393 protein-coding genes and 4 tRNA genes (2 of these 397 running past the window's edge) are annotated in these 461,373 nt (G+C 64.5%); 175 read left to right on the top strand and 222 right to left on the bottom strand.

Going from position 1 to position 461,373, the window contains the following annotated elements; genetic code table 11:
* On the bottom strand, nucleotides 1-911 hold the 5' portion of the coding sequence (gene ffh / locus HY57_RS09255; RefSeq protein WP_019463588.1) for a signal recognition particle protein. The gene continues 472 nt to the left of window position 1, outside the view; 911 of the gene's 1,383 nt are visible here — the first part of the coding sequence; it begins with the start codon at nucleotides 909-911; its stop codon lies beyond the left edge, outside the window.
* Nucleotides 912-1,083: 172 nt separating this feature from the next.
* Here ffh and HY57_RS09250 point away from each other — a divergent pair, with 172 nt between their 5' ends.
* From HY57_RS09250 to HY57_RS09240, 3 genes are read left to right on the top strand one after another with little or no spacing between them, the layout of a single operon-like run.
* Entirely contained in the window at nucleotides 1,084-1,884 is an 801-nt protein-coding gene (locus HY57_RS09250; RefSeq protein ID WP_019463587.1) for a cytochrome C assembly family protein, read from the top strand.
* Complete coding sequence (gene purU / locus HY57_RS09245) at nucleotides 1,881-2,741, top strand: formyltetrahydrofolate deformylase (RefSeq protein WP_019463586.1); 861 nt, start codon at nucleotides 1,881-1,883, stop codon at nucleotides 2,739-2,741. The genes HY57_RS09250 and purU overlap by 4 nt, the downstream gene beginning before the upstream one ends.
* A gap of 11 nt (nucleotides 2,742-2,752) precedes the next feature.
* The gene (locus HY57_RS09240) at nucleotides 2,753-3,361 is read left to right on the top strand and encodes a glutathione S-transferase family protein (RefSeq protein ID WP_019463585.1); all 609 of its coding nucleotides are present in this window, start codon (nucleotides 2,753-2,755) and stop codon (nucleotides 3,359-3,361) included.
* Between the two features lie 556 nt (nucleotides 3,362-3,917).
* Here the strand turns inward: HY57_RS09240 and radA are convergent.
* Nucleotides 3,918-5,300 (bottom strand): DNA repair protein RadA, encoded by a 1,383-nt coding sequence (radA, locus tag HY57_RS09235; RefSeq protein WP_019464272.1) that lies wholly within the window; start codon nucleotides 5,298-5,300, stop codon nucleotides 3,918-3,920.
* 162 nt (nucleotides 5,301-5,462) lie between these two features.
* Between radA and HY57_RS09230 the strand changes: the two genes are divergently transcribed.
* Nucleotides 5,463-5,684, top strand: a complete 222-nt coding sequence (locus tag HY57_RS09230) for a DUF3079 domain-containing protein (protein WP_038580804.1) — start codon at nucleotides 5,463-5,465, stop codon at nucleotides 5,682-5,684.
* A gap of 15 nt (nucleotides 5,685-5,699) precedes the next feature.
* Here HY57_RS09230 and alr read toward each other — a convergent pair whose 3' ends face one another.
* The 7 genes from alr to HY57_RS09195 form a co-directional block, all read right to left on the bottom strand.
* A complete protein-coding gene (alr, locus tag HY57_RS09225) occupies nucleotides 5,700-6,788 on the bottom strand; it encodes an alanine racemase (RefSeq protein WP_019464270.1) in 1,089 nt (362 codons plus the stop codon).
* A 198-nt stretch (nucleotides 6,789-6,986) separates the two neighbouring features.
* Nucleotides 6,987-7,193, bottom strand: coding sequence for a hypothetical protein (locus HY57_RS09220; RefSeq protein WP_158407925.1), 207 nt, complete (start codon nucleotides 7,191-7,193; stop codon nucleotides 6,987-6,989).
* A gap of 221 nt (nucleotides 7,194-7,414) precedes the next feature.
* Nucleotides 7,415-8,851: a replicative DNA helicase gene (locus tag HY57_RS09215; RefSeq protein WP_019464268.1), complete on the bottom strand. Its 1,437-nt coding sequence runs from the start codon at nucleotides 8,849-8,851 to the stop codon at nucleotides 7,415-7,417.
* A gap of 209 nt (nucleotides 8,852-9,060) precedes the next feature.
* Nucleotides 9,061-9,510 (bottom strand): 50S ribosomal protein L9, encoded by a 450-nt coding sequence (rplI, locus tag HY57_RS09210; RefSeq protein ID WP_019464267.1) that lies wholly within the window; start codon nucleotides 9,508-9,510, stop codon nucleotides 9,061-9,063.
* A gap of 104 nt (nucleotides 9,511-9,614) precedes the next feature.
* A complete protein-coding gene (gene rpsR, locus HY57_RS09205) occupies nucleotides 9,615-9,845 on the bottom strand; it encodes a 30S ribosomal protein S18 (protein WP_017462785.1) in 231 nt (76 codons plus the stop codon).
* 14 nt (nucleotides 9,846-9,859) lie between these two features.
* Nucleotides 9,860-10,261, bottom strand: a complete 402-nt coding sequence (gene rpsF / locus HY57_RS09200) for a 30S ribosomal protein S6 (RefSeq protein WP_019464266.1) — start codon at nucleotides 10,259-10,261, stop codon at nucleotides 9,860-9,862.
* Nucleotides 10,262-10,432: 171 nt separating this feature from the next.
* Nucleotides 10,433-10,759 carry a HesB/IscA family protein gene (locus HY57_RS09195; RefSeq protein WP_019464265.1) on the bottom strand — a complete coding sequence of 109 codons (327 nt, stop codon included), beginning with the start codon at nucleotides 10,757-10,759 and terminating at the stop codon, nucleotides 10,433-10,435.
* A gap of 151 nt (nucleotides 10,760-10,910) precedes the next feature.
* Here HY57_RS09195 and asnS point away from each other — a divergent pair, with 151 nt between their 5' ends.
* The 7 genes from asnS to HY57_RS09160 all read left to right on the top strand — a co-directional run bounded on the left by asnS (nucleotide 10,911) and on the right by HY57_RS09160 (nucleotide 17,113).
* The gene (gene asnS / locus HY57_RS09190; protein WP_019464264.1) at nucleotides 10,911-12,311 is read left to right on the top strand and encodes an asparagine--tRNA ligase; all 1,401 of its coding nucleotides are present in this window, start codon (nucleotides 10,911-10,913) and stop codon (nucleotides 12,309-12,311) included.
* Between the two features lie 10 nt (nucleotides 12,312-12,321).
* On the top strand, nucleotides 12,322-13,194 hold the full coding sequence (locus tag HY57_RS09185) for a MalM family protein (protein WP_019464263.1): 873 nt from the start codon (nucleotides 12,322-12,324) through the stop codon (nucleotides 13,192-13,194).
* Between the two features lie 35 nt (nucleotides 13,195-13,229).
* A complete protein-coding gene (locus HY57_RS09180) occupies nucleotides 13,230-13,544 on the top strand; it encodes a hypothetical protein (protein ID WP_019464262.1) in 315 nt (104 codons plus the stop codon).
* A gap of 26 nt (nucleotides 13,545-13,570) precedes the next feature.
* Nucleotides 13,571-14,359: an SDR family oxidoreductase gene (locus HY57_RS09175; RefSeq protein ID WP_019464261.1), complete on the top strand. Its 789-nt coding sequence runs from the start codon at nucleotides 13,571-13,573 to the stop codon at nucleotides 14,357-14,359.
* 206 nt (nucleotides 14,360-14,565) lie between these two features.
* Nucleotides 14,566-16,017, top strand: coding sequence for an aldehyde dehydrogenase (locus HY57_RS09170; RefSeq protein WP_019464260.1), 1,452 nt, complete (start codon nucleotides 14,566-14,568; stop codon nucleotides 16,015-16,017).
* An 11-nt stretch (nucleotides 16,018-16,028) separates the two neighbouring features.
* Complete coding sequence (gene can / locus HY57_RS09165; protein ID WP_019464259.1) at nucleotides 16,029-16,697, top strand: carbonate dehydratase; 669 nt, start codon at nucleotides 16,029-16,031, stop codon at nucleotides 16,695-16,697.
* Nucleotides 16,694-17,113 (top strand): RidA family protein, encoded by a 420-nt coding sequence (locus HY57_RS09160; protein WP_019464258.1) that lies wholly within the window; start codon nucleotides 16,694-16,696, stop codon nucleotides 17,111-17,113. Before can ends, HY57_RS09160 begins: the two co-directional genes overlap by 4 nt.
* A gap of 270 nt (nucleotides 17,114-17,383) precedes the next feature.
* Here HY57_RS09160 and HY57_RS09155 read toward each other — a convergent pair whose 3' ends face one another.
* From HY57_RS09155 to HY57_RS09140, 4 genes are all read right to left on the bottom strand, one after another.
* Nucleotides 17,384-17,641 carry a hypothetical protein gene (locus HY57_RS09155; RefSeq protein ID WP_019464257.1) on the bottom strand — a complete coding sequence of 86 codons (258 nt, stop codon included), beginning with the start codon at nucleotides 17,639-17,641 and terminating at the stop codon, nucleotides 17,384-17,386.
* A 195-nt stretch (nucleotides 17,642-17,836) separates the two neighbouring features.
* Nucleotides 17,837-18,619 (bottom strand): N-formylglutamate deformylase, encoded by a 783-nt coding sequence (gene hutG, locus HY57_RS09150; RefSeq protein WP_019464256.1) that lies wholly within the window; start codon nucleotides 18,617-18,619, stop codon nucleotides 17,837-17,839.
* A 40-nt stretch (nucleotides 18,620-18,659) separates the two neighbouring features.
* Nucleotides 18,660-20,006, bottom strand: a complete 1,347-nt coding sequence (gorA, locus tag HY57_RS09145; protein WP_019464255.1) for a glutathione-disulfide reductase — start codon at nucleotides 20,004-20,006, stop codon at nucleotides 18,660-18,662.
* A gap of 24 nt (nucleotides 20,007-20,030) precedes the next feature.
* Nucleotides 20,031-21,290, bottom strand: coding sequence for an NAD(P)/FAD-dependent oxidoreductase (locus HY57_RS09140; protein ID WP_019464254.1), 1,260 nt, complete (start codon nucleotides 21,288-21,290; stop codon nucleotides 20,031-20,033).
* A 53-nt stretch (nucleotides 21,291-21,343) separates the two neighbouring features.
* On the opposite strand from HY57_RS09140, the gene HY57_RS09135 reads away from it, so the two are divergent.
* From HY57_RS09135 to HY57_RS09120, 4 genes are all read left to right on the top strand, one after another.
* Nucleotides 21,344-22,696, top strand: coding sequence for a hypothetical protein (locus tag HY57_RS09135; RefSeq protein ID WP_144240801.1), 1,353 nt, complete (start codon nucleotides 21,344-21,346; stop codon nucleotides 22,694-22,696).
* 95 nt (nucleotides 22,697-22,791) lie between these two features.
* Nucleotides 22,792-23,361 carry a C40 family peptidase gene (locus tag HY57_RS09130; RefSeq protein ID WP_019464252.1) on the top strand — a complete coding sequence of 190 codons (570 nt, stop codon included), beginning with the start codon at nucleotides 22,792-22,794 and terminating at the stop codon, nucleotides 23,359-23,361.
* 280 nt (nucleotides 23,362-23,641) lie between these two features.
* Entirely contained in the window at nucleotides 23,642-24,100 is a 459-nt protein-coding gene (locus HY57_RS09125) for a MarR family winged helix-turn-helix transcriptional regulator (protein WP_019464251.1), read from the top strand.
* Nucleotides 24,101-24,103: 3 nt separating this feature from the next.
* Nucleotides 24,104-24,532, top strand: coding sequence for an organic hydroperoxide resistance protein (locus HY57_RS09120; RefSeq protein ID WP_019464250.1), 429 nt, complete (start codon nucleotides 24,104-24,106; stop codon nucleotides 24,530-24,532).
* A 1,256-nt stretch (nucleotides 24,533-25,788) separates the two neighbouring features.
* Here the strand turns inward: HY57_RS09120 and HY57_RS09115 are convergent.
* Together HY57_RS09115 and HY57_RS09110 are read right to left on the bottom strand one after the other, a co-directional pair.
* Nucleotides 25,789-26,274: an FKBP-type peptidyl-prolyl cis-trans isomerase gene (locus HY57_RS09115; protein WP_019463695.1), complete on the bottom strand. Its 486-nt coding sequence runs from the start codon at nucleotides 26,272-26,274 to the stop codon at nucleotides 25,789-25,791.
* A gap of 48 nt (nucleotides 26,275-26,322) precedes the next feature.
* On the bottom strand, nucleotides 26,323-27,567 hold the full coding sequence (locus HY57_RS09110; protein WP_019463694.1) for an MFS transporter: 1,245 nt from the start codon (nucleotides 27,565-27,567) through the stop codon (nucleotides 26,323-26,325).
* 164 nt (nucleotides 27,568-27,731) lie between these two features.
* Between HY57_RS09110 and HY57_RS09105 the strand changes: the two genes are divergently transcribed.
* From HY57_RS09105 to HY57_RS09095, 3 genes are all read left to right on the top strand, one after another.
* The gene (locus HY57_RS09105) at nucleotides 27,732-28,388 is read left to right on the top strand and encodes a class I SAM-dependent methyltransferase (RefSeq protein ID WP_019463693.1); all 657 of its coding nucleotides are present in this window, start codon (nucleotides 27,732-27,734) and stop codon (nucleotides 28,386-28,388) included.
* Between the two features lie 131 nt (nucleotides 28,389-28,519).
* Complete coding sequence (locus tag HY57_RS09100) at nucleotides 28,520-29,851, top strand: DEAD/DEAH box helicase (protein ID WP_019463692.1); 1,332 nt, start codon at nucleotides 28,520-28,522, stop codon at nucleotides 29,849-29,851.
* A gap of 179 nt (nucleotides 29,852-30,030) precedes the next feature.
* A complete protein-coding gene (locus HY57_RS09095; RefSeq protein WP_019463691.1) occupies nucleotides 30,031-30,540 on the top strand; it encodes a hypothetical protein in 510 nt (169 codons plus the stop codon).
* 61 nt (nucleotides 30,541-30,601) lie between these two features.
* Here HY57_RS09095 and rimJ read toward each other — a convergent pair whose 3' ends face one another.
* Genes rimJ through HY57_RS09080 form a run of 3 tightly spaced genes read right to left on the bottom strand, consistent with a single transcriptional unit; the run spans nucleotide 30,602 to nucleotide 32,796 of the window.
* The gene (gene rimJ, locus HY57_RS09090; protein WP_019463690.1) at nucleotides 30,602-31,153 is read right to left on the bottom strand and encodes a ribosomal protein S5-alanine N-acetyltransferase; all 552 of its coding nucleotides are present in this window, start codon (nucleotides 31,151-31,153) and stop codon (nucleotides 30,602-30,604) included.
* On the bottom strand, nucleotides 31,150-31,998 hold the full coding sequence (gene fghA, locus HY57_RS09085) for an S-formylglutathione hydrolase (protein ID WP_272942654.1): 849 nt from the start codon (nucleotides 31,996-31,998) through the stop codon (nucleotides 31,150-31,152). The genes rimJ and fghA overlap by 4 nt, the downstream gene beginning before the upstream one ends.
* 48 nt (nucleotides 31,999-32,046) lie before the next feature.
* Nucleotides 32,047-32,796, bottom strand: a complete 750-nt coding sequence (locus HY57_RS09080; RefSeq protein ID WP_019463688.1) for an SDR family NAD(P)-dependent oxidoreductase — start codon at nucleotides 32,794-32,796, stop codon at nucleotides 32,047-32,049.
* 110 nt (nucleotides 32,797-32,906) lie between these two features.
* On the opposite strand from HY57_RS09080, the gene HY57_RS09075 reads away from it, so the two are divergent.
* Entirely contained in the window at nucleotides 32,907-34,784 is a 1,878-nt protein-coding gene (locus HY57_RS09075; RefSeq protein ID WP_019463687.1) for a DEAD/DEAH box helicase, read from the top strand.
* 1,297 nt (nucleotides 34,785-36,081) lie between these two features.
* Complete coding sequence (locus HY57_RS09070) at nucleotides 36,082-36,882, top strand: dioxygenase family protein (protein WP_019465298.1); 801 nt, start codon at nucleotides 36,082-36,084, stop codon at nucleotides 36,880-36,882.
* On the opposite strand, the gene HY57_RS09065 is transcribed toward HY57_RS09070, so the two are convergent.
* Both HY57_RS09065 and HY57_RS09060 read right to left on the bottom strand, forming a co-directional pair.
* Complete coding sequence (locus tag HY57_RS09065) at nucleotides 36,869-37,222, bottom strand: cupredoxin domain-containing protein (protein ID WP_019465299.1); 354 nt, start codon at nucleotides 37,220-37,222, stop codon at nucleotides 36,869-36,871. The genes HY57_RS09070 and HY57_RS09065 overlap by 14 nt on opposite strands.
* Nucleotides 37,219-38,160: a metallophosphoesterase family protein gene (locus tag HY57_RS09060; protein ID WP_019465300.1), complete on the bottom strand. Its 942-nt coding sequence runs from the start codon at nucleotides 38,158-38,160 to the stop codon at nucleotides 37,219-37,221. The genes HY57_RS09065 and HY57_RS09060 overlap by 4 nt, the downstream gene beginning before the upstream one ends.
* 141 nt (nucleotides 38,161-38,301) lie before the next feature.
* Here HY57_RS09060 and HY57_RS09055 point away from each other — a divergent pair, with 141 nt between their 5' ends.
* Nucleotides 38,302-38,874 carry a sigma-70 family RNA polymerase sigma factor gene (locus HY57_RS09055; protein WP_019465301.1) on the top strand — a complete coding sequence of 191 codons (573 nt, stop codon included), beginning with the start codon at nucleotides 38,302-38,304 and terminating at the stop codon, nucleotides 38,872-38,874.
* Complete coding sequence (locus HY57_RS09050) at nucleotides 38,861-39,637, top strand: anti-sigma factor family protein (RefSeq protein ID WP_019465302.1); 777 nt, start codon at nucleotides 38,861-38,863, stop codon at nucleotides 39,635-39,637. Before HY57_RS09055 ends, HY57_RS09050 begins: the two co-directional genes overlap by 14 nt.
* On the opposite strand, the gene HY57_RS09045 is transcribed toward HY57_RS09050, so the two are convergent.
* Entirely contained in the window at nucleotides 39,638-40,000 is a 363-nt protein-coding gene (locus HY57_RS09045; protein ID WP_019465303.1) for a YkgJ family cysteine cluster protein, read from the bottom strand.
* Nucleotides 40,001-40,114: 114 nt separating this feature from the next.
* Nucleotides 40,115-40,984 carry a KPN_02809 family neutral zinc metallopeptidase gene (gene ypfJ, locus HY57_RS09040; RefSeq protein ID WP_019465304.1) on the bottom strand — a complete coding sequence of 290 codons (870 nt, stop codon included), beginning with the start codon at nucleotides 40,982-40,984 and terminating at the stop codon, nucleotides 40,115-40,117.
* 112 nt (nucleotides 40,985-41,096) lie between these two features.
* Here ypfJ and HY57_RS09035 point away from each other — a divergent pair, with 112 nt between their 5' ends.
* Nucleotides 41,097-41,492, top strand: a complete 396-nt coding sequence (locus HY57_RS09035) for an MAPEG family protein (RefSeq protein ID WP_019465305.1) — start codon at nucleotides 41,097-41,099, stop codon at nucleotides 41,490-41,492.
* 83 nt (nucleotides 41,493-41,575) lie between these two features.
* On the opposite strand, the gene HY57_RS09030 is transcribed toward HY57_RS09035, so the two are convergent.
* The gene (locus HY57_RS09030; RefSeq protein ID WP_019465306.1) at nucleotides 41,576-43,132 is read right to left on the bottom strand and encodes a TerC family protein; all 1,557 of its coding nucleotides are present in this window, start codon (nucleotides 43,130-43,132) and stop codon (nucleotides 41,576-41,578) included.
* A 137-nt stretch (nucleotides 43,133-43,269) separates the two neighbouring features.
* Here HY57_RS09030 and HY57_RS20830 point away from each other — a divergent pair, with 137 nt between their 5' ends.
* Nucleotides 43,270-44,151 carry a CPBP family intramembrane glutamic endopeptidase gene (locus tag HY57_RS20830; protein ID WP_144240800.1) on the top strand — a complete coding sequence of 294 codons (882 nt, stop codon included), beginning with the start codon at nucleotides 43,270-43,272 and terminating at the stop codon, nucleotides 44,149-44,151.
* A gap of 154 nt (nucleotides 44,152-44,305) precedes the next feature.
* Here HY57_RS20830 and HY57_RS09020 read toward each other — a convergent pair whose 3' ends face one another.
* The 8 genes from HY57_RS09020 to HY57_RS08985 form a co-directional block, all read right to left on the bottom strand.
* Nucleotides 44,306-44,875 carry a Maf family protein gene (locus HY57_RS09020; protein WP_019465308.1) on the bottom strand — a complete coding sequence of 190 codons (570 nt, stop codon included), beginning with the start codon at nucleotides 44,873-44,875 and terminating at the stop codon, nucleotides 44,306-44,308.
* An 81-nt stretch (nucleotides 44,876-44,956) separates the two neighbouring features.
* On the bottom strand, nucleotides 44,957-46,474 hold the full coding sequence (locus HY57_RS09015) for an acetyl-CoA hydrolase/transferase family protein (protein WP_026033934.1): 1,518 nt from the start codon (nucleotides 46,472-46,474) through the stop codon (nucleotides 44,957-44,959).
* Nucleotides 46,475-46,551: 77 nt separating this feature from the next.
* Nucleotides 46,552-47,160, bottom strand: coding sequence for a GNAT family N-acetyltransferase (locus HY57_RS09010; protein WP_318024220.1), 609 nt, complete (start codon nucleotides 47,158-47,160; stop codon nucleotides 46,552-46,554).
* A gap of 69 nt (nucleotides 47,161-47,229) precedes the next feature.
* Complete coding sequence (gene rlmH, locus HY57_RS09005; protein ID WP_019465311.1) at nucleotides 47,230-47,700, bottom strand: 23S rRNA (pseudouridine(1915)-N(3))-methyltransferase RlmH; 471 nt, start codon at nucleotides 47,698-47,700, stop codon at nucleotides 47,230-47,232.
* Nucleotides 47,701-47,786: 86 nt separating this feature from the next.
* Nucleotides 47,787-48,179 (bottom strand): ribosome silencing factor, encoded by a 393-nt coding sequence (rsfS, locus tag HY57_RS09000; RefSeq protein ID WP_019465312.1) that lies wholly within the window; start codon nucleotides 48,177-48,179, stop codon nucleotides 47,787-47,789.
* Between the two features lie 235 nt (nucleotides 48,180-48,414).
* Entirely contained in the window at nucleotides 48,415-48,720 is a 306-nt protein-coding gene (locus HY57_RS08995; RefSeq protein ID WP_019465313.1) for a hypothetical protein, read from the bottom strand.
* Nucleotides 48,721-49,259: 539 nt separating this feature from the next.
* Complete coding sequence (locus HY57_RS08990) at nucleotides 49,260-49,919, bottom strand: NrsF family protein (RefSeq protein ID WP_019465314.1); 660 nt, start codon at nucleotides 49,917-49,919, stop codon at nucleotides 49,260-49,262.
* Between the two features lie 5 nt (nucleotides 49,920-49,924).
* A complete protein-coding gene (locus HY57_RS08985; protein ID WP_038580787.1) occupies nucleotides 49,925-50,449 on the bottom strand; it encodes an RNA polymerase sigma factor in 525 nt (174 codons plus the stop codon).
* A gap of 362 nt (nucleotides 50,450-50,811) precedes the next feature.
* On the opposite strand from HY57_RS08985, the gene HY57_RS20825 reads away from it, so the two are divergent.
* The 3 genes from HY57_RS20825 (at nucleotide 50,812) to msrB (ending at nucleotide 54,217) form a co-directional block, all read left to right on the top strand.
* Nucleotides 50,812-51,459: a hypothetical protein gene (locus HY57_RS20825; protein ID WP_019465316.1), complete on the top strand. Its 648-nt coding sequence runs from the start codon at nucleotides 50,812-50,814 to the stop codon at nucleotides 51,457-51,459.
* Between the two features lie 392 nt (nucleotides 51,460-51,851).
* Complete coding sequence (locus HY57_RS08975; protein WP_019465317.1) at nucleotides 51,852-53,570, top strand: cytochrome c biogenesis protein DipZ; 1,719 nt, start codon at nucleotides 51,852-51,854, stop codon at nucleotides 53,568-53,570.
* A 29-nt stretch (nucleotides 53,571-53,599) separates the two neighbouring features.
* Nucleotides 53,600-54,217 carry a peptide-methionine (R)-S-oxide reductase MsrB gene (msrB, locus tag HY57_RS08970; protein ID WP_019465318.1) on the top strand — a complete coding sequence of 206 codons (618 nt, stop codon included), beginning with the start codon at nucleotides 53,600-53,602 and terminating at the stop codon, nucleotides 54,215-54,217.
* Between the two features lie 214 nt (nucleotides 54,218-54,431).
* On the opposite strand, the gene nadD is transcribed toward msrB, so the two are convergent.
* The 8 genes from nadD to HY57_RS08930 form a co-directional block, all read right to left on the bottom strand.
* Complete coding sequence (gene nadD / locus HY57_RS08965) at nucleotides 54,432-55,076, bottom strand: nicotinate-nucleotide adenylyltransferase (protein ID WP_019465319.1); 645 nt, start codon at nucleotides 55,074-55,076, stop codon at nucleotides 54,432-54,434.
* Nucleotides 55,073-56,083 (bottom strand): DNA polymerase III subunit delta, encoded by a 1,011-nt coding sequence (gene holA / locus HY57_RS08960; RefSeq protein WP_019465320.1) that lies wholly within the window; start codon nucleotides 56,081-56,083, stop codon nucleotides 55,073-55,075. Before holA ends, nadD begins: the two co-directional genes overlap by 4 nt.
* Before the next feature lie 15 nt (nucleotides 56,084-56,098).
* Entirely contained in the window at nucleotides 56,099-56,659 is a 561-nt protein-coding gene (gene lptE, locus HY57_RS08955; protein WP_019465321.1) for an LPS assembly lipoprotein LptE, read from the bottom strand.
* Between the two features lie 5 nt (nucleotides 56,660-56,664).
* Complete coding sequence (gene leuS, locus HY57_RS08950) at nucleotides 56,665-59,424, bottom strand: leucine--tRNA ligase (protein WP_019465322.1); 2,760 nt, start codon at nucleotides 59,422-59,424, stop codon at nucleotides 56,665-56,667.
* Nucleotides 59,425-59,648: 224 nt separating this feature from the next.
* Nucleotides 59,649-60,263: a PqiC family protein gene (locus HY57_RS08945; protein ID WP_019465323.1), complete on the bottom strand. Its 615-nt coding sequence runs from the start codon at nucleotides 60,261-60,263 to the stop codon at nucleotides 59,649-59,651.
* Nucleotides 60,260-61,939 (bottom strand): intermembrane transport protein PqiB, encoded by a 1,680-nt coding sequence (locus HY57_RS08940; protein ID WP_019465324.1) that lies wholly within the window; start codon nucleotides 61,937-61,939, stop codon nucleotides 60,260-60,262. Before HY57_RS08940 ends, HY57_RS08945 begins: the two co-directional genes overlap by 4 nt.
* The gene (locus tag HY57_RS08935; RefSeq protein ID WP_019465325.1) at nucleotides 61,932-62,564 is read right to left on the bottom strand and encodes a paraquat-inducible protein A; all 633 of its coding nucleotides are present in this window, start codon (nucleotides 62,562-62,564) and stop codon (nucleotides 61,932-61,934) included. Before HY57_RS08935 ends, HY57_RS08940 begins: the two co-directional genes overlap by 8 nt.
* Nucleotides 62,561-63,202, bottom strand: a complete 642-nt coding sequence (locus HY57_RS08930) for a paraquat-inducible protein A (RefSeq protein WP_019465326.1) — start codon at nucleotides 63,200-63,202, stop codon at nucleotides 62,561-62,563. Before HY57_RS08930 ends, HY57_RS08935 begins: the two co-directional genes overlap by 4 nt.
* A gap of 141 nt (nucleotides 63,203-63,343) precedes the next feature.
* Between HY57_RS08930 and trxA the strand changes: the two genes are divergently transcribed.
* Nucleotides 63,344-64,204, top strand: coding sequence for a thioredoxin (gene trxA / locus HY57_RS08925; RefSeq protein WP_019465327.1), 861 nt, complete (start codon nucleotides 63,344-63,346; stop codon nucleotides 64,202-64,204).
* Nucleotides 64,205-64,296: 92 nt separating this feature from the next.
* Here trxA and HY57_RS08920 read toward each other — a convergent pair whose 3' ends face one another.
* Both HY57_RS08920 and HY57_RS08915 read right to left on the bottom strand, forming a co-directional pair.
* A complete protein-coding gene (locus tag HY57_RS08920) occupies nucleotides 64,297-66,273 on the bottom strand; it encodes an alpha/beta hydrolase family protein (RefSeq protein WP_026033941.1) in 1,977 nt (658 codons plus the stop codon).
* Between the two features lie 212 nt (nucleotides 66,274-66,485).
* Nucleotides 66,486-68,438 carry a S9 family peptidase gene (locus tag HY57_RS08915; RefSeq protein WP_038579558.1) on the bottom strand — a complete coding sequence of 651 codons (1,953 nt, stop codon included), beginning with the start codon at nucleotides 68,436-68,438 and terminating at the stop codon, nucleotides 66,486-66,488.
* A gap of 193 nt (nucleotides 68,439-68,631) precedes the next feature.
* Here HY57_RS08915 and HY57_RS08910 point away from each other — a divergent pair, with 193 nt between their 5' ends.
* Nucleotides 68,632-69,120 (top strand): DUF4442 domain-containing protein, encoded by a 489-nt coding sequence (locus HY57_RS08910; protein WP_019465330.1) that lies wholly within the window; start codon nucleotides 68,632-68,634, stop codon nucleotides 69,118-69,120.
* Nucleotides 69,121-69,238: 118 nt separating this feature from the next.
* Nucleotides 69,239-69,913: a DUF502 domain-containing protein gene (locus tag HY57_RS08905; RefSeq protein ID WP_019465331.1), complete on the top strand. Its 675-nt coding sequence runs from the start codon at nucleotides 69,239-69,241 to the stop codon at nucleotides 69,911-69,913.
* Between the two features lie 65 nt (nucleotides 69,914-69,978).
* Here HY57_RS08905 and HY57_RS08900 read toward each other — a convergent pair whose 3' ends face one another.
* The 3 genes from HY57_RS08900 to HY57_RS08890 form a co-directional block, all read right to left on the bottom strand.
* Complete coding sequence (locus HY57_RS08900) at nucleotides 69,979-71,619, bottom strand: phospholipase C (protein ID WP_026033942.1); 1,641 nt, start codon at nucleotides 71,617-71,619, stop codon at nucleotides 69,979-69,981.
* A gap of 415 nt (nucleotides 71,620-72,034) precedes the next feature.
* On the bottom strand, nucleotides 72,035-73,651 hold the full coding sequence (locus HY57_RS08895; protein WP_235186637.1) for a multicopper oxidase family protein: 1,617 nt from the start codon (nucleotides 73,649-73,651) through the stop codon (nucleotides 72,035-72,037).
* A gap of 69 nt (nucleotides 73,652-73,720) precedes the next feature.
* On the bottom strand, nucleotides 73,721-75,382 hold the full coding sequence (locus HY57_RS08890) for a phospholipase C (RefSeq protein WP_081500652.1): 1,662 nt from the start codon (nucleotides 75,380-75,382) through the stop codon (nucleotides 73,721-73,723).
* Nucleotides 75,383-76,113: 731 nt separating this feature from the next.
* Between HY57_RS08890 and HY57_RS08885 the strand changes: the two genes are divergently transcribed.
* On the top strand, nucleotides 76,114-78,240 hold the full coding sequence (locus tag HY57_RS08885) for a M13 family metallopeptidase (RefSeq protein WP_019465335.1): 2,127 nt from the start codon (nucleotides 76,114-76,116) through the stop codon (nucleotides 78,238-78,240).
* Between the two features lie 643 nt (nucleotides 78,241-78,883).
* Here HY57_RS08885 and panE read toward each other — a convergent pair.
* Complete coding sequence (gene panE, locus HY57_RS08880; protein ID WP_019465336.1) at nucleotides 78,884-79,813, bottom strand: 2-dehydropantoate 2-reductase; 930 nt, start codon at nucleotides 79,811-79,813, stop codon at nucleotides 78,884-78,886.
* Between the two features lie 291 nt (nucleotides 79,814-80,104).
* Here panE and HY57_RS08875 point away from each other — a divergent pair, with 291 nt between their 5' ends.
* The 10 genes from HY57_RS08875 to HY57_RS08830 all read left to right on the top strand — a co-directional run bounded on the left by HY57_RS08875 (nucleotide 80,105) and on the right by HY57_RS08830 (nucleotide 94,891).
* Nucleotides 80,105-82,411 (top strand): catecholate siderophore receptor Fiu, encoded by a 2,307-nt coding sequence (locus HY57_RS08875; protein WP_019465337.1) that lies wholly within the window; start codon nucleotides 80,105-80,107, stop codon nucleotides 82,409-82,411.
* A gap of 492 nt (nucleotides 82,412-82,903) precedes the next feature.
* The gene (locus tag HY57_RS08870) at nucleotides 82,904-83,581 is read left to right on the top strand and encodes a Fe2+-dependent dioxygenase (RefSeq protein WP_019465800.1); all 678 of its coding nucleotides are present in this window, start codon (nucleotides 82,904-82,906) and stop codon (nucleotides 83,579-83,581) included.
* 355 nt (nucleotides 83,582-83,936) lie between these two features.
* A complete protein-coding gene (locus HY57_RS22110; RefSeq protein WP_019465799.1) occupies nucleotides 83,937-84,386 on the top strand; it encodes a type IV pilin protein in 450 nt (149 codons plus the stop codon).
* Nucleotides 84,386-84,970 carry a pilus assembly FimT family protein gene (locus tag HY57_RS20820; RefSeq protein ID WP_081500669.1) on the top strand — a complete coding sequence of 195 codons (585 nt, stop codon included), beginning with the start codon at nucleotides 84,386-84,388 and terminating at the stop codon, nucleotides 84,968-84,970. Before HY57_RS22110 ends, HY57_RS20820 begins: the two co-directional genes overlap by 1 nt.
* The gene (locus HY57_RS20815; protein ID WP_050997930.1) at nucleotides 84,967-85,407 is read left to right on the top strand and encodes a type IV pilus modification PilV family protein; all 441 of its coding nucleotides are present in this window, start codon (nucleotides 84,967-84,969) and stop codon (nucleotides 85,405-85,407) included. The genes HY57_RS20820 and HY57_RS20815 overlap by 4 nt, the downstream gene beginning before the upstream one ends.
* 28 nt (nucleotides 85,408-85,435) lie before the next feature.
* Nucleotides 85,436-86,623 (top strand): PilW family protein, encoded by a 1,188-nt coding sequence (locus HY57_RS08850; RefSeq protein ID WP_019465796.1) that lies wholly within the window; start codon nucleotides 85,436-85,438, stop codon nucleotides 86,621-86,623.
* A 10-nt stretch (nucleotides 86,624-86,633) separates the two neighbouring features.
* A complete protein-coding gene (locus tag HY57_RS08845) occupies nucleotides 86,634-87,227 on the top strand; it encodes a hypothetical protein (protein ID WP_158407924.1) in 594 nt (197 codons plus the stop codon).
* 109 nt (nucleotides 87,228-87,336) lie between these two features.
* Nucleotides 87,337-91,449 carry a pilus assembly protein gene (locus tag HY57_RS08840; RefSeq protein ID WP_019465794.1) on the top strand — a complete coding sequence of 1,371 codons (4,113 nt, stop codon included), beginning with the start codon at nucleotides 87,337-87,339 and terminating at the stop codon, nucleotides 91,447-91,449.
* A gap of 123 nt (nucleotides 91,450-91,572) precedes the next feature.
* A complete protein-coding gene (gene rapA / locus HY57_RS08835; protein WP_019465793.1) occupies nucleotides 91,573-94,413 on the top strand; it encodes an RNA polymerase-associated protein RapA in 2,841 nt (946 codons plus the stop codon).
* Nucleotides 94,414-94,435: 22 nt separating this feature from the next.
* Nucleotides 94,436-94,891 carry a GFA family protein gene (locus HY57_RS08830; RefSeq protein WP_019465792.1) on the top strand — a complete coding sequence of 152 codons (456 nt, stop codon included), beginning with the start codon at nucleotides 94,436-94,438 and terminating at the stop codon, nucleotides 94,889-94,891.
* Nucleotides 94,892-94,917: 26 nt separating this feature from the next.
* Here the strand turns inward: HY57_RS08830 and HY57_RS08825 are convergent, their stop codons facing one another.
* From HY57_RS08825 to HY57_RS08815, 3 genes are all read right to left on the bottom strand, one after another.
* A complete protein-coding gene (locus HY57_RS08825) occupies nucleotides 94,918-95,619 on the bottom strand; it encodes an aspartate/glutamate racemase family protein (RefSeq protein WP_019465791.1) in 702 nt (233 codons plus the stop codon).
* 92 nt (nucleotides 95,620-95,711) lie between these two features.
* Entirely contained in the window at nucleotides 95,712-97,097 is a 1,386-nt protein-coding gene (locus HY57_RS08820; RefSeq protein ID WP_019465790.1) for an amino acid permease, read from the bottom strand.
* A gap of 31 nt (nucleotides 97,098-97,128) precedes the next feature.
* Complete coding sequence (locus HY57_RS08815) at nucleotides 97,129-97,779, bottom strand: rhomboid family intramembrane serine protease (protein ID WP_019465789.1); 651 nt, start codon at nucleotides 97,777-97,779, stop codon at nucleotides 97,129-97,131.
* 690 nt (nucleotides 97,780-98,469) lie between these two features.
* On the opposite strand from HY57_RS08815, the gene HY57_RS08810 reads away from it, so the two are divergent.
* The gene (locus tag HY57_RS08810) at nucleotides 98,470-101,061 is read left to right on the top strand and encodes a TonB-dependent receptor plug domain-containing protein (RefSeq protein ID WP_019465788.1); all 2,592 of its coding nucleotides are present in this window, start codon (nucleotides 98,470-98,472) and stop codon (nucleotides 101,059-101,061) included.
* Nucleotides 101,062-101,188: 127 nt separating this feature from the next.
* Entirely contained in the window at nucleotides 101,189-102,832 is a 1,644-nt protein-coding gene (locus HY57_RS08805) for a M28 family peptidase (RefSeq protein WP_019465787.1), read from the top strand.
* A gap of 10 nt (nucleotides 102,833-102,842) precedes the next feature.
* Here the strand turns inward: HY57_RS08805 and gloA are convergent, their stop codons facing one another.
* Nucleotides 102,843-103,370, bottom strand: coding sequence for a lactoylglutathione lyase (gene gloA / locus HY57_RS08800; protein WP_019465786.1), 528 nt, complete (start codon nucleotides 103,368-103,370; stop codon nucleotides 102,843-102,845).
* Nucleotides 103,371-103,467: 97 nt separating this feature from the next.
* Between gloA and HY57_RS08795 the strand changes: the two genes are divergently transcribed.
* A complete protein-coding gene (locus HY57_RS08795; protein WP_019465785.1) occupies nucleotides 103,468-104,109 on the top strand; it encodes a hypothetical protein in 642 nt (213 codons plus the stop codon).
* Nucleotides 104,110-104,181: 72 nt separating this feature from the next.
* Here the strand turns inward: HY57_RS08795 and HY57_RS08790 are convergent, their stop codons facing one another.
* The 3 genes from HY57_RS08790 to HY57_RS08780 form a co-directional block, all read right to left on the bottom strand.
* Nucleotides 104,182-104,883, bottom strand: coding sequence for a C40 family peptidase (locus tag HY57_RS08790; protein WP_019465784.1), 702 nt, complete (start codon nucleotides 104,881-104,883; stop codon nucleotides 104,182-104,184).
* A 224-nt stretch (nucleotides 104,884-105,107) separates the two neighbouring features.
* Nucleotides 105,108-105,839: a YggS family pyridoxal phosphate-dependent enzyme gene (locus HY57_RS08785; RefSeq protein ID WP_019465783.1), complete on the bottom strand. Its 732-nt coding sequence runs from the start codon at nucleotides 105,837-105,839 to the stop codon at nucleotides 105,108-105,110.
* A gap of 110 nt (nucleotides 105,840-105,949) precedes the next feature.
* Complete coding sequence (locus tag HY57_RS08780; RefSeq protein ID WP_019465782.1) at nucleotides 105,950-107,374, bottom strand: M20 family metallopeptidase; 1,425 nt, start codon at nucleotides 107,372-107,374, stop codon at nucleotides 105,950-105,952.
* Between the two features lie 193 nt (nucleotides 107,375-107,567).
* Between HY57_RS08780 and HY57_RS08775 the strand changes: the two genes are divergently transcribed.
* The 4 genes from HY57_RS08775 to HY57_RS08760 all read left to right on the top strand — a co-directional run bounded on the left by HY57_RS08775 (nucleotide 107,568) and on the right by HY57_RS08760 (nucleotide 109,608).
* Nucleotides 107,568-107,912: a ComEA family DNA-binding protein gene (locus HY57_RS08775; RefSeq protein WP_019465781.1), complete on the top strand. Its 345-nt coding sequence runs from the start codon at nucleotides 107,568-107,570 to the stop codon at nucleotides 107,910-107,912.
* A 105-nt stretch (nucleotides 107,913-108,017) separates the two neighbouring features.
* Nucleotides 108,018-108,497, top strand: a complete 480-nt coding sequence (locus HY57_RS08770) for an SET domain-containing protein (RefSeq protein WP_019465780.1) — start codon at nucleotides 108,018-108,020, stop codon at nucleotides 108,495-108,497.
* Between the two features lie 5 nt (nucleotides 108,498-108,502).
* Nucleotides 108,503-109,042 carry a GNAT family N-acetyltransferase gene (locus tag HY57_RS08765; protein WP_019465779.1) on the top strand — a complete coding sequence of 180 codons (540 nt, stop codon included), beginning with the start codon at nucleotides 108,503-108,505 and terminating at the stop codon, nucleotides 109,040-109,042.
* Entirely contained in the window at nucleotides 109,039-109,608 is a 570-nt protein-coding gene (locus HY57_RS08760; protein ID WP_019465778.1) for a HutD family protein, read from the top strand. Before HY57_RS08765 ends, HY57_RS08760 begins: the two co-directional genes overlap by 4 nt.
* 9 nt (nucleotides 109,609-109,617) lie before the next feature.
* Here HY57_RS08760 and HY57_RS08755 read toward each other — a convergent pair whose 3' ends face one another.
* The 5 genes from HY57_RS08755 to HY57_RS08735 all read right to left on the bottom strand — a co-directional run bounded on the left by HY57_RS08755 (nucleotide 109,618) and on the right by HY57_RS08735 (nucleotide 114,344).
* Entirely contained in the window at nucleotides 109,618-111,258 is a 1,641-nt protein-coding gene (locus tag HY57_RS08755; RefSeq protein ID WP_019465777.1) for a sulfite reductase subunit alpha, read from the bottom strand.
* Complete coding sequence (locus tag HY57_RS08750; RefSeq protein ID WP_019465776.1) at nucleotides 111,255-112,226, bottom strand: FAD:protein FMN transferase; 972 nt, start codon at nucleotides 112,224-112,226, stop codon at nucleotides 111,255-111,257. The genes HY57_RS08755 and HY57_RS08750 overlap by 4 nt, the downstream gene beginning before the upstream one ends.
* 27 nt (nucleotides 112,227-112,253) lie before the next feature.
* Nucleotides 112,254-113,066 (bottom strand): DUF4198 domain-containing protein, encoded by an 813-nt coding sequence (locus tag HY57_RS08745; protein ID WP_019465775.1) that lies wholly within the window; start codon nucleotides 113,064-113,066, stop codon nucleotides 112,254-112,256.
* An 18-nt stretch (nucleotides 113,067-113,084) separates the two neighbouring features.
* Nucleotides 113,085-113,600 carry a DUF2271 domain-containing protein gene (locus tag HY57_RS08740; protein ID WP_019465774.1) on the bottom strand — a complete coding sequence of 172 codons (516 nt, stop codon included), beginning with the start codon at nucleotides 113,598-113,600 and terminating at the stop codon, nucleotides 113,085-113,087.
* Nucleotides 113,601-113,699: 99 nt separating this feature from the next.
* Nucleotides 113,700-114,344 carry a PepSY-associated TM helix domain-containing protein gene (locus tag HY57_RS08735; protein ID WP_019465773.1) on the bottom strand — a complete coding sequence of 215 codons (645 nt, stop codon included), beginning with the start codon at nucleotides 114,342-114,344 and terminating at the stop codon, nucleotides 113,700-113,702.
* A gap of 240 nt (nucleotides 114,345-114,584) precedes the next feature.
* Between HY57_RS08735 and HY57_RS08730 the strand changes: the two genes are divergently transcribed.
* Nucleotides 114,585-115,274, top strand: a complete 690-nt coding sequence (locus HY57_RS08730) for a response regulator (RefSeq protein WP_019465772.1) — start codon at nucleotides 114,585-114,587, stop codon at nucleotides 115,272-115,274.
* A gap of 41 nt (nucleotides 115,275-115,315) precedes the next feature.
* Entirely contained in the window at nucleotides 115,316-116,737 is a 1,422-nt protein-coding gene (locus HY57_RS08725) for a sensor histidine kinase (protein WP_026034014.1), read from the top strand.
* 236 nt (nucleotides 116,738-116,973) lie between these two features.
* Here the strand turns inward: HY57_RS08725 and HY57_RS08720 are convergent, their stop codons facing one another.
* Both HY57_RS08720 and HY57_RS08715 read right to left on the bottom strand, forming a co-directional pair.
* Nucleotides 116,974-118,383, bottom strand: coding sequence for an aspartate aminotransferase family protein (locus tag HY57_RS08720; RefSeq protein ID WP_019465770.1), 1,410 nt, complete (start codon nucleotides 118,381-118,383; stop codon nucleotides 116,974-116,976).
* Between the two features lie 52 nt (nucleotides 118,384-118,435).
* Complete coding sequence (locus HY57_RS08715; protein WP_038580771.1) at nucleotides 118,436-119,137, bottom strand: MtnX-like HAD-IB family phosphatase; 702 nt, start codon at nucleotides 119,135-119,137, stop codon at nucleotides 118,436-118,438.
* A 198-nt stretch (nucleotides 119,138-119,335) separates the two neighbouring features.
* On the opposite strand from HY57_RS08715, the gene HY57_RS08710 reads away from it, so the two are divergent.
* Genes HY57_RS08710 through HY57_RS08690 form a run of 5 tightly spaced genes read left to right on the top strand, consistent with a single transcriptional unit; the run spans nucleotide 119,336 to nucleotide 124,459 of the window.
* The gene (locus HY57_RS08710) at nucleotides 119,336-120,808 is read left to right on the top strand and encodes a TolC family protein (RefSeq protein WP_019465768.1); all 1,473 of its coding nucleotides are present in this window, start codon (nucleotides 119,336-119,338) and stop codon (nucleotides 120,806-120,808) included.
* Nucleotides 120,808-121,941, top strand: coding sequence for an ABC transporter permease (locus HY57_RS08705; RefSeq protein WP_019465767.1), 1,134 nt, complete (start codon nucleotides 120,808-120,810; stop codon nucleotides 121,939-121,941). Before HY57_RS08710 ends, HY57_RS08705 begins: the two co-directional genes overlap by 1 nt.
* 3 nt (nucleotides 121,942-121,944) lie before the next feature.
* Nucleotides 121,945-122,709, top strand: coding sequence for an ABC transporter ATP-binding protein (locus tag HY57_RS08700; RefSeq protein ID WP_038579547.1), 765 nt, complete (start codon nucleotides 121,945-121,947; stop codon nucleotides 122,707-122,709).
* Nucleotides 122,706-123,650: an efflux RND transporter periplasmic adaptor subunit gene (locus HY57_RS08695; RefSeq protein ID WP_019465765.1), complete on the top strand. Its 945-nt coding sequence runs from the start codon at nucleotides 122,706-122,708 to the stop codon at nucleotides 123,648-123,650. Before HY57_RS08700 ends, HY57_RS08695 begins: the two co-directional genes overlap by 4 nt.
* 11 nt (nucleotides 123,651-123,661) lie before the next feature.
* Entirely contained in the window at nucleotides 123,662-124,459 is a 798-nt protein-coding gene (locus tag HY57_RS08690; RefSeq protein ID WP_235186636.1) for a MipA/OmpV family protein, read from the top strand.
* A gap of 290 nt (nucleotides 124,460-124,749) precedes the next feature.
* Here the strand turns inward: HY57_RS08690 and HY57_RS08685 are convergent, their stop codons facing one another.
* The 4 genes from HY57_RS08685 to HY57_RS08670 form a co-directional block, all read right to left on the bottom strand.
* Nucleotides 124,750-125,070, bottom strand: a complete 321-nt coding sequence (locus HY57_RS08685; protein ID WP_019465763.1) for a Rieske 2Fe-2S domain-containing protein — start codon at nucleotides 125,068-125,070, stop codon at nucleotides 124,750-124,752.
* Nucleotides 125,067-125,615: a GNAT family N-acetyltransferase gene (locus HY57_RS08680; protein ID WP_026034012.1), complete on the bottom strand. Its 549-nt coding sequence runs from the start codon at nucleotides 125,613-125,615 to the stop codon at nucleotides 125,067-125,069. The genes HY57_RS08685 and HY57_RS08680 overlap by 4 nt, the downstream gene beginning before the upstream one ends.
* A 283-nt stretch (nucleotides 125,616-125,898) precedes the next feature.
* Nucleotides 125,899-126,909, bottom strand: coding sequence for a YncE family protein (locus tag HY57_RS08675; RefSeq protein ID WP_019465761.1), 1,011 nt, complete (start codon nucleotides 126,907-126,909; stop codon nucleotides 125,899-125,901).
* 27 nt (nucleotides 126,910-126,936) lie between these two features.
* Complete coding sequence (locus HY57_RS08670; protein ID WP_157786191.1) at nucleotides 126,937-129,765, bottom strand: TonB-dependent receptor; 2,829 nt, start codon at nucleotides 129,763-129,765, stop codon at nucleotides 126,937-126,939.
* 205 nt (nucleotides 129,766-129,970) lie between these two features.
* Between HY57_RS08670 and HY57_RS08665 the strand changes: the two genes are divergently transcribed.
* The 4 genes from HY57_RS08665 (at nucleotide 129,971) to HY57_RS08650 (ending at nucleotide 134,647) form a co-directional block, all read left to right on the top strand.
* A complete protein-coding gene (locus tag HY57_RS08665; RefSeq protein ID WP_019465759.1) occupies nucleotides 129,971-130,648 on the top strand; it encodes a response regulator transcription factor in 678 nt (225 codons plus the stop codon).
* Nucleotides 130,649-130,653: 5 nt separating this feature from the next.
* Nucleotides 130,654-132,012: a sensor histidine kinase gene (locus HY57_RS08660; protein ID WP_026034011.1), complete on the top strand. Its 1,359-nt coding sequence runs from the start codon at nucleotides 130,654-130,656 to the stop codon at nucleotides 132,010-132,012.
* Nucleotides 132,013-132,173: 161 nt separating this feature from the next.
* Nucleotides 132,174-134,213 (top strand): M13 family metallopeptidase, encoded by a 2,040-nt coding sequence (locus HY57_RS08655; protein WP_019465757.1) that lies wholly within the window; start codon nucleotides 132,174-132,176, stop codon nucleotides 134,211-134,213.
* 161 nt (nucleotides 134,214-134,374) lie between these two features.
* Nucleotides 134,375-134,647 (top strand): putative hemolysin, encoded by a 273-nt coding sequence (locus tag HY57_RS08650; RefSeq protein ID WP_019465756.1) that lies wholly within the window; start codon nucleotides 134,375-134,377, stop codon nucleotides 134,645-134,647.
* Nucleotides 134,648-134,824: 177 nt separating this feature from the next.
* On the opposite strand, the gene HY57_RS08645 is transcribed toward HY57_RS08650, so the two are convergent.
* The 5 genes from HY57_RS08645 to HY57_RS08625 all read right to left on the bottom strand — a co-directional run bounded on the left by HY57_RS08645 (nucleotide 134,825) and on the right by HY57_RS08625 (nucleotide 140,395).
* Nucleotides 134,825-136,072, bottom strand: a complete 1,248-nt coding sequence (locus tag HY57_RS08645) for an aminotransferase class V-fold PLP-dependent enzyme (RefSeq protein ID WP_019465755.1) — start codon at nucleotides 136,070-136,072, stop codon at nucleotides 134,825-134,827.
* A 35-nt stretch (nucleotides 136,073-136,107) separates the two neighbouring features.
* Nucleotides 136,108-137,427 (bottom strand): Fe-S cluster assembly protein SufD, encoded by a 1,320-nt coding sequence (sufD, locus tag HY57_RS08640; protein ID WP_019465754.1) that lies wholly within the window; start codon nucleotides 137,425-137,427, stop codon nucleotides 136,108-136,110.
* The gene (sufC, locus tag HY57_RS08635; protein ID WP_019465753.1) at nucleotides 137,424-138,194 is read right to left on the bottom strand and encodes a Fe-S cluster assembly ATPase SufC; all 771 of its coding nucleotides are present in this window, start codon (nucleotides 138,192-138,194) and stop codon (nucleotides 137,424-137,426) included. Before sufC ends, sufD begins: the two co-directional genes overlap by 4 nt.
* A gap of 240 nt (nucleotides 138,195-138,434) precedes the next feature.
* On the bottom strand, nucleotides 138,435-139,916 hold the full coding sequence (gene sufB, locus HY57_RS08630; protein WP_026034010.1) for a Fe-S cluster assembly protein SufB: 1,482 nt from the start codon (nucleotides 139,914-139,916) through the stop codon (nucleotides 138,435-138,437).
* Nucleotides 139,917-139,960: 44 nt separating this feature from the next.
* Nucleotides 139,961-140,395: an SUF system Fe-S cluster assembly regulator gene (locus tag HY57_RS08625; RefSeq protein ID WP_019465751.1), complete on the bottom strand. Its 435-nt coding sequence runs from the start codon at nucleotides 140,393-140,395 to the stop codon at nucleotides 139,961-139,963.
* Between the two features lie 334 nt (nucleotides 140,396-140,729).
* Here HY57_RS08625 and HY57_RS08620 point away from each other — a divergent pair, with 334 nt between their 5' ends.
* From HY57_RS08620 to HY57_RS08600, 5 genes are all read left to right on the top strand, one after another.
* A complete protein-coding gene (locus HY57_RS08620; RefSeq protein WP_019465750.1) occupies nucleotides 140,730-141,068 on the top strand; it encodes a P-II family nitrogen regulator in 339 nt (112 codons plus the stop codon).
* Nucleotides 141,058-142,428, top strand: a complete 1,371-nt coding sequence (locus tag HY57_RS08615) for an ammonium transporter (RefSeq protein WP_019465749.1) — start codon at nucleotides 141,058-141,060, stop codon at nucleotides 142,426-142,428. Before HY57_RS08620 ends, HY57_RS08615 begins: the two co-directional genes overlap by 11 nt.
* 565 nt (nucleotides 142,429-142,993) lie before the next feature.
* On the top strand, nucleotides 142,994-144,007 hold the full coding sequence (locus tag HY57_RS08610; RefSeq protein ID WP_019467433.1) for an aminoglycoside phosphotransferase family protein: 1,014 nt from the start codon (nucleotides 142,994-142,996) through the stop codon (nucleotides 144,005-144,007).
* 142 nt (nucleotides 144,008-144,149) lie between these two features.
* Nucleotides 144,150-144,851, top strand: coding sequence for an N-acetylmuramate alpha-1-phosphate uridylyltransferase MurU (gene murU / locus HY57_RS08605; protein WP_019467432.1), 702 nt, complete (start codon nucleotides 144,150-144,152; stop codon nucleotides 144,849-144,851).
* 362 nt (nucleotides 144,852-145,213) lie between these two features.
* Entirely contained in the window at nucleotides 145,214-146,326 is a 1,113-nt protein-coding gene (locus HY57_RS08600) for a sterol desaturase family protein (RefSeq protein ID WP_019467431.1), read from the top strand.
* A gap of 174 nt (nucleotides 146,327-146,500) precedes the next feature.
* On the opposite strand, the gene HY57_RS08595 is transcribed toward HY57_RS08600, so the two are convergent.
* Nucleotides 146,501-147,433 carry a LysR family transcriptional regulator gene (locus tag HY57_RS08595; protein ID WP_019467430.1) on the bottom strand — a complete coding sequence of 311 codons (933 nt, stop codon included), beginning with the start codon at nucleotides 147,431-147,433 and terminating at the stop codon, nucleotides 146,501-146,503.
* 20 nt (nucleotides 147,434-147,453) lie between these two features.
* Between HY57_RS08595 and HY57_RS08590 the strand changes: the two genes are divergently transcribed.
* Complete coding sequence (locus HY57_RS08590; protein ID WP_235186635.1) at nucleotides 147,454-149,136, top strand: MFS transporter; 1,683 nt, start codon at nucleotides 147,454-147,456, stop codon at nucleotides 149,134-149,136.
* A gap of 104 nt (nucleotides 149,137-149,240) precedes the next feature.
* Here the strand turns inward: HY57_RS08590 and secF are convergent, their stop codons facing one another.
* From secF to HY57_RS08530, 12 genes are all read right to left on the bottom strand, one after another.
* A complete protein-coding gene (secF, locus tag HY57_RS08585) occupies nucleotides 149,241-150,206 on the bottom strand; it encodes a protein translocase subunit SecF (protein WP_019467428.1) in 966 nt (321 codons plus the stop codon).
* A 13-nt stretch (nucleotides 150,207-150,219) separates the two neighbouring features.
* Complete coding sequence (gene secD, locus HY57_RS08580; protein ID WP_019467427.1) at nucleotides 150,220-152,091, bottom strand: protein translocase subunit SecD; 1,872 nt, start codon at nucleotides 152,089-152,091, stop codon at nucleotides 150,220-150,222.
* A gap of 89 nt (nucleotides 152,092-152,180) precedes the next feature.
* Nucleotides 152,181-152,516, bottom strand: a complete 336-nt coding sequence (yajC, locus tag HY57_RS08575; RefSeq protein WP_026034306.1) for a preprotein translocase subunit YajC — start codon at nucleotides 152,514-152,516, stop codon at nucleotides 152,181-152,183.
* A gap of 331 nt (nucleotides 152,517-152,847) precedes the next feature.
* Nucleotides 152,848-153,975: a tRNA guanosine(34) transglycosylase Tgt gene (tgt, locus tag HY57_RS08570; protein ID WP_019467425.1), complete on the bottom strand. Its 1,128-nt coding sequence runs from the start codon at nucleotides 153,973-153,975 to the stop codon at nucleotides 152,848-152,850.
* 160 nt (nucleotides 153,976-154,135) lie between these two features.
* Nucleotides 154,136-155,164: a tRNA preQ1(34) S-adenosylmethionine ribosyltransferase-isomerase QueA gene (gene queA / locus HY57_RS08565; protein ID WP_026034305.1), complete on the bottom strand. Its 1,029-nt coding sequence runs from the start codon at nucleotides 155,162-155,164 to the stop codon at nucleotides 154,136-154,138.
* Nucleotides 155,165-155,316: 152 nt separating this feature from the next.
* Complete coding sequence (locus HY57_RS08560; RefSeq protein WP_019467423.1) at nucleotides 155,317-157,770, bottom strand: hypothetical protein; 2,454 nt, start codon at nucleotides 157,768-157,770, stop codon at nucleotides 155,317-155,319.
* Nucleotides 157,771-157,842: 72 nt separating this feature from the next.
* Nucleotides 157,843-159,048: a DUF3142 domain-containing protein gene (locus tag HY57_RS08555; protein WP_200873911.1), complete on the bottom strand. Its 1,206-nt coding sequence runs from the start codon at nucleotides 159,046-159,048 to the stop codon at nucleotides 157,843-157,845.
* A 59-nt stretch (nucleotides 159,049-159,107) separates the two neighbouring features.
* Nucleotides 159,108-159,710, bottom strand: coding sequence for a response regulator transcription factor (locus HY57_RS08550; RefSeq protein WP_019467421.1), 603 nt, complete (start codon nucleotides 159,708-159,710; stop codon nucleotides 159,108-159,110).
* A complete protein-coding gene (locus tag HY57_RS08545) occupies nucleotides 159,707-160,888 on the bottom strand; it encodes a sensor histidine kinase (RefSeq protein WP_019467420.1) in 1,182 nt (393 codons plus the stop codon). The genes HY57_RS08550 and HY57_RS08545 overlap by 4 nt, the downstream gene beginning before the upstream one ends.
* On the bottom strand, nucleotides 160,885-162,135 hold the full coding sequence (locus HY57_RS08540; protein ID WP_081500762.1) for a sensor histidine kinase: 1,251 nt from the start codon (nucleotides 162,133-162,135) through the stop codon (nucleotides 160,885-160,887). The genes HY57_RS08545 and HY57_RS08540 overlap by 4 nt, the downstream gene beginning before the upstream one ends.
* Nucleotides 162,136-162,141: 6 nt before the next feature.
* A complete protein-coding gene (locus HY57_RS08535) occupies nucleotides 162,142-162,927 on the bottom strand; it encodes an ABC transporter permease (RefSeq protein WP_019467418.1) in 786 nt (261 codons plus the stop codon).
* Nucleotides 162,927-163,841: an ABC transporter ATP-binding protein gene (locus tag HY57_RS08530; RefSeq protein WP_019467417.1), complete on the bottom strand. Its 915-nt coding sequence runs from the start codon at nucleotides 163,839-163,841 to the stop codon at nucleotides 162,927-162,929. The genes HY57_RS08535 and HY57_RS08530 overlap by 1 nt, the downstream gene beginning before the upstream one ends.
* 287 nt (nucleotides 163,842-164,128) lie before the next feature.
* On the opposite strand from HY57_RS08530, the gene HY57_RS08525 reads away from it, so the two are divergent.
* The 7 genes from HY57_RS08525 (at nucleotide 164,129) to HY57_RS08495 (ending at nucleotide 175,951) form a co-directional block, all read left to right on the top strand.
* On the top strand, nucleotides 164,129-165,625 hold the full coding sequence (locus HY57_RS08525; RefSeq protein ID WP_019467416.1) for an aminotransferase class III-fold pyridoxal phosphate-dependent enzyme: 1,497 nt from the start codon (nucleotides 164,129-164,131) through the stop codon (nucleotides 165,623-165,625).
* Nucleotides 165,626-166,052: 427 nt separating this feature from the next.
* Entirely contained in the window at nucleotides 166,053-168,866 is a 2,814-nt protein-coding gene (locus HY57_RS08520) for a lamin tail domain-containing protein (RefSeq protein ID WP_019467415.1), read from the top strand.
* Nucleotides 168,867-169,310: 444 nt separating this feature from the next.
* A complete protein-coding gene (locus tag HY57_RS08515; protein WP_019467414.1) occupies nucleotides 169,311-169,664 on the top strand; it encodes a PsiF family protein in 354 nt (117 codons plus the stop codon).
* Between the two features lie 324 nt (nucleotides 169,665-169,988).
* Entirely contained in the window at nucleotides 169,989-171,587 is a 1,599-nt protein-coding gene (locus HY57_RS08510; protein WP_019467413.1) for an ATP-binding cassette domain-containing protein, read from the top strand.
* Nucleotides 171,588-171,619: 32 nt separating this feature from the next.
* Nucleotides 171,620-172,261 (top strand): uracil phosphoribosyltransferase, encoded by a 642-nt coding sequence (gene upp / locus HY57_RS08505; RefSeq protein ID WP_019467412.1) that lies wholly within the window; start codon nucleotides 171,620-171,622, stop codon nucleotides 172,259-172,261.
* A 245-nt stretch (nucleotides 172,262-172,506) separates the two neighbouring features.
* Nucleotides 172,507-174,147: a methyl-accepting chemotaxis protein gene (locus tag HY57_RS08500; protein ID WP_019467411.1), complete on the top strand. Its 1,641-nt coding sequence runs from the start codon at nucleotides 172,507-172,509 to the stop codon at nucleotides 174,145-174,147.
* A gap of 13 nt (nucleotides 174,148-174,160) precedes the next feature.
* Nucleotides 174,161-175,951, top strand: a complete 1,791-nt coding sequence (locus HY57_RS08495) for an EAL domain-containing protein (protein WP_019467410.1) — start codon at nucleotides 174,161-174,163, stop codon at nucleotides 175,949-175,951.
* Nucleotides 175,952-175,999: 48 nt separating this feature from the next.
* Here the strand turns inward: HY57_RS08495 and pip are convergent, their stop codons facing one another.
* The 3 genes from pip to HY57_RS08480 form a co-directional block, all read right to left on the bottom strand.
* A complete protein-coding gene (gene pip, locus HY57_RS08490) occupies nucleotides 176,000-176,956 on the bottom strand; it encodes a prolyl aminopeptidase (protein WP_019467409.1) in 957 nt (318 codons plus the stop codon).
* A gap of 122 nt (nucleotides 176,957-177,078) precedes the next feature.
* Nucleotides 177,079-178,107: a YncE family protein gene (locus HY57_RS08485; protein ID WP_019467408.1), complete on the bottom strand. Its 1,029-nt coding sequence runs from the start codon at nucleotides 178,105-178,107 to the stop codon at nucleotides 177,079-177,081.
* 369 nt (nucleotides 178,108-178,476) lie between these two features.
* Entirely contained in the window at nucleotides 178,477-179,859 is a 1,383-nt protein-coding gene (locus HY57_RS08480) for an FAD-binding oxidoreductase (RefSeq protein WP_019467407.1), read from the bottom strand.
* Nucleotides 179,860-179,982: 123 nt separating this feature from the next.
* On the opposite strand from HY57_RS08480, the gene serA reads away from it, so the two are divergent.
* Nucleotides 179,983-181,215, top strand: coding sequence for a phosphoglycerate dehydrogenase (gene serA / locus HY57_RS08475; protein ID WP_019467406.1), 1,233 nt, complete (start codon nucleotides 179,983-179,985; stop codon nucleotides 181,213-181,215).
* Between the two features lie 122 nt (nucleotides 181,216-181,337).
* Here the strand turns inward: serA and HY57_RS08470 are convergent, their stop codons facing one another.
* From HY57_RS08470 to lhpH, 5 genes are all read right to left on the bottom strand, one after another.
* Entirely contained in the window at nucleotides 181,338-184,151 is a 2,814-nt protein-coding gene (locus tag HY57_RS08470) for a TonB-dependent receptor domain-containing protein (protein ID WP_019467405.1), read from the bottom strand.
* Between the two features lie 786 nt (nucleotides 184,152-184,937).
* A complete protein-coding gene (locus HY57_RS08465) occupies nucleotides 184,938-186,008 on the bottom strand; it encodes a glycoside hydrolase family 27 protein (RefSeq protein WP_019467404.1) in 1,071 nt (356 codons plus the stop codon).
* Nucleotides 186,009-186,193: 185 nt separating this feature from the next.
* A complete protein-coding gene (locus HY57_RS08460; protein ID WP_019467403.1) occupies nucleotides 186,194-187,396 on the bottom strand; it encodes a glycoside hydrolase family 27 protein in 1,203 nt (400 codons plus the stop codon).
* Between the two features lie 314 nt (nucleotides 187,397-187,710).
* Entirely contained in the window at nucleotides 187,711-189,474 is a 1,764-nt protein-coding gene (locus tag HY57_RS08455; RefSeq protein ID WP_157786212.1) for a S53 family peptidase, read from the bottom strand.
* A gap of 201 nt (nucleotides 189,475-189,675) precedes the next feature.
* On the bottom strand, nucleotides 189,676-190,683 hold the full coding sequence (lhpH, locus tag HY57_RS08450) for a trans-3-hydroxy-L-proline dehydratase (RefSeq protein WP_019467401.1): 1,008 nt from the start codon (nucleotides 190,681-190,683) through the stop codon (nucleotides 189,676-189,678).
* A gap of 114 nt (nucleotides 190,684-190,797) precedes the next feature.
* Here lhpH and HY57_RS08445 point away from each other — a divergent pair, with 114 nt between their 5' ends.
* Nucleotides 190,798-191,535: a FadR/GntR family transcriptional regulator gene (locus tag HY57_RS08445; protein ID WP_026034301.1), complete on the top strand. Its 738-nt coding sequence runs from the start codon at nucleotides 190,798-190,800 to the stop codon at nucleotides 191,533-191,535.
* A 399-nt stretch (nucleotides 191,536-191,934) separates the two neighbouring features.
* On the opposite strand, the gene HY57_RS08440 is transcribed toward HY57_RS08445, so the two are convergent.
* From HY57_RS08440 to HY57_RS08410, 6 genes are all read right to left on the bottom strand, one after another.
* Nucleotides 191,935-192,300, bottom strand: a complete 366-nt coding sequence (locus HY57_RS08440; RefSeq protein ID WP_019467399.1) for a hypothetical protein — start codon at nucleotides 192,298-192,300, stop codon at nucleotides 191,935-191,937.
* 249 nt (nucleotides 192,301-192,549) lie between these two features.
* Nucleotides 192,550-192,900: a hypothetical protein gene (locus tag HY57_RS08435; RefSeq protein ID WP_019467398.1), complete on the bottom strand. Its 351-nt coding sequence runs from the start codon at nucleotides 192,898-192,900 to the stop codon at nucleotides 192,550-192,552.
* Between the two features lie 397 nt (nucleotides 192,901-193,297).
* Nucleotides 193,298-195,346, bottom strand: a complete 2,049-nt coding sequence (locus tag HY57_RS08425) for an AIPR family protein (RefSeq protein ID WP_019467396.1) — start codon at nucleotides 195,344-195,346, stop codon at nucleotides 193,298-193,300.
* Nucleotides 195,347-195,356: 10 nt separating this feature from the next.
* Nucleotides 195,357-196,328 (bottom strand): PD-(D/E)XK motif protein, encoded by a 972-nt coding sequence (locus tag HY57_RS21165; protein ID WP_157786211.1) that lies wholly within the window; start codon nucleotides 196,326-196,328, stop codon nucleotides 195,357-195,359.
* Complete coding sequence (locus HY57_RS08415) at nucleotides 196,318-199,029, bottom strand: Z1 domain-containing protein (protein WP_026034300.1); 2,712 nt, start codon at nucleotides 199,027-199,029, stop codon at nucleotides 196,318-196,320. Before HY57_RS08415 ends, HY57_RS21165 begins: the two co-directional genes overlap by 11 nt.
* Before the next feature lie 26 nt (nucleotides 199,030-199,055).
* A complete protein-coding gene (locus tag HY57_RS08410) occupies nucleotides 199,056-200,558 on the bottom strand; it encodes an ATP-binding protein (protein ID WP_019467393.1) in 1,503 nt (500 codons plus the stop codon).
* 322 nt (nucleotides 200,559-200,880) lie between these two features.
* On the opposite strand from HY57_RS08410, the gene HY57_RS21160 reads away from it, so the two are divergent.
* Nucleotides 200,881-202,284 carry a DNA cytosine methyltransferase gene (locus HY57_RS21160; RefSeq protein WP_081500759.1) on the top strand — a complete coding sequence of 468 codons (1,404 nt, stop codon included), beginning with the start codon at nucleotides 200,881-200,883 and terminating at the stop codon, nucleotides 202,282-202,284.
* On the opposite strand, the gene HY57_RS21155 is transcribed toward HY57_RS21160, so the two are convergent.
* The 3 genes from HY57_RS21155 to HY57_RS08395 all read right to left on the bottom strand — a co-directional run bounded on the left by HY57_RS21155 (nucleotide 202,277) and on the right by HY57_RS08395 (nucleotide 207,829).
* Nucleotides 202,277-202,732 (bottom strand): very short patch repair endonuclease, encoded by a 456-nt coding sequence (locus HY57_RS21155; RefSeq protein ID WP_019467390.1) that lies wholly within the window; start codon nucleotides 202,730-202,732, stop codon nucleotides 202,277-202,279. The two genes, HY57_RS21160 and HY57_RS21155, sit on opposite strands and share 8 nt — an antisense overlap.
* 924 nt (nucleotides 202,733-203,656) lie before the next feature.
* Entirely contained in the window at nucleotides 203,657-205,867 is a 2,211-nt protein-coding gene (locus HY57_RS08400) for an AAA family ATPase (protein ID WP_019467389.1), read from the bottom strand.
* A 60-nt stretch (nucleotides 205,868-205,927) separates the two neighbouring features.
* Entirely contained in the window at nucleotides 205,928-207,829 is a 1,902-nt protein-coding gene (locus HY57_RS08395; RefSeq protein ID WP_019467388.1) for a DUF262 domain-containing protein, read from the bottom strand.
* A gap of 582 nt (nucleotides 207,830-208,411) precedes the next feature.
* On the opposite strand from HY57_RS08395, the gene HY57_RS08390 reads away from it, so the two are divergent.
* A complete protein-coding gene (locus tag HY57_RS08390) occupies nucleotides 208,412-208,651 on the top strand; it encodes a hypothetical protein (protein WP_019467387.1) in 240 nt (79 codons plus the stop codon).
* A gap of 855 nt (nucleotides 208,652-209,506) precedes the next feature.
* Here HY57_RS08390 and HY57_RS08385 read toward each other — a convergent pair.
* The 12 genes from HY57_RS08385 to thrS form a co-directional block, all read right to left on the bottom strand.
* Complete coding sequence (locus tag HY57_RS08385; protein WP_144240796.1) at nucleotides 209,507-210,442, bottom strand: hypothetical protein; 936 nt, start codon at nucleotides 210,440-210,442, stop codon at nucleotides 209,507-209,509.
* A gap of 260 nt (nucleotides 210,443-210,702) precedes the next feature.
* Nucleotides 210,703-211,176 carry a hypothetical protein gene (locus HY57_RS08380; protein ID WP_019467385.1) on the bottom strand — a complete coding sequence of 158 codons (474 nt, stop codon included), beginning with the start codon at nucleotides 211,174-211,176 and terminating at the stop codon, nucleotides 210,703-210,705.
* Nucleotides 211,177-211,428: 252 nt separating this feature from the next.
* Nucleotides 211,429-212,880 (bottom strand): site-specific integrase, encoded by a 1,452-nt coding sequence (locus tag HY57_RS08375; protein WP_019467384.1) that lies wholly within the window; start codon nucleotides 212,878-212,880, stop codon nucleotides 211,429-211,431.
* Nucleotides 212,881-213,013: 133 nt separating this feature from the next.
* Nucleotides 213,014-213,090, bottom strand: a tRNA-Pro gene (locus HY57_RS08370).
* A 64-nt stretch (nucleotides 213,091-213,154) separates the two neighbouring features.
* On the bottom strand, nucleotides 213,155-213,511 hold the full coding sequence (locus HY57_RS08365; protein WP_019467383.1) for a MerR family transcriptional regulator: 357 nt from the start codon (nucleotides 213,509-213,511) through the stop codon (nucleotides 213,155-213,157).
* Nucleotides 213,492-213,791 (bottom strand): integration host factor subunit alpha, encoded by a 300-nt coding sequence (gene ihfA / locus HY57_RS08360; RefSeq protein ID WP_019467382.1) that lies wholly within the window; start codon nucleotides 213,789-213,791, stop codon nucleotides 213,492-213,494. The genes HY57_RS08365 and ihfA overlap by 20 nt, the downstream gene beginning before the upstream one ends.
* Nucleotide 213,792: 1 nt before the next feature.
* Nucleotides 213,793-216,192 (bottom strand): phenylalanine--tRNA ligase subunit beta, encoded by a 2,400-nt coding sequence (gene pheT, locus HY57_RS08355; RefSeq protein ID WP_019467381.1) that lies wholly within the window; start codon nucleotides 216,190-216,192, stop codon nucleotides 213,793-213,795.
* A 22-nt stretch (nucleotides 216,193-216,214) separates the two neighbouring features.
* Nucleotides 216,215-217,210: a phenylalanine--tRNA ligase subunit alpha gene (gene pheS, locus HY57_RS08350; RefSeq protein ID WP_019467380.1), complete on the bottom strand. Its 996-nt coding sequence runs from the start codon at nucleotides 217,208-217,210 to the stop codon at nucleotides 216,215-216,217.
* 145 nt (nucleotides 217,211-217,355) lie between these two features.
* A complete protein-coding gene (rplT, locus tag HY57_RS08345) occupies nucleotides 217,356-217,715 on the bottom strand; it encodes a 50S ribosomal protein L20 (RefSeq protein WP_017463630.1) in 360 nt (119 codons plus the stop codon).
* A gap of 16 nt (nucleotides 217,716-217,731) precedes the next feature.
* Nucleotides 217,732-217,929 (bottom strand): 50S ribosomal protein L35, encoded by a 198-nt coding sequence (gene rpmI / locus HY57_RS08340; RefSeq protein WP_019467379.1) that lies wholly within the window; start codon nucleotides 217,927-217,929, stop codon nucleotides 217,732-217,734.
* Between the two features lie 566 nt (nucleotides 217,930-218,495).
* The gene (gene infC, locus HY57_RS08335; RefSeq protein ID WP_304529332.1) at nucleotides 218,496-219,020 is read right to left on the bottom strand and encodes a translation initiation factor IF-3; all 525 of its coding nucleotides are present in this window, start codon (nucleotides 219,018-219,020) and stop codon (nucleotides 218,496-218,498) included.
* Nucleotides 219,021-219,064: 44 nt separating this feature from the next.
* Complete coding sequence (gene thrS / locus HY57_RS08330; protein ID WP_019467377.1) at nucleotides 219,065-220,966, bottom strand: threonine--tRNA ligase; 1,902 nt, start codon at nucleotides 220,964-220,966, stop codon at nucleotides 219,065-219,067.
* A 447-nt stretch (nucleotides 220,967-221,413) separates the two neighbouring features.
* On the opposite strand from thrS, the gene HY57_RS08325 reads away from it, so the two are divergent.
* Nucleotides 221,414-222,427, top strand: a complete 1,014-nt coding sequence (locus HY57_RS08325; RefSeq protein WP_019467376.1) for an NAD-dependent epimerase — start codon at nucleotides 221,414-221,416, stop codon at nucleotides 222,425-222,427.
* A gap of 261 nt (nucleotides 222,428-222,688) precedes the next feature.
* On the opposite strand, the gene HY57_RS08320 is transcribed toward HY57_RS08325, so the two are convergent.
* Nucleotides 222,689-223,141, bottom strand: a complete 453-nt coding sequence (locus tag HY57_RS08320) for a CopD family protein (protein ID WP_026034299.1) — start codon at nucleotides 223,139-223,141, stop codon at nucleotides 222,689-222,691.
* A 342-nt stretch (nucleotides 223,142-223,483) separates the two neighbouring features.
* Nucleotides 223,484-223,711 (bottom strand): OmpA family protein, encoded by a 228-nt coding sequence (locus HY57_RS22285; RefSeq protein ID WP_081500757.1) that lies wholly within the window; start codon nucleotides 223,709-223,711, stop codon nucleotides 223,484-223,486.
* Between the two features lie 612 nt (nucleotides 223,712-224,323).
* Between HY57_RS22285 and HY57_RS08315 the strand changes: the two genes are divergently transcribed.
* Together HY57_RS08315 and HY57_RS08310 are read left to right on the top strand one after the other, a co-directional pair.
* A complete protein-coding gene (locus tag HY57_RS08315; RefSeq protein WP_144240795.1) occupies nucleotides 224,324-227,095 on the top strand; it encodes a hypothetical protein in 2,772 nt (923 codons plus the stop codon).
* Between the two features lie 34 nt (nucleotides 227,096-227,129).
* Entirely contained in the window at nucleotides 227,130-227,873 is a 744-nt protein-coding gene (locus HY57_RS08310) for an FkbM family methyltransferase (protein WP_019467372.1), read from the top strand.
* 184 nt (nucleotides 227,874-228,057) lie between these two features.
* Here the strand turns inward: HY57_RS08310 and HY57_RS08305 are convergent, their stop codons facing one another.
* The 7 genes from HY57_RS08305 to uvrB form a co-directional block, all read right to left on the bottom strand.
* Nucleotides 228,058-228,243: a hypothetical protein gene (locus HY57_RS08305; protein ID WP_200873910.1), complete on the bottom strand. Its 186-nt coding sequence runs from the start codon at nucleotides 228,241-228,243 to the stop codon at nucleotides 228,058-228,060.
* A gap of 420 nt (nucleotides 228,244-228,663) precedes the next feature.
* Nucleotides 228,664-229,797, bottom strand: coding sequence for a fimbrial protein (locus HY57_RS22105; RefSeq protein ID WP_235186634.1), 1,134 nt, complete (start codon nucleotides 229,795-229,797; stop codon nucleotides 228,664-228,666).
* Between the two features lie 54 nt (nucleotides 229,798-229,851).
* Entirely contained in the window at nucleotides 229,852-232,695 is a 2,844-nt protein-coding gene (locus HY57_RS08295; RefSeq protein ID WP_019467369.1) for a fimbria/pilus outer membrane usher protein, read from the bottom strand.
* Between the two features lie 299 nt (nucleotides 232,696-232,994).
* The gene (locus HY57_RS08285; protein ID WP_019467368.1) at nucleotides 232,995-233,699 is read right to left on the bottom strand and encodes a fimbrial biogenesis chaperone; all 705 of its coding nucleotides are present in this window, start codon (nucleotides 233,697-233,699) and stop codon (nucleotides 232,995-232,997) included.
* 127 nt (nucleotides 233,700-233,826) lie between these two features.
* Nucleotides 233,827-234,420, bottom strand: a complete 594-nt coding sequence (locus HY57_RS08280) for a fimbrial protein (protein ID WP_019467367.1) — start codon at nucleotides 234,418-234,420, stop codon at nucleotides 233,827-233,829.
* 1,293 nt (nucleotides 234,421-235,713) lie between these two features.
* Nucleotides 235,714-235,788: transfer RNA gene (locus HY57_RS08275), tRNA-Val, on the bottom strand.
* 81 nt (nucleotides 235,789-235,869) lie between these two features.
* Complete coding sequence (gene uvrB / locus HY57_RS08270) at nucleotides 235,870-237,891, bottom strand: excinuclease ABC subunit UvrB (RefSeq protein WP_019467366.1); 2,022 nt, start codon at nucleotides 237,889-237,891, stop codon at nucleotides 235,870-235,872.
* Between the two features lie 153 nt (nucleotides 237,892-238,044).
* On the opposite strand from uvrB, the gene HY57_RS08265 reads away from it, so the two are divergent.
* Nucleotides 238,045-238,605: a GspH/FimT family pseudopilin gene (locus HY57_RS08265; protein ID WP_019467365.1), complete on the top strand. Its 561-nt coding sequence runs from the start codon at nucleotides 238,045-238,047 to the stop codon at nucleotides 238,603-238,605.
* A 228-nt stretch (nucleotides 238,606-238,833) separates the two neighbouring features.
* Here HY57_RS08265 and HY57_RS20805 read toward each other — a convergent pair whose 3' ends face one another.
* From HY57_RS20805 to grxD, 9 genes are all read right to left on the bottom strand, one after another.
* Nucleotides 238,834-239,175 carry a hypothetical protein gene (locus HY57_RS20805; RefSeq protein ID WP_144240794.1) on the bottom strand — a complete coding sequence of 114 codons (342 nt, stop codon included), beginning with the start codon at nucleotides 239,173-239,175 and terminating at the stop codon, nucleotides 238,834-238,836.
* Nucleotides 239,176-239,362: 187 nt separating this feature from the next.
* A tRNA-Asn gene (locus HY57_RS08255) sits at nucleotides 239,363-239,439 on the bottom strand.
* Nucleotides 239,440-239,508: 69 nt separating this feature from the next.
* Nucleotides 239,509-240,918: a nucleotide 5'-monophosphate nucleosidase PpnN gene (gene ppnN / locus HY57_RS08250; RefSeq protein ID WP_019467363.1), complete on the bottom strand. Its 1,410-nt coding sequence runs from the start codon at nucleotides 240,916-240,918 to the stop codon at nucleotides 239,509-239,511.
* A gap of 329 nt (nucleotides 240,919-241,247) precedes the next feature.
* Nucleotides 241,248-244,526 (bottom strand): TonB-dependent receptor, encoded by a 3,279-nt coding sequence (locus HY57_RS08245; RefSeq protein ID WP_019467362.1) that lies wholly within the window; start codon nucleotides 244,524-244,526, stop codon nucleotides 241,248-241,250.
* A 335-nt stretch (nucleotides 244,527-244,861) separates the two neighbouring features.
* Nucleotides 244,862-247,318: a TonB-dependent receptor gene (locus HY57_RS08240; RefSeq protein WP_019467361.1), complete on the bottom strand. Its 2,457-nt coding sequence runs from the start codon at nucleotides 247,316-247,318 to the stop codon at nucleotides 244,862-244,864.
* A 430-nt stretch (nucleotides 247,319-247,748) separates the two neighbouring features.
* Complete coding sequence (locus HY57_RS08235; protein ID WP_019467360.1) at nucleotides 247,749-249,458, bottom strand: GNAT family N-acyltransferase; 1,710 nt, start codon at nucleotides 249,456-249,458, stop codon at nucleotides 247,749-247,751.
* 99 nt (nucleotides 249,459-249,557) lie between these two features.
* Nucleotides 249,558-250,157 (bottom strand): YhgN family NAAT transporter, encoded by a 600-nt coding sequence (locus HY57_RS08230; RefSeq protein ID WP_026034296.1) that lies wholly within the window; start codon nucleotides 250,155-250,157, stop codon nucleotides 249,558-249,560.
* A 36-nt stretch (nucleotides 250,158-250,193) separates the two neighbouring features.
* On the bottom strand, nucleotides 250,194-250,964 hold the full coding sequence (locus HY57_RS08225; RefSeq protein ID WP_019467358.1) for an SDR family NAD(P)-dependent oxidoreductase: 771 nt from the start codon (nucleotides 250,962-250,964) through the stop codon (nucleotides 250,194-250,196).
* Nucleotides 250,964-251,287: a Grx4 family monothiol glutaredoxin gene (grxD, locus tag HY57_RS08220; protein ID WP_019467357.1), complete on the bottom strand. Its 324-nt coding sequence runs from the start codon at nucleotides 251,285-251,287 to the stop codon at nucleotides 250,964-250,966. Before grxD ends, HY57_RS08225 begins: the two co-directional genes overlap by 1 nt.
* Nucleotides 251,288-251,410: 123 nt before the next feature.
* On the opposite strand from grxD, the gene sodB reads away from it, so the two are divergent.
* Complete coding sequence (gene sodB / locus HY57_RS08215; protein ID WP_019467356.1) at nucleotides 251,411-251,989, top strand: superoxide dismutase [Fe]; 579 nt, start codon at nucleotides 251,411-251,413, stop codon at nucleotides 251,987-251,989.
* Between the two features lie 188 nt (nucleotides 251,990-252,177).
* On the opposite strand, the gene HY57_RS08210 is transcribed toward sodB, so the two are convergent.
* Entirely contained in the window at nucleotides 252,178-253,350 is a 1,173-nt protein-coding gene (locus tag HY57_RS08210) for a 5-(carboxyamino)imidazole ribonucleotide synthase (RefSeq protein ID WP_019467355.1), read from the bottom strand.
* Complete coding sequence (purE, locus tag HY57_RS08205; RefSeq protein WP_026034294.1) at nucleotides 253,347-253,850, bottom strand: 5-(carboxyamino)imidazole ribonucleotide mutase; 504 nt, start codon at nucleotides 253,848-253,850, stop codon at nucleotides 253,347-253,349. The genes HY57_RS08210 and purE overlap by 4 nt, the downstream gene beginning before the upstream one ends.
* Nucleotides 253,851-253,914: 64 nt before the next feature.
* Here purE and HY57_RS08200 point away from each other — a divergent pair, with 64 nt between their 5' ends.
* The 4 genes from HY57_RS08200 to HY57_RS08185 all read left to right on the top strand — a co-directional run bounded on the left by HY57_RS08200 (nucleotide 253,915) and on the right by HY57_RS08185 (nucleotide 257,986).
* Nucleotides 253,915-254,187, top strand: a complete 273-nt coding sequence (locus tag HY57_RS08200; protein WP_026034293.1) for a Trm112 family protein — start codon at nucleotides 253,915-253,917, stop codon at nucleotides 254,185-254,187.
* A 163-nt stretch (nucleotides 254,188-254,350) separates the two neighbouring features.
* Entirely contained in the window at nucleotides 254,351-256,627 is a 2,277-nt protein-coding gene (locus HY57_RS08195) for a DUF1631 domain-containing protein (protein ID WP_019467352.1), read from the top strand.
* Nucleotides 256,624-257,478 (top strand): carboxylating nicotinate-nucleotide diphosphorylase, encoded by an 855-nt coding sequence (gene nadC, locus HY57_RS08190; RefSeq protein WP_019467351.1) that lies wholly within the window; start codon nucleotides 256,624-256,626, stop codon nucleotides 257,476-257,478. The genes HY57_RS08195 and nadC overlap by 4 nt, the downstream gene beginning before the upstream one ends.
* Before the next feature lie 97 nt (nucleotides 257,479-257,575).
* Nucleotides 257,576-257,986 (top strand): DUF3301 domain-containing protein, encoded by a 411-nt coding sequence (locus HY57_RS08185; protein WP_019467350.1) that lies wholly within the window; start codon nucleotides 257,576-257,578, stop codon nucleotides 257,984-257,986.
* A 54-nt stretch (nucleotides 257,987-258,040) separates the two neighbouring features.
* On the opposite strand, the gene HY57_RS08180 is transcribed toward HY57_RS08185, so the two are convergent.
* The 5 genes from HY57_RS08180 to petA form a co-directional block, all read right to left on the bottom strand.
* Nucleotides 258,041-258,493 carry a ClpXP protease specificity-enhancing factor gene (locus tag HY57_RS08180; RefSeq protein WP_019467349.1) on the bottom strand — a complete coding sequence of 151 codons (453 nt, stop codon included), beginning with the start codon at nucleotides 258,491-258,493 and terminating at the stop codon, nucleotides 258,041-258,043.
* A gap of 149 nt (nucleotides 258,494-258,642) precedes the next feature.
* Nucleotides 258,643-259,266: a glutathione S-transferase N-terminal domain-containing protein gene (locus tag HY57_RS08175; protein ID WP_019467348.1), complete on the bottom strand. Its 624-nt coding sequence runs from the start codon at nucleotides 259,264-259,266 to the stop codon at nucleotides 258,643-258,645.
* A gap of 87 nt (nucleotides 259,267-259,353) precedes the next feature.
* Nucleotides 259,354-260,109 (bottom strand): cytochrome c1, encoded by a 756-nt coding sequence (locus tag HY57_RS08170; RefSeq protein WP_100218292.1) that lies wholly within the window; start codon nucleotides 260,107-260,109, stop codon nucleotides 259,354-259,356.
* Complete coding sequence (locus HY57_RS08165) at nucleotides 260,102-261,403, bottom strand: cytochrome b (RefSeq protein ID WP_019467346.1); 1,302 nt, start codon at nucleotides 261,401-261,403, stop codon at nucleotides 260,102-260,104. The genes HY57_RS08170 and HY57_RS08165 overlap by 8 nt, the downstream gene beginning before the upstream one ends.
* Nucleotides 261,403-262,008 (bottom strand): ubiquinol-cytochrome c reductase iron-sulfur subunit, encoded by a 606-nt coding sequence (gene petA, locus HY57_RS08160; RefSeq protein ID WP_019467345.1) that lies wholly within the window; start codon nucleotides 262,006-262,008, stop codon nucleotides 261,403-261,405. Before petA ends, HY57_RS08165 begins: the two co-directional genes overlap by 1 nt.
* A 380-nt stretch (nucleotides 262,009-262,388) precedes the next feature.
* Here petA and HY57_RS08155 point away from each other — a divergent pair, with 380 nt between their 5' ends.
* Nucleotides 262,389-263,570 carry a S1C family serine protease gene (locus HY57_RS08155; protein WP_019467344.1) on the top strand — a complete coding sequence of 394 codons (1,182 nt, stop codon included), beginning with the start codon at nucleotides 262,389-262,391 and terminating at the stop codon, nucleotides 263,568-263,570.
* Here the strand turns inward: HY57_RS08155 and HY57_RS08150 are convergent.
* Complete coding sequence (locus HY57_RS08150; RefSeq protein WP_235186633.1) at nucleotides 263,556-264,671, bottom strand: lytic transglycosylase domain-containing protein; 1,116 nt, start codon at nucleotides 264,669-264,671, stop codon at nucleotides 263,556-263,558. The two genes, HY57_RS08155 and HY57_RS08150, sit on opposite strands and share 15 nt — an antisense overlap.
* Nucleotides 264,672-264,989: 318 nt before the next feature.
* Here HY57_RS08150 and miaB point away from each other — a divergent pair, with 318 nt between their 5' ends.
* From miaB to HY57_RS08100, 11 genes are all read left to right on the top strand, one after another.
* Complete coding sequence (gene miaB, locus HY57_RS08145; RefSeq protein ID WP_019467342.1) at nucleotides 264,990-266,342, top strand: tRNA (N6-isopentenyl adenosine(37)-C2)-methylthiotransferase MiaB; 1,353 nt, start codon at nucleotides 264,990-264,992, stop codon at nucleotides 266,340-266,342.
* Complete coding sequence (locus tag HY57_RS08140; RefSeq protein WP_019467341.1) at nucleotides 266,339-266,833, top strand: GNAT family N-acetyltransferase; 495 nt, start codon at nucleotides 266,339-266,341, stop codon at nucleotides 266,831-266,833. Before miaB ends, HY57_RS08140 begins: the two co-directional genes overlap by 4 nt.
* Nucleotides 266,834-266,841: 8 nt before the next feature.
* Nucleotides 266,842-267,828: a PhoH family protein gene (locus HY57_RS08135; RefSeq protein ID WP_019467340.1), complete on the top strand. Its 987-nt coding sequence runs from the start codon at nucleotides 266,842-266,844 to the stop codon at nucleotides 267,826-267,828.
* Nucleotides 267,825-268,301: an rRNA maturation RNase YbeY gene (gene ybeY / locus HY57_RS08130; protein ID WP_019467339.1), complete on the top strand. Its 477-nt coding sequence runs from the start codon at nucleotides 267,825-267,827 to the stop codon at nucleotides 268,299-268,301. Before HY57_RS08135 ends, ybeY begins: the two co-directional genes overlap by 4 nt.
* 33 nt (nucleotides 268,302-268,334) lie before the next feature.
* The gene (locus tag HY57_RS21825; RefSeq protein WP_157786209.1) at nucleotides 268,335-268,505 is read left to right on the top strand and encodes a hypothetical protein; all 171 of its coding nucleotides are present in this window, start codon (nucleotides 268,335-268,337) and stop codon (nucleotides 268,503-268,505) included.
* Between the two features lie 222 nt (nucleotides 268,506-268,727).
* Nucleotides 268,728-270,002 carry an HlyD family efflux transporter periplasmic adaptor subunit gene (locus tag HY57_RS08125; RefSeq protein ID WP_019467338.1) on the top strand — a complete coding sequence of 425 codons (1,275 nt, stop codon included), beginning with the start codon at nucleotides 268,728-268,730 and terminating at the stop codon, nucleotides 270,000-270,002.
* Between the two features lie 19 nt (nucleotides 270,003-270,021).
* Entirely contained in the window at nucleotides 270,022-271,275 is a 1,254-nt protein-coding gene (locus HY57_RS08120) for a hypothetical protein (protein WP_200873909.1), read from the top strand.
* A gap of 5 nt (nucleotides 271,276-271,280) precedes the next feature.
* A complete protein-coding gene (locus tag HY57_RS08115) occupies nucleotides 271,281-273,251 on the top strand; it encodes a glycosyltransferase family 2 protein (protein WP_019467336.1) in 1,971 nt (656 codons plus the stop codon).
* 14 nt (nucleotides 273,252-273,265) lie between these two features.
* Complete coding sequence (locus HY57_RS08110) at nucleotides 273,266-274,786, top strand: efflux transporter outer membrane subunit (RefSeq protein WP_019467335.1); 1,521 nt, start codon at nucleotides 273,266-273,268, stop codon at nucleotides 274,784-274,786.
* Between the two features lie 120 nt (nucleotides 274,787-274,906).
* A complete protein-coding gene (locus HY57_RS08105; RefSeq protein ID WP_019467334.1) occupies nucleotides 274,907-275,755 on the top strand; it encodes an HlyC/CorC family transporter in 849 nt (282 codons plus the stop codon).
* A gap of 50 nt (nucleotides 275,756-275,805) precedes the next feature.
* The gene (locus HY57_RS08100) at nucleotides 275,806-277,008 is read left to right on the top strand and encodes a DUF4105 domain-containing protein (protein WP_038580689.1); all 1,203 of its coding nucleotides are present in this window, start codon (nucleotides 275,806-275,808) and stop codon (nucleotides 277,006-277,008) included.
* Nucleotides 277,009-277,034: 26 nt separating this feature from the next.
* Here the strand turns inward: HY57_RS08100 and HY57_RS08095 are convergent, their stop codons facing one another.
* Nucleotides 277,035-279,038, bottom strand: coding sequence for an acyltransferase family protein (locus HY57_RS08095; RefSeq protein ID WP_019467332.1), 2,004 nt, complete (start codon nucleotides 279,036-279,038; stop codon nucleotides 277,035-277,037).
* Nucleotides 279,039-279,149: 111 nt separating this feature from the next.
* Between HY57_RS08095 and corA the strand changes: the two genes are divergently transcribed.
* From corA to HY57_RS08080, 3 genes are all read left to right on the top strand, one after another.
* Nucleotides 279,150-280,175 (top strand): magnesium/cobalt transporter CorA, encoded by a 1,026-nt coding sequence (gene corA, locus HY57_RS08090; RefSeq protein WP_019467331.1) that lies wholly within the window; start codon nucleotides 279,150-279,152, stop codon nucleotides 280,173-280,175.
* Nucleotides 280,176-280,387: 212 nt separating this feature from the next.
* Nucleotides 280,388-282,064, top strand: a complete 1,677-nt coding sequence (locus tag HY57_RS08085) for a tetratricopeptide repeat protein (protein WP_144240792.1) — start codon at nucleotides 280,388-280,390, stop codon at nucleotides 282,062-282,064.
* 241 nt (nucleotides 282,065-282,305) lie between these two features.
* Nucleotides 282,306-283,991 (top strand): tetratricopeptide repeat protein, encoded by a 1,686-nt coding sequence (locus tag HY57_RS08080; RefSeq protein WP_026034291.1) that lies wholly within the window; start codon nucleotides 282,306-282,308, stop codon nucleotides 283,989-283,991.
* Nucleotides 283,992-284,060: 69 nt separating this feature from the next.
* On the opposite strand, the gene HY57_RS08075 is transcribed toward HY57_RS08080, so the two are convergent.
* Nucleotides 284,061-286,133 (bottom strand): alpha/beta hydrolase family protein, encoded by a 2,073-nt coding sequence (locus tag HY57_RS08075; protein ID WP_019467328.1) that lies wholly within the window; start codon nucleotides 286,131-286,133, stop codon nucleotides 284,061-284,063.
* Between the two features lie 291 nt (nucleotides 286,134-286,424).
* Here HY57_RS08075 and HY57_RS08070 point away from each other — a divergent pair, with 291 nt between their 5' ends.
* The 10 genes from HY57_RS08070 (at nucleotide 286,425) to HY57_RS08025 (ending at nucleotide 300,268) form a co-directional block, all read left to right on the top strand.
* Entirely contained in the window at nucleotides 286,425-286,856 is a 432-nt protein-coding gene (locus HY57_RS08070; protein ID WP_019467327.1) for a pilin, read from the top strand.
* A gap of 344 nt (nucleotides 286,857-287,200) precedes the next feature.
* Complete coding sequence (locus tag HY57_RS22095; protein WP_019467326.1) at nucleotides 287,201-287,617, top strand: pilin; 417 nt, start codon at nucleotides 287,201-287,203, stop codon at nucleotides 287,615-287,617.
* 65 nt (nucleotides 287,618-287,682) lie between these two features.
* Nucleotides 287,683-289,638, top strand: coding sequence for a hypothetical protein (locus HY57_RS08060; RefSeq protein ID WP_019467325.1), 1,956 nt, complete (start codon nucleotides 287,683-287,685; stop codon nucleotides 289,636-289,638).
* Nucleotides 289,639-289,910: 272 nt separating this feature from the next.
* Nucleotides 289,911-291,950 (top strand): hypothetical protein, encoded by a 2,040-nt coding sequence (locus HY57_RS08055; RefSeq protein ID WP_019467324.1) that lies wholly within the window; start codon nucleotides 289,911-289,913, stop codon nucleotides 291,948-291,950.
* Between the two features lie 89 nt (nucleotides 291,951-292,039).
* The gene (locus tag HY57_RS08050; RefSeq protein WP_100218298.1) at nucleotides 292,040-293,707 is read left to right on the top strand and encodes an ABC transporter ATP-binding protein; all 1,668 of its coding nucleotides are present in this window, start codon (nucleotides 292,040-292,042) and stop codon (nucleotides 293,705-293,707) included.
* Between the two features lie 61 nt (nucleotides 293,708-293,768).
* Nucleotides 293,769-294,743: a glycosyltransferase gene (locus HY57_RS20800; protein ID WP_081500756.1), complete on the top strand. Its 975-nt coding sequence runs from the start codon at nucleotides 293,769-293,771 to the stop codon at nucleotides 294,741-294,743.
* Between the two features lie 241 nt (nucleotides 294,744-294,984).
* A complete protein-coding gene (locus HY57_RS08040; RefSeq protein ID WP_019467321.1) occupies nucleotides 294,985-295,962 on the top strand; it encodes a glycosyltransferase family 4 protein in 978 nt (325 codons plus the stop codon).
* Nucleotides 295,963-295,971: 9 nt separating this feature from the next.
* On the top strand, nucleotides 295,972-298,038 hold the full coding sequence (locus HY57_RS08035; protein ID WP_019467320.1) for an HAD family hydrolase: 2,067 nt from the start codon (nucleotides 295,972-295,974) through the stop codon (nucleotides 298,036-298,038).
* A 10-nt stretch (nucleotides 298,039-298,048) separates the two neighbouring features.
* Entirely contained in the window at nucleotides 298,049-299,155 is a 1,107-nt protein-coding gene (glf, locus tag HY57_RS08030) for a UDP-galactopyranose mutase (protein WP_019467319.1), read from the top strand.
* Between the two features lie 3 nt (nucleotides 299,156-299,158).
* Entirely contained in the window at nucleotides 299,159-300,268 is a 1,110-nt protein-coding gene (locus tag HY57_RS08025) for a glycosyltransferase family 4 protein (protein ID WP_019467318.1), read from the top strand.
* On the opposite strand, the gene HY57_RS08020 is transcribed toward HY57_RS08025, so the two are convergent.
* The 4 genes from HY57_RS08020 to HY57_RS08005 all read right to left on the bottom strand — a co-directional run bounded on the left by HY57_RS08020 (nucleotide 300,265) and on the right by HY57_RS08005 (nucleotide 304,440).
* Complete coding sequence (locus tag HY57_RS08020) at nucleotides 300,265-301,002, bottom strand: class I SAM-dependent methyltransferase (RefSeq protein WP_019467317.1); 738 nt, start codon at nucleotides 301,000-301,002, stop codon at nucleotides 300,265-300,267. The genes HY57_RS08025 and HY57_RS08020 overlap by 4 nt on opposite strands.
* A complete protein-coding gene (locus HY57_RS08015; protein ID WP_081500754.1) occupies nucleotides 300,999-302,246 on the bottom strand; it encodes a glycosyltransferase in 1,248 nt (415 codons plus the stop codon). Before HY57_RS08015 ends, HY57_RS08020 begins: the two co-directional genes overlap by 4 nt.
* Before the next feature lie 70 nt (nucleotides 302,247-302,316).
* Nucleotides 302,317-303,171 carry a glycosyltransferase family 2 protein gene (locus tag HY57_RS08010; protein ID WP_019467315.1) on the bottom strand — a complete coding sequence of 285 codons (855 nt, stop codon included), beginning with the start codon at nucleotides 303,169-303,171 and terminating at the stop codon, nucleotides 302,317-302,319.
* Nucleotides 303,172-303,291: 120 nt separating this feature from the next.
* Nucleotides 303,292-304,440: a DegT/DnrJ/EryC1/StrS family aminotransferase gene (locus HY57_RS08005; RefSeq protein WP_019467314.1), complete on the bottom strand. Its 1,149-nt coding sequence runs from the start codon at nucleotides 304,438-304,440 to the stop codon at nucleotides 303,292-303,294.
* Nucleotides 304,441-304,691: 251 nt separating this feature from the next.
* Here HY57_RS08005 and pilB point away from each other — a divergent pair, with 251 nt between their 5' ends.
* The 4 genes from pilB to coaE all read left to right on the top strand — a co-directional run bounded on the left by pilB (nucleotide 304,692) and on the right by coaE (nucleotide 309,381).
* Nucleotides 304,692-306,413 (top strand): type IV-A pilus assembly ATPase PilB, encoded by a 1,722-nt coding sequence (pilB, locus tag HY57_RS08000; RefSeq protein WP_026034290.1) that lies wholly within the window; start codon nucleotides 304,692-304,694, stop codon nucleotides 306,411-306,413.
* A 160-nt stretch (nucleotides 306,414-306,573) separates the two neighbouring features.
* Nucleotides 306,574-307,836 (top strand): type II secretion system F family protein, encoded by a 1,263-nt coding sequence (locus HY57_RS07995; RefSeq protein ID WP_019467312.1) that lies wholly within the window; start codon nucleotides 306,574-306,576, stop codon nucleotides 307,834-307,836.
* Nucleotides 307,837-307,903: 67 nt separating this feature from the next.
* On the top strand, nucleotides 307,904-308,761 hold the full coding sequence (locus HY57_RS07990; RefSeq protein ID WP_019467311.1) for a prepilin peptidase: 858 nt from the start codon (nucleotides 307,904-307,906) through the stop codon (nucleotides 308,759-308,761).
* A complete protein-coding gene (gene coaE / locus HY57_RS07985; protein ID WP_019467310.1) occupies nucleotides 308,758-309,381 on the top strand; it encodes a dephospho-CoA kinase in 624 nt (207 codons plus the stop codon). The genes HY57_RS07990 and coaE overlap by 4 nt, the downstream gene beginning before the upstream one ends.
* Before the next feature lies 1 nt (nucleotide 309,382).
* Here coaE and HY57_RS07980 read toward each other — a convergent pair whose 3' ends face one another.
* The 4 genes from HY57_RS07980 to lgt all read right to left on the bottom strand — a co-directional run bounded on the left by HY57_RS07980 (nucleotide 309,383) and on the right by lgt (nucleotide 312,678).
* A complete protein-coding gene (locus tag HY57_RS07980) occupies nucleotides 309,383-310,336 on the bottom strand; it encodes a Nudix family hydrolase (protein WP_019467309.1) in 954 nt (317 codons plus the stop codon).
* Nucleotides 310,337-310,348: 12 nt separating this feature from the next.
* The gene (locus tag HY57_RS07975; protein WP_019467308.1) at nucleotides 310,349-310,837 is read right to left on the bottom strand and encodes a dihydrofolate reductase; all 489 of its coding nucleotides are present in this window, start codon (nucleotides 310,835-310,837) and stop codon (nucleotides 310,349-310,351) included.
* A gap of 152 nt (nucleotides 310,838-310,989) precedes the next feature.
* Entirely contained in the window at nucleotides 310,990-311,784 is a 795-nt protein-coding gene (locus HY57_RS07970; RefSeq protein WP_019467307.1) for a thymidylate synthase, read from the bottom strand.
* Nucleotides 311,785-311,787: 3 nt separating this feature from the next.
* Nucleotides 311,788-312,678, bottom strand: coding sequence for a prolipoprotein diacylglyceryl transferase (gene lgt, locus HY57_RS07965; protein WP_019467306.1), 891 nt, complete (start codon nucleotides 312,676-312,678; stop codon nucleotides 311,788-311,790).
* 353 nt (nucleotides 312,679-313,031) lie between these two features.
* On the opposite strand from lgt, the gene HY57_RS07960 reads away from it, so the two are divergent.
* Nucleotides 313,032-315,938 carry a TonB-dependent receptor plug domain-containing protein gene (locus HY57_RS07960; protein WP_019467305.1) on the top strand — a complete coding sequence of 969 codons (2,907 nt, stop codon included), beginning with the start codon at nucleotides 313,032-313,034 and terminating at the stop codon, nucleotides 315,936-315,938.
* Between the two features lie 102 nt (nucleotides 315,939-316,040).
* Here the strand turns inward: HY57_RS07960 and HY57_RS07955 are convergent, their stop codons facing one another.
* From HY57_RS07955 to HY57_RS07945, 3 genes are all read right to left on the bottom strand, one after another.
* A complete protein-coding gene (locus HY57_RS07955; protein WP_019467304.1) occupies nucleotides 316,041-316,907 on the bottom strand; it encodes a hypothetical protein in 867 nt (288 codons plus the stop codon).
* 118 nt (nucleotides 316,908-317,025) lie between these two features.
* A complete protein-coding gene (locus HY57_RS07950; protein ID WP_019467303.1) occupies nucleotides 317,026-319,389 on the bottom strand; it encodes a peptidase domain-containing ABC transporter in 2,364 nt (787 codons plus the stop codon).
* A gap of 3 nt (nucleotides 319,390-319,392) precedes the next feature.
* Nucleotides 319,393-320,154 (bottom strand): DUF2118 domain-containing protein, encoded by a 762-nt coding sequence (locus HY57_RS07945; protein ID WP_019467302.1) that lies wholly within the window; start codon nucleotides 320,152-320,154, stop codon nucleotides 319,393-319,395.
* A gap of 118 nt (nucleotides 320,155-320,272) precedes the next feature.
* Between HY57_RS07945 and HY57_RS21530 the strand changes: the two genes are divergently transcribed.
* Entirely contained in the window at nucleotides 320,273-320,491 is a 219-nt protein-coding gene (locus HY57_RS21530; RefSeq protein WP_144240790.1) for a hypothetical protein, read from the top strand.
* Between the two features lie 490 nt (nucleotides 320,492-320,981).
* Here the strand turns inward: HY57_RS21530 and HY57_RS20795 are convergent, their stop codons facing one another.
* The gene (locus tag HY57_RS20795; RefSeq protein ID WP_157786207.1) at nucleotides 320,982-322,067 is read right to left on the bottom strand and encodes a fimbrial protein; all 1,086 of its coding nucleotides are present in this window, start codon (nucleotides 322,065-322,067) and stop codon (nucleotides 320,982-320,984) included.
* Nucleotides 322,068-322,324: 257 nt separating this feature from the next.
* On the opposite strand from HY57_RS20795, the gene HY57_RS07935 reads away from it, so the two are divergent.
* Complete coding sequence (locus tag HY57_RS07935) at nucleotides 322,325-323,011, top strand: helix-turn-helix domain-containing protein (protein ID WP_019467299.1); 687 nt, start codon at nucleotides 322,325-322,327, stop codon at nucleotides 323,009-323,011.
* A gap of 158 nt (nucleotides 323,012-323,169) precedes the next feature.
* Here HY57_RS07935 and HY57_RS07930 read toward each other — a convergent pair whose 3' ends face one another.
* The 4 genes from HY57_RS07930 to HY57_RS07915 form a co-directional block, all read right to left on the bottom strand.
* Nucleotides 323,170-323,673 carry a TPM domain-containing protein gene (locus HY57_RS07930; RefSeq protein WP_019467298.1) on the bottom strand — a complete coding sequence of 168 codons (504 nt, stop codon included), beginning with the start codon at nucleotides 323,671-323,673 and terminating at the stop codon, nucleotides 323,170-323,172.
* A 1-nt stretch (nucleotide 323,674) separates the two neighbouring features.
* Complete coding sequence (locus HY57_RS07925; RefSeq protein WP_144240864.1) at nucleotides 323,675-324,568, bottom strand: TPM domain-containing protein; 894 nt, start codon at nucleotides 324,566-324,568, stop codon at nucleotides 323,675-323,677.
* A gap of 4 nt (nucleotides 324,569-324,572) precedes the next feature.
* Nucleotides 324,573-325,187, bottom strand: coding sequence for a LemA family protein (locus tag HY57_RS07920; RefSeq protein ID WP_026033830.1), 615 nt, complete (start codon nucleotides 325,185-325,187; stop codon nucleotides 324,573-324,575).
* 168 nt (nucleotides 325,188-325,355) lie between these two features.
* Nucleotides 325,356-325,727, bottom strand: coding sequence for a diacylglycerol kinase (locus tag HY57_RS07915; RefSeq protein WP_019464733.1), 372 nt, complete (start codon nucleotides 325,725-325,727; stop codon nucleotides 325,356-325,358).
* Nucleotides 325,728-325,965: 238 nt separating this feature from the next.
* Here HY57_RS07915 and HY57_RS07910 point away from each other — a divergent pair, with 238 nt between their 5' ends.
* From HY57_RS07910 to HY57_RS07900, 3 genes are all read left to right on the top strand, one after another.
* Nucleotides 325,966-327,498, top strand: coding sequence for a peptide MFS transporter (locus tag HY57_RS07910; RefSeq protein ID WP_019464734.1), 1,533 nt, complete (start codon nucleotides 325,966-325,968; stop codon nucleotides 327,496-327,498).
* 233 nt (nucleotides 327,499-327,731) lie between these two features.
* Nucleotides 327,732-329,006, top strand: coding sequence for an ATP-binding protein (locus HY57_RS07905; RefSeq protein WP_019464735.1), 1,275 nt, complete (start codon nucleotides 327,732-327,734; stop codon nucleotides 329,004-329,006).
* A 98-nt stretch (nucleotides 329,007-329,104) separates the two neighbouring features.
* On the top strand, nucleotides 329,105-329,668 hold the full coding sequence (locus HY57_RS07900) for a response regulator transcription factor (RefSeq protein WP_019464736.1): 564 nt from the start codon (nucleotides 329,105-329,107) through the stop codon (nucleotides 329,666-329,668).
* 127 nt (nucleotides 329,669-329,795) lie between these two features.
* Here HY57_RS07900 and HY57_RS07895 read toward each other — a convergent pair whose 3' ends face one another.
* From HY57_RS07895 to HY57_RS07855, 9 genes are all read right to left on the bottom strand, one after another.
* Entirely contained in the window at nucleotides 329,796-333,179 is a 3,384-nt protein-coding gene (locus HY57_RS07895; protein ID WP_019464737.1) for a pilus assembly protein, read from the bottom strand.
* A gap of 29 nt (nucleotides 333,180-333,208) precedes the next feature.
* On the bottom strand, nucleotides 333,209-333,763 hold the full coding sequence (locus HY57_RS07890; protein ID WP_081500611.1) for a pilus assembly PilX N-terminal domain-containing protein: 555 nt from the start codon (nucleotides 333,761-333,763) through the stop codon (nucleotides 333,209-333,211).
* A complete protein-coding gene (locus tag HY57_RS07885; protein ID WP_019464739.1) occupies nucleotides 333,760-334,809 on the bottom strand; it encodes a PilW family protein in 1,050 nt (349 codons plus the stop codon). The genes HY57_RS07890 and HY57_RS07885 overlap by 4 nt, the downstream gene beginning before the upstream one ends.
* 44 nt (nucleotides 334,810-334,853) lie before the next feature.
* The gene (gene pilV / locus HY57_RS07880) at nucleotides 334,854-335,417 is read right to left on the bottom strand and encodes a type IV pilus modification protein PilV (RefSeq protein ID WP_019464740.1); all 564 of its coding nucleotides are present in this window, start codon (nucleotides 335,415-335,417) and stop codon (nucleotides 334,854-334,856) included.
* Nucleotides 335,414-335,887 carry a GspH/FimT family pseudopilin gene (locus HY57_RS07875; protein WP_026033832.1) on the bottom strand — a complete coding sequence of 158 codons (474 nt, stop codon included), beginning with the start codon at nucleotides 335,885-335,887 and terminating at the stop codon, nucleotides 335,414-335,416. Before HY57_RS07875 ends, pilV begins: the two co-directional genes overlap by 4 nt.
* Nucleotides 335,888-335,895: 8 nt before the next feature.
* The gene (locus HY57_RS07870; protein ID WP_081500612.1) at nucleotides 335,896-336,372 is read right to left on the bottom strand and encodes a type IV pilin protein; all 477 of its coding nucleotides are present in this window, start codon (nucleotides 336,370-336,372) and stop codon (nucleotides 335,896-335,898) included.
* A 366-nt stretch (nucleotides 336,373-336,738) separates the two neighbouring features.
* Complete coding sequence (locus HY57_RS07865; RefSeq protein ID WP_019464743.1) at nucleotides 336,739-337,731, bottom strand: isoaspartyl peptidase/L-asparaginase family protein; 993 nt, start codon at nucleotides 337,729-337,731, stop codon at nucleotides 336,739-336,741.
* 130 nt (nucleotides 337,732-337,861) lie between these two features.
* Nucleotides 337,862-339,517 (bottom strand): M56 family metallopeptidase, encoded by a 1,656-nt coding sequence (locus HY57_RS20790; protein ID WP_019464745.1) that lies wholly within the window; start codon nucleotides 339,515-339,517, stop codon nucleotides 337,862-337,864.
* Nucleotides 339,504-339,875 carry a BlaI/MecI/CopY family transcriptional regulator gene (locus HY57_RS07855; protein ID WP_019464746.1) on the bottom strand — a complete coding sequence of 124 codons (372 nt, stop codon included), beginning with the start codon at nucleotides 339,873-339,875 and terminating at the stop codon, nucleotides 339,504-339,506. Before HY57_RS07855 ends, HY57_RS20790 begins: the two co-directional genes overlap by 14 nt.
* 221 nt (nucleotides 339,876-340,096) lie before the next feature.
* On the opposite strand from HY57_RS07855, the gene HY57_RS22280 reads away from it, so the two are divergent.
* On the top strand, nucleotides 340,097-341,455 hold the full coding sequence (locus HY57_RS22280; RefSeq protein WP_019464747.1) for a 3-oxoacid CoA-transferase: 1,359 nt from the start codon (nucleotides 340,097-340,099) through the stop codon (nucleotides 341,453-341,455).
* Nucleotides 341,456-341,694: 239 nt separating this feature from the next.
* On the opposite strand, the gene HY57_RS07845 is transcribed toward HY57_RS22280, so the two are convergent.
* From HY57_RS07845 to HY57_RS07835, 3 genes are all read right to left on the bottom strand, one after another.
* On the bottom strand, nucleotides 341,695-342,675 hold the full coding sequence (locus tag HY57_RS07845; protein ID WP_019464748.1) for a sensor histidine kinase: 981 nt from the start codon (nucleotides 342,673-342,675) through the stop codon (nucleotides 341,695-341,697).
* A 21-nt stretch (nucleotides 342,676-342,696) separates the two neighbouring features.
* The gene (locus tag HY57_RS07840) at nucleotides 342,697-343,428 is read right to left on the bottom strand and encodes a response regulator transcription factor (protein WP_019464749.1); all 732 of its coding nucleotides are present in this window, start codon (nucleotides 343,426-343,428) and stop codon (nucleotides 342,697-342,699) included.
* Nucleotides 343,429-343,540: 112 nt separating this feature from the next.
* Nucleotides 343,541-344,158: an arylesterase gene (locus HY57_RS07835; RefSeq protein WP_019464750.1), complete on the bottom strand. Its 618-nt coding sequence runs from the start codon at nucleotides 344,156-344,158 to the stop codon at nucleotides 343,541-343,543.
* Here HY57_RS07835 and HY57_RS07830 point away from each other — a divergent pair.
* The 3 genes from HY57_RS07830 (at nucleotide 344,157) to HY57_RS07820 (ending at nucleotide 348,923) form a co-directional block, all read left to right on the top strand.
* Nucleotides 344,157-344,903 (top strand): ABC transporter ATP-binding protein, encoded by a 747-nt coding sequence (locus HY57_RS07830; RefSeq protein ID WP_081500614.1) that lies wholly within the window; start codon nucleotides 344,157-344,159, stop codon nucleotides 344,901-344,903. The two genes, HY57_RS07835 and HY57_RS07830, sit on opposite strands and share 2 nt — an antisense overlap.
* A gap of 28 nt (nucleotides 344,904-344,931) precedes the next feature.
* Nucleotides 344,932-347,415, top strand: a complete 2,484-nt coding sequence (locus HY57_RS07825) for an ABC transporter permease (RefSeq protein WP_026033835.1) — start codon at nucleotides 344,932-344,934, stop codon at nucleotides 347,413-347,415.
* Nucleotides 347,416-347,810: 395 nt separating this feature from the next.
* Nucleotides 347,811-348,923, top strand: coding sequence for an SLC13 family permease (locus tag HY57_RS07820; RefSeq protein WP_019464753.1), 1,113 nt, complete (start codon nucleotides 347,811-347,813; stop codon nucleotides 348,921-348,923).
* A gap of 91 nt (nucleotides 348,924-349,014) precedes the next feature.
* Here the strand turns inward: HY57_RS07820 and HY57_RS07815 are convergent, their stop codons facing one another.
* Nucleotides 349,015-349,788 (bottom strand): DUF4097 family beta strand repeat-containing protein, encoded by a 774-nt coding sequence (locus tag HY57_RS07815; RefSeq protein ID WP_019464754.1) that lies wholly within the window; start codon nucleotides 349,786-349,788, stop codon nucleotides 349,015-349,017.
* A gap of 131 nt (nucleotides 349,789-349,919) precedes the next feature.
* Here HY57_RS07815 and HY57_RS07810 point away from each other — a divergent pair, with 131 nt between their 5' ends.
* Nucleotides 349,920-350,468, top strand: a complete 549-nt coding sequence (locus tag HY57_RS07810; protein WP_019464755.1) for a hypothetical protein — start codon at nucleotides 349,920-349,922, stop codon at nucleotides 350,466-350,468.
* Between the two features lie 296 nt (nucleotides 350,469-350,764).
* Here HY57_RS07810 and mazG read toward each other — a convergent pair whose 3' ends face one another.
* Genes mazG through gspN form a run of 6 tightly spaced genes read right to left on the bottom strand, consistent with a single transcriptional unit; the run spans nucleotide 350,765 to nucleotide 354,898 of the window.
* Entirely contained in the window at nucleotides 350,765-351,580 is an 816-nt protein-coding gene (gene mazG, locus HY57_RS07805) for a nucleoside triphosphate pyrophosphohydrolase (protein WP_019464756.1), read from the bottom strand.
* Entirely contained in the window at nucleotides 351,577-352,404 is an 828-nt protein-coding gene (cysQ, locus tag HY57_RS07800) for a 3'(2'),5'-bisphosphate nucleotidase CysQ (protein ID WP_019464757.1), read from the bottom strand. The genes mazG and cysQ overlap by 4 nt, the downstream gene beginning before the upstream one ends.
* On the bottom strand, nucleotides 352,401-352,958 hold the full coding sequence (nudE, locus tag HY57_RS07795; RefSeq protein WP_019464758.1) for an ADP compounds hydrolase NudE: 558 nt from the start codon (nucleotides 352,956-352,958) through the stop codon (nucleotides 352,401-352,403). Before nudE ends, cysQ begins: the two co-directional genes overlap by 4 nt.
* A gap of 21 nt (nucleotides 352,959-352,979) precedes the next feature.
* The gene (locus tag HY57_RS07790; RefSeq protein WP_019464759.1) at nucleotides 352,980-353,324 is read right to left on the bottom strand and encodes a hypothetical protein; all 345 of its coding nucleotides are present in this window, start codon (nucleotides 353,322-353,324) and stop codon (nucleotides 352,980-352,982) included.
* A 9-nt stretch (nucleotides 353,325-353,333) separates the two neighbouring features.
* A complete protein-coding gene (locus tag HY57_RS07785) occupies nucleotides 353,334-354,116 on the bottom strand; it encodes an inositol monophosphatase family protein (RefSeq protein WP_019464760.1) in 783 nt (260 codons plus the stop codon).
* Nucleotides 354,113-354,898 (bottom strand): type II secretion system protein N, encoded by a 786-nt coding sequence (gene gspN / locus HY57_RS07780; RefSeq protein ID WP_019464761.1) that lies wholly within the window; start codon nucleotides 354,896-354,898, stop codon nucleotides 354,113-354,115. The genes HY57_RS07785 and gspN overlap by 4 nt, the downstream gene beginning before the upstream one ends.
* Nucleotides 354,899-354,960: 62 nt before the next feature.
* Between gspN and HY57_RS07775 the strand changes: the two genes are divergently transcribed.
* Nucleotides 354,961-356,319 (top strand): adenosylmethionine--8-amino-7-oxononanoate transaminase, encoded by a 1,359-nt coding sequence (locus tag HY57_RS07775; protein ID WP_019464762.1) that lies wholly within the window; start codon nucleotides 354,961-354,963, stop codon nucleotides 356,317-356,319.
* Here HY57_RS07775 and HY57_RS07770 read toward each other — a convergent pair.
* Entirely contained in the window at nucleotides 356,316-356,642 is a 327-nt protein-coding gene (locus HY57_RS07770) for a hypothetical protein (RefSeq protein ID WP_019464763.1), read from the bottom strand. The genes HY57_RS07775 and HY57_RS07770 overlap by 4 nt on opposite strands.
* Nucleotides 356,643-356,816: 174 nt before the next feature.
* Between HY57_RS07770 and HY57_RS07765 the strand changes: the two genes are divergently transcribed.
* Nucleotides 356,817-357,551 (top strand): 16S rRNA (uracil(1498)-N(3))-methyltransferase, encoded by a 735-nt coding sequence (locus tag HY57_RS07765; RefSeq protein WP_019464764.1) that lies wholly within the window; start codon nucleotides 356,817-356,819, stop codon nucleotides 357,549-357,551.
* 568 nt (nucleotides 357,552-358,119) lie between these two features.
* Here the strand turns inward: HY57_RS07765 and HY57_RS07760 are convergent.
* From HY57_RS07760 to HY57_RS07730, 7 genes are all read right to left on the bottom strand, one after another.
* Nucleotides 358,120-358,596, bottom strand: coding sequence for a chemotaxis protein CheW (locus HY57_RS07760; protein WP_019464678.1), 477 nt, complete (start codon nucleotides 358,594-358,596; stop codon nucleotides 358,120-358,122).
* On the bottom strand, nucleotides 358,593-360,494 hold the full coding sequence (locus HY57_RS07755; RefSeq protein WP_026033825.1) for a chemotaxis protein CheB: 1,902 nt from the start codon (nucleotides 360,492-360,494) through the stop codon (nucleotides 358,593-358,595). Before HY57_RS07755 ends, HY57_RS07760 begins: the two co-directional genes overlap by 4 nt.
* A complete protein-coding gene (locus HY57_RS07750) occupies nucleotides 360,487-366,726 on the bottom strand; it encodes an Hpt domain-containing protein (protein WP_019464680.1) in 6,240 nt (2,079 codons plus the stop codon). The genes HY57_RS07755 and HY57_RS07750 overlap by 8 nt, the downstream gene beginning before the upstream one ends.
* An 86-nt stretch (nucleotides 366,727-366,812) precedes the next feature.
* A complete protein-coding gene (locus tag HY57_RS07745) occupies nucleotides 366,813-368,843 on the bottom strand; it encodes a methyl-accepting chemotaxis protein (RefSeq protein WP_026033826.1) in 2,031 nt (676 codons plus the stop codon).
* A gap of 116 nt (nucleotides 368,844-368,959) precedes the next feature.
* A complete protein-coding gene (locus tag HY57_RS07740) occupies nucleotides 368,960-369,499 on the bottom strand; it encodes a chemotaxis protein CheW (protein WP_019464682.1) in 540 nt (179 codons plus the stop codon).
* Nucleotides 369,500-369,506: 7 nt separating this feature from the next.
* Nucleotides 369,507-369,878 (bottom strand): response regulator, encoded by a 372-nt coding sequence (locus HY57_RS07735; protein WP_019464683.1) that lies wholly within the window; start codon nucleotides 369,876-369,878, stop codon nucleotides 369,507-369,509.
* 31 nt (nucleotides 369,879-369,909) lie between these two features.
* Nucleotides 369,910-370,266, bottom strand: coding sequence for a response regulator (locus HY57_RS07730; RefSeq protein ID WP_019464684.1), 357 nt, complete (start codon nucleotides 370,264-370,266; stop codon nucleotides 369,910-369,912).
* A gap of 468 nt (nucleotides 370,267-370,734) precedes the next feature.
* On the opposite strand from HY57_RS07730, the gene gshB reads away from it, so the two are divergent.
* From gshB to HY57_RS07700, 6 genes are all read left to right on the top strand, one after another.
* Nucleotides 370,735-371,712, top strand: coding sequence for a glutathione synthase (gshB, locus tag HY57_RS07725; protein WP_019464685.1), 978 nt, complete (start codon nucleotides 370,735-370,737; stop codon nucleotides 371,710-371,712).
* Nucleotides 371,709-372,575: an energy transducer TonB gene (locus tag HY57_RS07720; RefSeq protein WP_019464686.1), complete on the top strand. Its 867-nt coding sequence runs from the start codon at nucleotides 371,709-371,711 to the stop codon at nucleotides 372,573-372,575. Before gshB ends, HY57_RS07720 begins: the two co-directional genes overlap by 4 nt.
* A gap of 115 nt (nucleotides 372,576-372,690) precedes the next feature.
* On the top strand, nucleotides 372,691-373,266 hold the full coding sequence (locus HY57_RS07715) for a YqgE/AlgH family protein (RefSeq protein ID WP_019464687.1): 576 nt from the start codon (nucleotides 372,691-372,693) through the stop codon (nucleotides 373,264-373,266).
* Nucleotides 373,263-373,694: a Holliday junction resolvase RuvX gene (gene ruvX / locus HY57_RS07710; RefSeq protein WP_019464688.1), complete on the top strand. Its 432-nt coding sequence runs from the start codon at nucleotides 373,263-373,265 to the stop codon at nucleotides 373,692-373,694. Before HY57_RS07715 ends, ruvX begins: the two co-directional genes overlap by 4 nt.
* Nucleotides 373,695-373,719: 25 nt before the next feature.
* A complete protein-coding gene (locus tag HY57_RS07705) occupies nucleotides 373,720-374,646 on the top strand; it encodes an aspartate carbamoyltransferase catalytic subunit (RefSeq protein ID WP_019464689.1) in 927 nt (308 codons plus the stop codon).
* A 120-nt stretch (nucleotides 374,647-374,766) separates the two neighbouring features.
* Nucleotides 374,767-376,530 (top strand): hypothetical protein, encoded by a 1,764-nt coding sequence (locus tag HY57_RS07700; RefSeq protein ID WP_019464690.1) that lies wholly within the window; start codon nucleotides 374,767-374,769, stop codon nucleotides 376,528-376,530.
* Nucleotides 376,531-376,605: 75 nt separating this feature from the next.
* On the opposite strand, the gene HY57_RS07695 is transcribed toward HY57_RS07700, so the two are convergent.
* Together HY57_RS07695 and HY57_RS07690 are read right to left on the bottom strand one after the other, a co-directional pair.
* The gene (locus HY57_RS07695; RefSeq protein WP_019464691.1) at nucleotides 376,606-377,349 is read right to left on the bottom strand and encodes an MHYT domain-containing protein; all 744 of its coding nucleotides are present in this window, start codon (nucleotides 377,347-377,349) and stop codon (nucleotides 376,606-376,608) included.
* 64 nt (nucleotides 377,350-377,413) lie between these two features.
* Nucleotides 377,414-378,154, bottom strand: a complete 741-nt coding sequence (locus tag HY57_RS07690) for a hypothetical protein (protein ID WP_039732306.1) — start codon at nucleotides 378,152-378,154, stop codon at nucleotides 377,414-377,416.
* Nucleotides 378,155-378,535: 381 nt separating this feature from the next.
* Here HY57_RS07690 and HY57_RS07685 point away from each other — a divergent pair, with 381 nt between their 5' ends.
* Nucleotides 378,536-379,033 carry a BON domain-containing protein gene (locus tag HY57_RS07685; RefSeq protein WP_235186631.1) on the top strand — a complete coding sequence of 166 codons (498 nt, stop codon included), beginning with the start codon at nucleotides 378,536-378,538 and terminating at the stop codon, nucleotides 379,031-379,033.
* Between the two features lie 77 nt (nucleotides 379,034-379,110).
* Here HY57_RS07685 and HY57_RS07680 read toward each other — a convergent pair whose 3' ends face one another.
* Both HY57_RS07680 and HY57_RS07675 read right to left on the bottom strand, forming a co-directional pair.
* Entirely contained in the window at nucleotides 379,111-380,277 is a 1,167-nt protein-coding gene (locus HY57_RS07680; RefSeq protein ID WP_019464694.1) for a PilT/PilU family type 4a pilus ATPase, read from the bottom strand.
* A 119-nt stretch (nucleotides 380,278-380,396) separates the two neighbouring features.
* A complete protein-coding gene (locus tag HY57_RS07675; RefSeq protein WP_019464695.1) occupies nucleotides 380,397-381,437 on the bottom strand; it encodes a type IV pilus twitching motility protein PilT in 1,041 nt (346 codons plus the stop codon).
* Between the two features lie 324 nt (nucleotides 381,438-381,761).
* Here HY57_RS07675 and proC point away from each other — a divergent pair, with 324 nt between their 5' ends.
* The 3 genes from proC to HY57_RS07660 all read left to right on the top strand — a co-directional run bounded on the left by proC (nucleotide 381,762) and on the right by HY57_RS07660 (nucleotide 385,331).
* Entirely contained in the window at nucleotides 381,762-382,586 is an 825-nt protein-coding gene (gene proC / locus HY57_RS07670) for a pyrroline-5-carboxylate reductase (protein WP_019464696.1), read from the top strand.
* Nucleotides 382,583-383,158, top strand: a complete 576-nt coding sequence (locus HY57_RS07665) for a YggT family protein (protein ID WP_019464697.1) — start codon at nucleotides 382,583-382,585, stop codon at nucleotides 383,156-383,158. The genes proC and HY57_RS07665 overlap by 4 nt, the downstream gene beginning before the upstream one ends.
* Before the next feature lie 103 nt (nucleotides 383,159-383,261).
* Nucleotides 383,262-385,331, top strand: coding sequence for a M13 family metallopeptidase (locus HY57_RS07660; protein WP_019464698.1), 2,070 nt, complete (start codon nucleotides 383,262-383,264; stop codon nucleotides 385,329-385,331).
* Nucleotides 385,332-385,388: 57 nt separating this feature from the next.
* On the opposite strand, the gene HY57_RS07655 is transcribed toward HY57_RS07660, so the two are convergent.
* The 7 genes from HY57_RS07655 to rsmD form a co-directional block, all read right to left on the bottom strand.
* Nucleotides 385,389-386,405 (bottom strand): TMEM43 family protein, encoded by a 1,017-nt coding sequence (locus HY57_RS07655; RefSeq protein ID WP_019464699.1) that lies wholly within the window; start codon nucleotides 386,403-386,405, stop codon nucleotides 385,389-385,391.
* Nucleotides 386,406-386,432: 27 nt separating this feature from the next.
* Nucleotides 386,433-387,284, bottom strand: coding sequence for an MBL fold metallo-hydrolase (locus HY57_RS07650; RefSeq protein ID WP_026033828.1), 852 nt, complete (start codon nucleotides 387,282-387,284; stop codon nucleotides 386,433-386,435).
* Between the two features lie 160 nt (nucleotides 387,285-387,444).
* The gene (gene ggt / locus HY57_RS07645; protein WP_019464701.1) at nucleotides 387,445-389,172 is read right to left on the bottom strand and encodes a gamma-glutamyltransferase; all 1,728 of its coding nucleotides are present in this window, start codon (nucleotides 389,170-389,172) and stop codon (nucleotides 387,445-387,447) included.
* Nucleotides 389,169-389,468 carry a YfhL family 4Fe-4S dicluster ferredoxin gene (locus tag HY57_RS07640; protein WP_019464702.1) on the bottom strand — a complete coding sequence of 100 codons (300 nt, stop codon included), beginning with the start codon at nucleotides 389,466-389,468 and terminating at the stop codon, nucleotides 389,169-389,171. Before HY57_RS07640 ends, ggt begins: the two co-directional genes overlap by 4 nt.
* Before the next feature lie 239 nt (nucleotides 389,469-389,707).
* Nucleotides 389,708-390,202 (bottom strand): hypothetical protein, encoded by a 495-nt coding sequence (locus HY57_RS07635; protein ID WP_026033693.1) that lies wholly within the window; start codon nucleotides 390,200-390,202, stop codon nucleotides 389,708-389,710.
* Nucleotides 390,203-390,476: 274 nt separating this feature from the next.
* Nucleotides 390,477-390,998: a pantetheine-phosphate adenylyltransferase gene (gene coaD, locus HY57_RS07630; RefSeq protein ID WP_050997860.1), complete on the bottom strand. Its 522-nt coding sequence runs from the start codon at nucleotides 390,996-390,998 to the stop codon at nucleotides 390,477-390,479.
* Between the two features lie 77 nt (nucleotides 390,999-391,075).
* Entirely contained in the window at nucleotides 391,076-391,636 is a 561-nt protein-coding gene (rsmD, locus tag HY57_RS07625; protein ID WP_019463897.1) for a 16S rRNA (guanine(966)-N(2))-methyltransferase RsmD, read from the bottom strand.
* Between the two features lie 74 nt (nucleotides 391,637-391,710).
* Between rsmD and ftsY the strand changes: the two genes are divergently transcribed.
* The 6 genes from ftsY to HY57_RS07595 all read left to right on the top strand — a co-directional run bounded on the left by ftsY (nucleotide 391,711) and on the right by HY57_RS07595 (nucleotide 396,610).
* Nucleotides 391,711-392,859 (top strand): signal recognition particle-docking protein FtsY, encoded by a 1,149-nt coding sequence (gene ftsY / locus HY57_RS07620; protein ID WP_019463896.1) that lies wholly within the window; start codon nucleotides 391,711-391,713, stop codon nucleotides 392,857-392,859.
* Nucleotides 392,860-392,871: 12 nt separating this feature from the next.
* A complete protein-coding gene (locus tag HY57_RS07615) occupies nucleotides 392,872-393,972 on the top strand; it encodes an AsmA family protein (RefSeq protein WP_019463895.1) in 1,101 nt (366 codons plus the stop codon).
* Nucleotides 393,969-395,000 carry an A/G-specific adenine glycosylase gene (mutY, locus tag HY57_RS07610; protein WP_019463894.1) on the top strand — a complete coding sequence of 344 codons (1,032 nt, stop codon included), beginning with the start codon at nucleotides 393,969-393,971 and terminating at the stop codon, nucleotides 394,998-395,000. The genes HY57_RS07615 and mutY overlap by 4 nt, the downstream gene beginning before the upstream one ends.
* Nucleotides 395,001-395,024: 24 nt before the next feature.
* Nucleotides 395,025-395,303, top strand: a complete 279-nt coding sequence (locus HY57_RS07605; RefSeq protein WP_019463893.1) for an oxidative damage protection protein — start codon at nucleotides 395,025-395,027, stop codon at nucleotides 395,301-395,303.
* A 66-nt stretch (nucleotides 395,304-395,369) separates the two neighbouring features.
* Nucleotides 395,370-395,445: transfer RNA gene (locus HY57_RS07600), tRNA-Phe, on the top strand.
* A gap of 700 nt (nucleotides 395,446-396,145) precedes the next feature.
* Entirely contained in the window at nucleotides 396,146-396,610 is a 465-nt protein-coding gene (locus HY57_RS07595; RefSeq protein ID WP_192813434.1) for a hypothetical protein, read from the top strand.
* Between the two features lie 22 nt (nucleotides 396,611-396,632).
* On the opposite strand, the gene HY57_RS07590 is transcribed toward HY57_RS07595, so the two are convergent.
* The 4 genes from HY57_RS07590 to HY57_RS07575 form a co-directional block, all read right to left on the bottom strand.
* Nucleotides 396,633-398,195, bottom strand: a complete 1,563-nt coding sequence (locus tag HY57_RS07590; protein WP_235186630.1) for an MASE1 domain-containing protein — start codon at nucleotides 398,193-398,195, stop codon at nucleotides 396,633-396,635.
* Nucleotides 398,196-398,502: 307 nt separating this feature from the next.
* Nucleotides 398,503-399,102, bottom strand: coding sequence for a host attachment protein (locus HY57_RS07585; protein WP_019463890.1), 600 nt, complete (start codon nucleotides 399,100-399,102; stop codon nucleotides 398,503-398,505).
* A gap of 59 nt (nucleotides 399,103-399,161) precedes the next feature.
* Nucleotides 399,162-399,866: a DUF1045 domain-containing protein gene (locus tag HY57_RS07580; RefSeq protein ID WP_144240789.1), complete on the bottom strand. Its 705-nt coding sequence runs from the start codon at nucleotides 399,864-399,866 to the stop codon at nucleotides 399,162-399,164.
* A gap of 480 nt (nucleotides 399,867-400,346) precedes the next feature.
* The gene (locus HY57_RS07575) at nucleotides 400,347-400,775 is read right to left on the bottom strand and encodes a phasin family protein (protein ID WP_019463888.1); all 429 of its coding nucleotides are present in this window, start codon (nucleotides 400,773-400,775) and stop codon (nucleotides 400,347-400,349) included.
* Nucleotides 400,776-401,042: 267 nt separating this feature from the next.
* On the opposite strand from HY57_RS07575, the gene HY57_RS22080 reads away from it, so the two are divergent.
* Together HY57_RS22080 and HY57_RS22075 are read left to right on the top strand one after the other, a co-directional pair.
* Complete coding sequence (locus HY57_RS22080; protein ID WP_019463887.1) at nucleotides 401,043-401,198, top strand: hypothetical protein; 156 nt, start codon at nucleotides 401,043-401,045, stop codon at nucleotides 401,196-401,198.
* Between the two features lie 66 nt (nucleotides 401,199-401,264).
* Nucleotides 401,265-401,465 carry a PepSY domain-containing protein gene (locus tag HY57_RS22075; protein ID WP_019463886.1) on the top strand — a complete coding sequence of 67 codons (201 nt, stop codon included), beginning with the start codon at nucleotides 401,265-401,267 and terminating at the stop codon, nucleotides 401,463-401,465.
* Nucleotides 401,466-401,585: 120 nt separating this feature from the next.
* Here HY57_RS22075 and HY57_RS07565 read toward each other — a convergent pair whose 3' ends face one another.
* Nucleotides 401,586-401,981: an HU family DNA-binding protein gene (locus HY57_RS07565; protein ID WP_019463885.1), complete on the bottom strand. Its 396-nt coding sequence runs from the start codon at nucleotides 401,979-401,981 to the stop codon at nucleotides 401,586-401,588.
* Nucleotides 401,982-402,274: 293 nt separating this feature from the next.
* On the opposite strand from HY57_RS07565, the gene HY57_RS07560 reads away from it, so the two are divergent.
* Nucleotides 402,275-403,936 carry a M28 family metallopeptidase gene (locus HY57_RS07560; protein WP_038579499.1) on the top strand — a complete coding sequence of 554 codons (1,662 nt, stop codon included), beginning with the start codon at nucleotides 402,275-402,277 and terminating at the stop codon, nucleotides 403,934-403,936.
* A 9-nt stretch (nucleotides 403,937-403,945) separates the two neighbouring features.
* Nucleotides 403,946-404,419 (top strand): hypothetical protein, encoded by a 474-nt coding sequence (locus HY57_RS22070; protein ID WP_235186629.1) that lies wholly within the window; start codon nucleotides 403,946-403,948, stop codon nucleotides 404,417-404,419.
* Between the two features lie 30 nt (nucleotides 404,420-404,449).
* On the opposite strand, the gene recQ is transcribed toward HY57_RS22070, so the two are convergent.
* A complete protein-coding gene (recQ, locus tag HY57_RS07545; protein ID WP_019466428.1) occupies nucleotides 404,450-406,264 on the bottom strand; it encodes a DNA helicase RecQ in 1,815 nt (604 codons plus the stop codon).
* Between the two features lie 321 nt (nucleotides 406,265-406,585).
* Here recQ and HY57_RS07540 point away from each other — a divergent pair, with 321 nt between their 5' ends.
* A complete protein-coding gene (locus HY57_RS07540; protein WP_019466427.1) occupies nucleotides 406,586-409,462 on the top strand; it encodes a TonB-dependent receptor plug domain-containing protein in 2,877 nt (958 codons plus the stop codon).
* Between the two features lie 52 nt (nucleotides 409,463-409,514).
* Here HY57_RS07540 and HY57_RS07535 read toward each other — a convergent pair whose 3' ends face one another.
* Nucleotides 409,515-409,853 carry an MGMT family protein gene (locus HY57_RS07535; RefSeq protein ID WP_019466426.1) on the bottom strand — a complete coding sequence of 113 codons (339 nt, stop codon included), beginning with the start codon at nucleotides 409,851-409,853 and terminating at the stop codon, nucleotides 409,515-409,517.
* An 87-nt stretch (nucleotides 409,854-409,940) separates the two neighbouring features.
* On the opposite strand from HY57_RS07535, the gene HY57_RS07530 reads away from it, so the two are divergent.
* Entirely contained in the window at nucleotides 409,941-410,345 is a 405-nt protein-coding gene (locus tag HY57_RS07530) for a hypothetical protein (RefSeq protein ID WP_019466425.1), read from the top strand.
* A gap of 76 nt (nucleotides 410,346-410,421) precedes the next feature.
* Here HY57_RS07530 and HY57_RS07525 read toward each other — a convergent pair whose 3' ends face one another.
* On the bottom strand, nucleotides 410,422-411,543 hold the full coding sequence (locus HY57_RS07525; protein WP_019466424.1) for an inorganic phosphate transporter: 1,122 nt from the start codon (nucleotides 411,541-411,543) through the stop codon (nucleotides 410,422-410,424).
* Between the two features lie 69 nt (nucleotides 411,544-411,612).
* Nucleotides 411,613-412,242, bottom strand: a complete 630-nt coding sequence (locus tag HY57_RS07520) for a DUF47 domain-containing protein (RefSeq protein ID WP_019466423.1) — start codon at nucleotides 412,240-412,242, stop codon at nucleotides 411,613-411,615.
* 197 nt (nucleotides 412,243-412,439) lie between these two features.
* Here HY57_RS07520 and HY57_RS07515 point away from each other — a divergent pair, with 197 nt between their 5' ends.
* Nucleotides 412,440-413,762 carry a hemolysin family protein gene (locus tag HY57_RS07515; protein ID WP_019466422.1) on the top strand — a complete coding sequence of 441 codons (1,323 nt, stop codon included), beginning with the start codon at nucleotides 412,440-412,442 and terminating at the stop codon, nucleotides 413,760-413,762.
* A 95-nt stretch (nucleotides 413,763-413,857) separates the two neighbouring features.
* Here HY57_RS07515 and HY57_RS07510 read toward each other — a convergent pair whose 3' ends face one another.
* The gene (locus HY57_RS07510) at nucleotides 413,858-414,634 is read right to left on the bottom strand and encodes an RNA methyltransferase (protein ID WP_019466421.1); all 777 of its coding nucleotides are present in this window, start codon (nucleotides 414,632-414,634) and stop codon (nucleotides 413,858-413,860) included.
* A gap of 159 nt (nucleotides 414,635-414,793) precedes the next feature.
* Between HY57_RS07510 and HY57_RS07505 the strand changes: the two genes are divergently transcribed.
* A complete protein-coding gene (locus tag HY57_RS07505) occupies nucleotides 414,794-415,597 on the top strand; it encodes an inositol monophosphatase family protein (RefSeq protein ID WP_019466420.1) in 804 nt (267 codons plus the stop codon).
* Nucleotides 415,598-415,652: 55 nt separating this feature from the next.
* Here HY57_RS07505 and HY57_RS07500 read toward each other — a convergent pair whose 3' ends face one another.
* The 4 genes from HY57_RS07500 to HY57_RS07485 form a co-directional block, all read right to left on the bottom strand.
* Complete coding sequence (locus tag HY57_RS07500; RefSeq protein ID WP_019466419.1) at nucleotides 415,653-416,159, bottom strand: hypothetical protein; 507 nt, start codon at nucleotides 416,157-416,159, stop codon at nucleotides 415,653-415,655.
* A gap of 79 nt (nucleotides 416,160-416,238) precedes the next feature.
* Nucleotides 416,239-416,931 (bottom strand): DnaA regulatory inactivator Hda, encoded by a 693-nt coding sequence (gene hda, locus HY57_RS07495; protein WP_019466418.1) that lies wholly within the window; start codon nucleotides 416,929-416,931, stop codon nucleotides 416,239-416,241.
* Nucleotides 416,928-418,115, bottom strand: coding sequence for an AI-2E family transporter (locus tag HY57_RS07490; RefSeq protein WP_026034126.1), 1,188 nt, complete (start codon nucleotides 418,113-418,115; stop codon nucleotides 416,928-416,930). Before HY57_RS07490 ends, hda begins: the two co-directional genes overlap by 4 nt.
* Before the next feature lie 83 nt (nucleotides 418,116-418,198).
* Nucleotides 418,199-419,179 carry a DUF2066 domain-containing protein gene (locus HY57_RS07485; protein WP_019466416.1) on the bottom strand — a complete coding sequence of 327 codons (981 nt, stop codon included), beginning with the start codon at nucleotides 419,177-419,179 and terminating at the stop codon, nucleotides 418,199-418,201.
* Nucleotides 419,180-419,328: 149 nt separating this feature from the next.
* On the opposite strand from HY57_RS07485, the gene purM reads away from it, so the two are divergent.
* Genes purM through HY57_RS07470 form a run of 3 tightly spaced genes read left to right on the top strand, consistent with a single transcriptional unit; the run spans nucleotide 419,329 to nucleotide 421,802 of the window.
* A complete protein-coding gene (gene purM / locus HY57_RS07480; RefSeq protein WP_019466415.1) occupies nucleotides 419,329-420,357 on the top strand; it encodes a phosphoribosylformylglycinamidine cyclo-ligase in 1,029 nt (342 codons plus the stop codon).
* A 4-nt stretch (nucleotides 420,358-420,361) separates the two neighbouring features.
* The gene (gene purN, locus HY57_RS07475) at nucleotides 420,362-421,030 is read left to right on the top strand and encodes a phosphoribosylglycinamide formyltransferase (RefSeq protein ID WP_019466414.1); all 669 of its coding nucleotides are present in this window, start codon (nucleotides 420,362-420,364) and stop codon (nucleotides 421,028-421,030) included.
* A 55-nt stretch (nucleotides 421,031-421,085) separates the two neighbouring features.
* Entirely contained in the window at nucleotides 421,086-421,802 is a 717-nt protein-coding gene (locus HY57_RS07470; RefSeq protein ID WP_019466413.1) for a DUF3108 domain-containing protein, read from the top strand.
* Nucleotides 421,803-422,308: 506 nt separating this feature from the next.
* On the opposite strand, the gene murA is transcribed toward HY57_RS07470, so the two are convergent.
* Together murA and HY57_RS07460 are read right to left on the bottom strand one after the other, a co-directional pair.
* Entirely contained in the window at nucleotides 422,309-423,568 is a 1,260-nt protein-coding gene (gene murA / locus HY57_RS07465) for a UDP-N-acetylglucosamine 1-carboxyvinyltransferase (protein WP_019466412.1), read from the bottom strand.
* A 41-nt stretch (nucleotides 423,569-423,609) separates the two neighbouring features.
* Nucleotides 423,610-423,849, bottom strand: a complete 240-nt coding sequence (locus tag HY57_RS07460) for a BolA family protein (RefSeq protein WP_019466411.1) — start codon at nucleotides 423,847-423,849, stop codon at nucleotides 423,610-423,612.
* A 255-nt stretch (nucleotides 423,850-424,104) separates the two neighbouring features.
* On the opposite strand from HY57_RS07460, the gene HY57_RS07455 reads away from it, so the two are divergent.
* From HY57_RS07455 to ptsP, 12 genes are all read left to right on the top strand, one after another.
* Complete coding sequence (locus HY57_RS07455; RefSeq protein ID WP_019466410.1) at nucleotides 424,105-425,115, top strand: KpsF/GutQ family sugar-phosphate isomerase; 1,011 nt, start codon at nucleotides 424,105-424,107, stop codon at nucleotides 425,113-425,115.
* Between the two features lie 104 nt (nucleotides 425,116-425,219).
* Entirely contained in the window at nucleotides 425,220-425,759 is a 540-nt protein-coding gene (locus HY57_RS07450) for a KdsC family phosphatase (RefSeq protein ID WP_019466409.1), read from the top strand.
* A 35-nt stretch (nucleotides 425,760-425,794) separates the two neighbouring features.
* Nucleotides 425,795-426,358: an LPS export ABC transporter periplasmic protein LptC gene (gene lptC, locus HY57_RS07445; RefSeq protein ID WP_019466408.1), complete on the top strand. Its 564-nt coding sequence runs from the start codon at nucleotides 425,795-425,797 to the stop codon at nucleotides 426,356-426,358.
* A complete protein-coding gene (gene lptA / locus HY57_RS07440) occupies nucleotides 426,315-426,917 on the top strand; it encodes a lipopolysaccharide transport periplasmic protein LptA (protein WP_019466407.1) in 603 nt (200 codons plus the stop codon). The genes lptC and lptA overlap by 44 nt, the downstream gene beginning before the upstream one ends.
* Nucleotides 426,918-426,920: 3 nt before the next feature.
* Complete coding sequence (gene lptB, locus HY57_RS07435; protein WP_019466406.1) at nucleotides 426,921-427,640, top strand: LPS export ABC transporter ATP-binding protein; 720 nt, start codon at nucleotides 426,921-426,923, stop codon at nucleotides 427,638-427,640.
* Nucleotides 427,641-427,765: 125 nt separating this feature from the next.
* Nucleotides 427,766-429,247 carry an RNA polymerase factor sigma-54 gene (locus tag HY57_RS07430; protein WP_019466405.1) on the top strand — a complete coding sequence of 494 codons (1,482 nt, stop codon included), beginning with the start codon at nucleotides 427,766-427,768 and terminating at the stop codon, nucleotides 429,245-429,247.
* A 288-nt stretch (nucleotides 429,248-429,535) separates the two neighbouring features.
* Nucleotides 429,536-429,859, top strand: coding sequence for a ribosome hibernation-promoting factor, HPF/YfiA family (gene hpf, locus HY57_RS07425; RefSeq protein WP_019466404.1), 324 nt, complete (start codon nucleotides 429,536-429,538; stop codon nucleotides 429,857-429,859).
* Between the two features lie 130 nt (nucleotides 429,860-429,989).
* Nucleotides 429,990-430,940 carry an HPr(Ser) kinase/phosphatase gene (gene hprK, locus HY57_RS07420; protein ID WP_026034123.1) on the top strand — a complete coding sequence of 317 codons (951 nt, stop codon included), beginning with the start codon at nucleotides 429,990-429,992 and terminating at the stop codon, nucleotides 430,938-430,940.
* 3 nt (nucleotides 430,941-430,943) lie between these two features.
* Nucleotides 430,944-431,840: an RNase adapter RapZ gene (gene rapZ, locus HY57_RS07415; protein WP_019466402.1), complete on the top strand. Its 897-nt coding sequence runs from the start codon at nucleotides 430,944-430,946 to the stop codon at nucleotides 431,838-431,840.
* Between the two features lie 43 nt (nucleotides 431,841-431,883).
* Entirely contained in the window at nucleotides 431,884-432,276 is a 393-nt protein-coding gene (locus tag HY57_RS07410) for a PTS sugar transporter subunit IIA (RefSeq protein WP_019466401.1), read from the top strand.
* Nucleotides 432,269-432,538: an HPr family phosphocarrier protein gene (locus HY57_RS07405; protein WP_019466400.1), complete on the top strand. Its 270-nt coding sequence runs from the start codon at nucleotides 432,269-432,271 to the stop codon at nucleotides 432,536-432,538. Before HY57_RS07410 ends, HY57_RS07405 begins: the two co-directional genes overlap by 8 nt.
* Nucleotides 432,539-432,693: 155 nt before the next feature.
* Nucleotides 432,694-434,424, top strand: coding sequence for a phosphoenolpyruvate--protein phosphotransferase (gene ptsP / locus HY57_RS07400; protein WP_026034122.1), 1,731 nt, complete (start codon nucleotides 432,694-432,696; stop codon nucleotides 434,422-434,424).
* Nucleotides 434,425-434,536: 112 nt separating this feature from the next.
* On the opposite strand, the gene HY57_RS07395 is transcribed toward ptsP, so the two are convergent.
* Nucleotides 434,537-435,415, bottom strand: coding sequence for a LysR family transcriptional regulator (locus tag HY57_RS07395; RefSeq protein WP_019466398.1), 879 nt, complete (start codon nucleotides 435,413-435,415; stop codon nucleotides 434,537-434,539).
* 87 nt (nucleotides 435,416-435,502) lie between these two features.
* Between HY57_RS07395 and HY57_RS07390 the strand changes: the two genes are divergently transcribed.
* Nucleotides 435,503-436,528 (top strand): YeiH family protein, encoded by a 1,026-nt coding sequence (locus HY57_RS07390; RefSeq protein ID WP_019466397.1) that lies wholly within the window; start codon nucleotides 435,503-435,505, stop codon nucleotides 436,526-436,528.
* Nucleotides 436,529-436,593: 65 nt separating this feature from the next.
* Here the strand turns inward: HY57_RS07390 and HY57_RS07385 are convergent, their stop codons facing one another.
* Nucleotides 436,594-438,195: a tetratricopeptide repeat protein gene (locus tag HY57_RS07385; RefSeq protein WP_081500701.1), complete on the bottom strand. Its 1,602-nt coding sequence runs from the start codon at nucleotides 438,193-438,195 to the stop codon at nucleotides 436,594-436,596.
* A 185-nt stretch (nucleotides 438,196-438,380) separates the two neighbouring features.
* Here HY57_RS07385 and HY57_RS07380 point away from each other — a divergent pair, with 185 nt between their 5' ends.
* Nucleotides 438,381-438,812 (top strand): GFA family protein, encoded by a 432-nt coding sequence (locus HY57_RS07380; RefSeq protein ID WP_026034121.1) that lies wholly within the window; start codon nucleotides 438,381-438,383, stop codon nucleotides 438,810-438,812.
* A 9-nt stretch (nucleotides 438,813-438,821) separates the two neighbouring features.
* Here HY57_RS07380 and HY57_RS07375 read toward each other — a convergent pair whose 3' ends face one another.
* Nucleotides 438,822-439,322, bottom strand: coding sequence for a DUF302 domain-containing protein (locus HY57_RS07375; RefSeq protein WP_200873908.1), 501 nt, complete (start codon nucleotides 439,320-439,322; stop codon nucleotides 438,822-438,824).
* Between the two features lie 134 nt (nucleotides 439,323-439,456).
* Nucleotides 439,457-440,203: a glucose 1-dehydrogenase gene (locus HY57_RS07370; protein WP_019466393.1), complete on the bottom strand. Its 747-nt coding sequence runs from the start codon at nucleotides 440,201-440,203 to the stop codon at nucleotides 439,457-439,459.
* Nucleotides 440,204-440,313: 110 nt separating this feature from the next.
* Here HY57_RS07370 and HY57_RS07365 point away from each other — a divergent pair, with 110 nt between their 5' ends.
* On the top strand, nucleotides 440,314-440,700 hold the full coding sequence (locus HY57_RS07365) for an ArsR/SmtB family transcription factor (protein WP_019466392.1): 387 nt from the start codon (nucleotides 440,314-440,316) through the stop codon (nucleotides 440,698-440,700).
* 47 nt (nucleotides 440,701-440,747) lie between these two features.
* Here HY57_RS07365 and tsaB read toward each other — a convergent pair whose 3' ends face one another.
* Together tsaB and creD are read right to left on the bottom strand one after the other, a co-directional pair.
* Complete coding sequence (gene tsaB / locus HY57_RS07360; protein WP_019466391.1) at nucleotides 440,748-441,437, bottom strand: tRNA (adenosine(37)-N6)-threonylcarbamoyltransferase complex dimerization subunit type 1 TsaB; 690 nt, start codon at nucleotides 441,435-441,437, stop codon at nucleotides 440,748-440,750.
* Complete coding sequence (gene creD, locus HY57_RS07355; RefSeq protein ID WP_019466390.1) at nucleotides 441,434-442,777, bottom strand: cell envelope integrity protein CreD; 1,344 nt, start codon at nucleotides 442,775-442,777, stop codon at nucleotides 441,434-441,436. The genes tsaB and creD overlap by 4 nt, the downstream gene beginning before the upstream one ends.
* A 184-nt stretch (nucleotides 442,778-442,961) precedes the next feature.
* Here creD and HY57_RS07350 point away from each other — a divergent pair, with 184 nt between their 5' ends.
* The 3 genes from HY57_RS07350 (at nucleotide 442,962) to HY57_RS07340 (ending at nucleotide 445,107) form a co-directional block, all read left to right on the top strand.
* Nucleotides 442,962-443,333: a nuclear transport factor 2 family protein gene (locus tag HY57_RS07350; protein ID WP_019466389.1), complete on the top strand. Its 372-nt coding sequence runs from the start codon at nucleotides 442,962-442,964 to the stop codon at nucleotides 443,331-443,333.
* Nucleotides 443,334-443,383: 50 nt separating this feature from the next.
* A complete protein-coding gene (locus HY57_RS07345) occupies nucleotides 443,384-444,202 on the top strand; it encodes an alpha/beta fold hydrolase (protein WP_019466388.1) in 819 nt (272 codons plus the stop codon).
* Nucleotides 444,203-444,291: 89 nt separating this feature from the next.
* Entirely contained in the window at nucleotides 444,292-445,107 is an 816-nt protein-coding gene (locus HY57_RS07340; protein ID WP_019466387.1) for a helix-turn-helix domain-containing protein, read from the top strand.
* Nucleotides 445,108-445,110: 3 nt separating this feature from the next.
* On the opposite strand, the gene HY57_RS07335 is transcribed toward HY57_RS07340, so the two are convergent.
* The gene (locus HY57_RS07335) at nucleotides 445,111-445,479 is read right to left on the bottom strand and encodes a VOC family protein (RefSeq protein ID WP_026034120.1); all 369 of its coding nucleotides are present in this window, start codon (nucleotides 445,477-445,479) and stop codon (nucleotides 445,111-445,113) included.
* Nucleotides 445,480-445,641: 162 nt separating this feature from the next.
* Nucleotides 445,642-447,576 (bottom strand): ATP-dependent DNA helicase, encoded by a 1,935-nt coding sequence (locus HY57_RS07330; RefSeq protein ID WP_019466385.1) that lies wholly within the window; start codon nucleotides 447,574-447,576, stop codon nucleotides 445,642-445,644.
* A 190-nt stretch (nucleotides 447,577-447,766) separates the two neighbouring features.
* Between HY57_RS07330 and HY57_RS07325 the strand changes: the two genes are divergently transcribed.
* Nucleotides 447,767-448,144 (top strand): VOC family protein, encoded by a 378-nt coding sequence (locus HY57_RS07325; protein ID WP_019466384.1) that lies wholly within the window; start codon nucleotides 447,767-447,769, stop codon nucleotides 448,142-448,144.
* A gap of 118 nt (nucleotides 448,145-448,262) precedes the next feature.
* Here HY57_RS07325 and HY57_RS07320 read toward each other — a convergent pair whose 3' ends face one another.
* The 5 genes from HY57_RS07320 to HY57_RS07300 all read right to left on the bottom strand — a co-directional run bounded on the left by HY57_RS07320 (nucleotide 448,263) and on the right by HY57_RS07300 (nucleotide 456,139).
* Nucleotides 448,263-448,799, bottom strand: a complete 537-nt coding sequence (locus tag HY57_RS07320) for a tetratricopeptide repeat protein (protein WP_019466383.1) — start codon at nucleotides 448,797-448,799, stop codon at nucleotides 448,263-448,265.
* Nucleotides 448,799-451,111 (bottom strand): penicillin-binding protein 1B, encoded by a 2,313-nt coding sequence (gene mrcB, locus HY57_RS07315; protein WP_430536850.1) that lies wholly within the window; start codon nucleotides 451,109-451,111, stop codon nucleotides 448,799-448,801. The genes HY57_RS07320 and mrcB overlap by 1 nt, the downstream gene beginning before the upstream one ends.
* Before the next feature lie 219 nt (nucleotides 451,112-451,330).
* Nucleotides 451,331-452,176, bottom strand: a complete 846-nt coding sequence (locus tag HY57_RS07310) for an SDR family oxidoreductase (RefSeq protein ID WP_019466380.1) — start codon at nucleotides 452,174-452,176, stop codon at nucleotides 451,331-451,333.
* 10 nt (nucleotides 452,177-452,186) lie between these two features.
* Entirely contained in the window at nucleotides 452,187-453,926 is a 1,740-nt protein-coding gene (locus tag HY57_RS07305; RefSeq protein WP_019466379.1) for a hypothetical protein, read from the bottom strand.
* 77 nt (nucleotides 453,927-454,003) lie between these two features.
* Entirely contained in the window at nucleotides 454,004-456,139 is a 2,136-nt protein-coding gene (locus tag HY57_RS07300; protein ID WP_019466378.1) for a RelA/SpoT family protein, read from the bottom strand.
* A 143-nt stretch (nucleotides 456,140-456,282) separates the two neighbouring features.
* Here HY57_RS07300 and HY57_RS07295 point away from each other — a divergent pair, with 143 nt between their 5' ends.
* Nucleotides 456,283-456,759: a hypothetical protein gene (locus tag HY57_RS07295; protein WP_019466377.1), complete on the top strand. Its 477-nt coding sequence runs from the start codon at nucleotides 456,283-456,285 to the stop codon at nucleotides 456,757-456,759.
* A gap of 117 nt (nucleotides 456,760-456,876) precedes the next feature.
* Here HY57_RS07295 and hrpA read toward each other — a convergent pair whose 3' ends face one another.
* Nucleotides 456,877-460,914, bottom strand: coding sequence for an ATP-dependent RNA helicase HrpA (hrpA, locus tag HY57_RS07290; RefSeq protein WP_019466376.1), 4,038 nt, complete (start codon nucleotides 460,912-460,914; stop codon nucleotides 456,877-456,879).
* Nucleotides 460,915-461,153: 239 nt separating this feature from the next.
* Between hrpA and HY57_RS07285 the strand changes: the two genes are divergently transcribed.
* Nucleotides 461,154-461,373 carry the start of a Dps family protein gene (locus tag HY57_RS07285; protein WP_019466375.1) on the top strand. Its footprint extends 248 nt past the window's final position, so 220 of the gene's 468 nt are visible here — the first part of the coding sequence; it begins with the start codon at nucleotides 461,154-461,156; its stop codon lies off the right edge, out of view.

The following is a 461,373-nucleotide window of genomic DNA, read 5'->3' as shown; positions in this document are numbered from 1 at the left end:
ACCAGCGACAGCACGTCGCCCATGCCGAGGATGCGCTGCGCGACGCGATCCGGGTGGAACGGCTCGAGCGCGTCGGTCTTCTCGCCCGCGCCGAGGAACTTGATCGGACGGCCGGTGACATAGCGCACCGAGAGCGCGGCACCGCCACGCGCATCACCGTCGGTCTTGGTCAGCACGACGCCGGTGAGCGGCAGCGCTTCGGCGAAGGCCTTGGCGGTGTTGGCCGCGTCCTGGCCGGTCATGGAGTCGACCACGAAAAGCGTTTCGACCGGCGTGATCGCGGCGTGCAGCGCCTTGATCTCCGCCATCATCGCCTCGTCCACGTGCAGGCGGCCGGCGGTGTCGACCAACAGCACGTCGACCACTTCGCGGCGCGCGGCGGCGATGGCGTTCTTGGCGATATCGACCGGGTTCTGCCCCGCTTCGGACGGGAAAAACTTCACGCCTACCTGCTCGGCCAGCGTGCGCAGCTGTTCGATGGCGGCCGGACGATAGACGTCGCAGCTCACCACCATCACCTTTTTCTTCTTGCGCTCCGTGAGGAAGCGCGCCAGCTTGGCAACGGTAGTGGTCTTGCCGGCACCCTGCAGGCCCGCCATCAGCACGACGGCCGGCGGCTGCTGGGCAAGGTTGAGCTCGCTGTTGGCGGTGCCCATGACGGCCGTCAGCTCGTCGCTGACCACCTTCACCAGAGCCTGGCCCGGCGAGAGGCTCTTGAGCACCTCCTGGCCGACCGCGCGCACTTTCACCCGCTCGATGAGCGCCTGCACCACCGGCAGGGCCACGTCGGCCTCCAGCAGGGCGATGCGCACTTCACGCAGCGATTCGCGAATGTTTTCCTCGGTCAGGCGACCACGGCCGCGCAGGCGGTTGACGGTGGCGGAGAGGCGTTGGCTGAGGGACTCGAACATGGACCGGGCCGATGGGCGGAAAAGGGCTGATTATAACCGGGGAATGGGGCCGGGTCGTGAGGCCCTCAACATCCAGGGCGCGCCAGGGCCACCCAACCCTGCTGTGACGGCGCCGACAGCGCGTCGCTTCACCCCTCCCGCCGGTTCGGGGGCTATGCCACACTCGCCCGCTATGGCCGCCCTCGTCTTCTTCGCCCTGCTCGCCATCGTGCTCTACCTCACCGCAGCGACGGCCCTGGCCCGGCCGCTGTTGAGCGGCGGGCAGCCGTTGAACCGCTCGGCCCTGCTGCTGGCGGGCACGGCCGTGGCGATCCACGCGGGTACGCTGCTGAGCGTGCATCGCGGCTCGCTGGACCTGCACTTCTTTTCCGCGCTATCGCTGGTGGCCTGCGTGGTGTCCGCGCTGACGTTGGTGGTGAACATCTGGCGCCCGGTGGCGGCGCTAGGCGTCATCGTCTTCCCGCTCACCGCGCTGCTGCTCGCGCTGGATACGTTCGCGGCACCGGTCACCACGCCCCTGGCGCTGGAATGGCAGATCAAGCTGCACGTCACGGTGGCGTTGTTCGCCTTCAGCGTGCTGTCCATTGCGGCTGCGCTGGCCATCCTGCTCGCCGTGCAGGAACGCGCCCTGCGCCATCGCCAGTTCGGGCCATGGCTGCGCGCGCTGCCGCCGCTGACGTTGACGGAGACACTGTTGTTCCGGCTCATCGGCGCGGGTTTCCTGCTGCTCACGCTCACGCTGCTCACCGGCGTGCTCTTCGTGGACAACCTGTTCGGCCAGCATCTGATGCACAAGACCGTGCTGTCGATCATCGCGTGGGTGGTATTCGGCACTCTGCTTTACGGCCGCTGGCGGCATGGCTGGCGCGGACGCAGCGCCGTGAACCTTACGCTGGTGGGCATGGGCGTGTTGCTGCTCGCCTTCTTCGGCACCAAGGCCGTGCTGGAACTGATACTCCACCGCACGCCATGACCGCGACCGGCCAGTTCGTTCTGACACTCTCCTGTCCCGACCGTGCCGGCATCGTGGCGGCGGTGTCCAACCACCTGGCGGGACAAGGCGGCAACATTCTCGAGGCCCAGCAGTTCGGCGACGCGGAAACCGGTCGGTTCTTCATGCGCCTGGTGTTCGAGGACACCGAGCGTGACCTCGCCGCGCTAGAGGCAGGTTTCGACGCGTTTGCCAAACAGTTCGCCATGCAGTGGACGCTGCGCGATCGCGGGCAGCGCCGTCGCGTGATGCTGCTGGTGTCGAAGTTCGATCATTGCCTGGCGGACATCCTCTATCGCTGGCGCATCGGCGAGCTGCCGATGGACATTGCCGGCGTGGTGGCCAACCATCCGCGCGAGACCTATCGCCACCTCGACCTGGACGGCATTCCCTTCCACCACCTGCCGGTGGACCACCGCAGCCGCACCGACCAGGAAGCGGCACTTACGCGGCTGATCGACGAATCCGGCACGGACCTCGTCGTGCTCGCGCGCTACATGCAGATCCTGTCCAACGAGCTGGCGCGAAAGCTGGCCGGGCGCTGCATCAACATCCACCATTCCTTCCTGCCCGGCTTCAAGGGTGCGCGGCCGTATCATCAGGCGCACCGCCGTGGTGTGAAGCTGATCGGTGCAACGGCGCACTTCGTCACCGCCGAACTGGACGAAGGCCCGATCATCGAGCAGGACATCGAACGCGTGACCCATGCCGATACGCCGGAAGACCTGATCCGTATCGGCCGCGACATCGAACGGCGCGTACTGGCCCGCACACTGCGCCTGTATCTCGACGACCGCGTGCTGCTCAACGGCGCAAAGACGGTGGTCTTCCATTCCTGACGGAGGTTCTCGTGGAACTGATCGGCATGCTCGACTCGCCCTATGTGCGCCGCGCGGCAATTTCGCTGCGGTTGCTGGGCATCCCCTTCAAGCACCGCTCGATCTCGGTGTTTCGCAACTTCGACGAATTCCAGCGCATCAATCCGCTCGTCAAGGCTCCCACGCTGGTACTGGATGACGGCAGCCTGCTCACCGAGTCGGGCCTGATCATCGACTGGGCGCAGACCAACAGCAGCCGCCGTGCGCTGATGCCCACGGATCGCGCGGACTACACCCGTGCCCTGCGCCTGGTCGGCATCGCGCTGGCCGCCAGCGAAAAGAGCGTGCAGATCGTCTATGAGCACAAGCGTGATCCCGACAAGCGCGATGAAGGATGGATGGCGCGCGTGAAGGGGCAGCTGCGCGCGGCCTACGAAAAACTGGAACGTGAACTTGCCGGAGTCGACGGCTGGCTGTTCGGCAACACGCCAGGACAGGCTGATATCTCCATCGCCGTGGCGTGGGGGTTCTCGCAGCTCGTGGTGGCGGATGTGGTGGATGCGGCGGCTTATCCGACCGTGCAGGCGTTTGCGGAGCGTGCCGAGAAGCATCCGGATTTTGCGGCGTTGCCGGCGACGTAAAGCAATGCGAGTCGGCTAGTTCTCCGTGGCACGAGTGACGCATTGAGCCCTCTTGGCCACGGCGCGTTGCGGTGTAGCCGCTGTGTGTAGGCGAGACGCCTGTCGCTATCCGGGCTCCGGAACCTTCAGGGCATGTGTTCCACGCTATGCAGAGCGCCTCACCACAACAGCATTGCGGTGTAGCCGTGCCGCTCAATAAGGAGATCGCGCTGTGCCGAATACCAAGGCCTTCAAGGCTTGTATTCCACACGACACTACCGGAGCTCTTAAGGCCATTTTCTTTGGGTTACTTTTCTTTTGGGCCAGCAAAAGAAAAGTGACTCGGCCTTCGGCAGAAGGTCGAAACGCCCGCTGCGTAAGCGGCCCGATCGCGGAAGCGTACGAGGCGAAGACCAAACGCAAAGTCACTGGATCCCGGCCTGCGCCGGGATGACGACTAAAGAATGAAACGGTGAGGCCAGTTTGCACCTCGGCTCAACCCTCTCTTCGCCCCTCAAAGCCGCAGCCATCCATGGCTGCCCCCCCCACATATCCCGAAGGGAAGAGGTAGCAAGGCTCAGCGACAAGCATCAATCGCCTGCGACAGGCGCTCCACCGCGACAATCTCCATCTCCCCCACCTTCGCCTTCTTCGGCGCATTCGCCTTGGGCACGATGGCCTTCTGGAACCCATGATGCGCCGCTTCTTTCAGGCGCTCCTCGCCATTGGGCACCGGCCGGATTTCTCCGGACAACCCGACCTCGCCGAAGGCGATGGTCTTTTCTGGCAAGGGCCGGTCGCGCAGCGATGAAAGCACGGACAGCAGCACCGGAAGGTCCGCCGCGGTTTCCTGCACGCGGATGCCGCCCACCACGTTGACGAACACGTCCTGATCATAGGCCGCCACGCCGCCGTGCCGATGCAGCACGGCCAGCAGCATGGCGAGGCGGTTCTGCTCCAGGCCCAGCGCGACACGACGCGGATTGCCCAGCGACGACTGGTCCACCAGCGCCTGTACCTCCACCAGCAGGGGGCGCGTGCCTTCGCGCGTCACCATCACGGCACTGCCGGAGGTCGGCCCGCTGTGCGCCGACAGGAAGATTGCCGACGGATTGGGCACTTCACGCAGCCCCTTTTCGGACATGGCGAACACGCCCAGTTCATTCACCGCGCCAAAACGGTTCTTGAAGGCGCGCAACACGCGGAAGCGGCTGCCCGACTCACCCTCGAAGTACAGCACCGCGTCCACCATGTGCTCCAGCACACGTGGGCCGGCAATGCCGCCCTCTTTCGTGACATGCCCCACCAGGAACACCGACGTACCGGTTTCCTTGGCGAAGCGCGTGAGCTTGGCGGCGGATTCGCGCACCTGGCTGACCGAACCCGGCGCCGCGGTGAGCAGCTCCGTCCAGATGGTCTGGATGGAGTCGATCACCAGCACCCGCGGACGGCTGCTGAGCGCCTGCTCGATGATGCGTTCGATGCAGGTCTCGGCCAGCGCATGCAGTGGCGCCAGCGGCAGATCCAGGCGCTGCGCGCGCGAGGCCACCTGCGCCAGCGATTCTTCGCCGGTGACATAGACGCTGGGCAGCTGTGCACCCAGTGTGCCGAGCATCTGCAGCAACAGCGTCGATTTACCAATGCCGGGGTCGCCGCCGATCAGTACCACCGAACCATCCACCAGGCCGCCGCCCAGCACACGATCCAGCTCGCCGATGCCTGTGAGCGTGCGCGTTTCCGCGTTGAGCGCCACGGCCGTCAGCGGCGTCACCTTCGGCGAGCCGGCGGCTGCGCCGGCGTAACCGGTGGTGCTGCGTGCCGCGCCCGCCGACTTCACCGCGGGCTGCACCACGATTTCACTGAGGGTGTTCCATGCGCCGCAGTCCACGCATTGGCCCTGCCACTTGGAGTGCTCCGCCCCGCAGTCGGTGCATACATAGGCGGTTTTGGCTTTGGCCATGCGTCGTTTTCCTGGAAGCCGCGCGAAGAGCACCAAGCTTAGCGGGGCGCCATCGCAATCGGCGAGACACCGGCGCGGCCAGGTCGGGCTGACCTGGATCACTCGCGAATCATGCAGGCCTTGCTAGCGTTGCCGCTCGGCGCATTCCCGGTGGCTTCGAACATGGCCAAGAAAATCGCTCTGTTCCCCAGGCACCCCGAACGCATCTGCTGGGGCTGCGACAAGTACTGTGCCGCCGATGCCCTGAGCTGCGGCAATGGGTCGGGCCGCACGCCACACCCCATCGAGGTGCTTGGCGACGACTGGCTTGACCAGGGCGACTGGGGCTTCGATCCGGAGGAAGTGGCGAGGGCCAGGGCGCGCGCCGGCAAGCCATCACCCTGAGCGACGCCAGGCCGTTCAGTCCTCGTCCTCGACGAACAACACGCGCCGGGTCATGCCGCAGGTCAGGTCGTAGGAGATCGTACCCGCCCGCTCCGCAATGATTTCAACGGGCAGCTCCGGCCCCCACAGGGTCACCGGGTCGCCCACCTTTGCCTCGGGCGCGCCACGCAGGTCCAGCGTGATCAGATCCATCGACACGCGGCCGATCAATGGCACCTGGCGATCGCCCACGAGCACCGGCGTACCGGCCACCGCGCTGCGCGGATAGCCATCGCCGTAACCGACGGCGGCGACGCCCACCGACATGTCTTCGGGGCACGTCCACGTGCCGTTGTAACCGATACGTTCGCCCTCGCCGATGCGATTGACGGCGATCAGCCGCGTACCGAGGGTCATCGCGGGACGGAAGCCAAAGTCGGCGCCCGTCTTGCCATCGACCACCGAAAGGCCGTACAGCAGGCCGCCCGTGCGCACCCAGTCACCGCGCGCCTCTGCCCAGCCGAGCACTGCCGCGGAGTTGGACAGCGAACGCGGACCGCGCAGTCCACGCGTTGCCTCGGTAAAACGGCCGATCTGCGCCAGCGTCTCCGCTCCGCCGAACACTTCGGATTCGGCGAAATGCGTCAACAGGCCAATCTCCGGATCAATGCCCGGCATGGCCGCCAGCTGCGCATGTACGAAAGCCACGGCTTCCGGCGCAAAACCCAGGCGATGCATGCCGCTATCGACCTTGAGCCACACGCGCAACTGCCCGCGTGACGGCGAAGCGTCTTTAAGCCAGTGCAATTGCTCTTCGTGATGGATGGCAGCGTCGAGGTTCAGGCGCTGCATTTCAGCGATATCGCTGGCGCGATCCGGGCCTGACAGCACGACGATGCGCTGGCGATGCCCCGCGGCGCGCAGGCGCAACCCATCGCCCAAGGCCGCCACCGCGAACGCGTCCGCATCACCATCCAGGGCACGCGCCACGCGCTCCAGGCCATGTCCATAAGCGTCTGCCTTGACCACGGCCATCACTTTCGCCGGTGCCGCCAGCTGCTTGATACGGGCAAGGTTATGGCGCAACGCGCCCAGATGGATGGTGGCGACGGTTGTACGGCTCATGCGTGCCTGGCGCCCGTGGGGCGCAGTGGGAAGGGCGGAAAAGATGGCCGGCTGGCCCCGGACGATGCTGGAAGCTTACCAGCCTTGTCCGCAGCCATCCGGCCTGACGCGCCCAACCTAACCTGACGGTCCGACGCTCCCGGGGCGCCCCCGTGGCGTTTCCCGGGCAAGGCCACCCTCACCAGTGGCCAACCCCACTTAGCGATTGTCGCGGGACTCGCAACGTTCAACGGCGACGCGACGCGCCTTGTTGTATTCGTGCTGGCTCATCGCGCCGGAAGCGAGCGCGTCCTGAAGGTCGGTCATCTGCTTGCCGCAGGTGTCGCTGTTCTGCACCACGCGCGTCGTGTGACCGCAGCCGGCCAAGGCCAGGCTGAGGCCGAACATGGCAGAGGCAATCATCATGGCTTGGGTCATCGCGGCACCTCGCTGGGTCAGATGACGCCTGCACGGGTGACACGACCAGGAGGCCGAAGGCTGGTGCGCCCCGTGCGGGAAACCGCTTACGAGAGTGCGCCAACTCAGGTGAACTCCCGCCCGCGATTTACGCGTGGATCACGCATGGATCGCATGCCATACAGGCGCCGTTCCTGTAACGGAATGGCGCCTGTATGCCGGGATGCTGCTTATTCGAATGCGCCGACGAAGGAGTCGGGCGCGTAGTTCTCGAACTTGGTGTAGTGGCCGAGGAAGGTCAGCTTCACCGTGTCGGTCGGGCCGTTACGCTGCTTGCCGATGATGATCTCGGCCAGGCCTTTGTCCGGCGATTCCTTGTTGTAGTACTCGTCGCGGTAGATGAACATGATCACGTCCGCGTCCTGCTCGATAGCGCCCGATTCGCGCAGGTCGGACATCATGGGACGCTTGTCGGCGCGCTGTTCCAGCGAGCGGTTCAACTGCGACAGTGCAATCACCGGACAGTTGAGTTCCTTCGCGAGCCCCTTCAGCGAGCGGGAGATCTCGGAAATTTCAGTCGCACGGTTTTCCTTCATGCCCGGCACCTGCATCAGCTGCAGGTAGTCGATGACGATGAGCCCGAGGCCGCCGTGCTCGCGATGCAGGCGACGCGAGCGCGAACGCATTTCCACCGGCGAAAGGCCGGGCGTATCGTCGATGAAGATCTTGGCTTCGGACAGCAACGCGATGGCATTGGTCACGCGCGGCCAATCCTCTTCGGCCAGGTCGCCATTGCGCAGATGCTGCGCATGGATGCGGCCCACTGAGGAAATCATACGGAAGGCCAGCTGCGAGGCCGACATTTCCATCGAGAAGATCGCGACCGCCTTCTTGCCGCGCATCGCCACCGCTTCGGCCATGTTCACCGAGAACGCGGTCTTGCCCATCGAGGGGCGCGCCGCAACGATGATCAGGTCGGAGGGCTGCAGGCCCGAGGTGAGTTCGTCCAGGTCGGAAAACCCGGTGGAAACGCCGGTGAGCTGGCCCTTGTTCTCGAAGCGCTCGGAGAGAATGCGGAACGCATCCTTCACCGCTTCGCGCATGGACACCGTGTCTTTCTTGCCGCGCGCACCCGACTCGGCGATCTTGAACACGGCCTGCTCGGCGCGTTCCAGCACTTCCTGTACGCCCATGCCGTCGGGCTGGTAGCCGTCCTCGGTAATGCCCACGCCGGCATCGATGAGCTGGCGCAGCACCGACTTCTCACGCACGATTTCCGCGTAGGCGGCAATGTTCGCCGCGCTGGGCGTGGTGTTGGCCAGTTCGATCAGGTAGGCAGCGCCGCCGACCATCTCGGCCAGGCCATTGGCCTCGAACCAGTCACCCAGGGTCACGGCATCGCAGGGCATGCCCTTGCCGGCCAGCTCGGTGATGGCGCGCCAGATCAGGCGATGGTCCTTGCGATAGAAGTCCTGCTCGCTGAGGCGGTCGGCCACCTTGTCCAGCGAGTCCGGGGAAAGCATGAGGCCACCCAGCACGGCCTGCTCCGCGTCGATCGAGTGCGGCGGTACGCGCAATGCGTCGATGCTGGGAGACGGCTTGCGCTCGCGCTCGGAGCGGCGGCGGCGGCCACCGGGTTCGTCGGAGCGGTCGGAAACGAAGGACATCACGGTTCCTCGGAGCGAACCGGCGGTGAGACGCCGGTGGCATGGCAGTGAGCACAGAGCATACGCGGCGCCATCTCAGGCTTCGAGACAATAACTCTGTGGAAAAGCTGTGCTTATCTGTGGATAAGGCGGTGGACAACGCCACGCCCGGCCAAAAACAAACGGGCGCCCGGAGGCGCCCGTCTGGGTATGGCTGGCGATGGGGCGACTTACTTCTCGCCGACCACGATCACCTTGATCTGGGTCTGCACGTCGGCGTGCAGCGCGACCACGGCGTCGAACTCGCCGGTGTGGCGAATCGGACCTTCGCCCTGGATCACTTCGTTCTTGTGCACGTCGAAACCGGCGGCCTGCAGGGCCTCGGCGATTTCGCGCGGACCGACCGAGCCGTACAGCTTGCCTTCCGGGCTGGCGTTCACGGTGATGGTCACCGAAGCGCCTTCCAGCTTGGCCTTGCGGCCTTCAGCACCGGACAGCTGCGCAGCAGCCTTGGCTTCGTACTCAGCGCGGCGCTTCTCGAAGGCTTCGAGGTTGGCGGCGTTGACCGGCACGGCCTTGCCCTGCGGCAGCAGGTAGTTACGGCCGTAACCGGGCTTGACGTTGACCTTGTCGCCAAGGTTGCCGAGGTTGCGGACTTTTTCGAGAAGAATCAGTTGCATGATGGTTCCTTTTCGTTAGCACCGGATGGGCCCGGCGCAGCCGTGGACGGTTGTCCGAAGAGTTAGACGGCGCGCCAGGTGTTGCCACCCGGCGCGCGCCACGATCAAACGTCGTGGTTGTCGGTGTACGGCAGCAGAGCCAGGAAGCGAGCGCGCTTGATAGCGGTCGCCAGCTGACGCTGGTAGCGAGCCTTGGTGCCGGTGATGCGCGACGGAACGATCTTGCCGTTCTCGGTCACGTACTGGCGCAGGGTGTTGAGATCCTTGTAGTCGATCTCTTTGACCTTTTCGGCCGTGAAGCGGCAGAACTTGCGGCGGCGGAAGAACTTGGACATGGGTGTGCTCCTGATCAGTCGTCGCTGTCGCGATCGTTGTCGTCACGCGCTTCGTCGTCGCGGCGGCGCGAGGACTTGGCGTCATCCTTTTCCTTGGACTTCAGGATGAAGGACTGCTCGGTGTCAGCCTCGTCACGCTTGATGACCAGGTGGCGCAGCACGGCGTCGTTGAAACGGAAGCCCGACTCCAGCTCGTTCAGCGCGTTCTGGCTGACTTCGATGTTGAGCATGACGTAGTGAGCCTTGGCCAGGTTCACGATGGGATACGCCAGCTGACGGCGGCCCCAGTCTTCCAGGCGGTGGATCTTGCCACCGTCGGTTTCGATCAGCGCCTTGTAGCGCTCGATCATGGCCGGGACCTGCTCGCTCTGGTCAGGGTGGACCAGGAACACAACTTCGTAATGTCGCAGGGACATTGTGTGGTAACTCCTTGTGGATGCGGCCGTTTCCGGCCTGGCAGCCTCCCGCACTATGCGGTGAGGCAAGGTTCCATCCGCGCCTTTGGGGCGTGGACAGAAGCGGAAGTGTAAAGGAATTCAGCGGTTTGGGGCAAGCGGATGACAACCCGCCCCGACAAGCGGGCAGTCTCAGCCGACGGTGAAACTCTCGCCGCAACCGCACTCGCCGGTGGCGTTGGGGTTGTGGAACACGAAGGCGGCATTGAGGCCCTGGCGCTGGAAGTCGATCACCGTGCCGTCGATCAGGGGCAGGCTCTTGCCGTCGACGATCAGCGGCACGCCGTCCACCGTCATCAGCTCATCGCCCTCCCCCAGCGACTGGGCCAGGTCCACCACGTAACCGAACCCGGAACAGCCGGTTTTCTTCACGCCAAAGCGCACGCCGGCGGCACCGGGCGTACCGGCAAGGAAGGAGCGCATGCGTTCGCTGGCAGCGGGGGTGATGGTGATGGTCATGGGGCGATGCAACTACTTGGGATCTCGATGGTCCGAAATCGGACGTGGAGGGTCGAACCTGAACGACGCGTACATTATCATGCTTGGTTCGGCATCATGCCCAGTTCGACTTACGCGTCCGATATGCGGCGCCCAGCAGGAGTTTCAATCCATGGCGGTGGTAAGCGTCAAGCAGGCTCTCTCCGGCAGCATCGAAGCCGGTAGCGTCGTCACGGTGCGCGGTTGGGTGCGCACGATCCGTGAATCGAAGGGCGGCCTGTCCTTCGTGAATGTGACCGATGGCTCCTGCTTCGACCCCATCCAGGCGGTCGTCACTGACAAGGTGACCAATGACGAGAACGAGGTGAAGCACCTGACCACCGGTGCCGGCCTGATCGTGACGGGCACGCTGGTGCCCTCGCAGGGCAAGGGCCAGCGCTTCGAGATCCAGGCCGATACGGTCGAGGTCACCGGCTTCGTGGAAGACCCGCTGACCTATCCGATCCAGCCCAAGCCGCACACCATGGAGTTCCTGCGCGAAGTGGCGCACCTGCGTCCGCGCACCAACCTGTTCGGCGCGGTGACCCGCGTGCGCCACACCATGATGACGGCAATCCACCGCTGGCTCACCGAGCAGGGCTTCTTCTGGATCAACACACCGATCATCACCACGTCCGACGCCGAAGGCGCGGGCGACATGTTCCGCCTGTCCACGCTGGACCTGGCCAACCTGCCGCGCACGCCGGACGGCAAGATCGATTTCCGCAAGGATTTCTTCGGCCGCGAAGCGTTCCTCACCGTGTCCGGCCAGCTCAACGTCGAGGCGTACTGCCTGGCGATGAGCAAGGTGTACACCTTCGGCCCGACCTTCCGCGCCGAGAACTCCAACACGGCGCGCCACCTGGCCGAGTTCTGGATGGTGGAGCCGGAAATCGCCTTCGCCGACCTCAACGACAACGCCGACTGCGCCGAAGGTTTCCTCAAGGCCATCTTCAAGGCCGTGCTGGAAGAGCGCGCGGACGACATGGCGTTCTTCGCCGAGCGCGTGGCGCCCGATGCAATCACGCGCCTGGAGAACTTCATCGCCCAGCCGTTCGAACGCATCGATTACACCGACGCCATCGAGATCCTCAAGAACTGCGGTCAGAAGTTCGAATTCCCGGTGGCCTGGGGCATCGACCTGCAGACCGAGCACGAGCGCTACCTCGCCGAGAAACACGTCGGCCGTCCGGTGGTGGTGATGAACTACCCCGAGCAGATCAAGGCCTTCTACATGCGCCTGAACGACGACGGCAAGACCGTTGCCGCGATGGACGTGCTGGCCCCGGGCATCGGCGAGATCATCGGTGGCGCGCAGCGCGAAGAACGCCTGGACTACCTCGACCGCCGCATGGTTCAGTTTGGCCTCGATCCTGCCACTTATGGCTGGTACCGTGACCTGCGCCGTTACGGCACCGTGCCGCACGCGGGCTTCGGCCTGGGCTTCGAGCGTCTGCTGGTGTACGTGTGCGGCCTTTCCAACATCCGTGATGCCATCCCCTTTCCGCGTGCGGCGGGGACGGCTGAATTCTGATAACCGAGCCATGCGCCATCGACTGATCGTCGCCACTGCCCTACTCGCATCCGCCACGCTGGCGGGCGGCTGCAGCGTGAAATCGCTGGTGCCGCCCAACCTGCGTCCGCCGGAGAACAGCAACACCAGCCTCGATCAGGCGCGAAAGGCATTGCAGCAGGCCACGCCCTGCTGCAGCACCTTCGCGGATTTCTCCTTCCAGGACTCCCTGCCCTGGAAGCCGAAGAAATTCGAACTCGGCCCGGGCAGCATGGTGGCCAACCTCAATGGCGACCGCAGCTACTTCCTCAGCTTCGCCCTGCCGCGCGAGTCGCAGGTGCCCTACCGCATCGCACTGAAGTCCGAATTGAATGGCCGCTGGCTGCGTGCCAGTTACCTGTTCGCGCCCACCGTGGTCGTGCTGGACGACGCTTTCCAGCCCATCGCGAGCAAGGACCTGAGCCTGTGCGAACACATGGGCTGGACGGATGAAACCACGGGTGCGTTCGGCAGCGTGGACATCACCGACGAGCGCGCGCGCTACCTGGTGCTGTACAGCTCGGCCAAGCAGCAGTCCGGCAACACCTACTGGGAGCAGACGCCCGCCGCGTTCTCGGCCGAGGCCCCGGTAAAGATGGCCGCCACCGGCACGTTCAAGGTGCCGCACGGGCCGGACGGTACGGTGTGGGTCGGCATGATGGACAAGACCTACCAGGACGCCGTGAACAACGCGATCTGCGCCAAGCCCGAACAAGGCAACGGCGTACTGAGCACGTTGCGCGATGCCATCCCCCTGCCCGGCATGAGCACGGACAAACCCGCTACGACCAAGCCGGCGACACCGCCGGCTGGCACCAACAACACCGATTCCACGCAAGCAACGGGTGGCTCGGCCAAGGGCTGAGCACGCCCCGGCGAGCCATCAACGACAGGCACGGCATGATCCTGCTTTATCTCTCGCTTCTCCTGGCCGGCGTCGCCTGTTTCCTGCTGCACTTCGGCGCGCAGTACCGCATTGCATCGCTGCTGCGCAGCCGCCATCCGCGCGAGTGGCAGATCATCGCCGAAAGCGATGGCCAGCCCACCAACGCCGTGCGCACCTGGATGCGCCTGCAGCTGGCCTTGCGCTCGCCCGTGCTGCCCGCGCTGGAAGACGCTAGCCTCACGCGCTGGCGCTCGGTCTGGCGCTATAGCCTGTGGGCCGCCTGGCTGTGCTGGTTCGCGGCACTTGCCGTGCAGTACACCGGGCGTTGATTACCGCTTTCCGACGGGAGCCAACCATGCAACTGGATCTGAGCGGACGTCATGCACTGGTTTGCGGTGCATCCCAGGGCATCGGGCGCGCCAGCGCCATCGAGCTTGCCGAACTCGGCGCCAGTGTCACCCTGCTCTCGCGCTCCGCCGATGCCCTGAAGACCGTGGCGGAGGCACTTCCCCGCAGGCACGGCCAGCAGCATCGCTGGTTCGCCGTGGACATGGCCCAGACCGACAGCCTGCGCGATGCGCTGGCCGACATCGTGGCCGATCATCCGGTCGAGATCCTGATCAACAACACCGGCGGCCCGCCGGGTGGCCCGGCCCACACGGCGACCGCCGATGCCTTCGAGGCGGCGTTCCGCCAGCACCTGCTGGCCGGCCAGACGCTGGTGCAGGCCTTGCTGCCCGGCATGCGCGCCAGCGGCTACGGCCGCATCGTCAACATCATCTCCACCTCGGTGAAGGAACCGATCGCCGGCCTCGGCGTGTCCAACACCGTGCGCGCCGCCGTGGCGAGCTGGGCCAAGACACTGTCCGGCGAACTGGCCGCCGACGGCATCACGGTCAACAACGTGCTGCCCGGCTACACCCGCACCGCACGCCTGGATGGACTGCTCGCCGCGCAGGCGCACAACAGTGGCCGCAGCGAAGAAGATATCGCCCAGGGCATGCTCGCCACCGTGCCGGCCCGCCGCTTTGGCGAAGCGGCCGAGGTGGCCGCCGTGGTGGCCTTCCTGTGCACACCGGCCGCCGCTTACGTCAATGGCGTGAGCATTGCGGTGGATGGCGGGCGGACGCGTTCGCTGAGCTGAGCACCTGAAGCACGTGGTGGGAGCGCACCCTGTGCGCGACTGCACGGGCGCGACACCGCCGATGCAGGCGACAGTCCCCCACGCTCTTTGCCCCGCCACCGTCGCGCACAGGGTGCGCTCCCACAGCGACAGGCGCGAGTCTCATCACGCGACGCATACGCCCGCGTCCGGTGCAATTGGGGCCCCCAGGCCTTAAGCTTGCGCAGATGCCTACCCTGCGCCTCGCCAACCTGATCGACGGTCGCCTACAGGCGCCGCGCCATGATCGCTGGCTGGACGTGTTCGAACCGGCGACCGGCCAGGTTTTCGCGCACTGTCCCGACTCCACCTCCGATGACGTCGCCGATGCCGTGGCTGCCGCACGAGGTGCCGCGCCGGCATGGGCCGCCACGCCCGCCGAGCAGCGTGCCAACCTGCTGCATCGGCTGGCCAGCCTCGTCGAATCACGCATGGACGAGTTCGTGGCGCTGGAATCGCGCGACAGCGGCAAACCATTGGCCCAGGCTCGCAACCTCGACATTCCCCGCGCGATTTCCAACCTGCGTTTCTTCGCCTCCGCCATCATGGGCTGGAGCAGCGAATCGCATGCCATGGAAACCGGCGCGATCAACTACACGCTGCGCCAGCCACTCGGCGTCGTGGGCTGCATCAGCCCGTGGAACCTGCCGCTCTACCTGTTCACCTGGAAAATCGCGCCAGCACTGGCTGCCGGCAATACGGTGGTGGCCAAGCCTTCGGAAATCACGCCATGCACGGCGGCCCTGCTGGGCGAGTTGAGCATCGAAGCCGGTTTTCCGGCCGGCGTGTTCAACATCGTGCAGGGCCGTGGCCCCACCGTGGGCCAGGCCATCGTCGAACACACGGCGGTCAAGGCGGTGTCCTTCACCGGTAGCACGCGCACCGGCGCGCAGATCGCCGCGGTTGCCGCGCCGCAGTTCAAGAAAGTGTCGCTGGAACTGGGCGGCAAGAATCCGGCCGTGGTATTCGATGACGCGGATCTCAGCGACGCCAACCTCGACACCATCGTGCGCTCGGGCTTCGCCAACCAGGGCGAGATCTGCCTGTGTGGTTCGCGCCTGCTGGTGCAGCGCCCGATCTACGAAGCGTTCCGCGAGCGCTATCTGGCGCGTGTGCAAGCCTTGCGCGTCGGCGATCCGAATGAGGCCGGCAGCGACCTGGGGGCACTCGTCTCGCGCGAGCACTTCGACAAGGTGATGGGCTGCATTGCCACGGCACGCGAGGAAGGCGGCCGCGTCCTGTGCGGCGGCGAGCCCGTCACGGTGGATGGGCGCTGCGGCGACGGCTGGTTCATCGCGCCGACCGTCATCGAAGGGCTCGGCGCCGATGCCGCCACCAACCAGCACGAGATCTTCGGACCGGTGGTCACGCTGATTCCGTTCGATGACGAAGCCGAGGCGTTGGCCATCGCCAATGGCACCGGCTACGGCCTCGCCGCCTCGGTGTGGACACGCGACCTGTCGCGTGCCCACCGCTTTGGCGCCCAACTGGATTTTGGCATCGTGTGGACCAATTGCTGGCTGCTGCGCGACCTGCGCACGCCCTTTGGCGGCACGAAGCAATCCGGCCTCGGTCGCGAAGGCGGCGTGGAAGCGCTGCGCTTCTTCACCGAGCCCAAGAACATCTGCATTCGCTATTGAGGACGCCCGCCGTGAAAAGCCCGCTCCAGAACCTGCTCGACAGCAACCTCCAGTGGTCCGCCGCCGTACGCGAACAGGACCCCCGGTTCTTCGAACGCCTTGCGCAGCAGCAGGCGCCCAAGTACCTGTGGATCGGCTGCTCCGACTCCCGTGTGCCCGCCACGCAGATCGTCGACCTGCCGCCAGGTGACATCTTCGTGCAGCGCAACGTCGCGAACGTGGTATCGCACACCGACCTCAACTGCCTGAGCACCATCCAGTTCGCGGTCGACATACTCAAGGTCGAACACATCATCGTGGTGGGTCACTACGGGTGCGGCGGCGTGCAGGCCGTGCTCGATGATCGCCGGCTCGGCCTGGTCGACAACTGGCTTCGCCATGTGGCCGACGTTGCACAGAAGCACAGGACGCTGCTCTCCTCCATTGACCTGATGAACCTGCGCAACGCACGCCTGTGCGAGCTCAATGCGATGGAACAGGTGGTCAACGTGTGCCATACCACCATGGTGATGGACGCCTGGGAACGCGGCCAGAAACTTTCCGTGCACGCGTGGTGCTACAGCCTGTTCGACGGCCATGTGAACGACCTGGGCATGCACGTCAGTTCGCGCGCCGAGCTCCAGCCTGCCTACGAGCACGCGCTCCAGCGCCTGGGCACCATTCCCGAGTTCAACCGATGAGCGACGTCGTGCGCACGGAGCAGGCCCCTGCGCCGGTAGGCGCCTATCCGCACGCGCGGCGCGTGGGCGGCCTGCTGTTCCTCTCCGGCGTGGGTCCGCGCACGCCAGGCAGCAATGTCATTCCCGGCAACGTCTACGACGGTGACGGCAAGCTCGTCGGCTATGACATCGAGGCGCAATGCAGGCAGGTGTTTGCCAACGTGCGCGCCGTGCTCGAAGCCAGCGGCACACGCTGGGAAGACCTGGTCGACGTCACTGTCTTCCTCACCGACATGGCGCGCGATTTCCCGGCCTATAACAAGCTTTATGCCGAGCATTTCGCAGGCGTCGACGCCTGTCGCACGACGCTGGGGATCACCGCCCTGCCCACGCCCATCGCCATCGAGCTGAAGTGCATCGCGACGATCAAGGCGTGAGTGGAGAGAAGTGAGAGCTTGTTTATGATCCATGCGCGTGTTCAAGGTCCTGCCTTGGCACCGCACCACTTACCGTCATTCCCGCGAACCCCGAAAAGGGGGCAAGAGCGAGAATGACGGTGAGGAAACCCGGGACTTGAAGGAGCTCATAAACAGGCTCTGAGAAACTTGAGAAAGCCTTCCCCTCTCAGTTCTCACTCCTCCGCGCCCGTTTCTCCACAAAAAAAGCCCCAGCGCTCGCACGCCGGGGCTCTTTTTGTGGATCAGACCTTAGTGACTGGCTTCAGTCTGCGGCAGCGTGGACTTGGCCGTGCGCTTGGCGGACTTGCTGCCCTTCTGCTTGGGCTGACCGTTGTTCTTGTTGCTCTTGTTCTTCTTGTGATGGTGCGACGAGCTGGCAGGCGCGGGGGCGGCCGAAGCTGCCGACGGGGTCGCGGGCGCAGGCTGCGGGGCTGCCGCCTGGGCCAGCAGGGAACCGGAAAGAGCCATACCCGCAACGAGCAGGGAAGCGATCGCGAACTTGCGCATAGGAAGAGCCTCGACGTGTGTATCTGTTGATGGCCGCGAACCCGGCCGGAACCCGGCAACGCGAGTGGCGCGGCGGCTGAAACATGGCACGTTTTCATGCCTACCGGAACTGCTCTTTTCCTCGGCAGGCGTCAGATTTCCGCGCCATGCGTCTTGACATTGCAAGACCCTAACGGCGGTCGAATTTACTTGCGATCAGGCCACGCACAAGGCCAGCAGACGCGCGATCGTTTCCTGCACCTGCGCGGCACGATCCCCGGCATACGCGAAGCTTTCTTCATCCATGTAGTTGAGCTGCGCGAGCTCCAGTTGCACCGCCTGCACGCCCTTTTCCGGCTGCCCGTAATGACGCGTGATGTAGCCGCCCTTGAAGCGTCCATTGACCACGAAGCTATTGTGCGACTGGGCTTCCAGTACGTCCTTGAGCTGCTGCTGCAGCAGCGGCGAACAACTCGTGCCGTCGGCGGTGCCCAGGTTGAAGTCCGGCAGTTGCCCTTCGAACAGCATGGGCACGCGACTGCGGATGGAGTGCCCATCCCACAGCACGACGCGGCCATGCTCGGCACGCAGCCTCTCAAGTTCTTGCGACAGGGCATCGTGGTACGGACGCCAGTACGCGTTTACCCGTTGTTGCATTTCTTCCGCGCCCGGCTCGGCGCCGTCGAGGTACAACGGCTCGCCATCGAAACCGATGGTGGAAACCAGACCGGTCTCGCGCTTGCCCGGGTAAAGCGCATGCCCGTCGGCGGGACGGTTGAGGTCGACCACGTAACGCGATGCCACCGGGCGGATCACACTGGCCCCCAGCGCCCTGGCGAGCGGCTCATACAGGCGCCCCACGTGCCAGTCGGTATCCACCGAGCGTTGCGCGTTCGGTCGCATGCGCGCGGCGATGTCGTCGGGAATGTGGCTGCCGTCATGCGGCAGGCTGATGAGCAGCGGCGCGGTGCCGCGATGAAGCGTGTAGGCGTGGGTCATCGACTGAGTTTAGCGCGGGCGGCACCAGGCCGCCTGCGCGTCAGCTCATCAGCACCAGCTCCTCGGCCGAACTGGGATGGATGGCCACGGTAGCGTCGAGATCGCGCTTGCGCAGGCCCATTTTTATCGCCACGGCGAAGCCCTGCAGCATTTCGTCCGCGCCACTGCCGAGCACATGAATGCCAACGACGCGCTCGTCTTCGCCCGCGCAGACGATCTTCATCAGGCTGGGGTGCCGCCGTCCCCCCACCGCCCACTGCAACGGCGTGAAGCCGGCGCGGTACACGCGCACTCCGTCCCCATGCAACTGACGAGCCTGCGTTTCGGTGAGCCCGACCATGGCGAGCGGAGGTTCGGCAAAGACGACACTGGGAATATGGCCGTAGTCGAGACGGCTCTCTGGCTGGCCGCCGAAGAGCCTGTCGGCAAGGCGCCGGCCCGCCGCCACGGCCACCGGCGTCAGTTCGGGGCGCTCCGTGACATCACCCACTGCGCAGATGCCCTCGACACTGGTGTTCTGCCATGCGTCGGTGACGATATGGCCACCGTCGTCCACACGCACACCCGCCGCATCAAGATCCAGGCGATCACTGTTGGGCACGCGGCCGATGGCCCACAGCACCGCGTCGTACGGGCCACCAGGTCCATGCACGGCATCGTCGATCACCACGCCGCCGCCCTCGCGGCGCAGGCCCGTCACCTCGACCTGGCGCGCAAACCGGATGCCGGCCTCGCCCATGCCGCGCTCCAGCGCATCCACCAGCTCCTCGTCGAAATCGGTCAGCATGCGATGGCGCACGTGCAGCGTGACCTCGCTGCCCAGTGCGTTGAACAGGCCGGCGAATTCAACGGCGATATAACCGCCGCCAATCACCGCGATGCGCCGGGGCAGCGAACGCATGGCGAAGATATCGTCCGACACCAGTCCAAGCTCGAAACCGGGCAGCTCGACCCGGTGCGGGCGCCCACCCGTCGCAATCACGATCTGGGTGGCGCGCAGCTCTTCGCCGCAGGACGTGGCGACAGTATCGGCGGAGACGAAGCGGCCCGTCTCGGCGTACACCTGGATGCCAGCTTCCGCCAGGCGCGCGGCATAACGTTCGCGGATGCCGTCGATGTAGCGCTGGCGCAGCTGGCGGAAATGCTCCCAGTCCAGTGGCCCGGGCGTCGAGGCGAAACCGTAATCCAGCGCCAGCTTCTGCTCCTGCGCGAGCTGGCCCGCGTACCACAGTGCCTTCTTCGGCACGCAACCGACATTGACGCAGGTACCCCCCAGCGCGCCCGGTTCGAGCAAGGCGACGCGCGCACCATGACGTGCGGCGCGCAACGCCGTGGCCAAGCCGCCCGAGCCACCGCCGAGCACGATCAGATCAAAGGTTTCCGCCATGCCGCTCTCCTGGTGGGTCAAACATCACACGCCGAAACGCGATGGCGCATAAGGCGTGGGATCGAGCGATGGCGCACCACCGCGCATCATCGACGCGACCAGCTCGCCGGTCGCCGCGGACATGCTGACGCCAAGCATGCCGTGCGCTGTCGCCAGCATCAGGTTGGTCCAGCGCGAGCTTGGCCCGATGATGGGCACTTCGTCCACGCTCATCGGGCGCCAGCCCCACCACTCTTCTTTCAGCTCGGGGCCCTCGGGGACGTGCAACCCCTGCGCCGCGCCGCGACGCAAGGCCTCGAGGCGGGTGCGATTGAGGCCTTCGGCATAACCGGAAAACTCCATGGTGCTGCCCAGGCGGAACCCGCTCTCCCACGTGGTCACGCACACGGCAGGCTCGCGCAGCACCAGCGAGTGGCGCGGAGCCAGCGCGGGACGCGAATAGGTGATCGAATAACCCTTGCCCGGCTGCATCGGCAACCGTAGGCCCAGTGGCTTCGCCAGCAACGGTGACCATGCACCCAGCGCCATCACGACGTGGTCGCCACGGAATACACCGCGTTCGGTGCGGACGTGGTCGATGCGGTCGCCCTGCGTGCCGATCTGCTCGATGCGCGCGCCTGATTCGATCACGCCGCCCATCGCCACGACGCGACGCGCGAGCTCGTCGGCATAGCGATCCGGGCGCAGGCGTGCATCACCGGGATGGAACAGGCCGCCGACCACGCCGGGCTTCAACGCGGGCTCGCGCGATTCCACCTCGTCGCCGCGCAGGCGCTCCACCACGACTCCGAGGCGATCGAGCACCTTGGCATGGTGTTGCTCATCCGCCTGGAATGCCTTGGCGGTGCGGTGGACATACAGCTCGCCTTCCTCCGCGAATTCACAGTCGAACCGTTCGTCCCGCACCAGCGCCGCCAGCAGTTGGCGCGACCGCTGCAGGATGGCCGAACGCGCATGGGCGGCGTGTTCGAAATCGCGCCAGTTGCAGTGGCGGGCGAAGCCGAGCATCCAGCGCAGCCGGGGGCCATCGAAGCGCGGGTTGAGGTAGAGCGGCGCGTCCGCCCTGAGCATCGAGCGCATGGCCACGCCCAGCACGCCCGGCATGGCCAGGGGTGGCGCATGGCTGGGGGTGATCGTTCCACAATTGCCGTGCGAACTGCCGCAACCCGGGGTACCCTGCTCCACAATCCGCACGGTAGCTCCGGACTTCAGCAGGTAGTAAGCACAGGCCAGGCCGATAACGCCGCCGCCAAGAATCAACACATCGCTGCGTGAAGCATCCATCCGGCTATTGTAAGCATTGCCGCGGTTACTCCTAACCCCAAGGATTCGGTGCGATGGGAACGTCAGTGGTGAAGTCCGGCAGAAGGATGATCGACCGGCATTGCGCGCTGGTCATGGCGTCGGTAGCGATGACCTGGATACCCGTCGCATGGGCGCAGCAGGCCCCGCCGCCGGCACACACCGCGGCACCACCCGAGGAGCCGGCAACGGCCTCGTCCGCCACGGCGGTGAAGCGTGACCTGTTCACCGAAACGGCGCACCTGAAGAACGACCTGATGCGCTACATGTATCTGCGCGAGGTCATGCCACAGCTCACCCGCGACGACCGGCTGATCGACCAGCAACTGCTCGCCACGGTGGAGGACGAGCTGGGCCTGTACGACGAGGCCATGAACGATTTCCCCTTCGACAATCGCGTGCAGACACCGGTGCCGCTGCCCGCCGCCACGGATTGGGTTCCCGCCGATGCGGCGACGGAAATCGCCAAGCTCGCCACCGATCGCCACATCGTGATGATCAACGAAGCGCACCACGACGCGCACACCCGCGAGCTTACGCTGGCCTTGCTGCCGAAGCTGCGCGCCGAGGGCTTCACGTACTTTGCGGCTGAGGCGCTGGTCAACAGCGACACCGACCTGATGAAGCGCGGCTACCCCATCGCCAGCAGCGGCAGCGAATACCTGCACGAACCGATCTACGGCCAGATCATCCGCGAGGCGATCCGCCTGGGCTTCAAGGTGGTGGCTTATGAATCGGATGCGGACGTACTGGCCGACCGCGAGGCGGGCCAGGCGCAGTTGATCTATCGCCAGGTCTTCAAGAACGACCCCAAGGCGAAGTTGTTCGTGCACGCCGGCTATGCGCACATCGACAAGGCCATCGGCAACCTCGGCAAGACCATCAAGCCGATGGCGATGCAGCTCAAGCAACTGAGCGGATTCGATCCGTTGTCCATCGACCAGACGCGCTGGCGCGACATCGGCCCCATGCCGAAGAAAGACTTGTACAACCAGTTGATCGCCGCCTTCCCGGTCGAGCGGCCGTCGGTGTTGCTCAGCCGGCAGAACGGCAGCGTGTGGGCGTCCGATCCGGATCGCCACGACGTCGATGTGATCCTTCCGCCCTCCGGCCACCAACGCCGCCCGCACTGGCTCGGCCTGGACGACACCCGGCAGACCCGCGTCATCTCCAGCGAGATATGCCAGCGGCAACTTCCCTGTGTAGTCGAGGCGCGCTACGCCAACGAGAGCGACGACGCCATCCCGGCAGACCGGTACGTCTTCCTCACCGACAACAGCATGAATTCGCTCTACCTGTGGCCCGGGGAGTACAAGATCACCGCCCACGACCGCGACGACCGCAAAGTGAGTGAACGCCACATCACCGTGAACAAACCCGGCTCATGACGGTCGGAGATCGCTCTTACAGCGATCACTCACGACTTTCTTCCAACTTATTGATTTGATAACCTCGGGCTCGTCTCAAGCACAGGGGATACGAGATGCGCCCGCAGTTTGCCGCTCTTGCCGATCGTCGGTCGGCATCCTGGCGCACGGCCCGCTATGCGCTGCTCGTTTCCGCCGCGCTGCTGGCGGCCTGCTCCAGCGGCAACCGCCGCCCCGAGCCCACCTACAAGGATTCGCGCTCGTCGCTGTCCAACCTGCCCGCCCGCGCGCCGGACGGCGCCACCGGCACGGCCAATGACGTGCTGTTCCGCGCCATCGCGCTTGTGGGCACGCCATACCGCTGGGGTGGCAACACACCGGACGGTGGCTTCGATTGCAGCGGCCTGGTCGACTACATCTACCGCAATGCCGCCGGCCTGAACCTGCCCCACAGCTCCCGCGAAATGTCCCAGCTGAACGGCCAGAGGGTGCGGCAGATGACCGACTTGGTCAGCGGTGACCTGGTCTTCTTCGGCGGCTCCAGCGGGATCAGCCATGTCGGCGTCTACGTCGGCAAGGGCCGCTTCGTTCACGCACCGAACAGCGGCGGCACCGTGCGGCTGGACGATATCGACGGCCCGTACTGGCGCGATCATTTCGCCTTCGGCAAGCGCCTTCTGGATTGATAGGCCGGGCATGACCTTCGCGACACCGGGTGTTGCCCCCTTGTAGGAGCGCACTTGCGCGCGACCGTAGCGATGAAGCTCATCGCGCCGTGAAAGGCAGCGTTCGCGCACCAGTGCGCTCCTACAAATAAACCGCTCGCCCCTAGACCGGCCATTCACCCGCCCCGGCGCAGCCTGCAGCCTTTTCCTGGCGACGAACGCCCCCTTTTAGGCCCGGCCTATCGAGCCGATTGAAAAATTGAATTGTACACAATTTAATTTTGCGCTTAGGATTCAACCCATGAACCGGACGCCCTCTCCCAACCATCTCCTGCTCGACCAGCAACTGTGCTTCGCGCTGTATGCCGCCTCCCGCTCGGTGACGGGCCTGTACCGGCCGCTGCTGGAACCGCTGGGGCTGACCTACCCGCAGTACCTAGTGATGCTGGTGCTGTGGGAGCAGGACGGGCTGACGGTGCGGGAGCTTGGCCAACGCCTGCAGCTCGACTCCGGCACGCTCACTCCCCTGCTCAAGCGCCTGCAGGCGGCGGAACTGGTCACCCGGCAACGCCGCGCGGAAGACGAGCGCGAAGTGGATATCCGTCTTACCGAGGCCGGTTTCGCACTGCGCGAAAAGGCCAGCCGCATCCCCGAATGTCTCGCCCAGTGCATGCAGCTGCCGCTCGACCAGGTGCAAAGCCTGCGCGATGAACTGAAACGACTCACCCGACAGATCCAACTCTCCCAACGCGAGGACTGAACCATGAACATCAGCAAGATTCTCTACACCGCCACCGCCACCGTGCACGGCGGCCGCGAAGGTCACGCCAAGAGCGACGACGGCGTGCTCGACCTGCAGTTGGTGGTTCCCAAGGGCCTGGGTGGCCCGGGCGGCCAAGGCAGCAACCCGGAGCAGCTTTTCGCCGCCGGTTATGCAGCCTGTTTCGAAGGCGCGGTTCGTTTCGTGGCTCGGCAGAAGGGCGTGACGCTGAAGGATGCCTCGGTGACGGCGCATGTGGGCATCGGCCCGCGTGAGCCGACGGGCTTCGGCATCGCCGTGAAGCTGGAAGTGAGCCTGCCGGGCGTGGATCGCGCGGTGGCGCAGGAACTGGTCGACACGGCCCATCGCGACATCTGCCCGTATTCGCATGCGACGCGCGGCAATGTGGATGTGGACATCACGCTGGTGTGAGCGGGTTTCCCGTCTCAGGCATGACAACGGCGCCGATGAGGGCGCCGTTGTTGTTTTGGACGGATGTCTGCGTTTGCTTCGGTTGGTTGTCGCGAGGCGCGGCGAATGCCTTGGCGTTGCTGGCTCCTTTGCAGGGAGCAACTTGGCCTTTTGGCTTCAGGCAGCTTGTTATTTTGGCTTGGTTCGAAAAGGGGGCGTGGCGAATAAATGCGAAGCGCGACATTTGCAACCCAGCCTCAGCGCTGCACAGGTGCCGTCATCCCGGCGCAGGCCGGAGGCGCTTTTCAACAGCCGCATGGCTGGTCATCCAGTGACTTTGCTTTGGGTCTTCGCCTCAGGCTTTCCCGCGATCTGGCCGCTTACGCAGCGGGCGTTTCGACCTTCTGCCGAAGGCCGAGTCACTTTTCTTTTGCTGGCCCAAAAGAAAAGTAACCCAAAGAAAATGGCCTCAAGAGCTGGCAGCTTTCTGTTGGGATAAGCCTGAACGCTCAAGGCATTTTGTTGTTTGGCTACCTTCGCCTCTACACCGCGGGTACTTCCAAGCGCTTCGCAACGCGCCATGGCGATGAGGACTTAAAGCGGCGCCTCGCTTCGCTTCGGCCCTGATGGGCGCACGATCGCCCGCTTTTCTGTGGGAGCGCACCCTGTGCGCGACATGTCTACGGAGCGGTAATCACGAGACGCCGCTATCGCGCACAGGGTGCGCTCCCACAGAAAAGCCGGAACGACTGAGTTCTATCGCGACATTCGACGCAATGTGCAGCGAAGCAGCACGAGCTGTCCGCTTTGGCTTTGGCTTTTGATCTTCCGGGCCCCGTATGAGGCGGCGGGCGGGTGGAGATCAGGCCCCGTAGGGGTGCCAGGGATGGATCCCTGGCACTTTTCGTCGGGGCAGGAGCCCCGTCGAAAAGCCCGGAACCCGCCTGCGAACCTTCCGGGCCATAGGCCCGGAAGGCGCCTCATCCGGGGGGCCCTTTCTTTGGGTTACTTTCGACGCGAAGCTAGTCCCCGTGGGATCTTTGGGCAAGCAAAGAAAAGTGACCCGGCCTCCGGCAGGAGGGCGGAACGCCCGCCGCGTAGGCGGCCAGATCGCGGTCACGTCCGAGGCGACAACCGACCACTACCGCTACTGGATCCCGGCCCTTGCCCCCTTTTCGGGGTGCGCCGGGATGACGACTAAAGAACGAAGCGGTGGGGCTAGGCAGCCCCCTCACCCCACCCTCTCCCTAGCAGGAAGAGAGACAAACGGCGCGCTATCAGTGCGCCTCAGCACCCGGCGGATGCGCATGACCATGCGCAATCTCTTCCTCGGTACCGTCACGCACTTCATTGACGGTCACGTCGAAATTCAGCGTCTTGCCAGCCATCGGGTGGTTCAGGTCCACGTCCACCGTGCTCATGCCCACCTTCTGCACCACCACCACACGGTGGCCGCCTTCCTTCAACGCCAGCACCGTGGTCATGCCCGGCTTGAGCTTGGCCGCCTGCTGGAAGTACTTCTTCGGCACGCGCTGGGTCATGCCTTCCTGACGCTCGCCGTAGCCTTCGGCAGCCGTCACTTCGACCTGCAGGTTCTCGCCCGCTTCGCGGCCTTCCAGCGCCTTTTCCAGACCAGGGATCAGCTGGCCGTGGCCCAGCAGAATCCACAGCGGCTCGTTGCGATCGAGCGAACTCTCGACCTTTTCACCGTCCACCGTCAGCGTGTAGTGGAGCGAGATGACCTTGTCCTTGCCAGCCTTCATGGGATGTCTCGTGATGGATCAAACCGGCGATTCTAGCAGCCTGCCCCGCTACTCGCCCGTGCCGGCGCCGGACTGGCCGAAGCGCACGCCCCGGGCCTCGGGCCCCATCCAGGCGAGGAAGGCCAGCAGCAAGGCCACCACGGCGATCCACGCCGACATGGCAAACGCGAGGTCGCCGCCCCGCCAGTCGGCGATCCAGTGCTGTGCGTTGGCCGTCACTGCCGCCAGCAGGTTGCCGGTCTGGTAGGCAAAGCCCGGGAGCGTGCCGCGCATGCCCTCGGGCGACAATTCGTTGAGGTGGGTGGGCACCACGCCCCATGCACCCTGCACCATCACCTGGACCAGGAAGGCGCCCAGCGCCAGCGCCGCCAGTGAGCTGCCGTACATCCACAACGGGATGACGGGAATCGCCAGCAAGGCCGCAAGGATGATGGCCCGCCGGCGGCCGATGCGCTCGGACAGGGCGCCGAAGAACAGCCCGCCCACCAGCGCACCCAGGTTGAGCATGGCGACCAGCATGAAGGCCGTCCCGGACCCGGTCGGCAGGTGCAGGCTTTCCTCTTCGAACGTGTGGTACAGGTCCTGCGAGCCGTGGCTGAACATGTTGAACGCCATCATCAGCACCATCAGGTAGATGGCGAGCTTCCAGTGGCCACGCATGGATTCCAGCAGGCCTTTCTTCTGCTGCGAGGCCCGCTCCCGCTGCCACACCTCCGACTCCGGCACGGTGCGACGGATGTAGAGCACCAGCAGCGCCGGGGCCGCGCCCACCACGAACAGGCCACGCCAGCCGATGTGATCCACCAGTAGCCAGTTCACCAGCGCGCCCAGGAAGAAGCCCACCGGATAGCCGCTCTGCAACAGCCCCGAGACCATGCCGCGCGACCGGGCCGGAATGGATTCCATGGCGAGCGAGGCGCCGATGCCCCACTCGCCGCCCATGGCGATGCCGAACAGGAACCTCAGCACCAGCAGCATGGTGAGCGACGTCGAAAAGGCCGTGGCCAGCTCGAACGCCGAAAACAGGATCACGTCGAGCATCAGGATGGGGCGACGCCCGAAACGGTCGGCCAGCCGTCCAAACAGCAAGGCGCCGAGCGGGCGCGCCGCCAGCGTGAGGAACAGCCCGGTGATGACATGCCCCGTATCGGAGTGGAACTCCTTGGCCACGCCCACGATCACGAAGGTCAGCAGGAAGTAGTCGAAGGCATCCAGCGTCCAGCCCAGGAAACTGGCCAAGACGGTATGGCGCTGGGTCGTGGTGAGCTCCCGGAAGGGCGCGAACGGCGACATGGTGGCTCCATCGTGAAGGTCGCGACCGCGCGGGCGGCGCACAGGGCGCCAAGCGAACCATCATGGCCGCCGCGGCGCAAGACCAACCAAGGAAGGGGTTGGAAACCCCTGGCGACGGGCTTGTCTTCACATCATGCAGCCATGAAGTGGGCTGACATGCGGGCATGGATGCCGCCCTCTATCGCATCGCCAACTCCTACGATCACTGGCTCCAGCGCCGCTACGTCAAGGGCAAGCTGGCGGCCGACCCCGCCTATGCGGCCACCGCAGCGCTGGTGATGAACAAGCCCATGCCGCTGCTCGACATCGGCTGCGGCATCGGCCTGCTTGGGCAGTACCTGTACGCACGCGGCGCGGTCACGGGCTATCTGGGCGTGGACAACGACATGCGCAAGATCGAAGCGGGCAACCGCGCGCTGCGCCTGTCCGGCCTCGACGGCGTCCTGCAGTTGCGCCACAGCGACGGCATGGAACGACAGTCCATTCGCGGACACGTCGCCCTGCTCGACGTGCTGCACTACTTGCCGGGCGACGGCCAGCGCGCGCTGCTGGCCAATGCGGTGGCACATCTTGCGCCCGGTGGCCGCCTGGTGATCCGCACGGTCCTGCGTGAGCGCAGCTGGCGCTATGCCTTCACGCGCCTCTCCGAGTTCTTCCTCAGTGCGAGCGGCTGGATGCGGACGGGCGCCCAGCATTACCCCAGCATCGGGGAGCTGCGTGCCCCACTGGAAGCCTCTGGACTGTCCGTGAGCGTGCGCTCGCTGCACGGAAAAACCCCATTCGATTGCTATCTGGTCGTGGCGGAGCGGGAGCCACGCTGAACCGCCGGCAAGCGAACCAAGCAGGCCATCGCGGTTTCCGCTATACTTGGCGGTCACGACCTTGCGTCGTCCCTCCCCCTTGAATACTGCAACACGGTTCTTGAACGCTCCGGGTTGCTCTGGAGCTTCCCATGTCGTTCGAATCGCTGGGCCTCGGGCCTGCGTTGTTGCGTGCGCTCGCCGAACAGGGCTACGCCGAACCCACCCCCATCCAGGCCGCCGCCATTCCGGTGGTGATGGAAGGCGTCGACCTGCTCGCCGCCGCCCAGACCGGCACCGGCAAGACGGCCGCCTTCTCGCTGCCGCTGCTGCATCGCCTGTCGCAACTGCCGCCCGCGGGCACGCGCCGTCCGCGCGCCCTCGTGCTGACCCCAACGCGCGAGCTGGCCGCCCAGGTGCATGACAACCTGCGCGACTACGGCAAGCATCTTCGCATCAGCGCCACCACCATCTTCGGTGGCGTCGGCATGGGTCCGCAGATGCAGGCACTGCGTCGCGGCGTGGACATCGTCATCGCCACGCCGGGCCGCCTGATCGACCACATGCAGCAGCGCTCCATCGATCTTTCCGGCATCGACGTGCTGGTGCTGGACGAAGCCGACCGCATGCTCGACATGGGCTTCCTGCCAGCGCTCAAGCGCATCCTGGCCGCGCTGCCGAAGCGCCGCCAGACGCTGCTGTTCTCCGCCACGTTCGCGCCGCCGATCAAGGCGCTGGCCCTGCAGTTCATGCATGAGCCGCGCGAAGTGTCGGTGACGCCGCCCAACACCGTGGCCAACACCGTGACGCACCACGTGCACCCGGTGGACGCGGCAAAGAAGCGCGACCTGCTGCTACACGTGCTTTCGCAGGACAGCCGCCGCCAGACGCTGGTGTTCAGCCGCACCAAGCACGGCGCCGACAAGCTGGTGCGCTTCCTGGAAGCCGCCGGCATGCGCGCCGCCGCCATCCACGGCAACAAAAGCCAGAACGCGCGCACGCGTGCGCTGGGCGATTTCAAGAGCGGCCGCATCACCGTGCTCGTCGCCACCGATATCGCCGCGCGCGGCATCGACATCGACCAACTGCCCATCGTCATCAACTTCGACCTGCCGATGGTCGCGGAAGACTACGTGCACCGCATCGGCCGCACGGGCCGCGCCGGTGCCGACGGCATGGCCGTGTCGCTGGTGAGCCATGATGAATCGGGCCTGCTGCGCGACATCCGCAAGCTGCTCAAGCAGGACATCGCGATCAGCGACGTGCCGGGTTTCGAACCCTCGCACCCGCTGCGCACCGACGCCGCCGCGCCGCGCCCCGTGCAGGGCCAGCGCCAGCCGCGCCCGGCGCGTCCCCAGGGTTCACGCCCGCAGGGTTCGCATCGTCCGCACGGCCACGCCAACGGCCATGGCCACGGCGGTGAGCGCCCCGCCGAGGGCAACCGCAAGCGCCAGCGCCGCCGCCGTCCCGCCGCCAAGGCCTGATGGCATGGGCGCCCCGGCGCCTCGCTCCGCATGAGGCCCTGTGTTAATCCTGGGTCCATGCAACTGTGCGAATGTGTACCGTGCGTTGATGCCGGCAAGCCGGCCACGTTTCGCTTGGACAAGCCCTCTCCGGCAGGGAGAGGCTGGTCCTGGCATCGTCGTCACCATGGAGCATCGAGATGCGCAGCGAAAAGTCCGTCCCCCTCATGATCAGCCTGGCACTGCTGGCCGTGGCCGCGGTGCTGGCCACGCTCGCGATTCCCGCTTGGCGTAACCACCGGGTATCCGAGCACCTGGACGAGGCACTTCGCGCAGGCGAGGCCGCCAAACTGGTCGTCATGGAAGCCGCCACCGTGCGCGGCGGCCTGAACCGGCTCCAGTCCGGCGACCTCAACTTCAATGCCGCCTCGTCGCTCAATGCCTACACCGCCAAGATCGACATCTCCGAAAGCGGCCGCATCACCATTGCCACCAAGGACACCGGCGCAACGCCCGACCCGGTCTTCCTGCTGACCCCGATCGACAGCTCCGCCAGCAGTGGCGGGGCCGCGTTGAGCTGGAGCTGCGACATCATCGCCGGCAACAGCCAGTGGATGCCGCCGCGCTGCACGCGCCCTGCCGCTCCGGCGCCATCGGTCTCGGTCTCTCCCGTCGCGGCGCCGGCACCTGCCTCGACGACGGGCCGCTGAACCCGGCTTTTCGATCGCAACGATAGACACCTGCGCCCCGACATCAAGGGGCGCTGCCTTGCTACGGCTCGCGGACGCGCGAGGTGAGTATGTGGTCTTCCCACACGCCGGCGATCTGCAGGTAGCGCTTGGCATACCCCTCGCGCTCGAAACCCAGGCGCTCCAGCAACCGCCCGCTACGCTCGTTGCGCGGCATGTAGTTGGCCATCACACGATGCATGTCCAGCTCGCGGAAAGCCCAGGGCAACGTCGCCTCCAGCACCTCCTGCATCAGCCCCTGCCCTTGCCGGCGCGATGCGATGCTGTAGCCGAGGTGACAGGCCTGGAAGGCACCGCGCACCACGTTTGAGAAGGTGAAGCAGGCAAGGATCTCCTGCCCGGAAAGATCGAGCGCGTAGAACGGATAGGCGCGATCGAGCCGAACCGCCTCGCGCGATTCGGTCAGCGTCTGCACGCAGTGGTCCAGGGTGTAATACGCCTCGTTCCGCAGCGGTTCCCACGGCGCCAGGTGCTCGCGGTTCTGCTCGCGATACCGCAACAGCCGCGATGCGTCGCCCACCTCCACCAGGCGGAGCACCGCGCGACGCGTGGTGATGGGATGCAGCACGCTCACCGGCAGCCCAAGGCCTCGGCGTGATGGCGCAGGTGGTCTTCGATGAAGGTGGTGATGAAGTAGTAGCTGTGGTCGTAACCGGCATGTCGGCGCAGCAACAGCGATTGCCCACCTTCCGCGCAGGCCTGGTCGAACAGCTCGGGCTTCAGCTGGGTCACGAGGAAGCCGTCCGCTTCGCCCTGGTCGATCAGGATGGTGCCGTCGAAGCGGTGCTTGCGCACGAGCTCGCAGGCGTCGTACTCGGCCCATGCCGTCGTGTCGTCACCCAGATAACGCGGAAACGCCTTCTGACCCCAGGGCACCTGCGTCGGTGCGACGATGGGCGCAAACGCCGACACCGAGCGGTACTTGTCCTTGTGGCGCAGCGCGATGGTCAGCGCGCCATGCCCGCCCATGGAGTGCCCGGTGATGCCACTGCGGCTGATGTCAGCGGGAAAATGCTGCGCAACGAGCGCCGGCAGTTCGTCCGCCACGTAACTGTGCATGCGGAAGCGCGACGACCACGGCGACTGCGTGGCGTCGAGATAGAACCCCGCGCCCTCGCCGAATTCCCAATCGCCCGTCGCACCGTCAAAACCGGTCTGGCGCGGACTGGTGTCCGGCATCACCAGGATCAGGCCCAGCGCCGCGGCGAGTCGCTGCGCGCCGGCCTTGATGGTCGCCGTCTCCTCCGTGCAGGTGAGGCCCGCCAGGAAATACAGCACCGGGCAGGCTTCATGCGCGGCCTGGGGCGGCTGGAACAGCGCAAAACGCATCGCCCCCCCGCACTGCTCCGAGTGATGCCGGTAAAACCCCTGCACACCGCCGTGGCAGCGCTGCTCGGAGATGGTTTCAATCCCTGTCATGCCCATTCCCTCTGAAATACCGGAGCCGCCCATGATACTGCGCGCCACTCAGCGCTCCTGGTCAGTGGGACGCATCAGCAATTCGTTGATGTTGACGTGCGCCGGACGCGACACGCAGAACACGATGGCGTCGGCGACGTCCACCGATTGCAGCTGGCGCATGCTGTCAGCCCAGGCGTTGAGGTTGTCCTTGGTCGTGGCGTGCCCGATGTGATCGCGCAGTTCCGTTTCGACCACACCCGGCTCGATCACCGTGACGCGGATGTTGTGCTGGTAGACCTCGCGCCGCAGGGCCTCGGAGAAGGCCACCACGCCGAACTTGGTGGCCGAATAAGCGGCAGCATTGGGGTTGGCGACACGGCCGGCCGTGGACGAAATGTTCACGATGTGGCCATCGCGACGCACACGCATGCCGGGCAAGGCAGCCTGCGTGGAGGCGATGAGGCTGAGCACGTTGAGCTCCAGCATGTGGCGCCAGCGGCCGAGGTCGGCCTCTTCCACCGGCTCCAGGTACATCACGCCGGCGTTGTTCACCAGGATATCCAGCCGGCCATAGCGCGCCTCGGTCTCCGTCACGATGCGCTTGGCCTCGTCTTCGGAGGCCAGATCGGCCACCAGCACCGTCGGCTCGGCCCCAAGCACCTCCAGTTTCGCGGCCAGCGCTTCGAGCCTGTCGCGGCGGCGGGCGGCGATGGCAACCTTCGCCCCCTCCTGCGCCAAGGCCAGCGCCGTGGCCTCGCCAATACCCGACGACGCGCCGGTGACCAGCGCGACACGACCATCAAGACGTCCAGACATGAATATTCCTCGGCGATTGGCCTGAAAAAAAACCCGGTGGGGGCGGGTCGGCCTGTTACAATAGCGTCATTCTCCCGCATGCCGCCGTGCATGCCATGTCGAGGTTCCCCATGTCCTCCCCGTCTTCCGATTCCCAGCCGGCAGCCGTCGGCTTTGCTGCGCTTGGCCTCCATCCGGAGCTGCTGCGCGCACTCACCGACGTCGGCTATGAATCGCCTTCGCCCATCCAGGCCGCCACCATTCCGCCGCTGCTGGAAGGTCGCGACGTGCTCGGCCAGGCGCAGACCGGCACCGGCAAGACCGCCGCGTTCGCGCTGCCGATCCTCTCGCGCATCGACCTGAAGCCCGGCAAGCCGCAGGCGCTGGTGCTGGCGCCCACGCGCGAACTGGCCATCCAGGTGGCCGAAGCGTTCCAGCGTTATGCCACCCACATGCCAGGGTTGCAGGTGCTGCCGATCTACGGCGGCCAGAGCTATGGCCCGCAGCTGCACTCGCTCAAGCGCGGTGTGCAGATCGTGGTCGGCACGCCCGGCCGCGTGATCGACCATCTGGAGCGCGGCACGCTGGACCTCTCCGAGCTGAAGTTCCTGGTGCTCGACGAAGCCGACGAAATGCTGCGCATGGGCTTCATCGATGACGTGGAGAAGGTGCTGCAGGCCACGCCGCCCAGCCGCCAGGTGGCGCTGTTCTCGGCCACCATGCCGCCGCCGATCCGCAAGATCGCCCAGCATCACCTGAAGGATCCGGTGGAAGTCACCATCAAGGCGGCCACCACCACCAACACCAACATCCGCCAGCGCTACTGGTTCGTCAGCGGCCTGCACAAGCTGGATGCGATGACGCGCATCCTGGAAGCCGAGCCGTTCGACGCGATGATCATTTTCGCGCGCACCAAGCAGGCCACCGAAGAACTGGCCGAGAAGCTGCAGGCGCGCGGCCTTGCCGCCGCCGCCATCAACGGCGACATCGCCCAGCCGCAACGCGAGCGCGTGATCCAGCAGCTCAAGGACGGCAAGCTCGACATCCTCGTGGCAACCGACGTTGCCGCGCGCGGTCTCGACGTGGAGCGCATCAGCCACGTCATGAACTACGACATCCCGTACGACACGGAAAGCTACGTGCACCGCATCGGCCGCACCGGCCGTGCGGGCCGCAGCGGCGATGCCATTCTGTTCGTTACGCCGCGCGAAAAGGGCATGTTGCGCGCCATCGAGCGTGCCACGCGCCAGCCCATCGAAGAGATGAAGCTGCCGACGGTGGAAGCGGTCAACGACCAGCGCATCGCCAAGTTCAAGCAGCGCATCAGCGACACGCTGTCCGTCGGCGAACTGGACCTGTTCCAGCAGCTGATCGAGCAGTACGAGCAGGAACACAACATCCCGGCCATCGAGATTGCCGCCGCCCTCGCACGCATCGCGCAGGGTGACCAGCCGCTGCTGCTGACGCCGCCGCCCAAGCGCGAGTTCACGCCGCGCGAGCACAGTGACCACCGTGGTGATCGCGGCGACCGCGCTGATCGTGGCGAACGCGAGCATCGTTCGCGCGATCGCGATGGTGGCCAGCGCGATTTCACGCCGCGTCCGGTGCGCGCGCACCACACGGAAGAAGGCAAGCGCACCTATCGCATCGAGGTGGGTCACGAGCATGGCGTGAAGCCGGGCAACATCATCGGTGCCATTGCCAACGAAGCCGGCCTGGAAAGCCAGTACATCGGCCGCCTGAGCATCCGCGGCGAATACAGCCTGATCGACCTGCCCGATGGCATGCCGGCGGAAGTGTTCCAGCACCTGCAGAAGGTGTGGGTGAGCCAGCAGCAGTTGCGCATCCGCGAGTGGGATGGCGATGACAGTGGCGCTGGCGAGGCACCGCCGCGTCGGCCGGGTGGCGGGTATCGGCCGGGTGGCTTCAAGAAGCATGGCGGTGGTGGCGGCAAGCCGCGTCCGCATGGGCAAGGTGGTGGGCACAAGGGGCCGCGGCGCGGGAAGTAAGCGCGGCGGCGCTTGTGTGGGTCGCACCTATTTAGGGTTGCGGCCCGGGCGTTGATCGATGGCGGAGGGGCTTGATGCCATCCGCGGATTGTTTCCCTCTCCCCGAAGGGGAGAGGGTTGGAGTGTTGCCACCTTTAAGGTGTGAGAGGTGGGGGCTCACCTCATCACTTCACTCTTTAGCCGTCATCCCGGCGCAGGCCGGAGGCGCTTCACAACAGCCAAAGGCTGGTCATCCAGTAGCGGTAGTGGTCGGTCGTCGCCTCAGGCGTTACCGCGATCTGGCCGCCTACGCAGCGGGCGTTTCGACCTTCTGCCGAAGGCCGAGTCACTTTTCTTTTGCTGGCCCAAAAGAAAAGTAACCCAAAGAAAATGGCCTTTAGAGCCAGAGCTGGCAGCATTCTGTGGGGATAAGCCTGAGCGCGTGAAGCACGTCGTTGCTTGGCAACCTTCGCCTCTACACAGCGGGTAGTTCCAAGCGCTTCGCAACGCACCGGAGCGATGAGGACTTAAAGCAGCCCCTCGCTTCGCTTTGGCGTGGTCGGGACCCGCACGGTCGCCCGCTTTTCTCTTTTCTGTGGGAGCGCACCCTGTGCGCGACAACCCAACGGAGCGGTGCCTACGAGACGCCGCTGTCGCGCACAGGGTGCGCTCCCACAAGGGACTCGCCTCTTTGGAAGCTTCGCCAACGGCTCGGCTTTTTGCTTCGGCTTTTAGCTTTCAGCTTTTAGCTTTGGCTTTTGGCTTTGGCTTTTGACTTTGGCTTTTGGCTTTTGATCTCCCAGGTCCCCGTATGACGCGGCGGGCGGGTGGAGATCAGGCCCCGCAGGGGTGCCAGGGAGGGATCCCTGGCACTTTTCGACGGGGCAGGATGCCCCGCCGAAAAGCCCGGAACCCGCCCGCGTACCTTCCGGGCTAAGCCCGGAAGGCGCGTCATCCGGGGGGCCCTTTCTTTTGGTTACTTTCGACGCGAAGCTAGTCCCCGTGGGATCTTTGGGCAAGCAAAGAAAAGTGACCCGCCCTCCGGCAGGAGGGCGGAAGCCCGCGGCAGGCGAGCCAGGTCGCCTTATCGCGACAACCAAACACAGAGGCTCTGGATCCCGGCCTGTGCCGGGATGACGGCTAAAGACCGAAGCAGTGAGGCTAGATCGCCCCTTCACCCCCAACCCTCTCCCCGAGGGAAGCGCAAGCACCCCGCCCCATCGTCATCGTTCCACTCCAGTGACGCATCGTTCACCCCACGACCGCTGCAATTTCCCGCCACATCCCTAATCTATGGTGGTCCCCCGAGGTACCCACCATGACCACCCTCCCCAGCCTCTACATCTCCCACGGTTCGCCGATGACCGCGATCCAGCCGCATCGCGTGGGCGAGCGGCTGGCCGAGCTTGCTCGTGATTTGCCGCGTCCCAACGCCATCGTGATCGCCACCGCGCACTGGCTGGCGCGCCAGCCGCATGTAGGCGGGGCAGCGCGCCCGGAAACCATCCATGACTTCTACGGTTTCCCGCAGGCGCTGTTCGATATCCAGTATCCGGCCAAGGGCGATCCTGCCCTCGCCGCACGTGTCACCGAGCTGCTCGACAAAGCGGGGCTACCTACCACGCTCGACCCTACGCAGGGCCTGGATCACGGCGCCTGGGTGCCGCTGCGCCTGCTTTATCCGAAGGCCGACATCCCGGTGGTTCCCATCTCGATCCAGCCGCAACTGGGCCCGGCCCATCAGTACGCCGTGGGCCGCGCGCTCGCGCCGCTGCGCGATGAAGGCGTGCTGGTGATCGGCTCGGGCAGCATCACGCACAACCTGCACGATTTCCGCGCGGGCTATAGCGAAGAACGCGAGGCGCCTTATGTGCGCCCGTTCATCGAATGGATCGAGCGCAAGGCCGCCGAGGGCGACGTGCCCGCCCTGCTCGACTACCGTCGCCAGGCGCCGTTTGCCGAGCGCGCTCACCCCACCGACGAGCATCTGCTGCCGTTGTACGTGGCGCTGGGCGCGGCGGGTGAGCATGCGCACGCCCAGCGCATCGACGCAGGCATCGAGCATGGCCTGTTCGCGATGGACATCTATCGCTTCGACGGCACCGTCACTGAACGATGACGGTGCCCACCATCATCGGATGGATGCCGCAGTAGTAGGTGTACGTGCCCGCGTGATCGAACGTCACCGCGTAGCTGTCGCTCGTATCCAGCGCGCGTGACGAGGCGAACTGATGGCCGGCGCTGACCACCAGATGCGGCTCGTCGTCACGATTGGTCCAAACCACGCGCGTACCCGCAGGTATCGTCAGCGTCTTGGGCGCAAAGGCAAAGTTGCGGATATCCACGGTCACCGGCTTGGCTGACGCCGTCGCCGTGGCGTTGGCCGCCATGGTTGCGGCAGGCGCGGCGGCGAATGTCAGTGCAACGACGACGGTGAATGTCCGTGCGAGCACGTTCACGACATCACCTCCTCGGTCACGGCCAGCGCATGACTGCCCTGCACGTGGCGCACATCGCGGATGCCGAGATAGCGATGCAGATCGCCCGGCGCGATGTCCTTCATCGGTCCCGGGGCCGGCGCCGTGCCTGGTGCGGGTTGCGGATAGGCGGTGGAGCGTGCGGTGTAGAACGTGATGCTGCCCTCCACCTTCTGCTGGATCTGGTGAATATGGCCGTTGAGGACGCTCACCGAACCGAACCGCCGCAGGTAACTCACCGCCTCATTGCTGTCATCCGTGCCCCAGCCCCAGTCGGGATACAGCGGCCATAACGGCATGTGCGCGAATACCACCAGCGGCGTGTCGGGCGACAGCGCGGCCAGGTCTTTCTTCAGCCACGCGAGTTGATCCGCCCCCAGCGAACCCAGCCCGCCAGCCTTGAGGTTGAGCACGTTGATCAGGCCGACGAAGTGCACGCCACGATGGTCGAAGCTGTACCAGCCGCCGGTCTGCTGGCGTTCGCCGAAGCGACGAAAGAACTCGGCGCCGTTGTCGCCAATCACGTCATGCTCGCCCGGCACGTAGAACACTTTGCCCAGATGTGCGTCCTGCATGACGCCTGCCAGGGTGTCGAATTCTTCGGGCCGTGAGAGATGGGTGAGATCGCCCGTGTGCAGCACGAAATCCGGATGCGCCTTCTGCGCATGGATCATCGCCAGCGATTCGCGCAACGTGCCCACGACGTCCATGTTCGGCGCCTTGTGAAAGCCGATATGCGAGTCGCTGATCTGCACAAAGCCGAAGCTGGCGTCGGCGGCCGAAGCAGCGCCCTGGCTGCTCAAGGGCTGCGCCCTGAGCACCCCGCCATGCATCATCCACAACGTGCCGGCACCTGCCCACGCCATGCATTTGAGGAACTGGCGACGGCTGTCTGTCCCGCGGTCTTCGATGTCGTTCATGGTCGGATCTCCCGTGCCGGCGGCAGGCACCTCGCCCGCTGCCCATACCTCTGATACCGGCCGGCGCGAGGAACTATTCCCCGGCACACGCGCAAGACGATCCATTGGAATAAAGTGGCTCGAAGCGAGGTATACCCTCTCATGCCGACCGAGCCGAACGCCCGTCCAGAAGGTGCCGATGCCGCACGAAGCGCACGCTTCGAGGCGCAGGTGGTGCCGTATCTCGACGCGGCCTACAACCTGGCGTACTGGCTCGCGCACAACCCGGCCGACGCACAGGACGTGGTGCAGGAAGCCATGCTTCGCGCCCTGCGCTACTTCGACAGTTTCCATGGCGGCGATGTGCGCGTGTGGCTGCTGGCCATCGTGCGAAACACGTTCTACACCTTGCGCAGCCGGCACCCGCAGGATGCCCTGCATGACGAACTGGACGACGACGCGCACCCCTTGGTCGACGATGGGCCATCACCGGAGACGCTGACCTTGCTCGCCGTGGATGTCGGCGCGTTGCAGGCAGCACTGGAACGGTTGCCGGCGCCGCTGCGCGAGATTCTCGTGCTGCGCGAGCTGGAGGAGTGCTCGTACAAGGAAATCGCCGGCATCACCGGACAGAAGATCGGTACGGTGATGTCCCGCCTGGCCCGTGCGCGCGAACGCCTGCGGACCGAACTCACCTGCCGGCCCAAGGAGGTACGTCGCCATGATGTGCGATGACGCCGGGCTGCTCATGCATGCCTATCTCGACGACGAACTGGATGCCGCCGGCAGCGCTGCCATGGCTCGCCATCTTGGCGAGTGCGCGGCGTGCAAGGCGCGCTACGAGACTTACGTGATCATGCAGAAAGCCCTGTCGGAACCCTCGCTCTATCGCCGCGCCCCCGATGCACTGCGGGCGCGCTGGACCGCGCCACCGGCCCGCACCACGGCCACGCCGTTGCCGGTACGCCGCCGCGGCCCGATGGTCTTTGCCGCGGCCGCCGGCTTCGCCGCGGCCATGCTGCTTTCGATGCCGGCGTGGCTGCACTGGCTGCCCTCGCGTGGCGCGGGCGACGAGGTCGTCGCCGAGGCGATCTCCAGCCACGTGCGTTCGCTGCAGGGCACACACCTGATGGACGTGGTGTCCACCGACCAGCACACGGTGAAGCCCTGGTTTGAAGGCAAGCTCGATTTTTCACCCCGCGTGAAGGATCTTGCCGGTGAAGGTTTCCCGCTGGTCGGCGGTCGCCTGGATGCACTGGAAGGCCATAGCGTGGCGGCGCTGGTCTACAAGCGCCGCCTGCACGTGATCAACCTGTTCCAATGGCCGTCCGAAGGCGGCACGGCGGCCCAGGCGACCGCGCGGGAACACGGCTATACGGTGATCCGCTGGAGCGGCGATGGCATGCGCTACGTGGCCATCTCGGACGTCAACGAGGGTGATCTCAGGCAATTCGTGCTGGCCTTCCAGAACGAGGCCAACCCGGTCATGGCGCGCTGATCAGGCGGCCGTGGCGGCCACCACCCAGTCGTCCGGCGTCAGTACCGCCAAGCCATGCCCCAGCCGCGCCTTGTCGCATTGCGCGCTGGGACGGCCGAACTCCCATGATGGCTCGACCTCGCGGCACACCGACGGGCGACGCTCGTAGATGCCGCAGTGCGCGGCTTCACCCACCACGCCCTGCAAGGCGGTGCAGCGCGGGCGGGAGGCCTGCGTTCCCCGCATGACCAGGCGATGCGGGTCGAGTGTTTCGGTAAGTTCCGGCGGAACGACGCCACCCAGCGACGCATCCGCCTCCGACCAGTGGAAGGCCACGCGGAAATAGGCGCAACAGGCACCGCAGCTCAGACAGGGATGCAACATGCAGAACGATCGGAAAGCGCACCCCCTGGCGCGCAGCGTGGGCATTCTAAAACGCCGAAGGCCCGCATGCGCGGGCCTTCGCTGACGGTACCGGCCACCGCCTGTCGTGCGTTCTTACGGCTGGCCTGCGAACGTGTTGCAGCTCGACATCTCACCGCTTTCGAAACCGGCCTTGAACCACTTCACCCGCTGCGCCGACGTGCCGTGGGTGAACGAGTCTGGCACCACCCGACCCTGCGCCTGCTGCTGGAGCGCGTCGTCGCCGATCTTGCTGGCGGCATTGAGTGCCGATTCGATATCGCCCGGTTGCAGCCAGTGCAGGCGCTGCTGGCTGTGGTTGGCCCAGACGCCGGCGAAACAGTCCGCCTGCAATTCCTGGCGCACGGACAGGCCATCGGCGCCCTCCATCGGCGCACCGCGCCGCCGTGCCTGTTCCACCTGGTCGAAGATGCCCAGCAGGTTCTGCACGTGGTGGCCGACCTCGTGGGCGATCACATAGGCACGGGCGAAGTCGCCGGCGGCATGGAAGCGGTTTTCCAGTTCCTGGAAGAACGCCACGTCCAGGTACACCTTCTGGTCGCCAGGACAGTAGAACGGCCCCACGGCCGTCGAAGCGGCTCCGCAGGCAGTGTTCACGCCACCACTGAACAGGTCCAGCCTGGGATCCACGTACTGCCGGCCGTGGGCCGCGAAAATGTCGCCCCAGGTCTTCTCGGTGGAGCCGAGGATCGCACTGACGAAGTCCTTGGTTTGCGGGTCAACCTGTGCCGGTTGGCCACGCGGCGCCGACACTTGCTGGCCGCCGGTATTCCCCTGGTTCAACAGCGCGGTGGGGTCCTTGAAGAACACCAGGCCCAGAATGGCGAGGATGACAATGCCGCCCAGCCCCAGGCCCCGCCCGCCACCGAAACGGGGGCCGCCACCATCGCCATCGCCACTGTCGACTTCGACGTTCTCGCTGCGCTCGCCCTTCTGCCAATCCATATGACGACCCTCGCCTGCCCCACGGTCGCAAAACGATAACCCCTCCCGCCCCCCTCCCGCCATGGGCGCGCGCTCACTACAGTGGGCGATCTTTCAGCCACGGAAACCTCTCATGCTCCAGCACCTGCCCGCCGTCGTTGTCGTGCTTACCGTCCTGTTGCAGTTCGGCACCATGTGGGCCGTCGGCCATGCCCGTGGCAAGTACGGCATCAAGGCGCCCGCGATCAGCGGCCACCCCGATTTCGAGCGTGCCTGGCGCGTGCAGATGAACACCCTGGAATCGACGGTGCTGTTCCTGCCGTCGCTCTGGCTGGCCGTGCAGTACGGCCAGTCGCTGTGGGGTGGCGTGGCGGGCCTGGTGTGGGTGGCCGGCCGCGTGTGGTACGCGGTGAGCTATCTGGGGGATGCCGCCAAGCGTGGCCCCGGTTACATGGTGTCCATGGCCGGTTGGGCGGCGACGTTGCTGCTGGGCGTGGTGGGGCTGGTGCGGGTGATCCTGGCCGCCTGAGGCGGGCTGAGTCGCGCACAGGGTGCGCTCCCACAAGGGTGAGGGTGAATGTGGGGGCGCACCCTGTGCGCGACTCCTACCCCTCATTCCACCGGGTTCACCTTCAATCGCTCGATACGCGCGCCATCCATCGCCACCACCTCGAAGCGCAGGCCTTCGCTGACGAAGGTGTCGCCCACGCCGGGCAGGCGACCCAGCTTCTCCAGCACGTAACCGGCCAGCGTGGAGAAGCTGTCGTCGCCGGTCAGCTTGTAACCAAGCAGGTGTTCCACACGGCGCAGGTCCAGGCTTGCGTCGATCTGCCAGCTGCCATCCGTTTCCTGCACGGCGGACGGATCACCGCTGTCCTCGTCGGGAAATTCGCCCGCAATCACTTCGAGCACGTCGGTTGGCGTGACCAGGCCGAGCACGCTGCCGTACTCGTCCACCACCAGCGCCACCTGCAGCGGCTGGCGACGGAATTCCTCGATCAGGCGCAGCACGCTCAACGACTCCAGCACCGTGAGCGGCTTGCGCACCACCTGTTCGACATCGACCTTGCCATGCTCCAGCAAGCTGGCCAGCAGGTCGCGCGACGACGCCACGCCCACCAGCTGGTCAAGGTCATCGCCTGCCACCGGCAGCCACGCATGACTGGACGCGGTCACTTCGGCGCGGAGCTGCTCGGCGCTTTCGCGCGGATCGATCCAGTTGATCTCAGGACGCGGCGTCATGATGGAACGCACCGGACGGTGCGCCAGGTCCAGCACGCCCTGCACCATCGCCAGTTCGTCCTTGCCGAACACGGCGACATTGCCTTCGGCCTTCGCGGCCGTGGCCTTCGGCGTGGCGTCTTCGTCATCACCACCGGCGCCACCGAGCAAACTCAACACTGCCAGTGCGGTGCGGTCACGCAGCGTGCGCGCACTGCCCAGCAGGCTGCGCTGGCGATTGCGGCGCATGGTCTGGTTGAACGCCTCGATCAGGATGGAGAACCCGATCGCCGCGTACAGATAGCCCTTCGGAATATGGAAACCGAAACCTTCGGCGACCAGGCTGAAGCCGATCATCAACAGGAACGACAGGCACAGGATCACCACTGTCGGCCGCGCGTTGACGAAGCTGGTCAGCGGCTTGCTGGCGCTGATCATCAGGATCATCGCCACCACCACCGCGATCATCATCACCGAGAGGTGATCGACCATGCCTACCGCGGTGATGACCGAATCGAGCGAGAACACCGCGTCCAGCGCCACGATCTGCGCCACCACCAGCCAGAAGCGTGCCGGCGCGCGCTTGGCGGTTTCGTCGTGGTCGCTCGCCTCCAGCCGCTCGTGCAGCTCGACCGTGGCCTTGAACAGCAGGAACGCACCGCCAAGCAGCAGGATGATGTCGCGCCACGAGAAGGAAACCGCACCCAGCGTGACGATGGGCGTGGTGAGCTTGACCAGCCACGACATCGCGCCCAGCAGCGCCAGACGCATGACCAGGGCCAGCGAGAGCCCGAGCACGCGGGCTCGGTCGCGTTCCTTCACCTGCAGCTTGTCGGCGAGGATGGCGATGAAAACAAGATTGTCGATGCCGAGCACGATCTCCAGCACCACGAGGGTGAGGAGACCCGCCCATGCGGTCGGGTCGGACAGCCAGTCGAATGCAAACATGGGCTGGCGCCTGAGCGCCGGATTCCTCCTTGGAACGAAAGGACACTATACAGGCCGCCATCGTGAACGCGTTGACAGCCCTGTCCCCCGGCCTGTGCCAAAGGACAGGATTGGCACGCCCGCCCGCAAGGACTAGCGTGAACGCGTCGGCCGGTGCGCGCGCAACCCGCCGGTGGACCCAACCCGCACGCAAGCGCCCTGGATTGTTTTCGATGGATGCGAACCGCCTGACCGACCTGACCGTTTCGCCGCCAGAACAGACATCGCGTGCACCGACGCCCTGGCAGGCGGTCGCGCTGATCACGCTGTATTTCGTACTGCAACTTGCCATCGGCAGCCTGGTCACCCTGGTGGCGGGCGTCGTGGCCACCCTTCATGACGGCGGCGGACTCGGCGCGGTCGTTCCGCTGGGACGACGCTGGCTCGGCCAATCGGATGCAACGGCGGTCGCGGTGATGATCACGCTGCTGATGTCAGCAGCGGCGATCACCTACCTGAGTCGTCACTGGTGGCCACAGCGATGGTCGGAAGGCGCCCCGCCCGGCCTGGGCTTCACCTCTTCTCCACACCCCGTTTTCTACCTCGCCGCCCTTGCCGCCGGCCTGGCGATGCCTTTCGTCGGCGGCGTGCTCACGCAATGGCTCGCGCAAGGGCACGAGGTCAGCCAGGACATCAAGCAACTGGGCGCGAACACGTCACTGGCCCTGCGCCTGCCGCTCGCGGTGCTGGTAATCAGCATCGGGCCGATGGTGGAAGAACTGCTGTTCCGTGGCGTGCTGCTGTCCGCCATCGCACGCTACACCAGCAACGGCGTGGCGATCGTGCTATCTGCCCTGCTCTTTGCCTGCGTGCATCTGCCGGACCTGTCCTTCCTCTGGTATGCACTGCCCAACCTGGCCCTGCTCGGGATGATCCTCGGCTGGCTGCGCGTGCAGTCGGGATCGATCTGGCCGGCTGTCGTGGCCCATGGCATGAACAACCTGCTGGCTGTGGTGTCGTGGTTCATGCTGAGTCGATGAGCCCCACCGCACTGTAGGAGCGCACTCGTGCGCGACCGCAGCCGATGGGTCACCGGAACGGCTCGAGATTTCGCCGTACCACCACGCACAGATGCCTTCCCCCCCGCGTCACCGGTCGCGCACGAGTGCGCTCCTACAAGGGGGAAACAATGGATCAGGCGCGAATCAGCGAATGCGCGCGCAGCAGCCGCGCCGTCTCGAACACCGGCAGGCCCATCACGCCCGAGTGGCTGCCATCCAGATGTTCGATCAGCTTGGCACCGTGCCCCTGGATGGCATACGCGCCGGCCTTGCCGAAGGGCTCGCCGGTGGCGATATAGGCCGCGATGGTGGCGTTGTCCAACATCGGCATGGTGACGCGGGAGCGGCTGGTGTCGGACCACTCTCCCGAGCGAGTGACCAGCCACACGGTGGAAATCACTTCGTGCACGCGCCCGGACAGGCGGCGCAACATGCCTGCGGCATCTTCCGCGTCGTCCGGCTTGCCGAAGACTTCGTCGTCGAGCACGACTTCGGTATCGGCACCCAGCACCGCCACGCCAGCCTCTTCCAGGATCGACAACCCGGCGCGCGCCTTGTCGCGGGCGACGCGACTGACATAGTCGCGCGGCGATTCACCGAGATGGCGCTGCTCAGGCACCTCGACATCGACGATGCGAAAGTCCACGCCGATCTGCTCGAGCAACTGACTGCGACGCGGTGACTGGGAAGCAAGATAGAGCATGTCAGCAATCCATGCGGCGGTACGAGTGCCTGAAAGGCTGTTCCGATCCCCATGTAGCCTCGCGGGGATCGTGGTCAGACTCTAGGGTCTCATATCACCGGTGTCCAGGAAACGCTGGTGCCACGACAACGCCTCCTGCAACAGGTGCGGTGTGTGCTTGCCACGGCTGTGGTGCAGGGCGCGATCGAAATAATCCTGCAACATGGGCCGGTAGCTCGGGTGCGCGCAACGCTCGATCACCACCTTGGCGCGCTGTCGCGGCGACAGGCCACGCAGGTCGGCCAAGCCCTGCTCGGTGACGATCACCGACACATCGTGCTCGGTGTGGTCCACGTGACTGACCATCGGCACGATGCACGACACCGCACCGTTCTTGGCGGTACTCGGCGTGAGGAAGCACGACAGGAAGCCATTGCGCGCGAAATCGCCCGAACCACCGATGCCGTTGATGATGCTGGTGCCGGCCACGTGCGTGGAGTTGATATTGCCGTACAGGTCCGCCTCCACCATGCCGTTCATCGCGATGCAGCCAAGGCGGCGCACCAGCTCGGGGTGGTTAGAGATCTCCTGCGTGCGAAGAATGATGCGCTTGCGGAAGAAATCGATCTTCGCCAGAAAACGCTCGATGCCGGCCGGGCTCAGCGAGAACGACGTGGCCGACGCCACCGACAGCACGTCGTGCTCCAGCAGGTCGAGCATGCCGTCCTGGATCACCTCAGTGAAGGCACTCAGGCCGCTGAAGCCCCCTTCGCGCAATCCCGCGAGCACCGCGTTGGCGATATTGCCCACGCCCGACTGTAGTGGCAGCAGCTGCGGCCCCAGGCGTCCCTTGGCAATCTCATGCCGGAAGAACTCGATCAGGTTGCCGGCGATCTGGCGCGAGCTGTCGTCCACCGGCGCGAAGGCGCTGTTGCGGTCTGGTGCGTTGGTTTCCACCACCGCGATGACCTTGTCCGGATCGAGGCGCAGATACGGCTCGCCGATGCGGTCCGATGGATTGAGCAAGGGAATCGGCTTGCGATGCGGCGGCAAGGCGGTGCCGTAGTAGATGTCGTGCATGCCGTCCATTTCGATCGGCTGCCAGTGATTCACCTCGACGATCACCTTGTCGGCAAGATCCAGCCACGTCTTGTTGTTGCCGACCGACGACGACGCCATCAGGCTGCCATCGGGCATGATCGCCGTCGCCTCGATCACGGCAAGGTCGATCTTGCCAAAGAAGCCGAACCACGCGTACTGCGCGACGTGGCTCAGGTGGATGTCCAGGTAATCCATCTCGCCGCGATTGATGCGCGCGCGAAGCTCCGGATCGGATTGATAGGGCAGGCGCAGATCGATGCCATCCGCCCGCGCCAGCGCGCCGTCCAGTTCCGGCGCGGTGGATGCGCCGGTCAACACGCGGACGCGGAACGGTTCGCCGCGCTCATGCGTGGCGACCATGCGCGCGGCAAGCGCCTGCGGCACGGCCTTCGGGTAGCCCGCACCGGTGAAACCACTCATGCCGATCGTCATGCCGTGATCGATCAGTTCCGCCGCGTTTGCGGCTGTCATGACCTTGGCGGCCAGCCCCGCATGACGGATGCGCTTGTCCACGTGGATGTCTCCTGCACTGCAATCGGCGAATGGTAGCGCGGGAGAACGTCAAACGACTGACAAGGTAGACGATGGTCGAGTGCTCAGAACCGGATGGCGTACTCGCGGAATTCCTCGTCGCGCTTCCACCCCAACGACTCGTAAAGCCGCTGCGCAGTGAGATTCGTATGCGCGGTGGCGAGCGTCATGCCGACGGCGCCGACCGCCCGCGCGAATGCCGTGGCCTCGTGCATCAACGCCGCCCCCACCCCGCCTCGACGCGCATGGGGTGCGACAAAAAGATCGTTGAGCAAATAAAGCCGCGCCATGCGGACCGAGCTGAAAAACGGGTACAACTGGACAAAGCCCGCGCCCGCCCCTTCTTCGTCGATCGCCACCATCACCACCGCGTCATGATGCTGGAAGCGCTCGCGCAGGAAGCGCGTCGCCGCGGCGAGATCCGACGCCTGGCCGTAGAAAACCCGGTAGGCATCGAACAGGGGCGCCACGAGATCGAGCTCATGGATAGTGGCCTGGCGTACCGTAATCGACATGCGCGTCCTCGCGTCGGTGATGTTGCGGCGAGTATGCGTGCGCGCCAGCAACGCGCCTATGACCACTTTCCGCAGAAAAAGCGCCACGCTGGCACGTGCGCTGCGGTCGTTTTTGTGATCGGGCGCCATGTGCGGCCGACGCCCGCTGCCGAAACGCATCAGGGAAGGTCTGAAGAAACAGCTTTTTGCTCGTCATTCCGGCGAAGGCCGGGATGACGAGCCAAACAACTATGCGCGGTGATAGGGATGCCCGGAAAGCAGCGTGGTGGCGCGATAAAGCTGTTCGGCCAGTACCAGCCGCACCAGCATGTGCGGCAAGGTCAGCGGCCCGAGCGACCATGACTGATCCGCCCGCGCCAGCACCTCGGGCGCGTGCCCATCGGGGCCGCCGATGAGGAAAGCGATATCGCGTCCGGACATGCGCCACTTGGCCAGCTGCGCGGCAAGCTCCTCGCTGGACCAGGTCTTGCCGCGACCGTCGAGCGCCACCACGTGGATGTCACGCGGCAGGGCCGCGAGGATCGCCGCCCCCTCGTCCTGGATCGCGCGCGCATCGTCGCGTCCCTTGCCACGGATGCCGGGCTTGAGCTCGATCAGTTCCAGCGGGAGTTCGTGCGAAAGCCGCTTGCGGTACTCGGCAAAACCTTCCGCCACCCAGGCGGGCATGCGTTCACCGACGGCGATCAGACGGGCACGCACAGGTCACCACACAAAATCCGGGGAAATAGCGGAGATGTCGCGCGCGTGGACACAGCGCGCGGCATGTACCGCCAGCATGCGGGCCATCAGCCCGCGCTGGCGATTTCGGCGTCGACTTCGCGGTCGCCCACGGTCCACAGCCTTTCCAGGCCGTAGAACTCGCGGATGCGCGGAAGCATGACGTGGACGATCACGTCACCCAGGTCCACCAGCACCCATTCGGCTTCCTGCTCGCCCTCCACGCCGAGCGGCATCACGCCCGCCTGTTTGGCGAACTTGACGACTTCGTCGGCGATGGATTTCACGTGGCGCGCGGAGGTGCCGGAAGCGATGACCAGCAGATCGGCGATGGAGGTTTTGCCGCGGACGTCGATTTCGCGAATGTCCTTGGCCTTCAGTTCGTCCAGCGCGTTGAGAACTTGCTGACGAACCACCGCCGTGGTGGCGGATTTGGTGCTGCGCTTGGCGGTCTGACTCAAGTGCGTTTGCCTCGATGCGGGATCGATGCGCGGGATGGCGCGGGCACAGTATAACGGACCGTTCTCAAGCCCATGTCAAACGGTGCCGGGGCGGCCCCCGGGGCGGCCGGAGCCCCCAGCCCCCTCCCCGGGACGGCCCTGGGCGGGCATCGCGCCCGGCCGGGGCACGCCGGGCCGGACAAAGCAAAAGGCCCTCCCCTTGAGGGGAGGGCCTTTGGGTACCTGCTTCAGCGCATCAATGACTGGCGCTGGACGAGGAGGCCGGCGCGGTGCTCTTCTTGTTGTGCTTCTTGTTGTGATGCGTGCTCGTGCTGTTGGTGTGCTCGGTGGCGTCGCTCTTCATCGAGTCACTGCTCTTCATCGCGTCACTCTTCATCGAATCGCTGGAAGACTTCATGGCATCCGAGCTGGACTTCATCGCGTCCTTGCTGGTGTCCTGGGTCGACTGCGGCGTGGTGCTCTGAGCCATGACCGGCGACATGGCAAGACCGAACACGACGGCGGTCGCGAAGGCGAGTACGGCGTAACGGGAAACTTTCATGGTCAGGTGTCTCCAGAAGCGGTGAGGTAACGTGCGGCATCGCCGCACTTCCATGGAACAACCGCCATCGTCCGTCCTGGACGACTACGGCAATCCGGTGTCGAGCGCATCGGCACCGGCCACGCCGCATCAGCACTCCTGCGCGATGCGAACGGTCCGTCCCTGGTCCGCGAATCCACTTCGCCGGTCCTTCCACACAACCGGCGCCCCTTCCAGGGCAAAGCCTATACCCTTGCACCCGAAACGAAAGCGACGACGTCACACCTCCATTCAGTTGCAATACGGACACCGCAGCGGCAATAAATTGCGATTGCTGCACTGCGCACAGCTACCTTCCGCCATGCATCCTGCAGCGATGTGACGGCACGGTCTCAGTAGTGGCAAGACCTCCGGGGACGGGCACCCCCTGGCGGCCGGTCACGGCTCATCACGGCAGGCTGTTGCGACGCAGCACTTCATCGCCAGGCCATCCGGTCGCAGGATGTTCCAGCACGCTTCGCTTCACTGTCACGACAACGATGGCTGCGGCAAGCGCAGCGTCACTTCAGCGCGGGTCGCAGAAGGCGTCCGCCCATCAGCGCGTTCGCCAGCACCACGATAGCCACCGCGAGCGCGTGGGTAAGCAGGTCCGTGGCGGCCACGGCGAACGCATGGAAGATCTCGAGCAGCGCCGCCGACGCCGCCGCCGACGCCAGCCCCACCATGATCGCCGCCAGCACGGGACGCAGCGGGTAAGCGCGTCGCAGCAGCAGGATCAGCAAGATAGACAGCGGTACCGAGAAACTGACGATGAAGATCAGGCAGTCGCTCGCCTCGTTGAAATGCGCAATGTGCGCGGAAGGGCCCAGCCAGTCATGCAGGCAACCCAGGCCGCTCGCTCCCACCCAGAGCAGCAGCCACGGCAACGGCAGCAGCGCCCAGCGCCACGAGCGCCCGGGCACGCCCAGCGAAAAGGCCGCCCAGGCTGCGCACACGGCCGTCATCACCGCGCCGAAGCCCGCCACGGCGATATCCGGCTCGGCGGTCCAGCGCCTGATCATCGGGCCGGCACCATGGTGCACCAGCAGAAGGGTCGCGATGACCGCCACCACCAACAGCCAGCCGAGCGCGCGCCGCCACGGGGGCGGCAGGCGCCGCACCGGTGTGAGCTGATCGCCCAGCGACTGGATCAGTGACTCGGGGAGTCGCGGTTCGGCCATGATGCTCAGGGTTCTCCGTGGAAACGTGCGCGCAACGCTTTCATCGCGCGATGCAGGTTGACTTTCAGTGCCCCCGTCTGGCGTCCGGTGTGCGCCGCGGCCTCCGCCAGCGACTGTTCCTTGAGTCCCAGCTGCTCCACCGCCTCGCGCTGCCCCGGCGGCAGCGAAGCAATGGCGTCGCGCAACCGGCGCGCCTCCTGCTCCCGTTCCGTCGCCGCCGTGGCGTCATCGGCATCCGGGTGCAGCTCGTAGGCAAGCTCGTCGTGTACCTCGCGGTGACCACGACGCCCCACGCTGCGCAAGGTGTCGATGGCGCGACGCCCCGCCAATGCCGCCAACCAGGCGTCATAGGAACGCGAGGGATCGTAGGTGTGGCGCACCCGGTGTACGGTCAACAGAGTTTCCTGCACCACGTCATCAAGCAGGTCCACCGCCACGCCCTGGCGGCGCGCCACGGTGCGGATCAACGGCACCGACGACGCCAGCACCCGCTCGTATGCGCGCCGGTCACCCCCTTGCGCCGCGGCCATCCAGGCCGCGCGCTGACGCTCCTGCAGGTCGCCGGTGGAGGCAGAGGCGTCGCTCACGGTGAAATCGGTCCTGACCCGGCGGGAAAGGACACTATCTAGACCCATCGTGCAGGGCGCGGTCAAGGTAGCGGTCATCTTGGGGCCTCACGGGTCCTCTCCGGCTATTCGTCGTACGGCTGCCGGGGGTTACGTCGATCCGACGCCATCCTTCGCAAGGGGGCCGGCAAAGGTTTCGCACCTGCCGATATATCCCGCTTTTTCAGAGGCTTCCCGATAGCCCGCCTTCGTTTGCGGCTGGCCTAATCCGTCACCGGCCCGCCTTTCGCGGCCTGGCTCCCGTTTCCCATCGCAAGGAAAGCTTTATGAAGAAGAATCTGATCGCGCTGGCGCTTGCCGCCATCGTGGCGCCCATGGCTGCCCAGGCCACGCAATCGAACGGCATTGGCTACACCTACCTGCAGCTGGACTACGTCAACATCACCCAGGCAGGCAACGCCGGCGTCGCGCAGGGCGGCATGCTCAGCGGCTCCTATGGTTTTCACGACAACTTTCAGGTGTTCGGCAGCTACAGCGCGCTGAACTTCAACAAGGTGTCCGCCTATGACCCGGTGTTCGGCCACTTCTACTGGGATCCCAAGGTGAAGCCGTGGACCCTCGGTTTCGGCTACGCCTTCAGCATTGGCAGCCGCGCCGACTGGGTCAGCCAGGTCGCCTACCAGCACGACAAGAACAGCAACCACATGTGCCTGGATGACTACTGCATCCGTTACAACGCCAGCAACAATTTCTGGACGGTCAACACCGGCGTGATGGGCCGCATCACCGACAAGCTCACGGGCAATGCCTATATCGGCTACGACCACGCCTCTACCAGCGGCGGCAGCGGCAACCTCTTCGGCCAGTTCGGCCTGGTCTATAGCTTCAACCCGATGTGGGCGGTCGAAGGTGGCGTGCGTGTCAGCAACGACACCAACGACATCGTCAACCTCGGTGTGCGCGCCAGCTTCTGACAGGCAGGCGCCTGAGTGAACAAAAAGCCCGGCTGACGCCGGGCTTTTTGCTGGAACACATGCCTGAAACGGAAAATGGCGGGATGGGGCGGTCACTGGCCGGGGGCCCGTGATCCACCCAACCCCGTCATCGCCCAACCTTGGACGCCGACTCTCTCGCCGTCGCGCCATGAATACCTGCCCCACTCCATTGGGCCCGCAAGAAGGGCGCAGCCGCTATCGGAATGAACGGAAATTCGAGCTGAGGTCTTGCCTGTCAGTCCCGGCGCTCGATCTCCCGCTGGCGCGCTCCGGCACCGCCTCGGCGGCGTTTCCATCCAGTGTGCGGCGACGGGTAACCTAGGCAGGGTCTGCAGCGAATCAACCGGTGACATTCCCACGGACCCGGCCCCATGCTCGTGCTGATCCTTGCCTACCTCGGCGGCGTACTGACCATCCTCAGCCCGTGCATCCTGCCCGTGCTGCCATTCGTGTTCGCCCGGGCGGACCGGCCCTTCGCCCGCAACGGCCTGCCCATGCTGGTGGGCATGGCGCTGACCTTCGCGCTGGTCGCCACGCTGGCGGCCATTGGCGGTGGTTGGGCGATCCGCGCCAACCAATACGGCCGCATCGTGGCCATGGTGGTGCTGGCGGTCCTGGGGCTCACCCTGCTGTCGACGCGCCTGGCCGAGTGGATCAGCCGGCCGTTCGTGGCACTGGGCAACCGCCTTTCCCAGCGTCCGGGCGATGACGATTCGATCTGGTCCGCAGCCGGCCTGGGCGTCGCCACCGGCCTGCTGTGGGCCCCCTGTGCCGGCCCGATCCTCGGCCTGCTGCTGACCGGCGCGGCGCTCAACGGAGCCAGCGTGCAGACGTCGCTGCTGCTGCTTACCTACGCGCTGGGCGCGGCCACTTCACTGGCGCTGGCGCTGGTGATCGGCGGCAAGGTCTTTGCCGTGATGAAGCGCTCGCTGGGCGCGGGCGAATGGGTCCGGCGCGCCCTGGGGGTGCTGGTACTCATCGGCGTGGCGGCGATCGCACTGGGGCTGGATACCGGCGTGCTGACGCGCGTGTCGCTGGCCAGCACGGGCGGCCTCGAGCAGAAGCTGATCGATGCCGCTCGCCCTGCCCCGGCGCCGCAGCCCGTCGTGAAACAAGGCGAGCCCCTGCCCGTGGAAGGCGAGCTGCCTTCGCTGGAAGGCGCCACGCAGTGGTTCAACACGCCGCCGCTGTCGGCGCAGTCGCTACGCGGCAAGGTGGTGCTGGTCGATTTCTGGACCTACTCCTGCATCAACTGCATCCGCTCGCTGCCCTACGTGCGCGGCTGGGCCGACAAGTACAAGGATCACGGCCTTGTGGTGATCGGCGTGCATGCGCCGGAGTTCGCGTTCGAAAAAGACCCGCACAACGTCGGCAAGGCCATCAAGGATCTGGGCGTCGACTATCCGGTCGCACTCGACAACGACTACGCGATCTGGAAGGGCTTCAACAACGAGTACTGGCCCGCGCACTACTTCATCGACACGCAGGGCCACATCCGTCACCACCACTTTGGCGAAGGCGAATACGAGCAGAGCGAGGACGTGATCCGCCAGCTGCTCACCGAAGCCGGGCAGAAGGATCTTCCGGGCGGTTACGTGCAACCCGGCGCGCAGGGCGCGGAAGCCGCGGGCTCTGGCGACGCGACGCGCTCGCCGGAGACCTACGTGGGCTATGCACGATCGGAAAACTTCGCTGGCGGCAAGGTTGCCCATGACGATACCTGGACCTATCACGCCCCGGACACGCTGATGGTCAACCAGTGGGCACTGGACGGCCGCTGGACAGTGCGCGACGAGAATGCCCGGCTGGACAACGCGAATGGGCGCATCGTCTACCGCTTCCGCGGGCGCGACCTGCACCTGGTGCTGGGCCCTGGCCACGACGGCAAGCCGGTGCGTTTTCGCGTCACCATCGACGGCAAGACGCCCGGTGCCGATCACGGCATGGACATTGATGCCGACGGCAACGGCACGGTGACATCGCAACGCCTCTATCAGCTGGTTCGGCAGGCCAACGGCACGGGCGAGCGCACCTTCGAAATCACCTTCCTCGACCCTGGCGTGCAGGCCTACGCCTTCACCTTCGGCTGATTCGCGTCACTGACCTCATGGAGGTTGCCATGTCCCGCACCCAGGACATCGTGAAGCTGGAGCGCCGCCGTTTTCTGCGTGCGGCGCTGACAGGAGGAGCGGTTGCCGCCATCGGAGGCCTAGCACTACCCACCGTGCTGAGGCACGGTGCTCTGAGCGGCGAGGCCATGGCGGCCACACCGGCGGCCACCGGCGCGGATGTGCTGCTCGTCTGCTTCGCCGACGACGGCCACAAGCTGGGCCCATGCCACGTGCGCAAGCTGGTGCTGAATGATGCGCAATGGCACGAACGGCTCAGCGACGATGCCTACGACGTGATGCGTCGGGCCGGCACCGAGCGGGCTTTCAGCGGCCCCCACGAGAAAACCGGATCCGGCCTGTACCGATGCCAGGCCTGCGATACCGCACTGTTCGACGCCGCGACCCAATTCGATTCCGGTACGGGCTGGCCCAGCTTCTGGCAGCCCATCGCCAGGCAGAACGTGATCGAAACACGCGACCGCACCTTCGGCATGGAGCGCATCGCGGTGAGCTGCGCCGGTTGCGACAGCCACCTGGGTCATGTGTTCGATGACGGCCCGGCGCCGACGGGGTTGCGCTATTGCATGAATTCGGTGGCGTTGCGGTTTGTGCCCCGGGCGTCGTAGGGGCACGGGCTTTTCTGTGGGAGCGCACCCTATGCGCGACAAGCCTATGAAACGGGTACTCCGTGGCGCCGCCGTCACCCACAGGGTGGGCTCCCACAAGAACGCGGCCATGACTTCAGGAACGCATGGTCTGGCGTAGGAGCGCACTTGTGCGCGACCGCGACGATAAGGTTTGCCGCGATCTGCATGGCCGCGGTCGCGCACAAGTGCGCTCTTACCGCTTGTCTTTTGCCCGGTAGGGAGCGAGGACGGACGGGTCGTCAAACAGTCCGCACGGCAGCAGATAACGCGGATCACGCCCCTCCGCCAACAGCTCGCGAATACGCGTGGCGGAAATCTCCAGCGGCGTCACCGCCAGCTCGATCATCTTGCCCGCTGGCAGCTCGTGCAGGAGCCTCGGGTCGGTTACGCGGCGCGGCAGAATTTCCAGCGCAAGGTCCACCGACCACGCCGCGTCGATGCCCGGACGGCTGAGCACGCCGATGTGGGCGTACTCGAACAGCTCGCGCCAGCTCTGCCAGCTCGGCAAACCGGCAAACGCATCCGCGCCCAGCAACAGGATCAGCGGCCGGTCGCCCAACTCGCCACGCAGTTCGCGCAAGGTGTCGATGGTGTAGGACGGCCCTTCCCTGCGCAGCTCGCGTGTGTCCAGGGTGAGGCGACCCTGTCCCTGCAATGCCGCGTTCAACATGGCCACGCGCTGCGCAGGCGTGGCGGTGGGCGCGTTGCGGTGGGGCGGCACGTTGGCCGGCATCAAGCGTACTTCGGCGTCGAGCAGTTCGGAGGCCTCCCAGGCGACGCTGAGATGTCCCAGGTGCACCGGATCGAAGGTGCCACCGAAGAGTGCCAGCGGCTTCATGCCAGCGCGCCGGCCGCCCGTGGTTCGGCAATGGCGGCGATCAGGCGCTCTGCCTCCAGCCATGCATCGCCCTGCTCGCGGCCTTTCGCCATGCGATCGATGCGCGCCGCACGCGCCAGGCATTGCAGCCAGTGTTCGCGCGGTGCGCGCCGCAGCGCCTTGCGGAACAGCTGCTCGCGCGCGGGCCACAGGCGTTCCGCCCGGGCCTGTGCGGCGAAGTCGCGCGCATTGGCCAGGCGCAGCGCAAGCTGCAGCTGGTTCACCAGCCAGCCCATCAACCCGATCAGTTCCTCGCCCTCCGCATGCAGGCCGGCGAGGATGCGCAGCGCGCGTCCGCCCTCACCTGCGAAAGCCGCATCGGTGAGCTTGAAAGCGTCGTAGCGCGCGCTGTCGGCGACGAGGTTTTCCATCTCCTGCGCGTCGATCTTGCCCTGGCCATGCAGCACGACCAGCTTGTCGATCTCCTGCGCGGCAGCCAGCAGGTTGCCCTCGACACGTTCGGCCAGCAGGGCCGCCGCATCGGGCGTGGCCGACAGGCCACGCGACGTCAGCCGCGCGCCGATCCACGACGCCCATTCGTTCGGACGCGGCGCATTGAATACCACCAGCGCGCCGGCGGCATCGAGGTTCTTGGTCCAGGCGCCTTCGTGCTTGCTGCTCCACTCGGTCGCAGTGATCAGCAAGGTCACGTCCGGCGGCGGGTTGGCGCAGAACTCGTTGATGGCCTTGGCGCCTTCAGTACCGGGGCGGCCCGTCGGCAGGCGCAGGTCCAGCAGACGGCGCGTGGCGAACAGCGACATGCCCGCGGCGGAGCGCGCAAGGTCGTCCCAGTCGAAATGGTTGCCGACGTCCAGCACCTCGCGCTCGGCATAACCCAGCTTGCGCGCCTGGGCGCGCAAGGCGTCGGCCGCCTCCAGCACCAGCAGCTCTTCACCCGCCAGCAGGTACACCGGCAGCAGGCGATCGGCCGTCAGTGATTTTTGCCATTGCGCGGCGTTGAGCGGCATGGGCGGATGAAAGACTCAGTGCGTGCTGCTGGACGAGGCCGGCTGCACGTCCTGCGCAGCCGCGGCGGCAGCCGTCTGCCCCGGATGCCGGCCAGCGGCCTGCAGTCGGAACAGGATGGCCTGCACCATGTCGTCGTTGAGCGCGGACTGGATGGCATCCACCTGTGCCTGCGTACCAATGGTATTGGTCGCGTCGTAGCTGAAGTTGCGCTGCATGTCGATGCGCTGGTGCGGCACCAGCGGCTGGCCGGTGCCATCGTGCGCGTCGAATTCCACGTGGTAACGCACGGTGTATTCGGTGACTCGCGCGGCGCCGCTCACCGACAGGGTTTCCGTGGTGAATGCCGCCACTGGCACATTGAATTCGGCGATATCGGCGCCGCCGTGATCTTCCACCGTGACACCCGAGGCAGCCAGGGCGCGTTCCAGCCCGCGCTGCATGTTGAGGTTGCCGCTCACCACGTGCACACGCTGCATGGCCGGCGGCAAGGCGACGTTCTGGCGCAGATGGAACCCGCACGCTGCCAGTGAAAGGAGGGACATCAACAGCAGCGAAGCTTTGACCACACGGCTCATGGATTTCATCCTGCGACGATGTTGACGATCTTGCCCGGCACCACGATCACCTTGCGCACGGTTTGCCCTTCCAGGAAGGCCGCGACGTTCGGCTGCGCCAGCGCCAGCGCCTCGGCCTCTTCCTTCGACGCGTTGGCGGCGACCTCGATGGTACCGCGCAACTTGCCGTTGACCTGAACCGCGAGCGTCAGCGAGTCGCGCACCAGCGCGGCGCTGTCCACCTGCGGCCACGGCTGGTCTTCCAGTACCGATTCGGGGTGGCCCAGCACCTGCCACAACGCGTGGCTGACATGCGGCACCACCGGGTTGAGCAGCAGCACCATCGCCTCCAGCGCCTCGTGGCGCACGGCGCGGCCCTGCTCGCTCATGTCGTTGAACTTGTTCAGTGCGTTGAGCAGTTCCATCAGCGCGGCGATGGCCGTGTTGAAGGAGTGACGGCGACCCAGGTCATCGCTGACCTTCTGGATGGTCTCGTGCACCTGGCGGCGCAGCGTCTTCTGGCCAGCGTCCAGCGTGGACGGATCGACCACCGGGTGATCCGGCTGCGACGCGTGCGTGGTCACCTCGCGCCAGAAGCGGCGCAGGAAGCGGGCCATGCCTTCCACGCCAGCCTCGCTCCATTCCAGCGACTGCTCCGGCGGCGCGGCGAACATGGAGAACAGGCGCACCGTGTCGGCGCCGTACTTGTCCACCATGGCTTGGGGATCGATGCCGTTGTTCTTGGACTTGGACATCTTCTCGGTGCCGCCGATCTTCACCGGCTGGCCGTCCGACTTCGAACGCGCACCGATCACGCGCGCCTTGTCGTCGCGCTCGATCTCCACGTCGGCCGGGTTGATCCAGTCCTTCGAGCCGTCGGCGTTGTCGCGGTAGAACGTCTCGGCGATCACCATGCCCTGGCACAGCAGGTTGGTGGCCGGCTCATCGGCCTTTACCAGCCCCGCGTCGCGCATCAGCTTGTGATAGAAGCGGAAGTAAAGCAGATGCAGGATGGCGTGCTCGATGCCACCGATGTACTGATCCACCGGCAGCCAGTAATTGGCGCGGCCATCGACCTGATCGTTGGCACCCGGACTGGTGTAGCGCGCGTAGTACCAGCTCGACTCCATGAAGGTATCGAAGGTGTCGGTTTCGCGCTCGGCCGGGCCACCGCACTGCGGGCAGGTGGTCCTGCGCCACTCCGGGTCGGCCTTGATCGGCGACTGCACGCCGGAGAAGGCGACATCTTCAGGCAGTACCACCGGCAGCTGGTCTTCCGGCACCGGCACCGCGTCGCAGGTCGGGCAGTAGATGACCGGGATCGGGCAACCCCAGTAGCGCTGGCGGCTCACGCCCCAGTCGCGCAGGCGCCAGTTCACGCGGCGCACGCCAGTGCCCTCGCGCTCGAAGCGCGCGGCCATGGCTTCGAAGACCTGGCTGTAATCCATGCCGTCGAATTCGCCCGAGTTCACCAGGTAGCCGCGCTCGGTGAAAGCGCTGTCCTCCTGGATGCTGCGTTCGAAGGCCTCGATCATTTCGACGGCGGACGATGCCTCGTAAACATCGACACTGCCGCCACCCAGCGCGGCGCGAATGGGATCGGCACCGACGCCCTTGGACAGGTCGTGGTTGATCTCGGCCACCGCGTCGAGCACGGCGCGATCCACCACCACCATCTTGATCGGCAGGCTGTATTTCTTGGCGAACTCCCAGTCGCGCTGGTCGTGGCCGGGCACGGCCATCACCGCGCCGGTGCCATAGCCCCACAGCACGAAATTGGCGACGAACACCGGGATCTTCTCGCCGGTCAGCGGATGGACGGCTTCGATGCCGGTATCCATGCCGCGCTTCTCCTGCGTCTCCAGCTCGGCTTCGGACACGCCGCCGTGCTTGAGCTCTTCCAGGAAGGCAGCCAGCTTCGGGTTGTTCTGCGCAGCCTTGATGGCCAGCGGATGCTCACCCGCGATGGATACGAAAGTGGCGCCCATCAGCGTATCGGGGCGCGTGGTGAAGACGGTGAGCGGCTCGCTCTCGCCTTCCACCGCGAAGTGGATCTCCAGGCCCTCGGAGCGGCCGATCCAGTTGCGCTGCATGGTCTTCACCGCGTCCGGCCAGCCGGGCAGCGTGTCCAGGCCGTCGAGCAGTTCCTGCGCGTAGTCGGTGATCTTGAGGAACCACTGCGGAATCTCGCGCTTTTCAACGAGTGCGCCGGAGCGCCAGCCGCGGCCGTCGACCACCTGCTCGTTGGCGAGCACGGTCTGGTCCACCGGATCCCAGTTCACCACCGCGTTCTTGCGGTAGGCCATGCCCTTCTTCATCAACCGCGTGAACATCAACTGTTCCCAGCGGTAGTAGTCCGGGCGGCAAGTCGCGAATTCGCGGGTCCAGTCGTACGCAAAACCCATGCGCTGCAGCTGCCCGCGCATGTGCTCGATGTTCTGGTAGGTCCACTTGGCCGGCGCGGTCTTGTTCTTGATCGCGGCGTTTTCGGCAGGCAGGCCGAACGCGTCCCAGCCCATCGGCTGCAGCACGTTCTTGCCCTGCATGCGCTGGTAGCGGCTGATCACGTCGCCGATGGTGTAGTTGCGCACGTGGCCCATGTGCAGGGCGCCCGAGGGATACGGGAGCATGGAAAGGCAGTAGAACTTGGGCCGCGAGGCGTCTTCCTTCACCTCGTAGGCGCGCTGGTCGCGCCAGTAAGTCTGAGCGGCGGTTTCCACCGCCTGCGGCTGGTAGCCGTGCTCGTTGGCCTGGTCCTGGTTGCCTTGTTCCTGAATGTCCTGCATGAGTGTCCGGCGCCGTAAGTTTTGCGGGCTGCCACCGGCCTTTCCGGTGGACAGCTGGGAACGCGGCAGACTAGCAGAATTGGGGTCCGTTCAGCGCCAAACGGACGCAAAACGGCGTCGAACAAGGTTTTTTTGTGGGAGCGCACCCTGTGCGCGACAAGCCGACGGAGCGGAGGCCCCGCCGTCGCGCACAGGGTGCGCTCCCACCAAGGGCGTGGAGAATCTCAACCCTCCGGGCAGCGGGCGGCCTGCCCGGCGGCGACCGTGCCGGCCACGGCGCCAATCTGCCCGGCCAGCCGCTTGATCGCCTGCTGGTGACCCTGCACAAGGGCGTCATACCCCTCGCCCACCGTTTCGCTGATGCGGCTGGTGCAAGCCAGCGGCTCGCCGCCCTTCAGCGGGCGCACGCTCCAGGCGGCGTCGATATAGGCATAGCTGCCGGGCACCGAGTCGAAGCGGCGCAGGTCGAGCTTGATGCGCACGGTGGACTGGCCCCCTGTAGGCAGCCCGGTGACGTCCTGCGCGCGGAAATCCCGGGTCAGGTCGGCGGACAGCGCGCCGCGCACCTCGTCACCCAACGGGGCAATCCAGCGTTGGCCCTGCAGCATGGCCACACCCTGCCCGCCCTCGCGCACCACCATCTGCGGCTGGTCGACCTGGGCCGGCACGGTCACCGGCAGCAGTTCGAACTGGAACGACCGGGCGCCAGGCGCCCCCGCCGCGTCTCCGCCAGCCGGCGGCACCAGGGTGTAGTAGCGCACGGGCGGCACGGAACCGCAGGCGCCCAATACCAGTGCCAGCGTGGCGATGGCCAGGTTCAGCGTTCCCCAGCGGTTCATGGCTTGCTCCCTTGTGACGGTGCATCCTGCGGCGGAGGCGGCGGCGGTGCCTGCAACGGCTTGTCGTCGGCGCGACGGCCGCGCAGCAGCGCGTCCGGGTGATCGCCCAGGTAATCGGTAAGCACGCGCAGCGAACGCGCGGCGCGTTGCAGCTCCTGCAGGCTACCGCCCAGGTTCTGCTGCAGCGGCGAATCCGGCGCGAAGGCGTTGTTGGCGTTGCCCAGCGTCTTCTGCGCGCCCTGCAGGGTGGTCTTTACCTCGGGCAGCACGCTGCCGTTGACCTGCTGCAGCGTCTTGTGCAGCTCGGCCAGCGTATCGTTGAGGTTGTTGCCGATACTGTCGAACGGCACCTTCTGCAGCTTGCCGACGATATCGGCGATCTGCTGCTGGATCTTGTCGAAATCACCCGGTGCCGTCGGGATTTCCAGCGGCTTGGAGCGGCCGTCGAACTCGACCTTCGGGGCCTTGGGCAGGAAATCCATGGCGATATAGAGCTGGCCCGTCAGCAGGTTGCCGCTGCGTGCCTGTGCACGCAGGCCACGCTCCACCAGGCGGCCCATCATCTGCGACATCTGCTCGTCGTCGCCGCGCGCCTTGGCCAGCGCCACCAGCTTGTCATGCGCCTTGCCGAGGCGGTCCGGATACACCACCGCGCCGACAATGGTCGGGAAAGTCTGCGTCTTCTCGTCGAAATCGAGGTTGATGGAGACCACGCGGCCGAACGGCACGCCCAGGAACTCCACCGGCGCATCCACCGCCAGCCCGCGCAGCGACTGGTTGAAGCGCATGCGGATATAGCGCGGCTCGCCATCCGGCGGGGCCATGGCGGTGCCCTTGTCGTTGAACAGGGTGAAGGCGTCGTTTTCCTGCGCCTGCGTGGCGTCGTGCGGACCCGGCGGATCCTGGAAGGCCACGCCGCCGGCAAGCACCGTGGCAAGCGACTGCGTGTTCACCTTCAGGCCGTCCGCACCGATGGACACATCCACGCCACTGGCGTTCCAGAAGCGCGACGAAGTGGTGACGTACTTGTCGTTCGGCGCGTCGATGAAGATCTGCAGCGTGACGCCCTTGCCGTCCTCGTTGAGATGGTAGGAGGACACCCGGCCCACCTGGATGCGGCGGAAATAAATGGGCGAGCCGATATCGAGCGAGCCGAGGTCGTCGGCATGCAGGTCAAAGGTCTTGCCCGGCGCGCCGTGGGTCACCGTGGGCGGCGTTTCCAGGCCAACGAAGTCGTCCTTGGGCTCCTGCGACTGGCCCACGTCGGCGCCGATGAACGCGCCGGACAGCAGCGTATCGATGCCCGACACACCGCCCAGGCCGATGCGCGGACGCACCACCCAGAAACGCGAGTCGGCCGTGGCGAAGCTCCTGGCGCTCTTTTCCAGGGCCACCTTGGCCACCACGTGCGAGCGGTCCTCGCTCAGGCGCACGGTGCTCACCTTGCCGATCACCACGTTCTTGTACTTCACCACCGTCTTGCCCGGGTCCAGGCCCTCGGCGCTCTGAAAGCTGATGCTGATGGTGGGGCCGGCCGCGGACCAGGCGTGGATCACCAGCGACAGGCCCACCAGGGCCGCGATCACGGGCACCAGCCACACCAGCGAAGCGTTGATGCGGGGCTTTCGCACCACGGGCTCGGGCAGATCTCCGGTGATTTTCTTGTCGTCAGTCATCGAAGTCCCTGCCATCCCAGATCAGTCGCGGATCGAACGTCATCGAAGCGATCATGGTAATCACCACGGTGAGGCCGAAGAACACTACACCAGGCAGGGGCTCCACCTGGCTGAAGAAACCAAACTGCACCAGCGCCGTGAGCAGCGCCACCACGAACACGTCCAGCATCGACCAGTAGCCGATGAATTCCACCAGCCGGTAGAGCTTGGACCGCTGCCGCAATGCCCAGCGGCTGCCCTGCTGCGAACTGACCAGCAGCAGGCCCAGGGCCACGAACTTCAGCATGGGCACGATGATGCTTGCGGTGAAGACGATCACGGCCAGGTCGGGCGAGCCCTTGACCCACAGCTCGATGATGCCGCTCATGATGGTGTTGTCGTCCACGTCGCCCAGGCTCACCGTGCGCATGATCGGCAGCACGTTCGCGGGCACGTAGAAGATGAACGCCGCGATCAGCAACGCCCAGGTCCGCATGTAACTGTTCGACTTGCGCTTGTGCAACGGCGAACCGCAGCGGGGACAGGCGGCATCTTCCGCCTCCACGTCGCGGCACACCAGCCGGCACACGTGGCAGCCGATCAGGCCCAGGTCGCCGGCGCGCGGCAGGTTGCCTGCATCGCTCATGCCGGTGCCTCCTCGGTGAGGTCCCACAGGCGGCGCACATCGATGCTGGAGAACGCGGTGATGATCAGCATCAGCACGCCGTACGCGAAGATGCCCGGGTTGGGCAGCACGTCGAAATACATGTGCGCCTTGACCACGGCCACCAGCGAGCCGAGCACGAACACCTCACTCATGGTCCACGGACCGATCCGGTACAGCAGCACCATCACCTGGCGGAATCCGGGCGCCCGGCGTCCGCGCCGGGCATACAGCAGCACCCAGAACAGCAGCGCCATCTTGATGATCGGAAAGAAGAACAGCGTCAGCGAGGCAATCACCGAAACCACCTGCGCGTTGTCACGCCACATCATCACGATGCAGCCCCACAGCGTGGTGCTGATCAGCTGACCGTTGAGCCCCAGCGTCACGATGGGCCAGACGTTGGCCTGCACGAAGGCGATCATCGCCGTGATCACCAGCGCCAGCATGCCGCTCACGCTCAGGCTGTGGTGACGCGCAAGAATGGCATCGCAGCGCACGCAGCGCGCCACTTCGCCACGGGCCAGCGTGCGACGCCGGTAGACAGTGTCACAGTCCTCGCAGATCCACAGCGTGGGTGGAGCGATGGCGGGTTTGATGCCTTGCGATGGCATGGTCATGTGATGATTTTCGCAAATATCGGGGCCGGCGCCGATAGGGCATCGGTCAGGCGCCGTCCAGCAAACCGGCCCCGGGCCATGCAACCTTGATATGCTGGCTGACGCCCTGATGTGAAGGGCATTCGTCAACGGGAGTTCCCAGTGAGTGCCACGACCGCCGATACGCATGTTTTCGACGTGCGCGAGGACAATTTCGAAGCCGAGGTGCTGCAGGCCTCGCTGACCACCCCCATCCTGGTGGATTTCTGGGCGACCTGGTGCGGTCCGTGCAAAACCCTGGGCCCCATGCTGGAAAAGCTCGCCGGCGAGTTCAACGGTGCCTTCCGGCTGGCCAAGGTGGACGTGGACAAGTCCCAGCAACTGGCGGCCATGTTCGGCATCCGCAGCGTCCCCACGGTGATGCTGGTGAAGGATGGACAGATCGTCGATGGCTTCGCGGGCGCCCTGCCCGAGGGCCAGCTGCGTGAGTTCCTGCAGCGCCACGTGCAGCCGGCGGACGGCGCCGCCAACGACGCCGACGCCGTGCCGGAATCGCCCGAAGAAGCCATCAACCGCCTGCAGCAGGCCATTGCCGCCGAGCCCGACCAGCCGGAGCTGAAGCTGGACCTTGCGCTGGCACTGATGCGCGCCGGCCACGCCGAAGCGGCCGAAGCCGAACTGACCACGCTGCCTGCCAACCTCGCCACCGATGCGCGCGCCGTGCGCCTGCGCAGCCAGCTCGACCTGGCCCGCGCGCTGGCGGGCGCCCCCTCGCTGCCGGAACTGCAGCAGCGCGTGCAGGCCGACGCCGGCGACTGGGCCGCCCGTGACCTGCTTGGCGTGCGCCTGTTGCTGGAAGGCGACGCCGCCGGTGGCCTGGATCAGTTCCTCGCCATCCTGGAAAAAGCGCGTGAATGGAATGACGGCCAGGCCAGGAAGCGCCTGCTGGCCGCCTTTACCACGCTGGACGATGCCGAACTGGTGGGCCGCTACCGTCGGCGCATGGCCTCGCTGGTGTTCTGACGCTTCTCCGCCGGGAGCAACCCTTGCTCCCGGCGACCACGCTTGGTGTCGCGTCATTCCGGCATCCGCCGGAATCACATCCCTCAGCAGACTCAGGGTGCCGCGGCACCTTGCAGGCTGCGATCAAGGAATTGCGTCACCTGCTCGAACAGCTCGGTGATGTTCTCTTCGACGTAGAAGCCGTGCGCCTCCCCTGACTTGTACAGCCATTCGTGCGCAACGCCGCGCTTCTGCAGCGCGGCGTGCAGGTTTTGCCCCTGTACCGGTGGCACGCGCTCGTCTTCGCCACCCACGATCAGCATCACGCGGGCCTTGAGCCTGTCCAGCTGATTGAGCGGAGAGCGCCCGGCCAACTCGGCCTGGTCGGTGCCCAGCGTCGTGCGCAGATAACTCATGCCGGCGCGACGGTCGGAAATATCACCGTCAGTGAACATCATCGGCAGGTCGTAAACGCCCACGTAGCCGATGGCGCAGCGATACAGATCCGGTTCCTTGATCGCACCTTCCAGCGCGGCATACCCGCCATAACTGCCGCCAAAGATGCAGATGCGGTCGGGTGCGGCGATGCCCTGCTGGATGGCCCAATGGGTCGCATCCGTCACATCGTCCTGCATCTTGCCACCCCACTCGCGGTATCCGGCCTCCTCGAAGGCACGCCCATAGCCGCCCGAGCCGCGGTAGTTCACCTGCAACACGGCATAGCCGCGCGTCGCAAGCATCTGCACGTAGGGGTCGAACTCCCAGTCGTCGCGAACACCGAACGGCCCGCCGTGGACATAGATCACCGTCGGCAGGTGCTTCGATTCCTCCGCCCCTGGCGGCATGCTGAGGTAGCCGTGCAGGGACATGCCATCGCGGGCCTTGAACGCCACCGGCCGCTTGGACGCCATCTGTTCGGGCTTGACCCAGGGCGCACGCTGCAGCAGTTGCGACGCCTTGCCTGTCGCGGCATCCCACAGATAGAACGTGCCCGGGTCCAGGTCCGACGATGCGAGCGCCACGACTTTGCTGCCGTCGTCCGTGCTCGACACGATCTCCACGCTGCGGCCGGGAAGCGCCTGGGACAAGCTGCTGATCACCTTCATCGCGTCCGAGCCGGCCACGATACCCTCGGTGGTGGGCGTGCCCGGCATGGACTGCACGCCCTCGATGTCCTGGCGATCCAGGCTGCGTACCAGGCCGCTTATATCGGCGGTCGCGTTGGTCCACACCGGCGGCTGCATGAGCTGGGTGGCGACGTCCCAGGGGCATAGCGCACCGGCCTTGCCGGGGACATCGCAGGCCATGTAGACACGGCTGTCGTCGCGGTTGAACGCCAGCGGGACGGGCACGTTGTTCTCAGCCGAGCCCTGGAACAGCAGGCGCCAGGATTTACCCTCGCCCTCCCGGTAATAGACCTGCCCATGGGCTTGGCTGTCGACGCCGGCCGCGAACCGCACGACGCCATGATGGTCCGTGATGAACCTGGCGCTGCGCAGCGGCGCCGTGGCGACCTTGCGCTTGCCGCCATCGCGCACGTCCAGGGCAAAGATCTCGTTGAAGGCGCCATCCGCCCCGCTGTCCCACGGCACCACACTGATCAGCACGTGGTTCTCATCGTCACGCAGGGTGTCGATGACCATGGCGCTGGCGCGCTCCGGTTCGCGCTTCTTCAGGTGAGTGCTTCGCGCCGTGTCGCCCGCGCGATAGCCGAACAACAATTCCGAGCCGGTGCCATCGCCATTCACCGCGAAGATTTCGCCCGTAGGTACAGGGCGGTCGAAACCCGAGACCTTGGTGCCCTCGGTGTAAAGCACGCGATGGCCATTGGCCCAGTACAGGTCGATGACCTGGTTGCCTTCGCGCGGCTTCATCATCACGCCCGTCCCCTTGGTCAGGTCGACCAGGGCGAGCATCGGCTTGCCTTTGACCACCGCGGTGGCGGCGAGATAGCGGCCGTCGCTGGAAATTTTCACGTTGTCGTACTGCACGTGACGGGCCAGATCGGCCAGTGGCACGGCAGCGGCGCAGACGGCACCCGACAAGACATAAAGCGCGCAGCCCACGGCGCGCCCAAGCAGTTTCCTCATAAGCCCCCCCCCTGTTGGCGGTGCCCTGTGCATCGCCACCGGAGCGGAGTATGACGCAAGATCTTGCGATCATGAAGAAGGGAGCCATCGCCGTCGCTTTCCCGCGTCATGACACCCAGCGGGCAGCACGCTAACGGCACCGCATCCCATCGCCGCCATGCGGAATCCTGCCTCGGGCATCACCCCATGGGTGATGCCCGAGGCGCCTTGCTTTAGGGGGAGCCCGCCGCCACCGAACCGCCGGTACCGATATGGCGATCAAGGAACTGCGTGACGCGCTGGAACAACTCGGCGTTGTTCTTCTCGTCGTAGAAGCCGTGTCCTTCATCGGGTTTGTAGAGCCACTCGTAGGCCACGCCGCGCTTGTCGAGCGCGGCGCGCATGTGATCGGCGTGCACCGGCGGCACCCGTTCGTCCTTGCCACCGGCGATGAGCATGACGGAGGCCTTCAGACGCTCCGTCTGGTTCACGGGTGACCGGGCAGCCAGGTCCTGCGCGTCGTTGCCCAGTCTTGAGCGCCAGAAGTTCCTGGCCACGGTGCTCTCCGAACCATCACCCCGCGAGAGCATCAGGGGCAGGTCGTACACGCCGACGTAGCCAATCGCGCAACGGTAAAGATCAGGCTCCTTCATCACGCCTTCGAGCGCCGCGTAACCGCCATAGCTGCCGCCAAAGATGCAGACGTGCCCTGGCGAGGTAATGCCCTGCTCGATCGCCCACTGCGTGGCATCGGTGACGTCATCCTGCATCTTTCCGCCCCATTCGTTGTAGCCGGCGTGCATGAACCTGTCTCCGTAGCCACCCGAGCCGCGATAGTTCACCTGCAGCACGGCATAGCCGTGCGTGGCCAGGGCCTGCACGGTGGGGTCGTACTCCCAGTAGTCGCGAATGCCGAAGGGGCCACCATGGATAAACATCACCAGAGGCAGATGCTTGGCCTCTTCCTTCCCCGGCGGCATGCTGAGGTAGCCGTGGATGGTGAGTCCGTCGCGCGCCTTGAATTCAATCGGCTGCATGGCGGCCATCTGGCTGGGCTTGATCCAGCTTGCGCGCTGCAATAGCGCGGTCGCCTTGCCTGTGGTGTTGTCCCACAGATAGAACGTGCCCGGGTCCATGGACGAGAAAGCCAGCACGATGGCCTTGCTGCCATCACGCGAGCTCGACACGATGCGGATGCTTTCGCCAGGCATCGAGCGCGACAACAAGCCGATCACCTTCATGGCATCCGAGCCGGCAACGAATGCTTCGGCGGTCGGTGCCCCCGGATCGGAGTAGACGCCCACCGCGTCCATGCCATCGAGGGAATAGATGAGCCGCCTCATCTCGACGGTGGCGCTGCTCCATACCGGCTCCCCCATCGTCTGGGTGGCCACGTCCCATAGGCACAACGCTTCGACTTTGCCTGCCGCCTGGCACGACATGTACACCTTGCTGTCGTCGCGATTGAAATCCATGGCCCACGGCACGGACCGTTCGGTCGTTCCCTGGAACAGCAAGGTCCACGGCTTGCCCTCGCCCTCGCGGTAATACACCACCGGATAGGCATGGCTGTCATAGCCTTCCGCGAAGCGCGCCACTCCATGGTTGTCCGCGGCGAAAATGGCGCTACGGAGCGGCGCCTTGCCCACGGGGCGCATGGACCCATCATTGACGTCGAGCAGGTTGAGGTCGCTGAAGGCGCCTTCGGCACCGGTATCCCACGGCGATACGGAAATGAGGATATGCCTGGGATCGTTGCGCAGCGTGCTGACAACCTCCCCATGGGCACGTGTCCCTGCGTGATAACCGAACAGAAGCTTGGGATTGGTGCCGTCGGCATTGGTGGCGAAAATCTCGCCGGTGCTGAAGGGACGATCCCAGCCGGATACTTTCGTCCCCTCGGTATAGATCACTCGATTATCGCCAGCCCACCAGAAGTGGATGATCTGATTGCCCTCGCGCGGCGTGACCATGGCACCCTTCTTGGTGTCCAGATCGAGCAGCGCAAGCAAGGGCTTGTCCTTGACCACCGTGGTGGCGGCGATATGGCGACCGTCGGGCGATAGCTTCACCTCGCTGAACTCAAGGTGCCGCGCAAGATCCTCGAACGTCACGCCTGACGCAAACAACGGGTACGACAATACGCTGAGCACGCAGAAGGCTGCGCACCGAATGCTCTGTCTCATGGTTTCCCCTGTGCCGCGGCGCCCCTCGCGCCGTCGTCGGCAGGGAGTATAGGCACGGAATCCTGCGGCCGTGCAGGGTGGTATCTGGCTGCGGGGTGTTTTCCTGCGACGCCACCAGCGCACGGGCAACCGCACCATACGTGAGCGTATGTTTTAGGTATAGTGGGCCTCCCGCCCCCAACCCGCCCTGCCCATGCGCGCCTCCACCTTCCGCCGCCTGATGAACCTGTGGCCGCCGTTCCTGTTCAACAGCATCCACGTCCAGTACGTGTCCGACGACTGGTCGGAGCTGCGCGTGGCGTTGCGCCTGCGCCCCTGGAACCGCAACTACGTGCGCACGCAATTTGGCGGCAACCTGTTCGCGATGACCGATCCGTTCTGGATGCTGCTGGCCATGCACCAGCTGGGCAATGACTACTTCGTGTGGGACAAGGCCGGCGCCATCGACTTCGTCGCACCGGGCCGCGAAGACGTCTACGCCCACTTCAAGCTGGCGCCCTCGGTGGTCGATGAGCTGCGCGCCGCCGCTGCCGATGGCGAAAAAGTGCTGCGCTGGTTCGACGTGGATGTGGTGACGCGCAGCGGTGACGTCGTCGCTCGTGTGCGCAAGCAGTTGTATGTGCGACTGAAGCCCAAGGCACGCGTGGAACCCGTGCGCCAGGAAGAAGCGCAAACCGCCTGAGCGCTGCCATCACCCAAGGCTTGGACAGCCCGCCAGGGGACGACGCAGACGACATGTCGCCTACGAAGAACGCGAGTCCCGTGGGACAATGCCGTGTCCCCTCCTCCGGCTCCCTGCCATGAAGCGTCTGCGCATCAAGCGTTACCTGTTCACCGGCCTGCTCACGTTCATTCCGCTATGGGTGACATGGGTGGTGTTCAAGTTCGTGCTCAGCATGCTCGCTGGCATCGGCACGCCGCTGGCCTCTGCGCTGCTCACCACGCTGTCTTCGGCCACGCCCTGGGCCGGCATGGTGCTCAACAACGCGTGGATCACCTTTGTGGTGGCGCTGCTGCTCACGCTGGGCGTGCTGTACGTGCTGGGCTGGCTGGCCAACCGCGTGATCGGCCAGCGGCTGATTGATGGTTTCGACGCCCTGCTCGCACGCATTCCGCTGGTGCAGACGATTTACGGCGGCACCAAGAAACTGATGGCCGTGCTGCAGCAGAAGCCCTCCGGCGTGCAGCGCGTGGTGCTGATCGACTTCCCGCGCCGTGGCATGAAGGTCGTTGGCTTTGTCACGCGGGTGATGACCGAAGAAGGCACCGGCCGCGAGATGGCGGCCGTCTATATTCCCACCACGCCCAACCCCACGGGCGGCTACCTCGAGGTGGTGCCGGTGGACGAGCTGACGCCCACCGACTGGACCATGGACCAGGCCATGGCCTTCATCATTTCCGGCGGCGCAGTCGCGCCCGATACCTTGCCCGCACCGCCCGCCGCTCTGCGCGCCGCCCCTCAGGACGCCGAATAAAGCCTTGCAGCCTCCTGCTTCCGGCCCCAGAGACAACAACGGCGCGACGCCAGCAGTTAGCGCCGTTATTTCACCGGCTCGCCGGTCTGTTCGTCCAGGATCAGCGTGCCGGTGTTGGGAACCGGCAGCAAGAAATCGAACAGATGGTTCAGCGAACCCGCCACGGCGTCGAACGAACCACCGCCCAGGCGTTCGCCGTTCAACCAGTTGTCTTCGACGAAGCGGATGATCGACGTCTGGTCGGTCACGGTGTGGTCCACGCTGTTGCTTAGCACCCACGGCGAGATCACCAGCAGCGGCAGGCGCGGGCCGTAACCGCAACGTCCCTGCACCGGCTTGCCGTTGCTGTGCACGCCCGGCAACGGGCTGCCGCTGCCGCACACATCCGCGCCATTCAGCGCATCGTCCGGCGAGGTCGATGCATTGACGCGCGGGGAATACTGATGGTCGTACCAGCCGTCGGAGTCGTCATAGGCGATCACCACGGCGGTGCTGCTCCACTCCGGCCGCTGCTGCAGGAAGTTCATCACGTGCACGATGAACTGCTGCTCGTCCAGCGGATCGGAGTACCCGGCGTGGCCGTCCTGGTAGCCCGGCGCCTTGAGAAAGCTCACGGACGGAAAATTGCCGGCCTGGACGGCGGCGTAGAAATCGTTGAGGTCGTACTGGTGGTTCGCCGCATCGCCCTGGTGCCCGATCATCGCCACCGAGGTCGGGCGCAGATGCGTCGGGTTGGCGGTGGACGCGTAGTACTGGAACGGTTCGTGGTGCGGAATGTAGTCGGCCTTCCTCACCTTGGTCACGGGGGATGTCGTGGTGCGCGCGCAGCCGGTGGTGCCGTTGGCGTTGACCAGGCTCAGGTCGAAGCCGCCCGCGAAGAAGCCCCAAGTGATGTTTGCGCCATTAAGCAGGTCGCCGATGTTCTTGCCGCCGAGCCTGGCCTGGTTGCCGGTGGGCGCGGAACACACGTCGCCGATCGGGTCGGCATCGGCGATCAGGGTAAGGCCGCCCTCACCGTCGGCGATTTCGTCGGCCGTACCATTGAGCGTCTGCGTGACGCCATTGGTCTGGCCCGACGCGAGGTTGATCGCGCCCACGGTGGACGGGCCGAAGGTGGAGCCGTAGCTGTTGTCGCTCATCGCGAACAACTGCGCGTAGTTCCATAGCGCGGTGACGGTGTTGCCATCGAAGTAACCCATCACCTGTCCCTTGCCATCCTCACTGGCGGGCGCGCCAGGCAAGGTTTCGCCGATGCCGGTGTAGCGGGGGAACAGGTCCATGGCGCCATTATCGAACGCGTGCTGCTCCGGGCCGTAGGCATGATCCTGGTCGGCCGTGGCCGCCTGCGCGCGCGACAGCCGGAACGGGTTGATCGCAGCCGTGCCGTTGCCCGTATTGTTCTTGTTCGGATTATTGGTGAGCAAAGCCGTGGTCAGGCCGTTGATCTTGGGCGTGAACGGGCGCGCGTAAAAGGTCGGCTCGCCAGGCCCATTCACGGCCGACGGATAAGTACCGAAGTAATGATCGAAGGAGACGTTCTCCTGGAAGATCACCACCAGATGCTTGATCGGCGTGGACGTATAGACGGCTTGGCTAGTCCATCCGTAGCTGCTGGCTTCCGCGGCATGCACCGGAAGCCGAGCCAGGGAAACCGCGAAAGCGCTGACTGCGCATGCGGCGAAGCAAATGGCCAGTTCTCTTCGCATGGGAAGCTCCTACGGTCGCGGTGACGCGCCTCTCCTCGAGCGAGAAAGGCCCGGACAATAGTCATGCAACATGACGAACGAACAACATCATCAATGCTACGCCGCTCTCCGATGTCCGCATGAGAACCTCATCGCAGAAACGCAGCCCATGCGGATGATAAAAGCGCATCGATAAATCCAGCGAACACCATAGCGACATTCGACATGCGCTCCTTCGCATCGTGAGGGGCTGCTTGTGTTCGCGATGACCGCATCATGCGTGCCCGTGCAGGAATGGGCGCTACGGTTGAGTGCGGATTGCCGTGAAGCATGGCTCGCCCGTGGACCGAGGCTAGGCTTGTCGCGCACAGGGTGCGCTCCCACAGCGCATCGGTACTTCGGTGGGAGCGCACCCTGTGCGCGACTGGCTCTTGCCTCAGGCCACCACTTCGAACGGCCGCATCATCTCGTTCGATGCGTGCTCCAGCAGGTGGCAATGCCATACATAGCGCCCGGTGTAACCCTCGAAGGTGATGATGTAGCGCGTCACCATGCCGGGATACACCTGCGCGGTGTCTTTCCAGCCCGCTTCATGCGGGGCTGGCGGCTGCGCCGGCCCGGTGTAGCGGATCGTCTTCGATGCCAGGTATTGGTCCGTGTCGAACGGGCGTCGATCAAGAATCTGGAAGCGCACCAGGTGCAGGTGGATCGGGTGCGTGTCGCTGGTGAGGTTGAGGAAGCTCCAGATCTCAGTGCTGCCGAGCCTGGGCTTCTCGCTCACCGGGTCATGCCAGTGCTTGCCGTCCAGCAGCATCAGCATGGGTTCCGCAACGCAATCGGCGTATTCGTCAATAGTGAGCACGCGCGTGTGGGTCGCGCTTGTTTCCGCCACGCGCGGCACATCGCGCAGCACGGCTGGCACGCGACTGGTGTCATCCACCTGCCCCGCTGCCACCTTGAACTGCATCAGCGGCAACGCATCGCTCATCAACTCGATGGCGGTGCCACCCATGTCTGCGAAGTCGATGACCAGATCCGCCCGCTCGCCCGGCGCAAGGAACAGGTTGACCTGCCGCACCGGCGCAGCGAGCAGGCCCTGGTCGCTGCCGATCTGCATGAAGGGCTTCTGTCCATGCAGGCTCAGCCGGAAGAACCGGCCGTTGGCGGCGTTCAACACACGGAAACGATAGCGGCGTGGCTGCACGTCGAGCCGCGGCATCAGTGTGCCATTGACCAGCATGACATTGCCGAACACCTCGGGCACCCACGGCGAGTCGCTCACACCGGAAACGGGGTAATAGAGCTGGCCGTCTTCGGTGAGCAGGCGATCGGTAAGCACCAGTGGCAGTTCGTGGTCGCCATGCGGCAGGCCAAGCGACAGCTCGTGCTCGTCACGCAGCAGATACATGCCAAATAGCCCGGCGTACAGATTCAGCCGCTCGATGCCCATGGTGTGGTCGTGGTACCACAGCGTCGCGGCGTCTTGCCGGTTGGGATAGGTCTGTCGGCGTGCCTGCCCCGGAACGAGCCAATCCATGGGATAGCCATCATCCGCCGCCGGCACGCGCGCGCCGTGCACATGCACCACGCCACGCACCTCGGGCTTGTCCGCTTCGGCGCCGCAGACATGGTGGTCGATTGGCAGGAAGTGGCGTGACGGCAGGCTGTTAGCCCATTCCACCTGCACGGCCTCGCCGCTACGTGCCTCGATGGTCGGGCCGGGCATGGTGTTGCCGTAGGTCCATAGCCGCGTCGGCGGCAGATCGCGATGCAGGCGCTGCGTGCTCTCGCGCATGGCGATACGCAAGGCGACTCCCGCCTTGGGTCGCAGCACGTCCGGCACCGGCAGGGGGTCGACGAACGGGGTGAGGCGCGACGGGTCGAGCAACCGGGGCACCTCGGACTGATCGGCCACGGCGTGCTTGCACAGGCTGTCGCCTTTGCGGGCCGGCATAGGCATGGGCATGTGCATGGGCGTGCCCAGCGCACGCAGGGCACCGGCGCCCGCCACGAGCCCCATGCCCTGGAGAAAACGTCGACGCGGGGGATGCACGGTTCACCACCTCCGTAAAAAAGGAAACGCCCCGGACGCATGTCCGGGGCGTCAGAGCATGCGCTCAGATCAGCCGCGCGGCGAGTGGACGTGCTTCACCGGCTGGCCGGTCTGCTCGTCCAGGATCAGCTTGCGATGCTGCGGGAACGGCTGAAAGAAGTCGAACAGGTGATCCAGCGAACCGGCCATGGCGTCGAACGAACCGCCGCCGATACGCTCACCGTGCAGCCAGTTGTCTTCAATGAAGCGCGTGATGGACGACTGGTCGGTCAGCGTGTGATCCACATGGTTGCTGCGGGCCCACGGCGAGATCACCAGCAGCGGCAGGCGCGGACCGTAACCGCAGCGCCCCTGCACCGGCTGGCCGTTGCTGTTCACGCCCGGCAGCGTGCCGCGTGCGTTGCACACGCCCGTGCCGTCCAGCGCGTCTTCGGTGGTGGCCGATGCGTTCACGCGCGGCGCGGCCTGGTGGTCATACCAGCCGTCGGAGTCGTCATACGCGATCACCACGGCCGTGTCGCGCCAATCCGGCTGCTGCTGCAGGAAGTTGATCACGTGCACAATGAACTGCTGTTCGTCCAGCGGATCGGAATAGCCGGCGTGGCCGTCCTGGTAGCCCGAGGCCTTCAGGAAGCTCACGGCCGGGAAGTTGCCCGCTTCCACGGCGGCGTAGAAATCATTGAGGTCGTACTGGTGGTTCGCCGCGTCACCCTGGTGGCCGATCAAGGCCGTCGACGTCGGGCGCACATGCGTCGGGTTGGCGGTGGACACGTAGTACTGGAACGGCTGGTGATGCGGAATGTAGTCAGCTTTCTTCACCTGCGTCACGGCGGATGTCGTGCTGCGCTTGCAGCCGGTGGTGCCGTTGGCATTCACCTGGGTCAGGTCGAAGCCGCCCTCGAAGAAACCCCACGTGATGTTCGCCTGGTTCAGCAAGTCGCCCACGTTCTTGCCGCCCAGCTGCACCTGGTTGCCGGTGGGCGACGAGCACACGTCGCCGATCGGGTCGGCATCGCTGACCAGGGTGAGGCCGCCCTGGCCGTCGGCGATTTCGTTCGCCGTGCCGTTGAGGGTCTGCGTGACGCCGTTGGTCTGGCCGGAGATGAGGTTGATCGCGCCCGGCGTGGACGGGCCAAACGTGGTGTTGTAGCTGTTGTCGCTCATGGCGAACCGCTGTGCGTAGTTCCACAGCGCGGTGACGGTGTTGCCGTCGTAGTAGCCCATCACCTGGCCGTTGCCGTTTTCATCGGCGGGAGCGCCCGGCAGGGTTTCGCCCGAACCGGTGAAGGCGGGGAACAGATCCATCGCGCCGCCGTCGAACGCCTGCTGTTCCGGACCGTAGTCGTGATCCTGGTCGGCCGTGGCGGACTGCGCGCGCGACAGGCGGAACGGATTGATCGCACCCGTGCCGTTGGCGCTGTTGTTCTTGTTCGGGTTGTTGGCCAGCAGGGCCGTGGTGAGACCATTGACCTTGGGGGTGAACGGACGCGCGTAGAACGCCGGCTCGCCCGGCGCATTGGCGGCGTTCGGGTAGGTGCCGAAGTAGTGATCGAAGGAGACGTTCTCCTGGAAGATCACCACCAGATGCTTGATCGGCGTGGACGTATGGACGTCCCCATGGCGCCAGCCGTAGCCTTGGGCTTCTTCAGCGTGAACAGGAATCTGGGCGAGGGAAATGGCGGAAGCACTCAGAACACACGCGGCAAGACAAGCTGCGAGTTTGTTTCGCATGGATGATCCCCTACGGTCGCGGTGATGCGCTTCCCCTCAAGCGCGGAGGCCGCAAACGATAGGCAGGCAAGGTGACAGGTGAATAACAACCACCACCGTATTTTCCTGCGATTCGCGATACGCGACGGTCATCGCAAGATGACGATCAACGCCGATGCCAGAAGCCCATCGAACAGACCCGCGAGCATCATCGAAACGACAGGCGATGCTGCCTTCCTTTCTTGATGCACCCGCGCCTGAGCGCGAAGTGATGTTGGCCGCCGGGGATGCATGGCCCGCTATAGATGGTTCAAGGAAGACTTGGTGCCGTGCCGACCGATCCATGAGGCTTGCGCCCGGCGTGGCGTCGTCCCGCGGGAAACGGTGGGCTGCACGCGCGATGAGCTGCATCCCTGCCGTTATCGTCACCGCCGGCGGCGGCCCGCCACCCCGACGGACAGCCAACGGACGCCCTCTGCCCTCCCAGGCTCCCCTGCCACTTTCCGGCAACCATCCACACCAGAGAATGGCGCCAGCCTGGCGCGGCGGCGACACCCTGGCCCCGCCCCGTCTTCCGCGCCCGGCTACCCTGGTTGCGGGCCGGCCCCCTGACCTTTGACACTGTCTTGACCGTGACTTGCGGCCTAGCCTGAAAAGTCATCCATGCGATGCCGGGTAGCGCCAGGGACCCTAAGCGATCGCTACCACCCTTGGCCGCCCCGCGCGGCCAACGAATCCACAGAGGGAATTCCATGACCAAACCGTATATGAAGCCCATTGCGCTCGCCGTGAGCCTTGCCCTGTCGCTCAGCGCCTGCGGCAAGCACGAGGAGGCCGAGAAGGCCCCGGCCGCCAGCAGCACCGCACCGGCCGCCGCCAGCACCGCCGCCACCGCAGCCGCCGCGCCCAAGAGCGTGTTCGACATCAGCGAACTGGACAGCAACATCCAGGCGTGCCAGGACTTCAACGGTTTCGTCAACAGCAAGTGGGTCGCCGCCAACCCGATCCCGAACGACCGCACCCGCTGGGGCGCCTTTGACAAGCTGGCCGAGAACAGCCTGAACACCCAGCACGACATCGTCGATGCCGCCGCCAAGGGCGCCGCCAGCGCGCAGGCGGGTTCCATCGAGCAGAAGATCGGCTACCTGTACGCCTCGGGCATGGACGAGGCCGCCATCGAGAAGGCGGGCTTCGACCCGATCAAGCCCAAGCTCGACGCCATCGCCGCGCTGAAGTCCGGCAAGGACGTCGCCGGCTACCTGACCCAGAATTTCACCACGGGTGACATGCAGGTGTTCCAGTTCGGCTCCGGCGCCGACTTCAAGGACGCCAAGATGCAGATCGGCTTCACCCAGCAGGCCGGCCTGGGCCTGCCGACCAAGGACTACTACTCCGACGCGAAGTACAAGGACATTCGCGACGCCTACGTGGCCCACATCGCCAAGACGCTCGAGCTGACCGGCGTGTCCGAGGCTGATGCGAAGAAGCAGGCCGATCAGGTGCTGGCGTTCGAAACCGAGCTGGCCAAGGCCTCGCTGGCGCCGGTGGAACTGCGCGCGCCGGAGAACCAGTACCACTTCGTCACCCTCAAGGAAGCCGACAAGATCACCCCGCACTTCAGCTGGGAAGACTTCTTCAAGGCTCAGGGCGTGACCGTCGACAAGGGCTTCTCGCTGTCGCAGCCGAAGTTCTTCGCCGAGTTCGACAAGCTGCTCGCCAGCGCGCCGGTGGACCAGTGGCAGGCCTACCTGCGCTTCCACACCATCGACGACGCCTCGCCGCTGCTCAGCAAGGCCTTCCAGGACAACCGCTTCGACTTCTACGGCAAGACCCTGTCCGGCCAGCCGGAACAGAAGCCGCGCTGGAAGCGCGTGCTCGGCGGCGTGAACGAGTCGATGGGCGAGGCACTGGGCCAGCTGTACGTGGCCAAGGTGTTCACGCCGGAAGCCAAGGAGCGTGCGCAGGTGCTGGTGGACAACGTGCGCAACGCGCTGAAGGTGCGCATCCAGAACCTCGACTGGATGAGCGACGCCACCAAGGAAAAGGCCATCGCCAAGTGGAACACCTTCCTGCCCAAGATCGGCTATCCGGACAAGTGGCGTAGCTGGGATGGCCTGGACATCAAGCAGGGCGACTACTACGGCGACGTGATGGCTGCCGCCAAGTTCAACTACCAGTACGACCTGAACAAGATCGGCAAGCCGACCGACCGCAAGGAATGGGGCATGACCCCGCAGACGGTCAACGCGTACTACAACCCGACCGACAACACGATCAACTTCCCGGCCGCGATACTGCAGCCGCCGTTCTTCTACGCCAACGGCGACGACGCCATCAACTACGGCGGCATCGGCGCCGTGATCGGCCACGAAGCCAGCCACGGCTTCGACGACGAAGGCAGCCAGTTCGACGGCGAAGGCAACAACGCCAACTGGTGGACGAAGGAAGATCGCGAGAAGTTCGACCAGCGTACCGACCGCCTGGTGGCTCAGTTCAACGACTACGCCCCGATCAAGGACAAGCCGGATGCACACGTCAACGGCAAGCTGACCCTGGGCGAGAACATCGCCGACCTGGGCGGCCTGAACGTGGCGTACGACGCCCTGCAGGAAGCGCTGAAGAAGAACCCGCAGGAAGCCGGCGAGAAGATCGACGGTTACACCGAAGACCAGCGTTTCTTCATGAACTGGGCCCGCGTGTGGCGCGGCAGCGTGCGTGAGAAGCAGGCGCTGCTGTCGCTCAACACCGACCCGCATGCACCGGCTTCGCTGCGCGCCGTCGGCGCCCCGTCGAACATGGAGTCCTTCGCCACCGCGTTCCAGTGCAAGCCGGGCGACACCATGGTGCGTTCGGGCGACAAGCAGGTGAAGATCTGGTAATGCTTCGCTGACGTTTGGACGTCTGCAAGGACAAAGGGCGCTGCATCGGCAGCGCCCTTTTTCTTTGGTACCCGCCCTGCCCTGCCTATTTTGTGGGAGCGCACCTTGTGCGCGACAGACGCACGGAGCTGGATCGGCGGGGCGTTGCGGTCGCGCACAAGTGCGCTCCTACAACGAACAACCATACGCTGCCTATATCCCTTGTAGGAGCGCACTGGTGCGCGACCGCAGAACCACGGCGATACCGCAACGTGCGACTGTCGCGCACAGGGTGCGCTCCCACAGACGAGCACCCCGCGCGCTGCCCTTGTCCCTTGTAGGAGCGCACTTGTGCGCGACCGCAGAGCTAAGGCGATACCACAACGTGCGGCTGTCGCGCACAGGGTGCGCTCCCACAGACGAGTACCCCGCGCGCTGCCTATACCCCTGGTAGGAGCGCACTGGTGCGCGACCGCAGAGCCACGGCGATACCGCAGCGTGCGGCTGTCGCGCACAGGGTGCGCTCCCACAAACGAGCTCCCCGCGCGCGCTGCCTATACCCCTTGTAGGAGCGCACTGGTGCGCGACCGCAGAGCTACGGCGATACCGCAGCGTGCGGCTGTCGCGCACAGGGGACGCTCCCACAGGCTAGGCAGGCTCCGGCTTACTTGCCGCGCGAGCAACGTGCCTCATACGCCTTCAGGTGCGCATAAGCCGTGCGCAGCATCCGCAAAGCATCCTCCGCCGCGCCCGATCGCGCCAACAGGTCGCCCACCACGTGATCCGCCTCGATAAGGCCGCCCTGCTCCAGGTCACGCATCATCGAGGCGCTCAGCGCCGAGCCCTTCTCAGTCAACACCCCGCGCGCACGCGCGATCACCGCATCGCTTGGTTCGTGGCCGTTGTGTCGGGCTACGCGGCGGCAATCCTCCAGCAGCTGCAGCGTCGCCTGCTCACCGCCTGGCGCGACCATGATGTCGCCCACCGGCGCACGCATCAGGCAAGTGATGCCGGCCAACGAGGCGAGGAACACCCACTTGTCCCACATGTCCTGCAGGATGGTGGTGCTCAGGCGCGGCTCGAACTTCGCTTTCGACATCGACGCGAGAATGCGTTCGACACGTTCCGAACGCGAGCCGTCCCGCTCGCCGAAAGTGACGCTGTGCGACTGGTTGAGATGGCGCACGGTGCCCAGCGCGTCCAGCGTGGCGGCAATCACGCACTGGCCACCCAGTACGCGCGCCGCGCCGAAGCGCGCATCCAGTAGATCCAGATGCCGCATGCCGTTGAGTACGGGCAGGATGACGGTGTCCGGCCCCACCGCTGGCGCCATGTCCTCGATGACCTGCGGCAGGTGGTACGCCTTGCAGCTCAGCAGGATGAGGTCGTGGGGCTCGCGCAGTTCGCTCGCCAGCATGGTGGCGGGATTTGGCAAGGTGGCGTCGCCGAGGCTGCTGCGGATCACCAGCCCATGTTCGGCCAGTTGCGCCGCGCGCTTCTCGCGCACCAGGAAGGTCACGTCTTCCCCGCTCTCCAGCAGGCGCCCACCGAAATAGCCACCGATGGCCCCCGCTCCTATCACCAACGTCCGCATCGTTCGTCCTCCAAGCACTCAGACCACAGAGGCTACCCCAGACACGTGTGTCCGCTCTTCCCTACTCGGGGCGATGCAAGTCTTACACAATCAATTGCAACTCATTCTCATTACCAATAACATTTAGTGAATGCAGGCCGGCGGGTTGTTTCAGGTGATGGATCACCGGTCAGGCAAAGGCATTTCAATTCAATTAGTTAGATCCACGCAGCGATCGACGCCCGCCGCCGCCACTCGTCGACTCACCGGCCCCGCCTGGGCCGACTGCCCCACTTTCACGACGAGCACCCCATGGCCCACATCACGAGCCGCAAGCACCCTGTCAGCCGCAACACCCTGGGCATCGCCACCGCGACCCTCATGACCGGGTTGGCCATGACGCAGCCCGCGCTGGCCGCCGATCCAGCAGCCGACGCCACCACGACCAAGAACCTGGCCGGCGTGCAGGTGCAAGCCTCCACCACGAGCGACTACAAGGTCGACAACCTCTCCTCGCCCAAGGTCACGCAGCCCATCCTCGATACCACGCAGACCATCAGCGTGATCAGCAAGGACCTGTTCCTGCAGCAAGGCGCCACCACGTTGACCGAGGCCCTGCGCAACAGCCCAGGCGTGGGTACGTTCTATGTCGGCGAGAACGGCACCACCTCGACGGGCGACGCGATCTACATGCGCGGCTTCGACACCTCCGGCAGCATCTTCGTCGACGGCGTGCGCGACCTCGGCACCATTTCGCGCGACGTGTTCAACACCGAGTCGGTGGAAGTGGTCAAGGGGCCGGCCAGCACCGACAACGGCCGCACCGCCCCCACCGGCGCGATCAACATGGTCAGCAAGCAACCGGAACTGGGCAACGCGGTCAGCGCATCGCTCTCCTACGGCAGCGCCGACCAGCGCCGCGCCACGGCGGACTGGAATCAGGGTATCTCCGATACCTCGGCCGTCCGCCTCAACGTGATGGGCCAGGACAGCGGCGTACCCGGGCGCGACAAGGTGCAGAACAACCGCTGGGCCGTCGCGCCGAGCTTCGCCTTCGGTATCGGCACGGCCACGCGCGTGTACCTCGACTACATGCACGTGAAGCAGGACAACGTGCCCGACGGTGGCGTGCCGACCATCGGCCTGCCCGGCTACAGCAGCCCCGACCCGAAGCGGCCGGTCCTGACCAACGCGCTGGAAGTGGATTCATCCAACTTCTACGGCACCACGGCGGACCACGACCACGTCACCGCCGACATGTTCACGGCGCGCATCGAGCACGACTTCAACGACCGGCTCGCGTTCCACAACACGTTTCGCTGGGGCCGCACCACCGAAGACTATCTGCTGACCTCCTTCATGGGTACGGCGGCAAACCTGCTCACGCCGAACCCGAATGATCCGTCGACCTGGACCATCGCCCGCAGCAATCCGACGTTCAAGCACCAGGACAACCGCATCATCACCGACCAGGCCAACCTCACGGCGAGCTTCGAGACGGGTGCGATCACGCACAACCTGAGCACCGGCATCGAGCTCACGCAGGAAAAGGCCAACGCCACCGGTTACGGCGCACTCAACGGCACCACGTGGCCGGCAGCCAACCTGTATGACCCGAACTGGAATGTGAGCGGACTCATCGTCGGCCAGAACGGCGCCTACAGCCATGGCAAGACCAACACCGCCTCGGGCTATGTGTTCGACACGCTGAAGTTCGCCGAGCACTGGCAGGTGAATGCCGGCGTGCGCCTGGACCACTACAACACCGACTACGCCAGCATGGTGCAGTGTGGTGCGAAGGGCGCGCCGACATGCGGCAGCCTGCCTACCGGCAGCGCCGTGCCGGGCCTGGATACGAAGACGGGCGACAACCTGTGGAACTGGAAGCTCGGCGTGCTCTACAAGCCGGCACCCAACGGCTCGTTCTACGTCAATTACGCCGTGTCAGCCGAACCACCCGGGGGCAACACGCTGACGTTGTCGAGCGCCGCCAACAGCGCCGACAACCCGAACCTACAGCCGCAGCGCGCCCGCACCTATGAAGTCGGCACGAAATGGGAATTGCTGGACGAGAAGATCCTGCTCACCGGCGCGCTGTACCAGACCACGGTAAGCAACGACCTCGTGCAGGATCCGGTCACCCTGCTCTACTACCAGATCGGCAAGAAGCGCGTGCAGGGCGTGGAGTTGAGTGCCGTCGGCAAGCTCACTGAGCACTGGGCAGTAAGCGCCGGCTTCACCACCATGAATGCCAGCGTGCTTTCCGGCACCTCCGTGGCGCAGGACGGTTCATCGGACCTCGCCTATACGCCGAAGAAGGCGTTCACCAGTTGGACCAGCTATTTGTTGCCGTTCGGCCTGACCATCGGTGGCGGTGCACGCTACAACGGCGACATGCAGCGCGGCGTCGACGGCGCCATCGGCACGCCCGCGTACACGAAGGCGTACTGGGTGGTCGACGCGATGGCCTCGTATCCGATCAACAAGCATGTCGACCTGCGCCTCAACCTGTACAACCTACTTGACAAGGACTATGTCGCGGCGATCAACAAGAGCGGTTACCGTTACACGCCGGGCACGCCACGTTCGGCGATGATTACGGCGAACGTCCGCTTCTGATGGGGGCGGCCCTGCTGTCGCCCGTCGCCGCTGCTCTTGCCCGTCGCTCCTGTTCTTGCCCGTCATCCCTGCGAAAGCAGGGATCCAGTGCCTTTGGATGTGCGTACAAGAACGAAAGACGCTGGATCCCTGCTTTCGCAGGGATGACGGTGAGGGTTAGGGATGACGGTGAGGGCTAGGGATGACGGTGAGGGCTGAGGATGACGGTGAGGGCTGGGGATGACGGTGAGGGCTGGGGATGACGGTGAGGGCTGGGGATGACGGTGAGGGCTAGGGATGACGGTGAGGGCTGAGGATGACGGTGAGGGCTGGGGATGACGGTGAGGGCTGGGGATGACGGTGAGGGCTGGGGATGGCGGTGAGGGCTGGGGATGGCGGTAAGAAATAAAGAACGGGTAACGGTGAGGCATGATGCAAAGGGCACAGGAGCAAGCCCATGAGCAAACCTTCCCGCGGACCACTGCACTAACGCAACCAGCACCGGACCCCATCATGCTGCTGCACATTCCGGACATCCTCGACAAGGCACAGGTTCGCGCCATGCGCGATTCGCTCGACCAGGGCGCATGGACCGACGGGCGCGAGACCGTGGGCCACCAGGGCGCCAAGGTCAAGCGCAACCTGCAGCTGCCTGACGCATCACCCCTGCGCGCGGAACTGGGCCGTATCGTGCTCGACGCACTGGCGCGCAACCCGACCTATCACGCTGCCACCCTGCCGCTGCGCACGCTCACGCCACGCTTCAACCGCTATGAAGGCGGCGGCCAGTATGGCTTCCATATCGACGGCGCCGTGATGTCCCTGCCCGGCGGCGAACAGCTGCGCAGCGATGTCTCCTGCACACTGTTCCTTGCCGAGCCGGAGGAGTACGACGGCGGCGAGTTGATCATCAGCGACACCTACGGCGAACACGAGGTGAAGCTGCCCGCCGGCGACATCATCGTCTACCCCTCCAGCAGCCTGCATCGCGTGGCCCCGGTGACACGCGGCGCGCGTGTCGCGGCATTCTTCTGGGTGCAAAGCCTGATCCGCGACGATGGCAAGCGGCGCCTGCTGTTCGACCTTGACGCCTCCATCCAGGCCCTTGCCCAGGGCAACGCCGATGCGCAGGCGCTGCTGCAACTCACGGGCGTGTATCACAACCTGCTCAGGCAATGGGCTGAGACCTGAGGCTCGACAGATCCAGTGGCCAACCTGCTGGATGAGTCATCGCAAAACCTTGCGACGGAGTTCTTTGAACTCAATCACTTATCCATGACGGAAGGCAGTATTTTTCCGACAAGCGGCAGTCGAACTCCCTCGCCCGCCATAAGACAATTCTCCTATCGCTCCTTCCGATGGATCGGGCGCGTGTTGGCGTAACGACAGGTCATTGCGACCACGCCGACGAAGCATCAAAGGAACAGGGGAAACCGCTATGTCTATTTTGCCGTCCCGCTCTGCGGGGGCTCGGTGCCGTGGATCGCGCGCGCTCAACGCCGCGCCTGGCCCGACCGTCACGTCCGCTTCCAAGCCAGGGGTTTCCGTGTCCTGCATCTCCCGCCGGCAGGCAGGCTTCACCCTGCTCGAGATCATGATCGTCGTCATGATCATCGGCATTCTCTCGGCGATCGCCTATCCGCAGTACGCCCAGTACGTCACGCGCAGCAAACTGGTCGACGGCATGAATGGCCTGTCCGCGTATCGCGTGAGCATGGAGCAGTACTACCAGGACAATCGCGTGTACGCCTGCCCGACGACAGGTCCCGCGTATCCCACCTCGCAGTACTTCACCTTCTCCTGCACGGTCGCAGCCGATGCCAGTAATACCGCTGCCCAGACCTTCGTCGCCAAGGCCACGGCCAACGCCAACACGCCGATGAACGGCCTGGTCTATTCGATCGACAACACCAATACCCGCCAGACGGTGAGCGTCCCCAGCGGCTGGACCTCGGCGACAAGCGGGTGCTGGTCCACGAGCAAGGGTGGCTGCTGATGGCTAAGCGCGAACAGAGGGGCATGAGCCTGATCGAGTTGCTGGTCGCGCTGGCCGTTCTCGCGATCCTGGGCTCGCTGGGTGTCCCCAGCTACCAGCGGTGGGTGCGCGATACGCGCATCCGCAACGCGACGGAATCCGTCCAGAACGCGTTGCGCTACGCGCGCACCCAGGCGGCGCAGCTGGGTACCAACGTACGCTTCGAATTCACCAACACGACGGATGCGAGCTGGACGGTCTGTGTGCTCAACGGCGCCACTGGCTGCACCGGCACGGGAGCCACCACGCTGCAGTCGTTCAACGCCGCGGGCGGCGCCAGCAACGTCAAGGTCAACGTCGGAACCTCGATCGGTACGCTGACCACGCAGCTTACTTCCGGCATCACCACCGATATCGGCATCACATTCACCTCACTGGGGCGCCCACTCAGCTACAGCGGCACCACCGACCTCAAGCGCATCGACACATCCGCCCAGGCGGGCGATCGCTGGCTCGTCACCACCGTCGCCGCAGGCGGCATGGTGCACGTCTGCGATCCGCAGCTGAGCCTTGCCACCAGTCCGCAAGGGTGCGCCACCCTATGAACAGGCGCCCCCGTTCCTGCCGGAAGAATCGCGGCATCGTGATGATGGACGCGCTGGTCGCCATCGTGATCTTTTCGATCGGCATCCTTGGCCTGATGCACCTGCTGTCGGCAGCCGTGGGGCTGACGGGCGCCGCGAAGTACCGTACCGACGCCGCGATGCTGGCCGATCAGGTGATCGCGCAGATGTGGACGTACAGCAACGCGCCCAGCGGCACGATCGCGACGAATTTCAACAGCCCTGACGGCGCGGCCTACAAGACATGGGCTGCCAACGTCACCACGCTCACCGCCAACAGCGGCCTGCCGGGGGCAAAGGGCAATGTGCCCACCATCGTGGTCGACGGCAACAACAACGTCACCGTGACCATCAAGTGGCAGTCGCCCGACGACAACATTCTTCACACCTATGTCGCCTCCACCCAGATTCAGCCCTGAGCGCACGATGGCACGACTGGACACCCCGATGACGTACCCCCTTGCGTGTAGCGAGCGCCAGTGCGCGCGCGGCTTCACACTGGTCGAATTGCTGGTCGGCGTCGTGGTGAGCATCATCTGCGTGCTCGCCATGATGGCGGCGTTTGCCGCCTTCGAAGGTCCCAAGCGCACCGCCACCAGCGGCGGCGATGCGCAGCAGAACGGCAGCTACTCGCTGTTCGAGATGGAGCGCCAGATTCGCACGGCAGGTTCGGGGTTTACCCAGGGCTATGCCTACGGCCTGTGGGGCTGCACCATCGCGGCTTATGCTGGCGGCAACGAGGTCATACCTGCCGCCAGGGCGCTCCCCGCCCCTTTTAACGGCTGGCCGCAAAGCTCGCCGGCCACACCGGTCAACCTCATCGTGATGCCTGTGTTGATCTCGGCGGGTGGTACGGATGCGAATGGCAATGCCGCTTCCGACACGCTGGCCGTGGTGTCCGGCAATCCGGCCGGCACGGTGTTCAAGGGCGCCGTCCAGGCAACGTCGACCAGTTCGACGCTGGTGCTGGACAACGCGCTCGGCATTGCCAGCGGCGACTATCTCATCGGTGCCACGACAGGTGGCAACTGCATCATGGGCAAAGCCAGTACCGTGACGCTGTCGACCAACCAGATGAGCCTGTCGGCCAACGACGGCCCGTCCACCGGTATGACCGCTGCGACTTACGTGTTCGACATCGGCCAGCAACCGGTCTTCAGCCTGTATGGCGTCGACACGACGACCAGCTCGCTGGTCACCTACGACATGCTGCGCGGTGATGGCCTGACAACGCAGCCCATCAATGAAGGCATCGTGGCGATCAAGGCGCTCTATGGCGTCGACGACGGGACGACCACGGCCAGCATTCCCGGCAGTGGCGTGGCCGGCGACGGCATCATCGACGAATGGGTGAAGCCATCGGGCACGACGTGGTCTATCAGCGCCATCATGGCCAGCCAGACGGTAGCCGCGCAGGCGTACAAGCAGATCAAGGCGATCCGCCTGGTGGTGGTCTCGCGCAGCCAGTTGCCGGAGCACAGTACCGACTACACCGGTGGGTCGACCACGCTGACCTTGTTCAAGGACCTGCCTGCCGCTGACCAGTACACGATCAGCACGCAGACGCAGTACCGCTACAAGATCTACGACACCACCATTCCCATCCGCAACTCGCTGATCACGCGGTTGTTCTGAGCCGGCTGCCATGCGTACTCACTCCAAGAACCCTCAAGCAGGCCATCGGCAGCGCGGCGTCGTGTCCACGCTGATCGCCGTCGTCGTGCTGCTGGTGACGCTGCTGGCAGCGGTCGCACTGCTGCGCTCTGTCGACACCAGCAACACGCTTGCCGGCAGCATCGCGTTCAAGCAGGCCGCGACGCAGGAAGCCGAGCTTGCCTACAAGGACATGCTGAGCAACCAGTCCTCGTTTAGCGGGTCGACCGGGATCGGCGAAGCCAACCTGGGCACTCCTACCTGGTACTTCGCCTCTCTGCAGACCGTGGACAGCCGCGGTGTACCGACAGCGCTGGCCAATGGCACGGCAGGCAAGTCCGTCACCATGCCGAGCGGGACTACCGACAAAGTCAGCTATGTCGTGGAGCGCCTGTGTCCACAGGCGGGCCCGCCGCTCACTGTGGCGCCGAACCAATGCCTGGTGCCCGGTGCAACCGTGACGGGCGGTTCGACCACCGGGAACCAGGGCGGTTTCACCGCAGGCGCGCTGGCCGGCTATCGCTTGACCATTCGCATCGTGGGACCCAAGGGCGCCACGACGTTCGTGCAGACGATGTTGCATTGAGTGTGAAGCATCCTTTCCCGGCACCGGGTGAAGGATCAAACGCGTTTTCCATCCAGGCTGCTGCGCGGCTCTTGCCGCGCGGCCCCCTACCAGCAATCCGGGATCGCTTATGCGTATCTTTCATCGCCATCGTTTCAACCGCCGCCGCCACAGCTTCCTGGCCACGTGCGCGCTCACCCTGGTATCGGGTGCGAGCGCTGCCACCACGCTGTCGGACATTCCGGTGGGCACGGCGTCCAGCGTGCCGGCCAACCTGATCATGACGCTGTCGGTGGAATACCCCACCGGCACCGTGGCGGCCTACAAGGGCACCACGGACTTCAGCACCAGCCTCACCTACCTTGGCTATTTCGACAACACGAAATGCTACGACTACAAGACGGATACAACCAACAACAACGCCCAGTACTTCGTGCCGGTCGGCAATATCAGCAGCGGCAGCTGCGTGGATTCCAGCAACGTGGCCCATTGGAGCGGCGCCATGCTCAACTGGGCCACGATGACGGCACTGGATGAATTCCGCCAGGCGTTGACGGGCGGCAACCGGGCACTGCCATCACCCGGCACCGCGACGAACGGCGATACCACGTCATTGACCGTGCTGCTGCGCTCCAAGCTCAACAGCCAGAGCAGTTCCGGCAACTTCCCGGACAAGCAGATCGGTAGCGTACCCAATGTGGCGGTGACCACGGTCATCGGCGATACAACGTTTTCCAATACGTCACTGGTCTATATCCGCAACTACAAGCAGAACTCGCAGTTCGAGATCTCGGACAACAGCGGGTTCCAGACGCAGTGGACGGATTCCAGCGGCCAAAGCCATACCGGCCTCGTGGTGACCTACAACGCTGCCGTGCAGGTCTGCAAGGCGAACATGCTGGAAAGCAACTGCAACGCCAACCCCAAGAACACGTACCCCAATTCCGGCAAGTACAACAAACCGGAAGGCCTGATCCAGCAGAACTACCAACGCATTCGCGTGGGCGCTGCGGCCTATCTCTACCAGAAAGGCAATACGGCTCCCGGCAATGGCGTCATACGCGCATTGGCCCGAGACAACGGCCCCGATACCTACAATGGCACCGGCGCCCGCGGCTACGCCCCCTGTTCCGCCACCAATCAGAACCCCAACAGCGAATGGGACTGCATGACGGGCGTATTCAGCACCAACCCGTATCCTGATTCCGCCGGCAATCTCGCTCCTGGCGGTGGCGCGGCCACGACATCCGGCGCCATCAACTATCTGAACAAGTTCGGCTACAACAACGGTTACGAGCAGTACGACAACATTGGCGACCTCTACTGGGCCGCGCTGGCCTATCTGATGCACGTGCCGCTGGACACGGGCTATACCTCCGCGGCGACCGCCAGCAACACCATGGACGTCAACTTTCCGATGTACACAGGGACGTCGCTCAACGACCCGGTCAAGTACTCGTGCCAGGCCAATGCCATCGTCACCATCGGCGACTCGCACACATGGTGGGACACCTATGTGCCGAGCACCGGTTCGCCGCCGGCCGCCTCCTCGCCCAACCAGTCACCGCTCACCCCGGTGAATGGTGCAGACGCCGGGCTCTATGCGACGAAGCTCGGCAACCTGCCATTGGTTGAATCGACCCCAGCGACCACCATGGCATCGGTCTACACGGCGGCCGCCAAGTTGAGCACGGCAGTATCGCTTGGCAACGTGAGCGAGCCCAATGGCACGACGGATGCGACCTACAACATGGCGGGCCTCGCGTATTTCGCGCATACGCAGGATATTCGCCCCGCCCCCACGGCTGCCGGCACCACCGACCCGCTGCCCGGCAAACAGACCGTGGACACCTATACGGTCGACGTGCTCGAGCCAGGTGGTTATGACGGCAACAGCAACGGTTCGGCGATTTACAACCCCGGCGCGTTCAAGACCACCAGCGGCGGCCCCGGCCCGAACGTTTACTGGCTCGCGGCCAAGTACGGCGGCTTCAACGACATCAATGGTGACGGCAAGCCCGCCAATTTCCTGACCTGGCATACCAACAACAGTACGGCGGCCAACTACAACCTGCGCCCGGACAACTACTTCCCAGGTAACCAGCCCGACCTGCTTCAGAATGGCCTGAAACAGATCTTCAACAAGGTCTCGACGACACCGCAGAGCGCGGCCGGCCCGGGCATCAACGTCAGCCGTATCCTGACCAATGTCGTGGCCGACAGTACGCAGCCACCCTATTACTCCCCGGTCGCCGGCTTCCCGATCTACACGGTGAGCTACACGCCCTCGGCCTGGGTCGGCGATGTCCAGGGCTATGTAGCCACGGCCACCGTGCCCGGCTCGGTGACGCCGGTCAGCGGCAGCCAGACCTGGAGCGCCCAGGGCAAGCTCGATGCCTTGGCCCAAGCCACCGGCACCACCGGCAACCTGGGTTGGAACACCGGCCGCCGCATCATTTCGTACAGCGGAACCGGCCCCATTCCGTTCCGCTGGAGCAATCTCTCCTCCGCCGAACAGACGGCACTGGGTAGCAACGGCAGCACCCTGCTGAACTATCTGCGTGGCGACCAGAGCAAGGAAAGCTCCACCTATCGAGCACGCCTGCATATCCTGGGTGACATCGTGCATTCCGAACCGGTGCTGGTGCAGAACGCGCTGTCGCCGAAGTACAGCGACAGCTTCAACCCCGGCTACTCGGCGTTCTCCACCACCGTGGCCAGCCGCGCTCCCGTGGTCTACGCGGGCGCGAACGACGGCATGCTGCATGCCTTCGAGGGTGACTTCTCCGTGCCCAGTGCGACCGCCACCAACCAGGTGACCGGTGGCGGCAGCGAGCTGTTCGCCTATGTCCCCAGCTTCGTCTACAACGGGCCGACCAGCACACCGCAGACGAACGGACTGCAGGCGCTTTCCATCCTCAATGGCGTCACCCAGGACAGCAGCAGCAACTACCTCAGCTACGCCCACCACTTCTACGTGGACGCGACGCCGACCGTTGCTGACGTCGATTTCAACTACACGTACTCCGGTGGAACACCCTACACCAGCGCGCCCGCCAAGAGCACGGCGACGACGGCGAGCTGGAAGACGATCCTGGTTGGCGGCCTTGGTAAGGGCGGCAAGGGCTATTACGCGCTCAACATCACCACCGTGCCGTCGGCCATCGACGCGAAGAGCAGCACCGCGGCGACGGAACAGACGCTGGCGACGAGCACGGTGCTGTGGGAATTCACCGCTACGGACATGGGCTACAGCTACGGCCCGCCGCTGGTCGTCAAGACGCGCAAGTACGGCTGGGTGGTACTGTTCACCTCGGGCTACGACAACCCCAGCGGCAACGGTCACCTCTATATTGTCAACCCGACCAACGGCACGCTGCTGGAGACCCTCAGCACCACCGTGGGCACGGCCAGCTCACCCAGCGGCCTCACCTATGCCACGGGCTTTACCAAGGACATCACCGACAACACGGTGGAGCAGGTCTATGCCGGCGACCTGCTGGGCAATGTGTGGCGCTTCGATCTTTCGGGCACGGGCACCTACCCGGCGCCGACGCTCCTCGCGACGCTCACCGCTCCCGACGGATCCGTGCAGCCGGTGACCACGGCACCCCGCATCGAGCTCGACCTGAACTCCAACCAGCTCGACACGCGTCGCTGGGTGTTCGTAGGCACAGGCCAGGCGCTCGATACCACCGACCTGAACAGCACGCAGGTGGAAACCATGTACGCGCTCCGCGATGGCGACAGCGCCACGCCCTCCACCACCGGCCTGCCCATCAAGCGCCAGACCACAACGCTGCACCAGGTGACCGACCTCAAGCAGGGCGTCACCATGCAGGACACGGACGCGGGCTGGTTTTACGACCTCACCGGGTCGGCCGGCACCAACGGCGGCACGGAACGCATCGTGATCGATCCCGATGCAGCCGCCGGTGTCTACACGCTGACCTGGGCGACCATGACCCCCACCACCGACCCCTGCACCCTGGCTGGCAACATCTATGCCGTCAGCTACGGCAGCGGCGCCTCGGTGCTGGTGGACAGCAGCGGCAACCAGATGGCATATCAGACAGTGGCATCCGCGCCCACCAAGATCGAGCAGGTGCAACTCCCCGGCACGACGACACTGGCACTGCTGTACGGCCAGGCCACCGGCGCACCGCAGATGGCGAACATGCGCGGCGGTAGCAACAACCAGTACCTGCAACGCGTCAACTGGCGGGAAGTCCTTTCCAACTGACGCAGCAAGAAACCCGGCCCCGGCCGGGTTTCCTGTTTCTGGGGACGGGGAACCCAGCTTTCTCTAGGCATCCACAACCACTGAGCGGATAATTGGCGGTCCTTGCAACTTGCGGTACCGCTGATGTTCGTTCCCGGTCAACGTTGGATCTCCACCGCCGAGCCTGAGCTTGGCCTTGGCACCGTGCTGCGCGTCGAGGGACGCGGTGTGCAGGTGCTGTTCGCCAAGGCGGGCGTGCTGCGCCCCTACGCGATCGACTCGGCGCCGCTGGTGCGCGCGGAGTTCCGCCCCGGCCAGCGCGTGGCGGGCAAGGGCATCGCCTTCCTGGTCGAGCGGGTGGAAGTGCGCGAGGACCTGCTCGTCTATCGCGGTGAGGGCCGCGAGCTCGAGGAAGGCCAGCTCGACGACGAGCAGAGCGTGAGCCAGGCCGACGACCGCCTGATCGGTGGCCGCACCGACCCCGTCTCCCACTTCGAACTGCGCCTGGAAGGCCTCAAGCGCCGCGCCGACGCGCGCCGGTCGCCGGCCTGGGGCCTGGGTGCCTCGCGCATCGGCCTGGTGCCGCACCAGCTGCGCGTAGCCGGCATCGCCGCGTCGCGCCGCCCTCCCCGCGTGCTGCTGGCCGACGAAGTGGGCCTGGGCAAGACCATCGAAGCGGGCATGATCATTGCCCGCCAGCTCGCCACCGGCCGCGCCGGCCGCGTGCTGTTGCTGCTGCCCGACACGCTGGTCTACCAATGGTTCGTGGAGCTGCTGCGCCGCTTCAACCTCAGCTTCGCCATCTACGACGAAGAACGCTGCGAGGCGCTGGAACAGGCTGGCGACGGCGCGAACCCCTTCGAGGATGAACAGCTCGTCATCGCCGACTTCACCTTTCTGGAGCAGTCGCCCAAGCGCGCGCAGCAGTTGCTCGACGCCCACTGGGACCTGCTGGTGGTGGACGAAGCCCATCACCTGGCCTGGACGCCGGAGGCGGCCAGCCCGCGCTACACCCTGGTGGACCAGCTCGCCGCCGCCACGCCGGGCGTGATCTTGCTCACCGCCACGCCGGAACAGCTGGGCCGCAGCGGCCATTTCGCGCGCCTTCGCCTGCTTGATCCACAGCGTTATCACGATCTGGACGTCTATCTGTCCGAGTCCGACCGGTTCCACAACCTGTCGAAGGTCGCGGACCGCCTGCTGGAAAACCAGGCGCTCGACGATGCCCAGCTCGCCACGCTGCGCGATGCCTTCGCCGGCGACGACGCCCTGCTCGGCCGCCTGACCGACACGGCCAAGGCAGAGAACGCGCGCGAGATCCTGGCCGCGCTGATCGACCGCCACGGCACCGGCCGCGCCATGTTCCGCAACCGGCGCGCCAGCATCGGTGGCTTCCCGAAGCGCGTCCCCGAGTGGCACCTGATCGACAAGGACGCTTTGAGCGAGGATGGCCGCCAGGCCTTGCTTGCCGAGTTCCATGCCGACATCCAGCAGCCGCCGCCGGCCATCGAGGTGGATTACACCAGCGATCCGCGCATCGACACGCTGGTCGCCCTGCTCGAGGCGCATCCGCAGGACAAGTTCCTGCTGATCTGCCGCAGCCAGGCCAAGGTGCTCGCGCTGGAAGAAGCCCTGCGTACCCGCAGCGGCGTGGGCGTCGCCCGGTTCCACGAGGGTCTGGGCATCGTGCAGCGCGACCGCAACGCGGCGTATTTCGCGCAGCCCGATGGCGCGCGCCTGCTGCTGTGCTCGGAGATCGGCTCGGAAGGTCGCAACTTCCAGTTCGCCCATCGCCTGGTGCTGTGGGATCTGCCGCTGGACCCGGACCTGCTGGAGCAGCGCATCGGTCGCCTCGACCGCATTGGCCAGAAGCACGACATCAGCATCCACATCCTCGCCGTCGCCGACAGCGCGCAGCATGTGCTGGCTCGCTGGTACGACGAAGGCATCGATGCGTTCCGCATCAGCCCGGCCGACGGCCGCGAACTGCTGCGCCGCTTCGGCGACGCGTTGGCACGCCTCGCCGACGAACATGCGCGCGGCGACGACAACCGCGACCAGGAGCTGGATGTGCTGCTCGCCGAAACGCGCGGCGCCCACGAGGAAATGGCCGCACTGATCCGCGACGGCCGCGACCACCTGCTCGAACTCGCCGCCAGCCGCGACCTGCATGCCGACGAGCTGCAGCAGGCCTTCACCCGCGAGGACCACGACCCGAGCCGCGACGCTTTTATCCAGGGCCTGCTCGAGCGCTTCGGCATCCATGCCGAGGAACTGGGCGGCAAGGTGCTGCTGCTCGATCCGCAGTACCTCTCTACCGATGCGCTGCCCGGTTTCGCCGAAGGCCCGCAGGCCGTCACCTTTGCTCGCGAGGTCGCACTGGCTCGCGAAGAGCTGCCGCTGCTGCGGCTGGATCACCCGATGGTGATGGGCGCGCTGGACCTTACGCTGTCCAACGAACAGGGCAACGCCGCCTTCCTCGTGGACGACGCCCTGCCCCCGCGCAGCGCGCTGCTGCAATCGGTGTTCCTGGTCGAATGCGTGGCCGACCGCAAGCTGGACGCCGAGCGCTTCCTGCCGCCGCAGCCCATCGTGGTCACCATCGACACCCGCCTCGCCGAACGCGCGGACTTCCGTCCCAGCGACATCGCCTTGCGCAAGGCCGCCGACCGCACCATCGAGGTGGCGCGCTACCGCAAGTTCCTCGGCAAGCTGGTGCCGCCCATGCTGGAGAAGGCGGAAGCCATCGCCAGCGAGCGCGCCAAGGTGAACATCGACGACGCCGTCGCCCAGGCCACCGAGGTGCTCGACGCGGAGCTGTCCCGCCTGCTCGCCCTGCGCGCGGTGAACCCGGCGATCAGCGAGGCGGAAATCGCCGCCGTGGCAGACGAACGCACCGCGATGCTGAAGGCCCTGCCGGAAGCGCGCCTGCGCCTGGATGCCGTACGCTTCGTGGTGAGCCCGGACTTCCTGGCGCTTCGTTAAGCGCGCCCGGATACGACGATCCATGGAACGGACGCCCGAGATGCCGGAAATCACTAAAGAGACGTTGCGCTGCGATTGCGGCGCCATCGTCATGAAGGTATCCGGTGAACCGGTGGCTCGCGCCGTTTGCCATTGCAACGCCTGCCGTGATCTTTACGGTTCGAGCCTGCTGATGGCCACGGCGTGGATGCCCGAACAGGTCGAACACCACGGCGACAGCGCGGCGTTGCTCGACTATGCGCACCCGGTGCGCGACATGCACCGCTATAGCTGCCGCCGTTGCGGCGAGCTGGTCCATGGCCGGAACCGGCTGGGCATGATCGTGATTCCGAATGCCCGGTTCGCGCGACACCATGACGGCTGGCTGCCCGAGCGCCTCATGCCGACCATGCACCTGTTCTACGCATCGCGCGTCTTCGACGTCGTCGACGACCTTCCCAAGTACCTGGAAGGCTGGGACGGCCCGCTTTACACGTAAGCGTCGACTCGCGACATGCCCATAGGCTATGCCGCATCACCCAAAGCGAAATCCACCGCGGCCGCCGCGTGCAATGCCGCTGTATCGAACAAGAGCACGGGGCTGTCCTCCTGTCGCAACAGCAACCCGATTTCCGTGCAGCCGAGGATGACACCCTGCGCCCCATCCGCATGCGCCTTCGCCACGATGCCTCGATAGATCACCTGTGACGCATCGCTGATCACACCCGTACAGAGCTCGTCGTAGATGATGCGATGCACCTCTGCTCGATCCTGCTCGCTGGGTAGCAAGCAGTGCACGCCATATTTGGCAAGCAAACGCGATCGGTAGAAGCCTTCATTCATGGTGAACGCCGTACCCAGCAGGAGCACGTTGTTCATGTCTCGACGCCGAATGGCTTCACCGGTCGGATCAGCGATATGAATGAACGGCAGGCGGGTAGCGTGCATCACCGCATCGGCTACTTTATGCATGGTGTTCGTCGCCAGAACGATGCACTCGGCGCCGCCTGCTTCCAGCCTTCGGGCGGACGCGGCAAGCGCCTGGGCAGCAGTATCCCAGTCACCGTCGCGCTGCCACTGGGCTACCTGGCTGAAATCCAGGTTATCGAGCAACAGCCGTGCGGAATGCAACGGACCACGGCGGTCCCTGACTGCACGGTTGATCCATTGGTAGTAAAGCGCGCTGGATTCCCAGCTCATGCCGCCAATGATGCCAATGGTGCGCATGGAAAACTCCGGTATGCCACAGACTCAACAGCTCTACCGGAGTCTAACGGCTTCGCGGCCAACCATTGTCTTTCATTTCTGTAGGGCCAACATTACGCGGCTTCGGCAGCCACCGACTCGCGTTGCACCATGCGACCGCGCACGCCGCACAACTTGTACGCGACGCTAAGCAGCGCAATCCACGCCACGCCCACGTAAAGCGCTACGCGCGTTTCCGGGTTCACACCCAGCATCACCACCACGAAGGCGAAGAAGGCCAGGCAGAGGATGCCGGTGAACGGCCACCAACGCAGGCGGAATCCGCTGGGGGATTCGCCCTGCGCACGCAGGTGGCGGCGGAAGCTGTAGTGCGCGAGCAGCACCATCGTCCACGTCCAGACAGTGTTGAACGAGAGGATGGACATCATCATGCCGAACACCTTGGCCGGCAGCAGGTAGTTCAGCAGCACGGCCAGCAACAGCACCGCCAGGGTCGACAGGATGGCGCGCACCGGCACGCCCTGTCCGTTCACCCTGCCCAGCGCTGCCGGCGCCTGCCCCTTGCAGGCCAGGCTGTAGAGCATGCGGCTGCCGCTGAAGGTGGTGCTGTTGAAACCCGACAACGCCGCCGTGATCACCACGAAGTTGATCAGGCCCGCCGCCTGCGGAATGCCCAGCTTGGCGAAGGTGGTGACGAACGGGCTGCCGTGCTCGCCCAGACCCGTCCACGGGTAGATCGCCATGATCACGAACAGCGCACCCACGTAGAAGATCAGGATGCGCCACAGCACCGAGTTCACCGCGCGCGGAATGGTGCGCTCCGGCTGGGCCGCCTCGCCTGCCGCGATACCTACGGTTTCCACGCCACCGAAGGAGAACACCACCACCGGCAAGGCCATGACCATGCCGAGCAGGCCATGCGGGAACCAACCGCCGTGCGACCACAGGTTCGACAGCCCCGTCGGCTGGCCGCCGTTGCCCCAGCCCAGGAAGATGATGGCCAGGCCGCCGGCGATCATCGCCAGCACCGTGACCACCTTGATCAGGGTGAACCAGAATTCCATCTCGCCGTAGATCTTCACGGTGAGCAGGTTCAGCCCACCGATCATCACCACGCTGGCCAGCACCCAGATCCAGCGCGGCCAGTCGGGAAACCACGCCTGCATGTAGGCACCCACGGCGGTGGCTTCGGCCATGCCCACGCCCACCATCAGCAGCCAGTAGTTCCAGCCGGTGGCGTAACCCGCGAACGAGCCGAGATAGCGCTGCGCGTAGACGGCAAAGGAACCGGGCACCGGGTCGCGCACGGTCATCTCGCCCAATGCACGCATGATGATGAAGATCATCACGCCGCCGACCATGTAGGCGAACAGCACGGACGGACCGGCCAGCTTGATCGCATCGGCCGAGCCCAGGAACAGGCCCGCGCCGATGGCCATGCCAAGCGCCATGAAGGTGATATGGCGCGGCGTGAGGCGGCGCTGGAGATGCTGGGTCATCGGAACTGCCGGAAAACGTGGAATGGGACGATCAGCGCCACAGGCGGCGCTGCGGCTTGATGGGCAGCTTGCCCCGCCAGTACTGGATCAGGACGAAACCGCCGAGCATGCCGCCCAGGTGCGCGAAGTGGGCGATGCCCGCCTGCGTGCCCGTCACGCCCATGTAGAGCTCGGCCAGCGCGTACAGCGTGACGAACAACCAGGCCGAGATGGGAATGGGCAGGAAGATCAGCATCATCTTCTCGTGCGGGAACAACATGCCGAAGGCCAGCAGGATGCCGAAAATGGCGCCGGAGGCACCCAGCGTCGGGTAGAACCCGCCGGTGAACCAGTTCACCACCACCAGTTGGGCCAGCGCGGCGACGAGCAGGCACACGAAGTAATAGATGACGAAGTTGCGCGTACCGAACACGCGCTCGATCTGCCCGCCGAACATGAACAGCGCCAGCATGTTGGAGAACAGGTGCAGGACGCTGCCGTGCATGAAGGCATAAGTCACCAGCTGCCACGGGCGGAAGCCCACCGACACCAGGCCGTGGGCGCCCTGCGCCACCTGGTCCGGCCCCCAGGGCCACAGCGCGAAATAGGTCAGCAGGGTTTCGCCCATGATCTGCTGCAGCAGGAACACCGCCACATTGGCGATCAACAGGTTGCGCGTGATGGGCGGAAGATCGAACGGCATGTCGGAAGGCATTCCTCAAGGCGAATCCCGCCAAGCGTAACCGTACCGGCCCGGCGCCGCCACGCCCGCCCAGGCGGCCTGTCCAGCCTCCCTGGCACAGGGTGCGACAATTCGCCACACCCACCCCTGCCTGTCAGCTCAGACCTACAGCCGCAAGGGATTTCGTCCCAGGCCGCAAGGTTTACGCGACAGAAAACCCCGGCTGCCGGCGGGCGTATGTTGACACCGTGAAAACTTGATGCGCAAATAGACGTCCATACCGCCATTTAGTTCATCGCGGTTTCTCCTCCAAGGATACGTTGCATCGTGAACACCCGGCGTTTCTGCATGGCCATCGACACCGCACACCGCCTCGCGGCGATGTGTTGCGGCTGTTGATCGCAACTCCCGCAGATACCCCGCGCGGCCACTCGCCGCTTCCGCAAGACCTTCGTCTTCCCGGTGATTCACATGCTTCACGCCAACTTCCCTGCCTCGACCACGATTCGCGCCGCATCGCACGGCGCCGCGTGCTGTTGTCGCCGTCGAATGTGTCGCATCGGCTGATCTACCAGCTCTGAGCGTCCCCACGCTCGCCCTTTGGCCGTCCCCACGGCAATTCCCCTGACAGCTCCCCCGCTGTTTACACCCACATGCCCTTACCCTGGCCGAGAGCCGGGACGGGCGTGCGCATAAGGACTACGTACTGCCATGTTCAAGCCAGGTTTGCTCCCCCTTGCCATTGCCGCGGCACTGGCGATTCCCACCCTGCACGCCGAAGACGCCACGGACGGCAACAAGCCGACCCAGCTCGAAGCGGTAACGGTGACCGGCTCCAACATCAAGACCACCGACATCGAAGGCCCGAGCCCGGTGCAGGTGATTACGGCGGACCAGATCAAGGTCAGCGGCAAGACCACGCTGCCTGATTTCCTCCGCGCCATCTCGGCCAATACCGGTAACAGCGTCAACGAACAGCTCACTGGCAGCTTCTCGGCGGGCACCGCCGGCATGTCGCTGCGCGGACTCGGCCAGAAGAACACGTTGATCCTGGTCGACGGCAAGCGCGTGGCGAACTACGCCACGGCGTATGAACTGCAGGACACCTTCGTCGACCTCAACTCGCTGCCGCTTGCCGCGGTGGAACGCATCGAAGTGCTCAAGGACGGTGCCTCGGCGGTGTATGGCTCCGATGCCATCGCCGGCGTGGTCAACATCATCCTGAAGCAGAACTACCAGGGCGCCGAAGCGGGCGCGAGCTTTGGCGGCAGCACCGAAGGCACCGGGCAGACGCAGAACGACTTCCACTTGCTGCTCGGCAAGGGTGACGTGAAGAAGGACGGCTACAACGTGTTCTTCGCGCTCGATGGCACGCGTAGCAATCAGCTCAACGCGAGCGACGTCAGCTGGCTGCGCAACGAGGATTTCCGCAACAAGCCCGGCGGCCAACTCAACTGGGTGCCCACCAACTACTACAACAACGACCCCACGCAGGGCTTCGCCAATGCCGTCGGGCCGGTGCAGAAGGTGCCCTATGGTGCCATCACGCCAGGCAAGACCGGCGAAGTGTGGGCCTACAACCCGGCGCAGTACGATTCGGTGATACCGGGCGTCGAGCGTTACCACGCGGTGTTGCGCGCCACGGTGAAACTCACCGACAACATCGAAGGCTATGGCGAGGCGATCTACAGCCGCAGCCATGCGTCCTTCATCTTCGGTCCGCCACTGGCCATCGGTAGCGGTTTGCGCGCGTGGGACAACACCGATCAGCGACTGGTGAACATCAACACCACGCTGCCGGTGGGCAACCCCGCCAATCCATATGACGTGCCGACACCGGTGAACACCAACCTGTGGGATGTCGGCCAACGCAACAAGCGTGACCGCACGATCTTCACGCGCTTCCTGCTGGGCGTGAAAGGCCACACCGGCGCCTGGGACTGGGATGCCTCCGCACAGCATTCGGAGAGCAGCCTGAAGGAATACGTGACAGACTTCGGCAACCGCTACGCGTTCCAGTCGCTGCTGGCCAGTGGCGGCTATAACTTCGCCAGCAACGACAACCCAGCGTCCGCCGTGGATGCGCTGCGCCTGTCCACCATCCGGCCGGCGGTGTCGCGGCTCACCACGATCGACGCCACGGCGAGCACGCAGTTGTTCGACCTGCCGGCCGGTGCCGTGGGTTTCGCGACGGGTTACCAGTTCCGCCACGAGGCCATGAACTCACGCACATCGCAGGCGGTGCTGTCGGGCTCGGAGCTGCGCCCCGCGATCGACATCATCCAGGGCTCGCGTGACGTCAACGCCGCCTACGCGGAATTCAACATCCCGGTGCTCAGCACGCTGGAAGCCAACGTCGCGGGACGGCTGGACCACTACAGCGACTTCGGCAATGCCTTCGCGCCCAAGTTCAGTCTGCGCTACCAGCCGCTGGACTGGCTGCTGCTGCGCGGCTCGTACTCACGCGGTTTCCGCGCACCGTCCCTGCCCGAGATCACCAACAGCACGGCGGTGAGTTACAGCACGGTGGTCGATCCGTACGATCCCGTCACCCCCGGCCAGCGCCGTGGCTATACGGACGTCTTTACGGCGAACCCGCACCTTCGCCCCGAGCGCTCCACCAACTACAACGCGGGCTTCGTCGTGTCGCCCACCAGCAGCACGAGCTTTGGCCTGGACTACTACCACATCGTGCAGAACGGCATCATCGGCCCCGACAACGACGCCGCGCTGGTGCAGCGCAAGGATCCCCGCGTGCAGCGCGATGCGCAGGGCCGCATCATCACCATCTACAACCAGTACCAGAACCAGCAGAGCCTGACGACGGACGGCGTGGACATCGATTTCCACCAGGCGTTGCACACGCAGGGCTGGGGCGATTTCTCGCTCGACAGTTCCATCACGCGGCTGCTCAAGTTCAGTCAGCCGCTGGTGGCGGGCGACGCTCCGGTGAATGGCGCAGGCACGAACATCTTCGGTTCGCTGCCGAAGTGGCGCGGCACGACGGGACTCACCTGGGGCATCGGCGATGTATCCAGCACGCTGACCTGGTACTACGTGGGCGGCTACAAGCAGAACCCGGAGAACCTGCTGACGCCCGCGTATCCCACCTGGGTGAAGAACTGGAGTACGTTCGACCTGTCCGTGGCTTACACGGGGTTTGCGAAGACGACGATTACGCTGGCGGTGCAGAACCTGCAGAACAAGCGTCCGCCGTGGGATCCGTCGACGCCCTACTTCGACATCACGCAGGCGGATCCGCGAGGACGTTTCGTCACGCTGGGCTTCAACTACAAGTTCTGACCCCCCGCGCCCTTCATCCATCCGTATTTTTTTGCGACCAAGGGGTGCCGGAAGACATGTCTTCCGGCACCCATCACTGGCGTCGTGGACGCGCTAGAGTGGGCTACCGTGTTGCCCGTCTCTTTCTATGCGTCACCTGTGGTCCCTTATCGTGCTGAGCCTCGCGCTATGCGCCTGCCAGCATCATCAGACGAACAACGGCAACGATGGCGATGCGAGTGCGGCCTTGCCGTCGTACGACAGCTTCTCGCCCGGCATCGTGGTGGACGACGTCGCGCAACACGTGAAGGTGCTTTCCTCCGACGCACTGCTTGGCCGCACTGTCGGTGGCGCGCCGGAACAACGCACCGTCGACTACATCATCCAGCAGTACAAGCGGATCGGCCTTGAACCCGGCAACAACGGCCGTTGGCTCCAGGCCGTGCCATACGTGGCCGCAACACTGCAGCACGCGGACACGACAACGCTCGATGTCCACGGCAGGAACGGCGCGACCACGCTCGCGTTCGGGCAGGACATGGTGGTCGGCACGCTGGGCGAGCAGACCCATAGCGTGCTGGAAGCATCACCGCTGGTCTTCGTCGGCTATGGCATCCACGCCCCCGGCGAGCACTGGAACGATTACGCCGGCGCCAGCCTCAAGGGCAAGACGGTCATCATCCTGGTGAACGATCCGGGCTGGGCCAGCCAGGACCCGGCGCTGTTCCATGGCCGCGAATACACCTACTTTGGCCGCTGGAACTACAAGTTCGAGGAAGCCGCCCGCGAAGGTGCCACCGCCGCCTTCATCGTGCATGACACCGACGCCGCCGGTTACCCGTGGGATTCGGTGCGCCAGAGCTGGAGCATCGCGCGATTCGATCTGCCTGCGGACGTAGGCGCCACGCCACGATTGCCCGTGGCCGGATGGCTGACCACCGACGCTGCCCGCCGGCTCTTCGCGCAGGCCGGCGCCGACTTCGACGCACTCAAACGGCAGGCCGGCCAGCGCGGCTTCACCGCCGTGCCGCTGGAGGCGTCGCTGGACACACACTTCGACAGCAGCATTGCGCATGGCGAGTCGAACAACGTCGTCGGAAAGGTGACCGGAAGCCGTCGCCCCGACGAAACCATCGTGTACTCCGCGCACTGGGACCACGTTGCGGCCGCGGGCGAACCGCCGCATGGCACGGTCGACAACGCAACCGGCGTGGCCGGCCTGCTGGAAATCGCCGAGGCATTCGCGCACCGCGCGCCCAAGCCGCATCGCTCGGTCCTCTTCATCGCCACCACCCTGGACGAAAGCGGACTGATCGGCTCGCGCTACTACGTGCAGCACCCGCTGGTGCCACTGGCCCATACCGTCGCCGACATTAATCTGGACATGCTGCCGGTGGACGGCCCCGCCAGTGCACTGGCGGTCATCGGTTTCGGCCAGTCGCAGCTGGACGACTACCTGGTGGACGCCGCCCATGCGCAACGCCGGCGCGTCACTCCCGACCTGGCCCCGGAGAAGGGCTTCTTCTTCCGCTCCGACCAGCTGAGCTTCGCCCGTGCCGGCGTGCCGGTGCTCTATGCGCGCTCGGCGGCAACCCTGCCCGACGCGGCGCCCAGTGCCGGTGACACGGTGGGCTCACACGACGCCTTTGATCCGCACTGGAATCTCAGCGGTACCGTGGAAGACGTCCGCGCGCTGTTCATGGTCGGCAGCCGGCTGTCGATGGAAGACACCTTCCCGCAATGGAAGCCGGGCAGCGATTACCGCCGCCCGGAAAGCATGCAGGGATTGTGATGGCCGCGCCTCAGGCGATGATCGAAGCGGGCTGCAGGATCTCGATCCAGTAATCGTCCGGATCGCGAATAAAGGCGATGTGCTTCATCCTTCCATCGGTCAGGCGCTTCTGGAACGTCACGCCCATCGCCTCGAAACGGGCGCAGGCTTCTTCCACGTCGGGCACGGACACGCACAGATGGCCGAACCCACGCGGCTCGGCATTGCCGTGGTGATAACGGAATGACTCGTCATGCTCGGTGCCGTGGTTGTGCGTCAGCTCCAGCACGCCCGGCTGGCCGAGCACCCACTGCAGGCGGGCGGCATCATCCTCCGGAATGATCGCGCGATCGGCCACCAGCACCAGGTACACGATGGTGAAGGCAGCGTCCGGGAAGTCCTGGCGATGCACCGGCGTGAAGCCCAGCATGCGGGTATAGAAATCCAGCGAACGAGCCAGGTCCTTCACGCGGATCATGGTGTGGTTGAAGACATAACCACGGGTGGCGGCTTCGGGCGTGTTGACGCCCGGCATGTCCAGAAGATGGGAAAGCGACATCAAGACAGCTCCATGAAAACGATTTCTCAACATGGGGTTCCTGGCCAGCCAGGCAAGCCTTCCATTGGAATAACGAATCCGGCCCTAGAATGTCGCCATGAACGCTGCGCCACGCCACGTCCTGCTTGCCGGTGCCACCGGGCTGACCGGGCAGAAGCTGCTCGGGCTACTGCTCGCGGACGATGGCGTCGCGCATGTGCTTGCCCCTACACGCCGCCCGCTGCCGGCGCACCCCAAGCTTGAAAATCCGGTGGGCATGGTCAGCCACCTGGTCGCGCAGTTGCACGGGCGGGTCGACACCGTGTTCTGCTGCCTTGGCACCACCATCCGGCAGGCCGGCTCGCGCGAAGCCTTCCGCATGGTGGACTACGACCTGCCGGTGTCGCTGGGCCGGCATGCCCGCGCCCTGGGCGCCACCCACTACCTGGTGATCAGTGCGCTCGGCGCCGATCCCTCCTCGCGCCTGTTCTACAACCGCACCAAGGGCGAGCTGGAACTGGCACTGCAGAAGCAGGACTGGCCGCGGCTCTCCATCGTGCGGCCCTCACTGCTGCTGGGCGCCCGCCACAAGCCACGCATGGGCGAGGTGCTGGCGGCACCGTTCTCGCGCATCCTGCCGGGCCGCTGGCGCGGCATCGAGGCCGGCACCGTGGCGCGGGCCATGTGGCGGCTGGCCGAGGCACCCGGGAGCGGCCTGCGCATCGTGGAGTCGGACGAGCTCCAGCAGCTGGGCGACTGAGCAACGCACTCACGCAAGGCATAAAAAAAGGCCGCCCCAGGGGCGGCCTTTGACTGACGGTAACGTTCCAAATCAGCTGCGCGCGAGCGCGCCCGGGCGCTTGGCGCCGGCAAAACGCTGGGCCCAGTAGGACTCGTCCAGGCTGTCCACGCGCACGGTCTTGCCGTGCGAGGGCGAATGAATGAACTGGCCGTTGGCGATATAGATGCCCACGTGCGAAATACGGCCCTGGCCGCGCTTGCCTGCGGTGCGGAAGAACACCAGGTCGCCCGGCTTCATGTCGCCGCGGTTGACCTTCAGGCCCGCCAGGAACTGCGAGGCGGAGTTGGTCGGCAGCTCGAGGCCGACGGCATGGGCGAACACGTAGCGAACGAAGCCGCTGCAATCGAAACCGGTGGAAGGATCGCGCCCGCCGCGCACGTAACGGATGTCACGCAGCTGCATGGCCAGGCCGATCAGGGTCTTGCGAAGGTCGGAGGTGTCGTTGGCAAGCGACGCGACCGCGCCCTTGTCGACGCCGGCGTCCGGCATGCCGCTGTCCATGTCGTCGTCATCGCTCCAGCCGGCGGACTTGCTGGCGGGAGTCTTGGCGGCGGGGGCGGCGGACTGGGCGAGCATCGCTGCCGGCGAGAACACGGCCAGCTGGCCCATGAGGTTCGGTGCGGCAGCGGAGGATGACGGCGACGTGGCGGCCAGCGGTTCAGCGAAGAGCGGAAGGGACGTGAGCAGTGCACCAGCAAGCGCAGCAGCGGCGAAAATTCGCTTCGTTGGCATGTGGGACAAATCCCTTTGCAGTTCGTTAGTTACACCGCCGCTACGCGGACGGACCGTGATGGAGCCGTGAACTTAGCAAAGGGATATAGATCGTTTGTTCGGATGGGGTTAACTGAACTCCGTCGTTTCGAAACTTGGCACAGCCTATGCATTAGGCCTAAGTGACTGATTTACCGCCGAAACATGTGTCAAATTGGTTACATATTGATCAATTAGTGAACTAATTATTCAATTCGGTGTCGTATGTTTGAGACGTGTCTCACACCAAAAATCGCCGTTCCGACCCGGATTTCGGTCGCCCCTTCGGCGATGGCCAGGGGGAAATCGCCGCTCATGCCCATGGAAAGCCGCGGCAGGTCGTGGCCCCTCGCCTGCTCCGCATCGCGCAACTGGCGCAACTGACGGAAGCAGGCGCGCACCGCCGCCGGATCGTCCGACTGCACGGCCAGGGTCATGAGCCCCCGCACCCGCAGGCGGTTATACCCACGCAGGGTGTCCAGCAAGGCAGGCAACTGTCCGGGGGCCAGGCCATGCTTACTCTCTTCCGGCGAGGTCTTTACCTCGATCAGCACGTCGATGGCGCGGTCCTCGATCTCCAGCCGCCGCTGCAGGACCTCGGCCAGCTCCAGCCGGTCGAGCGACTGCACCTCGCTGACCAGCCGCGCGACGTCCTTGGCCTTGTTGGTCTGCAGGTGGCCGATGACCACCCACTCGAGGGGCTCGCCCGCCAGGGCCTCGGCCTTGCTGCGCACCTCCTGCACCTTGTTCTCGCCGAAGCGATGCAGGCCAAGCGCCATGGCGGCGCGCACCGCCTCGGGCCCGAAGGTCTTGCTGACAGGCAGGATGGATACCTCGGCCGGATCGCGACCGGCGTCGCGGCACGCGGCATCCACGCGGCCGCGCACGGCCGCCCAGTTCTCGGCGAGATAGGAAAACTCGTTGGAAGAATCGGTCATCACTGGCTACCCCTGCCATGCCGCGCACAGGCATCAGGCCAGTCGATACCGGCGCCCGGCGCGGGCGGAAAACGCATCGCCCCGGCGCTGGGCCGGGGCGACGATCACGATCAGGCCTTGGCGCCCTGTTCGAAGTGGCGAGCCACCACGTCGGCCACCACCATCGACACCTTCTTGCCGGTGGGGATGTGCAGGAACTCATTGGGGCCATGCGCGTTGGAGTGCGGACCCAGCACGCCGGTGATCAGGAACTGGGCCTTGGGGAATTTCTCGCCCAGCATGCCCATGAACGGAATGCTGCCGCCCTCGCCCATGTAGGCCGCCGGCGCGCCGAAGTAGGTTTCCGAAGCCTTGGCCACGGCCTCTTCCAGCCACGGCGACAGCTGCGGCGCGTTCCAGCCGCTGCCGTCCTTCTCCAGCTTGAAGGTGACCTTGGCGCCGTACGGCGGATCCTTTTCCAGCAGTTGCTTGAGGAACTGGCCGGCCTTGGCGCCGTTGAGCGTCGGCGGCACGCGCAGGCTCAGCTTCACCGAGGTCTTGGGGCGCAGCACGTTGCCGGCGCTTTCCAGCGGCGGCATGCCGTCCACGCCGGTCACGGCCAGCTGTGGACGCCAGGTGCGGTTGAGCACCAGCTCGGTCAGGTCTTCGGTGACCGGGTGCATGCCTTCCACGAACGGGAACTTGTCGTACACCGCCGTGCCCAGCACCTGCGCGGACTTCTTCGCCTGCTCGATGCGCTGCGGCGGAATGTCGACGTAGAGCTCCTTCGGCTTGATCGTGCCGGTTTCCTGGTCCTCCAGGCGGCTCAGCAGGTCACGCAGGATGCGGAAGCTGGATGGCACCACGCCCGAGGCGTCGCCCGAGTGCACGCCTTCTTCCAGCACCTGCACGGTGAGTTCGCCACCGGTCATGCCACGCAGCGACGTGGTGAGCCACAGCTGGTCGTAGTTGCCGCAACCGGAGTCCAGGCACACCACCAGCGAGGGATTGCCGATGCGGTCGGCGAGATGGTCGACGTAGTACGGCAGGTCATAGCTGCCGGATTCTTCGCAGGCTTCGATCAGCACCACGCAACGCGCATGCGGCACGCCCTGCTCGTGCAGCGCCAGCAGCGCGGCCAGTGAACCGAAGATGGCGTAACCGTCATCCGCGCCACCGCGGCCATAGAGCTTGTCGCCCTTGATCACCGGGGTCCACGGGCCCAGGCCCTCGGCCCAGCCCGTCATTTCCGGCTGCTTGTCCAGATGCCCGTAAAGCACCACGGTGTCGTCGCCCGTGCCGGGCACTTCGATATAGATGAGCGGCGTGCGGCCTTCCAGGCGCACCACTTCGAGCCTGGAACCCGGCAGCGAGGACAGCTTGCTGCGCGCCCAGGTCTCCATCAGCTTGACGGCGGCATCCATGTAGCCGTGCTCCACCCACTTGGGATCGAACATCGGCGACTTGTTCGGGATACGGATGTACTCGACCAGCTGCGGCACGATCTCGTCATCCCACAGTCCGCTGATGAAACGGTTGAGGCGAGCGGTATCCATGGGCGACTCCTGCAGCGTGGGGAAAGACGACCATTGTATCAGCCCCTGCGAGAGCTCCCGGCCGCCAGCCCACGCACAGACGCGCACAAATCCTCCCTGTGGTTTCCCTCTTGCCGACAGTCAAGTCGTGGTGGGCGCGGCACAGTCGCCTGGCGGCCGAGAGGAGGCCGCGTCTAACCGAGGGAGGTTCACCATGATCAAGCAGATCGCAGCCGCGCTGCTGGCATTCGCCCTGGCCTTGCCGGCTTTTGCCGCCACGCCCGTCAACGTCAACAAGGCCGATGCCGCCACGTTGGCCAGTTCACTGGATGGCATCGGCCCGAGCAAGGCCGCCGCCATCGTCGCGTACCGCGATGAGCACGGCCCGTTCAAGAGCGCCGACGACCTGACGCACGTCAAGGGCATTGGCCCGGCCACGCTCGAGCGCAACCGCAGCGCCATCCTGCTGGGCGACGCCGACGCCCCGGCCAAACCGGCCGCCAGCGCGCCCGCACCCGCCAAGCCGGCACCCAAGGCAGCCAAGCCCGCCGAGCAATAACCAAACCCATCAACCACTTGCGTTCAAGAATCAGAGCCGGCGAGGTATGGAATCCCTCGCCGGATGCGCCTACACTCGGCCGCCTTGCCATCGGTTAGGGCTGCCATGATTGTTCCGCGTTATCGCATTGCCGCGTCGAACATTGCTGGTGCGGGTCAGGGGTTGTTCTTACTTGAAGACGTCGCCGCCGGGCAGATCGTGACGGCGCCGGACGCCATTGACCGCACGTATCGCTACGACGAGCTGACCGGCTCGCCGGAGCTTTCGGCCCAGCTTTACGCGAGCGCCCGCTGGTTCGAGGACCGTTACACCGTGTCCCCGGACTGGCCGGACGAGTGCTACATCAACCACAGCTTCGAACCCACGGGGCTGTGGCATCTGGGTTTCGTGTTTGCCGCGCGCGATTTGCCGGCCGGCACGGAAATGACGGTGGATTACCGCCACTTGTTGCCTCCGGGCGAGGAAGAAGCCTTCGTCGACGCTGCCAGCGGGCAGCGCATCGTGGGCCTGCCATGGATCGAAAGCCTTCGGACGAGCACTCACGCTTTGGCGGTCCTGCTCGATGGCACCCGACTTGCTAGCTGAAGATCATGATCGACGTACCTGTCATTGAAACGGCGCGACTGCGCCTTACCGCTCTCGCCGAGCGCCACTTCGACGATTACGCCGCGATGCTGGCCGACCCGGCGAGCACCCGCTGGATCGGCGACGGCCAGCCGCTGGACCGTACCAACGCGTGGCGCTCGCTGGCCATGCTGATCGGCCACTGGCAATTGCGCGGCTACGGCATGTGGGCGCTGGAGCTGAAGGACACCGGCGAATTCATCGGACGCGCCGGCCTCATGTGTCCCGAAGGCTGGCCCGACCTGGAGCTCGGCTGGATGCTCAAGCCCGATTTCCGCCACCACGGCTACGCCACCGAAGCCGGCGGCGCCATCCTGGATTTCGTGTGGCACTCCATGACCGCGCCCCGCGTCATCAGCCTGGTGAAGATCGGCAACGAAGCATCCGACCGCGTCGCCGAACGGCTGGGCGGAGAACACATCGAAGACATGGATTTCTTCGGTGCGCACAACCACGTCTTCGCGTACTACCGCCCCTGCCTCGAAAAGCGCCGCGCCTCGGCATGAGCCAGCTCAGCCGCCTGCCTGCCGAAAGCCTTCTGGGCGCGCACTGCGCCAAGGGCACGGCATTCATCACGACGATCGCCTGCGGGCCGACGGACGATGACTGGCAGTGGCAGATGACGATGATCGGCATGGAGCAGGAGGTCGATTTTCCAGCACACACTGACCTGCGGCGGCAGTTCGTGCCGCTGGACGCCCCGGTGGACATCGCCTTCCCCGACGGTCGTGTGCAACACCTCACCCGCTTCCAGATGACCGAGTTCGACGCAGGCAACCAACCGCGCGCCTGCCTGCCGACCGCACCCACGCGCACCTTCAACCTCAAGCTGCGCGGCGATGCCCAGGGCGAACTCATTGCCCGCCCGCTGAACGGCGCCATGGTGCTGCTCGCGCCCACCGGATGGCGCTGGTTTCTGCTGTTGCTTTCCGGGCGAGCGAAGGTGATCGCCGATCACCGTTCGCAGCAGCTGGAAGCGAACGACATGCTGTGGATCGACCCGATCCCCGGCCACCCCATACGCATCGAGGGCGGCGGCGAGATCGTGCTGGCCCGCCTTCCGGCGGCCTGAGCCGCCGGGTCAGTAGACGTCCCGCCGGTAGCGCCCCTGCTCGCGCAGGCGCTCGACCGCATCGTCGCCCAGTGCTTCGCGCATCACTGCATCAACGCCGGGCGCCATGCCGGCCAGGCTGCCGCACACGTAGATCGCCGCACCCTGGCCCACCCATTGACGCAACACATCGCGGCGCGCGCGCAATCGATCCTGCACGTAGTCGCGCGTGTCGCCCTCACGCGACCAGGCCAGGTCGATCCGTTCGATCCAGCCCTGCTGGTGCCAGTTCATGATCTCGTCGCGATGATAGAAGTCGCGCGTGGATTCACGCTCGCCGAACAGCAGCCAGTGACGCGACCTGCCCGCCTCGATGCGCGCCTTCAGCAAGGCGCGCAAACCAGCCAGTCCGGTACCGTTGCCTATCAGCACCAGCGGCCGCTCATCGGCGGGCATGTGGAACCCGGGGTTCGCGCGGATGCGCAAGGCGATGTCGCCCCCCACTCCGGCGTGTTGCGTGAGCCATCCGGAACCGATGCCCAGCGAACCGTCCGCGCGCTGCATGCGGCGAACGAGCAGGTGCAAGGCCCCATCGGACGGCACCGAGGCAATCGAGTATTCGCGATGCGGTAGCGCCTGCAGTGCGGCGACGATCTGTTGCGGCGTGTCGCCGTGCGCATGCCCGGCCTCTGGCAAATGGCTAGCGGCCAGCCAATCTCCCAACGGTGCACGGCGTCCCCGGTGTTCGACGTTTGCCGTGCCATCGAGCCCTCGCGCGGCCAGCCATGCGTCGATCACGGACGAGGCGTGTCTGGGCCCGATTTCCACCAGATCGCCTGCCTGCCATGTCGACTCGCCGTCGAGCGGGCGCAGCGCAAGATGAAAACAAGGCCCGCCGCTACTGCCGTGGTTGAGCAGCGTGCGTTCCGTCAACTGCCAGCGCTGGTAGTCAGGCGCCTGCCAGTCTGGCCATTCGGCCTCCCCGGAAAGCAACGCCAGGTGATGTTGCCAATGGCGCAACGCAGCGGGGTCGCCATTGTCCACTTCCACGGCATCGAACAACGGCGTCGCGCCACTCTGCTGCAACCATTGCTGCAGGGCGCGGCCGAATCCGCAGAAGTTGTCGTAATCGCTGTCACCCAGGGCGAGCAGGCCATAGTGCAAGGCCGCCAGTGCTTGTGGTGCGCGCATGCATCGGGTGACAAAGCCTGCCGCGCTGTCCGGCGCGTCGCCTTCGCCCGTGGTGCTGACCACGAACAGCACGCGGCGGGCACGGGCGAGTGTGGCCGCATCGATCTGTCCAAGCTCAACCAGCTGCACCGCCACATGAGCCTGCAGGCTCTGCGCGGTTTGCCGCGCCCATTGCCCGGCGGTGCCGGTCTGCGTGGCGAAAACGATCCACACGGGATCCGTCTCCGGCGCATGCGTCGATGACGCCAGCGCGTTTCGCCTGCTCGGCCGTTCCCGGCGATGCCAGCCCATCCAACCCGTGAAACCAACCCATGCCAGCAACACGGCGGATGCCCACCACCAGCGCGACGCGCCCGGCGAGTGCCATTCCCCTTCGCGCGCATGCCATGCCATCAGCCCCAGCACCAGCGCGCCAAGCAAGGAGCACAGCACGACATTGCCCCAGGCAGGACGCGGCGACGCGACAGGCGTGACGTTCATGACGCCAACGCGGCCTCGAACGCAGGTGACAGGCGTTCTTCCAGGCCCTGTGCGCCATGCAGGATGAACATCACGGCCAGCCCCCGCTTACGGGCGCACGCCATGCCCTGCTCGGGACCGAGCACGGTCATCAGCGTTCCCAACGGATCGGCCTGCATCGCCTCGCTGGCCAGCACGCTGACCGAGGCGACAGCGTGCGGCACCGGCCAGCCGGTGCGCGGATCAATGTGATGCGAATAGGTGACGCCCTGGGCGTCAAAACGGCGGCGATAGTCACCGGAGGTGGCAATCGCACGGCCAGACAGGCAAACCACCTGACTCAGCTGATCGATGCGTTGCACCGCACCCGTCGCCGCACCAGGGCGCTCGATGCCGATACGCCAGGGCGATCCATCGGGCTTCCTGCCTTTGCCCTTCAGTTCACCGCCGACTTCCACCAGCCATGATGCGATGCCTGTGTTGTCGAGGTACTGCCCTACCTGATCCACGGCGTAGCCCTTGGCCACCGACGACAGGTCAAGATAAATACCACCGGGCTGGAACAGGCTGTGCGTCGCGGCATCCAGCTTGATGCGCCACCAGCCGATGCGTTCGCGCGCCGCCTCGATCGAATCGCGCGCAGGCGGCTCGCGTCGCGCGGCATCCGGCCCAAACCCCCACAGGTTGACCAGCGGGCCAACCGTGGGGTCGTAGGCGCCATCGCTTTCGCGCGCCACCTGCAACGCATGCCTTGCCACCTCGAAGCACTCGGCAGGAAGCACATGCCAGGTGCCGCCGGGCGCCGCGTTGAAACGCGACAGCGCGGAAGCAGGCTTGTAGGTGCTCATCTGCCCGTCGACCAGATCGAGCACCGCCTGCAAATCGTTCACACGCGACGCCAGCGACAGCGCCGCCGGCACCACCGCACGCACCGACCAGAAGGTGCCCATGGTTTCGCCCTGCACGGACTGCACGACGGGATCACTCATCGACACCACTCCACGCCATCCACCGCATTACTGCGGCAACACTTCCAACGTGGCGGCGTACGAAAGGCGACGCAGCTTGGCCGGCTTGATGCTGGACTTGTCGTCCTGCGTGCTCGCACTCACCCAGTACATGCCGGCGTGCGGCCAGGTGAAGCTGAACTTGCCGTCCTTGTCGGTGGTGGCGTCGATCTCTTCCTGCGCATTGCGATAGCGCGTCTCGCCGGCGATGGCCATGACCTTGAGGCCTGGCGCCGGTTTACCGTCCCGCAGCAACTGGAAGGTGGCGGCCTCGCCCGCAGCAAGGTCGGTGACGCGCGTCACCGGCACCAGCTCCAGGCCCTTGCCGCCGGGCTTGAGCGCGCCATCACTGGGCTTGCCGTTGGTCACGAAGGTTTCCACGCGGTTGATCGACTCGGAAACCTCGACGTTCTTCGCGTGGGCGGGGATCGCCTTGGCAAGCTCGGCCGCGTCGCCGCGCCAGCGCTTCTTCTGGCCATCCGCTTCGTAGCTGGCGAACAGGCCGCCGTTCACCGCGGCGATCTTGTACGTGCCCGGCTGGGTGAGATGCACGTCGAACACGCTGCGGTACTGGCCGGTCACTGCATTCTCGGCTTTGGCCGTCTGGCCATCCGGCGCGGTGATGGCCACGCGGTCCAGCGCCACCGGCATGTGGTCGGGATAAAACAGGTCGTTGGACACGGCCGCATCCACCGTCACCCACGGATCCGCGCCGGACACATTGGTGGCCGAGGGCACCAGCCACATCTTGTGGGCCTGCGCGCCCATCGGCAGCGCCAACGCCAGGGCCAGCACGCCCCACTTCCACGAGTGCTTCATCATGATGTCGTTCTCCTTCGGTTACGGGGCGAGGTCGAGCTTGACGGCGCCCAGCTCGCTGCTGCCCTGCGCGGTGACTTGCTGCGGTGCGTTCGCCGGCCAGGTGAACGGCACGCGCACCACTTCGCGCCCACCGACTTCGCGTGCGGCCTCCACCACCAATTCGTACTTGCCCGGCGCGAGTTGTCCCAACGGCGCCTTGCCTTCGTGGAAGCTCAGCTTCTGGTCGCCGGCCGGACGCGTTGCGCCGGATACGCCATCCACCGGCAGCTCCAGCTCGCGGCCACCGCGACGCCACCACTGGCGCAACTCGGGCAGCCACTTGGTGCCGGCGCCCTCCTTCGATTCTTTCTGCGCATACCAGACGGCCAGTTGCGTCGCGACGGAATGATCCTCGCGCTCCACCCACACCGCCGCATAGGGGCGGTGATATTCCGCCACGTTGAGCTGGGGAATCTGCACGGTGACGTTGAGGTCAGCCGCGACGGCCGGTGCCGTCAGCAGGATCGCGGGAAGAGTCAGGGAGAGACGACGCATGGTTATTCCTTGGCAAGGGCAAGAAGTGAGTAAGGAGAAGTGGGAAAACAGAGAAAAGCACGACTCATACTTCTCACTCTTCTTCACTCATTTCCCGCTTCAATGGATAAAGATCAACGCGAGCACGAGCGGCAGCACCAGCCCGAACACCACCAGCGGCCAGGTCGCGCCGCGCTGCGCGGCGTGCATCTTCAGCAGCAGCAGGCCGGTGACCGAGAAGATCACACAGGCCAAGGCGAAGACATCAATGAACCAGCCCCACGCAGGTCCGGCATGGCGCCCCTTGTGCAGGTCGTTGAGATAGGCGATGACGCCGCGCGAGCTGCGCTCGGCTTCCACCTTGCCCGTCTCGCGATCGATGCTTACCCACGCATCGCCGCCGGGGCGCGGCATGGCGATGTAGATTTCGTCGGATGACCAGTCGCCAGCGCGCCCCGCGACGTCCACGTCGAGTGCGCCCGCGATCCAGTCCGCCACCGCGGCAGGCAGCGCCACGCCCTTGCGTTCGACGTCACCTGCGACGGCCTTGAGCAGCGGCGCTGGCAACTGGGCGCTGCGATGCACGGTGGTCGTTTGCGCCTCGATCTGCCCGGCGTGGTTGAGCGTGAAGCCCGTGATGGCAAACAACAGCATGCCGACCAGGCACAGCGCGGAGCTGATCCAGTGCCATTGATGGAGCTGCTTGAGCCAGAACGCGCGGCCCGATCCCATCTTGCCGTTGTGCGACCGTGCCGCCGATTCCATGCCTGCCTTTCAGACCCCGTTGATGGTCTAGCGCATCAACGCCATATCACGGGCAAGCCATGCAACCGACACGCCCGCCCGCTGTCTCAACCTCCACCAGAGCGCTAAGCTGCCCGCTTGGGCGGCCTGTTCCTGGCACCGACGCGGGATCTTGCCACAAATGAGAATCACTCGCAATTCAATCACCATGGATGACGCGCTTCCCCAAGCGCCGATTTACCGCCCCTTCTGGAAACCGATATGCGCATCCTGATTGCCGAGGACGACCCCTCTATTGCCGCCGGTGTGAGCGCCTCGCTGCGCCAGGGCGGCCATGCGGTGGACGCCGTCACCGACGGCGCCAAGGCCGACGCGGCACTCCGTGACACGCCGTACGACCTGCTTATCCTTGACCTGGGCCTGCCCAACCTCGACGGCGCCGATGTACTGCAGCGTCTGCGCAAGCGCGGCACCGGCCTGCCCGTGCTGGTGATTACCGCGCGCGAAGGCCTGCGCGAGCGCGTACGCGTGCTCGACCTCGGCGCCGACGACTACCTGGTGAAGCCCTTCGCGCTGGCCGAGTTCGAGGCGCGCGTGCGTGCCCTGCTGCGCCGTTACACCTCACAGGGCGCACCGGAACTCACCATCGGCCGGCTTCGCCTGGATCTGCCCGGCCACCGCGCATGGATCGACGACAAGCCGCTCGAACTCACCGCCCGCGAGTTCGGCTTGCTTGAAGCGTTGGCCGCGCGCCCCGACCGCGTGACCAGCCGCGCGCAACTGGTCGAGGCCCTGTGCAGCTGGGACGAGGAACTCACCGACAACGGCCTGGATATCGCCATCTACCGCCTGCGCCGCAAGCTCGCTGACTCAGGCACGCAGGTGCGCACCATCCGCGGCCTTGGCTACCTGCTGGAAGAAGTGAAGGAAGGCAAGGAATCCGAAGCATGAGCAACGCGATGCCGAAGCGGGACGATCCATGGCTCTACCGCATGCTTGAGCCCGATGGCCGTCCCAGCCTGCGGCGTCGCCTGCTCTCCTCGCTGCTGGTTCCGCTGATGCTGTTGCTGGTGGTGGAAAGCCTCATCACCTACGGCGGCGCGCTGATCTATTCCAATCACGTGCACGACCGCGACCTGGGCGACGACGCCATGACGCTCGCCCAGATGCTCAGCCAGGAAGACCTGGGCGGGCAGATCTCGCCGCAGGCTCGCTTCCTGCTCGAATACGCGCCGGAAGGGCACAACTACTTCAACGTCAGCAGCCAGAAGCATGGTCTGCTGGCCGGCTCGGCCGAGCTGCAGCCGGCACCGCTGAGCGCCGCGAATTCCGACGGCGAGCCCACGCTCTACAGCACCTCGCTTTACACCCCCAAGCAAAAACGTCGTGAGCTGCGCGCCGCCACGGTACGCATTCCCAACCTGCAGGATCCGAGCGACCAGCTCACGGTCACCATGGCCGAGACCTTGCACGACCGTCACCAGCGTGCACGCGAGATCCTGCTGCTGAGCATCCCGGCGCAAGCCATGCTGATCGCCAGTGTGTTTTTGCTGGTGTTCTACGGGGTACGCGTGGGCCTGCGCCAGCTAGACCCGCTCACCGCGCGCCTGGGCGCACGCGAACACGACCTTGCACCGATCGGCGATGCCGACGTGCCGGTGGAAATCCTGCCGCTCACCCGCACCATCGACGGCCTGTTCGCGCGCCAGCGCGGCATGCTGGCCCTGCAGGATCGCTTCATCGCCGATGCGGCGCACCAGCTGAAGACGCCGCTGGCAGGCCTGCGCGTCCACGTGGAGCGCGCGCAGATCGATCCCAGCAAGGAAACCGTGGCCGACGCCCTGCAACACATCCTGCGGCTCACCCAACGCGCCAGCCGCACGTCCAGCCAGCTGCTCGCGCTGACCCGCGCGCAGTCGCCGGAACTCAGTGAAACCGCGCCGCTGTGCCTGCTCGACCTGGCCCAGCTGATTCCCGAACTGCTGAGCGTGCGCGTGCATGACGCCATCGCGGCGGGCGTGGATCTTGGGTATGAAGGGCCAGCGGGTCCGCTATGGATCGACGGCGACCGCATCTCCCTGCAGGAGATGCTGGACAACCTGATCGACAACAGCATGCGCTACGCCGGCCGCAAGAGCATCGTCACCGTGGGCGTCTCGGTGCAAAGCGAAGGCCCTTGCATCAGCGTGGAAGACAATGGCCCGGGCGTGCCCCCGGCCTTCCTGGAACGCCTTGGCGAACGCTTTTTCCGCGTGCCCGGCATCACCGAGGAAGGCACGGGACTGGGCCTTGCCATCGTGCAGCGCATCGCCGAACGCCACCGCGCCACGGTGCGCTTCCTCAATGGCAGCACCGGCGGCCTGCGCGTGGAAGTGGTGTTTCCGCCGGCGCGTACGTCCAAGACACTGGGCTGATTCCCGCCCCCTTGTGGGAGCGCACCCTGTGCGCGACTGAGCTTCCCAGGTGCGAGGCATCGACGCGGCGCCGCAGTCGCGCACAGGGTGCGCTCCCACAAACATGCCTGTGCCTTTGCACAAAAAAATACGGCGACGCATGAGCGTCGCCGTTGTCACACTTCCCCTGCATGGGAACAACTTGAGACAAACCTTCATCAGACGCCGCGGGTGTGACCCCGCGGCGCTGCATGGACTTACATTTCCTTCTTGGCCTTGGTCAGCAGCTGGTCGAGCAGCGCGATGGCCAGGTCGATCTCTTCGTGCGTGATGTCGAGCGACGGCGCGAAGGTGATCACGTTCTTGTACCAGCCACCCACGTCGAGCACGAGGCCGATCTTCTTGCCGTTGTGCTCCAGGTCGCCGGCCAGGCCGATGTCCACCATCTTGTCGAGCAGCGCCTTGTTCGGCGTGAAGCCGTCCTCGGTGCAGATCTCGGCGCGCAGCGCGAGGCCCAGGCCGTCGACGTCGCCGATTTCCTTGTGACGCTTCTGCAGGTCGCGCAGGCCTTCGAGGAAGTGCGCGCCCTTCTTCGGCACGCTGGTCTCGTAGTCCAGCTCGTAACCCATCTTGATCACTTCCAGGCCCAGGGCGGTGCCCAGCGGGTTGGAGTTGAAGGTGGAGTGGGTGGAGCCCGGCGGGAAGATGGTCGGGTTGATCATCTCTTCGCGCGCCCACAGGCCGGACAGCGGGTTCAGGCCGTTGGTCAGCGCCTTGCCGAAGACGATGATGTCCGGCGTCACACCGAAGTGCTCGATCGACCACAGCTTGCCGGTACGCCAGAAGCCCATCTGGATTTCGTCGACGACCATCAGGATGCCGTACTGGTCCAGCACCTTCTTCAGGTCCTTGAAGAAGTTCATCGGCGGCAGGACGTAACCACCCGTGCCCTGGATCGGCTCGACGTAGAAGGCGGCGTATTCAGCCTGGTTGACCTTGGGATCCCACACGCCGTTGTATTCGGTTTCGAACAGGCGGGCGAACTGGCGCACGCAGGCGTCCGAGTACTCTTCCGGCGTCATGCCCTTCGGGCGGCGGAACGGGTACGGGAACGGCACGAACATGGCGCGCTCGCCGAAGTGGCCGAAGCGACGACGGTAGCGGTAGCTGGAGGTGATGGACGAAGCGCCCAGCGTACGGCCGTGGTAGCCGCCCTCGAAGGCGAACATCAGGCTCTTGCCGCCGGTGTAGTTGCGCACCAGCTTCAGCGAGTCTTCCACCGCCTGCGCGCCGCCGACGTTGAAGTGCACGCGGCCCTTCAGGCCAAACTTCTGCTGGGCGTCGACCGCAATGGTCTTGGCCAGCTCGATGCGGGTCTGGTGCAGGTACTGCGATGCAACCTGCGGCAGCACGTCGATCTGGTTCTTGAGCGTGTCGTTGAGGCGCTTGTTGCCGTAACCGAAGTTGACGGCCGAGTACCACATCTGCAGGTCGAGGAAGCGCGTGCCGGCCGTATCGATCATCCAGCTGCCTTCGCCGTGGCGGAAGATCTTCGGCGGGTCGACGTAGTGCACGGTGTCGCCGAACGAGCTCCACTCGGCCTCATCGGCCAGCAGCTGGGCGTCAGGAATCACGACGCCAGCGGCGTTCTTGTCGTAAGCGTTCATTGGGGAAATCCGAAAACGTTTGAAAGAAGTCGATCAGGAGGGGGACCTGATCTCAGGAGGCAATGGCAAGCGCGGGGGCGGCCGGCGCATGCTCGGCAAGCAGGCTGCCATCGAGCAGGCGCGGCAGCAGTTCCAGCGCATCCTCGAAGCCGGTGATCGGCACGTAAGGGATGCCCGCGGCGCGGCAATGTTCGATCAGGCGGTGCTTGGCGAAAACGAAGTCGACGCGGTCGGCGGCGCAGAAGTCGGAGGCGCCATCGCCGATCAGCAGGGTCTTGGTGCCGCCCTTGCTGGCCTGGGCGGCCACGGCGCACTTGCAGGTGCCGCTGCGGCAGCCATCGGCCTGGAACGGCGAGGTGAGCTGCCACTTCTGCGGCGGCGTGGCCGGGGCCAGGTGGTTGGCCGCCAGCGGCAGGTCATCCAGGCCGTAGCGGCCCAGGATCTTGCGAATGGCGTAGTCCAGGCCGTCGCTGACGATGTGCATCGGCGTGCCGGTGGCGCGGGCCATCTTCACGAAATCCGGGAAGTGGTGATCGATCCACAGCGAGGACAGGTGCTTGTCCAGTTCTTCCTGGGTCATGTCCAGCAGGCCGACCTGGCCGGTCATGCACTCACGCGAGCCGATGCGGCCGGCGCGCCAGTCCTGCTCCAGCGTTTCCCAGCCGGGGCGGCCGAAACGGTCGAGCAGGGAGTCGATCACGTCCTCGACAGAGATGGTGCCGTCGAAGTCGCAGAGGATGGTCCAACCAGTCACGAGGTGCAGCTCCACTCTTGCAGGATGGTGACACGATAGGTTCCACCCCCTTTCGGCCTCCTTTCCTTATCCGAAAGAAGCTGCGCGAATAAGGTTATTCTTAAAGCAGTCGGTTCAATATAAATAAGACATCGGCGGGGTACCTTCCGGTATCCTTGCCTGCTCCCTGACGCTACGTTGGTCAACCCCAGGAATTTCGTGCTTCAGCGTCGAAACAACCCGGATCTGCCGAACATGGAAGCTGCGCCTCGCCGGGATCGCCATCCACTCGCCAGCGGCCTGTTGGCGCTGGGACTCGTGGTGCTGGCCGGCTGCTCGGTCGCCCCGCTGCCCGAGCTCAAGCCCCCTGTGCCCGATGCCTGGCGCAACGCGCCGGCGGGCGTGGCCCCGCCCTCCGCTGACCTGCATGGCTGGTGGCAGGCGCTGGGTGACCCTGAGCTGGACGGCCTGATCGACCGGGCCCTGCAGAACAATCTGGACGTGGCCCAGGCCGCCGAACGCCTGCGCGCCGCCCGCGTGCTGAACCGCAACGCCCATGACCCCTACCTGCCGTCCCTGCACGGCCGTACCAATGATGTGATCGATCCGGACACGACGGCGTCGTATTTCGTGGTCGGTTTCGATGCGCTGTGGGAGCTGCCGTTGTTCGGCGCCTGGCAGAGCAGCAAGCGCCTGGCGCAGGGACAGGAAAACGGTGCGAGCGCCGCCCTGCGTGGCGCCCAGGTGTCGATGGTGGCCGAGGTCACCCGACGCTGGGTCGAGTTGCGCTCGGCCCAGGAGCAGGCACGCCTGCTCACCGGCATCCGCGATGCGCAACAGGAAAAACTCCGCCTAGTGCAGGTACGCGAGCAATTGAAGCTGGCGCCGCCGGTCGAGGTTGCCAAGACCCAGGCCGAACTGGCGCGCACGGAGGCCGCCCTGGCCGAGCCGCAGCAGGCGATCAACGCCAGCGCGCAGCAGCTGGCCGTGCTGCTTGGCCAGCCCGAACCCGACCCCGCCTGGCTCACGCCCGGCCCACAGCCGCGTCTGGGCCAGTGGCAGCTGACCACGGCTCCCGCCGACATGCTGCGGGCCCGGCCGGAAATCGCCAGCGCCGAAGCCGAAGTGCTGCGCGCCGCCGGCGAACTGGGCATGAGCCGCGCGGACATCTGGCCGCACATCGGCCTTGGCGCATCGCTGCAGTGGTCGGCGAACATCCTCTCGAACTATCGCGCGCATACGGGCGAAGCCATCTCTTCGGTCGGCCCCGTCATCGACGTGCCGCTGTTCGACTGGGGCCAGCGCATCTCTGCCGCGCATGCCAAGGACCACGAACTCAAGGCCGCCGTGTACGGGTATCGGCAGGCCGTGCTGCAAGGCGTCGCCGAGGCGGAAACGGCCATGGGCGACCTGGAGCAGCTGCGCATGCGCGAGGAAGCCACGCAGCGTGCCAGCGAGGCGCTGGACGGCAGCATGGCCGCGCTGCGCAAGCGCGCTGAACTCAGCCTGGGCAGCAACCTCGACGTGCAGGACGGCCTGATCGAGAACCAGCGCGCCCAGCTTGAACTGGTCAGCGCCATCGCCGCGCGCGACCTGGCCTACGTCTCGCTCTATAAAGCCCTGGGCGGCGCGCCCATGCCCAACCCACCGTCGCCGGCTACCGCGCCGACGGCGCAGGGGAGCACGGACTGATGGTCGCGCTGGCACGCAAGACCCTCATCTACGAATGGCGCCGCTTCCTGCCTGCCGTGGTGGCGGTGGGTTTCGCCGGCCTGCTGCAGTTGCTGCAGGTCGCGCTGGTGCTCGGCATCTTCGGCAGCGCCGCGGTGTATATCACCGGCTCCTCGGGCGACCTGTGGGCCGGCTACCCCGGCACGCAGAGCGTCAACCTGGGCCGCTCCATCGATGCCGGCGTGGAAATGCGGCTGCGCATGGACCCGGCGGTGAGCGCGGTCGAACCCTTTCACTGGGTCGATGCCGACTGGCGCGGGCCCAACGATACCGGCGGCGTGTCGGTGTTCGTCTCCGGCATTAACGCCCGACCGGACGGCATGCTGTTCGCGCATGCGCTGCTGCCTGCCTTGCGGGCGCGCCTGAACGAGCCGGATGCGGTCATTGTGGACAAGGCCGACCTGGAAAGCCTGGGCGTCGGTGTCGGCGACAGCGCGGTGATCAATGGCCACCGCGTGCGCGTGGTGGGTGTCAGCAGCGGCCTGCGCGCCCTGGGTGGCGTCAACGTGGTGGCATCGCTGGCTACCGCGGCATCGCTGGATACCGATCCGTCCAACGCCAGCCGCATGACCTATTTCGTGGCCAAACTGCGCAACCCGGCCGATGCCGAGGAAGTGGCGGCGCGCCTGCGCGGCAACAGCGCCTTCGGCAGTTACGACGTGTGGACCGCCAAGGACTTCGCCCGCCGCTCACAGCTGTACTGGATCTTCGATACCGGCGCCGGCGCCGGTGTGCTGTTCCTGGCCGGCATCGTGTTCCTGGTGGGCGTGGTGATCACCAGCCAGACCCTGGTCGCCGCCGTGATCGGCTCGATCCGCGAGTACGCCACGCTCAACGCCCTGGGCGTGGGCGTGGGCGCGCTGCGCAAGGTGGTGATGGAACAGGCGTTCTGGGTGGGTGCACTGGGGCTGCTGGGCAGCGCCCTGCTGGGCGCCCTCGCCCTGGCCCTCGCACGCAGCCGCAGCGTGCCGGTGGCACTGGGGCCGTGGGCCACCGTAACGTGCCTGTCGCTGTGCATGGGCCTGGCCATCGTGTCGGGACTGGCGGCGATGCGCAGCCTGCGCCGCGCCGATCCGGCCACCTTGCTGAGGTAAGCCATGAGTCACGCATTCCCGGCCCCTCAGGCCAAACCCGCGGTGTCGCTGCAGGCGCGCAACGTCAGCAAGTCGTTCACCTCCGGCGACATCCGCAGCACGGTGCTGCACGACCTCACGCTGGACGTGCGCGCGGGCGAACTCACGCTCATCTCCGGCCCTTCCGGCTGCGGCAAGAGCACGCTGCTGGCGATCCTCAGTGGCCTGCAGCGCCCGGATGGCGGCCAGGTCATCGCGCTCGAGCAGGATCTCAACCACCTCAACACCCGTGCGCTGGAACGTTTCCGCCTGCTGCACACCGGCTTCGTCTTCCAGGGCTTCAACCTGTTCCCGGCGCTCAACGCGCTGGAACAGGTGGAGCTGCCGCTCAGCTACCTGGGCCTCTCGCCTGTCGAAGCCCGCCGCCGCGCGATGGCGTCCCTGGAGGAAGTGGGCCTGGGGCCGCGCATGGGCCTGCGGCCGTCCGAGCTCTCCGGCGGCGAGAAGCAGCGCGTCGCCATCGCCCGCGCGCTGGCCAAGGAACCGGACCTGCTGTTCGCCGACGAGCCTACTAGTGCGCTCGACGCCGCCAACGGCCAGATCATCATCGACATTCTCCATCGCATCGCCCGCACGCACGGCACCACGGTGCTGTGCGTCAGCCATGACCCACGCCTGGTCGGGCACGCCGACCGCGTGCTGGCCATGGAGGATGGCCGTATCCTTAGTGACCGTGTGCCATCCCCGACATCGACGCCCACGTCAGGCCTCGAGGAACCTTCTGCATGACCCTGCGTCCCGCCCATTCCCTGCTCGCCCTGGCACTTGCCGCGTCGCTGCTGGCTGCCTGCTCGCACAACGAGGCGGACAAGAACGCCACGTCGACGGCGGCACCGGCACCGGCCTATGCCGCAGTGGCACGCGGGCGCGTCGACATCGAGGGCGGCCTGCTCAAGCTGGGCATGCCGCGCGAAGGCGTGGTGGCCGAGATCAAGGTGCGCGAGGGCGACCATGTGCACAAGGGCCAGGTGTTGGCGGTGCTCGACACCCGCCCTGCCCAGCTCGCCGTGAACGCGGCGGAAGCCGAGCTCAAGCAGGCACAGGCGCTGGGCCGCTCGCTGGACGCCCGGTTGAAGGCATCGCAGCAACGCGCCACCCGCCTGGCGACCGCGGCCGCCGCTGGCGCCGGTGACGGCCAGAGTGCGGACGACGCGAAGGATGCCGCGCAGCAACTCCAGGGCGAACTCGACAATGCCCACGCGGCAGAAGCGCTGGCCACCCAGAAGCTCGACGCCGCCCGCTACGAGCTGTCGCAGCGCACCCTGGCGGCCCCGTTCGACGGGCAGATCGTGGAACGCGACATCCAGCCCGGCGCGACGGTGTCGCCGCAAGGCGGCCCGGTGTTCGTGATGCTGCCGGAACAGCCACGCATCGTGCGCGCCGAACTCAACGAATCGTTCGTCGGTGTCGTGCATGAAGGCATGCCGGCCCAGGTGGTGGACGACAGCGGCAGCGGCGCGCCCACGCTGAGCGCCCACGTGCAGCGCATCGGCACCGTGTTCGGCCCCAGCGCGCTGGAAGAGGATCCGCTCATCCGCGCCAACACCCGTACCGTGACCTGCGTGCTGGTGTTCGACCAGCCGCCGCCGGCCTCGCTGCGCATCGGCCAGCGCGTCATCGTCCAGTTCAACGCCAACAACACTGCCCAGCCCGCCAAGCCCGGCAACTGAGTCGTACCCGTATGAGTCGTCGTCGTTCCCTGCCCGCATCCCTGATGCGCGTCACTGCCCTGACGCTGGCAGTGACGGCGTCGGCGGCGGTCATGGCGGACAACCCGACTGACGGCCCCAATGACATGTTCGGCGTGGGCATGCAGCGCATGCCGGCCTGGCTGGGATCGAAAGACCATCGCAACCAGGCCATCCCCTATATCCAGGCCGAACTGCCCTGGCACATCACCTTGTCCACGCTCGACGGCCTGACCGTCGACCTGATTCACGGCGACCAGTGGCGCGGCGGGCTGTACGGCAATTACATGTGGGGTCGCGACAGCGAGGAGCTGGGCCCGAAACTCCGCGGCGTGGTCGATTCGCTGGGCCCCCGCATCAATGGCGGCGGCTATCTCGAATACCAGGCCACGGCCCAGCTCAATCTGGGCACCGAACTCAGCCACGACACGCAGGGCGCAGGCGCCTACCTCAACCTGTACGCCGACTACGATCTGCCCGCCATCGGCTATCTCAACCACAACCTGCAGGTGCAGTGGCAGGCGATGAATGGCCCCGCCATGCGGCGCTTCTTCGGCGTGTCGCCGGACCAGGCCGCGAAACTCAACATCACGCCATGGTCGCCCGGCCAGGGCAGCCAGCAGATCGCCTTCGAATACGACGCTTACATGCCCACCAGCCTGCACACGGGGTTTGCGTTCGCGATCAACTACACGCGCCTGCTCGGCCAGGCGGCCGAGAGTCCATTGGTGCGCGTGTATGGCTCGCGCAACCAGGTGACGACGACACTGGCGTTCGTCTATCGGCTGTGAGCTGCCTGGGGTAGATGAAGAGGCGTGAGAGGTAAGAGCCTGCTCACGATCTTTGAGTCTGTTCGAAATCTTGCCATGGCACCCCGCTCCCCCTCACCGTCATTCCCGCGGAAGCGGGAGGCGTCCTTCAACAGCCGAAGGGCTGGTCATCCAGTGCCTTTAAGCTTTGAGCACCAAGGGAAAAGACACCGGATTCCCGCTTTCGCGGGAATGACGGTGAGGAAGCTTGAGACTTGAAGAAGATAGTGAACAGGCTCTTACTTCTCACGCCTCTTCACGCACCCGTCGCTTCACCTATCGTCCCGCGTCCAGATCTGCCCATCCACTTCGTGCACGGGAAAGCTGGCGATCGGCTCATACGCCGGCGGACAAGTGACCGCGCCCGTGCGCACATCGAAGCGCGCGCCGTGGCGCGGGCATTCCACTTCAAAACCATGCACCTCGCCGCCGGCGAGATCGCCGCCGTCATGGCTGCATACGTCTTCGATGGCGTAGAGGTCGCCGTCGATGTTGTAGACCGCGATGGCGGTGTCGCCGTCCCACACGACCTTGAACTCGCCGGGCAGCAATTCGCTGCGCGTGCCCACGAAGATCCACTCGGACAGGTTCATGCCGTCACCTCCGCCAGCGGCTTGCTCAGCCAGACGAAACGCAGGTCGTCACGACGCGGGATGCCGAAACGGGGCTGGCCATAAGGGAAGGGCCGCGTTTCGCCAGTGAGCCGGTACCCGCGGCGCTCGTACCAGGCGATCAATTCACCGCGTTGTTCGATCACCGACATGCGCATCGCACTGGCCTGCCACGTCGACTTCGCGATGCGCTCGGCTTCCGCCAGCACGGCGCGACCGAGGCCCGCACGCTGCAACAGCGGATTGACGGCGAACATGCCGAAGTAGCCCGAGGCATCCTGCCGCTCGATATGGCAGCAGGCCACCAGTTCGCCGCCCTGCTCCGCCAGCAGCACGATGCTGCCTCCGCTGCCGATCAACCCGGCAACACTGTCGGCATCAGTACGCTGGCCGTCCAGCAGATGGGATTCGGTGGTCCAGCCGCGCTGGCCGGATTCGCCGCGATAGGCGGATTCGACCAGGGCGACGATGGCGGGGACGTCATGGCTGTTCGCCATGCGGAAGGTGAGCTGGGTGGGGTTGTGCATCCGTTGATCATAACGGCTGTGGGAATCGCAGGCAGCATCGAAGCCACCCGCCACGACCGCCCCGTCCTTTCCTACCCGTCATTCCGGCGCAGGCCGGAATCCAGTAGCAGTAATGCTGGGTTGTCGCGACCATCTGTATTGACGATGGGCACCGCGACAACCGCGCCATGACGCTACTGGATTCCGGCCCTCGCCCCCTTTTGCGGGGTGCGCCGGAATGACGAGCATGAGCGGCCGGCACCTTCGTGGCGGCAGGCGTTGCACCTGCCGCCGTGGGGACAACTCAGCGCGGACTCACCACCAGCACGCCAAAACCTTCCACCGGCTTGCCCTTGGCGGCTGCCTTGGCAGCAGCGAGGTAAACGGCATGCGTCTGCGGATCGAGCGCCAGCGTGCGCGCGCTCGGCTGCGTCGGCAGGTTGCCCACCAGGTGGTAGTGGTCCGCATCGTCCTGTGCGACGACGCTGAGCTGGCCTTCTTCACCCGGGCTCAGCACCACTTTGCGCTGCGCGTCGAACACCACCGCGTCCGGATCCTTGCTGATCGCCACCTTGGCGACCTGATGGCCGTCGCCAGCATCCGTGACGATCAGCCAGCCGTTGGCGCACACCGAGAACAGGCGATGGTTCGCCTTGTCCAGCGCCAGGCCAGTCGGGCCGTCGCACGGCGCCAGCGACCACACGTTCAGCACCTTCTTGTTGGCCAGGTCCACCCGCACGAGCTGGCTCTTGTCTTCCAGGTTGAGGAACAACTGGCCCGTGCCATCGCTCACTGCGAATTCCGGACGGCCCGGCACGGCGATGGTCGCCAGCTCCTTGCCGGCCTTCGGATCGATCACGCTGATGTTGCTGCTGTGGCCGTTCATGGTCAGCAGGTGGCCCGAGGCATCGTCGAACACGATGGCGTCAGGATCCTTGCCGCTGATGGCAATGTGGCCGGTGACCTTGAGCGCATCGGTATCCACCACGGTGACGTTGTCGCCATGGCCGTTGCTCACGAACGCCTGATGCGCCGCAGGCAGCAGGGCCACGCCGTGCGCGTGCTGCATGCCGGCGATTTCGCCCTGCAGCTTGCCCGAGCTGGCATCGACCACCATCACGCGGTCGTCGCGCGCAATGAACAGGCGATGCGCCGCGGCATCGAGACTGAGGTAGTCCCAGCCGCCCGGGCCGCCCAGCGCGTAGTGCTGGGTCACGGCATAAGGCATGTCGGGCGCGGCGGCCATGGAGGGTGCGGCCAGGGCAAGGGCCAGCCACAGCGCGCGCGGCATCCAGCGATGAGTCGTGTTGTTCATGCGGTTTTCCTGGGTGGTCAAAAGAGATCAGAGCTTGAAGCGGACGCCAGCCATATAGGTCTGGCCGTAGAACTCGCGCTGGATCGGGCGATCGGCAGCCGGGCCTTCGGTGAACTTCAGGCGCGTATTGGTGAGGTTCTTGGCGTTGAAGAACACCGACCACTGGTCGTCGAAGGCGTAAGTCGCACCCAGATCCAGCGAGAAGCGCGGCTGCGACCACACATCGGTGGCCGACGAACTGCCGACGCCGAAGATGTCCTTGCTCACGTAGTACGCGCCGAGGTTGGCGCTGAAGCCGCCCAGGTCGTAGAACATCATGAAGTTGCCGGTGTTGCGCGAGGTCGACGGCAGCTGCGAATGGTCGCCCGGGCGGATCTCGCCACTGGAATCCACGTAGGTGTAGTTGGCACCCACGCCGAAACCGGCCAGCCAGCCCGGCAGCGTGCTGAACTTCTGCTGGTAGTTCAGCTCGATCCCGCGTGCGTGCGCATCGTTGATGTTGGCGAAGGTATAGACCTTGGCCGCCCCGGTGAAGCCGGCGAACAACCCGTTGTTCGGGAACGTCACGCCGGTCTCTTCTTTGTTGATGATGTAGTTGCTCAACTCCTTGTCGAACACGCCCACCGATGCAATGCCACCGTTGTCCAGGTAGTACTCCAGCGACAAGTCGAAGTTGTCGCTGGTGGTGGGCTTGAGGTTGGGGTTGCCCTGCGTGACGGCGTCCGACGAGGGATCGATCAGCGTCGAGGTGGTGACCTGGTTGAAGCCCGGGCGGGCAATCGTCTTGGAGTAGACGGCACGGCCAATCAGGGACTCCGCGAACTCGTAGCGGAGCTGCACGGTCGGGAAGAAGTTGTTGTAGCTGTGGCCCGTCGAAATCGGCGTCGCGCCGGCGAAGGCGCCCGTGTTCGGATCAAGCAGCACCTGATTGCCGCCATAGGTCGCCACGGTGCGCTCCCAGCGCACGCCCGCCAGGATGTCCAGCTTCTCAACCGGCTTGAACTGGTACTGCCCGTATACCGCGTAGACGCCCTCCTTGCCGTTGGACGCGCCCTGCGCCGCGGCCTGCTGGTCCGCCAGCGGATCGGCCTCGGGGAACAAGCCCTGGTTGTTCACGTAGAGGTCGCGCAAGCCCTGCGCATACAGGTTGTAGCCGTTCTGATAGTGCCCGTCGTAGAACGTCACCGGCTTACTGCCGGTGAACTGCGTTATCGGCAGCGCCGGCGGCACGCCGTCGAAACGCGTGATGTCGACGTGGCGATCCTTCTTGCGCGCGCTTACGCCGAACTTGATGTTCTCGTCGCTGCCCTCGAACCAGCTGGTGGGGATGGTGACGTTGAACGCGCCGGTGTATTCCTGGGTGTGGTCGTGCTCGGTGCTGTTCTGGAAATCGGAGAACGTATAGGCCGACGGATCCAGCGGATTGCCATTCAGCGGGTTGAAGCGCGGGTAGCGCGGGTCGCTGATGTTGTCGTAGGCCACCGTGTAGGTGTTCGGGTTGGCAAACGTGCTGTTGTAATCGTGCGGCTTGTCGTACGTGCCGTAGGTCGCGGCCAGCAGGTAGTCGATCTTGAAGCTCTTGAAATTATTCTCGCCACCGATGGAGGCCACGCGCGTGGCGATGGTTTCCCTCTCGTCGCGCAGCGTCTTGTCGTAGGTGACGCTGGGATCGATAAATCCCTTCGGGTTGGACGGATCGACCGTCACCGAACCGGTGCCGCCACCGAACAGGTTGTAGGTCAGGCGCTGGCGGTTCACCGATTCGGTATAGCCGGCCTTGAAGTAGCGCACGTACCAGCGGTTGTCGTCGTCGGGCTGGTAGTTGAGCTCGCCGCCATAACCGATGCGACGACGGTGGTACTGGTAATAGCGCTGCTCGAAGTCGTTCATGACCTTGTCGGGCGTACCGTTGGCCTGGTCGTCCGCGTACGAACCCTCGATGTCGTCCACGCCGCGCTTGTCTTCGTAGTAGGCCATGGTGCCGATGAAGCTGAAGGCATTGCCGGGTCCAAAGCGGCTGCCGCCGCTCACCTGGTAATCCTTGATGGGCGTATCGCGCAGGTTCTCGAAACCGGTGCCCAGCTCCACCTCAAGGAACTGGTCCTTGCCCGGCGGCACCTGCTTGGGCGTGATCTCGATAGCGCCGCCCAGCGCCTCGGCATCCTGGTCGGGCGTATTGGTCTTGGTGACGGTGATGGCGCCGATCAGACCCGTGGGAATCGAATCGAATGCCACCGCACGGCCACCGCCCATCGGCGATGCGGGATTGGTGGGCGGCAGGCGCACGCCGTCGAAAGTGGCGCCATTGAGGTCGGCATCCAGGCCGCGGATATTGATGAATCGACCTTCGCCGGTATCGCTTTCCAGCGAAATGCCGGGAACGCGGCGCACGGCCTCGGCGGCGTTCACGTCGGGCAGCTTGCGGATCTCGGTGGCCGGCTGCACGTTCACCAGGTTGGGCGAGTCCTGCTGGATGCTGCGCGCGAGGTCCAACGGCGTGGTCTGCGCCGTCACCTTCAGTGCCTGCAGCGTCTTCGCCGCGCCGCCAAGCTCCACGTCCTGCTCGATGGTCTGGCCGGCGCGCAGCATCACCTGCCGCTGCACCGGCGCCTCCCCTTCGGCGCTCACCACCAGGTTGTAGTCGCCGGGATCGACGCCGTCCAGCGTGTACGTGCCGTTCTGGTCGGTCACCACGCTGCGGTTGAGTTCGCTCAGCGCCACCTGCGCGCCAGCCACCGGGTGATGGTCGTTTTCGACGACGCCCTTGAGCGAAGCGGTGCCGCCCGCATGGGCCAGACCCGCGCCTGCCAACGCAGCGACGCCCACGAGAATGCTGCCTGCACGTTTTGCTGCCATGGATGAACCCTTCGATGAATGAATGCAAAGACGGCCTTGCATCACGCTGTCGAGCGGCGCCCGACATGCATGTGCTGTCATCCAACCGACACTAAGGAACTGCTATGACTAGCAGGATGCAGCGGCCTTACCTATCGGTAAGGAAGCGCGTGACCTGCGTCGCATTCGCGGCCGCATGCACAGGCAAGCCATTGGAATGACGCCCATGAAAATCCTCATCGTGGAGGACGATCGCGACACCGCCGCGCACATCGCTGCCGGCCTGAACGCGAGCGCCACGCATATCGACAGCGCGCATGACGGCTATGTGGGCCTCACCATGGCCGCGCGGGAGCGCTATGACGTGATCATCGTCGACCGCATGCTGCCCCGGCTGGATGGCGTCTCCATGGTCCGCGAGTTGCGCAATGCGGGGCGCGAAACGCCAGTGCTGATGGTTTCCGCGCTGGGCGAAGTGAACGATCGCGTCGAAGGCCTCAACGCCGGCGCCGACGATTACCTGACCAAGCCCTTCGCCATGATCGAGCTGCGCGCCCGCTTTGCCGCGCTGTCGCGCCGCCCGCACATGGCCGAGCACGCCACGGTCCTGCGCGTGGCCGACCTGGAGCTGGACCGCATCTCACGCGAAGTGCGCCGCGCCGGCCAGTCGGTGGATCTACAGCCGCGGGAATTCCGCCTGCTGGAATACCTGATGGCGCACCAGGGCCGCGTGGTAACCCGCAGCATGCTGCTGGAGCATGTGTGGGAATTTCATTTCGATCCGCAGACCAGCGTGATCGAGACGCACATCAGCCGCCTGCGCAACAAGATCGATCGCGGTTTTGAACGGGAACTGCTGCACACCGTGCGCGGTGCGGGGTACTGCCTGCGTGGCGAGGATTAACCTGCGTGGCGAGAATTAATCCGCTACGCACCGCTGCATTCCGCATGACGCTGATCCAGGCGTCGCTGTTCGCGGTATTGGTCGCCGTGCTGCTGGGCATCGCCTGGTGGAGCGTCAGCGAATACGCCGAAGCCCAGCTGCGCGCCAACGTGAAAACCGACATGGCCAGCCTGCTCCAGGCCGCCGCGGACGGCACGCTGGACCGGCAGATCCAGCAGCGCGTCGCGGTGATGCCGCTCGGGCCGGACTATTACCTGCTGGCCGACGCCCAGGGGCGGCGCATCGCCGGCAATCTGCGTTATCGCCCCACGGCCACGGGCTGGCGGACCGTCCCCCTGCAGGGTGCGCTGGGCGAAGACAACACCGATGCCGACGAGGTGCACCTGTACGCAACACGCCTGCCCGACGGCCGCTGGCTGATCGCCGGCAGCGATAACCGCAGCGTGGTGGAACTGAGCGAACTGCTGAGCCGCCGCTTCCTGGAGATCGGCGTATCCGCCCTGCTGCTCGTACTGCTGACCGGTGGCATCGGCGGCTGGCTGTACATGCGCCGCATCGATGCGCTGGGCGAGCTTGCCGAGCGTGCGCTGGAAGGCGAGGCCGATTTCATCATCGCCCGCTCCGGCAAAGACGACGAATTCGACCGGCTGGCCGACCGCCTCCACCGCATGCTTACCCGCATGCACGTGCTGATGGACGGCATGCGCCAGGTGTCCAGCGACATCGCGCACGACCTGCGCACGCCGCTGATGCGGATGCGCCAACGCCTTGAGGCCGGCAGCGATCCCCACACCGACGAAGCCCGATTGCGCGACAGCGTGCAACGCGCGCTCGCGGAGGTGGACGACCTGCTCGCCACGTTCCGCGCGCTGCTGCGCATCGCCAGCGTGGAATCCCGCCAGCGCCGTTCGGGGTTCGAGAAGCTGAACCTGTCGGCGCTGTTCGACGCGCTGGCGGAAACCTACCGCCCGGTGGCCGAAGACCTCGGCCAGCACCTGTCGGCGGATATCGACGCGAACCAGCATCTGCGTGGCGACCAGGCACTGCTGGCCCAGATGCTGGCCAACCTGATCGAAAACGCCCTGCACCACACCCCGGCGGGTTCCCGCATCCACCTGGATCTGCAAGGCCGCGCCGGGCGCCTGGTCGGCCGCGTCACCGATTCCGGCCCCGGCATACCCGCCGGCGATCGCGAACGCGTGCTGCGCCGCTTTGTGCGCCTGGACAGCAGCCGCAGCACGCCTGGCAGCGGCCTGGGCCTGGCCCTGGTCAGCGCCGTCGCGGATCTCCACGGGATACAGCTCTCGCTGCGCGACGCACAGCCGGGCCTGGTGGTGGAGCTGAGCTTCCCCCTCGCCGCCTGAGCGGCCCCCCCCCCGGCACAGCGCGAAGCTTGCGCGAACATGACCTTCGACACTGTGCCGCCTGCTCCAGCGATGACTAGCCTCCGGGATCGATTCATTACGGCCCGCGCACCGGATCACCCGGCCGCCGCGCGTCGATTTCAGAGGGAGCACCGATCCGCATGAAGAACCGCTTTGTGAAACCGCTCGCGCTGGCCGTGGGCATGGCCCTGTGCACCGGCGCGCTGGCCGCCCCTACCGGCTCCTTCGACATCAAGGAACTGGACACTGGCAAGAACGTCTGCAATGACTTCAACGGCTTCGTCAATGCGAAATGGCTCGCCGCCAACCCGATTCCGGCCGATCGCACGCGCTGGGGTTCGTTCGACGCACTGCGCGAGGACAGCCTGAATGTGCAGCACGCCATCGTGGACAAGGCGGCCAAGGACGCTAGCAGCGCCACGCCCGGCTCCATCGAGCAGAAGATCGGCTACTTCTACGCCTCGGGCATGGACGAAGCGGCCATCGAGAAGGCCGGCTTCGATCCGATCAAGCCGGAGCTGGCGCGTATCGACAGCCTGAAGAACAGCAAGGACGTCGTCGCCTACATCAGCGACAGCTACGCCAAGGGTCATCCGGTGACGTTCCGCTTCTTCGGCAACGCGGATTTCAAGGATTCCAGCCGACAGATCGCCTACGTGAACCAGGGTGGCCTGGGCCTGCCGACCGCCGACTATTACAGCAAGCCGGATTTCGAAAAGATCCGCACCGAATACGTGGCGCACATCGCCCGCGCGCTGCAGCTGGTGGGTGTGAGCGAAGCGGACGCGCAGAAGCAGGCCAAGGCAGTGATGGCCTTCGAAACGCGCCTCGCGGCCGCCTCGCTCGTTCCCACCGAGCTGCGCCAGCCGGAAAACCGCTACCACTACGTGAGCATCGCCGACGCCGACAAGGTGACCCCGCACTTCGACTGGGCCGCGTTCTTCAAGGCACAGGGCGCCGAGGTGAAGGACGGCTTCTCGCTGTCGCAGCCGAAATACTTCGCCGAGTTCGACAAGATGCTCGCCGACGTGCCGGTGGGCGACTGGCAGGCCTACCTGCGCTTCCACGCCATCGACGCCGCATCGCCCTACCTGTCCACGCCGTTCCAGAAGGAAGACTTTGCCTTCAACGCGCAGACGCTCAACGGCCAGAAGGAAATGAAGTCGCGCTGGAAGCGCACGCTGGACAGCGTGGAGGGCGGCATGGGCATGGCGCTGGGCCAGCTCTACGTGGCGCAGACGTTCTCGCCGGAGTCGAAGGCCCGTGCAGAGCAGTTGGTGGCCGACCTGCGCGCCGCCTACAAGCACCGCATCGAGAACCTGCCGTGGATGAGCGAAGCCACCAAGAAGAAGGCGCTGGAAAAGTGGGCCACGTTCACCCCGAAGATCGGCTACCCCGACAAGTGGCGTGACTGGACAGGCCTGACCATCCAGCCCACCGGCAGCTACTTCGACAACGTGCAGGCCGCCGACCAGTTCAACTACAACTACATGGTCGGCAAGATCGGCAAGCCGGTGGACCGCACCGAATGGGGCATGACGCCGCAGACGGTGAACGCGTACTACAACTCGCTGAAGAACGAGATCGTGTTCCCGGCCGCCATCCTGCAGCCGCCATTCTTCGATGCCAAGGTGGATGACGCGCTCAACTACGGTGGCATCGGGGCCGTGATCGGCCATGAAATGGGCCACGGCTACGACGACCAGGGCAGCAAGTTCGACGCGCAGGGCAACAACGTCAACTGGTGGACCGACGAAGACCGCAAGGCCTTCGACGCGCGCACCGACCTGCTGGCCGACCAGTTCAACCACTACGAGGCGCTGCCGGGCAAGTTCGTCAACGGCAAGCTCACCATGGGCGAGAACATCGGCGACCTCGGCGGCCTCAACGCCGCCTACGACGCACTGCAGATGGCGCTGGCCCGCAACCCCGCCGAGGCGAAGAAGAAGATCGACGGTTACACGCAGGACCAGCGCTTCTTCCTCAACTGGGCGCGCGTGTGGCGTGGCAGCATCCGTCCGGAAGCCCAGCTCACCCTGCTCAACACCGATCCGCATGCACCGGCGCAGTTCCGCGCCATCGGCGCACCGTCGAACATGCCGGCGTTCGCGCAGGCGTTCCAGTGCAAGGCGGGCGATGCCATGGTGCGTCCGGCGGACAAGCAGGTGAAGATCTGGTAATTGCCGTCACCACGGCTTTGGGATGAAAAGGGAACCCGCGGGCCTGATGCCCGCGGGTTTTCTTTTCTGCAGTCACCCGGGCGACGGCCCCAGAACCGTCTAGATGTTGCCGTCACGGCGCGGCGCTATAGTCCCGCCAACGCACTCGCGCCGGATGCCCCATGAAAACCCTCTTCGCCACCTTGCTCGCCATGACCCTTTGCGCGTGTGCGACGACCACGCCCGCGCCAGACCATGCCGACGCCGGCCCTGCCGTCGGCATGGCCAATCCCGCGTCCGTCGCTTGCATCAACCAGGGCGGCAAGCTGGACCTGAGAAAGGATGCGGCAGGCAATGCCATGGGTATCTGCGTCTTTGCCGATGGCAGGCAATGCGAAGAATGGGCGCTGTTCCGCGATCACCAATGCGTGATGCCCAAGGACATGAAACCCTGAGGGCCTGTCACGATTTCCCTCAAGTCTCAAGTTTCCTCACGTCATTCCCGCGAACGCGGGGATGACGGCGAGGGGAAGCAAGGTGCTATAGCGAGATTTTGAACAGGCTCTGCCAGCCGCTCCCCCTGGCATTCACCACGGGGAGTCCAAGCCGGTATCGCGGGCTCTCGCCCGACATCACATCAACAGCTTGCGCACCTTCAGCAAGGCCGTGATGAAGGCGTCGACCTCTTCGCGCGTGTTGTAGAACGCGAGCGAGGCGCGCAGCGTGGCCGGCACTTTGTAGAACTGCATCAGCGGATGCGCGCAGTGATGGCCGGAACGCACGGCCACGCCCTGCAGATCCAGCAGCGTGGCCAGGTCGGTGGCCTGCGCGCCTTCGATCAGGAAGGAGACGACCGGCTCCTTCTCCTTCGCCTCACCGAACAGGCGCAGGCCGGGGATGTCGCGCAGGCGCTCGGTCAAATAGGCCAGCAACTGCTGTTCCCACGCATGGATGGCGTCGAAGCCGAGCGAATCGTAGTAGTCGACTGCCGCGCCCACGCCGGCGAAACCGGCGATGTTCGGCGTGCCCGCCTCGAACTTGTGTGGCGGAGCGGCGAAGGTGGTACCGGAGAAACTCACCTCGCGGATCATCTCGCCGCCACCGAAGAACGGCGGCATCTCCTCCAGCAGCTCCTTGCGCGCCCACAGCCCGCCCGTGCCCGTGGGCGAGAGCATCTTGTGGCCGGTGAAGGCATAGAAATCGCAGCCCAGCGCCTGCACGTCCACCGGGCGATGCGGCACGGCCTGCGAGCCGTCCACCACCAGCGGAATACCGCGCCTGCGGCACTCGCGGGCGATCTCGCGCACCGGGTTGACCGTACCCAGCACATTGGACACATGCGTGACGCAGGCGAGCTTCACATCCGGCGTGAGCATCTCGAAGTACTTCTCGAGGATCAGCTCACCGCGCTCATCGATCGGCGCGGCCTTCACCGTCGCACCGGTGCGGCCGGCCACCAGCTGCCACGGCACGATGTTGGCGTGATGCTCCATCACCGTGGTGAGGATGCTGTCGCCTTCCTTCAGCCGCGGCAACGCGTAGCTGTAGGCGATCATGTTCATCGCCTGCGTGGTGCCCGAGTTCAGGATCACCTCGTTGCGCGAGGTGGCGTTGATGAAGCGCGCCAGCTTGTCGCGCGCGCCTTCGTAGGCCGCCGTGGCTTCCTCGCCGACCAGATGCACGGAGCGCGACACGTTGGCGTTGCGCAGGCGGTAATGCTGATCCACCGCCTCGATCACGCTCAAGGGTTTCTGGCTGGTGTTGGCGTTGTCGAAATAGATCAGCGGCTTGTCGTGCACGGTGCGCGACAGCAGAGGGAAATCGGCGCGGACGCGCTGCACATCGAAGACGGTGGGGCTCGGGCGGGTCTGTGCGTTCATCGTGTTCGTTTCACCGGTTGCTGTCGGGCCGCCCATCAGGCGGAGGGCAGTTGTGCCATCAGTCGCTGGTTGATGCGTTCGCGCAGCCCTTCGTCGGGCAGCGATTCGAACACCGCGCGACAGAACGCCGTGGTGAGCATGGCGCGCGCTTCCGCCAGCGGAATGCCGCGCGAGCGCAGGTAGAACAGCGAGCGCTCGTCGAGCTGCCCCACGGTGGCGCCGTGCGCCGCCTTCACTTCGTCGGCGTAGATTTCCAGCTCCGGCTTGGTGTCGATCTCGGCCTGTCCGGAAAGCAGCAGGTTTTTGCTGGAGAGGCTGGCATCGCTGCCGTCAGCACCCTGGGCCACCACGATGGCACCGCGGAACACGCCGCGCGAACGCTCGTCCGCCACACCGCGCCACACCGACTCCGAGGCCGTGTTGAGCGCCTGGTGGCGAATGGCCATCTGCGTATCGATATGCTGGCGACCACGCAGGGCGAACACGCCGCGCGTATCGAGCCGCGATCGGTCGCCCGCGAGCACCGCATGCAGGTCGTGGCGCACCAGCGAACCGCCAAGCTCCAGGACGTAGAGCGCCGCATGGGCATCCTCATCCAGCTGGACGTTGTCGTGACGCACCAGCGTGCTGCCTTCGGCGGCCTCCTGCAGGGTCACATGGCGCAGCCTGGCGCCACGACGCAGCACGATGTCGGTGACCTGCGTGCCAAGGTTCTGGTGAGTATCGATGGCGGCATGCTGCTCAACCAGCGACAGCTCCGCGCCTTCGCCCAGCTCGACCACGTGGCGGACATGCCAGGCAACCTGTTCTTCCGCGGGAGCACCGACAAACAGCAGGCGCACGGGCTGCTCCACCTTGGCGCCGGCTGCCACGCGCAACACCACGCCGTCGCCGGCAAGCGCCGCATTGAGGCGCGCGAACACGTCGCCACGCTCGCGATAGTGGCGCGACAGCGCGAAGCGCAGCGGTTCGGCATCGCCCTGCAGCGCCTGCGTCAGCGGCTGCAGGCTCAGGCCGGAGGGCAGCTGATCGATGCGCGACAGTTCCCGGCGAAACACGCCGTTGACGAACACCAGCGTCGGGCCTTCCATGCCCGGCAAGGCGAAGCCATCGACGTCCACCGCAAGCGTGGCGGCCTGGGCATCGACGGAGGCGAAACGGCGCTGGCCAAGCGCACGAAGCGCGGTGTACTTCCACGCCTCCATGCGGGTGTCGGGCAGGCCGCCTTCGGCGAATGCTTCGAGGTTCTCGCGACGCGCGGCATCCAGCCAGCCGATGCCGCTGCCCGGCAAGCGCGCCTGCGCGGCGGCTTCTAGCAGCGAGTCGACGAAGGGGGTGCGCTGCGGCTCGCTCATGCCGAGGCTCCGGTCAGCGCGGGATCCTTGTCGTTCACCCATGCGTAGCCCTGCTCTTCCAGCTTCAGCGCCAGCGTCTTGTCGCCGCTCTGTACGATGCGGCCATCCGCCAGCACGTGCACGAAATCCGGCTCGATGTAGTCGAGCAGACGCTGGTAGTGCGTGATGACCAGGAAGCCACGCTCGGCCGTACGCAGCGCGTTCACGCCCTGCGCGACCTGCTTGAGCGCGTCGATGTCCAGGCCGGAGTCGGTTTCGTCGAGGATGGCGAGCTTGGGCTCGAGCACGGCCATCTGGAAGATCTCGTTGCGCTTCTTCTCACCACCCGAGAAACCTTCGTTCACCGCACGATGCAGCAGCTCGTCGGAGATCTTCATGATCTTGAGCTTCTCGCGCACCAGCTTGAGGAACTGCATGGAATCGAGTTCCTTCTCGCCACGCTGCTTGCGCTGCGCGTTGAGCGCGGCGCGCAGGAAGTAGGTGTTGTTCACGCCGGGGATTTCCACCGGGTACTGGAAAGCCAGGAACACGCCGGCAGCCGCGCGCTCTTCCGGTTCCAGCGCCAGCAGGTCGACACCGTTGAAGGTCACTGTGCCTTCGGTGACCTCGTAACCGTCGCGGCCGGAGAGCACGTTGCCCAGCGTGGACTTGCCAGCACCGTTGGGGCCCATGATCGCGTGCACTTCGCCGGGGTTCACGGTGAGCGTGAGTCCCTTGAGGATGTCCTTGCCCTCGACGCGGGCGTGCAGGTTTTCGATCTTTAGCATGGCGGGATACGGTATCGATAGAGAGAAAGTGGGGCTGCGCGATGAAGCGGGAATGCTCTAGTTACGCAGCGAAAAAGTACGACCTGTGCTCTGCATCAACCTTCAAGGTCCGTCATTCCCGCGAAAGCGGGAATCCAGTGCCTTTCGGCCGGTAAAGCAGAGGCGCTGGACCCCCGCTTTCGCGGGGATGACGAACAAGGGTGAGGTTAAGCGAAATGCATTGGCACCCATTGTTCATACTCAGCCGACCGCGCCTTCCAGCGACACCTCCAGCAGCTTCTTGGCTTCCACCGCAAATTCCATCGGCAGTTCACGGAATACCTGCTTGCAGAAGCCGTCGACGATCATCGACACGGCGTCTTCCTCGCCGATGCCGCGGCTGCGGCAGTAGAACAGCTGGTCGTCGGAAATCTTCGAGGTGGTGGCCTCGTGCTCGACGATGGCGGTGGGGTTCTTCACTTCCATGTAGGGGAAGGTGTGCGCACCGCACTTCTTGCCGATCAGCAGGCTGTCGCACTGGGTGTAGTTGCGCGCGCCCTCGGCGCCCTTCTCCACCTTCACCAGGCCGCGGTAGCTGTTGGAGCTGCGGCCGGCACTGATGCCCTTGGAGACAATCTTGGACTTGGTGCCCTTGCCGATGTGGATCATCTTGGTGCCGGTGTCGGCCTGCTGGCGATGGTGCGTGAGCGCCACCGAGTAGAACTCGCCCACCGAGCGGTCGCCGCGCAGCACGCAGCTGGGGTACTTCCAGGTGATGGCCGAACCGGTTTCCACCTGGGTCCAGGAGATCTTCGAATCGTCGCCACGGCAGTCGCCGCGCTTGGTCACGAAGTTGTAGATGCCGCCGACGCCGTTCTCGTCGCCCGGATACCAGTTCTGCACCGTCGAGTACTTGATCTGCGCCTTTTCCAGCGCGACCAGTTCAACGACGGCAGCGTGCAGCTGGTTCTCGTCGCGCATGGGCGCGGTGCAGCCTTCGAGGTAGGACACGTAGGCGCCTTCCTCGCACACGATCAGCGTGCGCTCGAACTGCCCGGTGTTGATCGCATTGATGCGGAAGTAAGTGGACAGCTCCATCGGGCAACGCACGCCCTTGGGAATGAACACGAACGAGCCGTCGGAGAACACCGCCGAATTGAGTGCGGCGAAGAAGTTGTCGCCCGTCGGTACCACGCTGCCCAGGTACTGCTGCACCAGTTCGGGATGCTCGCGGATCGCTTCGCTCATGGAGCAGAAGATCACGCCGGCTTCGGCCAGTTCCTTGCGGAAGGTGGTGCCCACCGACACCGAGTCGAACACGGCATCCACCGCCACGCCCGCGAGCTTGGCGCGCTCATGCAACGGCACGCCGAGCTTGTCGTAGGTTTCCAGCAGCTTGGGATCCACCTCGTCCAGCGATTTCGGCGCGGCCTTCGGCGCGGCGTAGTAGCTGATGGACTGGTAGTCGATCGGCGACAGGTTGAGCTTGGCCCAATCGGGCGTGGGCATGGTGAGCCAATGGCGATAGGCCTTCAGGCGCCACTCGGTCATCCACTCCGGCTCTTTCTTGAGTGCCGAAAGCTGGCGCACGATGTCTTCGGACAGGCCGACCGGCAAATATTCCGTCTCGATGTCCGTGGTGAAACCGGCTTCGTAGCGACGACCCAGCGCTTCGGCCACTTCGGCGTTGTCGCGAAGTGTCGTGGCGGAAAGATCACTGCGTTCGGTGGTTTCGGTAGTCATGGCGGTCTTCGTGTCGTCGTGTGCGTTCGAGGGATGCGTCGTGTTCATCCGATCGGATGGATATCGATGCGACGACTGGGTGGTTTGAGCATGTCGGACAGGCTGACGGCGCGCAGGGCGCTGTCCACGACGCTGTTGACGTGTTGCCAGTTGGCGCGCACGCCGCATTGCGACTCGCGCTCGCACTGGCCTTCGGCGAGGCTGCATTCGGTCATGCCGATGGGGCCCTCCAGCGCTTCGACGATCTGCGCCAGGGTGATCTCCCCGGCCGGGCGCGCCAGGCGGTAGCCGCCGTTGACGCCGCGGAACGACTCCACCAGCCCGGCATGGCCCAGCGACTTCAGGAGCTTGCTCACAGTGGGCAGCTCCAGGCGCGCCTCGTCGGCGATCTGCGCCGTGCTGAGCACGTCGTCGGGGTGGGCGGCGATGCAGGTCATCACCACCGTGGCGTAGTCGGTGAGTCGGCTGACGCGGAGCATGGGGTATCGGCCAAGGGACTGCGGGAATCGGTACCAAAATGGTACTGATTAATGCCCTGAGGGTCAAACCGCGGCGGCGCACCAAAGGTGGGAATCCGCAGCACGAGGACGCCCCGTTTGGGGGCAATGCTGCTAGCCCAGTCCCACCTCGATACCCCTGCCCCTCACCGTCATCCCTGCGGAAGCAGGGATCCAGCGCCTTTCGCAACCCCTTGAAGTCACTGGATTCCCGCTTTCGCGGGAATGACGGCGAGAGACATCGGGCGGTGTCGCAGATCCGCTGGCACGCATCCTGCTGCACCGCGACATATCGACCGCACGGGGAGCGCTGGGGATGAAGTGGATTACGGCCATCATCAAACCATTCACGCTGGACGACGTTCGCCAGGCGCTGACGGAGGTGGGTGTGACGGGCATGACCGTCACCGAGGTGAAGGGCTTTGGCCGCCAGCATGGGCACACCGAGCTTTATCGCGGCGCGGAGTACGTGGTGGATTTCCTGCCCAAGCTGAAGCTTGAAGTGGCGGTGGCCGACGCGCAGTTGGACCAGGCGGTGGAAGCCATCATCGGCGCCGCCCGCACCGGCAAGATCGGTGACGGCAAGGTGTTCGTGAGCGAGCTGGAGCAGGCTATCCGCATCCGCACGCAGGAGGTCGATGCCGATGCGCTTTGACTTTGAGGGAATCAGGAACCGGGAATCGAGCATCGGTGGCAAGCTTGGCCGCATCCTGCTGTCCATCGCCGGGCTAACCCTTGTTGGACCCGCGCTGGCGCAGACCGCCGCCCCCACGCATATCGACAGCGGTGATACCGCGTGGATGCTCACCGCCACCGCCTTCGTGCTGCTGATGACCATTCCGGGCCTCGCGCTGTTCTACGGCGGCATGGTGCGCGCGAAAAACCTGCTGTCGGTACTGATGCAGTGCTTCGCCATCACCGCGCTGGTGTCCGTGCTGTGGATGCTCTATGGCTATTCGCTCGCTTTCAGCACCGAGGGCATGCAGGCGGGCGTCACCAACCTGCATTCGTTCATCGGCGGACTCGACCGTGTTTTCCTTGCTGGCCTGAAGCCCGATTCGCGCTACCAGACGGTGCCCGAAAGCGTGTTCGTGATGTTCCAGCTCACCTTCGCCATCATCACGCCGGCGTTGATCATCGGCGCGTTCGCCGAGCGCATGAAGTTCAGCGCACTGCTGTGGTTCAGCGGCCTGTGGCTGAGCATCGTCTACCTGCCTGTCGCGCACATGGTGTGGAGCGGCCCGGGCTCCTTCCTTGGCGACCTGGGCGTGCTCGACTTCGCGGGCGGCACTGTGGTGCACATCAACGCCGGTATCGCGGGTCTGGTGGCGTGCCTGGTGATCGGCAAGCGCCGGGGATATCCGAACGTGCCGATGCCGCCGCACAACCTGGGCTATACGGTGATGGGCGCCAGTCTCTTGTGGCTGGGCTGGTTCGGCTTCAACGCCGGATCTGCGGTGGCCGCCAATGGCAGCGCAGGCATGGCGATGCTGGCCACGCAGGTGGCTACGGCCGGTGCCGCATTGGGCTGGCTCTTTGTCGAATGGATCGTGCATGGGCGACCCAGCGTGCTGGGCATCGTGTCGGGCGCGGTCGCGGGCCTCGTGGCGGTGACGCCGGCTGCTGGCACCGCCGGGCCCGGTGGTGCGCTGGTGCTCGGCCTTATCGCTGGCGTGATCTGCTTTTTCAGTGCCACGCGACTCAAGCACAAGCTGGGTTATGACGACTCGCTGGACGTGTTCGGCGTGCACGCCGTGGCGGGCATCGTGGGTGCGCTGCTGACGGGCCCGCTTGCCTCGCCGAAACTGGGCGGGTTCGGCACGGTGGAATCGCTGTGGGGCCAACTGTGGATTCAGGCCAAGGGCGTAGGGTTCACCGTGATCTGGAGCGCGGTGCTCAGCCTGGTGATCCTCAAGCTGATCGACTGGACGCTGGGGCTGCGGGTGGATGATGAGCAGGAGCAGATGGGGTTGGATATCTCGCTGCACGAAGAGAAGGCTTACAACCTTTCGTGACGACGCACTTCTCCCTCTCCCCTCCGGGGAGAGGGCTTGGATGCGGGGTGGGTGCTCGCCGCACCGTTCCTATCCGTCATTCCCGCGAAGGCGGGAATCTAGTGACTTTTGCTCTTGGCCTTTGGAGCTGGCCTTCCCGCGATCGGGCCACTTACGCAGCGGGCGTTTCGATCGTCTGCCGACGCTCGAGTCACTTTTCTTTTGCTGGCCCAAAAGAAAAGTAACCCAAAGAAAATGGCCTAGAGAGCCAGAGCTGGCAGCATTCCGTGGGGATAAGCCCGAACGCGTGAGGCAGGTCGTTGCTTGGCGACCTTTGCCTCTACACAGCGGGCAGCTCCAAGCGCTTCGCAACGCGCCGGAGCCATGAAGACTTAAAGCGGCGCCTCGCTGCGCTTTGGCACTGATGGACCCACACGCTCGCCCGCTTTTCTGTGGGAGCGCACCCTGTGCGCGACAACCTAACGGAGCGGTGACTACGAAACGCCGCTGTCGCGCACAGGGTGCGCTCCTACAGTTCCGGCCAGCCACCCGCTAAGCTGCATGGCATCGCCACTCCCAGCACGCCATGACTACGCCTACCGACCGCGCCGCCGCCCGCCTGGCCTGGACCCGCTCCGTTCTCGGCGACGCCGCGCTTGAGCTCTCCTCCGCCTCGTCCGACGCCAGCTTCCGCAGCTATTGGCGCACCACGCACGGCGGGAAGAGCTGGGTGGTGATGGATTCGCCGGTGGCGCAGGAAGATCCTCGCCCCTGGCTGGCGATCGGTGAGCGGCTCGCCGCCACGGGCGTGCATGTTCCCGCGGTCTACGCGAAGGATCTCGACCAAGGCTTCCTGCTGATCGAGGATCTCGGCACACGGCTCTATCTCCCTGCACTGAACGAGGACACGGCCGATCGTCTCTACAGCGACGCCATGGATGCACTGCTGCTGATGCAGACGCGCATGGAACACACGGATCTTCCGCTGTTCGACCGCGAACGACTGGTGAGCGGGCTGGAGGTGATGCCGGAATGGTTTCTGCAGCGCCACCTCGGTTACACGCCGACCTGCGGCGAATGGGATGTGCTGGAAGCGGCCTTCAACGTGATCATCCACGCCGCGCTGGAGCAACCGCGCCGCTTCGTGCATCGCGACTATCACAGCCGCAACCTGCTCGTCGTGGATGAGAACAACCCCGGCGTGATTGATTTCCAGGGTGCGCTGTCCGGCCCCATCACCTATGACCTCGCCTCGCTGCTGCGCGATGCCTATGTCGTGTGGCCGCGCGAGCGCGTGGAAGGCTGGGTGGAGTCGTATCGCCAGCGCCTGCTCAAGGCTGGCGTGATCGAGGAAACGATCGACCGCGAACGCTTCCTGCGCTGGTTCGACCTCACCGGCCTGCATCGCCATGTGCGCGTGCTCGGCCAGTTTTACCGCTTGTGGTATCGCGACGGGAAACCCGGTTATCTCGCCGACGTGCCGCGCGTTTATCACTACGTGGTGTCCGTGGCGGAGCGTTACGCGGAGCTGGCCGATTTCGTCGCGCTGCTAAGGCAACACGCGGAGGGGCGCGATCTGACAAAGGTGGCGGCACAGTGATCAATGCCCGCCACTTCCTATCCTTCAACGTCATTCCCGCGAAGGCGGGAATCCGATGCCTTTGGGTTGCGAAAAAACCAAGTCGCTGGATTCCCGCCTTCGCGGGAATGACGAGTCAGGGAACCCACGCACCGGAAACACCATGCGCCACGCACTGATCTTCGCGGCGGGCCTTGGCGAGCGCATGCGCCCGCTGACCAACCACACGCCCAAGCCCCTGCTGACGGTGGGCGGCAAGCCATTGATCGAATGGCACCTGGAAAAGCTTGCCGCCATCGACGTGCGCTACGTGGTGATCAACACCTCGCACTTGGCCGACCAGTTTCCCGAGGTGCTCGGGGATGGTTCGCGCTGGGGGCTGCGCATCCGCTATGCGTACGAAGGCCCTACCCCGCTGGAAACCGGCGGCGGCATGCTCAACGCGCTGGGCCTGCTCGGCCCGGAGCCCTTCATCGTGATCAGCGGCGACGTGTGGACCGATGCCGATGTCGCCACCCTGCCCGCCGAACCGCGCGGTACCGGGCACCTGCTGCTGGTGGACAACCCGCCGCATCACCCGGATGGCGACTTCAGCCTTGATGCACAGGGGCTGGTTCACGACGGGGGCACTCCGCGCCTCACGTACAGCGGCATCGGCGTGTTTCGACGCGAGATGCTCGATGCCTGGCAGGAGGTCGTGCACGACGCCGGTGCGCAACAAAGACCGCCACGCTTCAAGCTGCGGCCGCTGCTTGAGCGGGCCATCGCCCGTCAGGAACTCAGCGGCAGCCATTACCAGGGCGCATGGACCGACGTCGGCACGCCGGAGCGCCTGCGCGAGCTCGACGAGCGCCTGGGCCGCTGAGAGCCTGTTCAAAATCTTGCTTCAACGCCTTGCAAGCCCTCACCGTCATTCCCGCGAACCCCACAAAAGGGGGCAAGAGCGGGAATCCAGCGTCTTTGCTCGTGGCACCAAGAGCTAAAGGCACTGGATTCCCGCTCTTGCCCCCTTTTGTGGGGTTCGCGGGAATGACGGTGAGGAAATCCTGGGCTTGAAGGAGACCGTAAACAGACTCCAAGGCAGCGGCCTGAAAGGTAGCCAGCGCAAAATCCTGCCGGATTGGATGCCGCCGGACGCCGGGGGTATCCTAAACCGCCCGGTTCTGTAGAGCGCCCCCGCGCTTCCCTCCACCCGCAGAACCGCGCACGTTTCCCTGCAAGGTGTCGATGATGTCTGAACTGTGGTCCCATCTGGTCAGCTGGTTCGCCAGCCATGGCGTGCTGCCGGTATTGCAGTTCCTGCATCTGGAAGGCCTGGCAGGCAACCCGAACGACATCGCCGCCTCGCTGCTCATCGCCGCGTTCCAGCTGTGCGTGATCGGCCTGGTCTTCCGCCCGCTGGAAAGCATCGTGCCGGCGGAAAAATGGCAAGACCGCAAGCTCACCAAGGTCGATTTCCAGTACACGGTGATGATGCTCGTCGGCATTTTCCCGATCTTCAGCTACCTCATCCTCACGCCCATCGCCAATTACTTCGGTGGACCGGACACCGGCCCCAGTGATGCCAGCGTGTCGCCACTCGCCATCACGCACTGGGTGCCGTGGCTGAAGCAGCATCCGTGGCTGCTGTTTGGCTGCTACTACCTGGTTTACGACCTTGTTTACTACTGGATGCACCGCCTGCAGCACGCGCTGCCGTGGTGGTGGGCGCTGCACAGCATGCACCACAGCACGCGCCAGATGAGCTGCTGGACCAACGACCGCGGCAGCCTGATCGACGGCTTCATCCAGTCCATGATCCTGGCCTGCGTGGGCATCGTGATGGGCGTGGAGCCAGAACAGTTCGCCTGGCTGGTGTTGATGGGCGAGCTGGTGCAGAACTTCTCCCACGCCAACGTGCGCATCGCCTTCGGCCCGGTGTTCAACCGCGTGTTCGTGTCGCCCAAGTTCCACCGCCTGCACCACATGCTGGTCGACCCGACCCGCCCCAAACTGCACAACTGCAACTTCGGCCAGGTGTTCTCCCTCTGGGACGTGATCTTCGGCACCGCGCTCTACAACGAGCCGCCGCGCCCCACCGGCGTGGGCGACCCGATGGTGGACGACGACAACAACCACGGCCTCGTCGGCCTGCACTGGAATGCCGCCAAGCGTTTCTGGGGTGCGGTGCGCCGCCCTGAAGGGTGGAAGTTCGGCGAAGTGGCGTTCGGCCCGGATTACCGGCCGATTCCCGTGGATCAACTGGATCTGCATGGGTTGGCGCATCATGTGCTGCAACCGGCGCATGCGCCCGACGCAGCACCCTCTGCAGACAACGCAGCGGTTGCCGAGACAGCCTGAACGCTCTCAAAAGAGCTGCCCTGGGAACAAGGCGGCCTCGTGAAGAACAACCAACGCCTGATGCGTCCTTCCCGTGGAGCCGCGGTGTTCTTGTGCATTGCCATACGGCGTGCCGATCAGCGACTCGTCCTCGTAAACGAAATCGCTGTTGATCGACGGCCCACTGAGGCGTGCTCAGCGCCGCTTTCGTCCCGAAGATTTCCTGGTCGCCGTCGACGAGCCGCCGTCAACGGGAAAGAGGCGTGTTGCGATGTAATCGACAAACACCCTCACCCTGGGCAACAACGTGCGTCCGGAAGACCAGACCGCCCAGAATTGCCCATGATCGGTAACGCACTCATCCAGCACCGACTGCAGACGACCATCGCGCATGGCCTCGCGGATCAGGAAATCAGGCATGTAGGCCAGCCCATGCCCGTCGAGCACCGCCGCCAGCACGGCCTCCATGTTGTTGCAGACGAGCCCGTCGCGTAGGCGCAATGGCGCGCCAGAAGCGATGCCCCACGCCATCAGCTTGCCGGTGGTGACAAAGCGATAGCGGATGCATTCATGCCGCTGGAGATCCTCGGCGGCTTGCGGCACGCCGTGGGCCTGCAGGTAGGCGGTGGAGGCGCACAGCACAAAGCGAAACGGACCCAGCCGGCGCGCCATCAGCCGCGAATCCGGCAGCGTGCCGCTGCGAATCGCCACGTCGACGCCTTCTTCGATCAGGTCGACCAATTGATCGTTGAAGTCGAGATCCAGCGAGATCTCCGGATGCAGGCGACGGAACTCCTTCAGGTGTGGCAGCAGGAAGCGATAACCGATGGCGGGCAGGCTGACGCGCAGGCGCCCGCGCGGCGCTTGTGTGGCATGCGCCATCTCGGCCTCGGCGTCCTGCAGATCGTCGAGGATGCGCCGGCAGCGCTCGAAGAACAGCAGGCCTTCCGGTGTCAGTCGCACCTTGCGCGTGCTTCTCTGGAACAGCCGCACGCCCATCGCCGATTCCAGCCGCGCGATGCTCTTTCCGACGGCCGAGGACGACACACCCAGCGTCCGGGCGGCGCCCGCGAAGCTCAACGACTCTGCACTGCGCACGAAGGCGACGATGCCGGTAAGGCTGTCCATGCGATGACCTTATTGGATACATGAAGTCCGTTATCAACGGACACGGAGGCCAATTATCAAAGGATTGGAGAGTTCATAGCATGTTCCGACGTGTCGGCCAACGGGCTGGCATCGCGCCCTCCTCCTGCCACAACGCCTGGATATCCATGAACTCCACCTCCCCCACGCAGCGCCCGGGCGGGCGAAGCGAGCGCCTCGTGCTGGCCTCGATCTGCCTTGCGGCCATCGTGCTGCCGCTGAGCTTCTCCGGCGGCGCCATCGCCACGCCTGACATCGCACGAACCTTAGGCGGCTCACCCACCGCGCTCACCTGGATCACCAACGCTTTCATGTTGAGCTTCGGCAGCTTGCTAATGGCCGCCGGTGCACTGGCCGATCAGTACGGCCGCAAGCGCGTCTTTGCCGGTGGCATGTCGCTCTTCGTCGTGAGCACCATCCTGTTGGCGCTCGCTCCCAGCGTGCTGTGGCTGGACGTCCTCCGGGCTCTGCAAGGCGTCGCGGCCGCGGCATCGCTCGCCAGCGGTTCCGCCGCGCTCGCGCAGGAGTTCGAAGGCCACGCACGAATGCGCGCCTTCGGCCTGCTGGGAACGAGTTTCGGGCTTGGCCTGGCCTTTGGCCCGGTGATCGCCGGCATGCTGATCGCGTGGTTGGGGTGGCGCGCCATTTTCGTCTTCATTGCTGGCGTCGCATGTCTGGCGATGATCTTCGGCCTGCCCCGCATGCGTGAAACGCGCGACCCGGGAGCCTCCGGTCTGGATTGGCCGGGAACCCTGTGCTTCACCGCCATGCTGGTGTTGCTGACGTTCGGCATCATCCAGGCACCGGCGAGTGGCCGGGATAGCCCGCTGATCATCGCGCTACTCGGCGGGGCCGGCGTGTTGCTCGTCGTGTTCGTCATCATCGAGGCGCGTGTCGCTCGGCCCATGCTGGATCTTTCGTTGTTCCGCTATCCGCGTTTCATCGGCGTGCAGATGCTGCCGGTCGGCACCTGCTACTGCTATATCGTGCTGGTCGTGCTGCTTCCTCTGCGCCTGATTGGCATCGAGGGCTGGGGAGAAATGCGCGCGGGTCTTTTCATGCTCGCCCTGTCCGCGCCCATGCTGTTCATGCCATTGGTAGCGTCACGGCTTGCTCACCGTGTGTCGCCAGGTGCGCTCTCTGCGTTGGGGTTCCTCGCAGCGGCAGCGGGATTGTGCTGGCTGGCGCGGATCTCGTTCGAGGGAGCCGCTTTCTCAGCCCTGCTGCCACTCTTCCTGATCGGAATGGGCGCAGGCTTGCCCTGGGGACTCATGGATGGCCTCGCGGTCAGCGTGGTTCCCAAGGAACGTGCAGGTATGGCCACCGGCATCTTCAGCACTACGCGCGTGGCGGGCGAAGGCATCGCATTAGCCAGCGTCAGCGCCACGCTGGCGTGGATCATCCAGTCGGGCCTGACGCGGATGGCAATGGCATCACCGCATGTCGTCGCGACAGCATCGCAGCAGCTCGCGACAGGAGAACTTCATCGGGCATCCACCTTGCTGACGCAGCTTCCCGCAGCGGACATCCGGTGGATCTATGCCCAGGCATTCACGCATTTGCTCCTTGGATTGGCAGCGATCACGGTCATATGCGCGACCGTGGTGTTCAGCGTGATCGGCGGTTCCGAGGAGCGTGCGTCGATGAAGGTGGCCGGTGGCGAGGCAGCGGATCCATCGCCCTGACAGGCGACGCACGATCCCGCACGACCGATACAGGCACGCCACCGTGCAAACAAAAAAGCCCGGGATTCCCGGGCCTTTTCTGTTACTCGCAAAGTAGCGACCGCTTACGGACGGCGTGCCAGCTCCGGGTTTTCCTTGGTCTTGGGCATCAGGTCCTGCTTGGAGACGCCCAGCCACAGCAGGATCGGGCTCGCCACGAAGATCGAGGAGAGCGTACCCACCAGGATGCCGATCAGCATGGTGATCGCGAAGCCGTGCACCGCCGGGCCGCCGAAGAAGTACAGCGCGGCCATGGTGATGCCGGTGAACAGCGCGGTAATGATGGTTCGCGACAGCGTGTTGTTGATCGAGCGGTTGAGGATCTCTTCCGGCTCGGCCTTGCGGGCCAGGCGGAACAGTTCACGCACGCGATCGAACACCACCACCTTGTCGTTGATGGAGTAACCGATCACCGCCAGCACGGAAGCCAGCACCGTCAGGTCGAACTCGCGCTGGGTCAACGCGAAGATACCCACGGTGACCAGCGCGTCGTGGGCCTCGGTGGCAATGGCTGCCACGGCGAAGCGCCACTCGAAGCGGATGCCCAGGTACAGGCCGATGCCCAGCATCACCACGATAGCGGCCACGATGCCGTCGCTGCGCAGCTCCTCGCCCACGGCGGAACCCACGTAGTCGCGGCTCTTGAGCTTGGCATCGGGGCGCGCCGCCTGCAGCGTCTTGGTGACGTCGTCGGCGATCTTGTCCAGGTTCACCTTGCCGCCGTTGGCCACTCCCGACTGCGGGTCGTCCTTCGGCTGCAGGCGGATGGACACTTCCTTGGTGCCGCCCATGCTCTGCACGACGGCGTGCTCCATGCCGCCCTTCTCGAGGGCATCGCGCACGTCGCCGACCTGCACCGGCTGGTCGTAGTCCATCACCAGCGACACGCCGCCGGTGAAGTCCAGGCCGTAGTTGAGGCTTTTCACCGCGATCAGCGCGATGGAGGCGACCATCAGCAGGATGGCGATGCCGACACTGAACTTCCTCATGCCGAGGAAGTTCACGTTTGCGTTGTGGTTGAAGATTTCCATCTTTGTCTATTCCTCAGACCGACAGCGTCTTGAGCTTGCGATGACCATGGATCAACGCGGTGATCGCGTGCGTCACGGTGACCGAGGTGAACATCGAGGTCAGGATACCGATCAGCAGCGTCACGCCGAAGCCCTTGATCGGGCCCGAGCCCATCGTGGTCAGCGCCAGCGCGGCGATCAGGTGAGTGACGTTGGCGTCGAGAATGGTGGCCCACGCCTTGTCGTAACCGGCGCGGATCGCGGCGTGCGGCGAGGAGCCGTTGCGCAACTCTTCGCGTATGCGTTCGCAGATCAGCACGTTCGCGTCGATCGCCATACCCAGCGTCAGCACGATACCGGCGATGCCCGGCATGGTCAGTGTCACACCGACGGCCGACATCACGGCGATCAGGATCACCAGGTTGAAGAACAGCGCCACGTCGGCCACCAGGCCGAAGAGCTTGTAGTAAAAGGCAGCAGCAAGCAGCACCAGGGCAAGGCCCAGGGTCACGGCGCGCAGGCCCTTGGCGATGTTGTCCTGGCCCAGACTGGGGCCGATCACGCGCTCTTCCACGATATCGACCGGCGCGGCGAGCGAACCACCCTTGAGCAGCAGCGCCAGCTCGGAAGCTTCCTTCGGACTACGCAGGCCGGTGGTCTGGAAGTTCTTGCCGAACACGCCATTGATGGTGGCGTAGTTGATCACTTCCTCGGTGATCTTCGGCGTGCGCACTTCCTTGCCGTCGACGACCTTGGTGTCGACCACGCGCTCCACATACACCACGCCCATCGGCTTGCCGACGTTGCCGGTGGTGAAGTCCAGCATCTTCTTGGCACCGGCGGTGTTCAGCGTGACCGACACGGCGGGGCTGCCGCTCTGCTGGTCGAAGCTGGACGAGGCGTCCACGAGCTGGTCACCGGTGACGATGATGTTCTTGCTCAGCAGGTACGGACGGCCGTCGCGATCCTTGTAGAGGCGCGCGTCGGGCGGAACGATGCCGCTGCGCGCAGCGTCAATGGCCTGCTGCGGCGTGCCATAGCCCGAACGGTATTCCAGCGTGGCGGTGGCACCGATGATCTTCTTGGCCTCGGCGGTGTCCTGCACGCCGGCCAGCTCGACCACGATGCGGCTCTCACCCTGCTGCTGGATGATCGGCTCGGACACGCCCAGCGCGTTGATACGGTTGCGCAGCGTGCCCAGGTTCTGGCGAATGGTATTGACCGACAGCTCGCGCAGCTTGTCCGGGCGCACCACGGCATTGATCGGGAAGCGGTCGCCGGTGGCGGGGCCGTCCGTCAGGGTGAGGTCCGGATAGTCGGCGGCGATGACGTTGGCGGCGGCCGTGCGGTCCTCGGCGGACTTCAGCACCACCGACACACCCTGCCCGCGCTGCGCGTTGCGCACCACCGAGTCGTAGCGGATGTTCTTTTCGCGCAGCAGGCTGCGGATGTCGTCCGCATAGCGCGTTTCCTGCTTGTCGATCACGTCATCCTGATCGACCTGCATGAGGAAGTGCACGCCGCCCTGCAGGTCCAGGCCCAGCGGCATCGACTTCGCACCGATGGTGGTCAGCCAGTGCGGCACTGTGGACTTGAGGTTGAACGCCACCGTGTAGTCGTCGCCCAGCGCGGCCTTGATCGCGTCGGAGGCGCTCTTCTGCACGTCGGGGTTGGCGAAGCTGGCGAGCAGATGGTCGCCATTGAGCTCGATGCCGGTGCTGGCGACGCTCGCCTTCTTCAGCGCATCGGACACCTTCTGCTCAAGTGCCTGGTCGACCGTGCCGTTGCGGTTGGCCGTGATCTGCACGGCAGGCACCGGCAGGAACACGTTGGGCAACGCGTAGACAATGCCGAGCACCAATACGATGGCGACCAGCGCATATTTCCAGCGTGGAAAATCACTCATGCCTTGAATCCGTCAAAAGCCGCGGCATGAGGCGGGCCGCGGCGAGCAATGCATCGTGTGGACCGGGGCCCCTCCACCCCGGCAAGTCGTCAGGACGACTTCAGCGTGCCCTTGGGCAGGACCTGCTGCACCGCGCCCTTCTGCAGCTTGATCTTCACGTTCGGCGCAATTTCGACCGTGATGAAGCTCTCACCGATCTCTTCCACGCGGCCGGCGATGCCACCGTTGGTGACCACTTCGTCGCCCTTGGCCAGCGCGGAGACCATCGCGCGATGCTCCTTCTGGCGCTTCATCTGCGGGCGGATCATGACGAAGAACATGACCACCAGCAGCAGGATCGGCAGGGCCAGGCCAAACAGCGGATTGCCCTGCGGGCCGGCTGCAGGAGCGGCCTGGGCCACCACGAACGACATCGGAAGATTCATCAGCTTGTCTCGCAAGTAGCGGTATTGACAGAGTTTTCTGACAACACCTGATAAAAGATCGTGGATTATGCCACGCGCCCCCGGGCCCTGCATGCGTCGCAAGGCCCACCCGGCAAAGGTTCTGGCGTCGGGGTGGGCGGTTTCCAAGGGGCTGGACCGGTATGGAACACCGAAGGTTCCCTCACACCCCCTGACCGTCATTCCTGCGAAAGCAGGAATCCAGTGCCTTTGGGGCGCACCGGCAGGGTCACGTGCCTGAAAGTCGCTGGATTCCTGCTTTCGCAGGAATGACGGTGCTTATGAAACGCATCATGACCCGGGGGTGGCCGCCTCAGGCCGCCACGCCCCCAGCCCTACGCGCATAGAACTCCGCCACAAAGTCATCCAGCTGCCCCGCGGCAATCGCCCCGCGCAGCCCAGCCATCAGCCGCTGGTAGTGACGCAGGTTGTGCATGGTGGCGAGCTGGCTGCCCAGGATCTCGTTGCAGCGGTCCAGATGACGCAGGTAGGCGCGGCTGAAGCCGTTGCTGCAGGCATAGCAATCGCAGCCTTCCTCGATGACGCGGGTGTCCAGCGCGTATTTGGCGTTGCGGATGCGCAGGGTGCCCTGGTCGGTGAACAGGAAGCCGTTGCGCGCGTTGCGCGTGGGCATCACGCAATCGAACATGTCGATGCCGCGACGCACGGCTTCCACGATGTCCTCGGGGCGGCCCACGCCCATCAGGTAGCGCGGCTTGTCGGCCGGCAGCAGGGGCACGGTGAAATCCAGCGTGTGGTTGCGCTCCGCCTCGGGCTCGCCCACGGCAAGGCCACCCACGGCATAGCCGTCAAAGCCGATGTTCACCAGGCCCTCGGCGGAACGGCGGCGCAGGTTCTCGTACACGCTGCCCTGCACGATGCCGAACAAGGCATTGGGATTCTTCAGGTCATCGAAGGCGCGGCGCGAACGTTCGGCCCAGCGAAGGCTGAGCTCCATCGAGGTGGAGGCCACCTTCTCCGTCGCCGGATACGGCGTGCACTCGTCGAAGATCATGGCGATGTCGGAATCGAGCACCTTTTGGATGCGCATCGATTCTTCCGGCGACAGGAACACCTTCGAGCCATCCACCGGCGAGGCGAAGGCCACGCCCTCCTCGGTGATCTTGCGCTTGTGCGCCAGCGAGAAGACCTGGAAGCCGCCCGAATCCGTGAGGATAGGCTTGTCCCAGCCGATGAACTTGTGCAGGCCGCCGAACTGCTCGACCACTTCGAGGCCGGGGCGCAGGAACAGGTGGAAGGTGTTGCCCAGGATGATCTCGGCGCCGATGTCGCGGACATCCCGCGGCGTCATCGCCTTCACCGAGCCATAGGTGCCGACCGGCATGAAGGCCGGCGTTTCCACCGTACCGCGGTCAAATGTGAGACGGCCTCGGCGGGCCGCGCCGTCGGTGGCCTGGAGTTCGAAAGTCAGGGAAGTCATGGGGCAATTATCGCCTGTCCGGCGATTTCGTGCTTTGCCGGCCCCGAATTGTCGCTTTTGGGTGGGAGCGCACCCTGTGCGCGACAAGCCAGCGAAGCGATGCGCCCGAGAGGCCCGTGTCGCGCACAGGGTGCGCTCCCACAGGTGCATGCGATGCCGATCAGCCCTTCGGCAAAATCAACATCGAATCCCCATACGAGAAGAACCGGTACTTCTGCTCTACCGCATGCCGGTACGAGGCCAGCATGAAATCACGCCCCGCCAGCGCGGACACCAGCATCAGCAGGGTCGATTGCGGCAGGTGGAAGTTGGTCAGCAGGCCGTCGATGCTGGAGAACCGGTAGCCGGGGAAGATGAAGATCTGCGTCTCGCCCGCGAAAGGCTGCACTTCCCCATCGCGCACGGCGCTTTCCAGGGCGCGCACCACGGTGGTGCCCACCGCGATGACGCGGCCACCCGCGGCGCGCGTGCGGCGGATCTGTTCCACCAGGCTCGCCCCCACGTTGAGCCATTCGCGGTGCATCTGGTGATCCTTGAGGTCATCCGCGCGCACCGGCTGGAAGGTGCCCGCGCCCACGTGCAGGGTCACGTAGCCAAATTGGATGCCGCGCCCGCGCAAGTTCGCCAGCGTGGCCTCGTCGAAATGCAGGCCGGCCGTGGGCGCGGCAACGGCGCCCGGCTCGCGCGCGAACACGGTCTGGTAGCGCTCCATGTCGCTGTCGTCCGCATGGCGCTCGATATACGGCGGCAACGGCATTTCGCCCAATCGCAGCAGCAGTCGCTCCAGCGGGTCGGGCGACTCGAAGCGCAGGCGGAAGAACGAGCCGTCGCGCCCCAGCACCACGGCATGGCTGCCGTCGGCCAGCTCGATACGCCCGCCTTCCTTCGGCTTCTTGCTCACGCCCAGCTGCACGGTGGCTTCGTGCGCGCCGGTGACGCGCTCGATCAGGATCTCCACCTGCCCGCCCGTGTCCTTGCGGCCGTACAGTCTCGCCGGCAACACGCGGGTGTCGTTGAACACCAGCAGGTCACCCTCGCGCAGGAACTCCGGCAGGTCGCGGAACATGCGGTCCTGGCGCGCCTGCGCCTCCACGTCCAGCACCAGCATGCGGCTGGCCGAACGCTCGGCCAACGGCGCCTGGGCAATCAGCTCGGGCGGCAGGTCAAAATCGAAATCGGTCTTCTTCACGGGCGGGGCATTGGCGACGAATGCGCCATTATCGCGCAAAACCCCACCCTGCCCTGCCCTGCCCTGCGGAGCCTGTTCTCGAGCTCCCTCTGCTCCCAAGTTACCTCACCGTCATTCCCGCGAAAGCGGGAATGACGGTGAGGGAGAGGCGCTCAACGCACCGCTTTTCGCTTCCTGCGGCGCACCAGCCAGGCCGCGAAACCCGCCACGACCACCACGAAAGCACCCAGCTCGAACGGGAAGTAGTGGCGCACCGCGTGCTTCACCGCCCTCACCTGCTGGGAGCGCTTGAGCGCGCGGGCGCTGTCGAAATCAGGCTCCTCGCAGTCGCGGCCGAAGTCGGCCGCCCAATCCACGTACGGCCCCTGCTTCACGTAGCGCTGGTAAAGCGCGGTGGCGCGGCGCACCCGTTCGGACGGCTGGCTGGGGGCGGGATCGCCGTAGTACTGGTAGTGGTCTTCGTAGTCCGGCGGCCCATCCAGCATCCAGCCGGTGGCTTGGCACAGCACCGCGGCAAAGGCCTGCGAGCGCGGCGGCAGCAGGTCCGCTGCCTGCGATGCCTCGTCCGCGGCAATGTAGCGGTAGTGGAAGCGGTAGTCGGGCTTGGCCACGCTCTCGGCATAGCGTTGACGCTCGCCATCGGTCACATAGGCCTGCTTCAGCGAGTCGGGCGCCTGTCCACTGCCGCCCTGGAACGAGCCGCCATTGTCGTGAAAGTCAGGGCTCTGCTCGTAGCCGAGGATTTCCATGCCGTCCTCGCGCGCGATCACAGCCGCCGCGTACAGCCCCTGGGCCTTGCCGATATCCGTCCACGCATGCTTGCTGTTGCCCAGGGCCTGCGCATAGGCGCGTGCCTTGCTGCGCAACCCGGCAGGCTTCAACGTGTGGTTCTCGTCATACGAACCGATGCGGATATCGTCGTCTGCGGGGAGATACGACAGTGCCTCGTCATAACGGCCCGCGCGCATCAGGCGGCGACCGAGTACATATCGCAGATTGTCCGCCAGTGGAAACGGCGCTGAAAGCTCGTAGCCGTGCTCGTCCTTCTTTCTTTCGGGCACCGGGGAAGCAGGCGCGCGTGCGTCCACGAAGGCCTTCAGCTCATCGGTCGTAAGCACGCGCTCAGCCACGTACATGGCGTCATTACCGTATCCCGTGCCGGCCGTGTCGCCGTACTCGTCGTACTGGTTGCCATCTCCACCGACAGCCAACCCAGCGTCGTACAGGTGGCCCATCGCCACGACGTACTCGCCGCGCGCCAGCGCCAGCACGCCGTGTTCGCCGGAGATCAGCTGGGCGTTGGCAGGCTCGATGGCGGCCTGCGGATCATCCGCCTTGGGGAAGGCCTTTGCCGCTGCGGCATACGCCGCGTTCGCGGCAGCCATGTCGCCCTTCTGCAGCGCGAGCTTCGCGCGCACCCACTCAGCCAATGGGCCGGAGGACTTGTCGACCAGTCGGGTCGCCAGGTCGTAGTTGCCCACCTGGTAGGCCAGCGAGGCGAGCCGGTCGGCACCGGCAACATGGTCCAGCCCACGCTTTTCGATGGCCTGCACCAACGCGGTCAGGCGGGGATCGATCTTCGGCTTGGTGGCGTTCGCTGCGGTATCGTCCGATTCGCCGCCCATGCGCGCCAGCACATAAGCGACCAACAGGCGCTGCGGTACCGGACTATCGATCAGCTGATCGGCCAGATGCGGCTGACGCATGCTGAAGTCGGCTACGGCCGCCAACGAGTTCACTGCACTGTCGGACTGGTGCCCCGCCTGCGCCGCATAGAGCGTGATGGCGCGCTTGAGATCGTCCGCCGTCAGGCCATTGCCGCAGCCGGCGTCTTTGGTCGGGGCATGACGGTCTGCTTCGTTGTCGCTGGCACTGTCTGCACCGTCGACGGCATCCGCCGGCGTGCCATAGAGATCGCCCCAGCTGCACTGCGCGCCATGGTCATAGAGATAGAGCCGCGCTTCTTCACCGAAGCTGGACACGGCTAGGCCCTGCGTATCGGATGCGCCATCGACCGCGCGCGTGCGTGCCAGCTCGAAGGCCTTGGCGGCGGCCGCGCGCTCGCGCTGGAACACGGCGGCGTTGGATGCTGCGTCGTGGGCTTTTTCTGCATGGATGCGGCCCAGCATGTAGGCGGCCCAGACCGAGCGCAGCTTCGCCTGATCCGGCGGCAAGGCCAATACCTGCTCGAAGCGGGCAGCGGCTTCGTCCTGTTGGTCCCGGGTGAAATCGAGCGCACCCGCCACGTAGGCGCGCAGGTCGGCAGGCAGATCCTTGCCCTGCTCGAATGCCTCGTCGCCGGTGTGAAGATCGCGCAGCGTCTTGATCCGGGCCAGTTGCGCCACGGACACGCCCAGCGATGTGGCTTCGGCGTCATCGCCCTTCTTGTCGTCGCCGCCATACGGAGGGGGCTCGCTGCCGACCAGCTTGTCAGTCGCCGGCAGCAAATGCTGCGCCTCGAACGCGAAGCTGTTCTGCGGCACAAACTTGAGCGTCGCCTCGCGCTGATCCAGCAGCTGGTTAGGGAACATGGGGCCACAGGCCCAGGCAACGGCACCGGCGAGGCCGGCCACCACCGCAGCGACGATCCATTGGCGCTTCAACATGGTTTCACCTGATCAAAGGGCGTTCCGGGCCCAGTTCCCGCGATTATGGCGGAAAGCCCGCGCGTGCAGCGGTCAGGACTCGATGTGCAGCGCCGGGGCGGCTTCGCAGCGCAGCCATCCAGCCGCTTGCTGGCGCCCCGCGCGCAGCACACCCACCCGCACGCGCTGCAGATAGAGACCGGACGCACCACGCTGCAAGGCATAGCCGTTGATGCCATCGGCGGCCATGCACGCGCCGTCGATGCGGATCAGTGAGGGCAACGGCAGGTCGGCATCGCCATCGTTCACCAGCCGCACGTCGTAACGCTGCGGATCGTCCGTGCCACTGGCCACGGCCGTCAGCGATGCCAGCAAAGGCTGACGGCCGAGTACCGCCCGCCAGCTCGCCCCGCTCCACGCCCGCGCGTCGTCGCCGGTTGGCAGACGGAACCACACGATGCCCGTCAGGCCGCGCGGCGCATCCTTTTCCAAAGCCGCCACGAAACGCTGCATGGTCCGTGGCTCGGCAAAGAGCTCACGGGAATCCTCCGCCCCCATGAGCGTGGGCCGCTCGCTCTCAATGGAGGCCACCCGTCCCTGTTCGTCCCAGCTCACCCGCGTGCCATACGCAGGCAAGGCCACGCGCCACGGCTTGTGCGTGTGCCGTGCGTAAGCGGCCGACCAGGTGCGCGCGGTATCAGGATTGAACAGACCGGCGCGCGGCGACTGCACGGCATGCACCTGCAGGACACTTTCATCGGCCTGCGCGATCAGCTTGTCCAGGTCCGCGCTGTCCAGCCACGTCGGCAAGGCCGTGATCGAAAGCCGTTCGCGCGACGCCAGCGACGGGCGCAACGCTTGCAGAAAATGTGCGTAAGCCGGCAGTCGCGAGGTCGCGCAGTCGTGGTCGATCTCCACACCGGCAAACGCAAACGGCTGTTGTCGCCACACGGTGAGCACGGCCTGCACGTTCGCCAGCAAGGCCGCTTCATCCCATTGCTGCAACTGCCCTTCGATGCGCACCACGGCAACCACCGGTTTGCCGCTGGCCGCCAGCACCTTCCCGTCCGGCGTGAAAGTTCGCCACTGGCCTCGCGCATCCATCTCGGCGGCCAGTACGCGCCACGCACGCACGGAGCCACCGTCGTCCGCCACTGCACGCGCGAGCGATGGCGTCCACTGGCGTTGCCACACATAGGCATCGTTGGCCAGCGGCGTTGGCTTGCCGGCGCAGGCCGCCACCGCGGCGGCGAGGCAGAGCCACGCCCATCGGGCCATCCATCGAAACAACGTGGGCATCAAGGGCGCACTCGCGGAAACGTTCCGGTGGCCATTGCACCCGAACGGGCGCGCGCTGGCTACAACCAGCCTTTCTGGCGCGCGAGCCGATAGGCCTCGATGCGATTGGCGGCGCCTAGCTTGCCGATGGCCTCGGACAGGTAATTGCGCACCGTGCCATGTGACAGGTTGAGCTGGGTGGCGATGTCGTTGGCCGATTGCCCCTCGCCCGCCAGTCGCAGCACCTGGCGCTCGCGGTCGTTGAGCGGATCGGCCTCCGACCAGGCTTCCAGTGCCAGCTGCGGATCGATGGCGCGCCCGCCCCGATGCACCATGCGCAAGGCCTCAGCGAGGTTCTCGGCCGGCGCATCCTTCAGCAGATAGCCGGACACGCCGGCATCCAGCGCGCGGCGCAGGAAGCCCGGCCGCGCGAACGTGGTGACGATGATCACCTTCATCGGCAGCTCATGGCGCTGGATGCGCTGGGCCAGTTCCAGCCCGGTGAGCCCCGGCATTTCGATGTCGGTGACCAGCACGTCCGGCTTCAGCCGCTGCAGCTCGCGCCAGGCCGCTTCGCCATCGGCCGCGGAACCCAGCACCTCGATGTCGCTTTCAAGGTTGAGCAGCGCGGACAGCGCACCGCGCACCATCGCCTGGTCTTCGGCCAGCAATACACGAATCATGCAGCACTCCTGTTGTTCAACTCCACGGACGGCGCATCCGCTGCGACGCCGGCAACCCTGTCCTGCTTCAGGGGAACGCGTACCGTCAGCACGGTGCCGCGGCGCGGCGGCGAATCGATCTGCAGGTTGCCGCCCAGCGCGCGGATGCGTTCGCGCATACCGCTCACGCCATTGCCATGCGCACTCAGGCCGCCGCAGCCGTCGTCGCTGACCTGCATCTGAAAGTGTTCCTTGTCGACGATGAAGTCGACCTTGGCCGACTGCGCCTTCGCATGGCGATGGATATTGGTGGCCGCTTCGCGCAACACCAGCGCCAGCGGGGCCTCGACTTGCGTGGGCAGGCACACGCCCTCCGGCAGGGTGCCGCTGAAACCGACGCCCGATGCCTCGAGCATGAGGCGCGCGGACACCAGCTCCGCCGCGAGGTCGCCGCGCCGCATGCCGGTGACCGCCGTGCGCACCTCTGCCAGGGCATGACGCGCGACACGCTCCACTTCCTCCATTTCCCGCTGGGCGCGCTCGGGATCGATGAGCGCCAGCCTGCGCGCCAGCTCCGATTTGATGGTCACCAACGACAAGGTATGCCCCAGCAAGTCGTGCAGGTCGCGCCCGATGCGCTCGCGCTCGGCCAAGGTCGCCAGGCGGCGCACTTCTTCCTGCGAGAGACGCAGCGCGGCGTCCCGGCGGTAGTTGTTCATGCGCAGGAAATGCCCGAAGCCGGACAGCACCGCGACAAAACCCACCAGCAGCATGATCCAGGGCGAGACATGCCGCTGCTGGGCCACGATGGCGGTCGGCACCGCCAGGATCAGCAGCGCCGTCAACCACCGGCGCAACGACGGCAGGTAGGCCAGGCACATCGCCGCCGACATCGCATAACCCAGGGCCACGCCATTGAACGGCCACACGATGAGCCCGGTGATGGCCATGGCGGCCGCGTACCAGGGCAGTTGGCGATACGGCCCGGTGTACACCTTGAAATGGAAGTACAGGTAGAGCGGCGCCGAGATGAGGGTGGGCGGCAACCAGCGCGTCCAGTCGGATTTGGCATCGACGACGGGCCCGATGAACAGCGCGGCCATCCAGACCAGGTTGGCCATCGCCTCCCAGCGCAGGTAGCTCGGCGAACCCAGTTTTCCCAGTAGGGAATCGGGATGGGGCTTGAGCCAGGCCATCATGTCGCGTGCCGCTCCTGCGGCGTCCAGTCCGTTGCGTTGCCCGTTGGCGCTTCGCCTTCCGGTGTGCGCTCGCGCAGCAGCGGCCGTGGACGCAACGGCACGGTGATGTCCAGGCGCGTACCGTGCCCCGGTGGCGAGATGACGTCGAGCGTGCCGCCAAGTGCGCACACGCGTTCGCGCATGCCCTTGAGGCCATTGCCATGCGCCTCGACGCCACCCCGGCCGTTGTCTTCGATGCACAGGCGCAGGCTCTGGTTTGCCACGCTGGTGCTCACCTGCGCACGGTTGGCCCGCGCATGCCGCGCAATGTTCGTCACGGCCTCGCGCAACACCAGCGCCAGGCCACGCTCCACCTCGACCGGCAACGAAGGCGGCAGCTCGCCGCATTCGAACGACACGGCCGAGGACTCCAGCATCAGGCGCGCGGCGGCAAGCTCCGCGGCCAGATCGGTGGCGCGGATGTTGGACACGGCGGAACGCACTTCCGACAGTGCGTGGCGAGCCACGCGCTCCGCTTCGGTCAGCTCGCGCTTCGCCGCTTCGCTGTCGCGGTCGAACAACTTGCGTGACAGCTCCAGTTTCAGCGTGATCAGCGACAAGGTGTGACCGAGCAGGTCGTGCAGGTCGCGCCCGATGCGTTCGCGTTCGGCCAGTGCCGCAAGGCGGCGCACCTCGTCATGCGAAAGGCGGAGCTCGGCCTCCTTCTCGTCACTCTGGCGCTCGGCATGCACGACCAGGCCGATGATGATGGACGTCACCGGTATCCAGATCACCGCCTGCCACGCGTAATGCAGCAACGTCACTTCCGTGAGGAGCAGGATGTTCAGCACCACCAGCAAAGCCATGTAGCGGCTCAGCTCCATCCGGCAGCTGCGCAGCATGATGGTGCCGTAGACGAAATAGGTCAGCGCACTGGGGTAGAACGGCAGCAGCACCATCGACATGACCACCAGGCCGAAGGCGTAGTAGTGCGAACGATGGCGCGAGCTGAGGCAGCACTTCGCATACAGCAGCAGGAACACCGGGTAGGTGGCCAGCGTGAACAGCGCCCAATGCCAGGTGTACTTGTCGAACGCCGGAATGACGAACACCCACACCGACCACAACAGGTGGACGGCATCCACCCAGGGCGACTTGCCCTTCTGGATGCTGATGGCCACCAGCGAATCCGGCGCCGGGGTGAACCAAGCTCGTAGCCACTGACGCAACGCGCGCCCCTCCCAGTGATCCGGCTGTCCACCGTGCATGCTACTTCAACCCAGGCGTCGCAGGCGGCGTGCCGCCAGCAGGAAGAACACCGTCGTATAGGCCAGCAGCACCGCAACATGTGGCCATGGACTGGTGTGCCCGAGACCCACCGCGCCGAGGGCCAACTGTTGCAGGTGCGCGCTGGGCCACACGGGCGCTATCCGCTGCAGCGCCAATGGCAGCAGGTGCAGCGGAATCCACAGGCCCGACAGGAAGGACATGGGCAGGTAGATGATGTTGATCACCCCCGGCGCGCCCTGCCCCTTCACCAGGGTGCCCACCAGCATCCCCATGGCGCAGAACGGCAAGACGCCCAGCATGCCGGTGACCAGCAGCGACAAAGCCTGCGCTAGCCCGAGCGGCACGTGACCGAGACCCACGGCCAGTGCCAGCAGCAAAAGGACGACAACGCCCGCCGCGAACATGGCCATCACCATCTTGCCGAGCAGGTAGGCACCGGGCGGCATCGGCAATGCGCGCTTGAGCGTGAGCAGGCCATTGTCCCGCTCCATCGCCAGCGATACGCCGAAACCGAACAAACCCGGGCTCATCACGCCGAACACGCCATAGCTGGCGAGCAGGTAGCGCGCGGTGTCCGCATCGGCGTTGTGGTTCATCACGATGCCGAACAGCAGATAGAACATGGTGGCGAACAAGGTCACCGGCAACAGGAAGCTCGGCGCGCGGAAGTAGCGCAGGCATTCCGTACGTGCCTCGGTCAGATAGGCGCCAAGCAGGCGACGCGGCGACATGCCGGACGACGACAGCGGCTCGATCATGGCGACGGACATCACGCCGCCTCCTTTTCCGCTTCGTTGTCACGGGTCAGTTCGGTGAACGCCTCGGCCAGGCCGGCGCGACGAACCTCCAGCTCCGACAGCGCGGGATCCGCGTCGAGCATGCGGCGCAGCACCTTCTCCGGTGCATCGGTGTGCACGTGCAGGTGCGCGCCATCGTGTTCCGCATAGGCCACGTGCTGCCATTGCGACAAGGCCGCGGCGTCCAGATCGCTGATGCAGCGGATGCGCGTCATGGCTACGCGCGAACGCAGCGCATCGACGCTGCCTTCGCTCAACACACGTCCCTTGGCGAGCACCACCACGCGCTGTGCGAGTGCCTCGGCCTCTTCCAGGTAATGGGTGGTGAGCACCACGGCGCAGCCTTCGGCAACCAGGCGGCGAATCGCTACCCACAGTTTCTGCCGCGCATCGATATCCATGCCGACGGTGGGCTCGTCGAGGAACAACAGCTCCGGCCGACCGCACAACGCCAGCGCGAACTGCACCCGGCGCTGCTGGCCGCCCGACAGCGCGGCATAACGGCGCGAAAGCAGGTCGGTGATGCCGGCGAGCTGCGCGGTTTCCTCAAGGGCACGTGGCGCCGGGTAGTAGCTCATGGTCAGCCGCAACAATTCAGACACGCGCAAGGTTGGCGGCAACGACGCCGATTGCAGCATCACGCCGATGCGGCGACGCGCATCGATCTCCTGCGGGTTGCGGCCGAACAGCTCCACCCGTCCCGCGTCGGCTCGCACCAATCCCAGCAGCAGGCTGATCGCGGTGCTCTTGCCGGCACCGTTCGGGCCCAGCAAGGCGAGCAGTTCGCCGCGGTGCAACATGAGATCAAGACCATCCAGCGCCGTTAAAGCGCCGTAATGTTTGACGGCGGCAGACAGGCTGGCAACGACGGCTGCATGTTTTTCCATGGCTCCTCCTCCCTGCCTGCCATGCTAGGCGGCGCAAGGGTTTGCCAGCAGTTGCCCGCGTCAGGCAGCGCAGGTGACAAGCGTCACCCGGGGTTACGGCGGCGACAACGCCGAGTTATGCTCAGACGGACGTTGCGTTGCCACATCCGTGAGGATCGCAGTGCGACATGGCCACAGAGCCAAGGGAGACGCAGAAAGGCTTCGCGTTTCCACACCATGACAATCGTAGACGTGTCGATGCGCCTGCCTTCGGGACGGCAGGCAAGTCGACCTTGAAGGAGGAACCCATGGGCGTGATTGATCAGCTGCGCGAACTGCGCGAATTCGGCGGCGCACCGCTGACCACCGGCCTCGACGACGCCACCATCGAGCGTTTCGCGGCCAGCCATCCTGAGCTGGCGCAGGCCATCGGCGACGCGGTGGCGCGTCACCGCGAACTGCGCAACGAACTGGGCGACTTCCTCAAGCTCGACGAAGCCGAGCAGCTGGCGCAGGCGCAGACGGAGTTCGTCAACTTCTATCCGGACGACGCCATCAACCCGTACCTGCCGGCGGCAGCGCGCGGTCCGTGGGTGGTCAGCCTCAAGGGTGCGGTGATCCACGACAACGGTGGCTACGGCATGCTGGGCTTCGGCCACAACCATGCAGCCATCGATGCCGCGCTGGCGCGTCCGCAGGTGATGGCCAACGTGATGACGCCGAGCGTCTCGCAGATGCGCTTCACCAAGGCGATGGACCGCGAGCTTGGCCGCAACCGTGGCAGCAACCCGTACACGCGTTATCTCGCGCTCAATTCCGGTTCCGAATCGGTGGGCCTTGCCTGTCGCATCGCTGACGTCAATGCCAAGCTGCTGACCGATGCCGGTGCGCGTTACGCGGGCCGCACCATCAAGCGCGTCGCGGTGAAGGGCGCCTTCCATGGCCGCACCGACAAGCCGGCGCTGTATTCCGATTCCACGCGCAAGACCTATCTGCAGCACCTGGCCAGCTATCGCCATGAAGACACGCTGCTCACCGTGCAGCCGTACGACATCGCGCAGCTGGAAGCCGTGTTCGCCGAGGCCGACAAGAACGGCTGGTTCATCGAGGCGATGTTCCTGGAGCCGGTGATGGGCGAAGGCGACCCGGGCCGCGCGGTCACGCCGGAGTTCTACCAGAAGGCGCGCGCGCTCACCGAGGCACACGGTTCGCTGCTGCTGGTCGATTCCATCCAGGCGGGCCTGCGCGCGCACGGCGTGCTGTCGATCACCGACTACCCGGGCTTCGAGAAGCTCGCGCCGCCGGATTTCGAAACCTTCTCCAAGGCGCTCAACGCCGGCCAGTACCCGCTGTCCGTGCTCGCCGTGACCGAGCGCACCGCCGACCTGTACCGCAAGGGCATCTACGGCAACACCATGACCGCCAACCCGCGCGCGCTGGACGTGGCGCTCGCCACGCTCAACGAGCTCACCGACGAGGTGCGCAACAACATCCGTGAGCGCGGCAAGGAATTCGTCGACAAGCTCAACGCGCTGAAGAACGAACTGGGCGGCCTGATCACCAAGGTGCAGGGCACCGGCCTGCTGTTCTCGTGCGAGCTGGCGCCGGAGTTCAAGTGCTACGGCGCCCACTCCACCGAGGAGTTCATGCGCCTGCGCGGCGTGGGCGTGATCCACGGCGGCACCAACTCGCTGCGCTTCACCCCGCACTTCCTGGTGAGCAGCGACGAAGTCGATCTGGTGGTGTCGCATGTTCGCCAGGCCCTGCTGCACGGGCCGCGCAAGCTCAAGGCCGAGGCGGCCTGATAAGACCGCCACGATTTTCGTACAGCTCATTTCCCTCACCGTCATTCCGGCGCAGGCCGGAATCCAGTAGCCACCACATCCGGTTTTCGCGAGGCAATGGCTGGGTTGGTGACGACTATCGCGACCCTTCAAGGTGGTCGCCACTGGATTCCGGCCTGCGCCGGAATGACGGTGAGGGGATAGCAACGCCCCAGCGAGACCGTGAGCAGGCCCTGAGGAACGGCATTGCCGAACGACGGCGATGCGGGCTATTCGCCCACGGCCCTGGCCGGCGCCACGCCCCCGCCAGAGCACGGCAGAACTGAAAATCGCCACATGCCTCGCAGTATCGCGAGATATTGCCGATTCCATTCGCGAAACTGTCGTAAAAACTTACTAGCCTCCTCCCCGATGGGGTCCACCCCGGACCCGGGAAAGGGAGTGGTCAATGAAACCAACGCATGTACGGCGCGCCCTTTGGGCCGCGCTGCTGGCCCTGCTGTCGGCAACGTCCGCGCAGGCAGCCGACCTGAGCATCAGCCAGTTCCGGGTCCGTGGCCCGGCTGGCGGCAACGACGAGTTCGTCGAGCTGTTCAACAGCGGCACCAAGGCGTTGGACCTGTCCGGCTACAAGCTCAACGCCTCCAACGCCACGGGCACCGCCGGCACCCGTCTTACCCTGCCCGGCGGCACGTCGATCGCCTCGGGCTGCTATCTGTTGCTGGCCAATGGAGCCAGCGGCGGCTATTCCGGCAGCGTCCCCGGTGACATCAAATACAGCACCGGCGTGACCGATGACGGCGGCCTGGCCATCCTCGATGCGTCCGGCCAAGTGCTCGACCAGGTGGGCCTCTCCGCCGGGTCCGCGTACAAGGCCGGCAATCCGCTGACGTCGCTGGGCACCACCAACGCGGACAAGGGCTACGCCCGCAAGGCCGATGCCGCCGGCCTGCCGCTGAACACCGGCGACAACCAGGCGGACTTCGTGGTCGCCTCGCCCACCACGCCGCATAACAGCACCAGCACGTGCGCGGTCCTGGGCCAGGCGTTCTCCATCGCCGATGCCAGCGTCAAGGTACGCAGCGCCGCTGACGTCACCATGCCGTTCACCGTCACCCTGACCCAGCCGGCGCCCGCGGGCGGCGTCTCCGTACACGTGACGACGATCGATGGCAGCGCCACCGTGGCCGATCACGATTACGACGCGCTCGACACCACGCTGACCATCGCGGAAGGCCAGACCCAGACCGGCTTCAACGTCGTCGTGCACGGCCGCTCCACGCCGAGCGACGACAAGGCCTTCGAGGTCAAGCTGAGCCAGCCGGGCGGCAACATCCCGTTGGCGCGCGACACCGCGATGGGCGCGATCCTGTACGACATCCCGGTCGCCGCCGAAATCTGGCAGATCCAGGGCCGCGGGCAGATCTCGCCGCTGGTCGGCAAGTCGGTGATCACCCGGGGCAACATTGTCACGGCGGTGGGCCCCGCCGGTTTCACCATGCAGACGCCGGACGCGCGCGCCGATGCCGATCCGCTCACCTCCAACGGCATCTATGTATTCACCGCCAGCAAGCCCACGGTCGCCATGGGCGATGTCGTGGACGTGGATGCCACGGTGGACAACTACTACAACCTGCCCGAGCTGAAGAACGCCGTGGTCTCGGTGACGGCGCATGGCAGCCGCCTACCGGCACCGGTCGTATTCGGTGACAACGTCCCCTCTTCCGATCCCGACAAGCTGTCGTGCGGCGTCACCAACTTCCAGTGCTTCGTGGGCATGCGCGTGGTGATCGAGAACGGCATGATCAACATGGGCAACAAACGTTTCAGCACAGCGCCCTATGCCGAGGTCAGCATCACGGCGAACGGCAAACGCTCGCTGCGCCAGCCGGGTGTGCGCTACGGCGTGCAGGTGCCCGATGGCGTGACACTGCCCAACTGGGGCGGCAACCCCGAGGTGTTCAAGATGAACACCGCCGACTTCGGCGCCGTACCACTCAACACGCCGCTCGTCGCCGGCACCACGTTCCGCGCCGAAGGCATCATCTCGTACGACTTCGGCGCGTACACCTTCATCCCCACCAAGATCACGCTCAAGCATGTGGCGGAGATGCCGCGCGCGGTGTCGCCCACGGCGCCGTACGCGCTGCGCATCGGCGCGCTCAACACCGAGCGCTTCTGCGACAGCGAGTTCAACACCGTCTTCACCTGCAGCGGCAACAGCAAGGAGCCGACGTCCACCGACGTGGCGCTGAAGACACAGCGTCTGTCTGCCTACATCGGCAGCGTGCTGCAGCTGCCCGACGTGCTGTCGGTCGAGGAAGTGAAGAGCCTGCCGCTGCTGCAGGGCCTGGCCACCCAGCTGGGCGACGACTACCGCGCCAAGTACGAGGCCTATCTGCTGCCCGGACATGATCCCAGCGGCATCAACGTCGGCTTCCTGGTGCGCAGCGATCGCGTTCACGTAGTGTCGGTGCAGCAGCTGGCTGCCGACGAGAACTGGAACGACAACGGCCAGACCGCCTTCGTGCACGACCACCCGCCGCTGCTGCTCACGGCGGAAGCGCGCGGCGTGCGCTTCCAGGTGATTTCGGTGCACACCAAGGCGCGCACCAATGTCGACAAGGACGGTGCCTCGGCTGTGCGCGACCGCCAGAAGCGCTTCCTGCAGGCCTCATCGCTGGCTCGCCAGGTGCAGACCCTGCAGACCGCCAACCCGTGGCAGCCACTGCTGGTGGTGGGCGACTTCAACGCCTACCAGTTCAGCGACGGCTGGGTGGACATGGTTGGCCTGATCGCCGGCAAGTACAAGGACAGCGAAAACCAGCTGAAGCTGGGCAAGAACATCGTGTCCCCGGCGCTGTGGAACGCGGTGGAGTCGGTACCGAAGAACGACCGCTACTCGTTCCTGTTCACCGAGAAGTTCGGCCCCATCCAGGGCTACACCCAGGCTGGCGCGGGCAACTCGGGGCGCGAAGTGCCGACCGTGCAGGTGCTCGACCACGCCTTGCTGAACCAGTCCGCCCGGGAACGCTTCCTGAAGATGCAGTACGGCCGCGCGGACCTGGACGCACCGGTGCAGATGGCGGCCGATGCCGCTGCCGCCACCGACGCGCGCAAGGCGATCGGCGTGTCCGATCACGACGGCTTCGTGGTCGACCTGTTCGTGCCGGGCAAGCTCGGCGAGCAGAAGCCCCGCGGCAACGACGACCGACAGGGTGATGACGACGACCAGGGCGAAGGACGCGGTCGCGGGCACTAAGCCCTGGCCTTGTCGACGGAGAGCCACGCCCGGCAACGGGCGTGGTTTTTTTGTGCCGATGGCGTTGGCCTTGCATTTCTCCGCACATCAGCCGCGTAGCGTCTGCCCACAACCTCGCGTGAGCCCCCCCACTCCCCCTCACCGTCATTCCGGCGCAGGCCGGAGGTGCTTTTCAACAGCCCAATGGCTGGTCATCCAGTGGCCCCAGGATTCGGTTTTCGCGGAAGAGCCCTGCGCTTTGACTTCACACAACAACCGACCGTTGTCGCCACTGGATTCCGGCCTACGCCGGAATGACGAGCGGAGGGAGTGAAGCCATTCGCCAGCCCCCCCCAAAGCTGCGACATGGCTGAATGACCTGCAGCCTTGCCCCTCCCCTACCACCTCCCCGCAGGCATAGACTTGCGCCACCGGCACTCGCCGGTCATCCAGGAGGGTACCCGCATGTCTTCGCGTTTGAGCCTGATGGTTGCCAGCGTCGCGCTGGCCTTTGCCGCTTCCACCGCTTTTGCCGCGCCGCAGGCCGCGAGCACCAGCGCACCCGCCAAGAACGCGCAGCAGCAGCGCATGACCGACTGCAACAAGCAGGCGACGGGCAAGAGCGGTGACGAGCGCAAGGCCTTCATGAGCAGCTGCCTCAAGGGCGAAAGCCCGGCCGCCGCGCCGGCCAAGCAGACGCAGCAGGAAAAGATGAAAGCCTGTAACGCCGATCCGCAGGCCAAGGCGCTCAAGGGTGATGCCCGCAAGACGTTCATGAGCACCTGCCTCAAGGGCGATGCCGCCCCGGCCGCGCACTGATCGCGTGTCAGCGACAAGGGCGCCGGTGATCGCCGGCGCCCTTTTTTTATGGGCGCTCAGAGTCGCTAACCAAACGTAGCGAGCGCCCGCGTGACGACCACGCAGTAGTTTTGATAGTGACGCTTAAGCCAGCCCTGCTATCCTCCGCCCTCACCTTCTCCCAGGGATTCACCGCCGACATGCGCCTCTGAGCCACTCGACTGCCGACTGACCGCCGCCTGCCAGGGCGCGTCATGCACGGTCACGAGTGACAGGGCGGTCGACATCCCCGGCGCGTATCGCGCCAGACCCCCTGTCGTATGCCACTCCCCTTCCGGAGGGTTTATGACAGTCCCAGCCATCATCGCGCGACAACTCGGCTATGCGCCGGCCGGTCGCGATCCTGTCTTCAGCGATCTCGACGCTTCTTTTGCCATTGCCCGGCACGCCCTGGTCGGGCGCAACGGCAGCGGCAAATCGCTGCTGGCCCGCGTGCTCGCCGGCCAGCTCGAGCCCACCCACGGCAGCGTGAGCCGTCATGTGGATATCGCCTACCTGCCGCAACGATGGTCATCCTTCGGTGGTTCCATCGCGGCAGCGCTCGGCATCGATCGCAAGCTGGGTGCCTTGCGGCGCATCGAGGCCGGCAGCGTGGATCCTGCGGATTTCCACATGCTCGCCGATGACTGGAACGTGCAGGAGCGGGCCCGTCGCTGGCTCGACGACGCCGGGTTACCCCATGACCTTGAACGCACGTGGGAGAGCCTCAGTGGCGGCGAACGCGTGCGCCTGCGATTGCTGCCGATGTTCGCGCAAGCGCATCACTTCCTGATCCTGGATGAGCCCGGCAATCCTCTCGACCGCCACGGCCGGCAATGGCTGCGCGCGCGCCTCGCCGCGCACCCGGGCGGCTACCTGCTGGTCAGCCACGATCGCCAGCTGCTCGCCGACGTCGAAAGCATCGACGAGTTGTCGCCCCTCGGCCTGCGCCGCCATGGCGGCAACTATGCAAGCTACGCCATACATCGCGATGCCGAAAAGCAAGCGGCGGAGCGCCAGCTGGATCAGGCGCGCCGCGAACAGAAGGCACTGGACCGGCGACAGCAGGAAGACCGGCAACGTCTCGCGCAGCGTCAGCAGAAGGCCCAACGCGAGCGTGCGCATGCCAATCTGCCCACCATCCTGCTGGATCGCCAGAAGCAGCGCTCGGAAGACACCGGGGCGCGTCTGCTCACCGCGCAGCGGGCGCAACAGGCACGGCAACGCGTGCAGCTCCAGCGGGCGCGCGAACGCGCTGACCTGCACCGCGCGCAACGCTTCGACCTCGGCCATCAGCCGGCGACCCACGCCGCGTTGCGGCTCGATGGCGCGATACCGCCGCATGGACACGACCAACCGATCGACCTTCATCTTGCTCCCGGCGAACGGCTTTACCTGGGCGGCGACAACGGCAGCGGCAAATCAAGCCTGCTCGCTGCCATCATCGGCGACCTGCCGTTGCGCGCGGGGTACATCCGATGCGGCGAACGGCGATTGATGATCGACCAGCACTATCGCCTGTTGCGCGACAGCCACAGCGCACTGGAAAACCTGCGCCTGCTTTCACCCGGGCACACGCCCACCCGCTATCGCGAATACCTCGCCGGCATCGGCCTGCGCGGCGAACGCGCCGACCTTCCCGCGGGCCTGCTGAGCGGCGGCGAACGCGTGAAGCTGGCCCTGCTCGCGCTGGACAGCGCTATCGAACCCTATGATCTGCTGCTGCTCGATGAGCCCGACAGCCATCTCGACCTCGACAGCCGCCAGTTGCTGGAGCAGGCGCTTGCCACTTACCGCGGCACGCTGGTGCTGGTCAGCCATGATCCGGACCTTGTCGCGCAGGCCCGCATCGACAAGGAGCTTCACCTGCACAAACCACTCGCCCCGGTCACGCGGGGTGGGTGACAATCGCGCGACCCAGCAGACAGGTTCTCCCCATGAAGATCGTCGAGGTCCGCCACCCCCTGATCCAGCACAAGCTCGGCCTGATGCGCCGCGCTGGCATCAGCACCAAGGAGTTCCGTGAACTCGCTTCCGAAGTCGCCTCGCTGCTCACCTACGAGGCCACCAAGGATCTGCAAACCGTCGAGCAGTGCATCGAAGGCTGGGCCGGGCCGCTGACCGTGCACCAGATCAAGGGCAAGAAGGTCACCATCGTGCCGGTCCTGCGCGCAGGGCTCGGCATGTTGCCGGGCGTGCTCGACATGATCCCCGCGGCCAAGGTGAGCGTGGTCGGCCTGCAGCGTGACGAGGAAACGCTCAAGCCCATCGCCTACTACGAGAAGCTCACCGGCCGCATGGACGAGCGCATCGCGATCATCGTCGATCCCATGCTCGCCACCGCTGGCACGCTGGTCGCCACCGTGGACATGCTCAAGGCCGCCGGCTGCAAGCGCATCAAGGGCCTGTTCCTGGTCGCTGCGCCGGAGGGTCTCCAGCGCATCGAAGCGGCGCATCCGGACGTGGAAATCTACACCGCGTCCATCGACGAGCGCCTCAACGAGCACGGTTACATCCTGCCTGGCCTCGGCGATGCCGGCGACAAGATCTTCGGCACCAAGCAACTGCCGGCCAGCTGAGCGCCGCCCCGATCAGCGAAAAGCCCCGCCGTCACCGGCGGGGCTTTTTTGTTCCCCGAAGGAATGAGAAGTGCAGCACAAAAGTCACGGAGACGACATCTTCCCGTGCGATCTTTTCTGCATTGCCTCGCCCTCACGATGCATATGTAACAATTTGAATTAAAACTGTTTTTATTGATTTTCCGGCTAAAGTTCCCGTGCGGTGGGCCGACAGCTCTTGCAGTACCCTCACCCCGGATTCCCCCATGTTCAAGCTCTCCAAGCGGATCACCGGACTGACGCTGCGTCAGCGCCTGCTGCTGCGCCTGCTGGCCATCCTCGCGCTGCTGGCCATCACCTGCGTGGCCGGCGTGGTGCAGTTGCGCCGCGCGGACACGCGCATCCAGGGACTGGTCGAAGGCTCGCTCAGCCCGGTGGCGGATCTTGGCCGCGTGCAGAACGACTACAACAGCACCCTGCAGGTGCTGGTGCACGCGGTGATGTCCCAGCTGCCCTCGGCCGTGGAGGACGCACACACGCGCATCCATGCCGACCGCGTCGACGCCGAACGCCACTGGAAAGCCCTGCTGGGCAGCGACCTCGCCAGCGAACAGGCGCAGACGCTGAAGCTCACCACCACGCACCGCGCGGACGCCGACCGCATCATCGACGAGACGCTGACCCTGCTCGATGCGGGCCAGTTCGACATCGCCGGCCTCAAGCTCACCACCGAAGTGCAGCCCGCGTACGAGCCGCTGCAGAGCGACTTCGCCAACCTGTTCCAGGCGGCGCTGGCCAAGGGCAACCAGCAGGTGCAGAGTCAGCATGCGGCGGACCGCGACGGCATGATCCTGCTGCTCGTCCTGCTGAGCGTGGCGTTGATCGTCACTATCGTGATGGATGGCGCGCTGATGCGCTCGCTGATGCAGCGCCTGGCCCGTGCCACGCAGGTGGCCGAACGCATCGCCGCCGGCACCCTGGGCGAAGCCGTGGAAACCGGCGCGAACGACGAACTGGGCAAGCTGTTGCGTGCCCTGGCCTCGATGGATGAGCAGCTCACCCGGGTGCTCACCCAAGTCCGTGCGGGCGCCGCGTCGGTGGGCGATCGCGCCCGCCGCCTCGCGCAGGACAACGATGCGCTCAGCGAGCGCACGCAGGCGCAGGCCGCCAGCCTGGAAGAAACCGCCGCCTCGATGGCACAGATGGCCGACACCGCCACGCAAGGCGCCAGCCACGCCGACGGCGCGGCCACGGCGGCACGCGATGCGCTGTCGCATGCCGAACACGGGCGCCACGTCGCCAGCGAAGCCATCGACGCCATGCTCGCCATCGAAAAGGCCAGCCGCGATATCTCGGAGATCGTCGACCTGGTCGACAGCATCGCCTTCCAGACCAACCTGCTCTCGCTCAACGCGGCCATCGAAGCCGCCCAGGCCGGCGAGCGCGGCCGCGGCTTCGCCGTGGTGGCAACCGAAGTACGCCAGCTCGCGCGTCGCTGCGTCGATGCGGGCAAGGACATCCGCCGCCTGGTGGAACGCAGTGGCGAAGCGGTCGACGCCGCGCGCGAACGCGTGGCCCGCTCCGGCGACGCACTGGATGGCATCGTGCTCGGCATGGGCAGCGTGTCCGAGCGCGTCACGCAGATTTCCCGCGCCAGCCAGTCCCAGGTCAGCGGCATCACCCAGATCAACCGCGCCGTGATGGAGATGGACGGCATCACCCAGGCGAACGCCGACCTGGTGGAAGACATCAACCATACTGGCCGCGCCCTTGCCGCCGATGCCGATACGCTGATGCGGCAAGTCGCCTTCTTCCGCCTTCCCGAAAAGGAAGGCCGCCATGGGTCGCCGCAGGATGCGCGTCCCCCATCCGCAGTGACGCCTCCTGTTCGGGCCGTAGCGGCCTGACATCGACCCGGGCATGCCAGCCAGCCTCGCCTTCCACTACACGCCGCACGCCATGCTCGAGCGCGCCTTGATCGCAGGAAGCCTTCGACCGGTCTTCCAGCCAGTGGTGCGCGTCGACACGCTCGACGTCGTGGCGCACGAAGGCCTCAGTCGTTGCGCCTTCATGCCTGGGAATATTTCCATCCTGGATCTGCTGGACATGGCCCGGATGGAAGGACGGCTGGCCGAGCTGGAACTGCATGCCGCACGCACGCTCAGCGCCGCGTTCGAAACACAGGCCGCGCCCGGGCGACTGCTGGTGAACCTTAGCGCGCAAGCGATCCTGCACGACTCGCTACGCCCTGACGACGTTCTCGCGGCGCTATCCAATTCCGGGCTCGATCCCGCGCGCGTCACCATCGAGGTCACCGAGCGTGACGTGGTGGAGAGCCCTTCCCGTCTCGCCCACGCGCTGGGCTACCTGCGCGCGCACGGCATGCGCATCGCGCTAGACGATTTCGGCAACGGCCACTCCAACTTCGAAATGTGGAACGAGATCCACCCCGACGTGGTGAAGATCGACCGTTACCTCATCAACGGCCTGTCGCGCAGTGCGGGGCGGCTGGCCATCGTGCGCTCGCTCTGCCAGGTGGCGGAATCGCTGGGCACCGACCTGGTCGGCGAAGGCGTGGAAGATCCAGCCGACCTGCGCGTGCTGCGCGACCTGGGCATTCCCTACGCGCAGGGTTTCCTGCTCGGCCGCCCGGCCGAATGCGCCGTGCGCGAAGTCAGCACCGAGGTCAGGCAGGTGTTGCGCACGGCCGCGGTGCCGGTTTTGCCGCGGCCGCGCGGTCCCGTCACGCAGCGTCCGACCCAGGTCAGCCATCTGCTGATGGAGGCGCCTTCCGTGCAGCCTCGCCAGACCAATGACGAAGTCATGGCGCTGTTCATGGAGCATCCGGAACTGCACGCGGTGGCCGTGGTGAAGGATGGTCATCCCATCGGGCTGATCAACCGCCGCCTGGTCAACGAACGCATGGCGCAACCTTTTGCGCGCGAGCTGCTCGCGCGCAAGTCGTGTACCGCCCTGATGAACAGCGCGCCGCTGGTCTGCGATGAAAACCGCAGCCTGGAGAGCCTGGCCGACGTGCTGCGCGGCGAGGACCAGCGCTACCTGGCCGACGGCTTCATCGTCACCCGCCAAGGCCACTACCTGGGCCTGGGCACCGGCGAAGCACTGGTGCGCCGCGTGAGCGAGTTGCGCATCGAGGCCGCACGGCACGCCAACCCGCTGACCTTCCTGCCCGGCAACATCCCCACCACCGAGCACCTGGAACGCTTGATCGACGGCGGCGAGTGCTTCACCGTCGTGCATGTGGACCTTACCGACTTCAAGCCGTTCAACGATCACTATGGCTATTCGCGCGGCGACGAGATGATTCGCCTGCTGTCCGGCCTGCTGAGCGAACACGTCGACCCGTCGCTGGATTTCGTGGGCCACATTGGCGGCGACGATTTCGTGGTGCTGTTTCAGAGCGACGACTGGGAGGCGCGCTGCCAGTGTGTGATCGACGCCTTCAACTCGCGCTCGCCGCAATTGTTCGACGCGGCCGACCTGGTCAACGGCGGACTGCGCGGCAAAGATCGCCGGGGCGATCCGCAGTTCTTTCCCTGCACCACGGTGGTGATGGGTGCGGTCGAACTGCAGCCGCCGCTGCCGCAGCGCGCGCAGTCCATCGCCATGCTCGCCGCACGCGCCAAGCGCCATGCCAAGCGCGTGCACGTGGGTCTGCACGTGTTCCCGAAGCTCGCCACCGCGACATGAAAAACCCCGGCCGTCGCCGGCCAGGGTTTTCAGGCAAAGCGGGATGGATCAGCCGCGGAAGCGGTCCGTCGCCTTGACCAGCTCGGAAATGTTGCCCGGCTCGAACGCCGAGTGGCCTGCGTCCTGCACGATGCGCAGGTCCGCTTCCGGCCAGGCGCGGTGCAAGTCCCACGCGCTGCGCATCGGGCACACCACGTCGTAGCGGCCCTGCACGATCACGGTGGGGATATGGCGGATGCGACCCACGTTGCGCAGCAGCTGGTCGTCATGCTCGAAGAAGCCGCCGTGAACGAAGTAGTGGCATTCGATGCGGGCGAAGGCCAGCGCGAATTCGTCCTCGCCGCTGGACTGGATATGCGCCTCGTCCTGGTACAGGTAGCTGGTGGCGCCTTCCCACACCGACCACGCACGGGCCGCTTCCACGCGCACCACCGGATCCGTGCTGGTGAGGCGACGGTAGTAGGCGCTCATCAGGTCGCCGCGCTCGGCTTCCGGAATGGCGTGCAGGTAGGTTTCCCACGCATCCGGGTACAGCGCGTCGCAACCCTTCTGGTAGAACCATTCCAGCTCCCAGCGGCGCAGCATGAAGATGCCGCGCAGCACCAGTTCGGTCACCTGCTCTGGATGCGTTTCCGCATAGGCCAGCGCCAGGGTGGAGCCCCACGAGCCGCCGAAGACCTGCCAGCGGTCGATGCCCAGGTGCTTGCGGATACGCTCGATGTCGTTGACCAGATGCCACGTGGTGTTGTCATGCAACTCCGCGTGCGGGGTGGACTTGCCGCAACCGCGCTGGTCGAACAACACGATGCGGTAGACCGCCGGGTCGAAGAAGCGACGGCATTTCGGGTTGGTGCCGCCGCCGGGGCCGCCGTGCAGGAACACCACCGGCTTGCCGTTCGGGTTGCCGCTCTGCTCGTAGTACAGCGTGTGCAGGTCCGACACCTTGAGCATGCCGGTATCGTACGGCTCGATCTCGGGGTACAGGGTGCGATGTTCCTGCGACATGCTGGGGCTCCTGAAGCGAATGGGGACGGCTGATTAGGCTAACACGCCATCCCCCTATGCCCGAGCCATCCGGCGGCGGATGGGGACGCGCCCCACCCCGCCGCCGGAGCACCGCTGGCGCCTTACGGCGCGCCCACCGTCAGCACGGTAAAGCTGTCCGGCTTGATGGCCGGATGGTGGCCTTCCTGTGCAGGCCCCGCCAGCGTGGCGGCCGACAGGTACAGGCGGTGCAGCTTGGGATCGAGCGCCAGCGTGCGGGCACTCGGCTGGGTGGTGATGGTGGCGGTCACGCTGTAGTGGTCCGCGTCGTCCTGATGCACGGCGGTGATGTTGCCGCTCTCGCCGTTGGAGCTGTACGCCATGCCCGTGGCCTCGTCGAACGCCACCGCATCCGGGCCTTCGCCGATGGCGACGCTGGCGACCACCTTGCCGGCCTCCGCGTCGCTCACCACCATCTGCTTGTTGTCGCAGACCGAGAAGAGCCGGTGATGCTTGCGATCGATAGCCAGGCCGGACGGCGACTCGCAGGTGCCAAGCTTCCAGGTGCCGGCCACCTTGTTCGTCGCGGTGTCGATCTTCATCAGTTCGGCGGTGTCTTCGTTGTTCACGAAGATATGGCCCGCGTCGTCCGTCACGGCGAATTCCGGCTTGCCCGACAGCGGCACCGTCGTGATCACGTTGTTGTTCGCCGGATCGATCACGCTGAAGGACTTGCCCTTGCCGTTGAAGGTGAAGACATGCTTCGACGCGGGGTCGTAGGCGATCGCATCGGGCTTGTCGCCCGTGCCCTTGATGGTGGTGACCACGGCGAGCGTGTTGAGGTCGAACACCGTCACGGAGGCCGACTGGCCGTTGCTGGTGTAGCCGCGATGCGAAGCCGGATCCAGTGCCACGCCATGCACGCCTTGCGTACCCGGGATGGTGCCGATGCGCTTGTTCTGGTCCACGTCCACCACTTCCACGCGGTCGCCGCGCGTCACGAACAGGTGGCGGTGCTGCTCGTCAAAACTGAGGTAGTCCCAGCCGCCCGTTCCGCCCAGCGGCAGGCGCGAAATCACCTGGAGCGGGGCTGCCTGCGGGGCGGCCAAGGCATGCGAAGAGCAGGCGGCGAACAGCGCAAGAGCAAGGATATTGCGAATGGGTCGTTGCATGAGGGGTGACCTTTGGGTGGCTCGGTCCCCAGAGCATGCGCTGGATGACTTAGGCCTTGCTTAGGTTGGTTCAGACCCATTTGCTTTCATCGCCTCCGCCCCTCATCGCCCCTCCCCCCCCAAGGCCCTTCACCATCTGTTCCCCCTCACAGCCCACTCGCCCTCACCGTCCACTCCCCCCTCACCGTCCACTCTCCCTCACCGTCATTCCCGCGAAAGCGGGAATCCAGCGACTTTTCGCTCTTTTGATTAAAAGGCACTGGATGACCAGCCCTTCGGCTGTTGAAGGACGCCTCCCGCTTTCGCGGGAATGACGGTGAGGAAGCGACTGACTTTCGTCGAGGTCTTGAGCCACCGGGTGCTATCCAATCAAACGAACAACTTCCCCGGGTTCAGCAAACCCTTCGGGTCGAAGGCCTGCTTCACCCCGCGCATCAGGGCAATCTCCGCCTCACTGCGCGTACTGCCCAGGTAGGCACGCTTCACCAACCCGATGCCATGCTCGGCGGAAATGCTTCCCCCGTGGCGTTGCAACGTATCGGCAAGCAACTTCGTCACCTGCTCGCATTGCTTGATGAAGTCCCCCTCGGAGAGGTTCTCCGGCCGCAATACGTTGATATGCAGGTTGCCGTCGCCGATATGTCCAAACCACACCACGTCGAAGTGTGGATACTCGCGGCCAAGCAGCGCCTGGATCTCCTGCAGGAACAACGGCAGCGCACTGATGCGCAGCGAGATATCGTTCTTGTACGGTTTATGCGGCGCCAGGCTTTCGGTAATGCCCTCGCGCAGACGCCACAGCGCCGCCGCCTGCGCTTCGCTCTGCGCGATCACGCCATCGTTGATCCAGCCGCGCTCCACGCCCTGTTCAAAAGCCGCCAGCACGGCGTCCTGCGATGCCTCGTCGGCATCGAACTCAGTCACCACGTAGTACGGATGCTCGCCATCGATGGCTCGCTGCGCGCCGTGCGCCAGTACATGACGCAGGGCCGCATCGGTAAAGAATTCGAAGGCCTGCAGGGTGAGCCGCGAACGGAACAGCGCAAATACCTCCATCAGCGCGTCCATGCCCGGCAACGCCAGCAGCATCACCTGCGACGGCGGCGGCGGGTCGGTAAGGCGCAACGTAGCTTCCACCACGACACCGAGCGTGCCTTCCGAACCGATCATCAACTGGCGCAGGTCATAGCCGCTGGAGTTCTTGATCAGTCCACGATTGAGCCGCAGCAGTTCGCCATTGCCGGCGACGACGGTGAGGCCGGCAATCCACTCACGCGTGTTGCCATAGCGGATCACACGAATGCCACCTGCATTGGTGGCGATGTTGCCGCCAATCGAGCAGGAACCGCGTGCGGCGAAATCCACCGGATAGATCAGCGCGTGCTCTTTCGCTGCCTCATGCACGGCATGCAGTGTCATGCCTGCCTGCACGGTAAGCGTGCGATCCACGGCATCGAAGCCGAGCACGCGGTTCATGCGCTCCAGGCTCAGCACCAGTTCGCCGGTGGCCGCCACCGCGCCACCGGAAAGGCCGGTACGGCCGCCCGACGGAACCAGGGCCACGCCGTGCTCATTGGCCCACCGCACGATGCCCTGCACCTCGGCAAGTTCGCCAGGCAAGGCGATGGCGAGCGGCGCGGGTGTCCATCGCCGCGTCCAGTCGCGACCGTAGTGTTCCAGGTCGGCCGGGTCGGTCAGCAGCCGGAGATTGGGCAGGCGGGCGGCGAGCCCGGCCAGTCGAGCGTCAGTCATGAGGCATTCCCATAGGCGTCCGCCAAGCCTGCCAGCGCCGCCTTGCATCGTCCAGTGTTGCGATGCCGCAAAAGCGCTTCAAGGTCTGGCATAGTGAGGGGGTCATCCACCGCGCCATGGCCCATGAAGACCTCGTTCCCGAAACAAGACATCAAGGTGCTCCTGCTGGAAGGCGTCAGCCGCAGTGCCGTCGAAAGCTTCCACCGCGCTGGCTACAGCCAGATCGAATACCACGAAAAAGCCTTGCCGGAAGCGGATTTGAAGGCCCGCATCGCCGAGGCGCACATCGTCGGCATCCGCTCCCGCACCCACCTGACGGACGAGGTGCTTCAGCAGGCTAAACGTCTGATTGCCGTGGGCTGCTTCTGCATCGGCACCAACCAGGTGGACCTGGCCAGCGCCCAGCGGCTCGGCATTCCGGTCTTCAACGCCCCCTACTCCAATACGCGCAGCGTGGCGGAATTGGTTATCGCTGAAACTATTATGTTGCTCCGCGGCATTCCCCAGAAGAACGCGCTGTGTCATCGCGGCGGCTGGACCAAGTCGGCGGCAGGCAGCTTCGAGGTCCGCGACAAGGTGCTCGGCATCGTCGGCTATGGCCACATCGGCACCCAGGTCGGCGTACTGGCCGAGAGCCTGGGCATGCGCGTGATCTTCTATGACATCGAGTCCAAGCTGTCGCTGGGCAACGCCCGTGCGGCGGACAGCCTGGAGGACCTGCTGGAACGCGCCGACGTGGTGACCCTGCATGTCCCCGAGACGCCGTCGACCCGGCTGATGATCGGCACGCGCGAGCTGTCGCACATGCGCAAGGGCTCGGTGCTGATCAATGCTTCGCGCGGCACGGTGGTGGATATCGACGCGCTGGCCGCGGCGCTGCGCTCGGAGCACCTGGCCGGCGCGGCCGTGGATGTATTCCCGGCGGAGCCGAAGGGCAACGACGATCCCTTCGTATCGCCGCTGGTGGGCATGGACAACGTCATCCTCACCCCGCACATCGGTGGCAGCACGCTGGAGGCGCAGGACAACATCGGCATCGAAGTGGCGGCCAAGCTGGTTCGCTACAGCGACAATGGCTCTACCCTCTCGGCGGTGAATTTCCCCGAGGTTTCGCTGCCGGAGCACCCCCGCAGCCGCCGCCTGCTGCACATCCACCGCAACGTGCCGGGCGTGCTCTCGCGCATCAACGAGCTGTTCTCCGCCGGTAACATCAACATTGACGCCCAGTTTCTGCAGACCGACAGCGAGGTGGGTTACGTGGTGATCGACGTGGCTGCCGACGAGAAACAATCCGCCGCACTCAAGGACCAGCTCGCCGCCATTCCGGGAACGCTGCGCAGCCGCGTGCTGTACTGAGAGGCCAGGTCCGCCGGGGTGTCCCGGCGTTCCATGGCACCGAATCGAAAAAGGCCAGCACGTCACGTGCTGGCCTTTTTCATGCCCTCCGCAAAAGTGACGCGGAGGAAATACCGAGAGCGTCAGTGACTGCCGCCGAAGCGATAGGTGGCCTGCAACATGATCTGGCGCCCGTAGATGTTGTAGTTGTAGTTGTTGAAGTAAGGAAAGGTGCGGCTCTTGCGGTAGCCGGGATCCTGCGGTGGCAAGGTGTTGAACAGGTTGTTCACCATCACAGAGAAGTCCAGGTCCTTGGTCGGCGAGTAACCCACGCTCAGGTTGTAGATGAACCATGGCGGCAAGGTGCCCGCACCCGGGTAGTCCGGTCCGTAGGTGAATGCGTAGTAATTTGGCGTCGGACTGTAGCGATGCATGTACAGCGTGCTGCGCCATGTGTCGTGCCACGACCAGCTCAGCGACGCCGTCGTGATGTCCTTGAACTCCGTGCTCCACAGGGGGTTGGTGAGCTGGTTGATCGGCGTCGTACCCGGATACTCCTGGTAGGAATGCTTAAGCATATCGTTGTAGTCAACCTGCACCGCAAACGTGCCGATGCGCGAAGGGTTGAACACATACTTCGCCTGCGCCGTCACCGAGTCGGTGACCTCATTGGCGATGTTGATGTAGTACAGGTCCAGATTCGTGACCTGGCCGGTGTACGGACTGCGGGTAATCTGCGCATAGGCGTTCTGGCAGATGGCCGAATCAGACGGCAGCTGGCCCAGCCGGCACTGCGACTCCTGCCGCATCAGCATGTCCGCGCTTTGCAGCTGGATCTCGTTGTTGATCGAGATGTGTAGGTAGTCCGCGCTCAGGCTCAGGTTGTTGATGGGCGACCACACCGTGCCGAAGCTGAAACTGGACGAATTGGTGGGCTGCAGCTTCTTGTTCGGCAGCACGTTGATCTTCACGCCCTCGGTGTAGCCGGCGGAACAGTCCTGCCCGCCACCCTGCGTCGCGCAAAGATAGTAGTCCGTCACGCTGTTGTACTGGCCCGAGGGGCCAAGGAAGATCGACGACATATCCGGCGCGATGAAACCGGTGGCGTAGTTGCCACGCACCAGCAGCGTGCTGAAGGGACGATATTCCAGGCCCACCTTGTAGGTGAACTTGTTGTTGGGCGACCCGTCCGAGATGGTGTAGCGATCGTAGCGGCCCGACAGGTCGACAGTGAGCTGCGACAGCACCGGCATGTTCAATTCGAACGCCGATGCGTAGTGATCGCGCTGACCGCCACCGGACACGCCGGTATTACCCCAGATCAACCCGTCGGCCACCATCTGGTTCACCGGGGCATACCAGGCCTGGTTGCCGCCTTCGGCCGTCCACGCGAACCCGGCGTCGCCACCCGGCAGGTGGAACAGGCTGTCGTTGCTGATGGTGCCGCGGAAGTTGTTGATCCAGGTGTTGTACAGCGCGTTGATGTTGGTGGTGAAGCTGTTGTACTGCGCGGTGGAAATCGGCTTGTAGAACGCCGCGTAATTGGGGTGGTACATGTTGTAGCCGGTGTTGGGATCCACCCCGACGACCGGTCCCAGCATGGACTCGAAGAAGCTGTCCACGGCTGCGGCCGGATGCAACGGACTGACATCGGTCGTACGCTCGCCGGAGCGCAGGTAGTACACATCCCAGTTCCAGTCCGATTCGCCGAACTTGCCGTTGGCGCCGATATCACCCTGGTACATCAGGTCGTTCTGGCGCACCAGGCCGTTGTAGTTGCTGTTGCCCACTTCTTCGGGCGCAAAGAAGCGCTCGGGAAAGAGCACATGCTGCGTCGTGGCATCCTCGATCACGCCACCTGGGAGATCGTTCGGCCCCCACCAGTTGTAGGCGATGCCCGCGGTGAACTTCTGCTGCTGCCAGCTCGTCAGTAAGTCCGCGTAGAGGCGCACGTTGTCATTTAGCTTGTAGCGCAGCTTGAGCGTGCCGCTATAGCTGCGATCCTGGTTGATGAACGTGCCGTAGCTGAAGGTTTTCGGCGAGCCGCAGAAGGACCCATTGGTGCGGCTCACCAGCGCCGTTGTGCCACCGAACAGGTTGCTGATGGCGCCGCAACCATTGGGCGGCGCCTGGAACGTCGTCGGCCCGGCGTAGCCGACACCATAGTCCCACATGGCCGCCACGATGATGGGACGCGGCGCCGCCGATGTCAGGTCGCGCTGGTAATACCACGCGGGCGACTGGTTGAAGAACTCCAGCGTGCCAAGCACGTCGAGATCGCCGAACTTGTGCCCGAACGCCAGGGACATGCGCTGGTTCGCGCCGCCGCCAAGGCTGTAGTTGCCGGTGCGCACGCTGACTTCGGCACCATCCATATGCTCCTTGGTGATGATGTTCACCACCCCCGAAATCGCCTGCGAGCCATAGATCGACGAACCGCCACCGGGGAGGATGTCGATGTGGTCGATGATGCTCAGGGGAATATTGCCGATATTGGTGAAGTCACTCACGCCACCGTAGAGCTGTCCGAACTGCGTGATCGGTTTGCCGTCGAGCAGCGTCAACGTGTACTCCGGATTCAACCCGTAGAAGCTGAAGGTCTGCGAACCCTGGTTGAAGCCGGGCGTTTGCGAGCCCGGCACGGTGCCCGTGGCGAACACGGAGTTCTGGAGTACTTCGGCGACGCTGTTGAAGCCACGCGCCTCGATGTCCTTCGCCGTGATGGTGAAGGTCGGCGTGGCCGTCTGGATCTGTGCGTTGTTGATCAACGATCCGCTGACGATCACCGTATCGAGTCGCTCGGCCTTCTTCTTGGCGTCGGCCTTCGGCGCGTCACTGGACGAATCAGTGTTTGTATCCTGCGGCGACGGCCCCGATACGGCATCCGTGGCATGAATTTGCGCACAGCCGAGCGCCATGGCCGCCACGATGGCGGCCGTGAGTTTCGAATACTTCATTTTTCTCCCCAATATCCCGTGGTGGACACGTTGTTTCTGTCAAAGACATCTGTCAGAGAAGACCGCAGGCCTCATCCCCATGGGCCATGCTTCGCTTTGCCAACTGCAAGCCATGGCCGGTTCGCCACGGCGCCTGAGACATCGCAGACAGGTAGCTGCCTGATGAAAGCGGCATAAGCGCGGCGCGGCGAAGTACCGGTCGAGCGCACAGCTCTTCAGGAGCGAAGCAACAGGCTGTGGAGCGGAAACATCCGCTCTATCCCCGCGAACTCGTCACGATTCACCGATGCACGCCGAAAGCCGCGACGTGTGCGTGGCTAATGCTGTCTACTCGGCGTGATGGACGTCTAGACAGCCTTTTATTTTGAGCATGCGGATTACTGCATAATTTTTTTTGAACCAACGAAGCGCAAGGCCAGGATCCGCCAGCAAACCTGCACGACGTCATTCCGGCGCAGGCCGGAATCCAGTAGACGGATTGCCTGGTGGTCGCGATAGCGTCAGGTGTGCGGCCTTGCTGCGAAAGCCGTGTACTGCGGCTACTGGATTCCGGCCTGCGCCGGAATGACGAGGGTGAGGATCTTCGGGGGTTGCCAGCCGCCCGGAATCCGATGAGCGCGTTGCCCATGCGCGTGATCGTCGCCCGCTCCATGTGCCTTCCCACCTGCACGCAAAAAAAGGCGGGGCGTTATCACTAACGCCCCGCCCTCGTCTGCACGTTTCATTCTTGTGCCACGTTGCGAAACCGCCCATGGCAAGCATGCATTGCCATGCAAGCCTGGCAACTCATTCCATCCGAAGCATCACCACGCCATGCGACGGAACATCCGCTGAGAACCGGCCGCTAGCTTCCGGAAGATCCCTGTGCGCCCACAGGTCACGCACTTTCAGGCGCAAGTTGGCAGGCAGGTGCAGGTCATCCCACGTCACGGTCACCGCATGGGTGGATGCGCTGCGGTTGAGCAATACGACCGCGCGACCACCACCCTTGAGAGGGCGGGCCCACACCTCGTAGTCGCCATGCTTGGCAACGCGGCTGGCCTGGATGCCAAGGGGATCCTGGTCGACCGCGATGACCTCGCCGTTGGTGAGGATGGTCTTGATATCCGCACTCATGTTGGCGAGGTCGTTGCCTGCCATCAAGGGCGCAGCCAGCACGGCCCACAGGCTGAAGTGGGATTTGTATTCCTCCAGCGTCATCTTGCCGTTGCCCACCTCCAGCATGTCCGGGTCGTTCCAGTGCCCAGGGCCGGCATAGGTTTCCAGGCCGACCTGGAGGTCGAGGATGTCCATCACGCTGTGTTCGAACCCATGCCGACCTTCCCAGTGGTCGTAGATATCGTCGGTGGTGCGCCAGAGGTTGCCGATGGTCTCTCCCCACAACCAGGGCTTGTTGAGGCCCCACTCGCAGATGCTGAATACGATGGGGCGCCCTGTGGCCCGCAACGCGTCGCTCATGGTCTCGTAGGTTGAGCGCGCATCCTGCGTATAGGTGGAGCACCAGTCGTACTTGAGGTAATCGACACCCCATGAGGCATAGGTGAGTGCATCCTGATACTCGTGCCCCAGGCTGCCGGGGCGCTTGCCGCAGGTGAGCTTGCCGGCGTCGGAATAGATGCCGAACTTGAGCCCTTGCGCGTGAATGTAATCACCCAGCGCCTTCATGCCCGAGGGAAAGCGCTGGGCATCAGGCTGGATATTTCCCTTCGCATCGCGCTCGCCCTGCCAGCAATCGTCGATGACGATGTACACATAGCCGGCATCGCGCATGCCCGAGCTGACCATGGCGTCGGCCGCCTGGCGGATCAGCGTTTCATTGATCGTGCAACCAAACCGGTTCCACGTGTTCCAGCCCATGGGCGGCGTCAACGCCAGTCCGTTGGCGGTCCGTGGTGGTCGCGGCGGAGAAGAATCCGCGTGAAGCACCCCCACAACCGTGATCCAGGCCAACCATATGGCCACCAGCACACGCAATCGATTCACCCGTCATTCCTCATGCAGAAATCCATCAAGCCCGTTTGTGAGGCGCGGCAGGTTGCGCATCAGCGACTGATGCGAACCATCACGACACCGTGCGAAGGAACTTCCGTCGCGAAGCGCTCGCTCGTGCCCGGCAGGTTCTTGTGTTGCCAGAGATCGCGCACCTGCATCGAGGTCTCGCGCGGATAACCGAGCATGTCCCAATCCACGGCGATCTGACTGGCCTTCGCACCACGGTTGAACAACACCACCGCACGCCCACCGCCCTTGAGCGGCTTGACCCAGACCTCCCGGTCACCGTCCTTGAACACACGACGCCCCTGTACGCCGAGTTCGTCCTGGTCAACTGCGATGACCTCGCGATTGGTGAGGATCGATCGGGTCGGCCCGCTCATGTTCGCCAGGTCGTTGCCTGCGATGAGAGGCGCGGCCAGCACGGACCACAGGCTGAACTGCGCCGTGTATTCGTCCTGGGTCATGCCACCGTTGCCTACCTCGAGCATGTCCGGGTCATTCCAGTGGCCGGGGCCCGCATAGCTTTCCAGCCCGGCTTGCCGGTCCAGGATATTGGTCATGCCGTTGTAGTGGCCTTCGCGACTTTCCCAACCGTCGTAGATGTCGCCCGAGGTGCGCCAGAGGTTGCCGATGTTCTGTCCCCACAACCAGGGTTTGTTGGTGCCCCAGTCGCACAGGCTGAACACGATGGGACGCCCCGAGGCACGCAGCGCATCGCTCATCACCTGGTAAGAGGATTTGCCGTCCTGCGTGTACGTGGAGCACCAGTCGTACTTGAGGTAATCCACTCCCCACGCCGCATATTGCCGTGCATCCTGATACTCATGACCCCGGCTGCCGGAACGGCCTGCACAGGTCTTCGACCCCGCATCGGAATAGATGCCGAACTTCAGGCCGCGCGCGTGGACGTAATCGGCCAGCGCCTTGATACCGGAAGGAAAGCGCGCAGGATCGGCCGTGATGTTGCCCTCGCCGTCGCGCTCACCCTGCCAGCAATCGTCAATCACCACGTATGCATAACCGGCCTGTTTCATGCCCGTACGCACCATGGCGTCCGCGGCCGCGCGAATGGTCTTTTCGCTGATGTCGCAACCGAAGTGATTCCACGAGTTCCAGCCCATGGGAGGTACAAGGGCCAGCCCATTGGGCTGCCGGGGCGGCTCCGGCGGCGCGGCCTCGGCACGTATCGGCGATATGCCAGCCGCCAGCCACGACAACAACAAGAAACCTGACAAGACGAACCAACGCATCCACTTCTCCCCAAAAAGCCTACCGGCTTGCCCAAGCATCGGGCGGACTGGTGTGGCCAGCCCGCCGCCATTAACCCGCTGATTGCGCCAGACGGCAACCATCCAGCCATCTGGACGTCTTTCCAGCACCCTCCCGATGGCAAAAAAACACGTCATCCCCGCGAATCCCCGTGAGGGATCGAGAGCGGGAGGAACTCTCGGGGGATGACGAGCGAACACACGAACTTCGTGGTCCCCTGAAGGCGACACCGGCTGATCACGCCGGTGCCACGATTGCTTGCGGCCCCGCCTGAAAGAAGAAGGCCGGTTCCGGATCACCGCTGGTACTGCATGCCCGTGGCAAGCGCACCGGCGTTCCAGGAACCCCAGCCAGACGCCTGGTTGTACTTGCCAGGCACCACCGAGTACGCGCCGTTGGAGCCGCCGGTCAGTAGGTGGTAGCAGGTGAGGCAGTCGCCGTGAGTGGCATTCACCTGCCCCACGCCAATGTCGTAGAAGGTCTGCTGCCAGAAGTACGGCTGGATGCCGCTCTGCAACAGACGCGCATAGGTTCCCGCCAGCAGCGGAGCCGCGAGGCTGGTGCCGCCGTAGACGGCCCACTGCGTCTGATAGGTGCCAGTGCTGTCGTAGCCGCCGATGATGATCCACAACCCCGTGTTCGGATCACCGTCCATGACGAAATCCGGCGTGCCGCGCCGGGCACCGACCACGGACGCCACGCCATCCTGATAGTAGGGACGCGGTTCGGTCGCGGCCGGCCCACTCTCGCTGCCCTGCCACAGGGTCTCGTGGTCATAGGCCGCATAGGAGTTTGCCGAGTTGTAGACCGTGGATGCCCCAACCGACACTACGTAGGGCGAACTGCCGGGAAAGCCCGTCGAGCTTTCACCGCCCGCGCAACCCGGGTGGCCGCCGTCATCCTGGGTGATGGCGAATACCGTGATGCCCTTGGCCACCGCCGCGGTCAGTTCCTGATCCCAGCTGCCGCGAAGATCCTGCCCGATGTCCGCGTCGCAGGTAGCGGCGAACGAGAGGGAGATGGTCGACCGGTTGTCGTTGATGGCCGCTGTCACCGCCGCCAGCTCGTCATCCAGATTCGTTGACGGCGCGGAGTAGAAGTCGATTTCCTGGAGGCCGCCGGACATGGTGGCCACGGCGTCGACGTCGAGCACGGCTTCTGTCTGCGCCTCGTAGTCCCCGGGGGTGTAACCGGTCGGGTAGGTCACGTTGAGCGGAATGTTGCTGAAACCATAGGCGCTGGCCCAGGTCTGGTAGAGGTACGTGGTGTTGCCCTGGTCGCCCACGCCGATCACCGCCACTTTTTGTCCGCTGGCGGGTGCGAGATTGCTGGCGCCATACAGCGACGGAAGATCCATCGGTGCGTGCACGCACTCCTGGCAGGCCACGGTGCCGGCGGTCGACTGCGTCCCGGGCACGCCCCTGTCCTTCCCGTACGAGTGGCCCTTGATCATCGTGGCCACCTTGGCGCCGGATACGCCGCGCTCCTGGAACGAGCGCAGGCCGTGCACGGCGCTCACCACGTCGCTCAGCGACGAAGGAATCTGAACGGCATCGACGTTGGCCACCCCTGCCTTGTCGCCCCGCTGCACGCTGTAAAGACGTGTCTGGAACGCCGATTGCACGTTCGCCTCCGTGCCCGACGCCGAGACGATCATGTTGTCCTTCGACACGTAGACCTGACTGAAGCCGTTCGCACGCAGGAAGCCGGCGACGCGCATGGCATCGCCGTGAGCCGGCAGGTAACGGGAAGCCAGCTCGCTGTCCGTCAGCGGCTGCCTCACATGCGCGCGCACCAGGCCGGCCACCTGCTCCAGCTCGGCCGTCTGGCGCATCTTCAGCACAACGTTGACGCGAATCGGCGCATTCGCGCCCAACACGGTCGCCTGTTCGCCCGCTCGTAGCGCCACGCCTTTGGCAAGCACGCGATTCGCCGGTGCCACCGCCGCATCACCGGCAGCCGTGCCCCCGGCGGCCATCGCGCCGGCCGCCGTGCCGGCGCAAGCCAGCCCCAGACACGCCAACACCACTCCCCTCGACAGCATTGCTGGTCGCAACATGTCCACGCTCCCCATTCGAGATGAGATAAGCCATCGGTCGATGGCTCGTTCGTCGTGCAACGCAACCGCCACGCGGCTCCCCTGCGCGCTGACCTCATCCAGTATTGGCGTTGTCGTGCATCGCGTCTTGAGCGAAATTTCGATGGAGAGATGACGAAATCGGCACAAATGCCGGGCAAGCCCTTCCCGCTGCGGGTGCCGTCAGCGCACCAGGAACCCGTGCGCCAGCGGGTCGCGTTCGTCGATCAGCCAGTGGCACAAGCCGCAGACGTAGGCATCGCCTTCAATCTCCGGAATCACGGCATCGAAGTGGTCCACGCGCGTCTCCTCCAGCACACGCCCGTGAAAGATCGTGCCGATGATGGATTCATTGACCAGCGTTTCGTGCCGCTGCAGCGCACCCCGCAGGAACAGCTGCGCCACGCGCCCCGCCGTGCCGGAGCCGGTGGGTGACCGATCCACCTCTCGATCGGCGAACACGCAGCAATTGGCCTGCGTGGAGCCCGCATGGCGAGGCTCGTTGTCAATGATGGTGCCGTAGATATGGTTGATGTCGGGAACATGCGGATGCACGACCTTGTACGCGGCATTGGCGGCACGCTTCACCTCGTCGCCAAACTGGGTCAGTCGCTCCACCTCGGCCTCGCGGATCGTCAGGCCGAAGGGCTTTCCCGCCACATAGAAATAGAACGCGCCGCCGAAGGCGATATCGCCATGCACGTCGCCAAAGGTCGGCGTCTGGACCACGGCATCGCGCAGCCAGATGAACGACGGCACGTTGACGAAACGCACCCGGCCGGCGTGTTCGCCATCCCATGCCACGAAGGCCTCGATGAATCCGCAAGGCGCATCAATGCCCACACGCGTTTCCGGCGACGTCCGCTCTATCCAGCCGAGTTCAACGGCCGCCGTAGCCAGCGCGATCACACCGTGGCCACAGTGATCGCTATAGCCCTCGTTGTGCATGAAGATGATGCCGAAATCGGCATGTTCGCTCACCGGATCGGTGAGGTAGCCCCCGTACATCTGCGCATGACCGCGCGGCTCGAGCATCAGCGCCCGGCGCAGGTGATCAGTGTGCGCCAGCAACCATGCGCGCCGCTCCATGATGGTGCGCCCCTGCGGCCTGGGCCAGCCGCCTGTCACGATCCGGAACGGCTCCCCGGCCGCGTGCACTTCCACGGTACTGATGAACTGACCCGGCTTCATCCCCTCTCCCCGGTGGATCACATGGAGGCCAAAGTGGCTATTCATCCTACCAATTTTTGGTCATATTGTCGGACATAACGACGGGGTATCGCCAAAGGGACCACGGGGATCGATATGACCAAGGCAAGAGTCATGGCGGGCGACACCTTTCGCCCCAAGCAGATCTACGAACAGGTGGCCGAGCGCATCCGCACCGGCATCCGCAACGGCCAGTTCGGCGCGGAAGATCGCCTGCCATCGGAACGTGAACTCTCCACCCGCTTCCGGGTTGGACGTCCAGCCGTCCGTGAAGCCATCGGTGCGCTGCAGAACCAGGGCCTGGTGATCACGCGCCGGAATGCCGGTACCTATGTGAGTACCGACGCCATGGAGTTGCTGGTGGCAGCCACGGCCAACCATGCCGCCGATACGGATCCCGATTTCAGCCCGGCATCCACGCTGGATCTTCGCCGCATCCTTGAACCCGCCATCGCCCGGCGCGCAGCGCAACGGGCACAGCCCGATGCGTTGGCCGAGCATTATCTGGCGCAGATGGATTCCATCACGGATATCGCCGATCCCGGGCAGTGCGCGCTATGGAATGAAAGCGACCGCCTGTTCCATCACCGCCTTGCCGCCATGACTGGCGATCCGCTGCTGGAAAAAGTCGCCGATGTCGTCGCCCACAGCATGGACCAGCCGCTGTGGAAGCGCCTGAAGGACGAGGGCATTTACGAGGCCAGGCGGGTACAACTCTACGCGTCCGAACATCGCCTGATCTACGAGGCCATCATCTGTGGCGACGCAGATGCAGCCGCCATGTACGTGGATCAGCACCTCAAGCGGGTGGGCCGGGATATGGTGCCGCGCTGAGGATGGCTGGATGCCGGATCGACCGGGATATGGCGTGTACCCGCGTCGCGAGCTGTTCCCGAACGACAAACCGTCGCGTGTTTTATTGAGATCCCGGCGGCGTTCGCAGGAAGGGCGCGCAGAGAGCCGCGGCAAGCACGCGCTCCGTACCGGTAAAAAAACGGCGCCCAAGGGCGCCGTTTTCCTGTCTTGTTGCCGAATTGGTCGGGACGGCGGGATTCGAACCCACGACCGACGCCCACAGGATCAAGCGCTTAGGGGTGCTTGCGCGTTGCCCGATTTCTCAAAGACTCATACCCTTAGCAATCAATGGGTTAGAAATCGTGAAAGCTCGGTAGTGCAGCACCCCGGTGTCGCTGATCAAAGTAGCAGATTCCCTCTCGAAAGTCGGCTGGGCGGTCAAGGATGATCCGCAGCCTCATTACCGGCACCGGCCCTACTCCGCCGAACAGCCTCCACGAGCTTACCCAGCGTCTCAAGCTCCTCGTCCGCGAGGCCAGCCACGCATACCGAATCGCCAGCAGCCCATGCCCAGACGGCGAAGTTGCCACCCTCATGCTGGTCGATATGACTGACACTGATTGACGCCCCGTCGCCCTCGCCCGTCGAATCCAAGGTGGCGTCACGAATGATCACGCTCTGCGACGTGGGATCCAAGCAAGCCAGCACGACCGCTGACCCTACGTTGCGGAGAAGCTCATCATGATCACCGCGCCAGTCCCGGAGCTGGTCCTCGTTGATTGAAATCAAGTGATATACAGCCATGCGTACCTCGTAGTAGCGAGTAGAAGATCACTCGATACTAGAGCGGGTGCGCGAAGTTGTCGGGCTGGAATTTCAGGAACGGTCGGGACCAACCCGTCTCGAACCGATGCACTCTGTTCTAAAGAATCCCGCTCAGCCATACACACAAGGCAAACTGCCTGTTTGCGTCACGACCACGTCAGACGAGAGAGCACCTGACCGGAGTTGATCTCGGCGCCGATCGCACTAGATTACGTGTGACTCCGAGTCTCAGCGGTTTTCGATCTCAATGTAAAGATCGTAGGGGCCCGGAAGGTCGTCATGGTCAAACCAGTGACCTTCCAGAACAAGTAGCTTGCCAACGAGCTTCAGCTCCGCCTTGACAGAGCTGTTGTAGAAATCACCTAAATTTTCATCCCGCCAGCGGCCTATGCCTTCGTACTTCCACTTTCCGACCCTTTCCAACTGGCAGGATCCGCTGAACATTCCCTCTTCGCCAGCACCGCTGAAATAGATCTCATAGAACGCCCCACCATCGGGATTGTCCCAGGTATCTATTTGAGCTTCGTAGCGTTCGGGCTCGCCGCCGTCACGTCGAAGTCGCAAAATTCCTTGGCTCATGCACGGATCATCTCAGGATGACGGATGCTTACGGGAACGCGCAATGAAGCTCGTCCCGGCCGGCTTTCACGCCAGGGGGCGTCGACGCGTGCCTCGCCCAAGATCGGGCGAGGCTGCGCTTGGGCGAATCTCAGTAGACGCGTGTCCGGGTGGTGCTGCCGGAACGGGTGGTCACCGTTGTGCGCGTCTTACCCTTGGAGTTCGTCGTACGAGTAATGCTGCCGTTGGAGGTCTTGGTTCGAGTGGAGATACTCGTCTTACCGTTCTTGCCAGTTCGGATCGTGGTACGCGTTGCCATAATCGTCCCCTGTCGGATGACCGGTATGGTCGAGGTTATCGTAAGGCAGCGTGCAGCTGCCGCCAAGCAGCCACTCTGTTTGAACCGCCCTCGCCCTCTCTAGACAAATCCCTGTTTGACGGCCCTCTGCCAAGCCTCTTTTAACTTATCGAGCCGGAACCCCCTAGGCTTAAACTCAGATGCGATCGCTGCCCACTCAACTACCTCGACTTCGCCAGGGGTTAGCACATTGAGGGGCTTGTTCCAGTCACAAAGGCGCTTCCAGCCGCCGTCCGACCAAATGGAATACGCATTCGACCGCCAGTCTGACGAACATTTAGCTGCCCGGACTTCGGGGACCAAGGTGGAGAGAAACGCATCGCTCAGGTGTATGTCACTTCCTTCAACTCTTGCCCAGCAAGCTTCCCTCTTCACCCACTCGGTGATCAATCGATTTCGGACCAGATGCTCAGGGATCTCCTGAAGCAAGGGAAGCACTTGTTCCGCAATCTTCATCGCCTCATCGATGAACGTCGCTGGCTCTTTCTGTGCCCGCCAAATCGACTGATAGTCGGGCTGAAGGGCGGCAGCCCGCATTCGCGAGCTCATAAGGGCAAGGGTGTAACTGGAAAGAGGCCGAACTATTGAGCCCGGATACCACTTCTGCGCCGGAATCAGCACATCGACTGCGCGGGTGATGATTGTCCGCCCAATCAGTCGCTGAAAATAGCCGTCGTCAAATTGTGTGGGATCTGACTCCCAAACTTGACTGATGATTTTTCCGAACGCCGCGATATTTTTTTGCGCACCCGAACTCACTGAATGGGGCAGGCAGCCAAAGGTTACTTCATAGCGAGCAATATCCGTCTTGGTGAGAACCTGCTTCTTTGGATTGAGCAGCTGCCACGTCTTGGCCGCCAGCCCGCTAAGTCTCCTCACCTCGACTTTGTAGCTACCAGTCGTGCGCTCAAAATACCAATAGCTGTTGATCTCCCCAGCTTTCGCGGGCGGCGCGAGTGTCTTGCGTGACAGTGTTTCGAGACGCTTGAAATAGGGGTGGCCAGCGAACAGATCCGACGCTGACACGGCATTTTGCGCATTTGCGAACCGCGCGATGCTATGAACCGCATCCTCAAAGCCCTCTTCCGGCAAGCGGGAGAGCTTCATCTGGACAGATGCTTTCGAAACGTCGATCCCAGCCTTCCGGGCCCAATAGAGGGAAGCGCTGGTCTGCCCACCATTCACTATCTGCAGGCCTCTCGCAGTAGTTATCTCGGTTTGCCCGTCGGAGTTTCGGTCCAGCTCCAAGTCCGACACTGTAACCGTGAGGCCATTGTTGAAGGCGAAGAACATGCCTGGATCATTACGCAGTGTTTCACGAATGCCCTTGTTCACCTTGCGGCTATCCCCAAGGAAGGCACGAACGTTTTGCTCGAGAATGCGTCCGCCGAAACGGTCATACAGACCAGCCAGCACGCTGCCTGGCATAACGCACATGAAAGAGTCATAGCGACTCTCAGTTCCTAGGCCTACGGGCAACGCAGGAATACCCCTTCCATATTCCTTGACAAAATCGATCTCAATCTCCTCACGCCCTTTTGCTGATGCTTCCATCCGTGAAAGACGCGAAATATCCCAAAAGTGGATATCAACTTCCTTGGCACCAAGCGACAGCTCCGGCATCTTGCCTATGGCTGTGCCGAGAGGTCGATCAGAAATTACATAGATGGATGCCTTGGACATCTCATCTGAAGTTGCAAACGAGAAGATCTCCCTTGCGAGCGCATGTGCAGGGTGACTTTCATCCCATAGGTCAGACAAAGACTCGTAAACACTTCCCTCAAGGAACCGAAATCCTGACTGCACCAATTTGCGCACCTCTTCCGTTAGCAATGGCTCCGGCTCAGTTGCACCAGAAAATGCGCACAGAATGAGGTTAAGGACCCCGTCGCTTTGGGAAAAGCTATAGGCGTCGACCTGGACGGCGGCACCACGCTTGGTGACCCCGTGAGCTCTGCAAATGTGATACTCAACAAACTCCTCACCGCTTTCGAGTACCTGGCAGGTTCGATCGATGAAGCGAGTGCTCACATAATCGCCGCCTGCAGAAGCATCGGCATGGATCTCACTCAACAGCGCCTCCCGGTAGCGCTGAACCTCCTCGTCCATAACCTTCCCCTTAGTTTTTCGTGCCTTCAGGAATCACTTCGATCAACAGCCGCTCAAAGGACGCAAGCGCCGTGAGATCGAGCGCATAGCTGGCTTCACAAACAGCGTGATTAATGGTGGAGCGAATCAGTCGAGGAAACTCCTCTCCGACAGCAAATGCACGTATACCGGCCACCGTATAGTGTTCCACGCTGTAAGCGTCGAGCCTCAGGTAGCCTCGAGCGGCAAGTGCCGCCTCGGTAGCTTCCCGAGCTTCCGCACCAATCTCATCAAAGCGTGACAAGACGCGGTCAACAATATCGTTCAGAGAGAACGATGAAGACCCCGAACTCGGCACCAACTCCACGACAACCAAGTTGATCGGAAGATGAGCGGACTCCAGCTGTTCTAGAGAAGATATCTGCACTCGAGGCCGAGCACCGGAAACCCTCGTCTTTACCTCGATGATCGACGTATTTAGTGCAAAATCCTGTGGGTGATCATCTGGCGCGACCCAAGCATGGAGCGCAGCAATTGCCCCCACTGAATCAACCAGGCGCTCCAGGACAATTAGCTCACCGATAAGGCCACGAATCTCCGGAGGTCCCATCTCGAGCGAACGTGCTCGACTAAGAAGTAAGTGCCAACGTGAAAGCCGGAGAAACACACTTGAAGTGGCCTGCGATATGGATTGCTCACCGGCGGACGATTCGATGACATCTCGACACAGGGCAAGAAATACACTGCGCCCATCTGAATTCTGAAGTATGAGCCTAGCGAATGGCTGCGGTGCATCTGGAGCGCTAAGCTGTATCGAGATTCCGCGCAACTTTGGAAAAGCTCGAGGAACAGACGTCATGTCGATCCCACGAATCAATAGTCCGGGTGCGCGGTCGTCGCTGCATACCCAGTAAATTGCTAACGGATGAGCCCCCTCAACTCGCCGCCCCAAAAGCTCGTTCGAACTGGCCGCAATCCCTGACCAAGGGTCATCAGTCCTCATTGAGCTCGTCATCCTCATCCCCTTCCGCATCAAGATCTCCGTAGATCTGCCTGAACTCTACGAGATTGACAATGTAGGTCACGCGAGACTCAGACTCCCCTTGGCGCAAACCAGGAAAACTGATGCCATACGCCGCGTGGACATTTCCATGCGTCTCATTCCCCTTGTCCCCAGATTCATTCTTGGCTGCCAAGAAATGCAGCATCAGCAAGGGACGATTGCGCTGAGCACGGTAGTAGTGATCCGCAATTGTTCTCCCTGCATTTCCCTCTGCCAAATCCTCTTGGTGCTTTCTTTCGGCCGCCTCAACTTCATCGCCCGTAAGCCCAAGTCGCTCAACGCCCCTCGAAGCAACACGCCTGTTTCTCCCGGAAACTTCCAGAACGTTTTTGCGGATAGTCATCCGCCTACGCTGAAGCCCTACGTCCATCCCGTCAATCGACAGTATTTCGTCCCGTTCCGGCGAAGTATTGGACACGACGACGACATCCCACTCCTGAAACGCACGCTTGCGGATGTATTCGGACAAAGGTGCTGCTTGCAATTCAATGTTTGCAGCCGGGGTCGCGAATCCGGAGATAAAGTTCAATACGTGCTCAACGGGCACCTCCTCAAATAGAAGGCTGGATAGCCGACTTTTTGATGAAACGCGGCCCATTCTCTTTGCACTCTTATGGACCGCGTCTACAAACGACCTCGCACGCTTGACGTTAAAGTCCCGTGGCACGCTATCTGCGTGGATCAGGGTCGTTTCCACCAACTGTTCGGCGAGACCCACTTGCCTGACGATCTCCTTGGCAGATTTCATCTTGTTGCGAGCAGTGACAAGCAGACCACCCGGGTGAGCACGCACAGCTAGGCCAAAAGCCTCTGGCGTCAATCCGGCCGCCTCCATTCTCCCGATCTCATCGCGCAGCTCTTCAGTTGCCGAGGCTATGAAGGAATACCAGTCATGGGCCTCCGGCCTGATATAGAGACGGCATAGCGATTTGAACCCATCCCTGTAACCAAACCAGCGCCCCATCTGAAGCAGCGTGTCATACATCTGCGTATTGCGAAGGAAGTAGCTAATGGTCAACCCTTCCAGCGTGAATCCTCGGGAAAGCGAATTTCCTCCGACCGCGATTACATTAAGCCCTGCATCTTTGTGAGCTCGGTAGTCGAGCTTTCCCGCGCTCCTTCCCGAGTTGATCTCGACCACGGACATCCCTGCCGCTGCTTGGTGAAGAGACCTCTGAATGTCATCCCATGACTCCGGCTCCTGCCGATACTGACTCTCCCAAGATTCATGCAGTGACCGCATGAAGGGATCTCGGAGGGCTGACTCTTTCGGCAAAGCATGCCGGTTCTCAATCGCATCCTTCATCAGCTGCAGCCGGGTCGCTATCAGGACTGCGATTTGCGCTTGAACGCGCGTGAAGCGCGACACATTTACCAACATCGAATGATGGCGATTTGCCTGACCCCGAAGGATCCGGATCGCTTTAGAAAGAACGAAACAATCGACGGCCTGAACCAAGGAAGGGTGAAGCTCGTCAATTTCCGTATCGATGGGATGCGTCGTCGGGAGCCACTCCTCCGTCCCCTGGGGGTCCACCGTCAACTGCTGGCCTTCATCTTCAAGGAAAAATTCCCGAGCACCCACGTAGTTGCTCGGCGCGTCAAGGCCCACAATAAAGTCACGTGGGAACAGGTCGTTTCCTAGGACTTCGTTCGTCGTATCCGGATTAATGAAAATATTGGCAAACGGCGTCGCGGTGTAGCCGATGTAGGCATTCCGCGTCGACATGCTCAGAAGCTCTCGGATCAGGCGATTGATCGTGTTCGGCTTGTTTACGTCGGCCGAGATGTTGACTGACGCATTATCTGCCTCGTCATCGATCACTATCATGGGCAAATCGAGACGACCGCCAGCAGCGGTCGTGCCCTGTAGCCACTCAATTAAATTACCCAGAATGGAGGGGTTCTTCTTGATGACGAAAATGGCTGGCTGAGCGAGATTGTGAATTGAGATACCAAGCCCGTCCGCCCTGTTCCTGGAGAAATCCAATCCACGGCTCGTATATGCCGCCGCAGTAAACGATGAGTTGATCTGTCCAACTCCAAGTGCGGTGGCATTGGCCTGCCGGCTTAAAACTTGGTCGCTGTCACGGCCAACAAATCCTTGGTCGACTCGCTCCTGCGTCTGTGACCGAAGGTTACTGTGAATACCTGCGATCAAAACGATCAGCTTGTAGCCGGCATCCGCCGCCTTGTTGATTACCCCTAGATAGTTGGCTGTTTTCCCGCTCTGAACGTGCCCAACCACAAGACCGCGTCGGGACCAGTGTCCTTCCCGCAGTGGATCGCCCGCAAGATCCAGGATTTCATCGGTGATGTCGTTCAGGCGATTGACGACGTTTCCGCCAAAGCCCTGCTGCATCATTAATTCGCGGTATCGCCGCCAATAACGAAAATCAATCTCATGAGCTTTGGCGCGTAACCATGGCCGGTGTCCTGAAGACAGCGTGTGCGAAGGCCCGAGGCGCACCGAGAACTCGCGCTCCAGCTGCTCCGAGATCTCTCGAATTGTCGCGTCATCGACGGGCTCAAGCAGAGCCGCCGACATTCGGCGCACTAAGGCCTCAACCTCATCTGGTGAGGAAGGCGCTCGAACAGACATTCCGGTTCGTGCGAGGGCAAGAAGTTCAGCGTTGCTCATTGATCGATTCCATTGACCATGTCAAATCAGGGCGACTCGATGCGCCGGAGGCGTTGCAAAATCTGTCGGGCCTCCGGTCTTCCAGCAAAGACTTGGGTTTGCAGCATTGACTCGGCGACAGCGGCCGGAATCGAGTCAGAATTGGGGACAACCGCTTCAACGAAGGCTGCTACAAGCTGCTCCAGACTGGATTTTTCCATGTCTGCCTGAGCCATTGCATGCGGATCGGATCCGATGTCCGAGAACAGGCTGTCCAGCGGAAGGGATGCCTCTATTGCAAGCAGGAGCGGCTCCATGTCGACCGGACCGCCTTTCTTTTCCAGATCCAGGATAAGCGGGTGAGATCGGTTGATCTCATATCTCACCTTTCCCCGGAGCGCATTTCTGTTCCATAACGACATGCCTGCACCAGCTGCCTGCTGGGTTCCCCTATAGGTGTATGGCCGCCGCGCGCTTTCAGTCATCCGGGCCACCAAGGGGCGGAGCTTGGCCCTCACCGAGGCTGGCGGGTGAACCCTGGATTTGCGCACGTCCACGCTCCAATGGGTGTCGAGCGACGTGGGCACATCTACCCGAACACGCAGTAGCTTTGTGAGCTCAGCTCGTCGTGCCAGCCCTAGCCATGTCCCACCAGTAATGAGGCGCTTAGCTCGGTAGACATAAAGACCTTGGGTTTCGACCAAACTGGATCCAAGCTCCAACGCCTTAAGTTGCTCGTTCGTAAGCCTCTGATGGTGTGGAAGCGTGAAGGCCTGCACCACAATCTTTCCCTTCTCCAAATGAAGAGTCTCGACTGAGTGGGAGTCAGATCGAGGGCTAGACAATCTGGCAAAAGGGTCCAGCGCCTCGATCTCTGCTCCATTGATCTTCAGCGTTACCCGGCGAGTGTCTTCCCCTGGCTCTGGCGCGATGAACCGATGGAATGTCAGGGCCAAATGCGGTCGAGCCACTCCGAACATCGTATTGAGTGCGGTATAGATTTGGTCTGGCTGATCACCTAATGCATCGAGACGATCAAGTTTCTGCCACAGGACCAAGGTCCCACATGGACCAATTCGATCCACCAAAGGCAGCTCCGCTATGGCTTGGTCATCCAATAGCTTGAGGACCCACTCGTCCCTGTCGACCACTAGATCCAAGTCCCAGCAACGGCCAGCCAGTTGCTCTCCGTTGCGCGAAACCACTGTCAGCCGTCGGCACTGTGAAAAAGAGGCCGTCTTGAGTCCAAGGCCGAACCGCCCCAAGTCGCCAGGATCGCGCTGTTCGCGCGGGCTCCGACTGCCATGCTGCATGGCCCGCGTGAGTTCGTCCGGGGACATACCGCGGCCATCATCCAGGATTGCCAAGAACGGCCCTAAGCCCTCATCAACATCGTTGATCAAGTCAATAGTCGACGCTTCTGCGGAAATGCTGTTGTCCACGATATCGGCCAGCGCACTCTCGAACGAGTAGCCGATATCCCGCATGGACTCCAAAAGCCGAGCCGCGCTCGGCCTGAGCGTCAGTTCGCCCTTCCCTTGTTCCTTCATGCCCGACTCAACGCCCCTCTTCGTTTTCGTCCTCGGCAACCGACGGCCTAGCGCCAATCGGGCTCCCTGTATTGAATATCACCAAACCACGCGGCGGATCCTGGTATTGGCGGGTCTCAAGGCCTGAGACCTTTGACAAGCAGGCTAATCGCCTGCGATCCTGGCACACCTTTCCTTGAACCGTCATCAGTCCGTGAAATCCAGAAATTCGATCCCCGTCGTAGACATTTTTGCTGGCGCGGGGGGGCTGGGAGACGGCATCGAGGCCTACGGGCGCGAACATGGTGGTCCAGGCCCGTTTCACGTCTCACTATCGGCTGAGATGGATGGGCACGCGGTCAGGACTTTGCGCACGCGAGCCTTCTACCGGAGCTTCGCGCCCTCGGACGTCCCGCGAAGCTATTACGACTACGCTGCCGGTCGCCGGGCCGAACCTTGGACAGATGAAACAGAACACGTGTGGCGCCAAGCCTCCGACCGAGCTTGCCAACTAAAGCTCGGCGAGAGCGCAGACGACCGAATTTTGGATGAGCGCATTTCCCTCATCGCCAAATCTGCAGCGCAGCGTGGCCTACCGTGGGTTTTGGTGGGAGGCCCACCTTGCCAAGCGTTTTCCTTGGTGGGGCGCGCCCGAAACGCTGGAATGAAACATTACGTGGCGAAAGAGGATCATCGTCACTACCTCTACCAGCACTACCTCAAAATCCTTTCCCGCCACAGGCCTGCAGCGTTTGTCCTTGAAAACGTCAAAGGCATGCTGTCCTCGCACGTTGACGGGCAGAATATGTTCGAAGAGATCTTCGAGAGCCTGCATCGCCCAAGTGGCCGTAGTGGACCTCGCTATCGAATCGTCCCGCTGGTGCAACAATCGCGACGTGACGACAATTGGGGACCAAAGGATTTCATCATCCGCTCTGAGCGATTGGGTCTGCCCCAAACGCGGCACCGTGTCATCTTGCTTGGAATCAATGAAGAGATCGACGTTCCAATCCAACCGTTGCTGGAGCTTGGCGCTGCCCCGACGGTAGGCGACATGATCTCTGACTTGCCCGAAATCCGAAGTAGTGCGACGGACGCAGACACGTCTTCGTGGAAGGCTTTCGCGCCGAAGTTACTCGCGGAGTGCGCAAGGATAGCTAAGAAGATTGACACCGATACAGCAAGGCTTCTTGGCGTGATGTCCGCAGCAACCCGCCTTGGCAAGGAACTAGACACGGGAGCGGCGTGGATACCCGGAAAGGTAGCGGGCAGGCTGCCGTCACACTTGAGCGCGTTTCTTCGTGACCATCGAGTGCATGGTGTGATCCAACACCAATCTCGTCCTCATATGACGAGCGACCTTATGCGCTATGCGTACGCGGCCGCATTCGCCCACGTGCATGGGCGATCTCCGCGCGGAGCCGCAGAATTTCCTCTGGAACTACATCCAGATCACAAGAATTGGGGACGACCAGATCGCTTTGTGGATCGCTTCAAGGTCCAGCGCGCGAACTCCCCCTCGTCCACTATCACTAGCCATCTGGCCAAGGATGGTCATTACTTTATTCATTTTGATCCGAGCCAAGTGCGCAGTCTGTCGGTTCGCGAAGCTGCCCGCCTCCAGACATTTCCAGACAACTACATCTTCGAAGGACCACTAGGCGCTCAGAGAAAGCAAGTTGGCAATGCAGTGCCGCCGTGGCTGGGATACCAGATTGCGGGCGTCCTGCATCGCGTTCTCAAGTAGAGGTTAGCGGGGAGGCCAGTTCAATCAGGCCATCCTCTGAGCGGACGAACTCGCTAAGTTGGTCCAACGTATGAAGCTGATTATCTCGAAGCGCACACTCCCAAACGACGGCCACTCGCCACCCTAGTTCCAGAAGGCTAGCCAGAGAAACAGCGTCCCTTTGTGCATTTTTAGAGATCTTCTCCGCCCAGAACGCCGCTCTGGTTTTTGGAAGACGGAAATATCTGCATCCAACATGCCCGTGCCAAAAGCACCCGTGGACCAAGACAACCACTCGCCACTTGGCAAGTACGATATCCGGCTTTCCAGGTAAATCTCGAACGCAAAGCCTGAAACGCAGCCCCTTAGCATGCAGATGGGACCGTATCAGCTTCTCTGGTTTTGTGTCACGGGCGCGGATGCCAGACATCATGCGTGACCGCGTCTCATGGCTAATTTTCTCGCCCACTCGAGCCCTCAACCAAGCATGTTTACCATCGACTGATTCACGGTCATTGTTTTCCGCCAGTCAAGCGGACTTCACAGATGACACCCACACAAATCGTGTGTTGACCATTCCGGGCCACATAGCGATTTTATATTGACGACGGTCAATCGAATGTTGCCTGAAACCAAGATCTCCGGTGCGCTAGCACGGGATCACGAAGTATGGAGTTACATCGATATGACCTCGACTTTTGCTCGACCCATACCGCTGGCATGGGATTGCCCTAGGACTTCCTATGGATGGTGCTAGGAAGCGACTGAAATTGGCTGACTAACCACCCCGGACGCTGGGTGATGCTTGAAGCCAGCCTGGTCGCGCGCTGGCTTCGGCGCAGTCCATCAGGGACTCTTTACGCCACAGCGTTGGCACCGCCTAACTCGAACGGGCTTCGAGAGCTTCGAGCTTCTAGGTGTTGACGGCACCCCGCCACCCACCGCATGATCTCACGCGTCGAGAACAGCCGACCTACGAGACTGCACCGAGATCCTCCGGGATGGCAGATGCAGCCGGCCGGAAGAGCGATGACAAGCTCTCCGTAACCGCGTCAGCCCCAGGCTCACACCTGGGGCTTTGTCTTTCTGACTCAGGTCGCCGCCGCCTTCGGTTGCCCTTCTTACTTGAACAGCAACAACAGCGATTGCACCACCATGTTGGCCGTCCCATGGCCAACGTCTGCCCATAGGCCACCCCATACGCCAGCTTGTTGCGTAGTTTGACCTAGGCTGCTGTCGAGCGAGGTGCGACGGCGGCATCCAACCTCACTGGCTCTGAATCGGAAGCGGCGCGGACCTGAACTGCCCGCACAGATGTTCCGCCGATGACTTCACGTAGCACCCTTGCCGACCTGTTTCGGTCGTACTTCCGATAGACCACGTGGGCGGCTTCTTACGGCGCCCTCGACATCATCCTGTCGTAGTGCCGTTCGTATCCGGTATCAGCAAACACCTGCTGGAAATGGGACAAACAAGCTGCCGCGTCGAAGTCCGCAAAGTCTGAAAGGTTGGTCCGGTCTGCATGAGAACCTCGGTCCAAGTAACGCGCGAAAGGCCGAAAGCCAGGGTGAGCCTGAGCAAGTGCAGCAACGGCCGTGTCGTATTTTTCGCTCTCCGACACGAAATAGAAGAAGCGCTCCAACACACAACGCATTGCGTTGGCCAAAGTGGCAGGTCTAACAACAGACACCTGGGCATCTTTGATCACCTGCCAAAAAGCCTCGTAGTCATTCCCTAGATCATTCTCATTCAAGTCAACAACGTTGGTCTCGATCTGCTTCACCACTCGCTTGAAGAGCATTTGTCTACGCAACTGATGCGAGCCGTGCAAGAGCTCATGGAAGAAGAAGAGGCTGTGCGTCAGAACAATCAGCTGGCGCACTCCGCTGGGATTCTGATCTGAAAAAGGTGCCAATTCTCTGGCGATCAGAGTTGCGATGTCGTAAACGTGGTTATGCGAGAGACTCGAAATGGGATCATCCACCACCACAATCGTCCGATTGGATGGGAGAGCGGCAGCGGGCTCCGCGGAGCCTTTGACCAACTCGATGAAGTAAAGAAACGTGATGAGGGTTTTTTCTCCCTCACTCAGTGAGATGAACTCACCGCGCTCCTGTCCTGGCCTAGCCAGCTGATATAGATCATCGCGATGCCTGTCCCTCTGGATGGAAAAGCTGTCGATTCCAAGGAAGGTGAGCTGCTGGTTGATGGCGGCCACAGCCTCTTCAATGCTGGCGGTGCCCGTATGAAGGGCTGCCAATTCAACTTGGAGTGCACTTCGTTGTTCGATCAGGCCTCGTCGCCTCACATCGATCTCTAACCTGCGATCGCGGCGAGGAATTTCCGCCTCGTTAAACAGAACGACCGCTGGAGCTGCGTCATGCGCGAGCCGCTGCCAAAGCCCCTCCTCAATGCGTCCGATTTCTTCTTGCCGCCGCTCAATCCGGCTGTTGAAAGTGCCAATGCGCTCGTTCAACCCCTCTAACGCTGTGGCTAAGGCATGGCAAAGTGCGGTCGTCGGTTGCAGGTGCGCCAATGTGCTTGGTGCGTCTACTTTTGCTTTGGCGATGGCCACGTTCCGATCCAGGGCCGCGCGTAGTTCACGAACACCTCCCTGAAAGGCACCATCTTCCGCCGCGAACTGCTCATTCCCAAAGATTTGGTCAACCGCATTTCCGTATCGCTTGACGGCAGCTTCGTAGTCCAATGCTACCGACTGCAGGTGGGCCAACTTCCGCTGGTAGGTCACGTCAAACAGGGCATGAAGCTCGTCTTCGAAACCTTCGGGAAGATCTTGCTGACAGAAGGGACAATGGCCGTCTGCTGTGTCGAGATAACCTTCGCCATGCCTCACCCAATCCTGGTTTTTCAGTCGCTCTATTAGCGATGACAGGCGACTATTGGCTGACCCTTCAATGGGGTCTGCCCAAATCAAATCGGACTCCGCGCGGCTGAATTCCGTTAGGTCAAGCCGGATAGCGCTCTTGCGTTGGGTCTGGCCGTTACCCAGTTCCTCCCGACCGCGGGTGAGTTCATCGATTGACGGTGGCTCACTCCCCGAAATCTGGACGGACCGCACCCTGCCAACGAAACCGGATCGGTCATTGCCATACCGGAGAAACTCACGCAGCGGGCTGTTTTTCAGCGATTGAAACGATTTCCAGATTTCCCGTACCAGCGTCTCTTCTGCGTGCGTACTTTGGTCACGAAGAGCCCCAGTCTCCATGTTTAGTCGTTCGAGTTCGGACTCAATCGGTGGAAGCTCAATCTCGATCGCTTCACGGCGCCGGAGCGCGTCAGCCTGTGGCTCACCAATGGTAAAAATACCGGGGAAGCCGTCAGCCGCCTGAAACGCTCGCTCAACAAAGGCATGGTTGTAAACAAGATAACGGTAGCTCAGGCCACCGCTGGTCACAATTTCGCAGTCAGGAAGAATATCCCGCCCATTGCCATTGCGGTCCACCATCTGGGCGATCGCGGATTTTCCCGCGCCGTTGAGTCCATAAAAAAGTGCGATCTTCTTGTTGCCCGCAGACAGATCAATTTCGACCTGACGGTCTTTCGGAAAACTTTTGAAGTTGCGGATTTTCAGCGTCTTGATCACAGCCCCCCCTCTCCCACCAAGCTCGTCCCAACCGGCCAAGCCGCGTCCGTTGCTTGCTGATTAAACCTGTTCGGCTTCCACTTCGGTCGCGCGCGCCACGTCCGGCCAGACTTTCTTCATCGCATCGAGCAGGAAGTGTCCGCGCTTGATGATGGCGTGCTCGTCCCAAGTCTTGGCCACGGCGTCGTCGTGGAAGTAGCGATTGAGGTTAAGCTTCGAGTATTTCTGGAGCTCCGGCCGTTTTTCGACCCATGGACCGTTGCTCAGCGATGGGTTGAGGGAACCTGTGATCAACGTAAGGTTGCCCAAGCTGTGGAGCAGACACCAACGTTCCGAGCGCGCCGCCGGCACCTTGCCAGGATCGATGGCCACATCGTCCGGTAATGGCCAGTGCTTCTCCCAGAGCTGGGGCAACACATGCTCGATCGTCAGTCCCGGAGGTAATGGCAGCGCCTCTGACTTCGAGTGCTCCAACTGCATATCCAAGGCTTCGAGCACCGCCTTGACCTTGTATTGTGCCAGGTCGTTATACAGTGGCCTGGTGATAACGACCTTGGCCAACTCTTCGTCGCCGGGGAAGCGTTGGCTGTCTGCGTTACTTCGGGCCAGCCACACCGAGACGGTCTTGGCGGTGATGACGCCGGACTTGGCCACGTACTTAATCAGGTCAATGAAGAGACGGTTATAGTTCTTCGTGGTCATTTTGCAGACCATGCGGCGAATCAGGAACGATTCGATGATCACGAGGATCTTGTCGAACTCGTCTTGCTTGGTCGGCATTAGCGCATCGTAAGCCAACAACAGGAATGGATAGACCGTCGTGGTGTCCACCGCTTCCAGGCGGTCCAGAAACGTGATCAGACGTGGGTGGCTGGTGGGCTGATAGAAGGTCCGGAAGATCTTTCCATACCGCGCCAACGTGGCCATGTGCTCGGCCGCCGTCTTGGGGTTGTCGATCAGCGAATAGGACCGGCGTTGATCGTCCTTGGCGAAGGCCTTGAAGGCTGAGAACAAGTGAGTGCTTTTCACATCGTCCTGGGTCATCAGGGCGAGGTAATAGTTCAAGAAGACGTCGATGAGAGGGCGCGTAATGCGACCCTGCTTGACCTCTTCGCGCCAATCTTTGGCATCAAATGCGGCCCAATATTGGGGATAGAGCTTGTCTACATCGGCCTTCTCGGCCATGGCCAGACGGAACAAGTAGTTCTTGATCAGGTCGCCCGGCAGCAAGGGCTCACCCAGGGCATTCATGGTTTCGAAGATGACCTGAGCTTCATCACCGCGGTTCAGGTCAATCACAACCAACTGCAGGCTGCTCCGCAGGACGTGCCACAGGCCCTCCATGCGATCGGTGGTGTCGGGCTGCCGGTGAAGCGGGTGTCCATCGTCATCGAGAAACTCGCTGTTGATCCACTCCGAGAGCTGCTGGCTGAAATAGCGATAGGCGCCCACGATGTTTGACCCCGCCAGGATCGGGTCATGCGCCACGCGCTTGTCCAGCTCGGCTATGGACCCGCACCCGTGCACCGCGCTGTATGCGGGGCGGTCGGCATTGGTGGGCCAGAGCTTGTAGAGCTGTTCTTCCTTGTCGATGCGGTTGGGCCGGTTGCTAACCAAGTCGCCGAAGCTGTCCCGATAGCGATCGCTGCCAAGGTGGGTGGCCAAGTCGCGAGCCGCAATCATGACGACTTGCAAAGTGGTGAAGCGCTGTTGGCCGTCGATCACTTGACGCGTTTCGATCGTGCCGGTGGAGGTGCTGAGCTGTTCGAGCACCGCGGCACCCATGAAGTGGGGGTGGACCGATCCGCGGGTGAGCTGCTTGTAGAGGAGGTCTTCAATGTCCTCCCAGAGCTCCTGCCAGCCCTTCTCTTCCGTCCAAACGTATGGCCGCTGGAAAAGCGGGCATTGATATTGGACGGCGCTCTCGAAGATCTTCTCGAGGTTGCGTGCATTCGCTTCCATGTGTCGGCCCCCTGAGCCAGTTCGCAGGAGATCAAGCATACGCCCAGAGACAGGTTCTCAGAACTGCGACGGCCGGAGCTCATACCGCAGCGCACAATGCCGAGACTCTCGCTAGGACATGTCCGCCGCGATCGCCTCCCGAGCCTGCGCGCGCCAGTTCAAGTGATCAACGCGAATGGAAGGGCATGCCGCCGCTTGTGGCGCTCGGGTAGCAAGAGCGAGGGGTGAGGGGCGGCGACCGACCGAAGTATGGAGATTGCCTGGCCGCCTGTGGACTTCGGCACAACCCATAAGGCGGACCGGGGGCCTACCTAGGGCTTCGCACTTGCCCCACGGGAAATTCCTGCGCGACATCTAATCTGGCTGAGCAGCACGCGCCGACTATGGCCCCAGTCTTATACGTAGCACGCAAGCCCTGCCCTTAAGCGGTGTGTCATGCATGCATCGTTCCGGACCATAGATAGAATCGAGTTTCTGTATTGCGTTCTGTATGCGTTCTCTGTGAGGTTTTCGCCTTCAAACCCATGGTGCACCTACGTTCCGGTGTTATCGTCACGAACGTCAACGCGCAGGAGGTGCCCGATGACCAAGGAATACAAAAAAGTCACAGAGCACGGCTCGGATAACTCCACCATGTCCACCACCAGTCGGCCCGAGCCCACCATCCCTGACTGCCCTATCTGCCGCGAATTCGGTGATCGCGAGCCCAACGCGAAGACGCTTGCTGCCATTCGCGAACTGGAGGATGGCGGCGAGAACGTCATTACCGGGACCATCGCAGAGCTGATGGCGGAGCTCAACGAGGACTGCCTGGACGAATGATATTTGAGGTGTGTGTGAGCCAGACTTGCCCCGGAATTGACACTGTTGAGTAACCCACTGGGACGCTTTCTGGGCCGCTCCGCACTCTCTCGAATACACCCCTAGCACTCATCACCCCCGAGCCAGCCACGGGCTCACTGGGCCAGCGAGGGACGCGTCCGGACTGTGCAACGAGTATGTGATCGAGACCCGCGGGCTTGGGTAAGGGACACAGGCTTTTCTCCCATTGTGTGCCCTGATAGCCTATGCAGGCCGATTGAGTTCGGCTTCCGAGACTGCAACGAGGTCCGAATGGACGTTAGCTGCAGCAAGGCCCGCTCTTTCTCCGGAGCGGCGCCTTCCTTCGTCGATTAGGTTCGACTTCGGAGACTGTCGCTAGCTCTTGATGAGATAGCAACAGCGAGCCCCGCTTCGGCGGGGCTCTTTTGTTTTGGGGTGTTGCTGAGAGCGCGTTAATCGACACCTGCGCGGGTCCGGTGATCAGCGAATACCCTCGCCGCACCCGATGCCCCGGGGTCGACCAGAACCGCATCGAGCCAGCCAGGGACGCGCGACTCAACCAAAGTCGACGCTGATGGAGAGACTCGCCGGCAGCGATTAGATTCCGGCGTCGGCAAACAACATCGTCATTCCGGAGATGGCTTTCAAAAAGGTCACTGGTTGGTTGTGGTTGGTCACCGCCTATCTCGTTCCGGATGTCACGCTCCCTTCTTCTTTCTTTTATTACTTATTTCTTAGATAAAGTATTAATACTGCTCTTAAGGGGCGCGTGACCTGCAAACGTGACTGCTCACCGTAAATCCATCCGAGACCAGGCACCTGTGCAAGGCGGATACAGGAACCCGGGACTCGAGTTCACCCTGCCGCTGAAGACGGGGGGACGTCGAGCACAGCACGCTGCTTGGCACGCTGCCTTCGCTTCCGCTCTGCATTCCCTTGCCGCGTCCTGACAAGTTGAGGATCAACGTTTCCCACGCGCTCGAAAAAAGTCCGATCAATGCGCGCATGAAGCACTTCGCAGGCGTCCCTCACGGAACAGACAGTGCATGCAGGCACTTCTGGTCGAAACCCAAAGCACGCAGGACGGTGAGGCAAGCCGACCTCCCGGGGCAGCTCAATGGTCGGCGCAGCACGGGCACTCATAGCTTCGTCCACCAATTCGTCGCCAAAACGATCCCTTGCCTCCGCCTCCGTCAGGGCAAGTCGCCGATGAATGTAGTTCGCTAGTGCCCCGGCTCGATTGCCCGGCGGACGAGCATTGATCCTGGCAACCAGGAGCTCGATCGCCGCTTGGCGTGCAGGATCCTTCCGACCTTGGGGCGCAAAAAACCGCGGGTCCCAATCGTCGGCAAAGATTGAAATGATCAACTGCTCATCGGACCAGACTTTCTCGGCTGCTTCGACCTGCCATGAAGTGCACAGCTGATTGGGGCGCGGCACCCGGTTATATGCACGTTGATCGACGGCCGCCTTCATGGACGCGCGAATGAACATGGAATACGGCATACCAAGCAGATCAGCGGCCTGCCTAGCCTTCCACAGCGACGTCATTTCGTCCCGCGCATTCCTGACGAGATCCTCACTGACCGGCTTAATCCTTTGTGCTTGCGCGAAATCTTTATACTGGCCGTGCACCGACACATAAATGGCGGCATAGTCGGACGTAAACTGCTGGGTACGCTCGAAGGCGTTCTTGTAGCGATACGCAATCCAGGCGGTGCTGTCGAGCTCCGGTTCGTCCTGAATCAGCTCATGAGGGATGTACTCGCGACAAAACTCCAGCTCCGCCAACAAAATGGCTGCTTCGCTTCCACTATTACGTGCCAACCGCTGCCGCTTCGCCCGCTCCCGTGCAGACTCAACGTGACTCGAATGCCACTTTCGCTTCCTCGCCATATAGTTCCTTTTCCTTTCAGAATTTGATTTGCCTGCTGCATGGACGCTGCCCCGACTCGACGCACGCGAGTGGATCAACGCCCTCTTGATCGCAAGCCATTTCCATAGCGGTATCTTCGCGATACCGACACCGCACCCATTTATCTGGTGGCGTGTTAGCGGAGCTTGGCCGCAGCTGACCGCAAACTTGTGGCCAACGCTAGCGCGCGCTCCCGCGGGATCGTGACTCGGGGAGCATGTTCGTAGAGCGCGATGCAAATGGCACCCCGATACCTCGATTTCACCGACAGGGCCTCTTTCGGAAGGCCGTAATCAAGCGAACCTTCAGATACTGCACTAGCCGCTACAAGTTCAATGAGGCTGGCCAACATGCGCGCTTCATCACCGTCCAAGTTAGCATTCGATGGATGCACTCCCGTCTGGTGTACCCAAAGCTGCAGCTCGCTGGCCTGTTCAGGCACCGGCTCAATGTAAAAGCCGTCCAAGAGAAGCTTTTCCGGCATCGGTATCGAACGATCGGCATCGCTGCCAAGAACATCGTCCAGCCACTTATTAAAGTCTGCGACCTCATCCGCTACCGAGTATTCGCTCGGCTGATTCAGCTCGACCAGATCTTCCTTCTTACCCATGCGCGTCTCCTCTTAGTGAAAGAAGACAGTGATGGTATGCATGAGTGGCGAACGCTCAAGCAATATTTTTAGGAGATTATTTTTTAGAAATTTCCTAAAAATTTCCTAGGATTTTTTTTGCAAATTTCTCGGAAGTTTCGCCGGGCATCAATCCAACGTGATCAGCAACTTGGTTCACCCGATTGCTCCAAGTCGACATTCAAAACAGTCGAAGGATGGCGATTTTTAGCGCTGAATAGGAGATAAATGCCGCTATTCCAAGCCGAACTCGATATGTGCAACCATCGCCGCTCGACGCGACAACGACACACTCTGGCCAGCGCCGTAGCCTGCCGTCATGCGCGCCATGTCCAGCCCGTGACCGACCAGCGGCGCGATCTCGTGATCCGGATATCCTGCCGCCCGCAATTTGGTCACCACGGTATGGCGGAATCGGTGCATAGCGCCTCGGACGTCCTGGGAGATCCCTCTGCGAGCCAGAAACTTCCGGAACCACTTGCCGACCTGAGTCGCACGACGACCATCGGTGTCGGGCTCTACAGACTGAAATAGCCACTCATGCCCCAGAGCGCGTGCTTGATCGGCATAAGCAAGCAACCCCAATGCCTGCAATTTGGCATGCAACGGGACAATCCGGCGCGATGTATGCGTCTTCAATGACTGCCCCTCCCCTTCGTCAGTGATGTCGAAGATCCAGTGACCGTCGACCTGACGGATGTCGGCACAACGCAGCTGAGCCACTTCCCCCAACCGCGCCCCGGAATAGGCACAGATCAGTGGGATCCAATAGCGCCAGTCCCGGATGACGTAGGAGCCTAGTTTGGTCTGGTTCCTTTCGGACTCGCAGCCAGTGAATGACGGTGCCTGCAAGATCGCTTTCACCTCCGCATCGGAGAACGGCGGCATGCGTTGGTCGGAGCGATGATCCTTCACCGGAGTCGTCCGGAAGCTCTCCGCCCTCACCCCGGCGGTATTGAGCTCCAGCCACGCACCGAACGCGGACAGGGTCGAGAGCTTGTTGTTGATCGTCTTGGGGGAGATGAGCTCGGCCTGATCGACCTTCGCCTGACCGATGACCTTGGCGAATTTCATACCGGGATAGACGTGCTCGGCGTTCTTGGGGTAGCCCCGTAAGGCCCGCTTGAACGTAGCGACGTGCTCCGCGGTGTAAGCGTGGACGGAGAGGTCACCAGCGGATTCGACAAAGCGTCGGATCGTGGCCCGCTTGTCCGAACAGCTACGCAGTGCGGCAGCCCCGTGCTGCTCTTCCAGGTAGCGATCAAAATGGTCGATCAGTCGCTGCCCGCGAGCAGGACGCGATGATGCAACTGCCCCACCGCCAGCCGGCACCAGAGCGTCACCACGCGGCTCCAACGACACTGCGGTAGGCCTCGCGCCCTGCAACGCTGGAGCCGCCAGAACGCTCGGCAAGTGCGACCTATGCAATACGCGCCCCCGCCGAACCAAGGCCTCCCCGCCCACCCGGAGCGACTGCCACTCGGCTTCAATATCTGCCAGCCACTGCCCTTTGGTCTCGCTGGCACGCCTGCGCGCTTCCCAGGGATCGCTGGTCGCGAGCGAGAGCCACGAGGTGCGCTTGAGGGGCAGCCCGCGCTCACGACGCAGTCGCAGAAGCTCAGCCGGACACGTCAGCCGCAGGTAGAAGATGCGACCGCGCAGAAAGAGATGGGTTTCAGTAGGCACAGATGGATCTCCTGGGTGGAGATCCTGTGGGCGTCGATCGGGTGGTGTAACACCGTGACGCAGCAGTTCGGTGTAGCACTTCGAAGAAGTGCGGGGTTAGTGATTCCTAACCCCTTGAACTTTGTTGCCGAATTGGTCGGGACGGCGGGATTCGAACCCACGACCCTCTGCCCCCCAGGCAGATGCGCTACCAGGCTGCGCTACGCCCCGACGATACGGCAAGACGATAAGTCTACCAGCTTGGCTGGCAGTACCGGAAGCCTTGAGCTGAAACTCAGCGGCGCAGCAGCGCCAGCACTTCTTCCAGCTCCATGCGCACCTGGCGCACGATCTGGTGGGAAATGCTCGACTCCATGCGTGCCTGCGGGCCTTCCAGACGGGCACGGGCGCCCGTAATGGTGAAGCCTTCGTCGTACAGCAGGCCACGGATCTGACGGATCATCAGCACGTCGTGGCGCTGGTAGTAGCGACGGTTGCCGCGACGCTTGACGGGGTTGAGCGCGGGAAATTCCTGTTCCCAGTACCGCAGCACGTGCGGCTTGACGCCACACAGTTCGCTCACTTCACCGATCGTGAAGTAGCGCTTCGCCGGAATGGCGGGTAGCTCGGTGTTATTCCCTTGGTCCAGCATAGCCCTCGACTCGCACCTTGAGTTTCTGACCCGGTCGGAACGTCACCACACGGCGGGCGGAAATGGGAATCTCCTCGCCCGTCTTGGGATTGCGTCCCGGCCGCTGGTTCTTCTGACGCAGATCGAAGTTGCCGAAACCCGACAGCTTCACCTGCTCGCCCTTTTCCAACGCTTCGCGAACCACCTCGAAATAGGCGTCTACGAATTCTTTCGCCTCACGCTTGTTGAGGCCCACCTCGAGAAAGAGGCGCTCGGCCATCTCTGCTTTGGTCAGCGCCATCTTATCCTCGCAACTTCGCCTTGCATGCCATCTCCAACGCAGCGACTGCTTCACGTATGTTACGGTCGGCGTCGTCGTCGGTAAGGGTGCGTGAAGCGTCCTGTAAAATCAAGCCCATAGCGAGACTCTTTCGGCCAGGTTCGACCCCCTTCCCGCTATAACGATCGAACAGGCGCAGCTCCTTGAGCTGGCCGCCCAGGGTGCTGCGGACCGTCTGCTCAATCTGTGACCAGCTCACCTCTTCCGGCACGTCCACGGCGATGTCGCGACGGACGGACGGGAAGCGCGGCACGGCATGGGCCTTGGGCAAGCGGCGGGCCAGAACCGGTTCCAGCTCCAGTTCGAGCACATGGACATCGGCGCCCAGGTCCAGGGCTTTAGCCAGCTGCGGATGCAGCGCACCGAGGTAACCCACGGTCACGCCGTCGCGGGTGACGCGGGCGCCACGGCCCGGGTGCAGCCAGCCCGGCAGGCCATCGGCATGGACCGCCCAGCGATCCGGCTCGCCACCCCAGGCGATCAGGGCGTCGAGGTCGCCCTTGAGGTCATGGAAGTCCAGCGTGCGCGAAGCCTCGCCCCACTGCTCGGCATGTGCCGTGCCACTGGCCACGATGGACAGCGTCGGCGTTTCGGTCGGTGCGTCCTTGCGGGCAACCGCTTCCGCAGCGATACGGAAGGTGCGACCCAGCTCGAACAGGCGCACGCGCTCCTGCTGACGGGCACGGTTGTACGACAACGCCACGATCAGGCCCGGCAACAACGAAGGGCGCATCACGGCCAGGTCGGCCGACAGCGGGTTCGCCAAAGGCACCAGCTGTTCGGTCATGCCCCAGCGCTGCAGCACGTCGTTGCCGATGAAGGCCAGGTTCACCGCCTCGTAGTAGCCACGCGCAGCAAGCTGCTCGCGCACGGCCAGCTCGTTGAGGCGGGCTTCCGGCTCCACCGCCAGCGTCAGCGCGCCGGCCGGGGTGCTGGTGGGGATGTTGTCATAGCCATGGATGCGGGCGACCTCTTCAATCAGGTCCTCCTCGCGCTCGATGTCGAAGCGGCTGCTGGGCGCGGTGATCTGCCAGCCGTCTGCCTGTGCCTCGACCTTCATGCCCAGCGCAGTGAAGATGCGCGCCACTTCGGCGTCGGCCACCTCGATACCCAGCACGCGCTTCAGACGTGCGCGGCGCAGCACCACCGTCGCCGGTTTCGGCAGATCGGCAAGGTTCTCGGCGACGAGCACCGGGCCCGCCTTGCCGCCGGCCATAGCCAGCAGCAGCTCGGTCGCACGCTCCAGCGCACGCTGCGGCAGTGCCGGATCGACGCCGCGCTCGAAGCGATGCGACGCATCGGTATGCATCCCCAGCTTGCGCGCACGCCCCATGATGGCCGCGGGCGCGAAGTGCGCGGATTCCAGGAACACGTTGCGCGTGTCATCGGTGACGCGCGAATCAAAGCCGCCCATCACGCCGGCCACGGCAAGGCCTGCCTTGTCGTCGGCGATCAACAGGAAGCCCGGGTCAACCTTCGCTTCGGAGCCATCGAGCAGCTTGAGCGTCTCGCCATTGCGCCCATGGCGCACGACGATGTCGCCATGGAGCTTGTCGTTGTCGAACGCGTGCAGCGGCTGGCCAAGTTCCAGCATCACGTAGTTGGTCACGTCGACCACGGCGCTGATCGGGCGCAGGCCCGAACGACGAAGGCGCTCGGCCAGCCACAGCGGCGTGCGCGCCTTGGCGTCGATGCCCTCGATGATGCGGCCGAGGTAGCGCGGTGCGTCGGCGCCGGCTTCGAGGCGGATGCCGCGACGCGCGTCGCCGGTCACCGGCGCAGCGGCCTGCTCGCCGGTCTTCACATGGCTGCCGAACAGCGCGGCCACGTCGTGCGCAAGACCGTACAGGCCCAGGCAGTCCGGGCGGTTCGGGGTGAGCTTCAGCTCGAAGCTCGCATCCGGCAGGCCCAGGTAGGCCGCCAGCGGCTGGCCCACCGGGGCATCGGCCGGCAGTTCCAGCAGGCCGGATGCGTCGGCGTCGATGCCCAGCTCCTTGGCCGAGCACAGCATGCCGAAGGATTCCACGCCACGCAGCTTGGCCGCCTTGATGTTGATGCCGCCCGGCAGGCTCGCACCCACGGTGGCCAGCGGCACCTTGATGCCCACGCGCGCATTCGGCGCGCCGCAGACGATCTGCAGCGGCTCGCCCCGCCCCGCGTCCACCTTGCACACCTGCAGGCGGTCGGCTTCGGGATGCTTTTCGGCGCCGATGATTTCGGCCACCACCACGCCGTCCAGGCCTTCGCCCAGCGGGGTGAGTTCTTCCACTTCCAGGCCCGCCATGGTCAGCGCATGGGCCAACGCCGCGCGGTCAGCCTGAATCTCGACCAGTTCGCGCAGCCAGTTCTCGGAGAATTTCATGCGTATCGGTTCCTGCTGCGATTTAGGCGAACTGCTTGAGGAAGCGCAGGTCGTTCTCGAAGAACGCGCGCAGGTCGGACACGCCATAGCGAAGCATCGCAAAGCGCTCCACGCCCAAGCCGAACGCAAAGCCGGTATAGCGCTCCGGATCGATACCGCAGTTCTTCAGGACGTTCGGATGCACCATGCCGCAGCCCAGCACTTCGAGCCAGCGCGTGCTGCCGTCTTCCGCGTCCCAGCGGATGTCCACCTCGGCCGAGGGCTCGGTGAAGGGGAAGTAGCTCGGACGGAAACGCATTTCGAAATCGCGCTCGAAGAACGCGCGGATGAATTCGGCCAGCGTGCCCTTGAGGTCAGCGAAGCTGGAGGTTTCATCCACCAGCAGGCCTTCGATCTGGTGGAACATCGGCGAATGCGTCTGGTCCGAATCGCTGCGGTACACCTTGCCCGGCGCAATGATGCGAATGGGCGGCTGGCGACCCTGCATGGAGCGCACCTGCACCGGCGAGGTATGCGTGCGCAGCAGGCGGCCGTCGCCGAAGTAGAAGGTGTCGTGCATGGCGCGCGCCGGATGGTGCGGCGGGAAGTTCAGCGCCTCGAAGTTGTGCCAGTCGTCCTCGATCTCCGGACCGTCCGCGCGCTGGTAACCCAGGCGCGAGAAGATCGCGGTGATGCGCTCCAGCGCACGGGTGATCGGGTGGATACCACCGCGTTCGCCGTTGCGGCCAGGCAGCGTGATGTCGATGGTTTCGGAAGCGAGGCGATGGTTGAGTTCCGCCTGCTCCAGCACCTGCTTGCGGGCAGCCAGTGCGTCGGCGAGACGATCCTTGACGCGGTTGACCTCGGCGCCACGCGCCTTGCGCTCATCGGGCGACAACGCGCCGAGCGCTTTCAGCGCCGCGGTGACGATGCCGCTCTTGCCCAGCAGGCTGACGCGCAGCGCGTCGAGCGCTTCCAGCGACTCGGCCTTCTCGATATCGGCCAGCGCCTGCGAGGCGCGGCTGTCCAGATCGTCCATCGATGCGATTCCGGTGTGAAAGTCAGAAACAAAAACGGGGAGGAGGCTTTCGGCCTCCTCCCCGCGAGCGTTACGCCCATCCTTTGAAGAGCGCGGCCATGAATGGCCGCTTCTTGATCTTCGCGATCAAGGATGAGCGCACAAATTACGCTGCCAGACTGGCCTTCGCCTTCTCTGCGATCGCGCCAAACGCCTTGATGTCGTGCACGGCGATGTCAGCCAGCACCTTGCGGTCGACGGTGATGCCGGCCTTGGCGAGACCGTTGATCAGACGGCTGTACGACAGGCCGAACTGGCGAGCCGCAGCGTTGATACGGACGATCCACAGGGCGCGGAACTGACGCTTGCGCTGCTTGCGGCCGATGTAGGCGTACTGACCGGCCTTGATGACAGCCTGGTTAGCAACGCGGAAAACCTTGCGACGGGCATTGTAGTAACCCTTCGCGCGGCCGATGATCTTCTTGTGACGACGACGGGCGGTAACGCCACGCTTAACACGAGCCATGGTTTAGTCCTCCGCCTTAGAGATACGGCAACATGCGTGCCACACCCTTGGTGTCGCAAGCTTTGACGTGGTTGGTAGCGCGCAGGTTGCGCTTACGCTTGGTCGACTTCTTGGTCAGGATGTGCGACTTGAAGGCGTGACCGGCCTTGAACTTACCCGACGCGGTTTTGCGAAAACGCTTCGCAGCCGCCCGGTTGGTCTTGATCTTGGGCATGGGAATGCTCCTTGATGGGGCCCGCCCTTTTTAAGAGCTGCCCCGGTTTCTGACTGATCTGGCGGCGCCTGGGGCGCTCTTTCCGTCCTGCCAGCATCGGTTCACGACCCGTCCTGGTGGGTCGAACCGGCGATTATAGGGAGGTCCGGAGGGATTTGCCAGCCTTTGCCCCGCCTTTTCGCACCGGCCGGGTGAGCCTTTGGCTCCCGCTCCGCTTTTCGCTCTATCCCCCTCCGGCTCCTTCTCCCCTTTGGGGAAAGGGTTGGGGTGAGGGGCCAACCTGGCCTCAGTGATCCGGCCACCCTCACCGTCATTCCGGCGCAGGCCGGAATCCAGAGGCGTATGGGTGGGTCGTGCCGCGACAACCGGTTGCCCCGTCACTGGATTCCGGCCTGCGCCGGAATGACGGGTAGGAGGGGTTAGGGCGAGCACCCATGCCTTACCGTCCTGGCCCCTAAAGCGGGGGCAGGGAAAGCATCGCTTCACCCAAGGAGGGCGCGCGTCCCTAAAAAAAACCAAAAGAAAAAGCGACCCCAAAGGCCGCTTTTTCCTTAACTTCCAAAAGCTTACTTCTTCTTCGGCCCGATCATCATGACCATCTGGCGGCCTTCCAGGCGGGGGAAGGACTCCACCACGCCGTTCTCGCCCACATCTTCCTGGATCTTCTTGGCCAGGTTCTGGCCCAGGTCCTGATGGGACATTTCACGGCCGCGGAAGCGGATGGTGACCTTGACCTTGTCGCCTTCTTCGAGGAAGCGAAGCATGTTGCGCAGCTTGATCTGGTAGTCGCCCACGTCCGTGACCGGACGGAACTTCACTTCCTTGATCTCGACCTGCTTCTGCTTCTTCTTGGCCGCCTGGGCCTTCTTCTGGGCTTCGAACTTGAACTTGCCGTAATCCATGATGCGGCAGACCGGCGGATCGCCGTTCGGCTGAATCTCGACCAGGTCCATGCCCGCTTCCTGTGCCAAGGCCAACGCCTCGTCACGGGTCAGGATGCCCAGCTGTTCCGAATCGGCGCCGATCACGCGAACGCGCGGCACGCGGATTTCGAGGTTACGGCGATTGCCCTTAGTGTCGGTGGTAGCGATACCACTATCCTCCAGAAGTGTTCTTGTTTATGCCGGCCCGCCGCTTAGCGACGGGTCTCGGCTTCCAGGCGTTCGACGAACGCGGCCAGCGGCATGCTGCCCAGGTCTTCGCCGGAACGTGTACGCACAGAAACGGCCCCGGATTCCTTCTCGCGATCTCCGACCACCAGCAGGTAAGGGACTTTCTGCAACGTATGTTCGCGGATTTTATAGCCGACCTTCTCATTGCGCAAATCGGCGTGCACCCGGAAACCTTTATCGACAAGGGTTTGCGCCACTTCGCGGACATAGTCGGCCTGGGCGTCCGTAATGCTGAACACGGCGGCCTGCATCGGCGCCAGCCAGGTCGGCAGCAGACCGGCATGGTGCTCGATCAGGATGCCGATGAAGCGCTCCATCGACCCCACGATGGCACGATGCAGCATCACCGGGTGACGCCGTTGTGAATTCTCGTCCACGTACTCGGCACCCAGGCGCTCGGGCATCATGAAATCCACCTGCATCGTGCCGACCTGCCAGGCGCGGCCAATGGAGTCCTTCATGTGGTACTCGATCTTGGGACCGTAGAAGGCGCCCTCGCCCGGCAGCTCCTCCCACTGCACACCGGCGGCACCCAGCGCAGCGCGCAGGGCGTTCTCGGCGCGATCCCACACCTCGTCGCTGCCGATGCGCTTGTCCGGGCGCAGGGCAATCTTCAGCGCGATGTCTTCGAAGCCAAAGTCACCGTAGACCTTCATGGCCTGCTGGTGGAACGCCGTCACCTCGGACTCGATCTGCTCTTCCGTACAGAAGATATGGCCATCGTCCTGCGTGAAAGCGCGTACGCGCATGATGCCGTGCAGCGCGCCGGAGGGCTCGTTGCGGTGACAGGCGCCGAATTCGCCGTAGCGCACCGGCAGGTCGCGGTAGCTGTGCAGGCTGGTGTTGAAGATCTGCACGTGGCCCGGGCAGTTCATCGGCTTCAGGGCATAGGTGTGCTTCTCCGACTCGGTGAAGAACATGTTCTCCTGGTAGTTGTCCCAATGGCCGGATTTCTTCCACAGCGACACGTCCAGCACCTGCGGGCAACGCACTTCCTGATAGCCGCTCTGACGGTACACGCGGCGCATGTACTGCTCCACCTGCTGCCAGATGGCCCAGCCCTTGGGGTGCCAGAACACCATGCCGGGGCCTTCTTCCTGCTGGTGGAACAGATCCAGCGCCTTGCCGATCTTGCGATGGTCGCGCTTTTCGGCCTCTTCCAACTGGTGCAGGTAGGCCTTCAGATCCTTGTCGTTGAGCCAGGCTGTGCCGTAGATGCGCGTGAGCATCGCGTTGTTGGAGTCGCCACGCCAATAGGCGCCGGCCACCTTCATCAACTTGAACGCGCGCAGCTTGCCCGTGTTGGGCACGTGCGGGCCACGGCAAAGGTCAGTGAACTCACCCTGCGAGTACAGCGAGAGATCCTCGTTCGCCGGAATGCTTTCGATGATCTCGGCCTTGTACTCCTCGCCCAGACCACGGAAGAACGACACCGCGTCGTCGCGCGACTTCACGCTGCGCGTCACCGGCAGGCCTTCCTTCACGATCTTTTCCATCTCCGCCTCGATCTTCACCAGATCGTCAGGCGTGAACGGGCGCTCGTAGGCGAAGTCGTAATAGAAGCCGTTGTCGATCACCGGGCCGATGGTGACCTGCGCGCCCGGATACAAGCGCTGCACGGCCTGCGCCAGCAGGTGCGCCGTGGAGTGGCGCAGGATATCCAGCGCCTCGGGGCTCTTGTCGGTGACGATTTCGAGGCTGGCGTTGTTCTCGATGGGGAAGCTGGCATCCACCAGCTTGCCGTCCACCTTGCCCGCCAGGGTGGCCTTGGCCAGACCGGCGCCAATGGAGGCAGCCACATCCTGCACCGTCACGGGATGGTCAAACGGGCGCTTGCTGCCGTCGGGTAGCGTGATTTCAATCATGTTTGCACCTGAATCGAGACGCTCAACGGAGCGTGCTCATTTGTTCTTGGGAAGCGTCGAAGAACCTCGGTCTTCCTACCCGTCATTCCCGCGAAAGCGGGAATCCAGCGCCTCTGCTTCTAAAGCTCAAAGTCACTGGATTCCCGCTTTCGCGGGAATGACGGTGGGCCGAAAACCGTAGTTCCCCGGCACTCCGAAAAAAAACCCATAAAAAAAGAGCGCCACGCGCCCTTCCTGACATACAAGGCGTGGCTCAGATCAGCGTTGGAAGTGGGTAGTCGCCATGTCACACACTCGACCGACGCAGGACGCGCGGGCCACCTTGTCTCCAGGGTTAGTACGGCAAGAACGCTAGTTTAGCGCACCCTGCCCTGTCAATTCAGTAGATTTGCCCAGTCTCAGAAGAGCTGACGATAGAATGCGCGCCCCATTCCCGGAGGTTCTGCGATGCGCATTCTCGTCACCGGCACGGCCGGCTTCATCGGCTCCGCCCTGGCCCAGCGCCTGCTGGCGCGCGGCGACGAGGTCTATGGCATCGACAACCACAACGACTACTACGACCCGTCGTTGAAGGAAGCCCGCCTGGCGCGCTTCGCCGATCACCCCCACTACACCCACCTGCGTGCCGACCTGGCCGACGCCGAGGCCGTGAACCGGGCCTTCGCCGCGTTCCAGCCGCAGCGGGTGGTCAACCTGGCGGCACAGGCGGGCGTGCGTTATTCGCTGAAGAACCCGCAGGCCTACGTGCAGAGCAACCTGGTGGGCTTCGTGAACATCCTGGAAGCCTGCCGCCACGGGAAGATCGAGCACCTGGTCTACGCCTCCTCCAGCTCGGTCTATGGTGCGAACCGCAAGATGCCCTTCGCCATCGAAGACGCCGTCGACCACCCCGTGAGCCTGTACGCGGCCAGCAAGAAGGCCAACGAGCTGATGGCCCACACCTACAGCCACCTGTATGACCTGCCCACCACCGGCCTGCGCTTCTTCACCGTCTACGGCCCCTGGGGGCGCCCGGACATGTCGCCCATGTTGTTCGCCGACCGCATCAGCCGTGGCGAGGCCATCGATGTCTTCAACTACGGTAACCACAGCCGTGACTTCACCTATATCGACGACATCGTCGAGGGCGTGATCCGCACCCTCGATCACGTAGCCAAGCCGGATGAAGGCTACGACGCGCTGCACCCCAACCCGGGCACGTCGAGCGCGCCCTATCGGGTCTACAACATCGGCAACGACCAGCCGGTGCAGCTGCTTCGCTTCATCGAACTGATGGAGCAAAACCTTGGCCGCACCGTGGACAAACGCCTGCTGCCCATGCAGCCGGGCGACGTGCCAGATACCTGGGCTGATGTATCCGCGCTGCGCCGCGATGTGGGCTACGCGCCGAACACGACCATTGAAGAAGGCGTGGCACGCTTCGTGGCCTGGTACAAGGAATATGTCCAGCGCGGCGAGTAGCCGCCTTCGTCGCGTCATGTAGGAGCGCACTTGTGCACGACAAAGCGCCTGACTAAAACCGATCGTTCCCGCGCCCCCCGTCGCGCACAAGTGCGCTCCTACAAAAAGGCCGGCGAAGGCCGGCGAACGCCCGGTCCATCGCCCCTGTGGGAGCGCACCCTGTGCGCGACAAGCGCCTAGCGAAACCCAAACCTTTCCGCGTCACCGGTCGCGCACAGGGTGCGCTCCCACAGAAAACAGAAACAGGCCTGCCGCGAACGATCAGAACGGCTTGGCAATCACCAGGAACACAATGCCAAGCAACCCCAGCACGGGCAGCTCGTTCATGATGCGCAGCGTCTTTGTCGATGGCAGCGCCCCGCCCTTCTCCGCACGCTTGAGCAGTCGGCCAGTCCAGCTGAAATAGACCAGCATCAGGACAACCAGCGTGAGCTTGGCGTCAATCCAGTGGAGCGATGCAACAACGTTCGGCAAGGTCTGCGGAAAAACGCGCCAACCCTCCCATAGCGTCAAACCGAACAGGGCGGCTATGCCAAACATGTTGTGCCCGAAGCGATACAGGCGGCGCCCCATCAGCAACAGCCGCGCCCTGACCGCAGGCTCCTCACCGGCCTCGGCGACATTGACCAGGATGCGCGGCAGATAGAAAACCGTGGCCATCCAAGCGATGACGAACACCACGTGAAAGCTCTTAATCCAGAGATACGTCATCATGGTTTCCTTGGGGACAGGGTCGGCACCTTGGCCCGGCCAGACGGGCCACGACAAGTGCTGAAAGTCGCCCAAGCATCGAACCGGTTCGCGGATCGCGTCAAGAAATCAGGCCCACACGCGACAAAGTGTCCTGATCCCCCGGTGAGAAAACGAAATCGCTCGCGCCAAAGCACTCTCATGATCGCAAGCATGTTCCAAAGTGGGCCTGCGTCACGCTCTTACACAAGCCCGCCTGGGCAGGCCGGATGACGCGGCAGCGACCTGCCAGCATCGCCCATAAAAAACCCGCCATGCAGCGCATGGCGGGTCGGTAAACCAACCGTCGATCAGGTCAACGATGGCTTACTGGGCGGCAGCCTCCGCGTAGATCAGCAGCTCCACACGCCGGTTCGGTGCGAGGCAAGCGATAACCGCCTGACGATCCCGCAGATCGCACTGCACCACCGGCTGCGTCGCCCCCTCGCCGCGATGGGTCATCGGTACACGTGCCGCCCCATGAACGGCCAGGTATTTCTGCACCGTAGCCGCACGGCGCTCGGACAGTGTCTTGTTGTACGCGGCACTGCCCAGGCGATCGGTCCTCCACCGTCTTCACACCCGGGCTCCGAGCCACTCGGTAGTTTCGTTAGCGACTCTTAGCAAGGCGCTAGCTTGGTGGCGTTCGTGTTGACAAGAGGCGTGTGCGGCGACGCCCTGCGGCGATGGAAGTAGGCGGCTTGTCACACTGGGCACTCGCCCGAAAGCGTGCAGAGGCGACCATGTGAAAGCCGCCCGGCTCGCATAGCAACGTTTTCTTTCAGCGCATGAAAAGGTCGTGCCATGCGCGGGGCGCCTGACCATCGCTTGGTTGCGTCACCATCGCACCATGGCGATATGGGTCAGGCAGTTATGACGCGGCGGGGTTAAGCCATACGCTGATGATCGTCGCAGGGCAAAGGTCACGCGGTGCTTTTCGGATTCATCCCGTTACTGGCCCGCTGGGCAACTTCTAGTCTTCCTGTCCTGCTTTCCATCTCCCCCGGAGCGACGAGGATGACCACGCCACACAACCCGCACGCGGTACAGGAAAAGAGTGCCGGTTGGCCCTGGCATGTCTTTTCACCTGGCCGCGACCACCCTGCAGGCGAGAGGTCACCGGCAGGCTTGCCGGCGGCTCCGTGGTTGAGGGTGGATTCGAAGCGCGTGAACGCGCTGGGCATGAAAATAACGCCGACCGGCGTGGCGGGGCTGCTGTTGGCGTGCGCGTCTGTAGCGGCTTGCCAGCACGCGACGGGCCAGCCGCTCAACAAGAAGGCGCACAGTAGCCAGCACGCCGATGCGCCGCCCGTGTCCCCTGTCGATGCCGGCTCGTCTGCGTCGGCATGGATCGCCGCGCCGAACGACGGAGCGCTGCGCCCGGCTGCGTCCGCGCCTATGAAAAACATGCGCGCGGGCGGTCTGGTTGACATAACTACGGCGCGAAGCGCCTCGCCGGATCCCGCCGACACGATGGGCTTACCTATCGCTGCCGGAGCAATGAGCGACGAATCGGAGTTCGGGCTATTGATAGACGACACGGCTGCGTCGACACGTTATGTCGACACGCCTGCCGGTGCATCGGCGCCCACGGCGGTGAGCCCCCTGCCTACCCAGAAACCTGACGTGCCGCGGGCGCCCTCCATGACGCCTGCCCCGGCGCAAGAGGGGATGCCCTGGCGTTCGTGGGAAACACTTGGCCCAGCGGCGCTGGTGGTGATGGTGGCGGGCCTGCTGACCTTTGCCGGATACCGTCGCGCTCAAAGGGACAAAGCCAAACCCACGCAAGGCCGTGTTGCGCGGATTGGGTGGGACGGATGGCAGTACGCCTCGCCCTCGCCCAACGCTTCGCCATTCTTCGGCGTAGACCCGCCAGAACTTTCTCGCGGATGGCCGATTGGCAACGTACAGGTGGAGAGCTGGACCGAGGCCGGCCATGGCTCGCTTTTGATGAAGCCGACCACGGATAGCCGCTATGGGCTGACCAAACCCCTTCGCCCGGCGAAGGTCGATTTATCCATGGACGATGACACCTTTCTCCATTGGGTGTCCGGAACGCAAACCGCGCCGCCAGCCCAGCCGGCGCATGAAGCGCGCGAAGCGAACGAACCGCCGCAGGCATGGGCAACGCTGTTGCTAGCGCAAGCGCAGGCGCATGAGCAAGCGCTGCGTGCGGAGGCGATGCGACGCGAGACGATGGAACGTGAGCATCAGCAGCGCGAGGCGCAGCGCATTGAGGCCTTGCAGCGCGAAGCGATGGAACGGGAGGCGGCGCAGCGCGAGCTGGCGCGTCAGGAAGCCGAGCGCCTGGAGATTGAGCGTCGAAAGGCGCGGGAACGTGAAGCGCTGGAGCGCGAAGCCTTGCGCATGGAGGCGCAACGGCGAGACTCCATGGCAGCGGAGGTGCTACAGCGCGATGCCATAAGCGAGGCCAAGAAGCAGCTGACCCTGGGCTACCCGTGGAAGGCACTGGACGCGCTGGCGCCCGCACTGGATGCCTCGCTCGCATCGGGCGAGGCATGGACCGTGGCGGGCTGGTGCTGGTGGCGCGTGGCACGCGACAACGGCCCGAATGCCGAGGATGCCGTGACACGCGCCATCCAGGCGTTTCACCGTGCGATGGTGGCCGACCCGGACGCCGAGCCGATGCTGGGTGGCGCCCTGGTTCGCTGCCATCTGTTTATGGCGGACCGGCGGCAGGGAGAGGCGCGCGCCGAAAGCCTGGATGCGGCGCTGCGCCTGATGGGCAGCTCGAACTCGGCGCGCCAAGGCGATGCGCGATCTGCGCTGGAGCACGCCCGCACGCTATACGAACGCGCCATGCTGGCCGCGACCGACGAGCAGGCGTCGCTGCTTGAGCGGGCGCAACAGCGGCTGGCTGGCCTGCCCATGGCGAATATGGACGCCGACGCGCGCTGGCTGATGATGACGATATGGCAAGCCCAGGCCCGTAGCCTGCAGGGCCGGGCGGCGGATGCGCTGCTCACCCGCGCCGTGGAGGTGCTGAATCAGGTGCCGGAGCATGCGCCGCAGGATATGCGCGACCAATGGCTCGCCCGTCAGATCGACATTGAGCTGTCGCGACTGCAGCACCTGAAAGGCGCCGCGTGTGTGATGCGCCTGCGCCAGTTGCGCGACATGTATGCGCCGAAGCTGGCAGAAGCGCGATCCATCCTGCCGCTGCTATCGTGGATCCAGATACTGCGCGAGTGGTCGGGCATGCTGAGCGACCGCCCCGCCCGCGAAAAGCTGGCGGAGGCCGAACCGCTATTCGAGCGCATGGCGTCGCTTTCCCCCGATGACATTGGTTCTGTGCAATTTGCGCGGGCGTATTACCTGCGTCTGCGCTCCAGCCACGAAATGATCGGCGAGGCACTGGAAACGCTGGGCCAGGCGGACGCTTTGTTGGTGGGCGCGCAATCCCCCGTGCTTTTCGCCGAAACCGTGGCGCTAGAGCGAGCCGAGATCGCCCTGGCGCGTGCTCCACTGCTGGACCCACGTGAACGCAAGACGGCGCTGGAGCAGGCCATTCGCTTCTCCGACGGGTCGGCATCGATGGACGACGGCAACCTGGCCCGCGCCCTGACCTGCGGCATCAACGCACGTCTGGCGCTGCTGGAAACCGCCACGCCATCGGCCGGTGAGTTGCAGTCGCTGGTTGCCCTGGCACGGCGGTTGCTCAAGGCAATGCCGTACGACGCCCAGGCCCTGCGCCTGTCGGCCCGCTGCGAGTTTGTTGCGGGCAACGTGGCCGTTGCAAGCCAGCTTTGCGAAGCAGCGTGGGACGCGGGCTGCCACGACGCGGACCTTTTGCGGCTATGGCACGCGTCGCTCGCCAACCAGCCGACGGTGATGACCACGGCGGCCCATGAACCCCAGTGGAAACGCCTGAACCAGTGCATGCGTCTGTCGCAGAGCACCGGCCACACCGCCCGATAGATCCCCCTCTACCCCTTTACAGGAGACAACCCCAATGAACGCTGCCGAAGTGTCACACCGCATGTGGAACACGCGTTATGGCGTGATGAATGCCGTTACCGCCGATAACCTTGCCGTACGCTCGCTCAACCTGCTGGGCGAATGGATGGAGCAGGAACTGGACCTGCTCAGCACCTTCGTCGAGGAAGGCCAGACCGTGGTGGAGTTTGGTGCGGATTACGGCGCCCATACACTCTGGCTTTCACGCGCCGTTGGCGTGCAGGGTGAAGTGCATACCGCCGAGCCCCGCCGGCTGGACTTCCAGCAGCTGTGCGCCAACCTGGCCATCAACGGCCTGACCAACGTGCACACCTTGCCGGTGTGGCTGGGTCGTCACGCCAGCGTGACGCAGCTGTCGGACCTGTTGCCGAGCATGGGCAGCGCCGCCAACGAACGCGTGCGCGTGACCAACATCGACAGCCTGGGCCTGGAGGCGCTGCACCTGTTGAAGGTGAACCAGCCGGGCACGCTGGAAAGCGTACTTGGCGGTGCCGAGGAAACCGTGCGCAAGCATCGCCCGGTGATCTACCTGCGCCTGGGCACGGCCGAGCAGTCCATTGCCGAGGTGAAAGCCATCAAGGAACTCGGCTACCGCTGCTGGTCCCACCTGCCCTACCTGTTCAACAAGGACAACTACGCCGACCAGAGCGACAATTTCTTCCCGGGTCGCGTATCGCAGAACGTCATTGCGGCGCCGATCGAAGGACGGTTGTCGTTCGACCATCTGCACGAAATCTGATCTGAAAAAGGCCCCCGACAGGGGGCTTTTTTCAGGCCAAAAGGGATGGTCAGGCCAAAAGCAAACGAAAAGCAAACGACGCAAAGGGACGAGGGTAATTAAGTCCGCCACCCAGTCGCCTGAATCCCAGGACGCTCAATGTCCATGCATCCGACGTCGGCGCGCGCTTTGGCAGCACCGTCGCTCAGCCGATCTCCTGGGCAAGTCCGATGAGCAGCCCTTCTGGCCCTCGGATGTAACAGAGCAGATACGCGTTTTTGTAACGCACTACTTCGCCTACGAGCTGCGCGCCGCACTTACGGAGCTTCTCGAGCGTCTCGGTCATGTCGTCCACGGTAAACATGGCACGCAGATAGCCCAAGGCATTCACCGGGGCGCTCCGGTGATCCGCGACCGTGGGCGATGCCTTTCTTGCCATAGCCATGAGCCGGCACAGCGGAGTGCTGCTTATCGCGCATGGCTGCGCGCAGGCATCAACGACGACGTGCTGCTTCCCATTCGTGAGCACCTTCGCCGAGAGCGCGCACTCGGCAGCCCCAGGTTCATTGCCATGACCGAGAATGCGCTGGGCCGCCCAGCAACCCTGCGCCGAACGGGACGTCCAGGCAGCACTTAGGCCGGCGACGCTACGTCACGACTCAATCAATCTCTGAAAAAACACGAGCCGCGTGGACGGCTCCTATCAAGACTCTTTAGGAACGGACTTAACTACCTCCGTCCCCGGTTTCCTTAAAAAAAAGCAACGCACCATGCGGGGCGTTGCTCACGTTGCAGCATCAGTGTTGGAGGACTACTGATAGAGCATGGTGAAGGTCATCGAGGTGTTGGCTGATCCCGGAGTAATATTGCCCGTCCGGTAATAGCGCGCCTTGAACGGAATGATGTAACTGCCGCCGTTAGTCGTGTCATAGCCACTGAATGTCTTATACGTAGCGAGCGGCATGACGGCGCCATTGCCATCCAGCAACTGCACGCCCACTCCGGTCGCGCTGGATGAGCTATCCAGGGTCACCACCGATTGTGCGCTGTTAGCCACAGTCGTCGCCGCGTCGATACGGTACTGAATGGCGGGCAGGACCGTAGTGATGCCACCGATCCCTGTTCCAAGGCCTGCCGGGCAGTTGTTCATACTAATATGGAAGTTGACTGCCACCGTGGTGGATCCCATCGAACCCATTTCAGTTGCAGCATGGCTACCCAAGGGCACAATCACATCGGGCGTGGTGCATGCCAGGGTGGTGATTGCGGTGGACGTCACAGAAACCGACATCATGGGGTTGCCGCTATTGATGACGCCGTTGTAATAGCTCGCTCCACGCACTATTTCCCCAGCCGTTGTCACTCCAGGAGATACAGGGCCGGTAGTCACAAGCTTGACCTGGACGTTACCTCCCAGATTGTTATTTGAACTGCTGTTAAAAGCTGCGCAACCCTCTCCTGTCCATCCTGCAGGAGGAGGGGTACGTCCAGCGTCCATGGCGCCTCCCGTAGGGCTCAAATTGCCCGGTCCGTACCAGCCCCCGCCTCCCGCAGTGCAGGCTGCGGTGTTCATGGTAAATAGCCCCACCGCCATGCCCACACCAGGCACGCCGGTGTCGTAAAGCGTATAGGTCCTACCTGCTTCGGCATATGTCTTTCCGCTATTGGTCAAGCCTACGCCTTGGTATGCATTGCCTGAGGCGCCTGATGAGGAACCACAGCCAAAATACAAGGTCGTTTTGCCGAAGTCATACCATTGGGTAAGCGGCGTACCCGCGGGTGTATCACGTGGCACAGCAATCGTAGCCGGCAGCGTCAACGTATAGGCCTGGCCGCCACCACTGGAGCACCACGCTGCCCATGAGCCTTGTGAGAAAAACATGAGCAGCAGTGCCGCAAGGATAAAACGTGTCAAGCGTGATGACTTTGAGTTGAATAACTTCATATCAGTACTCTCGTTGCGCTCTTTGGCTGAAGCGCCTGAGTTCAAATTCAGTAATTAACGACACACCGCATCGGCGGACTGGAGGCTCGACGCCTGCCCCTTCGCACGTGCCGGCAATTGGTATTGGACCTTGCACTGTTCGTGGACGCTGTCGCCCCAGCGCACCAGCAAGGTGCCGCCATCTTCCGCGCCGCGCACAAACATCTGCCCACCCTGGCCCACGGTGCCTACACTGTTGCCGCTGGCATCGAGCACTTCCGCACCAAACGGCAGCGCATCACCATTTGGTTGCTTGGCGCGGATCAGGGCAGCGCGGCCACTGACGGTGTTGAACTTCAACGGCACCACGGCACCGGCGCGCGGCGCGGTCTGCACACGCGTGGTTTGCAGCTCCACGTCCATCGACGTGCTGGTGGGATCCAGCGTCACGTCGTTCATGCGATACGGCATGAGGCTGGTAGCCACCGCATAGCCACGGCTGTCGATCTTGGTCTGGCCACTGCTGGAGACGCGCGCACCCTTGGCATCCGGTGCCTCGATGATGGCGATGGGGCTGGTGAGGTCGATCTGCGGGGCCAGCGTGACGCCACCGCCATGCACGACCAGGCCACCCGACGCACCCACCGAGCCCTGCTGGTAGTGGTTGGAGTAGGAGTAGCCACCGTTGAGGTTGCCGTAGGCCGCCTGCCAACCCATGTTGCCGCTGGCCGTGGTGGAGCTGTTGCCCTGGCCGGTGTAGTTGACGTTGCCGTTGTAGGTGTACTGGCTGCGATCGCCGAAGGTGCCGTTGATGCCGACGCGATCGTTGTTGCCCATGGTGTCGTCGTGCTGCAACGAGGTCGACAACATGGGCGCATGCTTGCTGGACGGACCACCCAGCGGGATGGAGACGTTCAGGCCGAATTGGTTGTCGTAGCGACTGCCGTTGAACATCGGGCTGGACGAGTACGTGCGACTGGCGGTAATGCCGAAGTTCACCCTGCGGTAGGTGTTGGTGTAGCCGAGCTGATAGGTGGTGGCATCGGGCATCCCATTCCAGTAGGTGTTGCGGGCACCGTTGAAGTAGAGCTGCCCGCCCCGGCCACCAAAGTCCTGGTTGAGGGTAACCTGCAGGCGCTGCTTGGAGCGCAGCACAGGGGGTACGGCCCAGTTGCTGGTGTCGCGCAGGCTGATAAGTTGATCCTGCGTCTGCACGGCGTCCGTCAGTGACAGGAAGTTGCCGTTGGAGTAGCGGTAAGAGGCCACCGCCAGGGTGGTACCCGATGTCGGGATTGCCTTGGAGTATGACAGGCGGGTGCTGTAGCCGGAAAGCGAGCTGTCCGCTCCCTTCAAGGTAGTGTGCGAATTGGTGACATCCAGCGCGAACGCGCCGACAGGCGTGTTGATGGCGGCACCACCCAGGTACGAGTGGTACAGGTTACGGTAGGTGGACTGCACGCCCGCGTACAGCGTCAACCAGTTGTTGATGCCGCGCTGGTAGGTACCCTCCACGAAGTAGGGCATGCCATTTTGCAGCGAGGTGTCGCGCACCTGGCCGTCGGTGATAGCCCAACGACTAACACCGGGACGCAACAGCATGGGCACGGCGGAGTACGGCACCGTGAAGGTGTGCGTGGTGCCATCGGCTTCGAACACGGTGACCTTGAGGTCGCCGCCGTAACCGGTGGAATACAGATCACTGATGGTGAACGGGCCCGGTGCCACGGTGGTTTCGTAAAGCAGGTTACCGTTCTGGCGAACCTCCACACGCGCCTGCGTATTGGCCACGCCACGCACCACTGGCGCGAAGCCCTGCTCCGAATCGGGCAGCATGCGGTCATCGCTGTAGATGGTAAGACCGCGGAAGGGAGTCGTGTCGAACACGATGCCCTGGGTGTAGCTGTCACCGATGGTGAGCTGTGCCTTCCACGGGGTAATGTCGTGAGTGGCCGTGGTATTGAAGTTATGCCAGGTGGTGCGACCGGTGTTTTGGTCCCACTGCGCGGTTTCCACGCTACGGACTCGCCAGCCGGCAACGTTCAGACCCAGGTTGAGGCCCAGGTAAGCGTTGATGTCGTTGTACTTGTAGCCCCCGTTATTGGAGGGGGTGTAGCTGCCGATCTGTACCGGCACGTAGGTGCCGTTGTTGGCCAGCATGTAGTTACCGTTGGCGCTGGGCGTGAAGCCGCCATTACCTGTCGGCACGTAGTACGCGTTGTTCTGCACTTGCGTCAGACTGCCGTCGGTACCGACAGCCGTACCGCCGCTGTTACGCGGGCCGCTGTAGCTCTGGTTGATGGAGTATGCGTTGAAGTTGTAGCCCAGCAAGAAGGCGGTTTCGCCCTGCTCCCACAGTTCGGGGCTAACGTAGCCGCGCGCGCGCTTGAGCAGCGATTCCTGAGGGATGGAGACATCCAAACGCAGCTCACCCATGTCCATCTTGGCGGTAGCCGCGGGGCTCACGTCACTGATGGCGATGCAGACGTTCTGTGCATTGACCGTGCTGGGGTCAAGCTTGCTGACATCCACGCCCATCTGCGCCATTTCGGCGTAGGTGAAGCAGGGCTGTGCGTTCTTCATGCCGTCGACGGCACGAAACGTCATGTTCTGGCGTGCAATACGGCCTTCGTTGACGAAGATGTCAACGTTGTAATTGCCCGGCAGCACGGTGACGCCTTGCTCGAAGCGGGACACGTCCACTGACGACTGACCGGTGCCGGTAAAGGCATTGCTGAATTCCACCGCGCCAGGATCCGCCGCCGGCTCCGGCGCAGCGGCGGCCGGTGCCGGTGCCGCCGGCACCGCCCACGCTGACGTCGAACCAAGCGCCGTCATGATGAACAAGGGGAGACAACGGTTGCGCAGGGCGTGGTTCGTCCTGTTGCCGTATTCGCTCGAACTGTAGCGTTGCGTGAACATGTGAATTTCCGTTCGTCTGTCGAGGACTCTGATCACGTCCGAGTGCCTAGAGCCAAATCCGGGCATAGCCCTCCCCAGCGCGCCGCCGAATTGGCGTCATCGAAACGTGAACCTGGGGACCCTTATGAAGTCCGGACGAGTGTTCCTAGCCGGTATGCGGATGATCCGGCGACGCCTTACCGCACGACATAAGACGCATCTGAAACGCCGGAGGTGTTCTCTCAGAGAGCTCTCGACCATTGGCGGCGAATGGCGAGAGCGACTAGAGCACCCTCGCCTGTCGAACCGCCTCGCCGATATCAACGGCTATAGCTGACCTCGTGCTCGTTAAAGCCACCGAAGTCGTTGATGACCGTAACGATCATCTTGTTGCTTGCATCAGCACTGCCGGTGACCGGTGCCGTGATTTTGCCCTTGGCCGGACACATGCCGCCCTTGCTGACCGACTGTTCCGGCTTGGAACCCTTGAAGATGATGTCGCTGAAGGAAACGTTGTACGGCGTGTTGTTGGTGCATTCCGCCGAGTAGCCCTTGCCTTCCTGCACGATGCGCCAGCTGAGCTGATCAATGGCGCCATCGGCCGTGCCCTGCAAGTCCTTGGGACGGTAGAACAGCTTCATGCGGGAGCGCACAGCGAGCTGCATGTAGTTGTCCGCCTGATCGGTGCCGGCTTTCGGCTTGGGCGGAATTTCGAGAATGTTGAGCCAGAAAACCGTTTCACGGTCCTGCGGTAGGTCTGCGCCGGTGTACATGATGCGCAGGGTCTGGCCCTTGCCTGGATCGACACGCGCCATGGGCGGCGTAATCATGAAAGGGGCCTTGCTGGATTCCGGGCGCTCACTGGCGTTGCCGTCGTCCACCCATGCCTGGATGAGGCGTGTTTCCTTACCGTCATTGACCATGCTCAAAGAGACTTCGCGCTGATCGGCGGGATACACCACGCGCGTGCCGTTGATGGTGATGCCGGCATACGCGGAGCCAAGGCCCGCCAGGGCCAGGGACATTGCAAAGATTGCGCGGCTGACGACTTTCATGGGATTACTCTCTGATTCTGGAGTAGTTCAGTACTTACTTTCTTAGGTTGACAAGGCCGGTTTCCCGGCCTTGTCGCTGACTGCCCAGCGAGAGCGATCAGTTGTACTGCATGGAGTAGGTCAGATACGTGGTGACCGCACCGGCCGTTGCTGCGCCGCCCTTGGCCAGGTACTGGCCAACGTAGTTCAGGGTGGCGGTGTTGCCGGCGATGGTCGCAGCCGGCTGGTTGCTGGCGGCGATCACGGTGGCGCCGTTGGTGACAGCGGCGTTGATGCCCAGGTTGATCGGCTGGTTGTTGGCCGGGTTGACCATGCGGACCTGCACGTTGGTCGCGCCGCCGGAAGCCTGGTTCTTCAGGGCGCCCGTGGAGGAGTCCAGAGCCGGCGTGGCGGTGGTTTCGATCCACAGAGCGGCCGTCTTGCCGTTGGTGCAGTTGGTGCCACCGCCAAGGATCAGCGAGAAGGCGGTGTCGCCCGCGGTCTTGCCATCAGCAGCCAGCGCCGAGGTGCTGACGGTCGGCAGGGTCACGGTGATGTTGCCGGTGCCAGTGGCCGCGCCGCCGCCGGTGATGGTGCAGGTGGTGTCGGTGATCTGGCCGTTGAAGGTGATGGTGCCGTCAGCAGCAGAAGCCTGCATGGCAACGAGGCCAAACGCAGCAGCCAGAGCGGCAGAGAAGAGAGTCTTCTTCATGAGTGTATCCTTGGGTTTAAAAAAGTCTTCTTTCCAGGGATCGGCTGGAACGTTGGGTAGGGTTAGCCTCACGATCCTGATGACCCAAGCAAAGACATGCATGGGGTAAGGCCTACTCGCCGGCGGGAGCAAGCTCCCTTGCCAGCGTGCATATGTTCCAGATCACCTCACACGAAGAACATCGGAGGCCTCTCAAAAGAAGACCTGCCCTTTTTTGAACAGCCAGATGCGCCACGCCATTTCCTTCACCGGGCAGCGAGAACGCTCTGAAACTGAAAAAACGTCTTGAAACCGTGGATTTTCTGACGAACAAGCATGCGGTCGCTGAGGCACCAGACTTAAGATCGAGTGGACGCCTTATCGCCGCACGGACGCGAAAGCGGTGCCGCCAATGTCGTTCACTAATGGCGGCATCTGGCAAACACCTACGTGCGACTCAGCCAGCGTAAGGTCACCCATGGCTCGGCGACGTTTGCATAGCGAAATTCCAACCATTTGGATGGCTAGTCTGCCCTGCTGCCCATGCTTCTTTTTCGACATGGCGTATCGAGCAGGCGTTCGACATCAACCACTAATGCGCACAACGACGGCGCAGGCGGATGCATCATGTGCGGAAGGTATTGGCGTCGGTTTCGTTGAAGATCGTCCACGTGAACTGGCGCTTCGGAACGCATGGCGGGCTGGGCGCTCTTTCATCGTGTTGTGCGGGTTAGAAAGCTGCGAGCCCGCCGTGCTTGCGCAGAGTCAGTCAACGTGGTGACCTGGCAAGCGCCGCGTGTCCGCGCTTGTGTCGGCACGAATGCACCACCTATCGGAATCCGGGTTACGGCGCGGATACTCGCGAGGCGCGTCGCCCGGCCAAAGCCATCGACCAAATCCGGACGACACCGTGTACTACAAGCGCCTGTCGCTTGGCCTGCATGCACCGACAACCCATGCATCCGATCAAGGATGGGATAGGGAGCACCCGCTCTACTGGGCAGATGTAGCTCTTGAGGTTCTGAAGGATGCTTTACACAGCCTGTGCAACGGGTAGCTCAGCGGTGGATGCCGAGGCGTAGCTGAGAGGCACATGACACATGTGCTCCTACCATCACCGGGTAAGGCCAACTCTAAATGTTGACGCCCACTTGGGCCGGCTTGTGTGCACTCAAACCCGCGAATTCCCCATCTCATGCACGTTGCGTGCAGTGAACCAGGGGCTTATTTCATGCACGTTCCCGGAGGCAAAAACAAAAAGGGAGACCCTCTCGGATCTCCCTTTCTATCCCGCTCGATCAACGGGTTACGAATTGGTGGGCGGTACAAGGATCGAACTTGTGACCCCTACCATGTCAAGGTAGTGCTCTACCGCTGAGCTAACCGCCCGGTTCTCGCAGGCATGCCGTGCGAGCCGCGCAGTATACGTGCTCCGGCGGCCGGGGACAACTACCCCGGCCCGGGCCCTGCTCAGCTGGCCTGTTCGCGCAGTTTATGGATCTGGTCGCGCAGGCGGGCCGCCTCCTCGAATTCCAGGTTTTCGGCGTGTTTGTACATCTGCGCCTCGAGCTTCTTGATCATGGCGGAGGCCTGGTCGGCGCTCAGGGCGGCGTAGTCGGCACCCTTCTCCGCCACGGCGCTGGCCTGGCGCTCGCCACGGCGACCGCGGCCACGGCCCGGGGTTTCGCTGCGTGCGCCCTCCATGATGTCGGCGATGCGTCGCACGACCGATTGAGGCGTGATGCCGTGCGCCTCGTTGTACGCCTGCTGCTTCTCGCGGCGGCGGGCGGTCTCGTCCATCGCCGCCTGCATGGAACGGGTGATGTTGTCGGCGTACAGGATGGCTTTGCCGCGCACGTTGCGCGCGGCGCGGCCAATGGTCTGAATCAGCGAGCCGGTGGAACGCAGGAAGCCTTCCTTGTCGGCATCCAGGATGGCCACCAGCGAGACCTCAGGCATGTCCAGGCCCTCACGCAGCAGGTTGATGCCCACCAGCACGTCGAACTCGCCCAGGCGCAGGTCGCGGATGATTTCCACGCGCTCCACGGTCTCGATGTCGGAGTGCAGGTAGCGCACCTTGATGCCGTGCTCGCCGAGGTATTCGGTGAGGTTCTCGGCCATGCGCTTGGTGAGCGTGGTGACGAGCACGCGGTCGCCCATGGCGACGCGCTTGTGCACTTCGCCCAGCAGGTCGTCCACCTGCGTGCGCACCGGGCGCACTTCCACTTCCGGATCGATCAGGCCGGTGGGACGCACCACCAGCTCGACGATCTGGTCGCCGGATTTCTGCAATTCGTAATCACGCGGCGTGGCGGAAACGTAGATGGAACGCGGCGCGCGCGCCTCCCACTCCTCGAAGCGCAGCGGACGGTTGTCCATGGCCGAGGGCAGGCGGAAGCCGAATTCCACCAGCGTTTCCTTGCGCGAGCGGTCGCCCTTGTACATGGCGCCGAGCTGCGGAATGGTGACGTGCGATTCGTCGATGACCAGCAGCGCGTCCGCCGGCAGGTAATCGAACAGCGTCGGCGGCGGCTCACCCGCGCCGCGCCGCGTGAGGTGGCGCGAGTAGTTCTCGATGCCCTGGCAGTAACCGACCTCGGCCATCATTTCCAGGTCGAAGCGCGTGCGCTGGTCGAGGCGCTGCGCTTCCACCAGCTTGTTGTCCTTGTAGAGCTGCTCCAGGCGTTCCTTCAGCTCGACCTTGATGGTTTCGATGGCGTTGAGCACGCTCTCACGCGTACTGGCGTAGTGCGTGCGCGGATAGATGGTGTAGCGCGGCACCTTGCGGATGGTTTCGCCGGTGAGCGGGTCGAATAGCGCCATGCTTTCGATGTCGCCATCGAACAGTTCGATGCGCAGCGCTTCGCTTTCCGATTCCGCCGGAAACACGTCGATGATCTCGCCGCGCACGCGGTAGGTACCGCGACGCAATTCCATTTCATTGCGCGTGTACTGCAGCTCGGTCAGCTGACGGATCAGCTGGCGCTGGTCGATGTGCTCGCCCTTGGCGAGGATCAGACGAAGCGACAGGTAATCTTCGGGATCGCCCAGGCCGTAGATGGCCGACACGGTGGCAACGATCAACGAGTCCTTACGCGACAGCAGCGCCTTGGTGGCCGCCAGTCGCATCTGCTCGATGTGATCGTTGATGGAGGCGTCTTTCTCGATATAGGTATCGGACGCCGCCACGTAGGCTTCGGGCTGGTAGTAGTCGTAGTAGCTGACGAAGTACTCCACCGCGTTGTGCGGGAAGAACTCCTTGAACTCGCCGTACAGCTGCGCCGCCAGCGTCTTGTTGGGCGCCAGCACGATGGTCGGGCGCTGCACCTTCTCGATCACGTTGGCGATGGTGAAGGTCTTGCCCGAGCCGGTGACGCCCAGCAGCGTCTGCGCGGCCAGGCCGGACTGGAAGCCCTCGCTGAGCACGCGGATGGCCTCGGGCTGGTCGCCGGAGGGTTTGTAGGGGGAAACGAGTTCGAAGCGGTCGGTCATGGCGTTCTACATGCGGTCGCGTGCCGGCATTTTAAATCGCCCTGCTGACAGGGCCTGTCAGCAGGTTACGACATATCCCCCGGGCCCGGGCCGACTGAAGGGTGGCGTCGCCATCACTAGGCTGAATAGCCCCAGCAACGCAGGAGCCCGTGGATGGAAGCCATCCGGAATCCGCACCTGAGTCAAAGCCAGGCGGGATTTACCCTGGTCGAGAGCGTCATGGCGCTGGTCATCGTCGCCGTGCTCCTTTGCACCGCCATCCCGGCCATGGGCGGCATGCTGGCCCGCCACCGGCTTGTCACCGCCCAGATCGAGCTGGTCGCCGCGCTTCAGCACGCACGCGGCGCGGCGATCATCGGCCGCCGCCGCATGCTGTTCTGCCCATCGGCGAACGGCGCGCAATGCACCGATGACACGCATTGGGAGAACGGATGGGCGATTGGACGCTATCGCAGCACCAACGCGGATCAGCTCGAAGGGGCGCCATCGCAGGTCCATGGCGGTTATCGCCAGCTGATCATCACCAGCACGGCGGGGCGCAAACGCATCCGTTTCCAGCCTGATGGCACCACCGGCGGCAGCAACGTCACCTTCGTCCTGTGCCGGCCTGAACATGCAGAAGGCGCCTTGGCGGTCACGGTGTCCAACATGGGGCGCGTCGCCGGCAAGGTGCCAGGTGACGATGAGGCCAGTCGATGCGCGGCGGGGGGTTAGAGCGGCTTTTGTTTTCGTGGTGGCACGTTTCGTGACGGCACACTGCTCCCCTCACCGTCATCCCTGCGAAAGCAGGAAGCGCCTTTCAACAACCGAATGGCTGGTCATCCAGTGCCCTTGAAGCGCCTGGCGAGAACAAAAGTCGCTGGATCCCTGCTTTCGCAGGGATGACGACGGGGCAAGATAGGTGCGCATCAGGAAACATGCAGACACGAGAGCGAGGCCAACCTAGAGACAAGCTTTCACGGCCTCGCGATACCCGCGCAGTGCCAGTATCTGAAGGCGCTCATACAACGCCACATCTGCCCCCATGGCCCTGCTGCGGATAACGAGCAGCTCCTCGACATGCGTGGTTGCATTGCCTGCGACCACCTGAAGCGCCATCGGGGTTTCCACGATACGGGCGGACGACGAGATCGCCGCCCACCGCGACTGAACGCAGGCTGCGTACACCGAATCGAGCTTGGCCGTGCGTCCCTGGAAGGTTGGCTTGTTGTGGGTGATGTCGCCCGTGCTTGCGCATCCAGCGAGCAGCAGCACCCCGATGAGCATGAACCTGCCGGGCTTCATGGACTCCCCTGCAACGATCAAGCGAGCCTGTACCTGCCGTAGGCACCCGAAAGCACCGGCGCCCGGAGATCTTGAGCAGCCCAGGGTGTATTCGATGTCTACGCTGAGCAACCCTGCCCTGTTTCAGGTTCTTGTCGCCGCAGTGCATAAAAAAAAACCCGCCGGAAAGGCGGGGTTTTCTTGAATATGGCGCCCGAAGTTGGACTCGAACCAACGACCCCCTGATTAACAGTCAAGTGCTCTAACCGGCTGAGCTATTCGGGCGGGGTGAGCTGGATAGTTTGAATATCCAGCTCCGGCCTGTCAAGACGTTTTAGCGATTTGAGACGAGGTTCAGGCCGCCTTGCCCGTCAGCACCTGGTAGCAGGGCACATAGGCCGTGCCGCCCGGCAGCTTCATGCGGTCCTGGGCCACGAAGGCCTTCAGCAGCTCGTCCAGCGAGGCCATGATGTCGGCGTCGCCGTCGATCTGGAACGGGCCTTGCTTCTCGATGGCGCGCAGGCCCTCTTCCTTCACGTTGCCGGCGACGATGCCGGAGAACGCGCGGCGCAGGTCGGCCGCCAGCTCGTGGCGCGGGCGGTCGCGATGGATCGCCAGGCCGCGCATGGCCTCGTGCGTGGGGCGGAACGGCAACTGGAACGCATACGGGATGTTGAGCGCCCAGTTGAAGAAAAACGCGTCCTTGTTGTCCAGGCGGTAGTTGCGCACCTTGTCGATGCCGCGAACCATCGCGCGGGCCACGGCAGCCGGGTCGTCCACGATGATCTGGTAATGCTGGGTCACGCTCTCGCCCAGCGTCAGGCGCAGGAAGCGGTCGATCTGCTCGAAGTAGGCCGCGGACTGCTTGGGACCGGTGAAGATCAGCGGGAACGGCACGCCAGCGTTCTCCGGGTTCAGCAGGATGCCGAGCATGTAGAGGATTTCCTCGGCCGTGCCCACGCCGCCCGGGAACACGATGATGCCGTGGCCCATGCGCACGAAGGCTTCGAGGCGCTTCTCGATGTCCGGCATGATCACCAGGTGGTTCACGATCGGGTTCGGCGACTCGGCCGCGATGATGCCGGGCTCGGTGATGCCGATGTAGCGGTTGTTGCGGTGGCGCTGCTTGGCGTGAGCGATGGTGGCGCCCTTCATGGGGCCCTTCATGGCGCCCGGGCCACAGCCCGTGCAGATGTCCATGCCGCGCAGGCCGAGCTGGTAGCCCACCTGCTTGGTGTATTCGTACTCGTCGCGCGAGATCGAATGGCCGCCCCAGCACACCACCAGGTTCGGGTCGATCTGGGCCTTGAGGATGCGGGCGTTGCGCAGGATCTCGAACACGGCATGGGTCAGGCCCACGCTGTCGTCCAGGTCGAAGTTGCCCTGCTCCATCTGCGTCGACACGTAGACGATGTCGCGCACCACGGCCACCAGCAACTCGTTGATGCCGCGGATGATCTGGCCATCCACGAAGGCCTGGGCCGGCGCATGGGTCAGCTCGATCTTGATGCCGCGGTCCTGCTGCAGCACCTGGATGTCGAAGTCGGGGAACTGCTCCAGGATGGAGCGCGGGTCATCGCTCATGTTGCCGGAGGTGAGCACCGCCAGCGCGCAGCGGCGCAGCAAGGCGTGCAGGCCCGAACCGCTGGCGTCGCGCAGGCGCGCCACTTCGTTGCGGGACAGGATATCCAGGCCACCGGCGGGCGAAATGCGCGCGCTCACGGTGCCGGGGCGGCCGGACTTGCCGGCTTGCATGTCATTCATTCAACCATTCTCCTCGCCGCGCCCTCGCGGCTCGTTCGTCCGGGCAAAAACGCGGCGGACCGCGTAGCTTCCCGCGCCGGGCATGACAGGGTCAAGCGTTGGGGGCTGTTTCAAGGCCGGCCCTGACGGGGCGGTTCATTGCCCGTCATTCCGGCGCAGGCCGGAATCCAGTAGCGGCCGGGCCCGGTTTTCGCGCAGAGCGGGGGCTTGTCACCAAGACCCGGCACCGAGGCCACTGGATTCCGGCCTACGCCGGAATGACGAGCAAGAAAAAGCCGGCGCCCCGAGGGGCGCCGGCCAGTCTTCAAGCCCTTCGCAAGCTTATGCGCTTAGAAGGTGTACTTCAGCGTCAACAGGACCGACCAGCGCTGGGCGAGGTCGTCGTTGTTGTTGATGTAGGTCGGCACCGGGAGCGGCTGGTAGCCACTGCCCTGGTTGTACGTGGTGCACGAGGCCTTGCCGCCGCAGTCGATGTTGTAGATGTACTTGCCCGTCTTGGGGTTGATGCCGGCGTAATCGGCCAGCGCACGGCCACCCGGGAAGTTCACGCGCTTCTCGATACCCCAGTGCTTGTTCAGCAGGTTCGTGAAGTTGTAGACGTCGAGGCGGACGACACCCTTGTTGCCCTTGAAGAGGCCCGGGATTTCCTGGCTGAAGCTCAGGTCGATCTGGTTGATCCAGCCGGCGCGGTCGCCATTGCGCTTGGCCACCTGGCCCTGGTGATCCTTCAGGTAGTCGTTCTTCTGGATGTAATCCCAGAACTGCTGGACCAGCTTCGGATCGGTGCCCGGACGGAACTCGACTTCACCCGGACGCGGGATGTAGACCAGGTCGTTGTTGTAGCCGTCGCCATTGGCGTCGTTGCCGAACGTCCAGCTGTACGGGGACGCGGAGTGACCGTCGTAGAACACGCTCGCGCTGGTGGTGTAGTCACCCCAGAAGCGATGCTGCCAGTTCAACGAGGCGATCACGCGACGCGGCACCGAGTAGTTCGACGTGCTGGCGACGTTCTCGTTGGAGTTGTAGACGTAGTTGTTGCTGTAGTTCGAGTTGGCGACCGAGGACGTGCCCGGGTTCACCTCGGTCGAACGGCTCCAGGTGAAGCCAACCATGCCCGACCAGTCTTCCGAGAACGGCTTCTTCAGCGACAGGGCGATGCTGTCGGCGCTGCCCTTGTCGGTGTTGGCCAGGTTGATCATCTGGCCCGAGAACTTCGAGTTGGCGTTCGCGCGCGGAATCGGCTTGGTGGTGGCCGGGTCGCCCTGCAGCTTGTAGTAGGAGTTGCGGCCGTCGGGCATCACGAAGGTCGGGGCGCCCAGGTTCACGTTCTGGAACCAGATGGCGTCGCGCTGCGCGATGTGTTCCCAGTCAGCCGTGGCGATCAGTCCGTACCAGGGCAGCTCGCGGTCCACGCCCAGGCTGATCTTCCACGCGGTCGGGATGTTCCAGTCCTTGGAGATGGTGTTGACCGTCATCACGCCCGCATTGGCCGGACCATTGTTCTGATGGTTCGGATCCGGACTGAAGGCCGGCAGGTTGGTGTTGCACGGCGGCGACTGGGTCGGACCGCAGTTGTACTGCGTCTGCGTCATGCCCGAGTTGGAGAAGATGTTGCCCAGCCACACGCCCGGCTGGTTGGTCACGAACAGGCCGGCGCCACCACGCAGCTGCGTCATGCGCTCGGTGTTGAACGTGTAGTTGAACGACATGCGCGGCTGGACGATGCGATGGCCGTTGATGGTGTTCTGGTTGGACTGGCCGTATGCAGCGGCGTAAGTCGGGTTGTACAGCGGCTTGTCGCTCATCAGCGGCACATCAACGCGCACGCCGTACTGCAGCGACAGGTTGTTGGTGACCTGCCAGGTGTCCTGCAGGAAGATGCCCCACTGGTTGAGGTTGTACTTGGCGGCAACGTCGTCCAGCGTGCGGTTGTCGGCCGGGCGGTTGTAGCGGTACTGGTAGTACTGGCCGTTGGCGAAGTTGATCAGGCCCGTGGTGCCCTTGCCGCCCGGGACTTCCTCGAACACATAGCTGCCGAAGTAGTTCTGCAGGAACAGGTTGTAGTTCTTGTCTTTCTCGTAGTCGAAGCCACCCTTCAGGGTGTGGTCGCCGAGATACAGGGTGCCTGCCCAGGCAGCGTTGAAGGTCTTCACCTTCAGCACGTTGGCCTGGCTGGAGTATTCCGTGCCGAACTCAATCGCCGGGCCGCCGTAGGCCACCGGGTAGACGGTGATGTCAGGCATGGCCACGCCGTTGTACGGACCGCGCTTCTGGTCGAAGTTGGCGTAGGACACGGTGGTGTCGGTGGAGAAGATGTCCGACCAGTCGTCGTAGAAGTGCAGCGCGTAGCTCTTGTTGTCGACGTTGGTCTTGTACCAGCCGCTGGACAGCACCAGCTTGGTCTGGCTGCCGGTGATGATCGGCTTGTTTTCCTTGGTCTCGCTATAGGTGAAGCTCGCGCGATGGTTGTCGGCGATGTTCCAGTCGATCTTGGCGAGGTAGCGCTTGTCGGTCAGGTTGGAGTTGCCGCCGCCCACCGAACCGATGTCGTTCAGGCCGTACTTGGCGGCGATGTCGCGCACCTGCTGCACCTGCTGGCTGGTCAGGCCCTTGATCGGCGTGGCGGCGCCGGAATCCTGCGGGCCGTAGGGGCTGCCCGAACCGACCTGCTGGCTCTTTTCCATCGAAGCGAAGAAGAACAGCTTGTCCTTGATGATCGGGCCGCCGACGGTGGCGCCGCCCGTCCACTGGCGCTTGAAGCCGGCGTAATCCTTGTCCTGCTCGTTCTGACCGATCATGTCGGTGTTCTGGAACGCGTAGTAGACCGAGCCGTGGAAATCGTTGGTACCGCTCTTGGTCACGGCGTTGACGTTGGCGCCCAGGCCACGACGGTTGGCCACGTCGTAGTTCGCCGTCGAGATGTTGTATTCCTCGATGGTGTCCTGCGAGATCGGCGTGCCGAGGGTCGGCAGGCCGTTCGCGTTCAGGCCGAACGGGTCGTTCGCGCTGACCGAGTCGACGGTGATGTTGTTGTAGCGGCTGTTCTGGCCGACCGCCGAGATTTCGCCACGGGCGCGATCGGTGATGACCACGCGGGGATCCATGCGCACGATGTTCTGGATCGAGCGGCCCGGCGTCGGGGCGGCGTCGAGTTCACGGCGCGAGATATTGGTGCTGATGCCCTTGTTCTCGGGCGTGAAGGTCTGCGACAGCGAGTTGGCCGACACGGTCACGCCGGTCAGGTTCTGCGCGTTGGCCGTGGCGGCCGACACGCCCATGGTCAGGTTGACCGCGGTGTCCTGGGCCAGCTGCAGGTAGACGTTGTCCTGCTCGGTCTGGGTGCCGTCCTTGTTGACCTTCACATCGAACGGACCGCCCACGCGCAGGCCCTGTGCCGAGTAACGGCCGGCCGCGTCGGTGGTGGTGGTCTTGGTGGTGCCCGACGGCTCATGGACGATCTGGACGGTGGCGCCGGCCACCGGCTGGCCGCTGCCGTCGACGATGCGACCGCTGATCGAGGAGGAGGTGTCCTGGGCGAAGACCGGAGCGGTGGCGAGCAGCGTCGCAATGGCTACCGGCAGCAACTTTGTGCGCAAGGAATGGTTCATCGAGATTCAACCCCTAAAGAGATTCGCAAGAAAGGCATGGGACCAGACCAGAGGAGTCCCATGCCCCTCCGCCACCGTCTTAAGTGACTGATTCCCTAATAAAATTCAGATGCGCCCGGGGTGCCCGGCGAAGTCTGCCGACCGGGGCTCATCACGACGAATGTATCCGCAGTATATTACAATTTCGTAACTTTTTGACGAATAACTCACATTTCTTACGGTGATTTCCTACGTCTACGCAAGCCCGTCGTCAGCCTGGCCGCTGGCGAGGACACAAAAAAAACCGGCGCCTTACGGCGCCGGTTTCGGGTAGAGCAACAACTTGTCGGTAAGGCTTAGAAGAACGAGATACCGAAGGTGACCATGTAGGTGCGCTCTTCCAGCAGCGAGTAGTACGGCGCGGAAGCGTACAAGGTGGAACCGTTGGTCGGATCCTTGTACACGCCACCCGGGTTGCTGGCCAGGAACGCGCCAATATTGTTGGCGTTGGTCAGCGCGCGGCGGTCACCCAGGTTGAACACGTTGAGCTTGATGTACGGGCTGCGCAGCCAGGTGGCGAAGTCGTCGAACTTCACGCCGGCATTGAGGTTGAACACCGTGTAGCCGCCGATCTGCTCGGTGTTCATCCAGTCGCCCCACACTGGACCGCGGTACTTGGCATCCACGCTGGCCCAGAACGGACCATGGTCGTAGCCCAGGCGCAGGAAGCCGGAGTTCTTCGGGGTGTTGAGGAAGGTCTTGCCTTCGGTCGGGAACACGCCATCGCCGAACGTATTCACGTTGCCGTCGAGAATTGCCTTCTGATACGAGTAGTTGCCGTACAGCGTCCAGTCTTCGAGGAACTTGTAGCTGGCTTCTGCCGTCACGCCGCGCATGTGCATCTTCGGCAGTTTCAGGTACACCGTCTGGCCGGTGGTGTTGTCGTAACCCGAGATCTGCTTGTTGACCAGGTGCGACACGTACGCATCGAGGTTGGCCGAGAACTGGTCGGCGTAGAAGCGCCAGCCCAGATCGATCGTGGTGGCCTGCTCCGGCTTGTTGCCGTAGGTGCCGGCGGCAGCGTTGGCAACGTTCTTCGGGTTGTCGGCCACGGCCACGTTCTGCAGCAGCGCGCCGTTGATCGGAGCGCGGTAGGTGCGGCCAGCACCGATGTAGAACTGGTTCTGATCGTTCAACTGATACTTGATGCCAGCCGTCGGGCTGATCTTGTGGTAGGTCGCACTACCTTCGCCGCCGTACTGGGCGTACCTCGGATTGGCGCTCTGGCTGCCCCAGTTTTCGAAATCGTAGCCCTCACGCGATTCCCAGAAGTAGGCCGCACCCGCCGTGATGGTCCACTTGTCGTTCGGCGTCCAGGTGTTGGTGGCGAAGAACTTCTTGATTTCCGAGGTCGTGTACTCGCGGTACAGACGCTGCACCACGCCGTTGGAGTACTTGATGTAATCCGTGGTGGCCCAGAAATCAGCCGGCTCACCGCCGACGGCCGGAGTGAAGAACTCATTCTGCTGCTGGCGCGCACGCTCGTACCAGAAGCCGTACTCCAGGCTGTCGTCCATGCCGAAGTCCTGGTTCAACTTGGCGATGACACCCGGGCGATAGGTATAGGTGGCATTGAACGAGTAGACCGCCGCCGTGCCACCGATCTTGCCGTCGCCGTTGAGATCCTGGTTGGCGTAGCCGATGGTGTTCTGCGTCAGCGGCGATTCGGTGAACTTGTAACCGCCGCCGCCACCGCCGTTGCCGTACCAGAAGTACGGAACGACCGACAGGCGCAGGCTGTCGGTGAGCTTGAATTCACCGTCCATGCTGGCCAGCCAGCTGGTGAACGGATTGGTGTGGAGCTTCCAGTAGTTGGTGTCGGTGGGGCTGTAGTTCTCGTCGTAGCTCTGGAAATAGCCGCCCGTACGCAGCGCCGACTTGGTCAGGCTGTTGTAGCTGTAGTTGCGCTCGCGGTTGTACTGGAACGAGGCCGAGACATAGTTGTTGTCGTCGATCGTCCACAGCGCCTTGCCGTCGACCTTGGTGACGTTCATGTCGCCCGGGCCGCGCCACTGGTTGGCGGTGTTGTTGGAATACGACAGCCACGCGCGCACGGGGCCGAGGTCGCCGGTGTTGAGGCGCAGGTAGGTACGACGGTAGTCGTGGTTGCCCAGGCTCTGGCTGAAGTCCACACCGGCCTTGTGCGACGGGTCGATGGTGACCCAGGAAATGGCACCGCCGGCCGCGCCCGAGATCGGCGTGTCGACGTCCGGATAACCCTGCAGCACGGTGATGTCACCCATGTTTTCGGTGTCGCCGTACTCGGTCGAGTAGACCTTGTAGTTGCCGCTGTCGTTGATCGGCGCGCCGTTGACGGTGGTGCCGATTTCGTCGCTGGTGAAACCGCGGATCTGGTAGTTGCCATTGGCCAGGCCGCTGACGTCATCCGTCGAGGCGTTCACGCCCGGGATGCTGTCGATCATCTGCACGAAGGTGCCGCCCGGCGCCGCCTTGACGATGGCGTCGCGCGAAATGGTCGAAACCGCCTTCGGCGCCGTCTGCACCGACATCAGGCCGCCACCCAGCGACAGGCTCTGTGCCTGCACCGTCACGGTGTCCAGCTGCTGCGCGCGCTTGGTGTCGTTGGAGGTGGTGGTGTTGGAGGTGCTCGATACGCTGCTGCGCTGCTGGCTGGTCGCGTCCTTGTTGTTGGTCGACGGTGCCGCCAGGGTATTGGCGTCCTGCGCGAAGGCAGCGCCAGCAGTCATGCAGAGCATGGCGGCAATCGCCATGGAGAGGTGGTTTCGCTTCATTGTCGTCATTCCAGAATTGACAAAAGGGGGGTCGGCTGTCTTCCCGGAGGCCGCCGGCGTTGGCCAGAAAACGTGCAGGTCGTTAAGGCAGAAAAATCTCTCGAGATACCGAAAGATATTGCGCAAGTATTTGGCTATAAACGCAATTTCATGCCATTTAACGTAAATTTAAACGTTTCCTCCGGGCGTAAAAAAGCCCAATCGTTGAAAGATCGGGCGAAATTACGAAATCAGTTGTGACCGTCGGTCAGAACGGCAAAAGCCCCTTGTGTCCTGACCAACGCCGTAAGGTTGGCATAAGTATTTTACAAGATATTTACCGTGGGATCACGCAACTTCCACGATCCAATCGAGCACCCGGCCGAAAGAACACACACGCCCCATCACATCCTTGCGGCCATGCCGGCAAGGATGCGACGACGGAGGCTGCTTACTTGCCCAGGTAACGCGCGCGCTTGGCCGGCTTGAGGGTGGCCAGGTCCAGCATGACCAGGCCATCCACGCAGCCGGAGAAACCCGGGTCTTCGCCGAAGTCGAGGAATTGCACGCCCTCGGGTTCCACCAGATCCACATACTGGCGATAGAGCACCGGCAGGCTGACGCCCAGCGCGTCCAGATGATGCTTGAGCTTACCCAGGCCCGCCGCCGGGTCGAGTCCGGCCAGCGCATCGCGCACCAGGTCGATGACTGCCGGCGACACCACGAACGGCTGGCGCGCGGAGGCCAGCCCCGGCGCACCGAAGTAATGCTGGTGGGCGGCGGCGATCCACTCGCGCGCCTCACGCGGCAGGCTGACTGACATGCTCACCGGGCCGAACAGGTAACGCAGCTCGGCATGGCGCTGCAGATACAGGCCAATGCCCTGCCACAGCTGATCCAGCGCACGCGAACGCCAGTAGGCCGGCGCGATGAAGCTGCGGCCCAGTTCCAGGCCTTGCGACAGGCGCGATTCCAGTGCCGGTGAGTAGTTGAAAAGGCTGGAGGTATAAAGCGCGCCCATGCCGCGCTCGCCGATCAGGCGACCGCCATGGCCAAACCGATAGGAGCCGACGATGCGCAGCGCCTTCGGATCCCACAGCACCAAATGTTCGTAATGCGGGTCGTAGGCATCGAGATCGCGACGCGCGCCCGTACCCTCGCCCACCTTGCGGAAGGTGAGTTCGCGCAGGCGGCCGATTTCGCGCAGCACCGCGCTGTCCGAGGCGCCCTTGAACAACAGGATCTGCTTGCCGTCGTTGAGATCGGCCAGCTTTTCGGCCTGCGACTGCAGCTCCGCCACCACGCGCTCGGTCGGCTCCGGATGCGCCAGCGGCGCCTGGCCGCCAAAGATCAGGCCGCGATGACGACCCACGCGATAGACGTGGCGACGCATCAGCTTGGCGGCGCGCTTGGTCGAGCCGCCGCTGTGCTGCTCGAGCTCGTCGGCCGCCACCAGCGGACCCACGCTGAAGCCCACGCGACGGCTGGTGGGCGAAATCGCCTCGCGCGGAAGCATGGCGGTGCTCAGCGGCTTGGCCAGCATCGACAGGCCATAGAACATGGTCGAGTTGCGGGCGGAAATATGGATGGGCAGCACGGGAGCGCGGCTGCGCTGCGCCAGGCGCACAAAACCATCGGACCAGCGACCGTCGCTGACACCCGACGGCCCCACGCGCGAGACTTCGCCCGCCGGAAAAACGATAAGCGCTTCGCCGTTGTCCAGCGCGCGATAGATGTCGCGCATCTTCGAGGCCGCGCCCTTGCCGAACACGTCCACCGGCAGCAGCAGCTTGTGCAGCTGTTCGATCGACATCAGCCAGTCGTTGGCGAGAATGCGCACGTCGCTGCGCACGGAGCCGACCATCTGCAGCAGGGTCAGCGCATCCATCATGCCCAGCGGATGGTTGGCGACAATCAGCACGCCACCTTCGACGGGGATGTTCTCGCGTTCGCGGGGATTGACGAAGTAGCTGACGCCAAGCAGGTCCAGCGCGCGCTCGACGAAATCGAAGCCTTCGGCCTCACCAAGGGTCGTCAGCACACGGTTGAAGCCATCTTCATCGGCCAGCCGGCCCAGCATGCCAGCGACGGGTCGGCGGATCAGAGGATGTTGCGCCAACCATGGCAGACGTTCGGTGAGGGTCTGTTCAACGCTGAGCATGACCGCCTCCTAGGATTTCCCTAAATGCTGGTAGCGGATTATGACAGCAAGGTTATGCGGAAAGGACGAAAGATCGCATAGGCGACCTTAGGCCGCGTTTCAAACAGCCAGATGCAAATACGCTGCCACACCGCCCAGGAACATCTGCACCGACAGCGCGATCAGCAGCATGCCCATGACGCGCTCCAGCGCGGTGAGCACGCTCTCGCCCAGCCAGCGGAACAAATAGGTGGAACACAGCAGGATCACCGACGTGGCGAGCCAGGCGCCGAGCAAGGCGATGGCCCAATCCGCGGTGCGGCCCGGCTGGGTATTGGTGAGCAGCAACAAAGCGGCCATCGCGGAGGGTCCGGCCACGCCGGGAATCGCCATAGGCACGATGAATGGCTCGCCCTCGCCCGGCTTGCCGAAGATGCCGCCGCCGTCCGCCGGTGGAAAGACCATGCGGATGCCGATCAGGAACAGCACGATGCCGCCAGCGATGCTGATGGACTCCTGCCGGAGCTGCAGCAGCTTGAGGATGTGCTGGCCGCCGATCAGGAAGCCCAGCAGCACGCCCAGTGCGATCAGCAACTCGCGGATCATCACCTTGCGGCGACGCTTGGGCGGCACGTCCTTGAGCAGGCTCAGGAAAATCGGGATGTTCCCGAGCGGATCCATGATCAGGAACAGCAGGATCGCCGCCGAAAGCGTGGTCATCTGCACATCCATATCAGCAGGCCTCCTGTGTCATGGTCATGCCTGCCCACGCAGGTCGAGCGCCGCGCCACGCGCCGCCTTGCCCTGCCCGCTCAGCAGGTGCACCACGGCGTCCGCGGTGGCATCCGGCAACGGCTGGATCATGGTGTCCTCGCCGAAATACGCCGCGCGGCGCAGCGTCGTGCGCATCGGCGCGGGCAGCAAGGCATGCGCGCGCAACGACGACGACTCGGTTTCCTGGTGCAGGATCTCGACCAATCGTTCCAAGGCCGCCTTGGACACACCGTAGGCGCCCCAGTGCGCGCGCTGCACGAGCTCCGGGTTGTCGAGCACGAACACCGCGGCGCTGTCCGGCGCACGCGTCAGCAATGGCATGCAGGCCTGGGTCAGTGCGAACGGCGCGGACACGTTCACGTGCATCACGCGCAGCCAGTCGTCGGGCTTGTGCACGGCCAGTGGCGTCAGCTCCTTGAAGCTGGTGGCCGCATGCACGATGCCGTCGAGCCGACCGAAGTCCCGCTCAAGGCCATCGGCCAGGGCTTCGTAGTCGATGGGCGTGGCCACTTCGAGATCGAGCGGATGGATCACCGGCTCAGGCAAGCCCTCGCCGACCATCGCGTCATAGAGCTGCTCAAGCTGGCGCTTGCGGCGACCAGTGATGACCGCCGTGGCGCCGGCACGCGATACCGCACGCGCGACCGCGGCGCCCAGCCCGCCATACGCACCGGTGACCAGCACGACGCGACCCTCCAGCGAACCGGGTGCCGGGGTCCAGCTTTCCGGCAGACGAACCAGGGGCAGCGCCATCAGGAATCGGCTCCTGCCACGTCAGCGGCCATGCGCGCGAGCTCACCGGAGGCCTTGAGGTCCTCGATGATGTCGCAGCCGCCGATCAGCTCGCCCTGGATGAAGAGCTGCGGAAAGGTTGGCCAGTTCGCGTAATGCGGCAGCGCCGCACGGACTTCCGGATCGGCCAACACGTTGACGGCATGAAACTGCGCGCCCGCCTCCGTCAGCGCCTGCGCGGCGCGGCTGGAGAAGCCGCACATGGGGAACTGCGGCGTGCCCTTCATGAAGAGCACGATGGCATGTTCGGCCAGCACGGCCTTGATTCGCTCGTTAACGTCCATAACTCGGATGGTTCATCGCTACAATGCACGTAGATCGGTAGTGTATCAGTCGCGCACGGGTCGCCGTCTTCTCGGCCATTCCAGCCCGACTCCCTTCCTCAGCCAACGCCCAGGAGCCACACCATGGCCTTCGAACTCCCCCCCTTGCCCTATGAAAAGAATGCGCTGGAGCCGAACATCTCCGCCGAAACGCTGGAGTACCACTACGGCAAGCATCACCAGGCGTACGTGACCAACCTCAACAACCTCGTCAAGGGCACCGAGTTCGAGAACGCCTCGCTGGAGGACATCATCAAGAAGTCGTCCGGTGGCGTGTTCAATAACGCCGCCCAGGTCTGGAACCACACCTTCTACTGGCACTCGCTCAGCCCGAACGGCGGCAAGGAGCCGACCGGCAAGCTGGCCGACGCCATCACCAAGGCCTTCGGCTCGGTAGAGAAGTTCAAGGAAGAGTTCACCAAGTCGGCCGTAGGCAACTTCGGCTCGGGCTGGACCTGGCTGGTGCAGCGTCCGGACGGCTCGCTGGGCATCGTCAACACCTCCAACGCCGCCACGCCGATCACCGGCAGCGACAAGCCGCTGTTGACCTGCGACGTGTGGGAACACGCGTACTACATCGACTACCGCAACGCTCGTCCGAAGTACATCGAGGCGTTCTGGAACCTGGTGAACTGGGACTTCGCGGCCAAGAACCTGGCCTGATCCTTCCGGGGAACTCAAAAAAACGGGGCCAAACGGCCCCGTTTTTTTGGCGCTCCCACCTGATCACTGTGGGAGCGCACCCTGTGCGCGACACATGCGAAGCGATGCCTGCGTACTGCGAAACCCCATGACAGGAGTACTCCGCAACTCTGCGGTCGCGCACAGGATGCGCTCCCACAAGAACGGGGCTATGGCGCGTTCTTCTTTTCCGTCAACTTGCCGACCGCCGGCTCCGCCTGCTGGTCGCGGCCCAGCGCATGCGCAATGCCAGACAGGCGCTCCACCAGCTGGCTCGCATCCGGCGCACACACCGTGGCATGTCCCACCTTGCGGCCGACGCGCGGCTGCTTGCCGTAGTCGTGCCAGTGCGCATCCACGGCTTGCAGCACGGGGGCCGCGTCCGGCAGCTCACCGATCCAGTTGAACATGGCGGACAGGCCACGCGCGGAGGTCGCGCCCAGCGGCAGGCCAAGCACGGCACGCACATGGTTTTCGAACTGGCTGGTGAGCGCGCCCTCGATGGTCCAGTGACCGGAGTTGTGCACGCGCGGCGCCATTTCGTTGCCCAGCAGCTCGCCGTTCTTCACGAACAGTTCGAGTGCGAACACGCCGACGTAGTCCAGCTTCTCCGCCAGGGTACGGGCAAGGCCGGTCGCCCGCTCCTGCAGGGCCACAATGTCCGATGCCGGTGCCAGGCTGAGCGACAACACGCCATCGGTATGCCAGTTCTGCGTGAGGGGCCAGGTGCGGAAATCGCCGTCGCGGCTGCGCACGGCAATCACCGACAGCTCGCGGTCGAACGGAACGAAGGCTTCCAGGATCAGGCCATGTGCCTGGGCCTGTGCGCCCAGCGCTGCCCACGCCGCATCGGCATCGGCCAGCGTCTTGATGCGGAACTGACCCTTGCCGTCGTAACCAAGGCGGCGGGTCTTAAGGATGGCGGGGGCGCCGATGGTCGCCAGGGCGCGATCGAGATCCTCGCGCGTATCGACCGCCTGAAATGCCGGCGTCATCAGGCCGCATTCGCGGAACAAGGTCTTTTCGGCCAGGCGATCCTGCGCCACGGCGAGTGCGCGCGGCGCCGGGAACACGGCCACGCGCGTGGCGAGCCAGTGCGCGGTTTCCGCCGGCACGTTCTCGAAATCGAAGGTGACCACGTCCACCTGGCGGGCGAAATGGTCCAGCGCGTCGTAGTCGGTCCAGTCCGCCACCACCAGCGGGGCGACCTGTCCGGCGCAGGCATCAGCGGCGCTGTCGACCACCAGCGTCTTCACGCCCAGCGGAGCAGCCGCGAGCGCAAGCATGCGGGCCAGCTGGCCGCCGCCGAGAATGCCGAGAACGGGTTGGCGACGGTCGGTCACGAGCGGGGATCCGGGTTGTCCAGCACGGCCTTGGTCTGGCGGTGGCGATAGGCGTCCAGCGCAGCGGCAATGGCCGGGTCATGCAGGGCAAGCACCGAGGCGGCGAGGATGCCGGCATTGACGGCGCCGGCACGGCCGATCGCCAGGGTGCCCACCGGGATGCCGGCCGGCATCTGGGCAATGGAAAGCAGGGAGTCCATGCCGTTCAGCGCCTTGGACTGCACCGGCACGCCGAACACGGGAAGGCGGGTCTTGGCCGCCAGCATGCCCGGCAGGTGGGCGGCGCCACCGGCACCGGCAATGATGACCTGGATGCCGCGACCAACCGCTTCGTCGGCGTACTGGAACAGCAGGTCGGGCGTGCGGTGCGCGGAAACCACCTGCACCTCGTGCGCCACGCCCAGTTCGGCCAGCACGCTGGACGCGTGCTCCATGGTTTCCCAGTCCGAACGGGAGCCCATCACAACACCCACGCGCGGCGGGAGGGAAGTCGAGGTCATGACCCAAGCCATCCAAAAGGGTTATTGTACGGACTTTCCGCGTCTCGGCACGATCCCGCTCACCATGGACAAACGCCTGCTCGATATCCTCTGCTGCCCGGTCAGCAAGGTTCCCGTCCGCCCTCTCCAGCGCCAGGAGCTCGACGCGCTGAACAAGGCCATCGCGGCCGGCCAGGTCCAGACCGTGGCTGGCGTGGCCGTACAGGCAGCCCTGTCCGAGGGGTTGGTGACCACCGACCGCAAGGTCATCTACCGGGTCGAGGACGGCATCCCCGTGATGCTGCCCGAGGAAGGCATTGGCACCTTGCAACTCACTGACTTTCCGGCGGCCGCCTGAACCCTGCCCGGGCTGAGGGCATCGAAGAAACCTGCATCTTGTGAACGTGTCGACATATATCGACACGCTGAATGACAGCGGACATCGCCATCCCTTATTGTAGGCTGGCGTATTGTCGTATGTAGCTGAATGCACGTCGGCATCACTTTCAGGGGGTGAGGCGATGAAAGACGCCAGTGAACCATCCAACATCGTGAGCCTGACCCAGCGCCTGGACCCCTCCAGCGAGCGCGGAGGCGCCCTCTTGAACACCGTCCGGGACATTGCCGGCCGTCGCCTGCAGATTTTGATCAACGGCATGTTCGAACATGTCGACGATGCCCTCTTCGACCTGGCCGAAAAGGCGGAGAACAACGCGGCACAGATGCACTACTTCGACGGCATGCGTGAAGTGCGCAAGCGCCGCCCGATGGTGGAGCGCAGCTTTCTGTCGCAGATCTCGCGCGAACTGACCGATTTCGCCACCAGTTACCGCCACAACACCGGCAACGGCATTCCGCTGCCGCCGGGCACCGTGGAGCTGACGCTGGTCGCCGACAACGAGCTGGAAGAATCGCTGGCCATCACCAGCATGATCGGCAAGAACGAAACGCGCCTGACGCGCGACCTGTTCGCCGTGAACCAGCGTCTTTCCGTCATCTACGGCGGCCTCAAGATCGAGGACAGCATCAATCCGGTGGGCCCGGCCGCCTTGTCGCAGGCCTTCCGCCAGGCGATGCGCGAACTCAACGCCGAGATGCGCGTCAAGCTCATCATCTACAAACTGTTCGACCGCTACGTGCTGGCTTCGCTCGACGAGCTCTACCAGGAGATCAACGCCGAACTGGTGCGTGCCGGCGTACTGCCGCAACTGCGCCAGGAAGCCTCGCGCTCCGGTAATGCCGCGCCGCGCACGGCGGGAACCGCTGCCCAGGCAGATGGCACGGAACAGGGTGAGGCCACCTTCCTCGCCGACGACGAAACCGGTGCGTCGAACGAGCTGATCCAGACCCTGCGCACCTTGTTCAGCGCGCGCCGCACGGTGCCCGCGGGGGGCGTGCGCCTGCCCGCCGGCGCCATGCAGCTGCCCAGCGCCAACGAGCTGATCGGCGCATTGAGCGTGCTGCAGAGCCAGGCGGCGATCAGCCAGCAAATGCCGCTGAGCGCCGCCAATGCGGCCGAACTTGCCGGCGAAGTGCTGCAACTGAAGGAGCACCTGCTCGCCCAGATCGGCTCCCTGCGCGGCGAGAAGCCGAGCCAGGTGTCGACCATCGACGAGGACACGATCGATCTCGTCGGCATGCTGTTCGAGTTCATCCTCGAAGACCGCAACCTGCCGACCGACATGCAGGTGCTGCTGGCGCGCCTGCAGATTCCTTACCTCAAGGCCGCCATCCTCGACCGCAAGCTGTTCGCGCATCGCCAGCACCCGGCTCGCCGTCTGCTGGACGCACTGGCCGACGCCGCCAAGGGCTGGTCGGCGGAATCCGATCGCGACCATCGCCTGCACGACAAGATCAAGTCCATCGTCGACCGCCTGCTGCAGGACTTCGACGATGACATGACCATCTTCGAGCGCCTGTGCGCCGAACTGCAGGAATTCCAGGACATCAGCCGCCGCCGTGCCGAACTGGCCGAGCAGCGCGTGGCCGAATCCACCCGTGGCCGCGAGAAGCTCGAGCAGGCGCGTCGCCGCGCCGCGCGCGAGATCCTCAGCCGTATAGAAGGCCACAACCTGCCGCCGCTGATCCACGGCATCCTGTCGCGCGCGTGGGCCAACTACCTGGTGCTGACCATCCTGCGCCAGGGCGAGGAATCTAGCGAATTCCGCGACGCCCTGCGTTTCGCCAACGACTTCATCGACAGCACCAAGCCTGCGCGCACGCTGGACGAGCGCCGGGCCCTGCGCCAGATGCTGCCCGGCATCGAGCGCGCATTGCGCCGTGGCCTGGCCAACGTGGCGTTCCAGGAGAGCGATATCGATCGCCTGCTGGCTCAGTTGCACACGTACTATCGCCACCAGCTCGGCGAAGCCGTGCCGGAGGCCGAGGTGCAGGCGGTGGAAGAATCCACCACCCTGCCCATTCCCGAGAGCATCCAGCCGATCGCCGAATCCGAAGCGGAATTGTCCCGCTCCGAACCGGAAGTCGAGCCGCCGGCCGACACCCCGGAGATGCAGCTGGTGGCCGAGCTCAAGCCGGGCACGTGGCTGGAGTTCGTGACCGGCCCGGAAACCATCGAGCGCGCCAAGCTCTCGTGGATCAGCCCGATGAGCGGCCGCTACCTGTTTGTGAACCGCCGCGGCCTGAAGGTGGCGGACTACGCACCGCACGAACTGGCCCAGGCACTCGCCAGCAACACCGCTCGCGTGCTTGAATCCACCGCGCTGTTCGACCGCGCGCTGGATGCCATCGTCGGTCGCCTCAGCCAACCGGCCACCGCACAAGCCCCGACCGAATGACTTCAGCACAACTTGTTTCACCGCCCGCCGAGCTGATCGCGGCGGATGTAGAGCGCGCCTTTGCCGAGGACATCGGCACTGGCGACGCCACCGCCGACCTGCTGCCCGCCAACGCCTCGGCCAGCGCCACGCTGACCTGCCGCGAAGACGCCGTCATGGCGGGCATCGACTGGTTCAACGCCTGCTTCCGCCGGCTTGACCCGCACGTACAGATCGAATGGTCCGTGCACGATGGCGATCGCGTCGCTGCGGGCTCGGTGATCTGCCGCCTGCGCGGAAACGCGCGGGCGCTGGTCAGCGCGGAGCGTTCCGCGCTCAACTTCCTGCAACTGCTCTCCGGCACGGCCACCACCACGGCCGCCCACGTCGCCGCCGTTGCCGGCAGCGGCGTACGCGTGCTCGATACGCGCAAGACCGTGCCCGGCCTGCGCCTGGCCCAGAAATACGCCGTGCGTTGCGGCGGGGGCCATAACCACCGCGTGGGCCTCTACGACGCCATCCTGGTGAAGGAGAACCACATCATTGCCGCAGGCAGCATCAAGGCCGCCGCCGAGGCGGCCCGCCGCCTGCACCCTACGCTGCTGCTGGAAATCGAGGTGGAGAACCTGGACGAACTGCAGCAGGCGCTGGATGCCGGCGCCGACCGCATCATGCTCGACAACTTCACCCTGCCCCTGATGCGCGAGGCCGTCGCCATCGCCAAGGGACGGGCGCAGCTGGAGATCTCCGGCAACGTGGACCTGTCCACCATCGGTGACTACGCCGGTACCGGCGTGGATTTCATCTCGGTGGGCGCGCTCACCAAGCACGTCCGCGCGGTGGACCTGTCGCTGCGCCTGCAACTGGACTGAGCGGGATGCGCCCCGGCACCGGGGCGCCCCAGGCGCAGGGGTTTGCGTTCACATCGCGCCTCTTGCAAGCCGGCTTCAACGCCTACACTCTCGCGGCATGAGTGAGCTTCCCGACCTGGTTTTGCTGCTGGGGCTGCTGGCCGTCGTCGGCCTGTGGCTCAAACTTGCCCGTGGCCGCGAGCAGGCCACCCAGGAGGCGCGCCTGCAATGCCGCCAGCACGGCCTTCAACTGCTCGATGAAAGCGTGGGGTTGCGCGGTGTGCGGCTGCTCCGCCAGCACGGGCAGCTGCTGCTGGAACGGTGCTACACCTTCGAGGTGAGCATCGACGGCAACGATCGCGAGCCGGGAAAGCTGTGGCTCATCGGCCGCACGCTCAGCGGCATCAGCCTGCCGACCATCCAGAGCCACCTGCCCGGCCTGCTCGCCGAGCACACAGCCCCGCCGGCGGCGACGGACAACGTCGTTCCGCTACGTCCGCGGCTGCATAAGGACAACACGCTGCATTGAGCCTGGCTGACGCGCCTTGCCACGCCGGCCCGGGGCCGGCATGGCATGGCGGGATTACTTCACCACGCGAAGGAACGGCGCGTTGCGCTTGGGCTTTTCGCCGGTCTGATCACCGTCCGAGGGCGGCGGCGTATCGTCCGGATCGGGTGAAGACGGCGGCGGCGGATCCCCGCCCTCTTCGGCGGGAAACATCATGCCCTGGCCGTTTTCCTGCGCATACAGCGCCAATACGGCCTGCACCGGGATATGGATGTTGTGGCTCACGCCGGAGAAGCGCGCCTGGAAGCTGATCCAGTCATTGCCAAGGTCCAGACTGGCGACGGCACGCATGGCCAGGTTCAGCACGACCTGCCCGTTCTTGATGACCTGGGGCGGCACCCGCACCCCATCCCTCGTCGCATCGACAAGGATGTAGGGGGTCAGGTTGTTGTCGGTGATCCAGTCGTAAATCGCCCTGAGCAGATAGGGACGATTGGAGGACATCGGCGGGAACTTGTCGTCGGTCATGCAAAAGCCTGTGGAGGGCGCCGCCCTTCGGGACGGGGCCCGGTGGCGCCTAATGGATCGTGGCAGTGTAATGCCAAGCCAAGGCAAGTTGTCGCAGTGGCGCCATAAAGCCCTCCCGGTGGGCCTGGCCCCGGGGTACCCGGCCAGCGTCAGGGGCGCATGGCTTTTTCTTCAGAGGTCATGCTGCGGGCATAGCCCTGGCTGGCGAACAGGCGCTCGCCGTAGTCAAGGATGGGCTTGCCCTCCCGCCCCAGGTCCACGCCCAGCCAGGGCAGGCGCCAGACGACCGGCGCCACCAGGCAATCGGTCAGGCTCATTTCCGGGTTGAGGAAGAACCGCGATGCCTTGAACAGCGGCAGTGCGCTCAGCAGGTGTTCGCGCAGCCGCTTGCGGGCGGCATCCGCGGGCTTCCCGCCGGCCTTGATGGTGTCCACCTCGGGCAGCCAGTCCAGTTCGATCCGCACGGTGGCCAGGCGCAGGCGTGCCCTGGACAAGGGGTCGATCGGCATCAGCGGAGGATGGGGATAGCGCTCGTCGAGGTATTCGCAGACGACCGCCGTGTTGTAGAGCGTCAGGTCGCGATCGACCAGCGTGGGGGTGGATCCGTAGGGATTGAGGTCCAGCAGGTCTTCCGGCGGCTTGGCGGGGTCGACCATCACCCTGTCGTAGCTGACGCCTTTGGCGGCGAGCACGAGGCGTGTCCGGTGGCATTGGATGCCATCTGCCGTGGTGTACAGGGCGAGTGCGGTACGCGAACGAGCGCTTTGAACCATGCGCGATCTCCCCATCGACATGACGCGATACGGCGGCCACAGAACCCATCCGTGGCCGCCGTACCGTAGGCTCCCGAAAGTGACGCCTTAGTGGACGTCCTTCCAGTACTCCTTCTTTAGCAGATATGCCAGGAAAGTGAAGCCCGCCAGGAAGAGGAGTACCCAGATGCCGTAGCGCTGGCGCTGGAGGGCGGCAGGCTCGGAGGCGTATTCCAGGAAGTTGGTCAGGTCACGGGCCGCCTGCTGGTACTGGGCCGGCGTGAGCTTGCCCGGCTGCGAGAGCTCCAGTTTCTCGACGTCGTCGCTGCCTTCCTTCTTCACGGCCGTCTGGATGCCCTGCAGCTCCCACAGAGGGAACGGCATCGAGGCATTCGGGAACACCGTGTTGTTCCAGCCCACCGGACGGGTCGGGTCGACATAGAACGAGTTGAGGTAGGAGAACACCCAGTCGGGCCCCTGCTCCTTGGCGCGGACTTCCAGCGACAGGTCCGGCGGCGCCTTGCCGAAGAACTGCTGGCCGGAATCCTCGGGCATGTGCGAGATCACCGGGTCGCCGAACTTGGCGCCGGTGAAGTTGAGGTTCTTCATCACCTCGTCTTCGGACAGGCCCAGGTCCTCGGCCATGCGCGAGTAGCGCACGTACTTCAGCGAGTGGCAGCCGACGCAGTAGTTGAAGAACAGCTTGGCACCACGCTGCAGGGAGGCCTGGTCGCGGATGTTGTTGCCCGCGGCCTGGAAGCCACCCTCTTCCGCCGCCACCGTGGTGGTGACGCCGGCAACCAGTCCAACGGTGAGCGCGAACGAGATAAAGATCTTCTTCATCGGGAACAGTCGCTTAGTCATGGTCAAACACCACCCGCTCCGGGACCGGCTTGGTCTTTTCCCTGCCACCGCGCGTGTAGAACCACAGGAACACGAAGTACCCGAAGTAGATGAAGGTCATCACGCGGCCGAAGGCGTTCTCGGCGGCCGTAGCGTCAGCCGGGAACCATTCGAGCGCCAGCTCACCGATCACGCCCGCACCCACCATGGCCAGGCCAATGAAGGAAGCGGCAAAGGCCATCAGCGCCACCTTGAAGCCGGTGCCGCGGTAACGGATGGAACGCACCTTGCCCGCATCGATCCACGGCAGCAGGAACAGCAGCGCAATGGCGCCGAACATGCCCAGCACGCCCCAGAAGGCCGTGCCGAAGAATGACGGGATCATGCGCAGGATCGCGTAGAACGGGGTGAAGTACCACGACGGCTTGATGTGCGTCGGCGTCACCAGGTTGTTGGCCGGAACGAAGTTGTCGTGTTCCAGGAACCAGCCACCGAAGGTCGGCGCGAAGAAGATGATGAACGCCGCGATGATCAGGAAGAAGCCAACACCGAAGGTATCCTTCACCGTGTAGTACGGATGGAAGGGAATGCCATCGAGCGGCGCCTTCGGATCCCAGCGATTGCCCTTCGGGCCATGCTTGGTGTCGACGCCGTCCGGGTTGTTCGAACCCACTTCATGCAGCGCGGCCAGGTGCAGCACCACCAGCAGCAGCAGCACGATCGGCAGCGCGATCACGTGCAGTGCGAAGAAGCGGTTGAGCGTGGCATCGGCCGGCAGGTAGTCGCCCATGATCCACTCGACCAGCGAGCCGCCGATCACCGGAATGGTGCCGAACAGCGAGATGATCACCTTGGCGCCCCAGAACGACATGTTGCCCCACGGCAGCACGTAGCCCATGAAGGCCTCGGCCATCAGCGCGAGGAAGATCAGCATGCCCAGCAGCCACACCAGCTCGCGCGGCTTCTGGTACGAGCCGTACATCAGGCCGCGGAACATGTGCAGGAACACCACCACGAAGAACAGCGAGGCACCCGTGGAGTGCATGTAGCGGATCAGCCAGCCCCACTCCACGTCGCGCATGATGTACTCGACCGAGTTGAAGGCTTCCGCCGCACTCGTCTTGTAGTTCATGGTGAGGAAGATGCCGGTGACGATCTGGTTGACCAGCACCACCAGTGCGAGCGAGCCGAAGTAGTACCAAAGATTGAAGTTCTTCGGCGCGTAGTACTCGGTCATGTGCTTGCGGTACATGGGCATGAGGCCCGGCGCCCGCTCGTTGACCCAATCGCCGATTCGCGTGATCACGTTGGCCATCAGCCTGCCTCCTTCGGATCCACGCCAACCTGGATGTGCGTGTCGTCAACGAAATGGTACGGAGGCACCAGCAGGTTCTTCGGTGCCGGAACGCCCTGATAGACGCGACCGGACATGTCGTAGCGCGACTTGTGGCAGGGGCAGTAGAAGCCGCCCTTCCAGTCCGGATCGAACGGCTCGGGCTTCATCACCGGCACGAAATCGGGCACGCAACCCAGGTGGGTGCAAAGGCCCACCAGCACCAGCCACTCGGGCTTGATGGAACGTGTTTCGTTCTGCGCGTACTTGGGCTGCTGCTCTGCCGAACCGGAGTCGGACTTGGCGTCCACCAGGCGTGCATCCTGGCTGGGCAACGCATCGAGCTGCGCCTTGGTGCGGTTGACCACGAAGACCGGCAGACCGCGCCAGGGGTAAGTCACCCGCTGGCCTTCTTCGATCTTGCTGATGTCGACGGTGACGGGGGCGCCCGCGGACTTGGCCCGCGCACTGGGTTCCCACGACTTGATGAAGGGCACGACTGCCGTGACGACTCCCACACCACCGACCACGGCCGTGGTCGCTGTGAGGAAGCGGCGGCGGCCGTGATCGACGACTTCGTTCGCCATCAGGCTCTCCGGTACTTATGCCATTGAGACGCGGAACTTAATGAGTTCCACAGGTGCTTGCCAAGCGCGTCGATCAAGTCCGACAGCATGAGATTACATGCTGCGACCGGAAAATCCCCCTAAGTCTCCCCCTTAGAGAACAGCAGGCACGCGCGGTACCGGCACGATGAGCATGCAGCAGAGCCACAGGCTTCCGTTGTCTGGCGCCTAGCGCACCGGGGCAACCCCGGGACAACCCGCTTCGCAAGCGCCAGTAGAGTCTGGCTCCCGCAAATCGGGTTAGTGTAGCGACAGGGCATGGCTCGTACAATAAAACCGCCGCGCCTGCGACACCTGTACACACCGCTCTCTAACACCTTGCCGCGAAACGCTTTAACGACATGAAACATGCCGCTGGCACGCTCGCATTCATCGCCCGCTTCGTCGTGCTCGGGCTGGCGGCTGCCTTTGTCATCAGCCTCGCCTGGCCCAATGTGGGCAATCGTCTGAGAGAACGGTTCGGGGTTTCGCACACCACCACGGAGCAGACAGGCGCACCGGCACCCGTGCGCACCGGCGGCCCGATCTCGTATGCCGATGCCGTCGCTAAGGCGGCGCCATCCGTGGTGAACATCTACGCCAACAAGATGGTGACCGAGCAGGCGGTGCAGATGTACACCGACCCCGTGCTGCAGCGCCTCTTCGGCGGCCGCCCCGCCGGCCCCGCCTACAAGCGGCGCGAGCAGAGCCTGGGTTCGGGCGTGATCGTCCAGCAGGGCTATGTGCTTACCAACAACCACGTGATCGCCAACGCCGACGACATCCAGGTGCTGCTGTACGACGGCCGCGTGGCCAAGGCCACCGTGGTTGGCGCCGACGTGGAGACCGACCTCGCCGTGCTGCGGATCGACGCAGGCAACCTGCCGGTGATCCATATCGCCGACCAACACCCCTCGCGCACCGGCGACGTGGTGCTGGCCATCGGCAATCCGCTGGGCCTCAACCAGACGGTGACCATGGGCATCATCAGCGCCATCGGCCGTCAGCTCAACACATCGAGCCCCGAGGACTTCATCCAGACGGATGCGGCGATCAATCTTGGCAACTCCGGCGGCGCACTGGTCAACACCGAAGGCGAACTGGTCGGCATCAACACGCTGCTGATCGGCAAGGCCGCCAACGCGGAAGGCATCAGCTTCGCCATTCCCGTGGCCAGCGCCAAGCGCGTGCTCGACCAGATCATCGACACCGGCCACGTGGTGCGGGGCTGGATGGGTGCCGACTACACCTTCGTTCCCGTCGCCGCCGACAGCGGCCTGCCGGCGGCGGCGCGCGGCGCGCAGGTGACCGACGTCTATCCCGGCGGCCCCGCGGCGCAGGCCGGCATCCAGCCTCACGACATCCTGCTGCGCATCGGGTCGGAAGACATCGTCGATCCGGCTGACTTGCGCCGACATGAAGCGGCATTCAAGCCCGGCAGCAAGGTGGAAGTCTCCGGCCTGCGCAACGGCGCACCGTTCCACACCGAAGTCATTCTTGCCCAGCGTCCGCCGATGACGCCAACGGCATCACTGGATGGCTGACACCCTGGCGGCCGCGACCGGCACGCGGCCGCCGGACGGATGGATGGCCAGACCGTAACGCCTGCGCAGCGTGCCCACGCGCTCGACGTAAACCTGCGTTTCGGCGAACGGCGGCACGCCGTTGTATTTCTGCACGTTCGCCGGGCCGGAGTTGTATGCCGCCGCCGCGAGGCGCTCATCGCCATTGAAGGTACGTATCAGCATGCCGAGATAGCGCGCGCCACCGCGTATGTTCTGCGCGGTATCGAACGCATCGCGCACGCCCATGTCGGTCGCCGTGGCTGGCATCAACTGCATCAGGCCCTGCGCCCCCTTGATGGAGAGCGCCCGCGGATTGAACGCACTCTCCGCATGGATGATCGCGCGCAGGAAGGCTTCGTCGACGCCCGACTCCTGGCTGGCCAGACGGATCACGTCCGCATAGGCCTCCAGGTTCAGCGCCACCGAGTCCCAGCGGATGTTGGAGTGCAGGTTGCACGCGACGCAGGTAGCGATGTAGCTGAAGAGCATGGTCACGTCGCGACCATGCTCGCCCGCCGGCCGAAGGTTGGTGTACTCCACGCTGCCATCCTTACGCACCACGCGATAGACCGCGCCGCGCAATACACGGCTGCCGTCATCGGCGACGTTGGCGACGGGCTTGTCCGGCGCCGAACTGGTTCGGGCGGGACTGGCCTCGCTGTAGCTCCACTGCCCCGGCTTGCCGGCAGGTGCCGGAGCAGGCGCGGGCGCAACCACGCGCGCGGTCGTTGCCACGGAATCCTGCACCCACGCGAGCGAGGCGGATTGCGGTGCACTCACCGGCGCGACCTTGCCGGCCGTGGTACCCACCGAACCCTTTACCCCGGCAAATGAAGGGGCCGCAACCGTCGTGGTTGCCGGCTTTTTGCGTACGGGCTCGGGCGCCCCGGCGATGCGGCTGCAGCCCTGGTAGCCCGCGGCGCTGCTGCTGAAGACGACCTCACCCGAGGAACCGGTGCACCGGTAAAGCGCGCCCGCGTGTCCCGCCGCCGGCCATATCGATAAGCCGGCGAGCATCGCGCAGGCGGCCACCAGCCGCCGCATCGGTGCGCGCAGCCGCGATGGGGGCAGCCCGCTCACGGACTTCCCTCGGGCCGCCCAGCCTTGGCGGCGGCCTCATCCCGGTCGTGCACCGACATCGATCCCCCTTCGCCGACTCCTCCCGGTATGCATGGCAAGTACCGGGCCCGGCGGCAGTGTGCTCCCGCGCTGGCCGCCCGCCAAGCAGGACAGGGCCGATTCGTGCGTCAGCGCCCGTTTCCGGGCCTCACAAAGCCCCGGTCGGCACGCAAGTGATTGATCTGCCTCGACGGATCCAGTGGCAACAGGGCTCCCGGGCGCGTAAACTGTGCGGTTCGGCGAGCACCCAGCCGCCCCAAGAACCACGGTACTGCGCCCATGACCGGCAAGCTTTTCATCAAAACCCACGGCTGCCAGATGAACGAGTACGACTCGGCCAAGATGGCCGACGTGCTCAAGGCCTCGCACGGTCTGGAACTGACCCAGGACGAGTCGGAGGCGGACGTCATCCTGATCAACACCTGCTCCATCCGCGAAAAGGCGCAGGAAAAGGTCTTCAGCCAGCTCGGCCGCTGGAAGGAGCACAAGCAGGGCGGCAAGCCGGTGCTGATCGGCGTAGGCGGCTGCGTGGCCTCGCAGGAAGGCCAGGACATCATCAAGCGCGCGCCGTACGTGGACCTGGTGTTCGGCCCGCAGACGCTGCACCGTCTGCCGGAGCTGATCGAAGCCAAGCGCGCCACTGGCAAGCCGCAGGTGGATATCAGCTTCCCGGAGATCGAGAAGTTCGACCGCCTGCCCGAGCCGCGTGCCGAAGGTCCGACCGCCTTTGTGTCGATCATGGAAGGCTGTTCCAAGTACTGCTCCTACTGCGTGGTGCCCTACACCCGCGGCGAGGAGATCAGCCGCCCGTTCGACGACGTGATCGTGGAGATCGCCCAGCTCGCCGAACAGGGCGTGCGCGAAGTCACCCTGCTCGGCCAGAACGTCAACGCCTATCGCGGCCCCACGCATGACGGCGGCACCGCCGACCTCGCCGTGCTGATCCACGCCATCGCGCAGATCGAGGGCATCGGCCGCATCCGCTTCACGACCTCGCACCCGCTGGAGTTCTCCGACTCGCTGATCGAGGCCTACGCCAACGTGCCGCAACTGTGCAATTTCCTGCACCTGCCCGTGCAGGCCGGCTCCGACCGCATCCTGACGGCGATGAAGCGCGGCTACACGGCGCTGGAGTTCAAGCAGAAGATCCGCAAGCTGCGCGCGGTGCGTCCTGACATCTGCATTTCCTCGGACTTCATCGTGGGCTTCCCCGGCGAGACGGACGAGGATTTCGAGAAGACCATGAAGCTGATCGAGGACGTGGGCTTCGACCAGAGCTTCTCCTTCATCTTCTCCTCCCGCCCCGGCACCCCGGCTGCCAATCTCGCCGACGACACCTCGTCCGAGGTGAAGCACGCGCGCCTGGCGCGCCTGCAGGCCAAGCTCAACGACAACGCCCGCCAGATCAACGAGGCGATGGTCGGCACGGTGCAGCGCGTGCTGGTGGAAAAGGTCAGCAAAAAGAACGCCAACGAGCTCACCGGCCGCACCGAGAACATGCGCTTCGTGAACTTCCCCGGCCACACCCGCATGATCGGCCAGTTCGTCGATGTGGTGATCACCGAGGCGATGAGCAACTCGCTGCGCGGTCGCCTGAAGCTGGCTGACGACGGCGTCGCACTGGCCTCGTGACGGCAGCCCTGTCGATACGCGAAATCGCGGCCGACGAGTTCTCCCTCGTCTGGCCGCTGTTCCACAGCGTGGTCGCTGCCGGCGACACCTACAGCTACCCACCTGACCTCACGTTCGAGCAGGCGCGCGACTGGTGGACCTCGCCGCCCACCCGTTGCTTCATTGCCGAACGCCACAAGCTGGTGCTTGGTTGTTACATGCTTCGCCCCAATCAACCAGGACTGGGTGACCACGTCGCCAACGCCGGCTACATGGTTTCAGCGGCGGCGCGTGGGCAGGGCGTGGCCTCGGCCATGTGCGAGCATTCGATGGCGCAGGCTCGCGACGCGGGCTTCACCGCCATGCAGTTCAACTTTGTTGTCTCGACCAATACCACCGCGGTGCGCCTGTGGCAGCGCCTCGGCTTCCGCATCGTCGGGCAGGTACCGGGCGCATTCCGCCACGCGGCACACGGCCCCACCGATGTCTACGTGATGCACCGGCATCTTTGACACTTCCCATGAATAACGGCCTGAATCAACGCGACTTCTCCCTCGAGCCGGAAGACAACGCCCGGCTGTCCAACCTCTGCGGCCCCTTCGACGAGCACCTGCGCCAGATCGAGCTGCGCCTGGGCGTGGAGATCAACCACCGCGGCAGCCTGTTCCAGGTGATCGGCGAGGAAGGCGCCTCGCGCGTGGCGGAGAAAGTGCTGCGCGCGCTTTACGCCGTGACCGAGAACGAATCGCTCAACGGCGCGAAGATCAACCTGCACCTGGCCGACTCCGGCATCGACGCCATCGTCAACGACGTCGCCGAAAGCGCGCAGGAAGTCGCCATCAAGGTGAAGCGCGGCGTGATCAAGGGACGCGGCCCCAACCAGGCCCGCTACCTGCACGCCATCACCACGCACGACATCAGCTTCGGCGTCGGCCCGGCGGGCACGGGCAAGACCTATCTCGCCGTGGCCAGCGCCGTCGAGGCGCTGGAAGCCAACCGCGTGCAACGCCTGCTGCTGGTGCGCCCCGCCGTGGAAGCCGGCGAGAAGCTGGGCTTCCTGCCTGGCGATCTCTCGCAGAAGGTCGACCCGTACCTGCGCCCGCTCTACGACGCGCTGTACGAAATGCTCGGCTTCGAAAAAGTGGCCAAGCTGATCGAGCGCAACGTGATCGAAATCGCCCCGCTCGCCTACATGCGCGGCCGCACGCTCAACGACTCCTACGTCATCCTCGACGAGGCGCAGAACACCACCGTCGAGCAGATGAAGATGTTCCTCACCCGTATCGGCTTTGGTTCGGTCGCGGTGATCACCGGCGACGTCAGCCAGATCGACCTGCCGCGCAACGTGCGCTCGGGCCTGCGCCACGCCATCGAAGTGCTGCGCGGCGTGGACGGCATCAGCTTCACCTTCTTCACCTCGCGCGACGTGGTGCGCCATCCGCTGGTGGCGAAGATCGTGCGCGCCTATGAAGCCTTTGAGCAAGCTTCCGAGGAGCAGCCCAAGTGAGCACGCCACTGACCATCAATGTCGGTTACGCCGCTTCGCGCAAGGGCGTGCCCACCTCGGCCAGCTTCCACCAGTGGGTGGAGGCCGCGCTGCGTGGCGCGAAACGGCGCAAGGCGACGGAGCTGTCCATCCGCATCGTGGATACCAAGGAAGGCCGCCAGCTCAACCACGACTACCGCGGCAAGGACTACGCCACCAACGTGTTGTCGTTCCCGGTCGAGCTTCCGCCTGGGGTGAAGCTGCCGCTGATCGGCGACCTGGTGATCTGCGCGCCGGTGGTGACGCGCGAGGCCGCCGAGCAGGACAAGCCCGCCCGCCATCATTGGGCGCACATGACGGTGCACGGCGTACTCCATCTGCTGGGGTACGACCACATCGAGGACGCCGAAGCCGAGGAAATGGAGGCGCTGGAAACGCGCATCCTCGCCGGCCTGGGTATCGATGATCCCTACACCATCGACGACGCAGGCTGAACAAAGTCATCGCTCGCGCGATCTCATCGCGCGATGCGTCATCGTGTTGAAACGATCACGCGCAAGGCGTTGATCGCCGGCGTGTCGCCGCCGCCAGCACTGCTGCAATGCGAAAGTTTGTCGTCGCTCGCATGCGCCATGCGCGCGTCGCACGTTCATTTTTTGAACCGACAACTGACCGCTCTTCATCATTTCGCCGGATGAATACAGGCGATGTTCATCGCCGACGAACTATTCCTTCACGGGTCCGGCCACTGACGCATTGCATCAACCAGGAACGTCTTCCCCCGACGCGCGGCAAGGTCGCCACCACTTCCCGGACATCAAATCACCGGCCGCCGTCTCCCTGAGATGTGCTTCCTCCCGCCCCGCTTCGGCGTACGGGCGCAGGCGTCTGCGCGACGTCCTTTTGCAAAGGCGAATGTTTTGAAGACCGAACTCCTGCCGACCGACCGTTTGCCTCACATCACGCCGGAGCCGCGACGAAAATTGGCGCCGCCTCCCCGGCCATCACCGCTCGCCGCGGTTCCCCGCCTGGCCGGCTATGCCGTGCTTGGCTTCATCGCATGGCTGCTCATTTCCACGCTGCTCGAACCCTGGCTCTCCAACCAGGCGACGCGCGCCGTGCTCAACGCGCCGGCGATGCTCATCACCACGCCCATCAGCGGCACGGTCAGCGAACTGCACGCGCAGAACGGCCAGCCCATCGAACCGGGACAAACCATCGCGGTGGTGAAGAACGGCACCGTGGCCCGCGATGCGCTGACCACCCTGCTCACCCAGCGGCTGGAATTGCAGAGCCGGCTGGACGACGTCAACAACCGCGTCGTAGCCGACCAGCGCCTGCTCGAGTACGCCAACAACCAGTACCAGCAATACCAGGGCGCAAACGTCGCGCAGCTCAAGAACGCCTACGCCTCCATGCAAGCACAGCAAAGTGCCGCCGAGGCAAAACTCGAGGCACTGGATACGAAGTACCAGCGCGCCATGAACCTGGAGCGTGACGGCGCGGTCAGTGCCGCCACCGTATCGGCTGCCCGCGCCGAGGCCGACGCTGCGCGCGCCGAAGCCGACGCGCTGGACAAGAGCGCCCTTGGCCTCGGCCAGAGCCTGAAGGCCGCACAAGGTGGCGTATACGTCGCATCGGGCCAGAGCAGCAACGACCAGCTCACCCAGCTGGCGCAGCGACGCACCGACCTGCAGAGCAGCATCACGGGTGAAAAGGCGCAGATCGATGCCCTGACCAAGCAATTGAGCGATCTCAACACCCTGGTCGGGCATGAACAGGATCGTGTGCAGACGCTGTCCGACTACGTGGTGAAGGCGGTGGGCACGGGTACGGCGCAGGAGATCGTGGCGCCGGTCGGCACCCAGGTCACCGCGGGTGCGACGCTCGTGCGTGCCACCGATTGCAGCAAGACGAATGTCGTTGCCGTGTTCCCCTCGCGGATGGCCGGCCGCCTGAATGTCGGCACGCGCCTGCGCGTGAAGATCGATGGTTCGGCGCAGCCCCACGACGCGCACATCACGCAGTTGTTGCCCACCGTCAACGAAGCGCTGCAGAATACCTACAGCGCCCCCTTCCCGTATGCTGAGGACGGCTCCGTCTACGCGCTTGCGCAATGGGACGACCAGGACGGCACCACGGCAGGCCCAGCACCCTGCACGCCAGGCCGTAGCGTCACGGCCAGCCTGCGCTGAACGATCGATGGAGGCTTCCATGTCCATGCGACGACACTATTTCCTGGGTATCGGCGTGGCTTTGGCGATGATCGTCGCCCGGCCCGCCCCCGCCACCGATACCCAGCGACAGCCACTCGCGCAGTCCACCTGCACGGCGCTGCGCGCTGCGGCAGCGGCCGTGCCCGGCCAGGGGCCGATGTTCCTGCCGAGCTACCCCAGCCTGCAGCCCGGCGCGGAGAAAGCGCTGGAAAACGTGGCCTTTGTGTATGACAACGCACTGGCCGGTATCGCGCTCACCGCGTGCGGCGATGCCGCGCAAGCCAGACGCATTGCCGACGCCGTGCTGCTCGCCGCCTCGCACGACCCCAACTTCCATGACGGTCGCCTACGCAATGCCTATCGCAGCGGCGCGATCGTCAACGACAAAGTCGAACTACCGGGTTACTGGCAGAGCCAGGGCAATTACTGGAGCCAGGACCCGTACCAGACAGGAACCGCCACCGGCAATTCCGCGTGGGCGGCGCTGCTGCTGCTGACGGTGTACGACAACACGCACGACCGACGCTACCTCGGTGGCGCCGTGGCACAACTGCACTGGATACAGGCGCACACACTCGGTACCGCACCGGCGGCTTATGAAGGCGGCGTGTTCGGCTACGACAACGCGCAGCGTCCGCAGCACTGGAAAGCCACTGAGCACAATCTGGACGTCTATGCAGCCGCGACATGGGCAGCCCGCGAAAGCGGTGATGCCACGTTGACGCAGCAGGCCACCGTCGCGGGCGACTTCGTGAAGTCCATGTGGGACACGAGCGAGCATCGCTTCCTGGTCGGCACGCTGGATGACGGCAAGACGCTCTCGCGGGACAAGTCGGGCCTCGACGCGCAGGCTTGGCCGCTGCTCGCATTCCAGCCCCATCCCGGTGAGTGGAACCAGGTTTGGCCGTGGATCGAGTCGCAGCATCGTAGTGGCGAGGGCTACGGCTACCGCCGCCAGCCCGATGGCGTGTGGACCGAAGGCACGGCGCAGGTCGCCACGGCCCTGCAAGCCAGCGGCAAACCGGTGCCGGACACGTTGTGGCAACTCCTGGCGGCCCAGCGCAGCACCGGCGGGATGCTCTACGCCACGCCGCAGGCACGCATAGCCACCGACTTCGCGATTGGCCCGATGTCGACGTATGCCGACTTCTTCTACTACCACCAGCCGCACCTCGGTGCGACGGCCTGGGCCGCGCTGGCAGCCAAGGGCTGGAACCCCTTCACGGGTCGCCCGATCACCCGCGTGGAGTAGATGCCATGAGCTTCCCGTTCGATCAGACGACCGTGATTGAGGTGGTCGGGCTGACCTTGATGATGGGTATCGGCCTGGCCTGCGTTGCCAATCCGAACCGCGCCTTCGACCGGCTGGTCTTCGGCGCCTTCTCGGGCGGCCTGCTGTTGCGCTATGCGCTCTGGCGCACCAGCGACACGCTGCCGGATGCCTCGCACGGCTTCGCCAGTGTGTGGGCTTACCTGTTCTACGCCTTCGAGATGGTGTCGATCATCTACACGCTGGCGGCCATCGTGGTCATGGTGCGGCGACGTGACAACGCGCCCCTGGCGGATGAAGGCGAAGCGCGTCTGCGCGCAGCCGGCCAGCGCGTGCCGGCCGTAGACGTGTTCATCGCCACCTATAATGAGGACTGGCCGATTCTTGAAAAAACCATCGTCGCCGCGCGCGCGATCGACTACCCGCATGTCAATGTGTGGGTACTCGACGATACGCGCCGCGACTGGCTGCGCGACCGCTGCGCGGACCTGGGCGTGTTCTATGCGCGCCGGCCCGACAACACGCACGCCAAGGCAGGCAACCTCAACAACGGCCTGCGGCTTTCCGCCCGGCAGACCAATTCGCCTTACATCCTGGTGCTGGACGCGGACTTCGCACCACAGAAGAACATCCTCCATCGCATGCTCGGCCTGTTCGCCGACCCCAGGGTCGCCCTGGTGCAGACGCCGCAGTTCTACTACAACGCCGATCCGATCCAGCACAACCTGGGCACCACCGACAGCTGGGTGGACGAGCAGCGCGTGTTCTTCGACGTGTTCCAGCCCTCGCGCGACGCGTGGGACTCGGCGTTCTGCGTCGGCACCTCGTTCGTGGTGTCGCGCCAGGCCATCACCGAGGCCGGCGGCTTCCCCACCGACAGCGTGTGCGAGGACATCCACACCACCTACCTGCTGCGCCGCTGCGGCTACATCACGCGCTGGCTCAACGAACGTCTCTCGGTGGGCCTGTCCGCCGAAGGGCTGATTGAATACATCAACCAGCGCGGCCGCTGGTGCCTGGGCACCGTGCAGGTGGCCCTGCTCAAGGATGGCCCGCTACGCGGCAGGGGCTACAGCCTGATCGACCGCCTGCACTATGCCCACGGCATGCTGCACTGGATCAGCAAGCCGTTCCTGCTGATGATGCTGGTGGCGCCGGTGCTGTACTGGTACTTCGGCATCGCTTCGTTCTACACCACGCCGGAGCAGTTCCTGTTCTTCGGCTTGCCGGCGCTGCTCGCGTCCTTCTGCTACGGCCCGTGGATCACCGGGCGCAGAACCCTGCCGATCTTCACCGAGGTGACGCAACTGGTGGCGGCCTATGCCGTGACCATGACGATGATCTCCGCGCTGTTCCGCCCGTTCGGACGTCCGTTCAAGGTCACCGCCAAGGGGCTGGACAACAGCAAGGTGGTGGTGCACTGGAAACTCGCGGGTTTCTTCATCGCACTGATGCTGTGCCTGCAGGCCGGCGCGGTGAGCACGGTGATGCATGCCGACATGAACGGCGGCACGGTGTTCAACCTCGCGTGGACCGTTGTCGCCCTGGTGCTCGACCTGGCGGCCATCATGGCGTGCGTGGACTTGCCGCGCCCGCGCGGCGAGGAGCGGTTTCCGTTCGTGGCATCCACCCGCTGGCGCATTGGCGCCCATGAAGAGACCAGCGAGTTCGTCGACATTTCGCTGAGCGGCGCCGCGCTACGGCGTACCGCGGTGATGCCCCAACCCGGCGAGCGGCTGCAGCTGCTGGTGCCCGACGTGGGCTGGGTGCCTGCACGCGTGACTCGCCATAGCCGGCGTCGCCTGTGCGTCGCCTTTGAAACCAGCGAGGCACTGCGCCATCGCCTGATCGAGCTGATCTTCAGCCAGGCGCCGCACAACATCGCCGTTGCCGCGCGCCCCCTGCGCGCCTTCTCCCGCCTGGCGCGACTCGCCGGCCTGCCCATCTCTTCGCGCTGACTCCGGAGATCTCCATGAAGCTTTCGATTGTTGCCGCCGCTGTCGCGGCCGCCCTGCTCACGGCCTGCACCTTGGAGCCGGCCTACCGGCGACCCACCCTGCCGGTACCGGACAGCTACCCGACCCAGGCCAGCACCAATCAGGCGTCGCCCGCACCGGCGCCCGCGCTGCCCGCGCTGCCCGCGCTGGACTGGAAGGACTTCTTCAAGGATCCGGTGCTGCAGCAACTGATCGACATCGCGCTGGCAAACAACCGCGACCTGCGCGTGGCCGCCGCCAACATGACCGAGGCGCGCGCCGGCTACGGCGTGTCCCGCGCCAGCCTGTTCCCCGAGATCGATCTGCAGGGCTACGCAGGCCGCCAGCGCCTGCCCGGCGTGACCCAGCAGCCGGCCAACGGCGCACTCGGCCCGATCCAGAACAACCGCGCCAAGGCCAGCACCATCAACACCTTCCAGGCCCAGGCGGGCCTGACCAATTACGAGCTGGATTTCTTCGGCCGCCAACGCTCGTCCGTGCACGAGGCCGGCAAGCTCGCCGAAGCCAGTGCCGCGGATTACCAGGCCGCGCGCATCGCGGTGATCGGCGAAGTGGCCAATGCCTATCTCTCGCTCAACGCCGACCGCGCCCTGCTCCAGCTGGCCCAGCAGACGCTGGATGCGCAGCAACAGCATGCGCAGGTGATGCAGAAGGCTTTCCATGATGGCGGCGTATCGGAGTTCGACATGCGCCGCTCGCAGACGCAGGTGAGCACCGCGCAGGTGGACGTGGCGGACATGCAGACCCGCATCGCCAAGGACATCAACGCCATGTCAGTGCTGCTCGGCCAGCAGCTCCCCAACGGCTACGCGACGCCCAACCCATGGCAGGCGCCGCTGTTGACCGACGTGCCGGCCGGGCTGCCTTCCTCGCTGCTCGATCGCCGCCCCGACATCGTGGCCGCCGAAGACCGGCTGCGTGCGTCCAATGCGGACATCGGCCGCGCCCGCGCCGCGTTCTTCCCCAACATCGCCCTTACCGCGGCGCTGGGCACCCTGAGCGGCGGCCTTTCCAGCCTGTTCTCCGGTGGGGCGCTGGCATGGAGTGCAGGCACCTCCGCTGCCATGCCACTGCTGGACTGGGGCAGGAATAAGAATGAGCTGTCCGCCAGCAAGGCACGCAACAGCGGCGCCACGGCCGCCTACGAAGGCGCAGTGCAGCAGGCCTTCCGCGAAGTGGCCGATGCGCTGGCCGTGCGCGACCACATCGTTCCGCAGCTCAAGGCGCAGCAGGACCTGGTGGACCAATCGCAGCACGTTTATGCCATCTCCCAGGTCCGCTTCAAGGAAGGCCTGGACGACTACATCGCCACGCAGGACGCCCAGCGCTCGCTGTACGCCGCCCAGCAGAAGCTGGTCAGCCTGGAGCTCGACCAAGCGGTCAACCAGGTCAACCTCTACAAGGCCCTGGGTGGTGGCTGGAACGGTGCCGCGAACCCGCCGGCCGGCGTCGCCCAGGCCGTATCGCCGACGCCGGCGGTGGCTGGCGCTCGCTGAGCCGAACACCCCGTCCCCGGCCGCCCGCCGGGGACGGGCCGGCGCCTTGTTCCTGAATCGTCACGAATTTTCCGCTAGACTGACTATTCCGCCCGGCTTTGGGCAGCACCCGCACGAGTAATGAACGAGGACCCTGGCAGTACCAGCGGCCCGGCCCACCGCAGTTGGTGGGATCGACTGGGCCACATGTTTTCCGGCGAGCCGCGCAACCGGAAGGAGCTCATCGACGAGCTGCGCACCGCCCAGGCCAACGGCCTGATGTCTCCGGACACCCTGACCATGGTCGAGGGTGCCATCAAGGTCACCGAGCTGAGCGTGGACGACGTGATGGTCCCGCGCGCCCAGATCGTGATGATCTCCGCCGACGCCCCCGTGCCCGAGATCCTCGGCACCGTCGTTGAGTCCGGCCACTCGCGCTTTCCCGTGCATGGCGAGGACAAGGACGACATCCTCGGCATCCTGCTCGCCAAGGACCTGCTCCGCCTCGTGGGCAACGGCGACCATTTCGACATCGCCAGCGTGCTGCGCCCGGCAGTGCTCATTCCCGAATCCATGCGCTTGAACGTGCTGCTGGCGGAGTTCCGCCACACGCGCAACCACATGGCCCTGGTGGTGGACGAATACGGTGGCGTCGCCGGCCTGATCACCATCGAGGACGTGCTGGAGCAGATCGTCGGCGAGATCGACGACGAGCACGACGATGAGGAAGAACCCACGCTGATGCACGAGCAATCGGGCGGCGGCTGGGTGGTCAGCGCCCTCACCCCGATCGCCGACTTCAACGAACAGACCGGCGCCCATTTCTCTGACGAGGAGTTCGACACGGTGGGTGGCATGTGCACCTCCGAGTTCGGCCACCTGCCGGAAGTGGGCGAGGAAATCGTCATCGGCGACTACCTGTTCCACGTCACCGAAGCGGATGACCGTCGCGTGCAGGCGTTCCGCGTGACCCGGCTGCAGGAAGGCTGATCGTGTCCCTGTGCGGCAGGACGCCAGCGCCGTCGCTGCTGGGGCGCTTCATGGCCGGTATCGCGTGCCTGTTGCTGGGCTGCCTGCTGCTGATGCCGGCGCCGGCGCGCGCCGGCGTCGCCAATGCCCCGGGCAGCAACCTCGAGGTATCGCTGATCACCTACGGCCCGGGCGAAACCTACTGGGAACGCTTCGGCCACGACGCCATCGAGCTGCGCGACACCGTGAGCGGCGAAGCCGTCACGTTCAACTACGGCGTGTTCGACTTCGACGAAAGCGGCTTCTTGCTGAACTTCGCGCGCGGCCAGATGCACTACCTGATGGATGCGGCGCCATCCGAGGTGGACCAGCGCTACTACACCGAAGTAGGCCGCTCGGTAACGCGGCAGCACCTGGCCTTCACGCCGGCACAGGCGGCGGACCTGCGCGACTACCTGCTGTGGAACCTGCAGCCGGAAAACGTGCGCTATGAATACGACTACTACGTGCGCAACTGCGCCACGCGCGTGCGCGATGCGCTGGACAAGGCGCTGGGCGGCACCCTGAAGCCACAGCTCGAAGCGCGCCCCGGCGGCATGACATTCCGCCAGCAAACCGCCCGCCTGATGAGCCAGCAGGCATGGCTGATGCTGATCCTGGATCTCGGCCTCGGCCCCTACGCGGACCAGCCGCTCAACGCCTGGCAGGAAAGCTTCCTGCCGGAGGTGCTGCAGCAAGAGATCAACCACGTCACCGTCGCCAGCATCGACGGCAAGGCACAGCCGCTGGTGCTGAGCCAGAACCTCCTGTCGCCCAACCGCCTCGTCCCACCGCCGGCCGAGGCGCCCGACCTGCGCCTGCCACTCGCCCTGGCGGGCCTGGCACTCGCCGCGCTGCTCGCCAGCGCCCATCGCTTCGCGCCGACGGCCTATGCCCTGCTGGGCTCGCTTTACCTGGTGCTGGCCGGCCTGGTCGGCGTGGTGCTGCTGATCCTGTGGACGCTCACCACCCACCACTCGGCATGGGCCAACGCCAACCTGCTGCTGTTCAACCCGCTGGCCTTCCTCCTGCTGCGCGCCCTGTGGCGTTCACGCAAGCACCTTGCCACCTCGCGCCTCGCCAACGGCGTGATCGTCGTGCAGCTGGTCGCCGTACTGATCGCCTGCGCCCTGCATCTGCTTTCGGGTGTCGTCCAGCAGAACCAGCCGTGGCTGCTGTTTGCGCTGCCGGTGTGGTTGGTGATGGCGTGGTCGCTTCGCCACAGGCCATCCTGAAGCGAAAACCGATCGTCGACGCTTCGTTATTGCGACGCAGTAGCAGGCACGAGTGCGGCGCCCTCGCCCAAGACGCCTATCCGGCGCGCGAGCCCTGGTGCCAACGACGCTGCGAAACTGGCTGTGAGGTGCTGCGAATCGCGGAAAATAATGACTCCGTGCTGCTCCGCCCTGCAGATTCCGCTGGGACAAATCAGGTCATTCATGTCGACCATTCGGACATTGCCGAATTGGGCTCCGGCTTGCTGCAGCCATTGGAAGACGGCGGTGTCGTGCGCATCGGACGCGGGAGCCTCACATGCCTGCAATGCCGCCAACCACTTGGGCCGTCCCTCATGCTCGGACAGGCAGTCAGGCCCGTCAAACGGCAGGCGCGGCGTCCCGCGCAAAATGACGACGCGCCCAACGGAACCATCGATCTGTTGCAGCACGCGCGACGTTCCGTCAACCCACTGCGCCCGGCTGAAACCATTGGTCGCAACCGTACTGAGCAGCACGATATCAGGATGCATCGCGGCGACCTGCGCCAGCGCATCCCGTCGCCATATCGTGCACTCGGTGTACTCCCTTCCGATCCTCGCGTAAAAAAACGGCTGGTCCACCATCGGACAAGCCGACTTGGTGAGCACCACAAGACGCCAACCAGCATCCGCGAAAACGCGAAAGACCGCAGGAAACCATTGTCCGGCGACGCTATCGCCCATCAGTACCACGGTGTGATCAGCGTTCGATGGCCCAAAACTGCACGGCCGCACCTCACTTCCGCGGTACCAGTCATCGCAGCCCCTGGCGTAGATCACGGGCGAATCGCTGCGTGCCCGGGCATATCGCTGCATGTCGGCGCCATCCATGCGCCCGGCCGCGACATCGAACCACTGCATCGAAAGAAGGTTCACTAGCACGACGACAGCAAGGCAACCGAAGAGCGCCAGCCTCCGGCGCTTCAGCCACCACGCCTGATGCCGGGTCGGATACTCAACGAAACGGTACGAAATACACGCGACGCACAGTGAACCCAGTACAGCTGCGGCGCTCACCCACGGACCGCGAGAGCCGACTACCGCATGGCCGAGCAGGAGCGCTGGCCAATGCCATAGGTACCACGCGTAGGAAATTCGGCCCAGCGCCTGAAGCGGGCGCAACGAAAGCACGCGCGCCGCACCGCTAACCGTTCCATGCGACCCCGCCCAGACCATCGCCACAGCCCCAAGCGCTGGCACCATGGCGCGCCAGCCGGGATAGGGAACGTGACTGTCGAACGTCACGGCCGCTGTCAGCACGGCGCCCAACCCCAGCCAGCCGACAACCCACGGCAACCAGGGCTTGACCCGCTGTCCGGACATGCCCTCTGCCGCACCACGAAAACCAAGCCAAACCAGCGCGCCTGCAGCGAATTCCCAGGCTCGTACCGGCATCATGTAGAAGGCGAACTGGGGAAACCACGACGTGAGCAGCCAACTTGAGGCGAGGCTCACCAACGCAATACCCAACATCACCGCGCGCAACCGTCCTATGCGCGTGAGCCCGTGCCCGTTTCCCAGTGCCAGCAGCATCAGCAGGGGCCAGACCAGGTAAAATTGCTCCTCCACGCCGAGGGACCACGTATGCAGAAACAGGTTGGTATCCGTTCCCGCAGCGAAGTAATCCATCTGTGCCAACGCGAAATGGATGTTGCTCGCCCATAGCGCTGCCATGGCCGCCGCACTGGCTTGCTGGAGCTGCTCTCCCGGCGCAAGCACCACCGCGGCAAGTAGTGAAACCACCACCAGCATCAGGATCAGCGCGGGCAGCAGGCGACGGAATCGGCGGAGGTAGAACGCATCGAACGCCAATCGCCCGGTCCGGCTTATCTCGTCGAGCAGCAGCCCCGTGATCAGGAAGCCCGAAAGGACAAAGAACACATCCACACCAACGAAACCACCGGCAAGCCAGGGCACGCCGGCATGCGCGCCGACCACCAGCAGGATGGCAATCGCCCGCAACCCTTCGATATCACCCCGGTACCCCAGTCGGTAGTCTTCCCGCTTCATGGATCTATCATGCCCCCTGCCCTAGGGTTCGAATAATAGCGCCCGCCATCGACCCGGGCTGTGCTGAGCCGCAAGAACCAAAATTGCCCCCGAACCTCTGGAAGCGGCATCATGCACGCCATGCACTCCACGCCGCCCAAGTTGCAAGAAGACCCCTCCACCGGCGCCATGGTGGTCAATTGCGTGGCCTACCGCTTCGACGGTCAACGCATCGGCGATATCAGTGTTGACGATATCAGCGAGGTGTTGAAGCAGCCCGATACCTTCGTATGGGTGGGGCTGCATGAGCCTGATGAGACGCTGCTGCACAAGCTGCAGGAAGAATTCGACCTGCACGATCTGGCGATCGAAGACGCCCAGCACGCGCACCAGCGCACCAAGATCGAGGCTTACGGCGACTCCTTGTTCGTAGTAGTGCAGACGGCGCAACTGGTCAGCGGCCATATCGCCTTCGGCGAGACGCATGTGTTCCTGGGGCCGCGCTACCTGGTCACGGTGCGGCATGGCGCGTCGCTTTCCTACGCCCCCGCCCGCCGCAATTGCGAACACACGCCTGAATTGCTCGCACTGGGCCCGGCCTATGGTCTTTACGGCGTGCTCGATTTCATCGTCGACAATCTGCTACCTATCGTGCGCGACTTCCGCGAAGAGTTGCAGGAGTTGGAGAAAGACATCTTCTCTGACACTTTCAAGCGCAGCACCATCCGGCGCTTGTACGACATGCAGCGCGACCTGATGACGCTGAGGCTGGCCGTAGCCCCCATGCAGGACATCATCAGCCAGCTGGTGCGACAGCATCCGCAACTCATCCCCGACGAACTGCGCGCGTACTTCCGCGACGTGTATGACCACGTCTTCCGCGTCAACGAATCGATCAGCGCGATGCGCGAAATGCTCGCCGCGGCCATCAACGTCAATCTGTCGCTGGTCACCTTCGGCCAGAACGAAGTCATGAAGCGCCTGGCGGGCTACGCCGCCATGCTGGCCGCCCCTACCCTGATCACCAGCTGGTACGGAATGAACTTCACCCACATGCCGGAGCTCGCGAAGCCCTGGGCCTACCCCGTGATCATCGGGCTTGTGCTCACGATCGTGGTGACGATCTACATCACGCTCAAGCGTAATCGCTGGCTGTGACGCCTCGTTATCTCCTGCACCAAAGCTGATGAGACGCATCGGGAACCGGATCACGGTTCCCGATGCAGGCCCGCCCTGCCTCTGGCCTGAGCGCCCCGGGCACCCTACCATGCAAGATTGGGCGCCTCCGGGCACCTGCTGCCGGCCATACGCGCCGGTTGCCATACTAAAGACGTAGGCAAGAACAGCTCAAAGCGCAGGGGTGGGAAGCAATGAATAGGGGACTGATGCGCGGTTTGGCCGTCGCGATCCTGGCCGCCGTGGCATTCGTTTATCTACCGGTGATTCACGGCAAATTCCTGTGGGACGACTGGCCGAGCTTCCGCGATCTCCAGGGCGAGCAGTGGCTGCACTACGTTTTTCGTGATTTCAACCGCTGGAACCTTTACTTCCGGCCCCTGACGGTTGCGTTCTTTGCGTTTCAGATCAAGCTGTTCCATAGCCAGCCCGAGCCCATGCATGTAGTGCTCCTGGTCATCCACCTGATCAATGTCTCTCTGGTCGGTGTGCTCGCGAACCGTATCGGATACCTGAAAGAAGCCACCGAATCTCGTAGATCATGGACGGCGCTTGTTTGCATGCTCGTCTACGGACTTCATCCTGCGCTGATCGAATCAGTGTCCTGGATCGGCTGCCAGTTCGATCAGATCACGACCATGGTCACGCTATGCGGCCTGATCACCAACGCTTACATACAAAGGCCTATCCTGCGCGCAGGCGCACTGTCTTTTATCTTCTTCGTGGCCGCGTGCTGCAAGGAAGCTGCGTCTGTCTTTCCTCTGCTGGTCGTCCTCTTTGACTGGGCCTTGTTTGCACAGAACGGCGAGCGCACGCCCCAAGCCATCATCGGCACCGTGCTTCGTCGCAACTGGCGTGCCTATGCCGCCATGCTGGCCTGCGGCATCGCCTACCTGGGACTGCGGCACTGGGCACTTGGCGAGGTGAACTACCTGCAAAGTAGCGCGACCACCGCCTGGTTTGCGCGATTCCAGGAAATCTGCTTTGTCTACATGCGTTACCTGAGGATCCTGGTCTGGCCCATTGCAGGCATGGGGCCATTGCATCCCGTGGATGTGACACAGTTCAGATACGCCACGGCGACGTCTATCCTGAACGACCTCGCCACCCTGAGCATCGTCGCGGGTGGTCTGTATTTGGCTGTCCGGCGTGGCTCACCTCTGGGCTTCGTCATACTTGCGGTAACCGGTGCGCTGCTGCCGGTGCTGCATATCCTGCCGGTCGTTTTTGAACGCAGCAGCCTTTTCCATGAGCGTTACGCAACCATGGCGTTGGCCGTTGGCTGTGCCATGCTGCCGTTGCTGAAGTGGCCGCGCATCGCAGCCTTTAGCAAAGGCACTACGGGAATGGCTCGCCTGCTCGGCCCCGCCGTGCTTTTCCTGTGGCTGATGTTTGCGATCATCGACATCCGCACCATTGTTCCTAACTGGGCAAATGACATTGCCCTTTGGCGCTGGGCCATAGCGCTGGACCACCATTCGTTGCTGGCGAAGGACTACCTTCTCATGGCATATGAAGACAGCGGTGATATCGACAGCGCGCTCTCCTTTGGCGACCAGCTACTGGCCGAACCCGTCACCTGTACGTCCTGCATGCTTCACTTCGCAAAGATCGCCCTGAACAAGAACGACACCGCACGAGCCGCAGCGGCGCTGGAAAAGGCCAGTCGTTCCACCTTGGTCAGGGCGAGCCCGGAAGCCCGACAGCTCTATTTGAGCGAGCTGGGCCAATGGCTCAACATGCAAGGCCGCCATGACGACGCCAGGCAGGCCTTTGAAGCAGCACTGGCACTCAAGCCCGATGATAATGATGCCAAGCGCGGGCTGGCCCAGGCGAATGCCTTCATCCACGATGCGAAGCAAATGCCATAGCAGGGACCGGGCGGTGCGTTCTCTCAAACGCCACGAGAGAACGCACCCGGCGCAGCAAGAGGCGCCAAGTCCGCCGGGAACGAAGTCACGAATTTGGCTTCACCCAAGTATGATCGCTGGCCCAGCATCGCGGGCTTCCCCTACTATCGGGACAATAGCCCGGCATTGGCCATGACCAGCCAGTCGGCGCGACATTCCACGAGATATTCAGCAACAAACGCATCAAGCGCAGGGGGTGCGCATGCAGTTCCGGTTGACTTATGGCCTCGGGGCGATCGCTCTGCTGGCGATTGCCCTTATCTATTGGCCTGTCGTCCACTTCAGTTTTGTCTGGGATGACTGGGTCAGCTTCGTCGAAACACCCTGGCTAACCCAGGGTGACGAGTGGAAGCATTACATTTTCCGCGACTTCAACGCCTGGACGTACTATTTCAGGCCGCTGGTCGTAGGGCTCTTTACCATGCAGGTGCGCCTGTTCCACAGCGCCCCGGAACCCATGCACGTCGTGTCACTCGCCCTCCACCTGATCGATGTGGCGCTGGTAGGAGTCCTGGCCTGGCGCTGCGCCACGCTCACTAACATGGATGCGGCCCGCCGGTCTTGGGTGGCGCCACTTTGCATGCTGATCTATGGGCTGCATCCAGCGCTTATTGAGACCGTCGCATGGGTTGGATGCCAGTTCGACCTGGTAGTAACGCTATTTGTGCTTCTTGGCCTGATTGCAAATCTCGGCATCCAGCGACGCGGACACCGGGCGAGCGTCATTGCGGTCATCTTCTTCCTGGCCGCTTGCTCGAAGGAAGCAGCCCTTTCATTCCCGTTCCTGCTGGTCCTGTTCGACTGGATGCTCTTCTCAGGTGATCAGGACACACGCTTTACCACCCGAATCGCCACGGTGCTCGGACGCAACTGGCCCGCCTATCTGGGTGTAGTACTCGCAGGAAGCGGCTATTTGATTTTCCGGCACTTTGCGCTGGGCTCCGTCACGGGCCAGGCCGCCTCCCCATCGGGTGGCCTAGTGGCACACCTGTACGAAATCAGCGTGGTTTACCTGCACTACCTTAAGGTCATCATCTGGCCTGTCGACGGCATGAACGTCATCCATCCGTATATGCCCGGTGACTTTCAGGGGCCGGCGACGCTGACGACGCTGCTGGCGATGGCCGCGGCCGCCATCGTCGTAGCCGGCGGTCTGTATGCGACGCTCCGGTTTAAGTCTGTCTTTGGCAGCATCATCGTTGCAATGACGGTAGCCCTGTTGCCGGTACTCCACATCATTCCCGTGGATTTCGAACTGAGCCTTTACCACGATCGCTACACCACCATGGCGCTGGCCATGGCGTGCTCCATGTTGCCGATGCTGCGCGCTCCTGCGCGACTCAAGCTGAGAGCAACAGAAAAGCTGGTCAGCTTGCTGGCAGGCGCTGGCATATTTCTCTGGCTTGCTTTTTCGATCGTCGCCATCCGCCTCATCACCCCCAACTGGGCGAACGACACGGCCCTATGGAACTGGGCGCTTTCGGCATACCCGCACTCCACGATCGCGAAGACCAATCTCCTCACCGCCTACGTTACCGACAAGGATTACCAGTCTGCCCGGAAGCTCGGCGATCGGGTTCTTGCTGACCCCACGTCATGCGTCACCTGCATGCTCAAGATTGCTGAACTGGCCGTCAACCAAGGCGACCCAAACAGAGCAGCTTTCGCACTTGAGCGAGCCCGCCGATCTCCACTGATCAACTCCGACAAGAAAACACTGCACGGTTACTATCTCCTCACGGGGAAAATGCTCATCCTGCAAGGGAAGCCGGACGATGCCGAGAACGTGCTTCGCGAGGCCTTATCGCTGGTGCCTGATGACCCGTTGACGAAGCAGGCCCTGGCTTCGATCACAACGGCACGGAACCAGGCGCCACAGGCACGCTAGAACGTCAGATACTCAAAAAAAAGAACGGCGGCCCATGGCCGCCGTTCTTTTTTTGCTTGAATGCACCCCTCAGTGGGCTGGGGAAGCATCCTTCGCCGTCCACTCCTTCAGCCACGCATTGACCGTCTCATGCCACTGCACACTGTTCTGCGGCTTGAGCACCCAGTGGTTCTCGTCCGGGAAGTGCAGCAGCTTGCTGGGGATGCCGCGGCGCTGCAGTGCCGTGAACGCACCCAGGCCCTGCGTGTCGGGAATGCGAAAATCCTTGGCCGAGTGGATCACCAGCATCGGCACGCGCCAGTCCTTGACGTGGTTGAGCGGGTTGAACTTCTCGTAGTTTTCCGGGTGCTCGTACTGCGTACCGCCGTTCTCGCGTTCCTCGAACCACAGCTCTTCGGTGTCGTAATACATGGCGCGGGTGTCGAACACGCCATCGTGGTCGACCAGGCACTTCCACGGCTGGTTCCACACGCCGGCGATCCAGTACGTCATGTAACCGCCGTAGCTGGCGCCCAGCGCACAGGCGCGGTCTGCGTCAAGGAAGCTGTACTTGGCCAGCGCGGCGCTCCAGCCGGCCTTGAGGTCTTCCAGCGGCTTGCCGCCCCAGTCACCCGAGATGGAATCGGTGAACGCCTGGCCGTAGCCCGTGGAGCCGTGGAAGTTGATGGTGACCACGGCAAAACCCTGCCCCGCATACGTCTGCGGATTCCAGCGGTAGCTCCATGCGTTGTTCATCGCACCCTGCGGACCGCCATGGATGATGAAGGCCACCGGGTACTTCTTGCCGGCCTTGTAGCCCACCGGCTTCACCACGTAACCCTGCACGGTCTCGTTGTTCCAGCCCTTGAAGGTGAAGAACTCCGGCTCGCCCATCTGCGTGTTCTTGAGGCGCTCGGCGTTGTAGTGCGTCACCTGCTTGAGGCCCTTGCCCTGCAGATCGACGGTGTACAAGTCGGCCGAACGCTTCAAGTCGTCACGCTGCACCAGCAGCGACGACTTGCCGAGCGAGTAACCACCCACTTCGCCGTTGGTGACCAGCGTGGTGGCCTTGCCACTGGCAACATCGATGGCAAACAGCGGACGCTGGCCATTGTCGTCGGCGGTGACGAAGAGCGTCTTGCCGTCGGCCGACACCTGCATGCCACCGGCGGAGCGATCCCATGCCGGCGCCACTTCGCGCTTCTGGCCGCTGACCAGGTCCAGCGCCATGATGCGGAAGCGATCCGCCTCGGATACGGGCACCTTCATGGCGAGGTAGTACAGCGTCTTGCCGTCCGGCGACGGTACCGGGAAGGCATCCCACGCCGGATTTTCCGCCGTCAGGTTGCGCGGTGCGGCGGAACCATCGGCCGGCACGCTGTAGACGTCGAAGTTGGTCGACCACGGCTCGCTCTTGCCGGCGATGCGCACGTCGAAGTACACGGTCTTGCCATCCGGCGAGAAGCTGAACTCGGCATCGTCACCGAAGGGCTTGCTCGGCAAGTCGCCATCGATGCCGCGCGTGAGCAATACCGGTTGTTCGGACGGGTGGTCGAGATCAGTGATGAAGAGCTGGGCACGGCGACCATCAGCCCAGGTATCCCAGTGGCGTACGAACAGCTTGTCGTAGACCGTGCCGGAAGCCTTGTCTTTCGCGCGGCCATCCAGGCGCTCCTTGGTGCAGGCCAGATCAGCGCAGTCGGTGAACACGCCAAAGGTGAGCAGTGCCTTCTTGCCATCGGGCGAGAGCTTGTAGCCATCCACGTCGACCGGTGCGTGCGTCACCTGCACGGCCGTGGCCGAGGCGCCGAGCGGACGCCGCCACAACTGCGACACGCCGTCCTTGTCGGCGACGTAGTAGATGGCCGAACCATCCGGCGCCCAGCGCGGCGAGGAAGCCCTCTCCACCAGCTTCACGGGCGTGCCGCCCTTGGCCAGGTCGAGCAGGTAGATCGACGTGATGCCCTTGTTCGCGGCGTAGTCGGTGGCGCGCACGGTATAGAGCGCCTGGCGGCCATCCGGCGACAGCTGCGGGTCGCCAACGCGATCCATCATCACCAGATCGCGGATATTGAACGGATGGGCACCGTGGTTTTCGACCTCGGCGGCCACGGCGGAGGTACCGGCCAGCGCGAGCGCCAGCGCGACGAACAGGGGTTTCATGGGTGGGTTCCTGGGTGGTGCGAAAGGGGTGACGGTAAGTGGCCCAAGGGGGCCGGTGCAAGGCGCGATGCGACAATACGGGGGAGTCCAAGGCATGAGTCGGGCGGACTCGTTCCGTCATACCCCCCTCCCCTTGGAGGATCGAAGGGCGCTACCTCGCCAATCCTTCGTGACCGGGGTCACGAAAACCAATGACTCTGGCAGTGTGGGCAGGCCCCGGAACACCGACTTCGCCCCCCTTGGTACAAAAGCTGCTGTTCTCCTGCTCTAGGAATACTCAGGGGAACCCATATGTCGCGCCGGCGAACTACCGCAGGCTTTACGCTGATCGAGTTGATGGTGGTGGTGGCGATCCTTGCCGTCCTGGCGGCAATCGCCATTCCGCAGTACCAGACGTATGTAGCAAAGGCCGAGATGGCAGCAGCGCTGGCCGAAATCGCCCCTGGCCGTACCGCCTATGAGACTCTGGTCAACCAAGGCGTCACCAACGGCGCCGTATATGCCAACGCCAATAACCTGGGGTTGGCCCAGACCACGTCGAACTGCTCGAGCATTTCGGCGCAAACACCGACCAACGGTGTCGGGAACATCACCTGCATGCTGCAGGGGCATGTCGCGCTCAAGACCCACTACCTCAAACTCAATCGCAATTCATCGGGGTCCTGGTCTTGCGTCTCGGATGTGAGTCCGCGCTACCTGCCCAGCAGTTGCACCACTGGCTGAGAGCCCAGGGGGCTAAACGTGACCCGGAGCGTCACTGTTTGACACTCCTTGTCCCGGCAGGAATGAAGCTCATCCCGCAGCCGCGAACCGGTCCGCAGTAATGAGAAGATGCAGGGAAATGCCGCTTGTTTGATTAGTGCCAACCCTTGCACAATCCGGTCACCTGCCTAACGGCAGGGACCCATCGAAGGCGGAAATGGCATGCAACATGCTGCCCTCCGCCTCGAGCTGCCAGGTCGTTCCTGACGACGCGAGTTGTGAGGGGGCCGGATCCGCCTAGGGGGTACGGGACCGGGGCTCAGGGGCACAATCCAAGGTTAGCTAACCAATAAAGAGGAACCACCATGAAGAACCAGAAGGGCTTTACCCTGATCGAACTGATGATCGTCGTGGCGATCATCGCGATTCTGGCTGCCATCGCCATTCCGCAGTACCAGACCTACGTGGTCCGTTCGCAGGTCACCCGCGTGATCGGCGAAGCCGGAGACCTGAAGGTTGCGGTCGAAGACTGCCTCAATGCTGGCGCCACCACCTTCGGCACCCCCGCCAGCTGCGTGAACACCGCCACTTCGTCGGACCTGATCACGGGCAACCTGCCGGCGGTCACCTTCGGCCAGACTGCCACCATCATTGCGGACTTCGGCAGCCACGCCAACTCCGCGCTGAGCGGCGCCCAGGTGAAATGGACGCGCAACACCAGCGGCGGCTGGTCGTGCTCCACCACCGTTACGGCCAAGTACGCTCCGGCCAGCTGCCAGTAAGGCAACCAGCGCTTGAACCCACTAAGGCCGCCCACAGGGCGGCCTTAGTCTTTTCATGAGCCACCATGATCACGATCAGCAGCAAGTCGTTCACGGAACGCCCCATCCTCCATAAGACGCTTCTGGCACTGGGGGCGCTCATCATCGTCGCGGCAGCGTTCTGGCCCGCACTACATGGCGGGTTCATTTTCGACGACTACCCGATCTTTGCCGAGAACAACGCCATCCACGTGGACGGCTGGCATTGGCATTCCTGGGTGAAGGTGTGGCAATGGTCGCGCACCAACATCCAGCGCCCTCTGGCGATGGCGACCTACGCGTTCAATTACGCGATGGGCGGCAGCACGTTCGGCTTCAAGCTCACCAATCTCGTCATTCACCTCGTCAACATGCTGCTGGTCTTGTTGCTTGCGCAGCGATTGCTGCAAGCTGCGTGGCCTGCACAGGATTCCCGTCGGCGCTCGCTTGCGTCCCTGGGAATCGCCGCCATCTGGGCGATCCACCCGCTGCAGGTATCCACGGTGATGTACGTGGTGCAGCGCATGGAAATGCTGGCCTTCTCATTCGTTTTGCTTGCCTTGCTGGCTTACTGGCGCGCTCGACACATGCAGATGGCACGCAGACGCGCGTGGCCTTGGCTCCTGCTGTCCCTGGCCCTTACGAGTGCCGGCTTTGCCTTCAAGGAAACGGCCGCGCTCACCCCAGGCTACGCCATGCTGATGGAGCTCACACTCCTGCACTTCAGGGCAGACTCGCCCCGCTCCGAACGACTGTGGCGTCTGTTCTATGCTGCCGGTGCGCTGGCTGCGGTCGCCGGCATCGTGTTCTACGTGCTGCCCCACTACGTGTTTTCGGGGTATTTCGCCGGCCGCGACTTTACGGCATGGCAGCGTGAGCTGACCCAACTGCGGGTGCTCCCCATGTATCTGGGCTGGATGCTCCTGCCGCTCTCCAACCATCTCACGTTCTATTACGACAACTACGTCGCCTCAACCAGCCTGCTGCAACCAGCCACCACGCTGTTTGGCGGCCTAGTGCTACTGGCCCTCCTGATGCTCGCCTGCGCAACATACGGGCGACGCCCGCTACTGGCCTTTGGCATCGGCTGGTTTTTTGTGGCGCACCTACTCACCTCGGCGCCCCTGCCGCTGGAGCTGGTCTTCGAGCATCGCAACTACCCCGCCCTGCTCGGCGTCGTGCTTGCCCTTGCTGACGTGACCTACGCCCTGAGCCAGAAAATCAATCCGCGCGTGATTCTCACGCTCGCAAGTGCGTTTGCGCTGACGCTGGCTTTTCTCACCGTGCTGCGGGCCTCGGTCTGGGGTAGCCCCTTTCGACTGGCCTTCGAGCTGACCCATACCAACCCGGGATCGCTTCGCGCAGCACAAGACCTGGCCCGCAGCCTGATGGCGATGTCCGGTGGCGATGCGACATCCAGGTACTACGGCATGAGCATTGCCGAGCTGGAACGAGCGGCACGCCTACCGGATGCCTCCCCCATGCCGGAGGAGGCGTTGTTGACCGAGGCAAGCACGCACCCTGGCATGCCAACACAGCCATGGTGGGACAGTCTCCGCTACAAGCTGGAGACACGCCCGCTCATTCCCGATACGTTCGCTGTGCTTCATCGACTGACGGAACAGCGGCTCGCGGGCAACACCGGCATCGATGCTGAGCAACTGGCGGCCTGCTATGCCATCGCCACAGCGAAAGCACCTTGGCGAGAGACGCTTCATGCCGACTACGCTGAGCTGGCCGGCGCCGTACTACGCAACCCAGCACTGGCAGGCGAACAGTGGATTTTGGCATTGAAGCTCGACCCGGACGTGCCAAGCTATGGGAAACGGTTGACCGAATACCTGGTGGAAAGCCATAGGTATCAGGAAGCGGCGGCGGTAATTGCCGCCCTCATGGAGCTGCAGCCGTCACTCCGCAGCGACCCGAAGCTTAACGATTGGCTGGAAAAGACCCAGGGCCAGGTGAGTGCAGCCCAGGCGCCGCCAGCGGCACGAAGCCCATAATGACTGCGCAATGCGCCGATTCCCGGGAGCGGCTGCCTGCCCGCGACGACGCGACAGGCGCTTCGCTGGCCCCGGGTGAGTGCCCCGCCCGGCCCTCCTTGTTGCTGACGGTTCGATGCTGCCCAACGTCGCCAGGAGTGCACCGACCAACAAGCCCCTCTGCCGCAACGCGGGAATGGCGAACCCGTGCCCATCCCGGGCCAGCCAGCGGTGGCCTCACGCCCCGAACAAGGTAAGCTGCCACCTTTCCAATTGACGCTGTGATTGCACCCGTGGCCGCTGACCCTTTGTCGTCAAGCTCGGGCTGGCGACTGTTTGCGCTGGCCTTGCTCATTACTGCTCTGGTCTATTGGCCCGGCCTCTATGGCGGCTGGCTGTTCGACGACTATCCCAACATCGTCGACAACCATGGCGTGCAGCCCTCCGAAGTGAATCTGCCCTCGCTGGTGCGTGCCGCACTGTCGTCACCGGCAAGTGACTTCAGGCGGCCACTGGCGTCCCTCAGTTTCGCGGTCAATTACCTGACCAACGGCCTGGATCCGTTCGGCTGGAAGCTGACCAACCTGGTGATCCACCTACTCAACGGCGCGCTGTTGCTCATGCTGTCCAGGCGGCTGCTGGTTCAGCACGGCGATTCGATAGCACGGCGTGGACTTCACGCAGGCACCGTGGCGGCCCTGATCGCCGGGGCGTGGCTTCTTCTGCCCATCAACCTCACCGCGGTACTGTACGTGGTGCAGCGTGAGGAAAGCCTCGCGAACATCTTCGTTCTGACCGGGCTGATCGGTTATGTCATCGGGCGCCAATACATGCTCGGGCGAGGCCGCCCGCCGCTCGCGACGGGCACTGGTCAGCCCAGTCGCACACGGGACCTCGGCGGCCTTGCCCTGTGCGCCACCAGCGTCTGCGTGGCAACGTGCCTTGGCCTTGGCGTAAAGGAAACCGCGGCCATGCTGCCGCTTTACGCCTTTCTGATCGAATGGTTCGTGTTCGGCTTTGGACGGCTACCGTTGCCCGACGATACTGGCCCAGGCAAGGACTGGCGCCTGTTCGCGCTGTTCTTCATCACACTTGCGCTGCCACTGGTGATCGGCGTGTTGTGGCTGCTGCCTAGCGTGCTCAGCCCCATGAGCTGGGCGACGCGCGACTTCACCCTGGCGACGCGCTTGCTGAGCGAAGCCAGGATCGTCTGCGACTACCTGGCATGGACGCTGCTGCCTTCAGCCAGCAATCTGTCGTTTTACCACGACCAGTTCGTGATCTCGCAAAGCCTCTTCTCGCCATGGAGCACCATGCTGAGTCTGCTGTTCCTTGCGGTCTTGGTAACGGTGATCCTCTGGCAGCGCCGGAAGCGCCCCCTGCTCTCCCTTGGCCTTGCGCTGTTCCTTGCGGCACAGTTGCTGACTGGCACGATCGTGCCGCTCGAACTGGTTTACGAGCACCGCAATTACTTCGCGAGTTTTGGGCTATTGCTGGCGGTGGCCCCTCTGCTCGCGGCACCACTGCGCCGACCACGAGGAAGCACAACCGGCGCCGCGCCCTCGCCCCGGCATCACCTGCTCTACATCGGGAAGCTGGTTCTGGCAGGGCTGCTGGTGTACTGGACCGCATTGACCGCCGCCACCGCGGTTGCATGGGGCGAGCCGCTGGAGCTTGCCCGCGAGCTGGCGCAACGCGCACCCGACTCCCCTCGTGCGCAATATGAGCTTGGGCGGGCCTACATCATCTATTCCGGATATAACCCTTCGTCCCCTTACATACAGCCGGCTTATGCGGCGCTCGAAAAAGCCGCTGCGATTCCCGAATCATCCATCCTTCCCCAGCAAGCGTTGATTTTCATGAACTCGCGCATGGGCCTGCCGTTGAAGGACAGCTGGTGGGTCGGCATGATCGAGAAGCTCAAGTCGCGTCGCCCCGGTGTGCAGGACGAAAGTTCGCTGGCCGCGCTGGCACAGTGCCAGTCGGACGGGCGGTGCGACCTGCCAACCCAGCGCATGATCGAGGCGTTCAATGCAGCACTATCGCATCCTCGCCCCACCGCACGCCTGCTGGCGACCTATAGCAACTATGCCTGGAACATGCTCCACGACCGCCAACTGGCGCTGCGCCTGATGAACCAGGCCGTGGAAACGGCGCCGAAGGAATCGGCGTATCGCATCACTCAGATACGCATGCTCGTTGCCCTGGGGTATGTCCGCGAGGCGCAGCAGCTCTACCGCCAACTCGAGCAGATGAATATTGGCGGCAACCTGGACAACGACCTTCAAAATCTCCGCCAGCTCATCGATGGCAAAACCGCTCACGGCTCCTGACGACCCTCGCCTCGACCAAATATATGTCTAATGCGTTGAAGAAAATCTGGGGCATCCTCACTCAAACCGAGAGGCGCAAAGCAGTGTGGATGCTGCTGCTGGTCGTCCTCATGGCGCTGGCTGAAACCGCCAGCGTTTTGTCCATCATGCCCTTCCTTTCGGTGCTGGGCCGGCCAGCGATCATCCAGGAAGTGCCCGCCCTTCTGTCGCTTTACCAATGGCTGACGCCATCCGATCCAAGGCAGTTCATTTTCCTGCTCGGCATGGCTTCGATCGCCCTGGTCATCGCCTCCTCTTTGTTCAAGGCGGTGACTCTGCACGCGCTGAACCGCTTTGTTCACCTCGAACGCCATTCCGTCAGTACACGGCTGCTATCACACTACCTGCAGCAGCCTTATGAATTTTTCCTGCAGCGCAACCCATCAATTCTCACCAAGAATGTCCTGTCAGAGGTCGACCAGTTGGTGTTCGATCTCATCCAACCCTTGTCGCAACTGGTTGCGCAAGGCGCATTAGTGCTGGCGATGACGGCGCTGATCTTCAGCTATGACCCAGTCACTGCGTTGTGCATCGTCATCGTTCTTGCGATTCTCTATGGAGCCATCTATGGGCTTGTCAGAGGGCGACTGGATCGTATTGGCCGTGAGCGGCAGACTGCAGATGGCCAGCGCTATCAATCCTGCAATGAGGCACTGAGTGGCATCAAGGATGTGAAGGTCACGCACGCGGCTTCCACTTACATTGGAAAGTTTGCCGCAGCTTCCCGCCTGTTCTCCCGGCATCTGGCCACCAATGACACGTTGAGCCAGTCCCCCCTCTACATCGTCGAAGCCACCGGCTACACCGGACTTATCGTCATCGCACTGGTTCTTCTTCACAGGACAAATGACGTCGCCCATGTATTGCCAGCTCTCGGCCTCTACGGATTCGCTGCTTATCGCATGCTTCCAGCGGCGCAGATCATGTATCGAGGCTTTGCAAGGCTGCGCTACTCATCGGCTGCGCTCGATGCCATATCGGAAGACCTCTCTCTTCCCGCCGAACCCGGTGCGCCACCCACCCAGATGCTCGTTCTCCGGCAACGCATCCGCCTTGACCACATTCGCTTCGCCTACCCCTCGACGCCTGATGCACCCGTATTTAGCGACCTGACTCTTCAGATCGATGCGAACACCAGCGTTGGCATTATCGGCAGGAGTGGCGCAGGGAAAAGCACGCTAATGGACATACTTTTGGGCCTACTCTCCCCGCAGGACGGCACCCTGAGCGTGGACGGCCAGCCGATAACAGCTGCCAACGTGATGTCATGGCAACAAGCCATCGGCTATGTCCCACAACATACCTATCTGTCGGACACCAGTGTCGCTGAAAACATCGCGTTCGGTGTACCCCGGGAACACATTGATTTCGCTGCCGTGGAGCGCGCCGCCAGGGCTGCACAGATCCACGATTTCGTCACGAAAGAGCTGCAGCAGGGTTACAGCACACTCGTCGGAGATCGGGGAGTCCGCCTGTCGGGCGGACAACGCCAGCGACTTGGCATTGCGCGGGCCCTTTATCGAGACCCACCGGTGCTACTGCTTGATGAAGCCACCAGCGCGCTCGACAGCGAAACCGAGGAGGCGTTGAATGAAGCAATCCAGAATCTTTCCGGCAACAAGACGATCATCGTCATCGCCCATAAAACATCGTCCCTCCAACATTGCCAGAAGATCATAACCGTGGAAGGTAATGCCATTCTGGAAAAGCACCAATAGGCCATCGATCACCGCAAGCGACCTGGCATGACGTCATGCCGCGCCCATCTCCGAAGATTGCATGAATAATCGTCCTCTCGTATCCATTGCTTTAACGACCTATTGTGGTGAAAGGCACCTGCCCCAGCAGCTGGATTCACTGCTGGGACAAACGTACGGGAACATGGAGATCGTCGTTTCGGATGACGGATCGACCGACGCCACATGGGACATACTGAATCACTATGCCAAGCGGGATGACCGCATACGCCTACTGCCTCGCGCTGAAAAACTAGGCGTCACCAGGAACTTTGCGCAATGTTTCGCCGCGTGCAACGGGGACCTCATCTCACCCTGCGATCAGGATGACATCTGGCACCCCGAGAAAACGGACCGGCTCGTCAGTTCCATGGGAGATGCCCTGCTTGTTTACTGCAATAGCCGCTTCGTAGACGAGGCTGGGCAGCCGGCGGGGAATACCGTGGCCGACACGCTATGCATGGTCGATGGCGACGACCCCCGTCCTTTTTTGTTCAGTAACTCTGTTCTTGGGCACGCCATGCTGTTCCGCAAGCACCTACTTGCGGGTGATGGCGCGATAACACATGTCCCACATGACTGGTGGCTGGCTTTCGTCGCCGCCAGCCTGGGATACATTACTTATCTCGACGAAGTCCTGGTGGATTATCGCCGCCACGATACGGCTCTTACGCTTGTGGCTGCATCTGACCGATCCACCCAGCAAAGGCAGATGCGTCTGACCGAGGACGCCTTGCGCTTGAAAGCCATGGCTGAGTTCCCATCCCCCCATCAGGCCTACGCCCGGCGGTCCCAGGCTAAATGGCTGGCCTGGCACAGCAGCTATTTCGACCCCAGGATGTTTGCATCGGTCCTGCTGGACGCGAAGACAAGCCACCGGGCGTTCCTCAAGGAAAAGACGGCTCTTCGGCTTTCCCTCAAGTATCTGGCTGGTCATCGACTGAAGAGACTATGCTTGCCCGGCTATTATCCCGAGTTGGAATCGAGAGACGATTTCCCCGAAGGGAACGATCAATGAAACTGGCGACGATATTGGCTGGCACCACACGATGAAGATTACGTTCGTTGCTCCGCGAATTGAACGCGATAAGTTCACAGGAGGCACTTATTGCCTTCTACGGCATGCGAATGAATTAGTATCTCGCGGCCATGATGTCTCTGTTGTCGCCTACCCGAAGAGCGTAGCGCCCTCGTGGATTGATCTAAAGGCAACATTGATCACTCCCTCCCCGTTGAAGTGGCCAAGCCGACTGAAAGGCATGCAGGCTGTCGTAGCCATGGCGGGCTACTCCCTCGACTACTTGTCACATGGCTACAAGGGTGACTACTACCCTCGAGCCACAGCGCATGCCCTCCTGCCAGAACTTCTTCCGGATTCGGACATTACCGTCGCAAGCGTGTGGGAGTCCGCAGCCCTTGTCGCGAAGTACGGCAAGGGGAAGAAAGCCTACTTCTGCCAACACTACGAGCCGTTGTTCTTCGACAATCCCGTAGATAGCAGCGATGCAGAAGCCACCTACTCCTATGGCTTGACACTCATTGCCAACTCCTCGTGGCTTCAGTCGCGGCTCAATCAGCGCCTGCGTGCGACGGGAGCACCATCCGATACTGTCCACCTGGCGACAAACGCGATCGATCCGGACAACTTCAATAGCGCACCAGGCAATCGTTCGCAGATGCAGGAGAACGCGCGCGCGCTTCGTATCATCAGCTATGGCGGCCGCGACGCAAAATGGAAAGGCTTCCTGGAGATGGCCATGGCTGTCCGGGCCGCACGCGCGCTCCTGCCCGATGTAAACCTGCAATGGAGCGTCTACGGAACCTCACTGCTTCCACCAGACAATCCCATCACTCCCTACATCGCTCTTGGCCTTCTCGACCAGAACTCCCTGGCTGCCGCTTATCGGCAAAATGATGTCCTACTTTCCGCCTCCTGGTATGAAAGCTTTCCCTTGTTTCCTATCGAGGCAATGGCTAGCGGACTGGCAGTCATAACGACGGCCTATGGAACGGAGGATTACGCCGTCGACGGAGAGAACTGCCTCATCGTCGAACCCAAGAACATTGATTCGATCACGCAAGCCATAGTGCGATTGGCGCGTGATCGTCTGCTTCTTACCCGGCTAGCATCCTCTGCCATGGAAGTCGGGGGCGTTCACAACTGGCGTCAGGCTGGCTCCCGAATGGAAGAGGTGCTTCGCTCTATTGCCTTCCCCAGCAGCGCCCAGGTCGCTTAGGGCACCGCCATGCAAAACGATGGATCCTTGCCTGCAGGCCCTGTCACTTGCTACTCCTTTGACGTTTTCGACACCTGCATCACCCGTACGCACGCTTATCCTCGCGATGTCTTTTACGAGCTGGGTCTTCGGCTCGCACCCAGCGACATGAATAGCGGGCAGAAGCATCAGTTTGCCGCACGATTTCAATTACTTCGCGTACGCGCCGAGAAGAGAGCCCATCGCGCCGCCAGACCGAACCGCACGGTAACAATCGACGATATCTACAAGAATCTCTCGATTCCCAAGGAGCTTTCCGCTGGGCTCGACGACCTCATGCGACTGGAAATCGAGCTTGAACGGGAGTCCATCTATCCCATTCCCGAAGTCATCGCTTATATAGATGATCTCCGCCGCTCAGGCCATCGCGTGATTTTCATCTCGGACATGTATCTATCAGGACATGTTCTCACCCCCATGCTACGAGAGCTTGGCGTGATGAAAGATGGAGACACATTGTATGTCTCCTGCGACGTCGGCCTGACGAAACACCACGGTGAACTTTTCAAGCATGTTCTTCGCAGTGAGGGACTGGATGCCTCGCAATTGGTGCACACGGGCGACAACCTGCGTGCAGATGTGCGTATGGCGAGAAATGCCGGCATCCAGGCAAACCATTTCCGATACGGAATGCTGACTTCCCACGAGGTCAGTCTTGCTGGACCTCGGCTACCAAGGCAACGTGCCAGATCGATGCAGGCTGCTCTGCTGAGGCGGCTTCGATTGTCGGTGGACCGTCACTTCAATGCCCCGAGCGAACCGCTGGACCATCTGATTCACGGAGTCGTAGTCCCCTTCCTTCTGATCTACGTCATGTGGGTCCTGGATCAGGCAAAACGCAGCGGCCTCCGCCGCCTGTATTTCGTCGCCCGCGACGGCGAGATCATGTATCGGATAGCCCAAGCTCTCCAGGGGCAGGACGATTCCATCGAGCTGCGCTATCTATACGGGTCACGGCGCGCGTGGCTGCCACCCTCGATCCTTCCCGGAAGCAGTCAATGGCAGCGACTGCTAGTGATCCCAGGCCAAGCAAGCAGCCGTAGTGACATTGCCGCACGAATGGGGATGAACGATGCTCAACAGGAAACCGTCAGAGGCCTGATGGGTGTATCCAAAGAGCATTGGGTGCTGCCTCTATCCTCTGAAGGTGCGCGCACCTTTCTGGGGGACATCCAACGGAACGAAAGCGCCATGGAACATATCCTGGCGGCGTCCAGGCAAGAAAGGGAGATCGCACTCTCCTATTTCATACAGGAAGGTCTTCTCGATGGCACTCCATGGGCTCTAGTGGACGCAGGCTGGTCGTTGAACTGCCAAGCGGCGCTCAAGCGAATCCTGGATGCCAGTGGCATCGAGCACCCAATGCCCCGGGGCTACTATCTTGCCTTGGCACGCGATCATTTGAGCCCTGCTCAAGCAGGTGTGGCCGAGCCATTCATCTCAAAAGCCGGATCGATCTTTTCCAGGCGACGCGTCGTCATAGAGCATGGCTTCCTGCCTTCCACCCATGCCACAACAAAGGGCTACCGGGTCGATGGAAGCGTAACGAAACCAGTCATTGGACCCGAGCTTCGCAACGAAACGGAGCTCAATTATGCGAGACGGCTGCACGCCGCCGCGATCTCGGCGGCAACACTCGTTGCATCGGACCAAAATTCGTTGATCTCGTTGGTTGAGCAAGCAAAAGGGATCCTATCGGGTGCGGCTCAATTGCTCCAACATCCCGAAAAAGCGGATGCGTTGGCGCTGGCCACCTTCGGGACCGTTGCGGACATGAGGCACGAAAGCCCCTTCGTTCAGCCCCTGTGCCGTCCATTGACGATGAGGGACGTGCTCACAGTCATATCAATGGTCCTATCCAATGCCAGGAACTTCAAAACCCCCTCTTTCATGTGGCTTGAGGGATCCATAGCCCTATCACCATGGCATGTACGGGTCCCACTAAAATTTCTTCTGTGCATGGACACCTTGAACAATTGGCTAAAGGACAGAACACCCCAGAATAGAAGCCCGCGCTCGCCAGATGTAAACGCGTAATCAGGACCCCATGCCAACGCAAGAATCTTCTACACCCGCCCAGATCGTCGGCGCCGGTTTCGCTGGCAGCGTCGTTGCACGCGAACTTGTCGAGGCGGGTCACCAGGCATGCGTCATCGACAAGCGTTTGCATATCGCAGGCAATGCCTACGATGAAACGGACGCCCATGGCGTACTCGTACATCGCTATGCCCCCCATACCTTCCATACCAACGGCGGGCACATCTTTGAATACCTGTCGCGCTTCACCGAATGGCTTCCGTATGAGCACCGGGTTCTTGGCATAGTCGATGGCAAGCGTTATCCGTTCCCGATCAATCGGAACACGCTCAATCAGCTCTATGACATGGACCTCGACGAAAGCGGCGCCGAGGCATTCTTCGAACGCGTTCGCGAACCGCGTGAGCCAGCCCTCACCCGCGAAGACGTCGTGCTCAACAGCGTCGGGCGCGACCTTTATGAGAAGTTCTTTCTTAACCACACCCGCAAGCAATGGGGGCTGGATGCTTCGGAACTGAAGGCGGGCGTGGCCGCGCGTATTCCGGCGCGCTCGAATATCGATGATAGATATTTCACCGATACCCTCCAGGTTATACCAAAACACGGTTATACGCAGCTGTTCGAGAACATCCTCGATCAGCCGAACATCACCGTAGAATTGGAAGTCGATTTCGAGAACATTCGCGGCGAGGCGAAGACTTCGCGGACCGTCTATACCGGCCCCATTGATGCCTACTTCAAGTATTGCTTTAGCCGCCCGCCCTACCGCTCACTTCGCTTCGAACACGGGCATCTTCCGAACGTGGCGCATTACCAGAAGGTCGGCACAGTGAATTATCCGAACGACCACGCCTATGCAAGCATCACCGAATTCAAGCACCTGACAGGCCAACGACACACAGGAACATCCATCGTGCGCGAATATCCGCAGGAGGATGGCCCCCCGTACTACCCCATACCGCGTGCGGAGAACGAAGCCTTGTTCAAGCGTCACGAAGAACTTGCCAGGCAGGAACCGAACATCACATTCGTCGGTCGCTTGGCGCAATACCGTTACTACAACATGGACCAGGTAGTGGGTGCCGCCCCGGCAGCCGCCAAACGGATAATTGGCTGATCCATGCGCATCGCCTTTCTATGCAAACGTCGCTACATGGGCAAGGACGTGGTCCTTGATCGCTATGCTCGCCTTTACGAAATACCGTTCCAGCTTGCCCGGCTAGGGCATACCGTCCACGCTTTCTGCCTCAGCTATCAGGGCCACGACGAGGGCGATTGGACGCATGACGCTCATCCAGGCAAGCTGACGTGGCATTCACGTTCGCTTGGGAAGCTGGTCATCCCCGGACTGGCACGCTATCCGTCATGGCTGTTACACCAGCTACGACAGCAGCAACCGGACATCCTTATTGGTGCCTCGGACATTCCACAGATCGCATTAGGCGCATGGTTGTCGCGCAAACTTGCCGTGCCGTATGTCGTCGATCTCTACGACAACTTCGAGGGTTTCGGACAAGCCCGCATTCCCGGCATGGTCGCCTCGTTACGTAGGGCCGTGCGCAACGCAGCACTGGTAACGACAACCAGCGAGCCGCTTCGCCAGCTCATCGAAGTGTCCTATCGAGCGAAAGGGCATGTCATGGCCATGCCCAGCACGGTCGATAAGGACGTGTTCCACCCGTATGACAAGCAGGCGAGCCGCCGCGAACTGGGGCTTCCTGAGGACGCGGTGCTTATCGGCACGGCAGGCGGCCTGTATCAGGACAAAGGCATCGCGACACTCTACGAGGCATGGCCACGGATAGCTCGAGACATCCCGACAGCACATCTTGTTCTCGCCGGACCGCATGACCAGGCACCACCCGCCGGTGATCGTGTTCACTATCTGGGACAGCTCCCGCACGGCAGCACGGCTAAGCTGTTCAATGCGCTGGATGTGGGCGTAGTCTACCTGCGCGATACGCCGTTCGGGCGTTTTTGCTTTCCGCAGAAGGCCTACGAGATGATGGCCTGCGACCTGCCATTGGTGGCGGCGCGCGTGGGAGTGATGCCAGATCTTCTTGGCACCGTGCCGAGCTGCCTCTATGAAGCAGACTCTGCGCACGACCTTGCTCGTGCCATCCGAGAGCAGGCCAGCTCGCCTCGGCGAGCCGCCGTATCCATCGACGACTGGGCGCAGATCATCGGACGCATGAACACGGAAATTCTGCGAATCGCTTCGTGCGACTAGCCTCCCCGCTTAACGCCCCATGCGACATACCCATCGCCCAGGTCAAAACGATAGAACCATCGCTGCATGACAACAAATGGCAACACACACTTGTCGCTGAACATGCCAAGCACACGATTGATAGCCTTCGGTCTGGCCTGCGCACTACGAATGCTTCGTTGCTCGGCCGACATATTTTCGTAACTGCGATCGCCCCGGATCAACCAGTTCGACAGCGGCCGGGTCAACTCCGTGATAGGAAATCCATAGTTGATGATCTGTATCCGCTCCACGCCCGCCCCCGCAAGAAGCCGGTGAAGCTCGTCCCTCTCGTAGCGTCGCACGTGGCCCACGATCTCGTCGGAGCGACCGTATTTCCGCGCATGCGCAGGAACCGATATCAGCACGCGTCCACCCGGTTTGAGATAGCTCATCCACTCTCCGAGCACCTCGGCATCGGACTCGATGTGCTCCAGCACTTCGAAGGCCAGCAGATTGTCGAAAAACTCTGTGGCCAGCTCTGACAAAGATTCCGGCACACTTATGCGATCACCCGCGTAAGCAAGGTTGTCGCGAATCATCTGGCGGCTATCCTCACCCAGATCATGGCTGGCCCCGTCGAAGCCACGATCAAGAAACATCTTGCTCATATGGCCAGTTCCGGCGCCCATCTCAACGAACGAGCCGGGCGTCCAAGTGCGGGTTACGTCATTGATGCAGCTCTCGCGCAGCACCAATTTGGGTTGCCTTTTCATTTGTCACCTGCGTGATGAGCGCTTGCATGGCATGAACTTGCCTTCAGGCAGTCCACGATGAGATCCCCGTAGCCACCAGCGATGCAATCCCAGTCGATGAAGCCTAAGGCGGCCTCGCGAAGCTCGCGCGCCCGCGCCAACGCCTCGGTCGGATAATTCAATTGGTCGACGATGGCATGCATCAACGCAAGCGGGTCCCGCGCTTCCACCGAAAGTTGTGCGTGGTACGGACCCAGCAGGTCCTCGACACCCAGCACACGCCCGGCCACGACCGGGCAGCCACAGCCAATGGCTTCCATCAGCACCACGGGCAACCCCTCTTGGTCTCCACCTTCGTCGCGCACGAACGGCGCCACCAGCAGGCTGGCGCGGCGATACAGAGCCGGCAGGCCGTCCTGCGGCACAGCGCCCAGGAATGTCACGTGGGCTTCCAGCCCCAGGCGGCTCGCCTGCGCACGAAGTGCGGCCTCCTCGGGGCCGAATCCTGCGATGGTCAGCATGACTCCTGGCCGCTGCGTCACGATCAAGGGCATGGCGTCAAGGAGATACCGCAAACCCTTCTTGGGCACCAGCCGTCCCACGAACAACAGTTCGTCGGTACGACGCTCCACCCCTTCATCCGGCACGAACTTGCCTTTAAGGTCGACGCCCATCGGCAATACGCACAGACGTGAGGATTGAAGCCCTTGCGCACGTGCTTCCAGCGCCATCGCACTGCTGACCACCGTCATCGCGGCGGCGGCAGCAGCCACCTCGCGTTTCCACTGCCGCAGGGTGTTTCCGCGCAGGCCATAAAGGTCGCCGCCATGCGATGTCACGATGACCGGAATGCCCAAGCGTCGGCCAAGCGCGGTTGCGATGCTGCCCTGGGGAATCAGCCAATGGGCATGAATCGCATCGATGCGCTCTTTGCGCACCAGTGCCCTGGCACGCAGGTATTGCGCCAGAAGAAACGTCGGCACCAGGCCATACTTCCAGGCTGAGCGGCGCAGGTTCGAGGCGATGCCGCCGCCGTAGACCAATGTTTCCAGCGCTACCGGTGCGTAGCGATAGCGCACCACCCTGACGCCATCGATGATTTCCTCCGCGCGCGCCCCACGTGCGTGCGATGTCAGCACAGTGATGTCGAACCGATGTCGCATGCGCCGGCAAAGCTCATGGACGAATCCCGGCTCATGGTCGCCACGCCACCTCGGATAGGTCGAGGCCAGCACAAGCAACTTTGGTCGAATCTCCGACACCATTGTTCTCTCGTCAAAATCGCTACGCCGCAATTGCAGCTTCGTCGCCGGTGGCCAACTGCCGCCCCCGTGATCAGTCACTCTTGCGATAGGTCAATGCCGTGATCTGCTCCGATACCAGCCCAATCAGGAAAATGATGACCGAAGCGCTCCACAGCAACGCGCTGCCGTTGGTAAGGCGGCCATAGGCAAGGAAGGTGCGCAGATAGTTGGCACAGCCCAGCAGGAAGAAAACCATGCTGGCCGGCACGAACAATTTGAGTGGCGAATACAGCGTGGCGATCTTGAAGATGATCAGCAGGAAGCGGATGCCATCCTTCAGCGGCTTGATGTGGCTCTTGCCCACGCGCTGCGCTGCCTTGATGGGCAGGTAAGCCACCGGGTAGGCGCTGCGGAAGAACGCCATGGTGCTGGTGGTGGGATAAGAGAAGCCGTTGGGCAACAGGTGCAGGAATTCGCGGAACCGGTCGGCCCGCACCGCGCGGTAGCCCGAGGTAAGGTCTTCGACCACCTGCCCCGTCATGCGGGTGGCAAGCCAATTGTAGATGGTATTGGCCACGCCCCGGCCCACACCGGCCTGGCTGCCCCAGTCGCGCGCGCCCACCACCATGTCGTAGCCCTGTGCGAACTTCTCCAGCAGGCGCGCGATATCCGCCGGGTCATGCTGCCCGTCGCCATCCATGAACACCAGTACGTCGCCGCTGGCGGCGCGGGCGCCACGCTTGATGGCGGCACCATTGCCCATGGAGTACGGCGAAGAAAGGCAGGTCACGCCGGCAGCAGCGCAGATGTCACGCGTATCGTCGGTCGAACCGTCGTCCACCACGATGATCTCCGCCCCTGGCTGGGCCTGGCGCAGGCGTGGCAATAGATTCTTCAGCGCCGGCCCTTCGTTTTTCGCGGGCAGGATGATGCTTAGACGGTTCAAGAGCGTGTCCCCGGAAGTGAGCCGGCATCATACCCTGAGCACCGCGGCGATCCGCGGCCGCCCATGACCCACACGAAAATGCGGGCACTGGGTCACACCGCCCCACCTCGCGCCTGGCCGTCAGGCCGGAATAACCGACCGGACAGCCTCGACCACCCGCTCCATGTCGCCATCGGACATCGCAGGCGACAGCGGCAGGCTGACCGTTTGCCGCCCCAGGCGCATCGCCTGCGGCCATTGCTCCGGCCGCCAGCCGAAGCGCTGCTGGTAATACGGGTGCTCGGGAACGGACAGGTAATGCACGCCCGTGCCGATGCGGCGCGCGTTCATGGCCTCGAGGAAGTCATCACGCCCGATGCCCGAGCGTGCGTCGATCATGACGGTATACAGATGATGGCCATGGCGAGTCCCCTCCTCCGGCGCCGCCGGCAGGCCTATCGGCCGTCCGGCAAGCGCCTCGTCGTATCGCTGCCAGAGCTCGCGCCGGCGCTTCCAGTTGCGTTGCACGCGGGCCAGCTGGTGAATGCCGATCGCTGCCTGCAGGTCCATCATGTTGTATTTGAAGCCGCACTCGACCACCTGGTAGTGGCGGTAGCCCTGGTCGCCGAAACGGTGCCATGCGTCCTTGCTCATGCCGTGCAGCGCAAGCATCTTGGCACGGGCGACGTGCTCTTCGTCGCGTCCCAGGATCATGCCGCCTTCGCCGGTCACGACGTTCTTGGTGACGTAGAAACTGAAGCAGCCGAAGTCACCGAAGGTGCCGGCCGGCTGGCCGTGGAATTCGGTTTCAATGGCATGCGCGCAGTCTTCGATCACCACCAGGCCACGCTTTCGCGCAATCGCCATGATCCGGTCCATGGCGCAGGGCCGCCCCGCGAAATGCACAGGGAGGATGGCGCGCGTGCGCGGCGTGATGGCGGCCTCGATGGCGTCCGGGTCGATGTTCTGGGTGACCGGGTCCACGTCCGCCAACACCGGGGTGAGGCCGGCATGCAGGATCGCGTTGACCGTGGCGCAGAAGGTCAGCGGCGTGGTGATCACTTCGCTGCCCGGCTCCAGTCCGGCCGCCACCATGCTGACGTGCAGGGCGGCCGTGCAGGAATTCACCGCCGCCACCTGGGACGCCCGCACCCCGCGCCACCGGGCAAAGTCCTGTTCGAACTGTGCGACGCGTGGCCCCGTGCCCAGCCAGCCCGAGCGCAGGCAGGCCTCGACCTCGGCGATCTCATCTTCCTCGATACGAGGGGCACCGAAGACCAGGAAGGGCACGGGGTGGTCAGAGGGCGTCACAGGTGGTCCGATTCGTCGAGCTGGTCGGCCTTTCTATCGCAAACGCCGGCGCAGCGTCCACGCCGGGATGGGTGAGGCACGCCTGTTGCATGCCCTGGAACCGGAGCGGGACCGGCCATGGATCTGTGCGCCGCATCACCCCCGGACCCCACGCCCCGATCCTGGCGGGTGACCAGCCCCCTCAAGTGGGGTAAATTCCCTTCCAATCAGGGGGCTGGACCAGTATCGCCATGTCAACGCTAATGCAACCTTCGCTCGCGGGCCTTACCGGCCTTGCGCGCCGACTGGTATCGGAAGGTGTGCTGCCCGAAGCCGACGTACGCCGGGCGGTCGCTGAGTCCACCCAGAGCAAGGCCTCGCTCACGGCCTGGCTGCTGGACAACAACCAGGTGGAGAGCGCGCGACTCACCCGCATCGCATCCGACGAGTTCGGCATGCCGATGATGGACGTCAGCGCGCTGGTGCCGGCCAACATGCCGGTGAACCTGATCAGCGAGGCGCTGATCAACAAGCACCACGCCCTGCCCCTGTTCAAGCGCGGCAAGCGTCTGTTCGTCGGTATTGCCGACCCGATGCAGTCGCATGCGCTGGACGAGATCAAGTTCCACTCCAACTGCATGGTGGAACCGATCCTGGTCGAGCGCGGCCAGTTGCTGCGCTCCATCGAGATCGCGCTCACCGCCATGAGCAACGCCGTGCCCGACATGGGCGGCAGCGAATTCGACGAGCTCTCGCTGGAAGGCGGTGACGACGAGGCCGAAACCACCGGCATCGACGCCAATGCGAATGACGACGCCCCCGTGGTCAAGTTCGTCAACAAGATCCTGGTCGACGCAATCAAGCGCGGCGCCTCCGACATCCATTTCGAACCGTTCGAAACGCAGTACCGGGTGCGCCTGCGCATGGACGGCATGCTGCGCGCGGTGGCCAGCCCGCCGATGAAGCTCGCCTCGCGCATTTCTTCGCGCATCAAGGTGATGTCGGGCCTCGATATCGCCGAACGCCGCGTACCGCAGGACGGCCGCATCAAGCTCAATCTGTCCAAGAGCCGTTCGGTCGACTTCCGCGTGAGCACGTTGCCCACGCTGTTCGGCGAGAAGATCGTGCTGCGTATCCTGGACGGCTCGGCCGCCAGGCTCGGCATCGACGCCCTGGGCTACGAGGACGTCCAGAAACAGCTCTACATCGAAGCCATCCACAAGCCCTACGGCATGGTGCTGGTCACCGGCCCCACCGGCTCGGGCAAGACGGTGTCGCTGTATACGGCGCTGAACATCCTCAACACCAACGAGCGCAACATCTCGACGGTGGAAGACCCGGTGGAAATCCGCGTGGAGGGCATCAACCAGGTGCAGCAGAACGTCAAGCGCGGCATGACCTTCGCCGCCGCCCTGCGTTCCTTCCTGCGCCAGGACCCGGACGTGATCATGGTGGGCGAAATCCGCGACCTGGAAACCGCCGAGATCGCCGTGAAGGCCGCGCAGACCGGTCACATGGTGTTGTCCACCCTGCACACCAACGATGCTTCGCAGACCATTTCGCGCCTGATGAACATGGGCATCGCGCCCTACAACATCACCTCGTCGGTCACCCTGATCATCGCCCAGCGACTGGCGCGCCGCCTGCACGATTGCAAGCGGCCGATGACCTTGCCGCCCCAGACACTGCTGGATGCGGGCTTCACCCAGGAAGACATCGACGGCGGCCTGACCGTCTACGAGGCCGTGGGTTGCGACAGCTGCAACGAGGGCTACAAGGGCCGCGTGGGCATCTACCAGGTCATGCCCATGCTGGAAGACATTCAGAAGATCATCCTTCAAGGCGGCAACACGCTGCAGATCGCCGAGGCCGCCCGCAAGGCCGGTGTGAACGACCTGCGCGCATCCGCCCTGCTGAAGGTGAAGAAGGGTGTGACCAGCCTGGCCGAGATCGACCGCGTCACCAAGGACTGACAGGCTTGCGGGCGGCCCGGCCGCCCGGCGAGGATGGGCCGTCCGTCGCACCGAAGTTGCGTCAGGTGCCACGAATTGGTCCAGGGGAATGACTTAAGCTGCACCGATTACACGGCCGCCCTCCTGAGGCGGCCCGACCGTACCAGCAGGGGGAAATGCCATGGCTGCGGCCACCGCCAAGAACGTCAAGCCGATCAGCGCCCAGCGCGCCGAGGTCAGCAAGCTGACAACCTACGACTGGATCGCCCTCGACAAGCGCGGCAAGCGCATGAAGGGCGACATGGCGGCCAAGAACGCCTCGCTCGTCAAGGCCGAGCTGCGCCGCCAGGGCATGAACCCGCAGACCGTGAAGGAGCGCGGCAAGCCGCTGTTCGGCGCCTCGGGAAGCTCGGTCCAGCCACGCGACGTGGCGATCTTCAGCCGCCAGATCGCCACCATGATGGCCTCCGGCGTGCCGATGGTGCAGTCCTTCGAGATCATCGCCGACGGCCAGAAGAACGTCCGCTTCAAGAACATGCTGACGGACGTGAAGCAGACCATCGAAGGTGGTGCGGCGCTCCACGAAGCCCTGGGCAAGTACCCCGTCCAGTTCGACGAGCTCTACCGCAACCTGGTGCATGCGGGTGAGTCGGCGGGTGTGCTCGACACGGTGCTGGATACCGTGGCCACCTACAAGGAACGCACGGAAGCCATCAAGGCCAAAATCAAGAAGGCCATGTTCTACCCCGTGATGGTCATGGCCGTGGCCTTCCTGGTCTGCGTCATCATGCTGCTGTTCGTGGTGCCGGTGTTTGCCCAGACCTTCAAGGACGCCGGCACCTCACTGCCCGCGCCAACGCAGGTCGTGGTATCCATGTCCGAGTTCATGAAGTCCTACTGGTGGGCCCTGCTCATCGGCATCGTGGGCGGCGTCTCGGCGCTCATCTTCTTCAAGAAGCGCTCCACCAAGTTCGCGCACTTCCTCGACCGTTTCCTGCTGAAGTTCCCGGTGATCGGCAACATCCTCCGGCAGTCGGCGCTGGCGCGCTTCGCGCGCACGCTGGGCGTGACCTTCCGTGCCGGTGTGCCGCTGGTGGAAGCGATGGATGCCGTCTCCGGCGCCACCGGCAGCATCGTCTACGGCGATGCCGTGAAGCAGATGCGCGAGGACGTCGCCGTCGGCCACCAGCTGCAGCTGTCGATGCGCCAGACCGGCCTGTTCCCGAACATGATGGTGCAGATGGTGGGCATCGGCGAGGAATCCGGTGCGCTCGACCACATGCTGTTCAAGGTCGCCGAGTTCTACGAAGAGGAAGTGAACAACGCGGTGGATACGCTCTCCAGCCTGCTCGAGCCGCTGATCATGGTGATCCTCGGCGTGCTGGTCGGCGGCATGGTGATCGCGCTGTACCTGCCGATCTTCAAGCTCGCCAGCACCGTGTAATCTCTCGCAGTCCGGGCCCCTCTCCCTGCCGGGAGGGGGGCCTTTTTTATAACCATCGGATGTCCGCATGCTCGCACTCCCCCCCTGGGCCTGGATCGTTGTTGCCGGCGTGCTCGGCCTCCTGGTCGGCAGCTTTCTGAATGTCGTGATCCTCCGGCTGCCGGCGCGCCTGATGGCGCAGTGGCGGCTGGACGCCTTCGATACGCTGGAGATGGAGCCCGACAGCACCTCGCTGCCCCCCGGCATCGTCAAGGAGGCCTCGCACTGCCCCCACTGCAAGCACCCGCTGGCGGCTCGCGACAACATTCCGCTGTTCGGCTGGCTGCTGCTGGGCGGCCGCTGCCGCTACTGCAAGGCGCCGATTTCCATCCAGTACCCGCTGGTCGAATTGCTCAGTGGCCTGGCCAGTGCGGCGATTGTCTGGAAGTTCGGCCCGAACCTCGTTGCCGTGGCCGGCCTGGTCTTCACCTGGATGCTCATTGCCCTCGCCGGCATCGATTTCCGCACGCAGTACCTGCCCGACCAGCTGACCTTCCCACTGCTGTGGCTCGGCCTGTTGCTCAGCCTGCTGCCGATGTTCGTGCTGCCCAGTCCGGCGATCCTCGGTGCGGCCATCGGCTACCTCAGCCTGTGGAGCGTGTACTGGCTGTTCAAGCTGCTGACCGGCAAGGAGGGCATGGGCTATGGCGACTTCAAGCTGCTGGCCGCACTGGGCGCATGGATGGGCCCCACGGCCTTGTTGCCGGTGATCCTGCTCTCTTCGTTCATCGGCGCCGTGATCGGCGGCGCGATGATTGCGCTGCGCAAGCACGGCCGCGACATCCCCATGCCCTTCGGCCCCTTCATCGCGGCGGCAGGCTGGGTGTGGTTCGTGGCCGGCGATTGGCTGCTGCAGCAGTACTCGCAGCTGATGGGGCTGCCGTGACCTTGCCCCACCCGGGCTACGTGGTGGCGCTCACCGGCGGCATCGCTGCGGGCAAAAGCGCCGTATCACGACGCTTCGAGGCTATGGGTGTCCACGTCTACGACGCTGATGTCGCCGCACGCGAAGTGGTCGCCCCCGGCTCGGAAGGGTTGGCGGCCATCGTCGACCATTTCGGCACCGGCGTACTCGATGCCGGCGGACAGCTCGACCGTGCCGCCATGCGCCAGCGGGTGTTCGGCAACGATGCGGAACGCAAGGCCCTGGAAGCCATCACGCACCCACGCGTGCGCGCCTGGCTGCGCGAGCGCGTCATGGCCGATCGCGGCCCCTACTGCCTGCTCGCCATTCCGTTGTTTGCCGAAAACCACGATCACTATCGCTGGGTGGATCGCGTCCTGGTGATCGATGCCCCCGAAGCCGTCCAGAGGGAGCGCCTGATGCGGCGCGACGGCATCGACGAAGCACTGGCGCGGCGCATGATCGAACGCCAGGCGCGGCGCGAACACCGCCTGTTGCTGGCCCACGATGTCATCGAAAACAGCGGCGACGAATCCGCCCTCGACCGGGCCGTGGCAGACCTGCACGCACGCTATCTGGCACTCGCCCAGGCCGGGCGCTGAATCACCAGAAGCCGCGGATCCCCGCCACGCCCTGCGCACCGGCCTGCCGCGCCATGTCGAGCTGTGCCGGGCTCATGCCGCCCAACGCATAGACCGGCAAGGCCGAGGCATTCACCAGATGCCCGAACGCCGTCCATCCCAAAGGCAGGGCAGCGGGATGCGTTGCGGTCATGGCGACCGGCGACACAGTGGCGAAGTCCGCGACGTCCAGCGCACGCTGGAGATCGGCTGCGTGATGGCAACTCGCCCCCACCCATTGCATCAAGGGCAAGGGCCTTTCGCGCCACTGGGCGAGCTGGGCCGCCTTGAGCTGCACGCCTGCACCCTCTCCCAGCGCCAGCGCGCCATCGACGTCGCCGCTCAACACTAGATGCGCGCCCCGGGCCCGCGCCTCGGGCAACAGATCAGCCGCCAGCGCCCTCACCTGCTGCGGCGGCCACTGCGGAAAGCGTAGGAGGATCATCCGCTCGCCCGCAGCGATGGCGTGGCGCACGCGCTGCCGCCACGCCTCAATCGCCGAGGGCGGCACATCTGCCGTGATGGCATAACGCGAGGGCAACTGGAGTGCCCGCAGGATGTGGCGGTCCGCTGGTGCCAGCAGGCTCAGGTCGACCGAGGCAGGCTCAGCCCACTGCAGCGCCTGCCCGTCCAGCGAGGCGGGCTCGCCCTGCCATGCCCGGACGATACGCGCGTCGAGCAGCAGGGAGCGTTCGCCGTAACGCCAGGGCACGCGAATGAGGGGCTCAGCCACCGTGGCCTCGATGCCCAGCTCTTCATGGAGTTCGCGCACGAGGCCCTCGGCAGGCGTTTCGCCCACCTCGAGCTTTCCACCGGGAAATTCCCACAGCCCCGCCAGGTGCTTGCCGGGCGGACGCTGCGCCAGCAGCACGCGTCCCTGGAAGTCGAGCATGACGCCGGCCATGACATGCATGGCGCCGGCCGTCGAAGCAGGCATGCCGGATGCCGCTCAGTCGTTGCGGATGTACTCGACCATGTCGAAGTCATACGCGTGGTTGGCATCCTTCTTGTGATGCACGCGGGAGACTTCGGTCCAGTCGCTGAAATGCACGCCCGGGAAGAAGGTGTCGGCACCGTCCACCGCGGCGTTGACCCAGGTGAGGTACAGGCGGCGCGCTGTGGGCAGCGCCTCGGTGTAGACCTCGCCACCGCCGATCACCATCAGGCCGGTGCCACCGGCGCGGGCGTGGCCCTCGGCCAGCGAACGCACGGTGATCTGGCCGGGAAACGGTGCCTCGTGCTTGCGGCTCAGCACCAGGTTGGTGCGGTCCGGCAGCGGGCGGCCAATCGCCACGGCCGTGTTGTAGCCCATCAGCACGTACTTGCCGAGCGTGAGCTCCTTGAACCAGCGCAGGTCGTCCGGCAAATGCCAGGGCAACTGGCCCTTGCGGCCAATGGCGAAGTTCTCATCCAGCGCGGCAATCAGCGAAATAGCCATGGAAATCCTTGAATCATCGACAGTGTTGACCACTCGCGCCGCCAGCCAGGGGCGTCGCGCGCCGCCGATCTTAGCAGCATGCCGGCGTCCATCCGCGCCAAATGACAGCCTGCGCCATGCCCGGTGTCAGCGAACCCCGGGCCAACGCCTTGTTATACCGCCACCGGGGCCTTGATGGCGCCATACGGCTCGTAGCCGACGATGGCGATGTCCTCGAAACGGAAGTCGAACACTGAACGCACGTCTGGATTCAGCTGCAGCCTGGGCAGGGGCCGCGGCGCACGGGTCAGCTGCAGGCGCGCCTGCTCCACGTGGTTGTTGTACAGGTGGGCATCGCCCAGCGTGTGCACGAAATCACCCACGCCCAGCCCGCATTCCTGGGCAATCAGGTGGGTCAGCAAGGCATAGCTGGCGATGTTGAACGGCACCCCCAGGAAAATGTCCGCCGAGCGCTGGTAGAGCTGGCAGCTGAGCTTGCCGTCCGCCACGTAGAACTGGAACAGCGCATGGCACGGCATCAGCGCCATTTTTGGCAGCTCGCCAACGTTCCATGCACTCACTACCAGGCGGCGCGAATTCGGGTTGCGCTTGATCTCGTCCACCACCCAGCGGATCTGGTCCACCACGCCGCCGTCAGCGGTGGGCCAGGCGCGCCACTGCTGGCCGTAGACGGGGCCCAGGTTGCCGTGCTCATCGGCCCATTCGTCCCAGATGCTGACGCCATGGTCCTTGAGATAGGCAATGTTGGTGTCGCCCCGCAGGAACCAGATCAGCTCGTGGATGATCGACTTCAGGTGCAGCTTCTTGGTGGTGACCAGCGGAAACCCTTCGGACAGGTCAAACCGCATCTGCCAGCCGAACACGCTGCGCGTGCCGGTGCCGGTGCGGTCGCCCTTCTCCACGCCGTGGTCAAGCACATGCTGCAGCAGATCAAGATAGGCGCGCATGGCTTACTCCCCGGTCGGCAGCGAGACGTTGTACGGCCGCATGGTCGGCGCCTTGCGGGCCATCACCAGCAGCACCAGGCCGATGACGATCAAGGGCAGCGACTGGATCTGCCCCATGGTCAGCCAACCCCACGCGAGATAGCCCAATTGCGGATCGGGCACGCGCACGAACTCCACGCCGAAGCGGAAGCAGCCATACATCAGCGCGAACAGGCCGGAAACCAGGTAGCGCGGGCGCGGCTTGAGCGACACCAGGAACAGCACGGTGAACATCACCACGCCCTCCAGCAGCATTTCATAAAGCTGGGAGGGGTGACGCGGCAGCCCGCCGAACTGCGCCAACGCCGCCTGCCACTGCGGGTGCGTGGCGGCCCAGTCCACATCGGCCGAATGCGCATTGGGAAAAAGCATGGCCCACGGCACCGTGTCCGGCTTGCCCCACAGCTCACCGTTGATGAAGTTGCCCAGGCGCCCCAGACCGAGTCCGATCGGCACCAGCGGCGCCACGAAATCCACCGTGTCGAAGAAATGCATGTGGTTGCGACGCGACCACCACAGGCCGGCGGTAAGCACACCGAGCAAGCCGCCGTGGAAACTCATGCCGCCATCCCACACGCGGAACAGCGCCAGCGGGTCCTGCCAGATCCAGTGGATGTCGGCGTAGAACAGCATGTACCAGATGCGGCCGCCGATGATCACACCCATCATCACGTAGAAGGCCAGGTCACCCAGCGCGTCGCGCGATACCGGCAGGCGGCCGCGCTGGCGGCGGTACTCGGCCAGCAGCCAGGCCCCAAGGAAACCGCTCAGGTACATCAAGCCATACCAGTGAATCTGTAGCGGCCCCAGCTTGAAGGCGACGGGGTCGAAGGCAACGGTGAAGGGCTGCGTCATGGGTCGGCGGGCGGCGGAAAAGCGTCAGTGTAGCGGGCGCGCCCCGTGAAGGCATGGGGGCGGCAAAAACGCACCGGCCTGCCGGCAATGTCAAGCGTAGACAAGCCTTTGTGGCCGTCACCCGCACCGAAAAAATAGCCCCTTTACACCAAAACCTACTATCACCCGACTGTTTCAACAGGCTTGCACCTACACGTCACTTTGTTTTAACTTCGGGATTACATCGCCTGTCCCCCAAGCCCGGCGATGCCACGGCACGGACCCCTTCCCCAGGGAGGTCGAGCCATCCCCATACCCAGATGTCCAGCCCTCGCGAGCTGGCTGATGGCTATTTTTTGTTCGGAGTTCCAACAATGAAGCAAAAGACACTGCTGGCTACTGCCATCGCCGCAGCGCTCGTGCTGCAGACGTGGTCGGTGGCCGCACAGGATGCTGCCCCCGCTCAGGCTGATCAGGGTACGGCCAAGAGCCTCGAAACCGTCACGGTGACCGGTTCGCGCATTCGCAGCGTGGACGTGGAAACCTCGCAGCCCATCTTCACCATGGACAAGGCCGCCATCCAGGCGACCGGTCTGACCAACGTCAACGACATCCTGGCCCGCATGCCGTCCATGGGCACGCCGGACATCACCCCGCAGGACACGCTGTCCTCCGGCGCTGACGTCGGCGGTCGCTATGTGAACATCCGTAACATGGGTTCGCAGCGCACGCTGGTGCTGGTCAACGGCCGTCGCTGGAGCACCAGCCTCAATGGCCTGACCGACGTGTCGACCATTCCCGTCTCGATGATTGAGCGCATCGACATCCTCAAGGATGGCGCCTCTTCCATCTACGGTTCCGACGCCATCGGCGGCGTGGTGAACATCATCACCAAGGAAAAGTTCGACGGCGCTGAAGCCAACGTCTACTACGGCCAGAACGGCAAGGGCGACGGCCAGACCCAGAACTACGACTTCACCTGGGGCCACACCACCGAGAAGAACTCCATCATCATCGGTGCTGCCCAGCAGCAGACCGATCCGATGTGGGACAGCGAGCGTCCGGAAACCCGCTACGCCGAAGGTGCCCGTCATCCGAACGGCGGCTGGAGCTCCACCGGCCCGTACGGCCGCGTTGTCGATCCGACCACCGGCGATCAGTACGTTTACAACCACGGTTCGCAGACGACGACTGCTGGTGCCCCCGCTGGCTACCACCTGTACGACGGCAGCACAAATGCCGACCGCTACAACAGCACGCAGGACATGACGTTCCGCGCCGGCACCAAGCTGAAGAACCTGTTCGTCCAGGACAAGTACAAGCTGACCGACAACATCACCCTGCACGGTATGGCCGATGCCAGCGTGCGTGACTCGTCCTCGCAGCTCGCCGGCTATCCGTTCTCGACCGGCAACACCGTCGGCAACCTGTTCCCGAACGGCGTGCAGATCAGCGGCCAGAACGCTTACAACCCGTTCCCGGGCGAAGACGTGAACTTCTTCCGCCGCACGGTGGAAATGCCGCGCGTCACGCAGGCTCACTCCAAGATCTACAACATCAACGTCGGCGCCCAGGGCTACTTCCAGTTCCTCGGCCACGATTGGAGCTGGGACGCGGATTACACCTACGCCCAGAACAAGATCCACCTCACCACCACCGGCAACCTGGACCTGAACAAGGCACAGGCCGCGCTGGGCCCGACGACGATCATCAACGGTCAGGTGGCTTGCGCCAACGCCGCCGATCGCGCTGCTGGCTGCCAGCCGTGGAACATCCTCGCCGGCCCGGGTGCGACCCCGCAGTCCGTGCTGGACTACGTGGGTTACCACGAGTCCGCTCGTCAGGTCAGCTCCACCGATGACTACACCGCCAACGTCTCCGGCGGCCTGTTCGAGATGCCGCTCAACGCCGGCACCGTCAACCTGGCCCTGGGCGTGGAACACCGTGGTCTGAAGGGCAGCTACCGCCCGGATGCCTACGTTGCCGCCGGTAACACCACCGATCTGGCCGCCAACGCGACCTCCGGCAAGTACTTCACCAACGAAGCGTACGCCGAGCTCGACGTGCCGCTGCTGCGCGACCTGCCGGGTGCCCAGGAACTGGGCGTCAACATCGCCAGCCGCTACTCGAACTACAGCAACTTCGGCAGCACCACCAACAACAAGTACAGCTTCCGCTACCGTCCGATCGAAGACGTGCTGATCCGCGGTACGTTCGCCCACGGCTTCCGTGCGCCGACGATCAACGACCTGTACGGTGGCCCGGGCCAGAGCTTCGAAACCTTCATCGATCCGTGCGATACCGTTTACGGTGCTGCCGCGACCAACAGCCAGGTGGCTCAGCGCTGCTCCGCCGCTGGCGTCCCGGCCAACTACCGCCAGGTCGACGGCTCCGGCACGCCGATCAAGAACAACACCGGTACGCAGACCCCGGTGGCGTTCGTCTCGGGCTCCAACCCGAACCTGCAGCCGGAACAGTCGATCACCCGTACGCTGGGCCTGGTCTACAGCCCGCACTACGTGGAAGGCCTGGACTTCACGGTTGACTACTACAACATCTACCTGAAGAACCAGATCACGTCGGTCAACGCCAGCGAGATCCTGAACCTGTGCTACGTGCAGAACGATCCGTCGTACTGCGGCCGCTTCACCCGTGGCAACGTGGCCGACCCGAGCACCGGTCTGGTCCCGGGCTCGGTCAACCAGCTCAACGAAAGCGAAGCCAACCTCGGCACGCTGAAGACCGCAGGCTACGACGTCGGTATCCACTACCGTCTGCCGGAAACCTCGTTCGGCCGCTTCCGCATCGCTTCGGACAGCACCTACCTGACCAAGTACGAGTCGGTCAGCAGCCCGGGCGCTACCCCGCAGGATCAGGTCGGCTTCTTCACCAACGGTAACGACCCCATCTACCGCCTGCGCTCCAACCTGCAGGTGGATTGGGACTTCAAGCAGTTCGGCGCCAGCTGGACGGTCCGTTACTACTCGGGCCTGAAGGACCAGTGCTACACCGCAACCGTCGAGTGCAGCTCGCCGAACTACACCAACCCCTGGTGGCCGTCGGTTGGCATGAGCCAGAAGGGTTCGGTGGCGTTCAACGACGCGCAGTTCCGCTACACGGCTCCGTGGAAGGGTGTGTTCACCGTTGGCGTGAACAACATCTTCAACAAGAAGGGCCCGTACTACTACAGCGTGCCGACCTCGGGTACCGGCTCCCCGCCGTACAACCCGAACTTCGACATCGACCGTTACTGGTACGTGTCGTACAACCAGAAGTTCTAAGTTCGAAAGAGTGCAGCACTTCGAAAAAGCGGGCCTTCGGGCCCGCTTTTTTTTGGCCCCGGAGCAGCGCCTTGCCGCATGGCCGCCCTGCTCCTGCGCTGCTTAACGCACGGCGGCAAAGCCATACAACGTGGGATAGCCAGCGAACAGGTTGCTTTCGTAGTTCTGCGCCAGCGCACTGCCGATGCAATCGGCCACTTGCTGCGGAGCGTCGTCGTCGGCCAGTTCTACGGGATCGAACAATACGACGCCAAAACGACCGCTTTCAAACGTGAGGTAGTACGGCAGCAGCACCACGCCCATGCGCTGGCCGATACGAAATATGCCGCTGTGGATGCGTGACGGCCGGCCAAGGATGCTTACCCCCGTGGTATCCATCGGGTACTTCTGCATCGAATGGGGCGCCGCATCGGCAAACAGAACGGCCAACCTGTCCCGCACCAACGCTCGCGCCAGGCGGATGCCCAGGCTGTTGCGCATCCCATCGCCGAACGTGTGCAGGACTTCGATACCAGGTGTCAGGCCTGCGTCGCTACCGTACTGATCGTGAGGCACACCGGACACGATCGCGATATGGGCGACGCCGAGCGCCCGTTGCACTTCATGCACCGCCAGCACATTCGCGTACTGCGACACATAGTGAAACGGTGAGAGCATCACCAGGCGGTCCGGTTGGCTGGCCCAAAGAGCGGCGACCCCATCGGCGACGCGCCGGCCGACTGCCACAAGGTCCGGCAAATGCTCCACGGCATCCGACTTTTGCTGCCCCAGATGAATGCGTCGATCGAGCAGGCGCTCTTGCACACCGCCCGCCATGACTGTCAGCCACTTGTCGCGCCCCAGCGAGAACAGGTCTCGTCCGGTTTCGTAACGGATGATCCCGTTCCACCGCCAGCGCACGTCAAACACACTGCGCCAGAGCCATCGCAGTTTCGCCATCCGTGCAAGCGTGGCAAACGACACGTGCATCAGCACCCCGTTCTGAACGGAGCAAACCCGGCGCCGCCAACCACGCACGAGGCTCGCATGCCCTCTGCGAAGCCCCTGCCGCCATGCATTCATGCGCTGGCGGCATTGACGAACAAGTTCACCGCGTTTCACGCGCAAACCCAGCGGCTACCCTGGCCGCTGCCGCACCAGGCAACGGGCCAAGGCGATTCACCGCAGCGCCGGAGGCAGCATGTACCTTGGTGGGACTAACCACGGAGGCGTCGTGTGAGGCGACGTCCACCGGAATGCCGCCCTCTGCCTCAGTACCATCGACGACGTCCGCCATCGTCGACGCCGCCACCGTTGCGGTGCTCTCCGCAGCAGGCGCATCTGCGATGGCGCCCTCCGTCCCGGCCTCTTCCTTGCCTACCTGCACCGCGTCCTTGCCTGCGGGCACCAACCGACCATCCCTCAGCTCAAAGCGCCGATCGAAATGCGAGGCCAGGGAATGATCGTGTGTGATGACCACCACCGTCCTGTCGATGCCGGCCAGGAGCCGCGCAATGAGCTCCACCGACGATGGATCGAGGTTCGAGGTGGGCTCATCGAGCATCAGCACCTCCCTGTCCATATAGAGCGCCCGCGCCAGCAGGAGGCGCTGACGCTGCCCGGCCGAGATGTTGGCGATGGTGTCACTCACGACGGTCCGGGCGCGCATGGGCAAGCGCATGACGTCATCCATCAGGCCTACGTCCTCCAACACCTGACGCACGCGATCCTCGTCTGTCTGCCCGGTGAACATCGAGACGTTGTCCGCAATGGATCCGTAGAGAATGATGTCGCCCTGGCGCATGTGGGCCGCATGGCGACGGATCTCATCTACCGCGAGGTTGGGCCAGCGAATGCCGTTCAACAGGATCTCGCCGTCATGGAGTGGCTCGGATGCCGCCAGCAGCTTGAAGATCGTCGACTTGCCACTGCCTGACGGTCCGACGATGGCCACCTTGTCGCCCTTGCGCAGGGTCAGGCTGACCTCCTTGAGGATCCACTGGTCGGAAACCCCGTAGCGGAAGCTCACGTTCTGCATTTCCAGCGACTGGAATGAGCGCGTTTCCGGCGAGCGATGTAACGCATCCGGCGTGCTGTAACGCTCACCTTCGGCATCGGCGATGTCGGCAACACGACCCACCGGGGCCGACAGCATGCCGTAGGCAATCAAACCATTGATGACGCGCGTAAGCCGCTCAGTCACCAACGACTTGTAGATCATGAACGAATAGAACACGCCCAGCGACATGCTGCCCGACAACATCAGCCTGCAGGCGAGCCAGGTGATGACCAGCACATCCACGTAGGCCAGAAGCTTCTGCATGGATTCGCGAAAAATCACCAGACGGGAGCGCTCCAGTACCGCCGACACATAGCCCCGGAACCGTGACATGAATTGACCGGTCCGCCGCAGCTCGCCCCCCGAAAGCTTGATCAGCGAAGCACCCCGTATCGTCTCAATGAGGGCGTCGTCACATCGACCTGATTCCTCCATGATCAAGGCATGCACGTCGCGCATGCGCACAAAAATGCCCATCGCCACCATGACATAGACGAAGAACAGGCCCAGCGTGATCGCAGCCAACGTACCGCTGGCCAGCATCATCAGTCCCGTGCCTAGCAGGGCAACCGCAACATCGATACGCATGGTTACCGCCGTACGCGTCACGAAGTCGTCCACCTCCTCCTGCATCCTGATCTTCGCGAACAGATCGCCGACATTGCGCTTTTCGAAAAACGGGATGGGGTTTCTCAGCAGATGACCGACAAGACCCTCGGTCATGTTCATTCGCACTTCGCCAAATACCACCTCGGTGAGATAGCCCTGCACGAAGTGGCCCATGGCCCCCACCACGAAGATGCTGGCGAAGGTAAGCACCAGCGCCCCAAGCAGATCGATGTTGTCGGACGCGACGACGTAATCGAGGGCGAGACCGCCAAAGAACGGCGTCGCGAGGATCGCAAATTGCGCGCCGATGGCGACGAAAAGGACTTTCCGAATACGCGAGTTCAACTGCGGATTGAGCGTGCGCACCCGCTCCAGTGCGGCCCGCACCTTCGATCGCGCCTTGACCTGCGGCAGGTCGGGCGTCGGCGAGCACTGAAGAAGGTAACCCGATGCGGACGCCACAAATACATCCATCGCGATCCGCCGCCGCCCCACCGCTGGATCAATGACGCGAACGTAGCCGCGTCGCGCCTTTTCGAACACCACGAAATGCGCACCACCAAAGTGCAGGATGGCACCGCGAGGGATTTCATCCACATGCTCGGGGCCAAACTGATAGGCCTCCACCTCAAGGCCAAATTCTGTAGCCACGTCATACAGGTCGGTCAGCGTCAACCCGTTGGAAGAAATGGGCCGAAACGTCGAGATTTCCCTGACGTCCGTGGCACGGCCAAAGTGACTGAGCACCATGGCGAGGCAGGCATAGCCGCACTCGGCGACCTCGTTCTGATAGATAACGCGCATGCGTCAACCGCGAACGGCGCGAAGCAGCGGTGCGAACAGCCACTCAGCCAGCGTCAGTCGCTCAACCACGATGGACGCCCTGCCCCGCATACCCGGAAAAATGTGGAGCTCTTCCCCGCCGTAGCGAAACGTGCGGGCACCCAATGAGGCCCAGGCGAGATAGTCCGAGCTGGCGTCCTTGGCGATGCCGGAATCTTCCAGCGGACTGTCAGCAACGGCATTACCCGTCGTCACTTCGGACACGGAGCCTATCGTGGCCGCACGCACGCCAAAGCGCGAAAAGGGGAACGCATCCAACTTGATGCCCACGCGCTGGCCGTGCTGCACGAACCCGCGCTGACCGGAAGGGATGCGCAGAACCACCTGTAGTGGCCCATCCGGCTGGGTATCAAGGATCACCGCAACATCGCCGCGTTCCAGCCAGCGCCCAACCCGGGCATGAACGAATGCGACAACACCATCCTGTGGTGCGACGACGTTATCGACGTCACCAGCCGACTCGGATACTCCCGATGCGATGGACAACAGCGCAAGCAAGGGTTCGCCTTGCCTTATCCGCTGTCCCGCATGGACGTATACACCAGAAACTTTCCCGCCTTGCACCGGAATCGGCAGCACAGACGGCGACACCACCTCACAGGCAACGTCGCGCTTCAGTTCAATCTCTGCATGAAACGCCGATGCAACAGCGATAAGCACGATCGCTGACGAGGCGTAGGCAACCCAACGCCAAGCCACGTCGCCAAAGCGGGGAAGATGAGGCATATCCAAACGGGACACTCCCTGTCGCTAGCCATCCTTCAGCCTGCCGCGCCTTGCCGCACGCCGTAAGCCGCATTCACCTCTGTCATACAGAACTCAAGCGTCGACCACGACAGATGTCGTGGCCGACCTTGCGACGATTTCTGTGGACGGATTAGACGCCGTTGCCACCTTTACCATTGCCACCGCCACCGCCCGTGCACGCGCGCTTGCAGCAACCACCGGCCAGTTCGGCCTTGGCCAGTTCGGCCTTGTCGATTTTCCTCATGGACTGACTCCCATTACGTTTAAGGTCATTGCCAACGGCGTCATCACCGCAGACTTGTTATGCCGGAATTGACACGCTGAGCGAACCTGAAAGGAACAGGTATACAAACAGGCAAGCGAACCGTAGCGACAAGCCACATTGCATCGTGCAGCGAGACACCGGCGTTACGCATATTCATGTCCGGATATCTTTGCCGCAACACATATCCGGCGATAATCCGAATGTCGCGGCATGTGCTCACAATGGATGTCATCCATCACGCACGCCGTGATTCGTCATGTTCCATGGATGCCGCCTTTCACGCCTTGATTTAACTTGCGCGAGGTTCGAGCGGAAGGCCCTTACCCGTGAGCGCCAAGGGGGCTTGCAGCCACTGCTTCTTGCAGGATTTGGCTTGAACAGGGCCGACTCGATCATTGGGCGTAAACTCGCGAGGCACCCCAAAAAAAAGCAGCCGCATGCAACGGCTGCCTTTGGTTCCATCCCATACGTTTACGTAACTACCCCACCCATGCGCGCGTCATCAGGACACGCCAGTGGGCCGTATCGCCGTCGCGTGCCGTTATTGGTAACTCATGGTGAAGACAGCCTGGGAAGCAACCGACCCCGCAGTCATCCTGGCGGCCGTCTGGTAGTACATCGCCTTCAAGGGGATGGAAAAGCTCCCGCCACTTGTCTTGTTGTAGCCCGTTGTTGCATGCATGGCGCCGAAACTCACCGGATTATTGCTGCCGTCCCGAATCTGCAGGCCAACGCCCGTCGCCGAGGCGCTCTGGCCAAGACCGATGACGCCCTGAGCCGCGTTGATCACACTGATGCCTGACGCCGCATCCAACTGGTACATCACCGAGTTCAAACCAGGCGGGCAACCGTTCACGGCAATACTGAAGGGCTTGGCTCCCGCCGTGCTGCCGGCTCCGCTGAATGCCGATGTCGGCATCGGGTCTAGCGGCACCTGTATGTCCGGCGTCACGCATGCCCCCACAGTGAAGGTGAGCTGTCCGCTTGTGTTGGTATAGAAGGCATAGACCGTGCCGTCGTAGTTCATCCCCACGTTAGCGATATCGGCGGCGGTGACGGTACCGCCGGAGATGGGACCCGTTTTTTCGAAGCTGTAGGTGACGATGGGGCCAGCGTTGAAGTACCAGCCGTAGGGCGGGCCACCTCCGGTGAAGCTTGCCGGCGTATATGCGTAGCTAAAGGGAAACGTGTTCGCAAATCGCTTGATCCGCACAGCAATGCCACTCACATTGGTGGCGTACAACCCAGGGCTAACCGCCGGCCAGGGCGTGGTCATCAGCACGCCGTTCGTGATGCCGTTGCCGTTTGTGCATTGCGCTATCCAGCTGCTGGTGTCCGCTACCGAGCCCTGGGGTAGCTGGGGACCATTGACCGTATAGAGCACCGCACCCGTCGCGGTGTCGCGTGGAATCATGACGCTTCCGCCACCCAGGTTGATGGTGAATGTCTTCGGGTTGCCATTGAGGCTGCTGCATCCCGTCGCCCAAAGGGCGTTGCTGGCGAGCAGCGAGATGAGGAAAAGGATGGCCTGCAGCCAGGCTTGGCAGTGCCGATGTGGGAGGAACTGCCCAACAGCGCGCTCTGATGAGTCAAGGTGCCGATCGCATGGATGGCATGTCGTTTTCATACTCCGCTCCACGAACATCAATGTTTTGCTCCCAACGTTGGGCTGATACGCTCCAAGCCTCGCCATCGCCTCGCTTCGCAGGGAGGCGTCATAACCAATCGCTCGCCTTCTTTTTGCCAGTCAGCGCCCCGCCCCCTTAGGGAGCCGTAGAGAATCAGTGGCAAAGGCATGGTGAGAAGGTAAATATCCCTGATGATAAGTACACTTTCCAATCAAAGGAAAGTATACTTTTCGCTCTGGCAAGTAGTCTTATTGCCATGAAAAGATTCGGCGATCGACTCAAGGCTGCCCGCGCCGCCAGTGGGCTCTCGCAGCGCGCCCTTGGCGTGAAAGCCGGAGTCACCGGGACCTCGATCAAGTATTGGGAGGACGGAACAACTGATCCGGAGAACATCCGGAATGCCGCGCTTCAGGCGGCGGCAGACGCGCTAGGCGTCACTGTCGCCTACCTGAAAACGGGAAAGGGCTCAGGAGGATATGCTGGCCCCGCTGCCAGCCGCCATGCCGTCAAGGACGAGACCAGGCTGATACCCATCCTCTCCCATGCGCAGGCCGGCGAATGGCCGAGGGGGCAAGGCTCTTCAAAGTATGATGGCCTGCGGCCGCTGGTCATCGGGGGCGAACTGGCAGAGCGCTTGAGCCAATTCGCGTTTGCCCTGGAAATTCAGGACGAGGCGATGCTGAGCGAGTTTCGACCAGGCGATATCGTCATCGTCGACCCGAGCACCCCTCCCCTTCCAGGGGATTTTGTCGTTGCAAAGCTCGATAGCGACACGAGCGCCATCTTCTTGAAGTATCGGCCTCGTGGCATCGATCCAACTAACCAGCCTGTCTTCGAACTCGCGCCTCTCAACGAGGATTTCGACATCATTCGAGTGTCGGCGGACAACCCCGGCCGCGTCATTGGAACCATGATGGAACACCGGCGGCATCGGCGCCGTTGAAGCGGCAGCGCCCTGGTATCTGCGCCCCCTGATTGACGTGAAGGCGCGGAGCAAGAAACTCAGGGCATCGCCACGGGCACAGGCCGCTGTAGCGCCACCCATTCCCAAGCTTTCGCGCCCATCGTCGCCTTGACACCCTTCAAGCTCATCCTCTGAGGTCAGAGCAGTATCGGGCGATCCGGCAATTCGTCGGGTGCGTCCTTGTCATTGCCAGGAAAATGTTTCAGCAGAAGTGCGTGCGCTTCGGCAATGCCGTCGAGGCAGCCCTTGCGCCAATCCCCGCGTGAGAAACTGGCCAGCATGTGGTCGCGGATGGCATCCCACTCGGCCTGCGCCACAGCCTTGGCCACGCCGCGGTCAGCCAGGACCACCACGCGATGCTCCGCCATCAGCACGTAGAACAGCACGCCGCTGTTGTGCTGCGTGTCCCATACATGCAGTTGGGCGAAGACCTGCCGCGCCCGGTGGTCCGCGTTGAGCCCGTTGAGCACGGCGCCCGGCGCGAGCCGGGATTCGATGGCGAAACACACCTCGCCGCGATGCTCCTGCTCGCCCTGGCGGATGGCCGTGGTCATCTCGTCAAGCAGGCTTTTGGGAAAGCGCCGGCGCAACTGGAACCAGCCGTCGAACAGATTCATCAGCAGACGTTGCATGCGCGACATGTCACCAGCTCCCCGATGAACCACCACCACCGAAGCTGCCGCCGCCACCGCTGAAGCCACCGCCTCCGCCGAAGCCGCCGCCACCGCCGCCACCGCCCCAGCCACCGAAGCCACCACCGCCAAACCCGCCCCAGCCACCACCACCGATGGAGCGTCCGCCGCCGCCCGGCAGCAGCATCATGACGCCGCCGATGATCGCCGCGAGGATGCCCGCCCCGACCGACGCGGCAAGCAGCCACACGATACCGCCCGCGACTGCCGCGCCCAGCGGCGTGCGCAGCCATACCGTGGTGCTGCCAAGAAAGCTGCGCAGGAAGATCCCGATGAATACGCCGATCAGCAGCACCTGGCCGAAATCGACGCCACGGCGGCGCGTGCGATGGCCGCTCTCCACCGGCGGCGGCAAGGCCTCGCCGTTGACCAGCTGGGTAAGCGCGCCCACGGCATCGTTGATGCCGCCGAAGTAGTCGTTGGTGCGGAATTTCGGCGCGATGTATTCGCGGATGATGCGCGCGGTGGCCGCATCGGGCACCGCGCCTTCCAGGCCATAACCCACCTCGATGCGCACGCGGCGATCGTTCTTGGCCACCAGCAGCAGCAGGCCGTCGTCCGTACCCTTGCGGCCGATCTTGTTCTTCTCCGCCACGGCCAGCGAGTATTCCTCGATCTCCTGCGGCTGCGTGGTCGGCACCATCAGCACCACCAGCTGCGCGCCCTTGGTCTTTTCCAGGGACACCAGTTGCGCGTCCATCTGGTCGACCTGCTGCGGCGTCAGCGTACCGGTGAGGTCGGTGACGTGGCGCGTGAGGGTGGGCACTGCGTCATCGGCATGCAGCAGTGCCAGCGGCAGCAAGGCCACCGCCAGCACCCACAGCAGGCGCGCCATGCGCCGCATCATGTCAGTGCGCCGAGGCAGCGTGCGCCGGGTTGCCGAAGTCGACCGTCGGCGCCGTGGAAATGGCCTTTTCATTCTCGACCGAGAAGTTCGGCTTCACCTGGTAGCCGAACATCTTCGCGGTGAGGTTGTTCGGGAAGGTGCGGATCATCGAGTTGTATTCCTGCACCTCTTTCACGTAGCGGTTGCGCGCCACAGTGATGCGGTTCTCGGTGCCTTCCAGCTGCGCCTGCAGGTTCTGGAACAGGCCGTCAGCCTTGAGCTGGGGGTAGTTCTCGCTCACCACCATCAGGCGCGACAGCGCGCTGGACAGCTCGCCCTGCGCGGCCTGGAACTGCTTGAGCTTCTCGGGGTTGTTCAGGTCGTCGGTGGTCAGCTGCGTGCTGCCCACCTTGGCGCGGGCATTGGTGACTTCGGTGAGCACGCGCTCTTCGTGCTGCGCGTAGCCCTTCACCGTGTTGACCAGGTTGGGCACCAGGTCAGCGCGACGCTGGTATTGGTTGAGCACTTCGGACCAGGAGGCCTTCACTGCCTCGTCCTGGCGCTGGATGGCGTTGTAACCGCAGCCCGACAGGCCGGCGACGACCAGCAGCAAAGCAAGGGAACGAAGAAGTTTCATGGGGGTGCTCCAATCCGGTGGAGCCACCATTGCAGCATTTCCGCGGTTAAGGGCGCAATCTGGCGGGCGCTGGTTTGTCGCGCGGACTCTGCAGGCATCTGGCCTGCCATGCGGTGAGGTGGGCCTTGTTGCGCACCGGGTGCGCTCCCACAGGGGAAGGAGTGGGGTTTAGGCCCAGTGAGGCCACAGGATCAGGCCCCAGGTCAGGGCGGTCATGGCCAGCAGCAGGAATACGGCGGCCGAACCCATGTCCTTGGCACGGCCAGCCAGTTCGTGAAACTCGGGGCTGACCTTGTCGACCACGGCCTCCACGGCCGAATTGAGCAGCTCGGCCGACAGCACCAGTACGGGCGGCAGCACCAGGGCGATCTTCTCCAGCGGGCCGTTGCCCAGCCACAGGCCCAGCGGCACCAGCACCACGGCGATGCAGACTTCCAGCCGGAACGACGCCTCGTGGCGCCAGCCCGCCCGCAGCCCTTTCATGGACCACTTGAAGGCATTCCAGATTTGCCGGGGCCCGCGGAAACCGTTGGCGGCCATGGTGTGGTCCTCTCGTGCGTGCGGGCTGGCCGCGGCCCGCGAATGGCGGGCACAAGCCGCTCATATTGCCATATCCCCCTGATGCACGGGCAGATCGCAGCTTCCTGCGTGCGGCACCGCAACGTTACCTGAATGACGAATCGGTTACGCTTGGCCACTTTGTGACCGGTTTCCCAGGTCACGCCAGCCGGCCGCCTGTCTGGGCGGCCGTTGTATGAACCGCAGTACGGACAATTGAATGGCAATCCAGAATCCACCGGTCTCCCAGACCCGCTCGTTCAGCACCGTCTTCCTGATCGAGATGTGGGAGCGCTTCGGCTTCTACGGCATGCAGGTGCTCATGGTCACCTACATGATGAAGAAGCTCGGCTTCGCCGACACCAAGGCCAACCTCGTGTGGGGCGCGGCCGCCGCGCTGATCTATGCCACGCCCGCCATCGGCGGCTGGGTCGGCGACAAATTGATCGGCACCCGCCGCACCATGGTCATCGGCGCGCTCGTGCTGACGCTTGGCTACGCGATGCTGTGGATTCCCTCCAACGATCCGACGCTCACCTATCTGTCGCTGGGCGTGATCATCGTCGGCAACGGCTTCTTCAAGCCCAACGCCGGCAACCTTGTGCGCAAGATCTACGAGGGTGACGACGTCCGCATCGATAGCGCCTTCACCATCTACTACATGGCGGTGAACGTTGGCTCGATGGTTTCGATGACGGCCACGCCGTGGATCCGCGACTACGTCGCACAGCACTACAGCGACGCGATGGGCTGGCATACGGCCTTCGGTTCCTGCGCAGTAGGCCTGGCCTTGGGCCTGATCAACTATTCGCTGATGCACCGCACGCTGGCGCATATCGGCTCCCCGGCCGATGAGCAGCCGGTCAAGGCCAGCCGCGCCCTCGCCCTGCTCGCCGCGTCGCTGGTGCTGGTGGTGGTGGCGGCCTTCATCCTGCAGAGCCTGCTGGCCGCGAAGATCTGCGTGTACCTCGCCGGCATCGTGATCCTTGGCATCTTCTTCCACCTGATCCGCAATGCCCAGAAGAGCGAGCGCGCCGGTCTGATCGCCGCGCTGGTGCTCACCGTGCAGACGATCTTCTTCTTCATCTTCTACGCGCAGATGGCGACCTCGCTGAACCTATTCGCGCAGAAGAACGTGAACCTGTCGTTCGACGTATTCGGCACGCACCTGTTCAACTGGATCCCCGAGCAGTACCAGAACCTCAACGCGATCTGGATCGTGATCCTCAGCCCCGTGCTGGTGGCGATCTACAACACGCTCGGCCGCGCCGGCAAAGATCCGTCGGTGGCCGCCAAGTTCGCCTTCGGCTTCGCCGCCGTGGCGCTGGGCTTCTTTATGTACGGCTTCGGCGCCCTGAGCGCCGTCGACGGCCAGGTGTCGTCCTGGACGATGATCTGGGGCTACGGCCTGTACTCGCTGGGCGAGCTGCTGGTGAGCGGCCTGGGCCTGGCCATGATCGCCCGCTACGTGCCGGCCCGCATGGGCGGCTTCATGATGGGCGCGTACTACGTGGCCGTGGGCATCTCGCAGTACCTGGGCAGTGTGGTGGCCAACCTGGCCGCCATGCCGGAGAACATCAGCAGCCCGGTGGAGTCGCTGAACATCTACGTGGGCCTGTTCAACAAGCTCGGCTTCGTGGGCGTGGGCTGCACGGTGATCGCCCTGGTCATGCTGCCGCTGATGAACAAGCTCTCGCGCAGTCACTCCGAGGCGCACACGCCCTTGCCGGCTGTGCACAGCGAAGAAGTCTGACCTCTCTACTCGCCCCGCTCGCCGGGGCGAGTTTTTTTTGGAGCCTCAAGAAACCCTCTAGACCCGTCATTCCCGCGAAGGCGGGAATCCAGTGTCGTTCGCCCCTTTTGGACGAGAGCAAAGGCGCTGGATTCCCGCCTTCGCGGGAATGACGGTGGGAACCGGGGCTCATAGTGCCGCACCTGCATGACCAGATACCGGGGACGTCGGACAAACCCGTTAGTATCGCGGCCATGAAGCGCGCCTCCACTCAGCAACGCATCGGCCCCCGCACCCTGTTCCGCAGCCTGGCCTGGCTGCGCATCTGCGCCATCGCCGGCCAGAGCACCGCCGTGCTGGTCTGTGCACTGTGGATGCACATGGACATCCCGCTGCTGCCGCTGATGGTCGGCATTGGCCTGCTCGCCGTCTTCGCGATGTTCGCCGCCTGGCGCCTGACGCAGCCCTGGCCCATCCAGCAGTGGGAAACCATTCTCCACGTTGGCGTGGACACCCTGGTGCTCGGCTATCTGCTGCACTTCACCGGTGGCGCCAGCAATCCGTTCATCACCCTGCTGTTGATTCCCATCGCACTGAGCGCCGCGGCGCTGACCGTCCACGCCGTGCTCGCCGTGGCCGCGCTGGTCGGCGCGGCCTACCTGGTGCTGCTGTTCTGGTACGTGCCGTTGCCGGTGCCGATGCACTCCACCGCCGAGTTCTCGCTGCACGTGCTCGGCATGGGCGTGAACTTCCTGATCATGGCGGTGCTGCTGGGCTTCTTCATCAACCGCCTGGCGCGCGCCGTGCGCCTGCAGCAGCTGGAAGTGCAGCGCGTGCGGGAACGCGCCCTGCGCGACGAAGGCATCCTCGCCATCGCCACGCAGGCGGCGGGCGCCGCGCACGAGCTGAACACCCCGCTGGCCACCATGCGCACCCTTCTGCCAGAGCTGCGCCGCGAGCACGCGGGTGACACCGCACTGGCCGAGGATCTCGAACTGCTGGAAGGCCAGGTGGACCGCTGCCGCACCATCCTTCGGGAGATGGTCGCCTTCGGCAAGGCGCAGCTCTCGCAGGAGCCGGAACAGCTCACCGTCGACAGCTTCATCCACGGCTGCCTGGAGCGCTTCCAGCTGCTGCGCCCGGAGGCCGACCTGGCGCTTGCCCTGGACCAGGAGGCCGCCCGCACCGTGCTGCGCACACCGCCGGGCCTGCGCCACGCCCTGCTCAACCTGCTGAACAACGCGGCGGATGCGTCGGCCATCAACCAGTCCCAGGCCGTCGCGCTCACCGTGCGGCGCGACGGTGGCTGGCTGGAGCTGATCGTGACCGACCACGGGCCCGGCTTCGCCGACCTCTCCGGCGAGCTGTCGGAACTGGGCCGCTCGCACAAGCAGACGGGCCTGGGCATTGGGCTGGCGCTGGCCGAGGCAACGGCGGAGCGGCTGGATGGCGAGATCATCGCCCTCAACACCGGGCATGGCGCCCAGATGCGTCTGCGCCTGCCGCTGGCGGTGATTGCCGCGTCATAATCCATGCGGCGGATAGCCACAGTGGCACATGGCCACATGGGCATGCGTTGTCGCACCGGCGAAAATGCCTACATCGGCAATACGCCGAGGAGAAGCACATGAGTGATCAACAACTACTAATCATCGATGACGACGCCACGTTTGCCCGCGTGCTTGCACGCGCCATGAGCTCGCGCGGCTTCGACGTCATCACCGCCAGCAACGCCGACGAGGCCCGCGCCCTTACCCGCCGCCACCAGCCGCGCTACTGCGTGCTCGACTTGAAGCTGGGCGAGGAAAACGGCCTGCGCCTGATCCCGGAACTGCAGGCCCTGGTGCCCGAGATCCGCGTGCTGCTGCTGACCGGCTACGCCTCCATCGCCACCGCGGTGGAAGCCATCAAGCGCGGCGCGCACGATTACCTGGCCAAGCCCGTCGACGCCGACGCCGTGGTGCGCGCCCTGCTGGACGGCGACACCACCGCCAGCGAAGACGACGTGATCGACGCACCGGAGGCCCCGCTCGCCCTGCGCCGCCTGGAGTGGGAGCACATCCAGCGCGTGCTCACCGAATGCGACGGCAACATCTCCGAAACCGCCCGCCGCCTGGGCATGCATCGCCGCACCTTGCAGCGCAAGCTCAGCAAGCATCCGGTGCGCGAGCGGCCTGATCACGAGGATTGAGGCGGGCATCGCCTGCCCTCTCCGGGCCGGCAGCCGAAACCATCGCTTTGCGACCGCCCCAAATGACAAGGCCCGCCATCATGGCGGGCCTTGTCTGTTTCTGGGAAGCGTCAGGAAAACGTGGCGATTACTTCACGCCTTCCTTGTACCAGTAGGTGCGCTTGCGGGTGTGCAGGGCCGGCGGCGAAATCTGGTTCACGTCGATGTCAGAAGACGTACCAGTCGCAAGTCCCGTTCCTCCATTCGCGCCCTGCTGGTTGCCGCCACCCGTCAATACGGCCACCGTCGCCGTGCCGATCTGCACGAAACCGAACACCGGCGTGGGCGGCATGCCACCGCCGGTGAAGGTCACGAAGCCCTGGCTGTTCATGCCCAGGCCGGTAAACACATTGATGGCGTATCCCTCTGCGATACCAAGGTTGGCCACGCACTGCGTGGAGCTGGGGGACGACGGCGTGTTGGTGCCGAAATAGGCATACCCGGCCACGATGACCGGGGCGTTCACGCCCTTCTCGCCCGACACGTAGTTGATGAAGAAACCTTTACTGGGGCCACCGGATTGGGCTGTAGCCGTTGACTGGTTGTAGGCCACCGGCGTATTGCCACTGGTGAACGTCAGAGTGAGGTTGCTCTCCGTGTACGGCGTCCAGCCCGTCGGCACCGAGGTACCAGTATTGGGGTCATAGATGGCGAAGAACGCGTTCTGCACCAGATTGGCCGAGCCCGTGGCCTGCGAGTAGAGCGGGTGCTCGCGATCGCCCGACGACGCCACCACCACGTCATACGACGACGTGGTCACCACATCGACCGGATAGAAGAACTTGCGCGCGTTGTTGCCCGTGCCACCCAGACTGGCCAGCTGCGACACCGTCCAGCCGCCGCTGGTCGGCAAATCCACACGCCAGATATTGCCGCCCAGGTCAGGGGCATAAATGCGGTCGATGTAGCCGTCACTGTTGCGGTCCAACAAGGTCAGCTGCGAAGGAATCGCAGAAGTCATGGTCGGCACCGCCACGCACGTGGCACTCGCAGGCGCGTTCGAACACGACGGCTGCGCCACCCAGACCGGAGAGCCAGTGACCGCATCGAGCACGAAGATGGCGCGCCCCTGCGTGTCCGGGCCCACATAGGGATCGACATCCTCATAGGTCGGGTCATAACCGCCGCCCATGATCAGCACCGGATTGGTATGGCCAGGCACCAGCGCCACGATGGGCCGCGACCACGCCTGACCCAGCTCGGGCAGGTCGGTCTTGGTCTTTTCCCAAAGGAACTTGGGATTCAACGGATCCGTGACGTCAAAGGCATAGATGAACGAGCCACCGCGGCGCGGCGTCAGGTAGATGTACTTCTTGCCATACGTGGTGCTGGCCGGGCGATTGTCCTGGAACGTCGCCGTGGTGCCGTCCATGAAGTAATCCTTCGACGTCGAACCCTGCGGAGGGTTGGCGCCGAACTTGGCGGTCGGACTGTTGTTGTACAGGCGGACGAGCTTGCCAAAAAACTCCGGTGCCACGAACGACCACAACTCGCCGCCGGCCGGCACGGCGGTCGCACCCGTGCCAATGCTTCCCGACTGGTTGCCGTTGATGGCATGGAACATGCCGTCATTGGTGCCGTAATACACGACCACGCCCGTGCTGCCACCGTAGTTGATCACCGCCGGCTGCGAATGCAGCACGTCGCCGTGGATGGAGGGGCGCGCCGTGGACGTGGCGCCCGTCGGCAACGCAGGCGAAGGTGAGGTATTGGGGTTGTATCCATACGGACCCGGCTCGGTTTCGTTGCCGGCCAGGTCCTCGCCACGCACCCAGTTGATCAGCGTATTGGTGGTGGGCACGGTGCTGGTGGTCGTGGTGAACGCCGTACTCGCCGTCAGCGTGCTGTTGCTTGTGGCGAACTTGTCCGGCACCGCGTTGGCCGTGCAACTGCCTCCGCTATTGGCACAGGTGTAAACCGTACGCACGTCGCTGACCAGGTTCACGCCACGCAGCACTTCCGCCACCGCGCCCTTCTCCACCAGCGCTCCGTCAGGGGCATCCGTGGGATCGTTCGTGGCACTGCCTGTGCCAAAGACATTTCCCTTGGCGACATAGGTGTTGTACCAATACCCCGTTGAAGGCCATTGCGCCGTACCCACGGCATTGGTCGCCGTGGTCCAGAAGCTCGTGGCCCCCGGCGTGATGAAGCCCGTCGTCGCCGAATTCACCGCCGCGCTACCCTTGGCGTCGGTAAGCACCAGCGTACCGTTGATGTAACCGGCCTGGTATTGCTTCAGGTTGCCCCACCAGCGCGGGAGGAAGCTGTTTTCGGGGCGGAACATGCCATAGAAGAACTGGTTGTTGTACGTACCCTCGTTGTTCGCGCTCAACGGCAAGCTCACCGACGAGAACACGCTGTTGACAGCCTGGACTTCGTTGAAGATCTGCGAAAGGTCGTCGACCAACTCCTGCAGCGGGTTGGTGTCCGTAAGGTTGATGATGAAGGCCTTGCCACCGCCGTTGGACGCCATCGCCTGATAGTACTCGAGGGCACCCAGCGCCTTGTTGTTCGTGGTGCCATCCCACACCACGATGGTGTAGGTGATGATGCTCTGATTGCCTGTGCCGGCCGCCGTCTGGTACATGAAGCGCGACCACTCCGGGCCGCCGCCCAGCCCCTGCCAGCCGTTATTGGCAGGGGGGAGAACCACAGGCTGCTGTTGCGCTGTGGTGGCGCCCGCCGCTATCAGCGGATCAATCCAATCGACGCTATTGCCGGAGATACTGGAGGCGTTATTGACACCGGCAATGAATATCTGAAAGTTCTTTCGGCAATGGTCGCTGTTGACGAGATTCGTGTAGCTCTCGTTGGACTGGCCTACCTTGGCCGAGTAATAAGCCCAAACCTCCTGCTCGCCAGTGCCCATGTTTTGCTTGGTACCGTCACCGCCAGACTGGACGTTCTTGGTATTCAGCGCCTGGATGGCACTGAGCAGACTCGCCATGCTGGGGATCCCATTGGGGCAGTTGGAGGGGGTGGTGGTGGAGTGTCCAATGCACGGCAAGGCCTGCGGTGCCGGGCCGGGAGAGCCAATCACCGAGGGAAACTTGAACGTGCCACCATTGCCGGAAAAGGCTAGCCCGTTGTTGTTGGAGATGCCGTCCCCCGTGTCGTTGTAGCGCATCAGGCCCATATTGATGTTGCCTGCCAACGCTGGGTTCTGCCCCAGGTTGTATACCGCCGTGTACAGCCCGCATTGAATAAATCCGGACAGCGACTGCGGCTTGAAATTGCCCGAGTTGGGGTTCTGACCATTCACCGTGGGACAGGTGAATGACACCGCGGAGGACCACTCCTGCGCCGTGTTCAGGTTGAAAATCAGATCTGGCGCACCGCCCGCCGTGTAGTTGAGCGCCGGCGCGTAAATGTCGATGTCCTCCGCTCCCACCGAGGGCGAAAGCATGCCTGCCACCGCGGCAAGCAAGGCGAGGGGCAGAAAGCGACGGAGTAGGTGGCGATGCTGGCGCATGGCACGATCCCGGATAGGAGGCATGGGGTTCATTTGCAGACGGCTCGCGCGGGAATGGTGTACATGCGCGCCGAAATGCCTTGGTGAAGCACGACGGAGGTGGCCGAGAGGGTGGTGTCATTCACGGTGGACTGCACGTCCCACTGCGTGTCCGAGCAGACGGCGGTGCTGTTGTTGCCGGCGTTGATCAAGCCATCGGTGGAATACCCGCTACTACCGGCGCACGCGATGTCCTGGGGCGTCGTCGGCGGCGACGGAATCACCGCCGGCACGATCGCCTCGCAGACGGGCGCCGACACCTGCGCGGTGTAGTTTGCCTTGCTGCTGTAAAGCGGCACGTCCACGTTGGAGTTTGCCGTGATCAGGGTCTGCGTGAACGGCTGACTCACGACGTACTCGATACCCTTTTGCGCAGCCGTCTGCGCTTCGAACTGGTACTGCTGATTACTGGCAACCTTGACGTCGACCATGCTGACGCCAACCATCGAAATGGCGGACACCATGAAGATCAACAGGAAGATCAGCGTGGTGACCAGGGTAAAGCCGCACTGGTCACGTCGTGCGGCAGGGGTGCGTTTCATCATTTCATCTCCCGCAAGCCACCGGTGTTCCACACGCGTGCAAGCGTGGTGTAGACGTGACGCTTGTAGGTGTCGTTGTAGGGACCGTCGGTGGTCTGTCCGCCGTCGACGGTGGTGCGACCGAGGTTGTAGGTACGCGTATCGTTCCAACCGACCGTTGGATCGGTATTCCTCGCCAGCAGGCTGACGCGCACGGCCGTCACGTTGTACCAATTGGTGACCGCGTTGCCCCAGCTGTAAGTCGGGGAAATCGCCGTGCAGTTCGCGGTATTGTCCTTGCCCGGGTCGTCCACGTAGCAGTCGGGCGAACCGTTCTGGTCCTCGTCGATGCCGTAGCTGTAATGGATGTCCTGGATGCCCTGCACCAGCGACGAGATGACCAGCGAGCCGGCCTTGAGCTCGGCCACCTTCAGCGTAGGAATATTGTCGCTCGGCGAGCAGGTATCGCAGGTGGAGAGAAAATAAATGCGCTCCACGTACTGGCGCATCTCGGCCTTCGTGCCGTTGCAGGCCAGGGTCTGCAGGGTGAATTTGCTGGCCGTCTTGTCGAACACCAGCGGCACTGTGTCCTGGGTGCACTGCGACAGCTGCAGGAAGTAGTTCGTGGTGTCCACGCTTGCCGAAACATCGCCCGAGGCATAGCGCACCACCAGCATCTCGGAATTGGGCGCTACGTTCTGGCCGCTGAGGCAGGTAGGCACGGTCGCACCATAGACCAGACCCACCACGCCGTTGGGCAAGGTCAGCGAGGGCGTGGTGGCGAACCCCATCGATGTCAGGACCGTGGCACAGGGATCGGGGTTGCCATAGCTCGGCGCCGAAGACACCAGGCTCGCGCGCCCGTAGAAACCGGACTGGGCGATGTCCGTCTCAATCGACTGGATCGCGAAGCGTCCGTTTTCCACCTGCGCGGAGGTCTTGCTGAACTCGTTGTGCGTCGAGTTGTTGGACATGTACAGGCCGGCCAGCGCGGCCAGCATGATCAGGCCAATCGCCATGGCGATCATGAGCTCGATCAGCGACAGGCCGCGCTGCGAAAGACGCAGCATGCCGCGTCCCGGACCCGATCGACGGAAGAGGATAGGCATAGAGGTCATGAGCTGAGGTTGCCGATCTGGACGAGGACGCTGACGGCGCGCCGCTTGTCATCACTACCGTAGTTGCCCGAACCACAGGTCACGTAGTTGTTGGTGACCGTGGACGACAAGCCCTGCCAGGCCACGGTCACGCTGTAGACGTTGTTGACGGAATCGGTCTGGTTGATGCAACCAATGGCACCGATCATGACGCCGGCCTTGGTGGTACCACTGGTTTCGCCGGCGCCCTGCAGTTCGCTCTTCCAGGCCGCAAGGTCGGCATTGGCGGTGGACTGCTGCTGCGTGCTGCTGCCCGCCACAAGGGTGGTGCTACAGGTGGGCAGGGTCGCGTTGGTCGCCGTGCCCGTGGCGCCGTTGGAGTAACAAGCCGCCACCTGCCGATTGGCGTTGATGCGCGACACCATGTCCTGCACCAGGGTCAGCGCCTGCACGCGCTGGTAGGACTCCATTTGGTTGCGCGACGAGTTCAGCGACAGCGCAATCGCGCCAAGCAGGGCAATGGCGGCGATGAACATCGACACCATGACTTCGATCAGCAAGACGCCTCGCTGGTGCTTCATGAGCAGGCTCCCGACGTGGTCTGCGTGCGGCCGCTCGACCCGACATTGACGCACAGGGTTTGTATCTTGCTGCTGGCCGTCGACGGCTTGACGGTGAACTTCAGGCTGAGCGGCTGGGTCATGCGCCCGTTGCCACTGAACTGGTACTGGGTGTTGCCGCCCGCCTCGGTGATGGTAACGCCGTTGAAGATGTCATGACTGCGGATGGTGGAGGCGGATGCCGGCGCAACACCCCAGCCACCCTGCCAGCCTGCCGCGGCGGCAGACACATTCACCTGGGCATTGCGCTTGACGGCCTCGCTGCGTGCGAACGTGACGGTGGATACCACGTCCAGCGCGGCATTCTTGATGCGCTGGTTGCCCAGCATGATCCCGAAGTTCGGTACGGCAAACAGCAACAGCGTGACGAACACCGCCAGGGTGGCGAGCAGTTCAACCAGGGTGTATCCGCGTTGGACGCGCATTGTCATGGCACTCGTTACCAGCAGCTGGTTGGCAATTTCGTACCATCACTGGCCAACGACAGGGGGTTGCAGGCGGTATCGTTGGCCTGGGCGCCCGTGGACGTGGGGGTGGCCGTGATGGTGTAGCTCGGCAGTGCACCCGTACCGGGCGTTATCACAAAGCTGTAGTTGGCGTACGTGTTGCCCGGAAACGCAGAGGCGGGGTAGCCAACCGACGAGGCAGTGGCCACATAGGCCCGGTTGTCGATCAGATACCGCTCTTCGGCGGACGCTATGCCGAGCAGGACGTCTTCCGCGGCGTTGCGGTTCGCCCGCACGACGTACTGGTGGTACTTGGAAACCGCCACAGCGGTCAGGATCCCGAGGATGATCACCACGGTCATCAGCTCGATGAGGGTGAACCCGCGGACGCTGGCGCGTGCAACGCGCGACGAAGCCGCCGATGCCCGCAGATGGGGGTTACCCCCGAAACGATGACCACTCCTATTCATTCGCCCTCCCCTTAGGACTCCTGAATGTGTTGAACCGATGATCGTTCCTGATCCGCGAGTAGCGCCCCCTGCGCATTGAACTTAGTTGTGCTGACGAATGCCGTCGATGTTCAGTTTGGCATAGGCCGGATGGATTTAACTAGCAGCCAGCCGGGCCATCTCGGGGGCCGATGATCCAATTGTTAAGTGGGCCACAGTTTGCCGGCCGGGCGGGCCATGGAAACGATTCAGTCTGAGGCAAGCCGTGAACCGGGACGGCCCATGCCTGCAAATTATTGCGGCCGCCAACGCTCGTTTGAGACGGAAGACGCAGTATTCCGCCGTGCTGCCGCCGTCGCGTTCCGGATCGGGCCGGGAGCCGCCGGATCAGCCCCGGCCGTCCGCCCCGCCGCCGGGCAGCGGATCCCCCGCGCCGTCGTCTTCATCCCCATAAATGGCGACATGCGGTACGCCGTCGGCACCGATCCAGCCGCGGTACATGCCGTCCGTATTGAAAGGCATGGCCACCGTGCCGTTCTCATCCAGGGCAATGGCGCCGCCGTTGCCCCCCATGGACGGGATTTCCTGGTTGATCACTTCCGCCGCGGCACGGCGCAGCGGCACCCGCATTTGGGTGACGCGCATGCAGATCGAGTGGGCCGCCACGGTGCGCAGGTAGTACTCACCCCAGCCGGTACCGGAAACCGCACAGCCCGAGTTGGCGTACGTACCCGCGCCGATAATCGGCGAATCGCCCACGCGGCCCCAGCGCTTGTCCGTCATGCCGCCCGTCGAGGTGCCTGCCGCCAGGTGCCCCTGGGCATCAAGCGCCACCGCACCCACGGTGCCGAAGTGTTTGGCCGTCTCCACGTCTGAATGCTTTTCGTGGTTCTCGTCTTCCTTGAGCGCCTTCTGCAGCTGCTGCCAGCGTTCTTCCGTGCGGAAATAGGACGGATCGACCAGCGTCACGCCCGCCTGCCGCGCAAACTCCTCCGCGCCATCGCCCACCAGCATGACGTGCGGCGACTTTTCCATCACGGCGCGCGCCAGCAGGATCGGGTTCTTCACGCGGTGCACGCCCGCAATCGAGCCCGCCTCCAGCGTGGCGCCGTCCATGATGGCGGCATCCATCTCGTTCTTGCCGTCATGGGTGAACACCGAACCCTTGCCGGCGTTGAAGTTGGGATCGTCCTCGAGCACGGTGATGGCAGCGGACACCGCATCCACCGCGCTCTTGCCCGCCTTGAGTTGCGCGTAACCGTTCTGCAATGACTGGACAAGCGCGGCGCGCACGGCCTTTTCCTTGGCCGGGCTCATCTCGCGCTTGATGACGCCAGCGCCCCCGTGGATCACCAGCACCGGCGAAGCGGCATGGCACATGGACGCAATTCCCAGCGCCGCGACGGCGGCGACAAGACAGCTGGACTTCACGGACGGTACTCCCCACAACGTTGGCGGGGAGTATAGCCAGCACGGCTAACGAAACGCGGCCGTATGGCCGCGCATCCGCTCAGGCGCAACCGGGCGTCGCGATAACGTCCAACTTCACCGTGTGGTCTTCTGGATGGTCGCCACCAACTTTCTCGCCCACCTGGATGGTGGCGGTCTGGCCAGGGTAGGAATGCAGTTTGGGGAAGATGGGCTGCCGGATGATGCCGCCCTCCAGTGCACTGCGAATTTCCACCTGCCCACTAGCCATGGGCTGCACGCTGACCGAGCCTTGCACGGGCGGATGTGATGCATCCTGCTCCCTGGTGAAACGATAGGGCTCGCCTGTTTTCAGGCAGACCTTGGCAGCCTTGTCGACCTCCTTGCCGTTGATGGAGAGCGCTACGTCGAGGCTGAAGCGATCGAACGACATGAGGTCCACCTTGTGCTTTCCGGCAAAACCAGCCAGGTAAGAACACGTCGGGGCAAGCTGCTGCACGTCGGGGATGTCGCTGCTGCGGCACGACCAGCCGACACTGCCGACTTGCGCAGCCGGGTGCATTTCGAGATCCAGATGGCCAGCGACCGCTCCGTGTACGTCGGCCAGGGTAACCAATACATGGCCGCCCTCAGCGATCTCCAGGCGCTTGATCGCAGGGCCGAACGCGCCGCTGTCCGGCGCAGGCAAACCCAATGCAGCATTGCCGGACGGGTTGCCTGACGGGCGACTCGTTGACTCAGCCAGCGCTTCCTGCGCCGGACGCGCAGCCTTCAGCGCGCTCGTCACGACGTCCTTTCCCGGGTGATAGGCGGCACCATCCTGCCCTGTGGCGGCGTACACCACAGCGGACAAGGCCGCGACAAGCAAACCCAGGCTCATGCGACCTGCCGAACGCCGGGCATGACCCGGTTGAATCCGCTTCAACATGACGATTCTCTCCGTGACGGGATGTCGTGAAGACCAACTGCAACCCACCGGCAGCAGGGCGCCAGTGGCCTGTGTCTTGAGCATGGCGCGCGCATACATGGCGCGCGACGCATCGTTCGTGTGAACCACGGCGGCGTCGCATGCGAGCTCAAGGTCATGGCGCAGCGCGCGCAGCCCCCACCATGCAAGAGGGTGGAACCAGAACAGCGAAGCAACCGCCTGACCGATTAGGCACCACCAACCATCCAGCCGACGCGCATGTGTCGCCTCGTGCGCAAGAATCAATGCCCGCTCGCCTGGCTCATAGCGGCGCTCGAAATCCGCGGGCAAGACGATGCGCGGGCGCCATGCTCCAACCAGTGCTGGACCTACATCAGCATGCGTGGCCTTCAACACGGGCCATGGAAAGGTCGTCCCGGGCATGGGCACCGCATCGCGCAGGCGATACCGGTAACGTCGCTGCGCCATCAGGGCCACCAGCGAAACACCCACGACACCGCCGAGCCATGCCATGGATACGAACCACGGTAGCTCCGGCTGAGTCGTGGAAGCTTGGGCAGCCGTCACCAGCGGCCCTGGGGCGCTGGCGATTTGCACCACGATAGGCGGGAGTCCCGCCAACGGCCCGGTCACCACATGCGGCAGGCACGCGACGACAACGGCGAGCGGCGGCACCGTCCACAAAAGCGCCGCCAGCTCCGTGCCGAACAGGCGACGACATGGATGGCGCAACAGGGCCACCGCACACACACCGAAGGTGAATGCCAACGTCGCCAGCCAGCCGTGCGAGATCCACTCAGGACTGCTCATCATCAAGCTCCTGCAGCAGCTTCTTCAGTTCGGCAATGTCCTTCTTCGACAGCTTCTTCTGTTCGGAGAAGTGCGCTACCAGCGGCGCCACCCGGCCACCGAAAAGGCGATCCAGCAGCCCTTTGCTCTCCTGCGACACGTACTGCTCGCGCGTCAGGCGCGGCGCGTAGAGATAGCGGCGCCCCTCGCGCTCGGCCTTCACGGCCTTCTTCTTGAGCAGGCGGTTGAGCAGGGACTTCACCGTGCCCTCCTGCCAGCCCTGTTGCGGGCCGACCTCCGCCAGGATGTCCTCGGCGCTGCGCGGCGACGAGCGCCACAGCACCTCCATGATGATCGCCTCGGCTTCGCTGACCGCCATACATCACCGTTTACGCGTGTAATTGCATTGATGTTTACATGCGTAATCGAACCAGGTCAAGCGCTTTCCGGGCACCACGCTCGCCTTGCGCCCCACCTGGGCTCCGCTGCCGAACCGCGCCAGGACGCCATCCGCATTGCCTGAGACTTTCGTACAGGGTGAGCGGTCACCAATCCGTCGTATCCTTGGAGGCTGGCTCTCCCCTGCTAGAAGGCATCGCAATGGACAAGGTTTATGCAAGCGCGGCGCAAGCCCTGGACGGTCTGCTGTTCGACGACATGACCATCGCCGCCGGCGGCTTCGGCCTCTGCGGCATCCCTGAGAACCTGATCGCAGCGCTGCTCGCGGCGGGTACCAAGGGGCTCACCATCGTCGGCAACAACGCTGGCGTGGACGATTTCGGCATGGGCCCGCTGCTCAAGACCCGGCAGGTCAAGCGCGTGTACGCCTCCTACGTGGGCGAGAACAAGGAGTTCGAACGCCAGGTGCTGGCTGGCGAGCTGGAGCTGCACCTGGTGCCGCAGGGCACGCTGGCCGAGAAGCTGCGCGCCGGTGGCGCGGGCATCCCGGGCTTTTACACGCGCACCGCGTTCGGCACCAAGCTGGCCGAGGGCAAGGAGACCAAGCTGTTCAACGGCAAGGAATATGTGCTGGAAGAAGCCATCCATGCCGACGTTTCCATCGTGAAGGCGTGGAAGGGCGACCGCCTGGGCAACCTGGTGTTCCGCAAGACCGCGCGCAACTTCAACCCGATGATCGCCACCTGCGGCAAGGTCTGCGTGGCCGAAGTGGAAGAACTTGTGGAAGTGGGCGAGCTGCCGCCGGACGGCATCCACGTGCCGGGCATCTATGTGGACCGCATCATCCAGGGTCCGTCGTACGAGAAGCGCATCGAATTCCGCACCGTTGCCGGCGCCAACACCGGCAAGGAAAGCCCGATCCGCACCGCCATGGCGCAGCGCGCCGCGAAGGAGCTGCAGGACGGTTTCTATGTGAACCTCGGCATCGGCATCCCGACCCTGGTGGCCAACTACATCCCGCCGGGCATGGACGTGACCCTGCAATCGGAGAACGGCCTGCTCGGCATCGGCCCGTTCCCGGATGACGCGCACGTCGACCCGGACCTGATCAACGCCGGCAAGCAGACCATCACCACCCTGCCCGGCTCGAGCTTCTTCTCCAGTGCCGAGTCGTTCGCGATGATCCGCGGCGGCCACATCGACCTGTCCATCCTCGGCGGTCTGGAAGTGTCCTGCACCGGCGACCTCGCCAACTGGATGGTGCCGGGCAAGATGGTGAAGGGCCCGGGCGGCGCGATGGACCTGGTCAGCGGCGTGAAGCGCGTGGTCGTGCTGATGGAGCACACCGCGAAAGACGGTTCGCCCAAGATCAAGGACCAGTGCGACCTGCCCATCACCGGCAAGGAATGCGTGGACCTGATCATCACCGACCTGTGTGTGTTCTCGGTCGAGAAGGGCAAGGGCCTGACGCTGATCGAGCTGCACGATGGCGTGTCGCTGGACGACGTGAAGGCGAAGACGGGCTGCGCCTTCGCCGTGAGTCCGTCACTGAAGCAATAAGCACCACCATGGCCCTCCGGCGCATGCCGGAGGGCTGCATACAGTAGCGTCTGAGAACCTGCTCTAAGAGCCTGTTCACGACCTCGCTTGAACGCTCATTTCCCCTCATCGTCATTCCCGCGAAAGCGGGAATCCAGTGACTTTCAGCTTTCGATGGCGCCTAAAAGGCGCTGGATTCCCGCTTTCGCGGGAATGACGGCGAGGATAATGAGCACGCAAGCTAGGTCTTGAACAAGCCCTTACGCGGGCAGCGGAGTCGATTCCGGAAAGCGAATGCGCGCAATGTGGCGACGCCCATCGTGCGTCTGCAGTTCCAGCGGCCAGTGGAAGCGCTCGCTTATGCGCTGCGCGATGGCCAGCTCGAAACCATGGCGGTTCGGACGGCTCTGCGAGTCGTCGCAGCGGTGCGTCACCGTCACCACGCCCGGCATCACGGTAATCACCACGGTGCCGCCATCCGCCTGCTGGCAGGCGTTGCGGATCAGCTGCCAGCACAGCACCGCGAACACGCGCGGCGAACCGTGCAAGGCGAAGCGCGCGGGTTCGTCCAGTTCCAGCGTGATCGGCCGGCCTTCCAGCATGTCCATCACGTCCGGCAATTCGTGGCGGATCACGTCGTTGACGATGAAGTCTTCCTCGGTGAGTCCGTTGTCGGATTCGCGCGCAAGAATCAGCAAGGCCTCGACCAGCGCTTCCATTTCGCGCGTGGAACGCTTGATGCGCTGTACGGAGCGCTGGCCGAACTCGCCCAGCGACGCATCGTCCGCCAGCATGTCGGCGGACATCTTGATCACCGTCAGCGGGCTTCGCAGTTCGTGGCTGGCATCGCGGGTGAAGTTGCGCTCGCGCTGGTTGTAGCCGGCGATGCGGTTGGCGAAGGCATAAAGACTGTTCGCCAGCGTGGCCACGTCCGCGTCGGTGCGGCGCGACAGCTGGTCAGGGCGCCAGCCGTCAAGGCCGGTCGATTGCTCATCCCAGTCGCTCACCGCCCGCGCAAGCCGGCTCACCTGCACCCACAAGCGGCGGGCCGCGAGCCATGAAAGCCCACTGATGAGCACGATAAACGCCAGTGCCGCGACCTTCGGCATCACGTCGTAGAAACCCAGCACGCACGCGACCACGATGGCCAGCAACTGCAGGCCAAAGATGATCGCCAAGCGCCGTTGGTACAGCCCGCGCCGGAACGCCCGGCCGGGCTGTGCACTACCCCTGCTGGTCATAATCAACTCATGCGGACGCGATCATGCCGTCTGCGAGGCAGAAGCCACCTCCGACTCGAGATCGGCAAGGCGATATCCAGCGGAGTGGATGGTATGGAGCAGCGGGCGGTCAAACGGCTTGTCGATGACGCGGCGCAGGTTGTAGAGGTGGGAACGCAGCGTGTCCGAATCGGGCAGCGTGTCACCCCAGATCTCGCGTTCGATGTCACGACGGCTCACCACGCGGGGCGATTCGCGCATGAGGATGGCCAGCAACTTCAGGCCGATCGGCGACACGGTGAGCTCCTGGCCGCCGCGTACAAGCCGCAGCGTGGCGGTGTCCAACGTCATGTCGCCGACGGTGAGGATCTCGGTGGAAACCTGCCGCCGGTCGCGGCGGATCAGTGCGCGCAGGCGGGCTTCCAGCTCGCGCACTTCGAAGGGCTTCACCAGGTAATCGTCGGCACCGGCCTCCAGGCCGATGAGTTTGTCTTCCAGCGTATCGCGGGCGGTCAGCATAAGTACCGGCGTGGATTTCTTGGCGTCGCGACGCAGCTTGCGGCACACGTCCAGGCCATCCATGCCCGGCAGCATCAGGTCGAGCACGACCACGTCATAGCTATTGGAAACGGCCAGGTGCAGGCCGCTCACCCCATCGGCCGCGTAATCGACCGAATATCCCCTCCGCTCCAGAAATTCGCCGACCATTTCTGCGATCTGGCGATTGTCCTCCACCAGAAGGATCAGTCCTGCCTGTTCGTCGCGCGAGCTCATCCCTACCTCCTGAAGCTGACTTCACAAAGGTGAACAGCTAACGACTGGCATCGTGAGAGCCACGTGAAGACCGTGACGCCCGATTCACGCCCGGTTGTGATTATCCTCACGTTTAAGGCAACAAGGGCGCCAGGCCCTTCCAGACGTTGTCCAGCACCATGGGCTCGCCGGCCGCCACCGGGTGCAGCCCGTCCTGCTGCATCAGCTCCGGCTTCAGCGCCACCCCGTCCAGCAGGAAAGGCACCAGCGCCACGTTCTTCGCCTTGGCCAGGTCGGCATAGACCGCCCGCAGGCCGTCGCGGTACTGCGGGCCGTAGTTGACCGGCAGCTCGATGCCCAGCAGCAGCACGCGTGCATGGGCCTTCTGGCCGGCATCGATCATGGCCGCCAGGTTGTCCTTCAAAGGGGCCAGCGGCAGGCCGCGCAGGCCGTCGTTGGCGCCCAGCTCGATCACCAGCACGGCAGGCCGGGTCTTTTCCAGCAGCGAGGGGAGCCGGTTGCGGCCGCTCACCGAGGTTTCGCCGCTGATGCTGGCATTGACCACCGTCCAACCCGGCTCCATCTTCGCAAGACGGTCGCCGAGCAAATGGACCCAGCCGGCCTCGACCGGAATGTTGTGCGCGGCGGACAGCGAGTCGCCCAGCACGAGCACGGTTTTCACCGGCGCTGCCTGGGCAGCACCGGCGATGGCGCCCCACAGTACGACCACGCAGCAAAGGAAACGACGCATGAGTGGCAATGCCTCCGCTTTGTCCGGGAGTCCGCAGTCCGGCCCCCGAGGGGTTCTTCTGGATGCGGTCGATGTTAGCAAGTCGGTGCAGGGCCCCGAGGGCCGCCTGGACATCCTCAGCGGCGTGTCGCTGCAGGTGCGCGAGGGCGAGAGCTTCGCCATCGTCGGCGCCTCCGGCTCGGGCAAGACCACCCTGCTCGGCCTGCTGGCCGGACTGGACACGCCATCCGGCGGGCACATCGCGCTGGACGGCAACGCGCTCGAGCGCATGGACGAGGAAGCACGCGCGGACCTGCGTCGCCGCATGGTCGGCTTCGTGTTCCAGTCGTTCCATCTGCTGCCCGCGCTGACCGCCGAAGAAAACGTGATGCTGCCGCTGGAGCTGGAAGGCCGCGACGATGCCCGCGCCAGGGCGCGCGAAGCGCTGGAGGCGGTCGAGCTCAGCGCGCGCCGCCGGCACTATCCGGCGCAGCTCTCCGGCGGCGAGCAGCAGCGCGTGGCGATTGCGCGCGCCTTCGTGCACGGCCCGCGGCTGCTGTTCGCGGACGAACCCACCGGCAACCTCGACCAGCGCACCGGGCAGCACGTGAGCGACCTGCTGTTCGCCCTCAACCACGACCACCGCACCACCCTGGTACTGGTCACGCACGACCCGCGCCTTGCCGCGCGCTGCGCACGGCAGGTGACGCTGGACAATGGCCGCGTGCTCGCCGCGCCGCGCGCCTCAGCGGTGGTGGCGCCATGATGGCCGCCCCCATGGCAAGGGCGCACGCATGAGGCTGCTCACGCTCTCCCTGCGTAGCCTGCGCCGCGAATGGCACCTGCCCGAACTGCGCACGCTGGGCGCGTCGCTGGTGCTCGCCGTGGTCGCGCTGGGCGTGGTCGCCACACTGGCCGCGCGGATGGAACGCGGCGTGCTCGCCAGCGCCGCGGAGCTGATCGGCGGCGATATCGGCATCAGCGCGCCGCAGGCGCTGCCGGCGACGTACGCGGAGCAGGCACGCGGGCACGGCCTGCAGGTGACCCGTGGCGCCAGTTTTCCCAGCGTGGCTTTCGCGCACGAGCAGAGCCAGTTGCTCGATGTGCTCGCCACCGATCATGCCTACCCGCTGCGCGGCACGATGGAGCTGGCGAGTGGCACCGGCGGCAGCGTGGCCGGCCACGGGCCGGCGCCCGGCACGGTCTACCTGGATCACCGCGCGCTGGTCGCGCTGAACCTGAAGGTCGGCGACAACCTCCAGCTGGGCGGCCGCGACCTGCGCATTGCGGCCGAACTGGTGCGCCTGCCGGATGGCGGCGAACTGGTCGCCATGGCGCCACGCGCCCTGATGAACATCGGCGACGCCGAACAGGCCGGCCTGCTCGGCGTGGGCAGTCGCGCGCGTCACCGCCTGCTGGTCGCCGGACAACCCACGCCGGTGCAGGACTGGCGAACATGGGTAGAAGCACAGACGCTGCCGCAAGGCGCCGAGCTGATCACCCCGGAACAGACCCAGGAACGCATGCGCAGCGCCTTCGACCGCGCCAGTGCGTTCCTGCGCCTCACCGCGCTGCTTTCCGCCTTGCTGGCCGGCGTCGCCATCGCGCTGGCCGCGCAGCGCTATGCACGCCGCAAGACAAACGAAGTAGCCCTGCTGCGCGCCCTCGGCACGCCGCGCCGGCAGGTACTGGGGCTGCTGGTCGGCACGCTGGGGTTGCTGGCCGTGCCGTCGGTGATCGTGGGCGCGCTGATGGCACTAGGCCTGGCACAGATCACCTGGCGTTTCGCCAGCCAGATGTTTTCCGCCATCCCGACCACGCTGCCGCTGGGCCCCGCCATCGCCGCCGCCGTGATGGGACTGGCCGTGCTGGCCGGCTTCGCCCTGCCGCCGCTGGCGCGACTGGCGGAAGTGCCGCCGGTCGCGGTGTTCCGCGAAAGCGCGGCGCGACGCGTGCGCCGTTTCGATGCGCTGTACCTGGTACCCGCGCTGGTGGCCCTGCTGCTGATCTGGAGCCAGAGCGGCTCGGCCAAACTGGCTGGCATCCTCGCGGTCAGCCTGTTGGGCGTGGCCGTGGTCGCCGCCTTGCTCTCGGCCCTGCTGCTGTGGATCGCCCGGCGCGTGGCGCCGGGGGCACACCCGGCCCTGCGCCTCGGGCTGGCCGCGCTGGCCCGCCGTCGCGGCATGAGCCTGCTGCAGGCCACGGCGCTCAGCCTGGGCCTGGTCGCGTTGCTGCTGTTGGCCATCGTCGCGCCGGCACTGCTGGAAGGCTGGCGGAGCGAACTGCCGGCGGACACACCCAACTGGTTCGTGCTCAACCTGCAGGACGACCAGCGCGAAGGCTTTGAACAGGCGCTCGCGCGCATCAGCGCGAACAAGCTCAACATGCTGCCGCTCGCCGTAGGCAAGCTCACCGCTATCAATGGCCGGCCCATCGATCAATTGCACTTCAAGGACGAGCGCGCGAAAGACTGGTCCGATCGCCAGCTGCGCCTGTCCTGGGCAAGCGAACTGCCGCCGAGCAACCAGGTGATCGCCGGCCAGTGGCATGGCGAACATCCGGCGCAGGCTGAAGTGTCCATCGACACCATGTGGCGCGACATGTACGGCCTGAAGGTGGGCGACGTCATGAGCTTCAACGTCGGCGAAGGCAACATCGATGCGCGCGTGGGAAGCATCCGCAAGGTGGACTGGACGTCGTTCCGCGTGAACTTCTTCCTGGTGTTCGACCCGGCGCACGCCGCCTCCCTGCCGCATACCTGGATCGCCAGTTTCTACCTTCCACGCGGCCACACCGAATCGCTGGCGCAGTTGTCGCGCGATTACAGCAACCTCAGCCTGATCGACGTCGATGCGATGCTCGATCGCGTGCGCGAGATCGTGAACCAGGTCAGCGGCGCCGTGCGCTGGGTGCTTGGCTTCAGCCTGCTGGCCGGCGCACTGGTGCTTGCCGCCGCGCTCGCCTCCAGCGCGCAGGAGCGTCGACATGAAGCAGCCCTTCTGCGCACGCTGGGTGCACGCCGCACGCAACTGCGCATGGCGGCAGCCTGCGAGTTCGGCCTGCTCGGACTCGTGGCCGGACTGACCGCCGCACTCGGCGCGGCCGGCACGGGCTTGTGGCTGGGCCATGCGATCTTCCACATCGAGCATTTCGTGCCGCCACTGGGTTCGCTGCTGCTCGCTGCGCTGGGCGCTGCCCTGGTGGTGATGGTGCTGGGACTCGCGGGTACCGCGCGGGTGAGCCGCACCTCGCCGATGCGTTTGTTGAGGGAGTCCTAGGGACAGCCTGATCCATTTTTTGCAGGTGCGTCACGGGCGCTGCCTGCGCTCGGGCGATATCCAGAAAGCACCAAAGCCCGAGGGTCTGTTCCCGATCTCCTCACCGCCATCCCCGCGAAGGCGGGGATCCAGGGTCTTTGCTTTGAGCACCACCGAGAGCCGAAAGTCACTGGATCCCCGCCTTCGCGGGGATGACGGTGAGGGGAAGCAAGGTGCTACAGCAAGACAATGAAGAGGCTCCAGGAGCTTCTTCAAAGCCTCCATTCTTGGCACCCGTCATTCCGGCACACGTCGGAATGACGGTGAGCGACATGGGCGTTCAAGCGGGATTTCGAACGAGACCCCAGGGCTTTGGATATCATGCCGCGCACATAGAACGGATCAGGCCGCCCCGAGTGCCCTTCTGGATCAAGCGCCTCGCGCACGAAAAGCTGCTGATCGGCTTCGCCCTGCTGGCGATCGTGCTCGCCATCGCCGACCCACGCCCGCTGGCGACTTACCAACGCTGGCTGCAGTTGCCGACACTGGCGGGCCTGCTGGGCCTGATGATCTGCATCCAGGGCATTCGCGACAGCGGACTGGTGCAACATGCCGCCGCGGCACTGGTCGAACGCGCGCATTCGCTGCGCGTGCTCGGCGTGCTGCTGGTAACCGTCACCGCGCTTCTGTCGATGGTGCTGACCAACGACGTGAGCCTGTTCCTGCTGGTGCCGCTGACGCTCGCCATCGGCAGCATCTCGAACCTGCCGGTGATGCGCATGGTGGTACTGGAGGCGCTCGCGGTGAATGCGGGCTCCGCGCTCAGCCCCATCGGCAATCCGCAAAACCTGCTGCTGTGGCAGTACACCCACCTGCCCTTTCTCGAATTCGTACTGAAGATGCTGCCGGCGTTCGGCGTGATGTTCGTGCTGGTACTGCTGCTGACGGTGGCCTGGCTGCCGCGCGGGCGCGTGATCCTGCATGCGCAGGACATTGACGGCCATCCCGTGTCGGCTTCGCAGGCCATCCTTTCGGTAGCGGCGCTGGTGAGCATGGTGGTGATGATGGAGCACAACCATGCCGTGCTCGGCGCACTGCTGCTGTTTGTGCCATTCGCCCTGCTGGAGCGCAGCACGTTGCAGCGCGTGGACTGGCTGTTGCTGGCCACGTTTGCCGCGATCTTCCTGGGCCTTGGCCATTTCACCGAACTGGGCTGGGTGCAGCGCGGACTGGAAAGCCTCGACCTGGAAAATCCGCTGACGCTTTATGCCAGCGGCATTCTCTCATCGCAGCTGATCAGCAATGTCCCCGCCACCGTGCTGCTGTTGCGCCACGCACCGGATCCGATGGCGCTGGCCGTCGCGGTGAACGTCGGCGGCTTCGGCGTCGCCATCGGCTCGCTGGCCAACCTGATCGCGCTGCGCCTTGCGAAACAGCCGCGTGGTGCGCGGCTGCTGCACGAAGTGTCGATACCGTTCCTGCTGGTCTGCGCGCCACTGGTGTATCTGGCGTATCGCTGGATGGGTTGAAGGACCGGACACCGCGCCCCTCCTATCCGTCATTCCCGCATTCGCGGGAATGACGGGCTAACCGAGACTCCACGGACCTGCCATCGCAGGCTCAGTCACCGCGATCACGCGGCACGCTCACCTTGCCCTTGATGCCGGAGTGGTTGATGTCGCCGCTGCCCTTCGCGCCGACCGTCAGGTCGCCCTGCACATCGCGCACCACGAGGTCACCCGAACCCAGGGTATCCACCCGTACGTTGCCGCCGACATTACGCAGGCTGACGTCGCCCGAACCGATGCTGCCGACGCGCGCATCGCCGCGCACGCCATTGATCTTCAGGTCGCCCGAGCCCACCGAGCCCACGTCGAGGCTGTCAACGTCGTTCGCGTCGACGTCGCCCGAGCCGATGCTCAGCCCGAACGGTCCGCCGATCCTGCTCACGTGCACGTCGCCCGAACCCACCTGGGTGGTGAGCTTCTTCAGGCCCGTCACCCATGCATCGCCGGAGCCGACGTTGAGCACCACGGGGATCTGCGAAGGCATCTGCATGTCCAGCTTCAGGCTGGTGGAGCTGTGGCCAAACAGCGAGATGTTGATGCGGCTGTGGCCACCCGCTTCCACGATCAGGCGATCGCCTTCGCGACGCTGGGTGACGGTAAGGTCGTCCAGCAGCTTGGCGTCGGACGCGCAGGCACGCCCTGTCACCGTGCCGCCGTTGGCGCCATCGCTGCCCGTGAGGTGAAGCTCGTGGCTGTGCAGGTCCACCTCCACCTCGCGCACGCCGGCCAGGTCGAGCGTGAGATTGCGCGGCGCCTCGTGCTTGCAATCTTCAGCCTGGGAAGCCAGCGGCACAAACAACAGGACGGCAAGAAAAAGACGACGCATGGGTGACTCCTTGTGGACGGGACGAGGCTTGGATGGCCCCGCGCCGAAAAAGGTTTATAGGCCATCCCTCGTCAACGCGTACCCGTAAACAACGTTTGAGGCTTCACGTACCGACGTGGAGACCCCCTGCCATGCAACGCAAGACACTGCTCGCCTCCGCACTCGCCCTGCTGGTTGCCGGCGCGACCTCGCTGGTCATCGCCCAGGAAACGGGCCACCCGGCGCCGCCGGCCAAGAACGCCCCTGGCAAGCCGGGCCCGATGGACCGTGACGGCATGCCGGACGACTGGGTAGGCGGCCCGGATTTTGCCGGCCCCGGCCCAGGTTTCGGGCGCCCCGGCTTTGGCCGCATGGGCTTCGATGGCCCCGAATCGCCGGTGATCGGTGACCTCCGTGCCCTTGAGCACCTTTATCGCGAAGGCGGGCGTTCCAAGGAACTGCCCGCGCTCTACAACGACGTGCTGTCCAAATCGCAAGACCCGCGCGTGCGGACCTACGTGTACCACCAGCTCGCCCGCCTGCAATCCGCTCCGGCCAGCACCGACCAGGCCATTGCCACGCTGCGCAAGAGCCTGGACGAGAACCTGGGCAACGAAGCAAAAAGGCGCGCCGAGTTCGAAAAGATGCGCAGCGAGTGGGAGCAGCGCCGCAACCAAGCCAAGCCGGCACCCCAGCCCTAAGAGCCAGTTTGCAATCTCCTGCAAACGCCGATGTCCCTCACCGTCATTCCCGCGAAGGCGGGAGGCGTCTTTCAACAGCCGAATGGCTGGTCATCCAGTGCCTTTCGCGGCCCATAAAGACGCTGGATTCCCGCCTTCGCGGGAATGACGGTGAGGAAAATAGATTCGGGGCGAAATCGGGAACACGCTCCAAGGAAGAACAATAACAACGGCACTGCCGTCAGGCAGCGCTTTGCCCTGAGGCACGGGAACCCCAGAGCCCGTGCCTCCTTTTTTCCAGCAGCCGCCGCGAACGATCAGGCAGCCGTGTCGTCCAGACGCTTGGCCTGCTGCCACAAGGCCTCTTGCGAGGCGAGATCGTGCTCCGGCAGCGGCTTGCCATCGGCGTGGGCCATCCGCTCCATCGCGCGGAAACGGCGTTCGAACTTCGCGTTCGCATGACGCAGTGCCTGCGAGAAATCCACGCCGGCATGTCGCGCCAGGTTGACCACGACGAACAGGACGTCGCCGATCTCATCCTGCAGCCGCTGCCGGTCGCGGCCATTGGCGAACTCCGCGCGCACCTCGCCCACTTCTTCCAGCAGCTTGTCCAGCACGGGCTGTTCGTCGGGCCAGTCAAAGCCCACCTTCGCCGCGCGTTCCTGCAATTTCAGCGCGCGCTTCCATTCGGGCAAACCGCGCGAAACGCCGGCCAGTGCGCTGTCATCGTGCTGCTCGCCCTTGGCGGCGCGTTCGGCGGCCTTGATGTCTTCCCAACCCTGCTTCTGCGCGTCGAGGTCATCATAGTTTTCGTCGCCGAACACATGCGGATGACGACGCAGCATCTTGTCGCTGATCGCATGCGCCACGTCGGCAAACTCGAACAGGCGCGCCTCCTTGGCCATCTGCGCATGGAACACCACCTGCAACAGCAGGTCGCCCAGCTCGTCGCGCAGGTCTGGCCAGTCCTTGCGGTCGATGGCGTCGGCCACCTCGTACGCTTCTTCGATGGTGTACGGCGCGATGGTGGAGAAATCCTGCTGCACATCCCAGGGGCAACCCGTCTGCGGATCGCGCAGGCGCGCCATGATGGCGAGCAGGTCATCCATGCTGTGCTGCCGGTGGTCGCTCATGAAACGTCCAGATCGGCGGCCTGCAGGCGCCCCTTCCAGTCGATGGAGACGTCGCCCACGGCGATGAATTCGGGATTGATCAACGAATCGCCACGGTTGTAGCGCAAAGGATCGCCGGCAAGGTCGAGCACCGCGCCGCCGGCTTCTTCCAGCACGCTCTGCGCGGCGGCGGTATCCCATTCGCTGGTGGCGCCCCGGCGCAGATAGACATCCGCCTCGCCACGCGCCACCAGGCAGAACTTGAGCGACGACCCCAGCGGCATCGACGCGTAGTCGTTCCCGATCAGCTGCTGCAGCAAGGCCGTGCCCGATCCGCCGTGCGAGCGGCTACCCGCCACGGTGGCGGGCTCGACCATCCCGCGGGTGGCGATGCGTTCCCACGCGGCGCCCGCGGCACGCTGCAACCACGCGCCTTGGCCGCGCGCCGCCGCATAGAGTTCGCCCGTGACCGGGGCGAGCACCACGCCCAGGACCGACTCGTGGTTTTCGATCAGCGCGATGTTCACCGTGAACTCGCCGTTGCGCTTGATGAATTCGCGCGTGCCATCCAGCGGATCGACCAGCCAGTAGCGGCTCCACTCGCGCCGCTGCGACCATGGCGCGGCGCGGGCTTCCTCGGAAATGACGGGTAATGCGTCGTCCAGCGCGGCGAGGCCGGCGGTGATCACGCGCTGCGCGGCGAGATCGGCTGCCGTGACCGGCGAGTGATCCTGCTTGCGCTCGACTTCGAAGTCTTCGCCGTAGACGACAAGGATGGCCTCACCCGCGTCGCGGGCGATGGTGGCAACGTGTTGCAACAAGGCGGAAAAGGGGGCTGGGGTCATGTCGGCGAGAAGCGGCCGGCGAGGTATTCGCGGGCCATGAAGAGTGCGGCGATGGAACGGCCTTCGGTGACGTCGTCGCGGGCGACCAGGGTATGCAGGTCAGCCAGCTTCCAGGGAACCACTTCGAGTTCCTCGGGCTCGTCACCCTCCAGCCGTTCCGGATACAGATCCTGCGCGAGCACCACGTGCGCCATGTGGGTCATGTACGACGGCGACAGCGACAGGTTGTGCAGGATCCGGAGCTTGCGTGCGCCGTAGCCGACTTCTTCCTTGAGCTCGCGGTCGGCGCCCTGCTCTACCGTTTCGTCGCGGTCCAGGCGCCCCTTGGGCAGGCTCAGCTCGTAGCGGCCGACGCCCGCACCGTACTCGCGCACCAGCAGCACGGTCTCATCGTCGATCATCGGCACGATGATCACGGCACCCAGGCCACTGCCTTTCAGGCGCTCGTAGGTGCGGCGCTCGCCATTGGAGAATTCGAGATCGAGCTGCTCGACGCGCAGGAAGCTGCTGTCGTGCACGTCCCGGGTGGCATGGATGATCGGTGGCTTTCGCATCGGTCGATTGTAGCGCGCGGGTCAGCGGGGCGTCGGCGCGGCGTGGCTGCGGCCGCTGAACACGGCCCAGATCATCAGGCCAAGGGCGATGGCTTGAAGCAGGCTGCTGGCCACGGCCCATAGCGTGATGAACAACTGGGTCGTGGACATCGTGCCCTCATGCATCAGGTGGGGGATGTACCAGCCCGTCATCATCGATTGCGCAAGAATGAGCAACACCTGCAGCACGCAGGCCACCAGCAGAAGCAGGGCCGGCTTGCGCGCCCGGGCCCAGTACACGCCCGCCATCACGATGCCGACGATGGCGGCGACAAACATCGGCACGGTGCCGACGAGGACGGAGTAAACGGGGATCAGGTCGTCCATGACGGTTCCTCAATGCGGTGTCGAGAATCGATCGAGCGCCAGCGCGTGAATGGCCGGCGTGCCCGCCAGTACGCTGGTGGTGTCGAGCGTGGGCGCCTTGCCGTCGAGATCGGTGAAGACACCGCCCGCCTCGCGCACGATGACGGCCAGCGCCGCCACGTCGAGGATGTTCACGTCGGACTCGATCACCAAATCCAGGGCGCCGCGCGCCAGCAGGTGGTAATGGCAGAAATCGCCATAGCCGCGGATGCGGTTGCTGTCGCGGATCATCGCGCCGAGCGCATGCCAGCGTGCATCCCGGGTCAGTGTCTTGACGTTGCCGGTGGAGATGGAAGCCTTGGCCAGCTCGTCGGTGGTGGCCACGCGGACCGGCTCGCCGTCGAACCACGCGCCACCACCCGCCGTGGCCCACATGGTTTCGCCATACACCGGCGCGCTCGATACGCCCAGCACCAGTTCGCCACGGTGCATCAGTGCGATCTGCGTGGAGAAGAACGGCGTGCGGCGCACGAAGCTCTTGGTGCCATCCAGCGGATCGACCATCCACAGCAGGTCGTGGTTGTCGTCGTCGCGACCGAATTCCTCACCGTAGATCGAGGCCTGCGGCAGCGCCTTCTGCAGGATCTCGCGGATGGCGAGCTCGGCCTCGCGATCGGCCACGGTGACCGGCGTGTCGTCGCTCTTGAGTTCCACCGCCACACCCTTGCGCCAGTAGTGCCTCAGCACCACGCCAGCGGCCTCGGCGGCCTCGCGGGCGGCGTCGAGCGCCTTGGGCAGGTCCAGTCCGCTCATCGTTTCTCCCCGTGGATGGCGGCGGCAAGGCCACCGCTGTAGTTGATGTGCGTGACGCCTTCGGCGTCGGTGGTGCCGAAGGCTGTCAGCCAGCGCTGCAGCTCCGGTTGCTGGCCCCTGGCCCCGGCCGCGGCGATGAAGCGGCGCGCGAGGGGGCTGAACTGCAGGCGGCCATCGATGCGCAGCGGACCTTCGCCCTCGTCCTGCAGATGGCCCTCGATGACGCCGTTCACCGCGCGCAGATCCGCATGCAGGTTGCCCAGCGGCAGATCTTGTTGCCGGGGCACGCGCAGCAGGGCGTCCTGCCATTGCACGCGCGTATCCAGCGACCACGGCCAGCCGCCGCGCAGCTGGATCCGGCTTGCGGTCGCCCGCAGCGTGCCGCGCGGCAAGCCGCCCAGTACCAGCGGAGCCGCGCCGAATACGTCGAGGTCGAGGCGCATTTGGACGTCCGTCCAGACGGCTTCCGAACTTTGCCTGCCGGTCATGTTGCCCGCGAAATCGATGCGCGGGCCATGCAGTTCCACATGCAACCGGTTGTCACCCAGCAAGGCCAGGCGCGACAGCTGCCATTGCAGCGCCCCCAGGCCCTCGCCCTTGGCCGTCACCACCTGCCCGGCCCGGCCATCCCACACAAGACCGCTGACGTCATGCAGCTGCGCGCCATTCAGCCGCGCCTGAAGCCATGGGAGCACCCAACGGGCAGGCAGGAACCAAACCATCGCCGAACCCGCCAGCAGCAGGGTCGCAAGGCCAATGAGTGCGGTACGCCAGACCTTCAAATCGGCTCCCAGTCAGGATGCAAGACTTGAGCGAGCACGCTCGAAACGCCGATCATAGCCCGATGAACGCATTTCCTGCTGGCGACGCACTGGTACGTCGCGACCTTGACCTGCTCTGGCATCCCTGCACGCAGATGTATGACCACCGCACGGTGCCCATGGTGCCGATCGCCCGTGGCGAGGGTGCGTGGCTCATCGATACGAGCGGCCGCCGCTATCTGGACGGCATCAGCTCGTGGTGGACCAACCTGTTCGGCCATGCCAACCCGCGCTTGGCGGCGGCGCTCGCCGAGCAGGCCGGCACGCTGGAGCACGTGATCTTCGCCGGCTTTACGCATGAGCCCGCGGTGACCCTGGCCGAGGAGCTGGTGCGCGTGACACCGCCCGGGCTGGATCGGGTGTTCTACGCGGACAACGGTTCGGCCGCCATCGAAGTGGCGCTGAAGATGAGCTTCCACTACTGGCTCAACCAGGGGCACGGCGAGAAGACCCGCTTCATCGCGCTCACCGGCAGTTACCACGGTGAAACGCTGGGCGCGCTCTCGGTCAGCGACGTGGCCCTTTACCGCAAGACGTATGCGCCGCTGCTGCTCACGCCGATCCTGGCGCCTTCGGCGGACACGTACGAGGCGCATCCGGGCGAAAGCGCCAGCGACGTAGCACAGCGTCGACTCGATGAACTCCGGCAGCTGCTGGAAGAACACGCGCACGAAGTGTGCGCCGTCATCGTGGAGCCTCTGGTGCAATGCGCGGGCGGCATGCGCATGTACCACCCCGATTACCTCGCCGGCCTGCGCCGCCTCTGCGATACCTACAACGTGCATTTCATCGCCGACGAAATCGCCGTCGGGTTCGGACGCACCGGTACGCTGTTCGCGTGCGAGCAGGCCCATGTCGCGCCGGATTTCATGTGCCTGTCCAAGGGCCTCACCGGTGGCTTCCTGCCGCTGTCGGCGGTGCTTACCACCACGCAGGTCTACGAGGCGTTCTACGCCGAATACAGCGCGGGCAAGGCCTTTCTCCACTCGCACAGCTATACGGGCAACCCGCTCGCCTGCCGCGTGGCGCTGGAAACGCTGCGGATCTTCCGCGACGAGCCCGTGCTCGAGCGCAATCGCGTACTGTCCGCGCACCTGGCCAAGCGTCTGGCGCCGTTACGCGATCATCCCCATGTGGCGGACGTGAGGCAGACCGGCATGATCGCCGCCGTGGAACTGGTCGCAGACAAAACCACCCGCACGCCGTTCCCCTCACTGGAACGGCGTGGCCTGCGCGTCTACCTGCATGGACTCGAGCACGAGGCGCTACTGCGCCCGCTGGGCGACATCATCTACTTCATGCCGCCCTACGTCGTGAGCACGGACGAGATCGATCATCTGGTCGATACCGCCATCGCCGGCATCGAGCGCGCTGTTGCTTAGTGACCGCGGACGGTAATGCTCGGGTCCAGTTGCTCAAGCGCCCGGCCCGTATCCTGCTGACCCGTGTTGCGGATGTCCTGCTGGGTGTAGCTGCGGCCCGCCACTGGCAGGCAGGTGCCCGGCTTGGCCGGAATCAGGCTGCCGGTGCTCTGGATGCAATTGCGGTTGCCGGGTTTCAGCGGGGTCTGCGACGGATCCTTGTGCACCGCATTCTGCTGCTGGCTTGACGGGTCCGTCGCACCGGCGGCCGGTTCCTGCTGTGCCATGGCGACCGAGGTGACACCCAGCGCGATGGCAAGGACGAGAAGGGATTTGCTGACCATGGCCCACCTCCGGAGATTAGGGGGATATGCACATGCTGCGCCGGCACCGCCCGGCTGGCAAATGCCGCCAACGCGGCATCTCCCCCTCGTTCAGCCGAACGGTCGCAGCCACCATGGGACGATGCCGTGCCGGTCGGCTATGCTTTTTGCCTTTCCACCCTGCCAAAACGCTTCATGCGCACGATTCGCATACACGTCGACCAACCGCTCACCGTCGGCCAGGAACTGGGCCTGCCACCCCAGGCGGCCGAACACGTGGCGCGCGTGCTGCGACTGACGGCCGGCTCGCCCATCACCCTGTTCAACGGCGACGGCCACGATTACCCCGCCGTGATCCAGTCGGTGGGCAAGCGCGACGTCAACGTCCGGGTGGAAGCCGCCCAGGCCGTCGCCAACGAATCCCCCCTGCCGCTGACACTCGCCCAGGGCGTCGCCCGTGGCGAAAAGATGGACCTGATCGTGCAGAAAGCCACCGAACTGGGCGTGGCGCGCATCGTGCCGCTGCTGACCGAACGTTCGGAAGTGAAACTGGACGCTGGCCGCGCCGAAAAACGACTCGCCCACTGGCAAGCCGTGGTGGCCAGCGCCTGCGAACAAAGCGGCCGCGCCCGCGTGCCCGAAGTGCTGCCGGCCGTGCCGCTGGAACAGTGGCTGCGGCAGCTTCCGCAGGACGGCGCGCTGCGCCTGGCGTTGCTGCCCGAGGGCACGCAGCGTCCGGGCGAGCTGAAGTTCCCGGCGACCGGTGGCGTGCTGGTGGTCGGCCCCGAGGGTGGGCTGGGCCAACGCGATACGGCGGCGCTGACCGACGCCGGCTTTATTGGCCTGCGCCTGGGGCCGAGGATTCTGCGGACGGAGACGGCCGGGCTTGCCGCGCTCGCGGCGCTGCAAGCGTTGCATGGGGATGTTTGAGCGCGATGGAGTGCTGCTGCTCCTCGTCCGACCAGCTTCCAAGAGAGAGAGGACGAGCGGTGGGTGATGTTCGGCGTGAACGGCCTAGGGGCACGGAAGGCGGTGCCGCGCAGCGGCACGACGCTCCGCGTTAAGCCCTCGCCGCCACGGCGCGTTGCGAAGCGCTTGGAAGTACCCGCTGTGTAGTGGCGAAGGTGGCCAAGTAGCAACGTTCCTCGAGCGTTCGGGCTTATCCCAACGAAATGCTGCCAGCTCTTCAGGCCATTTTCTTTGGGTTACTTTTCTTTTGGGCCAACAAAAGAAAAGTGACTCGGCCTCCGGCAGGAGGTCGAAACGCCCGCTGCGTAAGCGGCCAGCTCGCGGAATCATGGCGACCGAAGGCCCCAGGCCATAGAGAGCAAAGTCACTGGATGACCAGCCCTTCGGCTGTTGAAAAGCGCCTCCTGCCTTCGCAGGGATGACGGCATCTATGAAGCCGTGAGGCTAGACCGCCCGTTGCCCGTTGCCCGTTGCCCCTCTCCCTCTCCCCATAAAGGGGAGAGCATCGAAGGGTCATGCCATGCCCGGCTCAGCTCGCCAGTTCGAGCAACTCGACCAACTCCGCCTCGATGCCCTCGAGATCCGGAATCACCGCGATGTCATCACGCACCAGCACCTGCGCACGCACACCCGGCGGCAACGGCGCCCCATCATGCGTGGGAATGATCAACTCCGCATTGAGCGTCGTCAGGCGCGGAAAACCCTGCGTCACCATCGCAATGAACGGCAGGTCCGCATGGCCACCCAGTGCCTTCAGCACCGCCACGCGCACCGCCTGCTCACTGTCACCCTCGCCGGCACCCGCCAGCGTGTTGAACGACACCAGCGGCACGCGCCAGCCACGCCATGCGATACGCCCCAGCAACCACGAAGGCGAACCCTCCACCGGCTCGGGCGAGGGCATGGTGATCACTTCAGCCACAGTGGCATTCGGCAGCAGCAAGCGCAGGTTGCCGACCGGCACCAGCACGCAACGGATTTCACGCGGTAGTGGCAAATCGCTCATCGCCGGCCCTCCATCGACATCTCTTCCACCAGGCGCGCCGCCAGCTCGGCCGGCGTACCCGAATAACTATGCAGGCGCTCGGCCTCGATGCCGTGCACCATATCGGCGAACTGGCCATCCGACGACTCGATCCACACTTGGCCGCCACGATCATGGATGGCCTGGCAGCCACCCAGCGCATCGTTGGCCTGGCCCGCGAACACGATGGCCTGCGCATTGCGGCCGAAGACGTTGGCCGCCAGGGTGAAGCTGGCATCGATCGGCGAACTGCGCACGTCGTCGTTCTCCAGCGGGTGCAGATCCACGCGACCATCGCGGTGTATCCGCGCCTGCTGGCCGTTCGGCACCACCAATACCTCGCCCACACGGGCTCGCACGCCGGGCGCCGCCACTTTTACCGGCAATTCGCTGTAACGCGTCAGCGTTTCCGACAGTGCCTCGGCGCTCTTGCCGCCCAGATGCTGGACGTGCAGCACCGCGGCCCGCAGGCTGGTCGGCAGCATCGACAGGAACGAGCACACCGCTTCCAGACTGTCGGCCGCCGCACCCAACACGAGCAGGCGGCCAATCGCGCCCTCCAGCTCCTGCAACACCATTTCGTTGCCGCCGCCGTCGAACTCCCTGGGCGCCAGCGCTTCTTCCATCGACACCAGCTCCAGCTTCATGCCGGGCTGGATGATGGAGCCCCCTTCCTCGCCGCCTTCCGGGGCCAGGAAATCCGCGGCGCTCAGCTTTTCGATACCGAACGACACCGGCTCCGCCGGCAAAACCTCGGTTTCGGTCGCGGTCACCGCTGCGGTTGCCGCTGCGGCCATCGGAGCCGGAGCCGGAGCCGGGGCGGGTGCCGGTGCATCACTGTCGTCCACCAACGACCAGCCCGATGCCAGGTCCAGCAACGACGATGTCGACGTGTCCTTGCTTTTGGACGCCGACGACATGAACGACTCGTCGAGCGGTGCGAGTGCGAGGTGATCCAGCTGGAACGACGGCATCTGACGGGAACCCGAAGCCTGCAAGGGTTCGTCGATCGGAGCGTGGCCCTGCGTGGCAAGCGTATCCAGCCCGAACGTACCGTCGTGCAACGGCGGCAGCTCGGCATGGGCATCGAACTTCAGGCCGGATCCGAAATCATGGTCCGCAGTGATCGGCTCAGCGGCGAATGCGGCAAAATCACCGTCATGCAGCGGAGGCAGTTCGTCCTCCGCGTTGAATGTCAGGCCGGAGCCGAACGCCTCGTCAACCACCAGCGGCACGTCTTTCAGCGCGGCGAAGTCGTCGACGTGCAACGAATCGTGCATCGGCTGGTGCGCGGATAGCGACGCGGCTTGATCCTCGGCAACCGGTTCATCGGCGGCCAACAAGGCTTCCAGCTCGGCCGCCAGCGACTCTGACTGCACTTCCGTGGCGTGCACGGCCTGTGGCTCGATCGCCACCACGGGTGCGACAAGATCCTCCGACGCCGCCTGGAACCCCGTCACCGGAGCCACATCGGCAGCATCCACCGCCACGGGCGCCACGACTTCGGGCACGGACGGCGCGTCGAGCGGACGCGGCGGGTCGAGATCGCCCTGCGCCATCACCTTCACGGCAAGATGGCGCGCCCAGCGCGCACGATCCCAGCCGTCCAGCAAACGGCTCGCGGCAGCATCGTTGAACACCACGCGCGGACGGTCACCGTCGATCACGTCGTAGAGACGGTCGATGTCCTCGTCGGCCTCTTCGTCCAGGTTCACCACCAGCACTTCGGCGCCGGTGGTGTCGATCATCTGCCTGCTCAAGGTAGAGAGCGGACCTTCGTGCACGATCCTCGCACCGCGTTCCCGCAGTGCTTCGCGCAATTGCCCGCCAAGCTCCCCGTCATCGAACAACAACGCTACCGCAGTCGCCGTTTCAGCCATTGAACGACTCCGTGGCACGCTGGTCGAGCACCTCACCGATCTGCGCGAGCAATTCGGCCTCCTGGTAGGGCTTGCCGAGGTAGCGGTCCACGCCGATGTCGAACGCGCGCTGGCGATGCTTATCGCCGGTGCGCGAGGTGATCATGATGATCGGCACGTCGCGCAGTCGCGGATCGGCCTTCATCTGCGTGGCCAGCTCGTAACCGTCCATGCGCGGCATCTCGATGTCGAGCAGCATCAGGTCGGGCACGCGGTCGTGCAGCTTTTCGAGTGCGTCGACGCCGTCCTTCGCGGTGGCCACTTCGTACTCGTGGCGCTCCAGCACGCGGCCGGTGACCTTGCGCATGGTGATGGAGTCGTCGACCACCATCACCAGCGGACGCACGCGCGTCTCTTCCACCACCGGCGTGGCCACGGCACTGAGGCCTTCGTCCAGGCGAGCCTGGCGACGGGCGGTACCGTGGCGCACCAGCGGCGCCAGGTCGAGAATGATCAGCACCGAGCCATCGCCCATGATGGTCGCGCCGAGAATGCCCGGCACCGAGCTGATCTGCGGACCGACCGACTTCACCACGATTTCGCGCGAGCCGATCACGGCATCGATGCGGATCGCGGCGCGCAGATCGCCCGAGCGCGTCAGCAGCAGCGGGATCTGTTCTTCGTCGGCCACGTGACTGGCCGAAATGCCCAGCAGGGCGGACAGCTCATGGATGTCGAAGCTCTCGCCGCCGTACGGGAAGGTCGGCTCCGGATCGGCCATGCGCTCGGCCAGTTCCGCCGGGCTGATGCGCGCCACGCCCTGCACCGAGGTCATCGGAATGGCAAAGGTGGCCTCGCCGATGCGAACCAGGATGGCCTGCGTGACCGCCAGCGTGAACGGCAGGCGCAGCACGAAAGTGGTGCCCTGCCCTTCCTTCGATTCGATCGACAGCGCACCGCCGAGCTGCTTGATTTCGTTCGCCACCACGTCCATGCCCACGCCGCGGCCGGCGAGCTGGGTCACGGTGCTGGCGGTGGAGAAGCCCGGCTGCGTGATGAGTGCGAGCACCTGGTCGTCGCTGATGCGCGCGTCGGCGCGGATCAGCCCACGCTCCACGCCGCGCTTGCGGATGGCATCGCGATCCAGGCCGCGGCCGTCGTCCGTGACGCGCACCACCACTTCGGTGGCTTCGCGCGCCACGCGGATGCGCACGGCGCCTTCTTCCGGCTTGCCCGCCTTGCGGCGATCGGCCGGCGACTCGATGCCGTGCGCCACGGCGTTGCGCAGCATGTGCTCAAACGGCGCCTTGATGCGGTCGAGCAGGTTGCGATCCATTTCGCCGTGGGCGCCTTCCACGTACAGCTGGGCGCCCTTGCCTTCTTCCTGCGCGGCCTGGCGCAACGTGCGGCGCAGGTTCGGCACCATGGTGTCGAAGGGCAGCATGCGCGTGCGCAGCAGGCCGTCCTGCAGCTCCGAACTCACGCGGGACTGTTGGATCAACAACGTTTCGGCCTGACGGGTCAGTTCGTCCAGCATGCCCTGGATGGACACAAGGTCGGACACCGACTCGGCCAGCGCACGCGAGTACTGCTGCAACTGCGAGAAACGGTCGAGCTCGAGCGGGTCGAACACCGAGATGCCGGCTTCGCGATGCTCGCGCTGGAAGCGCGCGATGATCTGCGCTTCGGTTTCGATCTCCATCATGCGCAGCTGGCTGCGCAGACGCTGCACGGTCTGGTCGAGTTCGACCAGGTTGAAGCGGTAACCGGCGACCTGCTGCTCCAGGCGCGAACGGTAGATCGCCACCTCGCCCGCATGGTTCACCAGCGTGTCGAGCAGTTCGGCGCGAACGCGGATCTGTTCCTGCGGCGCGCTCGGCACATCGTCGCGTTCTTCCGGCAGGAGTTCCGGCAGCGGTGCCATGCGTGCCGGGAACGGCACGACGTTGGCCGGTTCCGCGGCAGGCGCCTGCTCGGCTTTTCCGCTGCCTTCGCCGGCCATGCCCAGGAAGCGATCGATGACCGCCTGCGGGTACGGCACCGGGCGGCCCTGCGACACGAGCTGCACGAGGCCGTGCAACTGGTCGAAGCCCGATTCCAGCGCGGCGATCAGTTCGCCGATGTGCGCCGAGTCCGCGTGCAGCGGCTTCTCCAGGGCGGTTTCGATGGCATGCGTCAGGTCGCCCACCGGCACCAGGCCGGCAATGCGCGCGCCACCCTTGAGGGTGTGCAGGTCGCGCTGGATCTCGCCGAGATGCTCGATCGCCGCCGGCTCCGCGCGCCACTGCGCCAGCACGCCGTCGGAGTGATCGAGGATCTCGCGCGCTTCCTCGACGAAGATCTCCAGCAGATCGGGGTCGATCTGGTTGTACAGCTGTGCCGTTTCATCGACCGGTGCTTCCGGTGCGGCAGGTGCGTCGGCCTCCGCGTGCACTTCCGGCACCGCAGGTGCTTCCGGCGCTGCGTGCGGCGCAGCAACCTCGGCTTCCGGCGTCTGGGCCAGCAACGATTCGACCGCGTGCCCGATCGCCACAGGCTCGGGCATGTCGCTCACCGGCTCGATGACCTCCGGCTCCGACGCCTCGTGCCCATGCACGGCCGTCTCCGGTTCCGGCTCGTCCAACGCCTGAGCTTCCAGCACGACTTCTTCGTCGGCAATTTCGATTGCCGGCGCTTCGAGCTCGATCTCTTCGATCGGCAGATGGTCGATCGGGGCCGGCGCCTCGCCAGACGGAAGGTGCTCGCTTTCGGTCGTCTCGGCGACGTGCGGCACCTCGACCTCTTCGACCAAGTGATGCGCAACAGGCTCGGCCTCGACGGCGGATTCCGTTTCCTCGAGCGTCAACTCAGGCACGCCGGCGTGCTCGCCCGGTACCGGGCCGATCTCCAGCGTTTCGGCTTCGCCGATCAGCTCGGCATAAATGTCGGCAAACTCGTCGTCTTCCGCCGGATGGACGGCAGCATGCTCCGGCGCCTGCGGGAGCGGCTCGGCAGCCGGCAGGTGCGCGTCCAGATCGTATTCACCCAGCGCGGCGAGCAGTTCGTCGGCGTATTCGTCCGTTTCGGGCGCTACAGGCGGCGCCGCCAGTTCGACATGTTCGACCGGCAGCGCGGCGTCCGACAGCGCCTCGTCCAACGAGGCGGCCAGCGATTCTTCGTGCGAGGCATCGATCGCGTGCGGCAAAACCTCGTCGTGACCGTCGGCGGGCGTCTCGAACAGGACGTGCGCCACCTTCGGTTCGGGCTGGCTGTCGCGCAGTTCGGTCAGGCGATGGATCAGGCCCGACAGGTCCGGCAACTGTGGCGACGGCGCGTCGAACTGGTTCATCACGTGATCGACGGCGTCGGCGCTCTGGCTGAGCAGCAGCACGCCTTCCGGCGACAGCGGCAGGTTGGCCGCGCGCAGTCGCTTGAGCAGGCTTTCCAGCGGCGACAGCAGCTGGGTCAGCAGCGGAATGTCGACCATGGCGATGGCGCCGTGCAGCGTGTGCACCGCGCGCAGCAGGCTGTCTTCCACGCGCAGCTCGCCGTCGACGCGGTTGATCGCCGTACGGATGGTGGCCAGGTACTGCGCCACTTCGCTGCGCAGGATCTCCAGCAGCACCGGATCGATCGGCGGCATCACCGGCGCTTCGATCAGGTCGTGTGCGGGCTCCGGCACGGCCGGCGCGACATGCGACGTCTCGATATCGGCCAGGCTGGCGGCGGGAATGGCATCCGCCGCCACGTGGACGCGTGGCACGCGGCGACGGACGGTACGGCGCACGGTTTCGGTCGCACCGGAGGTCGCCACGTCGGCCAGTCGCGCGTCGATCTGCCCGGAGGACAGGCGCTCGGCGATCTCCACGATCGCCGCGACCGGCGCGGTCACCGCGCCCTCGCCCATCAGGGCGGCGCGCAACTGGGGCAGCGCGTCGATGGCGGCGGTCACCACTTCCTGCACGCCCTCGTTCGGCGGGACCGACTGGTCCAGCACGCGGTTGAGCATGTTCTCCACCTTCCACGCGTACTCGCCGAGCAGGGTGGCGCCGACGAGGCGGCCCGAACCCTTGAGCGTGTGGAAGGAGCGGCGGATCGAGGTCAGCGCGTCGAGCTGCTGTACATCTGCCAGCCAGGTCTTGCGGGCGGCATGCAGGTTGTCGATTTCTTCCTGCATTTCCTCCAGGAAGATGTCGCGGATGTCGTCGTCGATACCCGCGGTGCTCGACTGGAAACCGGCGTCGATGGCAGAGGCACCGGCAACCGGTACTTCCTCGACGATCTCTTCCTCGATTTCGATCCAGTCTTCCTGGCCGTCGTGCACCGGCTCCTGCGGCGTGACGTGCACCGTATCGGCCAGGCGCAGCCCGGTGATCTCCTGCGGTTCGGGATGCGGCGTTTCGCTGTGCCCAACGATCAGGCCGGAAAGGTCATCGCCATGGGCGACGCTGACGCTCTCGGACAGATCCGGCTGGTTGGCCAGGGCGGCGGCGAGCGCGGCGTCGGCGGCGCGGGCGACATGCTCCGGCGCTTCGTCCATGTCGTCGCCGGACGGCACGCGGGCGGCCGGCGGCGGCCAGTAACCCAGGCTGCTCAGGCTGTGCTCGGCCACGTCCAGGATGTGTTCCAGCCCGCCGCGGTGTTCGCGTGCCGCTTCGAGGTAGTACTCGAGCGCAGCGAGTGCGTCGGCCAGGTGATCCATCTGCGCGGTGCTGGGCACGCGGCGATCGACCAGCAATTCGTTGCCCACGAAGCGGCCGATGCCTTCGGCCAGCTCGGCCGGGCGCGGTGCCGACAGCATGCGCATGGCGCCGGCCACTTCGTCCATCAGCGCGCCGACGTCGGCGAGCTGGCGGGCCTGCCAGCCCGATTCCACGTAGGCGACGATGGCGTCCTTCACCTTGCCGGTGTTGGCGGTCGCCTCGTGCATCAGCGTGGCAAGGATGTGGCGGGCCTCGCTGCGCGGCAGCATGGCAGTCGGCGATTCGGTGGCGACTTCGCCGTCCGCACCGAGGCTTTCGATGTGATCGTCGAGTGAGGCTTCCACGTACAGCAGTGCACCGGCGACGTCGAGCAGCAGCTCTTCGTCGGGCGCGCGCACGCGGCTGGCGATTTCTTCGAGCACGCGACGCTGCTCGTTCACCACGCGGCGCGGCACGCCAAGGGCAAGCATGCCCAGCGTGTCGCCCACGCGCTCAAGGATGTCGGTCTGGTTGGCGAGCTGGCCGGGATCGGCGTCGGTCTGCCGCAGGAACAGGTCCAGCGACTCCTTCACGCGCAGCAGGTCGTCCTTCAGTGCCTTGGCGACGGAATCGAGTAGGGCCCGGTTGTGGCCGGCCATCGAGCCGCGCGCGTGTTCGACTTCGCTCTGCTCGGGCAGCAGCGCGTCGAGCGCGTAAGTCTGGCGCAGCTGCTCCATGCGCGGGCTGCCCTGGCGGACCTGGCCCACGACATAGAGAAGCTTGCGCGCGAGTTCGTCGGCATCGCCGCCACGCAGGCTGGCTTCGCCGTGTTCGACCAGCTGGCGGATGCTGCGGTCGACCTTGCCGATCAACTGGCGCACTTCGCCCGTCTGGGTCTTGAGCGCGCCCTGCTGCACACCTTCCAGCACGCCCGCCGCGATCCACCACAGGCGACGGCCCGGAACGGTGTGGCAGCGCGCCGTGATGGCGTCCAGTGTCTGGATCATGCCCGTGAGCTGCTGGTCGCCGCCCTGGCCACGGAACCACGACAGCAACTGCTGCTGGAAGCGCAGTCGCAGCGTGGTGACTTCATTGCGCTGGCGCTCGCCCTGGACCTCAGGCAGCGATGCCGGCGCCTGAGCCGGCAGCACGACTTCGAGATTGGGAGTGAACAGCGCCGATTCATGCAGCGCCTGCTGGCCACGGCTGGAACGCAGATCGTTGAGCAGCGGCAGCAGCACCACCGGCACATCGCGATGGCCGCCGGAAAGCCGCTCGAGATAGTCGGGCAGCTGCATCAGGCCGCGCATCAGCGCGGCATAAGCGTCATCGCGCTGGGCTACGTGGTCTTCGAGCAGGGAGATGGCGAGTGTTTCCATCTCCTCGGTGACCATGGCCGCGCCGTATAGCTCGACCATGCGCAGCGTGCCGTGCACCTGGTGCAGGCTGTCCGCACAGGAACGCATCGCATCCCGGTTGTTCGGGTTGTCGACGTAGGACTCCAACGCCTCACGGGCCAGGGCGAGCGTCTCGTCGAGCTCGGGCTTGACCCACTGCAACGTGGTGAAATCGATATGGTCTTGAAGTCTCATGCGCCCCTCTCAGCGGCCACGTAACGGTTTGTCACGCAACCGGCGAGGTTGCCCCCTGTGAAAATCGTTATCAGCCAACTAACCACTTAACCCGGCAGCTTGAAGTGCGCCACCGAACGACGCAGGTCGCTCGCCAGCTGGGCCAGGTAACCGATGGAGTCGGCCGTCTGGCTTGCGCCCTGCGAGGTCTGCGAGGTGATTTCCTGGATCGCATTCATCGACACTGAAATATCGGTTGCCGCGGTGGACTGCTGGCGCGCCTGCGTCGAGATGTTCTGAATCAGCGCCGACAAGTCGTGCGACACGCGCTCGATGTCGCCCAGCGCGCTACCCGCGTCCTCCGCGAGTCGGGCACCGGCCACCACTTCGGCGGTGGTCTGTTCCATCGAGTTCACCGCTTCGTTGGTGTCGGACTGAATGGTCTGCACCAGCGTTTCGATTCGCTTCGTCGCGCTCGCGGAGCGTTCCGCGAGGCGCTGCACTTCGTCCGCCACGACCGCGAAACCACGACCCGCTTCACCCGCCGACGCGGCCTGGATGGCGGCGTTCAAGGCGAGGATGTTGGTCTGCTCGGCAATGTCGTTGATCAGTTCCACGATGGAGCCGATCTCCTGCGACGACTCACCCAGGCGTTTGATTCGCTTGGACGTTTCCTGGATCTGGTCGCGGATCGAGTCCATGCCCGAGATCGTCTCGCGCACCACTTCGGCGCCGCGCGAAGCGATTTTCACCGAGCGTTCGGCCACGTCGGCCGACTCGGCGGAGTCCTTGGACACCACGTCCATCAGGTTCGCGATCTGGTTGATCGCGGCCGTGGCCGTGCTGATGCGCTGCGCCTGGTTCTGCGCCGATTCCGCCAGGTGGCGCGCGGTGGTCTGCGTTTCCTGGGCGGAGGACGACACCTGCTCCGACGTTTCGTTAATCGTCGTCACCAGGGTGCGCAACTCGTCGATGGCGTAGTTCACCGAGTCGGCGATGGCGCCCGTGATGTCCTCGGTCACCGTGGTCTTGACGGTCAGGTCACCTTCGGCGAGCGAACCCATTTCGTCCAGCAGGCGCATGATGGCCTCCTGGTTACGCTGGTTGAGTTCGGCCGACTCCTGCAGGCGGCGACGTTGGTCGGCGATCAACTGGAACACGAGGATGGCGAGGAAGGCCGCCGAACCGAGCGCGCCCAGCACACCCCACAACAGGTTGGGGAACAGGCGGCGAGTCGGCAGCTTGCGGATCTGGTCGGCCAGTTCGTTCGCGCGCAGCAGCACGTTCTGCGAGTCGAGCGAGGCCTGGTTGCCGGAGCGCTTCACTTCGCTGAGGTTGCCCGCGGCGCTGACCAGCTTGCCCACCGGATCCTGCAGGTTGTCCCACTGGGACTGCATGTCGGTGAGGATCTTGCGCGCGTTGGCGTCGCCCATCGAGCGCACGCCCACTTCGGTGTTGCCTTCGAGCAGGCCCTTGAGCACCGCGCCGTAGAGCTGGCCGTCGCGGGCCAGGCCGTCGGCGGCCGGCTGCGAGGCGTCGCCGCCCTGCAGCACTTCCTGCACGCGGCGGGTCATACGGTCAGCCAGCACCATCTGGCGGGCGGAGGTATAGGTCTGCTCCGCGCTGCCGCCGTGCTGCTGCAGGATGTTCACCACCTGCTCCATGCTGGAGTTCAGCAGGGGCAGTTCGCGTCCCAGGGTGGCGGCACGCTGCGACGAATCCACCACCAGCGCCTTGTTCGACAGGATCTTGCCGATGTCGGCGTCGAGCTGGCCCCAGGCATTGGTGAGCGCGGTGACGGCGCGACCGGTCGGGGTGGCATTGCTGTCGGCATAGGGCTTGATGCCGCCCTTCTCGTCGCCCTTGTTGAGGCGCTGGATGGCCGAGTCGATGGTGTTGCGGTTGGTTTCGAGCTCCTTGAAGGAGTCGACGTTACCGTCCGCCGCTTCGAGCGCGAGCTTCGCGGTCTGCTGCGACAACACCTGGATCTGTGTGGTCAGGTCGACCGCCTGCGCGTCTTCGCCGCCCTTGACGGTCAGCGCGCCGAAGTCGATACCCGTAAAACCGAACGCAATGACGAGCAAGATGATGAGGCCTGTATAACCTCGTTCCTTGCCCACGCCCCCTGTAGTGCTCATTTCGTTCACCTCGCCCTTCTACGCTTCGCCGCCCTTGCCGGCGAAAGCGTCGGATCATCGCCCTGATTCCGGCCTGGAGCAGCGCCGGTCCTACTTGTCGTCCAAACTGTTGCGCGTCAGGCCGCGGCCTGACGGAAATCCGGCGCGCGAACCAGCTTGCCCATGCTGAACACGGCCAGTCGCTGTTCGCCTACGCGATCATCCACAAAACGGGTCAGGCGCGGATCGTCTTCCAGCTCGGAGTGACGGCGCTGCTCCGCATCGACCGTACGCTGCCCGAAGACTTCGTCCACCATCAGCGCCACGCTGCCGCCGCCCTGGCGCACGACCAGGAGTCGCGTGCGTTCGGTGGACTGCGTGCGCTCGCCAAACAGGAAACGTGCCAGGTCGATGACCGGCACCAGGTTGCCTCGCACGTTCGCCACGCCCAGCAGCCAGGGCTGGGTGCCCGGCACCGGCGTCAGGGAAGGCACGGCCAGCAGTTCGCTGATCTCGTCGATGCCGCTGACGAACAGGCGGCTGCCCGCACGATAACCAATACCGCGCCAGAGGCCGGGGGCCTCCAGCTTTTCCGGCGTGCCCGACGCATGCGCCAGCGAAAGACGCTCGTAGTGGGCCAGGATTTCGAAAGGCAAGAGCGAGGCGGTCTGGCTCATCGTCGCCTCACGCCGCGCTGGGCAACAGGTCGTTGATGCAGGCCAGCAAGTCCTTCTCGTTGACCGGCTTGGTGATGAAGGCGCGCGCACCCTGGCGCAGGCCCCACACGCGGTCGGTCTCCATCGACTTGGTGGTGATCATGACGATCGGAATGCTGGACGTCATCGGGTCGCGCGTGAGCGTGCGGGTGGCCTGGAAGCCATTCATGCCGGGCATGATGACGTCCATGATCACCAGATCCGGCTTCTGAGCGCGCACGCGCTCGATGCCTTCTTCGGCGTTACCGATGGAATCGACCTGGTAACCCGCGCGCTCGAGCAGCGTGGTGAACACGCGCACGTCCGTCGGCGAATCGTCGATGATGAGAATATTGGCCACAGGCCCCCCTCAGACCCTGTAGTCGCCGGACTTAAACCGTAACGACATGTCGATGGATTGCACCAAGCAACTCGTCTCTGGTGAACGGCTTGGTCAAATATTGTTCTGCGCCCACGATGCGGCCGCGTGCCTTGTCGAACAGGCCATCTTTCGAGCTGAGCATGATCACGGGCGTCCCGCGGAACTGCGGGTTGTTCTTGATCAGCGCGCACGTCTGATAGCCGTCGAGGCGCGGCATCATGATGTCGACGAAGATGATCGCGGGCTTCTGGTCGGAGATCTTGGCAAGCGCCTCGAAACCGTCCACGGCCGTGAGTACGTCGCAACCTTCTTTCTTGAGCAAGGTTTCGGCGGTTCGACGGATGGTTTTCGAGTCGTCGATAACCATGACCTTGAGGCCGGCCAGGCCATTTCCACTTATGTTCAAGTTCACAACACCCCCCTGCGACCCGCCCCTGGCTCAGGTAAACCTTGCGACCGCCAACCGTTGGTAGCGGTCCCTTTGGAAGACACAAATCCGTACGTCGGTGATGACGTACGGCTAACGTTCAGCCGGCAGGCATTCGTGCGTAGCTGTTTACCGCCTGCCCGACGTGACGTCAAGCTGAAATCTTAAGTAAAGCGCCCTACGTCATTGAATCAACGCGTTTGCCTTCGCTGGAAAGCCGATCCCGGGGCTGGTCGGCAACGTTTCCCTGCAAGGACAATCCCGCCCGCCCGGCGCCTGGACGGGATCACTTGATCGTTGGATCGATCAACGCCATCTCCCTCCCCCGGACGACATACACTGCCATGCTGCCGCCCGGCCGGAGCCGGGAGGCGCATGGTGAAGACGCTCTACTACCGGAGAATGACGATGGCCCTCAAGGTCGCCGTACTGATGGACCCGATCGGCTCGATCAAGATCGCCAAGGACACCACCTTCGCCATGCTGCTGGAAGCCCAGCGGCGCGGCCACAGCCTGTTCTACCTGGAGCAGGGCGACCTGGCCATCCGCAGCGGCGAGCCCTGGGCCCGCCTGGCGCCCCTCTCCGTGCGCGACGACCCGTCGGGCTGGTTCGTGCTGGGCGAGCCGGAGTGGCGCGACCTGCGCGGGATGGACGTGGTGCTGATGCGCAAAGACCCTCCGGTCGACGCCCAGTTCATCTACGACACCATGGTCGCCGAACTGGCCGAGCGCGCCGGGGTCACGGTGGTCAACCGCCCGCAGGCCCTGCGCGACTGCAACGAGAAGCTGTTCGCCCTGCACTTCCCGCAGTGCATGGCCCCCACCCTGGTCAGCCGGGACGCGGCGGAGCTGCGCGCCTTCGTGGCGACGCATGGCGAGGTGGTGCTCAAGCCGCTGGACGGCATGGGCGGGCGCGGCATCTTCCGGGTGAAGGCCGGGGACAGCAACCTGAACTCCATGCTGGAAACGCTGATCGCCGCCGGCCCCAAGGGCGAGCACAAGCAGTTCACCATGGCCCAGAAGTACATCCCCGAGATCACCTCGGGCGACAAGCGCATCCTGGTGGTGGACGGCGAGCCGGTGCCCTACGCGCTGGCCCGCATCCCGCAGGGCAGCGACTTCCGCGGCAATCTGGCGGCGGGCGGGCGCGGCGTGGGCGTGCCGCTGAGCGAGCGCGACCGCTGGATCGTGTCCCAGGTGGCGCCGGAACTGCGCCGCCGCGGCCTGCTGTTCGTGGGCCTGGACGTGATCGGCGACTACCTCACCGAGATCAACGTCACATCGCCGACGTGTGTGCGCGAACTGGATGCGCAATTCGGGCTTAATATTGCCGGTCAGCTTTTCGACGTCATCGAACAGAACCGATCCGGAACCCGAGCCGCGTGAGCCAACCTGCTGTCCGCACCGGCGCCGACATGTTCGGCGCCACGATGCTTTTCTCGCTGTTGCTGCACGGGGTGGTGATCCTGGGCATCACCTTCACCTATGTGAAGGCCAAGCCCAGCCTGCCCACGCTGGACGTCACCCTGGTGGACGTGGCCAACCGCGAGTCGCCGGACAAGGCGGATTTCCTGGCCCAGGCCAACAACAGCGGCGGCGGCGAAAGCGACAAGGCCGCCCGCCCGTCGCAGCCGGTCTCCGGCGACCTGCCCCGCCCGTCCAACGGCGTGGCGCCCAAGGCGGTCGAGGCCAGCGCCCCCCGGCCGCAGGAAGCCACCAGCGACAAGCTGCTCACCACCACCGGCAACAGCCACTACAGCGTCAACACCGACAGCGCGAAGCTGGAGCAGACGCCGCAGGATCTCCCCGACTCGCCGGAAGAGCTCAAGCGCAAGCAGGAAATGGCGCAACTGGCCGCCGAAGTGCGCAACCAGAGCCAGCAGTACGCCAAGCGGCCGAAGAAAAAGTTCATCTCGTCCAACACCAAGGAATACGCCTACGCGGCCTACATGCGCGGCTGGGTGGATCGCGTGGAGCGCGTGGGCAACCTCAACTACCCGAACGAGGCACGCCGGCGCGGCCTGCATGGCGACGTGCTGATGACGGTCACGCTGAACCGCGACGGCTCGGTGAAGGGCATCGAAGTGGTTCAAAGTTCCGGCGAGCCGTTGCTGGATGCCGCGGCGCAACGCATCGTGCGTCTGGCGGCCCCGTTCCCGGGACTGCCCCCGGACAAGGAACGGATCGACGAGCTGAATATCACGCGCACGTGGCAGTTCATGCCCAATGACACGCTGCACAGCAGGTGAGGATCGGGTGAAGGGAAACCACCAAGCCTTCGCGGCTTCGTCGCTGTTTCCTCACCTCCCTTAACCTGTTTTCCGCAGACAGGCAGGCGATGGCGGCAAGGCTTACAATGCCCCCATGGCCAACCCCCATCCTCAACCGCAATCCTTGGCCGGTCAGTTCCTGATCGCCATGCCCAGCCTGGCCGAACCGCCGTTCTCGCGCGGGGTGGCGTTCATTTGCCAGCACGATGAAGACGGTGCGGTCGGCCTGCTGGTGAACCAGCTCTCCGAATACCGCCTCGGCGACGTGCTCGCGCAGATGAAGCTGGAGTGCAGCGACCTTGAACTGGCCGATGCGCCGGTGCTGATCGGCGGGCCGGTGCAGCAGGAGCGTGGTTTCGTGCTTCATCGCGAGCCCGGCCACTGGGAATCGAGCTACCGCATCAACGACGAATGGTCGGTGACGACCTCGCGCGACATCCTCATCGCCATGGCCCACGGCGAAGGCCCGCGCCTCGCCGTGATGGCACTGGGCTACGCCGGCTGGAGCGCCGGTCAGCTCGAGCAGGAACTGAAGGACAACACCTGGCTCACCGCCGAGGCGAATGAGCGTGTGGTATTCCACACGCCGCTGGAAGAGCGCTGGAGCGCCGCCGCAGGGCTGGTTGGCGTTGATCCCTTGCAGCTGCCCGGCTACGCGGGCCACGCATGAGCTGTGTGTTCGGCTTCGACGTAGGCAGCCGCCTGATCGGTGTCGCGGTGGGCAATCGTTTTACCGGCAGCGCACGCGGCCTTGCGGCCATTGCAGTGCGCGACGGCGAACCCGACTGGTCAAGACTCGATGCGCTCCGCAAGGAATGGATGCCCGACGCCCTGGTGGTCGGGCTGCCGTTGACGCTCGAGGGCGAAGAACAACCGGCCAGCAAGCGTGCGCGCCGAATTGCCGACAAGCTCGGCCAGCGCTACAACCTGCCGATTGCCATGACGGACGAGCGTTACAGTTCGCAGGAAGCCGCGCAACGCTTCGCCAGCGCGCGCGCCGCCGGCCTGAAGAAGAAGAGCGACGCCGCCACGATCGACGCCGAAGCCGCCGCGGTGATTCTCGAACGCTGGCTCGCTTCCGAAACCACCAGTCACTGACCATCCGCACGGACTTCCGCCCGCCATGAGCTCTCGCCTGCGCCACCTCACCACTCTGGAAAACCTGCCTCGCGAGACCATCGAGCGCCTGCTCGACCGTGCGGAATACATGCGCGACGGTTGCGCTCATGGCACGCGCAAGCTGGAACTGCTCAACGGCCGCACCATCCTCAACCTGTTCTTCGAACCGTCCACGCGCACGCGCACGTCGTTCGAACTGGCTGCGCGCCGCCTCGGCGCGGACGTCATCAACTTCGACATCGGCTTCTCGTCCACCAGCAAGGGCGAAGCGCTGTTCGACACGCTGCACACCCTGGAGGCGATGCACCTGGATGCCATCGTGGTGCGCCACAAGGTGTCAGGCACGCCGGAGGAACTCGTGCGCCATGCCATGAGCGGCGTGTCGGTGATCAATGCCGGCGATGGCAACCGCGCCCATCCCACGCAGGGCCTGCTGGATGTGCTGACCATCCGCCAGCATCGCCCTGACTTCAGCAAGCTCACCGTGGTGATCTGCGGCGACGTGAAGCATTCGCGCGTCGCCCGTTCGGATGTGCATGCACTCAAGGCGATGGGCGCCAAGGAAATCCGCCTGTGCTCGCCCCAGGCACTGATGCCGGATCAATCGGAATTCCCGGGTTGCGTGCTCACTGACGATTTCGACGCCGCCGTCGAGGGCGCCGACGTGATCATCATGCTGCGCCTGCAGAAGGAACGCATGGCCGCCACCGACCTGCCCGACGAAGCGGCGTACTTCAACCGCTACGGCCTGGACAACCGTCGCCTCGCCCGCGCGGCCAAGGGCGCGCTGGTGATGCACCCGGGCCCGCTCAACCGCGGCATCGAGATCGCCCCCGAAGTGGCCGACGGCCCGCAGTCGCGCATCCTGGAGCAGGTCGGCAACGGCGTGTTCGTGCGCATGGCGGTGCTCGCCGAGGTGCTGGGCCGCTAAGTTCGAGCCGGGTCCCGACGACCTCCCCCAGCCACGGCCAGCCGGCCGTGGCGCACCGCGTCATGCCGCAAATACAGGCATAATGCGCGGCGCAATATCACCTCACTCAAGGGATTAGACATGCGATCGACGACGCGCATTGCCGCGCTGGGCCTCGCCGGTGTCCTGCTGGCTGCATGCCACCACAAGGACAAGGATGCCCCTCTCGCCTTCGTACCGGCGGACACGCCGTACGTGGTGGCCAACCTCGACGTGCTCGACGACGACACGCGCAAGGCGCTGCTGGCCCAGGCCGATGCCCAGCTGCCGTCGGAGCTGACCCAGCTGCGCTCCACCGCCAGCGACATGGCGGAAAAAGATCCCGACCTGTCGCGCCTGCTCAAGGCGATGATCGCCGAGCTGGACGGCAAGACCATTGAGCAGTTCGCGCAGAACGCCGGCCTCAACATCAAGGGTCGCTCGGCCTTCTATGGCCTGGGCCTGTCCCCGGTGGCGCGTTTTGAGCTGACCGACCCCAAGGCCTTCGACGCCTTCGTCGGCCGCCTCGAGGCCGCCTACGGCAAGCCGTTCGACACCGCCACCGTCGGCGGCCAGAACTACCGCAAGCACGTCGCCGCCGACAGCGGCGTGCAGATCGTGATGGCCGAAGTCGGCAAGCAGGCGGTCGCCGCCGTGCTGCCGGCCGATGCGCCGGAAGCCACGCTGCGCCTGGCCTTCGGCCTTGACCGTCCGGAAAAGAACCTGCAGGACGACGGCCGCCTCGACAAGCTTGCCAAGGCCAAGGATTACAAGCCCTGGGCTATCGGCCAGGTCGACCTGGCACGCCTGCTGCCACTGGCCGCCAGCGGCAAGGATCCGCTCTTCAACGCCTTGATCAAGGCACGCGCCGAAACGGAATCCAGCAAGACCGGCGAACCGGTGGCCAACCAGCTCAAGGTTTCGCCGGCGTGCGAAGGCGAGGCCTCGCGCATCGCCTCGCGCGTGCCCTCGGTCAGCTTCGGCTACACCAAGCTTGACGAGAAGCACCAGGACATCCGCTGGGACGTGGCACTGGCTGACGACATCACCAAGGCCTTCAGCGGCATGAAGGTGGAATTGCCCGGTCTTGGTGCCGCCGGCACCGCGCCGTTCGACATCACCGTCGCCCTGCCGGTCGCCCAGCTGCGCACCTTCCTGAGCGCGCAGGCGGAGGCCGTGGCCGCCAAGCCGTTTACCTGCCCCACGCTCACCGATCTCAACGAGAGCTTCTCCAAGATCGGCCTGATGTCGCAGCAGGCCGCCGTGCCGCCGGTGGGTGACCTGCTCGGCCTGCGCGTGGCGCTGGACAGCTTCGACGCCGGCAGCAACGACACCATGCCGAAGTTCAGCGGCCGCATCCTGATCGGCACCTCCAACCCGGCCGGCCTCCTCGCTATGGCCCAGATGGCCGCGCCGGGCCTGCAGCAGATGAAGCTCGCGGCAGACGGCAAGCCCGTGGCGCTGCCGCCGGAGCTGGTCGCACCGCTGGGCGCCCCGGTGTGGGCGGCCATGGGGCCGAAGTCGCTGGCGCTGGCCGTGGGCCAGGGCGAAGACGTGAAACTGGGCGAACTGCTCAATGCCGCCGCCGGTGATGCGGGCCGGTTCGGCCGCCTGAGCCTCAGCGGCGAGATGTACCAGGCGTGGGTGAAGGCCATGGCGGAGAAGGCAGAGCACATCGCCGAACTCACCGCGAACGCCCAGGCCGACGACCCGGAAGCCCAGGCCACGGCCAAGGCAACCGCCGAGCGCTCGAAGGCGCAGTTCGAATCGATGGAAGCACAGGCCGCGCGCATCAAGTCGCTCAATGGCGACATGCGCATGGCAAACGACGGCCTGGTGATCACCAGCCAGACCGAACTGAAGTAAGCCGTCCATCCACGATGGAAACGAAAACGGGGCGCCAGAGGCGCCCCGTTTTCGTTCTGCGAAGGGATCGCCAGCTCAGATCGACAGCGCCGCGCGACGCTGCTGGCGCACGATGCTCAACCCCAGCGCAATCGCCAGCAACACCACGACCACGGCGAAGATGACCATGCCAAGGTACTGACCCTGCAAGCCGTGCTCGAAGCCCGACGGCAACGTATCGCCCTGGCCCAGCTCCAGCGCCGCCATGCCGGTGTAGTGCATGCCGCACACGGCGACACCCATCACCAGCGCACTGCCCAGCATCTGCAGCGTGCCGCGCAGATTGAAGGCCAGCCACAGGGCCGCCATCGACGCCACGATGGCGATGGCAACGGACAAGGCCACGATGCTGCCATCGTAGGAAACATGGGCGGACGACAACATCGCCGCCATGCCCAGGTAGTGCATGCCCGCCACGCCCAGCCCCATCAGCACACCAGCGATCACCAGGTTGAACACGCGGAACGTTCCGCTACCGACGATCCCTAAGCCCAGTGAGCAGGCCGCGATCGCCAGCACCGCCGACGCCAGCGTCAGCGTGATGTCGTAGGTCACTGGCGTGCCCATGTTGCACGCGAGCATTGCGATGAAGTGCATGGCCCAGATGGCGCCGCCACCCATCGCCGCACCCGCCGCGAGCACGGCCCCCCAGCGCTGCCGGACGTTCTGGGCCAGTGGGATGCCCAGGGCAAACTGGAGCGCCGTGAACGAACCCAGCACGGATACGACATAGGACAACCCGACCAGCACTCCGTTGTAATGCTGATGCATGTCTTGCATGAAGTTTTCCCCCTTCGTTGGCTACGGACGCCCAACGACCACCACCACACTCCGTCGACGGCGATCAGTGGGATATGTCGAACACGCACATGGATGCGCCCTGGCTATGGCAGCTGGTTTCGCGCACGAACACCGCCCGCGCCTCCATCGACTCAACGAGCAGCCCTTCGATGAACCCGCAGAAGAAACGCCCGCCGGATGCATTGCCCGGCTGACAGAGCGGACAACCGCGCACGTGCAGCTGGTTGTCGTGCTGCTCCACCGAGACGAGCCCCTTCAATGCCGGAAAGGCGATGCGGCGTATGGCATCTGCCAGCCCCAGCTTGGCGCCAAGGGAAAAGTCGCGCTTGTACACCCACACGCCCGTGCGTCGCCCCGCGAGATAAAGCGACGCATCGCGGGCTTCCGCCGCCACGGCGTAGTCGAGATTGATCAGCCAGGGAAAGATGCGCGGATAGTCCTTGGCCAGATTGGGCAGCATGCGCTCGACGCGCGCCACGTCGGCACCGGCCGTGATGGGCACGGACTCTGGCGCGGCGAGCGGTCGCGCCGGGACCGCTGCCGCAACGGCCGGCAAGGATGCGGGGGCCACGGGCGCCGCGAGCGTTTCCACTCCGGCATATTGCTGACGCATCGATTCGAAGCTGAGCACGCGCGGATGCGTGCCCAGGGCTTCTTCCAGCGCGAGCTGGCGATCGTCGGGGCCACGCAAGATCAGGGTGAGGCAAGCGCCTTGCGCGTCCTGCACCAGCCGCTGCCGGACGAGTACGTGCCCGTGCTCCGTCACCACGCGACCCAGTTCCACCAGGAGTCCTTCCCTGCGCTCGGATACGACCCGAACCTCCAACTCGGCCATGATTCCCCCCGAAATCAAGCCAGCACGGAATGTGCCTCGCCTTCCAAATTTGCCGTATGGCCGTCTATTTCACAAGACGCGGATCGTGGGCCAGGACCACTTTGCGCAGGCTAACCGGGCCTTCGTATCGAAAGCGTCTACGCGCACGTCGGCGCGCGAAGAGAAAGCTCACGTTTTCTCACGGCACACCTGTGATGCAAATCACAATTGCCACGATCTTAGCGAGAAGAACAAACTTCGAACGTCGCAACGACGTGCCCTTGCCAAGCGCCATTCCGCGCTGAACCGATTTGGCGCCAGCCATCCTCAATTCATGCCACGCCTGTTGCCATGAACCTGCGGATGCCGCGATCAGCGGCGCCCGTCTGTCCGATGGACAGCGTTCCCCACTACAGGAGATTCCCCATGCGCACGAACAAGCCGTTCCGCAAGACATTGATCGCCGCTGGGCTGATGACTGCCTTCTCGCTCGCGCCATTCGCACCCGTTGCCGCCCAGAACGCGGTGGCCCAACCGCAGGCCCAGGATGCGGCCACGCCACCACCGACGCAGGATGCAAGCGCGCAAGACAAACCATCGACCGATCGCACCGTGCCAGGCAAGGCGGACGACGCGTGGATCACCACGAAGGTGAAAACCGAACTGGCCACCAGCCGCAGCATCAAGAGCGGCGACATGGCTGTATCGACGAAGGATGGCGTCGTGAGCTTGACTGGCACGGCCAGCAGCGTCGCCGAAAAGATCAAGATCGCGCAGATCACCAGAGAGGTGAAGGGCGTGAAAAGCGTGGATACCAGCGGCCTGGCCGTCAGCGATACGGCGAAGTAAGACTCCGGGCGATCCCCAAAACGACGAAGGAGCCCTTCCGGGCTCCTTCGCTTTGCATCGCATCCCGGGTGGGAAACTCAGCGGCGCAGCAGGCCGTTGCTGAAGTTCTGCGAATCCTTCGTCTCCTCCAGCTCCACACCGTCCAGGCCCTGCGAAAGCGTATGCGCATCGCCGCCCTGGGCGAGCTTGATGCGCAGGCGCACTTCATTGGAGCTGTCCGCATGACGAAGCGCATCCTCGTAGGAGATCTCGCCCGCGTGGTAGAGCTCGACCAGGCTCTGATCGAAGGTCTTCATGCCGAGGTTGGTGGATTCCTTCATCACTTCCTTGAGCTTGTGGATCTCGCCTTGGCGGATGTAGTCCTGCACCAGCGGCGTACCCAGCAGCACTTCCACCGCCACGCGACGCGCCTTGCCATCCGGCGTGGGGATGAGCTGCTGCGCCACCACGCCCTTGAGGTTGAGCGACAGGTCCATGAACAGCTGCGAACGGCGGTCTTCCGGGAAGAAGTGCAGGATGCGGTCCATCGCCTGGTTGGCGTTGTTGGCATGCAGCGTACACAGGCACAGGTGGCCCGTTTCCGAGAAGTTGATCGCGTGCTCCATGGTTTCGCGCGTACGCACTTCGCCGATCATGATGACGTCGGGCGCCTGGCGCAGCGTGTTCTTCAGCGCGTTGTCCCAGCTGTCGGTATCGATGCCGAGCTCGCGCTGCGTGATGATGCAGCCCTCGTGCTTGTGCACGTATTCGATCGGGTCTTCGATGGTGATGATGTGGCCGGTCGAATTGGCGTTGCGGTAGCCGATCATCGACGCCAGCGAGGTGGACTTACCGGTGCCCGTGCCGCCGACGAAGATGATGATGCCGCGCTTGGTCATCGCCAGCTGCTTGATCACCGGCGGCAGGCTGAGCTCTTCGATGGTGGGAATCTTCGACTCGATGCGGCGAAGCACCATGCCCACGCAGTTGCGCTGGTAGAAGCACGACACACGGAAGCGGCCCACACCCTGCGCCGAGATGGCGAACTGGCACTCGTGGGTCTTTTCGAACTCTTCGCGCTGCGATGGCGTCATCACGTTGAGCACCATGTCGCGCGACTGCTGCGCGGACAGGGGGCTCTGCGTGATCGGCACGATGCGCCCCTGCACCTTCATCGAAGGCGCCACACCCGCCGTGATGAACAGGTCGGAGGCCTTCTTGTGCACCATCAACTTGAGGAAGGAGGTGAAATCGAAGTCGCTCATAAGTCCCTCCCGGGAAGGGAATCGTGATTAAGGAATGGAGAATCGGAAGAGCGGGAATCGCGTGGGCCTCGGATGCGCTGCATGCTTATCCTATTCCCTATTCCCTATTCCCGGTTCCCTCAACCCTTGAAGATGTCCTTGTTGCGCGCGTAGCTTGCCGCCTGCTGACGGGTCACCAAGCCACGCTTCACCAGGTCCTGCAGGTTCTGGTCCAGCGTCTGCATGCCGTACTGCTGGCCGGTCTGGATGGACGAATACATCTGCGCCACCTTGTCCTCGCGGATCAGGTTACGGATGGCCGGAATGCCCACCATGATCTCGTGCGCCGCGATACGGCCGCCGCCGACCTTCTTCAGCAGCGACTGCGAAATCACCGCGCGGAGCGACTCGGACAACATCGAGCGCACCATCGGCTTTTCGCCGGCGGGGAACACGTCGATGATGCGGTCGATGGTCTTGGCCGCCGAACTGGTATGCAGCGTGCCGAACACCAGGTGTCCGGTTTCCGCGGCGGTCAACGCCAGGCGGATGGTTTCCAGGTCGCGCAATTCGCCCACCAGCACGTAGTCCGGGTCTTCGCGGAGCGCCGAGCGCAGCGCTTCGTTGAAGCCGTGCGTGTCGCGATGGACCTCGCGCTGGTTGATCAGGCACTTCTGCGAGGTGTGCACGAATTCGATCGGATCCTCGATGGTGAGGATGTGGCCGTATTCGTTCTTGTTGATGTGGTCGACCATCGCCGCCAGCGTGGTCGACTTGCCCGAGCCGGTGGGCCCGGTCACCAGGATCAGGCCCTGCGGCTGCTCGATCAGGTCGCGGAACACGGACGGTGCGGCAAGATCTTCGAGCGTGAGCACTTCGGACGGAATGGTACGGAACACCGCGCCCGCACCGCGGTTCTGGTTGAACGCATTGACGCGGAAGCGCGCCAGGCCGGGGATCTCGAACGAGAAGTCGACCTCAAGGAATTCTTCATAGTCACGCCGCTGCTTGTCCGACATGATGTCGTAGATCAGCGAGTGGACCTGCTTGTGCTCCAGCGCGGGAATATTGATGCGGCGCACGTCGCCGTCCACGCGGATCATCGGCGGCAGGCCTGCGGACAGGTGCAAGTCCGATGCCTTGTTCTTCACCGAGAAGGCAAGCAGTTCGGCGATATCCATCTGGTTTCCCCTTGAACCCGATCATCTGGACGGCAGGTGCCGGGGCGGGTTTCTTCAGGACGCGCCGAGGCGGCGCACTGGCGCCATGCCCTTCGACCGGTCCATTCCCCGTTCCCCTAGCAGCGGGCCGATACTACTCGCCGCGCAGGCCGGGCGACCAGTCTTTCCTTTAGCCGTAAGCCGCAAACTGCGGACCAGGTTGGAGATTGTGCCCGGGCGGCCTCCCCCTTCCGCCCCTTACGCCACGGGACGGGCGCGCCCGCGTCCGGTAAGGTAGCCCCCTACCAGTTCAGGTAGTCCGTACGGGTAAGGAAAGGCTCCTACATGACACGTATCGCTTTCATCGGTGGCGGCAACATGGCGCGCAGCCTGATCGGGGGGCTGCTCAAGACCGGCGTGGCCGCCTCGTCCATCACCGTGGCCGAACCAAGGGCCGAGGCACGCCAGGAACTGGGGCGTGATTTCGCCATCGCCTGTTACGCCGAAAACCGCCTCGCCGCTGCCGAGGCCGACGTGCTGGTGCTGGCCGTGAAGCCGCAGATCATGCCGGCCATCCATGCCGAGCTGCGCGACACGCTGGCCCGCCAGCGGCCGATGCTGATTTCCATCGCCGCGGGCGTGCGCATCGACCAGCTGGAGCGCTGGTTCGGCCACGCACTGGCCATCGTGCGCTGCATGCCCAATACGCCTGCGCTGATCGGCGCGGGCGCCACCGGGCTCTTCGCCAACCGCCGGGTCAGCCCCGAACAACGCGCCCAGGCGCAGCACATCATGGATGCCGTGGGCCTGACCCGCTGGGTCGAGGACGAGTCGCTGATCGACACGGTCACCGGTATTTCCGGCTCCGGCCCAGCCTATTTCTTCGCCATGGTGGAAGCGCTGGAAGATGCCGCGTTCTCCCAGGGCATGTCGCGCGAGGCAGCGCGCGCACTGGCCGCGCAGACCTGCCTGGGCGCCGGCCGCATGCTGGTGGAAACCGGCGAGGACCCGGGCGTGCTGCGTCAGCGCGTCACCTCGCCCAACGGCACCACGCAGGCCGCGCTCGAGAGCCTGGCCGCCGACCATTTCCACCAGATCATCGCCCGCGCCGTGGCCGCCGCCACGCGCCGTGGCGCCGAGCTGGCCGCTGCCCTGGATGATCCCTCGTGAGCTACCTCGTCAACGCCATCTCCTTCCTGGTCGACCTGGCCTTCGGTGCCGCTGCGGCGCTGTTCGTGCTGCGCCTGCTCGCCGAGGCCAGCCGCGCGGACTTCCACAATCCGCTGAGCCAGTTCATCTACCGCACCACCAATCCAGTGCTGGCGCCGATCCGGCGCGTGCTGCCCAACTGGCGGCGCATCAACGTTGCGGCCCTGCTGCTGGTGTGGCTGCTGATGCTGGTCAAGCGCATCGTGCTGTTCGCCCTGCTGGGGCTGTTTCCGCACGTGCTCGGGCTGCTGGTGCTGTCGGTCGCCGACACGCTGGATTTCATCGCCATGTTCTACGTGGTGCTGATCTTCATCTGGTCCCTGATGAGCCTGTTCCAGGTCGAGGGCTACCACCCGGTCTATCGCCTGGCCGGCGGCCTGGTGGACCCCTTGCTGCGCCCGCTGCGCGGCAAGCTCACTGCGGGCGGGCTGGACTTCGCGCCCTGGGCGGTGATGATCCTGCTGATCCTTGCCCGCCTGCTGCTGGTGTCGCCGCTGACGGATCTTGGCGCGCGACTGGCGTTAGGCGTCTGAACCACCACGCACAGGGGGCGTATCCGATGGGCAGCCAGTGCCAGGGTGTGCGCCATGCGCGCTTCATCAACGACCCAACCCTCCCGTCAGGAGAACCAACCGCATGAAAGCGACCTCGCCCATCCTGCGCCGGCGCCTGCTCGCGCTGACACTCGCCGCGGCATGCGTCGGCAGCGTCTATGCCGCCGCGCCAACCGTAGCCCCCGCCAGCAAGCCGGACGTGGTGGCCGACCACATCGACACCTCGGTCAAGCCCGGCGACGACTTCTTCGAGTTCGCCAACGGGGCCTGGCTGAAGAGTCACCCCATTCCGGCCGAGGAATCGCAGTGGGGCATCGGCCAGGTGGTGCAGGACGAGCTGTACGCCAAGCTGCGCAAGATCAGCGAGAACGCCGCCGCCGACAAGAGCGCCAAGCCCGGCAGCGACGAACAGAAGGTGGGCGATTTCTGGACCATCGCGATGGACCAGCCTCTGGCCGACAAGCTCGGCATCACGCCACTGAAGGAAGAGCTGTCGCGCATTGACGCCGTGCACGACGTGAACTCCACGCTGGACGAGGCCTTCGCGTTGCAGCAGATCGGCGTCGGCCTGTTCTTCGACTTCGCCCTCTCGCAGGATGAAAAGCAGAGCGACGTGATGGCCGTGCACCTGTGGCAGGGCGGCCTGGGCCTGCCGGAGCGCGACTACTACTTCAACCAGGAAAAGGGTGTCGCCAAGGTGCGCACCGCCTATGTCGGCCACCTGCAGCGCGTGTTCCACCTGCTGGGCAAATCGGATGCCGAAGCCGCCGCCAGCGCCAAGCAGGTGATGGCTTTCGAGACCGCGCTCGCCAAGGTGTCCCGACCGCTGGCCGACCTGCGCGACCCGGAGAAGAACTACAACAAGATGGCACCGGCGGACCTCACCTCGACGTACACGCCGTCCATCGCATGGAATACCCGCCTGGCCGGATGGAAGTTGCCCGCCAGCACGGTGATTGTCGGCCAGCCGGAGTTCTTCAAGGGCCTGCAGGCGCTGCTGTCGAAAACGCCCGCGCCCGTGCTGCGCGACTACATGCGCGTGCATCTGGTGGACGCCTATGCCAGCTACCTGAGCCAGGATTTCGACAACGAGCGCTTCAGCTTCTACGGCACCACCCTCAACGGCCAGGCGGAGCAGAAGCCTCGCTGGAAGCGGGCGCTACGTGCGGAAAACCAGGCTCTCGGCATGATCCTGGGCCGCATCTACGTCAAGGATTATTTCTCCGAAGCCGCCAAGCAGCGCTACAACACCATGGTGGAAGCGGTGCGCACCGCCTATGCCGAGCGCATCGACAAGCTGGACTGGATGAGCCCCGCCACCAAGGCCAAGGCGCACGAAAAGCTGGAGGCCGTCACCAAGAAGGTCGGCTATCCGGACAAGTGGAAGGACTATTCCAAGCTCACCATCGGCCGCACGTCGTACGCGCAGAACATGATGAATGCCGCGCGCTGGGAGTTCGACGACACCGTCGCCAAGTTCGGCAAGCCGGTGGATCGCAGCGAATGGGAGATGACGCCGCAGACCTACAACGCGTACTACAACCCGTCCAACAATGAGATTGTGCTGCCGGCGGCGCAGTTCATCATTCCAGGCTTCACCGACGACCAGATCGACGACGCCGTGGTGTACGGCTACGTGGCCGCCTCCACCATCGGCCACGAGATCACCCACGGCTTCGACGACGAAGGCCGCCAGTACGATGCCAAGGGCAACCTCAAGGACTGGTGGACCAAGGAAGATGCCGAGCGCTTCAAGCAGCGCGCCGACGTGATGGTGAAGCAGTTCAATGCCTACGAACCGCTGCCCGGCCTGCACATCAACGGCAAGGCCAGCCTGGGCGAGAACATCGCTGACTTCGGCGGCATCATGATCGGCCTGGACGCGTTCAAGAAAACCGAGCAATACAAGAAGGGCGAGAAGATCGCCGGCTACACGCCGCTGCAGCGCTTCTTCCTTGGCTATGCGCTCGGCTGGTTATCGCAGGAACGCGAGCAGCAGCTGCGCACCGGCTTGCTCGCCGACGTGCATGCCCCGGCCAAGTGGCGCGTCAACGGTCCGCTATCGAATGTGCCGGACTTTTACCAGGCATTCGACGTCAAGCAGGGCCAACCGATGTGGCGCCCGGAAGACCAGCGCGTGAAGATCTGGTAAGCCCCATCCGGCTCCCTCTCTCCATGGAGAGGGGGAGCCGAACCCCGCGTGGGGTGCTCACCTGGCGGTGACGCGCAGCCGCCACACCGCCAGCGCCAGGCCTGCCAGGGCCCCACCGAACCACAGGCCACCCACCGACATATCCGTGCCCAGCCACATCACGCAGGCCACCGCGCACACCAGCAGCGTGCCGCTGCCCACGGACAACAACAGGTCGTGATGCGTCTGCGGACGCTCGGGCAACAGCAGCAGCGCGCCCAGGATCGCCATCAGCAACGCCATGATGCAGCGCAGCCACGCAAACGACGGTGGCGCGGGAACATCGGGCAGTACGTCCTCCAGCCTGCGATCGCCTACCTGGACGTCGAAGCCCTTGCCATCGATGGCGCTTGCCGCGGGCACCAGCTGATTGCCGCTGACCTGGGCAAACACCGTCACCTCGTGCGACGGCACCGCCTCCCAGCTCACGCGCAAATCGCCCAGCCGCGGCTGGCCCGAATGTACGCTGGTGGTGAAATATTTGCCGTTGAGCGAGAAACTGGCCGCCAGGTTCTCCGGCAAGGTCTTGCCGTCAGGCGTCACCGGATCGCCTCCCGGGAGCGCATGCAACAGCGGCGGAGACAGGGTGTAATTGCCAACCTGCGCCTGCCCCGCGTCGAACTGCTTGCCCTCGATCGGGAAACGCTCGGGATTCGCATGGCCTGAAGGCTGGGCAAAGCGCCGCGAGTCGACCGGGCGATCCACCCAGTCCTGCTCATAGTGCACGACGCCACCCACGCGGATCTCGCGCCACTGGAACATCTCGACATGACGGATCAGCACCGGCGCATGCGCGTGCTGGCCGAACTCCGGATCGTAGGGCTCCTGCACCACGTGCACCGGTCCCGAGACACGCACGAGATCGCCGTGACGCGCCTGCTCAGGGGCTCCGCCCTGCTCCACGTCGACGATCTGCCCGCCATGGCGATCGGAAGCGTGGCGGTTGTCGAGCACCCCCTGTTCGGTCAGGAACACCATGCCCGCGCCCGCCAGCAACAGCAGGATACCCAGTACGCGTCGCACCCAAACCTGCATTGCCACCCCTCCCCTATGACCGGCGGCTCAGGCCGCCAGTCCGCGTATCTCTTGTTGTTCGTCGGCGGTGCCGTAACGCCCGCGATCATCGCGCACCACGCTGGCCAGTGCGCAATCGTGATCATGCGTGAAAAACAGGCGCACGCCACGGGCCAGCTTGTCGTCCAGGAAAGCGCGTTTTTCCTCGATCAGCTTTTCCGGATAACGGTCATAGCCCATCGTGATGGGTAAATGCACCCAGAACCGGCCGGGTATGAGATCGGCGCAGAACACGACGCCACCCACCTCCGCCAACATCAATCCAGGGGTATGGCCGTCCGAATAGCTGAAGCGCACCGATGCGCCGAGGGCCTTCGAATGCTCGCCGTCGACCAGCTCCAGCCGCCCGCTCGCTTCCAGCAGTGGCTGCAACTCAGGCACGAAGGAAGCGCGATCGCGCGGATGCGGCTTGAGCGCACGCTGCCAATGCGCGGCGCCGACGATGTACTTGGCGTTGGGAAACAATAGGCGCGGCGGCTGCGCTTCTTCCCATGCCGCAAGCAGCCCGCCCGCGTGGTCGAAGTGCAGATGGGAGAGGACCACCGCATCGATGTCTTCATGCGTGAGGCCGGCCTGGGCCAGTGAATCGAGCAACACGTGCCGGTCTTCCTGCACGCCGTAACGCTCGCGCAGCGCCGGCTCGAAGAAAGCGCCGATGCCGGTTTCGAACAGCACATTCTTGCCGTCCAGATTTTTCACCAGCAGGCAACGGCAGGCCAAGGGAATGCGGTTCTCCGCATCGGGAGCGATCCAGCGCGACCACAGTGCCTTAGGTGCATTGCCAAACATGGCGCCACCATCAAGCTTCTGCGAGTTGCCGGTCAGGGACCACAGTTCCATATCAAACACCTCGCGTTGCCACGGATTCGCCGGGAGCGAATCCGGACGCCAAAGGCGGCCCCGCGCGCCGCGCGGGGTGAGGCCCATGGATGGGCCGAACAAACATGGCGCCGCCATCAAGCTTCTGCGAGTTGCCGATCAGAGACCACAGTTCCATGACTTACTGCACCTTGCCCAGGCCCGACTCGCGACGCGGATCGCTGGCCGCGTCGAGCTTGTTGGTCTTCAGATCCCAGGTCACCACGTTCATGTAGCCCCAGGGATTGCGCTCTTTCAGCGTATGGCCCATGCGGGTGAGGGCGTCCGAGGTGGCGGCGTCGAATGCACCCGGCTCCACATCCACGCGGTCAGGCATGTACTGGTGATGGAAGCGCTTCTGCGCGGTGATGCCCTGCGCGTCCTTGCCATCCATGAAGGCCAGCATGCCTTCCAGCACCTGCGTGATGATGGTGGAGCCGCCCGGCGAACCGATCACGCCCACGCGGTCAGCGCCGAACACGATGCTCGGCGTCATCGACGACAACATGCGCTTGCCCGGTTCCGGCGCATTCGCCGCGCTGCCCAGCAGGCCGTAGACGTTGGGCTTGTTCGGCACCAGCGCGAAGTCGTCCATCTCGTCGTTGAGCAGCACACCGGTGCCGGCCGCGACGAAGGTGGAACCCATGACGTAGTTCACGGTGAGCGTGATCGAGGCGATGTTGCCGTCCTTGTCGATCACCGAGAAATGCGTCGTGTGCATGCCCGGGTCCACCGCGATGCTGGCGGGCAGCATCGCGGAGGGCGTGGCCTTGTCTGGCAGGATGGTCATGCGCAGGCCAGCCGCGTAGTACGGCGACAGCAGCATGTCCAGCGGCATCTTCACGAAGTCCGGATCGCCGAGATAGTCGTTGTGGTCGCGGAACGCGCGGCGCATGGCCTCGATGACGATATGGGTGCGATGCGCCTCGTCCAGCCTGGTCAGGTCATAGCCAGAGAGGATGTTGAGGATCTCGGCCACGGCCACGCCGCCCGACGATGCCGGTGGCGCGGTGACGACGCGGTAGCCGCGATAGTCCACCGTGATCGGCGTGCGCTCCTTCACCTGGTAGCTCTCCAGATCCTTCGCGGTCCAGTTGCCACCGGCAGCGCGCACGGCGTCCACCAGCTTCTTGCCGACCTCACCGCGATAGAACCCGTCCGCACCCTGCTCGCCCAGGATTTCCAGCGTGCGGGCCTGGTCCGGATCGCGCCACACTTGCCCCGCCACCGGCGGCTTGCCGTCCGGCAGGTACTTGGCGACCGAGGCCGGCCAGCGCTTGATGTCGTCCTGGCGCTCGGTGATCGCGTTGATGAAGCGACCGTCCGGCTGGAACCCCTCGCGCGCCAGTCGGATGGCCGGGACCAGCGAATCCTTCAGCGGCAACTTGCCGTAGTGCTTGGCCAACCATGCGAGGCCCGCGGGTTCGCCGGGGATACCCGCCGAAAGCGGCCCGTTGAGCGCCGTATCGCGATTGGGCGTGCCGTCCTTGTTGAGGTAATCCTTGAGGTTCACCGCGCCCGGCGCGGTTTCGCGCGCGTCGATGAAGATGTCCTTGCCATCGGAAGCGCGATGCAGGACGGCCATGAAACCACCGCCGATGCCCGAGCTCTCCGGCTCCACGAGAGAAAGCGTGGACGCCACGGCGATCGCCGCGTCGAAGGCATTGCCGCCCTTGGCGAGCACCTCAAGGCCAGCGTCCGTCGCATGGAAATTCGCGCTCGCGATGCCGGCATGACCGGGACGCTGCGTGATGACATGGGGGGCGGCGGGGGTGGCAGGGGCGGCGGCGGGGCGGTTGTCGGCAAACGCAGCGCTGGAGGAAACAAGCAGGGCCAGCAGCGTCACGCGCCAGTTCAACGGGTACTTCATGCGTCGTCCTTTGTGGATGCGCCGGCCGGTGACGCCGCGGCGTCATCGCCCTGGCCCATCAGGTGGCGATACTTGAGTTCGAGCTGATCGTGGGTCTCGGTGTGCTCCGGGTCGATGATGATGCATTCGACCGGGCACACATCCACGCACTGTGGCTCGTCATAGTGACCGATGCACTCCGTGCATAACGACGGATCGATCACGTAGTACTCCTCGCCCAGCGAGATGGCCTTGTTCGGACAAGCCGGTTCACAGACGTCGCAATTGACGCAGGTATCGAGGATTTTCAGGGACATTCGTCGAGTTTACATGCTAAGGACGCCGAGTGCGCCGCAACATTTTCTTGTGGTGGCACCGCTAGTGCGCGACAAACAGGTGGAGTGGCGAGCTTGCATGCCGCAGTCGCGCACAGGGTGCGCTCCCACCGCAGGGCGGACGAGCTGCCGGCATGGATGGCACATGGGGCATCGTGCCCAAAAAGAAAGGCCCGCGGCACAGAGTGCCGCGGGCCTCGCATCGCTCCGGAGACCGGAACTTACATGTTCACGTAACGGATGGTCGCGCCCGTGGGCTGCAGGACGGTGGTCACCTTGTCCTTGTCCGCGGCATCGCCGATCACCAGCACGATCACGTCCTTGAACGCACCCGGCTTGGCGTCCTTGAAGGCGTCGCCCACGAACTCGGCGGTCTTGGCCGAATCCGGGCCGGCAAACACCAGCATGTTGCCCGGCAGCACGCCGCGGGCGACGGTGTCCTGCACCTGCTCGAGCTGGCGCTGGCGCAGCGCGTTGGCATCGTCGTTGTCGCCAGCCGGCACCAGGTACGGGAACGGACGATCGGCCGTCATGCCCTGCATGTTCTTCTGGACGATCTGGCCCAGGTAGGCATTCCACGCCTTGGAGTCGTTCGGATCGGTCGGCTTGGTCACCGCGGCGGCCTGTTCAGTCGGCTGCTGCTGGGCTTCCTCCTGGTTGCTGCAGGCGGAGAGGCCGGTGATCGCGAGGGCGGCAAGGAGGGCGTACTTGTACATGGTGGTCACCTTGGGCTGGTGGAATCTGTTCATGGGATCCGTTGGATGACCGGCCTTTCGGTCGTCATGCGACAGAGCCTGGTCTGGACCGGGAGTATCCGCCGGTTCCATGGCAGCCTGGCAACCACGTGAACCTTGCCTACCCCTGGCCCGCGGCGAGCGACTGTCCTGTCCGCAGGATGCGGGCGAGGATACACGAGCATGCTCCGGCCCGACACTGGCAAGCATACTGCGTTGCGACGCATGGACGGCACGGGCAAGCCCGGCCGGCGGCTCAGCGCCAGCGCTGGCGCATCGCCTGCTGCACGGCCGGATGGACGAAGCCGGTGATATCGCCGCCCAGACGGCCGATCTCGCGCACCAGCGTGGAGGAGATGAAGCTGTACTGCTCGGCCGGCGTGAGGAACAGCGTCTCGGCCTGCGGGATCAGGTGGCGATTCATGCTGGCCAGCTGGAACTCGTATTCGAAATCCGAGACGGCGCGCAGGCCGCGGATGATCACGCCCGCACCACATTCCTCGACGAAGTGCGCCAGCAGTCCGTCAAAACCGCGCACCTCGACATTCCTCAGGTCGGCCAGCGCCAGTCGTGCCAGCGTGATGCGCTCGTTGAGGCTGAAGCCCGGCCCCTTGCCCTTGTTCGGGCTCTCCGCCACCGCGACGATGATGCGTTCGAACAGGGGCGCTGCGCGCGCCACCAGGTCGGCATGGCCATTGGTGATCGGATCGAAGGTGCCGGGATAGACGGCGAGGCGCTGGTTGACCGGCGGCTTGTTCACGTGACGAGTCACTGTCATGCGGAGGGGCGGCTAGATTAGGCCCGTTCGGCGCGGCCGCCTAGCCTGTTTTTCTGCGTGCGATCCATACGCCCCGGTCAGGAAACCCGTCGGTAAAGCGCGTACCGCACGTCGCCGGCCGTGCCTTCACGGTGCGGCAGCCAGCTGGCCGGAAGCGCGGGCGCGACCTGCCGGGGCGACTCCACGTAGATCCACGCCGAAGGCGCGAGCCAGCCGCCCTGCTCCAGCCGTTGCGCCAGCGGCGTCCACAGGTCCAGGGCAAACGGCGGGTCGAGGAACACCAGCCCGAAAGGCTGGGCCGTACCCTGCAGGTAGACCTGCGCGTCCACGGCGGCCACCTGTCCACCCTCCGCCTTCAGGCGCGCCAGATTGTCACGCAGGGCCTGCGCTGCCCGGGCATCACGCTCGACGAACTGCACCCCGGCCGCGCCGCGCGAGAGCGCCTCGATGCCCAGCGCCCCGGTACCCGCGCACAGGTCCAGGCAGCGCGCGCCGGACATCACCGGCGCCAGCCAGTTGAACAGGGTTTCGCGCACGCGCTCGGGCGTGGGCCGCAGACCCGGCAGGTCGGGAACATCCAGGCGTGAATTGCGCAGCTGCCCGCCAATGATGCGGATGCGTCCAGAGGCGCCCTTCATGGGCGGCGGGACTCAGCGGTGAGTATGGGTGGGGGTGGTAGCATGCCCGCCATTGTCTTTGAATCGCTGCCGCAATGCTCAAGTTCTGGAAGAAGAAACCCGCTGAAACCACACCGGAGCAGCCGGCCGCACCTGCGGTCGAAGGCGCCCCGGCCGCCGGTTTCGCGCACGACACGGACGCCGCTTCGCTCGATCACGCCAACCCCGCACTGGACGAGGCCCTGGCCGAGGCGCCGCCTGTCCCCGATGCACCGGTCGAAGACGAGGCCACCGAGCTTGCCGCCGTGGTCGAGGCCGCCGCGCCGGCCAAGCGCAGCTGGCGCGAACGCCTGTCGGGCAGCGCCTTCGCGCGCGGCCTGTCGTCCCTCTTCATCCGCCACCCCAAGCTCGACGACGAGCTGCTGGATGAACTGGAAACCACGCTCATTACCGCCGACGTCGGCGTCGAGGCGAGCACGACCCTGGTCGAAGACCTGCGCAAGCGCATGCACAAGCGCGAGTTCGCCGATGCCGGCGCGCTGCTGGCCGCGCTGCGCCAGTCGCTGGTCGCCATGCTCCGCCCGGTGGAGACGCCGCTGGACGTCAACGGCCTCAAGCCGTTCGTGATCCTCACCGTGGGCATCAACGGCGTGGGCAAGACCACCACCATCGGCAAGCTGGCCCGCCGCTATCGCGACGACGGCCGCCAGGTGCTGCTCGCCGCCGGCGACACCTTCCGCGCCGCCGCCGTGGAACAGCTCAAGACCTGGGGCGCGCGCAACAGCGTGCCGGTGATCTCGCAGGGCCAGGACGCCGATGCCGCCAGCGTGATCTTCGACGCCCTGCAGGCCGCGCGTTCCCGCAACGCCGACGTGCTGATCGCCGATACTGCCGGTCGCCTGCACACGCAGGGTGGCCTGATGGACGAACTGGGCAAGATCGCGCGCGTGCTCAAGAAGCTCGATGCCGACGCGCCGCATGAAGTGCTGATGGTCATCGACGGCACCACCGGACAGAACGCGGTGAGCCAGGTGCGCCAGTTCCGCCAGATCGTGGGCGTGACCGGTCTGGTCGTCACCAAGCTCGACGGCACGGCCAAGGGAGGCGTGGTGTTTGCGCTAGCGCGCGAATTCGGCCTGCCGATCCGCTATGTGGGCCTGGGCGAAACTGCGACGGACCTGCGCGTATTCGACGCCGAGGCCTATGTCGACGGCCTGCTCCCCGCCAGCCTGGGTCAAGGCTGAGGGCGCTGACGGGTGCCGCGCTGGCTCCGACTCACCCTGATTATCCTCAGCAGCGCCACGCTGCTGCTGGTGGCGGTCGCGCTGATCGCGGTGCACGTGCTGCTCCAGCCGGAACGCATCACCGCCATGCTGCAGAAGCAGGCCCGCAACGCCGGCCTCGAGCTGAGCCTTTCCAGCCCGGCGACACCGGCGTTGTTTCCTCGCCCCGCGCTGGAACTGGAAGGCATCACGCTCAGCGCGCAGAACGCCAACATGCCCATCCTGCTTGCCGCGCGGGGCACGCTGGTGCTGCCCTGGCGCACGCTGGTGCACGGCGACACGGTGATCTCGCAGATGCGGATCGACTCGCCGCGCGTGGACCTCGATGCCCTGCAGTCCTGGCTGGACGAGCTGCCTTCCGGTCCTGCGACGTTTCCGTCGACCATCCCCAGCATTGACGCCGGTGTGCATATCTCGCGCGGCAGTCTCGTGCGCGGCAACCAGATGCTGGTGGGCGATGTGGAGCTCGACGCGGGCCGGCTGGCGGCCAACCATCCGTTCCCGCTCACCATTACCGCCAGGGACGCCCAGGGCATCCCCACGCAACTGCGCGTATCGGTCACGCCCAACATCAAGGGCGGCGTGCTTGCGCTGGACAACATCGGGCTGTACCTCGCGCGCGGCACCACGCTGACCCTGCACCTGGCCGGCACCGCACGCTGGCATGGCGCGGCGGACGCCTCCGCGCAACTGACCGGCAAGCTCGACCATGCGAACGCTGGCCAGTACACCGTGGGCATCGACCTGACACCGGCGGACCAGAGCAACCCGTTGATGCTCGCCCTGCGGCTGGACGGCCCGGACAATCACGCCGACCTGCAGATTCCGCCCCTGGCACTCGCCTCCTGGTGGTCGCAGCTGGACCATGACGAGGGGCCGCGCCTCGCCGTGCCGCCGGGCAATGGACACGCCGAAATTGCCAGCCTCGAGGCCGGCGACGTCAACATCGAAGGCCTCACCATCCAGGCGGGCACCAGCGTGCCGGCGGCATCGGCATCGGTGGCGGCACCCGCGCAACCGGCCAGCGCGAAACCTGCGTCTGCCAAGTCCGCGCCCGCACGCAGAACGCCATGAATCCCTTTGCCAACGCCCTGCTGGCCTGGTTCGACGAACACGGCCGCAAAGACCTGCCCTGGCAACACCCGCGCGATGCCTATCGCGTGTGGCTGTCGGAAGTGATGCTCCAGCAGACGCAGGTCGTCACCGTCATCCCGTATTTCCAGCGCTTCGTGGCCGCGCTGCCCACGCTGCGCGACCTCGCCGCCGCGCACGAAGACACGGTGCTCGCGCTGTGGTCTGGCCTGGGCTACTACCGTCGCGCTCGCTTCCTGCAGCGCGCGGCGCAGATCTGCGTGGAAAAGCACGACGGCCAATTGCCGCGCGATTTCGAGGCGCTGGCCGACCTGCCGGGCATCGGCCGTTCCACCGCAGGCGCCATCCTGGCGCAGGCGCATGGGCTGCGTTTCCCGATACTCGACGGCAACGTCAAGCGCGTGCTCACCCGGTATCTGGGCATCCACGGCCATCCGGGACAAAGTGCCGTGGAGAAAGTGCTCTGGCAGCATGCCGATGCACTGACTCCCGCCGAACGCACCGCCGACTACACCCAGGCCATCATGGACCTTGGCGCCACGGTCTGCGTGCGCACGAAGCCCGTGTGCGACCGCTGCCCGCTGGCCGGCGACTGTGTCGCCAAACGCGACAACCTCACCGCTCAGCTGCCGAGCGCCAAGCCCGGAAAAGCCGTGCCGACGCGAGACACGGTGATGCTGATCCTGCGTGATGCTGAAGGACGCGTGCTGCTCGAACGCCGCGGACCGCAAGGTGTCTGGTCGGGCCTGTGGAGCCTTCCCGAGGCCAGTAACCATGACCATGCCTGGCGCACGGCGCAGTCCCTGGCCAGGATCGATGACGCGCAGTCACTGGCGCCGTTCGTCCACGTTTTCAGCCATTACCGGCTCAAGGTCGAACCGCTGCTGTTCGACGAGGCGACAGCGCACCCGCGCATCGCCGATAATGCCAGCCTGCGCTGGTGCGACGCCGGCGAGCGTGCCGCGCTCGGCCTGCCCGCCCCTGTCCGCACGCTGCTGCACAATCTCTGATCCATCAACGATGAGTCGTATCGCATGAGTCGTATCGTTCACTGCGCCAAGCTCGGCCGCGACGCCGAAGGCCTGGATTTCGCCCCGTGGCCCGGCCCGTTGGGACAGCGCATTTACACCGAGATTTCCAAGGAGGCCTGGCAGCAATGGCTGGCCCACCAGACCATGCTGCTGAACGAGTACCGGCTCAACCCGCTGGACCCGAAATCGCGCCAGTTCCTGAGCGCGGAAATGGAGAAGTTCCTGTTTGGCGGTGACGTGAAGCAGCCCGAGGGCTACGTCGCTCCGAACACGGAGTCTTGACGAATCGCCCCGCTTCCGATTTAATGCACGGCTCCACGCGGCATCTCTGGTGCTCGCAGGCATTCCGGCCGGGTAGCTCAGTTGGTAGAGCAGGGGATTGAAAATCCCCGTGTCGGCGGTTCGATTCCGTCCCCGGCCACCATGTTTTGAAAAAGCCCGCTTCGCAAGAAGCGGGCTTTTTTTCGCGCGGAAAAACTTCCGCCTCCTGCTGTTCGCCGCGCCACATGTTCCATGGTGATTTTCACGCCCTGCACCATCACATGGGCAGCGCGTCAAATGCTCGATGGGTCGATGCGATAAAGCCATGTCCACCGTCAATGATGCAACGGAGCAAGGCAAGCCTATTTATACGTGCATGGATGTAATGCACGACGGGCGGCCGAATAAATCGGTGCAATAAAAATATGCCGACGCTTCGGCACACGCGTGCATGCATAAAACCGGGGAAGAATAATCAGGCAGTCAACGCACGGCCATTAGGTCATGCTGGCCACCGATGCCGGACACCGCAGGCCTTGTCTACGGCCATTCAGCAGATTGAGACGAAACGTGATGTAGATCACATTTTAATGCCCGCTATGGGCCGTGCATTTCATTCTGGACGGCTGAATCAACAAGGCAAAAACCATTACCCAAGCCGCGGTCAACCAATAAGCCAGACACTTTTTTCATTAGCAGTTTGTGTCGCGGCCAGTGCTTCGCATAAATAATGGCTTTTGTTTACGCATTTCCGGCAAATATCGCCGCTAAATAGCCTACGGTCACAAGGTCTGTGACTAAGTTGGTGATACATTCGGGCCGATGCTCAATGCCTGAGCACATCACCAGTAAAGGGGTCCCATATGTTGAAAGCGCTCTCGTCCCGTGCATGCCTTTTTGGCGTGCTGGCTCTCGCTGTGTCGGGGGCCGTCTTCGCTCAACAGTCGCCCACTTCCGGCCTTGGTCAAGCCTGGCCCAACGCGGCGGACGTCAGCAGCAGCCCGAACTACCACGCTTACGTATTTACGCTGGGCGGTATCCAGTTCGTGCAGGTCAACGATCTGAATGGCAATGTGCTCGGCGCCGTAGGCACTGCGAACGGCCAGTTCATCACGCTACCGGTGGGCCGTTTCTCGCAGTTGGTGAGCACGCCGCAACAGGCGCCCCTCGTGGCGCCGGCAGCGGCCGCCGCTACGCCCACCACGGTCTATCAGGACTCCGCCACCACGGTGACAGCCACGCCACTCAGCGACGGCACGATGCAGTTGAAAGCAGCTGCCGCTTGCTCGGGTGATCCGGCACAATGCAGCTCGCATAACCCGCAATAAGCGGAAGAAACGATCAGCGGCGTTATACGCCGCTGATCGTGATTGGATCGAGCAGCAACAGGCTTACGCGACGCCCGTTGGCAATCAGATGCTCGCGGGCGTCACCCTCAAAGGTCATGGCACGATCGCGGATGCCAGCCCAGCCCATGCCGCTGGTGGAACGCATCACGCGCGGGAGCAGTTCATCCCAGCGCACATTGCCCGACGTCGAAGCCGTGTCGCGGAAAATCATGCTCACCAGAGCCCAACGACGCCCGCCCTTTTCCCCACAGCGCACACGCACGATGACTTCGCTGATATTGCGCTTGGCACAGGCGTCGGCCACCACTTCAACCACCAGCCGATAGATCGCCAGGTGCAGCGTCTGGGAAAGCCTGCTCAACGGGCCACGGAGATCGCACCAGTAGCCCACGCCGGTTTCGTCGAGTGCGCGCGGAATGGCCCCTTCGCGCAAGGCGGCCGGCAAGCCGCGCTCGCGCCAGGAAACCGGGTACAGGCTGTCCGCCAGGCGAAACAGCTGGTCTTGTGCAACCAGGGCCTGACGGTGATAACTGCGATCCTCGATCGTCGGCTGCAGGTGGCGCAGCCGCGACATCATCATCGAAAAACTGGCCTGAACCGTTTCGCGAATCTGCTCCAGCGCCAGCGAGGTCGTGCGTAGCTGCATCTCGCCGATGTGCACGTTTCGCTGCGCCAGCGCCAAGGCCATCCGGACGTCCATTCGCTCCTGCTCCGCATGCTGGTGCAACGCACCGATGCGCGCTCCGAGCAGCAGCATGGACGAAATCGCGAAGGCGACAATGGCCTCCGCCTGCATGGTCTGCTGGTCGTAGGTGGCGGGCATCAGCGCGACCACGGCCAGACTGGATGCCGTGCCACCGATCGCCGCTCCCTGCCAACCGTGGCGCATGGCCAGCCAGACGATGGGAAGGAACATGGCCACCTGCGCGATCTGCCGAACGCGGGCAGACTCCAGGCCGATCCAGACCAAAAGCAGCAGTGTGGGGATGACCAGGAAAATGCTGTCGAGCACCGTCCGGTTGTCCAGCAAGCGTACGCCTACCTCGCGCAAGCGGGCGCCATTGAACAATTGATGAGCGAACAAGGCGACGGGCGTTACCGCGAGAATGCCAAGGTAGTTGCCCAGCACCCATTCGACGCACAGCTTGTCGTAATGCGCGACATAGCCCGCGGGCAGGTTCATGACCGTCATGGAGGCGATGTTGTAGCCCGTCATGACGAAAGACAGCACCAGCGCACACCCGAGCAGGGAACCCATGTTCAGCGTGTGACGCGACGTCATGATCGGCCAGCGCTCGCGCACAAGCCATACCACCGGTGCCATGACCACGATGCCGGGAACGATATTGAAGAGACCCCAAGGAACGCCGTAGCCCCATTGGTCCAGGCACTCGATGGTGATGGGGATCAGCGCCGCCACCTCGCCGATCACCAGGGCTGGCCAGTCGCGATAACGCGTGAGGAGCAGCACCGTGAGATGCACGCCCGTCAGCAACAGGAAGTGGGTGATGGACACCTGGCGAACCAGGTAAATCAGCAGCCCGTACGAGACTGCGATTCCCATGCGGCGGAACCACGGATTAGCCCACGGTGCATCCAGCATGGCATTCCCCTGTTCTTAACTGCCCCTCGCCTACGCCGTGTCCCCTAGCGTAAGCGGCCATTGAGATTGGGCGGGACGTGAAATCCCCGTAAAGCGCCCCAGTGACTTACCCCTACTATCGTAGCTCACCCCGTCACTTCAAATGTGCAATCGTTCAAACATTTCGGCACCAAGTCGTGAATGTGACCATTCAGCGCTTCCCTCGCCACCTGGCATATTCCGGCCTTGGCGCAAGATCTTGCCCCGCCACGCCAGCGGGACCGCGGCCTCAGGCCTCTACCGCCGAGTAGAGGCGCTCAGGCAGATAGCTGCGGACGGCATGCGCATCCAAGTGGACGAGGTTCTTGGCCACCTCCAGCAGGATCCGGTCCTTCATGGAGCCGTTCAGGCGGTCCCGGAGCGAGCCCAGGAACCCGGGCGCGGCAATCAGGACCAGCGCGTCGAAGCGCCCTTCTTGGCGCCCCTTGAGGAGGAACCGTGAAAGCTCCAGCGCGAAATGGCCCGCTTCCACCTCGGCCACGGAACTATCGGGCTCTTCTGCGTGGCTACCCGGGCCGGATCGTTCGAAGCCGCGCCCCGGCCGGTCGGTGACCAGATCCTGGTCGCGCAACCTCGCCTCCGGGTGAATGAAGGCATCCATCTCTTCCAGCGGCCCCGTCGGCTGGCTGGCCTGGAACAACCGGGCGACGCCACGGTTGGCGACCACGATCCACACGGTTTTTTTCATGGCACGCTCCCCGGGCGTTTCACCAGGAATGCCAGGCGACTGGGGCAGCATGCGGGAACAGGCTCCCGTGCCGGCGAGGGCCGCCTCGTGATCGAGATTCCTCGCATGCGCGTCAAGCGCGCGTGAGTCGGCGCGGGCCATTCTCCGCGTCCATGTGGCGTCGTCAGTCCACGACCAACGGTGCCACTGGCGCGCCGCGGTCAGGCCGCCGAAACCTTGTGCAGCGCGATGCGCTCGAGGGGCTCGAAAGCCGCGCCCGGCGACGACTCCACGCATAGGGTCAAGGCATCGATGCGCGCCGTTGGCAGCATGGAGGCCCGCAGCGACAACCAGCGTTGCAAGGCGCGCTCTTCCTCAACGGAAGCCGGAGCCGATAGCGTCATGTGAAAGCGGTAGCGTTCAAACACGTAGGGATATCCGTAACGACCAAGGTAATGGGTTTCGATGGCGTCGAGGCCCGAGGCGCGGCGCTGGAAATCGTTCTCCGCCAGCGGCAGGCGCAGTGGCTCTACTGCCTCGATGCAGGCGGCGGCAAGCGCATTCGCCGCCCTGCACTCGCCGAGTGGACGTAGCGCGGGGAAGCCGGCGAGGCGGGCGTAGCGCAACGTGAGGTTGAAGGGGGCATGCGACCTCGCCACCGCCTGCAGTGCCCGGCGAAGATCGTTGAGGTCGACATCCGGCGACAAGGTAAAAGGCGAGCGCAACGTGGCGTGCCAGCCATAACGCCGGACGTCCGCCAGCATCGCGTTCCAGCGGCTGAGCGCGATGCCTGGAATGCCCTGGGCGGCAAGCTCCCGGCTCACCCAGTCTCGCCCCAGGGCCGCCAGCGCACTTGCTGGCGCGGGACAGAAATAGACGGCGTAACGCATCACCGGATGACCACCGGCAACTGATCGCACAAGCACGCCCCCACCGCGAACGCTGTCAGCGTTCGCGTCACCCGGTCACGGCGGAACGCACGGGAACGTACGTAACGCACGCCATGCCTTCCTTCCCGACTATCCGCCGGCACATTGCCAGCACGCCCCCACTGAGCCATGCCCGGAACTCACTCCACCCATTCGTTGCCCCCGACCGCCGACGCAGCAAGCGCCGTCATCGGCCGGCTGAGCCCCCTAGCTAACTAAACCTGTGTGACAAGACGGGGAATCCGGATGACCTTTCCCAAGATCATCGCCCGATACCGGACTCGCCCGCCCGGCCGCCTTCGCCACAGCGGCCATCACGGCGGCCGCGCAGTTCACCATGACCGGTGCCGCGGTAACGCGATGGAATGGGCAGAACGACGCGTTCGGGAGCCTCGCGTGCGGGGATGCACCCCGTTGCACCGGGGGAGGACAACGAGCGTGACGCCCGGGAAACCTACCGGGCGTCACCAGCATGGATCAGGTCGTGGGATGGAACTTGCCCCAGGGCGAAAGTATGTCCTTCCATGGCTCGGCCAGGCCCACCTCGCCGACCTGGCCAAGGGCGCTGGCGGTGTCCTTCTGCCAGGTCTGCACGGCGTCCTGCAGGGCCTTGGCGAAATGCGCCTGTACGTTGGCGGCAATCTGGTTGGTGACGCTGGCATCGCCCATGCGCTGTTGCAGCTGACGCCAGAACGCGTCCGCCGGCATGCTCGCCAGCGCCGCCCAGTCCTGGGCCTTGATCAACTGCTCCACCCTCGCCTGCTGCTCGGCGATACCGTCGTCCATGGCGCGCGTGGACAATTCCAGCCACTTCTTCCAGTTCTCCATCACCAGCTTGTTCACGCGCAGCTGAAACTCGGTATTGGCCTTGTACAGGCTCAACGGGAGATCGCTCGGGGTAGCCATGTCATGCCCTCGTTGGGTGATCTTGTCGATCGCGCCGCCGCGCCCTCCGGCGACAGCCTCGCTCAGGCGCCACCACGGCGCCGGCGGCCACTATGAACTGGCCGCACGACGAAAGCATGAACCCGCGGGCCTCAACGAAACGTGTGGTCCCGATCACCGCGCCTCGCCGCGGGAACCCGCCCGGTTCAGCCCCGGGCCTGGATGCGTTCACCGCGAGTTGTTTTTGCGGAACCAACACTCGGGATCCACCCGCAACGAGGCACACCCATGAAGAAGTTTGTTCCCCTGACCATCATCATGGCCCTTGGCCTGTCCGGCACCGCCCTCGCGCAGACGGCACTGACCGGGCATGAGGTGCAGTTGCAGCTGGAGCAGCAGGGCTACAGGAAGGTGCGCGACCTGAGCTTCCGCGACGGCGTGTGAACGGCCAAGGCGCGCAGTGCCGACGACCGCAGCGTAAACGTCCGCATCGATCCGCGCACAGGCGAAGTGTTTCCCGACAGGCAGGTTTCCCGCCTGAGCGAGGCGGACGTCCGCGCACAACTGTCCACGCAGGGCTATACCCGCGTGCACGACGTGGATTTCAGGAATGGCGTGTGGATGGCCAAGGCGGACAATCCGGCGGGCAAGAAGGTTGCCCTGCAACTGGATCCGCAGACGGGCCGGGTGATGGGTAGCGACAGGCGTTGACGCCTGGCAGGGCAGCGGCCGGAAACCCCACGGCCTGGTCATCCTGACCTGTTCTTCCTGAAACGCCAGGTGCGGCTTTGAGGCCGCACCTGGCGTCGATGCTCTAGTGCAACGTCACGCTCAGAGAGCGGCGTCCTTGAGCTTCTTCAGCGCGCGGATCTTCAGCTTCACCGTGGCGGGCTTGGCGGCGAACCACTGCTCTTCCTTGGTGAAGGGGTTGATGCCCTTGCGCTTCGGCTTGGCCGGCACGTTGACGGCGGTGATCTTCAGCAGACCCGGCATCGTGAAGTGACCGGCACCCTTCTTGTGCACCGAACCCGTCACGGCAGCCTCGAGAGAGGCCAGCACCGCGCGCACGTCCTTGGCAACCACGCCGCTGGCTTCAGCGATGTGGGCGACCAGGCCGGACTTGCCCAGCGCTTCCTTGATCGGCTTGTGAACGACCGCCTTGGCGGCCTTCGGAGCTGCCTTCGGTGCGGCCTTCTTCTTTGCTGCTGCTTTCTGCGCCTTCGCCATACATTTCCCCGTGGTAATCGATATGAGGTGGTGTTTGATGCCTCTCGGCATGCGGAATGTATGGCATGCCAGCCCATCACGCCAAGCTGCAGGACGGAAAAAATGCGGTTTTTTTTCACTTCCGGCCTCTTTGGGGTGAAGAAAGTCACTATCGCCACCTCCGGAAGGCTGTTTTTCAGGGGTTTCCATGCACACGCCGGGGCGCCGACAGCGAGTGACGCACCCGCCTGCTATGGACCCGCGGCGCCGCCCGTCTCTACTATCCAAGCTCGTTTCCACGCCAGGTGTTGTCCATGAAGCGATTGGCCTTATCCCTGCTTGCACTGTCCGTGACGTCGGCGCTGTTCGCCGCCGACGCGCCGACCACTCCCACCTTCGACCCGCACCGCCTGTCCGAAGACGTCAAGACGCTTTCGTCCGACGCCTTCGAAGGCCGCGGCCCGGCCACGCCGGCCGAAACCAAGACCATCGACTACGTGGTCGGCCAGCTCAAGGCCGCGGGCGTGCAGCCCGGCGGTGATCTCAAGAACGGCAAGCGCGAATGGACCCAGGCCGTGCCGCTGCTGCAGTCGGACATCGCCGGCACGCCGTCCCTGTCGTTCACCGTCAATGGCAAGAACGAATCGCTGACGCAGGGCAAGGAAATCGCCGTACGCTCCGCGCTCGACGGCTCCAAGGCCGTGGACATCAAGAACGCCCCGCTGGTGTTCGTCGGCTACGGCGTGAAGGCGCCGGAGCGCCACTGGGACGACTTCAAGGGCGTGGACCTGCACGGCAAGATCGCCGTGGTGCTGATCAACGACCCGGACTTCGAGACCGGCGTGGGCGACTTCGGCGGCAAGGCCATGACCTACTACGGCCGCTGGACCTACAAGTACGAAGAGGCCGCCCGCCAGGGTGCGGCGGGCATGCTGATCATCCACGAGACCGCGCCGGCCTCCTACGGCTGGGCGACGGTGGCCAACTCCAACACCAACACCCAGTTCGACGTGGTGCGCGACCACCCCACCAGCGTGCACACGCCGCTGGAAGCGTGGATCCAGCGTGACGTGGCGCTCGACCTGTTCAAGTCCGCCGGGCTGGATTTCGAGGCGCTGAAGAAGCAGGCGCAGACGCGCGAATTCAAGCCGGTGGTGCTGAAGGGTGAAACCTTCTCGGCCAACTACAAGATCAACGCCAAGGTGATCACCTCCCACAACATCGTGGGCCGCATCGAGGGCACCAAGCGCCCGAACGAAACGGTGATCTACAGCGCGCACTGGGATCACCTGGGCGTCGGCGCGCCGGACGCCAAGGGCGACAAGATCTACAACGGTGCAGTGGACAACGCGACCGGCACCGCCGCGCTGATCGAACTGGCCCGTGCCTTCGCCAGCCAGCCCAAGCCGGAGCGCTCGGTGGTGTTCCTCAACGTCACCGCCGAGGAGAAGGGCCTGCTCGGTTCGGAGTACTACGCCTCCAAGCCGCTCTACCCGCTGGCCACCACGGTGGGCGTCATCAACATGGATGCGCTCGACCCGCATGGCCCGGCGCGCAACTTCACCATCTCCGGCAGCGCCAAGCTCGACCTGCTGGATGAGCTGACCGACACCGCCAAGCAGTGGAACCTGGTGTACTCGGGCGATCCGAAGCCGGAAGCCGGTCACTTCTTCCGCTCCGATCACTTCTCGTTCGCCAAGCGCGGCGTGCCGGCCATCTCGTTTGGCTCGGGCGACGACTGGGTGGATGGCGGCGTGGCGGCCGGCAAGGCGGCCGAAGAAGAGTACGTGTCCAAGCACTACCACCAGCCGTCGGACGAGTGGCAGGCCAGCTGGCCGTTCACGGGCATGGCCCGCGACCTGCAGATCCTCTACAAGCTCGGCAGCGACCTGGCCAACTCCGACACCTGGCCCAACTGGAGCAAGGATTCGGAATTCCGCGCGGCACGCGACGCGACGGCGGCCGATCGCAAGTAAATCCCGCCGTTGTCAGCCGGCATACAGAAAGGCCCGCAGCAATGCGGGCCTTTTCTTTACCAACCCAACAACAGGAAACAGGTTTTTCACGCGCTGCTGATTCAGATGACGGCAAAACAGAACGGCAACATGGCAGTCATGGATGAGCCAGACAGGAATCACAGGGAAGTCATCGACCAACGGCAAGCTGCGCACCATCCGCCGTACCCAGAAAAGTCGAATCCTATGCTGGCGCAATACGTCCATCCGTCAAAAGCTGGCCTGTTCCGCATCATCCGCCACGGCCGCCAGTGGCGCGCCCTGTGCGAAGAACAGGAAATCGGCCGGCACGAAACTGCCGAGGCCGCCCTGATCGCCACGCGCATGGCCTGCCCGCAGGCGCGCCTGCCGGGCGGACTGGCGCAATGGCGCTATATCCCCGAGCTTGCGCTGGCGCACTCGCGCGTATCGGGTGAGGGCACGCGCTGGCGCCTCGCCGGTTGAGCCGCGTCGTATGGCGCACAGGCCACGCGCTTATTCGTGCGCGTTGATCACCGCCAGGAAATCCTTGCCATAGCGCTTCAGCTTGGCCTCGCCCACGCCGCTGATCGATGCCATCTCCGTCTCGTTCGACGGCAGGGCGCGCAGCATCGCCAGCAGGGTGGCATCGTGGAAAATCACATACGGTGGCACGCCATGCTGCCTGGCCAGCTGGATGCGCAACTTCTTCAGCTCATCCCACAACGGCTGCTCATAGGCTTCCACGCCCAGGCTGCTGCCCGTCACCAGCTTGCTGTCCCGGCGCTTGCGCGATGCCCGCACGGGCACGGCATCCTCACGCAACCGGACCTGGCGGTTGCCCACTAGCACGTCGCGGCTGGTCTTGGTCAGGCGCAACGTGCCAAAGCCTTCGGCATCCGCCTCGAGCAAGCCCATGGCCAGCAACTGGCGGAACACCGAACGCCATTGCTTCTCGTCCATGTCGGCGCCGATGCCGAAGGTGGAAAGGCGGTCATGCCCCAGCTCGCTCATGCGATTGCTGTCGTCGCCACGAAGAATGCCGATGACATGTCCGGAGCCGAACCGCTGCCCGCTGCGATACACGGCGGAAAGCGCCTTCTGCGCAGGCACGGTGGCATCCCAGGTTTTGGGCGGCTCGACGCAGTTGTCGCAACGTTCGCACGGCCCATGGAACGACTCGCCGAACGCGGCAAGCAACAGTTCGCGCCGACATTGCGTGGTTTCCGCATAGGCCAGCAGCGACTCCAGCTTCTGGCGCTCGACGCGCTTGCGCTCGTCGGCCGATTCGGACTGGGCGATCATCTGGCTCATCGTCACCACGTCTGACAAGCCGTAGATCATCCACGCATCGGATGGCAGGCCATCGCGCCCCGCACGCCCGGTTTCCTGGTAGTAGCCTTCCATGCTGCGCGGCAGATCCAGGTGCGCCACGAACCGCACATCCGGCTTGTCGATACCCATGCCGAAGGCCACCGTCGCCACCATCACCACGCCATCCTCGCGCAGGAAGCGGCGCTGGTTGGCGTTGCGCGTCGCGGCATCCAGCCCCGCGTGATAAGGCAAGGCCTCGATGCCCGCCTCGGTCAGCCATGCCGCCGTTTCATCCACCTTGCGGCGACTGAGCGCATAGACGATGCCGGTCTCGCCGCGATGCCGCTCCAGGAACTCCATCAACTGGCGCCGCGCGTTGTGACGCTGCCCGACCTGGTAGCGGATGTTGGGCCGGTCGAAGCTGGAAACGAATTGCCGCGCCTGCTGCAGGGCCAGGCGCTCCACGATTTCATCGCGCGTGCGCTCGTCGGCCGTCGCGGTCAAGGCAATGCGCGGCACCTGCGGGAAGCGCTGGTGCAGCACCGCCAGCTCGCGGTATTCCGGCCGGAAATCATGTCCCCACTGGGAAACGCAGTGCGCTTCGTCAATGGCGAACAGCGCCACTTCCGTGCGTTCGAGCAGGCTCAGGAACCGTGAGGTGAGCAAGCGCTCCGGGGCGACGTAAAGCAGATTCAGCTCGCCCTCGAGCAGGCGGCGCTCGACCTCGCGCTGCTCGTCCGCATCCAGGCTCGAATTGAGATAAGCCGCAGCGACGCCGGCTTCGCGCAACGCATCGACCTGGTCCTGCATCAGTGCGATCAGCGGCGACACCACGATGCCCGTGCCCTGCCTTACCAGCGCGGGAATCTGATAGCAAAGCGACTTGCCGCCACCCGTGGGCATGAGCACCAGCGCGTCCCCACCCTCGACCAACTGCTCGACGATGGCCTGCTGCTGACCGCGAAACTGGGTGTAGCCAAAAACGCTGTGGAGGATGTCTAGGGGCGAGGGAAGCATCGGCGAATGCTAGCAAATAAGGCCCTTTGCCCATCACCCAGGAAAATCTTCGGCGGCTTCGCCGACAGCACTCGTGAATATCCCGACCAGCCTGCCGGGCTTGCGCCTACGCGTGATATAGCCCGCCAAGACTGGGATTCCCCAAGGTAAAGAAAACATTATTCAAACGCCCGGCATCCGGCGGGCCGACGGCCGCCACGGCGACTTCCTTCGACAGCCCAAGAGCATCCAAGCGCCGAATCACGTGCGCCGCTCTGACCGGCCATCGATCGCAGCGTGGCAGGCCTTCATTCCATAACCACGATGTTGGGGAACAGCTAGATGAAATCGTTCAACCGTGGCGGACTGGCAGCCGCCATCCGCCTGGCACTCGCCGCCGGCACACTGGTGGCCTCGGGCATCGCTTTCGCGCAGGACACGGCGCCCGCCAAGACCGATGCCACGTCGGCCAAGAACCTCGAAACCGTCACGGTGACCGGCTCGCGCATCCGCAGCGTGGACGTGGAAACCTCGCAGCCGGTCTTCACCATGGACAAGGCCGCCATCCAGGCCACCGGCCTGACCAACGTCAACGACATCATTTCGCGCATGCCGTCCATGGGCACGCCGGATATCACCCCGCAGGACACGCTGTCCAACGGCGCCGACGTCGGCGGGCGCTACGTCAACATCCGCAACCTTGGCTCGCAACGCACGCTGGTGCTGGTCAACGGCCGCCGCTGGAGTTCGAGCCTCAATGGCCTGACCGACGTGTCGACCATCCCGGTCTCGATCATCGAGCGCATCGACATCCTCAAGGATGGCGCCTCCTCCATCTATGGCTCTGACGCCATCGGCGGCGTGGTGAACATCATCACCAAGGAGAAGTTCAACGGCGCTGAAGCCAACGTCTACTACGGCCAGAACGGCAAGGGCGATGGCCAGACCCAGAACTACGACTTCACCTGGGGCCACACCACCGCGAAGAACGCCATCATCATCAACGGCTCCTGGCAGCAGACCAAGCCGATGTGGGACGAGAAGCGTCCCGAGACCCGCTATCCACAAGGCGCGGACCATCCGGACGATTTCTGGAGCTCCACCGGCGCCTATGGAAGCATCGTCAATCCGTACAACAAGAAGCGTTACTCGCTGGACCAAGGTAGCGACGCAGGCAATCCTGCCAACTACCACCGCTATGCCGGCGCGCTCTCGGACCGTTACAACACCGCGCAGGACATGACGTTCCGCGCCGGCACCAAGCTGAAGAATCTGTTCGTGCAGGACAAGTACCAGCTCACGGACAACGTCAGCCTGCACGGCATGGCCGATGCCTCCGTACGCGATTCGTCCTCACAACTGGCCGGCTATCCGTTTAGCACCGGCACCACCGGCGTGATGATTGACGGCGCCAATGCCTACACCCCCTTCCCCGGCGAAGCCCTCGCGTTCTATCGCCGGACGGTGGAGCTCCCCCGCATCACCGACAATCATTCCAAGATCTACAATATCAATCTTGGCGCGCAGGGTTACTTCAAGCTGTTCAACCACGATTGGACGTGGGACGCCGACTACACCTACTCGCAGAACAAGATTCACATCAGCACCACCGGCAATCTCGACCTGAATCGTGCGCAGGCGGCGCTTGGACCGACCACCACGATTGATGGCCAGCTTGCCTGCGCCAACGCGGCCGACCGTGCCGCCGGATGCGTGCCCTGGAACATCCTGGCGGGCCCCGGCGGGACGCCCCAGTCCGTGTGGAACTACGTGAACTATCACGAGTCTGCGCGCCAGATCAGTTCCACCGACGACTACACCGCCAACGTATCCGGCGGCCTGTTCGACATGCCGGGCAACGCTGGCACGGTGAACCTTGCGGTCGGTGTCGAACATCGCGGCGTCAAGGGCAGCTACCGGCCCGATCAGTACGTGGCCGATGGCAACACCACCGACCTGGCGGCCAACGCCACCAGCGGCGCGTACAACACCAACGAAGCCTATGCCGAGCTGGACGTGCCGTTGCTGCGTGATTTGCCGGGGGCCCAGGAACTCGGCCTGAACGTCGCCAGCCGTTACTCGCACTACAGCAACTTCGGCAGCACCACCAACAACAAGTACAGCTTCCGCTATCGCCCCATCGAAGACCTGCTGGTCCGCGGCACCTGGGCCCAGGGCTTCCGCGCCCCGACCATCGAAAACCTCTACGGCGGCCCAGGACAGAGCTTCGAAACGTTCCAGGATCCCTGCGATTCCAAATCCGGCGCGGCGGCCACCAATGCCTCGGTCAACGCGCATTGCGCCGCCACGGGTGTCCCGCCCGGCTATACCCAGGCCAACGGCTATGGCTCGCAGACACCGACCCCGTTTGTCTCCGGCTCTAACCCCAACCTGAAACCGGAACGGTCCATCACCCGCACGGCAGGTTTCGTCTATAGCCCGCATTACGCTCCGGGTCTCGATGTCACGCTGGATTACTACAACATCTACGTGAAGAACATCATTTCCACGGTGTACGCCGACCAGATCCTCAACCTTTGCTACATCCAGAACGATCCCAGTTATTGCGGCCGCTTCACCCGCGCATCCGCAGCGGATCCCAATACCGGCCTGGTTGCCGGCTCGATCAATCAGCTCAACGAGAGCCTTGCCAACCTGGGTTCACTGAAAACGTCGGGCTACGACATCGGCATTCACTACAAGCTGCCGGAGACATCGTTCGGCCGCTTCCGCATCGCTTCGGACAGCACGTACCTGACGAAGTACGAGACGGTCAGCGGCCCCGGCGCCACGCCACAGGATCTGGTGGGCTTTTTCGATGGTGAGGACGCCATCTATCGCCTGCGCTCGAACCTGCAGGTGGATTGGGACTTCAAGCAGTTCGGCGCCAGTTGGACGATCCGCTACTACTCGGGCCTGAAGGACCAGTGCTACACCGCTCCGAACGGGAACGTCTACAACTGCAGCTCTCCCAACTACACCAACCCGTGGTGGCCGACGCCGGGCATGAGCCAGAAGGGCTCGGTGGCGTTCAACGACGCGCAGTTCCGCTACACGGCGCCGTGGAAAGGTGTGTTCACCGTTGGCGTGAACAACATCTTCAACAAGAAGGGCCCGTACTACTACAGCGTACCGACCTCGGGGACCGGCTCTCCGCCGTACAACCCGAACTTCGACATCGACCGCTTCTGGTACGTGTCGTACAACCAGAAATTCTGATCCAGAACGGGCAGCGAACCTTCACAAGGCGGGTCTTCGGACCCGCCTTTTTTTATCCCGGCATGCCCCACAGGGCGCGATCGAGGTCCGCATCCAGGCCGAAGGCGGACATCGGCACGCGTCCGTTGCGCACGTCGACGCCCTCGGCTTTCAAGCGTTTGCTTTGCTCCCGAAAACCCCGGCTACCCGGCGGAAAGGCAATCTGGCCGCTGGAGCGCAGCACGCGGTACCAGGGCAATTCCATGCCATCGGGCACCTCACCCAGCGCCCGCCCGACCAATCGCGCCCGTCCCGGCAGCCCCGCCCGCGCCGCAATGGCGCCGTAACTGGCCACGCGTCCGCGCGGAATGGCTGCAATGGCGGCAAAAATGCGGGCGTGCGCATCGTTCATGGGTTTGTCCATGATCTTCAACAGGCTCTTTACAGGGTGTCGTGGCACAGTAGCGAGGCCAGATTCACCTGCCAAGGAGATCGCACCATGCACCATTTCGAAGCCGTGCGTTCCCATATCGGCAGCCTGCACGCGCTGCGCCACAACGACCCCTATCTGATCAGCTTCGACCTGACCTTGCCGCACGACCGGCACCAGGGGATCTATCTCGCTGAACTCGAAGACGAAGCCGGACGGCGCTACCTGCGCATTTCCACACCCGTGGGGCCACTGGCAGGGGCCGACCCGCGCCGCTGCCTGCGGTTCAACTGGGAACAGCGCAAGGGCTTTCTCGCCGTGGCGGACCTGGACGGTTCGCCTTACCTGCACCTGTGCGAAAACCGGCCCTATGAGCTGCTCGATGCAGCCGAGCTGAAACGGCTGATCGAGGAGCTGGGCGAACTGGGCGACCAGTTGGAAAGGATCATCGCGACGGGTGGCGACGATCTATAGATCTTTCTGTAGGAGCGCACTTGTGCGCGACCCGAAGCATCCTGGTCGCGCACAAGTGCGCTCCTACAAAAACGGATCAGAACAAGGCTGACAGCCGCACCAGGCCGTAGGCCAGCAGCGCGGTGATCGGCAGGGTGAGGATCCACGCCCACACCATGCGCTCCACCACCGACCAGCGGATGGCGTTCCAGCGCTTGGCCGCGCCCACGCCCATGATGGATGCGGACACGTTGTGCGTGGTCGACACCGGGATGCCGAACGCTGACGCGGTAAGGATCACCGCCGCGGAACTGCCTTCCGCCGCAAAGCCGTTGATGGGGTGGAGCTTCACCATCTTGTGGCCAAGCGTCTTGATGATGCGCCAGCCACCGCCCGCGGTGCCGCCGGCCATGGTCAGCGCGCAGACCACCGCCACCCACGCGGGCACGTTGAAGCCACCGTCGCTGGAACCCTGGATGCGCAGGAAACCCAGCCATGCCGGCAGGCCGTCGAACTGACCCGCCGCAGTGGCGCCGGCAAGCGCCAGGGCGATGATGCCCATGCTCTTCTGCGCGTCGTTCATGCCGTGCGCGAGGCCCATGGCACTGGCCGACACGATCTGCGCCTTGCCAAAGAACGCATTCACGAACGGCGTGCGGCCGAAGCGTCGCAGGAAGCCCGTGCGACTGGAGAACCAGCTCAGCAACGCGTAGAGCGCACCCATCAACAGGAAGCCTATGACGAAGCCCATCAAGGGTGACACGACCATGGGCACGACGACCTTGGGAATCACGCCCTTGCCGTCCCACCAATGCGCCCCGCCCTGCGACCAGATCACCGAGGCGAAGTTGTTTCCGGACGCCGCGATGGCCGCGCCCACCAGCGCGCCCACCAGGGCGTGGCTGGAGCTGGACGGCAGGCCCAGCCACCAGGTGATGAGGTTCCACACCGTGGCCGCGAGCAGGGCGCAGATAAGCAACTGCGGCCCCGCATCGATCACGTGCACATCGATCAGGCCGGCCGCGATGGTCTTGGCCACCGCCGTGCCCCACAGCGCGCCGATCAGGTTGGTGATCGCCGCCAGCATCACTGCCTGCCCCGGCGTCAGCACCTTGGTGGCGACGACGGTGGCGATGGAGTTGGCGGTGTCGTGGAAGCCGTTGATATAGGTGAATGCCAGCGCGATCAGCACCACCGCGATGGCGAGGCCGATGCTCATGCGCGCACCCCGGCAACGGCCCGGAACGACACCGGGCGGCACGAAAGGAAAGACGTCATCGTGCCGGCCTCAGGAGTTCTTCAGGACGATCGAGTAGACGATGTTGCCGACGTCGCGGCACTTGTCGATCGCCTTCTCGATCAGTTCGAACAGATCCTTCGCCAGCATGGCGCGCATGGCGTCGTTGCCTTCGACATAGAGCGTGCGGTACGGCGAAAGCAGCATGCGGTCGCCTTCGGATTCCAGCGTCTGCAGGCGATCCTGCAGCTTCTTCACCGGATCGATGCGCAGGCCGCGGCGCAGCTCGCCGATCATCTCCGACACCACCGCCGTCGCCCGTTCCAGCACCAGGGCGCGGGCGGCGAAGTCCACGTCGGTCAGGCGCCCGGAGACGATCTCGTAGCGCTCGGCAAACTTCTCGATGGTCTTGGGAATCTTGTACAGCGCGGAGTTGAGCGCCTCGATGTCCTCGCGGTCGAGCGCAGTGACGAACGTGTTCACCAGCTCCTCGCTGATCTGCCCTGCCAGTGCCTTCTCCCTGGCGCGTGCAGCGGCGAAGGCGGCCATCACGGGAGCGTGATCCTTGCGGGTCACCAGGTCGTGCAGAGCCTTGGCGCTTTCGCGGGCAGCCTCGGCGCTCTGTTCGAGCAGGCCATAGAACTTGTCGCCTTTGCCGAAAATCGTTTGCAATGAAAACATGCGGTTATTGCCTGGGGTGCGGGGCGGAAAATGACGCGTATGTTACAGGAGGCCCCTGCCGTGCCGCATCAAGCGCCCCACACGCCCTTTGGAGCGATTTTTGACCCCGGGTGCGGTTTGACGCGTACCCTGCCCTGCTTAGGCCTTACACTCCGTCTCATGTCCTTTCGCGACCTCCACTGCGGCCGGCCGCCCCGATGCTGACCGAAATCCTCACCGTCGTCCTCCTCTCCTTCTTCAACGGCTTCTTCGCCCTGTCCGAGATGGCCCTGGTGGCCTCCCGCAAGACGCGCCTGAAGCAGATGGCCCGCGACAGCCGCCGGGCCCGCGTGGCCCTGCGCAATGCCCAGGCACCGGAGCGCTTCCTGTCCACCGTCCAGGTCGGCATGACCCTGGTCATCCTGGTCACCGGCGCCCTGGCCGGCGATGCCCTGGGCGACCATATCGCCACGGCCATCCATGGCGGGCGGGCCGCCTGGATGGAGCCATACGCCAAGGTCATCGGCCTGGTGCTGGGCTTCGGCCTGATCTCGTTCATCCAGATCGTCATTGGCGAGCTAGTGCCCAAGCGGCTCGCCCTGTCGGCGCCGGAACTCATCTCCGGCTACGTGGCGATGCCGATGATGGTGCTCTCGCGCCTGGCCGCTCCGTTCGTCTGGCTGCTCAACTTCTCCAGCAGCCTGCTGTTGCGCCTGCTGCGCGTGCAGAAACGCGGCAACGACGCCGCCACGGAAGAGGAAATCCGCCTGCTGGTGGCCGAAAGCGCCGAGCACGGCATCCTGGATCCCGACGAGCACAATATGGTCAATCGCGTGCTGCGCCTGGGTGACCGCTCAGTGGACAGCGTGATGACGCCTCGCACGCGCATCGTGTGGCTGGACGCGGCGGCGAGCTACCAGGAGAACGCGGAGATCCTGCGCACGACGCCTTATTCGCGCTATCCGGTGTATCGCGGCGACGAAAGCGACATCCTTGGCGTGGTGGAAGTGAAGCGCCTGCTGCGCGGGTTTGCCCAGGGCAAGCCCGATATCTTCGGGCAGCTCTCCAAGCCACTCTATGTACCCGCCACGGCGCGCGCGCTGGACCTGCTGGAGGAGTTCCGCGACGCGGAAACCCAGTTGGCGCTGGTGGTCGACGAGTATGGCGACATCGTGGGCCTGGTAACGCTCAACGACCTGCTGGCCGCCATCGTGGGCGCCACCCAGCTGGGCAGCAACGACAAGACGGAAAGCCCGCTGATCACGCCCCGCGAGGACGGCAGCTGGCTGCTGGATGGCTCGCTGTCCACCGACGACCTGCGCGAGCTACTGAAGGTCGACGCCCTGCCCGGCGAGGAAGAGCACGGGTACCGCACCGCCGCCGGCATGGTGATGGCCGTGCTCGGCCACATTCCGCAGGTCGGCGAAACGTTCGACTGGCACGGCTTCCGCGTGGAAGTGCTGGATCTGGACGGCGCGCGCATCGACAAGCTGCTGATCACGCAGCTGCCGAAGATCGATGTGGAGGAAGACGGGTTCTGACAGCACCCTCCCCCTGTAGGAGCGCACTTGTGCGCGACCGCAGCGCCACGCTCCAGACGGTCGCGCACAAGTGCGCTCCTACAGTGGGCGTCTGATCACTCGCCCTTCGACGCCTTGATCTTGCCGCTGGCGATCTGGGCCATGCGCTGGGCGTCGGCGAAAATGCCATGCATGACGCGCAATTCGCGCTCGTCCGGCTGGGCGCGCTGGAACAGTTTGCGCAGGCGCAACATGATGGTGGTGGGCGCGCGCCCCTTGTGGAAGTCGATGTCGTCGAGCATCTGCGAAAGATGCTCGAAGAAACGCTCCATCTGCGCGGCATCGGCCGGTGGCTCGGCATCCGCGCGCACCGGAGGGGCAACCTCGCCCAGGGACGCCACGCGCAGTTCATAGGCCATCACCTGGACGGCCTGCGAGAGGTTGAGCGAGCTGAAGTCGTCCACGCTGGGGATGCGCACCATGGCATGGCAGCGGGCCAGCTCTTCGTTCTCCAGACCCGTCCGCTCGTTGCCGAATACCAGGGCCACCTGTTCGCCACGCGCCGCAGCAGCCAGCGCGCGTGCCGCCGCCTCGCGGGGGGTGATTTCCTCCAGATCCACGCCGCGACGACGGGCGGAAAGGCCCAGCGCCAGGCTGGTCCCGGCCAGGGCATCGACCAGCCCCTCGCTGACGGTGGCGTTTTCCAGCACGTCATCCGCGCCGGCGGCCAGTGCGGAGGCTTCCTGGTCCGGGAACCGGTGCGGAGCCACCAGGGCCATACGGTCGAAGCCCATGGTGCGGATGGCACGGGCCGCGCTGCCGATATTGCCGGGGTGCGAGGTGCGCACCAGCACGTAGCGGATGCGGGCGGCAAGGTCGGATTCAGCGCTCATCGGGATGGCAAAAACTCGTGCAAACGGGCGCAAAGCTTGGAAACCTCCGGCCGTCCTGTCAAACCCGGGCGTCCGTTCCCCCCGGGGGCGGCCTGACCCGGAGGCCGTCTGTCTGCTAGACTTCGCCGCCGAAACCCCGCTCTTTTGAAAGCCGAAGCCATGCCAAGACCCGCCGTCAACGTCGCGGTGCGCGCCGCGCGCTCCGCAGGAAACATCATCCTGCGCTACATGAATCGCATCGACGGACTCAACGTCGTCGAAAAGCAACGCATGGACTTCGCCTCGGAAGTCGACCGCCTGGCCGAAGCCGAGATCGTCAAGGAACTCAAGCGCGCCTACCCGACGCACGGCTTCCTCGCCGAGGAAAGCGGCGCCATCGGCAAGGGCCCGCTGACCTGGGTGATCGATCCGCTCGACGGCACGCACAACTACCTGCGCGGTATCCCGCACTTCTCCGTGTCCATCGCCCTGCTCGACAAGGGCGAGCCGGTGTACGCAGTGGTGTTCGACCCGCTGCGCGACGAGCTGTTCACCGCCAGCAAGGGCGATGGCGCCTACCTCAACGACCGCCGCATCCGCGTGGCCAAGCGCGAAAACCTGGGCGGCGCGATGATCGCCACCGGCTTCCCGTACCGCCAGCGCTCGCACCTGGACGCCCAGCTCGACATGACCCGCGCCCTGCTTGGCCAGGCCGAGGACATCCGCCGCTCCGGTTCTGCCGCGCTCGACCTGGCCTACGTGGCCGCCGGCCGCTACGACGGTTTCTTCGAGATCGGCCTGAAGCCCTGGGACATGGCTGCCGGCGTGCTGCTGGTGCGCGAGGCGGGCGGCCGTTACTGCGACTTCGCCGGCCGCGACGGCATTCCGGAAAGCGGCAACATCGTCGCCGGCAACCTCAACGTGGCGCAGGCCATGGTGGATGCCATCAGCGCGAACGCCACGCCGCGGCTGCTGATGGCCTGAACGCCCGGTTCATCGCGAAGAAAAAGGCGCCTTCCGGCGCCTTTTTCTATTTGGCTCAAGGAAAGCGTACAGGCACTTTCATCAGCACGGCTTCCGCTTGCTTCACGATGCACGTGCGCCCGACTTCCACCGTGGCCATGGCAACGGCCAGATTGTGCGCATCAGCGGGCTTCATACCGCGCTTTTCGACCATGCTCTTTTCCAGGCCGACCACGTAGCTGTCGTCGTCAGCGGGTTTCTTGATGTCCGGTGCGCATGTCATGCCCAACGACTGCCCCTTGTAGGAGCCGGAGAGCCCTCGGGTCGTCTCGTCATCGATGCCCGTGATGACGGCGGTGCCGTCCAGGTCGAAGACATAACGATCGTGGCCGAATGAGCCTTCGGTCACGCAGAGCTGCCCCTTGGCCGGGCTGCCACCGAGCGCAACGTCAGCCGACGAGCACACGGCCCGCCCCGGGGCCGCCACGATGGCGGGCGCCATGCCGTCAGCCTCGGCAAACGCACAAAGGCTCAGCGTGAGCGATAGCAGCGCCAGACCGACGCCGGCAAGTTCCTTCTTCATCACTCCATTACTCCTTGGAAACAGCCAGCATTAAGCGCCTGGCGATGCGCTGGTCGCCATGACCGGTGTCTATGGACGGCTAATCGCCGCGCAGAAAATCACGCAAAAAGGGAATGGTGATGCGCCTGCGCGCCGCCAGCGAGGCCTGATCGATGCGATCCAGCAGATCGAGCAAGGCACCGAGGTCACGCTTGTAATGGGTAAACAGCCAGTCCAGTACCGTGTCATCCAGCTCGATGCCGCGCGTGCCGGCTTCCTGGCGCAGTACGGCCCGGCGCTCGGCATCATCCAGCGGCTTCAGCAAAGCCTGCTGACAGGCACCCAGCCGCGAGCGCAGGTCGGGAAGCCCAAGACCCAACTGGGTTGGCAGCGCGTCGGCCGCAAACAGCAGCGTCGCGCCTTCGGCCTTGGCCCGGTTGTAGACGTCGAACAGGGCATGCTCGGCTTCACGGTCGCCGGCAATGGCGCCCAGGTCGTCCAGGGCCAGGAATTCGCTGCCCACCACGCCACGGATGGCGCCGGCCTTGTCGCCAATGCTCGCCAGCGGCAGGTATTGCACCGTGCGGCCGCCCTGGATGGCCGCCTGGCAGGCCGCCACCAGCAGATGGCTCTTGCCGCTCCCGGCCGGCCCCGCCAGATACAGCCACGGCGTACCCGGCACGTACGCCACCTGCTCCACGGCGGACAGCGTCACGACGTTACTGCCGGGGTGGAAATGTTCGAAACGCTGGCGTCGGGGCCAGCGCAGGACAAGCGGCAACTGCGGAATCATCGGGGTGGTTCTACGTCCTTCTTGTTGCCTTGTTCGTCGACGATCGTGCGGGATTTCACCTCACCGTTCGAGGTATCGACGACCACGTCCACTTCGGTGAGCACCGGATCCCCGTGGCCCTCCTCCGTGTACAGATCACTTTGCCGGTAACGCTCCGCCAGGTAGCGCAGCACCACCAGGATCACCGAAGCCGCCGGCAGCGCCAACAGCACGCCCAGGAAGCCAAACAGGTAACCGCCCGCCAGCACGGCGAAAATCACGGCCACCGGATGCAGGCCGATCTTGTCGCCCACCAGCTGCGGCACCAGCACATAGCCTTCCAGCAACTGGCCGGCCATGAAGATGCCCACCACGATCAGCACGTGGGTCCAGTCACCGTATTGCACCATGGCGGCGATCAGCGCGGAACCGAAGCCCACGATGAAGCCCAGGTAAGGCACGAAACTGAGCAGGCCGGCGATCATACCGATCAACGGGCCCACGGACAGCCCCATCAGGGTCAGCGCCACCCCGTAAAAGATGCCGAGCGCCAACATCACCAGCAGCTGGCCGCGCACGAAGGCGCCGAGCACGTTGTCGGCCTCGCGGGCCAGGTGGGCGGCGGTGGGCTCGATGGAACGCGGCAGCATGCTGTCGATCCAGGCTACCAGGCGGTCCCAGTCGCGCAGTAGGTAGAACGCCACCACCGGGATCAACACCATGTTGGTCAGCCACATCACCACGCCGACGCTGGAGCGTGAAATCTTGCCCAGCAGCACGGAGGCGGCGTTGCCGATCGAGCCCAGGTGCTCCTTGATCTGCTCCATCAGGCGATCGGTGTCGAACGCGCTCGGATCCAGGTGAAGCTTGGTCTGAAGCCACGGCAACGCGGTGTTGCGCGCCCAGTCCACGTAATGCGGGACGTTCTCCACCAGGTTCTCGATCTGGCGCGAGATCAGCGGGATCAGCAGCAGCAGCGCGCCGATGGTCAGCAGCAGCAAGACGATGAACACGATGCTCACCGCCAGTGTTCTGCCCATGCCCAGGCGCTGCAGGCGATCGGCCAGGGGATCGCCCAGATAGGCCAGCATGGCGGCGAAGGCAAACGGCATCAGCACCGGCGCCAGCAGCCAGAACACATAAAAGATGGCCGCGGTGATCGCGAGCATCTGCCAACGGCGGGAGCTATCAGGCGTCATCGACATGGCTCATCCCATGAGGTCGGAAGCAGGAAGCGCGCGCCGGATTCCCATCGGCGCACGGCCAGGGCAGCTCGCGCCACCCGGATTCAGTGGACCCAGCGCAGGCTGGCGTCGGCATCGCTGTGCGACTCACCGCGGAGGAGGCGGCCGCTCGCGGCAAGGCTGTTGGCCAGCGCATCCATCGGCAGGCCGGCCTTGACCGCGAACAACATGCCGTCGCCCTGCGCGCTCAGCGTGGTGACCTGGCGCACGTTGGGGTCGTTGCGCAGCACCGCCACAAGATTGGCGTAATCCATGGCCGAACCGACCTGCGACACCCACAGCTTGCCATCGACGGTGGCCGAACCGATCACGTTGAGCTGCTTGCCGAGGCGATCAACCAGCCCGTTGCCAGCGTCGGTGAGCACGGCTGCCGCGTTGGCGCCCTGCGTGCTCCATTTCTGCTGCGGGCCGCCGGACATCAGCGCCCAGTCCGCCGCATTGCCATGCATCTGGCCCAGCAGGATCAGGCCGGTCTTGTACTGGCGCGCCAGCGCGGCCACCTGCTCCGGCTCGGCGCTGGTCAGATTCGGGGTATCGCCAGTCTTGGCCGGGTCGGCCAGCACGGTGCTGAAGCCCTTGGCGGCGACGGTCTGGGTCAAGGTGCCCAGCGCCTCGCGGGTGAGGATGCTGCCGTCCTCGTCGCGCACTACCACCAGCACGGGCGGACGCGAGCCCCCGCCGGCCACGCCCATCTGGGCCACGGCGCGCTGCACGGCAGCCTGGTCGAACGTGACCTGCAGCGCCATGCCGGTCGCGGCGCGCTGGTACTGGTACTGCTGCACGATGCCCGAGGCCCCCTTGAGCACATCGGCGTAGCCGGCCTTGCTGCTCAGGTCCTGACCGCCCGAAGTGCGTGCCAGCACCTGCGCCAGCGCGTCGCTGAAGGCGGCGTCCCGCGCGGCCTCGCTGGTGTCGGCCACGGACACGACCACGGTGTACGGCGATACCTGCCCCTGCGCCCGTACGGACAGCAGCGGGGCGAGGCCCAGCATGAAACAGATGAGCAGAAGGCGGGACAGGCGCATGGGGAGCGATATCCGGGTGGGGAACAGCGAAAGTCTGCCCAATCCGTCCGGCAGCGTCCATCGAAGGTGTCCCGGTTCAACGCCTCCGCTCAGGAAAGTGTGTCCCCACACTGCTACAATCCGACGTTTCCCAACGCCGGGTTGCCCCCATGTCCGACGCCCTCACCTACCGCGCCGCTGGCGTCGATATCGACGCAGGCAACGCCGTTGTCGAACGCATCAAGCCGCTGGTCAAGCGCACCTCCCGTCCTGAAGTCATGGGCGGCCTGGGCGGCTTCGGCGGCCTGTTCGACCTTTCCGGCAAGTACAAGGAGCCGGTGCTGGTCTCGGGCACCGACGGCGTGGGCACCAAGCTCAAGCTGGCCCAGCAGCTGGGTCGCCACGACACCATCGGCATCGACCTGGTGGGCATGTGCGTGAACGACGTGCTGGTGCAGGGCGCCGAGCCGCTGTTCTTCCTCGATTACTTCGCCACCGGCAAGCTGGACGTGGACACCACCGTGGCCGTGGTCGGCGGCATCGCCAAGGGCTGCGAACTGGCCGGTTGCGCGCTGATCGGCGGCGAGACGGCGGAAATGCCGGACATGTACCCGCCGGGCGAATACGACCTGGGCGGCTTCACCGTCGGCGCCGTCGAGAAGTCGCAGCTGCTCTCCGGCGAGAAGATCGTCGCGGGCGATGTGATCCTCGGCGTGGCCTCGTCCGGTCCGCACTCCAATGGTTACTCGCTGATCCGCAAGATCCTCGAGCGCGCCGGCAACCCGCTGGACCTCGACGTGGGCGGCGTGACGCTGGCCGATGCGCTGATGGCCCCCACCACCATCTACGTCAAACCCATGCTGGCGCTGATGAAGAGCCAGCCGGTGCACGGCATGGCGCATATCACCGGTGGCGGCCTGAAGGAAAACATCATCCGCGTGGTGCCCGATGGCCTCGGCATCCACATCGACGCGTCCGCCATCGTGCTGCCGCCGGTGTTCGAGTGGCTGATGCGTGAAGGCAACGTGGCGCGCGAGGAAATGTGGCGCACGTTCAATTGCGGCGTGGGCTTCACGGTGATCCTGCCGCGCGATGCCGTCAGCGCCGCCAGTGAACTGCTGGCCACGCACGGCCTGAAGAGTTCGGTCATCGGCGAGATCGTGCCCGCTCAGGGCGACGAGCGCGTCCACATCGGTTAAGCGCGTGGCAGACCAGCGTCTTCGCATCGCCGTGCTCGCCTCCGGGCGCGGCAGCAACCTGCAAGCCCTGATTGCCGCTCGCGATGCCGGCCTGCTGCCCGTCGACTTCGTCGCGGTCGGCAGCGACAAGGCCGACGCGGGCGCGTTGCAGCTGGCCAAGGACGCGGGCATTCCCACGTTCACGCTCAACCCCAAGGCTTTCGCCAATCGCCGCGAGTTCGACTTCGAACTGTTCCGCCAGCTCGACGCCACGGGCGCGCAGGTACTGGTGCTGGCCGGCTTCATGCGCATCATCGACGGTGAAGCGCTGGCGCCGTGGGTGGGCCGGATGATCAACATCCACCCTTCCCTGCTGCCCAAATACCGTGGCTTGCATACGCACCGCCGCGCACTCGAGGCGGGTGACGCGGAGCATGGCGCCAGCGTGCACTACGTAACCGCCGAACTGGATGGCGGCCCAGTGATCGCGCAAGCACGCATCGCCATCCAGTCGGGCGACGACGAGGCGCAACTCGCCCAACGCCTGCTCAGCCACGAACACCTGCTGCTGCCCGCCGTGCTCAAGCTGATGGCCGAGCAACGCCTTGGCCTGATCGCACCCGATCACGTCACCTTCGACGGAAAGCCGATCGCCGCACCGCTGCAACTGCGCAACGGCAAACTGGTTGACTGAGCGCCCAAGGCGTCTCTACAACCCGTTCAGGATGAACGCGTAGACTGCGGTCCCCATGACCGCACCCAACTCCCTCCGCATGTTCGCTGCCGGCCTTGCGCTGGCCCTCTCCACCACGGCCGCTTTCGCCGCCACCCCTGCGCCGACGCCGTTCACGGCGACGTACCAGGTATCGCAGGGCGGCCAGGTGATCGGCGAGGCAGTGATCACGCTCAAGCCCGCGGGCGGCGGCCAGTGGGTCTACAGCAACCAGACCAAGGGTACGGCAGGCATTGCCGCCGCACTGGGCGCCAATTCCACGGAAACCACCCGCTTCCGCTGGAACAACGACGCGCCGGAAACCATCAGCTACGACTACAACATGGATGCCGGCTTCAAGAAGAAGCAGCGCCATACCGAGGTCAACTGGAGTAGCAGCCAGGTCACGGTGAACGAAGGCAAGGGCCCGATGACCTACCCGAGCGCCCCCGGCATGGTCGACCGCAACACCACGCCCTACGCCATCGGCCTGGCGCTGCGCACCGGCAAGCAGGCCGTGTCGCTGCCCGTGGCGGTGAAGCGCAACGTGGAAACCCAGGAATTCAAAGTGACGGGCAAGGACACCGTGAAAGTGCCGGCCGGTAGTTTTCCGACGGAACGCGTGGTGCGCGGCGGTGACGAGAATGCCTTCAGCGCGTGGTATGCACCGCAGAAATACCCGGTGCCGGTGAAGTTGACGCAGAGTGATGGCGGCAATCTGGAATTGCAGTTGGTGAGCTTCAAGGGCGGCTGATTAGCAAGCCACAAGGGATGCACTCTCGCCCGCCCCATCCCCGCCTCACCGCCGGTCCCGCCTCGCCGTCCGTCCCGCCTCGCCGTCGGTCTCGCCTCACCGTCCGTCTCGCCTCACCGTCCGTCTCGCCTCACCGTCCGTCTCGCCTCACCGTCGGTCTCGCCTCACCGTCCGTCTCGCCTCACCGTCATCCCCGCGAAAGCGGGGATCCAGTGACTTTGAAGCGTGCCACCAAATCGAAAGACACTGGATCCCCACTTTCGCGGGGATGACGATGTTGAGGACTGGCTCCCCGCTTTCGCGGGGATGACGATGTTGAGGACTGGCACCCCGCTTTTACGGGGGCGACGATGTTGAAGACTGGCTCCCTGCTTTTGCAGGGGTGACGATATTGAAGACTGGCTCCCCGCTTTTACCGGGCGACAATGTTGAAGGATGAGGCACGTCAGGCCCCAAAGAAAAAGGCCGCGAAAGCGGCCTTTTTCATGGGCAATGCGTGTCATGCCTCAGGACGGCAGGCGACGAATCTTCGCGCCAAGCACGCCCAGCTTTTCTTCGATGTTCTCGTAACCGCGATCGATGTGATACACGCGATCGACCGTGGTATCGCCCTCGGCCACCAGGCCGGCGAGCACGAGGCAGGCGGAGGCACGCAGGTCGGTTGCCATGATCGGCGCGCCGCTCATCTTCTCCACGCCCTTGATGATGGCGGTGTTGCCTTCCAGGCGGATGTCCGCACCCAGGCGCTGCAGTTCCAGCGCGTGCATGAAGCGGTTCTCGAACACCGTCTCGGTGATGATGCCCACGCCTTCGGCTACGCAGTTGAGCGCGGTGAACTGCGCCTGCATGTCGGTCGGGAAAGCTGGGTACGGCGCGGTGGTGATGTTCACCGCCTTGGGGCGGCGGCCACGCATGTCCAGCTCGATCCAGTCGGCGCCGGTGGAGATGTGTGCGCCAGCGTCTTCCAGCTTGGCGAGCACGGCGTCCAGCGTGTCGGCACGGGCATTGCGGGCGCGCACCTTGCCGCCGGTCATTGCCGCGCCGACCAGGAACGTGCCGGTTTCGATGCGGTCAGGCAGCACTTCGTACTCAGCGCCATGCAGGCGTTCCACGCCATGGATGGTCAGCGTGGAGGTGCCGGCGCCTTCGATCTGCGCGCCCATGGCGATCAGGCAGTGCGCCAGGTCGACCACTTCCGGTTCCTGCGCGGCGTTCTCGATGATGGTGGTGCCGGACGCGAGCGCGGCGGCCATCATGATGTTCTCGGTACCGGTCACGGTGACCATGTCCATCGAGATGCGCGCGCCTTTCAGGCGCTTGGCCTTGGCCTTGATGTAGCCGTTCTCCACGACCACGTCGGCGCCCAGCGCCTGCAGGCCGCGGATGTGCTGGTCGACCGGACGCGAGCCGATGGCGCAACCACCCGGCAGCGACACTTCCGCCTCGCCGAAGCGGGCCACCAGCGGGCCCAGCACGAGGATGGACGCACGCATGGTGCGCACCAGGTCGTACGGGGCGAAGCAGCGGTCGGTGGAGCGCGGGTCGACGTGCATCTTCATGCGGTCGTCCAGCACCAGCTGCGTGCCCATCTGGCCCAGCAGCTCGATGAAGGTGGTCACATCGTGCAGGTGGGGCACGTTGCTGATCGCCACCGGCTCATCGGCCAGCAGGCAGGAAGCGAGAATCGGCAGCACGGCGTTCTTCGCGCCCGAAATACCCACTTCACCGTGGAGCGGCTCGCCGCCACTGATCAGGATCTTGGCCATCTAAAGTCCTTACGAATCGATTGCACGGGGGCTGCGCGGCCTCAACGGCGCGCAGCGACCTCCGCGGGAGTGTGCGTTTTCAGGGCCAGCGCGTGGATCGCACCGCCCATGAGATTCCCCAGCGTGGCGTAAACCAAGCGGTGCCGGGCCAGCGGCAGCTTGCCGGCGAACTGCTCAGCCACCACTTCAGCCTCGAAGTGCACGCCGTCGTCGCCGCTGACGGTCGCCTGCGCACCGGGCAGGCCTTGTTCGATCATTGCCTGGATGGTGGCAGCGTCCATGGGTTTTCCACTTGCGGGTTTGGGTCAGTGCCACCGATCCGGACTGGAACCGAACCCAATGTCACCGACTATGACGTTAAAATGCGAATATGCCATGTTAATGGAAAACCTCTGTCGCAGAAACGACACGTGAGCCCGGCGCCATCCCCTTTTGAGGCGCCTCTTACGCACAACAACATGATTTAGCGGAACTTTCCTTCTTTCAGCCACCCGTTCAGGGTCATGACGGAATTCCGGCCCGATATCCGAGGACGCATGAACGCCCACGTCGCCCCAGCCAGCCAGCACGCGATCAACGCCGACACCATCGTGCAGAGCGCACGCACGGTGATCGCCACCGAGGCCGCCGCCATCCGCGCGCTCGAACCGCGCATCGGCCCCGAATTCGTGGAAGCCTGCCGCCTGATCATGGGCTGCGCCGGCCGCGTGGTGGTGACCGGCATGGGCAAATCGGGCCACGTCGCCCGCAAGATCGCCGCCACGCTGGCGTCCACCGGCACGCCGGCGTTCTTCGTCCACCCGGGCGAGGCCAGCCATGGCGACCTTGGCATGATCCTGCCGCAGGACGTGGTGCTCGCCCTGTCCAATTCCGGCGAAACCGACGAAGTGCTGTTCATCCTGCCGGTGATCAAGCGCCAGGGCATTCCCCTCATCGCCATCACGGGCAACGCCAACTCCTCGCTGGCCGACCAGGCCAATGTGCACCTGGATGCCAGCATCGCCGCCGAAGCCTGCCCGCTGGGCCTGGCCCCCACGGCCAGCACCACGGCAGCCCTGGTGATGGGCGACGCCCTCGCCGTCGCATTGCTCGAGGCTCGGGGTTTCACCTCGGAAGACTTCGCCCGCTCGCATCCGGCCGGCAGCCTGGGGCGCCGCCTGCTGCTGCATATCAGCGATGTGATGCACACCGGCGAAGGCATCCCGGCGGTGCCGCCCAATGCCTCGCTCACGCAGGCGCTGATGGAAATGACGCGCAAGCACCTGGGCATGACCGCCGTGGTGGACGCCGACCAGCACCTGCTCGGCGTGTTCACCGACGGTGACCTTCGCCGCGCGCTGGACGACGACGGCGTCGACCTGCGCGGCGCCACGGTGGCCGAACTGATGACCCGCGGCCCCAAGACCATCGGTGCCGACAAGCTCGCCATCGAGGCGGCCCAGTTGATGGAAAAACACCAGATCCACGCCCTGCTGGTGGTCAATGACCAGCAGCAGGTGGTGGGCGCCCTGAACATTCACGACCTGCTCCGTGCCCGTGTGGTCTGATCGAAAGGTTCGGCTGCTCTCCTTTACCGCCATCGCGTCCACCGTCCGGGTTGCCCGGCGTTTGACGGTTTCACCCCTTCCTCGCCTGGTTGCCGATCTCACTCATGTATCTGGCTGATATTCCCGCAGACGTCCTGGCCCGTGCCGCCAAGATCCGCCTCGTCGTGTTCGACGTGGACGGCACCCTGACCGACGGCCGCCTGTGGTACGCCGAGGACGGCCATGAGACCAAGGTGTTCCACGTGCACGACGGCCTGGGCCTGAAGCGCCTGATGGCCAACGGGGTGCAGGTGGCGATCATTTCCGCCCGCATCAGCCACCCCGTGGCCCTGCGCGCCGAGGAGCTGGACATCGCCCACGTCTACCAGGGCCAGGGCGACAAGCGCGCCAGCCTGGAGCAGCTGCTGGAAGCACTCAACCTGGCGCCGGAACAGGCAGCCTTCGTGGGCGACGATCTGCCCGACCTGCCGGCGATGCGCATCGCCGGCCTCGCCGTGGCCGTGGCCAACGCCCATCCATGGGTGGCCGAACAGGCCCATTGGCACACCCGCCTGGGTGGCGGCCAGGGGGCGGCCCGCGAGGTCTGCGACATGATCCTGCAGGCCCAGGGCAAGGCAGCGGCCGAGCGGGAGCGCTGGCGGTGAATTTGCGAACGTACCTCCGCGACCGGAGCCTTCCGGTGGCGATCATCGTCATGGCCGCGGCCATGGGCGCCACCCAGGTGCTGTACTGGTGGCTGGCCCCGGCGCCGAAGATCAACGAGTTCGTCGGTCCGCCGCGCTCGGGCTACACGCTGACCAATTTCCAGCTGTGGTCGTACGACGTGGATGGCCTGCCGAGCTTCCAGATGGTGGCCCCGCGCCTGGAACGCCGCGAAAACGACGACTCCCTCTACATCACCACACCCGACTTCACCCTGCCCTCGAACCAGGCGGGCGTGCCCCCGTGGCTGGGCAATTCGCTCTACGCCTGGGTGGACAAGAGCGGCACCCTGCTCAAGCTGCAGGGCCCGGTCTATATGCACAGAGCGGCGTTCGGGATCACCGACGCGGCGGAGATCCACACCTCCGACGTTACCGCCTGGCCCAAGGAAAACCGGATGGTGACCGACGCCCCGGCGCACATGAAGCAAGGCGCACGTACACTTAGCGGGGTCGGCATGCGTGCCAACCTCAACACCAATCATCTGGAGCTGCTCGATGAAAGCCACGGCACGTACCCGCCGCGCACCCACAAGTCCTAAGCTTTCCGCCAGCCTCCTCGCACTGGGCCTGCTCGCCCTGCTGCCTGCCGCGGCCATGGCGAAGAAGTCGGACCGCGACCAGCCGATGAACTACGACGCCAAGTACACCGAGGCGTTCAACGCCCCCAACACCATCAGCACCCTCAAGGGCAGCGTGAAGGTGGTCCAGGGCACGATGGTGCTGACCGGCGACGTGGCCAAGATCTACATGGACGGCGAGCAGCAGATCGCCCGCGTGGTGGTCACCGGCAATCCGGCCCACATCCAGCAGCTGGACGAGAACAACAACCTGGTGCAGGGCGACGCCGCCACGCTGGACTACGACAACATCAACGGCATCGCCGTGCTCACCACCAACGCCGTGGTGCGCCAGCAGGGTCGCGGCGAGTTCCACGGCGACAAGCTCACCTACAACACCAACACCAGCCTGATCACCGGCGAAGCCGGCGGCGACGGGCTGGTGCACGGCGTGATCCTGCCCAAGCCCAAGCCGGGCGCGCCGGCCGCCACGCCACCCGCGGCTCCACAGCCGACCACCAAGCCGGCCGAGGGCCACTGATCGATGCTGTCCGCTGAAGGTCTGCAAAAAAGCTTCAAGGCACGCCAAGTCGTGCGCGACTTCGCCTTCTCCATCCGCGAGGGCGAAGTGGTTGGCCTGCTGGGCCCCAACGGCGCCGGCAAGACCACCTGTTTCTACATGGTGGTGGGCCTGATCGAAGCCGACGCCGGCGTCATCAAGCTGGACAAGCAGGACATCACCGGCCTGCCCATGCACCAGCGCGCCAAGCTCGGCATCGGCTACCTGCCCCAGGAAGCCTCGGTGTTCCGGCGCCTTACCGTCGCCGACAACATCATGGCGGTGCTGGAGCTGCGCGAAGGCTGGGACGAGAAGCGGCGCACCAACGAGCTGGAAAGCCTGCTGGACGAACTGAAGATTTCGCACATCGCCGACCAGAAGGGCATCAGCCTTTCCGGTGGCGAACGCCGCCGCGTGGAAATCGCCCGCGCACTGGCCGCACACCCGCGCTACATGCTGCTGGACGAACCGTTCGCGGGCGTCGACCCCATTTCGGTGGGCGAAATCCAGCGCATCGTCCGTCACCTCAAGGAGCGTGGCATCGGCGTGCTCATCACCGACCACAACGTGCGCGAGACGCTGGGCATCTGTGACCGCGCGTACATCCTCAACGACGGCGAGGTGCTTTCGCGTGGCACGCCGGCGCACATCCTGGCCGACGAAAAGGTCCGCGAGGTGTACCTGGGCCGTGAATTCCGCCTGTAACCCGGGCCGACCGGCCTAACTCGCAGGGATTAAACCTGAGGTAGTACGCGAATCGGCCTTCGACCTATGGCCGACCCCGGGGCCAGGAGTTAGGATGATCTTCACATTCATCCCGACCGCCTGGCATGAAACCCGGACTGCAGTTTCGCCTCAATCAGCAGCTCACGCTGACTCCACAGTTGCAGCAGGCGATTCGCCTCCTGCAGCTGTCGCAGCTTGAGCTTGAAGCGGAACTCCGTCAGATCGCCGAAAGCAATCCCCTGCTCGAGTTTTCCGACGACAACCCGGAAAACCTCGACGGCGACGAACGCGAGCCGATGGAGTCCATTCCCGTCGCCAGTTCGTCCAGCTCGACCAGCAGCAGCGATACCGTCGACGACGCCGAAGCCCCCGAATGGGGTGACGCCGACTCCGACGGCGGCAGCGACGATCCGGTCGACTTCTCCAACGGCAGCGGCGCCTCCTCGCGCAGCGGCAATGGCAACGCCGACGACGACGGTTTCGAACCGCAGAACGCCGCGCCGGAGACCTTGCAGGAACACCTGCTCTGGCAGCTCAACCTCACGCACATGAGCGTGCGCGACCGCACCATCGCCGCAGTGCTGATCGACGCGCTCAATCCCGATGGCTATCTCACCGAGAGCATGGAGTCGCTCATCGCCGCCCTGCCCGCCGATATCCGGGCGACGCAGGAGGAAGTGGAGTACGTGCGGCACATGCTGCAACGGTTCGATCCCACCGGCGTGGCCAGCGTGGATCTGCGCGATTGCCTTCGCGTGCAGCTCGAACAGTTCGCAGTGGACACGCCACAGCGCGAACTCGCCTTGCGCATCGTGGACGCGGAACTGGAACTGCTGGCGCGCAACGACATCGCGCGACTGGCCCGCAAGCTGCGCGCGAACGAAGACGACACCGCCGCCGCCGCCGTATTGATCCGAAGCCTCGACCCGCGCCCCGGCGCGGCGCTCGACGTCACGCCGGTGGAATACGTCGCCCCTGACGTCTATGCGCGCAAGGACGGCGGGCGCTGGCGCGTCAGCCTCAACCCGGACTGCCAACCGCGACTCGGGCTCAACCAGCACTACTGCGGGCTCATCGCCCAGGCACGCGGCACCGATGCGAGCTGGATGCGCGGCCAGCTGCAGGAAGCGCGCTGGCTCATCAAGAGCCTGGAATCGCGCGCGGAAACGCTGCTCAAGGTGGCCGAAGCCATCGTGCGCCGGCAAAGCGCCTTCCTCGACTACGGCCCCGAAGCCATGCACCCCCTGGTGCTGCGCGAAGTCGCCGAGGAAGTGGGCATGCACGAATCAACGATTTCACGTGTAACTACCCGCAAGTACATCCATACGCCGCGGGGCACGTTCGAGCTCAAGCACTTCTTCTCCAGCGGCGTGTCCACCGAAGACGGTGGCAGCGCCTCGGCCACCGCCATCCAGGCCATGCTGCGCAAGCTGGTCGATGCCGAGGACCCGCGCAAGCCGCTGTCCGACCAGGCCATCGCGGAGGAACTGCACCGCAAGGGCATTCAGGTTGCCCGACGCACCGTCGCCAAATACCGCGAAGCCATGCGTATTCCCAGCTCCAGCGAGCGCCAGCGCGCTGGCTGAACGCGCCTGCCCATTCACTGTGGCAAAGCGTCTCGGGAACTTGGCGGCAAAAAAGGCGTCCCCATACTCATGAGTGAGACGATCGGAAGGAAGCTGTCATGTCGAGCGCGTGAAGGTCTTTCTAACGCGAAGAAAACCTCATAGGCGCATAGTGACTTTCCCTGCTTGGCGAGGAGGCCGGAAAACCCATCCGAAAAACTACTGCTTTCAAAGGTGTGTCGGCCACGACATAAGCGACCGGCGCATCGACCCCAGCCGCACCCGCGGCAGTACTGAAGGAGGCGCAACATGCAAGTTCAGCTCAGCGGTCAGCAGATTGAAGTCACCCCGGCCCTTCGGGATCACGTGAACAGCCGGCTCGACCGCCTCACCCGCCTCGACGAACGCATTCTCGGCCTGAGCATCGTTCTTTCCGTGAACAAGCTTCAGCAGCGCGCCGAAGGCACGCTCTCCGTCACGGGCAGCACCCTGCACGCCGAAGCGCTTGAGAACGACATGTACGTCTCCATCGACGTCCTCTTCGACAAGCTGGTGACCCAGCTGCGCAAACACCGCGAGAAGATCTGCGACAAGCACCAGCGCGCTTCCCGCGACGAGCGCCTCTACGGCTGACCCACCCGGGCCCGCCCCTTCGCCGGGCGGGCCTTCCTCCCGCTTGTTCCCCCGATCCAAGGCATCCGCCGGTGTGAACTGGCACAATGTCCGCGCAGCCACCCTCTTCCGGCGGCGCAAAGGACAAGGCTTGGATAGGCTGACCGCCCGACAACTCTATGACAGCGTTCACGAGCGCATGGCCCTGCGCTGGGTTTCCGGCATGCGCGGCGAATCACGCGTGCTCGAGCAGGCCGCGACGACCACGCGCCGCCCATCGTTGATCGGCTATCTCAACGTCATCTATCCGAACAAGATCCAGATCATCGGTACCGAGGAGCTGAACTTCCTCGACAGCCTGGATTCGCGGCAGCGCTGGGAAGCGATCAACAAGATCGCCGCCTACCAGCCGGTGGCGATGATCGTCACCAAGGACCAGCCCATCCCCACCGATCTGCGCGAGGTGGCGGAGGAAACCAATACCCCGCTGTGGATCAGCTCCAAGCGCGGCCACGAGCTGCTGACCTGGATGCAGTACCACCTGGCGCGCACGCTGGCGCCCAAGATCACCCTGCACGGCGTGTTCCTGGAAGTGTTCTCCATCGGCGTGCTGATCACCGGCGAATCGGGCTCCGGCAAGAGCGAACTTGCGCTGGAACTGATCAGCCGCGGCCACCGCCTAGTGGCCGACGACGCCACCGAATTCACCCTGATCGCCCCCGACGTCATCGACGGCACTTGCCCCGAGCTGCTGCAGGATCTGCTGGAAGTGCGCGGCCTGGGCGTGCTGAACGTGCGCGAGATGTTCGGTCACACCGCGGTCAAGCCCTCCAAGTACCTTCGACTCGTCGTGCACCTGAAGCCCCTGCGCGAAGGGGAAGACACCGACGGGCTCACGCGCCTCACCGGTGATATCGGCCATCGCGAGATCTTCGAGGTGCCGGTGCCGATGATCACCATTCCCGTGGCACCCGGCCGCAACCTGGCCGTGCTGGTCGAGGCGGCCGTGCGCAACCATGTGCTCAAGAGCAAGGGCATCGACCCTGCCCAGACCTTCATCGACCGCCAGGCGCACCAGATGCGCCGGCTGCCTCCGTGGTGACCCATGAGCGAGACGACCTCCAGCGCCATCCAGCAGCCTGACGCGATCCACCTGATCGTGCTCACCGGCATGTCGGGCGGTGGCAAGACGGTAGCCCTGCGCGCGCTGGAAGACCTGGACTTCTACTGCGTCGACAACCTGCCGACCGTGCTGCTGCCGCAGCTGGTCGCCGCGGTGAGCCGGCACGTGGAAGGCAAGCGCCGCAACGTGGCGGTGGGCGTGGACGTGCGCAATCCCAGTGAAGACCTGCAGCGCATGCCGGCCATGCTGTCGGAGCTGGCCGCCGCTGGCGTGCACACCCACCTGATCTTCCTGGACTGCCGCGACGACGTGCTGATCAAGCGTTATTCGGAAACGCGCCGCCGCCACCCGCTGTCATCGCGACGCCTGTCGCTCGCCGATGCCATTGCCGAAGAACGCCGCCTGTTGCGCCCCTTGTCCGCCATCGCCGACAAGGTGATCGATTCCAGCGAACTGAACGTGCACCAGTTGCGCCGCCTGATCGCCACCGGCTACGCCGAGGCCACCGAAGGGCTGACGCTGATGTTCCAGTCGTTCGCGTTCCGCCGCGGCCTGCCGCTGGACGCGGATTTCGTGTTCGACGCGCGCTGCTTGCCCAACCCTCACTGGGATCCGAAGCTGCGCCCGCTGTCCGGCAAGGACGCAGGCGTGCGCGACTACCTGGAAGCCCAGCCGCTGGTCGCCGAGTACTTCGCGGACACGGCCCGCTGGCTCGACACGTGGTTGCCCCGCTTCGAGGCGGACGACCGCAGCTACGTCACCATCGCCATCGGCTGCACCGGCGGCCGCCACCGCTCGGTGTACCTGGTGGAGAAACTGGCCGCCCACTACCGCGCGCTGCGAAACGGCGTGCTTACCTTCCATCGCGAACTCGAGTGATAGCCATGCTGTCCATCCAAACGAAGCGGACCGGCTTGCCGTCATGAGCGTCGGCGTGCTGTTGATGACGCACGAGGCGGTCGGCCAGGCGCTGATCTCTGCCGCCCACCACGTGCTGCCCAAACTGCCCTTGCGGGTGGAAGCGGTCGAGGTGCCCCCGCATGAGGATCCCGACGTGATGCGTACGCTCACGGCCAGGCATGCGCGGGAACTTGACGAAGGCGACGGCGTGCTGGTGCTCGCCGACCTTTACGGCGCCACGCCCTGCAACATCGGGCTGTCGCTGGGCGCGCTCGGGGTTCGGTTGCGCTGCGTGTCGGGACTCAACCTCCCGATGCTGCTGCGCGTGCTCAATTACGCGGAAAAACCGCTGGACGAACTGGCGGAGATCGCCGCCAGTGGTGGCCGCGGAGGAATCTTCATCGACCATGCTTGAAAAAGAGATCGTTGTTTCCAACAAGCTGGGCCTGCACGCCCGCGCCTCGGCCAAGCTCGTGCAGCTCGTGCAGGGCTTCAAGTCCACCGTATGGCTGGTCAGCAAGGGTCGCGAAGTGAATGCGCAAAGCATCATGGGTGTGATGATGCTGGCCGCCGGCATCGGCACACCGCTGCTCGTGCGTGCCGACGGCCCGGACGAGCAGTCCGCGCTCGACGCCGTGGTGGCGCTGTTTGACCGCAAGTTCGACGAAGGAGCCTGAGTGGGCAAGGAGATGACACGCGTGCTTCACCCTGAGGCCGTATTCACGGCCCGGTGGGCTGCGTCGTGCCATCGTTTCCGGTCAGGAATCCACGCGTTGGCGGGATGCCGACGCCACGCGCGGCCGGACCGGCCGCTCCACCATGGAAGGCCCACATGAGACAGGTACTGACAGGCACCACCGCAGCGAGAGGCATGGCCCTGGGCCGTGCCCGCCTGGTGCAGCCCAGTCGCTACCTGGTCGACACGCGTCCACTCAACGAGGACGAAATCGACGTCGAACTGGAGCGCCTGCATCGCGCGCTGGATACCGCCCGCCAGGAACTGCGCGAGCTGCGCGGCAAGCTGCATGGTGCGCTCGCCCGCGAAGTGAACGAGTTCATCGACGCGCACAGCCTGCTGCTCGACGACCCGGAGCTGCTGCGCGGGCTGGATGACCTGGTACGCATTGGCCACTACCGTCCCGGTGCCGCGCTGAAGAAACAGCGCGACCGCCTGGCCGCCGTGTTCGAGGCGATGGACGATCCGTACCTGCGTTCGCGCAAAGAGGATGTCGACCAGGTCATCAGCCGCGTCATCTCCGCCCTGCAGCGCCAGACCAGCCGCGAAGAGCGCAAGCTGGCCGCGCGCGTGGGCGAGATCCTCATTGCCGACACCATTGCCCCTGCCGACATGGCCCACCTGGCCGGCGCCGGCCTGCTCGGCGTGGTGGCCAGTTCGGGCAGCCCGTATTCGCACAGCGCCATCCTGGCGCGCAGCCTCGACCTGCCCATGCTGGTGGGTGCGCGCGACGCGCTGTCGACCATCCACGATGACGACCTGATCCTGCTCGATGCCGAACGCGGCGAGGCCGTGGTGCATCCCACCGCGCAGGATCTGGCCCGCTACCGCGCCTGGCAGCGCGAGGCGGCACAGGAAGGCCGCCGCCTGGCCACACTGGCGAACGCGCCCACGCGCACCCGTGACGGCGTGGATATCCGCCTCTACGCCAACGCGGAAATGCCGCCCGACATCGCCATGGCCCGCGCCCGCGGCGCGGACGGCGTCGGCCTGTATCGCACCGAGTTCCTGTTCCTACGCCAGAAAGGCCTGCCCACCGAGGACGAGCAGTTCATCGCCTACCGCGACCTGGTGCTGGGCATGGGCGGCCTGCCCGTCACCATCCGCACGCTCGACCTCGGCGCCGACAAAGCCGATGCCGCGGGCCTGGTGATACGCGGCGAGGACAACCCCGCGCTGGGCGTGCGCGGCGTGCGCCTGTCGCTGCGCTACCCCGCGGTGTTCACCACGCAGATCCGCGCCATCCTGCGCGCCGCCTGCTACGGCCCGGTGCGCGTGCTGGTGCCGATGGTGACGCAGCCGGACGAGCTGATTGCGGTGCGCACCTTGTTCAAGCTCGCACGGCAGGAGTTGAAGCGCGAGAACATCGACCTGCCCGAAAAGCTGCAGCTGGGCGCGATGATCGAAGTGCCGGCGGCAGCGATCAACGTGCGAGCGTTGCTCGAACACGCCGACTTCCTCGCCATCGGCACGAATGACCTTGCGCAGTACGTGCTTGCCGCCGACCGTGGCAATGACGCGCTGGACAACATCTACAACCCGCTGCAGCCGGCACTGCTACGCCTGCTCGCCTACGTGATCACGGAAGGACGACGCGCGAAGAAAGCGGTAAGCCTGTGCGGCGAAATCGGCGGCGATGCGAACTTCACCGCGTTGCTGCTGGCGCTCGGGCTATGCGAGTTCAGCATGCACCCCAGCCAGCTGCTGCACGTGCGCGATCGCCTTATCTCGCTCGATCATGCCGCGCTTCGCGCGCAGGCGCCGCGCATCCTGCGTGCGCGAACGCACGAGGAAGCGGAAGCGCTGCTGGCCAGCATCACCGGCTGATCGTATTTCGCTTTTCTGTAGGAGCGCACTTGTGCGCGACCGTCGTGCGCCATGGTCACGACGAAGCGCTGCGGTCGCGCACAAGTGCGCTCCTACAGAGTGCGACGGGGCATTAACCCGCGCAAGCGAGAAACGCTTCGATCAACGCGCCGCGATAGCGCTGCCGATGCAGCAACAGCGACAGCTTGCGATGCAGGTCCAGGAACGGCGTGTGCAGCACTTTCAGCCGCCCGGCGGCGACCGCGTCGATCACGGACACTTCGGGAAGGCAGGCAATGCCGAGCCCGGCGATCACCGCCTGCTTGATGGCCTCCGCCTGATCCAGCTCCAGCACGGTTTCACCCGCAGGTAATGAAGACAGGGCCCGCTCGCTCAGGCTGCGCGTGGCCGAACCCGGTTCACGCAACACCCAGCGCGCCCCGGCGAAATCCTCCGGCTCCAGCCGCCGCTTGCGCGCCAACGGATGATCCGGCGAGGTGCACACCGCCAGCACGTCGTCGCGCCACGGGCGGACTTCCAGCGATGGATGCGCCACCGGCCCTTCGACACAGCCAAGCTCCAGCGCGTGATCGAGCATGGCCGCCACGATCTCCGCCGTGTTGGACACGCGCAGCCGGACCGACACATGCGGATGCGCCCGCACGAAGGCGCCCAGGAGCTCGCCGACCCGATAGTTGCCGACGGTATTGCTTGCGCCGACGCGCAACTCGCCACCCAGCTCGTCGACACCACCGCTGCCCACGCGGCCGAATTCGGCATAGCGCTCCAGCAACTCCTGCGCGAGTGGCAGCAATTCGCGCCCGCGGGTGTTGAGCCGCAGGCGCCCCCGTTCGCGAGCGAAGACAGTGGTATCCAGCTGCCGCTCCATTTCCGCCAGGGCCATGCTGGCGGCGGGCTGGGTAAGGTGCAGCGCCTCGGCGGCTGCCCGCACGCTGCCGAGGCGTGCGATTTGCACGAACACCTCGAGCTGGCGCGGGCTGATGTTGATCATCAGCTTATTTTATAACAATCATCAATAATTCAAAATTTTCTTGATGGATGGCGGAGCGGACAATGGCGCCCATTGCAGGAGAGCCCCGTGAACACCACCGCCATCGCCAGCCCGGCCACCCCTACCCTTTCCCAGCGCCTGCCCGGCCTTGGCCTATCCCTTCTGATCGCCCTGGCGGCACTGGGGCTGGGAAAGCTCGCCCCGCTGATCGGCGGCCCGGTGTTCGGCATCGTGCTGGGCATCCTGGTGCGCAACACGGTGGCGCCGGGCGCCCGCTATGCCCCGGGCATCCAGTTCGCCGGCAAGCAGGTGCTGCAGTGGTCGATCATTGCCTTGGGTTTCGGCCTGAGCCTGGACCAAGTCGCCAAGACGGGGCTGGAATCGCTGTCGGTGACGCTGGTGACCATCACGGTGGCCTTCCTCACCGCATGGCTGCTCGGCCGCTGGCTGAAGGTGCACGACAAGCTGAAGATCCTGATTGGCGTGGGCACGGCCATCTGCGGTGGCTCGGCCATTGCCGCGGTGACGCCCATCATCAAGCCGGACGAGCACGACACCGCCTTCGCGATTTCCACCATCTTTTTGTTCAACCTGGTCGCGGTGCTGCTGTTCCCCCTGCTGGGCCATCTGCTTCACCTGTCGGATCTCGGCTTTGGCCTGTGGGCGGGCACGGCGATCAACGACACCTCGTCGGTGGTGGCCGCCGGTTACAGCTTCAGCAAGGAGGCCGGTGACTACGCCACCATCGTCAAGCTGACGCGTGCCACGCTGATCATCCCGATCTGCCTGATCATCGCCTTCGCCACCGCCTGGAAGCAGAAGAAGCAGGGCGCCAGCGATTTCAGCCTGGCCCGCATCTTTCCCTGGTTCATCCTGTGGTTCCTGGTGGCCTCGGGCATTCGTACGGCAGGTCTGGTGCCGGTCGCGCTCCAGCCGCTGCTGCACATGGCCGCGGAGTTCCTGATCATCGTGGCGCTGACGGCCATCGGCCTGTCCGCCAACCTGCGCAAGATGGCTTCGACGGGTGCGCGCCCGATCCTGCTCGGCCTGGGCGTCTGGGCGGCGGTATCGGTGAGCAGTCTGCTGGTGCAGTTGGTCATCGGGCAGCTCTGACGGCAGCTCTGACGGCACCTCAGCGATACCAGGCCGGCAGGGAGGATCGCGGGCGGCGATGAAACTCAGCGTTGTTTCATCGCCTGCATATGCGCCACCAGCTCCTGCTTATTCGGATCGCCGCCGAACTTTGCCATGAAGTCCGCGATCGTCTGATCGAGTCCCTCGCGCGGTTGCTCCTTCTGGATGGTGGCGCGGTAGAACCATCCGCTCGCGCTGTCCGGCCTCAACTGCAGCAGTTTGTTGGTGGCGGCCCACCCCTTGTCCCAATCGTGGGTTTCGTCCACATAAAGGTGGCACAAGGCGTTGAGCGTCCAGCCATCGGAGGGATTCCGGCGCACGGCCTCCTCCAGATCATCCGCGGCCTGTTTCACGTCACCCGAAGCCCGGTACGCCATGCCACGCGCGACATAGGCATCCGGATCCTGCGGCCGCAGGCTCACCAGCGCCTTGCCCTCGGCCAGCGCCCATTCCTGCTGGCCGCTATCGGCCAGATCGAGCGCCCGGAGTATGCGCGGCTCGATGGCATCGCGACTGAAGCGGATTTCTTCGGAGCGATAGATCAGCGAGAGCGGAAGCGCGTGATGGTTGCGCGTCGACACGGCCGCACTGCGCAGCATGAGCCTTGGAGCGGCTTCATCGAACAGCTGCTGATAAACGTTCTTCGCCGCCGCGTAGAAGTCCTTTTGCGCCGTCGGTGACGCCCTGGGGTCATCAACGCGGACGCAGTTGCAGTCTTCTATGGCCTCGTCGCCACCGGTGCGCTGGGAAAGCAGTAGTCGCAGCAACGGGTTCTGGTCGGCATGCGCCTGGGCATCGCTGACGAGGCGCTGCATCGCTTCGACACTGCCACCCCACTTGGGCTGGTTTATCCAGACCAGATTCGCATAGATGGAATAGTTGGCCGGATCGTTGGCCAGTCCCTGCTCACCTGCGTGGGCCGCGTAGGCGCGGTCGCCCTCCAGCCCGGCCACGTAGATCATCGACGAATAGGCTGGCGTCACCTTGGGATCCCGCTTGATCGCCTCGTCGAGATCCGCGCGCGCCAATGTCAGCAGGCGCGACATGGCCTCAAACGAAGCTGGCGACGTCCGGGAGGCCACCTCGGCACCGCGCTGCTTTTGCGCCATGGCCGCGTACGCCATGCCACTGGCCGCCAGCGCGTAAGCACTGTGCGGTGACTGCTTTTTCCAGGCATCGAGCAGCGCACGCAGGTCGTCGCTACCGTCGTCGAAATCGGTGAAGTACGTGCCTTCCAGCCGATCATGCGCGCCCAGCGTCGACAGCGGAGCCGGCCGGGCCTTGCCGAGCCGCCGGTCGAGCTCGGCAGCCTTGCCGTGTTCGATCAGGTCGCGCGCCTCGGCCAGGGAGACGACAGGGTCGAACTGATAGTGGCAGTACGCGGCAGTAACGGCTTTCGTCCAGTTCACTCCTGGCAGATCCGGATAAGCGAGGCAACGCTGCAGCGGGTCGCTGATCTGTTCGGCGGCGCGGGCGGCTTCCAGGAAAGGACGGTACAGATTCCTGTTGAAGGGCCAGCGCGACGGCGGCGGCGTGGCCTGCGCCGCAGGCGGCGCGGGCGCTAAGCCCTGTGCCTGGCATACGCCACCAGCGATAGCCATCAACGCCCATGCCGGGCACCACAACCAGCGAGTCCGGGACATCATGTCTCCTCCTGATGGCGCACGGCCCACTGCCGCCGGCCGAGCATAGGGCCAGGCGAAAGCCTCGTTCTGTGAAGCGGCGCCAGCCACGGCGCCCTGGCGGGGCTTTCCATGGGCAGGCCGGTACGCATTAGGCTTGGGCGTACGGCGGACAGCTCCGCCGCCAGTCAACCAAGGTATCGACGATCATGCTGCTGAACGGTCATTGCCATTGCGGGAACATCGCCTTCGAGCTCACCTGGGAGCCCGACCCCGTGGAGATCCCCGCGAGGGCCTGTGATTGCTCTTTCTGCACTCGGCATGGGGCGGTTTGGACGTCTGTTCCGGATGGCCGTCTGCGCGTCGCCTTGCGTGATCCAGTCGCGGTCAACCGCTATGCCTTTGGCACGGGTACCGCGCATTTCCTGATCTGCAACCGATGTGGTGTCGTTCCGCTGGTGACTTGTACGGTGGATGATCGGCTCTATGCCGTGGTCAACGTCAACACCCTGGACGACATCGACCCGCGCCTGCTCAATCATCGGCCCGCAAGCTTCAGCGAGGAGGATGTGAGTTCGAAACTCGCCAGGCGGCAAGCGAACTGGATTGCCAACGTCAGCTTCGTCGAACGACTGGACTGACGAGGCGGGTCAGCGCGAGGAAGCCTGTTTCAAAAGCGGCAGCGGCCCCGCCAGATTCGCGGCCATGGCGTCGGGCAATCCATGCCGGGCGATGATGTATTCGGGCGCATTGCAGGCCACCCATGTCGCACCTTGCCCGTCATCCCAGACGAGCGCCTTGAGCGGCAGATCCAGTCCGGCCAGCGACTCCTGCTGCATCAACGGCGTGCCGGCTTTCGGATTGCCGAAGATCAGCATCTGCTCGGTGCGCATGGCAAGTCCTGCACGTGCCGCGTCGCCGCTGAAATCGATGTGTGCAAAGACCGTGACGCCGTGCGATTCCAGCGCCTGCCGCAACCTGTCGATGGTCGTCGCCACATCGAAGGCCGAAGGGAATTGCATGATGCCGTTGCGGGTTGGGCTGGACATCCCGATGCCTCGTCGCGCCTGGAAGACGCGCCATGCTCCGCCTCGTGGCGTCAATCCGGTGCATGCAAAGAAGCGCCCCCGGCCCACACCGTAGGGCGCCATACAGCTTGTCGCTTAGAGCCTCTTCATGATCTCGCCGTAGCACCTTGCTTCCCCTCACCGTCATTCCCGCGCAAGCGGGAATGACGGTGAGGGAATCTGGTGCTTGAAGGCGATTGTGAGCAGGCTCTTGGAGGTCAGCGCATGCCGCCACCAGCGTAGAGCTGCTCGCCGGTGAGCCAGTACGAGTCGTTCGACGCGAGGAAGGTCACGATGGAGGCGATGTCATTCGGCTGACCGATGCGGCCCAGCGGCGTCTGCGCGATGGCGCCCTGGTGGAAGTCCGAACCGATGAAGCCTGCCGCATGCGTGCCTTCGGTTTCGACCATGCCCGGATTCACCGCGTTCACGCGGATCTTGCGCGGGCCCAGTTCGCGCGCCAGCACGCCGGTAATGGCGTCCACCGCACCCTTGGTACCGGTATAGACCGCACTTTCCGCCGGCACGATGCGTGTCACCAGCGAGCCGATGTTGATGATGCTGCCACCGTCGTTCATATGACGCGCGGCTGCCTGCGTGGTCAGCAGCAGGCCGAGCACGTTGACGTTGAACTGCTTGTGGAAGTGTTCTTCGGTGATGGCGTCGAGCGCGCCGAATTCGTACACGCCCGAGTTGTTCACCAGGATGTCGAGGCGGCCGAACTGGGACACCGCGGCATCGGCGAGCGCCTTGGCGTCCGCTGCCTTGGAGACGTCGCCACCCACGGCCACGGCCTTGCCGCCCGCCTTGGTGATCTCGGCGACCACGGCCTCCGCGCCGGCCTTGCTGGAGGCGTAATTGACCACCACGGAGGCGCCTTCGGCGGCCAGCGCCTTGGCGATGGCGGCGCCAATGCCCTTGGATGCGCCGGTAACGACAGCCACTTTACCTTTGAGCTTGCTCATGACGGGACCTGTTCAGGGTTGGGAGAGGGGTGCAGGAGAATGATTGAATTCCAATAGTTCGAAACATACGAACTTATGAACTAACTTTCAAGTGCTGCTAAAATGAGCACATGAGGCCCCTGACCCACCCCTCCATCGACGACGTGACCGTGGAAGGCATCCTGCATGCCCTCTCCGACCCCGTCCGCGCGGCCATCTACTGGCAACTGTCCTGTGCGGACAGCGCCAACACGTGCTCGGCCTTCCTGAAGATGGAGGACCGGTGTATTCCCAAGTCCACGCTATCGCAGCACTTCCGTGCCCTGCGTGAAGCCGGCCTGATCCGCAGCGAACGCCGTGGCGTGGAAATGCTCAACACCACGCGTTGCAGCGAGATCGAGCAACGCTTTCCGGGGCTGTTGCCTGCGATCAGGAACGCGCAGAGCATTCAGTGCGCCGCGCGCAAACAGGACGTTGAACCAGCCCTGGCTGCCGGCCAGCACGCGCGCGGCGGCTGAAATCCGATCGAATCAAGCCGCCCGGATCTCCCTGGAAACGCTGGCTTTCAGGCCTTGCCCTGCTCCACTAGCGTCAGGGCGACCTTGTCGCGAAGATAGACCGGCAAGGCCTGCTCCGGCGCATGGGCGCGGCCCGCCGCGAACTCGCGCGCGGCCAGTTCGGCAACATGGCGCGCCTGCGGATAGCGCGCGCCTTCAGCCGAGAGCAACGGACCGGTAAGGCGGGGACGCAGCACATCGGCATACGTCGTCCAGCCCGTGCCCACCACGTGCCATGCATGGGACGGCGACAAGATAAGGGCTTCGGGCGTGCAGACGCGCTCCTCGTCGAGTTCGACGAGGCCGCCGTTGCCGTCACTGCGATAGCTGGCGGCGTAGATCTCGCCCATGCGGGCATCGATCACCGCGAGGATGCTGGCATCGTCCTCGGGGGCTTCCAGCGCCAATGCGGCGAGGGATGACACCGTCACCACCGGCACATCGAGCGCCAGCGCCATGCCCTGCGCCAGCGAGATACCCAGCCGCACGCCGGTAAAGGCGCCAGGGCCGCGGCCCACGGCGATCACGTCTAGCGCGTGGCGGCCCAACCCGGCTTCCGCCAGCAGGGCATCGGCCATGGGCAGCACCAGTTCGGCATGGCGGCGTGGCGCCAGCTCGCTGCGGGCGATCACTTCGTCGCCGTGGATCAGTGCGACGGAGCAGGCTTCGGTGGAGGTTTCGATGGCGAGCAGGTTCATGACCGCTCCATGATAGCCGGCTGGGCCGGCGCAGGCATGCTGGCATACCAGTCGATGCGCCGGGTGAGGTACATCAGCAGGGCCACGGTGAGCACCAGCACGATGGCGCCGATCAACAGCGCATACGCTTCCGCCGCCAGCACGACGTAGAGCATGGCGTAGACCAGGGCCAGGGCACCGCCCAGCAACAGGCCCGCCCGACGCGCGCCCAGCACCGCCATCGCGTAGCCCGCGATGATCGATACCACGGACGCCGCCGCGATCGCATAGGCCAGCCCGAAGCCGATCTGCTCGGACAGCGCCAGCAGCAGGACATAGAACGACGTCAGCGCCGCGCCCACCAGCAGGTATTGCACGGGATGCACGCGCAGGCGCTTGAGCACCTCGAACAGGAAAAACGCCACGAAGGTCATGGTGATGAACAGCAACCCGTATTTGCCTGCGCGCACATTGCGCTGGTAGACGTCCACCGGCTGGAACAGGGCCACGCCAAAGGCGGCGTCATGCACGGCAGTCTCCACGCGCGTATCGCTGGCGTGCCATGACTGGCCGAACTTCCGGTTGAGATCCAGCAGGTGCCAACGCGCCGAGAATCCCTCAGGATTCACGGTACGCTCGATCGGCAGCGCCGCACCGATAAAGCTTGGATCTGGCCATGGCGCGTGCATCGTCACCTCCGTGGTCCGCGCCAGCGGCAACAGCTGCAGCGACTGCGTTCCCGCCAGGCGAAGCTTCACCGAGAAGTCGACCGGCTGGTCGTGCAACGATGCCAGGTCCAGCGGCACGACGATGGTAGACGACGCGCCACCGAACGTCGCCGCCGACGATGCGAAGCGTTGCGGCCTGCCGTTGATCCGCAGCTCGGTCACTTCCTGCAGCCCGCGCAGATCGCCCACGACCAGGCGCAGCTCCGCCTTTTCCTCGGCCCAGACCGCCCCATCTGCCTGCCGTGGCTGCGCGATGTCCTCGGGCATGAAGCGCCCCTGCAACTGCACCGTCGATGCGAACACCGGCGCTTCGTAGATGCCATAGCGACGCTTGTCCACCGTCATGTCCACCACGGCATTCACCGTATCCGGCAGGACATACGTGGTATCCGCCCCCTCGCGGACTTCACCGGAGGGCAGCGTTATCACCTGGCGCGACGGCACCGCGAGCACGAGCCCGCCAAGCGCCTGTTCCCCGCCCCAGCCCTGCGCGATCTGGTCGATCGCCTCCCGTCGCATGCCCTGTCGCTCTTCCACCAGCGATTGCACTTTCCACAGTGGCAGCAGCATCAGAAGCGCCAGCAGGCCCACGCCAAGCACCTTGGCGGTCCAGCCCTTCAGCCAGTGTCCCATGACAGATTCCCTCGTATCGGAGCCTGCATCACAACGTCCACGCGGGTGGACTGGCGGGCCGTGCGGGGGCAGGCAGCCAGCGAGTTGTGGCAGAACGGGGACGCAAGTCGTTACCCCTGAGGTAATCGCCTGGGTGCGCGGCGGGCCGCAAGCTGTGCCCACACCAACGAACGGAGACACAGCCATGACCCACCAGGCCCACATCCTCGCCGAGCGCTATATCGCCAGCTGGAATGAAACCGATGCCCTGCGCCGCCGCAGCCTGATCGAAGACACCTACGCCGAGCACGCGCGCTACACCGATCCGATGGTGGATGCGAAGGGCTGGCAGGCGATCGATGCCACCGTCGCCGCCGTGCAGAACATGTTCCCGGGGCATCGCTTCGCGCTGGCCGGCGTGGTCGATGCACACCACGACACGCTGCGCTTCCAATGGCATCTCGCCGCACCGGGTGCCGATGAGCCCCTGGTGATCGGCTTCGACGTCGCCTCGCTGGAAGACGGGCGCATCCGCCAGGTGTTCGGCTTCCTCGACAAAGTGCCGCAGGTCATCTGACCCATCCGCGCGGACGGCCGCCGCCGTCCGCGCCCACCGGAGACATCACCATGCCGAACTTCACCACCAACGATGGCGTCACCCTGGCCTATGAAGACTGGGGCCATGGCAAACCCGTGCTGTTCGTCCACTCATGGGCGTTGGACTCGCAGATGTGGGCGCCGCACATGCTGCACTTCAACGCGCTGGGCATGCGCACCATCGCGATGGACCGCCGGGGACACGGCCGCTCCGAACGACCGTATGGCGGCTACGACTACGACCGTCTCGCGGATGACCTGGCGGCACTGATCGAACACCTGGACCTGCGCGAACTGACCTTGATCGGCCACTCCATGGGCACGGGCGAATGCGTGCGCCTGCTCTCCCGCCACGGCAGCGAGCGCATCGCGAAAGTGATCCTGCTGTCGCCGGTGGCACCCTGCTATCTCGATGCCGACGGCCTGCCGCTGCCCGCATCCACCGTCGACGCCGCACTTGCCGCCATCCATGCCGATTTTCCGCAATGGCTCGCCGAAGGAGCCGACGGCTTCTACCTGCCTGCCGAAACGCATACCAGCGAAGGCGTGATCCGTCGCACCATCGACATCATGCTGGGCACATCGCTGCATGCCGCCACCGAATGCTTCCGCACCCGGGTGGGTGCCGACCTGCGCGACGAGCTGCGCCAGATCGACGTGCCCATGCTCGTCATCCATGGAGAACGCGACGTCAGCGAACTCGTCGCGTTCGGTCGCGCCATCGCCGGCATGGTGCCCGCCTGCCGGTACCTGGAGTACGCCGACGCGCCACATGGCATGTTCCATACCCACCAGCGTCCCTTGCTCAAGGACATGCAAGACTTCATCGGTGCCAACGCCCATGCATGACTCCCGGCGCACGGCAATGCCGCCGCACCATGGGATCATCGACGCGGCGGGGCGATCACGGCCCGCCCATTCCCTTCAGGAGCCAGTGCATGAATGCTGTGGCGATCCAGCAACGCCCCGTGGGTGATCTGCTGCGCGAATGGCGGCGCCATCGCCGCCTGAGCCAGCTCGATCTCGCCAGTGGCGCGGAGATTTCCACGCGCCATCTGAGCTTCATGGAATCGGGCCGCTCGCAGCCCAGCCGCGACATGATCCTGCGCCTGTCCGACTATCTGGACATCCCCTTGCGCGAACGCAACCAGCTGCTGGTTGCTGCAGGTTTCGCGCCGGTCTATCGCGAGCGCACCATGGCCGACCCCGCGTTCTCCACCGTACTGGGCTCGATCCGCCTGCTGCTGAAGGGGTTGGAACCCTATCCTGCGCTGGCCGTCGACCGGCATTGGAACCTGGTCGAAAGCAACCAGGCCACACAGCGCCTGCTCACCGGGCTGGTGCCGCAGTGGCTGACGCCGCCGATCAATGTGCTGCGCGTGAGCCTGCATCCCGATGGACTGGCGCCGTATATCCGCAACCTGCCAGTGTGGCGCGCGCACCTGCTGGACCGCCTGCGTCGGCAGATCGAGGCGACGAACGATGCGACGCTGGTGTCCTTGTATCAGGAGCTGCGCAGCTATCCAGGCGATGATGCGACGGCCCACGGCATTGTTGCGGGCGATATCGCCGTACCCATGGAACTCGCGTTGGGCGACACGGTGCTGTCGATGTTGAGCACGACCACGGTATTCGGTACGCCGATGGACGTCACGCTCGCCGAGCTGGCGCTGGAAGCCTTCGTGCCGGCGAATGAAGCGACGGCCGGGATCTTGCGCGAAATGGCGGTGCCGGTAGACGGAACGGATGCCTGAGTCTCAGGAAGGCGGCTGCCAGAGTTCGATCCGCGTGCCTTCCGGATCCATGATCCGCAGGAAGCGACCATATTCGCTATCTTCGATCTGATCATCCATGGTCACGCCCGCTTCCTGCAGCTGGGCGAACAAGCCATCCAGATCGTCCACCCGGAAATTGATCATGTAGGGCTGCGTGCTGGGCGCGAAATACTTGGTGTCCGCGGCGAACGGCGACCAGATGGTGTAACCCGGATGGGCCGGATCGTCATCGAAACGCACGCCGCCCCACTCCTCCACCCCCAACCCCAGATGCTGCGCGTACCAGTCGGCCAGTGCGCCGGGATCGCGCGCCTTGAAGAAGATGCCGCCGAGACCGATGACCTTGGCCATGTTCGTGCCCTCTTCGGGAAAGGTGATTCGCACCATCATCCTGCCGGCGAAGCATGGATGCCAGTGCCCGGGATGCGTCCTGCGCCCTAGCAAGGACCGAGCCGGGCGGATCTATGGCGAGTCTGCGGTGGCGCACACGTGCGCTCCTGCCACAAGGCAAGCTCAGGCGGGGGCGGACACTTCGTCGTCGAAGAAGGCCTGCACGTTCGCCAGTTCCTTCGTGCGCGGCATGGCGGGAAGCGAATTCAGGAACAGACGCCCATATCCCTTGGTGGTGAGGCGCGGATCGCACAGCACCAGCACGCCGCGATCATGCACGTCGCGGATCAGGCGGCCCGCGCCCTGCTTCAAGGCGATGACCGCGCTGGGCACCTGCCAGCCCATGAACGGGTTGATGCCCGATTGCTCCAGCGCTTCCAGCCGCGCCTGCAGCACCGGATCGTCCGGCGAGGCGAACGGCAGCTTGTCGATCACCACCACGCTGAGCGCTTCGCCCGCCACGTCCACGCCTTCCCAGAAGCTCGCCGCGCCCAGCAGTACGCCGTGACCGCTGTGGCGGAACTCTTCCAGCAGGCGATGCCGCGGCGCACTGCCCTGCACGAACAGCGGCCACGGCACGCGCTCCTGCAATAGCTCGGCCGCGCGCCGCAGGGCGCGGTGGGAGGTGAACAGCAGAAAGGCGCGACCATGCGAGGCGTGCAATACCGGCAACACGGCTTCGATCACGCGGTCGGTGTAATCGCGCGCGGAAGGATCGGGCAAACCCGAAGGCAGGTAGCAAAGCGCCTGCTTCGCGTAATCGAAGGGGCTTTCCACCTGCAGGGTCTGCGGATCTTCCAGCCCCAGCTGGCGCGCGAAGTGATCGAAGCTGGAAGACACCGACAAGGTTGCCGAGGTGTAGATCCACGCCGCCTGCGTCTGTTCGCGCATCGCGCGCAGGGGCGCCGCCAGATCGAGCGGCGTCGCATGCAAGGCGAAGCCGCGCGGAAACAGCTCGTACCAGCGCACGTCACGCTCGCTGTCGCGCTCGGCGATGCGGTCGAGCCGTTCGCTGATCAACGCGGCGCGCTCGTGTGCGTTGGCGAAGCCGCGCGAGCGCTCGGCCTGCGAGGCCAGCACGTCGGTCAACGCGGCCAGCACTTCGCGCAGATCGTGCAGCGCGTCGCCGATCTCGCGCTTGGCTTCCAACTGGTGGAACGGGCCACGCTCGGGCAAGGCATCCATCGCGAGGCGCAGCCGGCGCACCGCGTCCTGCATGGCCTCGACCGGCTCAAGCACCAACCCGATCGCACCGGTGACGCCATTGCATTCGCTCAGGCTGTCCTGCGCGAGATCGGTGAGCTGGCGGGCGCTGATGCTTTGCGAAAAGAACTGCCCCGCGAGCTCGGGAATCTGGTGCGCTTCGTCCAGGATGAAGGCGCTGGCGCCCGGCAGGATTTCGCCGAAGCCTTCCTGCTTGAGCGCGAGGTCGGCGAACAGCAGGTGGTGGTTCACCACCACCAGATCCGCTTCCTGTGCCTCGCGGCGTGCCTTGATCACATGGCAGTCGTCGTAGAACGGACATTCCACGCCCAGGCAGTTCTCCGGCGTGGAGGTGACGCGCGGCCACAGCGGTGATTCCTCGGGAACCTCGGCCAATTCCGCGCGGTCGCCACGGCGCGTGCGTGCCGACCAAGTGCGTATCGTCGCCAGCTGCGAGGCCTGCGTGCGATCGAAGGTGGCGCCTTCGCGCACCGTCTGGTCCAGCCGGTACAGGCACAGGTAATTGGAGCGTCCCTTGAGCAGCGCCATTTTCAGGCGCGCATCCAGCACCGAGCGCACGCGCGGCAGGTCGCGGAAATACAGCTGGTCCTGCAGCGCCTTGGTGCCGGTGGACACGATCACGCGCTCACCCGACAGCAGCGCCGGAACCAGGTACGCAAAGGTCTTGCCGGTGCCCGTGCCGGCCTCGGCAATCAGCGTCTCGCGTTCGGTGATGGCGTGCTGCACCGCGCGCGCCATCGACTGCTGCGCGGCACGCGGGGCGAAATTGGGCAACTCGCGGGCGAACGGGCCTTCCGTGCCCAGCAGCGCGGCGACGTCCTCTTGATCGATCATCCGCGAAGTATCGCCGACCGGAGGCGCGGGCGCGAATGTCCTAGAGTCTGGGCAAAATCTCGCGGAACGCGCCTATTCCCCTCATCGTCATTCCGGCCTGCGCCGGAATGACGGTGAGGAAAAATGAACGCTCAGGCGAGACTTTGAATAGACGAATAGACTGCATAGGCCTTCAACGCGGAGCCTCGCTATGTCCTCTGGGATCACCGGCATCGGCCAGATCGCTGTCACGGTCAGCGACGTCGATGCGGCGCTTGCGTTTTACCGCGACATCCTCGAGCTGCCCTTCCTGTTTCGCCCGGCGGCCAACCTGGCCTTCCTCCAGGCCGGCGGCGTGCGATTGATGCTGTCCACGCCGCAGGGCGCCGGCACCGTAGGCGGCAATTCCGTCCTTTACTTCAAGGTGGCGGACATCGAACACCAGTTCCGCCGCCTGCTGGACCGCGGCGCCGTGGGCGAGCGCGAACCGCAGGCCACGGCGGAGCTGTCGGACCACACGCTGTGGCTGGCGTTCCTGCGCGATCCGGACGGGAACCTGGTGGGGCTGATGGAAGAGCGGCGGCGCTAGGCGCAGCGCGCCGCAGAAACTGTGGGAGCGCACCCTGTGCGCGACTGCACGATCACGATGTGGCTCGTCGCGGCCCCGGTCGCGCACAGGGTGCGCTCCCACAGGGAAACGCCGAGGCTCAGTAACGCTGCATGCCTTCCTTATGGCACTCGGCCACGCCCTTGCCCGCCGTCGCGGCACCGGCATCGTCGCCGGCGTGCTGGCGCAGCACGGCGATGGTCTGCCAGTTGCGCGCACACAAGGGCCCCAGCTTGGGGCCCAGTTCCCACGAGCGGTGCGCAAACTTCTCGGCGCTGGCGTAATCCTTCAGGCGAATCGCGAGCTCGGCGCGGTCCTGCAGCAGGTCCGGCGAGTCCGGGCTGAGCTTCAGCGCCTGGTCGAGCTTGGTGGCCGCTTCACTGTACTTGCCGACGCGCAGGTCGCCTTCGGCCGCGTCCTGCAGCGCCGCCACGCCGGGATCGCGCAGCGGGTTCACGTCGATCACGGATTTTTCCTTGTCGCCCGCCGCATGGATGCTCGTCAGCATCTGGTCGTCGGACACCGAGGGGCGCGTCGCCTGCGAGGGCGCCGCGGGCTGGGTGCACGCCGCGAGCAGCAGCACGGCGAGCGATGCGGGAAGGGCGGAAAGGCGGAGGGTGCGACGAAGCATGATCATTACCGGATGGGGGCGGTGGCCGCTGGCGCGGGGGAGGCGTCACCGCTGAAGAAATTGCCGACACGCTGCCAGAAGCAGCCCTCGGCGTCCTGCGACAGTGTACCGGCCACGACGGGCACCTGACGCGCTCCTTCGCAGCCCGGCTCCGAGCGTTTGCCATCGGCCGTGTTGATCCACGCCATTTCCAGCCCATCGCCCGGCGCAGCAGGCAGCGGCCGCGTGGGCAGCTTCTTGAACAGCTCCTGCCATGCGCGCAGGCTGCCGGTGGCGCCGTACAGGCCGCTCGGCTTGTTGTCGTCACGGCCCATCCAGAACAACGCCAGATGGTCGCCGGTGAAGCCGGCGAACCAGCTGTCGCGCATGTCGTTGCTGGTGCCGGTCTTGCCCGCGGCATTGAGGTAGGCCAGGCCGGAGTTGCCGATCGATGCGGCCGTACCCGAGCGGGCCACCTGCTGCATGGCCCAGGTCACCAGGCGCACCGCCGGCTGGTATTCGCCGGGACCCGTCTTCACCTCGTAGCGCTTGATGGTCTGCCCGCGCGCATCCACCACGCCGCGCACGGCCAGCAGCGGCAGCGCGTGACCATCGGCAGCGATGTACTGGTAGAGCTGCGCCGCCTGCAACGGGGCCATGTCCACCGCGCCGATCAACAGCGACGGGCTAGGGTTCACGCCGGTGAGGCCGAACGATTCAAGGAACGCCTTGATGCGTGGCACGCCGATGTTCATGCCCAGGTTGATGGTGGCGAGGTTCCACGAGTGCACCAGCGCATCGACCATGGGCACGGCGCCATGCACGTCGCCCTCGTCATTCTTCGGCGTCCAGAAACTGCCATCGGACTGACGCAGGCTGATCGGCGAATCCTCCACCGGACTGGCCAGGTTCCAGCGCTCCGGATTGGTCAGCGCTACGAGGTACACCAGCGGCTTCACCAGCGAGCCGATCTGGCGGCGCGCATCGAGTGCGCGATTGAAGCCCTGGTCGCCCGGCACCTTGCTGCCGACGATGGCGAGCACCGCGCCGGTCTGCGCTTCCGTCACCACGGCGGCGGCCTGGGCGGCCTCGCCGCGCTTGCCCAGCGCGTTGGTCGTGGTGGTGATCGCCTGCTCCGCGTAGACCTGCGCAGCCGGATCGAGCGTGGTGAAAATGCTCAGGTTGCCCTTGGAAAGGGTTTCGTCGTCGAAGTCGTTGGTGATCTGTACGCGCACCAGATCCATGAAGGCCGGGAAGCGGTTATGCGGCAACTGGCCGTTGGTGACGATGCCCAACGGCGTCGCCTTGTAGCCGTTGGCCTGCTCCGCCGAAACCAGGCCGGTCTCCGCGAACTGGTCCAGCACCAGGTTGCGTCGTGACAGCGCGCGCTCCGGATAGCGGCGCGGGTCGTAATAGCTCGGGCCCTTCACCATGCCGATCAGCAGGGCCATTTCCTGCGGCTTGAGGTCTTCCACGCGGCGGCCGAAGTAGAACTCCGACGCGGCGGCAAAACCGTGCACCGCCTGGCCGCCCTGCTGGCCGAGGAACACTTCGTTGACGTAGGCCTCGAGGATGCGGCTCTTGTCGTAGTGCGCCTCGATCAGGATCGACATCAGCGCTTCGTTGAACTTGCGCGAGTAGTGCTGCTCGCGGTCGAGGAACAGATTGCGCACCAGCTGCTGCGTGAGCGTGGAACCGCCCTGCACCGTGTGCCCGGCGCGCAGATTGGCGAACGAGGCGCGGATGATCGCCGTGATGTCGATGCCGAAGTGATGCTTGAAGTCGCGGTCTTCCACCGCCTGCAGGCCGGACAGCAACAGCGGCGGCACGTCGGTCAGGCGCACGATGCGGCGCTCTTCCTGCTGCGAGCCGTATACGGTGGCGATGCGCGCGGGGTCCAGGTGAGCCAGCTCCATCGGCTTGCCGGTGCCCAGGTCTTTCAGGCTGGCGACCTGCCCCTTGCCCAGCGCCATGCGGATGCGCTTGGGCAGCTCGCCACCGTCCGGCCCGGCGTAGCCACGCGAGGAAATGGTGTAGGTGCTGCCTTCCTTGGTCCAGGTGCCGGCCACGTCGGCGCGACCATCGTTGCTGTAACCGGCAAAGGTCAGCTCAAGTTCCAGTGCTCCCGGCGTCATCGGCGTACCGACGGACAACGGCAAGGGCCGCGCGTAGACGCGCGTGGGCACGGCGAACACCAGGTCGTTGAAACGGTCCTGCACGCGTTTGTTCAACACCAGCGTGTAGGGCAGCACAAAGCCGAACAGCAGTCCCATGCAGACCCAGAACGGAATGCGGATCCAGGGCCAGACGGCACTGAAGATCGAGCGGAGACGGGTCAAGAAGTCCAAGTGGGGGGGAATCCTGAACAGGAAGAGGCCCGGGGATCATAGGGCCTGCTTCCCGGCGGGCATCTGAACGCCGGGCAGAGGTTGTGGCATGGATCGGGCACCGCCCGGGCGTGCCGAGGGCGGCTCTACTGTAGGAGCGCACGTGTGCGCGACCGCAGAGCCCGGCTGTTCGGAAGCCCCGGCGGACGACGGTCGCGCACACGTGCGCTCCTACAAGGGCGGTTGCGGGATCCAGCAGGTGGCGTCGGGCCGGAACGGCCGGGGCGACACGCCAAGCAGGCGCTGCAGCTCGCTGTTGTCGGCAATCAGGTCCGCCTCCAGCCGCGTCAGCGGCCCCCGCAGACGCGGGACGGCATGGCGCGCGAGGCGCAGCAGCGCTGCCGGAATCGGCACGGGCAGGGTCGGCGTGGCCAGGCTGCGGCGCACGCGCGCGAACATCTCACCTGCCGTGAGCCGCTCGCCGCCGCCCAGCGGCAGGATGCGACCCGCCGCCTCCGGCTGATCGAGCGCGGCCACCACGGCGGCGGCGATATCGTCCGCATGCACAGGCTGGCGCAATCCGCGCCCCGCCGGCAGCGGGAACACGTGCAGGCGGCTGGCACGCTGCGCGATGGGGGTAAGGCTCTTGTCGATGCCGGCGCCGTAGATGATGGTGGGCCGGAAGATGGTCCACGGCAGGTCATGCGCATCGCAGGCAGCCGCCACCGTGGCTTCGCCATCGCGCAGCATCTGCGACAACGCGCGCTCGGCCGCCACCTCGGATGCCTGCTTGGATTCGGCACTCATCGAACTGGTGGCGATGACACGCGTGGACGCGGGCAACCGGGCCGACGCCAGCCACTCGCCGAAGGGCTTGAGCGGGCCAAAGCTGATCACCGCCGAGGGCTGCTCCACGGCAGGAATGGCCCCGGGCAGTTCGCCCTGCAGCCACTGGACACCCGCCTGGGCGGGCCGCAGCTTGCGGCTCAATGCGGTGACCGGCGCCCCGCGCGCGCGCAGGCGGGGCAGCAGGAAATGGCCAATCTGACTGCTGGCCCCGAACACCACGATGGTCATGCCACGGCCCTCAACCGCCCGACTGCAGGCGCGCCATCAGCGTCGCCAGACGCGGATTGCCGGGTGACAGCTTGCGCGCGCTGTCCAGCGATTGCGCCGCACCGGCGCGATCGCCGCTCTGCAATTGCTGTTCCGCCTGGTCCATCCACGCACCGGCCAATCGCTGGCGCAGCACGCCCTGGTTGGTATTGCCCGGCGACAAGTCGGACAGATCGGCCAGGCGGTTGCCCGCCGCCGGAAGGTTCCCGCTGGCGAGCGCCTGGTTGAACTGGGTGATGGCCAGCGCCGGCAACAATTCCAGGCCTTGTCGTGCCACCGGATTGTTGCCATCCATGGCCAGCGCCTGCCGGTAGAGATCGTAGGCGCTGTCGCCCGGCGGCAGCATCAGGTTGCCCTGGTGCGCGGCGGTGTCGGCGCGCTGGATGATGCGCCCCAGCTCCGCGCTCTGCTGCGGCGTGAGCGGCGGGTGCTGCATCTCTTCGCTGTTGTCCGCGGCGGCTTCGCTGGCCACATCGCCGGCAACATCCTTGGCTACCTGCGAGGCATTGGACCTGTGCTCCTCGCCAAGACGCGCGCGCGCCGCAGCGAGATCCGCCGAATGCGGCGCAAGAGCGGCCGCCTGTTCGATCAGTTCGCGGGCATGCGTGCTGTCGCCATGGTCCAGCGCCGCATTGGCCTGCACGATTAGGGCCTGCGCTACCTGTCCCATGCCCGCCTTGGCATCCGCATTGTCGGGATCGATCGCCAGCGCCGCCTTGAAATGAGCCTGCGCCGTGTCATCACCCTGGCCGCTGACGCGGCCGTCGCGCAGAGCATCCTGGCCCTGCTTGATGGCATCGGCGAGCGCGTTGTTGCCCTGCTCGTTGACCTGCACCAGCGCGGCGCGCAAGGCCGGCAGTTCGGCGTAGTTGGGCAGCAGCACGGCGATGCGATCCACCAGCGCGGAAGCTGTCGCGCGGTCGCCGGCATCCAGTGCCTTGTGCACCTGCACGGCGAGCGCGTCGCCGACCTTGTCCAGGCCGTGCTTGGCGACCGCATTGTTGGGATCGGCCGCCAGCACGCGGCGATACAGGTCGCCCGCGCCACCGTCGCCATCGAGCTTGCCGGCGTCGAAGGCCTGCTGGGCCTGCTCGATCAGGTGATCCGTCGGCACGACGCCGTTGCGGGCGGCTGCCAGTGCCTGGGTCAGGCGATCGACGTCACTGCCACCACCCAGCAATTCGCGGGCAGCGGTGAGTGCCTGGCTGGCTTCGTCGAGTTTGTGGGCCTGCAGGGCGGCATCGGCGCGGGCGATCTCGGCCTGCCCGACGTTGCGCAGGCCATCGCGTGCACGGTCGTTGTCGGGCTGCAGCGCACGCGCCGCCTCGAACAACTCACGCGCACTGCTGCCATCGGTGCCGTCCAGATGCCCCTGCTGCAGGGCCGTTTCGGCGCGCCCGAGGATGCCGTCCAGTTCGGTGTTGGGCACCAGGCCGCGCAACTTGTCCTGACCGATCCACACCGACGTGCCCACGCCGATGACCACCAGCAGCACGAGCGGAATCAGCCAGCCACGGCGCCGATACCCGCGCTCGGGTGGTGGCGGCGGCGCGGGCCGGACCATGTCTGGGTCGATCGAGAACTTGGGCAGGCCGTCGTCTTCCCTCTTCCCGGGCTTGGGCTCCTTGCCGTCCAGGTTGTCGAGGTCGCCAAGGGTGGGCTCGGTGCGGCCGGCCGACCCGCGGTCGTTCTGGTCTTTGCGTCCGTTCATGGGCTCACGAGGGTGGGGTCTAACGGTGTCAGCTTAACATCGCGCCGGCTCGCCACCCGGGCCGGGCCGCACGGTGTTCAGCCACCGCTGACGCGACGCGCGTCGACCACGTTGGGCAGCGCCACCAACCGGCTGAGCAGGCCGGACAGTTCCTCGAAGTCACGCACGCGCAGGGTGAAACGCATCTCCACCTCGCCCGTCTGCGCGAATACCCGGCTGGACGAGGCGATGATGTGGATGCTCATGTTGCTGATCAGGCTGGTGACATCCTTCTGCAAGCCCTTGCGGTCGTAGCCGCGCAGTTCGATGTCCACCTCGTAGGCGCGCGCGGCGGCCTTGCCCCACTCCACCTCGATCACGCGGTCCGGGTCGCGGCGGGCCAGTCGCGCCAGGCTGGGACAATCGGCGCGGTGCACGGACACGCCACGGCCGCGCGTGACGAAACCGCGCACCGGGTCGCCCGGCAGCGGCTGGCAGCAACGCGCGAGCGTGGTGAGCAGGTTGCCGACACCTTCGATGCTGAGCGCGCTGTGGTCGCGCACGGCCTGCCGCGCGTGCGCGGCAGCCGAGGGTGGTGCGGGCAGGGGCGCAGGTGCCGCCGCTTCCTGCAGCACGCGGGCGATCTGGCCGGGAGCGACTTCGCCCAAAGCCAGCGCGACGAGCAGCTCGTCATGGGTCTTGAGGTGGAAATGCGCCGGCAACTTGCCGATGTCCGCCGCCGGCAGCGCAAGCCGCTTGATCTCCTTCTCGAAGATGGCACGGCCCGCCGCGAGATTGGCGTCATGGGCAATGCGGCGGAACCACGTGCGTACCTTTTCCTTCGCGCGCGAGGTGTGCAGGTAACCGTGGTGCGGCGACAACCAGTCGCGGCTGGGTTCGGCCACCTTGCCGGTGAGCACTTCCACCCGGTCGCCGCTGGACGGCTGGAAGGTCAGCGGCACGATGCGTCCATTGACCTTGGCGCCCCGGCACCGGTGGCCCACTTCCGTATGCACGTGGTAGGCGAAGTCCAGCACGGTGGCCCCGTGCGGCAGGTCCACCACTTCGCCCTTGGGCGTCAGCACGTAGACGCGGTCTTCGAGCAATTCGGTCTGCAGCTCGGCGGCAAGATCGCCTTCACTGTCGGGACGCGGCTCCAGCAGGCGGCGCATCCAGGCGATCTTCGCCTCGAACTCGCTGTCGCCGGCGCCGCCTTCCTTGTAGCGCCAGTGCGCGGCCACGCCCAATTCGTTGATGCGGTGCATCTCGTGCGTGCGGATCTGCACTTCCAGCGTCTTGCCGCGCGGGCCGATCACCGCGGTGTGCAGCGAGCGATAGTCATTGCCCTTGGGGCGTGCGATGTAATCGTCGAACTCACCCGGCAGGTGCGGCCACAGCGTATGCACCACGCCCAGCGCGGCATAGCAGTCGCCGATGGAATCGACCAGCACGCGTATGGCGCGGATGTCGTAGAGATCGGAGAACTCCAGCGCCTTGCGCTGCATCTTCTTCCAGATCGAATAGATGTGCTTGGGCCGGCCAGCCAGATCCGCGCGGATGCCCGCCGCTTCCAGCGCGCCGTGCAGCGTGGCCAGCGACTCGCGGATGAAATCCTCGCGATCCACGCGACGTTCGTCGAGCAGGCGCGCGATGCGCTTGTAGGTGTCCGGCTGCAGGTAGCGGAAGCTGAGGTCCTCCAGCTCCCACTTCAGTTGCCAGATGCCCAGCCGGTTGGCGAGCGGCGCATGGATGTCCCGCGTCAGGCGGGCGAGCGGCTGGCGCTCGCTGTCAGGCAGGGTGCTCGCGGCACGCATGTGCGCCAGCTGCCGCGCGAGCAGGATGAACACCACGCGCAGGTCGCGGATGATCGCCAGCAACAGGCGGCGCAACCCCTCCGCCCCGCTGTCGGCACCGTGCTGGGCATGCAGCGCCCAGACGCGCTCCGCCGCCACCTGTCCACCGACCAGCCGCTGCAGCTCCTGCGGAAGATGCGGCTCGCGCAGCGCCCATGACGCCGGATCGATCCGCGACACCTCGAACCACAAGGCGGCCGCCTGGGTCTGTGCGTCGCAGCCGAGCATGGCCAGCAGATCCAGCACGTCGACGCACTCGGACTGGTTCATCGGCAACAACGCGCACGCATCGAGCGCCTCGCCCAGCACGGGCGACACGCTGCCGGCGCGTTCGCGCCACTCGGCCAGACCCGAGCTTGCGTTGAGGGCGGCTTGAACCATGCCGCTATTCTAGGGCGTATTGACTCCGGGGCGTATTGAGCGCGAATGGCGGGCTTTTCCCCGGCCGCGCATGAACACGCGGTTCATGCCGTGTATGCTGCGCCGGCGACGTTTTATTCCCTGGTACCCGAGAGGATTGCCCCATGCGCCTGGCCCGCCTGCTGCCGTTGTTGTTGAGTGTCGTCGTTGCCCTCCCCACGGCGGCTTTCGCCGCCGACAAGTACGTACCGCTGCAGCAGCGCATGACACCGGCGGAGTTCAAGGCGGCGGGCCTGGACAAGCTGTCCCCGGACGAGCTCAAGAACCTCGACAACTGGCTGGGCGGCCACGGCAAGGTCGTCACCAAGATGGTCGACGAAAGCGGCAAGCCGGTGTTCTATCCCAGCGGCGAGAAGGCTGGTCCGGTGCAGGCCCACGTGCAGGGCCGCTTCAATGGCTTCAATGGCCATGGCCAGTTCACGCTGGACAACGGCCAGGTGTGGCAGCAGGCGGACAGCACCAGTTTCGCCTGCGCGTCTGACGACAACCCGAAGGTGACCATCCGCCGCTCGCTGATGGGCAACTGGATGATGGCGGTGGATGGCTGCAACGACACGACGTCGGTCAAGCGCATCAAGTAAGGCGCGCCGTTGTCTGTTCGGCGGTGGGAGCGCACCCTGTGCGCGATTCGTGAGTACCGGGGTGTTCCCCGTCGCGCACAGCGTGCGCTCCCACAGCAAAGATAAAGCGCGCGACGATCAGGAAAGGTTTTCCAGCGCGCGCGTGAGTCGTTTGGCGGACACCGGCTCCGGCGTCTTCAATTCCTGCGCGAACAGCGACACACGCCATTCTTCGATCAGCCAGCGCAGCTCGTCCAAGCCGTCCGTACCCGCGGCACGATGCTTGAGGTAGTCGCGCCAGAACGGCAGCACCTGCAATAACCGCTGCTGGTCCTTGGCCGGATCCTGCCGCAGGCGTTCCGCCCGCAAACGCATGGCCTTCAGGTAGCGCGGATAATGCGCCAGCCGCGCGGTCGGCAACTCACGCAGGAAGCCCGGCGCGAGCAGCGCATCAAGCTGTTCGCGCAGGTCGTCGTAGCTCGCGCGGGCAAAGCCCATCAGCGGCGGTTGCAGCCACGGCTTCAGGTCGGCCTGGGCTTCGATGATGGGTTCGGCCAGTTTCAGGCGCTCCACGGCGGCGCCAAACAGCTCGCGCACCGCCTGCGTGTGCAGGGCCTCGAAGCTGCCAGCGGTGCGCACATCCAGCGAGTAACGCGCCAGCAGGTCCTGGAAACCACCTTCCACCAGATCCTCGCGCAGGCCGTCCACGCCACCCAGCGGTGCGTACTTCAAGGCCAGTGGATTGCCCACGGGCATACGCCGGCGTGCCTGCTTCATGTCGCTGGCGAGCGCGTTGCGCAGCAGGCGTACCACGCCCTGCACATGGGCCTCGCGCGCCTCGTCGCTGCGTTCGAACACGCGCAGCGCCACCGCGTCACCCAGGTCGACCAGTGCAGGGAAAGCCAGCAGCCCGCCGGCAGAGCGCACCTGGGCAGGGATCTCCTCGAAATCCCAGCTGGCGATGTTCTCGCGGGTCAGTTCGATATCGGTCTTGCGCGAGAACGCCTCGCGCGCCTGCCCTTCCCATTGCGCCCGCATGGCCGCAAGGTCGCGACCGGTGGCCAGCGTCTTGCCGTTTTCGTCGTGCAGGCGGTAGCGCATGCGGAAATGCGCGGGCAATGCCACCGCATCGAACTCGGCGGCGGATATATCCACGCCGGTGGCGCGCTTGAGGAAAGCGGCCAGCGCCTTCGTCAACGATTCGTCGCGCGGTGCCTCGGCCTCGACGAAGGCTCGCGCGAAATCCGGTGCGGGAACGAAGTTGCGGCGCAATGCTTTCGGCAATCCGCGGATCAGCTCCGCCACCTTCTCCACCAGCAAGCCGGGCACCAGCCATTCGCAGCGTGCCGAGGGCAGCGCATTCAACATGGCGAGCGGCAGGTGCAAGGTGACGCCGTCGGCGTCGTCACCCGGTACGAAGCGATACTCGAGTCGGTACTTCTGCGGTGGCACTTCCAGCGACGCCGGAAAAGCCTTGGGGTCGAGCCCCGCGCCGCCGCTCATCACGTCGTCGAGCGACCAGCGCAGCGCAGCCTGCTCGGCGGGTCGCGCCTTGCGGTACCACGCATCGAGCGCACGGCTGTCCGCGATGTCCTGCGGCAGCTTGCCCTCGAAAAAGCCGACCAGCTCGTCCTCGCTGCGCAGCAGGCCCTCGCGGCGCTGCTTGGCCTCGATGCCCCGCGCGTCTTCCAGCACGCGCTGGTTCGCGCGCACGAAGTCGGCGCGCGTATCGATATCGCAGCGCGCCAGGGCTTCGCGCAGGAAGATCTCGTGCGCCAACACCGGGTCCTGTTTCTGGAACGTGACCGGGCGACGCTCGACCAGCGTGAGTCCGAACAGGCTCACCTGCTCGTAGGCCACCACGTGCCCGCGCTTGCGCGACCAGTGCGCGTCGCGGCAGGACGAACGCAGCAGATGCGCGGCCTGTTGCTCGATCCACAGCGGCTCCACGCGGGCGCACATCATGCCCCACACGCGTCCACCGACATCGAGGATCTGCGCGGCGAAGATCCAATTGGGCGGCACCTTGGACAACGCCGAACCGGGGAATACCTGGAAGCGGCGCTCGCGTGTGCTGCGATAGACGCCCTTCTCGTCCTTGTGGCCTACCTGCGTGGGCAGGCCGGCGAGCAGGCTGCGATGGATGGCTTCGTACTGCTTCGCCGCCTCGTCGTCTGCCCCACCTCGCTCCTCGGAGGTGCGCAACGAAGGATCAGACGGACCCGGCCGTCCTTGTTTCTTCTCCACCTTGGCAGCAGGTACCTTGGCGGCAGGGCGCGAGTTAGCCCCTTGTTCGCGCTGGGTCGGGGGGGACGGACCGGTATCCAGCTTCCACCCCAGCTCCTGCACCACCAGCAGCAACTGACGATGCAGTTCGCGCCATTCACGCATGCGCATGAAACTGAGGAAGTGACGCGAGCACCAGTCGCGCAGCTTCGACTGCGTCAAATCCTCGTGCGCCTTGCCGTAGTCGCGCCAAAGATTCAACACGCCGACGAAATCGGATTTCGGATCGGCGAACGCCGCGTGTGCGGCATCCGCCTGCTGGCGGGCATCGGCCGGGCGCTCGCGCGGATCCTGGATGCTCAGGAACGACACGATGGCGAGCAGTTCGCGCAGGCTGTGCAGCTGCTGCGCCTCCACCAGCATGCGGGCCAGCTGCACGTCGATGGGCAGGCGGGCCACGGTGCGACCGATCGCAGTCAGGCGCCGCGCATCGTCGATGGCGGAAATCTCGGCGAGGCGGCGATAACCATCGGCCACCACGCGCGGATCGGGCGCTTCAAGGAACGGGAACTCGTCGACCTCGCCCAGCTGCAGCGACAGCATGCGCAGGATGACGTTGGCCAGCGACGAGCGCAGCAGTTCCGGGTCGGTGTAGGCGGCGCGGCTCTCGAAGTCCGCCTCGTCATACAGGCGATAGCAGATGCCCGGGCCGACGCGGCCGCAGCGCCCCTTGCGCTGGTCGGCGGCGGCCTTCGAGACCGGCTCGACATGCAAGCGCTCGAGCTGGCTGCGCTGGCTGTAGCGCTTGACGCGGGCCTGCCCGGAATCGATGACGTAGCGGATGCGCGGCACCGTGAGCGAGGTTTCCGCCACATTGGTGGCCAGCACCACGCGACGCTTCGGCCCCGGCTTGAACACGCGATCCTGGTCGCCGGCCGAAAGGCGCGCGTACAGCGGCAACACCTCGGTTTCGCGGTACTGGCGGCGGGACAACAGCAGATGCGCGTCGCGGATCTCGCGTTCGCCGGGCAGGAAGATCAGCACGTCGCCGCGCGGATCGTCGTGGGTGATTTCATCCAGCACCGCGGCCACGTGGTCGGCACTGCCCTGCTGCAGGTCCCCGGCCCGCTGGCCTCGCCTTGCGGCCACCTCGTCGACGGAGCGCCAGCGCACCTCCACCGGATAGGTGCGCCCTTCCACCGACACAATGGGTGCATCGCCGAAATGCTCGGCGAAACGTCCGGTATCGATGGTGGCGGAGGTCACGATGATCTTCAGCGACGGACGCTTGGCCGCCAGCCGCTTGAGGTAGCCCAGCAGAAAGTCGATGTTGAGGCTGCGCTCGTGCGCCTCGTCGATGATGATGGTGTCGTACGCGCCCAGCCACGGATCGCCCTGCGTCTCGGCGAGCAGGATGCCGTCGGTCATGAACTTGACCAGGGTGCGCTCGGACACCTGGTCGTTGAAGCGCACCTGGAAGCCGACCTGGTCGCCCAGCGGCGTCGCCAGCTCTTCGGCCACGCGGCGCGCCACGGAGCGGGCGGCCAGGCGGCGCGGCTGGGTGCAGCCGATCATGCCCGCCTCGCCACGGCCCGCGGCCAGGCACAGCTTGGGCAGCTGGGTGGTCTTGCCCGAGCCGGTTTCGCCGGCAATCACCACCACCTGGTGCTTGCGGATCAGTTCGACGATTTCATCGGCGCGCGCCGTGATGGGCAGCGATTCATCGAGGCGGATCGCCGGCTTGGCGTCGGCACGCGCCTTGCGCTTCGCCGCGGAGGCGTCGATATCGGCGCTCAGCGCGGCCAGCTTCTTCTCGTCGAAACGGCGCGTGAGTTCACGCCACCGGCCAAGCAGGCGGCCATAGTCGCGGCTGGAGACGTCGTCGAGCGCCTGGCGCAACGGACGCAGTCGCACGTCGGGGGAGGCGGCGTTGGAGGCAGTCGGGGTCATCGGACCGCACATGATAGCCGGTGCCGGGCGTGGCAAGCGCGGTCCGGCCGCCGGGACGCCAGACGGCCTGTCGCCGCGCGAGGGACGGTGCCGGGGCGAACGGACCACGTTCAAAAAGCCCGCGCCGACGTGCGATAGCCACGGGCTATCGCCGACATCGGAAGGATTCATTTCCCCGCATCGCGCCCGCTGCCTAAGCTGGCTGCCAGTTCCGTCCCCACGCATACAAGGAGCACGTCATGGCCATTTCCATCGGCATCGCCACCAAGGACCGCGAACAGATCGGCGAACACCTGTCCCGGCTGCTCGCCGACACGTACTCGCTTTACCTGAAGACCCACAGCTTCCACTGGAACATCACGGGCCCGCATTTCAACAGCCTGCACACCATGTTCGAGACCCAGTACAACGAACTGTGGCTGGCCGCCGACGAGGTCGCCGAGCGCATCCGCGCACTGG

This window comes from Dyella japonica A8 (assembly GCF_000725385.1).
In the GTDB taxonomy this organism is placed as follows: Bacteria; Pseudomonadota; Gammaproteobacteria; order Xanthomonadales; family Rhodanobacteraceae; genus Dyella; species Dyella japonica_C.
The sequence above is the reverse complement of the archived record's forward strand: the minus strand, read 5'-3'. Positions and strand labels throughout refer to the sequence as shown.

Bases quoted from the DNA above. Each gene is read 5' to 3' on its own strand.
- HY57_RS09100 (WP_019463692.1), top strand. From the start codon at position 28,520: ATGTCGTTCGAATCGCTGGGCCTCGGGCCTGCGTTGTTGCGTGCGCTC.
- HY57_RS08195 (WP_019467352.1), top strand. From the start codon at position 254,351: ATGAAAGACGCCAGTGAACCATCCAACATCGTGAGCCTGACCCAGCGC.
- HY57_RS07430 (WP_019466405.1), top strand. From the start codon at position 427,766: ATGAAACCCGGACTGCAGTTTCGCCTCAATCAGCAGCTCACGCTGACT.
- HY57_RS08990 (WP_019465314.1), bottom strand. From the start codon at position 49,919: ATGGCCGAACCGCGACTCCCCGAGTCACTGATCCAGTCGCTGGGCGAT.
- hda (WP_019466418.1), bottom strand. From the start codon at position 416,931: ATGATTCCGCAGTTGCCGCTTGTCCTGCGCTGGCCCCGACGCCAGCGT.
- fghA (WP_272942654.1), bottom strand. From the start codon at position 31,998: ATGACAGGGATTGAAACCATCTCCGAGCAGCGCTGCCACGGCGGTGTG.
- pheT (WP_019467381.1), bottom strand. From the start codon at position 216,192: ATGAAATTCTCCGAGAACTGGCTGCGCGAACTGGTCGAGATTCAGGCT.
- HY57_RS08015 (WP_081500754.1), bottom strand. From the start codon at position 302,246: ATGGTGTCGGAGATTCGACCAAAGTTGCTTGTGCTGGCCTCGACCTAT.
- HY57_RS09125 (WP_019464251.1), top strand. From the start codon at position 23,642: ATGAACCGGACGCCCTCTCCCAACCATCTCCTGCTCGACCAGCAACTG.
- HY57_RS20820 (WP_081500669.1), top strand. From the start codon at position 84,386: ATGGCTAAGCGCGAACAGAGGGGCATGAGCCTGATCGAGTTGCTGGTC.
- HY57_RS07865 (WP_019464743.1), bottom strand. From the start codon at position 337,731: ATGTGCCATGCCGCTTCGCCGGTGCTGGTGATCCACGGGGGCGCTGGC.
- HY57_RS08025 (WP_019467318.1), top strand. From the start codon at position 299,159: ATGCGCATCGCCTTTCTATGCAAACGTCGCTACATGGGCAAGGACGTG.
- HY57_RS07520 (WP_019466423.1), bottom strand. From the start codon at position 412,242: ATGTTTTCATTGCAAACGATTTTCGGCAAAGGCGACAAGTTCTATGGC.
- HY57_RS08905 (WP_019465331.1), top strand. From the start codon at position 69,239: ATGAAGCGTCTGCGCATCAAGCGTTACCTGTTCACCGGCCTGCTCACG.
- HY57_RS08280 (WP_019467367.1), bottom strand. From the start codon at position 234,420: ATGAAGAAGACTCTCTTCTCTGCCGCTCTGGCTGCTGCGTTTGGCCTC.
- HY57_RS09060 (WP_019465300.1), bottom strand. From the start codon at position 38,160: ATGAACGACATCGAAGACCGCGGGACAGACAGCCGTCGCCAGTTCCTC.
- HY57_RS07565 (WP_019463885.1), bottom strand. From the start codon at position 401,981: ATGGCGAAGGCGCAGAAAGCAGCAGCAAAGAAGAAGGCCGCACCGAAG.
- HY57_RS09115 (WP_019463695.1), bottom strand. From the start codon at position 26,274: ATGAAGGCTGGCAAGGACAAGGTCATCTCGCTCCACTACACGCTGACG.
- HY57_RS08180 (WP_019467349.1), bottom strand. From the start codon at position 258,493: ATGACCGACGACAAGTTCCCGCCGATGTCCTCCAATCGTCCCTATCTG.
- HY57_RS08745 (WP_019465775.1), bottom strand. From the start codon at position 113,066: ATGATGAAGCACTCGTGGAAGTGGGGCGTGCTGGCCCTGGCGTTGGCG.
- HY57_RS07755 (WP_026033825.1), bottom strand. From the start codon at position 360,494: ATGGCTGAAACGGCGACTGCGGTAGCGTTGTTGTTCGATGACGGGGAG.
- HY57_RS07295 (WP_019466377.1), top strand. From the start codon at position 456,283: ATGCGCCTGGCCCGCCTGCTGCCGTTGTTGTTGAGTGTCGTCGTTGCC.
- HY57_RS07715 (WP_019464687.1), top strand. From the start codon at position 372,691: ATGGCCAACCCCCATCCTCAACCGCAATCCTTGGCCGGTCAGTTCCTG.
- HY57_RS20800 (WP_081500756.1), top strand. From the start codon at position 293,769: ATGAATAATCGTCCTCTCGTATCCATTGCTTTAACGACCTATTGTGGT.
- HY57_RS07830 (WP_081500614.1), top strand. From the start codon at position 344,157: ATGAGTGGCAATGCCTCCGCTTTGTCCGGGAGTCCGCAGTCCGGCCCC.
- sufD (WP_019465754.1), bottom strand. From the start codon at position 137,427: ATGAGCGAGCCGCAGCGCACCCCCTTCGTCGACTCGCTGCTAGAAGCC.
- miaB (WP_019467342.1), top strand. From the start codon at position 264,990: ATGACCGGCAAGCTTTTCATCAAAACCCACGGCTGCCAGATGAACGAG.
- HY57_RS07875 (WP_026033832.1), bottom strand. From the start codon at position 335,887: ATGACAATGCGCGTCCAACGCGGATACACCCTGGTTGAACTGCTCGCC.
- HY57_RS08455 (WP_157786212.1), bottom strand. From the start codon at position 189,474: ATGTTGCGACCAGCAATGCTGTCGAGGGGAGTGGTGTTGGCGTGTCTG.
- HY57_RS08235 (WP_019467360.1), bottom strand. From the start codon at position 249,458: ATGCTCAGCGTTGAACAGACCCTCACCGAACGTCTGCCATGGTTGGCG.
- HY57_RS09120 (WP_019464250.1), top strand. From the start codon at position 24,104: ATGAACATCAGCAAGATTCTCTACACCGCCACCGCCACCGTGCACGGC.
- HY57_RS07650 (WP_026033828.1), bottom strand. From the start codon at position 387,284: ATGGAACTGTGGTCCCTGACCGGCAACTCGCAGAAGCTTGATGGTGGC.
- HY57_RS08645 (WP_019465755.1), bottom strand. From the start codon at position 136,072: ATGAACGCACAGACCCGCCCGAGCCCCACCGTCTTCGATGTGCAGCGC.
- HY57_RS08730 (WP_019465772.1), top strand. From the start codon at position 114,585: ATGCGCATCCTGATTGCCGAGGACGACCCCTCTATTGCCGCCGGTGTG.
- HY57_RS07590 (WP_235186630.1), bottom strand. From the start codon at position 398,195: ATGGGAATCGCAGTCTCGTACGGGCTGCTGATTTACCTGGTTCGCCAG.
- HY57_RS07305 (WP_019466379.1), bottom strand. From the start codon at position 453,926: ATGAACGGACGCAAAGACCAGAACGACCGCGGGTCGGCCGGCCGCACC.
- HY57_RS09220 (WP_158407925.1), bottom strand. From the start codon at position 7,193: ATGATGATTGCCTCTGCCATGTTCGGCCTCAGCCTGGCCTTGGCCGGC.
- HY57_RS08890 (WP_081500652.1), bottom strand. From the start codon at position 75,382: ATGCGAAACAAACTCGCAGCTTGTCTTGCCGCGTGTGTTCTGAGTGCT.
- HY57_RS08110 (WP_019467335.1), top strand. From the start codon at position 273,266: ATGAAGCTTTCGATTGTTGCCGCCGCTGTCGCGGCCGCCCTGCTCACG.
- HY57_RS08815 (WP_019465789.1), bottom strand. From the start codon at position 97,779: ATGCCGTTCGATCTTCCGCCCATCACGCGCAACCTGTTGATCGCCAAT.
- HY57_RS07935 (WP_019467299.1), top strand. From the start codon at position 322,325: ATGAAAAGATTCGGCGATCGACTCAAGGCTGCCCGCGCCGCCAGTGGG.
- HY57_RS08910 (WP_019465330.1), top strand. From the start codon at position 68,632: ATGCGCGCCTCCACCTTCCGCCGCCTGATGAACCTGTGGCCGCCGTTC.
- HY57_RS08295 (WP_019467369.1), bottom strand. From the start codon at position 232,695: ATGTTCACGCAACGCTACAGTTCGAGCGAATACGGCAACAGGACGAAC.
- HY57_RS09250 (WP_019463587.1), top strand. From the start codon at position 1,084: ATGGCCGCCCTCGTCTTCTTCGCCCTGCTCGCCATCGTGCTCTACCTC.
- HY57_RS08185 (WP_019467350.1), top strand. From the start codon at position 257,576: ATGAGTGAGCTTCCCGACCTGGTTTTGCTGCTGGGGCTGCTGGCCGTC.
- HY57_RS08735 (WP_019465773.1), bottom strand. From the start codon at position 114,344: ATGGAATCGGCGGCACGGTCGCACAACGGCAAGATGGGATCGGGCCGC.
- nadD (WP_019465319.1), bottom strand. From the start codon at position 55,076: ATGAAGCCGCTGGCACTCTTCGGTGGCACCTTCGATCCGGTGCACCTG.
- HY57_RS07515 (WP_019466422.1), top strand. From the start codon at position 412,440: ATGCTGACCGAAATCCTCACCGTCGTCCTCCTCTCCTTCTTCAACGGC.
- HY57_RS09070 (WP_019465298.1), top strand. From the start codon at position 36,082: ATGACCACCCTCCCCAGCCTCTACATCTCCCACGGTTCGCCGATGACC.
- HY57_RS08725 (WP_026034014.1), top strand. From the start codon at position 115,316: ATGCTTGAGCCCGATGGCCGTCCCAGCCTGCGGCGTCGCCTGCTCTCC.
- gshB (WP_019464685.1), top strand. From the start codon at position 370,735: ATGGCCCTCAAGGTCGCCGTACTGATGGACCCGATCGGCTCGATCAAG.
- purE (WP_026034294.1), bottom strand. From the start codon at position 253,850: ATGACCTCGACTTCCCTCCCGCCGCGCGTGGGTGTTGTGATGGGCTCC.
- msrB (WP_019465318.1), top strand. From the start codon at position 53,600: ATGTCCCGCACCCAGGACATCGTGAAGCTGGAGCGCCGCCGTTTTCTG.
- sufC (WP_019465753.1), bottom strand. From the start codon at position 138,194: ATGCTAAAGATCGAAAACCTGCACGCCCGCGTCGAGGGCAAGGACATC.
- HY57_RS08240 (WP_019467361.1), bottom strand. From the start codon at position 247,318: ATGAAGCGAAACCACCTCTCCATGGCGATTGCCGCCATGCTCTGCATG.
- HY57_RS07885 (WP_019464739.1), bottom strand. From the start codon at position 334,809: ATGCTGCGTCTTTCGCAGCGCGGCCTGTCGCTGATCGAGCTCATGATC.
- HY57_RS07575 (WP_019463888.1), bottom strand. From the start codon at position 400,775: ATGGCTACCCCGAGCGATCTCCCGTTGAGCCTGTACAAGGCCAATACC.
- HY57_RS08825 (WP_019465791.1), bottom strand. From the start codon at position 95,619: ATGCGCACCATTGGCATCATTGGCGGCATGAGCTGGGAATCCAGCGCG.
- HY57_RS07970 (WP_019467307.1), bottom strand. From the start codon at position 311,784: ATGCGCGCCTATCTTGATCTGCTGCAGCATGTGCTTGACCACGGCGTG.
- HY57_RS08515 (WP_019467414.1), top strand. From the start codon at position 169,311: ATGTCTTCGCGTTTGAGCCTGATGGTTGCCAGCGTCGCGCTGGCCTTT.
- lgt (WP_019467306.1), bottom strand. From the start codon at position 312,678: ATGACGCAGCCCTTCACCGTTGCCTTCGACCCCGTCGCCTTCAAGCTG.
- HY57_RS07810 (WP_019464755.1), top strand. From the start codon at position 349,920: ATGCAACGCAAGACACTGCTCGCCTCCGCACTCGCCCTGCTGGTTGCC.
- HY57_RS07655 (WP_019464699.1), bottom strand. From the start codon at position 386,405: ATGCAGGTTTGGGTGCGACGCGTACTGGGTATCCTGCTGTTGCTGGCG.
- petA (WP_019467345.1), bottom strand. From the start codon at position 262,008: ATGGCGAACGAAGTCGTCGATCACGGCCGCCGCCGCTTCCTCACAGCG.
- HY57_RS07955 (WP_019467304.1), bottom strand. From the start codon at position 316,907: ATGCACGTGTCGTTTGCCACGCTTGCACGGATGGCGAAACTGCGATGG.
- HY57_RS08785 (WP_019465783.1), bottom strand. From the start codon at position 105,839: ATGACCGATTCTTCCAACGAGTTTTCCTATCTCGCCGAGAACTGGGCG.
- HY57_RS08080 (WP_026034291.1), top strand. From the start codon at position 282,306: ATGCAGTTCCGGTTGACTTATGGCCTCGGGGCGATCGCTCTGCTGGCG.
- HY57_RS09175 (WP_019464261.1), top strand. From the start codon at position 13,571: ATGCAACTGGATCTGAGCGGACGTCATGCACTGGTTTGCGGTGCATCC.
- HY57_RS07760 (WP_019464678.1), bottom strand. From the start codon at position 358,596: ATGAGCGATTTGCCACTACCGCGTGAAATCCGTTGCGTGCTGGTGCCG.
- HY57_RS07945 (WP_019467302.1), bottom strand. From the start codon at position 320,154: ATGCCTCATCTTCCCCGCTTTGGCGACGTGGCTTGGCGTTGGGTTGCC.
- HY57_RS08485 (WP_019467408.1), bottom strand. From the start codon at position 178,107: ATGCAACGACCCATTCGCAATATCCTTGCTCTTGCGCTGTTCGCCGCC.
- HY57_RS07395 (WP_019466398.1), bottom strand. From the start codon at position 435,415: ATGATCAACATCAGCCCGCGCCAGCTCGAGGTGTTCGTGCAAATCGCA.
- HY57_RS08770 (WP_019465780.1), top strand. From the start codon at position 108,018: ATGATTGTTCCGCGTTATCGCATTGCCGCGTCGAACATTGCTGGTGCG.
- nadC (WP_019467351.1), top strand. From the start codon at position 256,624: ATGACTTCAGCACAACTTGTTTCACCGCCCGCCGAGCTGATCGCGGCG.
- HY57_RS09130 (WP_019464252.1), top strand. From the start codon at position 22,792: ATGCGCCCGCAGTTTGCCGCTCTTGCCGATCGTCGGTCGGCATCCTGG.
- HY57_RS07750 (WP_019464680.1), bottom strand. From the start codon at position 366,726: ATGAGACTTCAAGACCATATCGATTTCACCACGTTGCAGTGGGTCAAG.
- HY57_RS22080 (WP_019463887.1), top strand. From the start codon at position 401,043: ATGAAGAAGTTTGTTCCCCTGACCATCATCATGGCCCTTGGCCTGTCC.
- HY57_RS21825 (WP_157786209.1), top strand. From the start codon at position 268,335: ATGCGTCATCGTGTTGAAACGATCACGCGCAAGGCGTTGATCGCCGGC.
- HY57_RS07915 (WP_019464733.1), bottom strand. From the start codon at position 325,727: ATGGCCGCCAACGGTTTCCGCGGGCCCCGGCAAATCTGGAATGCCTTC.
- HY57_RS08995 (WP_019465313.1), bottom strand. From the start codon at position 48,720: ATGAAAGTTTCCCGTTACGCCGTACTCGCCTTCGCGACCGCCGTCGTG.
- HY57_RS08325 (WP_019467376.1), top strand. From the start codon at position 221,414: ATGCGCATTCTCGTCACCGGCACGGCCGGCTTCATCGGCTCCGCCCTG.
- HY57_RS08775 (WP_019465781.1), top strand. From the start codon at position 107,568: ATGATCAAGCAGATCGCAGCCGCGCTGCTGGCATTCGCCCTGGCCTTG.
- HY57_RS08690 (WP_235186636.1), top strand. From the start codon at position 123,662: ATGAGTCGTCGTCGTTCCCTGCCCGCATCCCTGATGCGCGTCACTGCC.
- ppnN (WP_019467363.1), bottom strand. From the start codon at position 240,918: ATGAATGACATGCAAGCCGGCAAGTCCGGCCGCCCCGGCACCGTGAGC.
- grxD (WP_019467357.1), bottom strand. From the start codon at position 251,287: ATGGACGTTAACGAGCGAATCAAGGCCGTGCTGGCCGAACATGCCATC.
- HY57_RS08545 (WP_019467420.1), bottom strand. From the start codon at position 160,888: ATGATGGCCTGGCTCAAGCCCCATCCCGATTCCCTACTGGGAAAACTG.
- HY57_RS09155 (WP_019464257.1), bottom strand. From the start codon at position 17,641: ATGCGCAAGTTCGCGATCGCTTCCCTGCTCGTTGCGGGTATGGCTCTT.
- HY57_RS08780 (WP_019465782.1), bottom strand. From the start codon at position 107,374: ATGGATACCGCTCGCCTCAACCGTTTCATCAGCGGACTGTGGGATGAC.
- HY57_RS07960 (WP_019467305.1), top strand. From the start codon at position 313,032: ATGAAGCAAAAGACACTGCTGGCTACTGCCATCGCCGCAGCGCTCGTG.
- HY57_RS07765 (WP_019464764.1), top strand. From the start codon at position 356,817: ATGCGCACGATTCGCATACACGTCGACCAACCGCTCACCGTCGGCCAG.
- HY57_RS07815 (WP_019464754.1), bottom strand. From the start codon at position 349,788: ATGCGTCGTCTTTTTCTTGCCGTCCTGTTGTTTGTGCCGCTGGCTTCC.
- secF (WP_019467428.1), bottom strand. From the start codon at position 150,206: ATGGAAATCTTCAACCACAACGCAAACGTGAACTTCCTCGGCATGAGG.
- creD (WP_019466390.1), bottom strand. From the start codon at position 442,777: ATGGGACACTGGCTGAAGGGCTGGACCGCCAAGGTGCTTGGCGTGGGC.
- HY57_RS08875 (WP_019465337.1), top strand. From the start codon at position 80,105: ATGGCCCACATCACGAGCCGCAAGCACCCTGTCAGCCGCAACACCCTG.
- HY57_RS09135 (WP_144240801.1), top strand. From the start codon at position 21,344: ATGGGAACGTCAGTGGTGAAGTCCGGCAGAAGGATGATCGACCGGCAT.
- HY57_RS08915 (WP_038579558.1), bottom strand. From the start codon at position 68,438: ATGAGACAGAGCATTCGGTGCGCAGCCTTCTGCGTGCTCAGCGTATTG.
- HY57_RS07740 (WP_019464682.1), bottom strand. From the start codon at position 369,499: ATGAGCCAGACCGCCTCGCTCTTGCCTTTCGAAATCCTGGCCCACTAC.
- HY57_RS08670 (WP_157786191.1), bottom strand. From the start codon at position 129,765: ATGGCAGCAAAACGTGCAGGCAGCATTCTCGTGGGCGTCGCTGCGTTG.
- rpmI (WP_019467379.1), bottom strand. From the start codon at position 217,929: ATGCCCAAGATCAAGACCAACCGGGCGGCTGCGAAGCGTTTTCGCAAA.
- HY57_RS07700 (WP_019464690.1), top strand. From the start codon at position 374,767: ATGCGATCGACGACGCGCATTGCCGCGCTGGGCCTCGCCGGTGTCCTG.
- HY57_RS08625 (WP_019465751.1), bottom strand. From the start codon at position 140,395: ATGCTCCGCGTCAGCCGACTCACCGACTACGCCACGGTGGTGATGACC.
- HY57_RS07450 (WP_019466409.1), top strand. From the start codon at position 425,220: ATGTATCTGGCTGATATTCCCGCAGACGTCCTGGCCCGTGCCGCCAAG.
- HY57_RS07870 (WP_081500612.1), bottom strand. From the start codon at position 336,372: ATGAATAGGAGTGGTCATCGTTTCGGGGGTAACCCCCATCTGCGGGCA.
- HY57_RS09020 (WP_019465308.1), bottom strand. From the start codon at position 44,875: ATGCTCTATCTTGCTTCCCAGTCACCGCGTCGCAGTCAGTTGCTCGAG.
- rapA (WP_019465793.1), top strand. From the start codon at position 91,573: ATGTTCGTTCCCGGTCAACGTTGGATCTCCACCGCCGAGCCTGAGCTT.
- HY57_RS08930 (WP_019465326.1), bottom strand. From the start codon at position 63,202: ATGACCATGCCATCGCAAGGCATCAAACCCGCCATCGCTCCACCCACG.
- panE (WP_019465336.1), bottom strand. From the start codon at position 79,813: ATGCGGACGTTGGTGATAGGAGCGGGGGCCATCGGTGGCTATTTCGGT.
- HY57_RS07640 (WP_019464702.1), bottom strand. From the start codon at position 389,468: ATGTCCCTGAAAATCCTCGATACCTGCGTCAATTGCGACGTCTGTGAA.
- HY57_RS08755 (WP_019465777.1), bottom strand. From the start codon at position 111,258: ATGAACGTCACGCCTGTCGCGTCGCCGCGTCCTGCCTGGGGCAATGTC.
- HY57_RS08975 (WP_019465317.1), top strand. From the start codon at position 51,852: ATGCTCGTGCTGATCCTTGCCTACCTCGGCGGCGTACTGACCATCCTC.
- HY57_RS08620 (WP_019465750.1), top strand. From the start codon at position 140,730: ATGAAGTGGATTACGGCCATCATCAAACCATTCACGCTGGACGACGTT.
- HY57_RS20805 (WP_144240794.1), bottom strand. From the start codon at position 239,175: ATGAAGCCCGGCAGGTTCATGCTCATCGGGGTGCTGCTGCTCGCTGGA.
- HY57_RS08945 (WP_019465323.1), bottom strand. From the start codon at position 60,263: ATGAACCGCTGGGGAACGCTGAACCTGGCCATCGCCACGCTGGCACTG.
- HY57_RS08555 (WP_200873911.1), bottom strand. From the start codon at position 159,048: ATGCCCACGTTGTTTCGATGGATGGCCCGATGGGCGTGGCTCTGCCTC.
- HY57_RS08175 (WP_019467348.1), bottom strand. From the start codon at position 259,266: ATGGTTCAAAGCGCTCGTTCGCGTACCGCACTCGCCCTGTACACCACG.
- HY57_RS09180 (WP_019464262.1), top strand. From the start codon at position 13,230: ATGATCCTGCTTTATCTCTCGCTTCTCCTGGCCGGCGTCGCCTGTTTC.
- HY57_RS08085 (WP_144240792.1), top strand. From the start codon at position 280,388: ATGAATAGGGGACTGATGCGCGGTTTGGCCGTCGCGATCCTGGCCGCC.
- HY57_RS08590 (WP_235186635.1), top strand. From the start codon at position 147,454: ATGAAGTCCGTTATCAACGGACACGGAGGCCAATTATCAAAGGATTGG.
- HY57_RS07660 (WP_019464698.1), top strand. From the start codon at position 383,262: ATGAAAGCGACCTCGCCCATCCTGCGCCGGCGCCTGCTCGCGCTGACA.
- HY57_RS07825 (WP_026033835.1), top strand. From the start codon at position 344,932: ATGAGGCTGCTCACGCTCTCCCTGCGTAGCCTGCGCCGCGAATGGCAC.
- HY57_RS08105 (WP_019467334.1), top strand. From the start codon at position 274,907: ATGAACGAGGACCCTGGCAGTACCAGCGGCCCGGCCCACCGCAGTTGG.
- HY57_RS08100 (WP_038580689.1), top strand. From the start codon at position 275,806: ATGGCCGGTATCGCGTGCCTGTTGCTGGGCTGCCTGCTGCTGATGCCG.
- HY57_RS07840 (WP_019464749.1), bottom strand. From the start codon at position 343,428: ATGAGCTCGCGCGACGAACAGGCAGGACTGATCCTTCTGGTGGAGGAC.
- HY57_RS08070 (WP_019467327.1), top strand. From the start codon at position 286,425: ATGTCGCGCCGGCGAACTACCGCAGGCTTTACGCTGATCGAGTTGATG.
- HY57_RS07950 (WP_019467303.1), bottom strand. From the start codon at position 319,389: ATGCGCGTTATCTATCAGAACGAGGTCGCCGAGTGCGGCTATGCCTGC.
- recQ (WP_019466428.1), bottom strand. From the start codon at position 406,264: ATGCTTCCCTCGCCCCTAGACATCCTCCACAGCGTTTTTGGCTACACC.
- holA (WP_019465320.1), bottom strand. From the start codon at position 56,083: ATGCCGCTCAACGCCGCGCAATGGCAAAAATCACTGACGGCCGATCGC.
- HY57_RS07525 (WP_019466424.1), bottom strand. From the start codon at position 411,543: ATGAGCATCGGCCTCGCCATCGCGGTGGTGCTGATCGCGCTGGCATTC.
- hpf (WP_019466404.1), top strand. From the start codon at position 429,536: ATGCAAGTTCAGCTCAGCGGTCAGCAGATTGAAGTCACCCCGGCCCTT.
- ggt (WP_019464701.1), bottom strand. From the start codon at position 389,172: ATGAAGTACCCGTTGAACTGGCGCGTGACGCTGCTGGCCCTGCTTGTT.
- HY57_RS07310 (WP_019466380.1), bottom strand. From the start codon at position 452,176: ATGACCATCGTGGTGTTCGGGGCCAGCAGTCAGATTGGCCATTTCCTG.
- HY57_RS20790 (WP_019464745.1), bottom strand. From the start codon at position 339,517: ATGAGCAGTCCTGAGTGGATCTCGCACGGCTGGCTGGCGACGTTGGCA.
- HY57_RS07785 (WP_019464760.1), bottom strand. From the start codon at position 354,116: ATGAGCGGACTGGACCTGCCCAAGGCGCTCGACGCCGCCCGCGAGGCC.
- HY57_RS07585 (WP_019463890.1), bottom strand. From the start codon at position 399,102: ATGGCCCGCGCCGACTCACGCGCGCTTGACGCGCATGCGAGGAATCTC.
- HY57_RS07705 (WP_019464689.1), top strand. From the start codon at position 373,720: ATGAGCTCTCGCCTGCGCCACCTCACCACTCTGGAAAACCTGCCTCGC.
- HY57_RS20795 (WP_157786207.1), bottom strand. From the start codon at position 322,067: ATGAAAACGACATGCCATCCATGCGATCGGCACCTTGACTCATCAGAG.
- HY57_RS09075 (WP_019463687.1), top strand. From the start codon at position 32,907: ATGTCCTCCCCGTCTTCCGATTCCCAGCCGGCAGCCGTCGGCTTTGCT.
- HY57_RS07530 (WP_019466425.1), top strand. From the start codon at position 409,941: ATGCACCATTTCGAAGCCGTGCGTTCCCATATCGGCAGCCTGCACGCG.
- HY57_RS08700 (WP_038579547.1), top strand. From the start codon at position 121,945: ATGAGTCACGCATTCCCGGCCCCTCAGGCCAAACCCGCGGTGTCGCTG.
- HY57_RS08170 (WP_100218292.1), bottom strand. From the start codon at position 260,109: ATGACTAAGCGACTGTTCCCGATGAAGAAGATCTTTATCTCGTTCGCG.
- HY57_RS07410 (WP_019466401.1), top strand. From the start codon at position 431,884: ATGAGCGTCGGCGTGCTGTTGATGACGCACGAGGCGGTCGGCCAGGCG.
- HY57_RS08380 (WP_019467385.1), bottom strand. From the start codon at position 211,176: ATGGGTAAGAAGGAAGATCTGGTCGAGCTGAATCAGCCGAGCGAATAC.
- HY57_RS08510 (WP_019467413.1), top strand. From the start codon at position 169,989: ATGACAGTCCCAGCCATCATCGCGCGACAACTCGGCTATGCGCCGGCC.
- HY57_RS08415 (WP_026034300.1), bottom strand. From the start codon at position 199,029: ATGAGCAACGCTGAACTTCTTGCCCTCGCACGAACCGGAATGTCTGTT.
- HY57_RS08265 (WP_019467365.1), top strand. From the start codon at position 238,045: ATGGAAGCCATCCGGAATCCGCACCTGAGTCAAAGCCAGGCGGGATTT.
- nudE (WP_019464758.1), bottom strand. From the start codon at position 352,958: ATGCGAAAGCCACCGATCATCCATGCCACCCGGGACGTGCACGACAGC.
- HY57_RS09095 (WP_019463691.1), top strand. From the start codon at position 30,031: ATGCGCAGCGAAAAGTCCGTCCCCCTCATGATCAGCCTGGCACTGCTG.
- HY57_RS08480 (WP_019467407.1), bottom strand. From the start codon at position 179,859: ATGACTGACGCTCGACTGGCCGGGCTCGCCGCCCGCCTGCCCAATCTC.
- HY57_RS09105 (WP_019463693.1), top strand. From the start codon at position 27,732: ATGGATGCCGCCCTCTATCGCATCGCCAACTCCTACGATCACTGGCTC.
- HY57_RS07470 (WP_019466413.1), top strand. From the start codon at position 421,086: ATGACCGCACCCAACTCCCTCCGCATGTTCGCTGCCGGCCTTGCGCTG.
- HY57_RS08920 (WP_026033941.1), bottom strand. From the start codon at position 66,273: ATGAGGAAACTGCTTGGGCGCGCCGTGGGCTGCGCGCTTTATGTCTTG.
- ftsY (WP_019463896.1), top strand. From the start codon at position 391,711: ATGCTCAAGTTCTGGAAGAAGAAACCCGCTGAAACCACACCGGAGCAG.
- HY57_RS07680 (WP_019464694.1), bottom strand. From the start codon at position 380,277: ATGAGCGACTTCGATTTCACCTCCTTCCTCAAGTTGATGGTGCACAAG.
- HY57_RS09045 (WP_019465303.1), bottom strand. From the start codon at position 40,000: ATGTTGCATCCCTGTCTGAGCTGCGGTGCCTGTTGCGCCTATTTCCGC.
- ruvX (WP_019464688.1), top strand. From the start codon at position 373,263: ATGAGCTGTGTGTTCGGCTTCGACGTAGGCAGCCGCCTGATCGGTGTC.
- HY57_RS09185 (WP_019464263.1), top strand. From the start codon at position 12,322: ATGCGCCATCGACTGATCGTCGCCACTGCCCTACTCGCATCCGCCACG.
- HY57_RS07345 (WP_019466388.1), top strand. From the start codon at position 443,384: ATGCCGAACTTCACCACCAACGATGGCGTCACCCTGGCCTATGAAGAC.
- proC (WP_019464696.1), top strand. From the start codon at position 381,762: ATGACACGTATCGCTTTCATCGGTGGCGGCAACATGGCGCGCAGCCTG.
- HY57_RS08750 (WP_019465776.1), bottom strand. From the start codon at position 112,226: ATGAGTGATCCCGTCGTGCAGTCCGTGCAGGGCGAAACCATGGGCACC.
- HY57_RS07890 (WP_081500611.1), bottom strand. From the start codon at position 333,763: ATGATGAAACGCACCCCTGCCGCACGACGTGACCAGTGCGGCTTTACC.
- HY57_RS09010 (WP_318024220.1), bottom strand. From the start codon at position 47,160: ATGCGTTTCGGCAGCGGGCGTCGGCCGCACATGGCGCCCGATCACAAA.
- coaD (WP_050997860.1), bottom strand. From the start codon at position 390,998: ATGACAGTGACTCGTCACGTGAACAAGCCGCCGGTCAACCAGCGCCTC.
- HY57_RS08245 (WP_019467362.1), bottom strand. From the start codon at position 244,526: ATGAACCATTCCTTGCGCACAAAGTTGCTGCCGGTAGCCATTGCGACG.
- HY57_RS08135 (WP_019467340.1), top strand. From the start codon at position 266,842: ATGAATAACGGCCTGAATCAACGCGACTTCTCCCTCGAGCCGGAAGAC.
- HY57_RS07375 (WP_200873908.1), bottom strand. From the start codon at position 439,322: ATGGCGCCCTACGGTGTGGGCCGGGGGCGCTTCTTTGCATGCACCGGA.
- HY57_RS08320 (WP_026034299.1), bottom strand. From the start codon at position 223,141: ATGATGACGTATCTCTGGATTAAGAGCTTTCACGTGGTGTTCGTCATC.
- HY57_RS07325 (WP_019466384.1), top strand. From the start codon at position 447,767: ATGTCCTCTGGGATCACCGGCATCGGCCAGATCGCTGTCACGGTCAGC.
- HY57_RS08115 (WP_019467336.1), top strand. From the start codon at position 271,281: ATGAGCTTCCCGTTCGATCAGACGACCGTGATTGAGGTGGTCGGGCTG.
- lptA (WP_019466407.1), top strand. From the start codon at position 426,315: ATGAAAGCCACGGCACGTACCCGCCGCGCACCCACAAGTCCTAAGCTT.
- HY57_RS08095 (WP_019467332.1), bottom strand. From the start codon at position 279,038: ATGAAGCGGGAAGACTACCGACTGGGGTACCGGGGTGATATCGAAGGG.
- HY57_RS09195 (WP_019464265.1), bottom strand. From the start codon at position 10,759: ATGACCATCACCATCACCCCCGCTGCCAGCGAACGCATGCGCTCCTTC.
- HY57_RS09110 (WP_019463694.1), bottom strand. From the start codon at position 27,567: ATGTCGCCGTTCGCGCCCTTCCGGGAGCTCACCACGACCCAGCGCCAT.
- HY57_RS08765 (WP_019465779.1), top strand. From the start codon at position 108,503: ATGATCGACGTACCTGTCATTGAAACGGCGCGACTGCGCCTTACCGCT.
- HY57_RS08440 (WP_019467399.1), bottom strand. From the start codon at position 192,300: ATGGCTGTATATCACTTGATTTCAATCAACGAGGACCAGCTCCGGGAC.
- HY57_RS09160 (WP_019464258.1), top strand. From the start codon at position 16,694: ATGAGCGACGTCGTGCGCACGGAGCAGGCCCCTGCGCCGGTAGGCGCC.
- corA (WP_019467331.1), top strand. From the start codon at position 279,150: ATGCACGCCATGCACTCCACGCCGCCCAAGTTGCAAGAAGACCCCTCC.
- HY57_RS08165 (WP_019467346.1), bottom strand. From the start codon at position 261,403: ATGGCCAACGTGATCACGCGAATCGGCGATTGGGTCAACGAGCGGGCG.
- sodB (WP_019467356.1), top strand. From the start codon at position 251,411: ATGGCCTTCGAACTCCCCCCCTTGCCCTATGAAAAGAATGCGCTGGAG.
- lptB (WP_019466406.1), top strand. From the start codon at position 426,921: ATGCTGTCCGCTGAAGGTCTGCAAAAAAGCTTCAAGGCACGCCAAGTC.
- lptE (WP_019465321.1), bottom strand. From the start codon at position 56,659: ATGAGCCGTGTGGTCAAAGCTTCGCTGCTGTTGATGTCCCTCCTTTCA.
- HY57_RS08075 (WP_019467328.1), bottom strand. From the start codon at position 286,133: ATGAAACCCCTGTTCGTCGCGCTGGCGCTCGCGCTGGCCGGTACCTCC.
- HY57_RS08550 (WP_019467421.1), bottom strand. From the start codon at position 159,710: ATGATTCGTGTATTGCTGGCCGAAGACCAGGCGATGGTGCGCGGTGCG.
- murA (WP_019466412.1), bottom strand. From the start codon at position 423,568: ATGGCCAAGATCCTGATCAGTGGCGGCGAGCCGCTCCACGGTGAAGTG.
- HY57_RS08460 (WP_019467403.1), bottom strand. From the start codon at position 187,396: ATGCGTTGGTTCGTCTTGTCAGGTTTCTTGTTGTTGTCGTGGCTGGCG.
- HY57_RS20815 (WP_050997930.1), top strand. From the start codon at position 84,967: ATGAACAGGCGCCCCCGTTCCTGCCGGAAGAATCGCGGCATCGTGATG.
- HY57_RS08225 (WP_019467358.1), bottom strand. From the start codon at position 250,964: ATGGCGCTGCCCCTGGTTCGTCTGCCGGAAAGCTGGACCCCGGCACCC.
- HY57_RS07905 (WP_019464735.1), top strand. From the start codon at position 327,732: ATGAAGCGCGCCTCCACTCAGCAACGCATCGGCCCCCGCACCCTGTTC.
- HY57_RS08050 (WP_100218298.1), top strand. From the start codon at position 292,040: ATGCTGCTGCTGGTCGTCCTCATGGCGCTGGCTGAAACCGCCAGCGTT.
- HY57_RS08600 (WP_019467431.1), top strand. From the start codon at position 145,214: ATGATGTCTGAACTGTGGTCCCATCTGGTCAGCTGGTTCGCCAGCCAT.
- HY57_RS08805 (WP_019465787.1), top strand. From the start codon at position 101,189: ATGCGTCACCTGTGGTCCCTTATCGTGCTGAGCCTCGCGCTATGCGCC.
- ihfA (WP_019467382.1), bottom strand. From the start codon at position 213,791: ATGGCGCTGACCAAAGCAGAGATGGCCGAGCGCCTCTTTCTCGAGGTG.
- leuS (WP_019465322.1), bottom strand. From the start codon at position 59,424: ATGCAGGACATTCAGGAACAAGGCAACCAGGACCAGGCCAACGAGCAC.
- HY57_RS07745 (WP_026033826.1), bottom strand. From the start codon at position 368,843: ATGAGCACTACAGGGGGCGTGGGCAAGGAACGAGGTTATACAGGCCTC.
- asnS (WP_019464264.1), top strand. From the start codon at position 10,911: ATGGCGGTGGTAAGCGTCAAGCAGGCTCTCTCCGGCAGCATCGAAGCC.
- HY57_RS08310 (WP_019467372.1), top strand. From the start codon at position 227,130: ATGAACGCTGCCGAAGTGTCACACCGCATGTGGAACACGCGTTATGGC.
- HY57_RS08530 (WP_019467417.1), bottom strand. From the start codon at position 163,841: ATGGAAAAACATGCAGCCGTCGTTGCCAGCCTGTCTGCCGCCGTCAAA.
- cysQ (WP_019464757.1), bottom strand. From the start codon at position 352,404: ATGACCCCAGCCCCCTTTTCCGCCTTGTTGCAACACGTTGCCACCATC.
- HY57_RS07350 (WP_019466389.1), top strand. From the start codon at position 442,962: ATGACCCACCAGGCCCACATCCTCGCCGAGCGCTATATCGCCAGCTGG.
- HY57_RS07535 (WP_019466426.1), bottom strand. From the start codon at position 409,853: ATGAACGATGCGCACGCCCGCATTTTTGCCGCCATTGCAGCCATTCCG.
- HY57_RS07335 (WP_026034120.1), bottom strand. From the start codon at position 445,479: ATGGCCAAGGTCATCGGTCTCGGCGGCATCTTCTTCAAGGCGCGCGAT.
- HY57_RS09140 (WP_019464254.1), bottom strand. From the start codon at position 21,290: ATGGATGCTTCACGCAGCGATGTGTTGATTCTTGGCGGCGGCGTTATC.
- secD (WP_019467427.1), bottom strand. From the start codon at position 152,091: ATGAGTGATTTTCCACGCTGGAAATATGCGCTGGTCGCCATCGTATTG.
- HY57_RS08790 (WP_019465784.1), bottom strand. From the start codon at position 104,883: ATGCCAACGAAGCGAATTTTCGCCGCTGCTGCGCTTGCTGGTGCACTG.
- HY57_RS08850 (WP_019465796.1), top strand. From the start codon at position 85,436: ATGACGTACCCCCTTGCGTGTAGCGAGCGCCAGTGCGCGCGCGGCTTC.
- HY57_RS07855 (WP_019464746.1), bottom strand. From the start codon at position 339,875: ATGGCGGTCAGCGAAGCCGAGGCGATCATCATGGAGGTGCTGTGGCGC.
- HY57_RS07605 (WP_019463893.1), top strand. From the start codon at position 395,025: ATGAGTCGTATCGTTCACTGCGCCAAGCTCGGCCGCGACGCCGAAGGC.
- ypfJ (WP_019465304.1), bottom strand. From the start codon at position 40,984: ATGGATTGGCAGAAGGGCGAGCGCAGCGAGAACGTCGAAGTCGACAGT.
- HY57_RS08935 (WP_019465325.1), bottom strand. From the start codon at position 62,564: ATGAGCGATGCAGGCAACCTGCCGCGCGCCGGCGACCTGGGCCTGATC.
- HY57_RS08940 (WP_019465324.1), bottom strand. From the start codon at position 61,939: ATGACTGACGACAAGAAAATCACCGGAGATCTGCCCGAGCCCGTGGTG.
- pilV (WP_019464740.1), bottom strand. From the start codon at position 335,417: ATGAAGCACCAGCGAGGCGTCTTGCTGATCGAAGTCATGGTGTCGATG.
- mutY (WP_019463894.1), top strand. From the start codon at position 393,969: ATGAATCCCTTTGCCAACGCCCTGCTGGCCTGGTTCGACGAACACGGC.
- HY57_RS08040 (WP_019467321.1), top strand. From the start codon at position 294,985: ATGCAGGCTGTCGTAGCCATGGCGGGCTACTCCCTCGACTACTTGTCA.
- HY57_RS07695 (WP_019464691.1), bottom strand. From the start codon at position 377,349: ATGCAAGACATGCATCAGCATTACAACGGAGTGCTGGTCGGGTTGTCC.
- HY57_RS22280 (WP_019464747.1), top strand. From the start codon at position 340,097: ATGGACAAGGTTTATGCAAGCGCGGCGCAAGCCCTGGACGGTCTGCTG.
- purM (WP_019466415.1), top strand. From the start codon at position 419,329: ATGTCCGACGCCCTCACCTACCGCGCCGCTGGCGTCGATATCGACGCA.
- gorA (WP_019464255.1), bottom strand. From the start codon at position 20,006: ATGGCGGAAACCTTTGATCTGATCGTGCTCGGCGGTGGCTCGGGCGGC.
- HY57_RS07770 (WP_019464763.1), bottom strand. From the start codon at position 356,642: ATGGTCAGCAAATCCCTTCTCGTCCTTGCCATCGCGCTGGGTGTCACC.
- HY57_RS07975 (WP_019467308.1), bottom strand. From the start codon at position 310,837: ATGGCTATTTCGCTGATTGCCGCGCTGGATGAGAACTTCGCCATTGGC.
- pilB (WP_026034290.1), top strand. From the start codon at position 304,692: ATGTCAACGCTAATGCAACCTTCGCTCGCGGGCCTTACCGGCCTTGCG.
- HY57_RS08650 (WP_019465756.1), top strand. From the start codon at position 134,375: ATGAAAACCCTCTTCGCCACCTTGCTCGCCATGACCCTTTGCGCGTGT.
- HY57_RS08465 (WP_019467404.1), bottom strand. From the start codon at position 186,008: ATGGGCTGGAACACGTGGAACCGGTTTGGTTGCACGATCAATGAAACG.
- HY57_RS07365 (WP_019466392.1), top strand. From the start codon at position 440,314: ATGAGGCCCCTGACCCACCCCTCCATCGACGACGTGACCGTGGAAGGC.
- HY57_RS08675 (WP_019465761.1), bottom strand. From the start codon at position 126,909: ATGAACAACACGACTCATCGCTGGATGCCGCGCGCGCTGTGGCTGGCC.
- HY57_RS08425 (WP_019467396.1), bottom strand. From the start codon at position 195,346: ATGGACGAGGAGGTTCAGCGCTACCGGGAGGCGCTGTTGAGTGAGATC.
- HY57_RS08500 (WP_019467411.1), top strand. From the start codon at position 172,507: ATGTTCAAGCTCTCCAAGCGGATCACCGGACTGACGCTGCGTCAGCGC.
- HY57_RS08760 (WP_019465778.1), top strand. From the start codon at position 109,039: ATGAGCCAGCTCAGCCGCCTGCCTGCCGAAAGCCTTCTGGGCGCGCAC.
- HY57_RS08985 (WP_038580787.1), bottom strand. From the start codon at position 50,449: ATGGCCGCGGCGCAAGGGGGTGACCGGCGCGCATACGAGCGGGTGCTG.
- HY57_RS08685 (WP_019465763.1), bottom strand. From the start codon at position 125,070: ATGAACCTGTCCGAGTGGATCTTCGTGGGCACGCGCAGCGAATTGCTG.
- murU (WP_019467432.1), top strand. From the start codon at position 144,150: ATGCGCCACGCACTGATCTTCGCGGCGGGCCTTGGCGAGCGCATGCGC.
- HY57_RS08285 (WP_019467368.1), bottom strand. From the start codon at position 233,699: ATGTCCCTGGCCCTGGCGGGCCTTGGCTCCGCGTATGCCGGCATCACC.
- HY57_RS21160 (WP_081500759.1), top strand. From the start codon at position 200,881: ATGGATGGGCACGCGGTCAGGACTTTGCGCACGCGAGCCTTCTACCGG.
- HY57_RS07460 (WP_019466411.1), bottom strand. From the start codon at position 423,849: ATGGACGCTGCCACCATCCAGGCAATGATCGAACAAGGCCTGCCCGGT.
- alr (WP_019464270.1), bottom strand. From the start codon at position 6,788: ATGAGCCGTACAACCGTCGCCACCATCCATCTGGGCGCGTTGCGCCAT.
- tsaB (WP_019466391.1), bottom strand. From the start codon at position 441,437: ATGAACCTGCTCGCCATCGAAACCTCCACCGAAGCCTGCTCCGTCGCA.
- rplT (WP_017463630.1), bottom strand. From the start codon at position 217,715: ATGGCTCGTGTTAAGCGTGGCGTTACCGCCCGTCGTCGTCACAAGAAG.
- HY57_RS08470 (WP_019467405.1), bottom strand. From the start codon at position 184,151: ATGAAGTATTCGAAACTCACGGCCGCCATCGTGGCGGCCATGGCGCTC.
- HY57_RS08230 (WP_026034296.1), bottom strand. From the start codon at position 250,157: ATGACCACGCTTTCGGCGGCGATCCTGCTGTTCCTGATCATGGATCCG.
- HY57_RS22095 (WP_019467326.1), top strand. From the start codon at position 287,201: ATGAAGAACCAGAAGGGCTTTACCCTGATCGAACTGATGATCGTCGTG.
- HY57_RS08740 (WP_019465774.1), bottom strand. From the start codon at position 113,600: ATGCGTCGTCTCTCCCTGACTCTTCCCGCGATCCTGCTGACGGCACCG.
- gloA (WP_019465786.1), bottom strand. From the start codon at position 103,370: ATGTCGCTTTCCCATCTTCTGGACATGCCGGGCGTCAACACGCCCGAA.
- HY57_RS07300 (WP_019466378.1), bottom strand. From the start codon at position 456,139: ATGGTTCAAGCCGCCCTCAACGCAAGCTCGGGTCTGGCCGAGTGGCGC.
- HY57_RS08840 (WP_019465794.1), top strand. From the start codon at position 87,337: ATGCGTATCTTTCATCGCCATCGTTTCAACCGCCGCCGCCACAGCTTC.
- sufB (WP_026034010.1), bottom strand. From the start codon at position 139,916: ATGACTACCGAAACCACCGAACGCAGTGATCTTTCCGCCACGACACTT.
- rapZ (WP_019466402.1), top strand. From the start codon at position 430,944: ATGAGCGAGACGACCTCCAGCGCCATCCAGCAGCCTGACGCGATCCAC.
- HY57_RS07635 (WP_026033693.1), bottom strand. From the start codon at position 390,202: ATGTACAAGTACGCCCTCCTTGCCGCCCTCGCGATCACCGGCCTCTCC.
- HY57_RS07845 (WP_019464748.1), bottom strand. From the start codon at position 342,675: ATGACCAGCAGGGGTAGTGCACAGCCCGGCCGGGCGTTCCGGCGCGGG.
- hrpA (WP_019466376.1), bottom strand. From the start codon at position 460,914: ATGACCCCGACTGCCTCCAACGCCGCCTCCCCCGACGTGCGACTGCGT.
- glf (WP_019467319.1), top strand. From the start codon at position 298,049: ATGCCAACGCAAGAATCTTCTACACCCGCCCAGATCGTCGGCGCCGGT.
- HY57_RS07485 (WP_019466416.1), bottom strand. From the start codon at position 419,179: ATGCGCCTGTCCCGCCTTCTGCTCATCTGTTTCATGCTGGGCCTCGCC.
- pheS (WP_019467380.1), bottom strand. From the start codon at position 217,210: ATGGACGATCTGGACAGCCGCGCCTCGCAGGCGCTGGCCGATATCGAG.
- HY57_RS08595 (WP_019467430.1), bottom strand. From the start codon at position 147,433: ATGGACAGCCTTACCGGCATCGTCGCCTTCGTGCGCAGTGCAGAGTCG.
- HY57_RS08680 (WP_026034012.1), bottom strand. From the start codon at position 125,615: ATGCACAACCCCACCCAGCTCACCTTCCGCATGGCGAACAGCCATGAC.
- HY57_RS07730 (WP_019464684.1), bottom strand. From the start codon at position 370,266: ATGGTTATCGACGACTCGAAAACCATCCGTCGAACCGCCGAAACCTTG.
- HY57_RS08390 (WP_019467387.1), top strand. From the start codon at position 208,412: ATGACCAAGGAATACAAAAAAGTCACAGAGCACGGCTCGGATAACTCC.
- HY57_RS08200 (WP_026034293.1), top strand. From the start codon at position 253,915: ATGGACAAACGCCTGCTCGATATCCTCTGCTGCCCGGTCAGCAAGGTT.
- HY57_RS08365 (WP_019467383.1), bottom strand. From the start codon at position 213,511: ATGCTGGACCAAGGGAATAACACCGAGCTACCCGCCATTCCGGCGAAG.
- HY57_RS08705 (WP_019465767.1), top strand. From the start codon at position 120,808: ATGGTCGCGCTGGCACGCAAGACCCTCATCTACGAATGGCGCCGCTTC.
- HY57_RS20825 (WP_019465316.1), top strand. From the start codon at position 50,812: ATGAAGAAGAATCTGATCGCGCTGGCGCTTGCCGCCATCGTGGCGCCC.
- HY57_RS08060 (WP_019467325.1), top strand. From the start codon at position 287,683: ATGATCACGATCAGCAGCAAGTCGTTCACGGAACGCCCCATCCTCCAT.
- HY57_RS08795 (WP_019465785.1), top strand. From the start codon at position 103,468: ATGAACGCTGCGCCACGCCACGTCCTGCTTGCCGGTGCCACCGGGCTG.
- HY57_RS07595 (WP_192813434.1), top strand. From the start codon at position 396,146: ATGTTGAAAGCGCTCTCGTCCCGTGCATGCCTTTTTGGCGTGCTGGCT.
- HY57_RS07980 (WP_019467309.1), bottom strand. From the start codon at position 310,336: ATGCCTGCTTCGACGGCCGGCGCCATGCATGTCATGGCCGGCGTCATG.
- HY57_RS08395 (WP_019467388.1), bottom strand. From the start codon at position 207,829: ATGGAAGCGAATGCACGCAACCTCGAGAAGATCTTCGAGAGCGCCGTC.
- lhpH (WP_019467401.1), bottom strand. From the start codon at position 190,683: ATGAAGCCGGGTCAGTTCATCAGTACCGTGGAAGTGCACGCGGCCGGG.
- hutG (WP_019464256.1), bottom strand. From the start codon at position 18,619: ATGACCCACGCCTACACGCTTCATCGCGGCACCGCGCCGCTGCTCATC.
- HY57_RS08525 (WP_019467416.1), top strand. From the start codon at position 164,129: ATGGGCGTGATTGATCAGCTGCGCGAACTGCGCGAATTCGGCGGCGCA.
- HY57_RS08445 (WP_026034301.1), top strand. From the start codon at position 190,798: ATGACCAAGGCAAGAGTCATGGCGGGCGACACCTTTCGCCCCAAGCAG.
- HY57_RS08020 (WP_019467317.1), bottom strand. From the start codon at position 301,002: ATGAAAAGGCAACCCAAATTGGTGCTGCGCGAGAGCTGCATCAATGAC.
- rsmD (WP_019463897.1), bottom strand. From the start codon at position 391,636: ATGAAGGGCGCCTCTGGACGCATCCGCATCATTGGCGGGCAGCTGCGC.
- HY57_RS21165 (WP_157786211.1), bottom strand. From the start codon at position 196,328: ATGAGGACTGATGACCCTTGGTCAGGGATTGCGGCCAGTTCGAACGAG.
- HY57_RS07370 (WP_019466393.1), bottom strand. From the start codon at position 440,203: ATGAGCAAGCTCAAAGGTAAAGTGGCTGTCGTTACCGGCGCATCCAAG.
- HY57_RS07895 (WP_019464737.1), bottom strand. From the start codon at position 333,179: ATGCGCCAGCATCGCCACCTACTCCGTCGCTTTCTGCCCCTCGCCTTG.
- HY57_RS08665 (WP_019465759.1), top strand. From the start codon at position 129,971: ATGAAAATCCTCATCGTGGAGGACGATCGCGACACCGCCGCGCACATC.
- HY57_RS07675 (WP_019464695.1), bottom strand. From the start codon at position 381,437: ATGGATATCGCCGAACTGCTTGCCTTCTCGGTGAAGAACAAGGCATCG.
- HY57_RS09170 (WP_019464260.1), top strand. From the start codon at position 14,566: ATGCCTACCCTGCGCCTCGCCAACCTGATCGACGGTCGCCTACAGGCG.
- HY57_RS08695 (WP_019465765.1), top strand. From the start codon at position 122,706: ATGACCCTGCGTCCCGCCCATTCCCTGCTCGCCCTGGCACTTGCCGCG.
- HY57_RS08655 (WP_019465757.1), top strand. From the start codon at position 132,174: ATGAAGAACCGCTTTGTGAAACCGCTCGCGCTGGCCGTGGGCATGGCC.
- HY57_RS09050 (WP_019465302.1), top strand. From the start codon at position 38,861: ATGATGTGCGATGACGCCGGGCTGCTCATGCATGCCTATCTCGACGAC.
- HY57_RS07455 (WP_019466410.1), top strand. From the start codon at position 424,105: ATGAACGCCCACGTCGCCCCAGCCAGCCAGCACGCGATCAACGCCGAC.
- HY57_RS07510 (WP_019466421.1), bottom strand. From the start codon at position 414,634: ATGAGCGCTGAATCCGACCTTGCCGCCCGCATCCGCTACGTGCTGGTG.
- HY57_RS07995 (WP_019467312.1), top strand. From the start codon at position 306,574: ATGGCTGCGGCCACCGCCAAGAACGTCAAGCCGATCAGCGCCCAGCGC.
- HY57_RS08830 (WP_019465792.1), top strand. From the start codon at position 94,436: ATGGAACGGACGCCCGAGATGCCGGAAATCACTAAAGAGACGTTGCGC.
- HY57_RS07330 (WP_019466385.1), bottom strand. From the start codon at position 447,576: ATGATCGATCAAGAGGACGTCGCCGCGCTGCTGGGCACGGAAGGCCCG.
- HY57_RS07500 (WP_019466419.1), bottom strand. From the start codon at position 416,159: ATGAAGAAGGAACTTGCCGGCGTCGGTCTGGCGCTGCTATCGCTCACG.
- HY57_RS08810 (WP_019465788.1), top strand. From the start codon at position 98,470: ATGTTCAAGCCAGGTTTGCTCCCCCTTGCCATTGCCGCGGCACTGGCG.
- HY57_RS07505 (WP_019466420.1), top strand. From the start codon at position 414,794: ATGCCAAGACCCGCCGTCAACGTCGCGGTGCGCGCCGCGCGCTCCGCA.
- HY57_RS08845 (WP_158407924.1), top strand. From the start codon at position 86,634: ATGCGTACTCACTCCAAGAACCCTCAAGCAGGCCATCGGCAGCGCGGC.
- rpsF (WP_019464266.1), bottom strand. From the start codon at position 10,261: ATGTCCCTGCGACATTACGAAGTTGTGTTCCTGGTCCACCCTGACCAG.
- HY57_RS08540 (WP_081500762.1), bottom strand. From the start codon at position 162,135: ATGCACGGTGGACAGCCGGATCACTGGGAGGGGCGCGCGTTGCGTCAG.
- HY57_RS07925 (WP_144240864.1), bottom strand. From the start codon at position 324,568: ATGCGGCGCATGGCGCGCCTGCTGTGGGTGCTGGCGGTGGCCTTGCTG.
- HY57_RS09055 (WP_019465301.1), top strand. From the start codon at position 38,302: ATGCCGACCGAGCCGAACGCCCGTCCAGAAGGTGCCGATGCCGCACGA.
- thrS (WP_019467377.1), bottom strand. From the start codon at position 220,966: ATGATTGAAATCACGCTACCCGACGGCAGCAAGCGCCCGTTTGACCAT.
- HY57_RS08535 (WP_019467418.1), bottom strand. From the start codon at position 162,927: ATGTCCGTCGCCATGATCGAGCCGCTGTCGTCGTCCGGCATGTCGCCG.
- ptsP (WP_026034122.1), top strand. From the start codon at position 432,694: ATGAGACAGGTACTGACAGGCACCACCGCAGCGAGAGGCATGGCCCTG.
- HY57_RS08870 (WP_019465800.1), top strand. From the start codon at position 82,904: ATGCTGCTGCACATTCCGGACATCCTCGACAAGGCACAGGTTCGCGCC.
- HY57_RS07990 (WP_019467311.1), top strand. From the start codon at position 307,904: ATGCTCGCACTCCCCCCCTGGGCCTGGATCGTTGTTGCCGGCGTGCTC.
- HY57_RS08120 (WP_200873909.1), top strand. From the start codon at position 270,022: ATGTCCATGCGACGACACTATTTCCTGGGTATCGGCGTGGCTTTGGCG.
- HY57_RS09030 (WP_019465306.1), bottom strand. From the start codon at position 43,132: ATGTTTGCATTCGACTGGCTGTCCGACCCGACCGCATGGGCGGGTCTC.
- yajC (WP_026034306.1), bottom strand. From the start codon at position 152,516: ATGAATCTTCCGATGTCGTTCGTGGTGGCCCAGGCCGCTCCTGCAGCC.
- HY57_RS22105 (WP_235186634.1), bottom strand. From the start codon at position 229,797: ATGAAGTTATTCAACTCAAAGTCATCACGCTTGACACGTTTTATCCTT.
- HY57_RS09215 (WP_019464268.1), bottom strand. From the start codon at position 8,851: ATGTCCTTCGTTTCCGACCGCTCCGACGAACCCGGTGGCCGCCGCCGC.
- mazG (WP_019464756.1), bottom strand. From the start codon at position 351,580: ATGAGCGACCACCGGCAGCACAGCATGGATGACCTGCTCGCCATCATG.
- HY57_RS07490 (WP_026034126.1), bottom strand. From the start codon at position 418,115: ATGTCGATGACGCCTGATAGCTCCCGCCGTTGGCAGATGCTCGCGATC.
- HY57_RS09035 (WP_019465305.1), top strand. From the start codon at position 41,097: ATGCTCCAGCACCTGCCCGCCGTCGTTGTCGTGCTTACCGTCCTGTTG.
- HY57_RS08900 (WP_026033942.1), bottom strand. From the start codon at position 71,619: ATGCGAAGAGAACTGGCCATTTGCTTCGCCGCATGCGCAGTCAGCGCT.
- HY57_RS09230 (WP_038580804.1), top strand. From the start codon at position 5,463: ATGGCCAAGAAAATCGCTCTGTTCCCCAGGCACCCCGAACGCATCTGC.
- serA (WP_019467406.1), top strand. From the start codon at position 179,983: ATGAAGACCTCGTTCCCGAAACAAGACATCAAGGTGCTCCTGCTGGAA.
- HY57_RS07560 (WP_038579499.1), top strand. From the start codon at position 402,275: ATGAAGCGATTGGCCTTATCCCTGCTTGCACTGTCCGTGACGTCGGCG.
- HY57_RS07835 (WP_019464750.1), bottom strand. From the start codon at position 344,158: ATGCGTCGTTTCCTTTGCTGCGTGGTCGTACTGTGGGGCGCCATCGCC.
- HY57_RS07540 (WP_019466427.1), top strand. From the start codon at position 406,586: ATGAAATCGTTCAACCGTGGCGGACTGGCAGCCGCCATCCGCCTGGCA.
- HY57_RS07790 (WP_019464759.1), bottom strand. From the start codon at position 353,324: ATGGACGACCTGATCCCCGTTTACTCCGTCCTCGTCGGCACCGTGCCG.
- HY57_RS07405 (WP_019466400.1), top strand. From the start codon at position 432,269: ATGCTTGAAAAAGAGATCGTTGTTTCCAACAAGCTGGGCCTGCACGCC.
- HY57_RS08615 (WP_019465749.1), top strand. From the start codon at position 141,058: ATGCGCTTTGACTTTGAGGGAATCAGGAACCGGGAATCGAGCATCGGT.
- HY57_RS07685 (WP_235186631.1), top strand. From the start codon at position 378,536: ATGAACCTGCGGATGCCGCGATCAGCGGCGCCCGTCTGTCCGATGGAC.
- upp (WP_019467412.1), top strand. From the start codon at position 171,620: ATGAAGATCGTCGAGGTCCGCCACCCCCTGATCCAGCACAAGCTCGGC.
- HY57_RS07380 (WP_026034121.1), top strand. From the start codon at position 438,381: ATGCTGCTGAACGGTCATTGCCATTGCGGGAACATCGCCTTCGAGCTC.
- HY57_RS08720 (WP_019465770.1), bottom strand. From the start codon at position 118,383: ATGAACGCTTACGACAAGAACGCCGCTGGCGTCGTGATTCCTGACGCC.
- HY57_RS07775 (WP_019464762.1), top strand. From the start codon at position 354,961: ATGAACGCATTTCCTGCTGGCGACGCACTGGTACGTCGCGACCTTGAC.
- HY57_RS07920 (WP_026033830.1), bottom strand. From the start codon at position 325,187: ATGAAACTTCTTCGTTCCCTTGCTTTGCTGCTGGTCGTCGCCGGCCTG.
- rplI (WP_019464267.1), bottom strand. From the start codon at position 9,510: ATGCAACTGATTCTTCTCGAAAAAGTCCGCAACCTCGGCAACCTTGGC.
- HY57_RS08820 (WP_019465790.1), bottom strand. From the start codon at position 97,097: ATGACCCAGCATCTCCAGCGCCGCCTCACGCCGCGCCATATCACCTTC.
- uvrB (WP_019467366.1), bottom strand. From the start codon at position 237,891: ATGACCGACCGCTTCGAACTCGTTTCCCCCTACAAACCCTCCGGCGAC.
- tgt (WP_019467425.1), bottom strand. From the start codon at position 153,975: ATGACTTCCCTGACTTTCGAACTCCAGGCCACCGACGGCGCGGCCCGC.
- HY57_RS08885 (WP_019465335.1), top strand. From the start codon at position 76,114: ATGACCAAACCGTATATGAAGCCCATTGCGCTCGCCGTGAGCCTTGCC.
- HY57_RS07340 (WP_019466387.1), top strand. From the start codon at position 444,292: ATGAATGCTGTGGCGATCCAGCAACGCCCCGTGGGTGATCTGCTGCGC.
- HY57_RS08610 (WP_019467433.1), top strand. From the start codon at position 142,994: ATGACTACGCCTACCGACCGCGCCGCCGCCCGCCTGGCCTGGACCCGC.
- HY57_RS07900 (WP_019464736.1), top strand. From the start codon at position 329,105: ATGAGTGATCAACAACTACTAATCATCGATGACGACGCCACGTTTGCC.
- HY57_RS08410 (WP_019467393.1), bottom strand. From the start codon at position 200,558: ATGAAGGAACAAGGGAAGGGCGAACTGACGCTCAGGCCGAGCGCGGCT.
- HY57_RS07320 (WP_019466383.1), bottom strand. From the start codon at position 448,799: ATGATCATGCTTCGTCGCACCCTCCGCCTTTCCGCCCTTCCCGCATCG.
- HY57_RS08435 (WP_019467398.1), bottom strand. From the start codon at position 192,900: ATGAGCCAAGGAATTTTGCGACTTCGACGTGACGGCGGCGAGCCCGAA.
- HY57_RS08560 (WP_019467423.1), bottom strand. From the start codon at position 157,770: ATGTTGAAGCGCCAATGGATCGTCGCTGCGGTGGTGGCCGGCCTCGCC.
- rpsR (WP_017462785.1), bottom strand. From the start codon at position 9,845: ATGTCCAAGTTCTTCCGCCGCCGCAAGTTCTGCCGCTTCACGGCCGAA.
- pip (WP_019467409.1), bottom strand. From the start codon at position 176,956: ATGTCGCAGGAACATCGCACCCTGTACCCCGAGATCGAGCCGTACGAT.
- HY57_RS08155 (WP_019467344.1), top strand. From the start codon at position 262,389: ATGAAACATGCCGCTGGCACGCTCGCATTCATCGCCCGCTTCGTCGTG.
- HY57_RS09080 (WP_019463688.1), bottom strand. From the start codon at position 32,796: ATGTCTGGACGTCTTGATGGTCGTGTCGCGCTGGTCACCGGCGCGTCG.
- HY57_RS07910 (WP_019464734.1), top strand. From the start codon at position 325,966: ATGGCAATCCAGAATCCACCGGTCTCCCAGACCCGCTCGTTCAGCACC.
- HY57_RS07930 (WP_019467298.1), bottom strand. From the start codon at position 323,673: ATGTCGCGCATGCAACGTCTGCTGATGAATCTGTTCGACGGCTGGTTC.
- HY57_RS08520 (WP_019467415.1), top strand. From the start codon at position 166,053: ATGAAACCAACGCATGTACGGCGCGCCCTTTGGGCCGCGCTGCTGGCC.
- purU (WP_019463586.1), top strand. From the start codon at position 1,881: ATGACCGCGACCGGCCAGTTCGTTCTGACACTCTCCTGTCCCGACCGT.
- HY57_RS07385 (WP_081500701.1), bottom strand. From the start codon at position 438,195: ATGATGTCCCGGACTCGCTGGTTGTGGTGCCCGGCATGGGCGTTGATG.
- HY57_RS08035 (WP_019467320.1), top strand. From the start codon at position 295,972: ATGCAAAACGATGGATCCTTGCCTGCAGGCCCTGTCACTTGCTACTCC.
- HY57_RS08495 (WP_019467410.1), top strand. From the start codon at position 174,161: ATGCCAGCCAGCCTCGCCTTCCACTACACGCCGCACGCCATGCTCGAG.
- radA (WP_019464272.1), bottom strand. From the start codon at position 5,300: ATGGCCAAAGCCAAAACCGCCTATGTATGCACCGACTGCGGGGCGGAG.